We start from the raw sequence: 461,373 nt of genomic DNA, 5'->3' as shown, positions 1-461,373 counted from the left end.
AATATTGAGCGCTACAAGCTGGAAGCCGACCAGGCCGAGCGCCAGGGCGACTACGGCCGCGTGGCCGAGCTGCGCTACGGCAAGATTCAGGAAGCCGAAGCCAAGCTGAAGGAGCTGCAGGCCCTGGCCGAAGCCGACAAAGGCAAGGAAGGCGGCTCGATGCTGCAGGAAGTGGTGACCCAAGAGGACATTGCCGACGTGGTGGCCAAGTGGACCGGCATTCCGGTGAGCAAGATGCTGCAGTCGGACCGCGAGAAGCTGCTGAACCTGGAGGCCGAGCTGGGCAAGCGCGTGGCCGGCCAATCGGAGGCCATTATGGCTATTTCCGATGCCGTACGCCGCTCCCGGGCCGGGCTGCAGGACCCCAAGCGGCCCATCGGCTCGTTTATTTTCCTGGGCACTACCGGCGTGGGCAAAACCGAGCTGGCCAAGGCCCTGGCCGAGTACCTGTTCAACGATGAAAACGCTATGGTGCGCATCGACATGAGCGAGTTTCAGGAGCGCCACGCCGTGTCGCGCCTGATTGGGGCGCCTCCCGGCTACGTGGGCTACGACGAAGGCGGCCAGCTGACCGAGGCCGTGCGCCGCAAGCCCTACTCGGTGGTGCTGCTCGATGAAATCGAGAAGGCCCACCCCGACGTGTTCAACATCCTGCTGCAGGTGCTCGACGACGGCCGCCTCACCGACAACAAAGGTCGGGTGGCGAACTTCAAGAACACCATCATCATCATGACCTCGAACACGGGGGCCGATATCATTCAGCACAATTTCAAGGAGCTGAACGAGTACAACCACGACGAAGTAGTGGACCGCACCCGCGACGAAGTAGTCGAGCGCCTCAGGCAGCACATGCGCCCCGAGTTCCTGAACCGGATTGACGAAATCGTGATGTTCCAGCCCCTCAAGCGCAAGGAAATCCGCAAAATCGTGGACATCCAGTTCCGCCAGATTCAGCAGCGCCTCACCGAAGCCGGCATCCGCCTGGAAGCCACTTCGGAGGTGCTGGACTTCCTGGGCGAACAGGGCTTCGACCCCACCTTTGGGGCCCGGCCCCTCAAGCGCGTCATCCAGCGCCTGGTGCTCAACGAGCTATCGAAAGATATCCTCTCGGGCCGCGTAAGCAAAGACGCGGTGGTGGAAGCCGTGCTGGAAGACGGCGGCATCCGCTTCAACAATGTGGAAATGCCCGCTGTAGCGTAAGTAGATTGGAGTAAGTAAAAAGCCCCGCCGGCGTTATGCCGGCGGGGCTTTTTGTGTGTTAGCTGTCTACCGGGCACAGGTCCTGCGCTCCGCCTGAATATGCCCGTTAGTACGCCTGCAACGATACGTAGAAGATGTACGCGTTCAGCAGCATGAACAGGAACGAGGGCAGAGACAGCCAGAAACCATCCTTTATTTTCATCCGGACGCCGAAGCCCAGCAGCATGAGCACAGCCAGGCCGCCGGACGCCACCGACAGAATCAGCGGAACCTGGAGGCCCACCAGCAGCCCCAGCCCCCCCAGGATTTCCAGCACGGCCGTCAGCGGACCGAACTTGGCCAGGCCGTAGCGCTTGAATTCGTCTTTAAGCTTTTGCGAGGTGAAGTAGCTGATGCCGTAAAACAGAAACGACAGGGCCGAAAGCCAGATCAGGATAGTGGTCATCAGGCTTAGTTGGCAATGAGGCCCGCGTGAGCGGCGGCCACGAACAGCGACAGGAGTAGCAGCAGCAACGACGGCACATACTTGTGCCAGGGGTTGCGCACTTTGATGTGGGCCAGCTGGGCGCACAGCATCAGAAAGGCCATCAGCAGGGCCGGCACCAGCACCAGGCCCGGATACCAGATGCCCGCTACCAGTAGCGTGGCCAGCGCTATTTTGGCGGCTCCTACCATCGTGCGCACTAGGTCAGGCAGTCCGTACTGCTTGAATTCCTTTACGATGTTATCAAACCGAAACACCCAAACAATAACCACCGAAAGGGCAATGACGAGTTGCGCAACTACGACTGCTATATTCATACGGGAAGATACTACTCTACGGAGAAATCAGGCCCGGGCGGGTAAGCAGGCTCTGCCAACAGGCGGCCGCACCGTCTTTTACCCAGAACGGTACCGCTGAGCTGTGGTCGGTAACCGGTACCGGCCGCAACAAGTTTTCGCCTTTACGCGGCCGCGCGCCGCGTTCAGAGCGGCTGCTTTGGCTTTAGCGGGTAGCGCCGGCGGCCGCGCGCTGCAGCTGCTCGCGCTCCATCTGCTGCCGCAGGGCCTCGCGCAGGTAGGCGGCTTCGTTGAAATGGCTGGCGTTGAGCTGGCTGCGGTATTTGGCCGGAATGGGCTGGCCGGCGACGTAGGCTTTGTCCACGGCCTCCAGGTGGGCTTTGTTGAACTTGCTGGCATGCATAATGAAGCCTACTACCGTGCCGCCCACTATCGTAAAGCCCAGCGGCGGCGAAATGGCTTCGTCGGCTACAGTGGTCTGGCCGTAGCGGTCGGTGGAGGAAATAGGCAGGGCCAGTGTCATGCCCGCAATGAAGGGCAGCGTGTAGAGCCAGCCGGCGTAGCGGCGCTTCCGAAACAAGCTCAGCAGGGCCCCGGTAGTGTCGGCCTCGGTGGCTTTGGGGGCATAGCGGGGCAGGTACCAGCCGTTGAACAGCAGTACCGCGCCGGAATCGGCCGGCGCGGCGGCGGCGGGGGCCACGGTAACTGGCGCACTGGCTACAGGTGCAGCGGCGGGGCCTTGCTGGGCATACCCCAGCGTACCAGCCAGCAGCAAAATCAGCAACAGAAAAAAAGTACGCATAGCAGTTATTTAGCGGGCGTGGCCGGTACCGGCGTGTACTGGATAATGGGCGTGCTGAAGAAGCGTGGCTTGAGCTTGCGCCGCAGGCTGCGCGGCAAGGGCTGCCCGGCCCCGTAGGCCGTCAGTTGCGCGGCCAAGTTGGCGTTGCCGTAGTGTAGCAGCTTGCCCAGGCCATAGCCCAGAAACGGCAGCGTCGCCAGCAGCACCACGCCGGCCGAAGGCGCCTCCTGGGAAATCGTGTAGCCGGGGCCACTGGAGATTTCGCGGCCGCCAGCAGTTGCCAGCCGAAGTCCGCTAAGCGCGCCGCCCGCCATCCAGCTGGCCCCGCCAGCCTGGCGCTTGCTGTACAGGCTGATGATGGCCTGGGCAGTATCGTTGCGCAGGTACTGGTTGCGCAGTTGCTGCTTAAACGTCTCGGAAGGCAGGTTGACAGGGGCCTGGGCCTTCGCCAGGCAGGGCAGCAGTAGCGCGCTGATGCTCAACACTCGAAATAGCATAAATGCAAGGATATTAAACCTGAAAATGTGCCGCAAGATACCAAGCCGGCCGCACTGAAATCCTATTCCACGCAGAAACTATTGCGGGCGGTTGCTCCTGGCGGTTCCGGTACCCAGGTAGCCGGCTGGCATCACAAGCGCCAGAGCCCCGAAATGACGTTTTCAGCAGACCAGCCCATGAAAAGCGGCTATTCTGCTGGCGCACCGGAAACCTATCGGCAGGCGCAGTCGCCGGCTTCGGATATCATCGGGTTGCTTTTACTGTGTTTTTATTCAGGCCCACGCTAGGGCCTATCAGGAAAAACTGCATATTTGCACAACTATTATTGCTACGCCACTATGCATCAGGCGCTGGCACTTTATTGCCTGTTTGCGGAAGCCCTCGCAAGCAGAATTCCAGGCTGCCATTTTTATTTCCTTCCTGTCCCATAACCATGTCCTTATAACCGACCAACTGGTTTCCCTCGTGTTTTGCCGGGCTCCCCGAACCAGTTCTTTTTAATTACCCCCCCCCCCGCAATGGGCGCAGCGGCTGCTTCCCACCAACAATCTGCCTTCTGGAAGCCCCTAGGCCTGATTTAAAATATAACATTGGTGGGGTTTGGAATAGTGTGCTCGCACCTATTTCCTTCGTATTGTCCAAGCTACTTAATTTAATTATATTTGCGGCTTGCCACTTGTTTATCAATAGATTACGAATTTTTTTGCCTTTTTCGGGCCCTTCGAAACAGTCTACTTTTTTGTTTCTTTTTTCTCCTCTACCCATTTTTTTATGAAACTAAAATTACCCGCAACACATGGGGCCGGGTACGGCTACCTGTTTGCTTGTTGGTCGCGCACATGTCAGTTGATGCTGGCTCTGGTACTGCTACTTACGCCTTCGCTGACTTGGGCCCAGGTCCAAACCCCAACAACCCTCACCCCTATCAGCCTGGGCACCGCCGCCTACACCCAGGATTTTAACACCCTGGCTATCACTGGTACCAGCAACAGCGTTCCAACTGGCTTCGGGTTTGTAGAAACCAATGCCGGCACCGGCACCGGTGCCAACAGCACCTACACCGCCACGACCATTACGGCTACCACTAGCCCCAACGCGGGTGACACCTACAGCTTTGGCTTCGGCGCCTCCGCTACTACCGACCGCGCCTTCGGCAGCCTTCAGAGTGGTTCGCTGGTTCCGCAGTTCGGCTTTGCTTTCACCAACACGACCGGCGCTACCATTACCAGCCTGGCAATTGGCTACACGGGCGAAGTTTACCGCCTGGGAGGCAACACAACGCCCCGCAACGCGTCGGACCGTTTGGATTTCCAGTACAGCACCGACGCCACTTCGCTCACCACGGGCACTTTCACGGACGTAAATTCGCTCGACTTCACCGGCCCGGTTAATAACCTCACCACGGCCGCAGGCTACGATGGCAACGACGACGCCAACCGGACCGCCATTACGGGCACCATCACGGGTCTGACCATTCCCGCGGGCGCCACGTTTTACCTTCGCTTTGTCGACGCAAACGCTGTTGGCACCGATGACGGCTTGGCCATCGACGACTTTTCCATTACGGCTACCACCAGCGCTCCGGCTTGCAATGCAGCCTTCGCTTACGCAGCTACTTCCTTCTGCGCCAGCGGTACCAACCCCACCACTACGGTAACGGGTACCACGGGCGGCACGTTCAGCTCGACCACGGGGCTGAGCCTCGACGCGGCTACCGGCACCATTAACCTGGCGACCTCCACGGCCGGCACTTATGCCGTGACGTACACGATTTCTGCTAGTTGCAGCAGCACAGCATCGGTGACCATCACCACGCCAGCTACGGCTGGCTTCAGCTACGCGGCCGCCAGCTTCTGCGCTTCGCAGACCACGGCCGCTGCCGCAACGCTCACGACGGGCGCCACAGCTGGCACGTTCAGCTCCACCACAGGCCTGACCATTGACGCTACGACCGGCGCCATCACACCTTCGACCAGCACGCCCGGCACCTACACCGTGACCAACACAGTAGCCGCAACCGGCGGCTGCGCCGCCGTGGCGGCTACCACTACCGTCACTGTTACGGCTCCGGCTACGGCCGGCTTCAGCTATGCCAGCACGGCTAACTACTGCACAGCTAACACGGCGGCCATTGCGCCTGTCTTAGCCACGGGCGCTACGGCCGGTACGTTCTCCTCGACCACAGGCCTGACGCTGGACGCCACGACCGGAGCCATCACGCCTTCCACCTCAACCCCCGGCACCTACACCGTGACCAACACGGTAGCTGCTAACGGCGGCTGTGATGCCGTCATCAGCACGACGACGGTAACCATCAGCGACGTACCCACTGCTACGCTCACCGCCAGTGGCGCCACTACGTTCTGCCAAGGCAGCTCGGTGGTGCTTTCTGCTCCTACCGGTACGGGCCTGACCTACCAGTTCGCACTCGACGGCACGACTATCAGCGGCGCTACCACAGCCACCTACACCGCCACGACGGCGGGCAGCTACACGGTGACAGTAACCAACGCGGCGGGCTGCACTACTACTTCGGCTGCAACCACGGTCACCGTGAATCCAGCCACCACGGCTACGTTCAGCTACGCCAGCACCACGCTCTGCGTGAGCGGCAGCGCCACCACGCCTACCGTAACGGGTACTGCCGGTGGCACATTCAGCTCCACCACGGGCCTGACCATTGACGCCACAACCGGCGCCATCACGCCGTCCTCGAGCACGCCCGGCACCTACACCGTGACTTACTCGGTAGGCGGCGCCTGCCCGTCTTCAGCCACAGCCAGCGTGACCATTACCACGGCTCCCGTTGCCACGTTCAGCTACGACGCTACTGGCTTCTGCGCCTCGCAGACGGCCACGGCCGCGCCGGTATTCGGCGCCGGTGCTTCGGCCGGCACGTTCAGCTCCACCACGGGCCTGACCATTGATGCCGCTACCGGTGCCATCACGCCTTCGACCAGCACGCCCGGTACGTATGTCGTGACCAACAGCATTGCCGCCGCCGGTGGCTGTGCCGCCGCCACGGCCACGTTCAGCGTGACGATTACGGCCGCGCCAGTGGCTACGTTCAGCTACGCTGCCACTAGCTTCTGTACCTCGCAGACGGCCACGGCAGCCGCCACGCTGGCCACCGGCGCCACGGCTGGCACGTTCAGCTCCACTACGGGCCTGAGCATTGATGCCACCACGGGTGCCATTACTCCTTCAACCAGCACGCCTGGCACTTATACCGTGACCAATACGGTAGCCGCTTCCGGCGCCTGCGCTGTGACTACGGCCACGTTCAGCGTGACCATCACGGCTGCTCCGGTAGCCACGTTCAGCTACACCAACGCCGCCTACTGCGTGGGCGCCACCGGCACGGCTGCCCCAGCCCTCGCCGCCGGCGCCACGGCCGGCACGTTCAGCTCGACTACGGGCCTGACCATTGACGCCACTACCGGCGTTATCGACCTGGCCACGAGCACGGCCGGCACTTATACCGTGACCAACACGGTAGCCGCTTCGGGCGCCTGCGCTGCTACCACGGCTACGTTCAGCGTGACCATCAACGCCCTTCCGGCCCAGCCGACGGTGGCGCCGGTTTATAACGGGGCCACCACCACGCTCACCAGCTCCAGCACTACGGGCAACCAGTGGTACCTCAACGGCACGCTGATTGCCGGTGCTACCGACCAGACGTACGTGGTGAACACCACGGCCCAGTTTGGCCAGTACACGGTAGTCGTGACCAACGCTGCTACGGGCTGCACTTCGCTGCCCTCGGCCCCGCTGCTCGTCAACAGCAGCGTGAAGCCGCTGGCCGGCTCGGCACTGAGCGTGTACCCCAACCCTACTGTTGACGGCAACGTCAGCGTGGAGCTGCGCGGCTACACCAAGGCCACGGAATTGCGCGTTTACAACGCCGTGGGCCAGCAGGTGCTGGAGCGTACGCTCCCGGGCCAGCCTGGCGTGCAGACCGCCACGCTGGATTTGCGCCAGCTGCCGGCCGGCGTCTACATCCTGCGCGCCCGCACCGAGGGCGGCCTCGATGTGCGCCGCATCACCAAGCAGTAATCATTAGCTTACTGCCAGGCATACCTGGTAGCAAAAAGCCCTGTCGGCAATGCCGACAGGGCTTTTTTGTGCGTGTTATTTCCAGTAGCCACAGGTGTTGATGGGGCTTTGCTGCTGCCCGGCAAGCCTGCAGCTACCATTAGCTTTGGCAAGTAATTTCGTTCACCTCCGAAGTGAATTTGCCATTGCTGACCACAAGGAAAAATATCATTGGCTATCTATTGTCTATTCAATTTTGTCTTATATATTTACAAATAATTATCAGATACATTACATAGTAAACATTCCTGGGTTTTCCCTGCCCGCCGTTCGACACCTCCATTCCCGGATTCCCCCACTGCTGGGAATGGAGGTGTCAGGCAAGGCTTTTTGCCGGCTCTGCTTCCCGTCTGCTCTTCCCAACCACACTTGCCGCCCTGCCACCGTCGCTACGTCGCCACCAGGCAGTAGCAGCGGTGGCAGCGCTGCATTCTGCCCAACCACCCCATATTCAGCTACCCGTGTAGCTTTGCGGCATGGCGTCTTTGTTTCAGACTTACCTGCAGCTTGGGTTCTTCCACATCTTCAACCTGCGGGCCTACGACCACCTCGTGTTTCTGCTGGCGCTGTGTGCCCCCTACGTGCTGGCCGACTGGCGCCGGGTGCTGGCGTTGGTCACCAGCTTCACGCTGGGCCACTCGCTCACGCTGGCCCTGGCCACGCTGCGCGTAGTGGACTACAGCCCCGGCCTGGTGGAGAAGCTGATTCCGATAACCATTCTGCTGACCTGCGTCGTGAACCTGATGCGGGCGCGCCGCACTGAGCCGCGCCTGGCCCGCGTGAGCCGGCCCGAGCCCGTGGTACTGGCCCTGCCCAACCTGCTGGCCATGGTGTTTGGGCTGGTGCATGGCCTGGGCTTTTCCAGCTACCTGCGCGAGCTGCTGGGCCAGCAGAGCCGGCCGGTGCTGGAGCTGCTGGCCTTCAATGTGGGCGTAGAGCTGGGCCAGCTGCTGATTGTGAGTCTAATTCTGCTGCTGGGGCTGCTGCTGCTGCGCGGCTTCGGGGTGCAGCGCCGCGACTGGCTGCTGGTGGTCAGCGGTGCTGCCATCGGTATTGCGGGGGTGCTGCTGGTAGGCTGAGTGTAGCATAGGCTTTAGCTTGTGCCGTTCCGTGCGTGAGCGGCCAGCTAACCCTGCCGATGTTACGGCTTGTAGCTTACGGCAGCCGCTCTCTATCCGGCGCAAGCGTAAGCTTATGCTGCATGCAACACTGGTCCGCCCGTAGCGTCCTTGCCGAATCTGCCGTTGATTTTGCCTAAATTTACCTTCTTCGCTTTCCGCTTTTTCCGCGCTTGACTACTATGCTGAAACCCTACCTGCTGGCCGCCGGGCTGGCGGCGCTGCTGGCCCTGCCGGCCGCGGCCCAGAACACCAACTCCGGCACCGACAAATTTGCGCAGCTCGAAACCCTGCTGCCCACGCCCAACTCCTACCGCACGGCCTCCGGCGCCCCCGGCACCGACTACTGGCAGCAGCGCGCCGACTACAACATCCGGGTGAAGCTGGATGATGAGAAGCAGGCCATTACGGGCTCCGAGGACATCACCTACACCAACCTCTCGCCCGACGTGCTGACCTACCTGTGGGTGCAGCTCGACCAGAATATTCTCGACAAAAACTCCATCACCACGGCCACGCAGGTGGGCCAGATTCAGGACCGGATGCCGTTCCAGGCGATGGAGTACCTGCAGCGCAGCGAGTTTGAGGGCGGGTTCAAGATTTCGGAGGTGAAGATGAAGGGCGGCAAGGCGCTGCCCTACGTCATCAACCACACCATGATGCGCGTGGACCTGCCCACGCCGCTGCGGCCCAAGCAGGCCGTCACGTTCAGCATTGCGTGGAGCTACAACATCAGCGACCAGCTGAAAATCAACCAGCGCAGCGGCTACGAGTATTTCGCCGAAGACAAAAACTACCTCTACGAAATTGCGCAGTTCTACCCGCGCATGGCCGTGTACTCCGACAACCAGGGCTGGCAGCACAAGCAGTTCCTCGGCAACGGCGAATTCGCCCTGCCCTTCGGCGACTACCGCGTGAGCATTACGGCTCCCGCCGACCACGTGGTGGGCGCCACCGGCGTGCTGCAAAACCCCAACGACGTGCTGACCAGCGCCCAGCGCCAGCGCCTCGAAAAAGCCAAAGGCGCCAAAACGCCGGTGCTCATCGTGAGCCAGCAGGAAGCCGAAAAGGCCGAAACCAGCCGCGCCAAAGGCACCAAAACCTGGACCTACGCCGCCAAAGACGTGCGTGACTTCGCTTGGGCCAGCTCGCGCAAGTTCATCTGGGATGCCATGGGCATCATGCAGAAGGGCAAGCCAGTAATGTGCATGAGCTACTACCCCAAGGAGGGCAACCCGCTGTGGGGCAAGTACTCGACGGAAGTGGTGGCGCACACCATCAAGGTGTATTCCAAGTACACCATCGACTACGAATACCCGGTGGCTATTTCGGTGCACGGCCCGGTGGGCGGCATGGAGTACCCGATGCTGTGCTTCAACGGTGGCCGCCCCGAGAAGGACGGCACCTACTCGGCCGACCGGAAATACGGGATGATTTCGGTGATTATCCATGAGGTAGGTCACAACTTCTTCCCGATGATCATCAACTCCGATGAGCGGCAGTGGAGCTGGATGGACGAGGGCCTGAATACGTTTACGCAGTACCTCACGGAGCAGGAATGGGAGCGAAACTACCCGTCGCGCCGCGGCGAGCCCAAGAACATTGTGGACTACATGCGCACCGGCAAAAACCTGCAGACCCCGATTATGACCAACTCGGAGTCGGTGCTGCAGTTTGGGCCGAACGCCTACGCCAAGCCCGCTACCGGCCTCAACATTCTGCGTGAGACGATTCTGGGCCGCGAGCTGTTCGACTACGCCTTCAAGGAATACGCGCGCCGCTGGGCCTACAAGCACCCCACGCCCGCCGACTTCTTCCGCACCATGGAAGACGCCTCCGGCACCGACCTCGACTGGTTCTGGCGCGGCTGGTTCTACACCACCGACGCCTCCGACCTGGCCATCACGGGCGTGAAGTGGTACTCGGTGGACTCCAAGAACCCCGAAATTGAAAACGCCCGCAAGCGCGAAACAATCAACAAAGCGCCCCAGACTCTGTCGCAGCAGCGCAACCTGCAGGACATCAAGCGCACCCTCGTGGACGAGAAGCCTGAGCTGAAGGACTTCTACAATAACTACGACCCGCTGGCCACCACCGACGCCGACAAGCAGCGCTACCAGCAAATGGCCAAGGGCCTCAGCCCCGAGCAGCAGCAGCGCCTGAACGCCGGCCTCAACTTCTACGAGGTGAGCCTGAAGAACCTGGGCGGCCTCACGATGCCCGTTATCGTGCAGATGACTTACCAGGACGGCAAGCAGGAAAAGATGACGATTCCGGCCGAAATCTGGCGCAAAAACAACGCCGAGGTAACCAAGGTATTCATCACTGAGAAGCCCGTAGTAAGCTTCGTGCTGGACCCCAACCTGGAAACCGCCGACGTTGACCTGAGCAACAACGCCTGGCCCCAGCAGGCAGCCCCTTCGCGCTTCGAGCTGTTTGAGCAACAGCAGCGCACGCAGCCCAACCCCATGCAGCAACAGACTTCAATGCAGAAGATGGAGCAGAAGCCCGCTGGCAGCAGCACCGGCGGCGGCACCAACTAAGCTTACTACCCGCCTGCGGGCCACAACAAAAGAGCCGGTCTACAGCGTAGTCCGGCTCTTTTCGTATAGCTTACCTGCATCTTCCATTTCTAACTTTTTCACTACCACTATGGGACTTCTCGACGGCCTGCTGGGCAATGCTTCCGAAACCGACGCGCAACAGGTTCAGCTGGAACTGAGCCAGCTTCTTTCGCCCGGCGAAACAGTGCGCAACTCCTACGCCGTCATCCGCGACCTGATGGTGTTCACCACCAAGCGGCTCATCATGGTAGACAAGCAAGGCGTAACCGGCAAGAAGCGCGAATATCTGAGCCTGCCCTACCGCAGCATCGAGCGGTTCTCGATGGAAACCACCGGCCACTTCGACCTCGACGCCGAGCTGAAAATCTGGGTGCGCGGCCAGACCGAGCCCATCAGCAAAACCTTCCGCGGCGACAAAAACGTGTACGACGTGTACCGCGCCCTCGGGGAGTTTGCTATTTAGTTACCGGGTTGTGATTAGCGGATTGTCATCCTGAGCAGAGGTAAGGACCTTACCACGCCTCAACGATTGACGTACCAATGAGCCGTTCTGCCGTAATAAGGTCCTTCGCTCTGCTCAGGATGACAATCCGTTAACTTTCCTCTATGCCCCGCTTTACTGCCGCCCACGCCCTCACGCAAGCCCGCCAGCATCCGCTGATTCCGGTGTTTTACCACGCTCAGGAAGACTACGCCCGCCGGGTGCTGGCGGCCTGCCACGCGGCGGGCGTGCGACTGTTTGAGTTCACCAACCGTGGCCCTCAGGCACCGGAAATCTTCGAGCGGCTGCAGCGTTTCGTGGAGGCTGAATTTCCGGATTTGCTGCTGGGGGCGGGCACCATTTTCACGGCTGAGGAGGCCGGCCGCTTCATTGAGGCCGGCGCCGACTTCATCATCCAGCCCGTGTGCAGCCCCGATGTGGCCGCCGTGTGCCGCAGCTACGACCTAGCTTGGCTGCCCGGCGCCCAGACGCTGAACGAAGTGTACGAGGCCCACCGCCTCGGCGCGACGCTGGTGAAGGTATTTCCCTCGGCCTACCTCACGCCGGAATACCTGCGCATCCTGCGTGGCCCGCTGCCGCAGGTGCCGCTCATGGTCACGGGCGGCATCCAGCCCACCGTAGAGAGCCTGGAGGAGTGGAAAGCCGCCGGGGCCACCTGCGTCGGTCTCGATGCCCGCCTGCTGGACACTGATGAGCCGGCCCGCCTCACGGCTCAAGTGCGGGAGCTACTGGCGGCGCTGCAGCCGGCTATGTAGAGACGTGACACATCGCGTCTCGTCGTTGCTGATGTTGTCAAGCAATTGTACCTGAATGTCCGTTTTCTCCCGTTTAAAAGCCCTGTTTCGCCAGCCGGTTTCACCGGAGCACGCCTCCATTTACCATCCGGATGCGCAGCAATTCCGGATACGACACGCGGCCTATTTAGCGCAGAAAGCAGCGCTCATTGCGCAGGAGCCCAAATCCCTGGCAGAGCACTACGGCGACTTTCACACGTTTCTGTACCGGCCCGATTTTGATGAATTCGTCAGAAAGAAGTTTCTGTCGGCTTGGGAGCCAGATAACCCGCACCTGCAATTCCTCTACCACAACCATTGGTCGAACAAGCACCCGTTTAATTTTCCCGGACCTTTTTACACGGGCGAGTCGGATACTTGCGGCACGGGAATCTGCCAAGCTCCCGACAACGTGGCGCTTGACGAATACGGCTGTGAGTTTGTGTTCCGACAACCCCTAGATTACCCGCAATTTCTGCGCGTACTAGATGCGGCGGCGGTGGAAGTATTCGACAGCTACTCCGCCAACGGCAATGAGCACTGGACCTGTACTGCCTGTAAGGGCTGGTGGAGTAACCGTCGGGAATTGATAGTAGCCTTGTCACAACCGGATGTGCAACGGGCCAACAATGGGCAGGCCCAAGCATATCTGGATTACCTGGCCGGGGCAGCGGAAACGGACTTACGCCGGTATTGCTATTTTCTGGAAAACGGGCAGTATCCTGCTGCTAAGAATGTATCTCTCCCGCCGCTTTGAAGCAGCATCCTAAGTAAAAAACGACCCTGCTGTGTCGGTAGGGCCGTTCTTTTTTCCCTAACACTGTTTCCCAAACGCTACCCACCCACCACAGGCGCGTTGGGGGCGGGCACGGAGGGGTTGTACTCGGGCGTGGCGGCGTTGTGGATGGCGGTGGCCAGGCCCTTGTCCGATTTGAAGTCGTTGCGCTTGTAGGGGCGGATGATGAGGCGCAGGGCCTTGTCGGAGCTGAAGTAGCTGATGCCCCAGCCTACCAGCGTCACGACTTTGTTGCGGAAGCCCACCAGCGTCATCAGGTGCACAAACAGCCAAGTCAGCCACCCGAAGAAGCCGCCGAAATGCTTGTCGCCGGGCAGGTCTACCACGGCGCGGTTGCGGCCCACAATGGCCATACTGCCTTTGTTGGTGTATTTGAACGGCTTGAGGGTTTCGCCGCGCAGCAGGCGCTGCAGGTTGTCGGCCAGCTGCTCGGCCTGCTGAATGGCCACGGGCGCCAGCATGGGGTAGCCGCGCGGCATTTCGTCGGTTGCCATATTGGCCACGTCGCCGATGGCGTACACGTTCTGGAAGCCCAGCACGCGGTTCAGCGTGTCCACGTTCACGCGCTTGTTGCGGGCCACAGCGGCTTCGGGCAGGCCTTCCAGCGCCGCACCGTTCACGCCGGCCGCCCAGATCAGGTTTTCGGTCCGGATAAACTCGGTGTCGGAGTAATAAAGCTTACCGTCCTCGAAGTGCTTGGCGGAGGTGTTGAGCCGGATATGGATGCCCATTTCCTCCAGATAGCCCTTGGCCTGCACCTGCGAGTCTTTCGACATCGGCCCCAGCACTTCCGCACCGGCTTCTATCAGGTAGATTTCCATCTGCTTGAGGTCCAGCTCGGGATAATCTTTGGGCAGCACGTCCTTGCGCATTTCGGCCAGCGAGCCGCAGATTTCCACGCCTGTAGGGCCACCACCCACCACCACTACGTTCATCAGGGCTTGCCGGCGGGCGGGGTCCTCGGTAAGGATGGCCTTTTCGAAGTTCTGAAACAGGTAGCTGCGCAGGTTCAGGGCGTTGGGCACGCTCTTGATCTGCATGGCGTTCTGCTCGATGCTTTCCAGACCGAAGAAATTGGTGACCGAGCCGGTGGCAATAATGAGGTGGTCGTAGCGGATATCGCCGATGTTGGTCGTGAGCGTATTGGCAGCCGCGTCCACGCGCTGTACGTCGGCCATGCGGTAGAAGAAATTGGGCTGGCCGGCGAAAATCTTCCGAATCGGATACGCAATGCTGTCGGCTTCCAGCGCCCCGGTAGCCACCTGATAGAGCAGAGGCTGGAAGTTGTGGTAGTTGTTGCGGTCAATCACCACCACCTGCACGGGCGCATCGGCCAGGTCCTTGGCCAGCCGCAGCCCGGCAAAGCCGCAGCCGATAATCACGATACGAGGTTGGGAAGTACGCGGCAGGTTGGTATCCATAGCAAAGTCGAAGGTCAAACAGTGGCTGTACTGAATATAGGCTAGAATGGTTGAAAGCCCGTCATGCACTGCATGACGGGCTTTCAACCATTCTTAGTAATCGACGCCTTCCTTTTTCTTGAATTCGCCGTCTTTCACCTGCTTGATCAGCTGCAGCCAGCTGAACGGGTTGAGCAGCGGGTTGTTGGTGTAGGGCGAAGGGCCCATGCCCATGCGGCGCTGCTGGTCCATTTGCTGCATCTGCATGGTCTGGCGGTAGTTGCCCATGCTCGTGACGGGCGCGTTGTTGAAGATGCGGCGCAGAATATCCTGGTTGAGGTTTTCAGCGGCGCTGGAACCCCGCTCCTTGGGTAGGCGCAACGCCAGAAAAGCTTCCTTGAAGGCCTTTTCGGTGGCGTAGGGGAAGATGCGCACCTCGGGCAGTACAGTCACGTCTTCGCGCAGCTGCACAATCACGGAGTAGCTCTGGCGCGGGTAGTTGGGCGGAATCACCACGTACTGGTTGCGGTAGCCCAGACTGCGGATGATGATACTGTCGCCGGCCAGCACGGGCAGCGAGAAGTAGCCGTAGGCGTTGGTGGCGGTGCCGCGGCCAGCCTTGGGCACAAATACGGTGGCCCCGGGCACGCCCAGCAGCGAGTCGCCGGTGGCCACGATGCCCGTGAACTGCACCACGCGCTGCTGGCCCTGGGCCCGGACGGCAGTCGGCAGCAGCCAGCAGGCCAGCATTACCAGCGTACAAGCGGCCAGCCGCAAAGAAAATCGAACTACTACAGACATACAGGGTATTACAGACTACAAGTATACGGCACTTTTGGGGGCCGCTACCGGGTTTGAGGTAAATTCGCGCCGGCCGGCTCCGGTTCACTTTTGCTACTTCTTCGTCTAAAGATGCGCCTCAAACACTTCAGCGTTGCATTCGGCCAGCAACTATTCAAAGCTTTCGGCGACGAAAGCCGGGTGCGAATTCTGCATCTGCTCTGGCGCAACCAGGAAATGTGCATCTCCGACCTGGAACAGGTGCTGGATTTCACCCAGACCAAAACCTCGCGCCAGCTGGCCCTGCTCAAAAATGCGGGTCTGGTCAGCTTCCGGCGCCTCGACAACTGGGTGTTCTACTATCTCAAAGACGAAGCCCTGGACTTTGTGCAGCAGCTGCTGGGCTACATGGAGCGCGACCCGCAGCTACTGCACGACCAGAAGATTTACCAGACGCTCTGGTCGAACCGGGAACTGGCCGCGTATAAGCTGCAAAACCGTCGCTGGACCGGGAATCACTGATTGGCGCAGATGTTTACGCTGATTTTTCACCGGGGCTTTCGATAGTTATCTTTTCGTTTCTGTTTGTTGCCAGTGAAATCCGTTGCGCCTGTTACCCGCCTGTTTGTTTGCACTGCCCAGAAGGATGAGGTGGGCAAGGACGTCATCAAAGCCCTGAAAACCGAGCTCAAGAAGCAGGGCCTCAAAAAGCTGCTCAGCGGCGGCGAGAAGCGCAAAGTGCGGGTGCAAACCTGCAACTGCCTCGACCTGTGTAAGCAGTGCAAGAAAGGCTCCGGCGCCGCCCTCATCGTCTATCCCGAAGGCACCGTGTACGGCAACGTCCGGCCCAAAGACGCCGCCGACATCGTGCACGAACACCTGGGCGAAGGCCGGGTTATAGAACGGCTTCAGATTACATAAAATGTATTTTACAGCTGGTTATTATCTGGTTATTCCCAAGCATGAGCGTGGTACAGTCAACGGCTATACTTTCATCAGTCGGGTATGGTCGGTAAGCACGTACATCAGCTATGTCTATCCCAGCAACTGGGGCTTCAGCTGGGAATACAGCAAACGGCAGGTGCCTAAGAACTTTTCGCTCGCCGAATCAGAGCTAACCAAACTGCATGCCTGCATAAATGCGCTATTCGAACAGAGTAAATACGGGGCGCCAGGGTTTTTCTTCGAACAGAAAGATGCTCTTGCATTTCAGGAGCAGTTTTTATCTGATCTACCTCAGGTGAGGCTGTTAGGTATTTTTCTACATGAATCTCACTGCTCAACTGCTAATGCTGAAGTCGAACCACATACTAGCCCTGACTGGCCGACTCTGGCGACGCTCCTGCAACAGCGGGTTCCCGAGCCTGAAGCCGGTCTGACAATTGGCTTTGACTTATTGGGCCTCTTCGATTACGGTGGCTATGAGCCTTTTTCCTACCACGTTCTGGAGGAAGAATATCACACCTTGTTCAGTATAGAATTGAATGAGTATGGTTTATTTCCTGGTGAAGCCGACTGCCAACGTGTTGCTTCTTACACAGACACCATTGCAGATGAACCAGCCACTTGGCTTCCCTTCAAAGTGAAGCTGTTTACCTAGTAGTATTGCTTAATCCTGAATGAAAACGTACCAGCACATCTTCTTCGACCTCGACCACACGCTGTGGGACTTTGAAACCAACGCCGACGAAACTCTACGCCACCTGTTTGCGGAGCACAACATCGGCCGGCACGGGGTGTCGGTAGAGAAGTTTATCAAGGAGTATTCTGATATCAACCACGGCCTGTGGCGGCTGTACCAGGGCGGTAAAATCAACCAGCAGCAGCTGCGCGCCACCCGTTTCCCGCGCACGTTCTTGCAGATGGGTTTGCGGGAGGAAGACTCGCCGGCGGGCATCTCGGAGCAGTTCACGGATATTCTACCCCAGAAGAAGGCCGTATTTCCGTACACCTACGAGGTGCTGGATTATCTGCGCGACAAGGGTTACCGCCTGCACCTCATCACCAACGGCTTCCGCGACATCCAGTACATTAAGCTCGATGCGTCCCGGCTCACGGAGTATTTCGAGGAAATCGTAACGTCGGAGTGCTGTGGCCACCTCAAGCCCGATACCCGCATTTTCGAGCATGCGCTGGAGCGCGCCGGTGCCAACGCCCCGGAAAGCCTCATGATTGGCGACAACCTGGAGTGTGACGTGCTGGGCGCTTACAACGCCGGCCTAGACCAGGTGTACTTCAACCCCGCCAAGCGCCGCCACTTCAACCAGATTACCTACGAAATCAGCTGCCTGAGCGAGCTGAAGGAGATTCTGTAAGTCTATATCAACATCTGTCATCCTGAGCGGAGCGAAGGATCTTATCACGTTAGCACGAGGCGTAACAACGTGGTAAGGTCCTTCGCTCCGCTCAGGATGACAGGCGTTATAGGAATTATCAGCCCCTACCTTTGCCGCATGATTCGCTTACTTGGTTTCTCAGGCCGCCGGGGCAGTGGCAAAGACACGGTGGCCCGCCTCATGCAGCAGCTGCAGCCCCAGCAGCGCTGGCATATTCGCTCGGTGGGCGAGCCCATCAAGGCCGTGTGTGCGGCGCTGGCCGGCGAGGACACGGCCCCGTATTTCTCCCAGCAGGGCAAAACCGAGCTACTCCCAACGTTCGGCCGCACCCGTGGCGAAATGCTCCAGCAGGTAGGCCTGGCTTTGCGCCTCTGGGAGCCCGATATCTGGGTGCAGGCGTTCTTCTCCCAGCTCCCGGCCGAGCAGCACACGCTGATTCCGGACGTGCGCTTCCCCAACGAGGCCGACCTCATCCGCAGCCGCGGCGGCCTGATGGTGCGCGTGGAAGGCGACCCACTCCACCAGCGCGGCGACGGCACCCGCGACGACGACCACCCCTCCGAAACCGCCCTCGACCACTACCCCCATTTTGACTTCACCCTCCACAACACCGGATCCGTCGCCGACCTGGAATGGCAGGTGCGGGCGCTGCTGCAGCGGCTGTAGTTGGTTTCGTTTTTTATGCCACTTCCTCTGAAACAGAAGTTGGGCCGGATCCTGGGATTGATGCTCACAGTGCCAGGAAGTTTGTTGTTAGTGGCCGCTTTTTTCGTGGCAAACTACACCGCTTGGAAAGCAAGTCAGGGGCCCACGGCTACAGCAGTTGTTCTGTCGAAGTCTGACGAGATTCCGCGCAAAGGCATGATCCATATCTATCAATTGCAACTTGCATTTGCCTTGCCCGCTGCAGATTCTGTAACGGCCACAGCAGAGGTAGCGCATGAGGATTTTCTGACCTTGAAGCCCTGTGACCGGGTAGCCGTAACCTATGACCGCCATAATCCTCAAAATGTGCTGCTGGCTTCCGCGCATTGGTTTAGCTGGCGAAGCCTGCCCTCTTTGCTTCTCGGTTTGTCGCTGCTCTGGGCCGCCACCCAAATAGCTAGGCCCCGACAAGTGTTGCCAGTATAGGTGCGGCATCGGACTTCCTCATTCCTTCTACCTTTGCCCTTCCCCACCACCCATAACGCCAAACCAGCACTTTATTATGGCCAACGGCTTTTTCAACGTCCCCGCCCCGATCAACGAGCCTGTAAAGGGCTACGCGCCCAACTCGCCGGAGCGCCTTGAGCTGCTTAAGACCCTCAAGGAGCTCAAGCAGCAGCAGCGCGACATTCCGATGCACATCGGCGGCCAGGAAATCCGCACCGGCAAGAAGCAGAATATTACCCCGCCCCACGACCACCAGCACGTGCTGGGCCAGTTCCACGAAGGCGACGCCTCGCACGTGGCGCAGGCCATCGACGCGGCTCTGGCCGCTCGCCCACTGTGGGCCGAAATGCCCTGGGAGCACCGCGCCGCCATCTTCCTGAAGGCTGCCGACCTGCTGGCGGGCCCCTACCGGGCGCGCATCAACGCGGCCACCATGCTGGGCCAGAGCAAGAACTGCTTCCAGGCGGAAATCGACGCCGCCTGCGAACTGATCGACTTCTTCCGGTTCAACGTGCACTTCATGCAGCAGATCTACCAGCAGCAGCCCGAGAGCCTGCCCGGCATGTGGAACCGCCTAGAGCACCGCCCGCTGGAAGGCTTCGTGTTTGCCCTCACGCCCTTCAACTTCACCTCCATTGCCGCCAACCTGCCCGCCGCCGTGGCCATGATGGGCAACGTGGTGGTGTGGAAGCCCGCCAACACCCAGATCTACTCGGCCCAGGTGCTGATGGAGCTGTTCAAGGAAGCCGGCGTGCCCGACGGCGTCATCAACCTGGTGTATGTGGACGGCCCCACCGCCGGCGACGTCATCTTCAAGCACCGCGACTTTGCCGGCATCCACTTCACCGGCTCCACGGGCGTGTTCCAGAACATCTGGAAGACCATCGGCCAGAACATTGCCTCCTACAAGAGCTACCCGCGCATCGTGGGCGAAACCGGCGGCAAGGACTTCATCCTGGCCCACCCCTCGGCACACGCTAAAGCCGTGGCCGTGGGCATTAGCCGGGGCGCGTTTGAGTACCAGGGCCAGAAGTGCTCGGCGGCCTCGCGGGTGTACCTGCCCTCCAACCTGGCCGACGAAATTCTGGGCTACGTGAAGGAAGACCTGGCCTCGTTCCGGATGGGCGACGTGGAGGACTTCTCCAACTTCATCAACGCCGTTATCGACGAGAAATCCTTCGATAAGCTCGCCAAGTACATCGACGGCGCCAAGGCCGACACGAACGCCGAAATCGTGGCCGGCGGCGGCTACGACAAGTCGAAGGGCTACTTCATCGAGCCCACCGTCATCGTGACCAAGGACCCCAAGTACGTGACCATGTGCGAGGAGCTGTTCGGCCCCGTCGTGACCGTGCACATCTACGACGCCGACAAGTTCGAAGAAGTGCTGGAACTGGTGGACACCACCTCGCCCTACGCCCTCACCGGCGCCATCTTCAGCCAGGACCGCTCCGCCATCGACCACGCCTCGAAGAAGCTGGTGCACGCGGCCGGCAACTTCTACATCAACGACAAGCCCACGGGGGCGGTAGTCGGCCAGCAGCCCTTCGGCGGGGCCCGCGCCTCCGGCACCAACGACAAGGCCGGCTCCCTGCTGAACCTGCTGCGCTGGGTGTCGCCGCGCGCCATCAAGGAAACCTTCGTGCCCGTGACGGACTACCGCTACCCCTTCCTGGGCTCCGAGCCCAAGGAAGATCTGAACCGGGACAAGGGCCTGTAGGCCGTTTGGTTTTGAATGCAAAAGGCCGCTCCGGGATTCCGGGGCGGCCTTTTTTTAATTGACAGTTGGTCTCGGACTATTTCGCCGCGTTGTTATTGTGCCCACGCTTCCATCGTGCTCTGGTTTTGATAACGTAGACAACCCGTACAGAATCCACCCCTGGTAAAGTATTTACTTTGTCATTTATGCCCATGTCACTTGAATTCTTTCGCACCAGCCAATAGCTGTAGTTTTTTGCTGGTTCCTTTCTGGTGTAAAATACTCCTGTGTAAGGCTTGACTAATGTGTTAGCCGGAAGTGTTGTAGTATCGAATGGATACAAGCCGCTACCTCTATTCTCAGGTCTGTCCATGTAATACTTCCTAACTGGCTTACCAGAAACAGAGTTGGTGAAGATTTTAGAGAAAAATATACCTGGATGGTGAAGCATCCTTGTGAAGGTCATGGTATCAAGCTGTGGCACCAGTTTCCTCTCCATAATCAATCTGTATTCAGCACCCTTTACTGGCTTATCGAGCCTGACGTACACTTCTACTGGCTCGTCAAATTGCACCTTCTGCATCTTCCCGATATTCTGTTTTGCAGATTGCGCATAACTGGGGTAAGCAGTGCAGATGACAAATAAGTAGATTAGAAGGAGGCAGCAGCGCATTAGAAGCGGGTTATTTCAGGACTTCAGCAATATCCGGAAACTGCGGCTGCAACAGCGGCACTTCCACCTCATCGTAGATTTCCCGCAACGTCAGCTGCAAGCCAGTATCAGCAATAAACAACACATCATCCGTTTTCATAAACGCCTCGTAACGCCACTCTCCGGCCGCCGTGCGCCGGTAGGATTCCACGAACTGCTGCGTCTGCGAAACGAGGACATACTGCTGAAGTGATTCGAGGCGACGGTAGTGGACGCACTTCCACGTCCGGTCCCGCTCCGCCCATAGCGGGTCCAGCACTTCAACTATAACCTTCGGGCACTGCACTACATATTCCAGACCTGAGCATGGCACGGAGTCCCGAATTACCACATCTGGGTAAGTGTAATAGCCGTCGGGAATGACTTCAAGCAGCATCCCATTGCTGAACACATCAAGGCCAACCTGCTTGCGACGGGCAAATAGGGGTAATGAGCAGTTCTGCACCAGCAGGTTGTGCCGCAGCGTATCAGCCGGAAAAGGCCAGACCTGCCCGTCGTAGAATTCGTGCCGGTCATCGGCCTGCTGTTCCAGCGCCAGAAATTCAGCCACCGAATACAGTTGCCCGGGCATGAATGGCTCGTAGAATGGTTTCATCGTTTGAATCTAGCGGATAGGGTGAATATACGCCTTTCCCCCACCCTCCTATTTCACCTTTGTTCCCAACCGGCTAGGTCCTACCTTTGCCTCCCATGCCGTTTCTACGCGGCGTTTATTTGTCGCAGCCTATGCTTCTCGCCGTTCCGACCCAATACCAGCCCCAGGATTTTCTGCCCATCGTGGTGCAGTTCGTGCTGGCTATTGCCTTCGTGGCATTTGCCATGATTACGTCTCACCTGCTGGGCCCGCGCCGCAAGAGCGTGGTGAAGGATGAAGCCTTCGAGTGCGGCATCGAGTCGGTGGGCAACGCCCGCACCCCGATTTCGGTGAAATACTTCCTCACGGCCATTCTGTTCGTGCTTTTCGACGTGGAAGTTATCTTCATGTACCCCTGGGCCGTGAACTTCCGCCAGTTGGGCACCACCGGCTTCTACCAGATGCTGGTGTTCCTGGCTTTGCTGATGGCCGGCTTCGCCTACGTTATCAAAAAGGGCGTTCTGCGCTGGAACGAAGCCCGTTAAGACGGCGCAGCGGCAACCTTTGGCCCCGGCCGGATGTTGCCTTTATGAAGCCTAGCTGCTTCTGTTAACCTGACTTGCTCCCATGGATAATCGAGTTCCTGAAATCAAAACGGTAGACGCGCCCGACGGCCTCGAAGGCGCCGGCTTCTTTGCTACCTCGCTGGAAAAAGTGGTGGGCATTGCCCGCGCCAACTCGCTCTGGCCCCTGCCCTTCGCCACCTCCTGCTGCGGCATCGAGTTTATGGCCACCATGGGCTCCCGCTACGATATTTCCCGCTTCGGCTCGGAGCGCCCCTCTTTCTCGCCCCGGCAGGCCGACCTGCTGATGGTGATGGGTACCATTGCTAAGAAGATGGCCCCGATCGTGAAGCAGGTGTACGAGCAGATGGCCGAGCCCCGCTGGGTGCTGGCGATGGGCGCCTGCGCCTCCTCGGGCGGCATTTTTGATACCTACTCCGTGCTCCAAGGTATTGACCGAATTATCCCGGTAGACGTGTACGTGCCCGGCTGCCCGCCCCGCCCCGAGCAGGTGCTCGACGGCCTGATGCGCATCCAGGACCTGGCCAAAAACGAATCCTTCCGCCGCCGCAACTCGCCCGAGTATCAGGCCCTGCTGGCGTCGTACAACATCAAGTAAGTAGTGAGTATTGGGTATTGAGTAGGTAGACTTTTCATCGTCGGCATCTCAATACTCAATACCAAATACTCAATACTAAGTACTCAGAAATGGCTGACCAGAACGAATCCATCCCGGCTCAGGAACAAGCTGCCGCCCAGGACCCGGCCGCGCAGCAAAACGCGCAGTTGCTGGCTTTGCTGCACCGCCTATTCGGCGAGGCTGCCTTCACTGATGTGGAGCAGCCCTACGGCCTGCTGACCGCTACCACCACCCGGGAGCAGATTCACGGCATCATAGAGGGTTTGCAGAAGGACGAGGAGCTCCAGCTCAACTTCCTGACCACGATGTGCGGCATGCACTTCCCCGAGAAGAAGGACCAAGAGCTGGGCATGGTGTACCATCTGCACAGCCTCACCCGCAACATCCGGTTGCGTCTGAAGATCTTCTTCCCGATTGCTGATCCGGTTGCCCCGACCCTGACCGACCTCTACTCCGCCGCGAACTGGATGGAGCGTGAGGCCTTCGACTTCTACGGCATTATCTTCCCCGGTCACCCCAACCTCATCCGCATTCTGAATGTGGAAGACATGGACTACCACCCGATGCGCAAAGAGTACGCCCTGGAAGACGGCACCCGCGAAGACAAAACCGACCTGTTCTTCGGACGATAAAAAGTTGTCATGCTGACGAAGGAAGCATCTTATCACGGGTGCCTTCGCCAGAGTTAGAAACCCAAGTAGCGCGGACGTGATAAGGTCCTTCGCTGCGCTCAGGATGACAGTAATAACATGGCAGTAAACGACACGCTGGAAGGCACCCATAAAATCATTGAATCGGCCCGGGAGCAAGAGTCGCGGATTAATCCGCTGGCCCCGACCGTGAACGACTTCAACCAGGAGCTCACCACGCTGAACCTGGGCCCCACGCACCCCGCTACCCACGGCATCTTCCAGAATATTCTGCAGATGGACGGGGAGCGGATTATTTCCGGCGTGCCCACCATCGGCTACATCCACCGCGCCTTCGAGAAGATTGCCGAGCGTCGGCCCTTCTACCAGATTACGCCCCTGACGGACCGGATGAACTACTGTTCGTCGCCCATCAACAACATGGGCTGGCACATGACGGTGGAGAAGCTGCTGGGCGTGGAAGTACCCAAGCGCGCCCAGTACATCCGGGTTATCCTGATGGAGCTGGCCCGCATCACCGACCACCTGATCTGCAACGGCATTCTGGGCGTGGATACGGGCGCTTTCACCGGCTTCCTCTACCTCATGGATGAGCGGGAGAAGGTGTACGAGATTTACGAGGAAGTAAGCGGCGCCCGCCTGACCACCAACATGGGCCGCGTGGGCGGCATGGAGCGCGACTTCTCCGACGTGGCCATTGCCAAGCTGCGCGCCTGGCTGAAGACCTTCCCGGCCGTGATGCGCGAGTTTGAGGCCATGTTCAACCGCAACCGCATCTTCATGGACCGGATTGTGGACGTGGGGGCTATTTCGGCCGAACGCGCCCTCAACTACGGCTTCACCGGCCCCAACCTGCGCGCCGCCGGCGTCGATTACGACGTGCGGGTGATGAACCCTTACTCCAGCTACCAGGATTTCGATTTCGAAATTCCGGTGGGTACAAAGGGCGACACCTACGACCGGTTCATGGTGCGCAACGAGGAAATCTGGCAGAGCCTGCGCATCATCGAGCAGGCCCTGGAAAACCTACCCCAGGGCCCTTACCACGCCGATGCGCCGCACTTCTACCTGCCGCCCAAGCAGGCCGTGTACCAGAACATGGAGGCCCTCATTTATCACTTCAAGATTGTGATGGGCGAGATTGATGCCCCCGTGGGCGAGGTCTACCACTCGGTGGAAGGCGGCAACGGCGAGTTGGGCTTCTACCTGGTTTCCGACGGCGGCCGCACGCCTTACCGCCTGCACTTCCGCCGGCCCTGCTTTATCTACTACCAGGCCTACACCGAAATGGTGGTGGGCCAGACCCTCTCTGACGCCATCGTGACCCTGTCGTCGATGAACGTCATTGCCGGGGAGCTCGACGCGTAGTTTTTTGCTGAATACAACTGATATGGAATCGACTGCTACCAAGCCGCAATTCTCCGAAGCCGCTCAGGCTGAAATTGCGCGCATCTGCAAGCAATACCCGGAGGAGCGCCGCAAATCGGCCATGCTGCCGGTGCTGCACATTGCCCAGGCCGAATTTGGCGGCTGGGTAAGCCCCGAAGTGCAGGATCTGGTGGCCGAAGTGCTGGGCGTGAAGCCAATTGAAGTGTACGAGGTGTCGTCGTTCTACACCATGTTCAACCTCAAGCCGGTGGGAAAGCACGTGCTGGAAATCTGCCGCACGGGCCCCTGCATGCTGCGCGGCTCCGACGAGCTGACGGCCCAGCTGGAGCGCATCACGGGTGCCAAAGTAGGCGGCCCGGCCTCCGAAGACGGCCTGTTCACGCTCAAGGAAGTGGAGTGCCTGGCCGCCTGCGGCTTCGCCCCCATCGTGCAGGTGCGCGAGCAGTACTACGAGCAGCTTGATACCCCGGAAGCCGTGGATGCCATGCTCACGGAGCTGCGCAACCAAGTGCACCGCCCGGCCCTGCCGTGGGAAGAAACCGGCCTCCCGAACGCAGTAGCCAACAACTAACGTCTTTCAGCTCTGAACCTATGGGACGCAAACTGCTGACCGAACATATTAACGTTGAAGGCATCGACACCCTGGAGGTGTACCGCAAACATGGCGGCTACCGCTCGGTGGAGAAAGCCCTGAAAACGATGACGCCCGATGAGGTGGTGGAAGAAGTGAAGAAGTCGGGCCTGCGGGGCCGCGGCGGCGCTGGCTTCCCCACGGGTATGAAGTGGAGCTTCCTGGCCAAGCCGGAGGGCGTGCCGCGCTACCTCGTCTGCAACGCCGACGAATCGGAGCCGGGCACCTTCAAGGACCGCCAGCTTATGTCGAAGCTGCCCCACCTGCTCATCGAGGGCATGATTACGGGTTCGTACGCGCTGGGCGCCAACACCTCGTACATCTACATCCGCGGCGAGTTGTTGTACGTGCTGCGCATCCTGGAAAAAGCCATTGCTGAGGCCTACGCGGCCGGTTTCCTGGGCAAGAACATCCTGGGCTCGGGCTACGACCTGGACCTGTTCGTGCATCCCGGCGGCGGCGCCTACATCTGCGGCGAAGAAACCGCCCTGCTGGAATCATTGGAGGGCAAGCGCGGCAACCCGCGCAACAAGCCGCCATTCCCGGCTGTGCAGGGCCTCTACGCCCGCCCCACGGTGGTGAACAACGTGGAATCCATTGCCGCCGTGCCGGTGATTGTGAACGAGGGCGGCGACGAGTACGCCAAAATCGGGGTGGGCCGGAGCACCGGCACCAAGCTGATTTCGGCCTGCGGCCACCTCAACAAGCCCGGCATCTACGAAATTGAACTGGGTCTGCCCGTTGAGGAATTCATCTACTCCGATGAATACTGCGGCGGCATCTGGAAAGGCCGAGACCTGAAGGCGGTAGTAGCCGGTGGTTCGTCCGTTCCGATTCTGCCCAAAGAGCTGATCCTGAAAACCGCCGCCGGCGAAAACCGCCTGATGACCTACGAATCGCTCAGCGACGGGGGCTTCGTGACGGGGACCATGCTGGGCTCGGGGGGCTTCATTGCCATGGACGAGACGACCTGCATCGTGCGCAACACCTGGAACTTCAGCCGCTTCTACCACCACGAGTCGTGCGGGCAATGCTCGCCCTGCCGCGAGGGAACGGGCTGGATGGAGAAGGTGCTGCACCGCCTCGAGCACGGCCACGGCCACATGGAGGACATCGACCTGCTGGTGAGCGTGGCCAAGCAAATCGAGGGCAACACCATCTGCCCCCTCGGTGAAGCCGCCGCCTGGCCCGTAGCCGCCGCCGTGCGCCACTTCCGCCACGAGTTTGAATGGCACGTGACCCACGCCAAGGAAGCCGCCCAACCCGGCGCGGTGTACCGGGCTGAGGCCGTGCTGGCGTAACTCTAGAACGTCATGCTGAGGAACGAAGCATCTTATCACCGCTGCGTTCTTCAGGATTAGTACATACCGGGGCGCGGACGTGATAAGGTCCTTCGCTCCGCTCAGGATGACAAAACTGACCAATGGCTAAAATTACTTTCGACGGCATCGAGGTGGAAGTTCCGGACGGAACCACCATCCTGAATGCGGCCCGCCAGATTGGCGGCAGCATTGTGCCCCCGGCCATGTGCTACTACACCCCGCTGAAAGGCTCGGGTGGCAAGTGCCGCGCCTGCCTCGTTCGCGTGGCGGCCGGCTCGGCCAAAGACCCGCGCCCCATGCCCAAACTGGTGGCCTCGTGCGTGACGCCGGTGCAGGATGGGATGGTGGTGGAAAACACCACTAACCCGCAGGTGCTGGACGTGCGCAAGGGCATCGTGGAGATGCTGCTCATCAACCACCCGCTGGACTGCCCCGTGTGCGACCAGGCCGGCGAGTGTGACCTGCAGAACTTCGCCTTCGAGCACGGCGTGAGCACCACCCGCTACCAGGAAGAGCGCCGCACCTTCGAGAAAATCGACATCGGGCCGCTGATTCAGCTGCACATGACGCGCTGCATCCTTTGCTACCGCTGCGTGTACACCGCCGACCAGATTGTTAAGGGAGACCGGAACCACGGCGTACTGGGCCGTGGCGACGCCGCCGAAATCGGCACCTACATCGAGAACATCATCGACGACGACTTCTCCGGCAACGTCATCGACGTGTGCCCGGTAGGCGCCCTCACTGATAAGACGTTCCGCTTCAAGTCGCGCGTGTGGTTCACGAAACCCGTGAATGCCCACCGCGACTGTCCCAAGTGCTCCGGCAACGTGGTGCTCTGGTACAAAGGCAACGACGTGCTGCGCACCACGGCCCGCAAGGACCAGTACGGCGAGGTGAAGGAGTGGATCTGCAACGAGTGCCGCTTCGAGAAGAAGGAAACCGCCGACTGGACCATCGAAGGCCCGGCCCACATCGACCGGTCATCGGTAATTTCGGCCAACCACTACGAGCTGCCGGTCCTCAACCAATCGGTAGTAGCCGACCTGCCCGCCAGCACCCAGCGCGACCTGGAAAAGAATCCGCCGCTGAAATTAGGTAACTAGTTTTACGAGGTCCTGTCTTCCTGAGCGGAGCGAAGGACCTTATCACGCTAGAACGACCATCGTTGTTACGCCTCGTGCTAACGTGATAAGGTCCTTCGCTCCGCTCAGGATGACAGCATTTTCTATAGCTCTTCACTTCTCCAATGATTGAACTACCCGCACTAGGCTGGCAATCCATTGTCATCTTCGTCGTATTCGCGCTTTCGCTGCTGATTGCGACGTATTGCACCTACGCGGAACGCGTAATTGCCGCATTTCTGCAGGACCGTGTGGGCCCTGACCGCGCCGGCCCCTACGGCCTGGCGCAGCCGCTGGCCGATGCTGTGAAGATGTTCACGAAGGAAGAATTCTTCCCCGGCGGTGCCAACAAGGCACTGTTCGTGTTCGGCCCCTGCCTGGCCATGATTACGGCCCTGATGTCGTCGGCGGTAATTCCGTTCGGCAACATCATGAACTTCGGCAACAACCTGTTCTTCCTGCAAGGCATTGAGGTGAACATCGGCATGCTGTGGGTGTTCGGCGTGGTGTCGCTGGGCGTGTATGGCGTGATGATTGGCGGTTGGGCTTCCAACAACAAGTTCTCGTTGCTGGGCGCCATCCGCGCCGCTTCGCAGAACATCAGCTACGAGCTGGCCATGGGCATGGCCCTGATTGCCGTGCTGATGATTTCGGGCACCCTGAGTTTGCGCGAAATCACCCTGCAGCAATCGGTAGCCGGCGAGTGGCACGCCTGGAACATCGTGAAACAGCCACTGGGCTTCATCATCTTCTTGGTCTGCGCCTTCGCCGAAACCAACCGCACGCCATTCGACCTGCCCGAGTGCGAAACTGAGCTGGTGGGCGGCTACCATACCGAGTATTCGTCGATGAAGCTGGGCCTGTACCTGTTCTCGGAGTACGTAAACATTTTCGTGGTATCGGCCGTGATGAGCGTGCTGTACTTCGGCGGCTTCAACTTCCCCTTCCAGTACGAGCTGCGCGACTGGTTTGTAAGCAACCAGGGCTGGGAGCTGGCTTCGGCCCAGAACCTGATTACGCTGCTGGGCACCGTAGGCCTGTTCCTGAAGATCTTCGCCTTCATCTTCTTCTTCATGTGGATTCGCTGGACTCTCCCGCGCTTCCGCTACGACCAACTGATGCGCTTGGGCTGGACCATCCTCATCCCGCTGGCCGTTTTCAACATCGTCCTCACCGGTGGCCTCATCCTGGCCGGCGTGATTTAAGTAACAACTTCACTTACTTTGTCATCCTGAGTGGAGCGAAGGACCTTATTACGTTGAAACGAGTTGTTCAAGCGTGATAAGGTCCTTCGCTCCGCTCAGGATGACAAAAGGAACCATAATATGCAACTCACCAACCGAGCCAAGGTATTAGAAAAGAAGCCGATGACGCTGGCCGAGCGGGCGTACCTGCCGGCCATCTTCCAGGGTTTGAGCATTACGATGCGCCACTTCTTTATGAAGAAGGCCACCGTGCGCTACCCCGAGGAAGTACGGCCCTTCTCCAATACGTTCCGCGGCCTGCACGTGCTCAAGCGCGATGAGCAGGGCCGGGAGCGGTGCACGGCCTGCGGCCTCTGCGCCGTAGCCTGCCCCGCCGAAGCCATTACGATGGTGGCCGGCGAGCGGAAAAAGGGCGAGGAAGGCCTCTACCGCGAGGAGAAGTACGCCATCAGCTACGAAATCAACATGCTGCGGTGCATCTTCTGCGGCCTCTGCGAGGAAGCCTGCCCCAAAGCCGCCGTGTACCTCCAGCCCGACAAGATGGCCCCACCGCGCTACGAGCGAGACGAGTTCATCTACGGCAAGGACCGCCTGGTAGAGGCCGTGTCGCCGGATGAGCGTTCCGTGCGCGGCATCCAGCTCACCCCGGACCAGGCCACCACGTTGCGTGGCAAGCTGCAGCAGGCGTAGTTGTTAGTTGCTGGTAGTCAGCTGTTAGGGCTCTTGCGCCATACAACTGACTACCGTGCTTCAAACTGACAACTGACAACTATCATCCGACAACTCACTCCATGTCTCCAATCTTCCTCTTTCTGACTTTCGTGGCGCTGCTGAGCGCGCTGGGCGTGGTGTTCGCCAAGAACCCCGTGCATAGCGTGCTGTTCCTGATTCTGACGTTCTTCTCGCTGTCGGGGCACTACCTGCTGCTGAACGCGCAGTTTCTGGCGGCCGTGAACATCATCGTGTACGCCGGTGCCATCATGGTGCTGTTCCTGTTCGTGATTATGTTCCTGAACCTGAACGTGGACACGGAGCCGCACAAGCCGGCTCTGGCCAAGATTGCCGCAGCCGTAGCCGGCGGCTCCCTCCTACTTATCCTCGTAGCCGCCCTGAAAGACGTAACGCCCACTGGCGTGCCAGCCGGTACCGCTTTCAACTCCCAAATCGGTATGGTAGACCAGTTAGGCATGAAGCTCTACACCGATTACCTGCTGCCCTTCGAGCTGGCCTCCGTGTTGTTCCTGATAGCCATGGTAGGTGCCGTAATGCTCGGCAAGCGCGAAGTAGGCGAGCGGAATTTCTAGCCTTATCTGCTGGCTTCAGTGGAGACCAAGCGCGGCGGCTGATGCATCAGTCGCCGCGCTTTTTTATGTTGATCAGATGGATTTTAATGACCTAGCCGAATTTACCGTAGCCTGTAAGCTGCATTACGAGGCTTACTTTGGAAAACCAGGCCGGAAAATTGTCTGGCGAGCAGGGCCTGTTGAGAAGCTGCACCCTTATTTCTACGTGCTGGAATTTGCTCCATCCGGAGGTAAGTCAACATGGACGTATTGTACAGTCGGCATGTCGTTAGACAGACTATCCGAAAGCCGTATTGAGTTGTTCGTACTATCCCCGCGACAGGATGAGTCGCTCGCAGAACTACTGCTCTCATGCGCCTCCTTTCACCGCAACGACGCACCACTCGACCTCAACCATACCGTAAATATCGGTCGGCCGTGGTTGGCTGATTCCTGCTGTGACTACGCCTTTATTTCGCTACCCTACCTGCACGGCGAAGCATTGGAGCTATTTGATTTTGCCAGCGTTACCACTCATTGCTACTGGCTAATCCCGATAACTGAAGCGGAGAGAGACTATAAGATTCAGCACGGCGCAGAAGCACTGGAACAACTCTTCGAGCAGCAGGAATTGGATTACCTCAACCCAAAACGCAGCTGTCTGATTTCCCCATAAAGCAACAGCGGCACCTGATTCCTCAGGTGCCGCTGTTGCTTTATGCTACTTGTCCAGAACTTCCTATTCCGCTTCCGCGCTGCGGCGGCGCATCCAGGCGGGGCCGGTGCAGGCACCTTCCATTTTCTGGCGGAATTTCTCCTTTTCCTCGGGCGTGAGGCATTCCAAGCGGGTTTCCATCTTCTGCTTCCACTGGTGGCGCTTGCGGGCCCAGCCGGCGCGGTGGCCGCGGCCGCCCCAGCCCCCTAACAGGATGCGCGAAAGCACCAGCAGCCCCAGCGCCTGCCAGATGCTGATGGCCGGCAGGTTGAACAGGTCGGGCAGCAGCCAGTTCCAGAGGCGCATGGTCACGTAGCCAGCCACGGCCAGGAACAGCGTAATCAGCAGCAGTATTTTAAGGGCGTGTAACAGGCGGAAGGAGCGGTTCATGGGAATTGGGTGTTAAAAGACCGTCATGCTGAGCTTGCCGAAGCATCTCGCGTGCTGATGTCTAAATGGTATGGCAACGTCAGCACGCGAGATGCTTCGGCAAGCTCAGCATGACGGTCTGGTTAATCCGTAAACAGCTCCGTGTAGAGCGTGCGGAGGCGTTTGCGCAGGTGCTGCACGGCGTAGTGCTTGCGCGAAATCAGGGTTTTGAGCGGCACGCCGGTTTCCTCCTCCATTTCGCGGAAGGTTTTGTCTTCCAGCTCGTGCCAGATGAACACTTGGCGCTGGGCGGCGGGCAGCTCGGCCAGCGCGTCGCTGAGGGCTTCCATGAGGGTTTCGCGTAGCAGGCGGTTCTCGGGTGCGTCGTCTACGGCGGGCAGGATGTCGGCCAGCAGCAGCGTGTTTTCGTCGCCATCGGCGGCAAAGGCAGCCATTTCGTTTTCCAGCGAAACTGGCTTTTTACGGCGGTAGAGGTCGGTAATTTTGTTGCGGGCCACCCGAAACAGCCAGGCGGCGGCCTGCTCCACGGGCTTCATCAGCCGGTAGCTTTCCACCAGCTCGGCGAATACGTCCTGCAGCACGTCTTCGGCCTCGGCCTCGTTGGGAATGCGGCGGCGGATAAACGCCAGCAGACGCTTCCGTTGGGTGCGCACGGCTTCCTGTATCTGCAGGTCCTGGTGGCCGGCCGTCATGCGTGCAGCGTCGAGTGGTAGAGCTAGGGGTTCCATTCTGCTGACACAGACGTGGATGGCCGGAAGATACTTTATCGGGGAGCGGAAATTTTATCGAAGCAGACAATACGCCTGTCATCCTGAGCGAAGCGAAAGACCTTACCACGCCAGCCCGATAATCGTTTCAACGACTCGTTCCAACGTAATAAGGTCCTTCGCAAGCTCAGGATGACAGGCGGTTGCTGTTGCTTACAAAAAGTGGTACAAAAACGTAATAACGCCGGTGTAGGCAGGCTTCTTCTGGCCTTCGATTTCCATCGTCACGCCGATATTGGCTTTGGCGATGCCGCGCAAATCCTTCACGGCCAGCAGCTTGGCGTGAAGGCGCACGGGCGTATTCACCAGCACAGCTTGGTTGAAACGGAACTCACTGATTTCGTAATTCACCTGCATCTTCAGGTTTTCCACCTGCACCAGCTGGTTCCAGAAGTAGGGCAGCAACGACAGCGTGAGGTAGCCGTGGGCAATGGTCCCGCCGAACGGCGACTCGGCGGCGGCGCGCTCGGGGTCGGTGTGGATCCACTGGAAATCGAGGGTGGCGGCGGCGAACTGGTTAATTTGCTCCTGCGTGATGACGTGCCAGGGCGTGATGCCGAGGTCCTGGCCCTCGTACTGTTGCAGCTCGGCTAAGCTGCCAATGGTGATGCTCATGAGGCAATAAGTTGCGGTGGCGGAAGTGCTAAAGTACGGTTTGCCTGCGGGAGCGGCTATATCTGCCGCGAAAAAGGCGCCACCACATCGTCACCGACTGCTACGGTGGCGAATCTTCGCCCCGAAAACGCCCAAATCAGGCCAATTTAAAGGGTGGCGTTTTCCAATTTTCAGGATACCTTTGCCACCTAATTGCCCCGCCGTGCCCCGGCCGATGGGGATTCGTTCCGCCGCCAACGCTACCGCATGGACCAGAACATACCGCAGGTTATCCAAACGGTTCCTCTTCAGTACTACGTTTTCTTCGCCGCCGCGCTGTTCAGCATCGGCGTGCTGGGCGTACTTACCCGGCGTAACGCCATCATCATCTTCATGTGCGTCGAGCTGATGCTCAATGCCGTGAACATCCTGCTGACCGCCTTCTCGGCCTACCGCGCCGACCCCAACGGCCAGGTTTTCGTGTTCTTCATCATGGCCGTGGCTGCCGCCGAAGTGGCGGTCGGGCTGGCCATTATTGTGATGATCTACCGCAACCTGCAGAATACCGACGTCACTCTGCTCAACCGCCTGAAGTTCTGATTTGCCATGTCATCCTGAGCGGCGCGAAGGACCTTACACCAGCAGAACGAAACGCGCAAGCACGACTCGTTCCGGGGTAAAAAGGTCCTTCGCTCCGCTCAGGATGACACCTGTGCTTCTGCATCCCTGACTTATGCAAGAAACTGTAATCCCCGCTGCCGGCGCGCCCTACTCCACGTTTCTGTACGTGCTTATTCCGCTGCTGCCGTTTTTGGGCTTTCTGATCAACGGGCTGCTCAACCGCAAGCTTTCGGGCACGGTGGCCGGCGCCATCAGCAGCTTGGCGGTGCTGGGCTCGTTCGCCATTTCGGTGTTCCTGTTCCTGAACTTCCAGTACCAGTACACCGTCACGCTGTTCGACTGGATTTCGGTCGGCTCGATGCAGATTCCCTTCAGCTACCAGATCGACCAGCTCAGTTTGATTATGCTGCTGCTCGTGACGGGCGTGGGCTTCCTGATTCACGTGTACAGCATCGGCTACATGCACCACGACGAAAACGTGGGCAAGTTTTTCAGCTTCCTGAACCTGTTCGTGTTCAGCATGCTGGTGCTGGTGCTGGGCGCCAACTTCGTGATTCTGTTCATCGGCTGGGAAGGCGTGGGGCTGTGCTCCTACCTGCTCATCGGCTTCTGGAACAAGAACACCGCCTACAACAACGCCGCCAAGAAAGCCTTCATCATCAACCGCGTCGGTGACCTGGGCTTTCTGCTCGGCATCTTCCTGATTTACCTGACCTTCGACTCGGTGCAGTACGCCGAGGTGTTCCAGAAAGCCAGCACCATGCAGATTGGCGCGGGCGTGGTAACGGCTATTACGCTGCTGCTGTTCGTGGGTGCTGCCGGTAAATCGGCGCAGCTGCCGCTCTACACCTGGCTGCCCGACGCCATGGCCGGCCCCACCCCCGTTTCGGCCCTGATTCACGCCGCGACCATGGTAACGGCCGGTATCTACATGATTCTGCGCGCCAACGTGCTGTTCACGCTGGCCCCCGATACCCTCGAAGTTATTGCCATCATCGGCGCGGCTACCGCCCTGTTTGCCGCCACCATCGGTCTGGCTCAGAACGACATCAAGAAGGTGCTGGCTTACTCCACCGTTTCGCAGCTGGGCTACATGTTCCTGGCCTTGGGCGTGATGGGCTACAGCACCTCCCTGTTCCACGTACTGACGCACGCTTTCTTCAAGGCGCTGATGTTCCTGGGCGCGGGCTCCGTGATTCACGCCATGAGCAACGAGCAGGACATGCGCCGCATGGGTGGCCTGCGCAAAGCCCTGCCGATTACGTTCATCACCTTCTTCGTAGGCTGCCTGGCCATTGCCGGCATCCCGCCTTTCGCTGGCTTCTTCTCCAAAGATGAAATCCTGCTGCACGCCTTCGAGCACAGCAAAGTGCTGTACGCCGTGGGCCTGTTCACGGCCTTCCTGACGGCCTTCTATATGTTCCGTCTGCTGTTCCTCACCTTCTTCGGCGAGTTCCGCGGCACCGAGGAACAGAAGCACCACCTGCACGAGTCGCCGGCCTCCATGACGCTGCCGCTTGTCGTGCTGGCTATTCTGGCCGCCGTGGGTGGTTTCATGAACGCGCCCTTCTTCCTGGGTGAAGACAACGCCTACCTCTCCAACTACCTCGCGCCACTGTTCACTTACTCGCAGCGCCTCAACCCGGCCGCTTTCGGTGCCGAGGTGGACCACGCTACCGAACTCATGCTCATCGGCCTCTCGGTAGGCGCAGGTGTGCTGGGCATCATCGTAGCCTACGTGCAGTACGTGAGCCGCGGGGTGCGCCCGGTGGAAGACGGCGAGTCGCGCGGCTTCCTCGAAAACCTGATCTATCACAAGTACTACATCGACGAGCTGTACAACGCCCTGATTGTGCGCCCCATCATGTGGCTCTCGCGCGGCCTGTTCCGCTACGTGGAAAACGGCATCATCGACCCCATCGTGAACGGCTTCGGCCGCATCACCATGGGCGGGGGCCAGCTCCTGCGCTACGTGCAAACCGGCTCCGTGGAAACCTACCTCATCCTGATGGTGGTGGGCATCGTGCTGGTCATGGCGCTGAACTTCGGGAAATTCTAATTCTACTGACGGCCGGACCGGACTTTTTCACCGGCTTCATCCGCATCCAGATAACGCATGCTGACTGTCCTTCTTCTACTCTGGCCCGTGGCGGCCGCCCTGCTGCTGCACTTCTTCAAAGGCCGTGCGGCCCGGGTTCCGGCGCTGGGCGCGGCCCTGGTTGAATTTGCGCTGGCGGCCTACGCGGCCTTCACGTTCAACACCAACAACACCGGCCAATTCAGCTTCGACCTGAACTGGATACCCTCGGCTGGCATTCACTTCGCGGTGGGTATGGACGGGCTGAGTTTGCTGCTGGTGCTGCTGACGGCCGTGCTGGTGCCCGTGATTCTGCTGAGCGCCTTCCGCCGCAACTTCGAGAACGAGTCGGTGTTTTACGCGCTGGTGCTGTTCATGCAAACCGGCCTGATTGGTGTGTTCACGGCCCAGGATGCCTTCCTGTTCTACTTCATGTGGGAAGTGGCCCTGATTCCAATTTACTTCCTGGCTGGCGTGTGGGGCGGCGTGAACCGGGCCCGCGTTACCTTCAAGTTTTTCCTGTACACCATCATCGGCTCGCTGTTCATGCTGGCCGGCTTCGTGTACCTCTACTTCCAGACCGGCCCCGCCGCCGACGGCCTGTCGGCCCACAACTCGGCGCTGGCCTCGTTCTACGCCCTCAACCTGCCCGCCGAAACGCAGGTATGGCTGTTCTGGCTGATTTTCGCGGCCTTCGCCGTGAAGATGCCCATCTTCCCCTTCCACACCTGGCAGCCCGATACCTACACCGAGGCCCCGGCCCCGGCCACCATGCTGCTCTCGGGCATCATGCTGAAAATGGGTATCTACGGCTGCATGCGCTGGCTGCTACCCGTAGTGCCGATGGGCGTGGATTACTGGCAGAACCTGATCCTGATTCTGGCCATCATCGGCATCATCTACGGGGCCATCATTGCCATCCGCCAGCAGGATGTGAAGCGCTTGATTGCTTATTCCTCCCTCTCCCACGTGGGCTTGATGATTGCCGGCGTGTTCTCGCTGACCCAAATGGGTCTGCAGGGCGCCGCCATTCAGATGCTGGCTCACGGCGTGAACGTGGTGGGCATGTTCTTCATTGCCGACGCCATTGAGCGCCGCACCGGCACCCGCAACATTGCCGACCTGGGCGGCCTCACCCGCAAAGCGCCCGTCCTGACGGTGTGCTTCCTGGTGCTGCTGCTGGGCACGGTGGCGCTGCCGCTCACCAACGGCTTCGTAGGCGAGTTCCTGCTGCTGGCCGGCGTGTACCAGTTCAACGCCTGGATGGGCGCCGTGGCCGGAGTGACCATCATTCTGGGCGCGGTGTACTTGCTGCGCATGTTCCAGCGCGTGATGCTCGGCCCCGATTCCTCGTTCACTGAAACCTTCACCGACCTCACCGGCTCGGAGCTGGCCCTGCTGGTGCCGCTCATCGTGCTGGTGTTCTGGATTGGCCTGTTCCCCAACACGTTCCTGCACCTGTCGGAAGGCAGCGTGCTGAACATTCTGAACGAGGTAGTAAAACGGTAGCACTCATCCCGCGTTCCAAGGCTGAAGCCCTGGGCTACGTAGTGATTCTGCTTCTTATTCTGGCTATTCGGGCCGCATTTGTACACGCTCCATAGTCCAGGGCTTTTGCCCTGGGAACTCCAGCCGACCATATGAATTCCATCATTCTCCTTTCCGTTCTGGGCCTCGGCAACCTGTTCCTGGGTTTCCGCCGCTCCAACCGGCTGCTGCTGCCCGTGATGATGCTCATCCTGGGGCTGGTGCTGACCGTGAACTTCATCGACTGGAACGAGGGTGCGCAACCGTTTTTCAACGGCATGCTCACCATCGACAACTTCTCGGTGGCCTTCACCGGCATCGTGCTCCTCACGGCGTTGGTGCTGGTGCCCTTCTCCCAGAAATACGTGCTCGACGGCGAGGCCAACCTGGCCGAATACTACTCGCTGCTGCTGTTTTCGCTGGTGGGCGCCATTATGCTGGTGAGCTACAACCACCTGCTGATGCTGTTTCTGGGCATCGAAATCCTGAGCGTGGCCATGTACGTACTGGCCGGCTCCGATAAGCGCAACCTGCGCTCCAACGAAGCCGCCCTCAAGTACTTCCTGATGGGTGCGTTCTTCACCGGCATCCTGCTCTTCGGCATGGCGCTGGTGTACGGTGCCACCGGCACGTTCGTACTCAGCGAAATCAGCTTCGCGGTGCAGAACCCGGCTCCCGGTTTTGAGTCACTGAAGCCGATGCTCTACATTGGCATGCTGCTGATGTTCATCGGTATGGGCTTCAAGGTGTCGGCCGCGCCGTTCCACTTCTGGACGCCCGACGTGTACGAGGGCACGCCTACGTTCTTCGCTGCCTTCATGAGCACGGTGGTGAAAACGGCCGGTTTCGCCGCCTTCCTGAAGCTGCTGGTGCAGGCCTTCCCGGCCGCCAACGCCCAGGGCATCTGGCTGCCCACCCTGACGGCCATGTGCGTGCTCACGCTGCTCATCGGCAACGTGGGCGCCGTGGCCCAGACCAGCATCAAGCGGATGCTGGCCTACTCCAGCATCTCCCACGCCGGCTACCTGCTGATTGCGCTGGTAGCCTACAACGGCCAGCTGGAAGGTGCTTCCGCCAACGGTATTCTGTTCTATTCGCTGGCCTACTCGGTAGCCACCGTCGCTGCCTTTGGGGTAGTGAAACTGGTGGCCGATGCCCGCCAGCGCGAGGACTACGACGGCCTCAACGGGCTGGCGAAAACCAACCCGCTGCTGGCCTTCTCGCTCACGGTGTCCATGCTGAGCCTGGCCGGCATTCCGCTCACGGGCGGCTTCTTTGGCAAGTTCTTCGTGTTCTCGGCGGCCGTGGAAAATGGCTACATCGGCCTCGTGGTATTTGCCGTGGTGATGTCGATGGTGAGCATCTACTACTACCTGCGACCCATCATCAGCATGTACATGCGCGATACCGACGCCGAAACGGCTGAGGCGGTGCCCGTGACGACCTTCCAGGCCGGCGCGCTGCTACTGCTGGCCGCCCTCACGGTGCTGCTGGGCGTGCTGCCCGGTCTGGTAGCCGGCGCGCTGTAAGCCACCACGCTTCCACAAGCTGCAAAAGCGTCTCTGCCTCTTCGGCGGAGACGCTTTTTTGTTGCCGACCTCTGCCGCAATGCGGGTGAATATTTCATCGTGAGATGTAGAGACGCAATATTTTGCGCCTCGTCATTGCTGATGTTGTTGCGTCAGTGCACTCCCCATCGTTCAACGACGAGACGCAAAATATTGCGTCTCTACAGCATTTTCACACTCCACTGCGCACCGAACAGTTACCGGCAACTTGACTTACTTGCGCCCGCATCTGCCCTTATCTGTGCTATGAAACGTATTGGCTTTCTGTTTTGCCTGCTATTCCCATTTGCTGCTCCTGCTCAGACGGCAGCCGCTTCCAGCCTACCGGAGCAGAGCTTTGAGCAGTTCTGGCAGGCCTTCCGCGACCATTACGCCTTCTTCCCGCTCAAACAGGTTGACTGGGACGCCACCTACCGCGCCTACCGCCCCCGCATCACGGCCCAAACGCCGCAAGATTCGCTGGTGCAGGTGTTCGGCCGGATGGTGGCCCCGCTGCATGATGGGCACATTACCATCAGCCAGGGCGAAACCATCCTGTTCAAGGGCGAAAGCCACCGCAACTCGTTTAAGCAAACCTTCAAGGCCGTGCAGCCCGAGTTCTGGCGGGTGGCGACGCAGCAACTGCAGGCAGCCGGTTTCGGTCCCCTGAAAGGGACGGGACCCAATTTCAAGGGCAAGCAGCCGCTCTACGTCAGCCGCAGCGGCAACCTCGGCTATTTGCACCTCACCCGCAACTTCGCCGATATCAGCGGAGCCATCGGCACCGACGCTCAGGAGAAAAAGGATCAGCAGAAGCTGGAGAAGCTGTTTTTGCAGGCGCTGAAGCAGCTGAGCGGCTGCCAGGTGCTGCTGCTCGACATTCGTGACGACGGCGGCGGCCACAGCGGCGTGGAGCTGGCGGGCCACTTCGCCACTGAACGGGTGCTGACCAGCTACAAAGCCCTGCGTCAGCCCGGCGGCTACGACCGTTTCACGGAGCCGCAGCCCGTGTACATGACACCCGCCACCGGCCCACGCTTCGCCGGCCCGGTCATCCTGCTCACCTCCGACCAGACCGCCAGCGCCGCCGAGGACCTGACCATTGCCCTGAACACGTTACCGCAGGTGACGCAAATCGGCACCGCCACCAAGGGCATGCTCTCCGACATGTACAGCGTGCACCTGCCCAACGGCCTCGACGTGACCCTCTCCCACCAGCGCTATACCACGCCAGCCGGCCAGCCGTTGGAAGACGTGGGCGTGCAGCCCGACGTAGCGGTAGAAAACACCCTGCCCGCCCTGCAGCAGCAGCGCGACCCGGTGCTGGAAAAGGCGCTGGAGCTGGCCCGAACAGAAGCCGCTAAGCGCACCTCGCCCAATAAGTAGCCCCAACGAAGCAGCCGCTACTTCTTAATCACGCGGATGCTGATGCGGCGGTTGAGGGCGCGGCCTTCGGGCGTAGTGTTGGGCGTGATGAAATACTTGCCGCCGTAGCCTTTGGCCTGAATCCGGTTCATATCGATGCCCATACCGGCCATGGCCAGCATGGCCGTCTGGGCGCGCGTTTCGCTGAGCTGGAAGTTTTTGAGCGGGTTGCCGGTGCTGTCGGTGTAGCCGCCCAGCTTCACCACGGCCGTCGGGAAGGTTTTGAGGATGCTGGCCACGTTGCGCAGCTGCATAAACGACTCGTCGGTGAGCGTGGTGGAGCCGGGCTCGAAGTACACCCGGTCGAAGTTGATCCAGCCTTTGGTGCGGTTCACGGAATCTACTTCTATGGCGGGGTCAGCCAGGAAGGTGTAGAGGCGGTTTTCGGTGGAGTTGGCGCCTATTTTCTGGGTGGTACCGTCGGCCAGACGCAGGATGATGGGCTGGCCGGTGTCGTAGATGTAGTTGCCGCTGCTGGCATCGTAGCGGCCGGCCTGCTCCGTACTGGCTGGGCCGGCCGGCTGGGCCTGCGAGGCGGGCGCCAGCCCGGTAGCCAGCGGCACCGCGGGCGCGCCCAGCCGGTCGTGCCCGAACAGATAGCCCAGCAACACCGCCAGCAACAGCAGCAGCCCCCACTGCCAGCGGGCGGTAGAGGTTTCAGCAACCGGCGCAGCAGGAGCCGTGGCCCAGGCCGCTACAGAAGCGTTGGGGGCCAGCTCGGGGAGTAAAGCCGGCACCCGGTCCGGGCTGCCGGCCGGCACCGACTGCGGCACCGAGAGCAGGGCCCGCCGAAGCGGATCTTTCTCCTGGCGCAGCCACAGCGCCAGCGCCACCGGGTCGAGTTGATGCTCGCGGGCATGCTCGCCGGCCACGCCCAGCACCGCCACCGTGCTGCAGCCCAATAGTCGGGCCGCCACGCCGGGGGTTAGGTTGGTGGCGTCGGCCTGCTCCTGCAAAATGCCGGAGTAGGATTCCCCCAGTAAGTCGTGCAGCAAGTCTTCGCCCCGCTTCTGCCACCCGGTCTGGTCGAGGGAAGGCAGGTGCTCCGTTACGTGGGCGTCGTGGGCCTCGCGGCTGAGTTGCCAGAGCATTTCCGGGCCGTAGGGGCCTTCCACGCGGTTGAGCAGTGTATACAGCGAAAACGGTACGGTATGGCTGAGGCCGTTGCGGATAGCGGCTCCCGCTACTTGGTTGCGGCTCGCCAAGTCGTCGGTTACCTGGTCCGTAAAAGCGTCCAGAACCGTCTGATTCAGTGTATTTCCCATATCCTCTTACTCACTAAAGCCAACTTCACTCAAAAGGTAATTTTTTTAATTATAATATTTCAATTATTTATTTAATTTATTTTACAAGAAAAATATCCCATACCCAATAAAAGCAGTTAGAGCCGGGCACTATTCTCCCCCAACAGCTTTCATAAGCAGCTTAAACCAAGGCCAAAACCTGCCAACAGCGCTACACGCGGCGCAGTACGGTGGCGGGCTCTTCGGCGTACTGCACGGCCTCATCCGGGAAGGGTTCGTCGCCGCGGAAGCGCAGCAGCAGGCGGGCCGTGGTGATGATGTCCTTCTGGCAATAGCGTGCAATGCGCGGCAGGTCGTTGTCTTCGTAATACACGCGGGCCACGTCTTTGCCCTGGATGTCGTCTTTGGGCGTGGGAATCCCGAACATGGCGGCCAGCAGACTCAGCGATGTAAACGACTTCCGGTCGCCGAACTTCCAGAGTTCCATGGTGTCGAGGTGAGGCACTTCCCAGGGCTTTTTGCCGGCCGTATCGAGGTGGGGCGGCAGCGCCAGCCCGTTGATGAGCATACGCCGCGACAGGTACGGAAAGTCGAACTCCTTGCCGTTGTGGCCGCACAGCCGGAAATGCGGCCGGTGGCTGATAACGTCGCTGAACTCCCGGAGCAGCTCTTTCTCATCGTGGCCATAGAAGGATTTCACGCTGAAGCGCAGCTCCCCCTCGGGCGTGTAGCGGAAGCGGCCCACCGAAATGCACACCACCCGCCCAAACTCGGCGTAGATGCCGGCCTGCTCGAACAGCGTGGCAGCGTGCAAGGTGTCGGGCAGCGGGGCAATGTGGTCGTGGTGCGAAATCCAGCCTTTCTCGCGGCGCAGGGCGTGGCATTTGTGCTCCCAAAGCTCCTTGAGCATCTCGTGCAGGTCGTCGTGGCAGCCTACGCAGGGCACGGTCTCAATGTCGAGCACAAATACCTCATCGAGCTTTAGGTCGCGGAGCAGACGCATACACAAGGCGGATAACACAGTAGATGGATGCCGAATATAGGCTTTTCCACCACGTATGCACCATTTTTGCGGTGTTCCAGAGCCGCCGTCGGCAGGGCGCCAGGAAGTAGCGCACCTGTCGGCGACGGGAACCTGCCAGGCCGCATCGGCCGCAACGCACCGGGCGGCATCAGCGCCAGCCGGTAGTATGTGCAAGGCCAAAGCCGGGGTCAGGCAAGGGCCGGGCGCTGCCGGATCCAAAGACCCAGCAGGCAAATAAGTAGCTGCGGACGCATATGTGGCATAATGGCAGATATTTGGGCACCCAACCAGCCCCGAATGCCCGTGGTGGAAACACCGAGGCCGGGGTTGTTGGTCGGGTTGAAATTGCGCTTTTCTGCCGCCGTTGTCAATCGCATAATCATGTAGCGGCCCGTTGGGGCAGGTTTCAGGTCAGGCCCTGCCGCAAGGCTTTGCTAACGGCCTCAGTCATGGAGCGCACGTGCAGCTTCTCGTAGATTTTCTTGATGTGGGAGCGGACGGTATCGATGCTGATGCCGCGGTCGGCGGCAATCATTTTGTAGCTGTAACCTTCCACCAGCAGCCCCAGAATTTCCTGCTCGCGGGCGCTGAGGTTGGCCGGCGACTCGTCGGAGACGGGGCGGGGTGGCGTTTTTGGGAACAGGCGCAGCACCTGCCGGGCAATGGCGGGCGTCATGGGCGCCCCCCCGGCCCGCACCTCGCTGATGGCATCGATGATGCGGGCCGGCGGAGTTTTCTTGAGCAGATAGCCGTCGGCGCCGGCGCAGATAGCAGCAAACACCCGCTCGTTTTCCTCAAATACCGTCAGCATCACCACGTTGATGACCGGGGCCACCGCCTTGATGCGGCGCAGGCCTTCGATACCGGTGCAGCCGGGCATGTCGATGTCCATGAGCACTACGTCGGGGCGGAGGCGCTCCATGTCGGCTTCAGCTTGGGTGCAGTTGCTGAGCGCGCCGGCCAGCGTCAGGCCCGGCGAGCCGGCCAGCAATTGGCCCAGGCTGGTGCGCAGGTCAGCATTGTCTTCGTAAATCAGAACGCGGATGCTGTTTTCCATGGCGCAAAGCCGGCAGGTGGTGAGAGTGCAGGTAATATACGCGTTGCCGCCCCCAGATGCGCCTACATGATGATGTGAAAAGAGGTGATGAGATGACAGGTGATAGGGTGAAAAGCAAAAGGTCGTCATTCCGAGCGGAGCGAGGAATCTCGCGTGCTGACGTTCGCCTCACCCCCCGGCCCCCTCTCCCGTGGAGAGGGGGAGCCAGACGAGTTTTTTTGGTGAGCCAGTTTGCTGGTGAGTACTATACTGGCGAGATTCCTCGCTCCGCTCGGAATGACGTTCTGGCTTCATCACCTCATCACCCCATCACCCAACATCAATCATTCAGAGGCACTTTCAGGTGGAGGGTGGTGCCTTTGCCGGGGGCGGTTTCGATGGTGAGGTGGCCGGCCAGGGCGGCGGCGCGGCTGCGCATGTTGGTGAGGCCGTTGCCGCTGCCCTGGGCGGGGCTGGTGGGGTCGAAGCCCACGCCATCGTCCTGCACGGTGAGGTGCAGCAGGCCCTGCTGGTAGGCTAACCGAATGCCGGCATGCTGGCACTGCGCGTACTTGGCCAGGTTGTTTATGGCTTCCTTGAAGAGCAGGAAAAACTCGCGGCGGGCCCGCATATCCAGCTTCAGGCCCTGCACCGAGGGCTCGGCCCGAAACGTGAATTCGATGCCGCGCGCCTCCAGCACCTCCGAGGCGAAGCTGCGCATGCGGGCCGTCACGTCATCGAGGCCGTCGTGGGCGGGGTTGATGGCCCACACGATGTCGTCCATGGCGTCGAGCATGCGGCGCGACGAGTCCCCGATTTGCTCCAGCAGGGCCGCGGCCTGCTCGGGGCGATGCTGGTGCTGGTGGTTGCGCGCAATCTGGCTTAGAATGGAAATGCTGCTGAGCGTGGAGCCCATGTCGTCGTGCAAGTCGCGGGCGATACTGTGGCGCACCCGTTCCAACGAAAGCAGATGCCCCACCCGCAGCCGGTACGCCACAAACAACAGCGCAAACGCCAGCCAGCCGAGCCCAATCCGAAACCACCACGACTGGTACCAGGGCGGCGTAACAATGATGCGCAGCGCGGCCCCACGCGGGCTCCAGACGCCGTCGTTGTTGGTGGCTCGCACCCGGAAAGTATAGGTACCGGGGTCGAGGTTGGTGTAGTTGGCCTCGCGACGGCGGCCGGCCTCAATCCAGTCTTGGTCGAAGCCTTCCAGCAGATAGACGTAGCGGTTTTTATCAGGCTGGCGGAAATTGAGGGCCGCAAATTCCAGCGAGAAAAAGTAGTCTTGCGGGGCTAGGCGCAGCACGCGCCGCTCCGTGATGGCTGTGTCGGGCAGTTCCACCGGGCGGTTGAATTTGCGCAGCTCCGTGAGCACCACGGCCGGCGGCACGGGGTTGGTGCGCACAGCGGCCGGCAGAAACGCCACTAGCCCATTGGCCCCGCCAAAATACAGCTGCCCATCGGCGCCGCGGTGGCTGGCCCCGGCATTAAACTCGTCCTGCGGCAGACCGTCGCGCTCATCAAACGTGAAGAACCGGCCGGTTTTGGGGTCGAAGCGGGCAATACCCTTGTTGGTCGACAGCCAAAGATGGCCCTGGCGGTCGTGCTGCATGCCGTATACCACATCGTTGGGCAGGCCGCTGGCTTCGCGGAAGGTGGTGAAGCTGCCCTGCTCGGCATCGTCGAGGCGACAGAAGCCGCCGCCTTCGGTGCCGACCCACAGCGTGCCGCTTTCATCGAGCTGCAGGCAGCGCACGAAGTTGCTGCTCAGGCTGCGGGGGTTGCGGCCATCGGCCCGGAAGGTGCGGAAGCGGCCGGTGGCGGGGTCAAGGCAACTGAGGCCACCGCCGCCGGTGCCCACCCAGAGGCGGCCCCGGCCATCCTGCAGCGTCACGCGCACGAAGTTGTTGGGCAGGCTGGCGGCCCGGGCGGGGTCGTGGCGGAAGGTGGTGAAGCGGCCGGTAGCGGCGCTGAGGCGGTTGAGGCCGCCCTCGGTGCCCACCCAAAGCTGCCCAGCGGGGTCCTGGTACACGGAGCGCACGAAATCGTCGGAGAGGCTGGCGGGGTTGGCGGAATTGTGGCGGTAGTGGCGGAACACGGTGCGGCCCGGCTCCAGGCAGTCGAGGCCCTGGCTTTGGGTGCCCACCCACAGGCGGCCGGCGGCATCAAAGCTCAATGCCCGCACAAAGTCCTGGGCCAGGCTGCCGGGCTGCGCGGGGTTGTGGCGGAAGCTGCGGTAGCGGCCGGTGGTAGGCTCGTAGCACAGCAGCCCCTGGTCTTCGGTGCCAATCCAGAGCCGCCCCGCCGCATCCGACGTGACGGCCCACACCGGCGCGGGCACGGCAGGCGCGGGCACCCGCCGAAAGTCGCGGGTGCGCAGGTCGGTCTGGCTGAGGCCGGCTTCGGTGCCCACCCACAGCAGCCCGGCGCGGTCCTGCAGCAGCGTCTGCACCGTGTTTTCGGGCAGGCTGACCGGATTGAGCGGCTCGTGCGCGGTACGACGAAAAGTGCCGGTAGCAGGCTCGTAGCGGCACAGGCCCTCGTTGGTGCCCACCCACAGCGTGTTCTGCTGGTCGGTGAGCAGGCTGCGGATGCCGCCGGGCGGCAAGCTGCCCGCGCCCGGCCGGAAAAAGCGGGCAGCCCCGCCGGCCGGGGGCAGGTAGGCCAACGTCCCGGACTCGGCACCCACCCATAGCCCGCCGCGGCGGTCGGGGCAGAGGCTGGTGATGGCGCCGACGGCTGGCAGGCGCGGGTCGGGCAGCAGCAGGCGGCTGACGGTGTCAAGGCGGCTGACGATACCCTCGCCGGTGCCCACCCACAGCTGGCCGGCCTGGTCCTGGGTGAGGGCCCGCACGGAGTTGCGCCGGAGGCTACTGCCGGGCCCAGCCGCGTGCCGGAACACGCCGAAACGGCGCGCGGCGGGGTTCAGCTGGTGCAGGCCATCTTCGGAGCCGGCCCACACCCGCCCCTGCCGGTCGCAATACACCACCCGGATGAAGTTGCTGGTCAGGCCGCTGGAGTCGCCGGGCTCGGCGCGGTAGGTGCGGAACTGCCCGGTGCGCGGGCTGTAGCGCGACAGGCCGCCGCCGGTGCCCACCCACACCTGTCCCTGCGGATCGAGGCACAGCGAAAGCACGAAGTTGCTGGCCAAGCTGGTGGGCCGGCGGGCATCAGCCCGAAACGTGCGAAACCCAACGCCGTCGTAGCGGCAGAGGCCATCCTGGGTGCCTACCCACAGAAAGCCGCGCTGGTCCTGCACGAGGCTGTAGACGCTGTTTTCGGCCAGCCCGTCGGCGGCTGTGAAGGTGCGGAACCGCAGTGGCGTGGGCTGGGCCTGGGCGCCGAAGCCGGCCAGCAGGAACACGCCGAGCAGCCCAAGCAGCAAAAGCCAGAAGTCAGCAGGGCGTTTCATAAGTCGGGACGAGCCAGGTGGGCTGAATGTACCGAAATACCCGGAACTGACGACAGTACTTTTCCGCATTTGACCTGCCACTCAGCATAGTAGCGCGAACTTTGTAGTTCGCGTACCTGCGCCGTCCAGACGATTTCGTTTCGGCGGCGCGGGGACGCGAACTGCAAAGTTCGCGCTACTGCTGGGCCCCGAGCCGTTCAGACGATTTCGTTTCAGTGGCGCGGCGGCGCGAACTGCAAAGTTCGCGCTACTGCCGCTGCGGCTGCAGGCGGCGCAGCACGTCGGGGCGGAACGTGCTGCCCACCGGCACCTCGCGGCCGCCCACGTACAGGCAGTTGCCGCTCAGGCGCTCCACACACGTCATGTTCACTAGGTACGACTTGTGCACGCGCAGAAACTGGGTGGCGGGCAGGCTGCTTTCCATCTGCTTCATGGTTTCGGCCGTGAGCAGCGTGCGGCCCGCGGCCGTGTGGCACTTCACGAAGTTGCCGTAGCCTTCCACATAGAGCAGCTCCGCAAACCGGACTCGCTCGGTGCCAGCATCCGTTTTCAGGAACACCGAGTCGGAAGCCGGTGAGGCCGCGGCAGACGTGGGCACCGGAGTTGCCGGAGCGGATGTCGGCGGCGTGCGTTCGGCCAGTAGTGTGTGCAGCCGCGTCACGGTCTTCACGAACCGCTCAAACCGGATGGGCTTCAGCAGGTAGTCCACCACGCCCAGGTCGAAGGCTTCCAGCGCGTGCGTGGCGTGGGCAGTGCACAGCACCACCTGCGGCGGCTGCGGCAGGGCGCGCAGCAGCTCCAGGCCGGTCAGCTCGGGCATGTCCACGTCCAGAAACAGCACATCGACGGGCGTGGTGCGCAGCAGCGTCAGGGCCTCCACGGCGCCGTAGCAGCTGCCGGCCCAGGTGGCCAGCCCGGGCAGCCGGTCGAGGTAGGCGTGCAGCACGGTGTGGGCCAAAGGCTCATCATCGACGAGCAGGCAACGCAGCGGGGCAGCGGCATTCATAGGTTAGGCGGGATAGTAAGAACGATGGCGAAAGAACGTCATGCAGAGCGCAGCCGGAGGCGGAGCGAAGCATCTCGCGTGCAATGGTAACTCAATCGTTCTGTGATTTTGGTTTTACTACACTGGCGAGATGCTTCGCTTCGCCTTCGGCTGCGCTCTGCATGACGTTCATTTTCAACCTCACAGCTGCAGCCTCAGTTCGGCGGTGTAGTGGGTGGCGGTGGCGTTGAGGGTGAGCTGGTGGCGCGGGCCGGGGTAGAACTGCGCCAGCCGGGCCCGCAGGTTCGGGAGCCCCAGGCCCGAGGGCGTGGGCTTGAAGTGGGGCGGAATGCTATTCTCGGTGCGCAGGGTGAGGCCGGTGGGCGTCTGGCTAAGCGTGATACGGATGGTGTTGTCGCCGCTGGGGCCAATGGCGTGCTTGAAGCAGTTTTCTACGAGCGGTAGCAGCAGCAGCGGCGCCAGCGGCTGGTCGGGGTGCGGCAGGTCCACCGTGAATTCAACGTGCGAATTGGCCCGCAGCCGCAGCTTTTCCAGCCCGATGTAGTTGGCCAGGTACTCGGCCTCGGTGCCCACGGTCACGAGGTGCTGACGGGAGCTGTCGAGCTGGTAGCGCATGAGGCCAGCCAGCTGCAGCAGGGCCTCCGGCATCTGGTCGGGGGCGGCCAGGCTGAGGCCGTAGAGGTTGTTGAGGGTGTTGAACAGGAAGTGCTGGTTGACCTGGGCTTTCAGCAAGCTCAGCTCGGTTTCCAGCTGCCGGGCGTGCAGCTCCTGCATCCGGTAGTGGCTCAGCACGCCGCGCCGCACGTAGTGCGGCAGCGTGGCCAGCACCGTCGCCAGCACCAAATTGCCCGCGGCCAGCCCCAGCAGATACGCGAAAGTGGTGTGGCCGCCGGGCCGCGTCTGCACCACGTGCGCCAGCTGGTTGAGCAGCACCAGCAGCGCGGCTCCGCTCAGCATCAGCGCACTAGTCGCCAAGACATAGCGGCCGTAGCGGCGCTGCTCCAGCAGGCGCGTCAGCAACCAGAAATGAGCATAAATCACCAAAGCCGCTACGGGCAGCAGCACGGCCATGCGCCGTAGCTTTTCGGGCGCGCCGGCCGGCTCCAGAAGGGCCAGCAGCCCAATCAGCGCCAGCACCAGCACCCAGACCAGCCCGTGCCGCAGGGCCCGCGAGCGGACAAAAACAGAAAGTGTCATGGGGCAAAACTACGGCCCCTCCCCCACCGGCCCGCATAAACATGACCAACGGCGTTGGCAGGCAAAAACCGGGTGTTGGTCACGAAGAAAACGTGGTCGTCATAAAAAGCGGGGCTGAGAATAGGGGATTTCAGATATTTGAGCCAGAAGCCCTCCACAGCGGGCAACCGTTGCCGTGGTTTCGGCATCCGGTTAGCGGCCGGCTGTAATGCCGGCGCCCTTCCTTCGATATATCTGCCAGAACTCTCCACTTCCTTCCCTATTCCACCATGGCGCTTACCATCAGCAACCTCACCAAAACCTACCCCAACGGCACGCAGGCGCTCAAGGGCGTCACGCTCACCATTCCCAACGGCATGTTTGGGCTGCTGGGCCCGAACGGCGCCGGCAAGTCCAGTTTGATGCGCACCATTGCCACGCTGCAGGACGCCGACACCGGCAGCATCTGGCTCGACGACATTGATGTGCTGCGCGACAAGGAGGCCGTGCGCCGCGTGCTGGGCTACCTGCCGCAGGAGTTCGGGGTGTACCCGCGCGTGTCGGCCGAGGAGCTGCTCGACCATTTCGCGGTGCTCAAGGGCATCGGCAACAGCAAGGAGCGCAAGGAAACGGTGGCGGCGCTGCTGCAGCAAACCAACCTCTACGAGGTGCGCAAAAAGCACGTGGGCGGCTACTCCGGCGGCATGAAGCAGCGCTTCGGCATTGCGCAGGCCCTGCTCGGCAACCCGCGCCTCATCATCGTGGATGAGCCCACCGCCGGCCTCGACCCGGCCGAGCGCAACCGCTTCCACAACCTGCTGTCGGAAATCGGCGAAAACCGCGTCGTGATTCTGAGCACGCACATCGTGTCAGACGTGAGCGACCTGTGCCGCAGCATGGCCATCATCAACAAGGGCGAAGTGCTGCTCACCGGCGACCCGCTTTCGGTGATGAATGAGCTAAAAGGCAAGGTCTGGAAGAAGCTGGTGGAGAAAGCCGAGCTGCCCGCCCTGCAGGCCGCCCACACCGTCATCAGCTCGCGCCTGTTCGCGGGCAAAACCGTGGTGCACGTACTGGCCGATTCGGCCCCGGACAGCGGGTTCGAGGCCGTGCAGCCCGACCTGGAAGACGTGTATTTTGCGGAAATCAAGAATTCAGAATTGAAAGTGGCTTTGCAGTAGCGGCGCGGCAGCTATTTCTCGCAGCATCTCGCAGTGTGCTGACGATGCCCAGGTAACCGTCATGCTGAGCGAAGCGAAGCATCTCGCAGGTGTGGTAACTGATGCTACCAACTGCCGAGATACCCAGCGCTGCTCGGAATGACAGAATTACCACTCGGGCGAGATGCTTCGGCTGCGCCTCTGCATGACGTTCAGTCAACTCACCACTCTCTTCTAAATACTAAACACATGTTTTTACCAATACTTCTTTTTGAGCTGAAATACCGGCTGCGGCGTCCCGCAACCTGGATTTACTTCGGGCTGCTGGCCCTGATGGCGGGGCTGCTGGTGGCGGCTTCGGGCGGCGCTTTTGGCGGCGGCGTCAGCATCGCGCTTGGCGGCGACGGGCAGGTGGTAAAAATCAACTCGCCCTACTCATTGACCCTCATCATCAGCGTGCTGAGCGTGTTCGGGATTATCATTGCCTCGTCGCTGATGGGCAACCCCGTGTACCGCGACTTCGAGTACCAGGCGCACCCGCTGTTCTACACCAAGCCCATCAGCAAGTGGGGCTACCTGGGCGGGCGGTTTCTGGGTTCCTACCTGATTGCGGTGCTGGTGTTCAGCGGCATTCTGGTGGGCGCGGCCATCGGGGCGGTGCTACCCGGCGTGGAGCCCGACCGGTTTCTGGCCGTGGCGCCGGCCGGCAGCTACGTGTGGCCCTTTGTGCTGATTGTGCTGCCCAACCTGCTGTTTACGGGGGCCATCTTCTTTACCATGGCCACGCTCACGCGCAACATCCTGAGCACCTACATCGGGGCCGTGGCGCTGCTCATCGGCTACCTGATTTCCAGCGCCTACACCTCCGACCTCAAAAACGAATACCTCGCCGCCGCCCTCGACGCCTTCGGGCTGGGCGCTCAGTTCTTCACGACCCGCTACTGGACGGCTGCCGAGAAAAACACCCAGTTGCTGCCGCTCGACTCGTTTATGCTGCTCAACCGCGCCGTGTGGCTGGCCATCGGGTTCGGGCTGCTGGCGCTCTGCTACGTGCGGTTCCGGTTTGCCAGCCTGGCCTCCGAGAAGGTGTCGAAGAAGACCCGCAAAGCCTCCGCTGCCGCGCCCGAAGCGGCGCTGGCCCCGGCCGGCGCCACGCTGCGCCTGCCCGCTGTGCACCAGGATTTCAGCGGTGCCATGCACCTGCGCCAGTGGTGGAGCCTCACTAAGCTGGAGTTTCGCGGCATCGTGCGCAACCGCTACTTCGCGGCGCTGGTGGGCGCGGGCGTCATCTTTCTGCTGGCCATGGTGTCGCAGGTGGGCAAAACGTTCGACACCACCACCTACCCCGTCACGCACGAAGTGCTGACGCTGGCCAGCGGCTCGTTTTTCCTGTTTTTCCTGGCCATTATCATCTTCTACTCCGGTGAGCTGGTGTGGCGCGAGCGGGAAGCCCGCGTGGCCCAGATTGCCGACGCCGTGCCGGTGCCCTCATGGGTGCCGTTTCTGAGCAAGCTGGCCGCCCTGGGGCTGGTGCAGGTGGTGCTGCTGCTGATGGTGATGGTAGTGGGTTTGCTGATACAGACAGTGAAGGGCTACTTCCACTACGAAATCGGGCTCTACATCCAGGCGCTGTTTCTGTACCAGCTGCCGTATCTGCTGCTGATCTGCGTGCTGGCCATGCTCACGCAGGTGGTGGTCAACAATAAGTACCTGGGCTTTTTCGTGGTGGTGCTCTACTATGTGGCCAACATCTTCCGCTCCGACATCGGCCTGGGCCACCGCCTGCTGGCCTACGGCGGCGGCCCCGGCCCCGGCCCCTACTCCGACATGAACGGCTATGGCCACTTCCTGCCGGCCTTCTGGTGGAGCAAGCTGCTGTGGGCGGGCGTGGCTCTGCTGTTTGTGCTGCTCGGCAACCTGCTCTGGGTGCGCGGCACCGACGCCGGCAACCGCCTACGGGAAGCCCGCCGCCGCTGGGGCGTGGGCAGCACCGCCACCCTGGCCGCTGGCCTGCTCATCAGCATGGGCGCGGGCGCATTTATCTTCTACAACACCAACGTGCTCAACCAGTACCGCACGGCCAAGCAGAACGAGCAGCTGCAGCTGCGCTACGAGCAGCTCTACCGCCGCCTCAAAGACGTGCGCCAGCCGCGCATCGTGGCCGTGAGCGTGAACACCGACATCTTCCCCGGCACCCGCGCCGTGCACTTCGAGGGCCGCTATATGCTGGTGAATAAGCACAGCCAGCCTCTTGATACAGTGCTGGTGAGTTTGCCCGCCGAGCTGAACCCGCGCGTGCGGGCCATCACCCTGGGCGCCCCCGGCCAGGCCACGCTGGCCCTGCAGGATACCACGTTCCAGCTGCGCCTCTACCGCCTGGCCCGGCCCCTGGCCCCCGGCGACTCGCTGCCGCTCACGTTCCGCCTCGCGTACCAGGAGCGCGGCTTCCCCAACTCGGATTCCAACACCGACATCGTCTACAACGGCACGTTCGTCAGCAGCCAGTACCTGCCGGGCCTGGGCTACCGCGAAGACGCCGAGCTCAGCAGTGACAAGGACCGCAAAACCTACGGCCTGCAGCCCAAGCCCCGCATGGCCCGCGTCGACGACCTGAAGGCCCGCCAGAACACCTACATCAACAACGACGCCGACTGGATTCGGTTTGAAACCACCGTCAGCACCGACGCCGACCAGACGGCCATGGCCCCCGGCTACCTGCAGAAGGAATGGACCAAAGACGGCCGCCGCTACTTCCACTACAAGATGGACCGGCCCATGCTCAACTTCTACACCTTCCTGTCGGCGCGCTACCAGAAGTACACCGACAAGTGGGTGGACACGGCCGGCGGGCGCACCTTGCCCATTGAAATCTACTACCAGCCCGGCCACGAGTACAACCTGAAGCGCATGGCCGCCGGCGCCAAAGAGGCCCTGAGCTACTGCTCGGCCAACTTCTCGCCCTACCAGCACCTGCAGCTGCGCATCCTGGAGTTTCCGCGCTACCAGAGCTTTGCGCAGAGCTTTGCCAACACGGTGCCGTTTTCGGAAAGCATTGGCTTCATTGCCAAGGTGGATGAAAACGACCCCGAAAGCCTCGACTACCCGTTCTACGTGACGGCCCACGAGGTGGCGCACCAGTGGTGGGCCCACCAGGTTATCGGGGGCAACGTGCAGGGCAGCACCCTCATGGCCGAAGCCATGGCCGAGTACAGCGCCCTGATGGTGGCCCGCAAGCGCTACGGCGTATCTACCATGGAGCGCTGGATGAAAATCGACATGAACCGCTACCTGGGCGGCCGGGCCGTTGAGCGCAAGAAGGAAGTGCCGCTGGCGCTGGTCGAAAACCAGACTTACATCCACTACGGCAAGGGCTCCGTGACCATGTACGCCCTGCAGGACTACCTCGGCGAAGCCAAGCTGAACGGCGCCCTGAAGCAGTACGTGCAGGCCGTGGCCTACCAGCAGCCGCCTTACACCAACTCGCCGGAGTTCGTCGGCTACCTGCGCCGCGCCGCCCCCGACTCGCTGCAGAACCTGCTCACCGACCTGTTCGACCGCATCACGCTCTACGACAACCGCGTAACCGACGCCACCGCCAAAAAGCTCCCCGATGGCCGCTATCAGGTGAACCTGACGGTGCAAAGCGCCAAGCTCTACGCCGACAGCCTCGGCAACCAGCGCCCCGCTCCCCTGCGCGACTACCTGCCCGTGGCCGTCTTCCCCGAGCCCGGCAAGGATAAAAAGCCCGCCGCGCCGCTGGTGCTGGAAAAGCGCCGCTTCGTGGCCGGCCGCAACCAGCTGCAGTTCATCGTGAATAAAAAGCCCGCCTCCGTCGCCCTCGACCCCTACCACGAGCTGGTGGACCGGGACCTGGAGGACAACAAGAAGGACGTGAAGCTGTAGGCTTTCTGCAACCTTGCTACTTCAAGCAAAAAGCGCCACTCCAAGCCGGAGTGGCGCTTTTTGTGGTTGCTGGTGGAGGACCATGCAGGGGCCGGCAGGCTCGGTTAGCGGCGCACCTGCTTCAGGTCGCGCTTCACTTCGCGGCGGGCAAACTTCTGGTACGTTTTCAGCTGAAACCGGCGCGACACCACAATCACCTGCGCGTTGGTGAGGCTGGCCGTGGAGCCGGCCGCCGAGTTGAGCGTCATTTTCTCATCGGCGAAGCCTGCATACGTTACGCGCGCCTCCAGGGCCTGGGCCGTGGCTGGCACCACAAACTCAAACTCGCCCTCGGCATTGGTGACGGCCATTTGCTTGGTGTTTTCCAGAATCACAACCGCCCCGGGCAGCACGCCGGCCGGGTTGGTGATCTTGCCGGTCAGCACCATCATCTCCTGAGGAGCAGCCTTGGCCGCTTTGCCCGATAGTCCGGTGCTGCCTGTGCCATCGGCCACGTAGCGGGCATTGCTGGCCACTACCGCCTGCGCACGCGCACTGGTGATAGGGGAAACGACAGTGAGCAACGTAACGAGAAACGGCAGCAGAGACAAGCGCATGGCGGAAAGGCTTTATTTTTTAACTATTCAAATTTACAATTGAATATTGCGGCCATACCCCATCAATCGTTTAACTACATCCTGTACAGGTTAAACTATGGCTTTCGTGGGATGAACCCCACCGCCAGGGCGCTTGTGTAGCCCAGCAAAAGTTGGCCCGTCAACCAGAAGCCCGCCTCCGTCGCCCTAGCCCCCTACCACGAGCTGGTAGAACGGAAGCCGGAAGACAACAGGGACGATGTGAAGCTGTAACGCGAAGTTCCACTTCGCGGGGCACGCGAGCCGTGAGGATTATTGGCCCCAACTGCTCCTGCACCCCGCGAAGTGGAACTTCGCGTTACATTTCATGCCACCAGGTGTGCGGCCATTGCCGCCAGTCATCTACCAAGCCCGCCCGCACAGGATTTTCGAGCGTGTAGGAGATGATATTGCGCATTTCCTCCGGGTTGCGGATTACGTGGTCGTAGCTTTCCCGATGCCAGAACTGGCCGGTACGGCCCAGCAGCTTGTTGGCCTCTCGGGCAGTATGGGCTTTGATGGATTGCAGCGTCCGCATCATAGCACGGCCGGTTTCAGACAGGGAAGCCACGAAATGCACATGATTGGGCATGATGCAGTAACAAACCAACTCGTACGCCTGCCCTTCGAAGTACCGCAGGCTCTGCACAACCAGCGCAGCTATGGCTGGCTCGCGCAACCAGACCGGCCCGGAAGAAGAACCATCCAGCAGCCTGTCGAACTTGCCGAAGTAGCGCTTTTGCCGCGCATAAGATGCTTCCCAAGGCTCCGCTGCAACCGGTGCCGCAAACTCCATCCGCAACTCTTCCACCACCCTCTCGGGCAGCGACCCTGCTAACCGGAACGTGATGAACACTGATTCACCGGGCGGCAGTATATGCGGCAGATTACGCTGGTAGTCATAGGGGTTCATGCCGTAAAATAGCATGTAACGCGAAGTTCCACTTCGCGAGGCGCTCGAGCCACAGGGAATTACTCTCCCTAACGACTCGGGTGCTTCGCGAAGTGGAACCACCTGTAACGCGAAGTTCCACTTCGCGAGGCAACCGAACTGCAGTGGATTACTCTCCCTAACGACTCGGGCGCTTCGCGAAGTGGAACTTCGCGTTACATCAGGCTTACTTTCCTACCACATCGGTTTTGATGCTCAGTTCCTTTAGCTGCGCGCCCGAAATCTGCGAGGGCGAGTCAATCATGACGTCGCGGCCGGAGTTGTTTTTGGGGAAGGCGATGAAGTCGCGGATGGAGTCGGCGCCGCCGAAGAGGCTGCAGAGGCGGTCGAAACCGAAGGCAATGCCGCCGTGCGGAGGCGCGCCGTACTCAAAGGCGTCGAGCAGGAAGCCGAACTGCGCTTTGGCTTCGTCGTCGGAGAAGCCCAGCAGGCTGAACATGCGGGCTTGCACCACGCGGTCGTGGATGCGGATGGAGCCGCCGCCCACTTCCACGCCGTTAATCACCATGTCGTAGGCGTTGGCTCGCACTTCGCCGATGGTGTCGGGCGAGTCGAGCAGGGCCACGTCTTCGGGCTTGGGCGAGGTGAAGGGGTGGTGCATGGCGAAGTAGCGGCCTTCCTCCTCGATGTACTCGAGCAGGGGGAAATCGACCACCCACAGCGCCGAGAAAGTGTCTTTGTCACGCAGGCCGAGGCGCTGGCCCATTTCCAGGCGCAATTCGCTCAGCGCCTTGCGGGTCTTGTTCGGCTCGCCGGCCAGGATGAGCAGCAAGTCGCCGGGCTGGGCGTTGAAGGCGGCTTTCCACTGCTGCAGCTGCTCCTGGCCGTAGAACTTATCCACCGACGATTTTACGGAGCCATCGGCTTCCACGCGGGCGTAAATCAGGCCAGTCGCGCCAATCTGCGGGCGTTTTACGTACTCGGTCAGCTCGTCGAGTTGCTTGCGGGTGTAGCTGGCCGCGCCGGTGGCGCAGATGCCCACCACCAGCCCGGCGGCCTCGAACACCGGGAAGCCGTGGCCCTTGGCCACGTCGTTCAGTTCCACGAACTTCATTTCGAAGCGCGTGTCGGGCTTGTCGTTGCCATAGAAGCGCATGGCGTCCTGGTAGGTCATGCGGGGCAGCGTCCCGATTTCCAGGTTCTTCACCTCGCGGAACAGGTACTGCACCAGCCCTTCGAAGGTGTTGAGGATGTCTTCCTGGTCCACAAACGACATTTCGCAGTCAATCTGGGTGAATTCGGGCTGGCGGTCGGCGCGCAGGTCTTCGTCGCGGAAGCACTTCACAATCTGGAAGTACCGGTCGAAGCCCGACACCATCAGCAGCTGCTTGAACGTCTGGGGGCTCTGGGGCAGGGCGTAGAACTCGCCGGGGTTCATGCGGGACGGCACCACGAAGTCGCGGGCACCTTCGGGCGTGCTTTTGATGAGCACCGGCGTTTCCACTTCGATGAACTCCTGGCCGTCGAGGTAGCGGCGGGTGGCCTGGGCCACGCGGTGGCGCAGCATCAGGTTCTGGCGCACGGGGGCGCGGCGCAAATCGAGGTAGCGGTACTTCATCCGCAGGTCGTCGCCGCCGTCGGTGTCGTCCTCAATCAGGAAGGGGGGCAGCTTGGCGGGGTTCAGCACGTTAAGCTGCTCCACCCGGATTTCGATGCCGCCGGTGGGCATCTTGTCGTTTTTGGAGTGGCGCTCGGCCACTTTGCCGGTCACCGAGAGCACAAACTCGCGGCCCAGCTGGCGGGCCTGCTCGCGCACATCGGCGGTTTCCACGCCTTCTTCCAGGGCCAGCTGGGTGAGGCCGTACCGGTCGCGCAGATCCACCCACAGAATGCCGCCTTTGTCGCGGGTGCGCTGCACCCAGCCGCAGAGCGTGACGGTTTGGCCAATGTGTTCGGGGCGAAGTTCGCCGCAGGTGTGGGTCCGGAGCATGTTGTCTTAGTGCTTAGTGCTTAGGGCTTAGTACTTAGGCTACCAGGTGTGGGCTTGGGCTCTAAACGCAGCCTAAGCACCAAGCACTAAGCACCAAGCACTAAACTATAGAGGCGAAGGTAACCAGTAAAATCAGGAGAAGGAGAGAAATTCGTGTGCCGCAGTGTGACAAAAGGCAGGTTGAATTGGGGTTAACAGCTGATTTCAGCCCTTGCAGTGGCATTTGCGTACCGTTGCAGTAAGTTCGGCACGGAGTATGCAAACTGCCACTCCACAATCGTTCTGCATCTGCTCCAACTCTTCATTTTTTGCTTGCCATGAAACGCCCTGTACTGCTCGCGCTGGCCGCCACGCTCCTCTCCTTTTCGGCCGCGCAGGCCCAGACCAAGGTAAAAACCAAAGCCAAGGCCGCCGATGGCACCGAGGTAAAAACCAAGTCGGACGTGGAGCCAGTGACGCTTTCCGGCCCCATCAAGCGCGTCGAAACGCTGTCGGGCATCGACGTATTTCCGGCTTCCAGCGGCCAGAGCATCATGCTCAGCTTCACGCAGCAGTTCACCAAGCCCGGCACGCTGGTGATGACCAACTACAAAAAGCAGCCCGTGTACACCATGGCGCTGGACCCGCAGAACAACACCGGCGAGCCGGTAGACCTGGGCCGCATTCCGGCCGGCACCTACCTCATCGAGGCCAAAACCGGCAACTACGTGTACTGGAAGAGCGTCCGCATCAAGTATCCGTCGGCGCCGGTGTCCAAGAAGCGCCGCTAGCAGGCGCTGTCATTCCGACGCAGGAGGAATCTGGGTTATAACTGTCTCACCGACGTTAAGCCAGATTCCTCCTGCGTCGGAATGACAAGTGCTTAGCACCTCTTTTGCAGGCTCCGGAGTCGTTGTGGCTTCGGAGCCTTGTGTTATCCCGCCGGCCGTCGGCGGGGGTTCCGTCGTACCTTTGCGCCCTATGAAAATCCCTGCTCGTTTCCTGCGCCTGGCGCCGCTGCTGCTGGCGGTGCTGCTGCTGGCCGCCTTTGCCGCGCCCAAACTCAAGAAGACCGTCATCACCAAAAATCTCACGGTGGGCGTGCCCGAGGGCTTTCAGGCCCTGCCCGACGATGGTATTGCGGTGAAGTATCCGTCGCCGCGCAAGCCGCTGGCCGTGTTCAGCAACAACAGCGGCCGCGTCGATTTCAGCGTGGCCCAGAAGCCCAGCACCTTCACCAGCCGCGACTACGCCCTGCTGCTCAAGATCTACAAAGCCAGCATCCAGAACATGTACTCGAAGGTGGAATTCCTGTCCGAGGACATCCGCACAATCAACAAGCGCGACTTCGTGGCCCTGGAGTTCGTCTCGACCGTGGCCGACACCCGCCGCACCAGCAACCTCGCCCCCATCCGCCGCTACCAGATGGTGCAGTACACCATCACCGGCGACCAGCTCACGGTGTTCACCTTCGTGGCCCCCGCCGAAGAGCAGCCCCAGTGGCAGCCCACCGCCCGCGCCGTGATGAACAGCATTGTGATGAAGTAACCTGGCACGTCATGCAGAGGCGCAGCCGAAGCATCTCGCCTGCGTGGTAATCCAGTCATTCCGAGCTTGCCGAGGAATCTCGCTGGTGTAGCAATCAATAGCAGTACAACGTCAGCACGCGAGATGCTTCGGCTGCACCTCTGCATGACGTTCTTTCTCATTTCCACCGAATGCCCCTTTCCATCTACTCCGACGACCACTACATGCGCGAGGCCCTGAAGCAGGCGCGCTACGCGTTTGACGAGGAGGAAATTCCGATTGGGGCCGTGGTGGTACTCGATGGGCAGATTATTGCGCGGGCCTACAACCAGACCGAGAAGCTGCGCGACGTGACGGCCCACGCCGAAATGCTGGCCCTGACGGCCGCCGCCAACCACCTCGGCAACAAATACCTCACCGACTGCACGCTCTACGTGACCGTGGAGCCCTGCGTGATGTGCGCCGGCGCCACCGCCTGGGCCCAGCTGCGGCGCGTGGTGTACGGCGCCGAGGAGCCCAAATTCGGGTACCGCCGCCACGGCCAGCTGCTGCACCCCAAAGCCGAAGTGGTGCCCGGCGTGCTGGCCGACGAGTGCGGCAGCCTCATGCGCGAGTTCTTCGCCCGGAAGCGGAAATAGGCTACTTTTGGCCGCCGCCGTAACCCTACGCGGGCTGCGGCGGTTTTAGTGTCGTACGCGTACCAAAGAACGTCATGCTGAGCTTGCCGAAGCACCTCTACCGCTTCGTTCTCACGATTGAGTTAGCCTGCGGTACAGATGCTTCGGCAAGCTCAGCATGACGGCCTGATTTCCAACTCTCTCCTTTTCACCCCCAATCAAACCCCTACTACTATGGCTTTCGAACTGCCCAAACTGCCCTACGACTACGCCGCCCTGGAGCCGCACATTGATGCGCAAACCATGGAAATCCACCATAGCAAGCACCACCAGGCCTACGTTACCAACCTTAACAATGCCGTAGCCGGCACGGAGCTGGAAGGCAAGAGCATCGAAGATTTGATGCAGAACATTGCCTCGGCTCCGGCCGCGGTGCGCAACAACGGCGGTGGCCACTGGAACCACTCCTTCTTCTGGCAGATCCTCGGCCCGAACGGCGGCGGTGAGCCAACGGGTGCCGTAGGCGAAGCCATCATGAAGGCGTTCGGCAGCTACGAGAAGTTCAAGGAAGAATTCACGAAAGCCGCCACCACGCGCTTCGGCTCGGGCTGGGCCTGGCTGTGCAAGCAGGCCGACGGCTCGGTGGCTATTTCCTCGACGCCCAACCAGGACAACCCGCTGATGCCCGACACCGGCATCAAAGGCACGCCGCTGCTGGGCCTCGACGTGTGGGAACACGCCTACTACCTCAAGTACCAGAACCGCCGTCCCGACTACGTGGCCGCCTTCTACAACGCCATCAACTGGGATGAGGTAAACAAGCGCTTCGCCGAAGCCGCCTAAGTAGCGCAAGCTGCACCGCGAAAATCCGTTTCGCGACGAGCAAAACGAGTTTCTGAGAGCTGGCGCAAACTGCGCCGGTGCCCCGGATACTCGCTTCGCTCGTCGCGAAACGGATTTTCGCGTTACCGCCGCAGGCTTGCCGCAGTTCTTTTGCTCCTGGCAAAACCTTTTTGCCTGAATTACGCTTTAGGAGCAGTTCATGTACCTACATTGATTTTTCGCCCTATGGCTTCCAAACTTCTTTCCTCGGCCCAGCTGGGCTCGCTCACGCTTGAGAACCACCTCGCCATGGCGCCTATGACGCGCGCCCGCTCGCTGGCCAACGTGCCCGGCCCACTGGTGGCTGAGTACTACGCCCAGCGCGCCACGGCTGGCCTCATCATCACCGAAGGCACCTCGCCCTCGGCCAACGGCCTGGGCTACGCCCGCATTCCCGGCCTGTTCAGCCAGGAGCAGGTAGCCGGCTGGAAGCTGACCACCGACGCCGTGCACGCCAAAGGCGGCAAGATTTTCGTGCAGTTCATGCACACCGGCCGGGTATCGCACCCCCTCAACATGCCCGAAGGCACCGAAATGGTGGCCCCCTCGGCAATCGCCGCCGCCGGCGACATGTGGACCGACCAGCAGCAGATGCAGCCCCAGCCCACGCCCCGCGCCCTCACGACCGAGGAAGTAAAAGGACTAGTGCAGGATTTCGCGAAGGCGGCCAAGCTGGCTGTTGAGGCTGGTTTTGATGGCGTGGAGCTGCACGCTGCCAACGGCTATCTGCTCGAGCAGTTCCTCAACCCCCACAGCAACCAGCGCACCGACGAGTACGGTGGCAGCCTGGAAAACCGCGCCCGCTTCGTGCTGGAAGTAGCCGATGCTACGGTCGCTGCCATCGGGGCCGAGCGCACCGGCATCCGCCTCTCGCCTTGGAGCACGTTCAACGATATGGCCCTCGCCGACGACATCGACGCGCTGTATGAGTACCTGGCCACCGAGCTGCAGCAGCGCAATCTGGTGTACCTGCACCTGATCAACCAGGAAAACCCGAAGTGCGCCGCGACCATCGACAGCTTGCGGGCCAAGTTCACCAACACCCTCATCCTGTGCGGCGGCTACAACGCCGAGCAGGCGGAAGCTGAGTTGGAAAAAGGCCGCGCTGACCTCGTAGCCTTCGGCCGCGACTACATCAGCAACCCCGACCTGGCCGAGCGCTTCGAGCAGCACGCGCCCCTCACCCCCGGTGACCAGAGCACGTTCTACGCCCCTGGCCCCGAGGGCTTCCACCAAGGCTACACCGACTATCCAACCCTAGCCGAAAAGCCAGCCCAGGCGTAGTCGGCAGCAGCTGCCTGCTAATTTCTGAAGCCCTCCGGTCAGTTTGGCCGGAGGGCTTTTTGCTGTCCGGAAAGACGCCGCAAGCCGCTACGGCGGGTATAAACGCGGCGTAACCCAGAGCTGGTGCCCCATTTCCCCGGATAGATTTCTCTATCTTTAGGTTCAAAATTGTGTTCCCCCTACTTTTCCCCATCCCATTGGCATGAGTACCAAGTTGCGGCTCATTATTCTGAGCTTTCTACAGTTTTTTATCTGGGGTTCGTGGCTGATAACCATTGGGGCGTACTGGTTCCAGACCAAGCAGTGGTCGGGGTCCGAGTTTGGGGCCATTTTCTCCACCATGGGCATTGCGTCCATCTTCATGCCCTCGCTCATGGGCATCGTGGCCGATAAATGGATGAATGCTGAGAAGCTCTACGGCATCCTGCACATCCTGGGCGGCGTGGTCCTGTGCACCATCCCGATGGTAGCCGACCCGAGCACCTTCTTCTGGGTGATTCTGCTGAACATGATTTTCTACATGCCCACGCTGGCCCTCAGCATTGCCGTCTCGTACTCGGTGCTCAAGCGCCAGGGCCTGGATGTGGTAAAGGATTACCCGCCCATCCGGGTGTGGGGCACCATCGGCTTCATCGTGGCCATGTGGACGGTGAGTCTGCTGGGTTTCGAGAAGTCGGCCAGCCAGTTTTACATTGCTGCCGCCGCGGCATTTGCGCTGGGCATCTACTCCTTCACGCTGCCAGCCTGCCCGCCCACGGCCAAAGACACGCCCAGCCGCTCGCTGGTGGACGTGCTCGGCCTGAAGTCGTTTGCGTTGCTGCGTGACACCAAGATGCTCACCTTCTTCCTGTTCGCCTTGCTGCTGGGTGCAGCCCTGCAGCTCACCAACGCCTACGGCGACACCTTCCTGCACGATTTCGACAAAGTTCCGGCCTACAAAGACACGTTTGCCGTGAAGTACCCGGCCATCATCATGTCCATCTCGCAGGTGTCGGAAACGCTGTTCATTCTGGCTATTCCGTTCTTTTTGCGCCGCTTTGGCATCAAGCAGGTGATGCTGTTCAGCATGATTGCCTGGGTGCTGCGCTTCGGCCTGCTGGCCTACGGCACTCCGGATCAGCCCGGCATCTGGCTGATTGTGCTGTCCTGCATCGTCTACGGCATGGCCTTCGACTTCTTCAATATTTCCGGCTCGCTGTTCGTGGAAACCCAGACGGCCTCTTCCATCCGGGCCAGCGCGCAGGGCCTGTTCATGATGATGACCAACGGCTTCGGCGCGGTGCTGGGCAGCTCGGTCAGCGGCGTGGTTATCGAGAAGTACTTCACCGCCGCCGACGGCGTAACCAAGGACTGGCACGGCATCTGGCTCGCTTTTGCCGCTTACGCCCTGATTATTGCGGTGCTGTTCGTTATCCTGTTCAAGCACACCCACAACCCGCAGGAAGTGGCCGCCACCGAGCACCCCGAGCCGCTGCTGGCCACCGAAGTCTAGCCGGAGCTGCTCACTTAGCATTAAAAGAGCATAAAAACAGTCTGTTTTCAGTACAACAAAAAACCCGCCCTGCGCAATGCAGGGCGGGTTTTTTGTTGATTTTCGGCATTAGCACGAAACGCTGTTCACAAAATCCGTGAAATCCGCTTAAATCCGTGCTAATCCGTGATCCTTAGAACTGCTCGTCGGCTGCGAAGTAAAAGTCGCCTTCGATCTGGGCGTTTTCGTCGGAGTCGGAACCGTGTACGGCGTTGGCTTCGATGCTCTTGGCGTACTTCTTCCGGATGGTACCTTCGGCGGCTTGGGCCGGGTTGGTAGCGCCAATCAGGGTGCGGAAGTCAGCCACGGCGTTGTCCTTCTCCAGGATAGCAGCCACGATGGGGCCCGACGACATGTACGACACCAGGTCGTTGTAGAAGGGGCGCTCGTTGTGAACTTCGTAGAATTTGCCGGCGCGCTCAGCCGTCAGCAGCACTTTTTTCAGTGCCACGATGCGGAAGCCGCCTTCCTCAATCATGCTCAGGATGCCACCGATGTGGTTGTCCTGGGTGGCATCGGGCTTAATCATGGTGAACGTGCGGTTCGTAGCCATTGGGTCTTTATCGTTAGGGGTGAAGAAAATTGCGTTCAGCAAAGCGCCAAAGCGTTTGCGGCCACAAAAGTAGCGGGATTTGCCCGCAATAATGTGGCCGGCGCCGAAATGTGCTCGGCCCCGAAAAATAATCGGGGCGCCGGGCGCGGCATTTCCGGCCTTCTTCAACCCGCCCAAAAACCACCGTGCCGGACGCAGCCGCGCTATTTGGCCGGCGCGCCACCCACCGATTGCGGCAGTTGCGCTTATTTCCTCCGACCTTCGGCGCACTAAACCCGGGGGCGTGTTGTTGGAACCCGGATTATTTCCGACTTTTGCCGCCTTTGTACGCGGCCTAAACCACCGAAATTCAGTCACCTACCCCGTAGGCAATGTCCACAATATCTGAGTTAAAGGAGTTGCTGTCGCAGCCCCGGCAGGTCTTCATCACCACCCACCACAAGCCCGACGCCGATGCCCTGGGCTCGTCGCTGGGGCTGGCGGGCTACCTGCGTAAAAAAGGTCATTCCGTGACGGTTGTGACGCCTTCCGACTACCCCAACTTCCTGGCCTGGATGCCCGGCAACGAGGAAGTAGTGGTGTATGAGCGCCGCGAAAACGATGCCCAGGTGCGCGACATCATCAACGCCGCCGAGGTGCTGTTCTGCCTGGACTTTTCCTGCCTGGGCCGCATCAACGAGATGGGCGAGTACATCCGCCACGCCCCCGGCACCAAGGTGCTCATCGACCACCACCAGGAGCCCGAGGCCTTTGCCGACCTCGACTACTCCAACTCCAGCGCCGCCGCCACGGCCGAGCTGGTGTTTGAGGTGATCCGCGACTTGGGCGACCAGGACCTGATCGACAAGGGCATCGGCGAGTGCCTGTACGCGGGCATCATGACCGATACGGGCTCGTTCCGGCACCCCAGCACCTCGCGCAACGTGCACCTGATCATTGCCGAACTGCTCAACGCCGGCATCAACCTCTCCGACGTGCACCGCCGCATCTACGACTCGCACTCCGAGCAGCGGTTGCGCTTCCTGGGCTTCGTGCTGAAGGACAAGCTCACAGTGCTGCGCGAGTACAACACGGCCTACATTGCCATCACCCAGGCCGAGCTCAAGGAGTACGACTCCAAAACCGGCGACACCGAGGGCCTCGTCAACTTTGCGCTCAGCATCGAGGGCATCGTGTTTGCGGCGGTGATGATTGACCGCGGGCAGGCCATCAAGATTTCATTCCGCTCCGTGGGCGACTTCTCGGTGAGCAGCTTCTCGCGCGACCATTTCCAGGGCGGCGGCCACCACAACGCCGCTGGCGGCATCAGTTACGAGCGACTGGAGCCCACCGTGCAACGTTTCCTCGGGTTATTGCCTCAATACCAAAACCGACTGGTGACGGCCCCGCTGGCAGTTGCGCCGCCTTCCGCGTAACTTGCCTGAAATTTCCTCTTCACCCCTTCTCTGCTTCATGCAATTGCATCGCAACATTCTGAGCCTGGCCCTGGCGGCCGGCATCCTGGGCCTGGCTTCCTGCAACAAAGGCGGCGGCGACTTTGCCAAGACCAAAACGGGCATCGAGTACAAGCTCTTCAAAAACGACGGCGGCACGAAATATTCGGCCCGCGAAATCGGCCCCGATGGCGACGCTACCTACAAGGACCGCCTGGGCAAAATCCTGGCCCTGGACGTAGAATATCGTTCGTACAAGGACTCGGTGCTGTTCAACTCGCGCAAGCAGCAGGGCATTCCGATGCGCATTGAGCTGCAGGAGCTGAAAGTGAAAGGCGGCCTGGAAGAGGCGCTGTCGTTGCTGCAGCCCGGCGACTCAGGCGTGTTCCGCTTCAACGTGGACACCATCTTCGCCAAGAGCTTCCGCCAGCCGGTGCCGGTGTTCATGAAGCCGATGCCGGGCAAAGACGGCAAGGCTAGCACGGAGCCAGTCTACATGACCATGTTCGTGAAGGCCCAGAAGCTGCAGACTAAAGATGAAGCCCAGGCCGACCAGCAGAAAATGATGATGGAGCAGCAGCAGAAAATGGCTGCCCACGCAGAAGAGCAGTTGAAGAAGGACGACGCGATTCTGCAGGAATACGTGAAGAAAAACAACCTCACCATGCAGAAAGACGCTTCGGGCGTGTACTACATGGTAACCAAGCCCGGCACCGGCCCCAAGCCGAAAGCCGGCCAGACGGTTTCGGTGCTCTACAAAGGCTCGCTGCTGGATGGCAAAGTGTTCGACTCGTCGGAGAAAATGGGCAACAAGCCGATTGACTTCCCGATTGGCGTAGGCCAGGTGATTCCGGGCTGGGACAAAGCTATTCCGCTGCTGGCCAAAGGCAGCAAAGCCACGCTGCTGATTCCGTCGTCGTTGGCCTATGGCCAGCGCGGCGCCGGTGCCGACATCCCCGCCGACGCGCCCCTTCGCTTCGACGTGGAGTTGGTGGACGTGAAGTAAAGTTTCCGGCCGCGGCTGGCTTCGGCCGCGGCTTTTTACCCTTTTTTAGTTGCGTACGCATATGAAACTCGGATTCAAAAACTCGGTGCTGGTGCGCGTGGCAGCCCTGTTGCTGGCCGTAGCCGCCCCAGCCCTTTCGGGCTGCGACAGTACGGATTTCGCCCAGGAGCAGGAAGACCGCCAGAACGAGTTCAAGGTGAAGGATGATGCCGTGATTCAGGCGTACCTGACGCGCAAAGGCATCACGGCCGGCGACGGCGTGAACCAGTACACCCGCCTCAGCGACGCCGACAACAACGGTCTGTATCTGGTAAAGCTGAGTGACGGCCCGGTCACCAATGCCCTTATTACCAACGGCAAGCAGGTAGACATCAAGTACATCGGCCGCTTCCTGCGCGAAACCAACGAGACGACTGTTTTCGACAACTCCACCGATCAGCGCGTACCCTGCGGCTGCTTCAGCGTGACGGTAGGCGCCGGCCAGGTAATCAAGGGCTGGGACCAGGGCCTGCTGAAAATGCGCAAAGGCGACCGGAAGCTGATGTTGATTCCTTCGTACTTAGCCTATGGCCAGACGGGCCGCGGCACCATTCCCGGTGATGAGCCGCTGCTCTTCGACATGGAGGTGCTGGAAGTTCGGTAGTATTTCCTTTTGATATGCGCCCAATTCGAAGCATTCTGCTGCTGAGTTGCTGGCTGTTTTCGGCGGTAGCGTGGGCCCAGACGGGCCCGGCTACCGCCGATTCGCTTTCCAGCCTTGCCACCCCGCCCGCCAACAGCCTCGCCACTACCGGCGGCGTGCGCTACGTAGTGCTGCAGCCCGGCAGCGGCGCGCCCTCCACCCGCGTAGCCGTGTACTACCAAGGCTTTCTGCCCGATGGCCGGATATTCGACAGCACGCTGGCTCCCGCCAAGCCCTTGCGCCTGCGCGTGGGGCGCGGCGAGGTTATCCGGGGCTGGGACGAGCTGCTGGGTCTGCTGCCGCCCGGCAGCCGCGTGCGGGCCTGGATTCCGGCCCGCCTCGCCTACGGCTCCCAGGGCGTCCGCCATCCCGACGACGATTCCCGCTACCTGATTCCGCCCGATACCGACTTGCGGTTCGATATTGAGCTGCTGCCGGCCAGATAGTGCTGCAGCACGAACTTCAGTCCGTAGCCCGAACCAGTGCCGCAGTACTGCCGGGCTACGGACTGAAGTCCGTGCCACATTTCTTCTCTTTCCTCGTGACTATGGTTCGTTTGATTTATTGTTTGCTGCTCCTACTGCCGGGCCTGGTGGCGGCCACGCCCCAGCAAGGCACGCCTGCACCGTTCGGGCGCACGCCTTCAGGCATCGAATACCGCATCTACCGCCTGCAAAACGGCCGCTACACGCTCCGCACCGACGTGGTGGCGGCCGGCGACACGGCCTACGCCCGCCGCATCGGCAAGGTGCTGTCGGCGCACATGCAGTACCGGACCGGCAAAGATTCGGTGCTGTTCAGCTCTCGAAAGCAGCTGCGCACGGCCCTGCTGCTGCCGCTGCCCGAGGTGAAAATCAAGGGCGGAATCGAGGAGGCCGTTGCCCTGCTGCAGCCCGGCGACTCGGCCACATTCCGGTTTCAGGCCGATTCGGTGTTTCGCAAGTCGTTCCGGCAGCCGGTTCCGCCGCCCGTGCGCGCCGGCGGCAACGTGCTGGTGCTGCTGGTGAAGGCCAACAAGGTTCTGACGGCCGAACAAGCCCGCGCCGAGCAGATCCGACTGGCCGAAGAAGCCAAGAAAAAGGAAGCCGCCGAAGCCAGCCAGCGCCTCACCAAGGACATTGCCGCCATCCAGGCCTACGCCGCACGCAACAAGCTGGTGCTGCTGAAAACGCCTGGCGGCACGCACTACGTCATCACCAAGCCCGGCACCGGCGCTAAACCCCTGAAAGGCCAGACCGTGTCGGTGCTCTACAAAGGCGCCCTGCTCAGCGGCAAGGTCTTCGACTCGTCGGAGAAGAACGGCGGCCAGCCCATCGAGTTTCCGATTGGCGTAGGCCAGGTGATTCCGGGCTGGGACCAAGCTATTCCGCTGCTGCCCAAAGGCAGCAAAGCCATCCTGCTCATCCCCTCAGCCCAGGCCTACGGCTCCCGCGGCGCCGGCCCCGACATCCCACCCCACTCCATCCTGCGCTTCGACGTGGAGCTGGTGGATAAGAAGTAATGAATATCTGTCATCCTGAGCTTGCGAAGGAGCTTATCACGTCTGGTTTACTACCGAACGTTTCCGTTCTGACGTCACAAGGTCCTTTGCAAGCTCAGGATGACAGGTATTCCAACAACCTCACTCCGCCAGCACTTCCGACAGAATGGCCAGGGAGCGAACCTCGCCCAGGTGCTCGACGTGGAGCTGATAGTAGCGGATAAGCACGGCCAGCAGCTCGCGGCGGATACGGCCGTTGGGAACGGCGGCGTGCGCGGGGTCACGTAGCAGCTCGTCAAAATAATGGTCGAATTCCTGCAGGCGCAGCACGGCAGGGCCGCCGCTCTGGTTGGTGTGCAAGGTCGCCGCGAAGGCTACCTGCGTCGTGATTTCCTCGCCCCGCTCGGCCCCGAAGCCCAAGTAATGGGCCAGCTGCAGCAGAAACGTGAGCGTGAAGTTCTCGGTGCCGCTCTCCTGCTGATCGAAGGCCAGCAGGCTGTCGTGCAGAAACTGGAACAGCGGCTCGTTTTCCTCTTCTTCCTTCACCGTGTGGCTCAGGATTTCGGAAAGCACCAGCGCCACGCTGCTCTTCTGCACGTCGTAGGGCAAGTTGCGGTAGGGCTCGGCGCAGCGGAACTCGGAGAGGCGCGTGAGGCCGCCAGTGCGCGAGGTGTAGGCCACCAGTTCCAGCTGCGTGAGCGGCTGAAACAGCGCAATCCGGCCGGGCGGCTTGGCTTTGCGCACCCCGTTCACCACGTAGCTCTGCACCCCCAGCCGCTCGGTATATACCCGCGCAATAATGCTGGTTTCGCGGTACTTGATGTAGCTCAGAACGATGCCGCGGGTTTTGATGAGCATGGCCAGATGGGTTGATGATGTACGTATTAACCGTCATGCAGAGCGGAGCGAAGCATCTCGCCAGCGTAGTAATTCTACCACCCTGGCGAGATGCTTCGCTCCGCTCTGCATGACGGCCTTCTCAATTTTTACTTGTCCTACTGCTCCACTACGGCAATCTTGCTCACGCAGCCGTTCTTGCCGTCGGCATCCGACGACAGCACCAGGTACACGCCCGACTGCACCTTGCGGCCGTTGTAGTCGGCCAGGTTCCAGATGACGGTACCGCCGGTGGCGGTGGTCTGGTAGACGAGCTTGCCCGTCACGTCCGTGATTTTGACGATGCCGTTGTTGGCCAGCCCCGACACGCCCACTTCGCCCGTGAAGTTGGTGCGCACCGGATTCGGCGACACCCTGGCGCAGTCCTTGGGCGCGCCTTCCGTGATGGTAGCCGAGCCGCGGTACGACACCACGCCGCCCGGCGTCGCCACGAAGACCTCGCCGGTTTTGTCGTTCACAGCCACATCCGTTATCTGATTGCTGGGCAGCGGGCTGTTTTCGGTGGTGAAGTGCAGCAGCATCTTGGTGGCGTTTTCGTCGAACAGCCACAGGCCGCGGTCGGTACCGAACCACTTGCGGTTGGCTCCGTCGATGGCAATGGAGCGCACCACTTCCTCAATCAGGGTCGGGAAACCGTTCAGGAACGGCGTGGTGAAGACCGGATTGGGGGTGGAAAACGCCGAACTGGGGTCGTCGATGAGGGCCACGCCTTTGTCGGTGGTGGCCCAGATGGCGCCGCGGCGGTCCTTGGCCAGCGCAAACACGATGTTGGACGGCAGGCCGTTGCCCTGCGTGAAATACACGGGCACGCCTTTGTTCACGTCGTCGTAGGCCATCAGGCCGGTGCCGTCCTTGCGGGCCTGCGTCACCCACACCGCCCCGAAATCATCCAATACCAGCCGATCGAGATTGTCGAAGCCGGGATAGAACGGTGCGGAGCGCCAGGTATCGGTGGCAGGGTTCAGCACATGCAAACCAGAGCGGCCGCGCTGCAGCGTGTGGCGCGAGGCCACCCACACGTTGCCCTCGGCCGACACGGCCACGTCGGTGACGCGGGTGTAGGGCGCGCCGGGAATATCATTAACCAGCGGGCTGTTGGCGGGCGTGTACTGCTTGAAGTCGCCGGGGCCTTTCCAGCGCAGCAGCCCGTCGCCGTAGCTCCCGATGTAGAGCGTACCGTCGGGCGTACGGGCACCGCGGGTCAGGTCCTTAAGGTTGGGGTAGTCGGCGCGGTTGGGGTAGGCTTCCTTGGTAATGTTGGTCCAGCGGCCTTCTTTGAACTCGTAGAAGCCCTGAAACTGCTCGCTCTGCACATAGGAAGCCGTATTGAAGCCGCCCGAAAACACGTCTACGGTATTCTGGCGCGCATCGGCCAGCAGCCCGAAGGCCTCCTTGCTCTGCGGCGCATTCGGCATAAACTGCTCGAAGGTAGTGCGGTCGGTAGTGCGGAGCAGGCCGCGCTGCTCGTCGGCCACGTAAATGGCGCCGTCGCGGCTGCGCAGGGCATTTATGGGAGCCGGCACGGCCGCATTGCGCAGCACCGTGAGGGCATTGGTGGCCGTATTCATCAGCGACACTTGGCGGCCATCAGTGATAAGCAAACCGGCCCGCGACGAGGTGAGGCTGCGGTACTGGTCGGCGTAGACGGTGGCCACCGGCTCCCAGGTGGTGCCGGAGCGGTAGCGCAGCAGCCCCCCGAAGTTGCGGCCGGCCAGCACCTGCCCGTTGTGCGTGACCAGCGTGCGGAACGTGCCGTCGGGCGCGGGCACGTCGAGGTTCCAGGAGCGGAAGTCGGCGAGATTGGCGCTCAGGCTGGCGCGCAGTAGGCCCTTATCGGTGGCCGCAAACACGAAGCCGCCCACGGTGGTGCTGGCGTACACCTTCACGGCCACGCCCAGCGGCCCGATGTTGGCGTAGGTGTCGCGCACTTCCAGCCGGTTCATGTCCAGCACCAGCAGGCCGAAGTCGCAGGCCAAGTAGGCCCGGGGGCCGTTGAAGTGAATGTGGTTGACGGTTTTGGCGCCTGACAGCTGCTTGCGCTGGATGTCGCTGACGTTGCGCACCCGGCCACCGTCGGGGCTGAGCAGGTCGAGGTTGGCGTCGCGGTAGGCCACCAGCAGCTGCTGGCTCACCGAGTCGTAGGCCAGGGTTTGCACGCCCACGCCGTTGAGTCCGTCGCGGCGCGAAAGCAGAGCGGTGGTGCTGGTTTCCTTATCGAAGTAGTAGAAGGCGTTTTCGGCGGCCACGTAGATGCGCGGGCCGGTGTCGGCCAGCACCCGCGAGCTGCTGGTGGGCAGGTGCAGCTGCCAGTCGCCGTAGCCTACGCTCTGGGCCTGCCCGGCGGCCGGCGCGGCCAGCAGCCCGGCAAATAGCATCGTACCGAAACCTAGCGTGCGTAGCAAACGAATCATGGGCTCAAGAATAGCGGAGTAAGGAAATGACCGGCTGCATAACGCCCGCCGCGCGCAATTAGTGCTTGTGCGAAGCGCTGGTTTCGTGCTGCGCCTTGTCCTGCATGCCGTCCAGAAAACAGGGCCGGCAGCGGGCCTCGTAGACATCGGTTTCGCCAAGCAGAATCTTGTCTTCGGAAGCCGCCATGCGGAACGAGTACGACGCAATTTCGCCGCAGCACACGCACACGGCGTGCACCTTGGTCACGTACTCGGCCACGGCCATCAGGGCGGGCATGGGGCCGAAAGGCTTGCCCAGAAAGTCCATGTCGAGGCCGGCCACAATCACGCGGGAGCCACGGTTGGCCAGCTGCACGCACACGTCGATGAGGCTGTCGTCGAAGAACTGGGCTTCGTCGATGCCCACTACGTCACAGCCGCCGGCCAGCAGCAGGATTTCCTGGGCCACAGGCACCGGCGTGGAGCGGATGCTGGTGGCGTTGTGCGACACCACGTTTTCCTGGTGGTAGCGGGTATCGAGAGCGGGCTTGAAGATTTCGACGTGCTGGCGGGCAATCTTGGCCCGGTTCAGCCGCCGGATCAGCTCTTCGGTTTTGCCCGAGAACATGGAGCCGCACACCACTTCAATCCAGCCGCGGCGGGCGGCGTCACGGCCATTGCCGACGCGGGGTTCAATAAACAACTTCGTAGAAAGTAACGGGGTGACGGAGGACCTGCGACAGGCAGCTGGGCAAACGCCGACGGGCAGCAAAGCCGCCCAGTTCGACAGCCCAAATTACGACTTTAGCGCCGGAAGCCACCACGCTTTGCCGGCAGACTTTCATACTGCTTTCTGTATCCAACAGGTAATCAGGCGTTCCGCTAGTCTGCGGAGTATTGCACGTGTGGCAGCTGCAATGCAGCCGGCACCCGGCCCGTTATATGGCCTTCCGGCAGCTGCGCCTGGCAGGTGAGGCGCTCAGTTTCGAGCAGGCGGCCGGCGGCCCGGTAGCGCAACTCGGCGGCGGTGGGCGGCGTTAGGGCCTCGAGGCCGCTCGTGACGAGCAGGCGGCAGGTGGTGCAGCGGCCCTTGGCGCCGCAGGCGTGCATCCAGTCGTGGCCGGCGGCTTGCAGGGCCGCGAGCAGCGTGGTGCCGGTGGGCACGGGCACGGCCGAAGCCGCAGGCATGTTTTGCACGGTGAGCGTAGGCATTTTCCTTAACTTTCTGGCCTGAATCAGGTGTTTTCGATGAACGACAAAGATAGCGCGACCTTTCGCGAACAATACGGCCGCCGCCTGGCGGCTCAGCTCTGCGACCAGCACTTCGGCGCCCGCCCCACGGCCACCCTCGACGGGCCGGCGGTGTTGCGCTTCACGCCCATCCGGCAGATAAACCTGTTTGTGGTGCAGCAGCTGCTGGCCCAGTGGACCCAGGAAATGGCCCGCCTGCGCAGCCCCTACTTCGATTTCGAGGCCGACGACGTGCGCCAAGCCCTCACCCAGTTCATGAACACGCTGTCCAGGCGTATCAAGCTGGCGCGGCCCACCTTCGAGCCGCTGCTGGCCCGCGCCGTTACGGATACGCTGTCCGTGCTGCTGAATCCGGCCGATACTTTCGAGCAGAAGCTGCTGGGCACCCAGCCCGCCGCTACCCCCGAGCAGCTGCGCGACGCGCTGCGCTACCTCGACGTAGACAAGCTGTTTTACCAGGATTTTCTGGAGTCGCTGCCCGCCGGCACGCCCCACGACCGGGAAACGCTGCTCAAGCGGTTTGCGCTCTACCAGGAAGCCAACTACAAGCATCATCAGCCGCTGGAGAAGCTGGTGGCGGAGTTCAACGAGCTGCTGCCCCTCACCGAGGACGAGCTGCGCGGCAAGCCGGCGGCCGTACCAGCCGCCGCGCCGGTAGCAGCTCCGCCGGCAGTTCCGGCTCCTGCCGCTGCCCCGGCGGCGCCCGTGGCTGCGGCGCCGACACCCGCGCCCGTGGCTGCGGCGCCAGTGGCAGCGCCCACTCCCCTACCGGTTGCGGCGCCGGCTCCCACGGCCAGCCCGGCCGCGCCGACAATGGCACCTCTCCCGTTCAGCACCGCAACTACGGCCAGCACCGAGCCGGCCGCCGTGCCGCTCTACGAGAAGCTGAAAGCCGGTCAGCCGGCGGCCACTTCGCTCAGCGAAACGCTGCGGCCGGAACGCCCTGCCTCCACCTTCGCCGACCAGGCCCCGAAGGTGGAAACGCTGCGCGAGGCCATTTCCATCAATCAGCGCTTCAGCTTCATCAATGAGCTGTTCAGCGGCGAAAACATGGAATACCACGCCGCCATCCAGCACCTCGACACCTTGCCCGACGCCGACAGCGCCAAGCGCTACGTCACCCAGGACCTGGCCAGCACCCACGACTGGACCCGCAAAGACGAGCACGTCAGCAAGCTCCTCAAGCTGATTGACCGCAAGTTCGCGTAGGGCCATTTCAGACCATGATTTAGGAACGTCATTCCGAGCGGAGCGAGGAATCTCGCCAGTGTAGTAATGCTACCACACTGGCGAGATTCCTCGCTCCGCTCGGAATGACGTTCTTTTTACCCCGCTAACCTTTCCGTTTTATGCCCGACTTCTCCCCTCTTCTCCTACGCTGGCGGCGGCTGATGCTGGTGTATCTGCTGGCGCTAGGGGTGCTGGCCGGGCCCGCGTACACGATGTACGTGCACTACGACTTCTCGCACTCCCTGGACACGCGCAGCTACCTGAGCATGGCGCGGGGGCAGTTTGAGGGCGTGAGCGTCACGCGGCGCTACCGGGTGCTGGTGCCAGCCGTGGCGGCCGCTGTGGCGTGGCCGCTGGAGCAGGCCTACGCCCGCGTGTGGCCCCAGCGCGCCACCTCCGACTGGCCGCTGCGGCTGGCCTTCTACTTGGTGAACATGGCGCTGCTGGCCGCGGTGGGCGTAGTCGTCTTTGAAACCTGCCGGCTTTACGAGGCTACTCCGACCGCCGCCGCGCTGGCCGTGGTGGCGGTGCTGTGCAGCCGTTGGGCCGTGTACATTGCCGGCCTCCCACTCGTGGATAGCCTGTATATGCTAGTATTCGCGCTGGCTTTTTATGCGCCCCGGGCGCAGTCGGCGGGGGCAATGGTGGCGGTGCTGCTGCTGGGGCCGCTGGCCAAGGAGTCGTTTGTGTTTCTGGTGCCGTGGCTGCTGGTGTTCGGCCGGCCGGCGCTGAGTTGGCCCCGGCAGCTGGCCGCGCTGGCGCTGGGCGGTGCCATAGCCCTGGCAGTGCGCTACTGGATTGATGCCCGCATTGGGGCGCCGCCCGCGGAAAGCGTGAGCAACGCCCTGGACCACGTGCACAACCTCGTATACTCGCTTCGCCGCCTGCTTTCGGTGAAAGGCGCCGGCGAGTTGTTCAGCATCTTCGGCTTCTTCTGGCTGATGTTGCTGGCGGGCTGGCGCGGGCGGCGGCACTGGCTGGCCCAGTTGGGCTGGCCAGCGGCCGGGCTGGTGGCGGTAGTGCTGGCGCACATGTTTCTCTCCGGCGACCTGGGCCGGATGGGCTACCTGGGCGCGCCGGTTTTTGGGGTGGCCTTTGCCGTGGTGCTCACGCACAAGCCGTGGCTGCGCAATGGCACGCCGCCTTCCGACAAGGCTGGCAGTGAAACGATGTAAGGCCGAAATTCCTGCTGGATTGCTGGCCGATGGCGCCAGAAGAGCACAGGCTAAAGCCTATGCTACTGCACCCGCGTCAGATACACCCACCCAAACGCCGTAACCATCGAATCGACGCGCACGAGCCGGAAACCCCGCAGCAGCTGGCGCTGGGTGGCGTCATCGCCCTGGGTGAGGCGGGCCCGATCGAGGAGGCGCGGGCCATACAGGGCATCGGTGTACACAGGCTGGCCGGCAGCCTGGCAGCGCCGCAGCCACGCCCGCAGCCCGGCCGCCGACTGGCCGGGCCGCTGCACCAGCAGCGCCGGGGCCGACAGAATGGTGGGCGGCCCCACCGGCCGGCCGGTGCGGTAGTGCAGCTGGTTGAGCAGCAGGTTGGGGTCGGATAGCAGCCAGAAGGCCGTGGGTTCCTGCTCGATCCGGGTTAGCAGCGGGGTCGTGTTGGTGAAGCGCAGCAGGAACGCCGGCAGCAAACCAAACGTCAGGTTCCAAAGCAGCAGCGCCACTCCCGCCAGTACTAACGCCTGGCCGGGCCATGGCTGCCGCACCAGCAGCAATGCCAGCAGGGCGGGCAGCATCACCAGAAACTCGGCGTTGCCGGCTGCCCAGAGCGCACAGGCCAGATGCAGCAGCAAAATCAGCAGGTGCGTGCGGTGGAACGTGCGGAATAACTCAGGCAGCACAGCGTCGGTGCCAACTGGCGCTGCTAGCTCATGTTCCGCAACAGCATATTGCAAGCGGCGGGCAGCTAACCTGGTTCGGTAGCTGCGCCAAATTCGCCAGCCGGCCATCAGCATCAGCCCCACACAGAGCAGGGCAACGCCCGCCAGCAATGGCCAGCGCTGCAGCAGCGCCAGCGTGCTGCCGTGCAGCTGCCCGAAGGTGCGCACCACGCTCACGCCCATCAGCAGCAGCGTCCGGCCCGAAGGCGCGGCGCCGGCATGGCCGTGGTAGAGCTCATAGAACACAAACTCCCAGAAAGCCTGCAACGTGAACGGCAGCTGCCACGACGGCAGCGCCGCCGCATACGCCACCGGCACCAGCAGCGCCGGCAGTCCGTACCACACGGCCGCCACCCAACGCCCTGCCGGACGTGCCCACAGTAGCCCCACCAGCAGCCCCAGCCACCAGAACGCATGAATCTGGTGCAGCAGCGCCGCCCCGGCCGCCCACGCCCCGGCCGAAAGCCAGCCGCGCCGACCGGTTTCGCCGGCCGCGGCGCGCCACCAGCTGCGGCTGGCCAGCAATGAGAGCAGCAGCGGCAGCACGTAAGTTTCGTTTTCGGTGGCAAAGCGCAGCATTCCGAACGAGCTGCCTGCCAGCAGCAGCCAGCCCGCCACCGGTGCCCCCGCCCCGCCCACGCGCCGCAGCAGGCTCCGCAGCAGGCTCCGCAGCACCAGCAGACTGCCCCCAAACGCCAGCGCGTTCAGAACTTTCAGAGCCGCCAGCGTATCAAAGGTGGCCGGCAGCAGCTGCGCCCAGAGCCAGCCTACCACGTTGTAGAGCAAATGGTGCGGCAGCAGCAGCTCGTGGCCGTGGCGCACGCAGGCGGCGTAGTACCAGGCGTCGGGCGTGGAGTTGCGGGTGGGCAATAGCAGCGCCAGCCCCGTGAGCAACAGCACCACCGCCCACTCCTGGGGTGCCGGGGCTTGCTGGCTGAGGGCTGATTGACGGGGCTGCATGCGGAGGTTTTGGTGGCGAAAGTAACACCAAGCTCCCGCTTGGTACCTCGTTGCTGAATCCCGCGTTGTTCACGACCAGTAGCAGCTACATCGTTCAACCACGCACCAAGCGGGAGCTTGGTGTTACAGACAACGGCCGCAACTTTGCGCGCAGCAAAAGCTGCGCGCAAAGTTGCGGCCGTTGAACGTCAACCCGAAACTCCCTTAATACCGCTCCAGATCCTGCTTGCGGTAGGCATCAATGCCCAGCAGGATGAAGAGCAGAATGGTGAACGACCACAGCGAGGAGCCGCCGTAGCTGAACAGCGGCAGCGGGATGCCCACCACCGGCGCCAGCCCGATGGTCATGCCGATGTTAATGGCGAAGTGGAAGAAGAAAATGCTGGCCACGCAGTAGCCGTAGGTGCGCCCGAATACCGATTTCTGGCGCTCCGCCACGTACAGCACCCGCCCCAGCAGCGCCATAAACAGCACAATCACCACGGTGGTCCCGAGCCAGCCCCACTCCTCGCCTACGGTGCAGAAAATAAAGTCGGTGCTTTGCTCGGGCACGAAATCGAACTTGGTCTGGGTGCCCTGCAGGAAGCCTTTGCCGGTGAAGCCGCCCGAACCGATGGCAATCTTGCTTTGCGTCACGTTCCAGCCCACGCCCAGCGGGTCGGCGGAGGGGTTGATGAGCACCTCAATGCGTTTGCGCTGGTGGGGCTGCAGCACGTTGTTGAAGAAGAAGTCCACCCCGAACACCATCCCAATCACCACCGCCCACACGCCCAGCGACACCGGCAGGTGGTGGCGCAGCACCTTGCTGTTTAAGGCCAGCACCGCGCCCAGAATCAGGGTGAAGGCGACTACCAGCCACAGCTTGGGCACCAACAGCGCCAGAATCAGGATGACGGCGGCGGCGGCCAGAATCACCAGAATCAGCGGCGACATACCCTCGCGGAAGTAGGCCAGCAGGAAGGCGGCAAACACCAGCGCCTGCCCGGTTTCGTTAGCCGCCATAATCAGCAGCGGCGGCAGCAGCGTGAGACCCGCCAGTACAGCCTGGTCGCGGAAATTCTGCTGGCGCAGGTTGATGCCGGCCATGTACCTCGACACGGCCAGCGCCGTCACGAACTTGGCAAACTCGGCCGGCTGCAGCCGCATCGGCCCCAGCTCCAGCCACGACCGGGAGCCGGCGATAGGCCGCGCAACGAATGGCGTGATGATCAGCAGCAGAATCATGCCGCCGTAGAGCACGAAGGCAAACGTGTCGTAGGCTTTATAATCAATGACGACCAAGACCACGATGAGGATTACAGACGCGCCAATCCACAAGATCTGCTTGAACCAGTTGAAGGCCATCAGCTCCTGAAAGCTGAGGTTGCCGAACAGGCTGCCGTTGGTGGGCGCGTCGGGCGAATAGCTGGCGGCGTACACGCTCACCCAGCCCAGCAGCACCATCAAGGCATAAATCCCGACGGTAACCCAATCAATGCTGCGCGAATATCTGGCGGGAGAAGCGGACATGATGAATTCAGAGGGCGGCTGTCATGCTGAGCTTGTCGAAGCATCTCTACCGTTAGTAACTCATTCGTTACAACGAAGCGGTAGAGATGCTTCGGCAAGCTCAGCATGACGTTCTTTTTAATTGACTTAGCGTTTTCGAATAAAGCTTTCGGCGGGGCGCTGTAGCCAGGTTTCCCAGCGCTTGCGCCACGGAGCGACGTCGCCGCGCAGGTATTTTTCCATCATCAGGGCGGCCATGGGCGCAGCGGAGGAGCCGCCGAAGCCGGCGTTTTCGATGAAGACGGCAATGGCAATCTTGGGGTCTTCGGCGGGCGCGAAGGCGGCGAAGGTGGCGTGGTCGGCGCCGTGGCGGTTCTGCACGGTACCCGTTTTGCCGGCCACCGAAATGCCCACGTCCAGCAAGGAGGCATTGTTGCCGGTGCCGCCGCGCCCGTCTACCACCTGCTGCATCCCCGGCACAATGGTTTCAAAGTACTGCGGATCAACGGCCGTGACGTGCCGCTGCCGGTACTGCGGCAGCGGGCCGCCCGTGCCAATGCCTTTCACAAAGTGCGGGGTGTAGAAGTAGCCGCGGTTGGCAATGATGGCCAGCATATTGGCCATCTGCAGGCCCGTCACGCCCATTTCGCCCTGCCCGATGGCCAGCGAATAGATAGTGCGGAAGTTCCAGCGGTGAAAGCCGTAGGCTTTGTCGTAGAAGTCGGAAGTCGGGATGAGGCCTTTCTTTTCCTGCGAAATGTCTACGCCCAGCTTGTCGCCCAGCCCGAAGGTCATCACCTGCCGGCGCCACTCGCTGTAGCCCAAGCGGGCATCCTCGAAGCGGTTGGTGGAGCGCCCGCGCAGCACGGCCGAGCGCATCACCTGGTAGAAATAGGGGTTGCAGCTGTTCTTGATGGCAATGCTGACGTTGTGCGGATACTCGTGGCGGTGGGTACAGCGCACCAGCTTCCAGTTGCAATCAAACGGCGTCTGGGGCGTCACGACGCCCATTTGCAGCGCCACCAGCTCGTTCACCAGCTTGAACACCGAGCCCGGCGGGTAGGTAGCCATCAGCGGGCGGTTGAACAGCGGCTTGGCCGTGTCCTGCAGCAGCTCCATGTAGCGGTTGCCCATCCCCTTGCCCGTCAACACCGACGGCTCAAACCCCGGCGCCGACACCATGGCCAGAATTTCGCCGGTTTTGGGGTCGAGGGCCACGATGGACCCGCGCTTATTCTGCATCAGCATCTCGCCGTATTTCTGCAGCTCGATGTCAATGCTGGTGTGCAGGTCCTGCCCGGCCACCGACAGCGTATCGTACTCGCCGTCGCGGAACGAGCCTTTCTCGATGCCGCGCACGTTCACCATGCGGTACTGCACGCCGCGCCGCCCCATCATCTGCGGCTCATAAAACGACTCCAGCCCCGAAATGCCCAGAAAGTCGCCGGGCAAGTACTTGGCGTACTTTTCCTTTTCCAGAAACGCCGGCGTGATGGCGCCCACGTAGCCCAAGGCGTGGGCCATGTTTTCGGTGCGGTAGGAGCGCGCCATGCGGGCCTTGATGCTGAAGCCCGGAAAGTCGATGAGGTTGTCCTGAATGGCGGCCAGCTCGGGCGTGCTCAGGTTTTGCACCAGCGGCGAGGCCTTCACGCGGGAGTAGGCGCGGGCCGTCTGCAAACCCAGGCGCACCTCTTCCAGCGGCAGCTGCAGCAGCTGCGCGAAGCGGGCCGTATCAAGCTGCTTGACTTCGCGCGGTACCACCATCAGGTCGTAGACGGGCATGTTCTGCACCAGCAGCTGCCCTTTGCGGTCATAGATCAGACCACGATAAGGTACCTGCACGATGCGCTGCAGCGTGTTGCGGTCGGCGGCCAGCTTGTAGCTGCCGTCGAGTACCTGAATGTAAAAAAGCCGGCCTCCAAATGTGAGGGCTACGGCCAGAAAAATAGCCAGCACCACAAACCGGCGCCCTTCGAGGTATTGCAAAACGGTGTATTCTGAGAGAAAAGCACTTACGGCCTACGAGCCGGATTCACAAAGGTAACACACTTATGGGGCGGAATAGTGCGCCACCTCTACCGCCCGCGCCGCTTGGTCGGGAAGAAAATCAGCTGAATAATGAGCAGCGTAATACCCGTAAACAGGGTGCTGACCACCATCTTGGCCAGCGTGAGGCCGAACGAGCGGAAGCTGCCCAGCTCCAGCAGAAAAAAGGTGACGTGGTGCAGGCCCACCAGCAGGCCCATATACACCAGAAACCACTGCCCGCCCATCTGATGCACGTTCACGGTGTCCTGGGCCTCGTAGCCGTCGCGCGGGGTGAGCAGGCGCAGCACCCAGGGGCGCAGGTAGCACAGCAGCACCGCCGAGGCCGCGTGCACGCCACCAGTGTCATAAAACATATCCATGAGCAGGCCCGTGCTGAAGCCCAGCACCAGCTGCAGCACAATAGGCGTACCGATGGGCAGAAACAGCAGGAAACCCAGATAGAAAAAACACCAGCCCAGATCGAACAGTGCCAGCTTGCTGACCAGCAGCATGTGCACGGCCAGGTAGAACCCAAACCGCAGCACCTGAATCAACAGCGCCCCTACTCCCTTCATGGCCGCTCCTCCCCTTCCGGCTTCATGCCTGCTTTCAGTTCCAGCGTATCACGCTCGGCCTTAGGCCTTGGGTTCACCACGTACACGTAGGTTAAGTTGGCGAAATTGACGGCCAGCCGCACCCGCACCGTCCAGAAGTTCTTGTCGGGCTCCTTCACAAACCCGTCGATGGTGCCCACCAGCACGCCTTCCGGGAACACCGCGTTGTAGCCCGACGTCACGATGGTGTCGCCGCGCAACAGCTTGTTCTGGCGCGGGATGTTGTCGAGCAGCGCGTGCGTGGGGTCGTCGCCAAGCCAGCGGATACTGCCGAACGTATTGTCGCGCAGGATCTTGGCCGAAATAAAGGTTTTGGAGTGCAGCACCGACGTGACGGTGGCGTAGTTCTCGCTCACCACTTTCACCCGGCCCACAATGCCGGACGCGGCCAGCACACCCATACCTGGCCGCAAACCCTGCCGGGTGCCCACGTTCAGGGTGAGGTAGTTGTCCACGCGACGGAGGGTGTTGTTGAGCACCCGGGCCGGAATCAGCGGGTAGTCGGGGTTGCGGGTGGGCAGCGGGCGCAGCCCCAGCAGCAGCGAGTCGGGGTAGGCGAGGCCGGCCAGGCGGGCCTGCGAGGCGCTGTCCTGCTGCACGGGCAAGCGGCGCGCCTCGCGGCGGCTCACGTCGGCCAGGTACAGCTGCTGGCGTAGCGCGGCGTTTTCCTGCACCAGCCCTTGGTTGATGCCCACCAGCCGGAAGTAATCGTAGATCTGCGTCCGCACGTCGAGCACCTGCCCCACGTAGGAATTGGCCGAGTTGAAAAACGCCGCCCGCTGGTAGGTACTGTTGCGAATCAGCAGATAAAAACTGGCCACCTCCAGCAACGCAAACACGAGCATCCCCCGGTAGCGAAACAGAAAGGCGAACAGATTACGCATGAAGTGAGGTATTAAATGGCTGAATGGTTAAATGGTTGGTCGTTCCAGAGAGGTATCCGGGACGACCAACCATTTAACCATTCAGCCATTTAGCCATTAGGTTAGCAGCACGCTGCGGAAAGCCTGGATATTTTTGATGGCCGCGCCGGTGCCGCGCACGACGGCACGCAGCGGGTCCTCGGCAATGTGAATCGGCAACTTGGTTTTGGCGGCCAGGCGCTTGTCGAGGCCACGCAGTAGGGCACCGCCGCCGGTCAGGTGAATGCCGTTTTCGTAGATATCAGCCGACAGCTCAGGCGGCGAAATCTCCAGCGCCTTTAGCACCGCTTCCTCAATCTTGGCCACCGACTTATCGAGAGCAATGGCAATTTCCGACGACGTCACTTTGATAACCTTCGGAATGCCGGTCATCAGGTCGCGGCCGCGCACCTCAAAGTCGGGCGGGGTCACGTCCAACTCGGTGAGGGCCGCGCCTACTTCAATCTTGATCCGCTCAGCCGAACGCTCCCCGATCAGCAGGTTGTGCTGGCGGCGCATGTAGTCGAGAATATCCTGGTTGAAGACGTCGCCGGCCGTTTTGATGGACTGGTCACAGACGATACCCGACAGGGCAATTACCGCAATTTCGGTGGTGCCACCCCCGATGTCGATGATCATCGACCCCACGGGCTGCTCCACGTCGATGCCGATGCCGATGGCGGCGGCCATGGGCTCCTGAATCATCCAGACTTCCTTGGCGCCGGCGTGCTCGGCGGAGTCACGCACCGCGCGCTTTTCCACCTCCGTAATGCCCGACGGAATGCAGATGACCATGCGGTGCGACGGCTGAAACAGCCGGTTGCGCGTGTCAATCATCTTGATCATGCCTTTGATCATCTCCTCGGCGGCGTGGAAGTCGGCAATAACGCCATCCTTGAGCGGGCGGATAGTCTTGATATTATCGTGGGTCTTTTCGTGCATCTGCTGCGCTTGCCGGCCCACGGCAATTACTTTATTGGTCGTGCGGTCTTTGGCGATGATGCTCGGCTCGTCCACCACGATTTTGTCGTTGTGGATGATGAGCGTATTGGCCGTTCCCAGGTCGATGGCAATATCGCTGGTGAGGAAATTAAAGAAACCCATTGGTTAACGGCGGCAAGTGAATGAGTACGGGGCGTTTGCACCCGCACAAAAAGTGGGGGCAAAAGTAAGCAAGTTTCGGGGAAGCCCCGCAGTTGGTGTTATCAAACTGAAACAACAAGCCCCCCGATCCGTCCCATGCCGGGAATACCTGGCCTGAGTGGTTGGCGTCCCCAACGTCGGCAGGCCTGCGCCCATTGCATGGGCCGGCAAGCCACAGGCATTTCCCTGCTTCATGGCCGTAGCCAGCTGCCACCCAGGCACAAAAAGTCCCGGCGCAGCCTAGGCCGCGTCGGGACTTTTACCTACCCTAACAAGTGCTACCAGACGGCGCGCACTGGCCGGGACGGTTAGTGCTTGAAGTGCCGCACGCCGGTGAGCACCATGGCCATGCCCAGGCGGTTGCAGGCGCTAATGCTGTCCTGGTCTTTGATGGAGCCGCCGGGCTGCACCACGGCGCGGATACCCGCCTCGCCGGCAATTTCCACGCAGTCAGGGAAGGGGAAGAAGGCGTCGGAGGCCATGACGGCTCCCTGCAGATCGAAGCCGAAGCTGCGGGCCTTCTCGATGGCCTGGCGTAGAGCATCTACGCGCGAGGTCTGGCCCACGCCGGACGCCAGCAGCTGGCCGGCCCGCGCCAGCACGATGGTGTTGCTCTTGGTGTGCTTGCACACTTTGAGGGCGAATTCCAGCGCCGCCACTTCGTCGGCCGTCGGCGCCGACTCGGTTACTGTGCGGAACTCGGCGGCGCCTTCCACCTGGCGGTCGAAGTCCTGCGCTATCATGCCGTTGAGCAGGGTTTTCACTTGCTGAGCCGGAAACTGCACCGGCTTCTGACGCAGGAGAATGCGGTTTTTCTTGCTTTGCAGGATGGGCAGCGCGTCGGCCTCGAACTCCGGCGCAATCAGCACTTCAAAGAACAGCTTGCTCAGTTCCTCGGCCGTGGCGGCATCCACGGGCTTGTTCACGATGATGACACCCCCGAAAGCCGACACCGGGTCGCAGCTGAGGGCGTTAAGGTAGGCTGTGTGTACCGTATCGGCCTGGGCGATGCCGCAGGCGTTGGTGTGCTTGAGGATGGCGCAGGCTGCCGGGCCCTGGGCGTCGAACTCCTGCATGAGCAGCACGGCGGCGTCCACGTCCACGAGGTTGTTGTAGCTGAGCTGCTTGCCGTGGAGCTGGTCGAAGAGGGCGTTCAGGTCGCCGTAGAAGGTGCCGGCCTGGTGGGGGTTTTCGCCGTAGCGCAGGGCGGTGGCGGGCTTCTCGCTCACCTTCAGGGCGGCGGTGCTCAGCTCCGTGCCCTGGGCCATGTACCGGAAGATCTGGGTGTCGTAGTGCGAGGTGGCCTCGAAGGCGGCGGCAGCGTAGTGGCGGCGGTCGTCGAGGTCGGTGGCGCAATTCTTCTGGGTCAGCAACTCGGTCACGGCCGCGTACTGGTCGCGGGAGCTCACCACCAGCACGTCGCGGAAGTTTTTGGCGGCAGCCCGCAGCAGCGAGATGCCGCCGATGTCAATCTTCTCGATGACGTCGGCCTCGGCCGCGCCGGAGGCCACGGTTTCCTCGAACGGGTAGAGGTCGACAATCACCAGGTCGATGGGCGGAATCTGGTGCTGGCTGGCTTCCTGCTGGTCGCCGGCCTCGTGGCGGCGCTGGAGAATGCCGCCGAACACCTTCGGATGCAGCGTTTTCACGCGGCCGCCAAACACGGCCGGAAAGCCCGTCAGGCTTTCCACGGCCGTTACCTCGGCGCCCTGCTCCTCGATGAACTGCTGGGTGCCGCCGGTGGAGTAGATCGTGACGCCGTGCTGCTTGAGCAGCGCCACCAACGGTTCGAGGCGGTCTTTATAATATACAGAAACGAGGGCGGAGCGAATGGGCTGCGACATGGTAGCAAGAGGTTGGTGAAGGGGTGATACGCGCCGCGAAGGTAGGGCCGCCAGCGAAAGCAGCGGTGTTACCGAATTATTACGGCGGTTGGCGCTCCCCCAAAGAGCTGATTTTGCTGAGCGTACAGAATCGGGCTGCTATCCGCAGGCGGCCGGATTGCCAGCGCAAAGCGCGCCCAATAAATCCAGCCTGATCAGGCCGCTGTTTGTGGTTGGAGAATCACCCCATGCCCAATAGGCTAAAACGATTTGGCAGGCGTATAGCTTGCTCTTACCTTCGTTCGATTTTCCTCCTTTCTTACTATTACCGTATGCGTTTTTTTACTCTTCTAACAATCTGTTTTCTACTATTTAATACAGCGATACAGGCACAGCGGAAGTCTTTTATTCCGGGCTATGTTGTGAATGAGCGAGGCGACACGTTGCGCGGCACTATCCAAAGCTCCCGCGTAATTTCCGAGAACGGCATCCGGTTCAGGCCCGCTGGCAGCACAGAGGTGACAGAATATCTGCCCACCCAAATTCGGGCTTTCGGCCTCGATGACCGGCGGCGTTTTCTGGTGCGCAAGCTTGTGTTGCCCCGCAAGGCCTATGCGCAATTGCCTGTCCGCGATACTGCTGCTACCAGCGTGTATTTGCAGCAGCTCACTACTGGCGCGGCAAACCTGTACCGGCTGGATTTTGAAGGCAGCACCCGCTTCCTAATAGCCATGCCTACAAGCGGGCTAGTAAATCTGGAAGCGGTAAACTTCCGGATTGTACTCCAGACACTGTTTAGCAGCTGCCCGGCCGCTGTGGCCCAGATACCGCGCACCCGTCTGGAAGAGAATTCTCTGACCCAACTGGTGCTGAGCTACAGCAGTTGCACACCGCAGCCCACCACCAAGGACCTGCGCAGGGAATCGACTCCTGAAGAAGAGTACCATACACATTTCGCTTTGCAAGGCGGCTACGTGTCTTCTCACCTGTACTACCCAAAATCCCGCACGCTTCAGGCTAGCGCAATGGACCAAAGTGGAGGATGGATAGCAGGCATGAGCCTTTATCTACGAAACCAAGGCCCCTTGGCCTTCGGCATAGAAGCGCAATACACAGAGCGCAACGGTACCGGAAAGGAGAAGTACACCGTTTCGTCGTTTTACGCCAATTCTGGCGAGCAGTTCTTGTTACAACGGCACATAGATGTTAAAACGCTGCTTTTCCCACTAGTTGTCCACTATACGCTTGGCAAAACCAGCCTTCAGCCATATGTAAGCGCCGGACCAGTCGTGGGCTTTAGCTTTGGAAATAAAATCTGGTATGAAGACACTTATTTTCTTACTCCACCACCTACTTTTCCTGCTATCTTGCCAACGGAGCTTATCAAGCAAGTAGACTTATTGGGGCTTGACGATAAGATTAGTTTCGTTGCCGGCGGTCAGGTTTCAGCTGGTATTAGGCCTCACGTAGGCAAGCAGGCCTTCATTCTGGAGGCCTGCTACGGATTTGGCCGTGAGATAAGCAGCATCTCCCCAGGCCCGCTGTACTTCAAGAACAGCATGGTGCGATTAGGGCTTGAATTTTAACTTCCCCTTTCCTGCCGCAGTAATTTGCTGCAGCTTCGGTCCCTGCTTCCCTTCAAGGATCTGGAGCTAACATCGGCCATCGTATCAGAGTATACGCAAGCATGTTGTTTTTCGCGTGGCCATGCCTATTACTGCCCAACCTATAAAAGACCCGCTTGCTCCCGAAGCCGCCGCCGCCGCGCTGGCGCCCCGTCTGCTGGCCCAGGCTGCCGAATCCGACCAGTTAGGCGGCTTTCCTGAGCAGGAGTTCAGCTGGCTGCGCGAGGCCGGCTTGCTGCTGGCGCCGCTGCCAGCCAGTTTGGGGGGTAGTGGCCTCGCCGACTCCGCCCAGACCCTGCCACTGCTGCGCGTGCTGCGCCACATCGGGCGGGGCAACTTGGCGGTGGGGCGCGTGTATGAGGGCCACGTGAATGCCCTGCAATTGCTGCAGCATTTTGGCCAGCCCACGCAGGTAGCCGGCTGGGCCGCCGATGCCGCCGCCGGCCACCTGTTTGGGGTCTGGAATACCGAGGCGCATGATGGGGTGAAGCTGGAGCCCCTGCCCGATGGCCGCTACAGGCTGCAGGGCAGCAAAACCTTTGCGTCCGGCGCCGGCCACGTTACCCGGCCATTGCTGACGGCAGCTTTGCCCGGTGGTGGCTGGCAGATGCTGATTCTCCCCGCCGACACTCACTCACCTGCCCTGGATGCCAGCTTCTGGCGGCCCCTGGGCATGCGCGCCTCAGCCAGCTTCCGGGCCGACTTTACAGGCCTGGAAATCGGGCCGCAGGATCTGCTGGGCGTGCCCGGCAACTATTATCAGCAGCCGGCCTTCAGCGGCGGGGCTATTCGGTTTGCGGCGGTGCAGTTGGGCGGGGCGGAGGCCGTGTTTGATGAAACGCGGCGCTTTCTGCAGCGCCTGGGCCGCACCGATGACCCGTACCAGCGCCAGCGCCTCGGCGAGATGAGCATGCTGATAGAATCCGGTAACTTGTGGCTGCGCGGGGCCGCCGACCACGCCACACGGCCCGCGGCCGAAACCGACCACGAGGCCACGGTGGCCTATGTCAACATGATGCGGACGGCCATTGAGGAAATCTGCCTGCGCGTGCTGCAGCAGGCCGAACGTTGCGTGGGCGCCCGCGGCCTGCTGCAGCCCGAGCCCTTCGAGCGCCTGCACCGCGACCTGACCCACTACCTGCGCCAGCCCGCCCCCGACGCGGCCCAGGCCGATGCCGGCCGCTTCGTTTTGAGCCGGCCGGAACCCGCTTATCACATTTGGAATGTCTGATGCTACGGCCCTTGATTTTCACGCCCTGCCCTTACGGCCGGCCGCCTACGCGGCTTCGCTGGGGCCCACGGCCGTCATAGCGCCCCACCCCGACGACGAAAGCCTGGGCTGCGGCGGCCTGCTGGCCCTGCTGGCCAGGGCCGGTCTGCCCGTGTGGTGCGTGCTGGTCAGCGACGGCACGATGTCGCACCCCAACTCCCAACGGTTTCCGGCTGAGCGCCGCCAGGCCATTCGGGAGCAGGAACTGCAGGCCGCATTGGCAGAGCTGGGCGTAGGTCCGCAGATGCTGCTGCCGCTGGGTTTGCCCGACGGTGCCGTACCCACGCCCGACACCCCGGCCGGCGCCGCTGCCGTGAAGCGGCTGACAGCCTTTTTCCGGCGCACGCGGCCAGCCACCGTACTGGCCCCCTGGCGCCGCGACCCGCACCCCGACCACCGGGCCACCAGCCTGCTGGTGCGGGTGGCGCTGGCCGAACTAGAGCAGCCGCCCCGGCTCATCGAGTACCTCGTGTGGGCCTGGGAGCGCGCCACCCCGGCCGATCTGCCTCATACCAACGAAGCCGCTGGCTGGCGCCTGAACATCGAACCGGTGCTGGCGCAGAAAGCGCGGGCCATTGCCGCGCACCGCTCGCAGCTGGCCCCCGGAGTGTTTGATGATGACCCTATGGGCTTTCTGCTTACAGAGAGCATGCTCGCGCACTTTCAGCTGCCGTATGAGGCCTATATAGAAGTTACGGATTAGTAGGCGCTGCTGGGAATGCGCCGCTGAATGGCGGATCTGCGTACTTGAGTTACCGGCTAACCTGGTCACCATACTTTCCTCAATAGCTGCCTTCCGTTATGAACTCTCAGCAACCCAACACGCTGCCGCCCGATTACTTTGAAGCAGTCTACCGCGCCAATACGGACCCGTGGAACTTCGAAACCAGCCCTTACGAGCACGCCAAATACGCCGACACGCTGGCCGCACTGCCGCCGGAGCGGCACTACGCAAGTGGGTTTGAGGTAGGCTGCTCATTGGGAGTACTCACCGAAATGCTTGCGCCCCGTTGCCGGCACCTGCTGTCGATTGATGTGGCGGAAGCACCCTTGGTGCGGGCCCGGCAACGGTGTGCGCACCTGCCCCAGGTGGAATTTCAGCGCCTGACTCTGCCCGATGACTTCCCCACAGACCGTCGCTTCGATCTGATGGTACTCTCGGAAGTTGGCTACTACTGGGCCATGCCCGACCTGGAGCGCGTAGCCACGGCGCTGCTCTCGGCGCTGCAACCGGGCGGGCATCTGCTGCTGGTGCACTGGACTCCGCCCGTGCACGACTACCCACTCACCGGCGACGAAGTGCATGACTTCTTTCTGTCCCAAGCTGGCTCTGGCGCCCCGCTGACGCACGTGCACGGCCACCGGGCAGCGCAATACCGGCTCGACCTGCTAAGTAAAAGCTAGCGTATGCGCGGGGCGCCCGGCAGCACCTGGCTGGCTACTCCCGGCTCGTGGCGCTCCAGTAGCTGCCGCAGTTCCAGAATAGCCTGCGTGAGTGGCACCAAACGCTGACGCCGCCACCGGGCACGGTGCTGCATCACCCATTCCCACAGCATTCCGAAGGAAGTGACAGCGGCCAGCTCCCGCGCTAACCCGCTGGCAGGCACACTCAGCGCCGCCGCCAGCTGCACGCAGTGCGGCACACGCGCAGACTGCGCCTGAGTTTCCTTCCACAGTTGCCGCAGCTGCCGGCGGGCCTGCCACTCGGCGGCCAGGCTGGCGCCGCTTTCCACGTAAGGCTCCCGCTGCTGGTGCAGCAGGCTGGCCCACTCCCGCAACTGCCACGACAGGCCCACTTCTACCCGCCCCTGGTGCCGCCCTGAGGTGCTGACGCACACTTTGGGGCTGTGGCGCAGGCGCAAATCGTGGCTTCGCAGGGCCTGCCAGAGCGCCTCGTCTTCCAGATAAGGCACCACAGGCAGCCCGCCAACTAGGCGGTAAGCGGCCACAGTAAGCGCCAGGCTGGCCCCGAAGTGCTGGTGATGGCGCGGCCACATGTCGGCAGGGTCGGGGTCGAGCAGGGCTTCGAGTCGGGCCCGCAGCAGGCGGTAGCGGGCATCGCGCAGATGGGTGCGCCGCACGCAGACCTCACCGGCAACGGCCTCCGGGTAAATGCGCCCGCCCACGGCATCGGCGCCGGCGGCAAATTCGGCCTGCGTGGCGGCCAGCCAGGTGGCCGCCACGCGCGTGTCGGCGTCGGTGCTGGCAATGATGCCGCGGGAGCCGGCCGTTTGTTCCAGTCGGCGGCAGGCCTCATCCATCAGCAGGCGGCGGGCCCGGCCCACGTGGGCTTCGGGGGCGGCCAGCACAACTTCGGCAACCTGCACCACCATCAAAGGGTGCGAGTAGGCAAAATTGCGCACCACGGCGGCCGTGCGGTCGTGGCAGTTGTTGGCCAGCACCAGCACCTCGTAGCTGCCGGGTGGCAGCGGCTGGCCGTGCTCGTCTACCTGGGCCGCCAGCGCCGCCAGGGTTTCGGGGAACTGGCTGGCCTCATCCTTGGCCGGAATGATGACGCAAACCGCCAGCGTGGCAGCCGGCGGCGCCAGGTGTTGCCACAGACTGGCCGTAGCGCAGGCCTGGGCAGATGCCTGGGATGATAAGACGACAGTAGCAGAATCCATCAGGCCATCTTTTACGCAAATCCTGCGCAGAAGACGTGCAGCCTACTGCATTCGTCTCTGAACAGCTTTTTAACGAATGGCTGCCAGGCTTTTATCAAACAAAAAGCGCCGCCCGGAAGACCGGACGGCGCTTTTGCGTGAAAGCAGAACGTGCTAGAGCCTGTTATGGACTAGTGGCGCGAAAAACGCCTTTTGCCAGCAAGAGTGTCGCGAAGGCCAGGAAATGAAACTGTTGCATGGTCAGGGCCAGGCGTTCGTAGTCGCGGGCCAAGCGTCGGAAGCGAGCGGCCCAGCCGAAGCTGCGCTCGACGACCCAGCGGCGGGGCAACAGCACAAAGCCGGTTTGTCCGGCTGGCTTGGCAATAACCCGTAAGTCAATATCGTGCACGGCAGCGGCGTATTCGGCTGCCTCGCCCGTGTAGCCCTGATCCACATACGCCACCTGTACCTTTTGGCCCGTGACCTGCTGCACTCGCTGGCAGAGCGCCTCCACCTGCCCGCGGTCGGATTCGTTGGCCGGCGTGACGACGGCGGCCAGCAGGTGGCCCAGCGTGTCGACGGCCACGTGCACCTTGCTGCCCTTGCGCCGCTTGGCCCCGTCGTAACCGGCGCGGGCCCCGCTTTCGGGTGTGCTCTGCACCGTGCGCGAGTCCAGAATCACGGCCGTGGGCTCGGCCTCGCGGCCGGCCAGCACCCGTGCCAGTTCGCGCAAATCGGCCATCATGTGCTCAAAACAGCGGTTATCCCGCCATCGGGCCCATTGTTGATACACGGCGGCCCAGGGCGGCAAGTCGTGGGGCAGGTAACGCCAGCCGCAGCCAGTTTTGACCAGGTAACGCAGGGCGTTGAACACATCGCGCAGCGCATGCTCGCGTTGCGGCGCCTCTTCCCGCACCAGGGCCAAATAGGGTGCTACAAACATCCATTCTGTATCCGATACGTCGCTGGGGTATCCGCTTTGCTGTGCCATACCCCAAATTACGCTACCAGTGCATAACAGGCTCTAGAAGGCTTCGCCCACGGCGAAATAGATGCTCGGAGCCGTGTCGGTGCCGCCGGCATAGTCCAGGCGGATGTTGAGCCGGTCGCGGCGGTTGAAGCGGAAGCGCAGGCCCGCGCCCCCGGCGTAGCGGGTTTGGTCGAGGGCGTAGTCGGAGAGCTTGTAGCCCACCTGGCCAGCCCCGGCGAATACGGCGCCATCGATGCGCCAGAACAGCTTCTGGCGCAACTCTGCCTGAAAGGTCATCATCTGCCGGTCGCGGAAGCGGGTTTCGTAGAGGCCGCGCATCAGGCCGGCGTTGTTGTAGAGCGCGCCGCCGAGGTTGGCGCCCAGGCCGCCCAGCTCACGGAACGGCACAGTACCGGAATGGAACGAGCCGAGGTAGTTGAGGGCCAGAATGGTATTGTTGGAGCCGAACAGCGGCCGGAAGTGGCGGGCATCCACCTGGTAGCGCGTGAACTTGTAGTCGGAGCCGATACCGTCGCCGTTGAAGAGCGCGTGGGCGTCCACGAACGAGCCGCGGTAGGTAGCCAGTACGTTGTCGCGGCCGTCAAAGAGCAAAGCCGGGCCCACACCCGAAATCCGGGTATCCTGCCGCTCGCGGTCCGTAAGGCGCGGGTCGCGGGTGAAATAGTTGGAGGCGCCGTTGTCGGCGGTGCCCTGGGGCTCGATGTCGGTGGTGTTGGTGAAGCGGTAGCGCACCCCGGCAAACAGGTTAGGCGCCACGCGCTTCATGGCCTTCTGATCGAAGATGATGAGCGTGTAGGCCAGCTCCGACTCGTTGTCCTTGGAGTTGTCGTTGCCGAGGCCGTAGTAGAACAGCTTCTGGTCGTAGCGGCTTAGCTCGCCGGTGAAGAAGTATTTCTCGCCGGGCGTGAATATGGTGTGCGTCAGCTGGATGGTGCTCTGCTTTTCCTGCGAGTACCAGGCAATCAGGCGGGCGTTGGACTTGCGCACCGTGGTATCGGTGCCGAAGCGCCACACCGGCAGGATGGCGGCACCAGCCGCAAAGCCGGTTTCCTGCTGGTAGAAGGCAATCGGAACGGGAATGAAGCTGGGTTTGTCGCTGGGCGCAAACATAGACTTCTTGGGGGTGGCGGCGGTGGTGCGGCCAAGGCCGGGAGCGGGCGCCGAAACGCTGTCGGTAATTACCTGGGCATTGCCAAGCCGGGCCAGCAGACACAGTGCCAGCGGCATGTAGAGAAAGCGCATAAAGAGCTTCAGAAAGTGGGGGATAAATGGGTTACAGGCTACTTTTCAACAGACATCAGGGATATCAGCAGCGTGCATAGTTGCGCTAACGCAAGGGAGCCGCCTACGGTTTTACCGCAGCACCTCTACCAGCAGCATCGACAGCACACCGGCCAGCATAATGCCTTTGCACCAGCTACTCAGATGCGCAAAATGCCGCCGCCGGTCGGCACGCAGCAGCAGGCGGCCCAGCCACAACGACGGCCCCAGCACCGCTGCCAGCAGCCACAAACCCAGCACCAAATGACTGTGGGTGAGGGCGTAGCCGCAGGCTCCGGCCACCAGCGCCACCAGCGCCGCCAGAAACAGGCCCGCTACCCACTTAGTGCGGGCCACGCCCCACGCAATGGGCAGCGTGCGGCAGTCATGCTGGGCGTCGCCGCGCATGTCTTCCACGTCTTTCACGATTTCGCGCACCACGGTCAGCAGAAACGCCGCAAGCGCATACTGCCACACGCTCGCCACACCGGTCCGGAGCTGCAGTTCGGGCAGCAGCACCAGCGCCCCGGTGAGAGTGGCAATGCTGACGTTGCCCACCAGCGCCACCCGCTTGAACCGCACCGAGTACCCCCACAGCAGCAGCGCCGAGCCCAGGTTCACGAGACCCAGCAGCGGCGACAACATCCCGCTCAGTGCCACGCCCACCCCCGAAAGCAGCATGTGAGCCAGCATGGCCCGACGGCGGTTCACTACGCGGCCCACCACCAGCCGGTCGGGCCGGTTGATGGCGTCAATCTTGACGTCGTAGTAGTCGTTGATGATGTAGCCGGCGGCCGCCACGCAAAGGGCCGCCACGGCCAGCACCCCAAAGCGCCAGTCGAACAGCGACTGGAGCGGCCGGGTGGGCTGCAGCAGGCCCGCGCGCACCAGCACCAGGCACAGCAGCATCATCAGCAGGTTGGGCAGCCGAATCAGCTGCGCCACCGGCCGCAGCCCCGTTCCGCCGTGCGGCTCCATCGGCTCGGGCGCCGCATCAGCAGACGAAAAAGGGGCAACTACAGACATATACACGCAAAATACAAAGTCTTACCACAGGCCCGCAGCACCGGCCACGGGTGGGCCGCACTGGCAAAAAAGAAAGCCTCTCCAACTGAGGAGAGGCTTTCCAGATGCTTATAAAACAAGTCGGAACCGGAATCTACACTCTCTTCACATTCACGGCATTCACGCCTTTGCGGCCTTCCTGCGTCTCAAATTCCACCCGGTCGTTCTGTTGTACCTGGCCGCCGTTCAGGCCGGTAATATGCACGAAGAAATCTTCCTTCGTTACATCATCCGTAATGAAGCCGTAGCCTTTTGCCTCATTAAAGAATTTTACGGTTCCTGTTTTCATGAAAAAAGAAGAAAATGTTGAATGGATGAGTGGGTAAAGATAGAGGTAATTCGGAAAAACGCAACCCGGTTTGGGCAGGGTCTCGCGGCTCCAAAAACCGTGCTACAACGCATCCAAGCAACTAATTACCAAGTCTTTTGCTCTTTCATCACGGCTTCAATCAGCTCCCGCACGGCCCCGTGCCCACCGGGCAGCGCCGACACGTAGGTGCTGATGGCGCGCACATCGGCAGCTGCATCGGCGGGGCAGGCGGCCAGGGCGCAACGGCGCATTACTTCCAGGTCGGGCATGTCGTCGCCCATGTAGGCAATGTTGGCCGGGTCGAGGCGGTAGGTGTTGATGTAGTTGTTGAAGATTTTCATCTTATCATCAACACCCAGGTACATATCACGCACGTCCAGCGACTCCAGACGCTTGCGCACGCCTTCTTCCTCACGGCCCGAAATAACGGCAATGCGGTAGCCCTGGCGCAGCGCGTGCCGGATGGCGTAGCCGTCGCGGATATGGAAGGCGCGGGCCTGCTCGCCGGAGTTGAAGGCCAGCAGCGTACCATCGGTGAGCACGCCGTCTACATCAAGAATAAAGGCCTTAATAACAGATAAGTCTGGCGACATAGCAGCGGAATTCGGGAGCGGAAACTAGGAACGAAGGCGAAGAAGCCGGAATGCCTGCAGCAGGCGGCCTATTTCTGGTTGTCGCGCCACTCATACACCCACTTGGCCTGGATCTGCTCCAGATGGCCTTCGTTGGCCTGCTCGCGGGTGCCGTCGAAGTTGGGCAGTTCCAGCACCCACTCAATCAGCTCGGTGAAGCGGATGCGGTAGATTTTGGCTTCGGAGAAGTCGTCGCCGAACTTTTCGTACAGGGCAATGGCCACATCTTCGTGATCGTTCCAATGGATGGGGGGCTCGAAATGGGCCATAGGGAGATGTGCTGATTGTTGGGTGTACTTATGTGCTGATTATTGGATGTTTTGCCGCACGAATGAACTGCGCAGCGTGGCGGACGTGCTCAGCACATCCGCACGACCGATAATCGGCACATTCAAACTAGTGGCCCAGGAACTCCTGAGCCGGAATGAGAATAACCAGATCCTGGCTGGAAGCCTGCACGACGCACTGGCAGCCCAGGCGCGAGTTGATGCGCGGATTCACGGCGCGGTCAATGAAGTCTTCCTCCTTGTCGCTGATTTCGGGCAGGTCGGCTTCGCCGCGCTGCACATATACGTGGCAGGTGCTGCAGCCGCAGACGCCGCCGCAGTTGTGCTGCAGCTGGATGCCGTTGTTGAGGGCCACGTCCAGCACCGATTCGCCCTCGGCGGCCACGTGGGTCTGCTCGGGCTGGCCGTCTTGAAATTGGAAGGTGATGTTAACAGCTTTCACAAAAAAATCTTCTGACGAGGCAAAAAATGAAGGCACGAAGGTACGCACGCCTCCCCCGGATTCAAAGCACTACCGCCCCCTGGTTGTTTGCGGGCGGGGCGGGCAACTGCGCCTGAATACTACTGGTCAGGGCGTTATATACCTGCAGCCAGGCCGGATACGGAGCCAGGGCGGCCTGATGCCGGGCCAGGGTGGGCACATCCTGCCGGGCGGCCGGGCCGGTTTGCATCGTGAATGGAGGATGCGCCAGGGCCTTTTCCACGGTTTCGTGGAGCAGCGGGGCCAGCAGCGCCAGCGGCAGCTGCTGCTGCGCCAGCAACGCGTGGCTGATGCCCAGCAGGTGATTGGTGAAGTTGCAGGCAAACACGGCGGCAATATGAATGGCCTGCCGCTGCGGTGTGCCCACTGCCTGCACGCTGCCGCTCAGGGTATGGGCCAGCGCCAGCAGCGTGGCCTGGGCCGCAGGCGTGGCGCCTTCCACGCACAGCGGCACCGTGCGCCAGTCAACGGCACGCCCGGCACTGAAGGTTTGGAGCGGGTAGAACACGCCCCCCACGATGTCCGGCATATCCTCGAAGATGCTGAGCGGCACCGTGCCCGAGGTGTGCGCCACCAGCGCCCCCGCCTGGAAGCGGGCCTGCGCCAGCACCGCCGGAATGGCGGCATCGGGCACGGCCAGCAGGTACATGTCGGCGGGGGGCAGGGCGGCGAAATCGGGGGTAGGCAGCACGAGCGTGCCGGGAACAGTGGCGGCCAGCGCGGCGGCGGTGGCGGGGTTGCGGCTCCATACGCCGGCCAACTGGTGGCCGGCCTGGTGCAGCGCCGGCGCCAGCTGGCTGGCTACCCGGCCCGCACCCAATAACACAACGCGCAGAGGATGAACCGGATCAGGAATCATAAGCAGAAACGAGGGCTGAGGGATGGTGTAAAAGTACGGGCAGAAATATGGCTTTACGGGTAGGACTTGTGTAGTTCTCAGGAAAAGTATTCAACTTGTAAGCTCAAGAGTTGCCCTTAAATATTGGTTTAACGGCATATTTCTCGTCTTTTCCACTCTTACCCCTTCACCATTTCCAACACTCTTACCCGTATGACACATTCGTACACTGCGCCTTGGCGCAAGCTGGCGCTAGCGGCTATGCTCGGCTTGGCCGGTACCACCGCCGCACAAGCACAGGCGCTTAATTACAACTTGTTCGGTACCAGCAACTCGGCTGGCACCTACACCGACCTGGGCACGAGCGGCACCGTTATTACCACGCCGAACAACGACGACGCTAACTCGGCTTCCACGCCTATTGGCTTCACGTTCAACTTCAACGGTACGGCGTTTACCGATTTCGTACTCAACACCAACGGTTTTCTGAAACTGGGCACCACTGCTCCGGCAGCCCCTTTCTTCTATGCAGATCCTCAGGCTGCAGCCGGTGGTCCGCTGAACACCGCTACCGAAACCAACCTGCTCCTGCCGCTGAACCTGGATCTGGAAGGCACCGCCACCACCGAATACCGCGTAGCCACGACGGGAGCAGCTGGTTCGCGCGTAACCACCATCCAGTGGAAAAACGTGAGCGACAAACTGCCCGCAGGTAAGCAGTTCGCCAATATCTCCTTCCAGGTGAAGCTCTACGAAACGTCTAACCGCGTGGAGTTTGTGTACAGCAGTGCCACCGCCGGCGCGGGCCCCGATGCGTTCAAGGCTGCCGGCGTAGGCATCAAAGGCTCCGGCAATACGGCTACTACCTCCGTTCTGGTAACGAAGGGCTCGGTACAGGCATGGTCGCTGGCTTCTTTCGTAGCCGGCAACTACACGGGCAACGCCCACAACGTGCGTAGCGCCGTGCTGCCGGATGCAGGCCGCACGTATGGATTCAACCCGGCCCCAGCCAACGATGCAGCAGTCGTTACGATGTACGCATTGGGCAAAACGCCTATCGCTCCGCAGGTAATTCAGACGGTAATACGTAACACAGGTACGGCTGCTCTCACCAACCTACCCGTAACGCTGAATGTAACGGGAGCCAACACCTTTGCCGATGCTAAAATTGTAGCCACGCTGGCTCCTGGCGCAGTTGCAACCGTTACGTTTAACACGTTTACGCCCGTAGCTAATGGGACCAATGCCATTGCCGTAACGGTTCCGGCCGACGGCGCCAATGGCAACAACACTCAAACATACAGCCAGCAGGTTCAGGCTACCACGTTTGCTGCTGCTGATCCTTCGGTAGCTGCTACCAACGGCAGCGTAGGCTTCACGGCAAATCAGGGTGCAGCTGCCGGCACGGGTATTTTTGCCGTAAAATACACTGCTGCTGCTCCGCGCACGGTTACGGCTATCAACACTCGTCTGGAAGGCGGCACGGCGGCCGTTGGACGCACAGTATACGCTGTAGTGCTTGACAATGCCGGCGCTCTTCTGGGCCGTACGCCTGACTACGTTATCCAGACCAGCGACATCGGCACTTCCAAAACGTTTACGTTCGCCACTCCGGTTACTATTCCGGCCGGCGAATTCTATGCGGGCTTCGCGCAGGCCGCTGCTCCGACCGGTACGGCTCCCTTCTTCCCACTGGGCCTGCAAGTGGAAGATCCTACCCGTACCGGTACGTTCTACACTACTGCCCTCACGGGCGGCGCTCCGGCAGATGCTGCAGCCAATAGCTTGGGCCGCTTCATGATTGAGGCAGTTACTAATGGCGGTACCCAGGCAACTTCGGAAGCTCTGAACCGCGCTATTGCCATGTATCCTAACCCATCTACGGGCCTGGTGAAACTGGACGTGCGCGGCGCCAACGCCAAAGGCAACCTGCAGGTGAGCGTGGTGAACATGCTGGGCCAGACGGTGCACACGGCCGCACTGAAGGACAACTTCACCAACGAAGTGAACCTCTCGGACCTCGCCAACGGCATGTACCTGCTGAAGGTGCAGACCGGCGCCGACTACACCGTGCGTCAGCTGACCATCACCAAGTAGACTACGCGCCGCGTAACTCTTCAAAAGGGCAGCCCTGGTGGCTGCCCTTTTTTTGTGCTTGGTGGCCAGCTGCCAGCCAGTTGCGCTTAGTCATCGCCCGATAACAAGGGAGCAACGCTGCACAGCAGCGCCCGTTACCGGCTGCGGCTACTGGCCTGGAGGCGAGGTCTTGCCTGGCTGGGCTGGCGGCCGGGGCAACCATTCTGCATCTGCGCACCGGGGCTGGGATGGTAATGGAGCAATAGCAGGCCCTGTATTTATGCCTGAGCCCTTATTGCCACAACGCAAAAAAAGCCCTGACAACAGCACGTTGTCAGGGCTTTTCCTTGGATCAAAATACGCTAGGCCACGGCTTCGGGGCGGGCCTGGCGGGAGGCTACCCGGCTCGGAACATGTTCGGCAGTTGGCGCGGGCTGCTTGCGGCGGATGCCGTTGCGCAGCGCCAGCCCGAAGCCCAGCGCCATCAGCAGCGTACCGCTCCAGAGCAGGTTGATGAAGGGCTTTTCTACCGCTTTCAGGATGATGTAGTCCTTCTGGGTGGTGCTCACGCCGAAAGTGAACTTGCCGGCTGTGGGGTCCACGGTGTTCAGCGAGATGCGCAGGCCAAGGTCCTCGATTTCGTCGGGCACGCGGCCAATCATCTTGTTGCGCACCACGAACACGGGGTGGACGTGGTACTGCTTCTTCTCACCAAACACCATCATGTCGGCCTGGATGGCCAAGTCGCCTTTGGCGAGGCCCAGGCCGGCGGTTTGCTGGGCCGGTTCCACGCCGCGGAACACGGCGAAGTAGTCGTTGAGGTAAATCGTGTCGCCGACGGTCAGCTGGCTTTCCTTCACCTCGCTCCAGTCCTTTTCCTTGCTGGGGTCGGGCACGGAGCTGATGTGGGAGTAGATATCGTGGTTGAAGAACTTCTTGATATCAGGCGAAGCCAGCAGGCCGCCCATTTCCTCGTTCACCTGGGCGCGGGGGTAGAGCGTGAAGGCCTCGCCGGTTTCGCGGTCCTTGTACTCGACGCGGTAGTAGGTGTTTTCGGGCAGAATCTCCACCGTGTCGCCCGCCTTGTAGTATACCTTGTCGGCACGCTTGATGTCGCCGCGGGCCAGGGCTTTGTACTCGTCGGCGGTGCGGAACAGCAGGTCCTTGTTGACGTAGCCGGGCACGCCGGGCACGTCAATGTACTGGCCGGTATAGCTCACGTCGTAGGCACCCATCGGGGCCGAGTCGTTGCGCCACAGCAGCACGTTGTCGCGGTTCAGGTCTTCCGGAAACTCCTTGGAGTACACCAGACCCGACACGTTCTTGGACACGATATTAGAATAGCCGGCCGAGCCCAGCACCCCCAGCAGCATCAGCGCAATGCCCAAGTGAGCCACCGCGCCACCCGAGAGCTTCACGCGGCGCAGAATCAGTTGAGCAATGGTGCTGATGTTAGCCAGCACGCCAAACAGGCCGGCCGTGAGCAGCGCAATGTAGGCCGGCTGAATCTCGTGGCCATTGTAGCGGAGCAGCAGAATCACGAGGGCCGAGCCGAGCAGCGTGAGTACCAGCGGCGTGCCGACGGCATTGATGACGGTGGATTTGTCATTGCGCTGCCACCACATCAGCTGCGCCAGGCCAGAAAGTAAAGCCACGCCCACACCCATCCAGAGCTGGATTTTGGAGTAGTGGGCAATCTGGTCAGCGGGCAACGCCAGGTTGGACTTGATGCCGATGAAACCCAGGAAGGAGTTATACACCGGAATGCTGGTGGTCACGAGCACCTGGAACGCGCCCAGGCACAGCACCGTGGCGCCCACAAACACCCACAGCTCGGGGTTGTAGGTGGTCAGCTCCTTCTCCGAAATCGGAATGGATTTCCAGCGGTACACCAGCAGCCCGATGGCCAGCACCACGAAGGCACCGAGGTAAATCATCAGCTGGCCCGAGAGGCCCAGGTCGGTGAACGAGTGCACGGAGGCGTTGCCGAGCACGCCCGAGCGGGTAAGGAAGGTAGCGTAGAGAATCAGCAGGAAGGTGGCTACTACCAGCACGAAGCTGGTGCGCAGCGCGGTGCGGCGCTTGTCCCAGAGCACTAGCGCGTGGATGCCGGCCACCAGCACCAGCCACGGAATGTACACGGCGTTTTCCACCGGGTCCCAGTTCCAGTAGCCGCCGAAGTTCAGCGTTTCGTAGGCCCAGTAAGCGCCCATCACGATGCCCACGCCCAGCACGAGGCCGCCCCACAGGCTCCACTGCAGCGCCGGCTTCACCCAGCGGGTCAGCTCGCCTTTCCAGAGGCCGGCAATGGCGAAGGCAAACGGCACCAGCGTCAGGGCAAAGCCCAGGAACAGCGTGGGCGGGTGAATCACCATCCAGTAGTTCTGGAGCAAGGCGTTCAGGCCGGTGCCGTCTTCGGGCACGAAGTTGGGGTTGAGCTTGAATACAGGCAGATCCACGAGGAAGTCGCGGAGCAGAATGAAGGGCGAGGAGCCGATTTTCACGCCGCCGGTCACTACGCCCAGAATCATGCTGGTCAGAAACAGCTGCACGCCCGCAAACACGGCCATGACGGGGGCCTCCCAAAGCTTGTTCCAGCGCATGATGGCGAAACCCAACAGCACGTGCCAGAAGATCCAGAGCAGGAAGCTGCCCTCCTGCCCTTCCCAGAAGCAGGAAATCATGTAGTACACCGGCAGGTGGTTGCTGGAGTGGCTCCAGGCGTAGTAATACTCGTAGCGGTGCCCGTGGATGATGCCGAACAAACAGCCGATAACAGCCATTACGGCCACACCGTGCACGATGAAAGCGCCCCGGCCGAGACGCAGCCACGCCACGTCGGAGTCGCCGAGGGCCCGGCCGCGGGCAGCCATGAAGTAGGAATATGCCGCCACGGTGGCCGCCACAAACGCCACAATTACGCTCAGGTGCCCGGCGTCGCCGATGAAAGTATTTAGCATTTGATTCTAAGTGCTAACTGTCATGCTGAGCTTGCCGAAGCATCTCGCGTGCAGTGGTAATCAATTACTCTGGCAACGTCAGCGGGAGAGATGCTTCGGCAAGCTCAGCGTGACGCGCTATTCCCTATCTAGTTCACCGCCGCTGTGGCGCCCTTGATATCCTTCTCCACATACTTGGAAGGGCACTTGAGCAGAATCTTGTCGGCCACAAAGATGTCCTTGCGCATGGCCCCCGTAATCACCACCTGCTCCGATTTGTCGAAGTCCTGGGGCTTGGGGTTGAAGTAGATGACGCGCTGGGCAATCCGGTTAGTATCAACCAGCGTGAAGGCGAAATAGTTGGGGTCGAGGACGGGGTTGTACTCCAGGCCCAGGATGTTTTTCTGGCCGTCGCGCGGCAGGCGGCCTACCACGTGCACCTTGGTCAGGTTGCCTTCCGAGGCCCGCTCGCGGGCTTCCCTGAAGGACACGTACACGCTGGCGTCGCCGGCGGCGCTCATGATGATGCCAATAGCCACGGCAATGACGGCAATGACAAGGATGTGTGCTTTTTTCATGGGTTGCAACAGATGGCCTTAGTGGCCGGGGCAGTCAGAACAACAAAAGGGGCCGGAAAAGTCCGATGAATACCAGAAGCCGGCAATGATTTATGTCAGGGGGACCTGAGGGGCCGCTAGTCTTTCAACTCGCGCTCTAAGCGGCTTACTTTCCGGTCCAGGGATACCAGCAGGGCCAGCAAACCGGCCAGCACCACCGTTATGACGGCCACTACCACGTAAATCTTGCCGTCGGCGCGGAAAGTGTCGGCCATTTCGGGCGAGTCGGCGGTTTGGGCTGCGGCGTGCAACACGGGCAGCAGTAGGGCCAGGAGCAGCAGAAAGCCTGAGCGGAGGCTACGCAAGCTGTTTTTCATATACCTTGAGTTTGAGCAGAGAAATGCGGCTGGCTACCTGCGCCAGCCAGAAGGCCAGCAGCGTCCAGCCGATAACGGCCGGGTAGAACACGGCGCGCATGGCGTTGTCGAGGTCGTATTTGGCGAAGGCCGGGTTGCCGCCCGCGCCGGGGTGTAGAGAGTCGGTGAGGCGCGGCAGAATGTAGAACAACGGCATGGCCGTGGCAAAGGCGAAGATGTTGTAGATGGCCGAAATGCGGGCCCGCTGCTGCTCATCGGTGAATGAGGAGCGCAGCACCAGATAAGCGCCGTAGATGAGCATGGCAATGGCCGCGCCGTTGAGTTTGGGGTCGTTGGTCCACCAGGTGCCCCAGGTGTAGCGCGCCCAGATGCTGCCCGTCGCCAGTCCTACGCAGCCCATCAGAATGCCAATGCGGGCCGACTCGTGCGAGCGGATATCCAGCTCCGGTGTGGGCGTGCGCAGGTAGCGGATGGAGTAGTACACCGAGGCCACCAGGATGAAGGTCATCCCGAACCACATGGGCACATGGAAGTAGAGGTTGCGGATGGTTTCGTTGAGAATGGCCAGCCGCGGCACCGGCACCAGCAGCCCCGCCACCGCTGTGTAGAGCAGCAGCAACACCGTCAGACCTTTCCACCAGTTGTTTTTCATGCGTTGTTCAGGGCTTTGTTGTTAGTGCGTGGTGCTTGAATTGGAATTGCGTGAAGCACTAGGTAAACAGGTGAAGTGACAGGCAGTTTTTAACAGTATGATGTTGCTTGACTTGTACTCACTGCTTAAGCACGAGGCATTAAGCACTATGCTCTAAAATCAGGAGCGCCACAGAAACGGGAAAAGCACATACGACACGGCTACCACTATCATGTTGAGCGCCACCAGCGTGAGCAGCGAGCTTTGGCTGGCTTCGAATTCCAGACCGTCGAGGGCATTCTTGGACACTTTGATCAGCAGAAGCAACATCGGAATCATGAGCGGGAAGCCCAGCACGGCCATCAGCGTGTTGCTGTTGGAGGCCTTGGCCGCAATGCCCGAAACCAGCGTGAGCGTGGAGGCAAACCCCAGCGCGCCCAGCGCCACATTGCCCACAAACAGCGGCACGTTCTGCACGGGGTTGCCCAGAATCAGCAGGTACAGGCCCAGCCCCGCCAGCCCCAAACCCAGCAGCAGCAAGGCGTTGTAAGCTATTTTGGCCAGAATCACGGCCTGCGGGCGAACCAGCGTGTAGTAGTAGAGCATACGGCCCCGGCTTTCCTGCAGAAAGCCCTTCGCCACGGCATTCACGGCCGAAAACAGCAGGATGATCCAGAACAGGGCATTCCAGGCCGGCGCGGGCGGAATGCCGCCCCGTACCGAAAAGCTCAGGTAACAGACGAATACCGTGCTGCCCACGTAGAGCAGCATGCCGTTGAGGGCCGCGCGCTGCCGCCATTCCAGGCGGAAGTCTTTGATCATCAATGTTGAAATCTCACGAAGGAGCAACACGGCAACAGGTCTGGTGAACAGGACCGCAAAGATACAACCCAACTCCCGGATTCGCAGGGGTATACTCCGGGTATGTACCACGAAGCGGCGCTTCATTCCGTCAGAACATTCCCAAATGGGCAGTTCCGACGAAACGAAGCGCCGCTTCGTGGTGAGGATAAAGTGCTGCTAGAAGTCGTAGCCGAGGGTGAGGTAGAGCTTGGGGCCTTTCTGCACGTAGTCTTCCTGCCCCCAGGCCAGATCGGCCTTGCCGTAGAAGCCTAACAGCGTCGTCCGGACGCCAAAGCCGTAGCCAATTAGCATCGGATTGCGGAAGTTGATGACGGTGGCCGTGAAGGCGTTGCCGCTGCCGCCTACCACCTGGGTGTTAAACGAATTGTTCTCGTTGAAGGGGTTGTTGCCGGAATAAGCCGTACCGGCGTCGCCGAAGGCCGTCAGCTGCAGGTTGCGGAAAAATCCGGAATAGATAGGCTTGCTGGACAGATACTGCACAATCGGCACCCGCAGCTCGGAGTTGAACAGCACGTAGCGCGGGCCTACCCGCTTGCTGTAGTTGAAGCCCCGCAGGTTGGTCACGAACTGCTGGTAGAAGATATCCGACGGCTCGGCCGTGGAGTAGGTGGAGGGCAGCAACTGCTGGTCCTGGTAGTCATAGTTCAGCCAGTTGTCCATGCCACCGAGGCGGAACTGCTGCTTGTTCTGTCCGAAAAACTGCCCGTAGCTGGCCCGGTTGGCCCAGATGATCTGGCGGTGAATTTTCTGGTAATGGCGCAGGTCCACGTAGATTTTGCCGAAGTCCTGGTTGTTGCCGTCGAAGCTATTGAGCTTCAGCACCCCGATTTTCATGCGGGTGCCTTCCAGCATGTTCACGCCCGTCGACACGGCGTTGTCGAACACCAGCTCGCCGTTTATGCCCAGGTAGTTGCGGTTGATGTCGTTGGCCCCCGACAGCTCGTCGAAGCGGCTGCTGGAGATGTTCACGAAGCGCGGGCCGCCGCGCACGCTCAGGTTGTGGGTGAGCGGGTAGGCAATGGTAGGCGCTATTTCGTGGCGTCCGAAGCGCACCCGGCCCAGGGCCTGAATATCGAAGAAGTAGGCCTGCTTGTCGTAGCGGATGCTCCAGTCGTAGCGGTGCTTGAGGTTGGTGTACTCGGCGAAGATGTTGCTGGTCCGCAGGTCGGTGAGGGCGAAGATGCCGGCCCGGATGCGGTGGTTTTCAAACAGATCCGACATGTTCACCTGCCCGATCAGACCCAGTCCCAGCAGCGGATCAGAGTACAGCGACGACACCACGTTGTCAATGTTGAAGCGCGTATCGTAGCGGAACGGGCCGCTGGCGGCCTGCGGGGTAGCGGCCAGCGGAGCCTGGGCCACTGGCGCGGCTACGGTTGGGGCCGTGCGTGTCCGGCGGGTGGCGGTGCCGGTGCGGCTGGCGGGCAGGTCCTCATCAAACTGATAGTCGCTGGTGTTGATGGGCGCATTAGCGTTGCGGGTCGGGCTGGCGGCCTGCTCCGGCTGGGTTTCCGGAGCAGCCGGGATTGGCGCCGAAACCGGCGCCGGCGCGGCGGCTTTCACCGAGGCCGGCTTCGAGCGGTCTTCCAGCGTTTCCTGGCGGGCCGTTTTGTAGAGCACCACGTTGTCGGGCAGCGAGTAGCTCGGGTACAGATACACGAAGTCGCGGGCGCGGTCGGTGGTCACGAAGCCCAGCGTAGTGGTGGCCGGGTTGTAGTCGAAGCCCTTGATATTTGTGCGGAACGTGCTGACCGGCGTGCGCTGCCGGGTGCGCAGCGAATACCGGTACACGCTCCGGATGCCGCTTTCCTCGCCCAGGTACAGAATCTCGTCGTCGGAAACGGCCCGGGGCAGGCGCTCATTGGAAATGGTGCTCACCAGCAGCTCCACCGGCTGGGCGCGGCCATCGAGGTGGTACAGAAACAGGTCGTAGTTATTAACGACGCCCCCGAAGCTGCCCCGCGCCGTGCCGGCCGAGTCCAGCCAGCGGTTGGAGCTGAACGCAATGGCGCTGCCGCCGGGCAGGAATACCGGCTCCACGTCGTCGAATACGTCGTTGGTGAGCTTTTCGGGGCGGCGGCTGCCGGCACGCAACACGTACAGGTCACCCTGCCCATTCGAGACGCCCGTAAACACCAGCGACTTGCCATCAGGCGAGTAGCTCAAGCCCAGCACCTGCTGAAACGGCTCGAAAATAGACGAGCCCTTGTCGCCGACGAAGGGCAGCGCCTCCTTCAGGCGCGCCACCAGCCCGGAGGCCCCGCCATCGGCCGGGCGCAGGTGCAGGCTCATGAGGCCTTTCTCCACTTCCGCCACGGCTACCTGGCCGTTGCCACGCCAGGCCAGCACCGGCAGGCGGGTTTCCACCTGCTGGCCGGGGGTTTTGTAGCCGCCGCGGTGTACCGTGTGCCGGCCCGAGCCGTCGCGGTTGGCCACCAGCACCTGGTAGCGGCCCCGCTCGTTGCTCACGTAGGCCAGTTGCTGCCCGTTGGGGCTCAGCACCGGCTCCGAATACTGAATATTCTTGCGGTTGCTGCCGGTGAGGGCGCGGGCCTCGTCCAAGTCGATGAAAGCCGTCTGGGGCTGGGCATTAAGCTGGCGGTAGTAGGCCAGCCAGTCTTTCAGAAACAGCTTGTAGGGCACATTCAGCGAGGAGCTGATGCCCACTTCCACGTCGCGGGTGATGCGCGTGAGGTTGAGGATGTTCTGGATGCTGGCGTAGCCGTAGCGCTCGGCAATGTAGTTCCAGATGCTCTGGCCGGCCAGCTGCGGGTTGCGCAGGAAAAACGGCGCCGTGCGGTTGCCCTCATACTGGCGGGTCATGTCGCGCATGTAGTCGTCCATTTCCACGCTCCAGCCCTCGGAGGCGTAGGCCGAGGCCCCGCCCACAAACCAGTCGGGCAGCTGCAGCAGGTAGGTGCTCTGGATGACTTCCTTCAGTGAGCCGCCGTACATCATGTCGTTGAGCAGCACGCGGGTCACCTGGTAGCTCAGGTCACGCTTGAACTGGGTTTGCTGGCCCTGGAAGGCCAGCTGCACCTTGCTCATGCGCGTGATGTCGGTTTCGCCGCCGGTCTGATACTTGTCCTGGTCGAGGCCGATGTTGCTCTGGCGCAGGTCGCTCACCGAGTTGTAGAGCATCACCGTGGTTTTCGAGTACGGATAGTACCCCACCAGCCCCGTGATGCGCTGCAGCTCCTGCTCGGCATATTCGGCGGCGCGGCGCGCACTCACGTCGCCGCCACCGTAGTAGTAGATATTGAAGTTCTGGGTGCTGAGCAGCTGCCAGTCGAAGTCCTTGTACTGAATCCGCACCCGCCCGAAGGCCTCCTGCGAGGTCTGGGCCTGGGTAGCGCCGGCCGCCGCCAGCACCAGCACCCCACTTACCACCGCCAGCTGTCGGGCCGACTTCAGCCACCGAAAAAAGGATACGTGCTTCATATAGTAGTCGATTCGGTAAGTAAGCCACCGGCGCGCTCCGGGCACCAGCCACTCTGAGGGTTCTTAGGAAGAAAAACCCGCAGCCGACTGGGCCGCGGTATACAACGCCTGGTAGCGCCGGATATTGACCTCGGGCCACAACTCAGCCTCCGGGTGTTCCAGATAATCGGCCAGCAGGATGGCGAGCCGCGGAGCCAGCAGCACGCCCTTCGAGCCGAAGCCATTGAAGATACTCACTTCCGGCGTTTCCGGATGCCGCCCCAGCAGCGGTTTCCGGTCGCGCACGGCCGGCCGCACGCCGGCCCGCTGCTCTACCACCCCAAAGGGCAGACTGACGGCGGCGGCCAAGCGCTGGCTAAGCTCCTGCGTCGCCTCGGGCGTGATGCCTTCGGCGAAGGGCGGCCAGCGGTACGTAGCGCCCACCCGGAACTGCCCGTTGCCGAGCGGCACCACGTAAGCGCCTTTGTTGATTACCTGCGCCTCCGAAAGGCCCGGGCAATCAACATCCAATACCTCGCCCTGGTTGGGCGTGAGCGGCAGCCAGCTGAAAAAAGGATTCTGCAGCGCGGCGGCACCTTCGCAGCAAATAAAATGCCGCGCCTGTATCCGCCCGGCGTAGCTTACGCCCGCCGGGCCGGTAACGAGCTGCTGCCAGTCAAAAGTTTCGTGCTGCAGGGTTCCGTTGGCCAGACTTTCGGCGGTGAGGGCCGCCAGCAATTCGCGCAGCCGCAGGTAGCCGCCGCGCTGGATGCGCAGCCCCCCAAATTCGTCGCGGATGCCTGGCACCGGCGGCAATGGCGCACCGGCATCTTCCACGAAATCCTGCCACGGATGGTCGGCGCTGCGGGCCAGCATGGTGTTCTGCTCCGCCACCGACGAAAACAGCTTCCAGACCGGCAGCTGCACGAAAAACTGCTCGCCGAAATGGGCGGCCATGTCGCCGTAGAGCTGCTCGGCGGCCGTAATCATTTCGTCGGCGCGCCAGGCCAGGGCAAAGCGCTTGCCGGCCACCGGGTTGATGAGGCCGGCCGCCACGTTGGAGGCCGAGTTGGGGTTGGGCGCATCGAGCACCAGCACGCGGTGGCCGCGGCGGCGCAGCTCCCAGGCCAGCGTGGCGCCCGCAATGCCGTGGCCCAATATCAGGTAATCGTAGTCGGTCATGATGAGCAAGGTAGCAGAAGCGCGCCGTACTCGGCCGCCAACGCGTAGCGCGGGGGCGGCGGCGCCGTTCTTAATAGTGTAAGACTCGTAACTTACCACGCAGTTCCAACGCGCGTACCTTTTTCCTTTTTGCATGACCGTTTCAGGGTTTACCTTCAACGCCTTTTCCGAGAATACCTACCTGCTTCATGATGCCACCGGCCAGTGCGTGGTGGTAGACCCCGGCTGCTACGACCGGGCCGAGCAGGCTGCCTTGCAGGCGTTCATCACCGACCACCAGCTGCAGGTGGTGCTGCTGCTGAACACCCACTGCCACATCGACCACGTATTCGGCAACCAGTTTGTGCTGGACACTTATAAGGTGCCGTTTCTGATTCATGAGGCCGACCTGGCCACGCTGCGGGCCGTGCCGGCCTACGCGCCCAGCTACGGCTTCCCGCACTACTCGCCCGCCGAGCCCACCGGCTTCCTGGCACCCGGCACGCCCGTCCGCTTCGGCGACACCGAGCTGGAGGTGCGCTTTGCGCCCGGCCACGCCCCCGGCCACGTGGTGTTCTACCACGCCCCTACCAAGGTGGTCATCGGCGGCGACGTGCTGTTTCAGCAGAGCATCGGCCGCACCGACCTGCCCGGCGGCGACCACGCCACCCTGATTGAGAGCATCCGCACCCAGCTGCTCACCCTCCCCGACGATGTAACGGTATATCCCGGTCACGGCCCCGCTACCACTATTGGCGCCGAGCGCCGTTCCAATCCGTTTTTGCGCTAGGCTTCCCTTCATGGCTATTAAAAAGCATCTTCCTAACGCCCTGACGTGCCTGAACCTGTTGTGCGGCTGCGTGGCGTTGACCTTTATCCTGGGTATGAATTCGGCCCAGATTGAGGGCGGCGGCCCTTGGTATATGTTCTCGGCGGACACCTGGCGGCCACTGGTGCTGGCGGCTTACCTGATCGGCATTGCGGCCGTAGCCGACTTCCTCGACGGGTTGGTGGCGCGGGCGCTGCACGTGTCGTCGCCGATTGGCAAAGACCTGGATTCGCTGGCCGACATGGTGTCTTTTGGGGTAGTGCCGGGCGCCATCCTGTTTAAGCTGCTCCAGCAAGTGCTGCCGATGCACGGCCTGCCCATCAGCCTCGCCTACCTGGCTTTCACCATCAGCATCTTTTCGGCGCTGCGGCTGGCTAAGTTCAACAACGACACCCGCCAGTCCGACTCCTTCATCGGGCTGCCCACGCCGGCCTGCACGCTGGTGGTGGCCTCCTTGCCGCTCATCCTCACCTACGACTCGTTCGGCGTTTCGGCCCTGATTCTGAATCCGTGGGTACTGCTGGGCCTCACGCTGCTGCTGTCGGGCCTGCTGGTGGCCGAAATTCCGCTGTTCGCCCTCAAGTTCAAAAACCTCACCTGGCAGGACAATTCGCTGCGTTTCGTGTTCTTATTGCTGTCGGTGGGGCTGCTGGCGGGGCTGCAATCCGCGGCGGTTCCGCTTATCGTATTGCTCTACGTGCTGCTGTCGGTGGTGCGGCCGGCCACCCGCTGATTTTTGTGCTGCTACATCACAATATTTGCATACCCAGAGAGTTAATCCATTTCAGGTACGCCGCAGTGAACCGGTGCCTGATCTGGCTTGTTGCAGGGCCACAGATTGCCACGCGTTAACGCTCTATTGACCAAAACTCTATGCGCTACTTTACTTTCCTGGTAGTTTGCGGCTATTTGCTGCTGGGGCTGGCCCTGCCGGGGCTGGCTCAGGACGGACGCCGCTCGGTTTCGCGCCAGCTCACCTGGCAGGGTGCCGCCGAGGTAGTAGGTCCTGATGGGAAGCTGCAGCGCATCCCGTCGTTTGCGGGCATGCAGCCCCGCCGCGGTATGCTGCAGGCTTACACCGTCGTGTCGGTGCCCGGCACCGTGGCTGAGGGCCAGGTTCAGAAAGCCGTGTACGAGCCGTTTTCCGCCACTGACGCCGCGCTACTCAAGAATTTCAAGGACGCCGGCCCCACGCCCACACCGTTCACCGGTACCGAGCAGGGCCAGCCCGTCACGCTGGTGCTGCTGCCCACCATCCGGCGCAGCGCCCAGTCAGGCCAGCCCGAGAAACTGGTATCGTTTGAGTACAGCTACACGCTGGCGCCGCCGGTCGTGCGCCGCGGGCAGGCCATCAGCTACGCGCCCAACTCGGTGCTGCGCGCCGGCACCTGGCACAAAATAGGCGTCGACCGGAGCGGCATCTTCAAGCTAGACCGCACCGCGCTGGCCGCTATGGGCTTCGACGTGCAAACCCTCGACCCCAGCCGCCTGCAGATCTACGGCAACGCCACCGGCCTGCTGCCCCAGGCCATCAGCACTCGCCGCCCCGACGACCTAGTGGAAAACGCCGTGTACTTCTCCGGCGACGCCAACGCCACCCTCGACGCCAACGAGTACTTCCTGTTCTATGCCCGCGGCCCGCACGTGTGGGAGCCCGACCCCACGGCCGGCACCCAGCGCTTCCGCCACATTCAGAACATCTATTCTGATACTGCCTACTACTTCTTGACGGTGGCCCCGGCCCCGCGCACGGGCCGCCGCGTGACGGCCGCCCCCGCCGCTGGCGCGGCCAACGCCCCGGCCGTCACGCAATATGCGGCCCGCTGGTTTTGGGAGCGGGAACTGGTGAACCTGGCCAAATCGGGCCGGGTGTGGCTGGGCGAAGGCTTCACCGCCTCCAGCAACGCCACCCAGAACTTCGACACCGACCTGACCGACCTAGTAGCCGGCGCGCCGGTGCAGGTGACGGCCTCGCTGGCCGGCCGCTCTACCAGCAGTCAGGCGTTCCGTATTGCGGTTAATTCCTCAACGCTTGTGCAGAGCATTCCGGCTGTCGGCCGCATCGAATATCCCGAATATGCCGCTACCAGCGTGCAGACCCAAACTGTCGTTCCTACCCTTACCAGCGCACCCCTACGGCTCGGCCTCACCTTTTCCAGCTCCGACGCTGCGGCCGATGGCTACCTTGATTATCTGGAAGTGAATGCCCGGCGGCCATTGCGGCTGGCTGGCTCGCTACTGGAATTCCGCTCCTTTGAGAATGTACGCGCCGGCAGTGTTACGCCCTTCACGCTGGCCGGCAGCAGCGGCACCACCCAGGTCTGGGACGTAACTAATCCGCGCCGGCCCCGCGCCTATGCCCCCAACGGCGCGGGCACGTTTGTGGCGCCTACCGATTCGCTGCGCGAGTTTGTCGCCTTTGACCCCGCTGGCTCGTTCCCTACGCCCCGCAGCTTCGGCCGCATCAGCAACCAGGATCTGCACGGCACCCTCAACCCCGCCCGCGACCTGGATATGGTGATTGTAACCTACCCAGCCTTCCGGGCGCAGGCACAGGAGCTGGCCGACTGGCGCCGCACCAACGATGGCCTCAAAGTAGCCGTCGTGACCACCACGCAGGTGTACAACGAGTTTGGTGGCGGCAGCCAGGACGTGTCGGCTATCCGCGACATGATGAAGATGGTGTACGACCAGCGCGACTCGCCGCGCCGCAACCAGTACCTGCTGCTCTTCGGCGACGCTTCCTACGACTACAAATCCAAACCTTCCAACCTCACCAACACTGCCAACCTGCCCGACTGGTGGACCAAGCGCGTGCCCGGCAGCGGTGACCGGATTGCGCAGAACTACGTGCCGACCTACGAGTCGCGCGAGTCGTTTGCCCAGATTTTCGGAAGAGAAAATGGCTTTGGAGCGCAGACCTTCTGCTCAGATGACTATTTTGGTATTCTCGATGATAATGAGGGTGAATGGTTAGAATTTGGAGGTGCCGATGGCATTATGGACGTGGCTGTGGGCAGGCTTCCTGTTCGCACCCCATTAGGCGAGCCGTCTTCTACCATCCAAGCGGCTGCAATGGTGAAGAAACTCAAGGATTACGACCTGCGGCCTTCTCTGGGCAAGTGGCGCAACCGCCTCACTTTTATTGCTGACGACCAGGATAACAGCGCTTATCCGCGTGACTATGCTGAGCCACTTATCAGCCAGGTAAGTAACAAACATCCCGAATTTAACTTCCGCAAGGTCTACCTCGATATGTACCCGCAGATCAACGCCAACGGCGAACGGTCGCCGGAGGCCGAGCGGGCCGTGGATGAATCGTTTGAGCAGGGCTCCCTAATTATCAATTATACCGGCCACGGCGGCCCCGATGCCCTCACCGACGAGAAAATCCTGACTCGCGAGTCGGTATTACGCCTGCGCAACCTGAGCCGCCAGACGTTCATGGTCACCGGCACCTGCGACTTCAGCTACTACGACAACCCCGAGAAAACCTCCGCCGGGGAGTTGACCCTGACCGACGTGGAAGGTGGGGCCATGGGTTTGTTTACCACTACCCGCCTCGTCTATGCCTCCAGCACACTGATTACGCCTCTGTTAGACTCTATTCTATCGGTGCGCAGCGGCCAGGCCACCCGCATCGGCGACGCGGCCCGCTACTCCAAGGCCATTGGCTCTACAGATCCATTGAACCGCAACTATGTGCTGCTCGGCGACCCCAGCACCCGGCTGGCCCGCCCCGATGTGGCCATGACGCTGGATTCCATCAACGGCGTAGTGCTCACGCCCTCGTATAACCAGCCGCTCACGGCCCTGTCGAAGGTGCGGCTATCGGGCTCGGTGCGCAATACGGCCGCCGTCTCGTCCTCCATCAACCCCAACTTCTCTGGCACCGCCCAAATTACGGTGTACGAAAAGCCCAGCACCATCACCACGCTGGCCACTTCGCCGCTGGACGTACCGCTGCCCATTCAGGTGCAGGAAAACATCATCTACGACGGTCAGGCCACCATCACCAACGGCCGCTTCACGGTGCAGTTCGTCGTGCCCCGCGACATCAACTACAGCCTGGGCCTGGGGAAAGTGAGTCTGTATGCATCCAACCGCTCGGGCGCCATCGTAGATGCTCACGGCTACCGGTCGGTACCGGTAGGCGGCGCCTCCACCACCGCCAACGCCGACACCATTCCGCCCCGCATCCGCCTGTTCATGGATAATGAGAAGTTCGTGTTCGGTGGCCTCACCAGCAACACCACCACGCTCATTGCCCGCCTCTTCGACGAAAGCGGCATCAACACCACCGGCTCCGGTATCGGCCACGAAATCACGGCTACCCTCGATAACGACCCCGCCAAGCTCACCATCCTCAACTCGTTCTACGTGGCCAGCGTCGACAGCTTCCAGTCGGGCCGGGTAGAATACTTGTTCAAGGATCTGGCCACTGGCCCGCACGTGCTGCACCTAAAAGCCTGGGACACCTACAATAACTCCGCCATCCGCGACGTAGAGTTCATTGCCGCCTCCACCGACAAGCTGGCCCTGAAACACGTGCTCAACTACCCTAACCCGTTCTCCACCACCACCACCTTCCACTTCGACCACAACCGCGCCGAGGATGTGCTCGACGTGCAGGTGCAGATTTTCACCGTCTCGGGCCGCCTCGTCCGGACGCTGCAAACCACGGTGGGCAGCGGTGCGTCGCACGTGCCGGCCAACTTCTCCGACCCTTCGCTGTCGTGGAACGGTCGCGACGAGTTCAACGACCAGCTGGCCCGCGGCGTGTACGTGTACCGCGTCAGCGTCCGGTCGCAAAAAGACCAGGCCACGGCCACCAAGTTCGAAAAACTGGTCATTCTGAATTAACCCTTTGGCATTTTCGCCTACCTTTCTGCGTTCCTCATTCTTCTCCTGTATGACCCCATTGAAGCCGTCCGTGCGTTTTGCGCTGCTTTCCGGATTTATCGGCCTGCCGTTGATTGGCGCGGCCCAAACCGAACCGAATACGCTCACCACGGCTGTTCCGATTCTGACAATCAGCCCCGACTCCCGCGCGGCGGCTCTGGGGGAAGCGGGCGTCGCGACGTCGCCTGATGCCAACTCCGGCTACCACAATGCCGGCAAGTTGGGCTTCATCACCACCAAGTACAGCTTCTCCCCGTCGTACTCGCCTTGGTTGCGCAACGTCACCGACGACATGGGCCTAGCCTATCTGTCGGGTACCGCCAAAATCGGCGCCCGCTCGGCCATCTCGGCTTCGTTGATGTATTTCGACCTCGGCACCATCTCCTTTCGCGACGACTTCAATGCTTCGCTAGGCGACTACAATCCCAAGGAATACGCCTTCAGCGTAGCCTACGGCCAGAAGCTGACTGACAACTTCGGCGTGGGCGTAGCCGCGCGCTTCATTCGCTCCAACCTGACCGGCGGGGGCGGCGATTCACGGCCCGGTAATGCTGCCGCCGTCGATCTGGGCGCCTATTACAATAAGGACCTGTCTATCGGCGCCGCCGATTACAACCTGGGTCTGGGTGGTACCATCACCAACATCGGTAACAAAATCACCTATACCAGCACCTCTCAGGCCGACTTCCTGCCTACCCGCTTGAAGCTCGGTTTCGCCCTCACCCGCGAGCTGGACGCCTACAACAAAATCACGCTCACTGCCGACGGCGCCAAGCTGCTCACGCCCACTCCGTATTATGAGGAAGGCGCTTCGCCGTCCGACGCCGCTTATGTGGCCCGGCGGAATGCCGAGAATACTGACCGCCGTAACAAAGGCATTGTAGCCGCTGCATTGGGTTCCTTCAGTGACGCTCCCGGCGGATTCAGCGAAGAGCTGCGCGAAATCAACCTCTCAACCGGCGCCGAATACACGTACAACGATCTGCTGATGGCCCGCGTAGGTTACTTCTATGAGCCCCGCGTGAAAGGCGACCGGCAGTACCTGAGCTTCGGCCTGGGCGTGCGCTACCAGGTATTTGGTGTGGACGGCGCTTATCTGGTGCCCAACTCCCGCGCCAACCCTTTGTCGCAAACGATCCGCATTTCGCTCAACTTCAATTTCAACGAGCTGGAACAAGCCTTTGGCGATGGTTCCGGCTCTACGGTCAACTAACCCTTTTCTATTGCTGATGCTCGACCGACAAGTCGCTCCTCCCGTTCAGCCGCTGGCCAGCGTAACGCTGCCCGCGGCTGACGTGTTTTCGCTCCCTAACGGAGCGCGCCTGCACGTAATGCGCAACGATGCCCAGCCTGTAGTGCGCCTGCAGGTGGTGGTGCCCGCTGGCAAGTGGTACGAATCCGCGCCCGGCGTCTCGTTGCTCACGGCCCGCATGCTACTCGAAGGCACCCACACCCGCACTGCCCGCCAGATAGCCGACGAAGTAGCCTTCTACGGCGCCTCGCTGGAGTGCGAGCAAAGCTTCGACCGCGCCACCCTCACGCTGTATTGCCTCACCCGCCATCTGCCCCGCCTACTCCCGCTGGTGCAGGATGTCCTCACCAACCCAACCTTTCCCACAACCGAACTGGAGCTGCTCAAGAACCGCACCATCCAGAACGTGCGGGTAGAGCGCCAAAAGACCAGCTACCTCGCCGCTGAGCGGTTTTCCCACAACCTCTACGGCGCCACCCACCCTTACGGCAGCACGTTCAACGAGCAGCTTTTTGCTGCCGTTCCTCAGGAGGCTTTGCAGGCGTTCCACCGTCACAACTATGCGCTGGGGAAGGCCGAGGTATTTTTGTGCGGTGATGTGGCTTCTGCCGATGAAACGCTGGTATCTGAGCTTCTCGGTACTGCGCAGAACGCTACTGTTCCATCGTCTGCCCAAGCGTCATTGTCTCTGGCCAGCCACCCCGCCCAGGATTATGTCACCGTCACTGAAAGCATCCAGTCGTCGCTCCGTATCGGCCGCCAGTGGCCCGCTCTCACCCACCCTGACACCCACAAGTTGCAGTTGCTGGTGAAAGTATTGGGTGGTTATTTCGGCTCGCGCCTGATGAAGAATATCCGCGAAGACAAAGGCTTTACTTACGGAATCTATTCCAGCATCGGCCCCCGCGAGCACGCTACCTCCTTCGTCATTGGCACCGATGTCAACGCCGATAGCGCCGATGCCGCCATCCGGGAAATCCATCACGAGCTCCGGATACTCCAGAACGAACGTATCCCGGCCGAGGAACTTCAGACGGTCAAGAACTACATGACTGGCAAGTTTGCCAACGAGCTCAGCACGGTATTCGAGCAGTGCGACAAGTACAAGAACATCGTGTTCCTGAATCTTCCTGCTAACTATTACACCAACTTTATTGAGCAGGTAAACCAGCTCACCGCTGACGAACTGCTTACCCTAGCACAACAGTACCTCTCTCCTGCTGACATGATAGAGGTAGTAGCAGGCCCTAAAAAGTAGCTGTTGTTGTCATAAGATACAAAAAGAGCACCCTGCCATAACACGTCGTGGCAGGGTGCTCTTTTTGTGTGTGGTAACGACAGCGAATCAGCAAAATACAGCTACTCAACTACTACAAGATTGTGAAGATCAACGCACCTACGCAATCATAGTGGCACACAGAGTATGATAGAGGGTAGCAGGTCAGCATACTCATTCTATTCCTACAGCAACAGCTCTATCCTACAGTCACGCCCGTGCATAAACGCAAAACGCCCCCGCACGATGAAGTGCGGGGGCGCTGGGGTGACCCGTGCGGGTCAAAACAGTAAGGTTGGCGGCGACCGACTCTCCCACCGATGAAGGCAGTACCATAGGCGCTCCGGGGCTTAACGACTCTGTTCGGAATGGGAAGAGGTGAACACCCGGGCTAAAGCCACCATTACTGGTGCGGCAGCTCTGTGTTCGAGGCGAGCTGCCAACAAAACCGTTGACGTAAGGACAAAAGAGAAAAACATCGAAGTTTCGAGCATTGTCAAGCAAAGCGTTCGAGTCCTTAGTACGGCTCGGCTGTGGCATTTCGGCCTCTACACCTACCGCCTATCTACGTCGTGGTCTACGACGACTCTTCCTATATAGGATATCTCATCTTCAGGTGAGTTTCGCACTTAGATGCTTTCAGCGCTTATCTCATCCCAGCGTCGCTACCCGGCGCTGCAACTGGCGTCACAACCGGTGCACGAGCGGCTGGTCCAACTCGGTCCTCTCGTACTAAAGTCAGGTCCTGTCAAATATCCAACGCCCACCACAGATAGGGACCGAACTGTCTCACGACGTTCTGAACCCAGCTCGCGTGCCACTTTAATCGGCGAACAGCCGAACCCTTGGGACCTTCTCCAGCCCCAGGACGTGACGAGCCGACATCGAGGTGCCAAACCTCCCCGTCGATATGAGCTCTTGGGGGAGATCAGCCTGTTATCCCCGGCGTACCTTTTATCCTTTGAGCGATGGCCCTTCCATGCGGAACCACCGGATCACTATATCCGTCTTTCGACCCTGCTCGGCTTGTAGGCCTCACAGTCAAGCCCGCTTCTGCTATTGCGCTCTACATCCGGTTACCAAGCGGATTGAGCGGACCTTTGAAAGCCTCCGATACTCTTTTGGAGGCGACCACCCCAGTCAAACTACCCAGCAGACACTGTCTCCGTTGCCAGATTAGGCACCAAGCAACACAAGGGTGGTATTTCAACGGCGACTCCCCAAAACCTAGCGGCCCTGGTTCAACGTCTCCCACCTATGCTACACATGTGTTACCCAGCGTCAATGTCAACCTATAGTAAAGGTGCACGGGGTCTTTCCGTCCCGTGGCGGGTACTCGGCATCTTCACCGAGACTACAATTTCACCGAGCTCATGGCTGAGACAGCGCCCAGATCGTTACACCATTCGTGCAGGTCGGAACTTACCCGACAAGGAATTTCGCTACCTTAGGACCGTTATAGTTACGGCCGCCGTTTACCGGGGCTTCGATTCAAACCTTCGCCTTGCGACTAAGTTCCCCTCTTAACCTTCCGGCACCGGGCAGGTGTCAGACCTTATACTTCCGCTTGCGCGTTCGCAAAGTCATGTGTTTTTGTTAAACAGTCGCCTGGGCCTTTTCACTGCGGCTTCTCCATCGCTGGAGGAAGCGACCCTTCTCCCGAAGTTACAGGTCCATTTTGCCGAGTTCCTTGGCCATGATTCACTCGAGCGCCTCAGGATTCTCTCCTTGACTACCTGTGTCGGTTTGCGGTACGGGCTAGAATTCAGTAAACGCTTAGCAGGTTTTCTTGGCAGTCTGATTAGGTACACTATCTCCGTGGCCGAGGCCGTAGAGTACTATCAGGTTTCAGCAAACAGGGCGTACTTAACTACCCCGCCTATACCTACACCCTTTAACGAGCACTTCCGTCCGCTCGCGGTACTTTCACTTCTGCGTCACTGCATCACTCCAAATCCTAGGTGCGGGAATATCAACCCGCTGTCCATCGACGTAGCCTCTCGGCGTAGCCTTAGGTCCCGACTAACCCTGCTCCGATTAGCGTTGAGCAGGAAACCTTAGTCTATCGGCGAGGGGGTTTCTCACCCCCTTTATCGTTACTCATGCCTACATTTGCTTTTCCAGCCGCTCCAGCATACCTGACGATACACCTTCTCCGCTGCTGGAATGCTCCCCTACCACTTGACAGTCTTTCATGTCAAATCCATTGCTTCGGTACCGGACTTGATGCCCGCGTATTATCGATGCCCTCTCGCTCGACCAGTGAGCTGTTACGCACTCTTTAAAGGAATGGCTGCTTCCAAGCCAACCTCCTGGCTGTCAAAGCAAGTGGACCTCCTTTGTTCAACTTAGTCCGAATTTAGGGACCTTAGCAGATGGTCTGGGTTCTTTCCCTCTCGGCCTGGGACCTTAGCACCCCAAGCCTCACTGCCGGCTATATTACGTGGCATTCGGAGTTCGTCAGGATTCGGTAGGCTATGACACCCCCTAGTCCTATCGGTAGCTCTACCTCCACGTAACTCAACGCCGACGCTGTACCTAAATACATTTCGGGGAGTACGAGCTATTTCTCAGTTTGATTGGCCTTTCACCCCTACCCTCAGGTCATCCAAATCCTTTTCAACGGAAACTGGTTCGGTCCTCCAGTTGGTGTTACCCAACCTTCAACCTGCCCAAGGGTAGATCACAAAGTTTCGCGTCTACCCCCTCTGACTCTGCGCCCTATTCAGACTCGCTTTCGCTGCGGCTCCATGCTTCTAAGCATTTAACCTTGCCAGAGAGGAGTAACTCGTAGGCTCATTATGCAAAAGGCACGCTATCAGGGCACGAAGCCCCCCTAACTGCTTGTAAGCACACGGTTTCAGGTTCTTTTCACTCCGGTATTCCCGGTTCTTTTCACCTTTCCCTCACGGTACTAGTTCACTATCGGTCTCTCAGGAGTATGTAGCCTTGGCGGATGGTACCGCCGGATTCAGACGGGATTTCTCTGGTCCCGCCTTACTCAGGATTCCTCTACCGTGCATTACCAGTTCGCCTACGGGATTCTCACCCTCTACGATCGACTTTCCCACGTCGTTCAGCTAAAGTAACACAATCAGATGTTGAGGTCCTACAACCCCGGACTGGCCGTAACCAACCCGGTTTGGGCTCCTCCCCGTTCGCTCGCCACTACTTGGGGAATCATTGTTATTTTCTTTTCCTCCAGGTACTTAGATGTTTCAGTTCCCTGGGTTTGCCCCATTCTACAAACGTAGATGGTCACCACGCTTCACGTGGTGGGGTTGCCCCATTCGGACATCTGCGGATCACCTCGTATGTGCCAATCCCCGCAGCTTTTCGCAGCTTATCGCGTCCTTCATCGCCTCTGAGAGCCTAGGCATCCCCCGTGTGCCCTTACTTACTTCTCTTGTGCTCCATCCGAAGACGGAGCGGGCTCGGGTGATTATCCACTAGGGGTAATCACTTTCTTTTCTTTGTTTTTCTCTCTTGTTATCCTTACGTCAAAGAACGTTTTCTCCTCCTATTGAGGGGAAAAGTAAGAGTAGTATCCTGCGACGCTACTCCTATATGTGTGTGCACTACTTTAGGTGTCCGATTGACACCGAAGTGGAGAATAACGGAGTCGAACCGTTGACCCCCTGCGTGCAAGGCAGGTGCTCTAGCCAGCTGAGCTAATCCCCCGGATTGTTGTCCTGGCAGCGTTCCCACCAGTTGAACAGTGGGCCTGCCTGGACTCGAACCAGGGACCTCTACATTATCAGTGTAGCGCTCTAACCACCTGAGCTACAAGCCCTGTTCGTAAGACTCGCGTCCTACTAAAATCAGTGAATGAAGGAAATGACCAATCGGTAAGTGTAATAAGAGTGCCGGTCGTGGCTTCGGCAAGTCAACCGAGTCGGATAGCTCCAGAAAGGAGGTGATCCAGCCGCACCTTCCGGTACGGCTACCTTGTTACGACTTAGCCCCAGTTACCTGTTCTACCCTAACTGGCTTCGTTGCGGAGCACCAGCTTCAGGTCTACCAGACTTCCATGGCTTGACGGGCGGTGTGTACAAGGCCCGGGAACGTATTCACCGCGTCATTGCTGATACGCGATTACTAGTGATTCCAGCTTCACGAAGTCGAGTTGCAGACTTCGATCCGAACTGAGAACGGCTTTGCGAGATTGGCATCACATCACTGTGTAGCGACCCTCTGTACCGTCCATTGTAGCACGTGTGTAGCCCTAGGCGTAAGGGCCATGATGACCTGACGTCGTCCCCGCCTTCCTCACTGCTTGCGCAGGCAGTCTGTCTAGAGTCCCCGGCATTATCCGCTGGCAACTAAACATAGGGGTTGCGCTCGTTGCGGGACTTAACCCAACACCTCACGGCACGAGCTGACGACGGCCATGCAGCACCTTGCTTTGTGTCCCGAAGGAAAGGTCCATCTCTGAACCGGTCACGCGCATTCTAGCCTAGGTAAGGTTCCTCGCGTATCATCGAATTAAACCACATGCTCCACCACTTGTGCGGGCCCCCGTCAATTCCTTTGAGTTTCACTCTTGCGAGCGTACTCCCCAGGTGGGATACTTACCGCTTTCGCTAAGCCAGTGACTGTCTATCGCCACCAGCGAGTATCCATCGTTTACGGCGTGGACTACCAGGGTATCTAATCCTGTTCGCTCCCCACGCTTTCGTGCCTCAGTGTCAGTACCAGCCTAGTCAGCTGCCTACGCAATCGGGGTTCTGGAAGATATCTATGCATTTCACCGCTACATCTTCCATTCCGCCAACCTCGTCTGGACTCAAGCCCGCCAGTATCCAGGGCAGTTCCACAGTTGAGCTGTGGGCTTTCACCCCGGACTTAACGGGCCACCTACGCACCCTTTAAACCCAATAAATCCGGACAACGCTTGCACCCTCCGTATTACCGCGGCTGCTGGCACGGAGTTAGCCGGTGCTTATTCCTCAGGTACCGTCAGTTTAGGACGCATCCTCTTTTTCTTCCCTGAGAAAAGCAGTTTACAACCCAGAAGGCCTTCATCCTGCACGCGGCATGGCTGGGTCAGGCTCTCGCCCATTGCCCAATATTCCCTACTGCTGCCTCCCGTAGGAGTCTGGCCCGTATCTCAGTGCCAGTGTGGGGGATCACCCTCTCAGGTCCCCTAGACATCGTCGCCATGGTGGGCCGTTACCCCGCCATCTAGCTAATGTCACGCAACCCCATCCTTGACCAATAAATCTTTACCAATTACACGATGCCGTGCTGTTGGTTTATGCGGTATTAATCCGCCTTTCGGCGGGCTATCCCCCAGTCAAGGGCAGGTTGGTTACGCGTTACGCACCCGTGCGCCACTAGTATATTGCTATACCCGTTCGACTTGCATGTATTAGGCCTGCCGCTAGCGTTCATCCTGAGCCAGGATCAAACTCTCCATTGTAAGAAATTCTCTACACCCATGCGAACATGGGCTGATGTCAAGTGCTGATCCGACCCGGTAGTGTTGACTTGTCTTGTTCACCCAAGTCACGCTTCGTTCTTCGCCCCTACCGCTCTTGCGAGTGGCAGCGGCGAAGCTTACCAATTTGTCATTTCCATCCATTCAAAGAACGTGTGTTGCACCCGATCGGTGAAACCCAGTGACTCATAGAAGAGTCGGTAAGCGGTGTTCATTGTCCCCTTCCGGTCGAAGCGGGCTGCAAAGGTAAGCAGCTTTTTGTAATCGGCAAGAAAAATTTTTGGTGTTTTTCGCTGGCCTTTCTTTCCGGCTGTCCCCTTCCGTGTGAAGCGGGCTGCAAAGGTAAGAAGCGAAGCAGGAAAACCAAGAGGAAACCGAAGTTTCTTTTTTGTGCTTTTCTGCGGTGGGTGCCGGCTTCCGGTTGAAGCGGGCTGCAAAGGTACGTGGATAATTTCTTCGTTTGCAAGCCTGAAAGCAAACTTTTTTCAGGGCCTGGCGCCCGGAGGCGCTGAAGGGGGCTGCAAAGGTAGCTGAACTTTTCCGCGATTTGCAACCCGCGTCCACTTTCTTTTTTTAGCTGCCGAGGCGGCCGGTCCTGCTCCGCGTTTCGGATTGGGAGTGCAAAAGTACGCGGCGGGTTTTTGTGGTGCAAGCGGGAGCGGGAAGATTTCTCCTGGCCGACCCGCTGCGCCGGGGCACGCACGCTGAAAGGCAACCGGTTAGCGCTGTTTAATAGTTCAGCCAGCGTCAAAAAAAATCACCTGACTGTTTCCATTTCAAATAAAACAGACAAATCGGGGGTAAACTGACGGGGGCGTTGGGTTTCGAACTGCCATAGACGTTGGCCTAGCTTTTCCAGAAAAGGCAGGCCTATGGTCGTGTATTCGTAGGCGCCGTCGTTGATAATGCCGTCGTGATTGACGTAGACGACGGCACTGAGCATAAACTCGGTTTTGGTGGCGGCATCGGCGAAGTAGGCCACATCGGCCAAATAGCCGTGCGACATGCCGACTACATTATAGATATGCAGCGAGGGGTTCGTTTGTGCCTGTGGGCGGCGGCCGTAGTAGAGGTACTTCTTGTAGGCATCGAAATACTGAGTGCCGGCATACGGCTTGTAGGCTGAACTGTGCGGGGTACGGTGCAGATAATAGCGCAGGAAGGCGTAATCGTCGGGAGTTAGCTGGAACTGCTGGGCGGCGGGGGTGGCTTGCGGAAACAGAATGGCCTTGAGCATGTCGGTGACGTGCTGCAGGGGAAGGTAGTTGGCGGTGGTGAAGTCGTAGGGCTGGGTGATGATGCGGCCGCCGGCCTGATGGGCGCGGCCTTTGGTGATACGGCCCAGCGGATAACTGAACGGCTCAGGGTTGACAGCTGCAGGCTGCTGGTAGAGTGGCTGGCCGGCGGTAGTGAAAAAGCTGATGGGGTTGGTGTGGCGGTTGGCCTCCGGGTCGCAGGGGGCGAAACGGCGCACGATGCGGGTATCGGTGTAGCCTAATTGCGCCAGACGTTCGTTGAGGGGGCGCTGGCCGAGAAACTCGTAGAGCCGATTGTAGGCGTTGTTGTCACTGACGAGCAGCATCCGTTTGATGTAGTTGCCGACGGTGTTGAGTTGGTCGGAGTCGGCGGCGGGGTTGTAGGGGGCGGCGGTCTGGCAGCGGAAGGCGGTGCCGGTAACCATGGGGCTGCGCCGGGTGAGGCCGGGCCGGGCCAGCTGGTTGATCTTTTCGAGCGCCAGCACGGCGGTGGGCAGCTTCACGAGGCTGGCCGGGTTAAAATATTGGCGGGCGTCAAGCTGGAAGTTGTGCTGGACGAAATGCGGCTGGTTGTGCTCGTCACGGCTGATCTGAGTGTAGATGATCTGCAGCTCGTATTCGCGGGGGTTGTCGGCGATGCGGGCCAGCTGGGGGTCGGTGTGCAGCAGGCTGTCGAGTAGCGAGCTGTTGGCGGCAGGCCGCGCCGTTGAGGAGGCACCGGGCGGAGTAGGCGCCGGGGGGACTGATGCGGCATTTTGCCCGATAGCCAAAGATGGTAGCGCCAGCCAGCCCAGCAGCATCCACAACCCAAGCTGACGTATTATATAAGAGTGGCTCATTTAGAAGTGGCTCATTTTCGCATACTAGGTAATCAGCGGAAGACGGGGCATCTGGATCGGACAGGCTGCCTCTCCTATTATATATAGAGTAGCGCGGCCGTATTTACGGGCTTGCACGTCTCCCCTACCCCGGATGAGCAATTGGCTTCCCAACCATCTGTTTGCTGTGGCCGTCATCGGATAAACGAACAAGCCACGGCAATGGCCATGGCTCGTTCAGATTGGCTGCTTGGTAGCGGCTTATGGGTCGCCGTAGTTACAACGCTGCTTTACGGCGGGCCAGCAGCAGGTTGGAATCGTTTTGGCGCCAGTTGTAGCCGGTGCCGAAAGGCAGGGGCCGCGGCCGGTTGGTGGTATCAGTGTAGACGCGGGTCAGCTCGGGCTGATAGTGCTTGGCAAACAGGTTGATGGGGCGCTTGTAGGTGCCGTAGTAGGTGAAGCGCCAGTCGGTGGCAGGAATGTACTTCATGGCAATGCCGGAGTCGTCCTGCAGCAGGTAGTTGCTGCGGGCTAGAATCAGGTTGCGGATTTTGCTGAAGTAAGGCTTGTGCATGAGGTAGGTGGCCGATTTCACGTACGTGGTCAGCGGCCCCAGGCTGGCCACATATTGCACCACGGCTTCCTTGTTGGTGCCCATTTTCCAGTCGCTGATGTCGGCGGAGAAATACTGCACCTTCTGCTCTTTGCCGGCCGGGCTGAGCATGATCAGCTCGACACCGGGGATGACCTTGGGGCCGGGCTTACGAATGACGGTGCTGTCGGCGGCAGTCAACTGGCCCTCGGTGGAGAGCTGAACGTAGCGCACCTCCTGAATCTGGTGGCCGGTACGAGCCGCAAAAAGCATCATCAGAGGCAGGGCCCCATCCAGCTCTACCGATTTGAGGTCGACGGCCATGTCGTTGGTGCGGAAGAAGCTGAAGTTCAGCACCGACCACAACGACGCCTTGAGGGCCGGAAACAGCCGGGGGTTGCTGAGCGTGGCGCGACGCGGTACGGAGCCCACCGGCTCCAGCCCCACCAGCACGTAGGTGCTGCTACCCGGAAACATCGTCACGACGTTGAGCAGGTCGGGGCCGCTGAAGGGGTAGAACACGATGGGGCTGGCCGTTCGCACTGAGTCCAGCTCGGTGGCGGCCCACTGCTCGATTTTGGTGGTGCGGGTGGCGTGGTAGCTGGTCCAGCTCTTATCCGCATCGGTGGCGAAGGCCTGCCAGGCGGGCTGGGCGGCGAGTGGCTGCAGGTCACTGGATTTGCTTACCGACTGGCCGGCGAGGTAGGCCGCCACGTCGTGCACGTAGGCGGTATCGGGGCGCGCGGGGGCAGCGGGTGAGGCGGCGGCTACGATGGTGTCAAGGCGCGGCGGGGGCGCGGGGGCGGCGGTTTCGGCGGGGGCTTTCTTCTGCTCGGAGCAGGCGGCTAAGAACAGCAGCGCGGCAGGCAGCAGGAACCGGGGGGCGGGAATTGGCATGAAACGGAGTGGGGAGTGAGGAGAGCGGCAAGATACAGAGCCGGCTTGTCTCAGCGCGAGTGCCCGGGCGCAACGCAGCAATGCTGACGTACCGGCGCTAATTGGCCGTTTCGACGCCGTAGGGATTGTGCTGGCGAATCTCCAGAAACCGGTCGGGGGCGGCCAGCGGGGCGAAACCGAATTGCTCGTACAGCCCGTGGGCGTCGAGGGTGGCCAGCAGCCGGCGGCGCAGGCCCTGCAGCTGCGGGTGCGCCCACACCACCTGCATCAGCCACTTCGACAGCCCCTGGCTGCGGTGCGCCGGCAGCACGAATACGTCACAGAGCCAGGCAAACGTGGCGTAATCCGTAACGATGCGGGCAAAACCGGCCAGTTGGCCCTCGGGTGTGTAGAGCCCAAACGGCAGCGAGTTGGCAATGGCCCGCTCCACGGTATCCAGCGGAATGCCTTTAGCCCAGTAGGAATCGTGGGCCAGGTAGCGGTGGATGGCGGCCACGTCGAGGCGGGCGGGGTCGGTGCTGATGGTGAAGCCGTCGGGGCGGGACTCGGTGAGCAACATGGCGAGGCGGGGAAAGGAAGCGGATAGCCAGCGGAGGCAACCTCAGCCGGCGAGCGGTGTTTTCAAAGCTACAAACCAACAGGCAGCGGCCGTTTAATCCGTAATCGGCCGGGGCGCGTATGGGAATATACCACGTTCACTTTCAGACTCTTTATCATGAAACGCACTGCTACTTTCCTGCTGATTGCTGGCCTGACGGCTCCGGCCGTGGCCCAGCAAAACCCCGCGCTGGCCACCTACACGGTGGGTACCACCACGCTCACGCTGTCGGCCGTCGCCAACAACCTCGATACGCCCTGGGAGCTGCTGTGGGGGCCCGACAACTTCCTGTGGATGACGGAGCGCGGCGGCCGCATCAGCCGCATCAACCCCACCACCGGCCAGGTGCTGCCGCTACTAACCGTAGCCGACGTGACCGAAACCGGCGAAAGCGGCCTGCTGGGTATGGCCCTGCACCCCGATTTCACCACTTCGCCCTTCGTGTACATCGTGTACAACTACACCGATGCTGGGGCGCTCAAGGAGAAGCTGGTGCGCTACACGTATTCGGCTGCGGCGGGTACCCTGAGCAGTCCGCTGGTGCTGCTGGGCAACATTCCGGCCGTGACCACGCACAGCGGCTCGCGCCTGCTTATCCTGCCCGACCGAACCCTGCTGATGACCACCGGCGACGCCCAGCAGCAGCCCGAAGCCCAGAACGCAGCCTCCCTCAACGGCAAGATTCTGCGCCTGAACCTGGATGGTACCGTGCCGGCCACTAACCCCACGCCCGGCAGCCTGGTGTATACGCTGGGTCACCGCAACCCGCAGGGGCTGGTGCGCGCCGCCTCGGGCCGCCTCTACAGCTCGGAGCATGGCCCCAACAACGACGACGAGGTGAACCTGATTGAGCCGGGTCGCAACTACGGCTGGCCAACTGTGGAAGGCTTCTGCAACCTGCCCGCCGAGCAGACTTTCTGTGGCGCCAACAACGTGCGTGAGCCGCTGGCCGCCTACACGCCCACCATTGCCGTGGCAGGCCTCACTGCCTACAACAGCCCCGCCATTCCGCAGTGGGCCAACTCGCTGCTAATGGTTAGCCTGAAAGCCGGCAAGCTCACCAGTCTGCAACTCAATACGGCCGGCGACCAGGTAGCCAGCCAAGCCGACCTCTGGACCGGCACCTACGGCCGTCTGCGCGCCATCTGTGTGTCGCCGCAGGGCAAGGTGTACCTGACCACCAGCAACCGCGACGGCCGCGCCACGCCCGGCGCCACTGACGACCAGCTATTGGTGCTGGAAAACCGGGCCTTCGCGCCCAATTCCACCCGCAACGCTCAGTCGGCGGCCCTGAGCGTGTGGCCCAACCCGGCCGCGCAGACCGCCACCGTACGCCTGCCGGCCCCGGCCAGCGCCCCGCTTACCCTGCACGATGCCCTGGGCCGCCTCACCCAAACCGTGCCGATGGCGGGCCGCGCCGAAGCCCAGTTGGATCTGCGCCGCGTGGCACCCGGCCTCTACACCATCCGGACGGCGCTGGACGGCACGCCCGTGCAGCGCAAGCTGATGGTGGAGTAACGTGCCAAGCCTGTAAGCCGGCAGCGGCCCTGGTTTCCAGGGGCGGCTGCCGGCTTTGGCGTTTGCAGGGCGCTGATACTCATGCGCCGGGGTTCGGGAAGGAAGCTGAAACATTTTTCGCGTGAAACAGTATTCATGGTGTCTTAAAAATATTTTTAGGCAAGCCTAAAACGTATCTTTACGTTTCGTTGCCCTTTTCCCTTTTATGCCTCCAACAGTACAATCTCCTCCCATGCAGGAAGCTCCCCCGGTGGCGGAAGCCGGCTGGCGACGGGCCCGCACGTCTTTGTCGCTGAGCGAAGTACACGGCAGTATCAAAGTGCCGCCCCTGAATGCTTCGTTCTGGCGCAAGATGCGCGCCTTCTGGGGCCCAGGCCTGATGGTGGCCGTGGGTTATATGGACCCCGGTAACTGGGCCACCGATATTGCCGGCGGCTCGCAGTTCGGCTACACGCTGCTGTCGGTTATCCTGATTTCCAACCTCTTCGCGATGCTGCTGCAGCACCTGGCCGCCAAGCTCGGCATCGTGACCGGGCGCGACCTGGCGCAGGCCTGTCGCGACCATTACTCCAAGCCGGTGGCCATGGTGCTGTGGTTTCTGTGCGAAGTGGCCATTGCCGCCTGCGACCTGGCCGAAGTCATCGGCTCGGCCATTGCCCTGAACCTGCTGTTTGGCCTGCCGCTACCCTGGGGCGTGGTACTCACCATCCTGGATGTGCTGGTGGTGCTGCTGTTCCAGAGCCGCGGCTTCCGCGTGATTGAAAGCATCATTGCGGGCCTTACCGTGGTGATTTTTGGCTGCTTCCTGTACGAAATCATCGTGTCGAACCCCGACTATTTCGGGATTCTGGGCGGCTTGGTGCCGCAGCCGGAAGTCGTGACCAACCCCAAGATGCTCTACATTGCCATCGGGATTCTGGGCGCCACGGTTATGCCCCACAACCTGTACCTGCACTCCAGCATCGTGCAAACGCGCGCCATCGAGCAGACGGAGCCCGGCAAGCGCATGGCCATCAAGTTTGCCACCATCGACTCGACGGTGGCGCTGTTTCTGGCGTTTTTCGTGAATGCGGCCATTCTTATCACCTCGGCGGCGGCCTTCCACCGCAACGGCCTGCAGGACGTAGCCGACATCGGCGACGCGCACAAGCTGCTGGCGCCGGTACTGGGCGCGGGCGCGGCAAGCGCCGTGTTTGCGGTGGCGCTGCTGGCGTCCGGCCAGAATTCTACGCTCACGGGCACGCTGGCCGGCCAAATTGTGATGGAAGGATTTCTCGACCTGAAGCTGCGGCCTTGGCTGCGGCGCCTCATTACGCGCGGCATTGCCGTGGTGCCGGCCCTGGTAGTGACCATTCTGTACGGCGAGAAAGGAACCGGCGAACTGCTGGTACTAAGCCAGGTGATTCTGAGTCTGCAGCTGAGCTTTGCGGTAGTGCCGCTGGTGCTGTTCACGAGTAGTAAGGCCAAAATGGGCGTGTTCGTGAACCGGCCCTGGGTGCAGGTGCTGGCCTGGCTGGTGTCGGGCATCATCATCGTGCTGAACCTCTACCTGCTCTACAAGACGTTCTTCGGCTAACAAAAAGCGCGGCAGCTACTACGGCTCCGCGCTTTTTTGTGAATACAATTTTAGGCAAGTCTAAAAATAAATAGCAGCCTCCGCTAAAAATGAAGAACCCGATACGCTTTGACCTTTTAGCCCCAGCGGGGCGGCATATTGGTAGTGAGCCGCCAAGTGCCCATTTCATAAGCCCCAGCGGGGCGACACCGGCCGTTGGGCGAAGGTGTCGCTCCGCTGGAGCTTTGGCCGTGTTGGTTGGGGCTATTTTCTACCGACATGTCGCCCCGCTGGGGCTTGGTCGCTTTGCACTTGTTCGTGGGGGGCTGCTTTTACCGCTGGTTTTCTTCGGTATGATGGCGCAGGCCCAAACGGGCAGCATCCGGGGCTCGGTGCGGGCCGAGGGCAAACCGGTACCGTTTGCCAGCGTGGGCCTGAAGGGCAGCAGCGTAGGTACTTCGGCTGATGAGCATGGCGCGTTTGTACTGCCGAAGGTGGCTCCCGGCAGCTACCGGCTGGCTGTCAGCGCCGTGGGCTACCAGCCCGCCGAACGCAACGTAACGGTAGCGGTTGGCCAGCCCACTACCGTCAACATGGCCCTGACGGCCAGCAGCAGCGCGCTGGGCGAAGTGGTGGTGAGCGGTACGCTGGGCGAAGTTATCCGGAGCGAGTCGGCGGTGGCGGTGGAACTGTATACGCCGCGCTACTTCCAGAAAAACCCCAGCCCTTGCCTGTTCGAGAACCTGACGATGGTAAACGGCGTGCGGCCCCAGCTGAACTGCAACGTGTGCGGCACCGGCGACATTCACATCAACGGGCTGGAAGGGCCCTACACGATGGTGCTGATTGACGGCATGCCCATCGTCAGCTCGCTGAGCACGGTGTATGGGCTGAGCGGAATTCCGAGCAGCCTGGTGGAGCGGGTGGAAGTGGTGAAAGGGCCGGCCTCGACGCTCTACGGCTCGGAGGCGGTGGGCGGGCTCATCAACGTCATCACCAAAAACCCGGCGAAGGCGCCCCGCTTTTCAGCCGATATCTTCGGCACTTCGCACCAGGACCTGAACGTGGACCTGGCCACGGCGGCTAAAGTGGGCGCGGCCTCCACCCTGCTCAGCACCAATCTCTACGGCTACAACCAGCGCCGCGACGTGAACCAGGACGGTTTCACGGACGTGCCCACGCAGCAAAGGGTGTCAGTGTTCAACAAATGGAGCTGGCAGCGGCCCGAGCAGCGCGCGGCCAGTTTGGCGGCCCGCTACTACTACGAAGACCGGTTTGGGGGCCAGCTGGGCTGGCGGCCCGAGTTTCGGGGCGGCGACAGTGTTTATGGCGAGAGTGTGTATACCAGCCGCTATGAGCTGCTGGGCCAATACCAGCTGCCGGTGGCGAGCCAGAAGCTGCTGCTGAGCGGCTCCTTCAACCAGCACCGCCAGAACTCGGCCTACGGTACCACGCGCTACAACGCCACCCAGCGCGTGGGTTTCGGGCAGCTGACCTGGGCCAAGAGCCCCAGCATCCGGCACAACCTGCTGCTGGGCGCCGCCTTCCGCAGCACCTGGTACGACGACAACACGCCGGCCACCGGCTCCGAAATCCGCAACCAGCCCGACCTGATCAACCTACCCGGCGTATTCGTGCAGGATGAGTTCCGGCTCACGCCCGACGCCACGCTGCTGGCCGGCCTGCGCTACGACTACAACCCGCGCCACGGCAGCATCGTCACGCCGCGCCTCAACTACAAGTGGGGCACTGTTGATGGCAGCCGCGTGCTGCGGGTGGGCATCGGCAACGGCTACCGGGTGGTGAACCTGTTCACGGAAGACCATGCGGCCCTGACCGGGGCCCGCGAAGTGGTGGTGCCGGAAGCGCTGCGGCCGGAGCGGAGCTGGAACGCCAACCTCAACTACACCCGCTTTTTCACCACCAAGGCCGGCACATTCTCGCTGGATGGTAGCGCCTTTTACACCTATTTCACCAACAAAATCAGCCCCGACTACGACACCGACCCCAACCAGATTGTGTACCGCAACCTTGACGGCTACGCCATTTCGCGAGGTGTCTCGCTGAATACCGACGTCACGTTCAACAAGCCACTGAAGCTGCTGGCGGGCATCACGCTGATGGACGTTTTCCGGATGGAGCGGCCGGCGGATGGCGGGGCGTTGCGGCGGGTGGCGCAACTGCATGCTCCGGTATTTTCGGGCACGTATGCGGTCAGCTACAACTTTGCTCAGCTGGGCTTGTCGGTAGACTATACCGGGCAGGTGAGCGGGCCCATGCGCCTGCCGGTGCAGCCCAACGACTTCCGGCCCGGCCGCTCGCCGTGGTTTTCGCTGCAGAACCTGCAGGCTACCAAGCGACTGGGGCCGCACATGGAAGTGTACGGCGGCGTGAAAAACCTGCTCGATTTCCTGCCTCGCCACGCGCTGCTGCGGGCCTTCGACCCCTTCGACAAAGCAGTGGGCCAAGACAATCCCAACGGCTACACTTTCGATACCAGTTATAACTTCGCGCCGCTGCAGGGGCGGCGCACGTTTTTGGGGCTGCGGTACAGTTTATAGGGCCAGGCAGGAAGGCTTGCCTCATCTGAATGCTGCCTCTACCGCAAAGGGCTAACTTGCGCGGCCTGCGCTTTTTCCTGTTACTATGCTGCTTACTCTTACGCTGGCCCTAGGCCTGACCGGGTCGCCTACGGCCCCCGACACGCTCAAACGTACCGGCCAAGCCAACCCTACCACTACCGGCGAAACCCCGCAGCGGGAGCTACGCCCGCTCAACGCCGACCGCCCCGGCGTGACGGAAAGCCCCAACACCATCGACCCCGGCCATTTTCAGTTTGAAACGGACCTGGTGCGGCTCATCAACAGCAAGCCGGGCCAGGAAACCCGTTCCCGGACTCTGCGCCTGAATGCTTTTGCCATCCGGGCCGGCCTCACCGACCACACCGAAGTGCAGGTGTTCGTGGACCCCTACACGGTGGAAAAACAGTGGGCGCCGGGCGAAACCATGGCGCGGAGCGCCGGATTCGGCGACATGGCGGTGCGCGTGAAGCACAATTTCATCGGCGAGGATGAGGAAAATGAGCCGTTGGTAGTGGCCGCCATTGGCTTTGTACGCCTGCCCACCGGCGGTAGCGAGGGAACCGGCGGTTTTGAGTATGGTATTCTGGTGCCGGCCACCTACAACTTTCAGCACGAGTGGCATGTTAGCGCCCAAGCGGCTTCGTTTCTGAGCTACGACCGGGACGCCAAACAACACGCCGTAGAGTTAGCTCCCTCCTTTGCCGTCGACCACGGCTTCAACGACTGGCTGGCGGCTTTCGCCGAATTCTCCACGAGCCGTAATCTGAAAACCAGGCAATGGACCTCTGCTGTGAACGTCGGGCCGATTTTCCACGTCAGTGAGCGAATACAGTTGGACTTTGGCCGGCGCTTCGCCCTCAGCAGCAGCGCCGACCGGGAGTATTATCTGGGCTTCGTGATAGAACGGTAATTGGTTTTAGTTGTCAGTTGGTAGTTGTCGGTTGGTAGTCGCACCCAAGCCTGACAACTATCAACTGGCAACTGACAACCGTTGACTGACAACTAAACCAGTCCTTTCAGTCGCTCGAACTGGCTGCCAAGGATGGCTTTGTCATCGGCTTCCAGCCAGTCGTGAAGGACGGTGGCGTAGAGGCTGCGGAAATCTAGCTGGTGGCGCAGGTCGCCTTCGAGCAGGTTCTGCAGATCGGGGGCGTTATTGAGGATGCCGCGTTGTTTGAGGCCGCCGCCCAGCAGCAGCACGTTGTTGGCGGTGCCGTGGTCGGTGCCGTTGCTGGCGTTCTGGCTCACACGCCGCCCAAACTCCGAAAACACCAGCACCAGCGTGTCATCGAAGTTGCCGGCTTTCTGCAGATCCTCCGCAAACGAGCCCAGCCCATCCGACAAATCCCCGAGCAGCTTGCCCTGCTGCTCCTGCTGCCGCACGTGCGTGTCGAAGCCCGTGAGCGACACGTAGAACACGCGCGAGCCCACGCCGGAGTTGATCAGCTCGGCGGTGGTTTTGAGGTTACGGCCAAACTCGCTGTTCGGGTACGCTACCGCCGACTTATACACCTTGCTGGTCTGGTACAGATAGTCGGCCGACGACGAGGTTTCGGCCAGCGTCTTGTAGAGGTAGTCCAGCTCTGACACCGCGCCGGCCGGCTGCTGGCGGCTCACCTGCGCGATAAACTGGTTCTGGGTCAGCTGATGAAACTTGCCCGGATTCTTCAGGGCCAGTCCTTTGCGCAGGTCGCCCTTCATGGCCAAACTCAGCGTGTCGTCCACTTCCAGACCGTTGTAGGCGGTGGGGCAGCTGGGGCAGTTCGAGTCGAGGTAGCGGCCGAGCCAGCCGGTGCTCAGGTACTGGTCGGACGCCGAGCCGCTCTGCCAGATATCCATCGAGCGGAAGTGCGACCGGTCGGGATTCGGATAGCCCACGGAGTTGAGCACGGCCAGCTGGCCCTGGTCGTAGAGGCCCTTGAGGCGCGTCATGGCCGGGTTGAAGCCCAGGTCTTTGTCGAGGGCCAGAATGCCGCTCTGCTCCCAGATGCCGAGCGTGGGTCGGGCTTTGTAGTACAGGTCGTTGCGGTACGGAATGACGGTGTTGAGGCCGTCGTTGCCGCCGCCGAGCTGCACCACCACCAGCCGGCGGCCCCGGGAATCGCGCAGATCTTTGAGACCCTGGCGGTCGAGCGCGTGCAGAAACGAAGGCACAAACAGCAGGCTGCTGGCCAGTACGGAGGTTTTAAGGAAGTCGCGGCGGGTGGTCATAGTGTTGGGGCTTATCTAACCGTCATGCAGAGGCGCAGCCGAAGCATCTCGCGTTCCGACGTTGGAATAATTTGATTACTCACGAGCGAGATGCTTCGGCTGCGCCTCTGCATGACGTTCTTTTGGCCTGTTTACATCAATTGATATTCCGGCAAGCTCAGCAGACTCGTCACCATCGTGCGCAGGCGGCCTTCGGCGGGGGCTTTGTCGGCGGCTTGTTGGATGACGACCAAGTTTTCGGGGCGGATGGGGGCCTGCAGCACGAAGCGGCTGAGCGCGGCGGCCTGCTGCGGGGCCGGCGTGCGGGCCAGCAGCGCCTGCACCGGCGCCAGCCTCACGGTGGTTTTCACCTGCTGCTGAAACGTACGCTCGGCTTTGGTGAGGTTGGGCGCAATGTCATTTTCGTCCTGCTTGAGCGCCACGTTGAACTCGGCATTCTTCAGCAGCACCGAGGGCAGCTGCAGCCGGTACAGCAGCGACGACGAGTCGATCCAATTGCGGCCACCGGGCCAGCCGGCCACGTTCGGCGGCTGAAACAGCGTCTGGCCCAGCGCCTTCTGAAACACGATGAGCGGCTTGTCATCCACCAGCTGCAGGCCCATCGTGCGCTTGATGCCCGCCAGCAGCTCCACCGGCGACTTGATGCGCGTGCCCACGTTTGCCGGCTCATAAAACCACTCGGCCGTGAACATCTGCTCCAGTAGCGCGCTGATGTCGTAGCCGCTCTTGAAGAACGCCTGCGCCAGCACCTGAATGTGGGCCGGATTGGGCGTGTCGTTCACGAAGAAGCGGTAGAGCTTGGTGGCAATGAACTCGGCCGTGCGCGGCTGCTCCAGAATGATGGCCAGCACCTGCTCGCCGGTGAAGTTGCCGGTGCGCCCCAGGAAGGTTTTGGGGCCGTCGTCATGCTGGTTCTCCCGAAACACGAACTCGCCCTGGGCATTGTAGCCCCAGCCCGTGAAGGCGCGGGCGGCCTCCTTCACATCGGTTTCCGAGTAGTTGCCGCGGCCCATCGTGAATAGCTCCATCACCTCGCGGGCGAAGTTTTCGTTGGGGCGCTGCTTGCGGTTTTGCTGGTTGTTGAGGAACTGCAGCATGGCCGGCTCCTTGCTCACGGCCAGCAGCAAATCGGAGAACTTGCCCAGCGCCAGCCGCCGGATGGTGTTGTTGAGGTACAAGGCCGCATCGGGGCGGCGCACCCGGCAGGCGAAGTGCCCGTGCCAGAAAAACGTCAGCTTCTCGCGCAGCTGGGCCGGCGAGGTAGCCATGCGGGTCAGCCAGCCGGTATTCATGGCGTAAAAGGCCTGCTGAATGCTTTGATTCTGCATTTTGCGCTGCTGCGCGCTCATGTCCTGGCGGCGCAGCAGCGGCGGCTGCGGGCGGTCCTTCTGCGGCCCCGCCACGGGCATTTCCATGCCGGCGCTCATGGCCGTCTGGTCGGGTGTGGTCACCATGCCCGACTGCGGCTTGCCGGCCGCAGGCGCCACGGGCCGGAACTGGGCCAGCGGCTCGGTGTAGCGCATCTGCGGGCTGTCGAGCAGCTCCACTTTCTCGGAATCGCGCAGCATCTGGCGCAGGGCTTTGCGGGGCGTGAGGCCGGCCGCCACATCTTCGGGACGCGGCCCGAAGCCGGCCCGCCAGTACAGATGCTGGAGCTGTTGTTGCGTCGTCGTCATGGTGGTTGGACGCGGATTGTGGCTCCAGGTTTAAATCACAGATGATGCAGATAAAGCCGCAGATGTCGCAGATGCAGAGTAAACAGCCTGTAACGCGAAGTTTCACTTCGCGGCACGTGAGCCATATTCGCAGCATGTGAGCGGAGTAACGCCGTGGGGTCGCGAAGTGAAACTTCGCGTTACATACAGGGCTGTTTCCACCAAGACGGGTGCTCAGTCCAACTAAAGCCCTGTCACTCCCCGATACCTGCTGACATCCGCATCTACGGCATCCGCGGCTTAATCTGCACCATCTGTGATCTAGAAACGCGCCCCCAGCACCACCGTTTTGCGGTATTCCTGCTTGCTGCCGCTGTTGGGTTTGAACAGCTCAATCTGCAGCACATAGTAGCCGACGGGCGCTTTCTGGCCTTTATCGGTGAGGCCGTCCCACTGGAAGAAGCCGGTGGTAGCCAGCGTTTCGTTGCGGGCCAGGCGGCGCGTGAGGCGGCCCTGCGCATCGTAGATGCTCACGCTGCCCGCGTAGCCGGGGCCATCGAGCTGGTAGTTGAGGGTGGTGAAATCCTGCTGGCCATCCTCATCGGGCGTAAACACCTCGGGCACTACGCTCCACTGCTGGCTGCCGCCGGCCGCGTCCTGCTGCTGGGAGTTGGGGCGGCCGGGCGTGGCGTAGCCAGCGCTGGCCGACGCCGAGTGGAAGTTGGCAGCCGTGCTGGGCCCCGCAGCCCGAATCCGCTCCAGCGACACGCCGTTCACGTCATCAAGTAAGCGCAAATGCTGGTCGGCGTTGTAGGCGTAGCGGTCCAGGCGGCGGCCCTGGCCGTCGAACAGCGTCACAATGCCGGCATCGTCCGGGAAGGTGGGGAAGGCGGGCATGGACAGGAAGGCGGCGGGGGCGGAGCTGGTGGGGTACTCGCGCTGCACGATATCAGGGCGGGTGGTGAGCAGCAGCAGCTGGCCGGGCGCCAGCACGTAGGGCCCGGCGCTGATGGGCTCAGAGTCGGCAGTGCTGTCGGGGCGGATGTTGGCCAGCTGCCAGCCCTGCACATCCAGGTACTTGCCGGAGCGGTTGAGCAGCTCCACAAAATCCACGGCGCTGGTGCGCGGGTTGAACAGGATTTCGTTCACCACCACGTCGCCGGGGACCACGGCCGAGGGCAGCCCGAACGTGGCCGAGGTGGCCGGGCCGGCGGCATTGCCCACGCAGTCGAGGGCGCGCTGCACGGTCACGGTCAGGGGCTGGCTGGCCTGCAGCGCCGCGCCCAGCGTGAGGTCTACCACCCGAAAATCGGGCGAAACGGGCGCGGCCCGCGTGACAGCCACCGCGGGCGTGAGTGTGTACAGTGCCGGATTGGCCGCCGTCAGGCTGTCGAGCTTCTCCCCGAAAAACAGCCGCACGGTGGTAGCATTGAGGGCCAGGGCGCGTAGCAGCGCGGGCGCGGTACGGTCAGGGTTGGCGGCGCGCACCGAGTTGGCGCGGCCGGGCGTGCCGCCGCTGGCGTCGGTGCTGGCGGTCCAGTTTTCGATACCGGCGCAGGGGTTGGCGGGGTCCACCATTTCCAGGCTCCAGCCGCCGTCTTTCTTGCGGCTGTCCTTGTACCAGGTGTCGGAATAGCTGATTTCAAACAGCGTGCGGCCGGTGCGGGTGCGCAGCAGCAGCTGGTCGCCGGCGTTGCTGAGGCTGGGAAAATTACTCAGCCCGAACACCTTGCCGAAGGCCGCAAACTGCGGAGCCCGGGTACTGCCGCACACCACGGCGTACTCGCCGGGCAGCAGCGTGGCCCCGGCCGGAAACACTGCCGGGTTGCCGGTCTGCCCCGGCTTGAGCAGCTGCGCGCCCGCCAGGTCCAGCACGGCCGTGGCCGAAGGATTGTGGATTTCCAGGTACTCCGAGGCCGGCAGCCCCACTACCGGCGTTTCGTCGGCAAATATTTCGGTGATGAGCACCTGGCTGAAACCCGGGGCCACGGCCGTGCCGCTGTAGCTGAACGTGGCCGTGAGCGGGCCGGCGGCGGTGTTGCCGTAGAGGTCGGGCACGTTGCGGGCTTCCACGGTACTGCTGCCCAGCGGCAGCGGGCCGGCCAGCGTCAGGTGTACGATGGCGGGGTCGGTGGCGTCGCGCTGGGCGGCCGTGACGGCGGGCACACCGGCGGCGGTGAGGCGGTAACTGGCGGCGCTCTGGGCGGCCGCTACCGGCTCGTTGAACGTCACGTCGAGCTGCTGCGGGCCGGTGGCGCCAGCGCTGATGGCGCGGGGCGCCGCCGTGTCCGTCACCCGGAAATCGTCGAAGGAAAACGCCCGGTTGTTGGCCGACGAGTAAGTCAGCGTCAGCCCGAACCAGGCGCCACGCTGGTAGGTGGCGTCGGGGGCCGTGCCTTCGCTCACGAACGTCGTGCCGCCCGTCAGGTCGCGCTCCAGCGTCCAGACATCGGCCACGGAGCGCGTGACGCGCACCCGCACGAGGTTGTTGGTGGCCGAGGCCAGCGTAGCATCAGCACCGTTGATGACGTAAGCAGGGCTGCCGGTGGCGTCTTTGCGGAACAGCGCCACCTCGTCGGGCGTGCCGCCGAGGCGCACGAAGTAGCCGCGGTTGCCGCTGGCTTTCAGGTCAGCCTGCTCGGCCACCAGCCACACGTCGGCGTAGTTGCCGCTGCTGGTCGCCAGGCGCAGGTTGGCCCAGAACTCCCAGGTGGTGCCGCCGGTGGCAGCCTGGCAGGGCGTGGCCAGCTGCAGCTGGGTGCCGGTGGTGGCGGGGCCGTTGCTTTGCAGCTGCTGGTTGGTTACCTGAAAACTGGCTGCGTCGCCGGTCCAGGTGGGGTTTTGGGTGAAGTCGCCGTCGGCGAAGGAATCGGTGAGCTGGGCCGCGGCCGTGAACGGACTCAGCAGCAGCAGGAGTAGCAGTTTTTTCACGGGCAATAACGTCGGGAAAGCAGGCGGGGCCTGATAGGGAGAACTATGGCATGAAAGATAACCGCTTTACCTTTATGCCCTAATCCTTGATGCACATGAAAGTAGCCGTAGTAGGTGCCACCGGCCTGGTGGGCACCGAGATGCTGAAAGTACTGGCCGAGCGCAACTTCCCGGTCACCGAACTGCTGCCCGTGGCCTCTGCCAGATCGGTGGGCCAGGAAATCGAGTTCCAGGGCAAGAAATACAAGGTGGTGAGCATGGACGATGCCATTGCGGCGCGCCCGGCCGTGGCCATCTTCTCGGCTGGCGGCTCCATCAGTAAGCAGGAGGCGCCCCGCTTCGCCGAAGTCGGTACCGTGGTAATCGACAACTCCTCGGCCTGGCGCATGGACCCAACCAAAAAGCTGGTGGTGCCCGAAATCAACGCCAAGGAGCTGACCGCCGCCGATAAAATCATTGCCAACCCCAACTGCTCCACCATTCAGATGGTGGTGGCCCTCAACGAGCTGCACCAGCGCTACAAGGTGCAGCGCATCGTGGTGAGCACCTACCAGAGCGTGACGGGCACCGGCAAGCAGGCCGTGGATCAGCTGCTGGAAGAGCGCGCCGGCCAGACGCCCACCAACCCCGCCTACCCCCACCGCATCGACCTGAACGTGCTGCCCCACATCGACGTGTTCGAGGACAACGGCTACACCAAGGAGGAAATGAAGATGGTAAACGAAACCAAGAAAATCTTCGGCGACGACTCCATCCGCGTGACGGCCACCACCGTGCGCATCCCCGTGATGGGCGGCCACTCCGAAGCCGTAAACGTGGAATTTGCCGAGGAATTCGACCTGGCCGAAGTGCGCGAAATCCTGCGCCGCACTGCCGGCGTGGAGCTGGTAGACGACGTGAAGAACAACGTGTACCCCATGCCCAAAGACGCCCACGGTAAAGACGCCGTGCTCGTCGGCCGCCTCCGCCGCGACGAAACCCAGCCCCGCACCCTCAACCTGTGGGTGGTGGCCGACAACCTGCGCAAAGGCGCCGCCACCAACGCCGTGCAGATTGCCGAGGCCATGCTGGAAATGGGCCTGTTGACGGCCTAGATATTTCTGGCATCACGTAAATCGCCCAATATCTTTCCCCTCTACTCACAAAAAAGCTCCTCTGGCTATCCAGAGGAGCTTTTTTATACCATCAGCTTAGCGCTGGAATAGACCTACTTGGCCAGTTTGGCTTTCAGGTTTTCATCAAGAGCCGCCAGGAACTCCTCGGTGTAGAGGTAGTCTTTGCCGTGCTCCACTTTGTTGCCGTGGATGCAGACGGCGAGGTCCTTGGTCATCTTGCCGCTTTCCACGGTTTCGATGCACACGGCTTCCAGGGCGTGGCAGAAGTCAATCAGCTCCTGGTTGTTATCCAGCTTGCCGCGGAACTCCAGGCCGCGCGTCCAGGCGAAGATGCTGGCAATGGGGTTGGTGCTGGTAGGCTTGCCTTTCTGATGGTCGCGGTAGTGGCGCGTCACGGTGCCGTGGGCGGCTTCCGCTTCCATCGTGCCGCCGTCGGGCGTTACCAGCACGGAGGTCATCAGGCCGAGCGAGCCGAAGCCCTGGGCCACGGTGTCGGACTGCACGTCGCCGTCGTAGTTTTTGCAGGCCCACACGAAGTTGCCGTTCCACTTCAGCGCCGAGGCCACCATGTCGTCGATCAGACGGTGCTCGTAGGTGATGCCTGCTTCCTTGAACTTGGCCAGGTAATCAGCTTCGTAAATCTCCTGGAAGATGTCCTTGAAACGACCATCGTACTTCTTCAGGATGGTGTTCTTGGTGCTCAGGTACAGCGGCCAGCCTTTGCTCAGGGCCTGGTTGAAGCAGGCGTGGGCGAAGCCGCGGATGCTTTCGTCGGTGTTGTACATGGCCAGAGCCACGCCGTCGCCTTTGAAGTTGTACACCTCAAACGACTGCGCCTCGCCGCCGTCCTCGGGCTGGAAGGTCACGGTGAGCTTGCCTTTGCCTTTGGTCACGAAGTCGGTGGCGCGGTACTGGTCGCCGAAGGCGTGGCGGCCGATGCAAATGGGGGCCGTCCAGTTGGGCACGAGGCGGGGCACGTTGTTCATCACAATCGGCTCGCGGAACACGGTACCGTCGAGGATGTTGCGGATGGTGCCGTTCGGCGACTTCCACATCTGCTTCAGGCCGAATTCGACCACGCGCTCCTCGTCGGGGGTGATGGTGGCGCACTTGATGCCCACGCCGTACTGCTTGATGGCGTTAGCGGCGTCGATGGTTACCTGGTCGTTGGTTTCGTCGCGGTACTCAATACCCAGGTCGTAGTATTTGATGTCCAGCTCCAGGTACGGCGTAATCAGCTTATCCTTGATGAACTTCCAGATGATGCGCGTCATTTCGTCGCCATCCAGCTCTACTACCGGGTTTGCTACTTTGATCTTGGTCATGCGTCAGAGGGGAATATGTGGTGAATTCTTTCGCCACGGGTGGGGCGTTGAGTACGATTTTGGCGCTTCCGGGGTTGAGAAACCCGCCCTGGCCACGGCCGCATCGGTCAGTAACTACCAAGGAGGCCAGAGGTTATTGGCGGCCGCAAAGATACAGGCTGCCACGACGTGCCGGACCAGCGCCGCCCGGCCCGGCAAAATAGCCCGGCTTTTCGGCTAGCTGAACACGCCGCCCGCAAAATCCAGCACGGCGCGGCGCGTCAGCTCGGGCTCCTCAAAGAAGCCGAGGTGGCCCACGTCGCTCAGCAGCAGGGCGTGGCTCTGGGCCGGCAGCACCAGCTGGGGCAGCAGGCTGTCGGTGGGCACCGCCACGTCTTCCTTGCCGGCAATGAAGAGCACCGGAAACTTGGCGTTTTTCAGCACCTGCGTGCGGTCGGGGCGGTTTTTCATGGCTTCCAGGGCGCCCAGCACCGTGGCTTCGGGCGTGGCCCGGCCGATGTCTTCCAGAAACTCGCGCTGCTCCAGCAGCCGCTCGCGGTTGGCGGGCGCAAACAGCGGCCGGATAAACGACTCCATGAACTTCTCGACGCCGTGGCGGCGCACAAAGTCCATGTTTTTGTCGCGGTTCGCCTTCTTCTCGTCGGTATCGGGCAGGGCGGTGCTGTGGAAGAGCACGAGGCCGGCCACCATTTCGGGGTAGCGTTCGGCAAAGGCCAGGGCCACGTAGCCGCCCATGCTGTGGCACACCAGCAGGGCGCGGTCGACGCTTTTCTGGCGCAGCTGCTCGGCCACGTAGCGGGCCTGGGCCTCCATGCTGTAGTCGCGGATATCGTGCACGTTGGTGCCGTGGCCGGGCAGGTTCAGGGTCAGCAGGCGGTAGTCGTCGGGGAATTCGCGGGTGAATTCGGTCCATACCTCGCGCGACTCGCCAAAGCCGTGCAGGAACAGAATAGTGGGGTGAGAAGTCATCAGGAAAAAAATACCGCTGCGCGCAGCGGGCAGATTGGATGGAGGGCACAAGTACGCACATTTGCATCCGTCGTTCATCCTGTTCCTATTCCCGCTATGTTTTTCCTCAAGCGTCAATACAGCCATTATGCCATTGCGGCCGGGGCCGGCCTCGCGCTGGCGCTACTGGGCCGTTTTGTGTTTGCCAGCGACATACTGAAAGATGCCGGTGGCCTGCTCATGCTCTGCTTCCTGTTGCTCGTCCCGATGGCGCTGGGAGCTGTTACTGCGCACTTCACCCCGCCTACTACCTCCCGGCTGTGGCGCACGGTACTGGGCCCGGTCATAACGGTTATGTTGTTCCTAGCCACAGCCCTGCTCTTTCACCTGGAGGGCATGATCTGCGTGCTGCTTATCTCCCCGCTGTTTCTGCTCACCTCGTGGCTGGGCGCTTTCCTCTACGTGGTAGCCACCCGCAATGCCTCCGACAACAACCGTACGTATGCCATGGCGGCTTTTATGCTGCTGCCGTTCGTGGCCGCCCCACTGGAAGCCCAACTCAATACGCCTACGGATAGCCGCCGCGTCGAAAACGTGGTAGTGATTCAGGCCCCGGCCGCCGTGGTGTGGCAGCACATCATCCGGGTGCCGGCCATTCAGGCCCACGACCTGGGCCCCAGCCTAGTGGACAACATTGGGTTTCCGCGGCCGGTGGAGGCTACGCTCAGTCACGAGGGCGTGGGCGGCGTGCGCCGGGCCACGTTTGAGCGCGGCGTGGAGTTTCTGGAAACGGTGGATGTATGGGAGCCCCGGCGGCGGCTCTCGTTCAGCATCCGGCCCAATACGGCCACCATCCCGCCCACCACCTTTGATGAGCACGTAACCGTAGGCGGCCGGTTTTTCGACGTGTTGCGCGGCACCTATGAGCTGCAGCCCGCCGGCCCATGCCGCACCCGCCTGGTGCTCTACAGCCAGCAGCGCCTCAGTACCCGCCTCAACCCCTACGCCGGCCTCTGGACCGATTGGGTGATGAGCGAGATTCAGCGACGCATTCTGGAAGTAATTAAGCGGCGGTGCGAAACGGTAGCACCTACGCCAGTCTAACATGCAAACCGCCCGTTTCCGGAATCGGAAACGGGCGGTTTTAATAACAATAAACGGATGGCCTCTTCGCGCCGAGCAGCCCGACCGAACGGGCTGCAGGTGTGCCGACTCAGCGGAAAAGGATAACGGAAGGCGTTTTAGGCCTGCTTGGCGAACTGCAGGCTGGCCAGCAGCTTCACCTCGTCGCTCACCACAATGGAGCCGGCCTCGGTGATGCCGCTCCAGGTCAGGCCGTAATCTTTGCGGCTAAGCTTGCCGCTCACTTCGAAACCCGCTTTCTGGTTGCCGTAGAAGTCGCCGGCCTGGCCGCCGTATTCCACGTCCAGCGTGATGGGCTGCGTAACGCCGTGCAGCGTCAGGTTGCCGATGAGCTTGTACTCGCCTTCGCTGTCTTTCACAAACGAAGTGGACACGAACGACAGCTCCGGATACGTGGCGGTGTCAAAGAACTCGGCGCTTTTCAGATGCTCGTCGCGCTGGGCCTGGTTGGTGTCGATGCTGTCGATCTGCGCCGTGAACTTCACCTGCGCGTTGTCGAACGAGTCGCCTTCGGTGTGGGCCTCACCCGAAAACTGCTTGAACGAGCCGGTTACGGTGGAAATCACCAAGTGCTTCACTTTGAACTGAACTTCGGAGTGCGTTGGGTCAAGAGCCCACTGGGTAGCTGCCATGAGAGTAGAAAAATGAGGGAGAAACAAAAGGAAAGGCCGCGACACCAAGGGACTGTGCCTGCGTGTCAACAGGCCAAAGATATAAATAATGTACATACATACGTGTATCTACATGATTATTTTTCCAACGTCCTGTGCTGTCCCCACGCCTGCCTCCCCTGAAAGCATTTGCGAGGTACAGCAACCGGCCGCCGGCCCCGCCACTCCAGAACTGGCTGCCGGGCGGTAGCGCCCGCCGAGGTTGCCGCCTACCGGGCTGCAATCGTAAGTTATAGTAACTTACTCCCTTTCTTGACTGCTCTGGCACGTCGTCAATCTGCTCTGCTGTCTCTGTGAATTCCCTCCCGCCCAGCTTCCTCTCCGAAACCGGCCGTTCTTCCTTTGCGCTGCTGGAAACTCTCTTCGACGCGCTTGTGCTGCTGACCCCTGAGGGGCAGGTGAGCTGGGCCAGCACGGGTTTCGAGTGCCTGACCGGCTATGCCGATATGCCGCCGGCCGGCCTTATCCTAGATGCCCTGGTGGCGGCGGGCACCACCCCAGCCACCTTTCAGCAGCAGCTGGCCAGTGCCCAGCCCCGGCAGTATACCCTGGAGCTGCGCCAGGCCAACGGCCGCCGGGTGCCAGTACGCCTGAAAGTAGCGCCTCAGTCTGAGGGCCTGCTGGGGCTACTGGAAGCGCTGGACACACCGCCGGCCCTTACCGCGGAGCAACAGGAGCAGGCCGCCCTCCTGGAATATCTGGCCGGGCAGGCTCCTGGCGTACTGTTTCAGTGGCGGGTGGGCCAGGGGGCGGCAGCCGGGCTGCGCTACGTCAGCCCTCAGCTAGAGCCACTGTTTGGGCTCAGCCGGGCGCAGGCCCACACGCTGCCCCGCCTGCTGCACCCCGACGACCTCCCCCGCTGGCGCGAGGCCGCCCGCCGCACCCGCCGGCTAGGCGAGCCTTTTGCCTTCGAGGGCCGACTGCTGGTGCCGGGGCAACCCGTACGGTGGCTGCGAGCCAACGCCCGGCTTTCGGGCACCGATGCCACGGGCGCACTCTATAGCGGTATGCTCACGGATATCACCCAGCTCAGGCAAGCCGAAGAGGCGGTGCATAACCAGGAGCAGCGCTGGCGTCTGGCCATAGAGCAGTTCGGCGACGGCGCCTGGGAGTTCAACTACGCAACCGGCGAAGAGTACTTTTCCCAGGCCTATCACACCATGCTGGGCTATGCGCCCGACAGCCCGGAGCCGCTGCCCGGCAGCTGGGAGCAGCACGTGCACCCCGCCGACCGCGCCCTGAGTCTGGAAGCGGCCGGCGCGTATCTGCGCGGCGAAAAACCCATCTACTCCGTTGAGCGGCGCCTGCGCTGCTATGATGGCAGCTATAAGTGGGTGCTCACGCGCGGCCTCGTCACGCGGCGCGACGCGCAGGGCCAGCCCCTGACCATGACGGGCGTGCACACCGATATTTCGGCGGTGAAAGAAACCAGCCTGGCGCTGGAAGCCAGCACGCTCCGCTTTTCTACTACCATTGCCAACTTCCAGGAGGGCATTCTGCTGGAAGATGAACACCAGCGCGTGGTACTGGCCAATGCTGCGCTGTGCCGCATATTTGCCCTTGATACCGCGCCCGACCAGCTCGTGGGCTACAATACGCGCCTGCTGGGGCAGCGCATACAGCACCAGTTCCGGCAGCCCGAGGTCTTTGCGCAGCGCTACGCCACCATTGTGCGCGAGCGGCAGCTTGTTACGGCGGAACTGTTTGAGCTGGCCGACGGCCGCGTGGTGCAGGGCGACTTCGTGCCGATTTTTGTGGCCGAACGTTACATCGGGCACCTGTGGAAGTTTCAGGACATCACGGAGCGCAAGCACAACGACGACACGCTGCGCCAGCGCGAAGAACGGTACCGGGGCATCATCGAGAACATGAACATGGGCCTGGTGGAAATGGACCTCGACCGCCAGGTTCTGTTCGTCAACCAGGCCTTCAGCGACATTACCGGCTACGACCGGGCCTCGTTCAACGAGTACCATACCGTCGACCGGCTGATGACGCCCGAAGACATAAATCTGGCGCGGCAGCGCGACCAGCGCCGCCGCCGGGGCGAGTCGGAAACGTATGAGATTTCCATCACCGACAGTGCCGGCGCGCTGAAATGGCTGCTGGTAAGTGCTGCCCCGCTCTACGGGGAAGGCCGCCAAGTGTACGGCAGTATTGCCATCGTGCTCGACATTACCCACCAGAAGGCGCTGGAACTCAACCTGCGCGCCGCCAAAGAGCAGGCCGAGGATTCGGCGCGGGCCAAAGAGCTTTTCCTGGCCAACATGAGCCACGAAATCCGCACGCCCATGAACGCCATTCTGGGCATGGGCCAGCTGCTGGCCAAAACCCCGCTCGATGCCGTGCAGCTGACGTATCTGCGGGCCATCGAAACGTCCGGCGAAAACCTGCTGGTCATTCTCAACGACATTCTGGACCTGTCGAAAATCGGGGCCAGCCAGCTGCACATCGAGCGCATCGGCTTCAGCCTGCCTGAGCTGCTGCTGCAGGTGGAGAAAAGCCTGCATTTCAAGGCGGAGGAAAAGGGCCTCGTTTTCCGGGTGGAGCTGGATGAGCGCCTGCCCACCGTGCTGCTCGGCGACCCGTACCGCATCACGCAGGTGCTGCTCAATCTGGCCGGCAATTCCATCAAGTTCACGGAGAAAGGCTCCGTCACGATTACGTGCGCTCAGGCCAGCGCCGACGACAGCCATATCGTGCTGGAATGGTCGGTGGCCGACACCGGTATTGGCATCGACCCGGATTATCTGGTGGATATTTTCAAGGAGTTCAGCCAGGAAGACACGTCGGTTACGCGCCGCTTTGGCGGCACCGGCCTGGGGCTGAGCATCAGCCGGCAGCTGGTGCAGTTGATGGGCGGCGAAATCAGCATCGACAGCCAGAAGCACCGCGGCACCAACAGCCAGTTCCGGCTGCGGCTGCCCGTTGGCACGGCCGAGGATCTGCCGCGCAAAACACTCATTACGGCCAGCATCCGGGAGAAGCTGCGCGGCCAGCGGGTGCTGCTGGTAGAAGACAATCACTTCAACCGCCAGATTGCGAAAGGCTTTCTGCAGAACGCCGGCCTGCTGGTGCAGGAGGCCGAAAATGGGGCCGAAGCAGTGGAGCTGGCGCGCCACAACACGTTTGATGTGGTGCTGATGGATGTGCAGATGCCCGTGATGAATGGGCTGGAGGCCACGGCCTACCTGCGCCAGCATCTGCACCTGCGCACGCCCATCATTGCCCTGACGGCGAATGCCGTGAAAGGCGAGCGGGAAAAGTGTCTGCACGCCGGCATGAACGACTATCTGGCCAAGCCATTTCAGGAGGAAGAGCTGGTGAAGATGCTGTGCATCTGGACTTTGGGCGAGCATCCGGCCACTATGGCGGAAACCTTCGTGCCTGCCGCTGCTACGCCGGACCCGGCCGCGCTCTACAACCTCGACATCGTGCGCAAAATCGGGCAGAACGACGTGTCGTTCACGCTGCTGATGCTGGAATCGTTCATCGAGAGCTGCGGTGAGGCCATAGACGAGCTGCGCATTGCCATAGCGGAACAGGATACCCTGCAGATTCGCACGGCGGCCCACAAGCTCAAGCCCAGCCTCGACCACCTGCAGGTGTACCGCCTGCTGCCCCTGGTTGTGGAACTCGACAACTGGCGCGCCCCATTCGATGCGGAGCATCTGCCGCAGCTGGTGGAGCAGATAGTAGCGCAGCTCCAGGAGCTGGTCTGGCAGATGACGCTGGAACTGCAGCTGCTGCAGCAGGAGCTGGAGTAAGGAGCATGCCTGAAAAAAACAAAGCCCCGCCGGACGAATCCGACGGGGCTTTTGCTTCTTGCAGCTGCGTCTTACAGCAGCACTTTTTCCGTGGCAGCTACCACCTTGCCACTCAGTTCGCGCAGGGCGGCGGCAATGCCGGCGGCGTCGAAGCCGCACTCTTTGTACAGCTCGTCCTGGGTGCCGTGCTCCACGATACGGTCGGGAATACCGAGGCGCTTGACGGGCAGGCTGTAGCCATGGTCGGTGAGGAACTCCACCACGGCCGCACCGAAGCCGCCGGGCAGGCAGCCATCCTCCACCGTCACGATGGACTTGTACTGGCGGGCAATGTGGTGCATCATCTCCTCGTCCAGCGGCTTGCAGAAGCGCATGTCGTAGTGGCCGGGGTTGAGGCCTTCGGCGGCGAGCTGCTGGGTGGCTTTCACGGCGTAGTTGCCGATGTGGCCGATGCTGAGCACCGCCACGCCTTCGCCCTCGCGCACCACGCGGCCCGTGCCCACCGTAATTTTCTTCAGCGGCTTGCGCCACTCCGGCATCACGCCCTCGCCGCGCGGGTAGCGGATGCTGAACGGACCGGCGTTTTCGGGCAGCGTGGCCGTGTACATCAGGTTGCGCAGCTCCTCCTCGTTCATCGGCGCCGACACTACCATGTTCGGGATGCAGCGCATGTAGGCCAGATCGTAGCAGCCGTGGTGGGTGGGGCCGTCGGCACCGGCGAAACCGGCGCGGTCGAGGCAGAACACTACGTGCAGGTTTTGCAGTGCCACGTCGTGCAGCACCTGGTCGTAGGCGCGCTGCATGAATGAGGAGTAAATGTTGCAGAACGGCACCAAACCCTGCGTGGCGAGGCCGGCCGAGAACGTCACAGCGTGCTGCTCGGCAATGCCCACGTCGAAAGCGCGGTCGGGCATGGCCTTCATCATGATGTTCAGCGAGCAGCCCGAAGGCATGGCCGGCGTCACACCCATGATCTTGTCGTTCTGCTCGGCCAGCTCCACGATGGTATGCCCGAATACGTCTTGGTACTTGGGCGCCTGAGGCTTCTCGTAGGTTTTGGTGTGGATTTCACCGGTCACCTTATCGAACAGGCCGGGCGCGTGCCACAGGGTCTGGTCTTTCTCGGCCAAGGCGTAGCCTTTGCCTTTCACCGTCACGCAGTGCAGAATTTTGGGGCCCGGAATGCTCTTGAGGTCGGTGAGGATGGTGGCCAGGTGCTGCACGTCGTGCCCATCCACGGGGCCGAAGTAGCGGAAGTTCAGGGCCTCGAACAGGTTGCTTTGCTTGAGCAGGGTGGCCTTCATGGCGGCCTCTACTTTACGGGCAATCTGCTGGGGATTGGGGCCGAACTTGCTGAGCTTGCCGAGCACGTTCCACAACTCGTCGCGCACCTTGTTGTAGGTGCGGGAGGTGGTGATGTCGGTGAGGTATTCCTTGAGCGCGCCCACGTTGGGGTCGATGCTCATGCAGTTGTCGTTGAGGATAACCAGCAGGTTGGAATTGGCCACGCCGGCGTGGTTGAGGGCCTCGAAAGCCATACCGGCCGTCATGGCGCCATCACCAATCACGGCAATGTGCTGGCGGTCAAATTCCTTTTTATAGTCAGAGGCTACGGCCATGCCCAGCGCCGCGCCGATGCTGGTGCTGCTGTGGCCCACCCCGAAGGCATCGTACTCACTTTCGCTGCGCTTGGGGAAGCCCGACATGCCGTGGTAGCGGCGGTTGGTCGGGAACCGGTCGCGGCGGCCGGTGAGGATTTTGTGGCCGTAAGCCTGGTGGCCTACGTCCCACACCAACTGGTCGTAGGGCGTGTTGAACACGTAATGCAGCGCCACCGACAGCTCCACCACCCCGAGCGAGGCGCCGAAATGGCCGCCGTAAATCGAGACGGTATCTACAATAAATTGCCGCAGTTCCTGGCTCACCTGCACCAATTGGTCGGGGCTGAGCTTTTTCAGGTCGTCGGGCGAATTGATTTCCGCCAGCAGGGCACCAGGTTCGACAATCATGCTTCGGGGGTAGGAAAGGGGATATTAGTAGCGTGGCAACAGGTAACTAAAGCAGAAAGTTATGGTTTCTGCCCACCGCAGGGAGTGCCGCAGACAAAGTTACGGGTTTTCCGTTCGGGCGGATGATATGGGGAGAAGCGGGCACGATGAAGCTGGGCAGATGGCTCTCCGGCACGTCATTCCGAGTGGAGCGAGGAATCTCGCGTGCTGATGTTGGATTACCACTGCACCATCAGCACGCGAGATTCCTCGCTCCGCTCGGAATGACGTTCTTTCTTCCATACCATACTTGTACCACTCCACCTCTCCCCTACCCAAATCCGTACCTTTACCCGACCCACCCGTTTTCCGTTTCCAATGCCCCAGCTAACCGAAACCTCAACCGAAGACCAGCAGTTGCTCGACAAGCTCCGCCCCTCGCGGATTGTGCTGCCTGTGCTCATCGGCTTGAGCGTGGTGGGCTTTATGTTCTGGCGCAGCTACAAGCCCGGCGACCTGGCCCCGCTGGCCAATGCCAAGCCGCTCTGGCTGCTGCTGATGCTGGTGGTGCTGGTGGCCCGCGACGCGGGTTACGTGTACCGCATCCGCTACCTCACGCAGAAAGTGCTGAGCTGGCGCGCTTCGCTGGATGTAATTATGCTCTGGGAATTTTCGTCGTGCGTGCTGCCCTCGGCGGTGGGCGGCACGGCGGTGGCCCCGGTGCTGCTGCACAAGGAGGGCATTCCGCTGGGCAAATCGGTAGCCTACATCATGGCCACGGCCATGCTCGACAACCTGTATTATGTACTGGCCGTGCCGCTGGTGGTGCTCATCGGGGGCGATGCACTGTACCCGCACGAGGCCCTGCAGGGCGGACTGGTGGCCACGCTGCGCATCGGGTTTATCCTGAGCTACGTGTTCGTGACGGTGTACGCGCTGCTGATGCTGTATGCCATTTTCATCAATCCGCAGTCGGTGAAGCGGCTGCTGGTGCGGCTGTTTACGGTGCGCGGCCTGCGCCGCTGGCGCAACAAGGCCTATAAGATGGGCAACGAAATGGTGCTGGCCTCGGCCGAGCTGCGCAACAACGGCCGCGCCTACTGGCTGCGCGCAGCCCTGAGCACGGCCTTCGTCTGGACGGCCCGCTACCTGGTTATCGGCTGCCTGATTGCGGCGTTTATTGATGTGAGCTGGCCGGAGTTCTGGCTGATTTTCGGCCGCAACCTCACCTACAAAGTTATCCTGCTGATTGCTATTACGCCCGGCGGCGCGGGCATTGCCGAGGGCGCGTTTCCTACGTTCTTTGGCAAGTTCATCGGCACCGCCACCATGACCAACTTCATGGTGCTCATCTACCGCGTCGTCACCTATTACCTCTACCTAGTGCTGGGGGCGGTGTTCCTGCCCCGCTGGGTGGCCCGCATCTACGGTAAGCGGATCACAGATGGTACAGATTGAAGGATGCCGCAGATTTGCGTTCTGACTGAAGCCGAAATCTGCGGCATCCCAGCATCTGCACTATCTGTGATTTATTTAGTGGCCTCCAGCGTCGGGGCCGGCTCGGCGGGCAGGGGGCGCTGGTAGGTTTGCCAGAACTCGGGGCGGTAGGGCACTTTGGCCAGTTGCCAAATACCGGTGCCGTGTAGCTCCGGGTGGGCCTTGACATCGGGGATTTCGGCGGCTGGCACCACGGTGGGCGGCGTGTAGTACAAGTCGCAGGTTTTCTGGTTGTAGAAAGGCTTGCGGCCCAGTACGTGCCCCACTTCCACCGACTGGGCTACACTGGTAGCCGCGTAGTAACGGCCCTTGCTGCTCTGCTGATACGTAACTACATGTGTAGTGCGGTGGTCCTGATATACGGCAGGAAAGTAGTTGCGAATGCTGCTCCTGGTGCCGTAGTATTTGTGCGCTATGGCGTTTACTTCTGCCGTATCGTGCTGCCAGAGGCTTTCGTAGCGCACTACCGCGTAGTCCTGCTGCCGCACGTAGAGTTTACCCGAATAGCCGCTCACGAATCCATGTCCGGTAGCACGCTGACTGGCCCGCTTTGCAGCGAAGCGTAGCACGTAGTACGTTTCTCCGCCTCGCTGCTCAATACTGTCCAGCCGTAGGAGGAATTTACCCATGGTCGCGTTTTTGAACAACGGAGAAACGCGTACCGGATCAAATCCGCCGGAAAAACCGTAGCCTGGCTCCATGTAGATACGACCGTCCTCTTTTCCGGCTATTAGCCGCTTTTCCTGTACGCGTACTATGGGTTGTTTTTCCAGACTCAGAAAGCCCCCCGCCCAGTGCTGGTAGCCGGCGGGCGTCCACTCTTGGCCGGTATACTCCGTTTCGTGGCTCAAAGTGTCATATCCCATAATACGGCGGTGCGTGTATAGCTGCTGAGTATAGTCCCGCTGCTCGTAGTTGGCTTCGATGGCCTTAATCACCTTTTTCATGATGCGCTTCGGGTCCTGCGACTGGGCACTCACCCGCACGTCGGCCAGGGCGAAGGCGGCCGGCACCAGACTCACGCTCAGCGCGGCCTCGCTCTGGGTGGCAGCCAGCGTAGCTGGCTCATAACCGATGCTGCTGATCTGCACCAGCTCGCCCCGGCGCGCTTCCAGCCGAAACCGGCCCTGGGCATCGGTCACGGTGCCGGCGCTGCGGGCGGGCACGGCCACCGTGGCAAAAGGCACCGGCTGGCTCGTTTTGCGGTCGAGCACTGCGCCGCTAAGCGTGAAAGCCGCGCCGGTTTTGGCTGCTATAGCCCGCTGGGATGGATTGGGGGAGTTGACCGGCGGATTGGGTAGCGGGGAGCTGGCCGTGGAGGCCGAGTCGTTTTCGGACCGGCCGGCTACTGGCTGCGCGCCGTGGGGCGGGTTCACTGATTTCAGGAACAGGAAGCCATCTACCACCTCGCGCCAAGGGCCGGTCATGGGGCGGTAACTGAAGGCGTAGGTAGTCAGGCTCCGGCCCGGGGCGTCGTGCTTCAGGCTCACGAAGCTGTATTCCGCCCCTTGCGCCAGCAACTCGGCTTCCAGCGTGCCCAGTGCGGGCGTGGGCACCGGCAGGTACTTTCCCCAGGAGCCGAAGCCGTGGGTGCCGCCGCCGGCCAGCGTGCCCAGCAAGTACACAGCCTCCGCGCCCAACCCAGCTTTCACGGCCTGCCCCATCGGGCGGAAGCCGTTGGTTTCCGCGTTCTTCAGCGCTGCCACTTTGTTGGCCAAATGGGGCAGGGCGCCCCAGCAAATTATTTTTTCCTGCGGATGCTGACGCGCGTACCAGAGCAGATTATCGGCCATTTGCGCGTCGCGGGGGTTGCTGGTGGTGGGCGTCCACTCCGTGGAGTCTTTCACGCCGGGGTCGTTGGTGGTGTAGTCGTGGGCCATGGCCTGGAGGCTGCGCAGATTTTGGAGCCAGAAGGCGGCCCGCTCCCGACGCCGGGCATCGGGGCCAACGGCCACTTTTTCGAGCACCTTGCGGGCCTTGTTAACCTGCAGATTGAACAAGCCAATCTGGTGGGAAGGCGGGAACAGGTAAAGCTCGCCCATGGTGCTAATGCACTCATCCAGGTAATCGTAGGCGATGCCGTCAGCGCCTTTCTCCGGCTTGAGGAAGACTTCCAGCTCTTCCAGCAACTCATCCTGATAAGCCCCGCTCAACTGGTAGTCGAACCCAGCTACCTTCAGCTTGCCTGGCCCCAGCAGCGGCAGCAATTCCCGAAACTCGCGGGTACTCGTCCACACGCCAAAAACGCTGTTGTCAATTGCCTCGGCCGCCGGCGTGCCTTTCTGCAACTCCCGCTGGGCTCGGTCCAGCTCGTAAAAGCCACTTTCGAAGGCCACCGTGGTAAAGCCCATACGCTCCTGCAGAAAGCGCATGAGCCGGATTTTGGCTTCGAACACGTTGCCTTCCCCGTGGGTCGGCTCGCCCAGCATCACCACCCGCGCCCCACCAATTTCCTGACGCAGAAACTCCAGGTCCGGGAAGTCGGTGTCGGTGGGGCTGATGCTGCGTATGGGATGGGTGGGCAGTGAGGCGGCAGCCGCACTTTGAACGGTAGCCGGGGCCATCTGGGCCCGCAGCGGGCCGGCCGCGAAGGCCAGCAGGCCACTCAGGGCTAGCATTTTTATAAAGGACATAGCAAAACACCTTGATTGTATCGGGTGGCAAGCTAAGCAGCTCGTGTATTAATGCTTACTACAGTACCATCACCCGCCTGAACGCACAACAAAAAAGCCCTTCCGCATAGTGCGGAAGGGCTTTTCAACTATTTAAACTGCTACTGTGGGTACGCAGCAGGACTACTCTTTCTCGAGACGCAGCTCAGCGCCAGCGTCGCTTTTCAGCGTGAGCTTGTCATCGGTGAGCGTTACTACGTTGAACGAGTTGCTTTGGGCAGCACCGTCGGGCGTCATGGTAATGGTTTTGCCGGCTTGGTCGAAGGTGTACTTGCCATTCACAGCACCCGCGGGCGAGGTCATGTTGTACTTACCGTCAGCGAAGAACGTGATCCGCTCGTCTTCCTGCATGTCGGTTTGCTTCACTTTGTCGCCGGCAGCGCTCAGTTCTTTGTCGGTTTTCCAGATTTTGCTCTGGGTGCCGTAGAGCATATTTACACCTTCTACTTTGCCTTCTTTGCTGCCGCACGAAGCAGCAAACAGCGAAACGAGCATCAAGAGGCTGGCCAGGTAGCGGAACGGATGGGAGAGAGTTTTCATGGGATACCGTGAATTGGTTGAGAGATGGAAAGCGTGTCTGCACCGGCCAGACAGTCTGGCCAACAGCGGGAAAACCCCAGTGTTGCGCTTCTTACGGTAGGTTGCGGCAAGATGTTTAAAGCAGGTATATATGGCTCAATAACTTATTGTCGATCTTGGCGTAAGAAGCCAGACGACAGGCTTCCGGGCTGAAAGTCGGCTCTTCTCCCACTCTTCCAAACCAACGCACGACTATGGGACTCTTTGATTTTCTCTCGAACGAAGGCGAAAAAAAGCCCGTTGAACCTGTTAAGCCCGCTACCACCGGCGGTGCTACCGATTTCTTCGGCAACGCCAACCAGGCGGCCGGCGACACCTACACGGTAGTAAGCGGCGATTCACTTTCCAAAATTGCCCGCAACCACTACGGCGACGGCACCAAATGGAAGCAGATCTACGAAGCCAACAAGGCCATCATCGGCTCTGACCCCGACAAGATCGAAATCGGCCAGGTACTGACCCTGCCAAAAGAATAGCCGTTTCCATTTCAAGGAAATGTACTAAAAGCCGCCTTGCAAAGGGCGGCTTTTTTTGTGTCTTTTCCTGGCGCTTTGGACACTAGCTAAGCTGGTTTCGCCCCCGAAAACCGGCTGGCCGCCGGCGGCATTTTCAGCCACCACCACTGCTGCAGCGGCAGTAGTCGGGGCCTTTCCGGTGCCTTACAGAAGCCGGCACATCCGATTAGCCGAATAAACTATCAATCATATAAATCAAAATATCAGATATATACACACAATTTTCACTACAGACACAGCCATCCAGAGTGCGCAGACGGCGTTTTTTCGCTCGCGCCAAAAAAAATAACGGGCGACTATTGCAGATATCAAAACTGCGCCTATACCTTTGCAACACCAACCCGGTACTCCCCCGCTCGCGGCGGGGTAGTTTTCATAGGATTTATACAGAAGTGGCGAGAGAATAGGCTCCCCGACCCACTGGCAACCTTCGACCGCGCGAAAGGTGCCAATTCCTACCCGACCAGCCATCCGGCGGCGGGGCATATAACCTCGGAGTACCATGGAAAACACCCTCGCTTTCGCCCCCCAGTATCCCACCGCTCCGGCCACCTTCGGGTCTGCCGCTTCGCCGTGGGGTTTCCGTGTTTCTGCGGTTGCCGCTCTGGCTGCCGGCCGAATGCGAATGCGCGGCTGTTGCGGCGCGTGTTGTTGCTGTTGCTAGCCTGAGTCCGGCTACGCAGCGCCCCTCCCCCCTCCTCCACACCTGACCGGTACCGGCCTGCTACGGCCCCCGGCCCCTCCTTTGCCTCAACCTGGCCTGTTCCGTGCGCGGTTCGGCTGGTTCGGCAGAGGCCTCTGCTACGCTTCGGCGCGGCATTTCAGCGGTCTACGCTCCCCTTTCCCATACCAAACGCCTTCCAAACCAGCCCTGCCATGTCCACGCAGAACCTCCACTTCGAGACCCTTCAGCTCCACGCCGGCCAGCAGCCCGACCCTGTTACCGGTTCGCGCGCCGTGCCCATTCACCAGACCACCAGCTACGTGTTCAAGAACGCCGAGCACGGGGCCAACCTGTTTGCCCTGAAGGAGTTCGGCAACATCTACACCCGTCTGATGAACCCGACCACCGACGTGTTTGAGCAGCGCGTGGCGGCCCTGGAAGGCGGCGTGGCGGCCCTGGCAGTATCGTCGGGGCAGGCGGCGCAGTTCATTGCCCTCAACAACATTCTGCAGGCCGGCGACAACTTTTTGAGCACCAAGCACCTGTACGGCGGCACCTACAACCAGTTCAAGGTGGCCTTCAAGCGGTTGGGCATTGAGGCGCGCTTCGCCGACGGCGACCAGCCGGCCACGTTTGAGGGCCTGATTGACGAGAAGACCAAGGCTATTTACTTGGAAACCATCGGCAACCCCAGCTTCAGCATTCCGGATTTTGAGGCCATTGCCGCCATTGCCCGCAAGCACGACCTGCCGCTCATCGTGGACAACACCTTTGGGGCAGGCGGCTACCTGTTCCGGCCGCTGGAGCACGGCGCCAGCATCGTGGTGGAATCGGCTACCAAGTGGATTGGCGGCCACGGCACCAGCGTGGGCGGCGTGATTGTGGACGGCGGCACCTACGACTTCGGCAACGGCAAATTTCCGCAATTTACGGAGCCTTCCGACGGCTACCACGGCCTGGTGTTCAACGACGTATTTGGCAAGAATGGCCCGTTCGGCAACATTGCCTTCATCATCCGGGCCCGGGTGGAAGGGCTGCGCGACTTCGGCCCCTCGCAGAGCCCGTTCAACTCCTTTTTGCTGCTGCAGGGCCTCGAAACGCTGAGTTTGCGGGTGGAGCGCACCGTGGAAAACGCGCTACGCGTGGCTACCTGGCTGGAGCAGCATCCGCAGGTGGAAGCCGTGAACTACCCCGGCCTGCCCAGCAGCCCCTACCACAAGCTGGCCCAGAAATACCTGAAACGCGGCTACGGCGGCGTGCTCACCTTCGCCATCAAAGGCAGCAAGGAAACCGCCACCCAGTTCATCGACAACCTGAAGCTGGTGAGCCACCTGGCCAACGTCGGCGACGCCAAAACGCTCATCATCCAGCCCTCGGCCACCACGCACCAGCAGCTTTCCGACGAGGAGCAGCGCGCCGCCGGCGTATTGCCCACGCTGCTGCGCCTGTCGGTGGGCATTGAGCACTTTGACGACATTCGGGCCGATTTGCAGCAGGCCTTCGATGCCGTGCGCAACGCCGCCACGCCGGACGCCACAGAAACTACGCTGCTGCCCGAGCCGCAGCCCGAACATGCCGCACCGCTGGAGGTGTAAGTGAGAGTGGGGTTATGGGCGGGCTGTTTTGAGAGGGCAGCCCGCCCCGCCTCCCGCCTTGCGGCACGCGGGCAGGGCATCGGTTTTTTTGTGAGAGAGGAAACCGATGGCCTGTGCCCGCCCATGGCCGGGGCTGGGCCGGCACTGCCGGCTCAGCCTGCGGGCTATGGATATTTTCAAGGCCCCGGTGGCCGATTCGCACCGCTAATCATACTATGAGTTCTACCATTTCCTCCGACGAGCCGCACGTGTTCCGGTTGCCCCGGCCGCTGCGGCTGGAAAACGGGGCGCTGCTGCCGCAGGTGGAAGTAGCCTACCAGACCTACGGCCGCCTCAACGCCGCGCGCGACAACGTGGTGTGGGTATGCCACGCCCTCACGGCCAACGCCAACGTGCTCGACTGGTGGCCCGGCCTGTTCGGGGCCGGCTGCCACTTCGACCCGGCCGACTGGTTTGTGGTGTGCGCCAACGTGGTGGGCTCCTGCTACGGCAGCACCGGCCCCGTGGCGCCGCCCAATTCCACGGCGGAGTCGCTGTACCACGCGTTTCCGCTGCTGACCGTGCGCGACCTGGTGGCGGTGCATGAGGCGCTGCGCGAGCACCTGGCTTTGCGCCAGATCAATACGCTGATTGGAGGCTCGCTGGGCGGGCAGCAGGCCGTGGAGTGGGCCGTGCAGCAGCCTACGCTGTTTGAAAATCTGGTGCTGATTGCCACCAACGCCCGTCATTCGGCCTGGGGCATTGCCTTCAACGAGGCGCAGCGGCTGGCCATCTTCGCCGACCCGACGTACGCGGCGGCCACGCCCGAAGGCGGCGCGGCCGGCCTGCGGGCCGCCCGCGCCATGGCCCTGCTCAGCTACCGCAGCTACGATGCCTACCAGCGCAGCCAGACTGAACCCACCGACGACGCGCTGGACGGCTTCCGGGCCAGCTCCTACCAGCGCTACCAGGGCGACAAGCTGGTGGCCCGCTTCAACGCTTACTCCTACGTAGCCCTGAGCCGCACCATGGACTCGCACCACGTGGGGCGGGGCCGCAGCGGGGTGCGGGAGGCGCTGGGCCGCATCCGGGCCCGCACCCTCGTGGTGGGCATCACCTCCGATGTGCTGTTTCCGCCCACCGAGCAGCAGCTTTTGGCCCAGCACATCCAGGGGGCCATGTATGCCGAAATGGACTCCCAGTACGGCCACGATGGCTTTCTGCTGGAAACCACCCAGCTCACGCATTTTCTCGAACGATTTTCCGTCCAGACCTATGTCCATTAATTCTGCTCCCGCCCCTGCCCCGCTTCGTATTGGCCTGATCGGGTTCGGCTGCGTGGGCCAGGGCCTCTACGACATCCTGCAGCAACAGCCCGAATCGGGCTTCGAAATTGCCCGCATTGCCGTCAAGAGCACCACCAAAGCCCGCACGCTGCCGCTGGACCGGTTCGATTTTCAGGCCGACGACCTGCTGCAGGATGCTTCGCTGGATGTGCTGGTAGAGGTGATTGACGACGCCGACGAGGCTTTTCGGCTGGTGCGCGAAGCCTTACGCCAGGGCCGCCGCGTGGTCACGGCCAACAAGGCCATGCTGGCCCGCCACCTGCAGGAGCTGGTGCAGCTGCAGCAGCAAACCGGCGGCACGCTGCTCTACGAAGCAGCTGTGTGCGGCAGCATCCCCATCATTCGCACCCTCGATGCCTACTTCGGGGCCGAGCCACTGCGCAGCGTGACCGGCATCCTCAACGGCTCCTCAAACTACGTGCTGACCCGCATGGGCGAGCAGGGCGCCGACTACGCGCCGGCCTTGGACGAGGCCCAGCAGAAAGGCTTCGCTGAAACCGACCCCGCGCTGGACATGGGCGCCTTCGACCCACGCTCCAAAACCGTGATTCTGGCCGCCCACGCCTACGGCACGTTCCTGCAGCCCGATGAGGTGTTGAACCTGGGTATCGAGAGCATCAGCGCCGTGGATATTGCGTTTGCCGCCACGCTGGGCCGCAAAATAAAGGTGGTGGCCGGCTTGCAGCGCCTGCCCGACGGCCGCGTAACGGCCCTGGTGACGCCGCTGCTGGTGGCGCCCGAGTCGCCGCTCTACGCCGTCGACCATGAATTCAATGGCGTGGTGATTGAGGCCGATTTCGCCGGCGAGCAGTTTCTGCGGGGCCGCGGGGCCGGTGGGCACCCCACTGGCTCGGCCGTGCTGGCCGACCTAGCCGCCATCCGCCAAGGCTACGCCTACCAATACCCGAAGCTGCACGCCGCGCCACTCACCTACGCCACCGACCTGGAGCTGGAAATCTACCTGCGCACCGATGAGGACCGGCTGATTGACGCGCTGGACTTCACCGAAATATCGGAGGAAGCCGACGAGGACGGCTACGTGGTGGGCTACGTGGCCCTGGCCAACCTGCTGCGCCTCCGCGACAAGCTGCGCGAATACGGAGCCTTCGTGGTGCGCACCGGCCAGGTGCGGCCCCTCTCCTCCCCGGTTGCAGCCCGGGAGTTTGAGGATGCCCTGTAGAACAGTCTTTACAGCAAAATGCCCCGCCGACGGCTTGTCGGCGGGGCATTTTGCTGTAATGGAATTGCCTATCTACTCAAACACCACTCGCACGTCGGCCAACTGCTCGGCGCGCACTATATAGGTGCCGGCGGGCAGGTTCTCGCGTAGCAGCAACTGGTCGGGCTGCTGCCAGCGAAAGCGGCGCACCACGCGGCCGGTGAGGTCGAGGAGCTGCGCTTGCTGGGGCCGGAACGCTACGCCGCGCGGTACGGCCAGCCGGATTTCAGTGGTGGCGGGCACCGGGTAGGCCTGGGTGCCGACTTTACCGGTGGCCCTGGCGGCGCTCAGCACCGTGCCGGGCTGACGCAGCAGCGGGCGCAGAAAGTCGCGGATGGTTCGGAAGGTGGTATCGGCGTAGGCCAGGCCGGCGGCGCTGGTGCTCTCGAAGGGAATGTGGCCGGCGCCGCGCAGGGTGCGCAGCGTGTTGGGGATGCCCACGGCGGTGGCGCGGGGATTGAGCCGTCCGCTGCCTACCACATACTTGGGCGGCAAGCCGCCCCCGACGCGGCCCTGCGCGTAGGGCACTACCGCATCGGCAGTGCCGTGCACGCTGCAGAGCGGCGCGTTGCCGGGTTCCAGATAATTCACGCTTTCGGTGGCGCCGCTCAGGTTGAGCACGGCCAGCGCGGCGCTGCTGTAGCCGGGGTTGCCACTGCTGCCTTCGATGCCGCCCAGCGTCGCCAGCCCCACGTAGGCCGGTACTTCGCTGTCTTTATCAAGATAGCCGACCTGCAGGGCCGCAAACGCGCCGGCCGACGAGCCGCCGACCACGATGTAGCGCGGGTTGACGCGGTAGGTGCGGGTGGTAGCGGCGTCGCGGCGGAAGAAGCGCACGGCGGCACGCAGATCCTGCATGCCCCGGATGGAGGCCCGGGCCACGTTTACGGTATCAAACGGGAAGAAACCGAGACGGTATTCGATGCTGGCCGTGACGTAGCCGAGCCGGGCAAAGCGGGTGCAGACCGCCACCATATACGGGTCGGTGCGCGAGCCTACCAGAAAGCCGCCTTGGTGCGCGAAGATGATAACTGGCCGCCGGCTCACGGTGTCGCCGGTGGGCTGGTAGATGTCCATGAGCAACGTTTGGGTGGTGCCGGCGAAGTTGGGCGCCGACCCATAGGTGACGTTGCTGCTGACCGTGACATTCTGAAAGACGGGCTGGTAGTAGCGGCCCCGCGTGGTGTCAATCTGGGCAGAAGCAGCCGTGAGCAAACCCAGGCAGGCTAGCAGCAGCAGTACGATTTTCTTCATGGCGAGCAGCGTTAGACGGTGGCGCGAAAGAGTTTCCGCAGTTGATATACAAGCAATTGGAGCGGCCCAGACAACCTACGTACAGCTCCGCAATCCTCGTTGTCAGGACGAGGAAAACCGGGGCAGGGTTCCGTAAGTTTGCGGCTGCCCCTACCATCGGCCCGCTTATGCCTACTACTGCCCCTCCTTTCCTGCGCCCCCACGACCAGGTAGCCATTGTTTGCCCCGCCCGCTCGGCCTCGCACCAGGAACTGGCTGCCGCCGTGGCCGTGCTGGAAAGCTGGCAGCTGCGCGTGGTGCTGGGCGAGAGCACCAACAGCACCCACCACCAGTTCGGCGGCGACGACGGCCTGCGCCGCCGCGACTTTCAGCAACAGCTCGACAACCCCGAAATACGCGCCATCCTGAGCGCCCGCGGCGGCTACGGCACCACCCGCATCATCGACCAGATCGACTTTTCCAGCTTCGCCAAAAACCCCAAATGGGTGGCCGGCTTCTCCGACATCACCACCCTCAACTGCCACCTGCTGGCGCTGGGCCACCAGAGCATCCACGGCGTGATGCCGCTGCTGTTTGAGCAATCCGGCGGCGAGGAGTCGCTGGAAAGTTTGCGGCGGGCGCTGTTTGGGGAGCAGGTACGCTACGAGGTGGCGCCGCATTCACTCAACCGCTTCGGCACGGCCACCGGCGAGCTGGTGGGCGGCAATCTGAGTTTGCTCCAGACCCTCACCGGCACCCGCTCCGATGTGGCCACGGCCGGCCGCATCCTGTTCCTGGAAGACATCGATGAATACCTGTATGCCATCGACCGGATGATGGTGCACCTTGACCGCACCGGCAAGCTGCAGAACCTGTCCGGCCTGCTCGTGGGGCACTTCACCAACCCCCAGGATAACACCATCCCCTACGGCCAGACGCCCAACGAAATCATCCAGCACTACGCCGCCAAGCACGATTTTCCGGTGGCGCACGGCTTTCCCGTCGGCCACGAGCCCCAGAACATGGCCCTGATCTGCGGCCGCCCGGCCCGCCTCACGGTAGATGCGGCCGGCGCCCGACTGGCGTATGTGTAACCCATAATCCCAAGGCCGATGTCCGTCACCATTCAACTTGTTAAGGCCACGGAATTTGTGGCCTTCGCCGGCGGCCTGGCCGAGCTACTCCGCGACGCGGTTGATTCAGGTGCTTCAGTAGGCTTCCTGCCACCGCTGGCCGCTACGGAGGCCCGGGAGTTCTGGGCGGGCGTGGAGCAAAACGTAGCCGCGGGCACTACGCTACTGTTATTTGCCACAGATGGGGATTGGGTGGTGGGCACCGTGCAGCTGGTGCTGGCTACCAAGCCCAACGGCCTACACCGCGCCGAAGTGGCCAAGCTGCTGGTACATTCCCAATTCCAGCGCCGCGGCATCGGCCGGCAGCTGATGCTGGCCGTGGAAGAGTTGGCCCGTCAGCACCAGCGCAGCACGCTGGTGCTGGACACGCTGCAAGGCGCGGGCTCCGAGCAACTCTACCAACAGCTCGGCTACGTGGCCGTGGGTGCCATTCCGCAGTTCGCCCGCGTGGCCGGCGGCGCGCTGGAGGCCACGGTGGTGTATTACAAACTGCTGAATTGAGCTGTAGCTATACGCGTAATAAAAGAGCCCCTGCTTGAATAAGCAGGGGCTCTTTTATTACGCGTATTAACCAACGCTTACTCGCCGTACACCGTCTGCAGCACGGTCTGGCCCACGGCCTTGAGCGTGCGTTTGTCAATGACGCTCATGTTGTCGTCGGTGGTGTGGTGGTAGGGCTGGAACTGGCCGGTGGGCAGGTAGTCGATGATGTCGATGGTGCGGATGCCGGCCTGGTTGGTGAAGGCGTGGTCGTCGGTGATGCCGGGCGAATCCTGGAACAGGAAGTAATCGGAGTAGCCGATTTGGGCGGCCAGGTTCCAGACCTTGTTTACCACATCGTTGGCGTTGTCGCGGGAAATTCCTTCGCGGGTGAACTTGGCATTTTTGGCGCCCACCATGTCCATCAGAATCCCGAATTCCGGCTTGTAGTTACCAGGAATCAGGTTTTTACTCCAGTACTGCGAGCCCAGGCACCAGCTGGAACCGCCAGAAGTTTCCTGGCTGGCCAGCTGGTTGGTCAGCTCACCCTGAGTACTGGAATCGTAGCCGTAGTCTTCGGAGTCGAAGAGGATGAAGTCGATGCCGACGGCGGGCGTGAGGCTGTCGGGCTGAGCGGCCAGCACGCGGGCCATTTCCAGGGCCACGCCCACGCCGCTGGCGCCGTCGGAGGCGCCGTCGAGCGGCGCGTTTTTGCGCTTGGTGTCCTTATCGGCAAACGGGCGGGTGTCCCAGTGCGTGAAGACGGCCACGCGGCGCGCGGCCTGCGGCTGAAACTGCGCGATGATGTTGCGCGACTTCAGCATTTTACCATCAAAGGCCATGGCCACAAACGGCTGCTCGCGCACCGTCAGACCCAGCGCCTTGAATTTGTTTATCACCCAGTCACCGGTATTCACGTGAGCCGCCGTGTTGGGCACCCGAGGCCCGAAAGCCACCTGCTTGGCCACGTAGGCGTAGGCCGAGTCGGCGTTGAAGGACGGCGCGGCCGCCAGCTTAGTGGGTGCTTCCACCTCGGTGGTAGCGGGCTTTTTATCGGGGCAGCCGGTGAGTAGCAGCAGCGCGGCCAGAGCAGCCGGCGCAAGGCGGAAGAGTTTCATTGTGTGGGAGAGGCTAAAGAACGTCATGCAGAGCGGAGCGAAGCATCTCGCCTGCTGACATTGGATTACTGATTCGGAGTCAGCAGGCGAGATGCTTCGGCTGCGCCTCTGCATGACGGGCTGTTTACTCTTCGCTGTAAGCCCAGTCGATGCCGGCTTTGGTGTCCTTCACCACGATGCCCTGCGTTTTAAGGGCCGCCCGGATCTGGTCCACTTTGTCGTAGGCCTTGGTGGCTTTGGCTTCCTGGTAGAACTCCAGCGTGAGGCTGAGCAGGTCTTCGGCGCTGGCGCGGGGCTCGTCTACCAGGCCCAGCACGTCGGCCACCAGCGTCTGGTAGGTGTCCGTGGCTTCTTGGAGTGCCGCCGCGCTGACCGTGGCGAGCGTGCCCGGGTTGGCGTGGAAGCCGTTGAGCTTGCGCAACAGGTTAAACAGGCTGGCAATGGCGCGGGCCGTGTTCAGGTCGTCGTTCAGGCCCACGAAGCAGTCCTGCATCAGCTTGCGCAGCTCGGCGTCGGCGGTGGTGGTGTCGGGCGTTTTGCCTTCTGCCACGGGCGCCACTGTGCGGGCCTTGATAACGTCCGATGACAGGCTGGCTTCGCGCAGCTTATCCAGCAAGCGCAGGCCGTTCATCAGCTTGCGGTAGCCTTTGCGGGCCGCTTGCAGGCCTTCGTCGGTGATATCCACGGTGCTGCGGTAGTGGGCCTGCAGCAGGAAGAATCGCACCGTCATGGGCGAGTAGGCCTGCGCCAGCGTGGCGTTGGTGCCTTCAAACAGCTCCGAAATGGTGATGAAGTTGCCGAGCGACTTGCTCATCTTGGCGCCGTTCACCGTAATCATGTTGTTGTGCATCCACACCTGCGCTTCGTTGGTGGGGTGGTTGCAGGCCTGGCTCTGGGCTATTTCGCACTCGTGGTGCGGAAACATCAGGTCCAGCCCGCCGCCGTGGATGTCGAACTCGGCGCCGAGGTACTTACGGCTCATGGCCGAGCACTCCAGGTGCCAGCCCGGAAAACCGTCGCTCCAGGGCGAAGACCAACGCATAAGGTGGCGCTCATCAGCGCGTTTCCAGAGGGCAAAATCCAGCGGACTGCGCTTCTCCTCCTGGCCGGCGAGGTTGTCGCGCGTGCCGGCCAGCAGCTCCTCTACCACGCGGTTGGAGAGCTTGCCGTAGTTGCGGCCGGCGGCGTTGTAGGCGGGCACATCGAAGTACACCGAGCCGTTGGATTCGTAGCCGAAACCGTTGTCGATGATCTGCTGCACCATCTCAATCTGCTCGATGATGTGGCCGCTGGCGCGGGGCGTGATGTCGGGCGGCAGGCATCCTAGGGCCGTCATGTGGGTCTGGTAGAGGTTGGCGAACTGCTCGGCCACCTGCATAGGCTCCAGCTGCTGGGCGCGGGCGCGCTTGCTGATCTTGTCTTCGCCCTCGTCGGCGTCGCCTTCGAGGTGGCCCACATCGGTGATGTTGCGCACGTAGCGCACCGTATAGCCCAGGTGGCGCAGGTAGCGCGTCAGCACATCAAACACCACCGGGCCGCGGGCATTGCCCACGTGCGCCTCGCTATACACGGTCGGGCCGCAGAGGTACACACCCACGAAGGGCGCGTGCAGGGGTTCGAACGGGGCTTTGCGGCGGGTGAGCGTATTATAAAGCGAGAGTGGGTGCTGCATAGCCGCAAAGGTAATCAGGTTGATGAGGTGATGAAGTGGCAGATAGAACGTCATTCCGAGTGCAGCGAGGAATCTCGCGTGCTGACGCTGCAAGACTATTGATTACCCCGCCAGCGAGATTCCTCGCTGCACTCGGAATGACGTTCCATCCGGTCTTTACTTCCGCAATCGATACGTTGCCAGCGTGGGAAAGTGGTCGGAATACGGAATTTCGTAGTGCACCCAGAAGTCGTCGACCTGCCACTGGGGGCCGGCAAACTGGTTGTCGATGCGCACGAAGGGCAGGCGGCCGTTGTAGGTGGCGCCCACGCCGTTGCCCACGGTGGCCCAGGCATTCTGGAAACGGTCGGCCAGCTGGTCGTAGCTGTAGCTGTAGGGCAGGTCGTTGAGGTCGGCGCAGAGCAGCAGCGGGTAAGGGCTGCGCTCGAAGCGCTGCACCAGCGTATCTACCTGCCAGCTGCGGGCCACCAGACCGCGCTTGAAACGGCGCATCAGCCCCAGCCCTTTTTTCTTCAGCCCCGACTTGCTGGAGTAGCTGTCCACGATGTCCTGCTCGTCCATGCTCATGCTCTGCAGATGGAAGTTGAACACCCGGATGGTGTCGCCGGAAGGCAGGCGCAGGTCGGCCCACATGGCGTGGTTCTGGCTGAGCTTGCCGAACTGCACGGTGCCGCGCCGCAGCATGGGGTAGCGCGAGAAGATGGCCATGCCGAACTCGGAGCCGGCCCCGTTGGTGAGGGTTTTGGACAGGAACGCCTGCCGCCCGCTCTGCTGCCCGATACGCTCCACGGCGTTGAACACGTTCTTTTCGCGGCTCGTGGACGTGCGCGGCTCGTTGTAGAACTCCTGCAGGCACACGATTTCGGCGGGGCTGTCGGCCAGCCACTGAATCATTTTTTTCGAAGAGGTCAGGTCTTTGTCGCGCAACTGCGGATACACGTTGAAGATGCGCACGTTGGCGCTGAGCACACGCACCCGGGGGCCGGACGTGCTGTCGGCGGCCAGCGGAGCCAGACGCAGCGGGTGCACCGCCAGCCCGCGCTGAAAGTGCGGCCACGTGAGCACGGCTATTCCGATAGGCAACGCCGCCACCCGCCAGTTGCGCAGCACCCAGTAGAAGGCGGCTACCAGGTTGAGGGCCAGCGCCACGGGCAGCGTGAGAGCCCCGAAAGCCGCCGGCCAGAAGGTGTAGGCCGGTATCTGCACGCAGGCAATGGCCGCGAGCAGCCAGCCAATCAGGAGCAGGGTGCAGGTGAAAGCAAACGAACGACGCACGGCAGAAGCAACCCGGCTGGGCAGCCGGCGGTGAGGCTGCAAAGGTAAGCGGAACCCAACTAGGCTCCGGGCCCGATTCTTGCGCACGTTTCGGGCCTTGGTTTTCGTTGTACTTTTAGTTTCTGCTTTACTGCTACGCTATGCTCCTTTCTACATTTCGGGTTCTCACATTCAGCGCCTTACTGGCGGCGCTGCCGGCGCCGGCTATGGCGGCCCGCCACCCGCAGGCCGTCCCCACCGAGAAGGCCTCGCTGGAATTTATCGAGAACAAAGGCCAGTGGGACGCCGCCGCCCGCTACGGCGCACAGCTGCCCGGCGGCCAACTGTTCCTCGGGCCGGCCGGCTTCACCTACAGCTTCCTCGACCCCGCCGCCCTGCGCCGCCACACCCACCACGGCGCCGAAACCGAAACCCTGCCCCCGGCCGCCGACCAAGAGCTGCGCGGCCACGCCTACTCGGTTTCGTTTGAGGGTGCCAACCCCGCCCCCGAGTTGGCCGGCGAAGAGGGCACCGCCGCGCCCTACAACTATTTCCAGGGTACTGATGCTCATCACTGGGCCAGCAACGCCCGCGGCTTTCGGCGGGTGCGCTACCAGAACCTGTACCCCGGCATTGGGGCGGTGGTCTACGAAAACACGGAGCAGCAGCTGGAATACGACTTTCTGGTGGCTCCCAACAGCAAGCCCGCCGCCATCCGGCTCCGCTACACTGGCCTCGACAAGCTCAGCCTCAGTCCCGACGGCAGCCTGCTGGTGCAAACGTCTATTGGCCACGTAACCGAGCAGGCCCCCAAAGCCTGGCAAACCGATGCCCGCGGCCAGCGCGTGGCCGTGCCGTGCGCCTTCGTGCTGCAGGGCACTACCGTGAGCTTCCGGCTGGGCCAGTACGACCGCCGCCGCCCGCTCATCATCGACCCGACCGTTATCTTCTCGTCGTTCACCGGCTCCACGGCCGACAACTGGGGCTTCACGGCCACCTACGACGCGCAGGGCAACATGTACTCGGGCGGCGTGGTGTTTGCGGCCGGCTACCCGGCCTCTGTCGGCGCATTCCGCACCACGTTCAGCGGCGTGGCCGATGTGGGCATCATCAAGTACAACACCGCCGTCAACGGCCCGGCCTCGCGGCTCTACGCCACCTACCTCGGCGGCAGCGCCCTCGATGCTCCGCATAGCATGGTGGTGAACCCGCAGGGCGAGCTGGTGGTGCTGGGTACCACCGGCTCCGGCAACTTCCCGGTTTCGGCCGGCTGCTACGACAACACCCACAACGGCGGCCCTTCAGTTTCGCCCAGCAATATGAACTCCGCTGCTTATGCCAGCGGCGTCGATCTGTTCGTGGCCAAGTTTTCGGCCAACGGCAGCACCCTCACCGGCAGCACCTTCCTCGGCGGCTCGGGCACCGATGGGTACCTGCCCGGCGAGCGGCTCGGCAATTCCCCGGTGGTGAACTACGGCGACCCGTACCGCGGCGACGTGACGGTGGACGGCGCCGGCAACGTGTACCTGGCCTCGGTCACGAACAGCGCCAACTTCCCGGCCGGCGCCGGCTTCCGCCCCACCTACCAGGGCGGCACCTCCGACGGCATCGTGGCCAAACTCTCGCCCGATCTACGCACGCTCGTGTGGGCCACCTACTTGGGCGGCAACTCCGCCGACGCAGCCTACTCCCTGCAGGTGGATGCTACGCGTGGGGTATACGTGGCCGGCGGCACCACCAGCCCCAACTTCCCGGTTACGCCCGGCGCCTACCTCTCCACCTTTCAGGGAGTGGTTGATGGCTTCGTGACCCACCTGAGCAGCACTGGCACGGCGCTGCTGCAAAGCAGCTTTGTGGGTACCTCCGCCTACGACCAGGCGTTTTTCGTGGAGCTCGATGCGGCCGGCAACGCCTACCTGCTGGGCCAGACCCAAGGCAACCTGCCCATCACGCCGGGGCTCTATGGCGTGGCCAATGGCCGCCAGTTCATTCAGAAGCTCAACCCTACCCTTTCCGGCAGCCTCTACAGCACCCGTTTCGGCAGCGGCCGCACCCTCTTCCCCGACATTTCGCTCACGGCCTTTCTGGTGGATGACTGCGAGCGAATCTACATCAGCGGCTGGGGCGGCACCGTAAATGACCAGAGCGGCTCCACTGGCAGCGGCACCACGTTTCTGCCGGTCACGCCCAACGCCATCCAAGCCACCACCGATGGCTCCGACTTCTACCTGGCCCAGTTCCGCCCCGGCCTGACGGCCCTGGAGTACGCCACCTTCTACGGTGAGCGGGGCGGCCGCAGCGGCGAGCATGTGGACGGCGGCACCTCACGCTTCGACAAGAAAGGCGTGGTATATCAGGCCGTGTGCGGCGGCTGCGGCGGCTCGTCGGCCTTTCCGGTGCCGCCGGGCGCCAACACCTACTCCAGCACCAACCGCAGCCTCAACTGCAACAACGCGGCCTTCAAAATCGACTTCGGCATCATCACCGCCGACCCCGGCCCAAGCCGCTACGTGTGCGTGGGCAGCGCGCCCATCACGCTGGGTGGCAGCCCCGCCGGCGGCACCTGGACCGGCCCCGGCGTCACGGCCCTGCCCGGCGGCGGCTACCAGTTCACGCCCACTCCGGCGCGGCTGGGCGTCAATACACTCACCTACTCGGTGGCCTCTACCGGTACCTGCGTCAGCACCCGCCCGCTGCGCGTCACGGTCACGCCGGAGCGGCCCGTGACAGTGGCCCCGCTGCCGCCCCGCTGCGTCAACTCAGGCAGTGTGGCCCTCACGGCCACGCCGCTGGGCGGCACGTTCAGCGGGCCGGGCGTGTCGGGTAGCATCTTCAACCCCACGGTGGCCGGCATTGGCACCCACACCATCCGCTACGCCATTTCCGACACGCTGGGATGCGGCGTGGGCACCCAAACAGTGGTTGTAAGCGTGGTGCCGGAAGTGCGCGCCGGCCGCGACACTACGCTGTGCGCCGACCAGATGGCTCCTTTCCAGCTGCGGGGCATGAACCCAGCCGGTGGCACCTGGAGCGGTACTGGCGTCACGCCTGGCGGCCTATTCACGCCGCCCAACACCAACAACCGCGGCGGCATCTTCCCACTGCGCTACACTTACTCGCAGAACGGCTGCGAAAACGTAGCCGTCCGGACGATGCTGCTGGCCCCCACGTCCTCGGCCAATGCGCCCCTCAACCTGCCCGTGTGCTCGGCCTCGCCGCGCTACGCCGGCCTGGCGCCCTTCAACTGCGAGTTTGAGCCCGCCCTGGCCGGTGGCACCTACGACTGGGACTTCGGCGACGGTTCACCGCACGGCACCACCGCCAACCCGACGCACCTCTACGAACAGCCCGGCACCTACACCGTCCGGCTCACGGCGCGCTATTCCAACTGCGTGGTCGAAACGGCCTTCTCGCCGCTGGAAGTCGGCGAGATGAAGGTCCCGAACATCATCACCCCCAACCGAGACTCGCTCAACGACACGTTCAAGCCGCTGTTCAGCTGCAAGCCCACCCGCCTGCAGATTTTCAACCGCTGGGGCACGCTGGTCTATGAAATCCAGGACTACCACAACAACTGGGGCGGCGAGAACCTGCCCGAAGGCACCTACTACTACCTGCTGCGCGACACCGACAACCGCCGCGCCAAGGGCTGGGTGGAAATCACGCGGTGAGGTGACAGGTGACAAAGGCAGAACGTCATTCCGAGCAGAGCGAGGAATCTCGCCAGCGTGGTAACTCGGGTCGTCCTAACGTCATCACGCGAGGCTCCTCGTCCCTGGCTCCATGCGCCACATGCTCGGAATGACGTTCCTGCCATCTCCTCCTCACCTCATTACCGCCTCACCTCATCACCCCATCACCTGCCACCTACTTGCTTTCGGCGGTTTATCCTAGTATATTTGCGCAGTATTCTGATTGTGAAGAGGGGACGTAGCGTCCCCTCTTTCTTTTATCACCCGGTTCAACACCCGATGAATTTCGATCAACACCGCATCGACGAGATGCTCCAGGATAGCCTTACTGGTTTCGACCTGTTTGTGGTAGACTTGAGCGTATCAGACGCCATCCGGCCCAAAATCACCGTCACCCTCGATAGTGAGCAGGGCCTGGGCATCAATGAGTGCGCCACGGTGAGCCGCCGGCTTGCCCACCGCATCGATGAAGCCTACGGCGAAGATGCTACCTACTCGCTGGAAGTCACCTCCCCCGGTGCCGACCAGCCCCTCACCGACCCGCGCCAGTACACCCGGCACGTGGGCCGCACCTTCAGCCTGAAGCTGGCCGACGGCACCGAGAAAACCGGTACCCTGGAAGCCATCGAAGCCGAGGGGCTGCAGGTGGCTGAGGTGATTAAGGAGAAAAGCAAAACCAAAACGCTGCCCGCCATGCTGGTACCGTTTGCCAGCATCACGGAAGCGCGGATCGTCATTTCGTTTAAATAACACGGACTTAATAGCTTACCAGACCAGCAGTTGTCTTTTTTCGTAAGCGAAAGCCAGCCGCCTTTTCTGCAGCAATTCAACAATTCAACAGTTTAAATCAGATGAACAGCAACGTCCTGATTGAATCGTTTGCCGAATTCGCCCGGAGCAAAAACATCGACCGTCCCACGATGATGAGCATCCTCGAAGACGTGTTCCGGACCATGATTCGCAAAAAGTACACCGATGACGCCAACTTCGACGTCATCCTCAACGTGGACAAGGGCGACCTGGAAATCTACCGCAACCGTGAGATTGTAGACGATGACTCGGAGGATATCTGGGACCACGACAAAATTCCGCTGGCCGAAGCGCAGAAAATCGAGCCCGACTTCGAGGTAGGCGAGCAGGTAACGGAAGAGGTGAAGCTGGAGGATTTCGGTCGCCGCGCCGTGCTCATGGCCCGCCAGACGCTGATTCAGCGCGTGAAGGACCTGGAGCGCGACCACCTCTACCAGACTTACAAAGACCAGGTCGGCGAAATCATCGCCGGCGAAGTCTATCAGGTATGGAGCCGCGAGGCCCTCATTCTCGACAAAGACGAAAACGAGCTGGTGCTGCCCAAAGGCGAGCAGATTCCGAAGGACCGTTACCGCAAGGGCGACTCCGTACGGGCTGTAGTGCACAAGGTGGAAATCATCAATGGCACGCCCAAAATCATTCTGTCGCGCGCGGCCCCGGCTTTCCTGGAGCGGTTGTTCGAGCAGGAAGTGCCCGAGATTTTTGATGGCCTCATCACCATCAAGAACATTGTGCGCGAGCCCGGCGAGCGGGCCAAAGTAGCCGTAGAAAGCTACGATGACCGCATCGACCCGGTAGGTGCCTGCGTGGGCATGAAAGGCTCCCGGATTCACGCCGTAGTGCGTGAGCTGGAAAACGAGAACATCGACGTCATCAACTACACCGACAACCTGGAGCTCTACATTGCGCGGGCTCTGTCGCCGGCAAAGCTCACGTCGATGAAGATAAACGAACAAACCGGCCGGGTTTCGGTGTTCCTGAAACCAGACCAGGTTTCCCTGGCCATCGGCCGGGGCGGCGCCAACATCAAACTGGCCTCGCGGCTGGTGGGCATGGAAATCGACGTATTCCGGGATGCCGGTGACTACGAAGAGGACATTGCCCTCGACGAATTCTCGGACGAGCTGGAAGCCTGGATCATTGACGAGCTCAAGAAGATTGGCCTCGACACCGGGCGCGCCGTATTGGCCGTAAGTAAAGAAGACATCGTGCGCCGCACGGAGCTGGAAGAAGAAACTGTAGAAGACGTTTTCCGCGTCATCCGCAACGAATTTGAAGGCGAAGAAGAAAGCACCGACGAAGCAGAAACCTCCACTGCCAGCGACACCGCGCAATGAGCGCGCGGGCTTCGGCCCGGCAAAGGCGTTAAATCGGGCCAGCCGGCTCGCTTTAGCACCGTAACACCGGCTGGCACCATTTAATATAGTACCTTTGCACCAAGATAAGAGTATCGTTCGCGAGCATAGAATGGCGGAAGCAGCAACCAAACGGCTTAGTCAGGCAGCCAAAGACCTGAACGTTGGCATGTCCACGATAGTGGAAACACTAACGAAAAAGGGATTTCCGGTAGAAAACAAGCCCACAACCAAGCTCACTCCAGAGCAGGTAGCGTTGCTGGACAAGGAATTCGCGTCTTCAGCCCAAGACAAGATGGAGGCCGCCAAGCTCAGCCAGGCCAAGCGCCAAAGCGAGCTGGAAGCAGCTGCCCACGCCCGTCCGGCTGAGCCTGCCGCCCCGAAAGCCCCGGCCCCCAAACCTGTAGAAGCTCCTGCCCCGGCTCCGGTGGCAGCGGCTCCTGTTTTTGCGCCCGTAGTGGCCGCAGCGGCTGCAGCACCTGCCCCACAGCCCACCGAGGAGGCGCCCAAGGTGCCCGGCCTCAAAGTGCTGGGCAAGCTGGAGCTGGATGCCAAAGGCCGGCCAATGGCCCCCCGCCCTGCCGCTCCCGCCGCTCCGGTGGCCGCCGCCACACCAGCGGCTCCGGTAGCAGCTCCGGCTCCTACCCCCGCTCCCAAGCCTGTTGAAGCACCGGTTGCCGAAACCAAGCCTACACCAGCTCCTCCGGTAGCGGCCCCTGCTCCGGCTCCGGTTCCGGCCCCCGCTCCTAAGCCAGTAGAGGCGCCTGCTCCCGCTCCGGTAGCAGCCACGCCAGCCCCGGCCCCCGCGCCGGTTGCTCCTGTTGCTCCTGAGCCAGTGAAAGCGCCGGTTGCCGAAACTCCGGCGCCTGCTCCGGCACCTAAGCCAGTTGAGGCTCCTGCCCCGGTTGTGCCTGCGGCTACGCCCGTTGCTGATGCTTCGGCCCCGGCAACCGCCGCTCCTGCAGAGCCTGCTGCCGGCACGGAAGAAGCTGCCGGTACCATCGTAGCCAAAGCCGACCAGCTGAAAGGCCTGACGGTACTGGGCAAGATTGAACTGCCGCTCGATTCGTCGCGGCGTGGTGGGCGCGGTGCCCGCCCCGTGGCGTCGTCGGATGTGCGCAAGAGCGGCCTAGCCGCCGACAAGAAGAAGCGCCAGCGGCTGCCTGGCCCAGGCGGTGCTACCCAGCCCGGCTCAGCTAACCAAGGTACTCAGCAAGGTGGTGGCTATCAGGGCAACCGCCCCGTTGGCCCCCCGCCCCAGCGCCCTGGTGGCCCCGGTCAACGCCCCGGCGGTCCGGGTCAGCGCCCGGGCGGCCCCGGCCAGCGCACGCAGCCAACCGTTCCGCTCACGCCTGAGCAAAACGAAAAGCAGATCCAGGAGCAGATCAAGGCCACGCTGGCTAAGCTCAGCGGCGGCCGTGGTGGCAACAACAACAACCGCGCTAAGTACCGCCGCGACAAGCGTGCTGGGGTAGCCGAGGACCGCGAAGCCCAGCGCGCTCAGAACGAGCTGGATGCCAAGACGCTCAAAGTAACCGAGTTCATCTCTGCCAACGACCTGGCGTCGCTGATGGATGTCTCGGTGAACGAGATTATCAAGATCTGCCTGAACATGGGCATGTTCGTGTCCATCAACCAGCGCCTCGACGCCGAAGCCATTACCGTTATTGCCGATGAGTTCGGCTACGACGTGGAGTTCCTGTCGGCGGAAGAGGAAGACACGGTGGTTGTTGTGGAGGACAACGAGGCTGATTTGCAGCCGCGCGCTCCTATCGTGACCATCATGGGTCACGTCGACCACGGCAAAACGTCGCTGCTTGACTATATCCGGAGTGCCAGTGTAGCCAAAGGTGAAGCCGGTGGTATCACGCAGCACATTGGTGCCTACGATGTAATGACCAAGTCGGGCAAGCGCGTAACCTTCCTGGATACGCCGGGTCACGAAGCCTTTACGGCCATGCGTGCTCGGGGTGCCAAGGTCACCGACATTGCCATCATTGTGGTAGCAGCCGACGACTCGGTGATGCCGCAGACGAAGGAAGCCATCAACCACGCACAGGCGGCTGGTGTACCTATTGTAATTGCTCTCAACAAGATCGACAAGCCTGGTGCCAACCCCGACAAAGTCCGCGAGGAGCTGTCGGTAATCAACGTGCTGGTAGAAGAGTGGGGCGGCAAGTACCAGAGCCAAGAGGTTTCGGCCAAAACGGGTCTGGGCATCGACGACCTGCTGGAGAAGGTGCTGCTGGAAGCCGAGATTCTGGAGTTGAAAGCCAACCCTGACCGCAATGCCATAGGTACGGTTATTGAAGCCTCCCTCGACAAGGGCCGGGGCTACGTAACCACCATTCTGGTGCAAACCGGCACCATGAAAGTGGGCGACATCGTGCTGGCTGGTCCGCACTTCGGCCGCGTGAAGGCCATGACGGACCACCGCGGTAAGAAGATGAAAAACGCCGGCCCGGCTACCCCGGTGCAGGTACTTGGTCTGACCGGAGCCCCACAGGCTGGCGACAAGATCCAGGTGATGGAAACCGAGCGCGAAGCCCGCGAGCTGGCCACCCAGCGTCAGCAGCTGGCCCGCGAGCAGAGCATGCGCACCAAAAAGCACATCACCCTCGACGAGATTGGTCGCCGTCTGGCTATCGGTTCGTTCAAGGAGCTGAATGTGATTGTGAAAGGCGACGTGGATGGCTCGGTGGAAGCTCTGGCCGACTCGCTGCTGAAGCTGAGCACGCCGGAAGTGGCCGTGAACATCCTCAGCAAGAGCGTGGGTGCCATTTCGGAATCCGACGTGTTGCTGGCTTCGGCCTCCGACGCCATCATCATCGGTTTCCAGGTGCGGCCGTCGCAAAGCGCCCGCAAGCTGGCCGAGCAGGAGCAGATCGATATCCGCCTCTACTCTATCATTTACAACGCCATCAACGAGGTGAAGGATGCCATGGAAGGCATGCTGGCCCCAACGGTGAAAGATGTAGTGGTAGCCAACGCCGAGATTCGTCAGGTGTTCAACATCACTAAAGTGGGCACCATTGGTGGCTGCATGGTGACGGACGGCACTTTCACCCGCAAAACCAAGGTGCGGCTCGTGCGCAACGGCATTGTGGTGTACTCGGGCGAAATCAAGGACCTCAAGCGCTACAAAGACGACGTGTCGGAAGTACGCCAAGGCTACGAGTGCGGTATTTCCCTGAAAAACTTCGATGAACTCCAAGAGGGTGATAACATCGAAGGCTTCGAAGAACAGGAAGTTAAGCGGACGCTGTAATCAGCACCCCGTTTTTAAACAAAAGGCCCCTACTGCGCGCAGTAGGGGCCTTTTGCGTTTTCGGCACTTGCTGCGTCACATCATCATGCTATTGACCGCACCTGCCGGGAAAGCTACTTTAGTATCACTATCAGATTGAATTGCACTAACTCATCCCCCACGTTCAGCAGCAGTTGCGTTTCACCTTTTCTACCAGCCATGCACCGTTTAGGATTTCTTCTGGTCTGCGTCGAGCTAGGATTATTGGCGGCCTGCGGCCAACTACAGGAGGCCCGCAACAGCTACAAGGCTGCCGCCAGCAGCGTACAGACTGCCCGCACGATGGGCGCGGCGCTGAGAAAGCAGCAGCAACAGCTTGCTGTACGGGCAGCGCATGGCGATACGGTAGTGTTACCTTATCAGGAGCTGGCCCGCTATCTGCCCGCCCGCCTGGCCGGCTTCGAGGCGGTGAGCGAGCCGAAAGGGGAGTCTATCAGCCTGAACGGCGTCAGCTACTCCAGCTGCGAGCGGCGCTACCGCAAAGGCAAACAGCACCTAAAGGCGCAGCTTGTAGACTACAACGGCGCCACGGCCTTGTATGCCGGCGCCACGGCCATGATGGCGGCGGGCTTTGTACAGGAGGATGACGAACAACTGGTGCGAAGCTGCAACCTGGGGGTACACAACATTCGGGGGTGGGAAAACCTGCAGAAGCGGGAGCACAAAGCCAGCATTGCCCTGGGCGTTGGTGACCGATTTTTCGTGGTCGTGGAATCAGACGGCCAGAACGACACCGACGTTGTAAAGCAGGTGGCGCGCAACATTGATCTGCAGGCGTTAGCGCGGCTGTAGCAGTTTTTGATGTCAGATATTGGCCCTTTTTTCCTGTAGCACTATGCATGTCCGCACTTACTCTCCATTGTCTGCAGCCAAACGCCACACCTTCATGCCGGCTCCGGTGTGCTACCTGTCATTGAATAGTGGCCGCGAAACCACCACGCCGGCACTGCCCGGCCCCGGCTGGGACCCCGCCAAACGCCAGCTGTCCTAGCGGTGCTGCCACTTACTTAGTCCTTCTTTGGCTGCATCGGGAGCGAACGGTGGTTCCGAATCAGCTGAAGATGCAAAAAGCCCCGACGCTTTGCGACGGGGCTTTTTTGGGTTGTAGCCATCGGCCACCGGCGGGCTGGAGCAACCTAAAAGAACAGAAATTTCTTTTTCTTTTTATGGGTCAGGGGCTTACCCTTGGGGTCGATGCCGGGGGCAACGCGGCCCTGGCCTTTCTTCATCATGGCATTGCGGGTGTGCTTACCGGCTTTGAATTTGCGCACCATAAAGCCACCGGCGCCTTTCTCATACTGGCGGGCCGGGCCTGAGGCGCGGCCGAAGCTGGTATTGGCGGAACCGCCACCGGCGCGGGCTTCCAGCAGTTCTACCTGCTGGTCGCGCTTGGCGTCCTCCGGGTTCATGTTCATGCGACGCTGCATGTTAGCAATGTCCGTAGCCGATCCTTTGCTCTTACTCTTGCTCTTGCGCTGGACCTGCTCGTTGGTTAGCTGGCCGGGTTCATTGGGGGCAATGGCAGAGCGAGGTGCCTGTGCGCTGGCGGGCTTGCTGAGCAACGTGGCGGAGGCCAGCAGCGAGGTGGCAATAAGTTTTTTCATGCGCTGGAGCAAAAGAAAATCCGAAGAAAAGGCCGTATCAGGCTGCTGGCCGTCTTTTAGGCTATTGGCGCGGCAACGGGGTGACAGGGAAGTTAGTTCAAATTCTCCAGAACTTAAGAGTCAGCCTGTTCCCTACCGTTGCGTTGAGCTGCATACGGCGGCCGCGGGGCCGGGGCCAACCGTTCTGCTTATCCATAAGCAAAGCCCCCAATACGCAACGCGGCAGATTACAGACGATGCCCCGCCGCCAACAGCCACTGCGAAAGGCACCCCGCAGAAAAGCCGGCCCTACCCTGCCATGACGGAGGGCAACAGCCGGCTTTGCTAAGGTTCGGCAGCTCAAGCTGCCAGGAAATTCGGCGTAATTAGCTGCGGGTACGCAGGGCGTCGCGGATTTCCATCAGCAGCAGTTGGTCTTTCGTGGGACCGGGGTCGGCCACGATTACTTCCTGCGGCTTTTTGAAGCGGTTGGCCAGCTTCACAATCCAGAAAATGGCGAAGGCCATCAGCAGGAAGGTGATAACGGCATTCAGAAACATACCGTAGTTGATGGTAGCAGCACCGGCTTTTTTGGCCTCTTCCAACGTTTTGTACGTGGCACCATCCAAGGCCAGAAACCAGTCCTTGAAGTCCATGCCGCCGGTCAGGATGCTCAGAATCGGCATCAGGATATCATCCGTCAGCGAAGCCACAATTTTGCCGAACGCCCCGCCGATAATCACACCGACCGCCAGATCGAGCACGTTGCCCTTGGAAATAAATTCTTTGAATTCTGAGACGAAGCCCATGAGTAAGAAGGAATTGGTGGAGAAAACGAGAGAATACCGCAGGCAATATAAGATTTTTACGATCTAACCTCCTGCCGGCCTTTCCCAAAGGTAGAAAACCGGTTTGCCCAGGGTGCCGTGGTTTAGCCGGACAGCCGCCGGCAAGCGGTGAACCGGGGCACTACCACGCTGAAGCGTTCAAATACGGATGTGGTTTTGCGCTATCTTTGGGCCTCATCTGCAGCCCCACCTACCCCTCCTTCATGGCTACTTTCGAAAATCTGCTGGTTGAACTCGATGCTGAAACCGGCATCCAGACCATCACGCTCAACCGCCCCACCAAGCTCAACGCCCTCAACGCCGCCACGATTACGGAAATCGGGCAGGCCGTGCAGCAAGCCCTCAACAACACGGCCGTGCGGGGCATCATCCTGACGGGCAGCGGCGACAAGGCTTTTGTAGCCGGGGCCGACATTGCCGAGCTGGCCGCCATCCCGAGCGAGGCGCTGGCGCGCCGGGCCTCCGAGCAGGGCCAGGAAGTGTTCTGCCTGATTGAGGAAAGCTCCAAGCCGGTTATTGCGGCCGTGAATGGGTTTGCGCTGGGCGGCGGCTGCGAGCTGGCCATGGCTTGCCACATGCGCATTGCCTCCGAAACCGCGCGCTTCGGGCAGCCGGAAGTGAACTTGGGGTTGATTCCGGGATACGGCGGGACCCAGCGCCTAGCCCAGCTGATTGGCAAAGGCAAGGCCCTGGAGCTGCTGCTGACCGCCGACATGATCAAGGCAGATGAAGCGCTACGCCTGGGCCTCGTGAACCACGTAGTGCCCCAGGCCGAGCTGCTGCCGTTTACGCGGACCCTGCTGACCCGCATCCTGACGAAAGCCCCACTGGCCTTGAGTTTGTGCATCGACAGCGTGAATGCGCTGTACTCGGATACACGCCACGGCTACCAGGTAGAGGCCAACGCCTTCGGGCAGTGTTTTGCGTCCAACGACTTCAAGGAGGGCACCCAGGCATTCCTGGAAAAACGGCCAGCCGCGTTCAAGGGCAATTAAAATCCAAAGGTTGATTGGTACGTCATTCCGAGCGGAGCGAGGAATCTCGCTAGTGTAGTATAATCACCACACTAGCGAGATTTCTCGCTCCGCTCGGAATGACGTTCTTTTGGCAGCGTTTTACCACTTCTTTTAATGAGTGTAGCGAAGAAACTGGCTTCTCAAACGGCCGTGTATGGTATCAGCAGCATTGTGGGCCGGGTGCTCACCTATTTGCTGGTGCCGGTGTACACGGCGCGGTTTGCGGCGGCCGACTACGGCATCGTGACGGGCCTGTATGCCTACGTTTCGTTTCTGAACGTGGTGTTTACCTACGGGCTGGAAACCACGTTTTTCCGGTTTGCCAACCGCGCCGGCGCCGACCGGCAGGAGCTCTACGACCGGGTGCTGAGCCTGCTGCTGGTGAGCAGCGTGGTGCTGGCGGGGCTGCTGGCCTGGCAGGCAGATACGCTGCTGCAGCTGCTGGGGCTGCCGGCCGGCCACGAGCGGTATGTGCTGTGGTTGGCCCTCGTGTTGAGCCTTGATGCCGTGGCCGCCATTCCGTTTGCGCAGCTGCGCCTGCGTAACCAAGCACGCCGGTTTGCCAGCATCCGTATGGCCAGCATCATGCTGAACGTGGCCCTGAACATGTTCTTCATCGTGGCCTGCCCCGATATCCTCGCCGGCAAGTACCTGACGGTGCTACAGCCGCTGGTGGTCCGCCTCTACGACCCGACCATTGGCGTAGGCTACGTGTTTCTGGCCAATCTGGCGGCCAGTGCTTTTACGCTGCTGCTGCTGGCGCCGGAGCTGCTGCAGCTGCGGTTCCGGCTGGCGCTGGCGCCGCTGCGGCCGCTGCTCACCTACGCCTACCCAATCATGCTGATGGGCATGGCGGGCATGGTCAATGAAACGCTGGACCGCATCATGCTGCCTTCGTGGCTGCCGCCGAACTTCTACCCGGGCAAGAGCAGCCTGACGGCGGTGGGCATCTACGGGGCCTGCTACAAGCTGAGCATCTTTATGCAGCTCGTGATTCAGGCCTTCCGCTACGCCGCCGAGCCGTTCTTCTTCTCGCAAAGCTCCGACAAGAACTCGCCGGCCACGTTTGCGATGGTACTGAAGTGGTTTACGCTGTGCTGCGCCGTCATTTTTGTGGGCGTGAGCCTCAACCTGGAGATTTTAGCCGAGCAGTTCCTGAAGCGCGCCGAATACCGCGAGGGTATTGCCGTGGTGCCGGTGCTGCTGCTGGCTAATCTGTTCCTGGGCGTCTACTGGAACCTGTCGGTGTGGTTTAAGCTCACCGACAAAACCTACATCGGCACCTATATCGGGGCGGCCGGCGCGGTACTCACCATTGTCCTTAACTTCCTGCTAATTCCGGTGCTGGGCTACATGGGCTCGGCCATTGCCACGCTGGCCTGTTACTTTATGATGGCGGCCGTGTGCTGGTGGCTGGGCGAGCGGCACTTCCCGGTGCCCTACCCGGTGGCCCGATTGCTGGGCTGGCTGGCGCTGGCCTCGGGCGTGGTGGCGCTGGGCTGGTTTGTGCCCGTAAGCGGCTACTGGCTGCGCCAGGGCTGGCACTTAGCTCTGTGCGCCGGCTTCGTGGGCCTGATCATACTCATCGAGAAACCCCAGCGAGTGCTGGGGAAATGAGTTGTTCGTTGTCAAAAATCAACAGGTCGGACTAACAACTGACAACTACCACAGAAATCTATCTTTGCGGCATGCAACTACCCGTCATCAACCGTTCCAGACACCCGCTGCCCGAGTACCAGACGGCCCACGCCGCCGGCCTCGACGTGCGGGCCAATCTGGACGAGCCCGTGGTGCTGAAGCCCTTGCAGCGCGCCCTCATTCCTACGGGCCTGTTCATGGAAATTCCGGTGGGCTACGAAATGCAGGTGCGCCCCCGCAGCGGCTTAGCCTACAAGCACGGCATCGGCATCGTGAACAGCCCCGGCACCATTGATGCCGACTACCGCGGCGAGCTGAAAGTGCTGCTGGTAAACCTCTCCGATACCGACTTTGTGGTGCAGGATGGCGAGCGTATCGCGCAGCTGGTGGTGGCCCGCCACGAGGTGATTGAGTGGCAGCCCGCCGAAACGCTGAGCGAAACGGCGCGCGGTGCCGGCGGCTACGGCAGCACCGGCGTACAATAAACCCAGCCCAACCCCAGGCGGCGCGCTACTTTCCTGCGCCATTTGCGTACCGGCTTATTACCCCTTACTCTTCATAAGCAACCCGAAACACTTTCAGACATGAGAATTATCGTTCCGATGGCCGGCATGGGCAAACGTATGCGCCCTCACACTCTTACTGTTCCGAAACCGCTTATCCCGATTGCGGGCAAGCCGATTGTGCAGCGGCTGGTAGAGGACATTGCCAAAGTGTGCGGTGAGCCGGTGCAGGAAGTGGCCTTCATCATCGGGCGTTTCGGGGCTGAAACCGAGAAGAGCCTCGTGCAGATTGCCGAGTCGGTAGGCGCAAAAGGCACCATCCATTACCAAGACGAGCCGCTGGGTACTGCCCACGCCATTCTGTGCGCCCAAAGCGCCCTGACCGGCCCGGTGGTAGTAGCCTTTGCCGATACGCTGTTCAAAGCCGATTTCACGCTTGATTCCAGCGTGCCCGGTACCATCTGGGTGCAGAAAGTAGAAGACCCCAAGCCGTTTGGCGTGGTGAAGCTCAACGAGCAGGGTCAGATCACCGACTTCGTGGAGAAGCCCCAGGAGTTCGTATCCGACCTCGCCATCATCGGCATCTACTACTTCCAGGACGGCGAGTACCTGCGCAGCGAGCTGCAGTACCTGCTCGATAACAACATCATGGACAAAGGCGAGTACCAGCTCACCAATGCCCTCGAAAACATGAAAAATAAAGGCACGGTGTTCGTGCCCGGCCGCGTGACGGAATGGCTGGACTGTGGCAACAAGGACGCCACTGTCTTCACCAACCAGCGCTACCTGGAGTACCTGCAGGAGCGCGGCGAAAACCTGGTTGCTGAATCTGCCAAGGTCACCAACTCCGTATTGATTCCACCGGTCTACGTGGGTGAAGGCGTTATCATCACCGATTCGGTGGTGGGGCCGCACGTGTCGCTGGGCAACCATTCCAACGTGCGCGCGTCGGTGGTGTCGAACTCCATCGTGCAGACTTCGGCTACGGTACTGCACGCCAACGTGGCCAACTCCATGATCGGCAACCACGCCACCGTTACGGGCACGCCCGACGACCTAAGCCTGGGCGACTACAATACGCTGCGGGTATGATAATTTCGTAGCCGCTTACGTTACGCAGAAGCCCGGGGCCATTCCGCCGTTTTGGGTACCTTGATGTTCTTCTGTTTCCTCTGACCGGCGGACCTGTTCCGCGCTTCTGCCTGCATGCGTAGCGTCATTCCTTCTTTTTTGCTGTTGCTGGCGCTGCTGTGTCTGCCCTCCGTGGGGCAGGCGCAGCAGCGTCCTGCGTCAGCTACCCCGGCTCCGGCCGACGAAATCAAGCCGCGCAAGCTCACCCGCAAAGAGCGGAAGGAGCTGGCGCGCCGAGCCGAGCTGGACGCCGCCGGCCGCCAGCGCCAGCTGACGGAGCGCGACCGGGAGATGAGCGAATCATTCTTTGTGGATGGCGTGAAATACGTGCTGCTCGAAGACTACAATAAGGCCCTGGAGCGCCTGCTGAAGGCGTATGCCCTCAACCCGACCAACGCGGCCATCAGCTACAAAATAGCAGAAACCAATCTGCTGAGCGGCAACCTCAAAGACGCCACCAACTTCGCGCAGGCTGCCGTCCGGCTCGACCCCAAAAACGCCTACTACTACCTGCTGCTGGCTCAGGCCTATGCCTCGCAGAAGCAGTACGACCAGGCCACCAAGGTATACGCCCAGCTGATTCAGGACGTGCCGGACTCCGGTTACTACCTGTTCAACCTGGCCGACCTGTACCTGGCCCAGGGCAAGCTCGACGACGCCCTGGCCACGCTGGAACGGGCCGAAAAGCAGTTCGGGCCGCTGGATGAGGTGTCGTTTAAGAAGCAGCAGATTTACCTGAAGCAGAACAACCTCGACAAAGCCCTGCAGGAAGGGGAAGTGCTGATTGCGGCCAACCCCGACGAAATCCGGTACGTGCTGGCCCAGGCCGAAATGTACGCCGCCAACAACCGCCTGCCCGACGCCGTGCGCGTAGCCGAGCAGGCCCTGCGCACCGACCCCGAGAACCCGCAGGCGCGCATGATTCTGGCCGACGTGTACCGGCAGCAGGGCAACACCGCCGAGTCGGAAAAGCAGATCAAGCGGGCGTTTGAAAGCCCGGGCCTCGACATCGACGACAAGGTGCGGGTGCTGGTCGACTACATCAAGCAGCTGCCCAACCCCAAGATCGAGCAGACGGCGCTGGACCTGGCCGCCATTACGGTGCGCGTGCACCCCAAGGAGGCCAAGGCATACTCCGTGGCCGGCGACATCCAGACCCTGACCAACCGCAAGGAGCAGGCCCGCAACACCTACCTGCAGGCCATCCGGCTCGACAACTCCCGCTACCAGATCTGGCAGCAGGTGGTGCTCATCGATGCCGAGCTCAACCAGACCGACTCGCTGCTGCGGCACTCCGAGAAGGCACTGGAGCTGTTCCCGAACCAGGCGCCGCTGTGGTTCTACAATGGCGTGGGCTATATTCTGGCCAAGCAGCCGGCCAAGGGCGTGAAAGCGCTGGAGTATGGCCGCAAGCTGGCCACCGACAACCCCGAGCTATTGGCCCAGTTTGACACCCAGCTCGGCGACGCTTACCACGAAATCAAGGAGTACAGCAAGTCAGACGCGGCCTACGAGGCGGCGCTGACCTTCGACGCCAACAACGCGCAGGCCCTCAACAACTACAGCTACTTTCTGTCGGTGCGGGGCGAGAAGCTGGACCGCGCCAAGGAGATGTCGGGCAAGTTGGTGAAGCAGTTCCCCGACAACGACACCTACCTCGACACCTACGCCTGGGTGCTCTACAAGCAGAAAGACTACGCCGGCGCCCGCCAGTACCTGGAAAAAGCGCTGCTCACCAGCAAAGACGCCACCGTCATCGAGCACTACGGTGACGTGCTCTACCAGCTCGGCGACAAGGACAAAGCCTACGCGGAGTGGCAGCGGGCCAAACAAACCGGCGGCGCCTCCCCGCTGATTGACCGCAAAATCAAAGACAAGAAGTTGTATGAGTAAACGCATTGCCCTGGGCCTGTTTCTGGCCGCCGCAGCATTGGGCGGCTGCCAGCAGAAAGCCATTCCTACCAAGTCGAAGGCTGCCAACCGCGCCATGCCGGAGGCAGTGCGCGCCATGAACGTCGACTTCCGCTTTCTGTCGGCGAAGGGCAAGGCCCAGGTTGATCTGCAGGGCAATCAGCAGATGGCCAACATCAACGTGCGCATCCGCAAAGACAGCGTTATCTGGATTTCGGCCTCTCTGGTTGGCTTTGAAGGCGTGCGCGCCTACATCACCCGCGACTCGGTGCAGGTGCTCGACAAACTGCACCGCGAGTATTATGCCGGCGACTTTGCCTACCTGAGCAAGCGCCTGAACGTGCCCGTGAACTTTGAGATGGTACAGGCCCTGCTGCTCGGCAACTATCTGCCACCCATCAGTTCCGCCACCGAACCGGTCGTGCAAACCGATGGCTCGGTGCAGCGTGTCAGCTATGAGCAGGCCGGACTGCTGGTGCAGCAGCTCATTGAGCTGGGCAAGGCCCGGGTGCAACAGCTCACCGTGAATGACCCAGCCACGCAAAACAAGGTAACGGTAGACTACACCGATTTCCGGGTAGTAGAGCGCACGCCGCAGTCGTTTGCCTATACCACACAAGTGCAGCTGCAGCAGGGCACCACCAAGCCCACCACGGCCACCATCAGCTACCGCACCGTCGATGTAGACAAGGAGCGGCTGCAGTTTCCGTTCTCGATTCCGAAAGGCTATGCCCGTAAGAAGTAAGCGCTGGCTGGCCTTGGCCCTGCTGCTGCTGAGCCAACTGGCTCCGCTGGGCCTGTTGCCCGCCGGCCGCGTTCTGGCCCAGCGCAGTACGTCCTCGAAAAAGCGCCCGGCCCAGAAATCAAAAGCCCAACTGGAGCGGGAGCGGCGCACCACGCTGCGCCGGATTCAGGAAGCCAGCCGCATTCTGGAGCAGACCCAGCGCCAGAAGCAGGCGTCCCTGGGCCAACTCAATGCTCTTAAGGAGAAGTTGACGGTGCAGCAAGGAGTTATCCGCAACATTTCGTCGGAGCTGCGCTACATCGAAACCGACGTGGTGCAGACCCAGACCCAGGTGCAGCAGACCCAGCAAAGCCTGCAGCAGCTGAAGGCCGAGTACGCCAAGCTGATCTACGCCGGCTCGAAAACGGCCAATAGCTACAACCGGCTGATGTTTCTGTTTGCCGCGGAGTCGTTCAACCAGTTTATGCTGCGCCTGCGCTACATCCGGCAGTACGCCGAAGTGCGCCAGGCTCAGGCCACCCAGATTACGGGCACCCAGCAGCGCCTTAGCCAGCAGCTCTCGGGCCTGCAGGTGAAAAAGCAGGAGAAAGGCCAGTTGCTCAACACCCAGGTAGCCGAGAAAAACAACTTGGTTACGCTGAAAACCCAGCAGGACCAGGTAGTAACCAAGCTCAGCCAGCAGGAACAGGGGCTGCGGCAGGAACTGGCCGACCGCCAGCGCGCCATCGGCCGCCTCGACAACCTGATTGCGGTGCGCGTGCGCGAGGAAATAGCCCGCGCCGCCCGAGTGGCTGCTGCCAAAGCCGCGGCCCGCGCCGCCGCCCGCGAACGAGCCGAGCGGGCCACTGCCGCCGCGCCCGGCCGCACCGCGCCCGAAGGAGCCGGCCGCACCTACTCCGAGCCGGCCGAGCCCGCCGCCGCCGTGCGCACCGACCGGGTAACGCTGACGCCCGAAACGGCCGTTTTGTCGTCGTCGTTTGCCGATAACCGGGGCAGCCTGCTGTGGCCGGTAGCCAAAGGCTTTATCTCGCAGCGTTTCGGCCGCCACAACCACCCGGTACTCAAAAACGTGGTAGTGGAAAACCGTGGCGTCGATATCCAGACCAGCGCCGGGGAGCCGGTGCGGGCCATTTTCGACGGGAAAGTGCTGACGGTGGCCAGCGTGCCCGGCATGAACAACATCGTCATGATTCAGCACGGCGAGTACTTCACAGTATACGCCAAGCTGCGCGGGGTGAGCGTGAGCGAAGGCCAGACCGTGAAGGCCCGCCAGCAGATCGGGACCGTGTATACCAGCTCCGAAGGCACCTCCGAGGTGCAGTTTCAGGTGTGGCGCAACAGCTCCAACCTCAACCCCGAAAACTGGCTCGGCCGCCACTAGCCAGGCCGATTTTTCGCCCCGCTCACTGCAATACAGGCAAAAAAAGACACCGTACAATGTGCGGTGTCTTTCTGAGCTATGAAAACAAACTTAGCTATCAGTATGGCTGGCCGTTCAGACGCATCAGAGATGCCCCCCCGCAACCAATTCATATTCCGATAACATTCCGAAATATAGAAGCCCGCCGGGCAAGCATTCCACATTTTTCGGTGAAGCCCTGATTTTCCCCGCCGAACTACGGTTTACCGAAGCTTTTATATCAAATTCAGGCGGCTCAATAAAACCGACTTATAAGAGTTGCCGATAGGAATAAGCGGCGGGCTGGCCGCCCGGTCAGAACTGCGGCCGGTATCAATCTGAACGGCGTCGCCTTCGATGGCCGTAATCCGGTCGAGGCACACGATATACTTGCGGTGGATGCGGGCAAATTCGCGGACGGGCAGTTTGGCTTCCAGCTCTTTCATGGTGCTGTACACCGTGTACCGCTCTCGCGAGGTGTAAATATTGACGTAGTCGCCCAGGGCCTCCACGTAGCGAATGTCATCGGTGTGCACCCGCACCAGTTTGTGGTCCTGCTTAACGAATATCTCGTTGCGGCTGCTCACGAACATCGACTGGGCATTGTCGTTGGCCATCCGGAGCAGCCCCTCCATCTTCTGCTGCTCCAGTTCCAGCTGCTGCCGCGCCCGCCGCAGTTCCAGGTGCGACATCACCTCTTTGGCCAGAATGCGAAGCGCGTCCCGCTGCTGCTCCGTAAGGGTCCGGGGCTCCGTATCAATAGTACAGATGGTACCCAGCGGCATGCCGTCCGGCGTGGTGAGTGGCGCGCCTGCGTAAAAGCGGATGCTGGCGTCGCCGGTTACGCTGGGATAATGCTTGAAAAGCGGATTCGACTGGGGGTCGCGGATTTCCAGCACATCCTCGGATAGCATGGCATGCTGGCAGAACGTAACGTCCCGCGGGGTATCGCCCATTTCCACCGGTCCGGTCCGGGCCTTAATCCACTGCCGGTTGGAGTCAATCAGCGAAACCAACGAAATCGGTGTCCCGCAGATATAAGCAGCCAGGCGCACCAGATTATTGAAGGCTTCTTCCTGAGGAGTATCCAGAATATAGTAGCTGCGCAACGCCTCTATCCGGTTAGCTTCCCATAGAGCAGAAGCAAGTGGAGCTGGTTCTCCCTTTTTTGGTTTGGCAGCAACCACAGTAGCAGGGCTGATCTTTTGCATAGACTGGAAGAAAAATGGTGCTAGAGCAGGCGCATAACCTAGTATAGAACGCCTTCGGACAGTGAAACCGAAAGTAACGACAAACCGCCAATTTCACTCGCCGGAATGGTCATATTGCCCGGCCAACCAAGCGCTGAACCCGGCCGGTCAATACGGTCCGTACGAAGTTAGGGCCTGACCGGATTGTTTGCCTGGCCCGGGTGTGCGCTACGGAGGCGGGGCACTTTTTTTAAAATTATGGGGTACCTTTACCAATCCTGCCGCACCTGCGTATGCGTACTTAGGCTTTCCACTCCAAACCGTACCCTCAGGGTCTTGTTTATGTTCGTTTCCCTTTTGATTTTGGCCATTGCGCCTAAAACAATACTGTTCATTGTTCTTATTCTGGTCCTTTTCTTTGGTGCCAAGCGTATCCCCGAAATGTTCCGGGGTATGGGTCAGGGCATCCGCGAGTTCAAAGCTGCCTCCAAGGAGCCGCAGCCCGAGTACCGCGACCGGCCGGCCGCACCCGGGGCGCCCATCAACCCCAACGCCCCTATCAATCCCACGAATCCTAACCAGCCGCAGGCTTAACCCTTTCCGCTCATGCATACTCCCCTTTTTCTCTTTCTGGAAGGCATCGGCGGCGGCGAGATGATGCTCGTCCTCGTTGTTATCCTGATTTTCTTTGGCGCCAATAAGATTCCGGAGCTGGCGCGTGGCTTAGGCAAAGGCATCCGCGAGTTCAAGGACGCTTCGCAGGAAATTCGCAGCGAATTTGAGAACGCCGGCACCCAGCAGCAGGCGCAGCAGCCCTATCAGCAGCAGTTCAACCCGAACTACGTCGACCCAGCCACTACGGTAGCGCAGCAGCCCATAGTGCAGCACCCTACCGTGCAGCCAGGCCATCAGGCGCTTCCTGATGCCGCTTATGCTGCTCCCGAAACGGCTCCGGCTACCACATACGTGCCCCCCATTGCTCCGCCGATGGACGGTGGCATCACGCCTCCGGCAGCCGCTCCCGCCGAGCGTCCTCGTCTTGATCAAATGTCCTAACTGATTTCTTGAAATTGAGACGCTTTCATTCTCTCACGGAAGTTCGTAGCGAGCTGACGGCAGGTGGTACCACCTGCCGTCAGCTCGTGGAGTATTATCTGGATAACATCGAGCGGCACAACAGCCGCTTGAATGCTTTTCTTGAAGTATGGCCCGAAGAAGCCCGCGCCCAGGCCGATGCCGTAGACGCCAAGCTGGCCGCCGGCACGGCCGGCAAGCTGGCCGGTATGGTGATTGGCCTGAAGGACGTTCTGGCCTACAAAGACCACGCTCTGCAAAGCAGCAGCCACATCCTCGACGGGTTTAAGTCGCTGTTCACGGCCTCGGCGGTGCAGCGTTTGCTCGATGAGGACGCCATCTTCATCGGCCGTCAGAACTGCGACGAGTTTGCCATGGGCGCCTCCAACGAAACATCCTACTTCGGCCCGGTGCGCAACGCCCTGGACGAAGAGCGGGTTTCAGGCGGTTCCTCCGGCGGATCGGCCGTGGCCGTGCAGGCCGATTTCTGCCTGGCTTCCATCGGTTCTGATACCGGCGGCTCGGTGCGGCAGCCGGCCGCGTTCTGCGGTATTGTGGGCTTCAAGCCCACGTATTCGCGCATTTCGCGCTACGGGCTGGTGGCATACGCTTCTTCCTTCGACCAGATCGGCACCCTCACCCGCTCGGTGGAGGATGCGGCCGTGTTGCTGGAGGTGATGGCCGGCGCCGACAACTTCGATAGTACCGTAAGCCAGCGCGATGTGCCGGCCTACAGCCAGCTGCTGGAACCAGCTCCGCACTACCGCATCGGCTACATCCGGGATGCCGTGGAGCGGCCGGGCCTCAACGCCGAGATAAAAGGGGCGCTGGAGCACACCCTCGATGAGCTGCGCGGCCAGGGCCACGTGGTAGACGCGGTGGATTTTCCCTACCTCGACTACATGGTGCCCACGTACTACATCCTGACCACCGCCGAAGCCAGCTCCAACCTGAGCCGCTTCGATGGGGTGAAGTATGGCTACCGCGCGCCTGACGCCACCGACCTGCCTTCGCTGTATAAGAAAACTCGCTCCCAGGGCTTCGGGGCCGAGGTGCAGCGCCGGATTCTGCTCGGCACCTTCGTGCTGTCGGCCGATTACTACGACGCCTATTATACCAAAGCGCAGCAGGTCCGCCGCCTCATCAAAGACAAAACCGACGAGATGCTGCGCCAGTATGATTTCCTGGTGCTGCCTACCGCCCCTACCACGGCGTTCCGCATCGGGGAAGTGAACAAGGACACGCTGGCTATGTACTTGGCCGATATTTTCACGGTGCAGGCCTCCCTGGCCGGAGTACCAGCCGTTTCCATCCCGGCCGGCAACGACTCGGCCGGGCTGCCCATCGGCCTGCAGGTGATAAGCGGTGCGTTCCGCGAGGAGCATCTGCTGGCCTTTGCCAAGTCACTCACCGAGACCCTCACGCCAGCCTAAACCGGCGTTGCGAGGCCAAGCAAAAACGACGAGGTGCCGCCGCGCATCCCGTCGTTTTTGCTTTTGCCGGGAAGTTGTACTTGCAGGCAGTATATTTAACCAGATTTGAATCAGGGCTTTTCGTTTTTTTTCACGACGACCCAGGCGAAGAAATGAAGAAACAGTTGTTGCGTGTTGTGCTGGCCAGCGGCGTGCTGGGGCTGAGCTGGCCCCACGCCGGCGTGGCCCAGAATCGGCCGGCTGGCCAGCCGCAAACCGTGCCGGCCACGCTGGCCGACGATACCACGCAGGTGGTGAACCTGGAGGTGCTGCCCGACTCGCTGGCTGCCGAGCCCGTGCCGGTGGATTCTGTGCGGCTGGCCTGGCTGCAGACGCCGCCTGAGCTGCGCGACCTAGTTGGGGACCGGATCAACTGCTTCGAAACCGACGCTCCGCACACCTTCAATCCGGCGGTGATGTCGTTTGTGAAGCTGTTCACGGAGCGCAACCGCAAGTATATCCAGCGGGTGCTGGAACGCGAAAACGTGTATTTCCCGCTGTTTGAGAAGTATCTCGCCAAGTACAACCTACCCACCGACCTCAAATACCTGGCCGTCGTGGAATCGGCCCTGATTCCGACCGCCAAGTCGCCGGTGGGCGCTACGGGGCTGTGGCAGTTCATGGGCCCCACGGCCGGCGACCTGCGCCTGCGCCGCGACGACTGGGTGGACGAGCGCATGAACCCGGAGAAATCGACGGAAGCGGCCTGCAAACACCTGCGCTACCTCTACGGCATCTTCCACGACTGGGAGCTGGTGCTGGCGGCCTACAACTGGGGCGCGGGCAGCATGCAGCGCGTAATGCGCCGCACGGGCAAGAAAACCTTCTGGGACCTGTATCCGCACCTACCGAAGGAGACGCGCAACTACGTGCCTACTTTCACGGCCATCATGTACTCGATGCAGTATGCCCAGGCCCACCAGCTGCACTCGCCGGACCTGAAATACCGCTACGCCGAGGCCATGGACACCCTGCAGGTAGGCGGCCACGCCCTCGACCTGCACCGCCTCAGCCAGGCCTGTGGCCTGCCCGACTCGGCGGCGCTGCTGCGCTACAACCCCGAGCTGCGCCGCAGCTGGTTGCCCGAGGGCTACCGTGCCTACGCCGTGCAGATTCCGGCCGCCAACCGCCCGCAGCTGGCCGTGGTAGACCGCGAAACCCTGTTCGACTACTGCCGGCCCCAAGCCGATTTGCCGCAGCCGTTGCAGCCGCTGATGGCCCGTCTGGAAGGCGTGGTGCCCTTCCCGACGCGCACGCTGGCAGCCAGTGGCGGCCCACGCGAAGAACCGGAGGCGGCGGCCCCGCGCTTTCGGCGGGTGCGCCACACGGTCCGGCGCGGCGAATCGGTGGCGGCGGTGGCTGAGCGCTACGACGTGACGCCGGCCCAGCTCGCCCGCTGGAACGCGCTACGCAAAGGCAAAGCCCTGGTGCCGGGCAAGCAACTGGTAGTGTTCGTGCCGATAGCCACTCCGTCTGCGCCTCCGGCCCGGGCCCTGGCCTCCGCCGACCGCAAGCCGTCGGTGCCGCCACGCCTGACGTCGCCGGCTGCCAGAACTACCGGTACGGCACCTACCACGGCCTCCATGGCAGAGATGGCGGCGGCGGCCGAGCCGCTCAAGGCGGCCATTGCCAGCCGCAACCCGCAGCTCATCAGCCAGGAAGCGGCCACTACTGCCGCCACGCTGGCCGCTACCGATGACAGTGTGCCCACCACCTACACGGTGCGGCGCGGCGACAACCTGGCGAAGCTGGCCGAAAGCCGCGGCCTGACCATCAGCCAGCTGATGGCCTGGAACCAACTGGAATCGGAGAAGGTGATGCCCGGGCAGAAGCTGCGGCTCGCCGCCCCCGATGACGATAGCACCCCGTCAACGGTTCGTCTAGTTTCGCCCCGCACTACTCAGAAGCCCGTAGCGGCCGCCCGCAAGCGGCCGGAGCCCGCAGTGGCTGACCATAAGGTGCACTTGGTGCAGAAGGGCGATACGCTCTACAACATTTCGCGCCGCTACCAGGGCATCACCGTGGAAGAGCTGCGTCGCCTCAACCACCTCACCTCCGACGAGGTGAAGCCCGGCCAAAAGCTCATCGTAGCCCGCTAGCCAACTTCTTATCCCTATGTGGCCGGCCCTGCTTAGTAGCGGGGCCGGCCTTTTTGAGCCTGCGGAAACCACAGCGGCCCGCCGCTGGTTATAGCCGCCGGAGCAACTCAACTCCTTTTCACCCTCCTGACCTTACAGTATGAAAAAGATATCGGTAGAAATCTGGTCTGACATTGCCTGTCCGTTTTGTTACATCGGCAAGCGCCGCCTGGAAAACGCCTTGGCCAAATTCCCCCACCGCGACGCCATCGATGTGCAGTGGCGCAGCTTCGAGCTGGACGCCGAGGCCAACCCGCAGCCCGGAGAAGGCATGTACAAGCGTCTGGCGGCCAAATACGGCAACACCGAGGAGTGGGCCCGCCAGATGTCGGCTAACATGACGGAAATGGCCGCCGGCGAAGGCTTGGCTTTCGATTTCGACCACCTGGTGCCGGCCAATACGTTGCGGGCTCATCGCCTGGTGCATCTGGCTCAGCAGCATGGCCGGCAGGATGCGGCCAAGGAGCGCCTTTTCAAAGCCTATCTGGAAGAAGGCCGCGACATAAACGACGTGGCCACCCTGCAGCAGCTGGCCGCCGACCTTGAACTGCCGGCCGAGGACGTAATGCGGGTGCTCACGTCGGAGGCTTTCACGCAGGAAGTGCGCCACGATGAGTACCAGGCCCGGCAGATTGGCGTGCGCGGCGTGCCCTACTTCGTTTTCGACGAAAAGTATGCCGTATCAGGTGCCCAGCCCACCGAGCTTTTCGAGGAAGTATTGGCCAAAGTATGGGAGGAATCCCGCCCCCAGCCGGTAGAATTAGCCAGCCCCACCGGCGCTTCCTGCGACCTGGACGGCAACTGCTAGTCTGCCTAGATAGCGCAGATACCATCAGCCCCACGCCGCCGCCGCAGAAACCAGAAAAACGGTTTGCTGCCCCGGCGCGTGGGGCTCTTTTGTGCCCTCTGTTACCCGCTGCCTACGGGTGGCTGCGGGCCGGAGAATCTACCACAGTGTAAAGCTCAGCCGCAGTATAAATATTTCGATTACAGTACCTTTGGTTTTGTTACTTTCCGTGCCTTTGCCGTATAGGGATGCTACGGACAGCTTTCTTTTTGAACTATATGAAGAAAACATTACACACTTTTTTCCTGCTATTCGCATTGCTGCTCACTATGCCGGTTTTTGCCGGGGTGGCACCTGTGCTCAACGGGCAGTGGCGCGGACCGCTCAAAGTGCCGGGCGGGCAGCTTGACTTAATTATCACCATCATTCCGCTCACGAATGGCGGCTACTACGCCGCCCTCGACGTGCCCCAGCAGCGCATCTACCGGATGCCGGTGGAAGTGGAAGTAAAAGGCAACGAGCTGAGCCTGCACATTGAGCAGGCTGGCAGCAGCTTCGTGGGCAAAATCCAGAACAACGGCGACCAGCTGACCGGCGTGTGGAAACAGCCCGGCCTTTCGGGGCCGTTGGTGTTTGAGCGGGCCAAGTCCGCCACCACGGCCTCGGGCAAAGTGCGCCTGACGCCGCCCTACCGCGAAGACGAAATCAGCTTCCCCAACAACGCTGCCAAACTGCGCCTGAGCGGCATCCTGACCGTGCCGGCCGGCCCCGGCCCGTTTCCGGCGGTGGTGCTGCTCTCCGACTCCGGCCCGCAGGACCGCGACGCCGGCGAGCAGGAATACCGCATGTTCAGCATCCTGGGCGACTACCTGACCCGCCGCGGCATTGCCGTGCTGCGCTTCGACGACCGGGGCACCGGCAAGTCGCAGGGCATCTACCTGACGGCTACCACCCAGGACCTGATGAGCGATGCGCAGTCGGCTATGGCCTTTCTGCGCAGCCGCAACCTCATCAACCCGCAGGAAATCGGGTTTATCGGGCACGGCGAAGGGGCCAATGTGGCGCTGCTGGCCGCCGCGGAACCGGGGCCGGCCAAGCCGGCCTTCGTGGTGTCAATGGCGGGCTACGGCCTGCCGGGCCGCCACGTGCTTACGCGCCAGCAGCTGGAAATCATGCGCCTGATTGGGGCCAGTCCGGCCCAGGTAAAAGCCTCCATGGAGCTGCACGCCCAGATGATTAACATCATCCGGCAGACGCCCAACGACGCGCAGGCCCGGGGCAAAGTAGCCGCCACGCTGCGTATGAGCAACACCGACCTCGACCCGCACATGGCCCGCGCCCGCGCCATTCAGCTCACCTCGCCCTGGTCGCGCTATTTTATCGACTTCGAGCCCACGCGCAAGCTGCCGGAAGTACAGTGCCCGGTGCTGGCCATCAACGGTGCCGACGACCTGCAGGTGGAAGCCACCAACAACCTGGCTATGCTGCGCAAAGGCCTGCGCTCCAACCGCGACGTAACCACCCAGAAGCTGCCCGAAGTAAACCACTGGATGCAGCCCAAGCCCGAGGAATGGGCGCTGGTAAACGGCGTGCAGCAGCCCACTTTCTCACCAAAGGCCCTCAATGTAATGCGCTCCTGGATTGCCAAGCGCACCACCCAGCCCGAGGCAGTACCCGTGACGGTGAAGCGTGAGGCCCCCGGCAAAGCCCACAAAGTGTCCCGCAAATCCCGTAACGCCCCCACGCAGGCCAGCCGCTAGCCCACCTTACCTGACCACTACGGGCGCTGAGCAACCCAAACTGCCAACCGGTACCACCGGCAGTCTGGGCTGCTCGGCGCCCGCAGTACGTTTTAGGAGAGCCGGCTAATTCAGCCAGGGCCGTATACTTGTGGCTTCTATTAGTGCTTTCTATTTCTGAGCAGATGAAACGGATGAACCTGGGTTGGCAAGGGCGGTGTGGGGCAATTTTACTAGGTATGGCAAGTCTGGCCATGCCAGCCCATGCCCAGCAGCCAAAGCCGCTGGCTGGCCCCTGGCATGGTACGCTGGCCACTCCGGCCAACCCTCCCCAGCTGATTCTGCACATCACCGAGCAGCCCAATGGCGTGCTGGCCGTTGCGCTGGATGTGCCGTCCCAGAAAGTAGCCGGCTTGGCTTTCTCGGGAGCCGAGCTGCGCCAGGACAGCCTGATTCTGCTGTCGGATTTTCTGGGTGTGCGCTACGCGGGCCGGCTATCGGCCGATGGGCAGCAGGTGAACGGGCGCTGGAAGCAGAACGGCGAGCAGTGGCCGCTGGTGCTGCAGCGGGGCCTGCCGGCAGCGGCAGCGCCTCCGCCCCGCCCCCAAGACCCCGTGGCACCCCTGCCCTACCTTGAGCAGCAAGTGCGCTTCAAAAACCCCAGCGGCGGGCATGAGCTGGCCGGCACGCTCACGATACCGCGTAGCAAAGCTCCGTTTCCGGCTGTGGTGCTGGTGTCGGGCTCCGGCCCGCAGGACCGCGACGAAAGTATCTTGGGGCACCACCCGTTTCGGGTGCTGGCCGATTACCTGACCCGGCGTGGCTTTGCCGTGCTACGCTACGATGACCGGGGCGTGGGCCAGTCGGGCGGCACGTTTGCCACCGCCACCACCGCCGACTTTCTGGCTGATGCCCAGGCGGCGGTGGCTTTTCTGCGCACCCAAACCGGCGTGCAGCCCAAACGCGTCGGCCTGATCGGGCATAGTGAGGGCGGCACCATTGCGCTGCTGGCGGGGGCCGAACCCAACCCGCCGGCTTTCATCGTGTCGTTGGCGGGAATGGGCGTGAATGGCCGGGAACTACTGCTGCGCCAGCAGGCCGATATACTGCGCGCCTCCGGGCTCGACACGGCCAGTACCGGCCGGATGCGCCGGACGCAGCAGACACTGTTGACCGTCATCCAGACTACCCCCGACAACCCGCCCGCCATTGCCCGGATGGTACCCCTGCTGAAGCAGGCCAGCCCCGGCGTACCCGAATCGACCCTGACCACAATGGCCGCCCAGATGACCTCGCCCTGGTACCGGTATTTTCTGGGCCTGAATCCGGCCCCGGCGCTCACCAAAGTGAAGGCTCCGGTGCTGGCCCTCAACGGCAGCAAAGACGTGCAGGTAGCCGCCGACCTCAATCTGGCCGCCATCCAAAGCGGCCTGAAAGCGGCTGGCAACCGCGACGTGACCGTGCAGCAGCTTGATGGCCTCAACCATCTGTTCCAGACTGCCACCACCGGTCTGCCATCAGAGTATGGTCAGATCAGTGAAACTTTCTCCCCCTCTGCCCTCCAGATTATCGGCAACTGGCTGGCGGCTCATGCGCGGCGCTAGTCAGTAAATCGACCGAAAATCAGCCACTTATCCACATCAATGTGGATAAGTTTGTTCATAAACCAGTCATTCGCCCGAAATATGGCTTCCCGCCCAAGCACCGGCGCGGCACGGTTATCCCCAGCGGCCAGGAATACCAGCTGCTGAGCAGCCGGCCAGCCTGTGCTAGTCGTCTTTTTTGGGCTCGGGTGTCAGGTCCAAATTGCGCAACTTATCGGCGCGCCAAGCCGTGACGCCCACCACGAGCAGGGTCATAGCGCCGCCCACTACCACGGAGCGCACCACGCCCAGCAGCCGCGCCGCCGCCCCCGACTCGAAGGCCCCGATTTCGTTGCTAGAGCCGATGAAGATGTTGTTGACGGCCGATACCCGGCCCTTCATGTACTCGGGCGTGTAGGTGTGGATGAGCGTGGAGCGCACGATGACCGACACTGAGTCGAAGACGCCCGTCAGGAACAGCAGAAACAGGGAAAGCCAGAAGCTGGTAGACAGCGCGAAAAAGATGGTAGCCACCCCAAAGCCCGCTACCGCCCACAGCAGTTTGCGCCCAGCGTGGCGGTGGAGTGGGAAATAGGTCAGCGAAACGGCCATCAGCACCGACCCCACAGCCGGCGCGGCCCGCAGGTAGCCCAGGCCCTCGGCTCCGGTGTGCAGAATCTGGTCGGCGAAAATTGGGAGCAGCGCCACCGCCCCGCCAAACAGCACCGCAAAAAGGTCCAGCGACAGCGCCGCCAGCACCAGCTGATTCTGGAAGATAAACTGCATGCCGCTCAGCACACTTTCCTTGAGGCCAAGCTTCTGCCCTTCAGTGGGCGGAAGCGGCCGGCCCGCAATGCTCAGAAACAGCAGCAGCGACAGCAGCATCAGCCCGATATCCGTGCCATAGGCCAGCGAGATACCCAAATGCGCAAACAGCAGGCCGCCGATAGCGGGCCCCAGCACGGCCGCGGCCTGCCAGGTAGTGCTGTTCCAGGTAATGGCGTTGGATAGCTGGGCCCGCTCAGGCACCAACTGCGGCATGAACGAAAACATTGCCGGCCCCAGAAAACCCCGCGCCACGCCACTCACGAAGATGACCGCATAGAGTGGCAGGCCGCGCAGTACCAGCAGCCCCCCTAGCGAAGTACCGGCCGTCAGCAGGGCAGCGGCCGCGGGCTGCGACAGCATCCACAACGCTACTGAGCATAGCAGCAGCACCGTCACGGTGGCCACGATGATGTTTTTTCGCCGTACGGAATCGGCTACGTGCCCGGCATATAAGGATACCACGATGCTGGGAATAGCTTCGGCCAGCCCGATCAGGCCCAGGGCCAGCGGATCGCCGGTGAGCTTGAACATCTGCCAGCTGACCACTACACCTTGAATCTGGGTGGCCAGCGTCAGGCAGGCGCGGGCTGATATAAAGCGCCGAAACTCCGGCAGGCGCAGCGCGGCGTAAGGGTCGTGGCGGGGAGCCGGAACAGCAGAAGGCATAGGGTAGCTTGATACAGACGAGCAGGCAAAGGTAGCCGCACCCGGCGGAAGCCGGTTGCTTTCAGCAGCCCTAACTTTGTGGCACGCTGCGTTCTTCGTAAACTTGGTACACCGTAGCGTATTCGGCTGCTTTTTCCTATCCTTTGCTTATGCCTACCCCTACCCCTCTGGCCGATTTTGCGGAGTTGACCTTTCGCCCCGATTTGCAGGTGCTGCTGGGGCGGTGGCTGCGGCCGGTTTCCACGCCCGAACTGCAGCAGAGCTATGAGGCGCTGCTGGCCGCTGCCACGCCCCCGAAATGCCGCTTCTGGCTGCTCGACCTGCGGCGGCGCGGCACCAGCAGCGAAGACGACACGCTCTGGACCTTGGAAACCTTCCTGCCCCTGCTGGCCCCACGCCTGGGCGGCCGGGTATACCTGGCGTTTCTGGTGTCGCCAAGCCACTTAGCGGCCATCGACCAGGAGTCGGGAGCGCCGATGGTGACGAACGCGCAATGCCATGTACGCCTGTTCACGGATGAGGGGCTGGCTACTGCCTGGCTGAACCGGCGGCGCCAGCACGAAAGCGTGTAGCCAAGCATCGAACGTGGGAAACCACCTGCTACGAGGAAACTTTTTTGAGAAGCGCTAAATCAAGGATTTGCGGGCCCTAAGAGCTAATTGGGGCAATAAAGCAGCAGGTATTTTGCATATTCTATAGACAGTTTGAAAAAATATTGAAAAAATATTTGGTCCACCCCAGTCACGCGTTGTGATTCGGCCGGCAGTTCTCTACATTTGGTTCAGGAGGTTCTTCATCCTCCGCTCATTTACCAGAATTTCACCGGCAACTGCACAATATGGCCTAAAGCTCTACGTTCCTTAACCCGTAGCCTTTATGGAAACCATGCAGCTGAGCGATTCCGCTCTCATATCCCTTTACATTGCCGGCAATGAAGAGGCCTTCGCGCATTTGCTCGAGCGGTACAAAGCCCGTGTCTTCACCACTATCATGCTGATCGTGCGCGACGAAGACGTGGCCGAAGATCTGCTGCAGGATACGTTCATCAAGGCTATCCATACCATGAAAGGCGGCCGCTACAACGAGGAAGGCAAGTTTTCCTCTTGGATCTGCCGCATAGCCCACAACTTGGCCATCGACTTTTTCCGTCGGGAGAAGCGCAGCCCGCTGCTCAACCTCGACACGACGAGCCATGCCTTCAACTCTCTTTCGCACGCGGAAGAAGGAGTAGAAGCCGCGCTGACCCGCGAAGAAACCTACGCACGGCTTCGGGAGTTAATACAGGAACTGCCCGCCGCGCAGAAGGAAGTGCTGGTGATGCGCCACTACGGCGACATGAGCTTTCAGGAAATTGCGGATGCCACTGGCGTCAGCATCAACACGGCGCTGGGGCGGATGCGTTACGCGCTGATCAATTTGCGGAAAAAAATGGCCGCACAACCCATTTTCTATGATCAAAACCTTTACCCACGAGAAACTGCTCCGGTACGTGTACAACGAATTGCCGGCTAACGAGCAGCAGGAAGTAGAGCAGGCCCTGCAGCACGATGCCGATCTGGCGGCCACCTGCGCCGACCTGCTGCTGGCCCAGCGCGCCCTCGATGCTCTGCGCCGCAAACCCAGCCAGCGCAGCACGGAGGCCATCCTGCAGTACTCACGCACCTTTCTACGCTCAGCGTAGAGCAACTGAGCAAGGGAATAACGAGTAAATGCTACGACAAAGCGGACTGCCGCAAAGCTACCAGCCGGTACCTTTGCAGCAGTCCGCCTTTTTTATGAGTAACCCAGCCTGATTCGTCAGAGCTCCGCCCTACTTAATTACGCCCTTACTCAGCTACTTTCTCATGCGCAAAGCCGAGCGTTTTCGCCACTTCCTCGACTACTTCACCACCAACTTTCCGGCCCCGGAAACCGAGCTGCATTACGCTTCACCCTACGAGCTGATTGTGGCCGTAGTGCTCAGCGCCCAGTGCACCGATAAGCGGGTAAACATGGTGATGCCCGCCCTGATGGAGCAGTTTCCAACCCCCGAGCGGCTGGCCGCGGCTTCGCAGGAGGATATTTTCCCGTTTATCCGGAGCGTGTCGTATCCAAACAACAAGGCCAAGCACCTGGCGGGACTGGGCCGGCTGCTGGTCAGCGAATTTGGTGGGGAGGTGCCCAGCACTATTGAAGAGCTACAGCGGCTGCCGGGCGTGGGCCGCAAAACAGCCAATGTGGTAGTATCGGTGATTTACAACCAGCCAGCTATGGCCGTGGATACGCACGTGTTCCGGGTGTCGCATAGGCTGGGGCTGGTTCCGCGCACCGCCACCACGCCGCTGGCCGTGGAGAAGGAGCTGGTGCGCCACATTCCAGAGGAGCTAATCCCGAAAGCCCACCACTGGCTCATTTTGCACGGCCGGTACATTTGCGTGGCCCGTCAGCCCAAATGCACCGTGTGCCCGCTCAGCAGCTGGTGCAAATACTACGCCGACGCCACATCTAAAGCGCTGAAGGCAAGCCAAAAATCTGCTGCCAAAGCTCCTAAACCAAGCAAATAGTGCTTCGTTAGCACAACTTAGTATAAAAGTAGCTCACTGAAGTACAAAGCAGATGCATCTACCGGGCGGCGGCCTCCAGAATCTCCTGCACAGTGGCGGCTAGTTGCTGTCGGTCGAAGGCGGTGGCGGCTACCTGCCGACCGGCGGCGCCGGCGTCGCGTAGCTGCTCGGGTTGCTCCAGCAGCGTGTGTAGCAGCTGCGCCAGGGCCGGCGCATCGCTCGGCGGCGAAAACCAGCCGCAGCCGTGGGTCTCCACCAGCTCGCGAGTCCAGCCGTTGTTGGTGACGACTACCGGCGTGCCCACGGCCAGGCTGTCGTAGAACTTAGCCGGCGAGTTGGCATCGAGCACCGGCAGCCCCAGAAACGACACTACGGATACCTCTGCCAGCCGGAACCAACTGAATACAGCGTGCCGGGGCTGCGGTGGCACCACCCGGATGGCCGGGCACCGGGCCGCAGCCTCCCGTACCCGCGGCTCATCGAACCCCAGGCCCATAAACAGCCACACCATCTCCGGCCGCTGGGCGGCCAGCAGCTCGGCGGCGGCCAGCAGCGTTGGGATATCATTGGCGCGGCCCAGCGTGCCGGCATACAGTACCACGCGGCGGCCGTCCAGTCCCTGCTCGCGGCGCAGCGTGGCCACGGCTTCGTCGGTGGCCAGCGCTGCCAGCTCCAAGTCGGTGCCGTTGAGCACGGTGCTTACCCGGGATGGGGCCATGCTTGCGGTTTGTGCGGTGGCCTGCACGTAGCGCGTCATGTCCGGCGAAAGGGCCATGATGTGGCGGGCACTGCCGTACAGGCTTTTTTCCAACGCAAACAGGCGGCGCTGGGCCCAGCGGTTGGGCACGGCGCCCATGGCAATCGGGAACGAAGGCCACAGATCCTGCACCTCAAACACCCACGGCACCTTGCGCCGCCGCGCCACCTGGGCCGCCGCCCAGGCCGCCGTCAGCGGCGTGCTGATGCCCCAGATAACGTCGGGCCGGTCGATGCGCAGGCCTTCGCGCACGGCGTAGGCCGCGTACTGCGCAAACGCCAGGCCGCGCCGCGCCACGCCCATCCGGTTGGTATAGGGCACATCAGCCACGCGCAGCTCCACGCCAGCCGGCACCCACGGATACTGCTGCGTAAGCCGCTGCGGCTCCCAGGTGCACGTGCTGATCAGCGTGATGCGGTGCTGCCGGGCCAGGTACGCCAGCAACGCGTAGTGCCGGCTCGTGGCCGGGCAATCCGGGTTGGTATGATACTGGCTGAAAACGGCAATGTGCACGCTGGTGGAATTTAGGCTGGGTCTGGAAATAGCCAGAGCGTCATGCTGAGCCTGCCGAAGCATCTCTACCTCTGGCTAATTGAATGGTAGCAACAAAACAGTAGAGATGCCTCGGCAAGCTCAGTATGACGGTCTGGTTGACAAGCCCTACCGCTCCGCCCGGCGCGGCCGCGGGCGGTAGTGTGACTCATTGAGGATGTGTTGCGGATTTTTGTCGGCCATCAGTTGGGCCAGGGTTACTTTGGGGTTTTCGGCCATGTACTTGCGCACAATCTGCCAGCCCACCCAGGCCCCGATGCGGCCGGGGCAGGTTTTGTCGATTTCGGGGATGTTGGGCCGCTCGCCCACGTACTTCTGCACCGTAAACGGGGCGGTGTTGTAGAGCAGCTTCTTGTCGAGGAAGTGCGCCCAGATCTTGCTCTCGTTGAAATACACGCCCTGCAGCTCCCTGTCAGTGTAGCCGATGAGCAGCGAATCGGCGGTGCAGGGCAGCACCCGCTCCGCGAAGTATAGCGCCTTACCAAACTGCACCATCTCGCCCAGCATGGTCTGGTTGGTGAGCTCCTTCTTGTTGTACTTGCTGCTGATGGCCAGCGCGGCGGTGGGCAGCACGTACTCGGGGCGGTAGCGGCGCAGGATGTACTCCGGCACATTGGGGCGGTAGCGCGCCGCGGGCCCCACGAAGAAATCCAGCCCCAGCACTATCAGGCTGTCGTTCACGAACATATCCTGGCTCAAGCCCGACACAAACGTTTGCACGGGTGGCACCCGGAACGCGGGGAAGTTGTAGCGAATATGCTGGAACATGCCTTCCAGCCCGGTTTTCAGCTTGCCTGAATCCTGAAATACGCTGTCGGTCTGGCGGCCGAGCACCTGCAGGCCCTGGTTGGTGGCCAGGCGCGTGAGCGTGCCCGCCAGCACCTCATCCGACGGAAACTGGCGGCGCTGCAGAAACTGATTAGCAAAGAGCGGCTGCTCGGCCAGAAAGCGCTGGGCATCGGCCGTATTCCGGATCTGGAAGAAGGACTTTTCCAGCCGGGTCAGCTGCACAGGCGCCGAAACGCTGGCCACGGCCGGGTCAGGCGTGCAGGCGGAAGAGGATTTGTCGCGGCCGCAGGCGGCCAGCAGCAGCAGGCAGCAACCAAGTATGGCGGGCAGAATGGGGCGCATAGCAAAAGGAAAGTGGGGCATGCTTCTATCTTTGGGCGAAATTAGCCAAAACCAAACGCCGCGCCCAGCGGCATCGTATTCCGCGGCTTACTCAACTCGCCTTCGCCATGAAAAAACTTCTGCTTGCTGCCCTCTTGGTGGGTGCATCGGCCGCTACGGCTTCGGCTCAGGTCGAAATTGGCCTCAAACTGTCGCCTTCCATCACCAACCTGCGCACCGAATCCCCGAGCACGCTCGGCTTCAAAAACGAGAAGAGCAAGCTCACCATCGGCGGCGGCCTGGTGGTCGACTACTTCTTCGGCGAAAACTACGCCTTCAGTTCGGGCCTGCAACTGGTGGGCAAGGGCGGCACCATCAGCTACTTCGACCCCAACACCAGCCGCCGCCAAGAGCAGAAAATCGGTATGCAGTACCTGGAAGTGCCCCTCACGGTGAAGCTGTTCACCAACGACATCACCACCGACACCAAGCTCTACTTCCAGCTGGGCGGTAGCGTGGGCGGCGCCATTGCCGCCAAAATCAACGGCGAGAAGCGCTACACCGACCCCGGCAACAACAACACCGAAACCAAAGCCTCCGACCACATCATCATCCCGGAAGCGGCCGTGCTGGCGGGCCTGGGCGTGGAATATCAGGTGGGCCAGAGCACCAAAGTATTCGCCGGCCTGAGCTACCACCGCGGCCTGCTCAACATCGACAAGTACTTCGACAATGAGCGCGACTTCCAGGATGTAACCCTCAAAAACAGCGAATTCGCCCTGGACCTGGGCTTGAAGTTTTAGTGTCTGTCATCCTGAGCAGAGCGAAGGATTCTATCACGCGTGAACTATATCGTTTGATAGCGACCCAGCCGTGATAGGATACTTCGCTCCGCTCAGGATGACAGGCCATAAAAAAAGCCCGCTCTACATACCGTAGGGCGGGCTTTTCTTCTTTCAGGAGGAGTTGTCGCAGACAACCACGCTACTTGGTTAATCGGTAATATCTACTTCGTGGTCCTGGAGGCGGGCCATGGCCGCCGCCGCCGAGTGCAGCTCAATTTCCTCACCGTTTTCGTCTTCGATGCGGTAATCGGTCAGCCCCAGGCTGGTGTCCTTGGTGACTTTGATCCACTTGTAGTATTTCAGATACCACTTCATCTGCCGGCTTACGAGGCCTTTGGTGTAGTAGGCATGCAGGAACGGATGCACGTGCAGCGTAATGCCCGACTGATTCTGCGTCACCAGCAAGTCTTCGATGCTGTTGTCGATTTCGTCAGTTACCTGGATGGAAGCCGAGATTTTGCCGGTTCCGCCGCAGGTAGGGCACACTTCCCCGGTCACGATGTTCTCAGCCGGACGCACGCGCTGCCGCGTAATCTGGAGCAGCCCGAACTTGGTGATGGGCAGAATGGTGTAGCGCGCTTTGTCGTGTTTCATCACCTGATACACTGCGTCCTCCACCTTCTTGCGGCTCTCCGCCGATTTCATGTCAATGAAATCGACGACGATAATGCCGCCCATGTCGCGCAGCCGGAGCTGCCGGGCTACTTCCTTGGCTGCCAGCATGTTCACCATCACAGCCGTGGCTTCCTGGTCGCTTTCCTGGTTGCTCTTGTTGCCGGAGTTCACGTCGATGACGTGCAGGGCTTCGGTGTGCTCGATTACCAGGTAGCCGCCGCCGGGCACCGTCACGGTTTTGCCAAACAGCGTTTTCAGCTGCTTTTCAATGCCCAGATGCTCAAACACCTTCACCTTGCCGGTGTAATGCTTCAGCAGGCCCAGCTTATCAGGCGCAATCTGCTCCAGATAGCCACGCATTTCCTCGTAGCGGGCCGTCGTATCCACCGTAATGGCATCAAACGACTCGTTAAGCATGTCGCGCAGCATGGAGCTGGTGCGGCCCAGCTCGCCCAACACTTTGTCGTTGGACTTAGCAGAGCGCAACGCCGTGAAGAGCTGTTCCCACTTGCTGGTCATGCTCTGCATGTCGCGGTCCAGCTCGGCCACTTCGCGGCCCTCGGCCACCGTGCGGATAATGACGCCGAAGTTGTCGGGCTTGATGGAAGCAATGAGCCGCTTCAGCCGCTCGCGCTCCGTCTTGCTCACAATCTTCTTCGACACGCTGATGGTGTTCGAAAAAGGCACCAGCACCAGGTAACGGCCCGCCATCGAAATATCGGTGGACAGGCGCGGCCCCTTGGTGGAAATGGGCTCTTTTACAATCTGAACCAGCACTTGCTGGCTCTTCTTGAGGGTGTCGGCAATCTTGCCCACTTTGTCGAGCGGCTTTTCGAGGCCAAACGACTTGAGGGCGCCAACGGGGGTTTTCTGCGACTGTACGCCCCGCACCCACTTGCTGAGCGAGGGAAATTGCTCGCCCAGGTCGCCGTAGTGCAGAAACGCATCTTTTTCGTACCCGATATCAATGAACGCGGCGTTCAGACCGGGCATAACTTTCTTGACCGTGCCCAGGAAGATGTCGCCCACCGAGTAATTGGTGTCGTTGCGGTCGAAATGATATTCGATGAGCCGCTTGTCCTGTAGCAGGGCAATCCGTTCTCCTTCCTGAGTAGAATTAATGATTAATTCGTTACTCAATGGATTGGGTTGTTAGGTAGTCCCGATGGTGGCGCTTCGCCCCCGAAACCGGCAAAGGGAAGCCGGTACACCAGGTACCGGCTTCCCTTGCAAGCCTCGGGGAAAGCGAATTATTAGCCACTCTCGGGGATACAAGATGAGAGATAGACGGGTGGCGCGCCTTATCGGCAGCGCCCCGCCAGCAGACCCCGAAAGGGCTTACTTCTTCTTGTGACGGTTTTTGCGCAGGCGCTTCTTCCGCTTGTGGGTAGCAATCTTATGACGCTTTCTTTTTTTACCGCAGGGCATGTTGTTGTGGGTTAAGTGGTTGAATGGTTTCCTTCTTAATGGCTGAATGGTTGGATTGTTAAATGGTTGGCCGGGCAACGAGTTGTCAGAACCAACAACCATTTAACAATGCAACTATTCAGCCATTCAATTAAGCTTCTGTAGCTGTTCATCTACCGCGGCCGTCAGGCTGGGGTCGGTGCTCAGGCTTTTGGTTTTCTGGAAGGCCGCACGGGCTTCTTCCTTCGCCCCGGTTTCCGCTAAAGCGACGCCAAGATAAAACTGTCCGTTGACGTTTGACGGATTTACCTTGGTCAACTCGCGAAAACGTTCTACTGCCTTCTCGTACTGGTTGCTCTGCATCGAGAGCAAGCCCAAGTTGTAGATGGCCTTTTCGTTGCGCGGATCGGCCGCCAAAACCTCTCGGAGCAGCACGACGCCCTGCACCGGATTGGCGCTGGCCATGAAGGCCATGCCGAGGTTGGTTTTGGCGTCCAGGTTCTCCGGATTGTTTTTCAACACTTTGCCGTAGAGTTCCTGGCACTTGGCCGCCAGCAGCTTCTGGCGCTCCTGCGTAGCCGCGAAGCTAAACGCTTCGAAATACGCATCGGCCGCCCGCTGCCAGGCCTGCTCGCCCGGGCGGGCCTGAGCCAGCTGCTCCAGATAGTAGCCTGCGCTGTCGAACTTCTCAACCGCCTTGTACTTGATGGCCAGATCCGAGGCCACGCGTAGCTTGGCCATGGGGTCAGCAGTCGTCCGGTACTTGGCCAGCAGCGTGTTCAGCTCCTGGCGCTGGGCCGGCGCAATGGTCATGTGGGGCTGCTCGGGAGTAGCCCCGCCGTCGGCATCGTGGCTGCCGGCCGCGTGGCCGTGCTCGTCGAGGCCGCCGACAGAAGGAGCGGCAGCGCCGTTGTCACGGTTGGCCGTGCGGGCGGCATCCTGGGCCAGTTCGCCTTTGCCTTCCTTGGGCTTTACCATCACCTTGGGCAACAAAAACAGCCCGGCCACCAGGGCCAGGGCCACTGCCAGCAGAATCAGTTGATGTGAAGAGGTGCGTGTAGCCATCCGAAAAAAGCAGGCCGCCGGGCATCCGTGTTACCGGACGCCCCGCGGCGCCGCCAGCAGTAGGTTATAACTGAATCAACAACTTAAGCGTTGGCCAGTTCTTTGATTTTCTTGCTGTTCTTGATCTTGCCGATGAAAGTTTTCGACGGCTTGAAGCTCGGGATGAAATGCTCGTCGATGATGATCGACGTATTTTTCGAGATGTTCCGGGCCACTTTCTTCGCGCGCTTTTTGTTTACGAAGCTGCCAAAGCCACGCACGTAGATATTGTTGCCTTCGGCCATCGAATCCTTCACGACTTTGAAGAAGGCTTCCACGGTAGCCGAAACGTCTGCTTTCTCGATGCCGGTTTTGTCGGCGATTTCGGCGATTACTTCTGCTTTAGTCACGCTGGTAAGGTACTATGGGTGAAAAATGAATGCTGGGCGAAACAACCAATTCAGGACGTAAGCCCTTGCCCGGTAAGCTGTTCGCTTGCGAATTGGGGCCACAAAGGTAGCCCCCTTTTTTGGTTTTGCAATAGTTTTAGCCGCAATAGAAAGACCCTTCTTAAAACCATCCAAGTATTTCTCTTTCAAACACTTGACTCACACTTATTCCGCCACTGCCCCCGCCTTTTTTGCCGCTACCCTCTTGGAATGGTACCCGCGCCACCGCCGCGACCTGCCCTGGCGCCACACCCGCGACCCGTATGCCATCTGGCTGTCGGAGGTAATTCTACAGCAGACCCGGGTAAAACAGGGCCTGCCGTACTACTTGGCCTTCGTCAGCGCCTACCCTACCGTGCAGGATCTGGCCGCAGCCCCCGAAGACGAAGTACTGCGTCACTGGCAGGGCCTGGGCTACTACAGCCGCGCCCGCAACATGCACCACACCGCCCAGCAGGTAGTAAGCGAATACGGCGGCCAGTTCCCGACCACCTACGCCGGCCTGCTGCAGTTGCGCGGCGTGGGGCAGTATACGGCGGCGGCCATTGCCTCTTTTGCCTTCGATGAGCAAGTAGCCGTGCTTGATGGCAACGTGTTCCGGGTGCTGGCGCGTGTGTTTGGCCTTACGCAGGATATTGCCGTGCCAGCCAGCCGCAAAGTGTTTCAGCAACTGGCCGACACATTGATTCCAGCTGACCAGCCGGCCGAGTTCAACCAGGCCATCATGGAGTTCGGCGCCATCCAGTGCACGCCGGCCAAGCCCGACTGCTTGTTTTGCCCGTTGCAGAGCCAGTGCTTCGCGTTTCAGCACGGCATGGTGCAGGAGCTGCCGGTGAAGAGCAAGGCCAAGGCGGCCCGCACCCGCCACTTTCATTACTTAGTGCTGCGTCACAACGACACCCTATATCTGCGCAAGCGAGGCCCTAAAGACATTTGGGAAGGCCTCTATGATTTTCATTTGCAGGAAACGGACACCGCCGAGCTACCGCCCGTGGCGCTGCTGGCGGCCATAGAGGCGTTGGGTGGTCAGCTTGATACCAGCAAGGCAGAAGAGCCCGTGCTGGCGCTGCGGCACGTGCTCAGCCATCAGAAGGTAGAAGCCAAGTTCCATCAGGTGTGGCTGCGGGAGCCGCTTGGGGCTCAGGCGTTGGCAGCAGCTGGCTTGGGTGCCTTTTCCCGTAGCCAGACGGACGACTTGCCAAAGCCTATTCTGATTGCTAATTATATTGACAATTCGATAAGATAAAAGCTAATTTAATTGGGTTTTTGAAATCATATTTTATATCTTTAACTCTGCATACAGCAGTTTATTACGTCTCTCAAACTACTTGCTACCATGGCTGGAGTAAACAAAGTAATTCTGATCGGAAACCTGGGCAAAGACCCGGAGGTGCGGCACCTGGAAGGCGGCAGCACCGTGGCCCACTTCACGCTGGCCACCAACGAATACTACCGCGACAAACAGGGCACCCGCATCGAGCGTACGGAGTGGCACAACATTGCTGCTTGGCGGGGCCTGGCTGAAATGGCCGAGAAGTTCCTCAAAAAAGGCCAGCAGGTGTATGTAGAAGGCAAAATCCGGACTCGTCAGTATCAGGACAAGGACAACCAGACCCGGTACATTACCGAAATCATTGCCGATGAAATAACGATGCTCGGCAGCCGGGCCCAAGGCCAGGAGGCCTCGGCCGGCGCTACAGTTGCCGCCGAAGTCCCCCAGACGTTCCGGCAGGAGCCAGAGCTGGACCAGCTGCCGTTCTAAACGCCCTCTTGCTTTCCTGCAGAGCCCTGGCACGCCGCCAGGGCTTTTTGCGTTGAGGTGGCAAACGTCCCGCTGCTGGTTAGCCGCCGGTTTCGCGCTACCTTTGAAAGTATACTTCAGCATTGCTGCCAATGCCTGCTTCCCGATATCTGCTTGCTGCCGGAGCCCTCAGTGTGCTGGCCACGGCCTGCACCTCCGCCGGCTCCGACGGCGACTACACGCCCAAGCCCAAAGGCTACAACCGCATCGACCTGCCGCCGCATGCCTACCAGCAGCTGCCGCCGGGCCACCCATACACGTTCCAGTATTCGCGCTACGCCAAAGTGCTGCGCGACTCCTCGTATCTGGCGCAGCCGCACTGGATCAACGTGTACTACCCGCAGCTGAAGGCCAACGTGCAAATAACGTACGCCGACTTGAAAGGCAACCGCCTGCTGGCCAACCGCTTGCTGGAAGACGCCCGCAAGCTCACCAGCAAGCACGAAATCAAGGCCACGGCCATCGACGAGAAAATCCTCAAAACGCCGAATGGAATGCGGGTGGCCGTGTTTGAGCTGCAGGGTGAGGTGCCCAGCCAGTTTCAGTTCTACACCACCGACAGCACCCGCCACTTTTTCCGGGGCGCGCTCTACTTCCGTACCGCCACCGCCAACGACTCGCTGGCCCCGGTGATTGATTACGTGAAAAAGGATATTGTGCAGTTACTGAACACCCTGCAATACAAGTAATTGTTGAACTGGTGAACGGCTGGATGGCTGCTTATCTACCTGGTAGAGGGCAAAAGCCATTCAGCCGTTCAGCAATCCAGCCATTTTCCCTTGAGCAACTTCTTTCAGACCAAACTAGAGTACCTGCGGGGCGTGGGCCTGCAACGGGCGCAGCTGCTGCAGAAAGAGCTGGGCCTGTTCACCTACGGCGACCTGATCCAGCGCTACCCGTTCCGCTACCTCGACCGCACCCAGTTCTACAACATCTGCGACCTGCACGACGAGTTGCCGTTTGTGCAGGTGAAGGGCATTCTGCGCAACCGTGAGGTGGTGGGCGAAGGCCCCAAGAAGCGCATGGTAGCCAAGGTAGCCGACGCCAGCGGCGAGCTGGAGCTCGTGTGGTTCAAGGGCGTGAACTACCTGGAAAAGGTGATCAAGAACCACCAGGAGTACATCGTGTTCGGCAAGCCCACTGTGTTCAACGGCCGCCCCCAGATGGCGCACCCGGAAATGGAGGAAGTGACCGAGCAGAAAGCCGACCAGAGCTACCTGCAGCCGGTGTACAACACCTCCGAGAAGCTCAAAAACTACCACCGCGTCGATAGCAAGGCTATCATGCGCATGGTGGCCGATCTGCTGAAGATTGCCCTGCCCCAAGTGCAGGAAACCCTGTCGCCGGCCCTCATTCAGCAGTACGCGCTGATGAGCAAGGCCACGGCCATCCAGCAGATTCACTTCCCGCAGAGCACCGAGCTGCTGCAAACAGCGCGCTTCCGGCTCAAATTCGAGGAGCTGTTCTACATCCAACTCAAGCTGTTGCGCCAGCGCGACCAGCGCAAAGTGACACTGGCCGGACAGCTGTTTAAAGAGGTGCCCACGCTGGTGCATTTCTACAAAAACGTGCTGCCGTTTGACCTCACTGGGGCCCAGAAACGCGTAATCCACGACATCTATAAGGATTTTTGCGCGGGCCAGCAGATGAACCGGCTCTTGCAGGGCGACGTGGGCTCGGGCAAAACCATCGTGGCCTTCATCAGCATGCTCATGGCCGCCGACAATGGCGCGCAGAGCTGCCTGATGGCCCCCACCGAAATCCTGGCCGACCAGCACTACGTGGGCCTGAAGGGCTTTGCCGATTTGCTGGGGCTGAAAATCGGGAAGCTGACGGGCAGCAGCCGCACCGCCGAGCGGCGCGTGCTGCACGAGCAGCTGCGCTCCGGCGAGATGAACATGCTGGTAGGCACGCACGCCCTGCTCGAAGACGTGGTGCAGTTCAAGAACCTGGGCCTGACCATCATGGACGAGCAGCACCGCTTCGGGGTGGCGCAGCGCTCCAAGCTCTGGCAGAAAAACCCCCACGTAATTCCGCACGTGCTGGTGATGACGGCCACTCCCATTCCGCGCACCCTGGCCATGACGCTCTACGGCGACCTGGACGTGTCGGTGATTGACGAGCTGCCGGCCGGCCGTAAGCCCATCGTCACGGTGCACCGCTTCGACAGCAACCGCCTCAAGGTGTTCGGCTTCCTGCGCGACCAGATCAAGCTGGGCCGGCAGGTGTACATCGTGTACCCGCTCATCGAGGAAAGCGAGATGATGGCCGACTACAAGGACCTCATGGACGGCTACGAAAGTGTGGCCCGCGCCTTCCCCGAGTTCCAGATCAGCATCGTACACGGCCGCATGAGCGCCGCCGAAAAGGACGCCGAGATGCAGCGGTTCGTGAAAAATGAAACCCAGATTATGGTGGCCACCACCGTAATTGAGGTAGGCGTGAACGTGCCCAACGCCTCCGTAATGGTGATTGAAAGCACCGAGCGGTTCGGCCTTTCGCAGCTGCACCAGCTGCGGGGCCGCGTGGGCCGGGGCGCCGACCAGAGCTACTGCATTCTGATGAGCGGCTACAAGCTCAGCAAGGACTCGCGCACCCGCATCGAAACGATGGTGCGCACCAACAACGGCTTCGAAATTGCCGACATCGACCTGAAGCTGCGCGGCCCCGGCGACCTGATGGGCACCCAGCAAAGCGGTGTGCTGGACCTGCTCATTGCCGACTTGGCCAAAGACGGCCGCATTTTGAGCGAGAGCCGCGCCGCCGCCCAGGCTATCCTGGCCGAAGACCCCGATCTGGTGAAGCCAGAAAACCAGGCCATCCGCCGCCACATCGAGAGCCTGCCGGCTACGGCTGTGAACTGGAGCCGCATCAGCTAAGCTCAAAGCTAGCTGATGCGGCTTAAAAGTAGACGGACATAAAAAAAGCGACTAGTGAAGTCGCTTACCGAATTCTAATGAAAGCTAGTAACAGCGTTGGCCGTTGAGGAAGTGGGTTGCCACATTTCGAAATCCCCCGCCGGGGAGCCGGCCTGGACGTCGGGCTGCTGGAGCAACACTACCGGGCTAACCGGAGTGCTTTCCATGGCATGCATGGCTTTGGTGATTTCCGAGAAGCCAGTAGGCTCTTTGGCAACTTTTCCGATGATGATAAGACCAAAGAGAAGAAAGAAACGAAGTAAAGATTTCATATTGATTTGTAGATTTCCGGCTGGTGAAAGCACGGCGTGACAAAGTTAGGGCCAAATTCCCGGTTAGACTAGGTAGCAGAGCATATCTGCCACATATTCAAAGAATTCAATTAACCAGTTATTCCTGAAAGGCTTTAAAACAGCGGCTTCTGCCGTGTTTTTCATTTCTGCTGCTTGGTTGTTAATTCCCAGGCAACGTAGAAACCGACCGTACACGCCACAAAGAAAACGAATGAAGTGGCTAAAATTGACCACCTCTACGTTATGGATGTATGACCAAATGGTTACTCGAAGGCCGTCTGCCGTTCCGATCGTGGGGCATGTACGGGAGGTGGCTTAAGTTGGATACCTTTGGAGAGTGCATTTTTCGGGCTTTTACGCATTTCTTCATTTAACCCAATTTTTCCGTGGATTTGAAATACGTTCTCCCAACTGGCCTACTTGCCATTAGCTTACTGCTGCGGCCGGAAATAGGTTGGTCGCAGAAAGTAAAGTCGGTTGCGTTCAGTTACTTGCCCGAGCGCCCCGAGGACCGCTACAACGAGCGGATACCTCAGAAAACCCTGGTGCTTGCCAGCGGCGGCTTTCTGATTCTGGCGCATAAATCGGCGACGGAGTATGCCGTAGAGCGCTACGATGCCGACCTGAAACGCCTTTGGAGCACTGCGCTGCCGCTCACCGCCGAGCAAACAGTCGATGGCTTTGCCAGCAGCGCAACCCAGGCTACCGTAGTCATCTACCAGAAGACCGGGGCGGCGCAGTCGCTGTCGGCCCAGACGATAGAGCTGGGCAGCGGCCAGAAAGCGCCGCTGAAGAAGCTTACCGAAACCGGCGCCCGCGACCGGCGCCCAGGCCTGGCCTTCTCGCCCGATGGCAGCAAAATAGTAGCGTGGCGCTACCTCACCCGCGAAACCCAGATCAAGAGCATCAGCGCCAGCATCTACGACGAAAAGCTGACCAAACTTAAAGACCGCAGCTACGATTTCAGCGACCAGGGAGCCCTGTTTTCCACCACGGTGCATATCGGCAACGATGGCACGCAGTACGTGACGCTGGTGAGTGAGGAAATGAAGAAGCTGGCCGTGCGGCGCTACCGCAACGACACCAAAGATATCAAGGTGATGTCGGTGGCCGTGGGCGGGGTGTTTGGGGGCAAGGTGGTGAACGTGTTTGACGCCCGCTTCCGGCTGCTACCCGACAACACGCTGTATGCCGCCGCCATCTGCAACGAGCGGGAAAGCGGGCTCTACCACAGTTTGAAAGTGGTGAAGTTCGATTTCTCGGCCGAGGGCGACATGAAATTTGCTCCCGAATTCAAGTTCTCGCCCGAGTACCTGGCCGAAGTCAACAAAGCCAACGGCAGCGCGGCCAAGCGCCTCGAAGACGTGTACCTGACCGATCTGCTGATCACCGAAGACAAGCAGCTGGTGGTAGCGGCCGAGAAGAAGTACGAGGATGGCGGCGAGGATTCGCCCGGCCACACCCGCGAGCTACACCTGTTCGGCTACAACGAGTTTCAGTCGCCCACTTGGCACAGCATCATCGGCAAGGACCAAGTAGCACCGGCCACGGAAGGCTACAGCAGCATCGGCTACCGGGCGGCCGTGTTCGGCCCTGAAGTGCAGGTGGTGACCTGGGAGAAGCTCAAAAACAAGTCGGACCTGTACCTGCGCCGCCTGAACGTGCAGACGGGCGTGGTATCGGAGCCGAAAGGCCTGGGCCTGAACGTAGCTACCGACCAGAACCCGTCTTACGTGAAGGATTTCACTAGCTGGCTCGATGCCAAAACTCTCGTCGGGGTGAGCCGCCCCAGCAAGAAATCAGCGGCGCTCATGCTGAATAAGATTGTAGTAAAGTAAATCACAGATGTTGCGGATGGCATTGATGCCACAGATCTGTTCTGACGCAGAAAAGCCGCTCCTGTTTCCAGGAGCGGCTTTTTATATGTTGATAGTTTAGTCGATTTATGGAAAGATGCCCAGAGACTGGTAGCTGACGCCGATTTTCTCAATGGCGCTGTAGAAGGCGGCGGTGCGCAGGTCGGTTATGCCGGGCACGTCGTCCATCACCTTGCGGATAGACTGGTAGGCGGTAATCATCGTGTCTTCGAGGCCGGAGCGCACGAGGTCGATTTCGTCGGCGCCGTGCACGATTTGCTGGCGCTCTTCCTCGGCCAGAGTCTTACCGGTAGTGCGCTCAATAGTAGCCACCAGACGGCGCATGGCGCCTTCCTCGGCCCGCTTGCCCATGCGCCCAAACCGCACGTTCGACAGGTTTTTCAGCCACTCGAAGTACGATACCGTCACGCCGCCAGCGTTAAGGTAGAGGTCGGGCAGGATGATGATGCCTTTCTCCAGCAGGATTTTCTCGGCGCCCTGCGTGGTAGGACCATTGGCTCCTTCAGCAATAATCTTGGCTTTGATATTGGCCGCGTTGCCCTCGTGAATCTGGTTTTCCAAGGCGGCGGGCAGCAGCACGTCACACTCATACTCCAGCAAATCCAGCGACTCGGCCACGTCCTGCGCGCCGGCAAACCCCATAATGGAGCCTGTTGCCTCGCGGTGCTTGAATACGGCGGCTACGTCGAGGCCTTTCTCGCTGTAGATTCCACCTTCCCGCTCGGCAATGCCGGTGATGAGGGCACCTTCTTCCTGGCAGAAATGCGCCGCGTAGTAGCCCACGTTGCCTAGGCCCTGCACGATGATGCGCTTACCGGCAATGCCGCTGCTCAGGCCCGCTTTCTTTAGCATGGGCTCATCCAGCAATAGCTCGCGCAGACCGTAGAACACGCCCAGGCCCGTGGCCTCGGTCCGCCCCCTGATGCCCCCCTGCCCGACCGGCTTACCGGTTACGCAGCCCAAGGCGTTGGTGTCGCCGTACTTGAACGTCATGTACGTATCGGCAATCCAGGCCATTTCGCGGCTGCCGGTACCATAGTCAGGGGCCGGCACGTCCATGCCGGGACCGATGAGGTTCTTTTTGATCAACTCACTGGCGTACCGCCGCGTCACGCGCTCCAGAATGTTGACCGGCGTGGTGCGGGGGTTGATTTTCACGCCACCTTTCGCCCCGCCAAACGGCACGTCCACCAGCGCGCACTTGAACGTCATCAGCGTGGCCAAAGCCATTACCTCCTCCTCATCCACATACACGCTGTACCGAATGCCTCCCTTGCTGGGCAGCTTGTGGTGGCTGTGTTGCACCCGGATACCCTCGAACACCTGCACATGGCCGTCCACTTCCACCGGGAAGTTGACCTTATAAATGCTGTTGCAGGCCCGGATTTGGGCGATGATGCCGGGGTCGAGCTTGGAGAAGCTGGCCGCGTGGTCGTAAAACCGCAGCACACTCTCGTAAAAGTCTTTGCCCTGTACCTGTTCGTTGGCCATAAGTGGATGGAATTGAAGGTGGGAGATGTATCAGCAAACGGCAGCCCAGCCACTGGCGTTGTGCCAAACTATGTTTTTGAAGAATGGATGGTGTAGAGACGCAACATTTTGCGTCTCGTCGTTGGACGACTGGAATCGTACATTTTCAACAACATCAGCAACGACGAGACGCAAAATATTGCGTCTCTACATCGTTCAATACTCCTGACCCCAAAAACGCAGCAAGCCGCCCCAGAATCGGGAGCGGCTTGCTTTTTCTCAGGGCTTCCTCGGCTTCGCGGCTCATAGATGGTGCCTGCCAGCACCGCCTACAAAATCCGTGAAATCCGATGAATCCGGCTAAATCCGTGATTTAGTAGGTGTACTCGTTGGCGGCAATGAGGTGGTCGGCAATGCGACGACGGGCCTCCTTGGCGTTGTAGAGGTCGGCTTTGGTGAAGCGCTTCAGGCCCATGGCCAGCAGACGCTGCTCGTCGCCCTCGGTCATGGTGCCGATGGCATCTTTACCGAACTTGTTGACCTGGTCCACGGTGTCGTAGAGGTACACGCGGGCAATGTCGATTTGCGTCGAAACGGCCTCTTCGCCTTTGGTGGCGGCTTCCTTTTCTACGCGCAGCAGGGTGCTTTCGGCGGTGTACACCTTGATGGCCATGTCGGCAATGTTCATCAGTACTTCCTGCTCTTTAGCGAGCGAGTTCATGTACTTCTGCACGGCCGTACCGGCTACCATCAAAATGGCCTTCTTCAGCTTGGCAATGGTCTTTTTCTCCACTGCGAACAGGCCGGTTTCTTCTTCCAGGTTGAAATCCGGAATAGCCATCAGCTCCTGTTGCACCGCCTGGGCCGGGCCCATCAGGTCCAGCTCGCCCTTCATGGCCTTCTTCAGGATCATGTCAACGAGCAGCATACGGTTGATTTCGTTGGTGCCCTCGAAGATGCGGTTGATGCGCGAATCCCGGTAAGCGCGGTCCATGGGGTAGTCGGCCGAGAAGCCGTAGCCACCGTAGATCTGCACGCCTTCATCCACCACGTAATCAAGCACTTCCGAGCCTTCTACTTTCAGCAAAGCGCACTCCACGGCAAACTCGCGGGCGGCACCCAGCAAGGCTTCGTTGTGGCTCTGGCCTTTGGCTAGCAGCTCCTGCTCCATGCGGAAGATGTCCATGCCGGCGCGGTAAATAGCCGATTCCACGGCATAAATCCGCACAGCCTGCTGGGCCAGCTTGTATTTGATAGCGCCGAACTTACTGATGGGCAGTTTGAACTGCACCCGCTCGTTGGCGTATTTCACGCTCAGCGTGGAAGCCATTTTGGTAGCACCCAGGCAAGCGGCAGCCAGCTTGATGCGGCCGATGTTCAGGATGTTGAAGGCAATGAGGTGGCCTTTGCCAATCTCGCCCAGCACTGCCGATTTCGGCACTTTCACGTCGGACAGGAACACTTGGCGGGTCGAAGAACCCTTAATGCCCATCTTGTGCTCCTCGTTGCCGAGGCTCAGGCCGGCAGTTTCCTTCTCGATGATAAAGCCCGTGAACTTGTCACCATCTACCTGGGCAAACACGATGAATACGTCAGCGAAACCACCGTTCGTGATCCACATTTTCTGGCCGTTGAGCACGTAATGCTCGCCGTCCTCGGTGGGCATGGCTTTAGTTTTGGCGCCCAGGGCGTCGGAACCGGAGCCGGGCTCGGTGAGGCAGTAGGCACCCATCAGCTCGCCGTTGGTGAGGCCGGGCAGGTACTTGGCTTTCTGCTCCTCGTTGCCGAAGTACAGAATAGGCAGCATGGCAATGCCAGTATGGGCCGCAAACGCCACCGGGAACGAGTGGCCACCACCCACACCCTCCGTCACGCGCAGCGACGTGGGGAAGTCCATGTCCAGTCCGCCGTACTGCTCGGGTACGCTCACGCCGAACAGGCCCAGCTGGCCGGCCTTCTCCATCAGGCCGCGCATAAGGCCTTCCTCGTGGTTATCGAGGCGGTCCAGCAGTGGCGTCACCTCCTTCTCCACGAAGTCGAGAGCGGTCTGGTGCATCATGTTCTGCTCCTCCGAAAAATCGGCGGGCGTGAATACGTCCTGGGCGTCGGTTTCCTTGATGATAAACTCGCCGCCTTTCACAAGTTGGTTGGTTACTTCCATGACCGGGTGAGGGTTGATGTGGGAAAATTCGAAGTCAAAAAGAAGAGAAACTACTCGGCTTACCTACTATTTACCGGCAAGTAAGCCCAGTTGTTTTGTCGTACCGAAAGATACAAAAATTTGTTATGCTTGCCGACTACTTTCTGAAAAAAGAAGCTCCAACTAAGTCAGAGCTTCTCTTTTCAGACGTTACTGCGGGAAAGGCCCATACCAGGCGTCCGTCAGGGCCGAGCTGGTAGCCTGGGCCACTTCGGGCCGCTGGGTTAGCCACTGCTGCAGCTGCTGCTGGCGGTCCTGAGTCTGCTCCTTGGTTATCCGAATCACGGGCTGCACGAAGAAGGAAACCAGGGAGCCACCCATCATCAGGTCCTGGTCGTCTACCTGTGCCATCAGGGGCTCCCACAGCGGGGAGTCCTGCTGGGGCGCATCGCTCTTTAAAACGAGGGTGACGTACCAGCCGAATTCCTGAAATTCGCTGCGGTATGTCTTCTTCCGAAGTCGCTTTTTCATAGTCCGTTCAAAAGGTAGTGGTGAGACGAAGTGCCTCGGGCAATTCGTCTCACCACCCGGTTATTTCAGCAGCTCGTAGATACCGGCTACGCCCTGGCCGCCGCCTACGCAGGCGGTTACCATGCCGTACTTCTGGCCCCGGGCGCGTAGCTCGTGGAACAGCTGGATGCTGAGCTTGGCGCCGGAGCAGCCCAGCGGGTGACCGAGGGCAATGGCGCCGCCGTTCACGTTCACTTTGCTCTGGTCCATGTCCAGCTCGCGCATTACGGCGAGGCTCTGGGAGGCGAAGGCCTCGTTCAGCTCGAATAAGTCGATGTCCTGGAGCTTCATGCCAGCCTGCTTCAGCGCCTTCGGCACGGCTTTGATGGGGCCCATGCCCATGATGCGCGGGTCGATGCCTTCGGTGGCGTATGTCACCATGCGGGCAATCGGCTCTAGGTTCAGCTCCTTCACCATGCGCTCCGACATGACGATGACGAAAGCGGCACCGTCGGAGGTCTGCGAGGAGTTACCGGCCGTTACTGAGCCGTTAGCGGCAAACACGGGGCGCAGCTTGCCCAGCGCCTCCAGGGAAGTATCGGCGCGGGGGCCTTCGTCGGTATCAACTACGAACGAGCGGTTTTTCTTCTTGCCGGTGGCCTGGTCGAGGTAAGTTTCCTCCACGGTTACGGGCACAATCTGGTCCTTGAACTTGCCTTCCTGAATGGCTTTGATGGCCTTCTGGTGCGAGTTGTAGGCAAATTGGTCCTGGTCTTCGCGGGTGATGCCGTAATCCTGGGCCACGGCTTCGGCGGTGAGACCCATGCCGAGGTAGTAGTCGGGGTGCTGCTGGGCGAGCTTGTAGTTGGGCACGGTTTTCCAGCCCACGGTGGGCACCAGGCTCATGCTTTCAGTACCACCGGCCACGATACAGTCGGCCATGCCGGCGGCAATTTTACCGGCGGCCATGGCAATGGTTTCCACGCCGGAGCCGCAGTAGCGGTTCACGATGAGGCCCGACACGTTCATCGGCAAGGCCAGCAGCGAAATCAGGCGACCCATTTGTAGGCCCTGCTCGGCCTCCGGTACGGCGTTGCCCACAATCACGTCGTCGATGCGGGTGGGGTCCAGCTGGGGCACCGAGGCCACCAGGTGCTTGATGACGTCGGCGGCGAGGTCATCGGGGCGGGTGAAGCGGAAACCGCCACGGTTGGCCTTGCCAACGGCCGTACGGTACCCAGCTACGATATATGCATTCATGGTTTTGAGTCTAAGAGAAGGTGGGGGTTAAAATTCGCCTGTCATGCTGAGCTTGCCGAAGCATCTCGCGTGCTGATGCCGGAGTAGTAATCAACGAAGCAGTAGAGATGCTTCGGCAAGCTCAGCATGACAACGGTTTTTTAACAGCTAGTTCCGCAGCGGTTTACCCGTCGTCAGAATCGACTGAATCCGCTCCAGCGTTTTCCGTTCGCCGGTAAGGCTGAGGAAGGCTTCGCGTTCCAGGTCCAGCAGGTACTGCTCCGATACTTCGGTGGGGCTGCTCAGGTCGCCGCCGCACATGATGTAGGCAAGCTTGTTGGCAATCTTCACGTCGTGGTCGGAGATGTAGTTGCCCTGCTTCATGGCGTGCACGCCGGTCAGGAACATGCCCAGGGCGCCTTTGCCCTGCACCTTGATGTTGGTTTTCTGCAGAGGCTGGGTGTAACCATCCTCGGCCAGCTCAATGGCGGCGGCTTTGGCCTGGGCCAGTACGCGGTTGGAGTTCACCACCACTTCGTCGCCGCGGCGCAGGAAGCCCAGGTCGAAGGCTTCGTGGGCCGAGGTAGATACTTTGGCGGTGCTCACCGTCATGAAGGCGTTGCGCAGCAGGTTGTACTCCGGCTCACCTTCCTCGTACTTGAGGGCGGTACGCAGAGTCATTTCCTTGGTGCCGCCGCCGCCCGGAATCAGGCCCACGCCGAATTCCACGAGGCCCATGTAGGTTTCGGCCGCCGCAACCACCCGGTCGCAGTGCAGGTTCAGCTCGCAGCCGCCGCCCAGGGCCAGGCCGTGGGGCGCGCCCACCACCGGAATGCTGCTGTAGCGCATCCGCATCATGGCCTGCTGGAACTGGGCAATCATCAGGTTCAGCTCGTCGTACTCCTGGTCCAGCGCGAACATGTACACGAGGCCCAGGTTGGCACCGGCCGAGAAGTTCGGCGCGTCGTTGCCCACCACGAGGCCGCGGAAGTCTTTTTCGGCCAACTCAACGCCTTTCAGCAGGCCCTGGATTACGTCGGAACCCAGCGCGTTCATCTTTGAGTGGAACTCCACGTTCAGGATACCGTCGCCCATGTCGAGCACCGAGGCCCCGGCATTTTTCCACAGCACTTTGCCCGTGGCGCGCAGGTTATCCAGAATGATGAAGTTCTCCATGCCCGGAATGGCCTGGTAGCTCTTCGACTCGATGTCGTAGAACTGCTTCACGCCCGCTTCGCTCACTTTGTAGAAGGCGGTGTGGCCGGCGGCTACCATCTCCTCTACCCACGGCGCTACGGTTTTGCCTTCGGCCTTGGCCAGCTCCAGGCCCTTCTGCACGCCCAGGGCATCCCAGGTTTCGAAGGGGCCCAGGTCCCAGCCGAAGCCGGCGCGCAGGGCGTCGTCAATCTTGTAGAGCGAGTCGGTGATTTCCGGAATCCGGTTGCTCACGTAGGCAAACAGGCCCGCGAAGGTTTTGCGGTAGAAGTCCCCGGCTTTGTCTTTGCCGGCGGCCAGCACCTTGAAGCGGTCCGCCAGCTTTTCAATCGGCTTGGTGGCTTCCAGGGTGGCGAATTTTACCTTGGCGCTGGGCTTGTACTCCAGCGTGTTCAGGTCGAGGGCCTGAATTTCCGACTTACCGCCGGCGCCCTTCACTTTCTTGTAGAAGCCCTGAGCGGTTTTGTCGCCCAGCCACTTGTTCTCGGCCATCTTCTTGATGAAGTCGGGCAGCTGGAACACGTGCTTGGCTTCGTCGTTGGGCAGGTTCTGGGCGAGGCCGTTGGCCACATTGATCATCGTATCCAGACCTACCACATCCGACGTGCGGAACGTGGCCGACTTGGCGTGGCCGATAACCGGCCCGGTCAGCTTGTCCACTTCCTCCACCGTCAGGCCCAGCTCGCTCATCACCTGCACCACGTCCATGATGGCGAAAACGCCCACGCGGTTGGCAATGAAGGCCGGGGTATCCTTGGCCAGTACCGTGGTTTTGCCCAGGTACAGGTCGCCGTAGTGCATCAGGAAATCCACCACCGACTTGTCGGTTTCCGGCGTCGGGATGATTTCGAGCAGCTTCAGGTAGCGGGGCGGGTTGAAGAAGTGCGTGCCGCAGAAGTGCTTCTTGAAGTTGTCGGAACGGCCCTCCGTCATCATGTGAATCGGAATCCCGGAGGTGTTCGAGGTGATGAGCGTACCGGGCTTGCGGAACTGCTCTACGCGCTCAAACAGGCTCTTTTTGATGTCGAGACGTTCCACTACCACCTCAATCGTCCAGTCGCAGCCGGCAATGTCCTTGAGGTTATCGTCAAAGTTACCGGTCTTGATGCGCGCGGCATCAGCCTTGCGGTACAGCGGAGACGGATTGGCCGCCACGGCCGCCTGCAACGAGGCATTCACGATGCGGTTCTTCACGGCCGGGTTGTCCAGCTTCAGGCCTTTGGCCTCCTCGGCGGGCAGCAGCTCCTTGGGCGCAATGTCGAGCAGCAGCACCTGCACACCGATGTTGGCGAAGTGGCACGCAATGCGCGAGCCCATCACCCCGGAGCCCAAAACGGCTACTTTTTTGATGGTACGATTCATTCGTGGAGAGGAATGAGGTGGGAAGAAATAAGTTTTTTTGTAAGCTTCAGGCTGTCAGCTACAAGCCACCAGCGCCTGGTTGAAAGTACTCGTCATGCCGAGTTGTTGGTTCTACGTTCCCACGGGCAGTATCGGTGGAAAACAAGAAAGCTATCAGCCAAGAGCCAATAGCTATCCGCCCGGCTAGGCCGGCGACTCGGAGCGCAAGGGTTTTAGTTTGAAGTCGTCGTAGAGCGTTTTGCCTTCAATCATGCCCGTAATCTGGCCGACTACCTTAAAGAACACGTTCAGCTCGCTCTGCGGGATTTTGTCGCGCACCTTCAGGTTGAAGTGCCGTACCGTCTGGCGGGAAATTTCCTTGCCGCGCAGGCCTTCCTCGGTCAGGAAGATGCGCACCGAGCGTTTGTCCTGGGTGTCGGCTTGTTTGTATATTAGGCCTTTCTCCTCCATCGAGCGCAGAATGCGCGTCAGGGAGCGGGTTTCGAGGCCCAGCAGGGGCGCAATTTTGGTAGCGGGCGTGCCGTTTTCCTGGTCGATGTTCAGCAGCACGAAGCCGATGCTCGTGGTGATGTCGTGCTTGGCGGCCTGCGTATTGTACATACGCGAAATGGCGTGCCAGGCAACCTTGATGTTATAATCGACGGTTTCTTCGGGAGTCATGGGAGGGTACTGCAAGTCCGGTAAACATACAGAAAACTGTTATGCTTGCATACTAAGTTACCCAAAAAAATTTGGCACTCCCCTATCCAGCAAGCGGCCCGCCCACCGCAGGGCGGTAGGCGGGCCGGATTGGGCGGCTCCGGCCTTGCTTACGGCATCGTGAAGTCGGCTCGTACGGGGTTGGCGTTCAGGTTGGCTTCTACCCGCTGAATCTGGCCGGTTGCCGGGTTCAGCACATAGGGCTCGAAGTAGAAGGCTTCCCGCCCGATGCCCCCGCCTTGTACGTCCTTGGCAGAACCATAGGCTACCAGATGCACTTTTTCTCCGCTGGCAAACCCCAGGCTCCTCAGGGAGGAGGCATGGAAGGCCAGCCGCAACTTGGCTGTGCCCCGCACGGCCGGGGCCGGGGTGCTTTCACTGGCGCTGATCTGCGAAGACTCCAGATACCGGACGTTGCTCACGTCGCTCGTTTTCCCTACGTACAACCGCACGGCGTACATTTTGGGGGCGGGATATAGCTGTGGGTTGTACGCTACCTGGCACTCAAAAGCCGCTACCTCGTCGGGCAGCGAGTTGCTGGTTCTGCTTACCAGCGTCAGGCTGGTCACCTGCGTGCTGCTCTGCTGGTCCAGCGTGATGGTGGGGAAAGCAACAGGGGCCGGGCTTTTTACTTCGAGCTCATAGCGTAGCGTGCCCATCCCGGCCCGGCTGACATTGAGCACGTGCCGGCCTGGCTCGATGTTTTTCAGCTCATATTTGCCCTGCTCATCCGTTACGACCTGTTTGTTCAGCCCTTCCACCTGCACGGTAGTGCCGGCTTTGCCCAGCGGGCGCAGTACCTCATCCTGGGCCAGCACCACCCCCGACACGGTGGCCCCAGTGACGGCGGGCGTTGGGTTGTCTGCTTCGGATTTGCTGCAACCGCTCAATACGGCTAAGCTACCGACTACCATGCAGCTCAGAGATAGACACTTTTTCATCATCGGAGTAAAATAGTTTTTGTGGGTTGGAACTATTTTATCGTTTCGCAAACGCAGTGCCAATTGCCACCAAAACAAACGGCCCGCCCACCGCAAAGCAGTAGACGGGCCGTTATGGGCCAGGCAGTTGCGGCCGCCGGACCTAGTGGCCGCCGGCGCCGGCGGGCTTCTCGGCGTTCTGGTACAGGCCTTCGATCAGGTTCTTGTTGTTTTCGGAAATGACCTTGCGCTTCACCTTCATGGTAGGCGTCATCTCGCCGGTTTCCACGGTCCAGAGGGCGGGCAGCAGCGCAATGCGCTTCACCTGCTCCCACTGCGCAAAACTACCGTTGTACTTGTCTACCAGCTCGTTGTACATCTTCACCACTTTCTCGTTCTTCACCAACTCCTCGTTGGGGCAGTTGGTGTCCACACCGTTGCGCTTGCACCAGCCTTTCAGGTCGTCGAAGGCGGGAATGACGAGGGCGGAGGCGAACTTCTGGCCGTCGCCGACCACCATGGCCTGCTCCACCAGCGGCGACTCCTTGAGCTTGCCTTCCAGCACCTGCGGGGCAATGTATTTGCCGCCCGAGGTCTTGAACATCTCCTTTTTGCGGTCCGTGATTTTCAGGAACTTTCCTTCCACCAGCTCCCCAATGTCGCCGGTGTGGAACCAGCCGTCGGCGTCGAATTCCTTGGCCGTCAGTTCGGGCTTGTTGTAGTAGCCCAGCATCACCGACTCCGACTTGGTGAGGATTTCGCCGTCGGCGGCAAACTTCACCTGGGTGTTGTCGATGATGGGACCTACGGTGCCAATCATGTTGTTTTCGGGCTCGTAGCCGCCCACGGCAATTACCGGGGAGGTTTCGGTGAGGCCGTAGCCTTCCATCACCCGGATACCGCCGGCCCAGAACACGCGGGCCAGGCGCGGCTGCAGCGCCCCGCCGCCACTCACGATGCAGCGCAGGTTGCCGCCCAAGGCCTCACGCCACTTGCTGAATATGAGCTTGTTGGCCAGTGCCAGCTGCGTGTTGTATAGGAAGCCACCATCCTTCTGATTGTCGTACTTGAGGCCCAGGTTGAGGGCCCAGAAGAACAGGCTTTTCTTGACACCGGTCTGCTCGTGGCCTTTCGCTACAATCTTATCATATACCTTTTCCAGCAGGCGCGGCACGGTGGTAAATATTTCAGGCTTCACCTCGCGCAGGTTTTCGGCAATGCTTTCCATGCTTTCGGCGTAGTAGATGCTCACGCCGTTGAATAGGTAGATGTGCGTCACCATCCGCTCGAAGATGTGGCAGAGCGGCAGGAAGCTCAGGGCCTTGTCGTTCTCCGTGACGGGCACGAAAGGCTGGGCGTTGCGGCAGTTGCTGAGAATGTTGTTGTGGCTCAGCATCACGCCTTTGGGCTGGCCGGTGGTGCCGGAGGTGTAAATCAGCGTCAGCAGGTCATTCGGCTGCACAGCGGCCTTGAGCGGCTCCAGGTCGGCGGGGTTGCCTTGCTTGCCCAGCTCCAGCAGCTCGTTGAAATGGCGGGCGCCCGCTACCTCATCGAAGGTGAAGACATTCTGGGCGGGAATATCCAGGCCCTGGGTGGCTTCCTTTACCTTGTCGTACAGCTTCTGATCCGACACGAAAATGGCCTTTACGCCGGCATCCGTGAAGATATACTTGTAGTCTTCTACCGTGATGCTAGGGTACATGGGCACGCTGGTAGCACCCAGCTGCGCGATGCCAAAGTCGGCAAACAGCCATTCCGGCCGGTTCATCGAAATGATGGCCACCTTGTCGTCTTTGCCGATGCCGAGCTTGTGTAAACCCAGGCTCACTAGGTTGACTTGCTCGATAACGGTATCGGTGCTGATGGGGGTATACTGGCCGTTGAGCTTGTGGGCGAAGCAGTCGGGCTTGTTATACTTCTGCTGCAGCTGAGGCAGCAAATCGAACGTACGGCGAATATCCATGCGGAGAGCGGACACTTGGTGGGGTTGGTCGATAGAGAGAGAGGCAACAAAGCACCCGGCCAGGCCCTGCTAGGCAGGGAATACCGAAAATGCTGCTTAAATAAGCACTTTTTCCGCTTATTGCCTAACCACGGTGCATCGTTGTGCCGCAGATGATAGGCCCTTGGCGGCTATTTCTGTAGCTTTGTACGAGTCTGCACCCTCCCGCGCCCGATGAATCTGGCCATCTTTTTTGATCCGCTCCGCGAAGAGCTTATTACCTCTTCGGCCAGCGCTACTGTTCTCGCCGCGTATGCCACGCCCTTCCTGGATACGTTCCCGGACTGGCGGGCCGCCGACCTTGCGCTGATTGGCCTAGACGAATGGCGCGGTAGCGCCGCGGGCGCCCCCGCCACCCAGGGCGCCGACGAAGTGCGGCGGCGCTTTTACCAGCTGCAGAAAGGTACCGGCCCGGCCCGCATCGCCGATCTGGGTAATCTGCGGCCCGGCCTCACCCTGGAAGACACCTACCAGCGACTGCGCGAAATCATTGCGGCGCTGCTGGAGCATGGCACCGTCCCGATTCTGCTGGGCGGCTCCCACGACCTCGATTACGGCCAGTTTCTGGCCTACGAAACCCTGGACCGCCCCGTGAGCTTTGCCATGGTGGATGCACGCGTGGACATGGCCGAGCAGGATTGCGCCGCTCCCGAGGAAAGCCACCTGCGCCGCATGCTGCTGCACGAGCCCAGCTTTCTGTTCAACTTCGCCCAGCTGGCCCACCAGCAGTACCTGGTGGCGCCCGATGTACTGGCGGCGCTGGAAAAGCTGCACTTTGAAACCCTGCGCGTGGGCCAGGTGCGCGACGATATCCGGCAGGCCGAGCCGCTGCTGCGCCAAGCTGATTTCGTGAGCTTTGACATTGCCGCGCTGCGCTGGAATGATGCGCCCGGCTACTACCCGGCCAATCCGTTCGGCCTCACCAACGAAGAAGCCGCCAAGCTGGCCTGGTACGCCGGCCACAACGACCAGCTCAGCTCCTTCGGCCTCTACGGCTACCGCCCCGACTACGACCTGCACGGCCTGGCCGCTTCTACCCTGGCCACCATGCTGTGGTACTTCGTGGAAGGCTACTACCACCGGCGGCGCGAAACCGATTTCCAGAGCCGGCGCTTTTTGCGCTACGCCGTGGGCTTGCCCGGCACGCCGGCCAAGCTGGTATTCTACAAGAGCCGCCACACCGAAAAGTGGTGGCTGGAGGTGGAAAGCATGGCCGACAGCGACATCAAGCGCATTGTGCCCTGCAGCTACGAGGATTACTTCCGCGCCGCCCAGGGCGACCTGCCCAACCGCTGGATTCTGACGCAGGCGCTGCTGGGGTAACTGGTTTAGCTGCCAGTAGATGAAGCGCCGCAGTGGATGCCTGATTTGATTCTTACATGAGCCTGACCTCTGACAATCCGCCGATAGCTGCGCCGCTCCCCACGTACACTAAGAGCCAGCTGGCGTTGCGCAACGGGCAGGACCGGGACGAAATCTGGGTGGCTTACCGAGGGCTTATTTACGACGTTACCCGCTCCCGCCTCTGGAAGCGCGGCAACCACTACGAGCACTGGGCCGGGCAGGACCTGACGCAGGAGCTGGACCGCGACGCGCCCCATACGCCCAACGTATTCGACAAATTCTCCGTTATCGGGCAGCTGGTGTGACTTGGTGATGAAGTGATAGAATGATGAGGTAGTTGCGCCATCAAGGCAGCTTCGTCACCACATCACCCCACCACCTCATCTCCCATTACTTCATCACCCCCATTACCTCATCACCTAATTTATGAGCACCACCGAAAGCCCTTCGCTCTTCAACCATCTGGAAACCCTTTCCACGCACGAGCTGCTGGCAGGCATGAACAGCGTCGACCAGACGGTGCCGCAGGCCGTGGCGAAGGCGCTGCCGCAGCTGGAGGCCCTGGTAGAAGCGACGGTGGCCCGGCTGGGCGCGGGCGGGCGGCTGTTCTATATCGGGGCGGGCACTAGCGGGCGGCTGGGCGTGCTGGATGCCTCGGAGTGTCCGCCCACCTTTGGCGTGCCCCACGGGCTGGTAGTAGGCATCATTGCGGGCGGTGACACGGCCATCCGCAAAGCCGTGGAAAACGCCGAGGACGACGCGCAGCAGGCGTGGCTGGATCTGCAGGCGTTCGACATCAACGACAAGGACATTGTGGTAGGAATTGCCGCCTCTGGGCGCACGCCATACGTCATTGGCGGGCTGGAGCAGGCCCGACAGCACGGGCTGGCCACGGGCTGCATCGTGTGCAATGCCAGCTCCCAAGTAGCGGCCGTGGCCGAGTTTCCGGTGGAAGTGGTAACGGGCCCGGAGTTCGTGACGGGCAGCACGCGCCTGAAGGCCGGCACTGGGCAGAAGCTGGCCCTCAACATGCTCACGACGGCCACCTTTATTCGTTTGGGACGGGTGAAAGGCAACAAGATGGTGGACATGCAGCTCAGCAACGCCAAGCTGGTCGACCGGGGCGAGAAGATGCTGATGGATGAGCTGAGCATCGGCCAGCCGGAAGCGGCGGAGCTGCTGCAGCGGCACGGCTCCGTGCGGGCAGCACTGGCGGCGCGGGCGTAGCTATTTGTAGCATGGGCTTCAGCCTGTGCCGTCGGCTGGGGGTATTTTGTGATGCTGCCGGAAACCCTGCGCGTTTGGGCACAGTTAGTACAGCAGACACCCTGCGGGGATTTACCAGGCCCGGCACAGGCAAAAGCCTGTGCTACACTTCCCTTTCTATGCACACCCTTGAGCCGCACTACGCCTGGCTGGATCAGTATTCCGCCTCCGAAGACCCCCGCTCCCCGCTCTACGAAGCCGAAAACAGCCTCGACAGCTACGTCAACACCATCTACGGCTACTACATCCATCCGCAGTGGGACAGTCTGGACTCCGAGACGCTGTTTCTCAAAATCCTGTTCGTGGATTACGACGAAGGCATCGGCATCATCGAGTTGATCGGCGAGTGGAACGACGCCATCGAAAACGACATCATGCACCTCAAGCGCAACATCATTGACTTGATGACGCACGAGGGCATCCGCAAATTCATCCTCATCGGCGAAAACGTGTTCAACTTCCATGGCTCCGAAGACGACTACTACGAAGAGTGGTTTGAAGACGTGGAGGACGGCTGGATTGCGGGCGTGAACTTCCAGGAGCACGTGGTGCGCGAAATGCGCCAGTACAACCTCGACAGCTACGTGAATTTCGGCGGCCAGCTCGACGAGCTGCCCTGGCGCACCTACGAGCCCCGGCGGCTGTTTGAGCTCGTGGACAGCCTGCTGCAGCGCCGGCTGGGGTAGCCGTCCCCACGTACCGCGAAAGTCCGTTTCGCGGTACGGGTACAAACGAAAAAAGAGGCTCTCCGCGTGCGGAGAGCCTCTTTTTTTGCGTCCAGGACGCTGCCGTAATTACTGGGCAGGAACGGTAGCAGGAGCTGGAGTAGCCTGGCTTGGCAGAGCGTCAGCAGCATCTTCCATAGCGTCAGCCTTAGCTTCGGTAGCATTTTCTACCGAGTCAGCACCAGCTTCGTTGCCAGCAGCTTCCATGGCATCAGCCTTGTCTTCGCCAGCAGCTTCTACGTTGTCAGCAGTTTGCTCCATGTTGTTTTCTTTCTGGCTGTCGCAAGAAGAGAAGGTGAACGAAGCGGCAGCCAGAGCGAGGAACAGTACTTTTTTCATGATGAGGGTTGTTGAGGGATTTTGGAAAGTCTTTTTGGATGAAACTCCGCCGGTGCCCGAAGGCTACCGGCTGGTTTCGGGTCTTTATACCCGGCTTGGCAGAAGGTAACCCGGACGCTGAAAAATATTTTTTTCAGCCCTCGGCCACTTGCTACTTTTTGCGGAATACGATACCGATCGGCACCCCCTTGAAGTCGAAATGCTCGCGCATGCGGTTTTCGAGGTAGCGGGTGTAGCTCTCCTTCACGTACTGCGGCAGGTTGCAGAAGAACGCGAATACCGGGTTGTGGGTCGGGAGCTGCGTAACGTACTTGATGCGTACCGTTTTGCCCTTCTGGATGGGCGGCGGGTACTTCTCGATTTCCTTGAGCATGGTTTCGTTCAGCTCGGAAGTCGGAATCTTGCGGCGCTTGTTGCCATACACCTCAATGGCCGTTTCGATGGCCTTGTGCACGCGCTGCTTGGTGAGCACCGACGTGAAGATGATGGGCGGGTAGGAAATCGGGGCAATCTTCTCGTAGATCTTCTGCTCGAACTCCTTGGCCGTGTTGGTTTCCTTGTTCTCGATCAGGTCCCACTTGTTCACCAGAATCACGATACCCTTGCGGTTCTTGTCGGCCAGGCCGATGATGTTCACGTCTTGGGCTTCGATGCCGCGGGTGGCGTCGAGCATCACCACGCAGATATCGGCTTCTTCCAGCGCCCGGATGGAGCGCAGCACGGAGTAGAACTCCACGTCTTCGTGCACCTTGGTTTTGCGGCGCAGGCCGGCGGTATCCACCAGCATGAACTCGTGGCCGAAAGCGTTGTAGCGCGCCTGGATGGAGTCGCGGGTAGTGCCGGCAATGTCCGTGACGATGCTGCGCTCGGTGCCGAGCAGCAGGTTCACGAAGCTGGACTTGCCCACGTTGGGGCGGCCCACCACGGCAATTTTCGGAATGCCAAGGTCGGGCTCTTCCACGCCTTCTTCCTCGAAGTGGCTGATAACGGCATCCAGCAAATCGCCGGTGCCGGAGCCGCTGGCCGATGAAATCGGGTAGATTTCGCCGTCGCCAACGCCCAGCGCGTAGAATTCGCCGGAGGAGTGGATGCGGGAGTTGGTATCGGCCTTATTGGCGACGATATAGATAGGCTTTTTGCCCTGATAGCGGCGCAGCACGTTGGCAAACTCCTCGTCGAGGCTGTGCACGCCGGCCATGGCATCCACCATGAACAGCACCACGTCGGCCTCATCAATAGCCAGCTTCACCTGCTTGTTGATTTCGCCTTCGAAGATATCGTCGGAGTTGTGCACGTAGCCACCCGTGTCAATCACGGTGTAGTACTTGCCCACCCAGTCGCCGTAGCCGTAGTGCCGGTCACGCGTAACGCCACTTTCGTCATCCATGATGGCCTTGCGCTGGCCGACGAGGCGGTTGAAAAGAGTGGATTTGCCCACGTTCGGGCGGCCCACAATGGCAATGGTATTTTTCATGTTGTCTGACTCCAGCCGCCGGCCCGACCAGTTTCGGCAGTGCCCGGAGTAGTTAAGTGAATGTGAGGTCGGAAGTATTGGAACGTCATTCCGAGCGATGAATCTCGCATACTGACGTTGGGTAGAAGAACGTCATTCCGAGCGGAGCGAGGAATCTCGCTAGTGTGGAAATCTCTCTTAGTTGGCACACTAGCGAGATGCTTCGCCTGCGGCTCTGCATGACGTTCTGTTGTCGTTATTGGTAGCCGAAGCGGCTCAGTGCCTTCGGGTCGGTGCGCCAGTTCTCGTTGACCTTGACGTAGATTTCGAGGAATACTTTTTTCTGGAAGAACTTCTCCATTTCCTCGCGGGCCCAGGTGCCTACTTTCTTGAGGGCCGTGCCCTGCTGGCCGATGATGATACCCTTTTGGCTGGCGCGCTCCACGTAAATCACGGAGCGCATCCGGATGATGGTTTCATCTTCCTTGAACTCCTCGATTTCCACCTCGCAGCTGTATGGAACCTCTTTTTTGTAGAGCTTGAAGATTTTCTCGCGGATCATTTCGGCCGCGAAAAACCGTTCGGGCTTGTCGGTCAGCTCGTCTTTGGGGTAGTAGGGCGGGTGCACGGGCAGGTAGCCGAGCACCAGATCCAGCAGCTCGCCGGTCCCGAACTTCTCCAGCGCCGAAATGGGCAGCACGCGGGCCGCATTGGGCAGGTGCTCGCGCCAGTACTCCACCTTGGCTTCCACCTCAGCCTGGTCGGCCTGGTCGATTTTGTTGACGAGCAGCAGAATGGGCGTGTCCACCATCTTGCGCAGGCGCTCCACCACGGGCTCTTCGTCGTGCTTTTCGTAGATATCCGTCACGAACAGAATCACGTCGGCATCTTCCAAGGACGAATACACAAACGACATCATGGCGTTGTGCAGCTCATATTTGGGCTGGATGATGCCGGGCGTGTCGGAGTACACCAGCTGAAAATCCTCGCCATTGAGGATGCCCAGAATGCGGTGACGCGTGGTCTGGGCTTTGCTGGTTACGATGCTGAGCCGTTCGCCCATCAGGGCGTTCATGAGCGTGGACTTGCCCACGTTGGGCTTGCCGATGATGCTCACGAAGCCGGCGCGGTGCGGTTTGGGGTCGGTATTCACTTCAGGGTCTGAAATTTGGCCTGCAAAGGTACGGGTTTTCGGCGGCCCGACCCTCGCTTGCCAAAACATCAGTTGGCGGAAGTTTGTCTGCAGTGTCGGCGCGGCACACCAGCTTCACGAATCGTGGCCGATATTTGCAGCCACAGTTCGGGCTGGATTGTTTCACGATAGCTGGCCTGTACGCTGCGCCTTGCTCACGCTTTTCATTGCCCTATGCCCTCCTCCCCCAACAAAGGCCGTATCGGCGTCCTGCTCGTCAATCTCGGCACTCCCGACTCGCCCCAGACCAGCGACGTGCGCCGCTACCTCAATGAGTTTCTGACCGATGCCCGCGTGGTAGACATGCCGGCCGCCATCCGCTACCCGCTGTTCCGGGGGCTGGTGGTACCGCTGCGGGCCCCGAAATCGGCCAAAATCTACCAGCAGCTCTGGACCGACCGGGGCTCGCCGCTGCTCTTCCACGGCCTAGACCTGCAGAAATTGGTGCAGGAGAAGCTGGGCAACGACTACCTCGTGGCCTTCGGGATGCGCTACCAGAACCCCAGCATTGAGAAGGCGCTGGAAGAGCTGCGCGACGCGGCCGTGGAGCGCATCATTGTGCTGCCGCTGTTTCCGCAGTACGCGGCGGCCAGCACGGGCTCGGTGCAGGAAAAGGTGATGGAGCTGGTGAGCAAGTGGTGGGTGATACCAAGCGTATCGTTTATCAGCACCTTCGCCGACGACCCCGGCTTTATTGGCACCATCGTGACGCTGGGCAAGGAGGAAATGGCCAAGCGCCACTACGACCACGTGGTGTTCAGCTACCACGGCATTCCGGAGCGCCACGTGCTCAAGGGCAGCCACAACGGCTACTGCCAGCTCAGCGGCTGCAGCAACACCTACAACGAAAAAAACCGCTACTGCTACCGGGCGCAATGCTTCGAAACCTCGCGCCTCGTGGCGCAGGGCCTGGGGCTGGCACCTGAGCAGTACACCATTGCGTTCCAGAGTCGTCTGCAAAGCCGCCTCCGCGACCCGTGGCTGCAACCTTACACCGACGAAGTGCTCAAGCCCCTTCCGGAGAAAGGCATCAAAAATGTGCTGGCATTCAGCCCGGCTTTCGTGGCCGACTGCTTGGAAACCACGATTGAAGTGGGCGAAGAGTTCAAGGAGCTGTTTGAGGAAGCCGGTGGAGAGCACTGGCAGCTGGTGCCCAGCCTGAACACCCACCCGCAATGGGTGCAGGCCGTGGCAGACATGATCCATCGGAATTAGCCCGACTGTTCGGGACTGAACGTCATACAGAGGCGGAGCCGAAGCATCTCGCATGCTGACACAGGAGTGATAATCCAACGTCAGCACGCAAGATGCTTCGGCTCCGCCTCTGCGTGACGGGCTGTTTCTACTCCAGCCGCCGGCGGAAAGAGGCCGGCGTGTCGGCGGTGCGGCGGTTGCCGTAGAAGCTGTGCTCGTCGAAGGACGGCTGCTCGTAGAAGGTATCGGTGGTGTTTTCGGGGAGCTGCAGGCGCAGGGCGCGTAGCATGGCCTGCTCGTATTCGCGGCTGATCTGAAACTCCTGATAGGGCGGGTACTCCGGCACCGAGTCCAGCGTGAGCGAGGGCACGAAGAGGTTGTCGCCATCCTCATCAAGCGCTGCCACCCCGATGGGCACCAGAATGTGCCGCTCCTGCTCGTTGCTGCGCAGGCTGGCGTCCAGCTCTACATCGAGGTAGCGCACTTTCAGGGTCTGCTCTTCCACAATCAGCTCGGATACGATGCCAAACTGCCGGCCGTCGCCGCCGCGCACCGCCCAGCCGCGCACGTCGGGGTTGCCGTCGGCTACTTCGTACTCGGTCAGGTCGCGGAGGCGGCGCAGGTGCATGCCCTGGGCGGAAGGAATAGGCGTTGGTTCCACAGGGAAAAGGCGGATTAGAAGAAGAAAACAGGTGGCCCGACTACACGGTAGCCGACGAGCTGAGGACGCGCACCAGGCTGGCCGCGCGGGTGAAAAACTCCTGCAGCTGTTGGTGGTCGAGGGCGGTGGCGTTGCGGCCGGAAAGCTGGGTGGCTCGGGTTATCAGGTCGGCTACTGCCGCTTCCTGGCCGGGGTAGGCCTGCTGCTGCATGGCCTGCATCAGGCCGGTGGCGGCTACAAAACCGGGGCGCAGGCTGGCGTTGGGCTCATCGAGGCGGGCGGTGGCGCTGGTCAGGTTGTCGCGCTTCTCGCCGATGGCAGCACTGCGCAGGTCGTCGCGGTCGGCCAGGTCTACCAGCGCCGCCGTGAGCAGGCGCAGGCCTTCCAGCGCGTAGACGGGCTGGGTGGCGTCGGTGCGGGCAAAGGCGGCCAGCACTTCCGGCGTGACGGGCGCGGCTTCGGGAGCCATATCGGCTACGGCGGCCTCGGCGGGGCGCGGGCCGGTTTCGGCACCGGCGGTGCTATCCGTGCGGGTAGGGGCCGGCTCTGACGTGGGTGGGGCTACCGGCTCGGTGGAGGCCGGCGTATCACTGCGAAACAGAAACCAGGCGGCGGCCCCAACTACGGCCAAAACCAGCAGGATGAGCAGCCAGGGGCTGGGGGAGTTTTTCTTGCGCTGAATGTTGATATCGGCCATGAGGGAGCGGGCTGGGGTTCGGGCAATCCATACGGAAGCCGGCCAAAATACGATGCGTAACCGGGTTTCGGGCATTCTGCTACATTCGCTGCGCACCTCTCCCCTGCCCAGCTTATGCGCACCACTCACCTTCTGGCCGATTTGCAGGCGCGTGGCCTGCTGCCGCCCGCCCAGGCCCAGGCCATTGCCAACGATGAGCAGGCGCGGCCAATGTCGCTGCATCAGGAGCTGCGGGCGGCGCTGTACCTGGGCATTACGCTGCTTACCGGCGGACTGGGCACGCTTCTCTATCAGCACCTCGACGATATCGGGCATGGCGCGGTTATCGGGGCTATGGCGCTGCTGATGCTGGCCAGCTTCGGGTATGCCTGGCGGCACCGGCTGCCGTTTACGTGGGGCCAGAGCACCGCCGCCAGCTTCGTGCCCGACTACGCACTGCTGCTGGGCTGCCTACTGTTTCTGGCCCTGGAAACCTATGTTCAGGCAGTATTTAATGTATTTGGGAACCGCTACGGGCTCGCCACGCTGCTGCCCGCCGTGCTGTTTCTGGCCCTGGCCTACCGCCTCGACCACCGGGGCGTGCTGGCCATGGGCCTCACGGCGCTGGGCGCGTGGGTGGGCGTGAGCGTGGCGCCGCTGTCGGTATTCACGGCCAACGCCCTATTCACTTCCCGGCTGGGCGTGGCGGGCGTGCTGCTGGGACTGGCCCTGACGGGGGCGGGCCTGCACGCCGAGTTTACCCGACGCAAGCCGCACTTCGCCTTCACATATATCTCGCTGGGAGCTAATGTGGCGCTGCTGGCGGCCACAGCCGTCCTCTTCGACTACTACCCGCAGCCCTGGCTGCCCAAGTGGGTGGCCGTGCTGCTGGTGCTGCTGATGAGCGCCGGCTTGGTCTGGTATGCCCGGCATGCGCAGTCGTATCTGTTTCTGCTAATGGGGACAGTGTATGGCTACATCGCCCTGACCTATAGCTTCATTCAGTTGCTTGATTTCAGCAACGGAGAAGCTGGTGGGCTGCTGGTTTCTTTTTACTTCATGCTGTCGACAGCAGGCGTTATCCTGCTGTTTGTGCGCAGCAAAGAATTTCTCCGTCGGGTATGAAGATGAAAGCCTATCCGCTGTTGTGGGCCACGCAGGAAGCCATGGAGGCCGCCGCATCCCGCTGGTTTCGGCGCCAGCTTCTCACCGACGCCCAGTACCAGGCCATCAAAACCGCTTACCAGCCCGATTTCTACCGGCCGGGGCTGCTGCTGCGGATCGGGCTGGTGCTATTTACGTGTGTGGGCGTGGCTGGTGCGGCGGCGTTTCTGGCCTTATTCGGAGCAGCAGCGCGGCTCGAAGATTTCCGGCTGCTGGGTTGGGCGGTGGCACTGGGCTGCCTGGGCACGCAGGAAGTAATTATCCGGGAGTTTCGGCACTACCGGTCCGGCACCGACAGCGCGCTGCTGTACATCGGGCTATTTGTGCTGGCGCTGCTGTTGGCCGAAGCGGCCGACTCTCTGACTACCCTAAGCCGCTATTCGGCGGGTTTCGGCAGCGCCTACTACACGGTGCTGCTACTGCCGCTGCTGGGACTGCTGCTGCTGGCCACCCTGCGCTACGCCGACCGGCTGGTGGCGGCGGCCACGTACCTCGTGTTGCTGGCGCTGCTGGCCAACTGGCTCCTGATCCTACCGATTGGGCGTTTGCTGTTGCCTTTCGTGCTCATGCTGACCGCCGTTGGCAGCTTCCGGCTTCTGCAGCGCCTGCGCCAACGACCCGATTATCTCTATTACCGGGCTTGCCTGCTGGTGCTGGAGGTGCTCACACTGGCTACCTTCTACCTGGCCGGCAACTACTACATGGTGCGCGAAGGCAACGCCGAAATCAGCGGCCTGTACGCGTCAGCCCAGATTCCGCTGGCCCCGCTGTTTTACCTGTTCACGGCTATCATTCCGCTGGTGTATATAGCCGTGGGCCTGCGCCGGCCCAGCCGCCTGTGGCTGCTGACCGGGCTGGCCGCTGCCGCGTTTTCGCTGTTCACGCTCCGCTACTACCGCTCCGTGCTGCCACCTGAAATTGCGGCCGTGCTGGGCGGGGCTTTCCTGCTGGTGCTGGCGGTGTGGGCCGCCCGCTACCTGCGCCCCGCCCGCCACGGCCTCACGTCTCTGGCCGACGCCGGCCAGCCCACGTACTTCAACCTGGAGTCGTTGGTAGTGGCCCAGACAGCTCCGGCACCAACCGCGCCGACACCCGGTTTCGAGTTCGGTGGGGGCCACTCCGGCGGGGCCGGCGCCGACGGCTCGTATTGAGGCGCTGATACCAATGAAGCGCAAAAAAGCCGTCGCTGCAGATGCAGCGGCGGCTTTTTTATACGTCAGACAATTATTTCTGCTACACTTTCAGCGGCTCCCGACGGTACATTTTCGCCAGCTGTTCTACGGCGTAGTCTACTTCGGCTTCGGTGTTGTACTTGCTCATCGAGAAACGGATGGTGCCCCGCTCAGGGTCGCAGTTCAGGGCGCTGAGCACGTGTGAGCCGGCGTTGGCCCCGCTGGTACAGGCCGAGCCGCCGGACACCGATATGCGGTTGATATCGAGGTTGAACAGCAGCATCTCGTTCATGGCCGACGGCGGCAGACTCACGCTCAGCACCGTGTAGAGACTCTGGTCGGTTTCAGCGGAGGTGCCATTGAACGCCACGCCCTCGATTTCGGCCTTTAGCTTCTCAATGAACCGGTCTTTCAGGCCCTGAATGTGGCGCTGGTGGTCGGCCATGCCGCGGTAGGCTATTTCCAGCGCCTTGGCCAGCCCCACAATTCCGTACACGTTTTCGGTGCCGGCACGCTGGTTGCGCTCCTGCGAGCCGCCATGAATCAGGGCATCCATGGTCTGGCCCGAACGGCGGTATAGGAAACCCACGCCTTTCGGCCCGTGAAACTTGTGCGCCGAACCCACCAGAAAATGGGTTTTCAGCTGCTGCACGTCGTGCTTGTAGTGGCCCATGGTCTGCACCGTGTCCGTGTGAAACACGGCGTCGTAGCGGGCGCAGATTTCGCCGATGGCCACGATGTCGTTGAGGTTGCCGATTTCGTTGTTGGCGTGCATCAAACTCACAAACGTGCGCGGATTGGTTGCCAGCAGCTCCTCTAGCTGCGCCAGATCGAAGCGACCCTGCGCATCGTGCTGTAGGTAGCTCAGGGTGGCGTCGCCGGCCTTTTCCAAAGCCTGCGTGGTGTGCAGCACCGCGTGGTGCTCCAGCCGCGACGTAATCATGTGCTTCAGTTCCAGCGTCCGCACGCTCCCGAAGGCAGCGTAGTTGTCGGCTTCCGTCCCGCACGAGGTAAACACGATTTCGGCGGGCGCGGCATTGATCAGGTGCGCCACCGTTTTGCGCGCATTCTCAATAGCGGCCCGCACCTGCCTCCCGTGCCCATGAATGCTGCTGGGATTACCGAAATGGTCTCGCAAAAACGGCAGCATAGCGTCCAGCACTTCCGGGTCCAGAGGCGTAGTAGCGGCGTTATCGAAGTAAACGGTCATGGGCGGCAACGGAATAGATGAAAGCAACGGCCACAAAAATAAGGGATTCCGCCGGGCTGGCTTTTCTGCATGGGTAGATAGCGCCGCAAAAAGGGGTGATTTTCGCTGAAGCAGTAGTCCGCCCCGGCAAAAATCACCCCTCAAGCTATGCGCACAGCGCATTTCCGGAATTACTTGCTGATAATCTCCCGAATGTCGCCGATGATCTTGTTGGCCAGATGGTCGGCCGTGGCATTGGACTCCGACTCGGCGTAAATCCGAATGATGGGCTCGGTGTTGGATTTGCGCAGGTGCACCCACTCCTTGTCGAACTCAATCTTCACGCCGTCAATCGTATTTACCGGCTGCTTGGCGTAGCGGGCGGCCATCTGCTTCAGCACCTCGTCGGTGTTGATTTCCGGCGTCAGCTCGATCTTGTTTTTAGAGATGAAGTAGTTCGGATACGAGTTACGCAGCCGGGTCATAGTCAGGCCGGTTTTGGCCAGATGGCTCAAAAACAGCGCAATACCCACCAGCGAGTCGCGGCCGTAGTGCAGCTCTGGGTAGATGATGCCTCCGTTGCCTTCGCCCCCGATAACGGCGTTGGTTTCCTTCATCTTGGTTACCACGTTCACCTCGCCCACGGCGGCAGCGGCGTACTGGCCACCCTGCTTTTCGGTCACGTCGCGCAGGGCGCGGGTGCTGCTCAGGTTGCTCACGGTGTTGCCGCCGCCGTTCTGCTGCAGCACATAGTCGGCCACGGCTACCAGCGTGTACTCCTCGCCGAACATGGTGCCGTCTTCGTTCACCAGCGCCAGGCGGTCCACGTCGGGGTCCACCACAATGCCCAGGTCGAAGGAGCCTTTCTCCATCGTTTTGGCAATTTCCCGCAGGTTTTCAGGCAGCGGTTCCGGGTTGTGGGCGAAGTCGCCGGTTGGCTCGCAGAACAGCTTCTCAATGATTTCTACGCCCAGCTGCTCCAACAGCATCGGCACGGCAAAGCCGCCGCAGGAGTTCACCGCGTCGACCACCACCCGGAAGTTCTTGGCCTTGATTGCCGCCTTATCCACCAGCGGCAGCGCCAGAATAGCGTCGATGTGGGTCTGCAGGAACGTATCGTCGGTGCTGTACTGGCCCAGCTTGGTCACGGGCGCAAAGTCGAACGACTCTGAATCGCCGAGCGCCAGCACCTGCTGCCCTTCCTGGTCGGAGATGAATTCGCCTTTGTTATTGAGCAATTTCAGCGCGTTCCACTGCTTGGGGTTGTGCGAAGCCGTGAGGATGATGCCGCCGCCCGCGTTTTTGGCCGGCACCGCCATTTCCACCGTGGGCGTAGTGCTCAGCCCCAGGTCGATGACGTTGATGCCCAGGCCCTGCAGCGTGGCCGCCACCAGCTTGCTCACCATCTCGCCCGAAATCCGGGCGTCGCGGCCGATGATGATGGTATTGTTTTGCGTATTGGCCAATACCCACGTGCCAAAGGCCGCGGCGTATTTTACAACGTCGATAGGTGTCAGGCCGTCGCCGGCTGCGCCGCCGATGGTACCCCGGATGCCCGAAATGGATTTAATTAGTGCCACAAGCCAAGTCTGTTTTTTGAATACGCAAAAGTAGGCAAACGCCCCTGCTTTCACTACGCTACTTAACCGGTGCCGTTGCCAAGGTCGAGCTTACCAGCCTTAGCCACCAGACTGCGGGGCCCGCCCAGCGTACAACAGTGCGGGCTCCGCAGTGTATCTTTGAAATAATGGATACCACTACTCCCGACCGCCGCCCTGCCCAGTTGGCCGCCTTCAGCCGCCTGCTCGATGTGCTGGAGCGCCTGCGCGCCGAATGCCCCTGGGACCGGAAACAAACGCTGGAAAGCCTGCGCCACCTTACCATCGAGGAAACCTATGAGCTCAGCGACGCCATCATCCGCAACGACCTGCCCGACCTGCAGAAAGAGCTGGGCGACGTGTTTCTTCATCTCATCTTCTACGCCAAAATAGCTTCCGAAACCGGCCATTTCGATATTGCCGACGTGCTGAATGCCCAGTGCGAAAAGCTGATTTTCCGACACCCGCACATTTACGGCAACGTGCAGGCCGACACGGAAGAAGAGGTTAAAAAGAATTGGGAGCAGCTCAAACTGCAGGAAAAAGGCAACACGTCGGTGCTTGGCGGCGTACCTACCTCACTGCCGGCATTGGTGAAGGCCATGCGCATCCAGGAAAAGGCGCGCGGTGCGGGCTTCGATTGGGAGCATCCCGAGCAGGTATGGGAGAAAGTGCAGGAGGAATTAGGCGAATTCCAGGCCGAATTTGCCCACGCTGACCCCGCCGCCATCAATGCCGAGCGGGCCGCCGCCGAATTTGGCGACTTGTTGTTTTCGCTTATCAACTTTGCCCGCCACGCCGGTATCAACCCGGAAGAAGCGCTTGAACGCACCAACCGCAAATTCATTCACCGCTTTCAATACCTGGAAACCCAGGCGGCCCACAACGGCCAGCGACTCGCCGATCTGAATCTCGCCCAAATGGACGTGTATTGGGAAGAAGCCAAACAACAGCCTCTTCCAAGCAGCCAGAACTCGCCTACGAAATAGCCTTTTTTCGGGTCTTGACCTGCTTTAAAGCGTTTAAACCCCGATTTCATTTGGCGACACTCCGTTTTTTTAATTAGGTTTGCCAAGGATAGACCGAAATTCGGATGGGCCCCGCACACGAGCAGACCCACGTTTTTTGCCTCGGCAAAGCGTGCGGGTGAGCGGGGCGTAGTCGTCTTTAGGTCTTTTCACCGTTCATTTACCCAGTTTACCCAGTTTCCCTTTCACTACCAACACCCCTAATTCTCCGGAACAATGGAACAAAAGAATGCCCTGAACAAGAACGTGCGGCCTGCCGCTCCTGCCGCGCCCAAGGGTGAGGCGAAAGGCGGATCCGCGTTTGCCGCCATCGTGATTCCGCTGGCCTTCGTTGTAAGCATTATCATCTTCAACTTCGTGTTGGGTAACCCCGGCAACTTTGTGGGTAATGACAACGCCAATGCAGCCCTGCCCGGTAACTACCTTGGCACGATCTACAAGGGTGGCGTGATCGTACCGATCCTGATTACGCTGTTCCTGCTCGTACTGACCTTCTCTATCGAGCGTTTCCTGACCATCAGCAAGGCCAAAGGCTCGAAAGGTGTTGAGTCTTTCGTGCGTACCGTACGCCAGAAGCTGAACGTGAACGACATCACTGGTGCCATCGCCGCCTGCGACCAGCAGAAAGGTTCGGTAGCCGCCGTAGTGAAGTCGGGTCTGCTGAAGTACCAGGAGATGGCCCGCGAGCGTGGCCTCGACAAAGACCAGAAGATCCTGGCCATCCAGAAGGAAATCGAAGAGTCGACGACTCTGGAACTGCCTATGCTGGAGAAAAACCTCGTTATCCTCTCCACCATTGCTTCGGTATCGACGCTGGTAGGTCTGCTGGGTACGGTATTCGGTATGATCAAGGCCTTCTCGGCTCTGGCACAAGCTGGTAACCCTGATGCTGTAGCTCTGGCTGAAGGTATCTCGGAAGCACTGATCAACACGGCTATTGGTATCGCCGGTTCGGCCATTGCCATTATTGCCTACAACTACTTCACCAGCAAAATTGACGAGCTGACCTACAGCATCGACGAAGCTGGCTTCAGCATCATTCAGACCTTCGCCGCTCAGCACGGCGAGAAGACGACGGAAACTTATACGGCCTAAGTTGCGGTTGACGCAATAGCAGCGCGTACTTTTCGTTTATTCTGAATATTCTCAACCACGCACGAAATGGGTAAAGTAAAGCCTCATAGAACCGGCCCTTCGCTGGATATGACCCCGATGGTGGATCTGGCCTTCCTGCTGGTGACGTTCTTCATGCTGACCACCAAGTTCTCCCCGGAGGAAGTGGTGGTGGTTGATACGCCTTCCTCTACTTCTGACTTCAAGCTGCCGGAAAGCAATGTAATCCGCCTCCTGATCGACAAAGACAAGCGCGTCTTCTTCGGTCTGGAAAGCGACAAAGCCCGCCCGGTACTGCTCGACAAGATGGCTGCCAAATACGGCGTCACCTTCAATGAGAAGCAGAAGAAAGCTTTTAGTGGCCTCAACAGCTTCGGCGTGCCAATTCAGCAGCTCGGCTCTCTTCTGAGCATGTCTACTGAGCAGCGCAAAGAAGTGAAGCAGCCCGGCCTACTCTCTGTAACCGATACGGTGCAGTTGCTGGACTGGGTGATGGAGGCCCGCAAGGCTAACCAGGAAGCAGTTGGTAAGCCCACGTTCATCGCCATCAAAGGCGACAACAACGCGGACGTAGCCACGGTGAAGCGTGTAATTCAGCTGATGCAGAACAAGAACATCAACCGTTTCAACCTCGTTACCGATTTGGAAACCAAGCCGGTAGTGAGCCGTTAAACCAGCAGCGACATGGCAGAAATACAACAACAAGCCGACTCCGGTAAAGGAGGAAAGAAGCGGGCCAAAAAAATGTCGACCAAAATCGACATGACCCCCATGGTTGATTTGGCCTTCCTGCTTCTGACCTTCTTTATGCTGACCACGACGTTCAATAAGCCGAACGTGATGCAGCTGACGATGCCGGTAAAGGAAAAGAACCCCGAACAGCAGTCCGAAATCAAGGCATCCAATGCCTTCACGATTCTGATGGGAGAGGCCAACAAAGTATACTTCTACGACGGCCTGCTGGCCGACGACGTGAAGCCTGAGTTGAAGCTCTCCAACTACTCGGCAGACGGCATCCGCAAGGAGCTGTTGGCCCGTCGTCGGAACAAGGATCTGGTGGTACTCATCAAGCCGGACGATAAGTCCAACTACCAGAATATGGTAGACATCTTGGATGAGATGAACATAACCGACCAAAAGAAATATGCGTTGGTAGACATTTCGAAGGCTGACTTAGACCTCATTACATCCTCCGGACTATGATGGATAACGCTCAAATAGCGCAGGCGAGCCTCAACGACATCGTATTCGAGGGCCGGAACAAGGCCTACGGAGCATATGTGTTGCGGCGCTTGTATAACAAGCACGTCACGCGCGCCCTTCTCATCGCAGTTGCCTTCTTTGCCCTGCTCGTAAGCTTCCCGCTGATTGCGCGAATCTTCAGCGACAACACGGTAGTGGAAGAAGACAAGATGCTGAAGGAAAACGTCCTGATGGATGCACCTCCATTGGACGCCACCAAACCACCGCCACCGCCACCACCACCGGAGGCGCCACCACCGCCACCACCGAAGCTTTCTACCATCAAATTCACGCCTCCGGTTGTGAAAAAGGATGAGGAAGTGGTGAAGCAGGAGGAGATTCCAGATCAGAAGGAACTGGAAGACAAGGTAGTCTCGACCGTCACGGTAAAAGGCAACACCGACAACCCAATCGACTTGAACGGGCTGGAAGGTGAAGGCAACAAAGTGGTGGAAGAGGTAGTGGAGCAGAAAGTTTACCAGTACGTGGAGCAAATGCCCGTATTCCCTGGTGGACAGGAAGCTTTGCTGCAGTACATTGGCAAAAACATTAAGTATCCAGCGCTGGCTCTGCGCAACCAGGTAGAAGGCAAAGTATTTATTGCTTTCGTGGTTGGTCCGGATGGCCAGGTGTCGGATGTAAAGGTTCAGAAAGGAATTGGTGCCGGCTGCGATGAAGAAGCTAGCCGCGTAATCAAGACCCTGCCGAAGTTTGCACCAGGTAAGCAGAACGGCCGTGCCGTGAGCGTATCCTACACCGTACCGGTGACCTTCGCTATCAAGTAAGCACACCAGCATCTGGCTTCGGCCAGATGCCTGTAGAAGTCCCGCATTTGGCTCCGGCCAGGTGCGGGACTTTTTTTGCAAAAAATATATACGGCTTGCATACTATATGAAATTAAGCATGCGTTATACCTCTGAAAGCCAGGCGAAATAAGTGGATTTGGGAAGTTGGAGGCCAGGTTTGAGAGTGCGCTGCGTGTATCCGTTTCACCTTTAGCCAATATGCCCCATGACCAACAGCACCCTCGATCTGCGAACCGCCACTCTCGATGACATGATCTTCGAGGGGCGCAACAAGGCGTACGGCGCCTTCCTGCTCCGGCGCCTCTACCATCAGCATCTGGCGCGGGCTTCTGCCACGGCTATTGTGCTGAGCCTGCTCTTCATCAGCTCGCCATTGGCGTTTCGGTACCTGTTTCCACCGATGGTGGTGGCCCCCGATGTATTTGTCCTACCGCCTCCGGTTGTCGATATAATGCCGCCTCCGATATTTGAGTCGAAGAAGGTAGAGCCCGTCACGCAGGTAGCAGTTACCGTCAGGCCGCCGCAGGCTACTGTGCCCACTAAAATCGTGAAAGACGATTTGGCCAAGCCAGAAATTAAAGCGCCGGAGATTCTGGAGACTGGCCCAATAGCCGAGGTAGATGGCCCGACCGGCCCGGTGGCCATACCTGGGGCAAATACTGGCAGCACCGTCGGCATACCCGGGGCCACCGATTCCGGCGCTACCAAGACGACGGGGCCACCCAAGCCGTTTATCACGGCGGAGGTGATGCCGCAGTTTGTGGGCGGCCAGGAAGCGCTGATGCGTTACATGCAGAAAAACCTGCGCTACCCGGCGCAGGCGTTGCGCAACAGCGTATCAGGACGCGTGTACATCTCCTTTACGGTGCTGGCCAGCGGCGACATTGCTGATGTGCAGGTACTGAAAGGGCTGGGCTATGGCACCGACGAGGAAGCCAGCCGGGTAGTGAAGAACATGCCGGCCTGGGTACCGGGCCAGCAGAACAAGCGCACCGTATCTGTGCGCTACACTCTGCCCATCACTTTCCACTATGAGTAGCTTTAGGCTATATTCGCGGCGACTAATTATCAGTTAGTTACGCTGAATTGATTTTTAAGAAGTCAAAAATCAGCCGGTTTACGTTAAACCGGCTGATTTTTGACTTTTTTTGTGGCAATAACCCGGCTCTCCTAACGTTTAGGCGAACCAGTGCCGGAAAAAAAAATGTTATAGAAGCGTCCGGCATTTCCACCGGGCTGGTAAGCATGACCAACCGACCCACCACCGAAGAACGCCTCAACCAGACAGGCCCCAAGACGCTGTTGCGGTACTTCCTGCTTTTGATGACCATCATTTACATTGGACTGGGCATCTGTTTGTGGGTAGCTCCTATTGCGCTTAATATTACGCCCACCGTTCGCCGGATTTTAGGGGGCGTATTCGTGCTGTACGGAATCATTAGATTTGTCCGGATCTATCGGGAACACTTTCAGCCTTCTGTCAAGCATGACCGCACCGTTCGTTAATCTACCGCGCCTGGCCCTGCCCCTGGCGCTCGGGACTTTACTTCTCGCTGGCTGCAACCAGAACCCCAATGCCAACACCGGTCCAAACGATGACACGGCAACCAGCGGCCGCATCAAGATCAGTGTGGACGAGACATTTGCCCCCATTGTAAAGTCGCAGGTAGATACCTTCCAGAAGCTTTACACCTACGCCCACATCGACGCGGCCTACAAAGCCGAAGACTATGTGGCCAATGATCTGGTGACCGGTAAGGTGCGGGCCGTGGTGCTTTCGCGGCCGCTCACGGCGGAGGAACAGGCTGATCTGGAGAAGCAGAAGCTATTCCCACGCACTACCAAGATTGCTACTGATGGCCTGGCTATCATTCTGCACCCGTCCAACCCGGATTCGCTGCTGACGATGGCGCAGCTGAAGGCCATCTTCACGGGGCAGACCAGCAGCTGGAAGCAGATCAGCGGCAAGACCAAGCTGGACCAGATAAACGTGGTGTTTGATGCCAACCGCTCCAGCACTACCCGGTACGTGCAGGACTCCATTACGCGTGGCACAGCCCTCACTAAGCAGGTATTCGCCGCAAAATCGAACCCAGCGCTGCTCGATTACGTTGCTACTCATCCAAACGCTATAGGTATAGTAGGCGCCAACTGGATCAGCGACCGGGATGACGCGGCAGTACAGCGGTTTTTGAAGCAGGTACGGGTGGCTGGCATCAGCCGATCGTCCAGCCCCAAATCTGACGAGGACTACTTGCAGCCGTATCAGGCTTTCCTGGCCCTTAAAACCTACCCGCTCCGGCGTGAGGTCTACATCATCAGCCGCGAAGGGCGGGCCGGACTTGGCACCGGTTTTGCATCCTTTGCAGCAGGTACCAAAGGGCAGCTTATCGTGCTCAAGTCGGGGATGATGCCGGCCACCGGGCAAACCCGTATCGTGACGATCAAAAAGTAGGCTGCCTCTTCCTTCCACAGAAACACACCTTTTTTCACCAACCCTATGCTCATGAACTTCAAGCCCTGGAATCTTTCGTTCCTCGTTGCCTTGTCGGTTTCCGGCTCTGCTGCTTTCGCTCAGACGACTCCCCAGAAATCCATTGAACTGGAGCGTTACAGCGAAGCTCGGGCTACTTTGTTGCGTCAGGGCCAGTCGGCCGAATCTTCGTTCGAGCTGGGCCGCCTGTATCAGATGCGCGCCATGCCTGACTCGGCCGCTTACTACTTCAACCGCATCAGCCTCGACCCCAAGAACCCGATGACCATGGTGGCCGCCGGCCGTGCGGCTCTGGCACAAGGTAAAGCTGCCGAAGCTCAGGTGCAGTTTGACAATGCGGTGAAAGCCAGCAAAGGCAAAGATGCCAAAGTGTATACGATGATTGCGCAGGCGTATGGCGAGTCGGATCTGAAGGACGCGTCGAAAGGCCTGACCTACGTTGATGCCGCCCATAAGCTCAACAAAAACAAGGACGATGCCGCACTGATGATTGCCCGGGGCAACATCTACGCGAAGTCGGAGAGCGGTGGCGGCGAGGCCATGAACAGCTACGAGCGGGCTCTGCTAGCCGACCCGAACAGCGCACAAGCCAGCTACCGCAAAGGCGAGCTGAACGTTCGTTCGCGTAACTATAACGACGCCCGGGCTTCTTTCGAGAAGGCCATCAGCGCTGACGCCAACTATGCTCCGGCTTACAATGCACTGGCTGAAACCTACTTCTACGCCGGCAAGTATGACGACGCCCTCGCGACCTTCCAGAAGTATCAGGGAGTAGCCGAGAAGTCGCCGGGCACCGACGCGAAGTATGCTTCGTTCCTGTTCCTGACCAAGAAGTATCCGGAAGCCCTGGTGGAAGTGGACAAAGTATTGGCCCGCGACCCACAGAACGTGACCATGAACCGCCTGAAGGCCTATTCACTGTTTGAGACTGGCAAAAATGCCGAGGCTCTCACGGCTATGGAAGCCTACATGAAGGTGCAGCCTGCCGACAAGCTCATCACCGAGGACTACGTGTACTACGGCAAGATGCTCTCGAAAGCCGGCCGTGCTGACGAAGGAACGGCGGCCATCCAGAAGGCTATTGCCGCTGACCCCAAGAAAGCCGCTGAACTGCAGAATGAGTTGGCCGCCAGCTATATGCTCGCCAAAAACTATCCTGCGGCAATCAAAGCGTATAGCATGAAGATGAAAGCTGACGGCACGCCTGAGCTGACCGACCAGATTCGTCTGGCCGTAGCGTATGGTGGCAACAAGCAGTACGACAAAGCCGACAGCCTCTACAACGCCGTGCTGGTAGCTCGTCCTACTTATGTGCCCGGCTACCTGATGCGCGCCAAAGCCAACTACTACATGGACCCCGAGTCCAAGCAGGGTCTGGCTAAGCCGCACTATGAGAAGTACATTGAGATGGCCAAAACGGATCCAGCCAAGTACAAGGACGGTCTGGTAGAAGCCAACAGCTACCTTGGCTACTACTACTACCAGAAAGGCGACAAGACAACTGCTGCTCCTTATTACAAAGAAGTACTGGTGCTCGATCCCGCCAACGAGAATGCCAACTCGGTAATTAAGTCGATGCAGGCACCGGCCAAGGCTCCAGCCAAAGCTGCCCCGAAGAAGAAGTAATTCCTTCTAACTCCGCTTATGAAAAATGCCCGCTACTCAGGTAGCGGGCATTTTTTTATCGTTATTGAACAGACTCTCTATTTTTCAAACTCCGCCCAGTGTGCTAGTAGTGCCGTAAAATCGGCTGGCAGCTCTACTTCAAACTGCATCTGCTCACCGGTAGTGGGATGTATAAAGCCCAGGGATTTGGCGTGCAGGGCCTGGCGAGGCATCAGTTCGAATGCCTTTTCCACAAAGGCCTTGTAGGCGCCGGTGCGCTGGCCGTACAGCACTTTGGTGCCGCCGTACGTGGCATCCGAAAACAACGGGTGGCCGATGTGCTTCATGTGCACCCGAATCTGGTGGGTGCGGCCGGTTTCGAGGTTGCACTGCACCAGTGCCACATGGCCGAACGTCTGGAGTACCTTGTAGTGCGTCACGGCATGCTTGCCGTAATCGGCGTCAGGAAACACGGTCTGCACCTTGCGGTCTTTGAGGCTACGCCCGATGTGGACGTTGATGGTGCCTTCCGTTTCCTTCGGAATGCCCCAGACCAGCGCCAAGTAGGTACGCTCGATGGTGTGGTGAAAGAACTGCTGCGAGAGATGCGTCATGGCCCACTCCGTCTTGCCGATGACGAGCAGGCCGGATGTGTCCTTGTCGATGCGGTGGATCAGGCCAGGGCGGATGTCGCCGTTGCGGCCCGTAGGCAGGTTGTTGAGATGGTAGGACAGGCCGTTTACCAGCGTACCGCACCAGTGCCCGAAAGCCGGGTGCACCACCATACCAGCCGGCTTGTTCACCATCAGCAACGATTCGTCTTCGTAGCGGATATCCAAGTCCATTTCCTCGGGCTGCACGCCTACTTCGCGGGGTGGCTCGGGCAGCGTGATGGTAATCACGTCGCCGGGCTTTACGCGGTAGTTGGATTTCGCGGCCCGCTCATTCACCTGCACCGCCTCGGCCTTGATGGCGTTCTGGATTTTGGTGCGGGAAGCATTCTGCAGGCGGTTGAGCAGAAATTTATCCAGCCGAATCAGCTCCTGCCGCTTATCGGCATGAATCCGGTGGTGCTCGTAGAGCTCGTCTTCGCCTTCCGCCTCGTCATCATCGTCCGGTTCGGGAGCAGAAAACAGCGTTAAGGGAGTTACGAAGTCGTCGTCGGGTGCGTCGGGGGTAGTCATAGGGCACGGGAGGGCCATATAGCCCTCCTATAAACAACGAAGCCGGAACACAGGGGCTCCGGCTTCATTGAGGAACAAACAGGGCGTATGGCGCCTTATTTCTTCGTTTTGGTTTTGGTCTTGGTAGTAGCGGCCGGCGTAGCGGGGGACGCAGCCGGCGTAGTGGCTTTAGGAGCAGCCTGGGCAGCGCCCGGCGTTACGCCCATCTTCTTCAGCACCAGATCCGAAATGTCGCCTTCTTTCGGGCCGTGCAGCAGCACCGGGCTGGCACCGTCCGAGTTCAGCACGTAGGTGTAGCCGTTTTCTTCGGCCACCACGTCGATGGTCTTCTGGAGCTTGTCCAGGGCGGGCTTCAACAGGGTCTGCTGCTTCTGCTGCAGGCTCTGGTCGGCGCTGCGCTGAAACTCCTGGATGGACTGCTGCAGGCCGGTCAGCTCCTTCTCCTTATCAGCCCGGACGGCTTCGGCCATAGCAGCGCCACCTTTCTGGTAGGCTTCGGCTTTGGTCTGGTACTCCTGGTATTTGCTTTTCAGCTGGTTTTCGAGCTGGGTGCTGAAAGCTTTCAGGTCCGACTCGATCTGGCGGCTCTCGGGCATCTGGCTCAGCACGTACTCCACGCTGGTATAGCCGATTTTCAGCGGGCCGCTGGTGGTACCGGCCGCCGTGGTAGCAGGCGCCTGCGCCAGTGCAGCTGTGGCCGAGGAGAAAGTAAGGGCGGCCGCAGCCAACGCAACGCGGAATAGATTCATGTTGGTCATCAAAAGAGAAACGTCTGAGGTTGTTTGAAGTACAAAGTTAGTTTTTTCGGCCAGCCGGACGCGCCGGGCGGGCGGCGGGCTTGGCAGCACCTTTCTCGGCATCTACATCAGCTTCGTCGCCGGCCGGCGTCTGGGGCGTGGCTACCGTCTTTACGCTGCCTTTTTGCGGGGTCTGGTTCCGGTCTTCACTAGCCAAACCCAATTCTTCCAATACAAATTCCGTGTAGTCATGCACTGGGTTGGTGTAGAGCATGGTCAGGTCGCCGGACTTGTCGAACACGATGGCCAGCTGCTTTTTCTTGGCCACCTTCTCGATGGCCTCAAACACTTGGTCCTGCACCGGCTTGGTCAGTTCCTGCCGTTTCTTGAACAGCTGGCCCTCGTAGCCAAAAATGCGGTTTTGATAGGTTTTGATGTCTTGCTCCTTCTTCAGAATCTCGTCCTGCCGCTTTTTCTTCATGGGCTCTGTTAGCAGCACTTCCTCGGCCTGGTACGTGCGGTAGAGCTTATCGAGGTCTTTCTTCTGGGCCTCGATTTCCTTCTGCCAGTTGCCCGACAGCGTGTTTATTTCGGTTTGAGCCTGCGAGTACGCTGGCATCTTGCCCATGATAAATTCAGAATCGACGTAGCCGAATTTCTGAGCGGAAGCCGTGGTGCCGGTGGCACACAGCAGTACCAGCGTGGCAGCCAGCGCGGAGAGCAGCTTTTTCATATCTAACAAATCGAATGACTGGCCAGCCCCCGCCTGAGTTAGCGGATCTGCTGACCGATGATGAAGTGGAATTGGTTGCGGTCCTGGGCTGTCTGCGAACCGCTCGTGCGCGGAATCAGGTCGAACGCCCGGCCGTAGTCGAAGCCAAGCAAACCGAATGCCGACATGAAGATTCGGGCACCAAAACCAGCCGAACGATACAATTTATATGGATTGTAGTCGGTGTAGCTGTTGAAGGAGTTGCCGGCTTCCGCAAAACTCAGAATGTATACCGTAGCCGCGGGGTTCAGCGACACCGGATAACGCATTTCCATCACAAACTTATTGTACACCACGCCGCCATTGTCCGTCTGACGGGCTGTTGGAATGGCGTTCGGGTCCTGTGGGTCAGCGTAGCCGCGCAGACCGATGTACTCGGTACCTACCAAGAAGTTGGCACCACCACCCGCGGCTAGGCCGGAGCCGCCAAGCTTAAAGCGTTCAAATGGCCCAATGGCGCGGGAGCTGTTGTAGTTGCCGATGAAGCCGAAGTGGGCGCGAGTATTCAGCACCAGCTTGCCTACAATCGGGGTAAACCACGAGGCGTCCAGCATCCACTTGTGGAATTCCACCCACTCGTTCACGTTTGGGTGCGAGCCACTGAATACCGAATATGGTGGCGTCAGGTTCACGCTCAGCGCCAGCGATGAGCCCCGACGCGTGTATGTGGGGTTGTCGATGCTATTGCGCGACAATGTGGTGTTGAGGGTGATGTTATTGGCCGTACCGTTGCCGTCGGCGAAGGCCTGGATGAACGGGTAATTTTTCAGCTTGTACTGGCTCACCGACAGCGAGTTGCTGAGCGTGAAGTAGTCATCGGGCCAGCGCAGGCGGCGGCCCAGGCTCAGCGAGGCACTGTTCACCTTAATCGACTGCTCGGAGTTGGCGTCGAAGGCCTGACCTACCCGCTGGATACTCTTGTTGAGGCTAAACGACAGCGAGTTTGGTTTGCGGCCACCCAGCCACGGCTCCGTGAAGGAGAACGAATATGCCTGGTACTGCGTGCCGTTGGCTTGCACGTTCAGGGCCAGTCGCTGACCGTCGCCGGCCGGTACCGGCGTCCAGTTGCGGAACTCACTGGCCTTGCGCAGCGAGAAGTTGTTGAACACCAGGCCCACCGTTCCGATGAAGCCGGCAAAGCCGCCCCAGCCGCCCGAAAGCGTAATCTGGTCCGACGGCTTTTCCACTACCGTGTAGTTGATGTCCACGGTGCCATCAGCCGGGTTCGGCACTGGGTTGATGCCTACTTTTTCCGGGTCGAAATATCCCAGCGTAGCAATTTCGCGCTGCGAGCGAATCAGCAGCTCCCGGTTGAACTTGTCGCCGGGCAGCGTGCGCAGCTCGCGGCGCAGCACATGGTCCGACGTTTTAGTGTTGCCGGCAATGTTGATGTCCTTGATGCGGGCCTGCACGCCCTCCGTGATGCGCATCTCGATATCAATCGAGTCGCCTTCCACTTTGGTTTCCACCGGGTCGATGGAGAAGAACAGGTAGCCATCGTTCATGTAGAGCGACGTGATATCCTGGCCCGTCGGGTTGTAGTTGAGGCGCTTATCCAGCGTTTCCTTACTGTACACGCTGCCCTCCTTGATGCCCAGCACCGACGCCAGCGTTTTGTCGTCGTAGAGGTAGTTGCCGGCCCAGCTGATGTTGCGGAAGTAATACTTCGGGCCTTCATCCAGCTTGATGCGCAGCGCGAGGCCGTCCTCCGTCCGGATCAGGGTATCCGACACCACAATGGCGTCGCGGTAGCCTTCGGCGTTATAGAACTCAATCAGCTTCTTCTTATCCTCCTCAAACTCCAGCTGCTGGAATTTGCCGGAATTCAGGATTTTCGGAAACTTCTTCTCTTTGGTTTTCTTGAGCTTGCCTTTCAGCTTGCTGTCTTTGAACGCCTCATTGCCTTCAAAAGCAATGTCGCGCACCTTTATCTTGCCACCTTTATCCACGTTGATCTTCAGCACTACGCTGTTCGACAAACTGGAATCTGGTTGCTGCGTGATATTAACCTTGGCGTCGAGGAAGCCTTTGTTAGTGTAAAACTTCCGGACCTGGGTACGCGTATTACTTAGCAACGCGTCTGTCACCACTTTGCCCCGGATCAGCTTGATTTTCTTGCCCAAGTCGTCGGCCTGGCTCTTGCTGATACCCACGAACTCGAATTTCGACAGCCGGGGACGCTCTTTCAGGTTGAAATCCAGAAAAATACGGTTGCCTTCAGTGCGCGCGATGGACACGCTCACGTCGCCCAGAATGCCCTGGTCCCAGAGTTTGCGAATCGCTTTACCTATTTCTTCGCCTGGTAGTGAGATAGGGTCGCCGACGCGTAGCCCGGTGAGGCCGATCAACGTGTTGGCATCCAGATAGCGGGCTCCGCTAATGGTGATACCACCCAGCTCGTAACGCTTCGGCTCCTCGCCGGAAGCGGCCGGTGCAACCTGCGCCATACCAGCTACCGGAAACCCGACGCCCAAGGTCAGTACTACGGCCGCAACCCGGCCCACTGTGTGCAAAGAAAAATCCATTCTGTCGTCGAAACCTTACGAAACGGTGAGCTGCTCACTTGTCTTCCCAAAACGCCGCTCCCGGCGCTGATACGCCAAGACCGCCTCTTCAAAATGCGTCCGGCGGAAATCCGGCCACAGCAGATCGGTAATATATAACTCGGTGTAGGCCAACTGCCACAGCAGAAAGTTGCTGATTCTTTGTTCCCCACTGGTCCTGATCAGCAGTTCCGGATCAGGAATGCCAGCCGTAACCAAGTACTTGGTAATGGTATTTTCCTGTACATCCTCGGCCCGTAGCGTGCCCGCAGCCACGTCGGCAGCCATTCGCCGCGCGGCCTGGGTCAGATCCCAGCGGCCACTGTAGCTCAAGGCCAACACCAGCGTCATGCGCGTACCGGCCTTGGTTATTTCAATGGCTTCGGCCAGTTCCCGCTGGCAGGAAGCCGGCAGATTCTCGATTTGCCCGATGGCCTGCAGCCGAATGCTGTTTTTTAGCAGCGTCGGCGTTTCCTGCCGGATTGTATGCACCAGCAGTTGCATCAGCGCCGTCACCTCGTAAGCTGGCCGAGACCAGTTTTCGGTGGAAAAAGCGTAGAGCGTCAGAAAGCGCACGCCCATTTCGGCGGCTCCTTCTACCGTATCGCGCACGGCCGTAATGGCACTCTGGTGCCCGAAGATGCGGAGGCCGCCCTTCTGCTTGGCCCATCGGCCGTTACCATCCATGATTACGGCAACGTGGGCGGGAATATTCTGGGGGTCAATTTCGGACCGGACGGCCATTGCTGCTTTTTGCGTAAAGAGGCTGCAAGGTACGTAAATGGTTGCATTCGTCTCTTTTTCGCACGCAATCTGCTAGCGCAATAGCTTCGGATTGTCCTTATACTGTGGCGGGCAGTTGATCTTATAGAAAGTATAAGAGATGCTGATGCCATTATAGAAGTACCAATCCTGGTCGTTGGGGTTGCCTACCCGGTCGTTCTGCCCGCCAGTCTTGCCATCAATATGGTCGATCTGATCGGTAAAAGCTTTGCGCGCGCCAGCCTCCAGCCCCAGGTTCCAATGGGTGGAAACAGCGTATTTCAGGCCAAAGCCCGCAGGTACGGCCAGTCCTAGCATCGCGCCCTTTTTATCAAGGCTAGGCAAGCCGACATTATTGGTAGCGGTAGTAGTGCTGGCTACAAACCCAGCTAAGCCAATGAATACATAGGGCGTGAAATGCACCTTGGCTTTCCGGTAGTGGTAGTCGAAGAAATTATACTCGACTATAGCCGACGCTTCATACAGGCTGCCTTTTGTGTTGGCCTGCCGGTAAGCGGCAAGTGGAGGAATGGCGCCATTAAAACCCTTTACATTACCATCATCAGCGCGAAGCAAGCCAGCAGTCAGCCCACCACGCAACGTTATGGGAGCCGAAATATCCTTGCGATAAAATGCCGTTAAGGCAGGACGATTGTTCTTGAACTGATAGCCGGGAGATAATTCTCCACGGTAGCTAAGCCCCCCAAGTCCAACACCGACTTCGCTGGTGTATTGAGCAGTAGCTGATTGGGCAAAAAAAACACTCCCTACCTGCACAGAGCAAGCAAGGAGTGTTTTGATGAGATTCGCTTTGGTCATTATGACTGGCTGTGTGTGATACTAGCCAGCAAACGCTGACTAGCGGAATTTCGGGCTCTTCACTTTCGGAGCCAGGATGTAGTTTACAGTGATACCGGTCGTAACGTACCAGTCGTCTTCGTTGGACTTGCCACGCTGATAGCCGCTTTGGTTGTCACGGTTCCAAGTACCTGGCTCATTGCGGGTGATATCCCAACCGAAATACTTGGCAGCGTCCGAACCGAGGTCATTACGGCTAGCAACGTAGTTTGTACTTACGTCGTCAAGGTAATCATTAAACGTTTTGCGGAAACCAACTTCCAGCCCGATATCAAAGCTCTTGTTCACTTTGTAGCGAACACCACCACCGAACGGAAGAGCAATACCGCCTTTGTTATACGAAACGCCTTCCGTTTTAAGAGCTTGAAGGGCTACATAAGATCCTTCTGACAGACCAACGTTGTTAGCACCAACCAGACCTTTAGGATTGCCGGTGTAAGCGGCCACGCCAGCGAATACGTAAGGCACCAGATCAGGGCGCTTGATGTAGGTGTTCCGGTTTGGAATCAGGTCGAAGATACCTACAACGGAGAGTTCAGCAAGATCATTGCGGAAACTCATGTTGCGGTTATAACGGTATTTTGCCTCCGAATCATTTTTATCGGCTGCTTTCGAGTCGTCACCGGTGATACGGCCATAGGCCAAAGCGGCGCGGGCAGAAATACGTGGTGTGAAGCGGTGCGTAAAGTTTACGCCGATATTAGGGCGGGTAGCCCCGAAACGCAAGCTAGGAATGCTGGGTTTCGGAGTGATATCGCCAAAGTAGTTCATTGCGTTGAGGCTAACGCCCACCGAATTGTACTGCTTTCGCTTACTGAACTGCTGTGCGCTAGCCTCTGAGGCTACCAGCGACAGGACCAGAGCCAGCGCTAGAGTGTAGGTGAAGATCTGCTTCATATGGAGCAATGGTTTATGGATATCGAGAGGTTGGCGAACGACTGGACTACAACCTGTACAGGTACAGTCCGCGACAAAATTACGAGAGGAAGGGAACTTAAAAAACTTATGTCAAAAAAATCATTTTTACTATACTGGGATTCCGGCAGGGTTACGTCTGTCGAGGCCCCAGTTTAATTTACTCCGCAAGGTACTCAGGAAGTTAACATGATTGAGCTTTACTAAGCGAACTGTGAAATTTTCACGACGAACGGCAATCTGAATTCCAGCGTCTACGGCAACAGAGCGTGAATCGAGAGAAAGCAGGAATTGGTTGCTTCTACCCTCTATTTCGAATGAAATCACGCTACGATCCGATACGATGAGGGGCCTTACATTGAGGTTGTGCGGACATACGGGAGCAATGATAAAATTGTTTGTCTGCGGCAACATTACCGGCCCGCCACAGCTGAGTGAGTACCCGGTAGAGCCGGTAGGCGTGGCAACTATCAGCCCGTCGGCCCAGTAGGAATTCAGATACTCCCCGTCGATATACGTGTGCACCACAATCATGGAAGAGGTGTCACGCTTCAGGATACTGAACTCGTTGAGGCCAAAATTGATACCGCCAAAGGCCTCCGGATCGGTATCAACCCGAATCAGGCTGCGCTCCTCAATCACAAAGTGGCCTTTGAAGAGAGCATCCAGGGCCTGTGTAATCTGGTCGGGCGTGATGGTAGCCAGAAAGCCGAGGCGGCCAGTATGAATGCCTAAAATCGGAATCTGCGCACTCCCTACGTAGGTTACCGTGTCCAGCAGCGTGCCGTCGCCACCAATACTGAGCACGAATTGGACGCCACGCAGAGAATCGCCGCGGCGGAAGGACTGAACACCTTCCGGCAGCTGCAGGCGGTGGCTGAGATAGTCGTAAAACGATTCGGCAATGATAATTTCGGTTTGACGATTGCTTAGATTATCAAGTAAGCCCTGCACAAAAGGCAGATTATCGTCTTCAAAAGGTTTCCCGAGAATGGCGATTTTCATAGGTGTGGCAGCATCCGCCGAGGCGGAAGATGAGGTCAGATGGGAAATTCGGAGCGGAAAAAAAATCCTCCCTGCCCCCGCAGGGTACGGGAGTACTCCAACGTAAACACCCGGTCGTAGTAGGTAACCAGATGCAGGCCCAACCCGGCAGAAGCCAGCAAACGGCCCGGCAACTGATTGGGCAGGTTGCCGGAAGCCTGGTTCACGTAACCGGCATCAGCAAAGGTATTTAAATAGAGCACCAACGGGATGTTATTAATTTTGGGGTTATCCAATGGCTCTACCTGCAGTTTGCCGGCATCGAACAGGCGGTAGCTAACGCCCTGCTGCACTAGGGCGTAGTGTCGGCCATCAATTACGTAAGGGTCGTAGCCCCGAACAAGCGTCTCGTAGCCCAGGGCTCGGTTGTCGGCGTAGCTGAGGCGGCGGCTAAACCGCAACTGGCCCTGAGCGGCAGCACTATAATAAAAGGATCCACCGAGCGCAACATACCGGGCGTAGCGCCCGCGCAGCAGCACCTGCGGGGGGGCCTCGGGGGTCAGGAAGCGCCGGTAGACGATGCTGGCCCGGGCGTAGCGCCCGGTAAGGGGATAAGCGAAGGTATTGCGCTGATTGAGCACGACCGACAGCCCAACATCCAGAAACTGACGCCGGGTACGCCCCAGGAAATAGTTCGGGTTCAGCAGGTTGACGGAATCGGAGATCTGCTCCTGATGAAAGCTCACATCAAAAGCCGCCAAAGCCTGCACAGTGCGGCGCCAGCGCAGGCCGATGGTGGCGTAGGTGCGGCTGATAGGGTCGCCGCTGGTGGGCCGAAAAGTGGCCAGCCGGTCCTGAATGGTAGCATAGTCCAGAGCCCGGGCGCGGTAAAACGACAGGCCGGCGCCTACCCCGATACGGCGCCGGGGACCGTAGCCGGGGGCCTCATAAAACAATTCATACTTGCGGTTGAAGCCCAACTGCAGATTGCCGAGCAGTTCCTCGTTGCGGCCGCGAAAATTGCGCCGCGTGATATGCAGGCCATAATCGACGCGGCGCCACTTATCGGGGCGGTCGGCCCAGGCGCGCAGGTTGCGGTCAGCAAAGGAAAAGATGGGTACCGGGAAGGTGTACCAGCGCTCCTGCACACTGAAAAGCACGGTCAGCTCGCCATTGCGGCATGCCAGCTGCACCAGCACCTGATGAAACAGCTGCAGGTTGAACAAGCGGCGACGGTTGGCCTCCAGGCGGCGGCTCAGGCCCGTAGCGCTAAGGGTGTCTCCTTCGCGGAAATCCAGCTCAGCCCGTAGGACCTGCTCCTTCGTGACATCGTTGCCGACAAAGAGCAGGGTAGCCACGCGGAGTACCGGGTAGCCCGGGCACTGGGCCTGCAACAGGCTGTCGGGGGCGGGGCGGCGCGTGGAGTCTGCGGCAAAGTGGCTGGCGCCGGAATCGGCCGAGCAATAGGCACGCGCCGGCTGGGCCATGCATAAGGCCAGCAACATCACCCACCACCAATACCTTTTTTTCACCAGGCCAGCACTTACAGACTCAGGTACTTGAGCAGCGCATCATAGCGCTCCTGCTCGTTTTCCCCCAGCTCCCCTACCCCGCTAAACTGGGCCGTGATGGCGTAGCCAAAACGCTCCAGCGTAGCTACAATCCTTGTCAGGCTGGGCGTGTTTACCTTGATGGTGAGGCGGATACGATAGGAATCATGCTCGTCCTGTGCGACGTGGGCACTCAGGACTTTGGAGCCGTTCTCTTCGATGTAGCGGCTGATAGTGGCCAATGAATAGTCGCGCTCTTCCATCGACAGAACCAGCACGGCTCCCTGCCCGGCCGCAATGGGCGGCTGGCCAAAAGCAGCTAGCGTGTCACTTATAGTGACTACGCCCAAGTATTCGCGCTCCTTATTCAGCACTGGTACCAGCTGCACCTTGTTCTGAATGGCCACTTCCATGATGCTGTAGAAATGCTGATCGTGCTGCACATGCACGTCGGCGTAGCCCAGCGGCAGGCCCGCCAGCAGCTGACCACTGTCATCGGCCAACTCAAAGTCCAGCAGGTCGGCTTCCGTGACCAGGCCGCGGTATTGACGGTTGTCGAGGACGGGCAGCTGGCCTACGTGGAATTCCTCCAGCCACTTGGCCGCTTTCCCAACGGTGTCCGACACCTTCAGGGGCGGAATCATCTGGTTGAGCAGTTCTTCAGCAATCATGGAATGCATCGGCGGAAGTGATGGGAAGTGAGGAGCAGTGGCCTAACCTGCACGGCGGGCAGCTCTGCAACACGGTGATCGGCAAATAAGGTACGAAAAGCGGGCCGCGTTGGCCTGTAGCAAGCGCGGTTGGCCGCAAAAAGTTTTACCCGGCGCAAGGCCATAACAGCCAGCCAGAGCGGCAACAGATACCAGCACCCTCCCGAGGGCGGCCGCCGGCCTGCTATGAAACGGCTACCAGGGTGGTGCGTTGCAGGAATTGGCGGAGCAGCACGTTGAATTCCTGCGGGCGCTCCATCATGGGGGCGTGGCCGCAGTGGTCGAGGAAACGCAGCTCGGAATGAGGGATAAGGCGGTTGAAGTCGTGGGCGACCAGCGGCGGGGTGATGGTGTCATTGAGGCCCCAGACCAGCAGCGTCGGCACGGCAATCTTACCCAGCTCCTTGCCCAGGTTGTGGCGCTGCGCCGAGCGGGCAATACTGATGATGCGCAGGCACTTGGCATTGGAATTGGTGACATCAAACACTTCATCCACCAGCTCGCGGGTCGCCACGGCGGGGTTGTAGAAGGTGTAGGCCACTTTTTCCTGCACGTAAGCGTAGTTGCCACGCTTCGGAAACGAGCCGCCCATGCCATCCTCGAAGAGGCCACTGCTGCCGGTGAGCACCAGCCGCGCCACGCGGGTGGGGTTGCGCAGCGTGTATTCCAGCCCTACGTGGCCGCCCAGCGAGTTGCCCAGCACCGTGCAGGCCTCGGAAAGGCCGATGGCGTGCACAAAGCTTTCCACATACTTCACCAGGCCGGGCACGCCGGCCTGGGTCAGGGGCATCTCATAAATGGGCAGCAGCGGAATAATGACCCGATGGTCCTGGCTGAACTCGCTGACGACGTCCTGCCAGTTGCTGAGGGCGCCGAAAAGGCCATGCAGCAACAGCAGCACCGGGCCGGTGCCTTCATCCACGTACTGAAACTCTCCGCGTTGTTTGATCTGCAATTCCATGTGCTCAGGCGAAAGTCGGCCCGGCAGTAGCCGGCCGGCCCTCTTCTACAATGATACAATACCGAACCCAATTGCGCAGCATGGCCAGGCCGTGCGGGGTCAGCAGCGCTTCGGGGTGAAACTGAACGCCTACCAGCGGCAGCGTGGTATGGCGCAGGGCCATGATTTCGCGGTTTTCGTCGGCCGTGTACGCCAGCGGGCGCAGGGTGGGCGGCAGGTTGTTCACTATCAGCGAGTGGTAGCGTGTGACGGGCAGCCGGGCCGGCAAATCCCGGAACAGCGGATCGGTGGTATCCACGTCCAGCTCCGTGACTTTGCCGTGCATGGGCCGGGCGGCGCGGCTGAGCGTGGCCCCGAAAAATTCTCCCAGCGCCTGATGCCCCAGGCACACGCCCAGCACCGGCACCCGCTGGTGCCAGTAGGCCAGCACGGCCGGCATATTGCCGGCCGCCGCCGGCGTGCCCGGCCCCGGCGACAACACCAGCGCATCAAACTGCCGCTCCTGCAGGGTAGCAGCCGGTACGTCGTTGCGCACCACGTCTACCTCGCACCCCAGCTGCCGGAAGTAGTCCAGCAGGTTGTAGGTGAACGAGTCGAAGTTGTCGAGCAGCAGCAGGCGCATGGGGTGAGTGGCTGAATTGTTAACTGGTTGGATTGGCGAATGAGTAAATAGCTGCTCACAGAACGGCCCGCCATTCAACAATGCAGCCATTCAACCGTTCAAAACACCGTTTTCAGCTTATCGAGCAGCGTGCTGGCGAAGGGCATTACGAACCCCACAATTTCCAGCGCCAGCGGGGTGGCCTGGCGCACAAAAGGCAGCACCTGCGAGTCGGCCACGAGCGTAGGCGAAATGAGCTGTAGCCCGGCCATGCCCACGCCGTGCAGCAGCAGGCTAAGGCCCAGCACCCACTTCAGCACGCCAGCCAGCCCGCCGCCCAAGTTGTCGAGTACGCCTAGCGGCGTTAGGTGCACGGCCGTTTTGATGAAGCCGCCCAGCAAGTGCACGCCCCACACAATGGCCACGAAAACCAGCAGAAACGACACCAGCGGCAGCAGCCCAAAGGCCTCCCCCACATAGTGCCGCACCAGCGGAATGGCATCGTTGAGCAGCACCAGCCCGCCGATAGCCCCCAGCACGAAGGCCAACAACGACGCTACTTCCAGCACCAGCCCCCGCCGGAAGCCCTTCACGGCACCCACCGCCAGCGGAATCAGCAGCAGAATATCGAAAGCGGACATTGTGGAAGGAGGCTTAGAGGAAATACTGTCATCCTGAGCTTGCGAAGGACCTCATTACGGCAGCACGACAATGTCAGCGTCAACCGTGGTAAGGTCCTTCGCAAGCTCAGGATGACAGTATTTTCCGATTACTCTACTACAAATTCGTGTTATTCAGCAGGTTGCTGACCACCTGCGAAATCACGCGGCCATCGGCCTGGCCGGCCATCTCGCGGGCGGCGGCACCCATCACCTTGCCCAGGTCGGAAGGGCCGGTGGCGCCTACGCGCTGGATGATGGCCACGATGCGCTCCACGATATCAGCCTCGGAGAGCTGCTGGGGCAGGTATTCCTCGATGATGGCCAGCTCGTTGAGCTCCACTTCTTCGAGGTCGGAGCGGAACTGCTTGTTGTAGGTTTCGGCTGCTTCGCGGCGCTGCTTGGCCTGCTTGGTCAGAAGCTTGATTTCGGCATCGGGCGTGAGGGCAGCGCCGTGCTGGCCTTCGGCCGTTTCGGCCAGCAGAATCTGCGACTTGATGCTGCGCAGCGTGGTCAGACGGACTTTATTCTTGGCCAACATGGCCTTTTTGATGTCGGCGTCGATGGTTTCTTTGAGAGCCATAGTTCAGGGGAAATGAGGTGCAAGATTACGGTTTTTGGCGCTAGCCGGAGCGTATACGGCTAACCGGCGCGGGTGGCAGCCTGCAGCTGCCGCGCAAACGCCGCCCGGTCATCCACATACAGCGCTACCTGCCACACGGTGCGCCGCAGCCCATACAGGCCCGCCACTGCTACGGGCTGGCTGAAGGTGAGCAGCACGTTGGGCGCGGTCAGCAGCGGCTTGGCGAGGTTGAGCAGATGCCGCCTTGGCGTGGGCGTGTCCTGCAGCAGCTGCAGGCGCAGCACTGCTTCGGCCGGCACCTCCAGCCGCCACACGAAGCCCGTACGGACAACCAAGCGCCCCCCGTCCAGCAGCACGGGGCGCAGCGGCACGGCCCGCAGGTGGGCCAGCAGAAACAGCAGCGTGTAGGCGCTCAGCAGCAGCGCCACCAACGCCGCCGTGGCATTCCAGCGGCTCAGCAGCAGGTGCGCCACCACCATTTCCACCACCGATACGCCCGCCACCGCAAGCAGCAGCGCCCGGAAGCCCGATTCGCGGCTGGTGCTGAAGGCCTGCTGCCCCGGCTGTACTTCGGGCCGGGCGCGCCAGCTCAGTAGCGCGTACCGGAACATGGCTAGCTCAGACACCAGCGGCGCCCACGGCCGCTGAAACACCGCCGTGAAGGCCGCGTGCAGGTTGTCCAGGAAGTCGGCGCTGTGTTGGGCGGCCTGGGTGTAAGCGCGCAGGAGGCGGCGGATATTGACGGCCATCATCACCACGGCCAGGCCTTCGGGCAGCACCAGCAGGTGGCGGCCCCACTGCAGGTACTGCTGCTGGCCCGCCGGCACCAGCCAGAAGCCCACGGCCAGCATGGCGCTGAACACAGCCCCGACCGTGGTAGCGGGCAGCCGGTAGCGGCGCACCACCAGAAAATAAAACAGCAGCGGGATGCCCACCAGCAGATCCAGCGCAACGGCCGCCGGCAGCTCGGGCCGCAGCCGGAAGGCAGGGTGCTGGATGACGGCGTATTCGGCCAGCAGCGCCAGCATCAGCAGGCCACCAAACAGCAGCGCCGGACGAAAACTCACTGCGGGGGAATGCGGCATGATGGCAACAGAAAAAGGAGTACGTGGTTTGGGGGGTGTATCTTTGACTTTCTGCCCTGCCACTCCCAAGCCAGCTGATCAGCATGACCAAGCTTAGCGTAAATATCAACAAAATAGCCACCCTGCGGAACGCCCGCGGCCACAACCGCCCCGACTTGCTGCAGGTGGCCCGCGACTGTGAGCGGTTCGGCGCGCAGGGCATTACGGTGCATCCGCGCCCCGACGAGCGCCACATCCGCTACCAGGACGTGCGCGACCTGAAGGCCGTGGTGACCACCGAGTTGAACGTGGAAGGCAACCCCACGCCTGATTTCCTGGACCTCGTGCGCGAAGTGCGCCCCGAGCAGGTGACGTTGGTGCCCGACGCGCCCGACGCCATTACCTCCAACGCCGGCTGGGACACGGTGCGACACCAGATTTTCCTGATTGGCGTGGTACAGGAGTTGAAGGCACTAGGCTGCCGGGTAAGCATTTTCCTCGACCCCAGCCCCGAGATGGTGAAAGCCGCCGTAGCCACCGGCACCGACCGGATTGAGCTCTACACCGAAGACTACGCCCGCCGCTACCACCACGACCGGGAAGCCGCCCTGCTCCCCTACCGCGCCGCCGCCGACATGGCCCAACAGCTCGGCCTAGGCCTCAACGCCGGCCACGACCTCGACCTCGATAACCTGGCCTACCTCAAGCAAAACCTGCCGGGCCTGGCCGAAGTAAGCATCGGGCACGCCCTGGTCTGCGACGCCCTGTATCTGGGCCTTGAAAACACGATTCAGCTGTACCGGCGGCAATTGGCGTAGTGTAGCATAGGCTTTAGCCTGTGCCGCCCACCGCTTTCCTATTTTTCATTTCACGCTTCGCCCCCGCCGCCTCGTCTGGCTGTCGGCACAAGCTGAAGCTTATGCTACATGCCTCGTCTTTCCCTTCAGGATTTCCTGCACACCTCTCCCGATATTCCCTTGCTTGACGTGCGGGCCCCGCTGGAATATGCCCAGGGCCACATTCCGGGGGCGGTGAGCTTTCCGCTGTTTTCCGACGAGGAGCGGGCCCGCATCGGCACCACCTACAAACAGGTGAACCCCGACAAAGCGGTGCTGCTGGGCCTGGATATGTTTGGGCCCAAGATGAGCCGGATGGTGCAACTGGCCCAGAAGCTGGCTCCGGCCAAGCAGATCCGGGTGCATTGCTGGCGCGGCGGTATGCGCAGCGGAGCCGTGCAGTGGCTACTGGAACTGGCCGGTTTCCAGGTGCAGCTTCTCGACAAAGGCTACAAGGACTACCGCCACTTCGCACTGGCCGAGTTTGCGCAGCCCCGGCCGCTGCTGGTGCTGGGCGGCCTCACCGGCTCCGGCAAAACCGATGTGCTGCACGAGCTGGCCCGCCGCCAGCAGCCCCTGCTCGACCTCGAAGGCCTGGCCCATCACAAAGGCTCGGCCTTTGGCAGCATCGGCCAGCCAGCCCAGCCTACGCAGGAGCAGTTCGAGAACGAGCTGGCCTGGCTGCTGGCCGAGTTGCCGGTCAGTGCATCGGTGTGGGTGGAAGACGAGAGCCGCACCATCGGCAGCATGCACGTGCCGCCGCCCTTCTTTGCCCAGATGCAGACCGCGCCGTTGGTGCTGCTGGAAATCCCGCGGGCCGTGCGGGTACAGAAGCTGGCCGCCGAGTATGGCCGCGAAGACGCCGGCGCGCTGGCCACCTCCATTCTGCGCATCCGCAAACGCCTCGGTGGTCTGGCCACCAAAGAGGCGCTGGCCGCCATTGCCGAAGACGACATGGAAAAAATGGTCAGCCTCGTGCTCGACTACTACGACAAGACGTACACCCACAGCCTCGGCAGCCGCAATCCGCTCCGCGTCCCGTCCGACACCTGCGACCCAGCCATAAATGCCGAGCTGGTGCTGCGGGCCGCTTCTTCCCTGTAATTCTCACGTAGCGCTTCGCGGTGGCCGTTTTTCTGCGATACCCTGCGCGCAACCACTCTCCAACGATATGTCCGACCAGATCCGCCTCACCCAATACAGCCACGGTGCCGGCTGCGGCTGCAAAATCGCGCCCAAAGTCCTCGACCAGATTCTGCACACCAGCATCCCGCAGCCCCACGACAGCAAGCTGCTCGTCGGCAACTCCTCCCGCGACGACGCGGCCGTGTACGACATCGGGGGCGGGCAGGCCATCATCAGCACCACCGACTTCTTCATGCCCATCGTCGACGATGCCTACGACTTCGGGCGCATCGCCTCGGCCAACGCCATCAGCGACGTGTACGCCATGGGCGGGCGGCCCGTCATGGCCATTGCCGTGCTGGGCTGGCCCATTGATAAGCTGGCGCCGGAAGTGGCCCGCCGCGTGATTGAGGGCAGCCGCAGCATCTGCGCCGAAGCCGGCATTCCGCTGGCCGGCGGCCACAGCATCGACTCGCCCGAGCCCATTTTCGGGCTGGCCGTCACGGGTTTGCTCGACATCAAAAACCTCAAGCAAAACGACACCGCCACCGCCGCCTGCGAGCTGTACCTGACCAAGCCGCTGGGCGTGGGCATGCTCACGACGGCGCAGAAACGCGGCATCCTGCGTCCCGAGCATGAGCAGATTGCGCCCCGCAGCATGATGCAGCTCAATAAAATCGGGCAGGACCTGGGCCGCCTGGCCGCCGTACGCGCCATGACCGACGTCACGGGTTTCGGGCTGCTGGGCCACCTTGCGGAGGTGTGCGAAGGCAGCGGGCTGACGGCCGAAATCGAATTCAGCAAAGTACCCCTGCTGCCCGAAGCCGCCGAATACTACGCCCAGAAGTCCATTCCCGGCGGCACCGTGCGCAACTGGGATTCCTACGGCCACAAAATTGGCACCATCACCGACGAGCAGCGGGCCTGGCTCTGCGACCCTCAGACCTCCGGCGGCCTGCTGGTGTGCGTTGACCCAGCCGGACGGGCCGAGGTCGAAGCCGTCTTCGGGCAGCATGGGCTGGCGCTGGCGCCCTTTGGCAAGCTGCGCGCCCACACAGCCGACGAGCCCTGGATTCAGGTTCGGTAATACTGTATGAAGACCATTTCGCTGCTGCGGCCCCTGCTGGAATTTGGCGGGGCCCTGCTGGTGCTGCTCGTGGGGCTGCGGGTACTTACGGGGCTGTTTGGCACCAAGCGCACCACGTACCAAGTCACGTTTGGGCGGCAGCTGGCGCTGCTGTTCTGGCCACTGCTGTGCCTGAGCATGGGCCTGCCGTTTCTGGCTTCCTTTCTGTTTGCCGGCACCCTGTCAGGCTTTGAGCTGATATTGCTGCTGTCTTTTTCAGCGCTGGTGCTGGGCTTTGCCACACCAGCGCTGTTGCTGCACCTGCATTACTATGTGCGCAACCACGCCACAGCGCTGGTATTCGAGCCGAAGCAGAATTTGCTGGAAGTGTACGAGCACGGCCAGCGCAGCCCGTTTGAGCGCGCCGATATACTGCGGGTAGACTACGTGCGTTGTAGCTCCCGGCGTTTGTTCTGGAGCAACTACGAGTACGTGCAGCTGCATTTGCGCAATGGGCAGGTGCTCACGCTCACTTCGCTTTTGCTTAAGCTGGACCCTTTGGTGGCATTTTTGCGCAATACCAATCTACAGAACCGGGAAAAGTGGTTTTGCATAATCCAACGACCGTGATTTAGCAATCCCGGAAACGACCCATTGCAATATACACCCTAAGAAATATCCTATTTTGCCATAATCATCTTTTATTGAAGCCAATATCGATGATTTTGCAACTCTTCTTCGGAAACGAATTCGTATCTATTATTTTTCAATAGCTATATTTGCCGACAGGTTTTTTTGTATTTCATCGTGATTCGGCTATTCCCTTTGTGTCTTCTGCTCTTCATCAGCCTTGGGGCGTCTACCGTAGGGTGGGCGGCCGAGGCCGCTCCGAGCACTGCCGAAGCCACCTTGCTGCGCCGCTTGGTGGTGCAGGCGCCCGACACCGGCCGCGTCCGGCTACTGGCCGCCCTGTGCTATGAGCTGCACGACTCCGACCCGACCCGCGCCCTGGGCTACGGCGAACAGGCCGTAACCCTGGCTACCAGCCTCCGCGACCAGCCCGGCCAGCTACACAGCCTGCTCAACCTAAGCAGCTGCTACGCCAACCTCTCCGACGGGCCACACGCGCTCCGCCTGCAGCAGCAGGCCCTCACGCTGGCGCGCCGCCTGCACGATCAGGATGGTATTGTGCGCGCCTACACGGGCATCGGCGGGATTCATCATGAGCGCAACGACACGCTAAATGCGCTGCGCAACTACCAGTGGGCGCTGGAAAAGGCCTACGTCAAAGGGGTGAAAGTGCGCACGCAGCTGATGCTGTTTGGCAACCTGGGCAACCTCTACTCCTACCTCGGCCGCTACCCACAAGCTCTGCTATACACGCGCCGCGCCCTGCAGCTGGCCCGCACCAGCCACGACAAGGTGGGCGAGTCGCTGTATCTGGCGCATCTGGGCACACATTACTATCAGCAAAACCGCCTCGATCTGGCCGAAGGCCTGCTGCGCGAAGCCATTACGCAGGTGGAACCCTTGCGCAGCTACCGTATTGAGGCCGGCCACCTGGAAATGCTGGCCATTGTGCTGCTGCTCAAAGACCAGCTCGAAGAAGCCGAAACTCTTACCCGCCGGGCGCTGCGCCTGGCCCGCCAGACAGCCTCGCAGGAGCGGATCCTGGACGGCTATAACCTGATGGCCGAAATCAACGCCAGCCGGCACGAATACGAGCAAGCTTTCGGCTGGCAAAACCGCTTCCGGGACCTGAACGACTCGCTCAATAGCCGCTCGCGCCTGCAGACGCTGGCCGCCCTGCAGACCCGCTACGAAACCCAGGGCAAGGAGCATCAGATCAGGCTGCTTACGCAGCAGGGCGAGCTGCAGCACCTACGCAACCAGGAGCTGTGGGCGGTGGTAGGTGCGCTGTTACTGGGCCTGGGCGGCGTATTTTTCCTGTACTGGAAGCTGCGCCAGAGCCGGGCAGCGCTGGCCTCCAACAATGTAGCGCTGCACCAGGCCACCCGCGAGCTGCGCGAGGTAGCCGCCTCCAAAGACCGCCTCTACGCCGTAGTGGCGCACGATTTGCGCGGCCCCGTTACGTCGTTCGTCGGCGTGACGGAGCTCATTGAGTTTTACCTGCGCAAGGGCGACGAAAAGGGCTTACGCCGCCTGCCCGCGCTGGTGCGGCAGTCGGCCAACAGCCTCAACAGCCTGCTCGACAACCTGCTGAGCTGGGCCGTCAGCCAGACTGGCGAGCTAGTCAGCCAGCCCGAATGGCTGTCGGTGGATGAGTTGTTTACGGAAATTGAGGAGCTGTACCGCACCACCGCCGAGGCCAAGCAGATCCGGCTGATTGCGTCGGAAGCGCCCGGCCTGCAGGTATGGTCGGACCTGAACATGACGCGTACGATTCTGCGCAATCTGGTGGGCAACGCGTTGAAATTCACACCCAGCGGGGGCCACATCCAGCTCGACGCCGCCGCCATGCCCGACAACCGCGTGCTGCTCACCGTCGCGGATTCGGGCCGGGGAATGCCGGCCGAGCAGCTGGATGCCCTGCTGCGCGACAGCGGCAGCTCGCCCATGATGGTGTCGGTATCCAACAGCAATAATTCCCGCTCGGGCACCGGCCTGGGCCTGCCGCTGTGCCGGGCCTTTGTGGAGCGTCTGCACGGCACGCTCACCGTAGAAAGCACGCTGGGCCAGGGCACCGTGGTGCAGATTCAGTTTCCGGACCGCCCGGCCGCGTAGCTGCCGCCGTGCACATGTGGCGCCGGCTCCCGACCTTTGCGGGCTCCTACCGACTCTGCTATGCTGCTTCATTTCCGCGAACAAGGCCAGGGTGCGCCGCTGGTCATTCTCCACGGCCTGTTTGGCACCCTCGATAACTGGCAAACCCTGGCCCGCCGCTGGGCCGACGCCGGCCACCGCGTCATTAGCGTGGATCTGCGCAACCACGGCCGCTCGTTTCATAGCCCCGAACACAGCTATGACCTGATGAGCCAGGACGTATCGGCCCTTTTCGACCACCTCGGCCTCGGCCCCGACACTACCCTGATGGGCCACAGCATGGGCGGCAAAGCCGCCATGCGCTTCGCCCTCGACCATCCCGACCGCCTAGCCCGGCTCATTGTAGTGGACATTGCCCCGCGCCTTTCCGACATGGCCCACCAGGACGACATTATTGCGGGCCTGAACGCCGTGCCGCTGGCCAACCTGCAAAGCCGCCAGCAGGCCGATGAGGCGCTGGCCCAACATATTCGCTGGCCCGATGTGCGCCAGTTCCTGCTCAAAAACCTCTACCGCCAAGAAGACAATGCCTTTGCCTGGCGGCAGAATCTGCCGGCTCTCACCCAGCACATCGCCGCCATCGGGGCCGAAATCAGTGCGCCACAGCCGTTTCTGAAGCCGGCCCTGTTCATCCGCGGCGGCAAATCCGACTACATCTCCCCCGACGACAAGCTGCACGGCATTCCGGCCCTGTTCCCAAACTCGCAGGTGGAAACGGTGCTGGATGCCGGCCACTGGGTGCATGCCGAAAAACCGGAAGAAGTGTTCCAGCTGGTAGCGGCTTTTGTCGGGAGCTAAGCTGCCTTCGTAGCACTGGCGTTCCGGCACTTTATCTATTCATCGACTCAACCCACCCACGCCCTTGAAAACCGGCACGCTCTACCTTATCCCCACCATTCTGGCCGATGACACGGCCACGCAGGTGCTGCCGCCGCAGATTGCGACGCACGTAGCGGCGCTGCGGTACTTTTTGGTGGAAAACGCCCGTACGGCGCGGCGCTTCATCAAGAGTGTGGCGCCGCAGCACGTTATCGAGGAGCTGCAGGTCAGCGTCATCGATAAAGACAGCACGGAGGCCCAAATTCAGGAGGCGCTGAAGCCTGTGCTGGCCGGCCAGGATGCGGGTGTGATTTCGGAGGCCGGCTGCCCCGGCATTGCCGACCCCGGTGCCGAGCTGGCCCGGGCGGCGCACCAGCTCGGGATTCGGGTGGTGCCGCTGGTGGGGCCCAGCAGCCTGCTACTGGCGCTTATGGCCTCGGGTATGAATGGGCAGAGCTTCACGTTTCACGGCTACCTGCCCATTGAGCGGGCCCGGCGGGCGGCGGCCATCAAGCAGCTGGAGCGGCTGGCGCAGGCCCAGCACCAGACCCAGCTGTTCATCGAGACACCCTACCGCAATATGCAGCTGCTCGACGACCTGCTCAGCCAGCTCAGCGGCAGCACCCGCCTCTGCATTGCCGCCAGCCTCACTGCCCCCAACGAGTACGTCCGCACCGACACCATAGCCGGCTGGCGCAAAGCCGGCCTGCCCGAAATCCACAAACAGCCCGCCGTGTTTCTGATAGGGACGTAGGGGGTAAATCGTCTGTCATCCTGAGCTTGCGAAGGATGACAGTTTCTCTCCCCTGTTACCGTAGCACCTGATACACCAGCAGCGAGGCGGCGTAGGCAAGGCCCGTCATGTAGAACAGCTGTAGCAAGGGCCACAGCCAGCCTTTGGTTTCGCGGTAGGTGGCGGCCAGCGTGCTCATGCACTGCATCGCAAACACGTAGAACACCAGCAGCGAAGCCGAGCGGGCCGGCGTGAAGAACGGCTGCCCGTTGAGGTCTTTTTCGGCGGCCAGCTTCTGTTGCACCGTCAGCTCGTTGGCATCCTGGCCCACGCTGTAGATGGTGCTCATGGTACCCACGAACACCTCCCGCGCGGCGAAGGAAGTGAGCAGCGAAATGCCGATTTTCCAGTCGAAGCCCAGCGGCCGGATGGCGGGCTCGATGAAGTGGCCGAAGTGGCCGGCGTAGGAGCTTTCCAGCTTCTGCGACGCCACCCGGCTTTCGGTTTCAGCGGGCGCCAGCCCCTGGGTCTGCGCCACGCGGCGGGCCTGGCTTTCGGCCTGCTCCATGGCCGTGCCCGGTCCATAAGAGGCCAGCACCCACAGAATCACCGAAATGGCCATAATCACCTTACCGGCCTGAAATACGAAGGCTTTCACCTTCTCCACGATGGTCAGGCCCACGTTTTTCCAGCGCGGCCAGCGGTACACCGGAAACTCCATAATGAAGTAGCTGCGCTCCGTAGTGCGCATAAACAGCTTCATCAGCCAGGCCGAACCCACCGCCGACACGAAGCCCAGCAGGTACAGACTCATCAGGGCCACGCCGCGCAGGTTGAAAATACCCAGCACCGGCTGGTCGGGCACCACCAGCCCAATCAGCACGGTGTACACCGGAATGCGGGCCGAGCAGCTCATGAGCGGCGTCACGAAGATGGTGATGAGCCGGTCTTTGCGGTTTTCGATGGTGCGCGCGCTCATGATGGCCGGCACCGCGCAGGCCATACCCGAAATCAGGGGCACCACGCTTTTGCCGTTGAGTCCGAACTTACGCATGATGCGGTCCATCATGAACGTAACGCGGGCCATGTAGCCGGTTTCTTCCAGCACCGCAATGAAGGCAAACAGCAGCGCAATCTGCGGGATGAAGATCAGCACGCCGCCCAGACCGGCCAGCACACCCTCCGTAAGCAGGCTGATGAGCGGGCCATCGAAATTGGTCTGGATGAGGCCATTGATCCAGGCCACGCCCTGATCAATCAGCTCCATGGGGTAGCTGGCCCAGGCGAATACGGCCTGAAACAGCAGAAACAGCACCAGTATAAAAATCAGGTAGCCCCACACCCGGTGCGTGAGCACCTTATCGATGCGGTTGCTGTACGGCTCCGCCCGCTCGGTGCGCGTCACGGACACGGCATTCAGCAGCAGCTCGTTGATGCGGGCGTAGCGGGCAATGGTTTCCTGGGCCTGCCGCGTGGTGGGCTCAAAATCGTATTTCGCCACCAGCCCGGCCACGTAGGCGCGCTGGTCGGGCGTGAGGAAGCTGATATGGCGCCCCTGGTGGGCGTAGTGCAGCGCCAGGTAGTCGTTGTGCAGGTTGAAGTAGTCGCGCAGCTGCCGGATCATGGGCAGCAGCTCCGGCGCAGGCTCGTAGAACGATACGGCCGGCGCATCCAGCTGCTGGGCCATCACAATCTTGAGGGCCGCCACCCCGATGCCTTTGCGGGCATTCATCGGAATGACGGGCACGCCCAGCTCCCGCTGCAGCTCCACCAGATCAATGCTGATGCCGTGCTGCTCGGCCACGTCCATCATGTTCAGGGCCAGCACGGCCGGCAGTCCCAGGTCGGCGAGCTGCGTGAACAGCAGCAGGTTGCGGCGCAGGTTGCTGGCGTCGGCCGTCACAATCACGAAATCCGGGTACTGCCCCGACGTCTGATCGTAGAGCAGATCGGTAATCACCTTCTCGTCGAGGCTCTTGGGGTAGAGCGAGTAGGTGCCGGGCAAATCAATTATTTCGGCGCGGTGCTGCGGCGTCAGCTGGCTGATGCCGGTTTTGCGGTCCACGGTCACGCCCGGGAAGTTGCCCACCTTCTGGTTGAGCCCGGTCAGCTGGTTGAACAGCGACGTTTTGCCGGAGTTAGGGTTGCCGATCAGGGCAATCCGGGTCAGGCGGGTTTGGCCGGGCAGGTGCGCGGCAGCCGTTTCCAGCGCAGCCGCCGAGGCAGCCTGCCCGTTCGGGGCGGTTCGGATTCCGGCACTACGCATACGCTGGGCTATTCTTTGAGCAGAATGGTCGCCGCCTCACTCACGCGCAGCGACAGGGTGTAGTCGGCCGCTTCGCCCACCACCAGCGTGATTGGGCAGCCCAGCGGAGCCCGGCTGTTGAGCCGCACCTGGGTGCCCGGAATGCAGCCCATTTCCAGCAGTTTGAGCGCCATTTCCGGGTCCTGCAGGCAGCAGATAGTGCCGCTCTCGCCCAGCCGCAGGTCTTTCACGCTCCGCTGGGGCGGAACTGGAACAGGGGAAACGGGAGCGTGGGTGGCAGACATAGGAGCGGAGTTATTTAGACTTGCTTTAAACAAAGGTACTACCCATTTATGTTTCGGCCAACAAACGCTTCTATCCACTCTGTTTGGGGCTTCCGTTTGGGCCGGCACTATGGACCTGAAATAAAGCGGCTTGTATCAGGCTAGCACTATTCCTTTTCGCAATTGCATCTTTAGGAATATTTAAAGACGGCATGATGGGAATTGGTATTATCATTTTAATTTTGGCATACAACACTATTCTGCCTAACCATGCTTCAACGCTTACTCGCATTTTTTACCCTTTTGCTGTTGTTCCCGGCGCTGGGTATGGCCCAGGAGAACCGTTTGTCGGGTCGCATCGTCGATCAGAAAACCAAGGAACCCATTCCTTTTGCCTCCATCGGACTGAAGGAAGAGCAAACCGGCGCCCTGACCAACGAGTATGGCTTTTTTCAGATGGCGACGCCCGAGAAAAGTGCCATCGACTCCATTATCGTGCTGGCCCTGGGCTATAAGCGTATGGCCGTGGCCGTGAAGCGGGGCGTATCGCAGACCGACCTCATTATTGAAGTGCCCAAGCGCGTTGTCGAGTTGGGTAACGTGACGGTTAAAGGTAACAAGATCAAGGATTTGGCTTTGGGCTCGAAGTCGAGCACGCCCGGCGAAGGCATGATCCAGGGTATGCCAGGCAGCCAGTACGCCTTCTTCGTGAAGAATGACAAAGGCAAAACGCTCGGCAACGTCCGTTCGGTGTCGTTCTACATCGGCGAAAACGGCTTTCCCCGCGAACCGTTCCGCGTGCGCCTCTACAAAGCCGACGGCAACTACAACTCGCCCAACACCGACCTGCTTACCGAAAACGTAGTAGTATCGGCCCCGAAAGGCGGCGCCTGGTACACCGTCGACCTGAACCAGTACAACATCGAGGCACCCAAGGAAGGCTTCTTCGTGGCCATGGAGTGGATTGTGAGCGGTGACAAGTTCTACACCACCAACTTCATGGACACCTACACGCCCTACGGCCAGATCATGCGCCCCACCTTCGAGTTCAAGGAGAGCCGCACCTGGAGCTACACCATGGGCAAGGGCTGGAGCCTGCTCACGCTCTCCAGCAACGGCCAGCGCTACAACGCTATGATCAAGGCCGAAGTAGACCAGATCAAAGACTAATCGCTGATCAGCGCTGATTGAGGTGATTTCGCTGATTTTTTGACGCTTCGCTCTCGACGTCCAGCAACAAACAGAAAAGGCCGCTTCATCTGAAGCGGCCTTTTCTGTTTGTTGGCTTCCTGCTGACAGCAACGCGTCAAAAAATCAGCGAAATCACCTCAATCAGCGCAAATCAGTGATTTACTTGATGACGGCAATTTCCACGCGGCGGTTGGCCTGGCGGCCTTCGGCGGTGGCGTTGGAGGCTACCGGAGCAGCTTCGCCCATGGGCTCGATGCTGACGCGGGCGTCACCCATGCCGCCGTTTATGGCCAGCCACTTCTTCACGGCGTCGGCGCGCTTGGCGCTCAGCTCCTTGTTGTAGCTCTTGTCGCCGCGCGAATCGGCGAAGCCGAGTACGCGCACTTGGCTCTTGCCGTAGCGGCGGCCAATGGAAGCAGCAATTTCCGACAGGGCGCGGGTAGCAGTAGGCTTAATTTCGGCCTTATCAGTGTCGAAAAGCACTTTCTCTTCGAGGCCGTACACGCTGTACTTCTCGTTGCCACGCACGGTTACTTCGGGCAGGTCGATTTCCTCGTAGGTTTCGTTGGCCAGCTGGGCCTTGGTCATGTCCCAGGCGGCATCGGCGGCGTTGGCGGCACCGGCGGCGGCATCGGCTACGGTGGTGCCATTGCTGGCTACCACGGCCGTGTCGTTGGTAGCTTCCGAAAGCTGGTCTTTCTCTTCGGGCTTCTTGAGGTCGCTGCAGGCCGAAGCCAACAGGGCGGTAGCTGCCAGCGCAGACAGAAGGGTCTTTTTCATGGAATAAGGGAAAGAAGTAGGTAGTGGGTTCCGGGGCGGAAGGTACCAAACTTCCTCTTTTCAGCGGATTCTATTTGGCCGCCGTGTGTGCCACAATCCAAGACCGGATGGTTTCCTGGGCTACCGGCGAGAAGGTTTCGCGCGGCTGGCCATTCACGATGGGCCACTCGGCCGGGTCGGGCTGGAACAGGTGATTTACGCCCGGCAGCTTTTTGCTGGTGACGTCGCGGTTGGCTTTCAGAGCCTTGGCCAACGCCCCCATATTAGCATCAGCTGCCACATATAGGTCGGCAGCGCCGTTGAGTAGCAGCACCGGGCATTTCACGTCGGCCAAGTGCTCCAGGGGGTTGAAGCCCAGAAAATACCGGTATCGAAACGAGGTCAGCTCGGCGGCGCTGGCCTGGGCAGCCTCGGCGTCAATGGCCATGTTGTTCTGGCGCAGCATATTGGCCACAATGGCGCGGGCCTGCGCCTCGTCGGGTGTCTGGCTGATGATTTCCAGCATGGCCTGCTGGCGCTTGGTGGCAGCCTCTATCTGGGCGGTTTCGGTGCCCAGGGAGCGGAGAAGCGCCGCCTGCTGCTGCAGGGCCAGCGTGGTACCGGGTACCCCGTAGCCCGCTAACGACACCACAAAGGCCGGCGGCAGCGGCTGCGTGCCCGCCAGCAAGGCCACATTGGCGCCCTCCCCGTGCCCAATCACCCCAATCTGCGACAGATTTATCTCGGAACGAGTGCGCAGGTAGTTCAGGCCGGCCTGCACGTCGGTGACCAGCGCGGCCGTGGTGGCCTGGGCGAAGTCGCCGGTGGAGATGCCCACGCCCCGGTCGTCGAAGCGGAGCACGGCAATGCCGCGGCGCGTGAGGTAGTCGGCCAGGGCGCCCATGAGCTGGTACTCCCCCACCGTAGCGTCGCGGTTGTGCGGGCCGGCATCCGACACCAGCACTACGGCCGGAAACGGGCCTGGCCCGGCCGGCACCGTGAGCATACCACCCAGACGCAGGCTGACCGCCACGTTGGAATACGCTACCTCCTCTTCGCGGTAAGGCGGTGTCAGGCGGGCTTTGGGAGCAGTGCTGATGGCCGGCGCGGCGTACGACAGCGTGAGGGGTACCTGAAAGCCGGGCTGCTGCCAGGTACCTTCTACCTGCTTGCCGCCTGAGGCTACCCGCCCGATGAACCGGCTGCCAGCTTCTTCGGCCGCAAATATCACGGTGTCGCCGCGCACGTCTACTTTCACTGCCATGCGGCTTACTTTCTGCAAGGGCACATCCAGAGTAGCAAAGTAGGATCCATCGGCGAGGCTGACCAATCGGAAAATAACTTCCAGCTGGCCGCCCGGCATCTTGAGTGGACCTTTCCACAGACCGTCCAGACTGGGGGCGGCCATAGCCGAACCGGCCATCACCCATAGCAGCAGCACCAGACAACCGCGCAGGAATCGTAGGCAAACAGAAGTTTTCATAGGAAGCAGGACGAGAAGCCGAAGCTGATTATCAACCAACACTACCCCTTGATGAAGCCTATCTGCTTCTTCCGGGAGGAGCCTGTGCTACGGCGCTCTTCCTGCGCCGTGGCTGATTCCGTCATCCTTACCGGAAGCTGAGTGGTTTGCCCACCTTTCAGAAACATGTTGGTGAGCAGCTGGCTCTTGTAGCCAAGCTGGGTGATATAAATAGTGTAGGGGCCACCAGGCAGTAAGTCGGCCAAGGTGAAGGCTCCTATGCCATCAGACACGACAGTGCGCCGCACCCCCGTGGGTACGTGCACTACCACAATGGTGGTACCTGCCAATGCTTCGTTCTTATCCGTGTCGCTGCTGCCAACAAGCGTGGCACTATTGCTCTGGGCAAATGCAGGCAGCCCAAGCAAACACAGAACAGTAATCAGCCAGAGTACAGCGCGCGTAGGGATTTTATTCATCAGAATAAGGGAAAGGAGTAAGAGCAGAGCGGTAAGGAGGTGACGCCTCGTTCCGGGGCGCCAGCCTGTACCAAAAGTAGAAATCCGAGGAGCGGCGTTTCGGCATTTCAGTTCAACAGCCTTCTATAGGCGACGAACAACATCCTGTATCAGACTATTATTTGATAGCCAAATAAACCGGCTAGATCCATGTTTTTTTCTCGCCTCTTGCTCTATCATCGGCCACTGTGGCGAAGTGGTATATAGCATGCGGCCAAAGGGTAAATCTACCTGAAAGGCATTTCCCGAATCTGGACAAACAAATATATCAACTTTTCTGAATGAATTGACTAAAGCGGTATAATATTTCACTCATATTATAAATACTTATATATAAGAACATAATAGTTCTATTGAGAATAGAGGCTACTTGGCTTCATCTGCGAGAGTGGCTGGTTATGAGGCCGCGCCTTCTACCAGGATACGATGGTGTCGGCCAGCCTGCCCCAAAACCATTCGTCCCGCCCCACGCAGATTACTGCACAGAGCGGGACGAATAGTTTTAGAGGGCGAGCTAAGCGAATATGGTCTTCTAGTAAGCAGAGAACCGGAAAAGCCAGGCTACTCGGGCTACTTCGCGTGGCTCACTATCCAGCTGCGCACGGCTTCCAGAGCTACGGGCGAGAAGGTTTCCTGCCGCTGGCCGTTCACCAGGGCCCAGTTGGCGGGGTCGGCCTGAAACTGGTGGTTGACACCAAACAGCTTTTTGCGGGTTACCCGCATGTTCTTCTCAAGGGCCAGGCTCAGCGCGTCCAGATTGGTGTCGGCCTGCACCTCCAGGTCGGCAGTGCCGTTGAGCAGCAGCACCGGGCACTTCACTTTGTTGAGCAGGATGCCGGGGTTGAAGCGGAGCAGGCTGCGGTAGCGGAAAGAGGTGAGGTCGATGGCGCGGTTTTTTGCGGTGAGCGTATCCAGGTTCGCATCATTGGCGCGCATCATTTTCACCAATTGGGTTTGAGCCAGCTTCACGTCGGGGGTGCGCAGCACCACTTGTTGCAACGCCTGCTGCTGCTGGCTAAAGGCCAGCACGTCGACTTCCTTTACCCCAATGGCCCGGAGTACCGTTCGCTGCTGCTCCAGCACCAGCTGGTTGCCGGGCAGCCCATACGCGGCCAGGGTCACGACGAAAGCCGGCGGCAAGGGCTGGCTGGCCGTCAGCAGGGCCACGTTGCCCCCCTCGCCGTGCCCAATTACGCCAATATGTGTGGTGTCTATCTTGGGTGTGTTGCGTAGCAATTTCAGGCCGGCCTGCACGTCGCCCACCAGCTCGCTGGCAATGGTCGTGGAAAAATCGCCGGCGGAAGCGCCCATACCCCGGTCGTCGAAGCGGAGCACGGCAATGCCGCGGCGGGTGAGATAATCGGCCAGAATGCCCATCGGGCGGTACTCACCGGTGGTGGCATCCCGGTCGTGGGCGCCGGCATCCGACACCAGCACGACCGCCGGAAACGGGCCTTCGCCGGCCGGCACCGTAAGCGTGCCGCCCAGTTTCAGGTTCACCTGCTCGTTGGTGTAAGACACTTCCTCTTCACGATAGGGCGGGGTGAGGCGCGCTTTGGGGGCCGTGTTGATAGCAGCCGGCGAAAAGCTCAGCGTCAGCGACGACTCGTGGCCAGGCTGGTACCAGGTACCGGTTACCTGCTTGCCGCCCGCCGCCAGCCGGCCGATGAAGCGGCTGCCGGCTTCTTCAGCGGCCAGAATTACGGTGTCGCCGTGCACCTGCACCTGCACCGCCATACGGCTCACGCGCTGCTGCGGCACATCCAGAGTGGCAAAATACTCGCCGCCGGTGAGACTCACCAGTCGAAAAACTACCTCCAGTTCGCCGCCGGGCATCTTGAGGGGACCTTTCCAGAGTCCGTCCAGGGAAGTTGGCGCGGCTGCCTGCGCAGATCCGGCTATACTCCAAAGCAGTACCAGGCAGAGCCAGTGGCGGGTCAGACGCGCAAAAGTAGAAATCATCATAGAAAGCAACCAAAAAATAAGAACACAAAATCAGGTTTCAGTGAAACTTAATCCACTACTATATAGGACACTGCCTGCTTCATTTGGTTGCAAGATACACAGGCAGCGCAATTGATTATATTATTATTATCCAAATTTTTCCCAGATAAGGTTATACTGGGCGGCAGACTCTTATTCGGCCACGAATACGCGCTTCACCCGCTCACTCACATTGGTCAGCAGCTCATAAGGAATGGTGCCGATGCGGGCCGCCAGCTCAGGCAGCGGCAGGCTGGGGCCGAAAATTTCGGCTGCGTCGCCGGCCTGGGCCGCGCTGATGTGCGTGACGTCGACCATGCACATATCCATGCACACGTTACCGATGATGGGCGCGCGCTGGCCCCGGATAACTACCTCGCCCGCGCCGTTGCCGAAGCGCCGGTCGTAGCCGTCGGCGTAGCCGATGGCCAGCGTGGCAATGCGCCGCTCGAAGTCGGCGGCCTGGCCGCGGCGGCCGTAGCCGACGGTTTCGCCAGGCGGCAGCGTTTTCACCTGCGACACGGTGGTGCGTAGCGTGCTCACGGGCTGCAGCGCATCCGGCTCCTGGCCGCTGGCCTCCACCCCGTAGAGCCCGATACCGAGCCGCACCATGTCGGCGTGGGCGGCCGGGAAGCGCAGGATGCCGGCCGAGTTGAGGGCGTGCTTGAGGATGGGGTAGCCAAGCACGTCTTCCAGCACCGGCGTCATGCGGTGGAAGGCGGCCAGCTGCTGCCGCGAGAAGTCGTTGTGCTGCTCTTCGTCGGCGCCAGCCAGGTGGGTGAGGGCACTGGCCACGCGCAGGTGGGCGGCGTTTTCGCGCAGCAGCGCGGTCAGCTCGGGCAGGTCAGTTTCGGCGAAGCCGAGGCGGCGCATGCCGGTATCGAGCTTGAGGTGGATGGGCGGCAGCGGCTGCTCCTGGGCGGCGCGCAGGTAGTCGTGCAGGCGCTCAAAGGAGTAGATTTCAGGCTCCAGCTGGTACTGGCGCAGCTTCTGGAAGGCATCCGGCGAGGGATTCATCACCATGATGGGCAAGCTGATGCCGTGCTGGCGCAAATCCACGCCCTCGTCGGTGTAGGCCACGGCCAGATAGTCGGCGCGGTGGAACTGCAGCAGGTTGGCGACTTCCGACGAGCCGCTGCCGTAGGCGAAGGCCTTCACCATCACCATGAGGCGGGTGCCGGGCTGCAGGCGGCGGCGGTAGAAGTTGAGGTTGTGGGCCAGCGCATCGAGGTTTACTTCCAGCACCGTACCGTGGATTTTCTGCTGAAACGCTGCCACAATCCGCTCGAAGCCAAAGCGGCGCGCCCCCTTCACCAGAATGGTTTCGCGGCGGAACGTATCGGGCTGGAAGTGGCGCAGAAAGTCCTCGGTGGTATCGTAAAACACCGCTTCTACCCCGTCGAAAGCGGCCTGGTGCAGCCGGATTTCGGGGCCGATGCCGACGAGGCGGGCCACGCCGTGGGTGTGCAGCAAAGCGGCCACGCGGGCGTAGAGGTCGGGGCCGGCGAGGCCGGATTCGAGCACGTCGGAGAGGATGAGGGTGCGGCGGCCGCGCTGCAGCTGGCGAGTGAGGGCATCGAGGGCCAGGGCGAGGCCGGCCAGGTCGTTGTTGTAGGTGTCGTCGAGGACGTAGCAGTCGTTGAGGGCCTGCTTCATTTCTAGGCGCATGGCCACGGGCTGCAGCCGGTCCAGACGGTGCTGGATTTCGGCGGCGGGCAGCTGCTGCCACAGCAGCACCGACAGCGCGTGGAGGGCGTTTTCGACGGAGGGCTCGTCGGCGAAGGGCAGCGTGAAGGTGTGCTCCTGCGGCACGGGGCGGGCCAGGGCCACGCGCACCACGGTGCGGTCGGCGCTGGCCTCGGCCACCGTCACGGCCACGTGGGCCAGATGCGGGTGCTGGCGGCTCCAGGTGAAGGTGCGGTGCGCGGGCAGGTGGCGCCGGGCGGCTTCGTGAATCAGCGGGTGGTCGAGACAGTAGAAGAGCGTATCCACGTCCTGAAACAGCTGCATCTTCTCCTCTACCTTCTGCTGCGGCGAGGCAAAGCCAGCGTCGTGGGCGGTGCCCAGGTTGGTGAACAAGCCCAGCGTGGGCTGGATGACGGCCGCCAGCCGGGCCATTTCGCCGGGCTCAGAAATACCGGCCTCGAAGATGCCCAGCGTGTGGCGGGCATTCAGCTCCCACACGCTCAGCGGCACGCCCACCTGCGAGTTATAGGAACGGGGGCTTTTGCAGATGCGCTCCTCGGGGGCCAGCAGCTGCGAGAGCCACTCCTTCACGATGGTTTTGCCGTTGGAGCCGGTGATGCCCAGCACGGGCAGCCGGAAGTGGCGGCGGTGGGCGGCGGCCACGGCCTGCAGCGCGGCCAGCACCTGCGGCACCAGCAGGAAGCCGCTGCCCGGATACGCTAGCAGCCCGCCCGGAATGTCGGCTTCGCTGTCGACCACAAACAGGCGCACGCCCTGCTGGTAGAGCTCGGGCAGGTAGCGGTGGCCGTTGTGCTGGGGCCCGCGCAGCGCAAAAAACACGCTGCCGCCGGCCTGCCCCACGCGGCGGCTGTCCAGCAGCAGGGTCTGGACGGGCGCGGGGGCGGGCGGGGTCAGCAGCAGGGTGCCACTGGTGAGAACGGGCAGGTCGGCAGAGAAATCGAGCATGATGGGGCAAAGGTACAGGAGGTAACAGGTAACAGGAGAGAAGTGACAGGTTAGCGGGGGCGCAGGACTTGTGAGCCCCAGACCGAGGCGTTCTGCCTGTGCGGCCGGCACGGTGTTGCCGGCCGGTTTCGGGAGTATCTTTGCGGCTTGTTTTGCTTTTTCGGTTCGCTTTGAAACTTTCCCGTCATCATCTGGCCGCTCTGGCCGCCTTTCTTATCTGGGGCTTCTTCCCGATTCCGCTGCGGTGGCTGCACGGCTACGCCAGCGGGCAGATCCTGTTTTTCCGCATCCTGATTTCCTTGCTGGTGCTGTTGCTCATTCATGGGCTGGGGCGGCGGGCGGCGGTGCGGGCCGTGTGGCAGCAGTGGCAGGCGGCCCCGGTGGCGGAGCGCCGCGCGGTGGCTGTCAGCACGGGGCTGGGCGGCGTGCTGCTGACTTCCAACTGGCTGCTCTTTATCTATGTGGTGAACCAGGTGAGCGTGCAGGCCGGCTCGTTTGCCTACCTGATCTGCCCCATCCTGACGGCGCTGCTGGGCTTTGTGCTGCTGCGCGAAAAGCTGCGGCCCAACCAATGGGCGGCCATTGCGCTGAGCGCCCTGAGCTGCGCGTTGCTGGGCGCCGGCGACCTGCGCACGGTGGGCATGAGTTTGGTGGTGGCCTTCACCTACGCCTTCTACCTCATCACGCAGCGCCGCCTGCAGGGCTACGACCGGCTGGTGCTGCTAACGGTGCAGCTTACCCTGGCCGCCGCCCTGATTCTGCCGCTGGCCCCGCTGCTGGGCGCCCAGCCCCTGGCCGGCCTGCACGATACGCACCTGCTGCTGGTAGCGACGCTGCTGAGCGTGGTGTTTACGGTGCTGCCGCTGTTTCTGAACCTATACGCCCTGAACGTGCTGCCCTCGGGCACGGTGGGCATCCTGATGTATCTGAATCCGATTGTGAGCTTCGCGCTGGCGTTCTGGTATTTCGGGGAGGCCGCCACGGCGGTGCAGGGCGTGGCCTACGGCGTGATTCTGGCGTCGGTGGTGCTGTACAACTGGCCGGCGAAGCGGAGCGTTAGCGTCTAGTCTGAAATGCGGCATAGCAGTAGTTGCCTCACCCCTAGCCCCTCTCCCGTGGAGAGGGAAACTAGTCTGTAGTTTTCTAGCTCTAGGTGCCTCATCCTCCCGGTCCCCTTCTCCCAAAGGCAAGGAGCAGTGTAGCGCTAGAACTAAGGTTAGTCTCCCCTCTCTACAGGAGAGGGGGTTAGGGGGTGAGGCGACTACAGCTAGTCCCCCCTCTCTGCAGGAGAGGGGGCTAGGGGGTGAGGCGACTACAGCTAGTCCCCCCTCTCTGCAGGAGAGGGGGCTAGGGGGTGAGGCGAATGTGAGGTTCCCGTCGGGTTTCCTTGTTACCTTCGGGCAGTTTTCGCCCCTACTTTCCTCCTGAATGACGACTGTTTTCTCTGCGCCGGCCGTGGCGCCTGTTGCGGTGCCGCTGTGGCGGCGGGTGCTGCCCCACTTGGCGGCGGTGCTGGTGTTTCTGGCGTTGGCCGTGCTATACTTCTCCCCCATCGTGTTCGATGGCAAGACGCTCAGCCAGCACGACATCGTGCAGTTCAACGGCGGGGCCCACGAGGCACAGATGTACCGCGAGGCCACTGATAAGGAGGCGCTCTGGACCAATTCCATGTTCTCGGGAATGCCGACCTACCTGATCAGCACGCGCTTCCCCGGCGATTTGAGCATCTATCTGCAGAAGATTTTCACGCTGGGGCTGCCGGCGGTGGTGGCCAACCTGTTTCTGGCGCTGGTGTGCGGCTACGTGCTGTTTGTGGCGCTGGGCCTCTCGCCGGTGGTGAGCGGCGTGGGCGCCATTGCCCTGGGCTTCACCAGCTACAACCTCGTGATTCTGGCCGCCGGCCACAACACCAAGAGCCTGGCCCTGGCCTACGCGCCGGTGGTGCTGGCAGGGCTGCTGGTGGCATTCCGGCGTAATAAGTGGCTGGGAACGGGCCTATTTGCGGTGGGTCTGGCCATGAACATCCGCGCCAACCACCTGCAGATTACCTACTACCTGCTGCTGCTGGTGCTGGTGTTTGGGGTGGTGGAGCTGGTGTACGCGGCCCGCGAAAAGCGTTTGCCCGACTTCCTGAGCCGCACGGCCCTGCTGGGCGTGGCGGCGCTGCTAGCCGTGGGCGTGAGCTTTGGTCGCCTCTACACCACCATCGAATACGGCAAGTACAGCATCCGCGGCAAGTCGGAGCTGACGACGCCCCCGCCTACCGCGCCCGGCCAGCCCGCCGCGGCTCCCGCTTCCGGCGACGATGCCGTCGGCGGATCCGGCCTCGACCGGGACTACGCCTTCGGGTGGAGCTACGGCGTGGGCGAAACCATCACGCTACTGGTACCCAACTTCTACGGCGGCGCCTCCCAGACCAAGCTTTCTGATGATTCAGCCACCGGCCAGGCTTTAACTGGACTGGGCGTACCTACCGGGCAGCTGTCGGAGTACCTCAAGGCCATGCCTACTTACTGGGGCGACCAGCCCGTGACGAGCGGGCCGGTGTACGTGGGCGCCATCGTGTGCTTCCTGTTTGTGCTGGGCTTGTTCGTGGCCGACCGCCGCACGCGCCTGTGGCTGCTGGTGGGCACTATCCTGTCCATCGTGCTGGCCTGGGGCAAGAACTTCGAGACATTCAACTACCTGATGTTCGACTACTTCCCGGGCTACAACAAGTTCCGCTCGGTGAGCATGGCCCTGGTAATTGCGCAGCTGGCCATGCCGCTGCTGGCCGTGCTGGCTTTGGCCCGCGTGCTGCGGAGCCGCGCCGCCGGGCTGCCGGTAGCCGGCGCCAGCACCCACCCCAGCCTGGCCGCCCTGGCCGGCGCCACCACCACCGACGCCCCCGAAACTGCCGACCTCAAGCGCAAGCTGCTGCTGGCTGGCGGCATTACGGTGGGCGTGTGCCTGCTGGCCCTAGTGATCGGGCTGGGTGCCGATTTCTCGTCGCCGATTGATGCGCAGCTGCAGCAGCAGGGCTTCCCGCTGGACGCGCTGCGCCAGGACCGGGCCTCTTTGCTGCGCTCCGACGTGTTCCGCTCGATCATCTTCATTGCCCTGGCTTTCGGGGCGCTGTGGTTCTATCTGCAGCGCAAGGTGTCGGCCGGCATGGCAGCGGCGCTGGTAGGGTTGCTCACGCTGGTGGATTTGTGGGGCGTGGATAAGCGCTACCTCAACGACAACAACTTCCAGCGCGAAACCATCGCCCAGCAGTTTGTGCCCACGGCCGCCGACCAACAGATTCTGCAGGATAAGGACAAGAGCTACCGGGTGCTGAACACGGCCAACCCGTTCAACGAGGCTAACACCTCGTACTTCCACAAGAGCATCGGGGGCTACCACGGCGCCAAGCTGCGCCGCTACCAGGATTTGATTGACCGGCAGATTTCGCAGAACAACACCCAGGTGCTGAGCATGCTGAACACGCGCTACGTGATTCTGCCCGGCCAGCCCGGCCAACAGGGCCAACCCAGCCAGCCCGAACAGGTGCAGCGCAACCCCGGCGCGCTGGGCAACGCGTGGTTCGTCAACGAAATCCAGAAAGTACAGACGCCCGACCAGGAAATTGCGGCCCTCAGCAACCTGAGCGTGGCTACCGCCGCAGTAGTGGACGTGGCCAAATTCCCGCTCGCCAAAACCAGCTTCAGCGCGCCCGGCTCCACCATCACCCTGACCGACTACTCGCCCGACGCCCTGAAATACCGCGCTACGGCCACCGCCGATGCCTTTGCGGTGTTCTCGGAAATCTACTACGCCGACGGCTGGAACGCCTACCTTGACGGCAAGCTGGTACCGCACGTGCGGGCCAACTACGTGCTGCGCGCCATGCCCGTGCCGGCCGGCACCCACACCATCGAGTTCAAGTTTGAGCCCACGGAATACGCCATCGGCAACACCGTGTCGCTGGTGTCGTCGGTGCTGCTGATTGTGGTGCTGCTGGGCTTGGTGGTGTACACCGTGCGGCAGCCGGAAACAGCCCCGGCGGTGGTGTAAATTTCTCGCAGTGTTGCGCAGTGAAAAAACGCAGTGTTGCGCAGTGTTCTGACGCCTGAATTCTGCGAGACACTGCGTTTTTTCACTGCGCAACACTGCGAGAAACCCCGTATGCTCCTCCAGGAAATCCCCACCGACTACAACGCCCGCCTGCTTCTCCTGCGCGACGACCTTGCGCACCCGGAGCTACCCGGCAACAAGTGGCGCAAGCTGAAGTACAACCTCGCGGAAGCCCAGCGACAGGGCCATCATACGCTGCTGACTTTTGGTGGGGCCTTTTCCAACCACATTGCCGCCGTGGCCGCCGCCGGCCGCATCACCGGCCTGCGCACCATTGGCCTCATTCGGGGCGAAGAAACCGCGCCCCTCAACCCCACCCTGGCTCGCGCCGCCGCCGATGGCATGGCGCTGCGTTACCTCAGCCGCGAAGCCTACCGCCGCAAAGCCGAGCCGGATTTCCTGCGGGAGTTACTCCGGGAAACCGGCCCGGCCTACGTGGTGCCGGAGGGCGGCTCCAACGCGCTGGCCCTGCCCGGCTGCGCCGAGCTGGTGACGGAGCTGCAGGCGGAAACCGACTTCGACTACCTGTGCGTGGCCTGCGGCACGGGCGGCACGCTGGCCGGGCTGCTCACGGGCCTGGCGCCGCACCAGCAGGCCGTTGGCGTGGCGGCTTTGAAGAACGGTGGCTTTCTGCGCGGTGAAATAGACACCCTCACGCAAGCCGCCACCGGCCGCACCTTCCCCAACTACGACCTGCGCACCGACTACCACCTGGGTGGCTACGCGCGGTTTTCGCCGGAGCTGCTGCGCTTCATCCAGGAATTTGAGGCCCGCCACGGCGTGCTTCTGGACCCTATTTACACCGGCAAGCTGCTGTGGGGCGTGCTGGATTTGCTGCGGCAGAACTATTTCCGGCCGGGCAGCACGGTGGTGGCGGTGCACACCGGCGGCCTGCAGGGCTGGGCAGGCTTCCGGCAGCGGTTCGGGGCCCTTAGCGCGTGGTGGCCGGCTGGGCACTAGCGGGGCCGGCCGGCGCAACCGGCCGGTTTCGCGTATACGGCGGCTACTGCTCCTCTAATTCCTGCTTTGCATGTCGCTGCCCCTCCTGATTCGCCGTTTGCTGCCGCTGTTGTTTCTGCTGGGGCTGGGCTGGTTTCTCTGGACGAAAATCGGCCCGGCCCTCAGCGAGCTGGAAAACCCGCTCAACCCCACACCACGCGTCACAGTCACGCACAACACGGTGCTGCAGAAAGTGGAAAGCCTGGGCCGGCTGGAGCTGGTGCGCTACCAGTTCAAGGACGTGGTGGAGTACAAGAAAAGCACCTACCGCTTTCTGCCCGACGCCAAAGTGGCCCTCATTGTGGCCGGCAACGCCATCGGCTGCCTGGATCTGCGCAAGGTGCGCGCCCAAGACGTAGTGTTTGAAGGCGACTCGGTGGTGCGGGTGGCGCTGCCCGCCGCCGAGCTGTGCACCTGGCAGGTAGACCACAGCCAGAGCCGCGTATTCAGCGTGGAAAACGGCTTTTTTCAGGATGCCGAGCTGGTGGATGCCGGCTACAAGTACGCCGAAGCCAACGTGCGCCGCGCCGCCCTGCAATCGGGCATTCTGGCCCAGACCGAGCAGAACGCCCAGCAGATCCTGCGCCCCATGCTCGAAACCATGACCGGCCGCCGCGTGGTGCTCACCAAGCAAATGCAGAACCCGCTACGGCCGGCGCAACGGTAGAACAGAACGATACTCAGGACCGTCATGCGGAGCGAAGTATCTCGCCAGTTGCCACTGGCGAGATGCTTCGCTCCGCATGACGGTCTTTTTCGTTCGTTCTATTCGTCGTCGTCCTCTTCCGGAGCTTTGCCCAGGTCGTCGAGGGCCATTTTTATCAGGTCCTGCTCGAAGCCTTTGCCGGTGAGGAAGAGCTGAATTTTCTGGCGGCGCAGGCGCGGGTTGCGCTCCTTTTCCTGGCGGTCCTTTTTTTCCAGCACGTCCACCAGGTTCTGGTAGTACTCGTCGCCGTCGATTTCCTTGAGGCCCGACTTGATGCAGTAGTCGGAAATACCCTTTTGCTTCAGCTCCTGCACAATGCGGCGGCGGCCCCACTTCTTGGTGCGGTAGTGGCCGCGCACGTAGGCTTTGGCGAAGCGCTCCTCGTCGAGCAGATTTTCGCGGCTTAGTTTGATGATAATTTCGCCGGCCTCATCTTCGTCGAGGCCGTACTCGCGCAGCTTGCTTTCCACCTCTTTCTGGTTGCGCTCCTGGTAGGCGCAGAAGGCGGCAATCTTCTGCAGAGCCTCGGCGGGGGTGTAGAATTTCTTTTTCTTCTCGAAGGAGTTCATAGCAGCTAGCAAAGGGCAAAATCCCGCCCAACGGGCCGGCAACTTACGACACCCGCGCCGCCCGAATCGTTCTGCCAGCTCGAAACAGGTTGCTGCTTTTTAGGCTGACGAATTATCGGCGGCGTGGCTGGCAGCTTCCGCAACTTCTTATCTTGCTCCATGCTCACGCCCGGCGTCCGTTACATGCTGCTCAGCACCCTGGCATTTGCGCTACTGAATGTGTGCGTGAAGATGCTGCCCCACCTGCCGCCACTGGAAATTATTTTCTTCCGGTCAGTGCTGTCGTTGGCGCTCAGCTACGGCGCGCTACGGCAGCTGCGGGTGCGGCCCTGGGGCGAGCCGGGCACGCGCTTCTACCTGGTTTCGCGCGGCGCGACAGGGGCTTTGGGGCTGGCGCTGTACTTCTACACCCTGCAAGTGCTGCCACTGGCCTCGGCCGTTACGCTGCAGTACCTGGCCCCGATATTCACGGCTATTCTGGGAATTTTTCTGGTGAAGGAGCAGGTGCGGCCCTGGCAGTGGGTGTTTTTCCTGGTGTCGTTTGCGGGCGTGGTGGTGGTGAAAGGCGTGGATACACGCATCGCGCCGCTGTATCTGGCCCTGAGCGTGGCCTCCGGGCTGTGCGCCGGGCTGGCCTACAATGCCATCCGCCGCCTCGGCAACCGCGCCCACCCGCTCGTGACGGTGCTCTACTCGCAGCTGGTGGTGCTGCCGTTCTGCGCTGCCTACTGCCTGCTGCGCTGGACCACGCCCGTCGGCTGGCACGACTGGGGTTTGCTGCTGCTCATCGGCCTGCTCACGCAAGTGTCGCAGGTGTACAAAACCAAGGCTTACCAGGCCGGCTCGCTGGCCTCCATCAGCAGCCTCGACTACCTGGGGCTGGTGTACGCGCTGGGGCTGGGCTACACGTTCTTCGGCGAAACCTTCGGCCTTCCCTCCTACCTGGGCATGGCGCTGGTGCTGCTGGGCGTGGCCCTGAACGCCGCTTACGCCTACCGGCAGGCCCGGCGGCCATTGCCGGTGGTGGAAGAAATAGCCGCGTAGTAGCGGCAGCCTGGGATTTTGGTCGAAAAGCCCCCTAGCTTGGTCGAAAACGCCCCCCGTTTACGGCCTCGCACAACCTATTGCCTGCCTATTCTATCTATCTTGGAGCCATCCATTCCAACCTACTCCATGCCCCGTTTCTACCTGTTTCTATTGCTATTATTGGTTGCCGGCGCTGCCCGCGGCGGCGTAGTGCGGGGCCGCGTGGCCGATGCCGCCGGCGCCGGTCTGGCCTTTGCCAATGTGGCCGTGCGCACCACTACCACCAGTACCGCCACCAACGAGCAGGGCAACTACCAGCTGCGTTTGCCGGCCGGCCAGTACGAGCTGGTGTTTCAGTACGTGGGCTACAAGCCGCGCATTGAAAGCATCCGCGTAGCCGGCGGCGACACGGCCCTCACCCTCAACGTGACGCTGGAGCCCGAAAGCTATAAGCTGCGCGAAGTGGTGGTGCGCGCCTCCGACCGCGACCCGGCCTACGCCATCATCCAGCAGGCCCAGCAGTGGCGGCGCTACCACCGCCGCGAGGTGGCCGCCTTCAAGGCCCGCACATACATCAAGGCGCTGGGCCGGTTTCTGGAGGTGCCGGGCAAGATTCTGGGACTCGTCAAGATCGGGCCCGACTTCAAGCCGGGCATTTTTTACCTCTCGGAGTCGGTGTCGGAGCTGAGCTTCCGGCAGCCCAACGTGGTGCAGGAGCGCATGATTTCCTCGCGCGTGAGCGGCGACGCCAAAGGCATCAGCTTCAACCGGGCCGGGCGCGGCGCGGGCCTCAATTTCTACGACAACGTACTGAAAAGCGGCTTCTCGGAGCGCGGCTTTGTGTCGCCGATTGCCGACGGGGCCCTGCTGTTCTACAAGTACGAACTGGAAGGCAGCAGCCAGCAGGGCGGCGTGCTGGTGCACAAAATTCGGGTGACGCCACGCCGCCGCACCGACCCCGTGTTTTCCTCGGGCCACATCTACATCGTGGATGGCACTTGGCGGTTGCATTCCGTGTCGCTGTACCTCGACAAAAACGCCCAGCTTGATTACGTCGACAGCTTCCACATCGAGCAGCTGTTTGCGCCTGCGCCCGGCCCGTCGGATGTGTGGGTGGTACAGTCGCAGAAGATTACGGTGGGCTTCACGGCGTTTGGCTTCAAGGGCAACGGCTACCTGACGGCCGTGCTCAGCAACTACCGGGTGCAACCCACCTACCCCAACCGCCCCGCCCCCACGGCTCTACCCGCCACGCCCGAGCCCGCCGATGCTCCTGTCACGCGCGAAACCGCCGCCGACATCCGGCGCCAGAAGCCGCAGCTCAGCGGTCTGAACCGCGAAGTGCGCCGCCAGGCCAAGCTAGCCGAGCGCGACACCGCCAACCTGAGCATCGGGCAGCTGAAGCGCGGAGAGGTAATGCTGGTGGAAAAAGGCGTGAACGAGCGGGATTCCAGCTACTGGGACAACATTCGCCCGATTCCGCTCACGGCAGAAGAGCAGAAGGACTACACCGTAAAGGATAGCACTGAGGTGCTGCGCAACTCGCGGCCCTACCAGGACTCGCTGGACCGGGTGCGCAACGAAGTGAGTGCCGGCAAGCTGCTGCTCACCGGCTATTCCTATGCCAACAGCTTCCGCAAACAAACGTGGTCGGTGGCGCCGGTGTTCAACATCCTGCACTACAACACGGTGGAAGGCACAGTGCTGAATCCGGAGGCCACTTTCTTGCAGCGCACCGACGACCGGCGGTATTACTCCATCACGCCGGCGCTGCGCTACGGGTTCAGCAACAAGCTGCTGAGCCCGAGTGTGGCAGCCGTCTGGCAGCTGGATGCCGTGCGGCTGGCCCGTCTGAGCGGACAGGTGGGGCGCACCATCGAGAACTTCGACCCCAACACGCAGCTCACGCCCTTCATCAACACCACGTACACGCTACTCAACAACCGCAACTACGCCAAAACCTACCGCCGCGACGGGGCCCGCCTAGGCTACCAGGCCGAGGTGCTGAACGGCCTGACGCTGGAAGGCACCCTGAGCTACTACGAGCGGCGGGAGCTGGAAAACACCACCACCGAACTATGGCGCGACCGGCCCGGCGTGGCCTTCACGCCCAACGATCCGGTGGCCGAAGAGCTGCCCGGCGGCACCAGCTTCGGCCGCAGCCAGGCGCTGGGCTTCACGCTGGAAGCGTCGTTCCGGCCCGGCCAGCGCTACATCACCCGCCCCAATGGCAAGGTCAACCTGGGCTCGAAGTCGCCGACGTTTACGGGCATCTGGCGGCAGGGCATCGGCGGGGTGCTGGGCTCCGATGTACGCTATACGCTGCTGGAAGCCGGCATTCGGCAGACTATTGGGCTGGGGCTGCTGGGCACCAGCAGCTACCGGGTGGCGGCCGGCGGCTTCGTGGGCCGGCCGCAGCTCGCGTTTATGGACTACCGCCACTTCAGCGGCAACCGCACCTACCTAGCCGCCGACTTCAGCCAGTTCCAGCTGCTCGACTACTACCGGTTCAGCACGCGGCGGGCCTTCCTGGAAGCGCACTACAATCACCATTTCAACGGCTTCTTCCTCAACAAAATTCCGCTATTGCGTAGGCTGAAGTGGCAGGAAGTGGCCTCGCTCAACTACCTCACCACGGCCCAGGCCGGCCACTACCTGGAGCTGGGCGTGGGCGTAGAGCACGTTTTCAAGGTGCTGCGCATAGATTTCTATACCGGCCTGCAGTCGGGCCAGCGCGTGGGCACCGGCCTGCGGGTTGGCATCGGGTTTTAGCGGCGAGTCAGCGCTTAATTTGCCATTGCGAGGAAGCCGCAAGCCCCAGCGGGGCGGCATATTGATAGTAATAAGGTATAAGCAAGAAAATCAAAGCCCCAGCGGGGCGACACCTTATCTGTGTGGATAAGGTGTCGCCCCGCTGGGGCTTTTGTATTTGCAATGACTGTTGCTGCTACCAATATGCCGCCCCGCCGGGGCTCATGGGCAACTACAGCTACTTCACTTCCTCGAAATCCACATACTCGCCGCCCTTAAACTCGGTGGGCTCGTCCTTGGCGCGGCGCGGCGTGGGTGGCACGTAGTCGATGTGGACTTGGCCGGGTGCTTCGCGGCCGGGGGGCGGCGGGGCGGCGCCACCGAAGGGCGCGCCCCCGAACTGCTGGGCGTGGCGGCGGGCCTGCTTCTGCAGAAAGCCTACTACCAGATACCGCATCAGCAGCGGCAGCACAAAGCGCACCACCAACGCCAGAACCAGAAAGACCAGCAGGATTTTGATGAACATAGAAAAGCCGGGAGTTAGGCGGGTTGAAAGTAGAAATCGGCCGTGACGGCGCTGTTGAGCTGGGTTTCGGTGCACGGTACCAACTCAGAACGCTCCGACAGCACAAATGGTTTGTAGCCCAGCTCGGCCAGAGTAGCCACCACGGCGCGGCGGTTATCCAGCCCGTTGAGCTCAGTCTGGATGAGCGGCCGGAACCGGCGTAGCGTGGCCTGCATGTTGGCAAATACCACGTGCTCGAAGCCTTCCACGTCGCACTTCACGAAATCGAGCCGCGGCAGGTGGGCCAGCAGGTCGTCGGGCACGCGCATGGGCACCTCGTAGGTGCGGGCGTAGTGCTCGTCGGGGTTGCTGGAAGCTACTTTGGTCATGCCGTGGTGGAGCAGGCCGTTGCGCTCGGGCGTGCCCATCTGCACGGTGGTGTTCTCACTGCCCAGCGCGTAGGGCAGCAGCGTGAGGTTGTCGAGGCCGCTCAGCTTCACGTTGTCCTGCCAGATAACCTGGAAATCCGGAATCGGCTCAACAGCCAGCACCTGCCCATCGGGCCCTACCAGCTTGGATAGCGCCACCGAGTAGTAGCCCAGGTTGGCCCCGATATCGAGGCACACAAAGCCGGGCTTGATGATCTGCTGCAGGAAAAACAGCTCCGGGTATTTCTGCCGGCCCCAGCCTGCGCCCACCAGCCGCAGGTACACGCCGCTCACGAAACGAATGTAGCGCTCGAAGCCAAGCGTGCGGACCAGAAGTTTGCGGAGTGCTTTCATAGGAACCACAAAGATGCCGGAAAGCCCGCAAAATCCGGCGCGGCCTTTTCCGGGCGCGCATCACTCCCGCCAGAGCAGCCAATGGGCACCGTGAGCATTCCGCACAAAAAATGCGGCCAAGTGTTGCGTAGATTTCCGCCGGCTTTCTATCTTTGCTGCCCCTGACGGATACGCCGCCTCGGAAATGCCTCTTTAGCTCAGCTGGTAGAGCAGCTCATTCGTAATGAGCAGGTCGTTGGTTCGAGTCCAATAAGAGGCTCACACACAGAGAAAACCCGGAATTCACTTAGCTGATAACAGCCGTGAGGTTCCGGGTTTTCTGCTTTTTCAGCCAACGCCAGTTTGGTTGGCGCACACCTTTTCAGCGGTTGATACGGGCCGACTTTTGAAGCCAGCGTAAGCCTCAGCGGTTCGTCGTGTAGGTTTTATTTTGCCCGCCCACGCCGGTAATTTTCACCGATTGCCAGCCGGTGGGCAGCGTGGTTTTGCTTTGGGTGATGCCCGTGGGCGTGATGTTCAGCCCGCCGAAGCCCATGAGCACGGCCTGCAGCACGCCGCCCGCACCGGTGGCGAAGTAGGGGTTGGTGCCGCCTTTGGTTTCGGCGATGACGCGGAACGGCGGCAGCAGGTTGGGCACGTAGGAATCCTGGAAGAACAGCCGGGCCTTATCGGCATTGCCGAGGCGGGCGTGCAGCAGCGCGAAGATGGCCTGCGTCATGGCGGGAGTGCCTTCGTTCGGGACGCGGGTTTCGTAGTATTCCAGGTCTTTGCGCACCTGGGCCGGGGCCGTGATGACGCCCAGCGGGTATGCCAGCAGGTTTACGTCGCCCTGCTTGATGCCCTCGCCGTTGTAGGTGGCGTGCTCCCGCGTGACGCCGTCCGGGAATTGCAGAAGCGGGATGTTGCGGGCCACCAGCTGCCAGTCGGCGTTGGCGGGGAGGTTGAGCAGTTTGGCGGCGGCGGCGGCGTTTTGCAGGTTTACGCGGGCGGCGGCGTTGGTGAAGGCGTTGTTGTCCACGTTTTCCGCCCATTCATCGGCGGCCACCACGTTTTTGATGTCGTAGTGGCCGGGGCCGTTGCGCTCCACGCGGCTGGCCCAGAAGTCGGCGGTGGCCTGCAGGATGGGCCAGCCCTTCTCGCGCAGCCACGCCTTGTCCTGGGTCACGCAGTAGTACTGCCAGGCCGCCAGGGCCACGTCGGCGGTGATGTGGTGCTCGAACGGGCCGCTCAAGGCCCACACTGGGGTTTCCTCCACGCCCGTATCGGCGCTTTCCCAGGGGTACATGGCGCCCTGGTAGCCGTGGGCAAAGGCATTGCGGCGGGCCGCTTCGAGGCGGCGGAACCGGTATTCCACCAACGATTTGGCAATATCAGGGTGCAGCACCAGCAACGCCGGGAACATCCAGAGGTCACTGTCCCAGAACACGTGGCCGTTGTAGCCCAGCCCCGAAAGCCCCATCGGCGAGGGCGAGTAGTCGGTGCCGGCCCGGGAGAAGCTGTAGAGGTGGTACATCATGCTGTGCACATCCTGCTGGGCTTGGGCGTCGCCAGTAATCTGGATGTCGCTTTGCCAGAGTTCGTCCCAGGCTTTGTTATGAAACGCTAGCAGCCGCTCGCGGCCTTCCAGGCGGGCGAAGATGGTGAGCCGCTCGGCCTCGTTGAGCGGGTCCTGGTGGTGGGCCGAGGTGATGCTGGAGCCCGCCACGGCATAGGCGTAGGTCTGGCCGGCCTTCAGCTGCTTGCTGAACTTCATCAGGTGCTGGTTGCTGTCCCACATTTCGTGGATGACGCGCGGCTCCTGCCCGTGCGGCTCGCCAAACAGAAAGCTGGTAGACGCGCACAGCTGCAGCTTGCCCGTACTGCTCTTGGCCGACGACGTGAGCAAGCTCAGCGTGGCGTGCGGCCGGTCGATTTCGTTGTAGTAGTTCTGCACGTCGCGCAGGGCGTCGGGCGCATCCATCACGCTGGCCGCCGCTATGCTCACGTCTTTTTTGGCCGTCACCGACACATCGAGCAGCACCGTGTAGGGCAGCTGGCGCAGGGCGTAGTAGGTGTACTTGATGGTGGCTTTGTCAGCGTAGTCGAAGGTGGTGGTGAGCGAGGCGTGGCGCATGTCCAGCTCCTGCCGGAAATTGGTGGCGTCGCGGCCCGAGAGGCGGCGGCCGTCCACTTCCAGGTACATGTTCAGCAGGTTGAAGCTGTTGAGAAAATTGCTCACCCGGCCCCGGCCGTATTGGTCGTAGGCCCCGGCCAGCACCACGCTCTTCACCTGAAACGGCTCCGGCGAAGACACAATGCCCAGCATGCCGTTGGCCACCGTGGCCCCGTAGTAGTTGCGCGGGTCGATGGTGCTGGCCGTGATACGCCAAGGGTCGGGGGCAGCAATAGCCTGGGCGGCGGTTTGCGGCGGCTTTATCAGCAGGAGCGCCAGCAGCGCTACCGGGAGTGTCAGGAGCGGATTTCGGGGCATAACGGGTGGGAAAGGATGAGGAAAGAGAATAAGTAAACGAAGGCAGGACAGGCACCACGGCGGCCTGGCCCGCAAAACACGAAACGCAGCCGTATTCCGCACCCCTAAAGGCAAGTTAGCCCGGCATCGTCCGGGTGCCCCAGGTGCGGGTAAAGCGCCAACAGGTATGCTTCGCACACAAACAGGCCGCTGGCTGCTGCCGAGTGGCAGCCACCAACGGCCTGCTATGTGCTACCGGGAGAATGTTAGACGTTGGCTGGTCGCCCCGACCAGGCAAGTAGCAGGCCAGCACGCAGGAGCAGATACTACCGCTGTCTGCTGCTTGCTCAGCCAAGGCGACCAAGCGCGGCCGTTAGTAGCCGGGGTTCTGGGTGATGTTGCTGTTCACGTCTACCTGGGTCTGTGGAACTGGATACACCAGGCACCGAGGGTTGCTCTGGGGCTTGTCTTTGCGGGCTTGCAGGAACCGGCCGAACCGGATCATGTCCTGCCGCCGCCACGACTCACCGTACAACTCCCGCCCCCGTTCAGCCAGCAGCACATCGAGGCTCAGGGAGCCTAAGGTACTGGCCCCGCGCGAAGGATGGGTGCGCAGCGTGTTGACGATGGCCAGGGCCGTGCCACCGTAGCTACCGGCGCTGGTGGGCGTGCCGCCACGCAGGATGGCTTCGGCCTTCATCAGCAGCACGTCGGCCAGCCGAAAGCTCACATGGTCATTCTCGGCACCGTTGCCACCCGCAGCTTCGCTTGTGTAGTCCACGGGATACTTCACGGGCCGGATACCTTTGGCTTCCAGGTCGGAACCGGTTTCAGAAAGGTTGATTTCCCGAGTAAAAATCAGTGGTGCCCCGCCCCGGGTGGTAAGTAGGGCGTCGGTGGTCAGGTTGTACTGCTGGCCCGCCAGAAAGCCCACGTTGATACGCCGGCCAGGATTTGGCGGCCCACCGGCTACGTCGTAGGCCACACCACGGCGCTTGTCAGTGGCCTCAAACAGGTCGTAGAACTCGGCCGTCGTGGCCGGACCATTGTAGCCGTCCACGGGCCGCATGTTGTAGTGCGACACAAACTTCCAGAAGTCGCGCGTGGGGCCGCTGTTGCCGAAGGTATTGGCCTGGGTGAAGATGTTCTCACGGCCAATGGCTGTATTGTTGGGCGCGAAGTTGTCGAAGAAGTTGGTCGTGAAAGTGTAGCGGTTGCTGTTGATTATCTCGTCGGCCAGCCGTATTACCTGGTTCATGTCGGCGGCGGCAAAAGTTGGCGAAGCCCGGTTAGCGTACACACCCTTGTTGAGGTAGCACTTCATCAGCAGCACCCGGGCAGCGTCCTTGGTGGCGCGGCTGACCGGTGCATCCGGCAGGTCTGTCTGAATCATGTTCAGCTCGCTCACGATAAAATCGAGCGCCTCGGTGCCCTTTCGGACCTTGGAATTTTGCGACAGGTCCTCGCCCGGTTCGCGGTACAGCACCTGGTCGTACATGTCCAGCAGCAGATACGTAGCCCAGGCCCGCAGGAACCGCGACTCGGCCGCCTGCTGCGTGGTTGGCGAGAAGCGCAACAGGTCGGTGGAAGAGTAGATGATGCCTTCCAGTTGGTTGAAGGTGTCGCGCACCCGCTCATTGTTGGGGTCCCAGGTATGATTGAATAGGGCCCGCCATTTGCCGTTGTCGTCCCAGTCAGGGCCGCGCGTGGGCATGATACGGGCGTCGGTAGACACTTCCTGAAGCGCGAATACGCTCACGCAGCCCTGAATCGGGTCACGTTGGGCATTGTATACGCCCTGGAGCAGCGCTGAAGGGTCACCCCTCGGAATCTGGTCCTCCGTGAGTTGACCTTCAAGGGTTTCGTTGATCTCGCAGCTGCTGGCCATCTGTAGTAAAGCCAGCAGGGCCGCCACACCGGTAATCTTGGAGTATTTCATGGTGAGACTCAATTAGAGGTTAGAGATTGAAGTTAACGCCGAACGTAAACGTGCGGGCGCTGGGGTAAGGCAGGTAGTCGATACCGGAGGAGGGCACCTGATTAGCCTCGCGCTTCACCGTATTAACTTCCGGGTCAAATCCGTCATAGCCAGTGAATACAAGCAGGTTCTGCCCCGTTACGTACACGCGAGCACCCTTCACGAAGCTGCCCAGATTGCCAAAGCCGTAGGAGACTGTCAGGTTGGAGAGTTTCAGGAAGTCGCCTTTTTCCAGGTAGCGCGTCGAGGCCGATCCGGCGTTGCCGGTCGCTTCTTTGACTGGATTTTCAAACGTAGAGAGGGCAATATTCTTCTGACCGCCTATCTGGCCCACGTTACCAAACGCATTGAGCGTGTTGTTGTAGATGTAGTGACCGAAGGCCCCGGTCATGTTAGCGACAAGGGAGAGTTTGCCATAGCGCGCATTGGCACCCAGGCCCAGCAGCGTGGTAGGGTTGGGGCTGCCCACGAAGGCCAGTACCCTTGGACTGTTGGGTGTACCGTCAACTGTGACATAATTCGAGTTTCCCTGCTCATTGATACCCAGGTACTGCTCCAGATAAAAGGCGTTGATGGGCTGCCCGTTCTGGATTCGCTGCGAAGTAGCCCCCGACAGGCCCTGCCCATTGATGGCCCCAGTTATGATGGGCGCACCCACCAAATCCGACACCTCGTTGCGGATGAAGGTCGCATTGACGTTGAAGCCTACATCTACTTGCTCGTTGCGTACCAAGGCAGTGGTCAAGGCCATTTCCACCCCTTTATTCACGATTTTGCCATCCAAGTTGCGCCACTGAATCGTTTGCACCGGCGGCGCGGGCTGGCCTGGCACGGTAGGAAAGAGCAGGTCGGAAGTGACTTTGTTGAAATAATCAGCCGCAAAGGTGAGGCGGTTATCAAATGCTCCGATATCAACACCGACGTTAAACTGAGCATCGGCCTGCCATTTCAGGGCGTCGTTTCTGGCGTTGAGTGGGGATTGGGCCCCGTTATCATTAAACGAAAAGCGGCCCTGCGCCGAGCCGGCCGGGAACTCCTGGTTGCCAGTCAGGCCGTAGCCGGCCCGCAGCTTCAACTGGCTGAGCTTCTCGGCCGGAAAGAACGACTCCTGACTCAGGTCCCAGGCGACGGCAAACGACGGGAAGTAGCCCACTTTGTTGTCGGGGCCGAACTTGCTGCTTTCGTCACGGCGCAGGGTGCCGGTCAGCACGTAGCGGTCCTTGAAGTTGAAGATGGCCCGCCCGAAGTAAGATTGCAGCGCCGACGAGGGGTCAATGAACGATGTGATCCGGCGGTTACCAGCGGCCGAAGCCTGAAGATAGTTGGTGTAGTCGAGGCCGAAAGTTCCCAGCGAACCTCCAAATCCTCTTATGGCAGGGTCAGGATTACCATACGCGCTGACGCCGAACCCCGCATTAGAAAACGTCGTGTACTCGTAGCCAAGTACTGCATTCAGGTTCAGGTCGGTAGCTATTGCCTTATTAAAGTTGAGTGTATGCACCATTTGCTGGGTGATCAGCTCATTGCTGCTGATGGCGGCAAAGCCCTGGTCCAGTAGGCCGGGATAGGTAATGAGGCGCTGGTCGATGGACGTGCGTCGTTCCCCGGAGTTGTAATTCACGCTCAGCAGCATCCGGTACTGGAGCCAATCGGTGAACTTATAAGAGGGCGCGATGCTGGCCAATATGGTGTTTACCCGCGCCTCGTCGTTGAAGTACTCCGAGGCGGCCAGTGGGTTCACCACCGAACCTTCCTCCACATCAAGGGAGCCATCGGACCGGCGCAGAGGCCGCGTGGGGTTCCACTGCAACGCCTGCCCGATGAGGCTACCCCGGAAGCCAGCGTCGGTTGTGATATTGGCCAGCTTTTCTTGGAACTGACTGGTGGCGATGTTTATATCAACGCCCAGCTTTTTGCTTTCCAAAAACTGAAAGTTGGTGGAGAGGTTGGCGCTATACTTTTTGAAGCCAGTTTTGCGCACAATGCCTTTCTGGTCGAGGTAGCCGAGCGAGAGGCGGTAGCGCCCGGTTTCGCCGCCGCCGCTCATAGCCACGTTGTAATTCTGCAGGTAGCCGGTGCGCAGAATTTCGTCGAGGGCATTTACATCGCCGCCTTTATCAGGATTACCGGCGCTGCCAACGGCGCCACTGGTGGGAACACCGTAGTAGCGGATAGCCTCGCGAAACTGGCTGGCGTTCAGAAACTCGGGGCGGCGTAGTAGCGTCGAGAAGCCGGTGGATGCGCCCACACTGAGTACTGGGGCGCCCGAATTGCCTTTTTTGGTGGTGATAAGCACCACGCCGTAGGCAGCGCGCGAACCGTAGATGGCCGTGGCCGAGGCATCCTTCAGAACAGTGAAGGTTTCGATGTCATCGGGGTTGAGGAAGTTGAGCGGGTTACTGTCGGCGCCGGCTCCAACGTCGGCTGAGGCTACCAGGCCGGGCCGGGCGGTGCGGCCATCAAGCGGCACGCCATCCACCACGTACAGCGGCTGACCGGTGCCTGTCACGGCCGAGTTGCCCCGGATGCGGATGGTAGACGGGCCGCCGGGCTGGCCACTGTTGTTGCTCACCTGCACGCCCGATACGCGGCCCTGCAGCAGTTGGTCGGGCGAGGTGAACGTACCCCGGTTGAAGTCTTTTTCGCCAATTACGGCCACAGCGCCGGTTACGTCCTGCTTGCGGGCCGTGCCGTAGCCGACTACCACCACGTCGCCGAGAGCCTGGGCATCCTCACGCAGCGTTATCTGCACCGACGTTTTGTCGGTGATGTTGACCTGCTGAGCAGAGTAGCCCACAAAAGAAAAGTTGAGCGTGGTAGCCGTAGCGGGGGCCTGCAGCTCAAAGCGGCCATCGGAGCCGGTGCTGGTGCCTACCGTAGTTCCAGCCACCACCACTGTCACGCCCGGCAACCCGTTGGATTGCGCATCTACCACGCGCCCCGAAATGGCGCGGGTCTGGGCCTGGCTCAGCAACGGCAGCAGCACCAGCAGAATACTGAGTAGCAGCAGCCGAAAGCCCGCAGGATGCCGCAGCCCCGCCAAAGCGGCCGGCTGCACATCCGAGTTGTACTGTTTGTACCAGTTATGGCTCATAAGTGAAAAGGTGAAAGTGTGGGAATGGGTAAGCTGGCCGGGGTTGAGCCCGGTTTCCATCGAAGGCTTCCGGCTTCGGACACGCGCGGCGTGCCATTTGGAAGCGGAAGCAACAGACCAGGCCGCAGCCCGGCAGAACAGGCCTCGCCGCTTGCTGGCGGCAGCTACGCAGGTGGCCGTAGCCAGCCTGCAGTGGCGCAGGCTTAATGGGTAGGCGTAGTGTGTGGCGTCATTGGGAGTAGGGAAGTGAGTGAATGAAAAAAGAGGCAGAAAGGCCCTGGACTACCATTAAGGCACCAGGGGTTGGCGGAGGTCAGCGAGGTGCAGGGCGGTTATCTGGGCCGGGCCACCATCGGTACTGAGCGTGATGCGACCAGCGTGCTGGCGCGGAAACACCAGGTCGGTGAGGGTCACTTCGCCGTCCTGCGCAAACACCTCCACCACCGACTTGTCCACCAGCAGCCGCAGTTGCAGCTGCCCGTCGCGCAGGGGCACGCGCGCCGATTCAAGGCTGCTGGCGAACAAGGGGTGAAAGGCGACGTTGCCCGATTGGGTGCGGTCGAGGGTCAGTTCCTGGCGGGCCACGTCGTAGCGGAGCGTGGTGCGCTCGGTTTCGCTCTGCAGCACATTCAGGGTCAGTATTTTGGCCGCACCGGGCTTCAGCGTCAGCTCCAGGTCGTAGGACTCGCCCCGGAACGGCAGTTCGTAGCCGGCCGCGCCGGGCTTGAGGACCTGGTTTTTCAGGGTCAGCACCTCTTTGCCGATTTTGCGCAGCTCCGGCACCGGCTGCTGCACCAGCGCCAAGCCCTGAGCGGTACGGCGCAGGCTCAGCTCGCGTGGCACCGCAAAATTGCCGCGCCACTCGGTGCCGGTGGGCACGTCGCGGGCGTAGGCCCAGTCGTTGGTCCAGCCCACCAGAATGCGGCGGTTACCGGGCGCGTCGTTGAAGGTCACGCCGGCGAAGAAATCCTTGCCGAAATCGAGGTAGCTGGGCTCCTCGTAGGGCTGGTCGGGCGTGAATTTCTTGCCATCGAAGCTGCCCAGAAAGTATTGCTGCCCCCGGAACTGCTCGGTAGGGTTGCCAGCCGAAATCAGCAGCACCCACTTGGTGCCGCCGCCGGGCACGGGCAGTTCAAACAGGTCGGGGCATTCCCACTCGCGCACTGTGTTGCCGGCCCGGCCCCAGCGGCTCAGAAAGGTCCAGTTTTTCAAGTTCTTCGACTCGTAGAGGTACACCTCCTGGCGGTCGGCTTTCACGGTGGCCATCACCCATTTCTGCTGCGGCGCATACCAGAACACCTTGGGGTCGCGGAACTCCTTGCTGTCGATGTCGAGCACGGGGTTTTGGGCGTAGCGCTGCCAGGTTTGGCCGTGGTCGAGGCTGTAGGCAATATTCTGATGCTGGCGCAGCACCACGCCCGGGCGCTCCACGTGGCCGGTGTAGAAAGCCACCAGGCCGTCGGTCTGGCCTTTCGGAAACAGGCCGGAGGTGTTGTCCTTGTCGGCCACGGCGCTGCCCGAGAAGATCATGGTGTTGCTGCCGTCGGGGTTCTTGTACTCCGTGAGGGCCACGGGCTGGGGCGTCCAGCGCAGCAGGTCAGGGCTGGTGGCGTGGCCCCAGCTCAGGTGGCCGGGGTCGGCGCTGAAGGGGTTGTACTGGTAGAACAGCTGGTACTGCCCGTTGCTGTAGATCAGGCCATTGGCATCGTTGATCCAGTTTTTGGGGGCCGTGAAGTGATACACCGGCCGGTAAGGGTCGGGCGCAGCAGTTTGGGCCGCACACGGAAGCGTGCCGAGCAGAACCAGAGCGCAGGAGAGAATGGATTTCATAGAAAGGAAAAGAGACAAAGCAGATCAGACGGCCGGCGCGGCATTAAGCAGGTTGCGTACCTGGCTTTCGGAAATGGCGGGCGTGGCGCCGTGGCAGCTGGCTACCAGCGAGCCGGCAGCGCAGGCGAAGGCCAGGTATTCGGCCGGGGCCTGCCGGCCGCGCCAGCCCCGGATGAGGGCCGCCAGAAAAGCATCGCCGCTCCCAATGGTGTCCTGCACCTGCACCGCAATGCCGGGGCTGCGGTAGAGCTGGCCGCCGGTCCAGAGCACGGCCCCGTCGGTGCCTTTGGTCACGCACACGGCTTCCAGCTGAAAACGGGCCGCCAGCCACTCCAGGGCCGTTTCTTCGGCGGCGCTGGCCCCAAACCAGCCCATAATTTCCAGTAGCTCGTGGTGGTTGAGCTTCACCAGATCGGCCTGCCGCAGCAGGTAGGTCACCACGTCGCGGGAGTAGTGCGGGGGGCGCAGGTTCACGTCGAACACCTTCAGGTGGGCCTGCTGGAGCAGGCGGTACAGCGTTTCACGCGTTACGGAGCTGCGGGCGGCCAGGCTGCCATACACGAACACCTCCGAGGCCTCGACCAGCTCGCTCAGGTCAGGTGCGTACTGGATGTAATCCCAGGCCACTGGCTGCACAATCTTGTAGGTCACTTCCTGGCTGTCGCTCACGTTGGCTTTCACCACGCCGGTGAGATGAGTTTCGCCCTGCTGCACGTAGCGGGTGCTCAGGCCTTTGCTCTCCACAAATTCACGCAACTCAGCCCCCAGCTCGTCGTGGCCCAGCCGGCTGATGAGCTGCGCCTCCAGGCCGAAGTTGTGCAGGTGCACCGCCACGTTCAGCGGGGCCCCGCCCGGCTGTTTTCCTGTAGGCAGAACGTCCCACAGCATCTCTCCAAAACAGGTAATAGCCATGTGTGGTGGGTTGAGAGGTTGGCAGATTGGTGGAGTGGCGGGTTGGCAGACTAATGCATCACCAGCACCCGTTCGGCGCTTTCGAGGCTGGTGCCTTTGGTTTCGGGCATGAAGCGCCACACGAACACCAGCTGCAGCACCATCATGGCGCAGAAGAAGGCGAAGGTGTTGCCGCCGCCCAGCTTTTCGGCGAAGTAGGGGAAGGTGAAGGCAATGGCCGTGGCCATCACCCAGTGCGTGGAGGAGCCCAGCGCCTGGCCTTTGGCCCGCACGGCGTTGGGGAAGATTTCGGATATGAACACCCAGATCACGGCGCCCTGCGAGAAAGCAAAAAAGGCAATGTACACGAACAGCAGCACCGGCACGAGCACGCCCCCAAACTGCTGCGCGTAGAAGGCCCGGGCCACCAGCCCCAGCGTGGCAATCAGCCCCACCGAGCCCACCAGCATGAGCGTGCGCCGCCCAAACCGGTCAATCAGGTTCACGCCGAGCAGCGTGAAAATGAAGTTCACGAGCCCGATACCGGCCGACGACAGCAGCGCCGCGCCTTGGCCCAGACCCGTCATTTCGAAGATGCGCGGGGCGTAGTAAATGATGGCGTTGATGCCCGACACCTGGTTGAAAAAGGCAAATGCCACGGCCAGCAGCACCGGCGTGCGGTATTGCGCGGCCCACAGCGACTCGCTGTGGTGGGCCGTGTCGGCCTGGCTGGTGAGGATGGCGGCCGCGTCGGCATCGACGGTGGCGGGGCTGATGCGGGCCAGCACCTGCCGGCCCTCTTCCAGGCGGCCGTGCAGCAGCAGCCAGCGGGGGCTTTCGGGCACCCGGAACAGCAGCAGAAGGAAAGCCAGCGCGGGCACGGCCTGCACGCCCAGCATCAGGCGCCACGAATGCTCGCCGAGGCCCGCCAGCAGGTAGTTGGAGAGGTAGGCGACCAGAATGCCGGTGACGATGTTGAACTGAAACAGCCCCACCAGCTTGCCCCGCGAGGCGGCCGGCGAAATCTCGGAGATATACAGCGGCGCCGTGACCGACGACGCCCCCACGCCCAGCCCGCCCAGAAACCGGCACACCATAAACAGCCCCCAGCCCGGCGCCAGCGCCGTGCCCACCGCCGACACCAGGTACAGCGCTGCAATGCCGCGTAGCGTCTGGCGGCGGCCCAGCTTATCGGAAGGAATGCCGCCGAAAATGGCCCCGATAACCGTCCCGATCAGGGCAATGGAAATGGTGAAGCCGTGCTCGAAGGCGCTCAGGTTCCAGAGCTGCTGAATGGCTTTCTCAGCCCCTGAAATCACGGCCGTATCGAAACCGAACAGGAAGCCGCCGAGCGCCGTGACAATAGACCAGAAGAGTACGTTGCGAGGGAGCATAGCCGAAAAAGTTTTCGTAAACCTCCGGCTATTCTTAGCCCTACCCGTGCCCGATCATGCCAAATGCTTTAAGAATTGGTGCAACCTCTACACCTCCTACATCATTCTGATCATCAGCAAAATATATTCAGCTCAATCATTACAAAAACTGGTTAGGCCTTCACTTTTGGTGCGCCACTTGCAAAATTGGGTCAGGTGCGCATGGGGGTGTGCATGGCTTTGAACTCCGTAGGCGACACCTCGTACTTGCCCTTGAAGGCGGTGGAGAAATAAGAGGGCGAGGAGAAGCCGGTCTGGTACGCCACCTCCGCTACCGTGCTGCCTTCCTGCAGCAGCAGCTGCCGGGCCTTAGTGAGGCGCAGCCCCTGGATGTACTCGTTCACCCCGAAGCCCAATAGCGCCTTCACCTTGCGGTAGAGCTGCGTGCGCGATACGCCCAGGCTGTGGGCAATACCGTCCACGCTCAGGTCGGGCTGGTCGAGGCGGCCTTCGATGATGGCCGTGAGGTCGGCCAGGAACTTCTGATCGACGCGCTGCGGGGCCACGGTGGGCGTGGCGCCCGAGAGCTGCCGCCGGAAATGCTCGCGCTGCTGGTCGCGGTTGCGCAGCAGCGTGCGCAGGCTTTCCAACAGAAACGTGGGGTTGAACGGCTTGGTGAGGTAGAGGTCGGCGCCGGCCTGCACGCCTTCCACCTGCTGCTCGGGCGCGCTGCGGGCCGTAAGCAGCACCAGCGGAATGTGGCTGGTGCGCCAGTCGCCTTTCAGGGCGGTAGCCACCTCCAGGCCGCTGAGCTCGGGCATGTTCACGTCGCACACTATCACGTCGGGGATGGTTTCGGCGGCCAGACGCAGGCCGGTGGCCCCGTCGGCGGCGGTGCTCACCCGGAAGTGGGGCTGCAGCTTCTGCACCAAAAAGTCGCGCAGCTCGTCGTGGTCTTCGATGATGAGCGCCGTAGGCTCGGGCAAAGCCGGCGCGGCAGTGTCGGGCGGCGGGGCAGCGGCCGCAAGCGGCACTTCGGCGTCCTCGTCGAGGGTAAGCGGCGTGAGAATATGGCCGACCGGGGCTTCCAGGAAAGAGGCGGGCTTGGTGAGCGGCAGCGTCACGTCGAAGGTGGTGCCGTGACCGGGTCGGCTCCGGAACGAGAGCGTGCCCTGGTGCAGGCGCGTGAGGCCCTCGGCCAGCGCCAGCCCCAGCCCCGAGCTGTTGGCCGACTGCTGCTGGCCCTGGTAGAACCACTCCAGAATGTGGGGCTGATCGGCCTCAGCAATGCCCTGGCCGTTGTCTTCGACGCTGATGCGGACCGTATCGGCGGCGGCATCCTGCTGCATACTCACCACAATCCGGCCGCCGTCGGGCGTGTACTTGAAGGCGTTGGAAAGCAGGTTGAAGAACACCTTGTCGAGGATGTCGCCGTCAAACCACAGGAAGATGACAGGCTCGGCGGGCAGAAACCGGAAGGTGATATTGCGCTTCTGGGCGGTTTTCTCGAACACGTCCATGATTTCGCGCACAAACTCCACCAGGTTGCCTTCCACGGCGCGCACGGCCATTTTGCCCACGTCGATTTTGCGGAAGGCCAGCAGCTGATTGACCAGCTGCATGAGGCGCTGGATGTTACGGCGCACCAGGGCCAGGTCGTGGCGCTGGGCCGGCGAGAGGTCGGTGGGACTGGCCATCATGTCTTCTACCGGTCCCAGAATCAGGGTGAGGGGCGTGCGCAGCTCGTGCGAGAAGTTGGTGAAGAAGCGCATCTTGGCTTCGGAAGAGCGGCGGGCGTCCTCGGCCAGCTCAGCAATCTGGTTGCGCTGAGCGCTGATTTCGGCATTCTGGCCTTCCACCATGCGCCGGATGCGGCGGTTGAGGCGCGACGAGCGCCAGGCCAGCGCCCCTAGCACCACCGCGCCCAGCAAACTGGCCAGCAGCAGATACACGGTCAACTCCTGGTTGGCGTAGCGGCGCTGCTGCTCGCGCAGGTGGCGCTGCTGCCCTTCCAGATCCTGCTGCTGGTTGACCAGCTGCTCGGTTTGGGTGCGCATGGTGGTCACATTCGACGAGTCGATGACCATGGTGCCCAGCACGTTGTCTTTCATGAAGGGTTCGTGCCGCAGGATGCGCAGGGCCGTGCGGATGGCTTCCTCGCCCCCGGTCTGGTAGAGCAGCGTGGCTTGGATGATGCCCTCTTCCACCAGCTGCAGGCCATTGCCGGGCCCGGCCAGCCCATCCACCCCAATGATGCGGATACGCTGCTCAAGGCCCAGGCGGCGCACCACCTGGTAGGCGGCCTGGGCCATGGGGTCGTTGTGGGCGAAAATGAGGCTGGTTTCGGGGTGGGCGCGCAGCACTGCGGGCAGCCGCTCCAGCACCGAGCCGGGTTGCCAGTTGCCTTCTACCTGCGCCGCCAGATGCAGCCCCGGATGCGCCGCCAGCGCCTGCCGAAACCCCTTGTCGCGGTCGGCGGCGGGCGACGAGCCGGGCGTGCCCGTCACTTCAAGCACCTGCCCGCGGCCCTGCAGCAGCTGGGCGGCGTAGTGGCCGGCCGTACGGCCCACTTCCAGGTTGTTGCCGCCCACGTAGGCCGTGTACAGGCGTGAGGTGGTGCGGCGGTCCAGAATCACGACCGGAATACCCTGGTTGTAGGCGGCCTCGGCCAGCTCGGTGAGGGGGCCCGACTGGTTGGGCGAAATCAGTAGCAGATCTACCCGCTGCCGGATCAGCTCCTGCACCTGCCGGCGCTGCAGGTCACTGTCGTTGTGTGCGTCCAGCATCTGAAACTGCACGTTCGGATGGAAGCTCAGCTCTTTCTGCATGCCCGCCAGCATGGCCCGGCGCCAGGCATCGTTGGTGGTGCACTGCGAAAAGCCGATGCGGTACACCGGCTCCTGCGCCGCTGACTGGCAGCCGGCTACCAGCCCCAGCAGCAGCAGCAGCAGCAGCCAGCTCCACCGGGCTTTTGCCCCCGCCAACTGCAGAATGCCGACACTACGCGTAGGCTTTACCACTACTGCTAATCCAACCATACATAATAGAAGCGAATCTGGTAATGAGGTTCACCCGGCCCCCCACCGCCGCCGCGAAGGAAGCCGGGGCACCTCGGCTAATTCGTTAATGTAAAGCGTTTTTCCGTAACCCGGCGTGCGGGCCCGGCCAACTGCTGCCCGCCCCTGCATGCCGGCCACGCTCACCAAAGCCCCGGCACGCAGCAAGACAGCACTCGCGAAATACACCAGACCGGCTGACACCGGCATTTCAGAAACAAATTTCATTTATGACGTAAAAATACGTCATACTATGTCGTACATTTACGTCATAAGCTTCCGTTGCCGACTGCAAGCTGTCCCAGCCTGCCGCTGCCACCACCGAGCCTTCTGTTTCTGCCCCATGACCTACGCCAAAACCGCCGCCTTCACCGAGGAGCAACAGCAGCTGGCCCGGGTGGCCAAGGCGCTGGCCCACCCGGCCCGCGTGGCCATCATCCAGCTGCTGGCCAGCAAGCAAACCTGCATTTCCGGCGACATTGCCGCCGAGCTGCCCCTGTCGCGCACCACCGTGTCGCAGCATCTGCAGGAGCTGAAGGCGCTGGATCTGATCCGGGGCGAAATCGACGGGCTGACCGTGTGCTACTGCCTCAACACGGAGCTGCTGCGCCAAGTGCAGCAGCAGTTCGCCGCCTTCTTTATCGAGGCCACCAGCAGTTCTGCCTGCGGCCCAACCGATGCCTGCGGCTGCTAGGCGCGGCCCGTTTTCTGTTTGATTTTTCCACCTTCTTCGCCTTGGGAACCATGAAAATATCCGAAATGAAGCACGCTCTGGCGGGCCTGGAGGCCGTCAGTTTCCGGCTGCCCGATGGCACGCAGCTGCCCGCGCACTTCCACGTCACGGAAGTGGGGTTGGTGAGCAAGCATTTTATCGACTGCGGCGGCGTGGAACGGCGCGAAACGGTGGCCAACTTCCAGCTCTGGGAAGCCGGCGACTACGACCACCGGCTGGCCCCGCAGAAATTTCTGCACATCCTGAATCTGTCGGAGAAAATCCTGGGGCCCGATGACCTCGACATTGAGGTGGAGTACCAGCAGGCTACCATCGGCAAGTTCGGCCTGCGCTTCGACGGCCAGGATTTTCACCTCACGCCCAAGCAAACCGCCTGCCTGGCCCAGGATGCCTGCGGCATTCCGGCGGCTTTCATTCCGCTGGGCCAGCTGCAGCCGGCCACCTGCACGCCGGGCGGCGGGTGCTGCTAGTCGGGCGGCCTTACCTTCCGGTCGTCTACCCCGTTTTTCCCTGCCCATGACTCCGAAAAACATTCTGGTGCTGTGCACCGGCAATTCCTGCCGCAGCCAGCTGCTGCACGGCTATCTGGCCAGTATGCTGGGCCAGCGCGCCGCCGTGTACAGCGCCGGCGTGGAAGTGCACGGCCTGAACCCGCGGGCCGTGCGCGTGCTGGCCGAAGATGGCCTCGACATCAGCCAGCACACCAGCAACCACGTGGACGAGTACGCCGCCGTGCCGTTCGACTACGTCATCACCGTCTGCGACCATGCCCACGAAGTGTGCCCGGTATTTCCTGCCTCGGCCCGAAAACGGCACCACAACTTCCCCGACCCGGCCAAAGCCACAGGCACTGACGAGGAAGTGATGCAGCAGTTTCGGATGGTGCGCGACCAGATAAAAGCTTACGCCCAGGCTTTCGTGCGGGAGGAATTTGCGTAGCGCATGCCTGAACCAGCTGACCTGATGCAGACACCCACAGCTATTGACGTACTGGTAATCGGGGCCGGGCAGAGCGGGCTGGCCGTGGGCTACTACCTGCGCCGGGTCGGCCTCTCCTTCGTGCTGCTCGACGACCAGCCCCAACCCGGCGGCGCGTGGCAGCACGGCTGGGACTCGCTGCGCCTGTTCTCGCCGGCCGATGCCAGCTCCCTGCCCGGCTGGCTCATGCCCCGCCCACCCGACAACGGTTTCCCCGCCCGCGCCGCCGTTATCGACTACCTCACGCAGTACGAAGCGCGCTATGCCCTGCTGGTGCGGCGGCCCGTGCGCGTGGCCGGCGTACGCCGGCTGACGGCGGGCTTCGTCGTGCAGACCGACGCCGGAACGTGGCAGGCGCGGGCCGTGGTGTGCGCCACCGGCAGCTGGAGCCAGCCCTACATCCCGCCCTACCCCGGCCGCGAAACATTTGCCGGCGTGCAGCTGCATTCGGCCCGATACCAGGATGCCACCCCCTTCGCCGGCAAACGGGTGCTGGTGGTGGGCGGGGGCAATTCCGGGGCCCAGGTGCTGGCCGAAATGTCGAGGGTGGCCAAAACGACCTGGGTCACGGAACAGGAGCCGCGCTTCCTGCCCGACGACGTGGACGGCCGGGTGCTGTTCATGCAGGCCACGCAGCGCTACCACGCCCAGGTCGGCGCGGCTCCACTCCCGCCCCCCACCCTCGGCGACGTGGTGATGGTGGACTCGGTGCGTGAAGCCCGCCGCCGGGGCGCCCTTGGCAGCGTGCGGCCTTTTGCGCGGTTCACGGCCACGGGCGTGGTCTGGCAAGGCGGGCGGGAAGAAGCCGTGGATGCCGTTATCTGGTGCACGGGCTTCCGGCCGGCGCTGCCGTTTCTGGCGGGTCTGGGTGTGGTGCTGGCCGATGGCCGCGTGGCCACCGCAGGCACCCGCGCCACTGCCGCCCCCGGCCTGTGGCTGGTCGGCTACGGCTCCTGGACGGGGTTTGCCTCCGCCACGCTTATTGGCGTAGGCCGCTCGGCCCGGGCTACCGTCGATGAAATCAAGGAGTTTCTGGCGGCTCCGGAAGCCTGATCCGTTAGCGCAGGGAGCATACCGGCAGCTATGCCCTCACCCCGCACCTGTCCCTCACCACCGACTGGGCTACGGGTTTCGGCCGGTTGCGCAACGTGTATTCGGGCAACTAATACACGTTCGGGCTGGCCTGGGAATGGTAGCCACGCCAAGCCAGAACAAAAAAAGCGTCGTCTGCTCAGAGCAGACGACGCTTTTTGTACGTGCGCCAGTATCAGGGGAAGGCTGATTCTGTGCGAAAAAGCTGACTAGAAGCTGTCGTTATCGAAGTCCGTGCTGCGCTCAGCCGACGTGCTGCCGCGGTACACCGACTCGTTGCTGGGCTTCCACTTCGATTCGGCGTTGGGCGTGTAGCGCGAGCCTGCTACCGACGGCTTGCTACTTTTGCTGCGCAGGGCCAACCAGCTCAGGCCGCTCACCAGCAGGGCACCACCCACTACTTTCTGGGTAGGCGTCAGCGAGTTCACCTGGTTCAGTGCCTTGCTGCCGAGGTCCTTGAGCGACTGTGGCAGCTCGTTGATGCTTTTCGACCACTGATCCTGGTCGAGCCACGACTTGCGGCCGGCGTCCTTATCGGCACCAGCAATTACGCGGCTGATGCCTTCGGAGCGGTTGTCTTTATTGGCCGTAGGAGCAGGGATGGCAGCGGCTGCCGGAGCAGACTGGCTGCTGCGGGCCGCATCGGGTGTGGCGCTGGCCGAAAGAGCCGCCGCCGGCAATGTGGCCGAAGAGGAAGGAGAAGCGGGCTTATTGGCGGCGTTGGCGGCGGAAGAATTCTGGCCGGCATTCGGCTGGTTTTGCTTGTTATCCATGATAGTAGAAGGTTAGAAAGTAGATGACCTGTTGAAGTCTGCCGGTCGGCAGATTCCTGGTTGTATTCGAAAAAACCAGACGTGGGGTTGCCGATTTTCTTGGTAAGCGCTTGGCAGCGGCCCCACTATGCCACCCGCAGCCCGCTTTGCGCGCGGCCTAGTCCGGCCATAGGAATCGGTAGCGGCAGCTACCTGGTAAACTTCTGCGTCGGCTGGCCGTTTTTGCGGGAGCAGTCGGCTACCGGCCGCTTATTCCCTTCTCTCAGACTCTCATTATGGAGCAACGTTTCAAGAATAAAGTGTGCTTCGTGACGGGCGCAACCTCAGGCATTGGGCAGGCTGTGGCCATGCAGATGGGCCGCGAGGGTGGCCGCATCGCCGTATTGGGCCGCGACGCCCAGGACGGCCGCGCCATTGTGCGCGAAATCAAAGCCGCTGGTGGCGAGGCCATCTTCATCCGTACCGACGTCGGCCGCGACGCCCAGCTGGTGGCCGCCGTCAACAAAACGCTGGCTGCCTGGGGCCAGATTGATGTGCTGGTCAGCAACGCGGCCATGATGACTTTTGAGCCTATTCTCAAGCTCGACCCCAAAGACTGGGATACGCTCATGAACGTGAACCTGCGCAGCCTGTTCCGACTTACGCAACTGTGTTTGCCGCACATGAAGCACGGCAGCATTGTGGCCGTCAGCTCGGTGCATGCCCACCAGACTACGCCGCATGTGGTGCCCTACGCCGCCAGCAAAGGCGCCATGGAAGCCTTCGTGCGCGGCCTCAGCCAGGAAATTCCGCACACCCACGCCCGCATCAATGCCGTGGCCCCCGGTGCCGTAGACACGCCCATGCTCTGGAGCAACCCCAACGTCAAAAGCGGCAAGGAGAAGATTACCGGCCAGGTGGGCACGCCCGCCGAGCTGGCCGCCACCATCTGTTTCCTGGCCTCGCCCGAAGCCAGCTTCATCAACGGTACCACCCTGGTAGCCGATGGCGGCCGGCTGGCGGCGTTGTAGAGCGTAGCTGAGTACCTGCTGCGCAGGCAGCGTAGCCGTTGGTTGCGTACCTGTGGTTGCGCCCGCAAGGCAGTGGCCTAACCTTGCCGCCCGGCTCCCTCCTCCTGCAGGAAGAAGCCGGGCGGTTCAGCATTATGGCCGCACGCGCGGGACGAACACCTACTCAGCTGCTCAGCTACTTTTAGGCCCCTGATGCATGGTGGCCGGATCGGGCAGAGGCAGGCCACGGGCGTAGAGGGCGGCATTGCGGTGGCCGGCCTCCCGCGCCTGGGCTTCGAACGGGATGTTGTAGTAGCCGTGCCGGGCCCAGCCCAGCAGGTAGCGCCACAAGAAACCCACGCGGCCATACTGCTCAAACTGCCGGATGTGCTCCATTTCGTGCGCCACCCAGTAGGGGTCGTTCAAAAACTCCTCTTTCGTGGCTCCGCTCAGATGAATCTGCCGGCCCAATACCATAGCCACGCTGCCTGCCCCCAGCTTCAGGCGGGCCAGGCGGGCGAGGGGCGAATTTTCGATGATGCGGGGTGTTGCCATATGTGAAAAACCGGGCGCGTTATACGGTACAGGATAGCACGATGGTTGTACTACCTTCCAAAATAATTTAAATAAAAAATGTAATTCTGAAAAGAATATTTACCTTTCCCTCAGCGCAAGCTAGGCAGTTCCCAAACTTTAGCCTTAGCTTTAACCATCAGGGGAAAATAGAATTTGTCTATTTCTTCGGTTTTAAACGGTTTCTCAGACCTCTTTTTCATCTCGCTTCTATCGACGAAAGAAGTACTTCCTGGTTTCCCCGGCCCTAGCCGAAAACCAATTTTGCCACCCCACGACGGACAATGAAGAACCCACTCCTGTATTGCCTCGCCGCGGCCTCCATGGCCCTGTCTTTCTTCTTCGAACACACTCCTAGCGCCACCACCGCCTCAGCCCCAGTTGCTGCCGAAGCGTCTTTATTCGCCGGTTTCTCCCTCGGTGAGGAAGAGAAGCCCGCCGCAGCCGCCAGCGACTCGGCCGCCTACGACTACTACGGGCAGGCCCTGGGCCTGCACCTCGCCCGCACTGAAAACACCACCCTGCTGCGCACCGTGCTGGACTGGATGGGCACCCCCTACCGCTACGGCAGCAACTCCAAAAGCGGCACCGACTGCTCCGGTTTCGTGACCCGCGTCTTCAAGGAAGTATACGGCATCACGCTGCAGCGCAGTTCCCGCTCCATGTTCAGCAGCGTGAAGCACGTGGCCAAAACCGAAATGGAAACCGGCGACCTAGTATTCTTCCGTCGGGGTCCGGGCCAGCCCATTTACCACGTAGGCATCTACCTCAAAGACGGCAAGTTTGCCCACTCAGCCTGCAACGGCGGCGTGATGGTCAGCTCGCTTAGCCAGGCTTACTACCAGCGCAACTTCTACGCCGCTGGCCGGGTTGCCACCAACTAGCCTTTCGCTCCTGGAGCAGAAGACGCCCGACTCCCACAGGAGTCGGGCGTTTTTTATGCGGGCTCGTAGCGCAGGATAACCATTTTGCGCTGAAACAGTATAGGCAGGCAGTGGCCAGACCGCGCACAGGTTAGTCCCATTCACCCAGCTCTTTCTACCCCTTACTCTTCCTTCCTGATGGATAACTCCACTCCCAAAGGCGAAACCATTGCCTCCTCCCCCATATTCAAGAAATTCGTTGGCAAGGCTGAGGAATACATCAAGAAGCCGACCCGCGTCAAGCAGCTGCTGAACGATGCCTATACCAAGGCCAGCGAGAAAAACGACCTGGGCACGATTGCCCACGAAGCCTGGGAAACCCTCCAGACGCTGCTGCGCCTGATTCGGGCCTCTATTTCGGGCGAGTACACGGGCCTGCCCACCAGCACCGTAGTGGGAGCCGTGGCCGTGACCATCTATTTCCTGAGCCCCATCGACCTGATTCCCGACTTCATTCCGGTGTTGGGTCTGCTCGATGACGTGGCCCTGGTAGCTTGGTTCAGCACCACTATCAAGGAAGAAATGGACCGGTTTGCTGAATGGGAGAAAACCCGCCCGATGGTGGTAGAAGAATCCCGGCCGTTTGAGGATAAAGCCTCGGCCGGCGCCCCCAAAACTGCGCCGGTGGAAGCGCCTGCCCTGCAGTCTACCAGCGCCGCCCTCTCCGATATAGCGGCCAACACCACCGATAGCAGCCGCGAGCCCAGCACGTCATCCGAGGCGCGGCCAGCCGGTGGCGATGCTGGCGGCAACGTCCGCTAATTTCCGGCACATTCCGAACACACAAAAAGGCCCTGCATTAGCTGATGCAGGGCCTTTTTGTGTGTTCGGAATGCCGATGTGGGGGCGGCTGCGCGCCGGCGGGTATGGTTAGGCTGCTTTGGCGTGCGAGGCAACGTAGCTCACAAAGTCGCCGACCGTGGCCAGCGGCACTTCGTCGGGGATGGTGATGTGGAAGTTGCGCTCCAGCTCCAGGATGATATCGACCACATCGACGGTGTCGAACCCCAGCTCGCGGCTGAGGTTGCTGCCGATGCGCAGACGCCGGGCCTTGATGGCCTTACGCTTGCTGATGATGCGCAGCACCTGCTGCTGAATGGACTTGGCGGCGGAGGTCGTTGAGGTGATCATAGGAACGACGGAAACGTGGGGTACTGAAAAAAATTGCGGTGGCTTGGCCAGCCAGTCCTGCGGGCGCCCGTTCGGGCGGAGGAGTTCGGGAACCGGGCCAATGGTTGCACCGCGCCGGCAATAAACCGCCGGCAGTAAAAATTCCGGGCCGGCAGCAGCTGCCGCCGGCCCGGTAACTGCTTACACTTCTTCTTCTACAAAAATGGGAGGCGTGGCAGCCCGTACCTCGTCGTGGCTGACAACAGGTTCCGGCTGCTTCTGCACGCGCAGCTTCAGGCTTTCGGTGAGCAGGTACATCACGGGCACAACCAGCAGCGTGATACCGGTGGCAAACACCAGACCGAAGATGATGGTCCAGGCCAGCGGGCCCCAGAACGTTACCGATTCGCCGCCGATGAAGAAGTTGGCGTGGCCGGAGTTGAACAGCTCGTAGAAGTCGATGTTCAGGCCGATGGCCAGCGGAATCAGACCCAGCGTGGCGGCCGTAGCCGTCAGGATTACCGGGTTGAGGCGGGTGCGGCCGGCCAGCACAATGGCTTCGCGCAGCGGCATGCCCTGGGCCCGCAGAATGTCGGTGAATTCCACCAACAGAATACCGTTTTTCACCACGATACCTGCCAGCGCAATAATGCCTACACCGGTCATTACAATGCTGATGTTCATACCCGTGATGGCCAGGCCCAGCAGTACCCCAATCACCGAGAAGATGATTTCGGTGAGGATGATGACCGGCTTGCTCACCGAGTTGAACTGCATCACCAGAATCAGGAAGATCAGGCCAATGGCGCCCACGGCAGCAATGCCGAGGAAGTCGGAGGTTTCCTGCTGGTCTTCCTGCGCGCCACCCATCTTAATGGTGTAGCCAGCCGGCGTCGGGTACGATTTCAGGGCCGTTTCGATCTGGCGCACCACGTCGGGGCCGGTGAAGCCGTTGAGCACGTTCGAGGAGATGGTAATCACGCGTTTCACGTCCTTGCGCTTGATGCCGCCGTAGGTGGTGCCGTAGTTCACGTCGGCTACCGACGAGATGGGCACCTGCCGGATGGCGCCGGTGGCGTCGCGGAAGGTCAGCGGCGAGTTCAGGATGGCGTCGATGTCGGAGCGGTAAGGCTCGGAGTAGCGCACCTGAATCGGGTACTCGTCGTCGGGAGTTTTGAATTTACTGGCCTCAGTGCCGTAGATGGCGGTGCGCACTTCCACCCCAATCTGGGCGGTGCTAATGCCTTCCCGGTTGGCGCGGGTCCGGTCGATGTTGACGGCAATTTCGGGGTTGCGGTCTTCCAGGTTGGAGCGCAGCTGCTCGATGCCGCCGATGCCGAGCGAGTCGATGTGGCGAGACACTTTCTTGGAGAGCTTGGCCAGGGTGGCGTAGTCGTCGCCGGCTACTTCAATGGCAATCGGCTTGCCGGTGGGCGGCCCGCTCGACTCCTGATCCACGGCCACTTCGGCGCCCGGAATGCCTTTCACGGCCTCCCGGATTTTGTCCATGTACGTGGCCGTGGCCGGGCCAGTCCGCTCGCTCATTTCCTTGAACGCCACGGCCACTTTCGCCAGGTTGGACTGCGACGTACCGGCCGCCGAGGCTTCGCCGGGGTCGGAGGCGCCGATGGCCACGTTGGTAATCACCGATTCCACGTCGGGGTTATCCTTGCCGATAACGGTGTAGATGCGGTTTTCCAGCACCCGGGCAATGGAGTCGGTGACGGTGACGCGGGTACCCACCGGCATCTTGAGGTAGGTGTACACGAACTTAGGGTCGCCTATCGGGAAGAAGTCTACCTTGGGCTGACGGGCCGCAATAGCGAAAACCGACACAAAGAATAGCACCACCATGCTGGCCATCACCAGTACCGGGTGGCTGATGGCCCAGTTTACGAGGCTGGCATAGCCGTCCTGGAAGCGGGGCAGCGCCTTGGTCTGGAACCAGGCAATCATGTGCACGAACACGAAGCGGTTCAGAATCACGAGCACCATCAGCGTCAGCATCAGGTTGCCGACGAACATAGAGCCCGCCACGTAGCCGACGCCTGCAATCAGCACCATCACGCCCAGCGCAATGAGGAAGTTACGGTCCCACTTGGGCTTTTCGCCGGTGTGGTGGTCTTCGCGCTCCATGAAGCTCACGGCAAACACCGGGTTCATGATGAAGGCCACAATCAGCGACGACATCAGCGTCAGGATCAGCGTGACAGGCAGATAGAACATGAACGAGCCCACGATGCCGGGCCAGAACATGAGCGGCACGAACGGCGCTACGGTGGTGAGCGTGCCGGCCAATACCGGAATGAACACCTCGCCGGCCGCGTATTTGGCGGCCTTGGCGGTGGTGAGGTTGGGGTGCTCGTGCAGCAGGCGGTGAGTGTTTTCAATCACCACGATGGCGTCATCGACCACGATACCCAGTGCCAGCAGGAAGGCGAAGAGCACAATCATGTTCAGGGCAAAGCCGAAGCCGGGCAGCAGCACGAAGGCCAGGAACATGGAAATCGGCACCGAAAGGCCCACGAACAGGGCATTGGTGGTGCCCATGAAGAACATCAGAATCAGCGTCACGAGGATGAAGCCGATGATGATGGTGTTGATCAGGTCGTGGAGCGTAACGCGGGTGTCGTTGGACGTGTCGCCGGTGACGGTGATGGTCAGCTCGGTGGGCAGCGTCTTCTTCGACTCGGCAATAACTTCCTTGATCTTGTCGGAGGCGTCAATCAGGTTTTCGCCCTGGCGCTTGATAACGTTCAGGGTCACGGCGGTTTTGCCGTCGAGGCGGGCGAAGGACTCTCGGTCCTTGAAGCCGTCGGTGACGGTGGCAATGTCGCCGAGGCGCACGGCCGCGCCGTTCAGGTTCTTCACCTGGATGTTGGCAATGTCGGCGGCGCGCACGTACTGGCCGGCCACGCGCACGGCCCGCTTCTGGCTGCCCACGTCAATGGAGCCACCCGAAATGGTGATGTTCTCGCGGCCGATGGCGGCCGAAATATCCGAGAAGCTCAGGCGCGAAGCCCGCAGCCGGTTCAGGTCCACGTCCACGTTCACCTGCTGGTCCAGAGCCCCGATGATGTCCACGCGGGTGATTTCGGGCAGGGCCTCAATCTTGTCCTGGAAGTCGTCGGCGTACTTTTTCAGCTGGCTCACGGGCAGGTTGCCGGCCAGGTTGATGTTCATGATGGGCAGCTCCGACAGGTTCACTTCCTGCACGGTAGGCGGCGAGGGCAGGTCGTTGGGCAGCTCGTTCTGCGCCTTGTCCACCGCGTCCTTGATGAGCTGCTTGGCGTACTGCACGTCCACGCCGGAGGTAAACTCCACGTCCACGATGCAGTAATCCTGGTTGGAGGTCGAAGAAATCTTCTTCACGCCGTTCACGCTCTTGATTTCCTTTTCCAGCTGCCGCGTCACCAGGTTTTCGATGTCGGTAGGCGACGTGCCGGGGTAAATCGTGGCCACGATGATGCGCGGAATCACGATATCCGGGAATTTCTCCTTGCCCAGCTTGATATAGGAGAAGATACCCATCACGCACAAAATGAGCGTGATGATGTAGATACTGGTTTTGTTGTCGATGGACCAACTGGTGGGGCCAAACTCTTTTTCTGGATCCTGCATGATGGGGTCTTTGCGGGGTGAACGAAACCGCCGGCCTCAACTGAGGCCGGCAGTTGCTCTGCTACAGCGTTACCGCCTGTCCTTCGTTCAGATTCTGATAGCCGGCCGAAATTACCTGGTCGCCGGTTTGCAGGCCACTGGTTACTTCCACCTTGCCGTTGTAGGTGTTGCCGATCTGGATGATGCGCTTGGCGGCCACTTTCTTGCCGCCCTTTTCATCTACCACCAGCACGAAGCTGTTTTGTTCGTCTTTCTGCACCAGGTCAACGGGCAGCACGGTGGCGTTCTGGCGGTCGTAGTTCTGGATGCGCACATTGGCCACCATGTTGGGGCGCAGCTGGCCGGCTTTGCCGGGGCTGTTGAGGCGTAGCTCGGTAGTGAAGGTGCGGCTGGTGGGGTTGATGGTGCTGGTCACGACACGCACAGTAGCGGCCGCTTCCTCACCGCCTAAGTCCGGAATGGTCACCAGGGCTTTATCCCCGACTTTCACGCGGTTGGCGTAGGCTTCCGACACATCTACCACAATCTTGCCGGTACCGCCGCCGCTCAGCAGCTTCACCACGGGCGCGCCGGGCGCTACGGTTTCGCCGAGCTTGGGCAGCACATCATCCACGGTGCCCGCAAACGGCGCCACCACGGTGTAGAGGGCGCGCTGCTGGTTGATAGTGGCCAGGTTGCGCTGCAGCGCCTGGTAGTTGTTTTTGGCCTGCAGGTACTGGATTTCGGTGCCGATTTCCTGTTTCCAGAGGCGGCTTTGCTTTTCATAAATCACGCGGGCTAGGTCCATGCGGGTGCGCAGCTCAGCAATGTTGGCATCGAGGACGCTGGCGTCTACGGTGGCCAGGGTCTGGCCCTTGCTCACCCGGTCGCCGCGCTGCACCCGCACGCTGGTGAGCGTGCCGGCAGCCCGGGCAGCCACGGTGGCGTTCTGGTCGAAATCAACGCGGCCCTGCACTTCCAGGTAGCTCTTGAAGTCTTCGGACGCCACCTTAATGACGGAAACAGGCGTGGTCTGGGCGGCAGCGCCTTCGGCGGGCTTGCCGGTTTTGGCTTCCAGCTCGGCTATTTTGGCCTGGTTGGCCGCCTGCTCCTTTTTGAGCGTGGCAAGTTCAGTGGCAGCATCTTTCTGACCGCAGGCGGCCAGCAGGGCCAGGGCCAGTACGGCCGAGGAAGTAACGTATTTCATGGAGAAGGAGGAGCTAGTCGTCGTCATGGAGGAGAGAAGCGGCGGGCCTATTTCTGGGCCTGGCTGTAGAGTTCACCGGTGGCTTTGTCGCGGTCGACTTTGGCCACCAGCACATCATAGAGGGCGGCGTAGTAGTTGGTCTGGGCCGAGCGCAGCTCGGTTTCGGCCGTCACTACTTCCAGGTTGGAGCCCACGCCTTCCTGAAACTTGATGCGCGACACGCGGGCCACTTCGCCGGCCAGGTCGAGGTTGGCCTTCTGGTTGTCGAGTACATCCAGGGCGTTGATGAGCGTGGTGCGGCTTTGCGCGTCCTGCAGGTCGATGCTCTGACGCAGCGTTTCGAAGCCCCGCTCAATGGTCTGCTGCTGAATCCGGGCCTGCTGCACCACATACTTGCGGCGGAAGCCGTCGAACACCGGAATCTGCAGACTCAGCCCCACGTTGCCAAACCCAAACCAGTTCTGGTTGGGGAAGCCATTGCTCGACCGCGAATCAGGCCCGCGGAAGGCAAACAGGTCGCCAGCTTCCTTGGCCGAGCCCGAGAAGCCGTAGGCCGCCGTGGCGAGCAGGCGCGGGTAGGCGCCAGCCCGGCGGTTAGCCAGGTCCAGGCCAGCCAGGGCCTGCTGGGTTTCCAGGGTGCTGAACTCGATGCGGTTGTTGTAGTTGAAGGCGGCCGCCAGCTGGCCGGTGCGGGCGCCGCTGAGGGCCGTCTGCTGGTCCTGCTGGCGCTGGTCGGCGGTGTTGGTGCTGGCGGGAGCCGTGCCGGTGGGCACGCCGCCCAGGCCGCTCACGCCGCCGCCGGTGGTGGGGCTGGCCGCGCCCAGGCGCTGGCGCAGGGAGCCGGCATCCACCAGCGCGTTGCTCAGCGAATCGGTCAGTTGCACTTGCTGGCTCTGGTCAAGGCCCATCTGAAACTTCAGCAAGGCCACGCTCAGCTCGGTGAGGCGCTGGGCTTTCTGCTGCTCCACTACCAGGTTGTTGCGCTGCACTTGCAGGCGCTGCACGTCCAGCTTCTCGGCGAAGCCCGCCTTGAAGGTTTCGTTGGTCTGGTATAGAATGGTGTCGAGGCGCTGCACGTTGCGCGAAAGCAGCTGCAGCCGCTCGCGGGCCACCAGCGTGCTGTAGTAGGCCTTGCTCACCTGCTCCACCACGTCGATTTCGGCCTGCTGGGTTTGTTTCTGCGCCAGCTGCTCATACACTTTGGCCGCTTTCAGACCAATGAGGTAGGCGCCATCAAACAGCAGCTGCGACACCGAGGCACTGGTGTTGCCGGCCCATTGCAGGCCAAAGGCAAACGCCTGCGGCGGCACCGGTTCCGAGGGCAGCGAAACGGTGCCCAGGTTCACCGTCCGGCCACTCTGGGCCGCGGTAATGTCGGCCGGCGTGAGGGTGGTAGCCGAGCTACCGCCGCCCAGCGCACCAAAATCCACGAGGCTTTTCTGCAGCTTGAAGTTGTCGGCTACGTTGGCCGCCACGCTCACCTGCGGCAGCCCCGCCGACCGGATTTCGCCCACCTTGGCGCGGGCCGTCTGCTCGCCCAGGCGCGTGGCCAGCAGCGTAGGCTTGTTCTGGATGGCATAGGCAACGGCCTGCTGCAGCGAAAGGGGCATATTGCCGGCCGTAGGCTGAACGGCCAGCGCGGGCTGGGATGCCGGGGCAGTCTGCGCCAGGGCGGCACCGGCGGGGGCCAGCAGGCCCGGCCCGGCGGCCAGCAACAAAACGCGTAGGTTGTTTTTCATATGGGGGAAAGCGGTGATGTTGCCTATTCTTCTTCCGTCACATGACGGTACTCGTTGATGAGCTTGTGGCCTTTCAGAGACACCACGCCCAGCAGAAAATGCTCGTTGCAGGCCATTTGCACGCGCATCTGGTCGAACTGCGCGGACGGAAACACGTCGGGGTCGAACAGCACGTCGATCTGGGCCAGGCGCAGGCGCGAGAGCACCTCAATGTCGAGGTCGGCGCGGTAGAGGCCTTCGGCGACTCCCCGGCGCAGGTTGGCCTGAATCTGCTGCAGGATGAAGCTGCTCTTGTGCTCGTGAAACAGGCCCCAGGCGGCGGGGTAGTACTTGCGCAGGTCGTGAATGGCGTTGGGGTTCATATTGGCAAACTGCCGCTTGGCCCAGTCCATCATCTGCACCATCTCATCCACGGCGTTGCGGGCGTGGCCGATGATGCCTTCGCACTCGCCCTGAACCCCGTTGAGGTGGTTATGAATAACGGCCGACACAATCTGGTCCTTGTTCTCAAACCACTTGTAAAGGGTCTTCTTCGAAATGCCCAGGTGCGTGGCAATGTCGTCCATCGACACGCTCTTGATGCCGTTGCGGGTGAAGAGGCCGATGGAGGCCTGTAAGATTCGGTCTTTGATTTCCATGATTACGGTAGCAAAGATACGATGGAAACTTTTATTGATTCCATAGTTTCCATTAATTTTTTGCTATCCTTTTTCACTGCGACCGTCCGTGCTGCTCTCACGACGCACGAGCCCCGGTTTTACTTTAGCGTCGGCCCATTTTTTTGGCCGCCGCCAACCGCCGGCTTGCCGTACCTTGCCAGTCCATTCTTTCGCCTGCATTCCCCCGACCCCTATGAAAATCCGCACTGGCTTCGGCTACGACGTTCACCAACTGCAGGAGGGCCTGCCCTTCTGGCTGGGCGGCATCCAGGTGCCCCACACCCACGGCGCCCTCGGCCACTCCGATGCCGACGTGCTCATCCACGTCATCTGCGACGCGCTGCTGGGCGCGGCCAACCTGCGCGACATCGGCTTCCACTTCCCCGACACCGACCCGCAGTACAAGGGCATCGACAGCAAGCGGCTGCTGAAGGAAGTGGTGCGCCTGCTCACGGAGCGCGGCTACAGCATCAGCAACATCGACTCCACCATCTGCCTCGAAGCGCCCAAAGTCAACCCCCACATTGCCGAAATGCAGCGCGTGCTGGCTGAGGTGATGGGCATCGACGCCGACGATATCAGCATCAAGGCCACCACCACCGAGAAGCTGGGCTTCGTGGGCCGCCGCGAAGGCGTGGCTGCCTACGCCTCGGTGCTCATCACCAAGTAGCGCGAACGTCCGTTTCGCGGTACTGCCCGTGCAGCCTTTAGCAGAAATTCCGTCCTTACCGTCGTCTAAACCGACCCTCTATGTCCTCCTCTTCCTCCTTCCTGGCCGGGCTGCTCCTGGTGGGCGCTACCGTTTCGGCGGTAGCCCAGCAGGCTCCCGACAAAATCAAAGTCAAGAAAAAGCGCGGCGCCAAAACCGAGGCTCCGGCCGTAGTGCCCGCCACCGACGGCGCTGTGCTGACGACGCCCACCCTGGCCACCGACAAGCCCACCGAGTGGGCCAGCACCTACGCCGCCACCATCACCCAGGCCGACCTGCGCCAGCACCTGACCGTGCTGGCCTCCGATGCCTACGAAGGCCGCGAAACCGGTGAGAAGGGCCAGAAGATGGCCGCCGACTACCTCAGCGCCGAGTTCAAGAAGCTGGGTCTGGCCGGCCCCGTTACGGGTTCTGACAACCCTTACCTGCAGCACTTCACGATGGAGCGCAGCACCTGGGAAGAAACCGCCACCCTCAAAGTGGGCACCCAGACCTACAAGTGGCTGACGGATTTCTACGCCATGGGCAACTCGCCGTTTCAGCAGGCTACCAGCGTGCAGCCGGTGTTTCTGGGCTACGGCATCGAGCAGGATGGCTACTCCGATTACACCGGCAAAGACGTGCAGGGCAAGGACGTGCTGATTCTGCTGGGCGAGCCTACCGGCCCCGATGGCAAGCCGGTGCTGGGCAAAGACGGCGCCCCCAGCAAGTGGGGCAACGACTACCGCGCCAAGGCCGCCAAAGCCGCCGAAAAAGGCGCCCGCAGCGTGTTCTTCGTCAGCTTCGATCCCAACAACAACTTCGACAAGCTGGTCCCGCGCATGATGCCCTACCTGCGCCGGCCCAGCATTTCGTTCAAGGATGCCAAGCCCGATGGCCGCCGCGCGGCGTTCTTTTTGTCGCCGAAGCTGGGCTACCAGCTGCTGGGCTCCAATGCCGCGGCCGTAACCAAGTACCTGGACGCCACCGGTAAAGCCGGCAAGCCCGTCGCCAGCCCCTTCAAGCTGGCGAAATTCACCATCACGGCCCCCAAGAAGCGCGAGGACTTCACCACCGAAAACGTGCTGGGCTACCTCGAAGGCACCGATAAGAAAGACGAAGTGCTGGTGCTTTCGGCTCACTACGACCACATCGGCATCATCAACGGCGAGGTAAACAACGGCGCCGACGACGACGGCTCGGGCACCGTGACGGTGCTGGAAATGGCCCAGGCCTTCATGAAAGCCAAAGCCGAAGGCCACGGCCCACGCCGCAGCATCCTGTTTCTGGCCGTCACGGGCGAGGAAAAAGGCCTGCTGGGCTCAGAGTACTACACCGACCACCCCGTGTTTCCGCTGGCCCAGACCGTAGCCGACCTGAACACCGACATGGTGGGCCGCACCGACAAGGAGCACGAAGGCAAGAGCGACTACGTCTACGTTATCGGCTCGGATAAGCTCTCATCGGAGCTGCACGAAATCGTGCTCAACGCCAACGCGCAGTACACGAAGATCGACTTGGACTTCCGCTTCAACGACCCCGAAGACCCCAACCGCTTCTACTACCGCTCCGACCACTATAACTTCGCCAAGCACAAGATTCCGGTGGCGTTCTTCTTCAACGGCGTGCACGACGACTACCACGGAGCCGGCGACGAAGTAGAGAAAATCGAGTTTCCGAAGATGGAAAAGCGGGCCCGCCTCGTGTTCCATTCGGCCTGGGAGCTGGCCAACCGCGACACGCGGGTGGTGGTAGACTCCAACAAGAAATAGCGCTCAGCTGGCCAGGGCTTCCTGGCGGGCAGCGGGCGTCAGTGGAAGCCCTCGTTCGAGGCAGAACCGGAGCAAGGCTCTGGCAACTGCCCCGGACGAGGGTTTTATTATGTATTCGAGGTGGTCGGGCTGCACGCTCAGCAGCACCCGCGCGCGGCTCCAAAAACTTTCGGGCCTGAAATCCACTTGCTTTATAGCCGGGTAGGAATGCTGCTGCGTGGTCAGTATCTTGATTTCCCAGTGCGTTTCATGCAGTACCAGCCGGCACGTGAGGTCGTTGTGGGAGTAGCCGGGCAGAAACCCCAGCAGCCGGAAGGCGCTGTCGATCCGGTCGATGGGCACCGGGAAGCCGTCGGGCGGCAAGGGGTGTGGGATGAGCGAAAGTGCCATGCTGGGCCCAATTGAGTAGTTTGCACTAGTAATTTCAGCGTACCGCCATGATAGCCACGAAATCCAGTCAGTTTCAGCTCGACAGCGAAAACAAGGCCTTCGACCTGGAGCACCGCCGCAAAATCCGCTTCAATATCGGCAAGTACAACGCGGCCGTGACCACCGGCCTGGGCTTTTACGCAGACCACGAGCTGGCCCGCGAACGGGCGTCGTACCTGAAGGCGCAGGCCGTCAACCACCTCGACGAGTACCTGCTGGAGTTTGAGCGCAACTTCACAGCCCGCGGCGGCAAGGTTATCTGGGCGCGGGATGCCGATGAGGCCCTGCGCGAAATCGGCAAGATCATGAGCCGCCGCCACGCCCGTACTGTGGTGAAGGCCAAGAGCATGACCACCGAGGAAATCCACCTCAACCACTTTCTGGAGCAGAACGGCATCGAGTCGGTGGAGACGGACCTGGGCGAGTTCATTGTGCAGCTGAACGGCGAGCGGCCCTACCACATCGTGACGCCGGCCATGCACCTGAGCAAGCTGGATATTGCCGACATCTTCGTCAAGCACCTCGGCATCGAGTACACCGACGACGCCCAGAAGCTGGTGCTCACGGCCCGGCACCTGCTGCGCAACAAGTACACCTCGGCCGAAGTGGGCATCACCGGGGGCAACTTCCTGATTGCGGATACCGGCGCCGTGGCCGTAACCGAAAACGAAGGCAACGCCCGCCTGTCGGCCACGTTTCCGCGCACTCACATTGCCATTGTGGGCATCGAGAAGGTGATTCCGAAGCTGGAAGACCTGGCCCTGTTCTGGCCGCTGCTTAGCACCAGCGGCACCGGCCAGCAAGTCACGGTGTACAACACCATCTACACCGGCCCACGCCAGCCGCTGGAAAAAGACGGCCCCGACGAGATGATTGTGGTGCTGCTCGACAATGGCCGCACCAACCTGCTGGCCCAGCCCGCCCAGCGCGAGGCGCTGCACTGCATCCGGTGCGGGGCCTGCCTCAACATCTGCCCGGTGTATAAGAACATCGGCGGCCACACCTACGAAACCACCTACTCCGGCCCCATCGGCTCGGTTATCAGCCCGCACCTGGCCGGCATGGCCGACAACAAGCACCTGAGCTACGCCAGCAGCCTGTGCGGCGCCTGCACCTCGGTATGCCCCGTCAAAATCCCGATTCATAACCTGCTGCTGCAAAACCGCCAGCAGGCCGTGCGCGAAAACCTCACTGACAAAGAAGAGCGCACCGCCATCCGGCTGTGGCTGCTGGCCATGAAAAACCGCCGCCTACTGGATCTGCTGCCGGCCCGCGCCAAAAACTGGGTGCTGCTGCGCCTGCTCAGCCAAGTAGGCTGGAGCAAGCGCCGCGACGCCCTGGAGGTGGCGCCGCAGTCGTTCCGGAAGATGTGGAAGGCGCGGGGGTAGCGTTTAGGGTCAGCTGAGTAGCCCGCCAACCCTACTACCCCCAATGCAGTACAACAGCCGCCGCCCGATTGGGCGGCGGTTTTGCTTTTCTATGCTGTTTTACGCGCTGCACGCGCTGGCGTTCATAGCCGGTGTGGTTTTGGTTATTATCACGCTGTCGGCCGCCATCCGCTCGTTTGTGCTGCCGCGCAACGAAGTGGTGAAGCTGAACACCTACGTATTCCGGCCCCTACGGACGCTGTTTGACTTCGCGTCTTCCCGCCACAAAACCTTCAGCGGGCGCGACCGGGTGCAGGCACATTACGCGCCCGTGGCCCTGGTGGCGCTGCCGGTGGTGTGGCTGGCGGTAGTGGCCCTCGGGTTTACCGGTATCTACTGGGGCATGAACGAGGGCGACTGGCTGGACTGTTTTCAGCTTAGTGGCAGCTCCCTGCTCACGCTGGGCACCCACAAAACGCGCGGCCCCATCGTCACGGCTTTCACCTTTGCCGAAGCCACGCTGGGTTTGCTGCTGCTCACGCTGCTCATCTCCTACCTGCCCACTATCTACCAGGCTTTTTCCCGGCGCGAGCTGGTGGTATCCAGGGTGGAACTGCGGGCGGGCGCGCCGCCCACGGCCAGCACGCTGCTGCTCTGGCTGTACCGCCGCGACGTGCAGGCTCCTGACACTGCCCAGTGGGAAGCCTGGGAGGGCTGGTTTATGGAACTGGAGGAAAGCCATACGTCGCTGCCCATTCTGTCGTTTTTCCGCTCGCCACAGCCCGGCCGCTCCTGGGTGACGACGGCTTCGTTGATTCTGGACTCGGCCGCGCTGATGTTCAGCTCCTTAGAAGGTCCCCACAATCAGCAGGCGGAGCTAACATTCAAGGCGGGCTGCGTATCGATAAACCGTATTTTCCGCTTTTTCAACGAAGACATTCATACCAAGCCCAGCGAGCTGCTACCCGACAACGAGCCGCTGGAAAACCCGCACCGCGCCGAGTTCGACGAGGCGTACGCGAGACTGGCGGAGGGCGGCCTGCCCCTGCGCCGCAACCGCGACGAGGCCTGGCAGCACTACCACGAGCTGCGCAGCCGCTACACCACGGCCCTCGAATTTCTGGGCCGCATCACCATGGCCCCCGAAGTAAAGGACCTGTAAGCTGCAGAAACGGAGGGCTGAAGCCTGTGGCGCCTGCCGCTTGTACCAGTACCTATTCCCGCAGGTTTCACCCTCACCATTCCCCAAAGGGCCCTGGCATCTGCCAGGGCCCTTTTGCTTTTCCGGGAACCCAGGCTGGTATTTCCGGAAGAAGATATAGTATTGTATAGTGACGTGAATGGTGTACTTTACACGGCCTTTCCTCTGTATATCCCAGCCATATACAAACGAGGTAAGTTGCTAATCTGGCCTTTCTTCTACTTATCCGGCATGCTGCGCTTTGCTTTGATTGTACGCCCCTTCCGCTGATCCTGCGCAGCCAGCAATGGCCCGCCCTTTCGCCATTGCTTACTCACCGATGGCACGCCACTGGCTCCGGACGGCGCCGTTTCCCTCCCGGCTGCGGCAGCCGGCGCGGTTGTCTTCAGCCGGGGTAGCGCACCCCAAAAGCCGCTTTTTTCCTCTCGTTTTTCTCAACACATTTTTCCTTTTCTATGCTTACATCTTTACTGTCAGCAGCTGCCAGCGGGAATCATCCCGCGCCGGGGCTGCAACCTGGCCGCTGGCAGCGGCGCCTGCCGATGCTGGTTCTGCTGGGGTTGCTGGGGGCTTCGGCTGCCCAGGCGCAGGTGGTGCGCACCTTGCCGGGCGACTACACCACGCTGGCGGCGGCCATCACCGACCTCAATACCAACGGCGTCCCGACGGGCGGGGTCACCATCAACATAGCGGCCGGCTACACCGAAACGGCCGCCAACCTCACGCTGACGGCGAGCGGCACGGCTGCCAACCCGGTAGTGTTCCAGAAAGCCGGAACCGGGGCCAATCCGCTGCTCACGGCCGGTACCGGCACCAGCACCACCACCGACGGCCTCATCCGGCTTTCGGGGGCCGACTACGTGACGTTTGACGGCCTCGACGTTGCGGAAAGCGCCGCCAACACCACCACGACCACGCAGATGGAGTTTGGCTACGGCCTGTTCCGGGCCTCGGCCACGGATGGCTGCCAGAACAACATCATCCGCAACTGCGTGGTGACGCTCAACAAGACCAATGCCGCCACCATCGGCATTGCCGGGCTGGCTTCGGGCACGGGCAGCGCCACGGCGGTGCCGGCCACCAACCCGGCCGGCGCCAACTCCAACAACCTGGTGTACGGTAATGTGGTGAGCAATGCGCTGAAGGGCATTGACTTCGCGGCAGGCAGTGCCACTACGCCGCTGGCCAACTTCGACCAGAACAACCAGGTGGGCCTGACGCCCGCCGGCGCGGCGGCCGGCAATACCGTCGGCAACTTCGGCGGCACGGCTTCGGGCTGGGGCATCGGCGGCAACTACCAGAATGGCTACAAAGTGGCCAACAACGTGGTCAACAGCACGCTCAACTACACCTCGGCCACGGCCTCGGCGCCGGTGGCGGCTTCCACCGTCACCAGCACCCTGCGCGGCATCTACGGCAATGCCGGGGCGGCCGCCAGCCTCGACTTCCTCAACAACACCGTGACCCTGGCCAGCGGCGCCACCACGTCGCAGCTGTCGGGCATCGAGAACGGCATCGGAGCGACGGGCACGACCAACACCGTGAACATCACGGGCAATACCGTGACGGGCTGCACCTATGCCACCGCCACGACCGGTATTTTCTACGGCCTCTACAATTCAGCCACGGCGGGCACGGTCAATATCTCGGGCAATACCGTCAGCAACAACACGGTGCCAGGCTCGGGAGCGCACTACCTGATATCGGGTAGCAGCCCCACGACGCTCAACATCCTCAACAACCAGCTCAGCGGCAATACCAAGGGCGGCTCGACGGCCAGCACTAGCGGCACCATGTTCTGCATCAGTGCAGGCACGGCGGCCGTCACGGCCTCGGGCAACACGATCAGCAACAACCGTATCGTGTCGAGCGGCACGAGCAGCTCTACCCTGAACGGGTACTACAACTTCAGCTCGCCGCCTTCGGAAACGGTGACCAACAACACCATCACCAACCTCACGGTGGAGGGCAGCACGTCCTCGTCGACTTCGGCCATCAACGGCATCCTAACCAACCCGGCCAGCACCACCACCAAGCTCGTCAGCCAGAACGTCATCGGCAACCTGAGCCTGACGGTGGGCGGCACGGTGTACGGCATCCAGTCGATTGCCGGTAACGCGGTAAGCATTTCGCGCAACAAGATTTACGGCCTCTCCGCTGCCGCCACGGCCGGCACGGTGTACGGCCTGTTTCTGAGCACCGGCACAGCCATTACGGCCAGCAACAACCTCATCGGCGACCTGACGGCCCCGACTTCCAGCGGCGTTAATGCCGTGTGCGGGGTGTTCATCAACAGCGGCACTAACGTCAACCTGTACTACAACACGCTGTATCTGGCGGCGGTATCGTCGTCGGCTACTTTCGGCACGTCGGGCATCTACGCGGCGTCGCTGGTGCCGGTAGTTGACCTGCGCAACAACTTGGTGGTGAACAACTCCACATCGGGCAGCACGGGCGGCGCTACGGTGGCACTGCGCTACTTAGCCGCGCCGGGCAGCAGCCTGGCCGGCACCACCAACAACAACATCTACTACGCCGGCACGCCAGGCGCGGCCAACTTGATTTACGCCGAAGGCACCACCACGCTGGCCAATGCCCAACAGACGCTGGCCGCCTACCGCACCTATGTGGCCGCGCGCGAGCAGAACTCGCTGACGGAAAACCCGACGTTTGTGAGCACCACCGGGACTGCCGCGGGCTTTCTGCATCTGAGCCCTTCCGTGCCGACGCAGGCGGAGAGCGCCGCCGCCGCCATCAGCGGCCTGACCCTGGACTACGACGGCGAAACCCGTGGTACGCTACCCGATATCGGGGCCGACGAGGGCACTTTTGCGCCGCTTGACATGAGCGTGCCGATCATCACCCTAACTCCCCTCAGCAACACCACCAGCACCGCCAACCGCACCCTGTCCGTCACGATTGTGGATGCCAGCGGCATTGCCACCGGCGCCAACGCCCCGCGCCTGTTCTTCCGCAAGGGCAGCAGCGGCACCTACCAGAGCGTGGCGGCCAGCAGCGTGAGCGGCGACGTGTACACGTTCACCTTCGATTACGCCCTGGTGGGCGGCGTTACGGGCTTCGATGCCATTCAGTACTATGTGGTGGCGCAGGATGCCAGCCCCAACGCCAACGTGAGCAGCAGCCCCGCGGGCGGCACGTTCACCACGCCGCCGGCCAGCGTGTATCAGTTCCTGATTCAGGGCCAGCTGAGCGGCACGTACTATGTGGGCACGGGCACCTCGCCGGACCCCACCCGCACTTATGCCACCCTGACGGCGGCCACGCAGGCTTACAGCAACAACCTGCTGGCCGGCCCCGTGACCTTCCTGCTGCTGGATGCCAGCTACGGACCGGCTGAGACGTTCCCGATTCTACTGGCCAACAACGCCACGGCTTCCGCCACCAATACGCTCACCATCAAGCCCACTACCGGCCTCACGACCACCCTGACCGGCAGCAACGCCACGGCGCTGATTGCGCTGATTGGGGCCGACTACGTGACGCTCGACGGCAACAGCGGCGGCACCATTTCCGGCACCGACCCGCGTCCCAGCCGCAACTGGACGCTGAGCAACACCAGCACCGCCACCAGCAGCAACGGCATCGTGCTGACGGTGCCCAACTCCGGCACCGACAACGCCTCCAACAACACGTTCCGCAACCTGGCGGTGAGCGGCAGCGGCGGCGCTACGGCGCAGGCCGGTATTCTGATGCTCTCGGCCACCACCAACACCGTTGGCAACGCCAACAACGTGGTGCAGAACAATGCCGTGTCGGGGGCTACGTTTGGCATTTACTCGGTAGGGCCAAGCGCCACCGTGAAAAATACGGGCACCATCATCACTCAGAACGACATGACTGTGACGGGTACCGGTGCCATCGGGCGCTACGGTATCACCGGCCTGTTCGAGGACGGTATTCAGGTGACGCAGAACACGGTGGATGGCATCAACTCGGCGGCCACCGCCGACGTGTGGGGCATCAACCTGGGCTTCACCGGCCTGACCAATAACGTGTACACCGGCAACGAGGTAACCAATGCCACCATTGACCGCAACTACGTGGGCAGCGTGCGGCAGACCAACACGTACTCGGCCGCCGGCATTGCGCTGGCAGCGGCTACGTCGGGCACATCGGTTATCAGCAACAACATGGTGGCTGGCGTTTCGTCGAACGGCACGGCCGGCGACTTCGGGGCCGGCATCTTCCTGGGCGGCGGCACCGGCTCGATTACCCGGGTAGCCTTCAACTCGGTGAGCATGAGCGGCACCCAGACGGGCGGCGCGCAGCCTGGTTTTGCGCTGGCCGTTGGCGGCGCCACACCTACCGTTGACATCCGCAACAACGTGCTGGCCAACACCCAGACCACGGGCACCGGCAAAAACGTGGCCCTGGGCCTGGCCTACAGCAGCAGCACCGGCGCCTACGCTGGCCTGACGTCTTCCAACAACGACTTCTTCGTGGGCTCCGGCGCTGCCTTTTTAGTGGGCCAGACGGGTGGCCTGGTGACGGCAGGTATAGCCCGTACCACCCTGGCCGACCTCAACACCGAAACTGGCCAGGACAATCCGGCAACCTCGAAAACCGCCGATCCGCAGTTTGCCTCGGCCACGGATCTGCACAGCACCAGCCCTGCCCTCAACAATGCCGGCGTACCCGTAGCGGGTATCACGGTTGACTTCGACGGCCAGAGCCGCTCGGCTAACACGCCCGATATCGGGGCCGACGAGTTTGCGCTGCTCGACCTGGCAACGGCCGCTCTCACCGGCCCTACGGCCGGCGCCGGCTGCTACTCCGCCGCCGAGGCCGTGTCTGTCACGATCCGCAACAACGCTGCTACCGCGCTGGACTTCGCCACTACGCCGGCAACCATCACGGCTACCGTAACGGGTGGCACCACGCCCCAGACCCTGACCGCCACCGTGAACACCGGCACGCTGGCCCCCGGAGCCTCACTGGCCGTGCCCGTCGGCACCGCCGACCTGTCGGCGGCCGGTACGTACTCGCTTACAGCCACGGTGGCCGTAGCCGGCGATGAAAACACCGCCAATAACACGTTGGCCACGCCGTTGAGCATCGTGAGCACGCCGCGCACGGTAGCCTTCACGTATCCGGCCGGGACTATCTGCGCCAGCTCCACTGCTCCGGTGGCGGCCACTCTCGGCGGCGGCGCGGCTACGGGCGGCACGTTCAGCGCCCCTACCGGCCTGATCCTCGATGCCACGACGGGCGCCATCACGCCCGCCACCAGCACGCCCGGCACCTACACCGTCACGTACACCGTAACTGCTTCGGGCGCCTGCCCGGCAGTATCGGCCACGCAGTCGGTTACGATTACGCCGGCCGCTTCGGCTGCCTTCAGCTACAGCACCGCCACGTTCTGCCAGAGCGGCACCAACCCGGTGGCTACCGTGACGGGCACCAGCGGCGGCACGTTCAGCGCCCCTACCGGCCTGAGCCTTGATGCCACGACGGGCACCATCAGCCTGACGGCCTCGACGCCCGGCACGTACACCGTGACATACACGGCAGGCACCGCCTGCCCCGCCTCCGCCACGTTCAGCGTGACCATCACGGCCCCGGCCACGGCCGGCTTCAGCTATGCTGCCACCAGCTTCTGCGCCTCGCAGGCTACCGCCGCAGCCGCTACGTTGGCCACCGGCGCCACGGCTGGCACGTTCAGCTCGACTACGGGCCTGACCATTAACGCCACCACAGGCGCCATCACGCCTTCGACCAGTACGCCCGGCACTTACACCGTGACCAATACGGTAGCGGCATCCGGCGGCTGCGCGGCGGCCACGTCCACGTTCAGCGTAACGATTACGGCCGCCCCAGTAGCTACATTCAGCTACGCCAACGCCGCCTACTGCGTGGGCGCCACCGGCACGGCTGCGCCTACCCTCGCCTCCGGCGCCACGGCCGGCACGTTCAGCGCCCCGGCCGGCCTGAGCCTGAACGCCACTACCGGCGTCATTACTCTGGGTACCTCGGCAGCCGGCACCTACATCGTGACTAACACGGTGGCGGCTTCGGGGGCCTGCGCCGCTACCACGGCTACGTTCAGCGTGACCATCAACGCCCGGCCAGCCCAGCCGACGGTGGCACCGGTTTATAACGGAGCCACCACCACGCTCACCAGCTCCAGCGCTACGGGCAACCAGTGGTACCTCAACGGCACGCTGATTGCCGGTGCTACCAACCCAACCTACGTGGTGAACACCACGGCCCAGTTTGGCCAGTACACGGTAGTCGTGACCAACGCTGCCACGGGCTGCGCCTCGCTGCCCTCGGCCCCGCTGCTCGTCAACAGCAGCGTGAAGCCGCTGGCCGGCTCGGCCCTAAGCGTGTACCCTAACCCCACTCCTGACGGCAACGTCAGCGTGGAGCTGCGCGGCTACACCAAGGCCACGGAATTGCGCGTTTACAACGCCGTAGGCCAGCAGGTGCTGGAGCGTACGCTGTCGGGCCAGCCCGGCGTGCAGACCGCCACCCTGGATTTGCGCCAGCTGCCGGCTGGCGTCTACATCCTGCGCGCCCGCACCGAGGGCGGGCTCGATATGCGCCGCATCACCAAGCAGTAAACCTGAAGTTTATAGACGGAACGAAAAGGGCCTTTCCGGTTGGGAAGGCCCTTTTTTTGTGGCATCTCTTGATAATAGCTACCGGCCAGCCGTTGGTAGGTCTGCTGTCATCCTACCCGCTTTTATTCGCCTTCGTCGGGCAGAATATGGACGTCCTGCACCAGCACCATCTTCTCGATTTCGCGGCCGCGGGGTGTGTTGGCGAGGCCACCGAGGGCGGTTTCCTTGTAGCGGGTTTCCATGCTCTGGCCCACTTCGCCGAGCGCCGCCACGCACTGGTCTACGGGAATAACGGGGTCGATGCCGGCAATGGCAATCTGGGCGGAGCTGAAGGCAATGGCGGCCGCCGAGGCATTGCGCACCACGCAGGGCACTTCCACCAGCCCCGCCACCGGGTCGCAGATGAGGCCCAGCATGCACTGAATGGTGACGGCTACGGCCGCAAACGTCTGGTCGACGGTGCCACCCAGGCAGTAGACGATGGCCCCGCTGCCCATAGCCGCCGCCGAGCCGGTTTCGGCCTGGCAGCCGCCCACGGCCCCCGCGAGCGAGGCATTCTGCTCGATGATGAGCGCTACGCCGGCCGCCACCAGCAGGCCTTCCAGAATCTGGCGGTCGGAGAGCTTATGCAGCTCCTGCAACGTCACGAGTACGCCGGGCAGGATGCCCGAGGCCCCGGCGGTGGGCGCGGCCACCACCCGGCCCATGCAGGAGTTCACCTCCTTGGCGCCCATAGCCCGCGTAACGAGCTGCTTGAACTCCGGCGACAGGACCGTGACCGGCGAGGCCGCAATCTTCTTCGCGCCGTTGTTGATCATGCCCGAGCGCGAGGTCATGTCCTGGGTAAGGCCAGTCTGCACGGCGTCGCGCATCACGTCGTAGGCCCGTTGCAGGCCGTCCCAGATCTGGTCTTCCGTGCGGCCTTTCTGCTCGATTTCGTAGGCCAGCACGGGTTGGTAGAGGGGCTCACCGGTGGCGGCGCAGTGCGCGCGCCAGGAGGCAAAATCAGTGAAAAGCAGCGACATGAGGGGGTGGGAAATGAAGGAAAGAAATCAGATCAGCATCAGCAAACCGCTGACTGGAAATACCAGAACGCAGCGGGGCAAACCAGGGTGCGAAAGTCGGGAGTTTTTCTGCCTTTCACTACCAAACGCAGAATCGCCACCAACCCGGCGGCTGGTGGCGATTCTGTAGGCGAACCGGCGGCGGTGGCTTTTAAGCCGCTGAGTCGGTTTTGGTGGCTTCTTTGGCCTCACTCACCAGCTTCACGCTGGCCGAGTTGATGCACAGGCGCAGGCCACCGGGAGGAGGGCCGTCGGGGAATACGTGGCCCTGGTGGGCGTCGCAGACGTTGCAGAGCACTTCCACGCGGGTCATGCCGTAGCTGGTGTCTTTCTTGTAGCGAATGGCGCTTTCGTCGACGGGCTGCGTGAAGCTGGGCCAGCCGGTGCCGCTCTCGAACTTGGTGCGCGAGTCGTAGAGCGGAGTACCGCAGCACACGCAGGCGTAGAGGCCAGACTCGTGGGCTTCGCAGTATTCGCCGGTAAAGGCGCGCTCGGTGCCGTGCTCCCGCGTAACGTGGTACTGCTCGGCGGTGAGCTGCTGCCGCCACTCAGCATCGGTCTTTTCTACCCGCCGGGGCGGGGTGGGGCTGCCGTGGTTGGCCAGCCGGATTACATCATTCCAGGTTTGCATATCGCGAAGTGTTGATCGGGGGATAGAGCGGAAAACCGCCCTGATAGCAAACGCACCAGCAGGCTGGGAAGTTTTCCGGCTGGGTTTTTACAGTTGCTCAACCTCTTCCTCCACCGACCAACGCCGCCACTGCTGCCGGGCAAAACGCAGAAAAGCAGCAGGGGCCAACCGAAATTCCCGTTCGGTTTCATAGCGTCCGTCCAGCAGTTCATAACGCACCTCCAGTCGGGCCGGGGGAATCGTATCCAGGCAGCAGGCTGTGGGCGGCACCCGTTGGGCGGCTGGCACAGCATCGTACTGCACCACTGAATAGCCGCGCAGGGCGTACTTGGCAGCTCCTTCACGTAGAATCAGCTTTTGCTGGGCCGGGCTCACGTCGCTACGGCAGACTAGCCGATACAGCAAAGTGGTTTCTGTCTGGCCATCAGCATCCAGGTCGGTAATGGACATGGCCCCGGGCACTGGACCCAGCCAGGTATCGAACGCACACCGCTCCACGGCATCCTGCAGCCGCCAGAGCTCCTGCCAGCTTTCGGCACGCTGCACAAACTGGCGAGCATACAGGCTCACCGACTTCGTTTCGTTGGGGTCATCAGGACGAGCGGGTAACGTGCGCGCCGGAGTACGCGTGACGACCAGTAGGTTCCGGCCATTAATATCCGTCCATTGTTTCAGCTCCAGCACCTGGCCAGGCAGACGCGGTACTCCGGCTGGCAGTTGCGTAGGTGGCAGACTGATTACGGTGGCCGAATCGAAGGCTGCGGCCATTGTGGCAGCAGGCAGCTTCACGATTGAATCGGGCGAGCTGCCTGCAGCGTCATTGTCGGGAGCTGATGTACTCGGATCGGTGGAGCAAGCAGCCAGAGCTACCGCCGCCAGCCAGAGAAGTTGACGCATACTGTATCGGAGAAAGCCGGTTGTAAGTATAGGCATTGTATGAAACTCCTCACCGCCGCCCAGACCCGCGCCCTCGACCAGGCCACCACGCAAGCCCAGCGCATCAGCTCGGTGGAGCTGATGGAGCGCGCGGCCACGGCCTGCACCAACTGGCTGCTCGACCAGCTGCAGCCAGCGTTCAGCACCGAAATCCACGTGTTCTGCGGGCCTGGCAACGACGGCGGCGACGGGCTGGCCGTGGCGCGGCAGCTGCACACGGCCGGCTACGCGCCACAGGTCTGGCTGCTGCCGGCCGAAAAGCACTCTGCCGATTTCCTGCACAACCAGCAGCAACTGCCCGAAGCCATCCGCTGCCAGGAACTGAGCGCCCGCCGTCTGCCGCCGCTGCCGGCCGGCGCGCTGGTGCTGGATGCGCTGTTCGGGACCGGGCTTACGCGGACGCTGGAAGGTTTGCCAGCTACCGTCGTGAAGCATCTGAACCAGTCGGCGGCTACGGTGGTAGCCGTGGATATACCCTCGGGCCTGCTCGCCGACGCGCCCCAGCCTGCCAGCTCGGCCATCGTGCGCGCCCACCACACGCTCAGCTTCGAGCTGCCGAAACTGGCGTTTCTGCTGCCGCGCAACGCGGAGTTTGTGGGCGAGTGGACGGTACTGCCCATCGGGCTGGATCAGCCGTTTATCCACAACACAACTGTGGATAACTACTTCGTGGATGCCGCTTTACTGGCGGGCCGGCTGCCGCAGCGGGCGCGGTTTTCACACAAAGGCACTTTCGGGCACGCGCTGCTGCTGGCCGGCAGCTACGGTAAGCTGGGCGCGGCCGTGCTGGCGGCGCAGGCCTGCCTGCGCGGTGGCGTGGGGTTGCTCACGATCCGGACGCCGGGCGTGGGCTACACCATCCTGCAAACGGCCGTACCCGAGGCCATGGCCCTCCCCGACCCGGCCTCTGACTTCGTGACCGAGCTACCCGAGTTGCACCCGTACGCTGCCGTGGGCATGGGCCCCGGGCTGGGCCAGGAGGAATCCACGGCGGAAGTGCTGCGGCTGTTGCTCCAACAGGTAGGAAGCCGGCGAGCGCTGGTGCTGGATGCCGATGCCCTCAACTTACTAGGCACGCACCGTGAGCTGCTTCAGAAGCTGCCGCCCAATACGCTGCTCACTCCTCACCCCAAGGAGTTCGAACGGCTGGTGGGCGAGCCGGCCCTCGACGACTACCACCGCCTGGACCAGTTACGCGCCTTCTGCCGGGAGCACCGCTGCTACTGCGTGCTCAAAGGCGCGTACACGGCGCTGGGCACCCCCGACGGCCCGGTATACTTCAATAGCACCGGCAACCCCGGCATGGCCACCGGCGGCAGCGGCGACGTGCTGACCGGCCTGCTGCTGGCCCTGCGCGCCGACCAGCGCCTTTCGCCCCTGGATGCGGCGCTGCTGGGCGTATATGCCCACGGCCGCGCCGGCGACCTGGCCGCCGCCGAATCCGGCGAGCCGGGCCTGATAGCCGGCGACCTGGTGCGGTTTATCGGGCCGGCGTTGCGCGAGCTGGAAGGCGACCTGTAGTATGAAGCTCCTGCTTCCGCAGACGAGTTCAGCGAGTAATTCGCGTTGATGCGAGCGGTGCGGCACCGGATACTCGCTGCACTCGTCCGCGGAAGCAGGAGCTTCGCGTTACAGACCAGCCGCTACATACACGGCCAGAAACTGGAGCAGCATCACGCCGTCGGTGAAGAGGGCAAAGTAATAGTCGGGGCGGGACTCGTGGGCGTGCCAGATGAGGGCAGCGCCGGCCACTGAGGGCGCGCTTAACACCACCAGCTGAGCCACCGAAGGCGGCACCGGCGGCAGCAGGTTGGCCAGCACCAGCGCCGCCAGCGCCACGTATTTGGTGGCCTGCACGCCGAACACGCCAGGGAACGTACGGGTGCCCATCAGGCGGTCTTTGGTGTAGTCGCGGATGTCGAAGACAAACGCCAGGGCCAGAATAAACAGGAAGCGTTGGGCAAAGACCAGCAGCACGGGCGGGGCCGCCGGCTCGCGGCCCAGGGCCAGGGCCGGCACCCACACCGTCACGGCGGCCCACACGTAGGCAATGAGGAAGACTTTGAGCAGCGGCAGGTCGCGCAGGGCCCACCAGCGGCCCCGCCACTGCAGCAGTGGCAGCGAGTAGAGCAGCGAAATAGCCGTCAGATGGCTCAGAAACCAAGTCAGGCGCTGCCAGCCATCCGCCAGAAACAACCCGCCCGCCACGGCCAGCGCCCCCAGGGCTAATACCAGCATGGACCGCCGATGCGCCAGCATCCAGCGCTTGCGCCCCGACAGCTGCTGCTGCTGCCGGAACTTGTAGGGCAGCACGCTGTCAATGTTGTAGAGAAAGAGCGTGGCCGCAAAAATGAGCAGCCCCAGGCGCGGCAGCATAGCGACCTGCCAGGCCAGAAAAGTAGCCCAGGTGAGGCCGAGCGCGGCCAGCGCCAGCCACGTGCTGCTGTAGAGGACGGCATCGGCGGCGCGGCGCAAAAGCGCGGCTGGCGCAACAGGGCCGGTGGAAGGGGCAGATGAGGTAGGCATAGGCGCAAAAGCCAGAACAACCGGAACCAGGCTGCCGCCCAAAGGTACGGCCAGCGCAGTCCGGAGGCCGCAGAGCAGCCGGCAGCCCCAAACAAAAACCCTCTTCTCCGGCGCTACAGCCGGAAAAGAGGGTTTTGCAGGTGCCAGGCGCAACGGAGCTTACAGCTCCACGCCCGTAGATTTGGTGGTCTGCTCGGTGGCAGAGCCGTTCGGGAAGGTTTCGTTGTAGAGCTTGATGCTTTGCTCGATGATGCGGTAGGCATCTTCGCGGCCCATGAAACGCTCCACGCTTACATGCTTGTGCTCCAGGGCTTTGTAGTCCTCGAAGAAGCGCTGCATTTCGTTGAGTGTATGCGGGGGCAGGTCGGCAATGTCGTTGAAGTGGTTCACGGAAATATCGTGGGCGGCCACCGCAATGATTTTGTCGTCTTCCTCGTCGCCGTCAATCATCTGCATCACGCCGATAACCTTGGCCTCCACCAGGCACATGGGCACGATATCCACCGAGCACAGCACCAGAATATCCAGCGGGTCGTTGTCGTCGCAGTAGGTTTTCGGGATGAAGCCGTAGGCGGCCGGATAGTGCACAGCCGAGAACAGCACCCGGTCCAGCTTCAGCAGGCCGCTGGTTTTGTCCAGCTCGTACTTGCCTTTGGAGCCTTTTGGAATTTCGATGATGCCGTTTACCACCTTTGGGGCGTCGTCGCCGCGCTCCACATCGTGCCAGGGATTAAAATGAGCCATATTCAGTTGTAGGGGCGCGTTGCACGCGCCCAGCTGGTGTGAGAAATTAAAACGAAAAGCGGCCGGATACAGGACGAGTGCAGTACGTAAGCGGCTGAAAAAAGCTTGGGTGACAAAAGATTCTGTTTGCGCGGACAGAGTGAGCCGCCACAGTGCTGATGCCGGGCGGGCGCGTACAACGCGCCCCTACCGGCCCAGCACGGCCTGCAGCGGCGTGCCGGTGTTGCCGTCGGGCTCCTGAATGTGGAGCCAGCTGGCCAGGGTAGATGCAATATCGGTGATTTTGGCGGGGTGGCTCGACTCGCCGTGCTTCACGTGCCAGCCCCAGAACACCAGCGGCACGTGGGTGTCGTAGTTGTTGAGCGAGCCGTGGGTGGTGCCCTTGCTCACGGGGTAGCTATACGACTCCAGCCAGCCGGGCTGCAGCACCACCATCACGTCGCCGCTGCGCTTGGGGTAGAAGCCGTTTTCGAGGTACATGAGCATGCCGCTTTCCCAGTGCGACTTCTGCAAATCGTCGGCCGTGATGGCGCGGTTGACGCCGGCCAGCTGGCTGGCAATGTCCACCACTTCGTCCTGCACCACGCGCAGGCTCAACTTCTTTTCGGCAATAAGCGGGCGGTTGAGGTATACCTGCTGATTTTCGTAATCGAGCACCCACTGCCCGGCCCCGTGCCGGCGCACCAGCTGCTGCTGGATAGAATCCTGCATGAGCTTGGGCCCCACCGAACCGCCGGGCAGGTGGTGGTCGGCGAGGAAGCCGGGCGAGTGCGCGGCGGCGTGGTCGGCGGAGAGGAACACCAGCGCCTGGCCTTTGCCCACGGTGCGGTCGAGGTAGTCAAGCAGGCGGGCAATATCCTGGTCGAGGCGCAGGTAGGTATCTTCGGTTTCAATGGCATTCACCCCGAACTGGTGCCCCACGTAGTCGGTGCTGCTGAAGCTGAGGGCCAGAAAATCGGTCTGGCCGCGCTGGCCCAGCTGCTCGGCGCGCACGGCTTCCAAGGCAAAGTCCAGCGTGAGCGAGTTGCCGAAGGGCGTGCTCCGGATCAGGTCGAGGTTACGGGCCGGCTGAGGCTTCTCGCCGGTGGCGGCCAGCGCGCCCTGCACCGGGGCGGGCAGCGCGCCGCTCAGCTGCGGCAGGTTGTGCGGAAACACCGGCTTGGCTTCACCCTTAAACGTCGCCTCCCAGGCCACATCGTCGGGCGAGCTTTCGGTGTACTGCCCGATGGGCAGCAGCGTTTCCCAGGGCTTATCCAGGTACTTGGCGGCGCGGTTTTCGGCGTTGAACTTCGCCACCCACTCGGGCAGTGTGTTCTGGTAGAAGGTGCTGGTGATGAAGGCCCCGTTGGTGCCGTCGTACCAATAGGCGCCGTTGGCGGCGTGGCCGGCCGGCAGAATGGAGCCCCGGTCTTTAATGCAGACGCCAATCACCTTGCTCTGGAAGTTGGTGGCCAGCCGCAACTCGTCGGTGATGGTGCTCGTGAGCATATGGCGCGGGCTCTGCTGCCCGGCGGCGGCCGTGCCGCCTACCGGCTGCACAGTCTTGTCTTCGGTCACATAAGTGCCGCGGCCGGTTTCGCGCTCAAACCAGTTATTGCCCACAATGCCGTGAAACGAGGGCGTGGTGCCGGTGTAGATGCTGGCGTGGCCCGGGCCGGTGTAGGTGGGCACGTAGTTGTAGTGGGTGTTTTCGTAGCTGAAGCCTTCGCCCAGCAGCCGGCGGAAGCCACCGCGGCCGTACTTGCTCCAGTAGCGGTAGAGGTAGTCGTAGCGCATCTGGTCCACGACCACGCCCACGACCAGCTTGGGCCGGGCCAGCGCCGTAGACTTCTTCTGCCCGAAGGCAGACCCCGCCAGCGTGGCGGCCAGCAACAATAACAGGCTCTTTTTCAAATCGGAAAGCAGTTAGACAAAGGCGGCCGCAAAGATAGCCGCCCGCGCCGGGAATTGCAGCATAGTATGTAGCACGGGCTTCAGCCCGTAGCTCGCCGGCTCCGTGCCGTATGTGGCTGACTGGTTGCAGCACCTGTTTTCGCATGGTGCAGCTCCGGGGAGCTACGGGCTGAAGCCCGTGCTACACGCAACGCGCCGCGCCTTTCCTGCGTGTACCCACCATGCCCGCTACCGCCCTCCCCTATGCCCTGCTGTTCGACATGGACGGCGTGCTCATCGACAACACGCCCGAGCAGGCCCGCGCCTTCCAGCTGCTATTCCGCGACCTGGGCCTCACCACCAACGCCCGCCGCCTGCTGCGCCGCCTCAACGGCATGCCGGCCTCCGAGATATTGGCCATGGTCTTCACCAACCCCGTCCCGAAGAAACAGCTCGAAGAATACGCCGCCCAGCGCGAGCTGCTCTACCGGGTGCTCTATTGGAACAAGCGCCGGGAAGTAGCCGGCCTCACGGCGTTTCTGCAGGCCGCCCGCGCCGCCGGCTTCCGCATCGGCCTGGGCACCGGTTCCGGCGACGATACCATCAGCTACATCCTCGACCACCTGGGCCTGCGCCGCTACTTCGATGTGGTGGTGGGCAAAGACGACGTGAAGCACGGCAAGCCCCATCCCGATACCTACCTCACCACGGCCCGGAAGCTGGGCATCCCGCCCGAGCGGTGCGTGGTGCTGGAAGATGCCGTGCTGGGCGAGCAGTCGGCGTACCGGGCCGGCATGCGCTGCGTAGCCGTGGGCACCTCCCTCAAAGCCGCTGACTTTCAGGCGCCACTAGCCTACATCAAGGACTTTACTGGCTTCACGCCCGAAAACCTGCTGGAGCTGCTGGCCCAAGCCCCTGCTGTGCCGAAGCCCCGCAAGCCCTAGCCGTTCCACTCCCCAGACCCATGTAGAGACGCGACCCTTCGCGTCTCCCCGTTGCTGACGTTACTCCCCGCCCCCACAACGCCGAAACCCCGAGGGTCACGCCGCTACCCCTACACGCAAAGAGCCCCGGCGCCAGGCGCCGGGGCTCTTGTGTTTACCGCATACGCCGGCTACTCCAGCACGAGGCGCGTGGCCTGCCCGCCGGTGCGCACCACGTACACGCCCAGGGGTTGCCCGGTGGGCAGCACCAAATGGGCCGTGCCGGTGGCGTCGGCGGTGGCGGTCAGCACCAGGCGGCCCACGGCGTCATAGATCTGCACCGGGGCGTGGGCGGCGGCTCCGCGCAGCGTGGCCGCGCCCGTGGTGGGGTTGGGGGCCAGCGTCAGGCGGGTTGGGGCCACGTTGCTCAGGGCCACGGCGCGCACCGGCGAGTACGAGAACGTACCGTCCTGGTCGAGCTGCTGCAGGCGGTAGTAGAGCACCGGCACGCCGGCCGGCAGCTGCTGGTCGAGCAGGGTGTAGGCGCGGGGCGCGGTGCTGGTGCCCGCGGCGGGCACCGTGCCCACCGTCCGGAACGTCACGCCGTCCGGGCTGCGCTCCACCCCGAAGGCGGCGCTGTTCACTTCCGTGGCCGTCGTCCAGGCTAGGCGCACGGCCTGCGGGCCGGCGGCCGTGGCCGTGAAGGCCGTCAGCTCGACGGGCAGCGGGTTGGCGCTGCTGCCCAGCGTCCAGATGGAGAAGTCGGCAATGCCGGTCTTAGTCACCTGGTTGAGGCCCTGCGTGATGGGCGACTGGTTGGCCCAGGGGCCGGCCAGGCTCGTCTCGGACTTAAACATCGCCAGGTTGGCGGTGGTAATGCCGTTCAGTTCATGGTCGAAGTAGACAAAGTTCATCGTCACGTTCAGGCCCGTGTTGACGGCGGGCTGAATGTCGAAGTAGCGCTGGATGCTCACGCTCGTGCCCGTACCCGTCAGGGCCGTGCCGGTGGTGCGGCTGACGGCCGTGGCGCCGGGAGCTACGGAGCCGGCAGCCGGCGTCAGGGTCAGGCCCAGGCCGCCGAAGGTCTGGGCGGTGCCGGGCACCAGGGTGCGGTTTACGGCTACCTTGCCCAGCACGTAGCTGGTTTCACTCTCGCTCAGGGTGGCCGAGCCGCCCAGGTTTACCTGGTAGGCGCCGGTGGTCGTGAGCGTGCCGCTGCTCAGCGTCAGAGCCGAGTTGATGGTCAGGTTCCGGCCCAGCTGCACCGTGCCGACGGGTTTCGTCACCGTCACGGTAGTGAAGCCGCCGTTGTTGCTCAGCGTCTGGGTGGCGGCGCTGCCCACGAATGCCACGGCGCCCGAGAAGGTGGCCGTGCCGTTGTTGGTCAGGTTGCCGTTCACTTGCAGGGTCGCGCCGCTGCTCAGCGTGAAGCTGCCACTCGCGTCGATGGTCAGGTCCTTCACCGTCAGCGTGCCCGTGGTCAGGTTGGGGTAGCGGCTTAGTCCGGCCGGAACTACCACGTTGGTAGTGGCATCGGGCACCTTGCCGAAGCTCCAGTTGCCGCAGTCGGTCCAGGCCGTGGTGGCGGCCCCGTTCCAGGTGGTGGTGGGCGTGGCGGGCACGCTCACCGTCACGGTGGCTACGGCGGTGGCAACAGTGCCCCCGGCATCGGTTACCGACAGCCTCACGGGGTTGACCCCGGTGCTGGCGCAGCTGAAACGCAGGGTGCTGCCCTCCTGGGTCAGGCGCAGGTTGTCGAGGGCAATGTCCACGTCGGTGCCGTTAATTTCGCCGCGGAAGGCCAGGGTCTGGCTCGCGACGGTGGCCGTAAACGTCAGGCTGAACGGCGTCCAGGTGGTGCCCACGGCCGGGAACGTGGTCAGCTGGCTGCCGTTGAGGTCGACCGCCAGAGCCGGGGCACCCAGCGTACCCACGATATAGTTGCTGCGGTAGTTGCCGCGCAGCACGTAGGTGGCCCCGCTCATCAGCCCGGTCACGGTCTGGCTCAGCGTGGGGTCGGTGCCGGGGCTGCCGGCGTCGTTGAGGATGAACATCCCGCCGGGGTTGCCGCCGCTGGCGAAGTAGCCGCCGTTGTTGTCCACGTTGGTAGCAGTCCAGCCGGTGGCGTTGGTGTCAAACGTGCCGTTCGTCACGCGGCTGGTGGCTTCGGCCAGGCTCAGGCTGCCCGCCGCGGCCGTGCCGCAGTTGGCCGTGCTGCCGCTGTTCACAGCCGAAGCTGCCACCGTGGCAATGCCGTTCACGTCCAGGCTCACGCTCAGGTTCTGGGCCACGCTAACAGGCGGCACGCACACCGTAAACGCCAGCCCGTTGCTGGTGCCGCCGGGCGTGGTAAGGGTCACGCTGCCGGTGGTAGCGCCGGCCGGCACCGTGGCCGTAACGGTTGTGTTGCTCACCACCGTAATGATGCTGGCCGCCGTACCGTTGAAGCTCACGCCCGTGGTGCCGGCCAGGTTGAGGCCCGTGAGCGTGATGCTCGTGCCCACCGGCGCGCTGTTGGGCGCCAGGCCCGTGAGTACGGGGGCGGCCCTGTATGTGATGCTGAATGGCCCGGCCGCCGCGTTGCCGGCGTTGTTGGCATCTTGGGCTACACCGGCGGCCAGGCTCACCGTTGTGGCCGTGCCGGGCGTGGTGGGAGTCACCGTGAAGGTGTACGGGCCGGCCCCGCTGCCGCTGAAGCTGCCGGCCACCACGCTGCCGTTGCCCACGGTCAGGTCGGCGGCGGTAAAGCTGGTGCCCACGCTCTGCGAGAAGTTCACCGAAAACGGAATCGGGGTGGTGCCGGTGCTGCTGCCGCTGGCGCCGGCCGTGCTGCTCACGGTGGCCGTCAGGGCCGGGGCCGTGACGCTGAAGGTAGCTGAGGTGAAGGGGCTGTAGGCGTTGTTGTTTGGCGGCTGAATGCTGCCGATAAACACCCCGTTCAGGAACACGTTCAGCGCCTGGTCAGTTGTGGAGCAGCACACGCGCTGGGCCGCCAGGAAGCTCACCTGGTAGCTGCCCGTGGGCACCGCCAGGTTTTGCTGCAGCAGGCCGTTGATGCCCAGGTTGCTTTGCACCACGCCCACGGCAATGCCGCTGGGAACGGGTGTCACCGGGCTGAAGGCACTGCCCGCGTCGGCAATGCCCGAGACGCTGTTGAAGCTCCAACTAGCCCCTGTGGGGCTGTAGGCAAACGTGTTGCCGCCGTTGTTATAAGGGTCGTGGGTTTCAAAGCTGCCGTTCTGCAAAGCGTTGGCGAAGGGCGCGCCGCCGCTCAGCACCTGCACCGCGTCCACAAAGGCCGTCACGTCGCCGCCCGACCCGCCTACTCCCTGAATGCGCAGAATGGGGGCCGCCGAAAAGCTCTTGGTGATGGTGTACGCTTCGCCGGCGGTGTAGGGCAGGCCGCTCACCGCGGGCGAGATGCCCGTGCTGTTGGCCACGTTCAGGCGCAGCGTGCCGTTGCCAGTGCCCGTGTTCACGTTGACGGTGTAGGTAGTGCCCGAGCCGCTGACGCTGATCACGCCGGCCCCGCTGATGCCGGTAGGCGTTATACCGAAGTTACTGACCGTTAGGCCGGTCACGCTGGTGCTGAACACCACCCGGTACTGCACCGTGGCTGTGGCCGTGGGTGAAGGCATCTGGCGCGTAATGGAGGCTACGGTCGAGAGCACCGTAAACGCCTGCCCGTTGCTGGTACCCAGCGGCGTAGTGAGAGTCACGTTGCCGGTGGCAGCGCCCGCGGGCACGGTGGCCGTGGCCGTGGTGCTGTTGGTTACGCCGAAGATGGTGGCCGCCGTCCCGTTGAAGCTCACGCCCGTCGCCCCGGTGAAACCGGTGCCCCTAAGCGTCACGCTTGTGCCCACCGGCCCGCTGGTGGGAGCTACAGACGTAAGGCGGGGGAAATTGTCGGTGAGGCATAACGTGAAGTCGCCGGAGCTGTAGCCGCTGGCAGACTCGTACACCCGCACGTAGTACGTGGTATTAGGCGTCAGACTGCTCAGAGTTACCACTTCGGCCCCACCGCTCAGGGTGGCGTTGGTACAGCTCACCGAAGTCAGGCTGCCGCAGGCCCCGCTCAGCACCTGCACTACGCCGTCATAGTCGACACTACCCTGCATGGTGAGGGTGTAGCTGCGGGCCGTGGCGGCCGTGGTAAACGAATACCACACGTCATCGTCGGGGGTGCCGGTGCAGGCGGGCACGCCGGCAGAGGCCGTGGCGCCCAGCGACGTTCCGTTGATGGGGGTGCAGGTGCCAGCCGACGACAAGGCTACGGCCGCGGCGCACTCGTTGTTGGCCGGCGCGGGTGGCACCACGTAGGCAGCCAGGGCAAACTGGCCGGTTGTCCCCCACCCCACGTCGGCGCTGTATACCCGCACGTAGTAGGTGCCGGCGGCCAGCGTGGCGCTGTAGTTCTCGGTGAGGCCGGTGCCCGTGTCGTTTACGCACGCCAAGGCCGTGGTGCCAGCGTTGGAGAATACCTGCAGTACGCCGTCGTAGCCCCCCGAGCCGCGCAGCGTCACCGTGACGGGCTGCGTCCGGCTCAGCGTAAACGTAAACCATACGTCATCGTCGGGGGTGCCGGGCGTGGCGGCCGTACACGCCGTGATGCCCGACGACGCCGTGGCGTTGGCCGACGTGTAGGTGGTGGCAAACGAGGTGGGCGAAAAGAAAAGCAAAGGCAGCGCAAAGGCCCCGGCCGGGTTGTTGTTGGCCGGCACCACAGCGGTGGGGGGAGAACCGGTGCTAAACGAGGCCGCCGGCACAAACTGCACCTGGCTGAACGAGGTCGGCACCATGGCCAGAGCGTTAGCACCTGAGTCGTTCACATCGGCGTTGGCCTGGGCAAAGAAGTTGCTGTTAGACGATTGCTGGGCCAGGTAGCTGCCGGCCGGCGTGCTGCCAGTCAAGCCCAGCGAGTATGTGTAGGTAAAGTCACGACGGCCGTCAAAACCCGACATCACGCCATACTGGTACTGAATGATGTTGCTGGTCTCGTACAGCTTCACCTGGAAGTTCAGGTTAGGGCCATCGTTGCTGAATACCTCCATCCCCAACCATTCCACCGTAAGCACCCGGTTGGGGGCCGTGCCACTGACCAGGTACTTCATGGAAGCGTCCAGCGAAGCCGTGCCATAGATATGGCCCTGACACACCAGGTCATCCCACATCGGCGCCAGCAGCAGCGGCAAGCTGTTGCTGCCCGCCAGCTCGTTCGTGAATGAGATATTGGTGGTGGCAGAGTTAAGGGCTATCCAGCCGTTAAGACAGGCCTGGAAGCTGGTAACGGGCGTGCCCAGGTAGCTAAACGCAAAGTCCGCGGGCAGGGCTACGCTCGTAGAGGTATTGTCGTCGGTGCTGATGCCCTGAAACGTGAAGCTCGTGCCCGTGGTCCCGATGGAGGTGTACGTACTGCCCGTGCTGCGCGAGGTGCTGAAAGCCGGCGTCTGGGCCCGCGCCGCCCCCGGCAGCAGCAAGGCCAGCAGCAGGCAGAGGTAGCCCACCACTGTAGTGGGGTAGAAGTGAGCCGCGCCTGCGGCCCTGGGGTACAAGTGCTTCATGCAATGCAGGGAGTGCCACGTCCGGGGGAAAAGGCCAGGACAAGAGCAGCTGTTGCTGAATATCCCACGAAGTATTAGCGTTACGCTATTTTAGCAAATCTACTGTCGCTACATCTGTTCGTCCAATATTTTATTTGATTTTTTTAATAACAGTCCGATGCTGTCTAACGTGGCTCTCAGGCCGCGGCCGGCTTCCATCGGCACCTTGCCCGCCTTGGCGGCCCGGTTGCCGGCGGCGGCCCCGGTGGCCGCGGTGCCAGCCGCCACAGGGCCGCCGGCCGGCGCGGCCTTTCACGTGGGCAAGCCAGCCGCCGGCAAGTACCGGCAGCACACCGCGCCGGGCTGAGCTGCTGTTGTCAGCCACCCCGGCCCCTGCTCCCCGGGCAGCGACGCCAGTTGAAAGCCCGGGCAGCTTCAACACGGCAACTCCCCGATGACTGCCCCCTTTGCTGGCGAATTTGTTTCTGCGACGGCACTACCTGCCCCGCCTCCTACTGCCCCCTACCCCGCCGGGCAACAAAAAGCCCCGCTCCTACCGGAGCGGGGCCAAAGCCGGGGGGCGGGCCTCCCCTACTGCACCAGGCGGCTCAGCACCTCGGAGTAGGGCTGCTGGTCGGTGTCGCCGCCCACGGCGGCCACTTTGCAGTACACCCGGTCGGCGGTTTTGCAGGCCGTGAGCAGGGCGTCGCCGTCGCGCACGACCACCGTCAGCCACTGGTTGTCGGGCTTGGTGGCGTCGAGGGTGTAGAGGTACTTGAGGGCCACGGCGTGGGGCGGGCGCTTGGCCTTGGCGCAGAGTGTGCCGGGCTGGGGGCCATCCGTGAGCTGGAACTTGCCGGGCACCTCCAGGGTGGTGTGCCGCTCGCGCTCCTTGCTCAACGACAGGCCGGTGCTGAGCAAAGCGGCCTCGTCCTGGGCATACAGCGCGTTGGCCATCTGGGCCACGGCGCTTAGGCTCTGGTTGAGGGCCGTGCGCAGCTGGGCCAGCTCGGCGGTTTGGGTGGGCGTGGGGTGCAGCACGCTGGCCGCCGTCTGGTAGGGCGTGAGGGCCGCCAGCAGGGCGTCGGTCTGGGGCTTGGCGTCGGGGTAGCGAGCGTTGCCGGTTAGGTTGGTCAGGCAGTTCTGGGCCAGCGGGCCAATGTCCATCTTGGCCAGGCTATCGAAATTGGTAATCAGTCGGCGGGTTGCCATAAGTCAGGCGAAGTAAATGGTAGAGAATAGAAGAATTGACCCGAAGGCCCTGGCGCACCTGCGTTCTTTGTCACCAAACCGCCCCCCGGTGCCGTAATCCAACTTTTCCGCTGCGCAGCAAGCCCTTCCCAATGCGTAGGACGGCGCTTCCTACGTATAGGAAGCGCCGTCCTACGCATTGAAAACGGCTATCTATGCGTAGGAAGCGCCGTCCTACGCATTGAAAACGGCTACCTATGCGTAGGACGGCACTTCCTACGCATTGAAAACGCCCGCCTACCCGTAAGAAGCGCCGTCCTACGCGTGGAAAAGGGCGGCCTACGGGTAGCCAGGCATTTCCTACGCCTACAAAGCGCCAACCGAGCCGGCAGACGCGCGGAAACCCGGCAAACAACGCAGCTAACACGAGGGAGTGCCCGGACGCACGGCCGGCAACGGACGGCCCCGCAAGGGGGCGGGCCACATAGCAGGATAGGGTCACGTAACAGGTATCAGGTTGGATAAGACAAAGCTGCTGCAACGGGCCGGCAAGCTGGCCTTCAGGCTATTAACCGCTTTGTTCCTACCAATATATCATTTTACCTATTTGATTGTCAAGAGGGCCGAAAAAATAAAAAGCGCCTCTGCCGCCCAAGGCAGCAGAGGCGCTGAAACCACAAGGGGCCGGCCCCAACACCCGGCCGGGGTGGCGCGGGTGGGCCGGGGCAACGGCACGGGTCAGGAAGCGGCGGCGGGCACTGGGGCGGCGGGCAGGGCCACGCCGTAGAGGGCAGCTACCAGCGCATCGATTTGTGCCTCCAGAGCCTGGGGGTCGGCGGCGGCCTTGGCCCCGGCCTTCCAGGTCAGAAAGTCCTTCACGAAGCCCTTGTCCTTGAAGAACAGGCGGTGGAAGTCCAGGGCGTCGAAGATGTACCACTCGTAGCCGGTGGTCACGATAAGGCTGCAGAAGTCGTCGGCCTTGTCGTCGGTGCGGTCTTCGAGGTAGTAGATCAGCAGCTGGTGCAGGGCCTTGCGATTGAGGTCGTCGGGGGCCAGCATCTCCTTGGGGTTCTTGAGCCCCTTGACTTCCAGCACCACGCCCACCGGCGAGTCGGCGGTGTCGCCGAGGTGCAGCACTAGGTCGCGCTTGTCCTTCACGTTGCCGTAGCGCGCCCCGCCCTCGGCCGGCTTGCTGACGTGGCGCAGGAAGTCGAGGATGTGAGTTTCGCCGTGGCGCTCAATCTTGGTGGGGTCGAGGTGCTTGAGCATCTCGGCCAGGTGCTGCCGGAATTCGGTTAGCTCTTCGGGGCTGGGCTTGAGGCGGCGCAAGGCGGCCGTAGCAGTATCGGGCGAGAGGTATCGGGGCTGTAGCATAAGGCCCGTACGATACGAGGGCGGGGCTTACGAGGCCTTATCCCCCCGGCCCCGGTTGGGCCTCATCCCCCCGGCCCCCTTCTCCTGTGGAGAAGGGGGAGCCTGATGACTGCAACGCCGCCCCTTCGGCTGGCGCCTCAGGCACGGCTACCGAAGTCGTTCCAACGTCTTGCGAAGTGAAACTTCGCGCTACATCCGGACAGGTAGCCGTGCCTGAGGCGAAAGCCGAAGGGGCGGCGCTACAATCGTCAGACTCCCCCTTCTCCACGGGAGAAGAGGGCCGGGGGGATGAGGCCCAACCAGAACAAAAAAAGCCCCGTGACCAACCGGCCACGGGACTTTCCTGTAAAACGACTCGCCTTACCGGCTGGCTGCCAGCGCCTCCGCTCCACCCACGATTTTGAGAATCTCGGTGGTAATGGCGGCCTGACGGGTCCGGTTGTAGGGCAGCTTAAGCTGCTTGAGCAGCTCGCCAGCGTTTTCGGTGGCTACACCGACCCAACGGCTGGCACGTCTGCGTGTAGAGGCGGAAAGGTTGCGTCTCTACACGCAGACGTGCCAGCCGTTGGGTTCCAGCCGTGCAACGATGAGACGCGAAGGGTCGCGTCATTGCACCGGTCTGGACCAGAGCTACTCCCGCACTAGGCGTAGCACCTGCGCGCCGCAGCGCACCAGGTACAGGCCAGCGAGCTGCCCGGCCGACAGCACCAGGCGGGCCGTGCCCGTGGCGTCGGCGGTGGCGCGCAGCACCAGGCGCCCCAGGGCGTCCAGCACCTGCACGGCCGCGCCGGGAGCCGCGCCCGTGAGCATGGCCGCGCCGATGGTGGGGTTGGGATAGAGGCTCAGCGCGGCAGCCCGGGCCACCACCCGCACCGGCGAGTAGCTGAACGTGCCATCGGCATCCAGCTGCCGCAGGCGGTAGTACAGGATGGCTTGGTGAGCTGGGGGGTTGGGGTCCAGCAGCGCGTAGCGGCGCGGGCCGCTGCTGCTGCCGGCCGCCGGCACCGTGCCGATGGCTCCGAACGTGCGGCCGTTCGGGCTGCGCTCCACCTCGAAGGCGGCGCTGTTCACTTCCGAGGCCGTGGCCCAGCGCAGGCGCACAGCCTGCGGGCCTTCCGGCGCGGCTGCAAACTCCGTCAGCGCTACCGGCAGCGGCACTGCGTCGAGCAGCTCGCCCAGGAAGTTGGTAGTGGTCCCCACCGGGTTGTTGATGGTGAAGCTGCCGAACGTGGCGCTGGGTACGACAGAGCCCGCTACGTACACGCTCGTGCCGCGCACGGCAATGCCGTTGCCCTGGTCGTTGTCGGTGCCGCCGCCCACCTGGGTCCAGCCCAAGGTGGCCGTGGCCCCGTTGTCGATGTACTTGGCCACCACCAGGTCGAAGCTGTTCGTGGCCGTGGCCCCGTTGACCTGTACCGTGCCGGCCGTGGTGCCCGTGCCCCCGAACAGCACTCCACTGGCGTTGGCCGTGGTGTTGACGATAACGCCCGTCACGTACACGCTCGTGCCGCTCACGGCAAGGCCAAAGCCAATGTCGCCGCTGGTGCCGCCGCCCACCTGCGTCCAGCCCAGTGTGGCCGTGGCCCCGTTGTCGGTGTACTTGGCCACCACCAGGTCCTGGCTGCTTGTGGCCGAGGCCCCATTGACCTGCACCGTGCCGGCCGTGGTGCCCGTGCCCCCGAACAGCACCCCGGTGCTGTTGGCCGTGTTGTTGGTGATATAGCCCGTTACGTACACGCTTATGCCGCTCACGGCAAGGCCCTGGCCAAAGTCGGTGCCGGTGCCGCCCCCGCTCTGGGCCCAGGCCCAGGTGGCGGTGGCCGGCACGTACTTGGCCACGAACAGATCGTTGCCGCCCGCGCTACTGAGCAAGGTGCTGCCAAAGGCCACCTGGCCCGTGAAGTTGCCCGTCACAAACACGTTGCCGGCCGCATCCACGGCCGTGGCCTGCGTGGTGCTCGTGCCATTGGCCTGGCTGCTGCTGCCAATGGTGGCCGCCGACCAGGCGGGGGCCTGGGCGCGGGCGGTCCAGGGCAGCAGCAACGTCAGCAGCAGCAGCAGGTAGGCCGCCACGGTAGCCGGGCGGGCGGGGGCCGCGTGGGCGGCCAAGGGGTAGGGGTGTTGCATACAATAGGCAGACGGGCCAGGTCTAAGGGAAAAAGGCCAGGACGAAAGCAGTAACTGCTGATAGTCCAGTAGACAATTGGTGGTGAGGCAGTAGGGTTGCAAAGGTACACCGGCAACGACCCCGGCTCCAACCCTATATTCAGCTACACGCATACTAAACTGTCCTTTTCCGGTAGCCGGCGCGGCGCGGGCGCACCGCATTGCGTGCCAGGAGCAGCGCCGCGACGACCCCGACCCCACCGCCCGCATAGCCGGCCTGGGCGGACCCATGTAGAGACGCGACCCTTCGCGTCTCCCCGTTGCTGACGTTGCTCCCCGCTCCCACCCCGGCGGCCCGGACGCCAGAACCCCGAGGGTCGCGCCGCTACCCCTACACGCAAAGAGCCCCGGCGCCAGGCGCCGGGGCTCTTGTGTTTACCGCATACGCCGGCTACTCCAGCACGAGGCGCACTGCCTGCCCGCCGGTGCGCACCACGTACACGCCCAGGGGTTGCCCGGTGGGCAGCACCAGATGGGCCGTGCCCGTGGCATCGGCGGTGGCGGTCAGTACCAGGCGGCCCACGGCGTCATAGAGCTGCACCGGGGCGTGGGCGGCGGCTCCGCGCAGCGTGGCCGCGCCCGTGGTGGGGTTGGGGGCCAGCGTCAGGCGCGTGGGGGCCACGGTGCTCAGGGCCACGGCGCGCACCGGCGAGTAGCTGAACGTGCCGTCCTGGTCGAGCTGCTGCAGGCGGTAGTAGAGCACCGGCACGCCGGCCGGCAGCTGCTGGTCGAGCAGGGTGTAGGCGCGGGGCGCGGTGCTGGTGCCCGCGGCGGGCACCGTGCCCACCGTCCGGAACGTCACGCCGTCCGGGCTGCGCTCCACCCCGAAGGCGGCGCTGTTCACTTCCAAGGCCGTGGCCCAGCGCAGGCGCACGGCCTGTGCGCCTTCCGGCGCGGCCGTAAACTCCGTCAGCGCTACCGGCAGCGGGGCGGGCAGCGGAAACACCAGCACCGGCGCGGGCGCCGTGATTTCCTGGGCGGTCTGGCCGTAGTTATTCAGGCCCCAGGCCCAGAGGCTGCCGTTGGTTTGCACGGCCACGGTGTGGGCGGCGGTGGGGCCGGTGGCTACCGTCTGCCAGGTGGCCGTGCCCACGCGGGCGAAGCTGGTGCGCTGCGTGATGGTACCGTCGCCGAGCTGGCCGCTGCTGTTGAGGCCGGTGGCCCACAGGCTGCCGTCGGTGCGCCGGGCCAGGCTGTGGCTAGCCGCCGCCGCCACCTGCTGCCAGGTGGTAGCCGTCCCGATCTGGACCGGGGCCAGCCGCTGGGTGGTGGTGCCGTCGCCGAGCTGGCCGTTGCCGTTGAAGCCCCAGGCCCAGAGGGTGCCGTTGGTTTTCAGGGCCAGGCTGTGCAGCTGGCCGGCCGCCACGCTCTGCCAGTCGGTGTCGGTGCCCACCTGCACGGGCACCAGGCGCTGGATGATGGTGCCGTCGCCGAGCTGGCCGTTGCCGTTCAGGCCCCAGGTCCAGAGGGTGCCATCGGTGCGCACGCCCAGCGAGAAGCCCACGCCGCCCGCCACCTGCTGCCAGTTGGCCTCGCTGCCCACCTGCACCGGCGTGGTCCGCAGGGTAGTGGAGTTGTCGCCGAGTTGGCCGTTACTGTTCATGCCCCAGGCCCACAGCGTCCCCTCGGGGCGGATAGCCAGTGTGAACTCCTGCCCGGCGCTCAGGCGCTGCCAGGTGGCCGCGCCCACCTGCACGGGCGTCGAGACGGGCGGGTTGTTGAAGGCGGTGCCCTGCCCGGTCTGGCCGCTGCCATTGTTGCCCCAGGCCCAGAGGGTACCGTCGGAGCGCAGGGCCACGTTGTGCCGCTGCCCGGCCGCCACGTTTTGCCACGCGGCTGCCCCCACTACCGCGCCCGGCTCCGGCAACAACGACTTGAGCGCATTGCCACGCCCCAGCTGCCCGGTGATGTTCTGGCCCCAGCTCAGGAGCGCGCCGGCCGTGGTAAGGGCCAGCGTGTAGTCGTTGCCCACGGCGGCGGTAGCCCAGTCGAGGGCGGTGCCCACCTGAGTGGGCGTAGCGCGCAAAGGGGTGGGGGCATCGGGGCTGCCCAGCTGGCCGCTGGAATTCCAGCCCCAGGCCCACACCGACTGGTTGGTGCGCCGGGCCAGCACCTGGTAGTTGCCCGTCACCAGCGTCTGCCAGGTGTCCACGGTGCCCATCTGGGTGGGCGTGGTGCGGTTGGTGGTAGTACCGTCGCCGAACTGGCCGTAGTCGTTCTGGCCCCAGCCCCACAGCGTGCCGTCGGTGCGCAGGGCCATCGTGTACGTAGGCCCCACCACGGCCTCCTGCCAGGTGGTGGCCGTGCCAATCTGAACCGGGCTGCGGCGCACGGCGGCGGTGCCGTCACCGAGCTGGTTGTTTACGTTGCGGCCCCAGGTCCAGAGTGTGCCGTCGGCGCGGATGGCCACGCCGTGCAGCGCCCCCAGGCCGGCGGCCACGTGCCGCCAGGTGGTAGCGGTACCAATCTGCACGGGCGCAGGCTGGGTAACGGTGCCCCCGTCGCCGAGCTGACTGTCGCCGTTGAAGCCCCAGGCCCAGAGCGTGCCGTTGGTCTTGATGGCCAGGCTGTGCAGCTGGCCGGCCGCCACACTTTGCCAGTCAGTATCGGTGCCCACCTGCACGGGCGTGGGGTTGCTGGTGTTGTTGGCCACGCCGATGCCGAGCTGCCCCTGGTCGTTGCGGCCCCAGGCCCAGAGCGTGCCATCAGTCTTGATGGCCAGGGTATGGGTGGCGCCCACCGCCAGGCTGCGCCAGTCCGAGGCCATACCCACGCGCACGGGGGCGTTGCGGTTGAAGGTGGTGCCGTCGCCCAGCTCGCCCCGGTCGTTGCGCCCCCAGGCCCACAGCGTGCCATCGGTGCGGATGGCCTGGGTGAAGCTATTGCCCGACGCCACGCGCTGCCAGGTGGTAGCCGTGCCGATCTGGACGGGCAGGGCGCGCGCGATGCCCGTGCCGTCGCCGAGCTGGCCGTTGGTGTTGAAGCCGCTGCCCCACAGCGTACCGTCGGGGTGAATGCTGAACGAGAAGCCGTTGCCGGCGGCTATTTCCTGGGCGCGGGCGGCCGTGGGCAGCAGCAGCAGTAACAGCCAGAACATTGCAGCCGCCAGCGGCCCCACGGCGCGCATCCCGCGCCGGCTAGTCGTGTACACGTATTCCATACAACCGCCGGAACGCTATGTCCGGACAAAAAAAGACCCGGACAGCAACTAAGTGAAGCAGCAGTCCGGAAGCAGCAAGCAGATATATACAAGCCAGCAAATATAGTACGCCGCCGCCGTCACTGCTACTACAAGCGCCACAACAACGGCCTGCGCTCGGGCAGCCAACGCCTGCACGCAGCCCCCATCTTCCCTCGACTGCGGGCATACAACGCCAAAAAAAAGGCCTGCCTCCAACGGAGACAGGCCTTCCTGCTTTTGGCAGATGCCTTACCGGCTGGCAGCCAGGGCTTCCGCACCACCCACGATTTCGAGAATCTCGGTGGTGATGGCCGCCTGACGCGTCCGGTTGTATGTCAGCTTGAGCGCCTTGAGCAGCTCACCGGCGTTTTCGGTGGCTTTCTCCATGGCCGTCATGCGGGCACCGTGCTCCGAGGCGTTGCTTTCCAGTACGGCCTTGTAGAGCTGCACCTTCAGCGACTGCGGAATCAGGGTTTGCACGATTTCCTCTTTCGAGGGCTCGAAGATGTAGTCCACGTTCGAGGTCTGCACGGCGGCCGGGTTCGGCTCGGCGGGCAGCAGCGGCAACAGCTGCTCCACGCGCACCACCTGCGTGGCCACGTTCTTGAACTCGTTGTACACCATCACTACCTCGTCGTACTGGCCGGCCCGGAAGCCGTCCATGGCCTGCTCGGCTGCTTCACGCACCGTGTCAAACGACAGCTTGCCGAAGACGTGCGTGTAGTTGCCGACCAGCGGGCCGCGGCGGTTGAAGTAGTCGTGGGCCTTCTTGCCGATGGCCATGTAGGCTACGTTGCCGGCTGCCGCCTGCGCCGCGTAACGCTCCTGCACTAGGGCATTCACGTTTTTGAACACGTTGCTGTTGAAGGCACCGGCCAGGCCGCGGTCCGAGGTAATGGCAATCACCAGTACCCGGCTCACCTCGCGCTGCTCGGCGTATTCGCTCACCACGTCGTCGCCGACCTGGGCCGTCAGATTCGTCAGGATGCTGTTGAGCCGCTGCGCGTAGGGGCGCATGCGCAGGATGTTGTCCTGCGCCCGACGCAGCTTGGCCGCCGCCACCATCTTCATGGCTTTGGTGATCTGCTGCGTACTGCTCACCGATACGATGCGGTTGCGGACTTCTTTTAAGCTAGCCATTCTCGTGAAAATGAGTTGTCAGTTGCTAGTTGTCGGTTGTCAGTTTTAGTGAAGCGGCCTTGTGGCACCTTCTTCCTGACAACTGACAACCAACAACTGACAACTAATGAATTACTTCGAAGCGTATACCGCCGACAGGTCTTTGGCAACCTGACGGATGGCGCCGGTGATGGTGTCGTCGAGCTTACCCGCTTTCAGACCCTGCAGCACCTCGGGGTGGCGGGTGTTGAGCACCTGCACGAACTCCTTCTCGAACTCGCGCACCTTGTTTACGGGCACCAGGTCAAGCAGACCGTTGGTAGCAGCGTAGATAACGGCCACCTGATCTTCCACGCGCTGCGGCGAGAACTGGGGCTGCTTCAGGATTTCGAGGTTACGACGGCCGCGCTCAATGGTGAGCTTGGTCGAGGCATCGAGGTCGGAGCCGAACTTGGCGAAGGCTTCCAGCTCACGGAACTGGGCCTGGTCGAGCTTCAGCGTACCAGCCACCTTCTTCATCGACTTGATCTGGGCGTTACCACCCACCCGCGATACCGAGATACCTACGTTGATAGCAGGGCGGATACCGGCGTTGAACAGGTTGGTTTCGAGGAAGATCTGGCCGTCCGTAATCGAAATTACGTTGGTCGGGATGTACGCCGAAACGTCACCAGCCTGGGTTTCGATGAGCGGCAGAGCGGTCAGCGAACCACCACCTTTCACCAGGTGCTTGATGCTGTCCGGCAGGTCGTTCATGTCGCGGGCGATGGTGTCGGAAGCGTTGATCTTCGCGGCACGCTCCAGCAGGCGGCTGTGCAGGTAGAACACGTCGCCGGGATACGCCTCACGTCCGGGAGGACGACGCAGCAGCAGCGACACCTCGCGGTACGCTACAGCCTGCTTCGACAAGTCATCATACACTACCAGAGCCGGACGGCCCGTGTCGCGGAAGAACTCGCCGATGGCGGCACCCGTGAAGGGAGCAAAGAACTGCATCGGCGCCGGGTCAGAGGCCGAAGCCGAAACCACAACGGTGTAGTCCATAGCGCCACCCTTGGTCAGGGCGTTTACTACCTGGGCCACGGTGGAGGCTTTCTGGCCTACGGCTACGTAGATGCAGAAAACCGGCTCGCCGCGCTCATAGAATTCGCGCTGGTTGAGGATGGTGTCGATAGCTACCGTAGACTTACCCGTCTGACGGTCGCCAATGATCAGCTCGCGCTGGCCCCGGCCAATCGGAATCATGGCGTCGATAGCCTTGATACCGGTCTGCATCGGCTCCGTTACGGGCTGACGGAAGATTACACCGGGGGCCTTACGCTCCAGGGGCATATCGTAGGTCTCGCCCTGGATGGGGCCACGACCGTCGATGGGTAGGCCCAGCGTGTTTACCACGCGGCCCACGATGCCCTCACCTACCTGGATAGAGGCAATTTTATTGGTACGGCGCACCGTGGCTCCCTCGCGGATTTCGCTGTAGTCGCCGAGCATTACGGCACCTACGTTGTCTTCTTCGAGGTTAAGAACCAGGGCCTGCAGGCCGTTTTCAAATTCGAGCAATTCCCCCGACTGGGCTTTGCCCAGGCCGTAGATGCGGGCTACACCGTCGCCAACCTGCAATACCGTACCAACCTCTTCGAGTTCGGCTTCGGTTTTGAAGTTGGACAACTGCTCCCGCAGAATGGCGGATACTTCATCCGGACGTACTTCTGCCATGTGGATTATAGTTGAGATTGGTAGGGGTTCTTCGAGAATTCGGTGCGCAGCTTGCGCAGCCGGAAGCTCACGGAGTCGTCGAGGAGCCGGTCGCCAACGCGCAGCACGAAGCCGCCAATCAGCGAAGCATCCACCTTCTCGGTGAGGGTCACCTGCTGGAGGCCGGTCTGCTGGCGAACCAGCGACTCCAGCTCCATGCGCAGGGCCGGCGTCAGCGGCATAGCCGTCGTGACTTCCGCCAGCTGCACGCCGCGCAGGCTGTTGTATTGGGTCAGAAACTCGGCACCAATATATTCCAGCGCGCTTTCGCGGTTTTTCTGGGTGACGATGGTGAAGAACTTCTCGGTGAGGTTCGACACCTTGCCCCCGAACACGGCGCGCAGGATGGCCAGCTTCTTGTCGTGCTTGACGATGGGGTTGCGCAACAGCAGACGCAGGTCGCGGTTCTCGGTCAACGTTTTGTTGAACAAGTCCATGTCGTCCTTCACCTGCTCCAGCGTACCCTGCTCCTCGGCCAAATCGAGCAACGACTTGGCATAGCGGGAGGCAACTCGTAGTTCAGACATTGCTTGTAGTATTGAGTAGTTGGTAGTAAGTATTAAGACAGGTTGGCTTGGGGCATCCCCAATCTCACTACTTAATACTGAATACTCGCTACTAATTCAGGTTTACTTCCTTCAGGTACGAATCGACGAGCTGCTGCTGAGCCGGCTGGTCGGCCAGCTCGCGGCGCAGGATACGCTCGGCAATATCAATCGACAGCTTGGCGGCGGTGTTTTTCACCTCAGCCAAAGCTGCGTTCTTCTCGTTCTGAATGGCTTCGCGGGCCTGCACAATCATGCGGCCGCCTTCTTCCGTTGCCTTGGTCTTGGCCGTCTCGATGAGCTGGTTAGACACCTCAGTAGCTTCCTTCAGAATACGGTCGCGCTCCATGCGGGCGTCGGCGAGCAGTTTTTCGTTGCCGGCTTTGAGCTGCTGCATTTCGAGCTTGGCCTGGTCGGCCATGCGCAGGGCATCATCAATGGAGCTTTCCCGCTCTTTCAACGAGCTCAGGATGGGCTTCCAGGCAAACGCGCGCAGCAAGAGCAGCACGATGCCGAAAATCACCAGCTGCCAAAAGATAAGGCCTAATTCGGGCGTTACAATTTGCATGAGGGAGTAGAGAAATCAGTAGTGAATCCGTAAAATCCGGGCTGCAGCGATGAGGCAGCCGTGTGGCACAGCTACTCAGCCGGCCAGCCCGGAAAAACCAAGACAGCCCGCCACGCCGTGCGCTGAAGCGACGCGCGCAGCGGGCTGCTCGTGTACTACCTCTATCCCTAGAGTTTGAACGAAATCAGCAGGCAGACTACTACTGCGAACAGGGCCAGACCCTCAATCAGAGCAGCAACGATCAGCATGGCAGTCTGAATCTTGCCCGAAGCTTCCGGCTGACGGCCGATGGCTTCCATAGCCTGACCACCGATGCGGCCAATACCCAGGCCTGCACCCAGAGCAACCAGACCAGCACCGATAGCGGCACCAAATACAGCCAGACCAGCGGCGTTAGCAATCTGCAACAACAGAGAAAGAAGCATAAAAAAAGGTTTGGGGGAAGTGAGAAACAAAAAAATCAGAAAAAACGAACGCGGGTGAGCTTAGTGGGTGTGGGCCGTGTCGGCACCGTCGCCGCCGCCCATTTGGTAGTCGGCATCGTGGTGCTCTTCCACTGCGCCGCCAATGTACATGGCCGTCAGCAGCGTGAAGATGTAGGCCTGCAGAATGGCTACCAGCAGCTCCAGCATGTTGATGAACAAGCCGAAGGCCAGCGTTACGGGGGCTACACTCACGCTGCCAAAGATGAAGATCAGCGAAATGAAGCTCAGAATAACGATGTGGCCGGCCGTGATGTTGGCGAACAGACGTACCATCAACGAGAACGGCTTTACCACAATACCAATCAGCTCCACCGGAATCATGATGGGCAGCAGGGCTTTCGGTACGCCGGGCGTAGCGAAGATGTGGTGCCAGTAGTTTTTGTTGGAGCTGAACAGGGTGATGAGCAGCGTCAGAACGGCCAGCGTGAGCGTAACGGCGATGTTGCCGGTGAGGTTGGCACCGCCGGGCATCAGGCCCATCAGGTTGTTGAACCAGATGAAGAAGAACACGGTGAGCAGGTACGGCATGTAGCGCTCATACTTCGGGCCGATGGATTTCTTGGCTACTTCGTCGCGAATGAAGACGATAATTGGCTCGAAGAACGATTGAATGCCCTTGGGGGCGCCGGTGCCGCGCTTGGCGTAGCCGCGGGCTACGGCCGTGAACACCAGTAGCAGCAGCACGGCGCTCAGCATCAGCGAGGCCACGTTTTTGGTGATGGAGAAATCGTATACCTTGCTGCCGTCTTCGGATTCGAGATGCTCGTGCTCCAGCTTCAGGCCGTTGTATACTTTGCCTTCTGCCAGCTGCGCCGACGAGAATACGCTCAGGCCCTGGCCCGCGCGGTAGGCAATAACGGGCAGCGGAATGGTGAGGTGCTTGCCCTGGGCTTCGTCGCCGATAGTAGCGAAATGCCACTCGTGCGAATCGCCGATGTGGTGCAGAATCATCTCGCCGGGACTAAACGCCTCCTTATCGGTGGCCTCCGCGGTTGTTGCCGCAGGCCCGTTGGCGTGGGCAGCAACTGAGAGGAAGCAGAAGAGAGCTATAAGTAAGCGCTTCATTCAGAACGGTTTAGGGTTTTTGGGGCAAAATGCTTATTTCGCCGTTTCACCCGGTTTTGAAAACGGGCGCAAGTTACTCAGAACGGCCCAGACTTCAAATCCGGCAAAGAGAAAATACAGGACAAAGAAACTTCCCACGAACGCCCATTGCCCGTTGCCTTCGCGGCTGCCCCCCGTAAGCAGGTACGCCAGCACTAGGCCAGCCGACAGCAGCATGCGCGCTACCATCGACCCGAAATACGCCCCCATGAAGTGGTCGGGATTGGCCCGGACCAGCCGCGCCGTAAACCAGTAAATAAGGGCCGTGAGTGCCGCGAAAAAACCCAGCAGATACGGCGCCAGCGGATGCACGACGGCAGTGCCGTAGCGGGCATTCAGCAGGTAGAGCGTGCCGTAGAGCAGCAAAACCAGCAGGAGCAGCAGGCGGAAAAAGCGGAGCAACGCGGCAGGATTTAGAGGATGGGGCCGCAAAGGTACGGCGCCCGCGGCTACCAACCACGCATTCAGCGTATTTTCGCTGCCGGCCGGACCGCGCACCCGCGGGCCGCTACTTCTCCGATACCTCCCGGATGACCAGGTACATGGCGACAAACACACCGAACAGGGTGAGCCCCACCGTACCCCACGGCTCACTGCCGTAGCGCCCATCCAGCCAGACGCCCAGCCAGGTACACAGGCCGATGGTGGCCAGCATCTGAAAGCCGACGCCCATAAAACGGGCAAAATTGCCCCCGGGGGGCATGGGAGGAGTGGGAGTATCGGGCATGACGGGGCGGGTTGGGAGTGGCGAAGGTAACCGAATACGGGCTGGAACGGGTGTACGCAAACCGCTCCTTCGGCAGATACCGGCGCGGCTGGGAAAAAGGCGTAATTTTACCCAACGTGCGTCGTTATGACCCCTGCGTTGCGCCAAAGCTGAACATTCCGGCCGGTTTTGCGCGTTGGCGTATTCGTAAGCTATGCTCCCGACATCTGTGTTGACTTCTTCTCCGGTTTTTCGTCTGTTTTCCGGCTCTGTGGCCGCTTTGGTGGTAGTAGCAGGCGCGGGGGGCTGCGCTTCTGAGCGGCGCGGCGTAGTAGGCCACGCCTACGACAACGTGGTGGCGCGCGACAATGGCTACTTCCTGGCCCGCGAGAAAATGCGCGAAACCGAGGCCAAGCTGTATACGGCCCGCCTGAACGACTACAACCGCGTGCTGCCGCTGTTCCCGACCATGGACGAGGCCGCCGCCAAGGCCATTACGGCCGATATGGACGAGGTAGTGAAGAAGGCCTCGCTGCCGATTCAGTACCGCTCGGCTTCCGACTGGACCGACGACGCCTACATCCTCATCGGCAAGAGCCGCTTCTATAAGATGGAGTATGAGGATGCAGCCAAGACGTTTAAATACGTCAACAGCATCAGCAAAGACGCCGATGCCAAGCACGAGGCCCTGATCTGGCTGATGCGCACGTTTGTGGCCACCAAAGAGCTGGAAAACGCCAAAGCTGTGTCGGATCTGCTGGACAAGGAGGAAGGCCGTGAGGCCAACGCCAAGGAGCTGTTTCTGACCCGCGCCGACTACTATCTGAAGATCGGGGAGCCGGCGAAGGCCATCGAGAACCTGGAAAAGGCCATCCCACTGGTAGAGCCGAAGAATGAACGGTCGCGCACGCGCTACATCCTGGCGCAGCTCTACCAAGAGCAGGGCGACGACAAGAAGGCCTACGCCGAGCTCAACCAGATTCTGAAGAAGAACCCACCCTACGAGCTGGATTTCTTTGCTAAGCTGATGCTGGGGCAGGTTTCGGACCTCAACAACAATGACAAGGCCCGGCTGGACAAGTATTTCGCCAAGCTGCTCAAGGACTCCAAAAACAAGGAGTACCGCGACAAAATCTACTATGAGATGGCGCGGCTCGACTACCGGCAGAAGCGCTACCCCGAGGCGCTGGGGCTGCTGCAGAAGTCGGCGCGGGCTGCCACCAGCAACCAGGCCCAGAAGTCGTACACCTACCTGCTGGCCGGCCGCATCTACTACGAGAATCTGCAGAAGTATCGCTTGGCCGCCGCCTACTACGACAGCACCGTGCAGAATCTGCCCAAAGAGGCTATCGGCTACGCAGCCACGGCCGAGCGGGCGGCCATCCTGAAGGATTTTGCCACCCAGTACACCATCATTGAAACCCAGGACAGCTTGCAGGCCCTGGCCCGGCTGGATACCACGGCCCTGCGCACCCGCCTCGTGGCCTACGCCGATGCCGAGCTGACCGCCCGCCGCAAGGCGGCCGAAGCCGCCGCGGCCCGGCAGGAGTTGGCCAGCCGGCGCCAGACGGCCACCGGCCCCAGCTCCTCCCGCGACCTGCAGACCGGCCTCGACCCGGCCGACTTTATAGAAGGCAGCACCGGGGCCAAATGGTATTTCGACAACCCCACAGCCCTGAGCACGGCCCGCGCCGACTTTATCCGGAAGTGGGGCGACCGGCCGCTGCAGGACAACTGGCGCTTCGTGAGCGTGGCCAGCTCGTCGCCGGTGGCGGCGCGCAACGGCGGCGCGCCCGTAAACACGGTAGGCGCCGGCAGCACCAACGTTACGGCCGGCGCCACGACAGCGCTGGGCAGAGCCGCCATAACCGACGACCCCGAAGCGCAGCAACGGGCGCTGGTGGCGCAGTATCGGCAGAATATTCCGCTCACGAGTGAGCAATTGAAGACGTCCAACAACCAGGTGGAAGAAGCGCTGTTTGCGCTGGGCGGCATCTACAACCAGCAGCTGCGCGAGCCGGCGCCGGCCGCACAGACCTACGAGAAGCTGATAGAGCGCTACGCGGCCAGCAAGCACCTGCCCGAGACGTACTACAGCCTGTACCTGATTTATAAGGAGCAGAATGAGCTGGCCAAGGCCGAAGTATATGCGCAACGGCTGCGCCAGGACTTCCCGACCTCAGCCTACGCGCGGCTGGCGGCTGACCCAGAATACCTGCGTCGCACCTCCCTCGTGAACGGGCAGGTGGCGGTGAAGGTGGATTCGGCATTTGCGTTGTATAAGGAGCAGGAATTCAAAAAGTCGTCGTCGGTGCTGGCGCGCACCAGCAAGCAGTTCCCGGAGTCGGACCTCAACGACCGGATAGCCTACCTGCGCGCCCTGATTGCGCTGCGCACCCAGCCGCCGCTGGTGGCCCGGGCCACGCTGGAGAAGTTCACCACCGACTACGCGTCGTCGCCGCTGGCTACCGAGGCGCGCACGCTGCTGGGCTCCTACAAGAAGTATGAGGCGGGGGAGATTGTCGGCGCACTAGCCTCCACGCAGAAACCTGACATTTCTATGTTCCGGCCCGGCGAGGTAAACAACCGCATGCGCATTCTGTACGGCGAAAACGAAACGCCGGCCCCGCGCCCGGCTACCGTGCCCGTGCCGGCCGCCAAGCAGCCTGCATCGGCAGTACCAACGCCCAAGACAACGCCAGCAGCTGGCTCTACCCCCGCAATACCAGCGCCTGCCACCACCACGCCCGCTACGCCAACTCCGGTTCCGACGGATTCGGCGGCGGCCACCAAGCCGGCAGCACCGGCCATGGACCCGGCCAAGGCGGCGCGCATGGCCGCGGCGCAGGCGCGGGCCCGCGGCAAGAAAGTCCCGAAGGCCGTCCCAGCTACTACCACAGCGCCGGCTGCGGCCCCCTCTCCTACTCCAGCGACGCCCACTACCAACGCTCCGGCTTCCCCGACGCCTGCTTCTACCGCTCCGGCAACTTCAGCTGTGCCTGCTCCTGCCACTCCGGCTCCAGCAGCGCCAACTCCGGCGGCGCCAGTTTCGCCGTACTCGGCCAATGCCGCCGCCGGCCATGCGGTGGTGCTGGTGTTCCCGAAGGGAGCCGCCGCGCTGAAAGACCTGCAAGCCCAGCTCAGCACCTACAACGGCCGCTTCTACCGCGCCAACAACCTGCAGGTGCAGCAGCAGCCCCTCGGCGATTCGCTGGAGCTGGTGGTGGTGCAGGACCTGGTGGGCGCCAAAGTGGCGCAGAGCTACGGCCTGAAGCTGCGCGGACCCCAGTCGCCGCTCAGTAAGCTGCGTGGCGCGGGTTACCAAACCCTCATCATTGGTATTGATAACCTGCCGCTGCTGCTTCAGCGCCGCGACGTAGAAGAATATCAGCGCTTCTACCAGCAGACGTACCGTTAACTTCAATTAAAAATTAAGAATTGAGAATTAAAAGTTGATCGTTGGCACTACTCATTTGCGCTCAGCCCCAGGTTTTGATTCTTCATTTTTAATTCTTAATTCTTAATTCAAAAAATGGCTTACCCCGCCACCAAGACCAAAACTACCTCCCGCAAACCTCAACACCCGGGCCGGTTTACGGGTCTGGCCCGCACCATGTGGCTGCTGTTTGGCGCCGGCGTGGTGGGCATGCTGCTGTTCGTTTTTGCCGTCAGCATCAACTTCCTGAACCTGTTCGGGCAGATGCCGAACCTGAAGACGCTGGAGAGCCCGCGCAGTGAGCTGGCCTCGGAAGTGTATTCGGCCGACGGTGTGCTGATGGGCAAGTATTTCCGCGAGAACCGTACGCCCGTCAGCTACGAAGAGCTGGCCCAGACCACGATTGATGCCCTGATTGCCACCGAGGATGCTCGCTTCGAGGAGCATTCCGGCATCGACCCCAAGGCCCTGGCGCGCGTAGCATCAGGAGTGGTGCGGGGCGGCAAGAACGGCGGCGGCTCCACGCTCAGCCAGCAGCTGGCCAAGATGCTGTTCCGCACCCGCGAAGACCTCAACAACGGCCGCCTCAACGAAGCCCCACTGCTGGGCATGGTCATCACCAAAACCAAGGAATGGATTCTGGCCGTGCGCCTGGAGCGCAACTACACCAAGCGCGAAATTCTGCGCATGTACCTTAACACCGCCGATTTTGGCTCCAATGCCTTCGGCATCAACGTGGCGGCCAAAACCTTCTTCAACAAGAAGCCGCGGGTGCTCACGCTCGAGGAGTCGGCGTTGCTGGTGGGCCTCGTGAACGGGCCGTCGTGGTTCAATCCGGTGCGCAACCCGGAGCGCTCCAAGAAGCGCCGCGACTGGGTGTTGAGCCAGATGAGCAAGTATCAGTACATCGACGAGCCGACCTATGCCGCGACCATTCTGAAGCCCATCAAGTTGGACTACAAGGTGGAAAACCAGAACGAGGGTATTGCGCCCTACTTCCGCACCGAGCTCAGCAAAACCCTGCGCGACTGGGCCAAGGAAACCGACCACGACCTATATTCCGACGGCCTGAAAATCTACACCACGATTGACTCGCGGATGCAGAAATATGCCGAGTCGGCCGTGGCCGAGCACATGAAGCTGCAGCAGAAGTGGTTCGACGCGCATTGGAAAGGCCAGCAGCCCTGGCGCGACGAAAACGGCCGCCTCATTGCGAACTTCCTGAGTACGTCCATCAAGCGCACCGCCCGCTACCAGTCGCTCAACGCCCGCTTTGAGGGTAACAAGGACTCCATCAAGTACCATCTCAACAAGAAGTACAAGATGAAGGTGTTTACCTGGAAGGGCGGCGAAAAAGAGGTGAATATGTCGCCGATGGATTCGCTGGCCTACTACAAGCGCCTGCTGCACGCCGGCTTCATGGCCATGAACCCGCTCAACGGCCAAGTGAAGGCCTGGGTGGGCGGCATCAACTACAAATACATCAAGTACGACCACGTGAAGCAGGGCAAGCGCCAGCCGGGCTCCACGTTCAAGCCGTTCGTGTACGTGGCCGCCATCGACCAGGGCTACTCGCCCTGCTACCAGCGCCCCGACGTGGCCACCACCTTCCCCGCCGAGCGCGGCCGGCCGGCCTACACGCCCCGCAACTTCGAGGGTTCCTTCTCGGGACGCACCTTCACGCTGCGGCAGGCGCTGGCCCGCTCCATGAACTCCATCACGGCGTGGCTAGTGCAGAAGCTGGGCCCCGACGTGGTGGCTAGCTACGCCAAGCGCATGGGCATCACCTCCCCCATCGACGCCGTGCCGGCCATCGGCTTCGGCTCCTCCGACGTGAGCATCTACGAGCTGACCGGCGCCTACAGCACCTTCGTCAACAGAGGCGTCTGGACCGCACCGATGATGGTGACGCGCATCGAGGACAAAAACGGCAACGTGCTGCGCGAATTTGTGCCGCAAGTCCGGGAAGTGCTCAAAGAGGAAACCGCCTATCTGATGACCTACATGCTGCGCGGTGCCACCGAAGAGCAGGGCGGCACCAGCATTATTCTGAAAGGCGGCTTTAAGTTTCCGTATGAGATGGGCGCCAAAACCGGCACCACCAACAACTACTCCGACGGCTGGTTTATGGGCCTCACGCCCGACCTGGTGTGCGGCATGTGGGTGGGCGGCGAAGACCGCAGCATCCACTTCCGCACCGGGGCCTATGGGCAGGGGTCGCGCTTGGCGCTGCCGCTCTACGGCACCTTCATGAAGAAAGTGTATGCCGACAAAAGCATTGGCATCAACACCGGCCCGTTCCCCAAGCCCAGCAAGCCGCTGGACGTCGAAATCGACTGCTCGCGCTACTACAACGGCGCCACCCAGCGCGACACCATCCCCTACGACCAGAAGCTCAACCAGGTAGAGCTGGAAGACCTCAGCGAGGAGGATATCTAAATCACAGGTGTTGCAGATTAGGTTGATTACGCAGATTTTTCACAAACCTGACCGGATAAACCGGTCAGGTTTTTTGTTGTGTTTAATGCGCTGCTACTTGCAGGGTGAAGCGCACTGCCTCGCTGCCGTATGTTTCCGTACGTATAACGCCCCTGCTGACCGAGCACAGAAATCAGCGAAATCACGTCAATCAGCGCAAATCAGCGATTCATGGCTGCCAAAGAACATCTACAGGAACAGATCCGCCAACTCCCGCACCGCCCGGGGGTGTATAAGTATTTCGGTGATGAGGAGACTATCATCTACGTGGGCAAGGCCATCGACCTGCGCAAGCGCGTCAGCAGCTACTTCACCAAGCAGGACCACAACAAGAAGACTCAGCAACTGGTCAAGAATATCAAGCGCATCGAATTCACCATCGTGGATTCTGAGTCCGACGCGTTTCTGCTGGAAAACAACCTCATCAAGCAGCACCAGCCCAAGTATAACATCCTGCTCAAAGACGGCAAGACGTATCCGTACCTGCTGCTGACCAACGAACGATTTCCGCGCCTGATTCCGACCCGCAACAAGCGCCCCGGCGACGGCCGCTACTACGGGCCCTATGCCAACGTGACGGGCATGAACCTGCTGCTGGAGCTCATCAAGGCGCTATACCCGCTACGGACCTGCACCTACAACCTCTCGCCCGAAAACGTGGCGGCCGGCAAGTTCAAGCCCTGCCTGGAGTTCCACCTCGGCAACTGCAAAGCGCCCTGCGTGGCCAAGGAAGACGAGGAAACCTATAACGGCTACATTCAGCAGATCCGCCAGATTCTCAACGGCGACCTGCGCCTGCCCAAGCAGTACTTCCGCGACAAGATGACCCAGGCGGCGCAGGAGATGCAGTACGAGCTGGCCCACCAGTTCAAAATCAAGCTCGACCGCCTCGACGAATTCCAGTCGAAAAGCACCATCGTCAATGCGTCGCTGTCCAACATCGACGTGTTCAGCATTGCGTCCACCGAGAAGCTGGCCTTTATCAACTACCTCAAGGTGATGAACGGCTCCATCATCCTGACCCAGTCGGTGGAAGTGCATAAGAAGCTCGACGAGCCCGACGACGAAATCCTGGCTCCCATGATTATGCAGATGCGGGAGGAGTTCGAGAGCCAGAGCAAGGAAATCTTGACCAACGTGCCGCTGCCGGCCCTTCCGCTGCCGGGCGTCGTCATTGCTCAGCCCCAGATCGGCGACAAACGCAAGCTCTTGGAGCTCAGCATCAAGAACGTGCTGTACCTGCGCAAGGAGAAGGAAAGCATGAACGACCGGAGCAAGGACCTCAACGAGGTGCGCATCATGGAAACCATCAAGAAGGATTTGCGCCTTACGGAGCTGCCCAAGCACATCGAATGCTTCGACAACTCCAACTTCCAGGGTGACAACCCGGTGGCCGCCATGGTGTGTTTCCGCAACGCTAAGCCCAGCAAGAAAGACTACCGCCACTACCACATCAAAACCGTTATCGGCCCCAACGACTTCGACTCCATGTACGAAGTGGTGTCGCGCCGCTACCGCCGCCTCGTAGACGAAGGCGCCAGCCTCCCCCAGCTGGTTATCGTGGACGGTGGCAAAGGTCAGCTCAGCATGGCCGTGAAAGCGCTGAAAGACCTGAACCTATGGGGCCAGATGGCCGTCATCGGCATTGCCAAGCGCCTGGAGGAAATCTACGTTCCCAACGACCCGCTGCCGCTCTACATCGACAAGAAAAGCGAATCCCTGCGCCTGTTCCAGCGCATGCGCGACGAAGTACACCGCTTCGGTATCACCTTCCACCGTAGCCGCCGCGACGCCGCCACGCTCAAAACTGAGCTGACCGACGTAAAAGGCCTTGGCCCCATCACGGCCGATAAGCTCCTGACCAAGTTCAAGTCGGTCAAGAAAATTCGGGAACTGACCGAAGCCGAGCTAATAGCTGAAGTAGGCAAAGCCAAAGCCCGCATCCTGCTCACGTACTTCAGCGAGCAGGAAACATCCGCCACCAGCGCCCCGGAATAGCCGCCGCGCACGAATGCCACGCAGCCTTCAGTATACAAAGCAAAAGCCCCAACCAGCTAACTGGTTGGGGCTTTTTGGTATAAAGCGGAATCGATTACAAAATCCGTGTAATCCGCGAGAAATCCGTGCTAATCCGTGATCCTAGAAGGACCACAGATTGTACTCGTACTCGATGAGGTCGGAAGCAGCCTGCTGCGAAGCAAGAATGCCCTGCTGCTGGCCACCGTAGATTTCATCCAGGCGAGAATCGTTCGGGTTCGATACCTTCACGATGTAGGAGTTAAACAACCACAGTTCGAAAGCGTCAGCGAGGTTCTTGTGCTGGGCATCGTTCTGCGAGTTAAACCAGATGGCTTTGTCCGGATTGTTGCGGAACACCTTCACCAAGTCGCTGTACTTGAACGTGCCAATGGGCTTTTCGATACCCGAAGCATTAGAGCTCAGCGTGGAAGGCACCAACAGCGTGATGGTTTTGATATCGTGATACATCCGCGACCGTTTCTTGTCGAAGATCATATCCTCCTTCAGTTCCATCTGATACAACTCCTTGTAGCGGTAGGCGTAGCTTGGCGCCGCTGCAGGCTTCTTAGGCGCGGCAGCTTTGGCACCTTTCTTTTTCGGAGCAGCACCCCAATCATCACCCGTATCCTCGGAGAAGCCAGCTGCGCGCTCTTCGTCGCTCAGACCTGCATTCGACTCGGCGTACGACATATTGGACGTTACCTCATTGCCGGTGAAGGTAGTGGTCAGCGAGTCGTTGCGGTAGGCAACCAACTCACCACGCTTCACAGCTTCAATGATAACGCGGCTGATTTCCTTGCCTTCCGAGAACATGGGTTTGTTCTGCTTCTCACGCAGATCCACGGCCCGCCAGATAGTCTTGCGGAACATGATATCCGAGTTCGGAATCGGGCGGTACGAGCCATTGCTGCTCGCGGTAGTGGCTTGTTCCTGAGCCGAGGCAGCCCCCGAAAGGGTCAGGCCGGCAGCCAGGACAGCGAAAGAGAGAACCTTGTTCATAATGCGTGAAAGCGAATCAACCCTTTTTAGTTCACCAACTACAGCTTACAGCAACGGCACGTTGAACTGCTTCGTCACGTTTACCTGCTCCGTGTTGCCTTGGAAGTTCATGCGCTGAACTTCTTTTACTTCGATGTACAGACGGTCACCCTCGCGGGCCTGGTCTACCACTCGGCTCAGATCGGCATTCGGACCGCTAACCGGAATCATCGGCATAGCCGGACGCTTGCCACGTACCAACGTCACTTCGTAGCGCGACACGCGGAAACGAGCGTCGTCGGGCAGGAACGTAGCAAAGCCAGCATCAGGAACCGCCTTGAGGTTCATATTGCGTACCGCCGTGATAGGCGTGCCTTGCTTTTCGTTGGCCGGACGGCCACCAACCCAGCACTGAATCTCTGGCTTAGGAATCGGACGAACCTGGAAGGTCTGTGAACCGATAGGGTTGCCACCGCTGCTAACGCTCAAGGTTACCTCTTTAGCATTCGGCACTAGCGTTACTTCGCCTTTAGCCGAACCAGCGATAGTAGATGCTCCCGAAGCCGAGAAGCTAGGGGCATACTGCGCGCCCAGAGCCGGAACCTGTACGCTCAGTTTGTTGCCGCACCGGAAATACAACGCCTGCACCGAAGCCGACTGAATCTGCATAACAGGCTTGGTAACGGTGTAAGGCACGGTTACTTTGAAGGTAGTGTCGCGGCCATTCTGCTTGAAGCGAATGGTACCAGTCCACTGTGCTTTGGCATTGCCGGCAGCATCAAATGAGCCTGGGCGGGCCGTGAATTCCACTTTGCCTTTGCCCGTAGAGCCGTCAACCGAAAGCGGCGAACCGTTCAGCGTCATGGTAGGGCGCAGGCCCGTGGCCGAAGCCGTCAGGAACAGTTCTGCTTTGTACTTGGTACCAGCAGCTACCGTGTTCGACTCAGCCGAGGCGAAAGCGCCTACTTTGTCGAATACGATGATGTTGCCACCCACTTTGGCCGATTGCGCAGCCAAAGCATCCGATTCGTACTTCAGTACTTCGGTTTCTTTCTGCGACAACGTAGCCAAAGCCGCCACCAGCGGCGTGTTTTCGAAGTTCAGTTCGGCGAAGTTCTTGGAGCGCTGCTCTGGGTCCGTCACCATCTTGTCGTCCTTGGCATCCAATGCCAGCGGTTCGGCACCCGGTACAAACGATTTGATGTAAGAAGAATACTCGTTGAGTTTATTCTTCATTTCATACGCGGCACCGTCTTTTTTGCCGCCGAGCATGGTGATGGCCACCTTGTCTTCGGCGCTCATGTTTTTGTACTCGTTCTTGCCTTTGGTGTTCTCCGTGGCCGTTACGAGTTTGTCGCGTACACCGCGCAGATAATCAATCATCTGCTTGGTGCGCTCCCGAATTTCTTCGCTCTGCTTCAGAACGGCAACGTCGGCGGCAGTATTGCGGTTTTTTTCAACCTGCGCTGCAATGCCTTTAACTGTGCCATCATTGGACTTCGATACCTTTTCGTTGATACCGAAAAGGCTGTCATCCAAAAATTTGAACTTGAGCAGAATTGCTGAGTTTACTTGAAGGGCCAGAAGTGCAGTCAGTACCAAGTACATCATGCCAATCATCTTCTGCCGTGGAGTTTCTTTACCTCCCGCCATCGTGTCTGCCTATCTATATGTAAGGGTGGGACCGAAATTTTCCTTGCGCAGCGCCAGCCTTAGCTGGTGGCACGCATGGCGTTCAGCATGTTGCCATACACCCGGTTGAGCGAGTTCAGGTTGCCGGTGAGAGCTGCCACTTCGTCTTTGAATTTCTCGGTGTCTTTGCCAGCTTCGGTCATGTTCTGCATGGCCTGGCTTAGCGTGCCATAGAACTGGTTCATGGACTTGAGGTGCGTGTTGGCATCCTGCAATTCCATCTCGTACACTGCGTTCAACGCGCCCAAGTTCTTGGTTACGTTCTGCACCTGTACGTGATACTCCTTGGCATCTTTGGTTGCATCAGCCATTGCGCCCATGGCCTGAGCCGTGTTGGAGTAAGCTTCATTGATGCGCTCCAGCGACGTAGCAGCGCTACGTACTTTAGCGGTATACTCGTCGGTGGCGCTGGTAGCGTCGCCAAGCGTCGAGAGTTGCTGAGTGGTGGTGCTCAGGCGATTCAGGCCCTGGCCCAGGGAGGAAATAGCCTCGGGCGTTACGTTGGCATCCTTCAGCATGTCATCAAGCTTGCGCGTGAGGCCTTTGCTGTTGTTCTCTTCTACGAAACGATTGCTGTTGGTCGAAGGGTCGTAGCCTTCCGAAAGCTCTGGATATACCAAAGACCAGTCGTGCTCCTTGGATTGTGGCTGAAATGCGCTCAGAAAGAAGATAACGGCTTCGGTACCGAGGCCAACGATTAGCATAATGTCAGCTCCTTTCCAGTGCTGAATTTTAAACAGTGCTCCAATGATTACGACTGCGGCACCGATGCCGTAAATCTTGGGCATAAGCACATCATAGAGAAAACTACCGCCTTTAGCTGCCATGAGAATTGATTGTTGGAAAGAAGTGATGGTTGGGTGAAAACGCGAAAAACTCGGGGATGAATAAGGGAATTTGCTGCAGAAAGCAGGAGCGGTTCTTAGTTGAGGCTGGTGTTGGTGCCCATGCCGATCTGAATCATAGCAGTGCGGAAACCAATGAAGGAGCGCGAAGAATCCTGGTACTCGAAGTTGCGAGTGCCCGTTTCGAGGAAGTAGGCAATGTCTTTCCACGAACCGCCACGTACTACTTTGCGCGGCTCATTATCATCCGGATTGGTTGGGTTCATGTCCCACACCACTGGTACTGAGGCTTCCATGTAGGCATCATCACACCACTCCGACACGTTACCCGACATATCGTAGAGGCCAAAGTCGTTCGGGAAGAATGAGCCGACCGGCGAAGTGTAGGCGTAACCATCGGAAGCGTAGTCACCACGGCCGGGCTTGAAGTTGGCCAGCATGCAGCCTTTGGAGTTGCGCAGATATGGGCCACCCCAAGGGTAAGTAGCCAGGTCGCGGCCACCGCGGGCAGCGTATTCCCACTCAGCCTCCGAAGGCAAGCGGAAGTTTGGCGTTGGGGCCAGACCAGCTTCTTCGTTGGCGGCGTTTTTGTTTTTGGTGCGCCAGTTGCAGAAATACTTGGCGGCAAACCAGTCAACACCCACTACCGGGTAGTCGTCGAAAGCCGGATGGGTGTAGTAGTACTCCATCAGCGGGTCGCCCATGTGGTAGGTGAAGTCGCGCACCCATACCGTAGTATCCGGATACAGCTCGGTCATCACATACTCCTCGCCCAACACGTCAATCGAGTCCTGCCGGATAGCGTTCATGAATTGACGGTATTCGTTGTTCGTGATTTCAGTCTCATCCATGTAGAAGCCGGCAATAGTTACCTGCTTGTTCATATTCACCATAGATGCTGATATATCCTGGTCAGTCTGGCCCATGTGGAACGTACCACCGGGGCAGGGAACCATGCCGAAAGGAACTTCCTGAGGATTGAACTCGGGACGGTCCTCTGCTCCGACCAGGTCACCCTGCGGGCCCTTGCCAAAACCACAGCCTCCCAAAATCAGAGCCGAAATGGCAACGAGAGGCAATAAGAGAAACTTGTTCATGTTAGGAAGAAAATGACTGTTGAGCCGGCGATATCCGAAGATTACAATTTTGTGAGCTGGCAAATCTAGCGAAACTTACGTTCGTGCGCAAGCCTATCGCTCAATGCCGGTCGTTTGTCTATGAACTGACGGTAATGCCAGTTAAACGATGAAGGGCAATGAGTTAGTGCGTACTGCCTAGAAATCCTTTCTCCACATAACCAGGGCACCGAAATGGTCCACTACAGTCAGAAAGACTAGAAACTATACCGCGGCGTACGAATGGCCGGACGGATAAGCATGCCAGGCTTAGGCAGACGGTAGGACAGCATAATCTCGTGCGAGCTTAGTGCACGAGCATCTTGATTAAATGCAACAAAGTCGAACGCGTAGCCTATTCGCAGTGCGTTATCCTTGGCCAGCGCCAAGCCAGCCATGCCAGTGAACGATTCCTGGTAGCGGTAACCAAGACCTCCCCAGAATTTGTCGTTGAAGGTAGCCCGTACGTTTGCTTCGTACGAATTATTTTTGAAGGTAAATTTTCCGCTGTCACCGAACTTGCCGGGCATCACCATCTTGACTAACACAGAAGGTGTTACCACAACGGAAGACGAAGCTTCGATATTGTAGCCGGCCGTCAGGTACGAGTGGTTTTCGGCAATGAACTGGGCCGTGTTGTCACCAGCTTCACTTCGGAATCTGTAGTTGGAGCGGAGCAGGTTGTTGGCGCTAAGGCCCGCATACAGCGTGGGCGATTCATACCAAAGACCGGCGCCCACATCGAACTTATTATCAGATCCTTCCAGCGGCACGCTGGGGTCGTTGGGGTCAATAAACCGGTGGCGGCCGCTGCTCAGGTTATTGAATAGTCCCTGGATGCCTAAGCCCAACAGCCCCTCTCCTACTTTTATGTGCTTGGAATACGAGAGCTGCGCATTCACCATCTTCATCACGGCAAACTTGTCGTAGCTCACGCTCAGACCGAGACCACCGCCTATTGCCCGAACTGGCAGGGAGGCGGTGAAAAGCCCGGTTTGGGGCGAACCTCCATCATCGAAAGAAGCATTGTAGCCCAGATACTGGTAGCGACCAATTGATGTAATTTCTCCCTGTCCCTTGATGCCTGCATAAGCAGGATTCAGGTACATACCATTGAAGCCGTAGTGCGTGAACTGGGGTTGCTGCTGTCCCAAGGCAGCACCTGCAGTAGCAGTCAAAAATAATAAGGAGAGTAGTGTTCCTTTCATACAAAGACTTGATTTTGGGACCGTTACAAGGATGGCAAGGTAACGTAAGCTATTTCCAAATGTATGCAAAAAACCCTGTGCAACAAATCCTGAGCAAAAAACAAAAGAGGAAGCAGAATTAACGGCTTCCTCTCTTATTTCCTGTTAGGCATTTTGCTTGCCTGATTTGTTTTTCTCTTTCCCTACATCCGAGCTGTGATGGTGGCGGATGTATGCTTCGATGGCCCCAGTCATGGAAGGAGCGTTGGGGTGCGGCGCCTCGATATCGAGTTCCAGGCCTGCATCTATTACCGCTTTGGCAGTTGTAGGGCCAAAGGCAGCGATACGCGTGCCATTTTGTTCAAAATTAGGAAAGTTGATGAACAGCGAACTGATACCGGACGGGCTGAAAAACGCAATACAATCGTATTTCACATCCGACAGATCCGACAGGTCGCTGGCGACCGTGCGGTAGATAACGGCCTCCGTGAATTTGAAGCCGTTGGCCCGCATGAATTCCGGAATGTCGTCCTTGCGGATATCCGAGCACGGATACAGGAATTTCTCTGTCTTATGCTTCTTGATAACTTCAAACAGGTCTACCGCAGTGCGTTGGCCCACGAATAGCTTCCGTTTGCGCAACACGATATACTTCTGCAGGTAGTTAGCGGTCTGCTCGGAAATACAGAAGTATTTCATTTCGGCTGGCATCTCCAGCTTGGCTTCCTGACAAATCCGGAAGAAGTGGTCGACGGCATTGCGGCTGGTGAAAATCACAGCCGTATGCTCCAGGATATTTACCTTTTCCTTACGAAAATCTTTGTATGAAACCGGCTGAACGTCAATAAATTCACGAAAATCCACCTTGATACCATACTTCTCGGCAATAGAGAAATAAGGTGATACGTCGTTGGTGGGCTTAGGCTGGGTGACAAGAATGCTGCTGATTCGGTTAGCATGACGGCCCGTACCCGGTTTGTCTTTGCTCTCGGCCATATTGTAAAGAAAAGGGTAAGTCTAGGGCAATAAGGAGATGATGACAGCCTGGGCAGTGAGCACCAAGAACTTAGTAGGTGAAAACGATCAACTTGAGCAGAATGACCAGTGGAATCACTTCTGTGGCGCAAAGGTACGAAAACAAATGTAGATTTAGCAGTGAGGCTCTACGATGAATCGTGCGCGCTACGCGTACCACCGTGCCGACCAACAGCAAGGAAACCACCCCGTTGGACACCCACAGTACCGCGGCTGGCAGGGTCTGGTTCAGGCCCAGATACAGCAGCATTACCAACGGCAAACAGAGACCCAGAAAGAGCAGGGTGCGGATGAATTCCCGGTACTGGACGGCCACCAGCTCCCCGACATCGAAAATATAGCCCATCAGCTCTAGGAAGAGGTATTTGCCCATCACAAAAGCGGCTATCATGGCGGTGTAGAGCAATATGCGGGGCACTAGGGCCGACTCCGGCACGTTGAACAGGCGCTGCAGCATGGCAATGTTCTGCACGTTGGTATGGATGGCAACCAGCAGCAGCGCAAAAGAGAGCGAGAAGACAATAACCAGCAGGATATTGAGCCAGGTTACGGTGGGCTTTACCAGAAACTCCTGCTCAGCCGTAGACTTGCTCCAGACGTTATTGACCTGATAGATGCGCGCAAACCCGGGCTGATATACCGCCCTAATGCTGCCATAGAGCAGCCCGATCAGCAGCAGAAAGAGCAGGAAAACGTTTTCGCCAGGATGGCTGCGCGCCAGTGGCTGTGCCAGCAGGGAAGCCCCAGGGGCCTTGGCCGGGCCAGCCTGTGCGGCTGGGGCAGCCGGGCGCACGTCTACGAAGGAGCTTAAGTTGGGAGCAACCTGGGGATGCCACACGCAGAGCAGGTGCGACCCGGGTACCGAGCCTGCTGGGAGCAGCCGGGCCAGATCCAGGGTATAGGCCGCCGCTGATGGCGCCGTGAATACCAGGCGGTTGTCCAGAAACAGGCTCTGTCCTTTGCGGGCCGTGAAGGACACCACAAACGGCCGTTGCGGCCGCAGCGTCAGCCACTGATAGTAGGCGTGCGCCGGGGCGTGGTAGTCGGGCAGGTAGAGCACGAGCCGGTTGCGAGCCTCGTCATGGATGAGCCAGTCGGGGGAGAGGCCACTGCGCAGGGCGGGTGGCAGCGGCCGGTACTCGGCGGCCGGCGCATTGTAGAAGGCCAACAGGCATAGCAGGCACAGCAGCAGATGCTGTGCTGATGACCATACGCTGCGGGGCCGGCAACTCATTTCGGGGGCTGTAGGATGCTTCAGGAAGCTACCCGTTGCTCGGCACTGCGGCTACGGTACACGCCCAGAAACACGCTCAGCACAATGGAAAAGCCGACCAGACAGCCGATAAGAATGGTGTTGCCGAGGTAGGCGAAGTTAATAACGAACAGAATCACCACCAGATTGAGCAAGGCCAGCAGCACAACGGTACTGATCTGCTGGAAGCCCATGGCCAGAATCCGATGGTGGACGTGGTTTTTATCGGGTGAGAACGGCGAGCGGCCAGCCATCATGCGCACGATAAACACCCGCAGCGTATCGAAGAGCGGCACGAACAGGATGCCGGCCGCTACCGACGGGGCCGAAGATCCGAATGGCTGGCCCACCTTCAGGCCCATTTCGATGAACTGAATGGTGAGCACCGATACGATGAAGCCGCACACCAGCGAGCCGGTGTCGCCCATGAAGATGGTGGCGCGGTGGAAGTTGTAGCGCAGAAACCCGATGATACCGCCCATCAGACACACCGACACGAACACGTAGTTGCTGAAGCTAGGGCCGCCGTAGCGCACAAAGTAGTAGCCGAGCGTGCTGACTATGGTCAGGACGATGGTGCCGGCGAGGCCGTCGAGGCCGTCGATGAGGTTGATGGCGTTGGTGATGCCCACGATGGCCAGGAAGGTGACGGCGTAGCTGATGCCTACGGGCAGCTCCTGAATCCCGAGGATGCCCTGGAAGCTGGTCAGGCGCACATCGGCCATAATCATGACGATACCCGTGGCCAGCAGCTGACCTACAAATTTCTTGGACACCGAAATCGATACCAGATCGTCTTTGAGGCCCACGAAAAACAGCACGATACAGCCGGCCAGCAGCTGCTGGATGCCGTTGCCCAAATCGGCGAAGATGGTGAGCGCCGACATGAAGCCGGCAAACACCGCCACCCCACCCAGCCGCGGCGTCAGCGACTCGTGCACGGTACGCACGTTGGGCGTATCGAGCATGTTTTTGAGGTGCGCGATATAAATAATGGACGGCACAGCGAACAGCGCCACCAGAAACGCCCAAAGAAAGGACAAGCTTAATTGTATGCCGAGGGGGGTCATAAGCAGGCAGCGTGAAGGGAAGCAGCGGAGGCACAGGCCGGGAACTGCAAATTAGGAGCTAAACATGCAGCACACCGTCCTGACCAAGCAGGGTGATGGGCGTCAGGTTGGCGGGTACGATGGAATCGGGAACGAAGATGAATTTCTTATCGAAAATCTGCGCGTCGCGGTAGTAGCTCACCCAGTATTGGTTGTTGAGGTGAAACAGGGCCGGGTCGATGGGCTCTACCGGGACGGCGCTGCGCGCCTCTACCTCGGCAAATACATGGCGCAGCGTGGACGTTTTTACCGCCTCGCCGTCGGGCTGGGTGCCGTAGCCGTGCGAGTTAACGATGACGTTCTGCAGGGCGTAGTCGTTGTGGTTGATCAGGTAGACCAGCCAGCCCTGCTTGCCTTCTTCGGTCGCCGCGGCTTCCTCGGGCACTACGGCTACCGTTACGCCCTCTACCGGGTCGAATTTGATGTCTTCTTTCATGCGGATACGTCAGATACAGGCGCCGGCAGCACCGGATGCCCGGTGGCCAGCTGTAATTCGGCTTCGAACAGGCGCGACAGGTGCGGCAGCAGGCGCGCCGACACTTCAGCCAGCGGCACCTCGCGGCCCAGCTCCTGCGCCATGGAGGTCACGGCTTTGTCGGTGATGCCGCAGGGCACAATGTGGCCGAAATACGACAGGTCGGTGTTGACGTTGAGGGCGAAGCCGTGCATGGTTACCCAGCGGCTGCACTTCACGCCCATCGCGCAGATTTTGCGCGGGTTCGGGGCTCCTTCCTCGAAGTCGAACCACACACCGGTGAGGCCGGCAATGCGGCCGGCGCGCAGGCCGTAGTCGGCCAGCGTCAGGATGATGGCTTCTTCCAGCAGCCGCAGGTAGCGGTGGATGTCGGTGAAGAAGTTGTCGAGGTCGAGGATGGGGTAGCCCACCAGCTGGCCGGGGCCGTGGTAGGTGATGTCGCCGCCGCGGTTGATGCGGTGGAAGGTGGCGCCGTGGGTAGCCAGGCCGGCTTCATCGAGCAGCAGGTGCTCGGGCTTGCCGCTTTTGCCCAGCGTATACACCGGCGGATGCTCGCATAGCAGCAGGTAGTTGGCTGTGGCCTGCGGCGCGTGGCCGGCCTCCACAGCCTGCCGGTTGTGGGTTTTGACGCTCAGCGTATGCGCCAGCAGTTGCTCCTGATACGCCCAGGCTGCTTCGTAGCCGATCAGGCCCAATTGTTCCACCCGAATCAGCTGGCTGGCAGCGGCTGGCGCAGCACCGTGGGCCGGAGCCACAGCAGGAGGCGTTACAGAAAGGGAATTTGCTAGCATGGCAATGGGGCACTTGGCAACGAACAACACACACGCTGGCCGGGGTAGGCGCTGAAATAGGCGGCGCGGCGCAAAGGCCTTTCCCGGAAAACGTGCAAAGTTACTAGATTCGACACCAAACTCAATTTGCCGTTCGGCACCCAACGACTCCTTTTCCTCGCACCTGATGGCAACTGCCGCGCATGAACTGGGCCACGCTGGCGAGCAAGCCGCCGCAGATTATCTGGTGCGCCAGGGCCTGGAGGTGCTGCACCGCGGCTACCGGCATGGCCGCGCCGAAGTCGACCTAATTGCCCGGCAGGGCCGGCAGCTGCTGGTGTTTGTAGAAGTGAAGGCCCGCTCCTCCAGCCAGTACGGTTACCCCGAAACCTTCGTCTCGGAGCGCAAGAAGCAGCTGTTCCGGCTCGCCGCCGAGCAGCTGCAGCTGGACCTGGACTGGCCCGGCGACATTCGGTTCGACATCCTGGCCGTGACACCTGTAGCCGGTGGCTTCCGCATCGAGCACTTCGAGGACGCGTTTTACTGAACGGCGACAAGGCTGAATGGTCGAATGGCGGGCCGCTCAACTATTCAGCCCTGTCGCCATTCAACGCTTATTTCCGGCTGCCGGGGCGGTCAGTCACGGCGTCGCGCTTGTCGAACTTATCCTTCTCGAAGACCATCACGCCATTGCGGTTGTATTCCTTCACCAGCACCGGCTCTGCCACTTCCGGGTCGAAGCCGGACTCGCCGTAGGTATACACGTAGTGCCGACGGTCTTTGGTATTGCGGAAGCCCCAGTATTTGGTCCACTCCCCTACTTTCTTACCGTTCTCGAACTGGCCTTCCCACTCCCGCTTGCCGGTTTCCGTGAACTTCACATAGTCGCCTTCCAGCTTGCCGTTCAGGTAGGGCACCACCTCTTTCAGGAGCTTTTTGTCGGCGTCGTAGTAGGTCACGTTGGCGTCGCGCGGGAAGCCCATTTCGTAGTGCTGCTTATTCACCAGCACGTTGTCCTTGGTCAGCTTTTCCCAGCGCAGGTGCTTGGTGCCCATGGCGAAGAAGCCGGTTTCCACCACTTTCCCGCCCTGGTATTTCTTGTACGGGCCGTGCAGCACCTTGTCGGTGGCCGGGTTCAGCTCGGTATTGGCCTTGAAAATCTTCCGCTTGCGGGGGTTGAAATAGTACACCGAAATGGCGTAGGCATTGGGCTGCTGAAACGCCTTGAGGTAGTAAAACACCTCCAGCACCTGGTTCTTGCCTTTCGGCCCCGACTTGGTGAAGCCCTTCTTGATTCGCTCCCCGAGGAAGACGTTTTTCTTCTTCTTTTTGGCCTGCCGCTGCGCCAGCTTCTGCTTTTCCTTGTCGGCTTTCTCCTGCTCTTTGGTCAGGCCCAGCTTTTTGGCTTCCAGCGAAGGAGCGTTGGTGGTGTCGCGGGTGGTGGTGAGCGTATCGGCCACTAGGGCCGTGCTGCCCGCGTCGGGGCGGCTGTTGAAGGACACCGTCTTTTTGGAGCAGGCCTCCAGCGCACCGGCGGCAACCAGCAGCAGCAATAAAATATGCGGACGTAGAAAGCGCATTGGCAGAAGTACAGGCAGTTTTCGCAGCATCAAACGTAAAGATAAAGGGATTTGGTGCCCAGCAGAGTAGCTGAGTATTGGAGTAGCTGAGTATTGGAGTAGCTGAGCAGCCTTACAAACGGGGGCGCTATTGCTGGCTGCAGGCTTTCCGCACAATGCTGCCGCTTCAAACAAAAGCACCGGCCGCCACTGGCAACCGGTGCTTTTATACCGTTTAAAACTACTGATACTTTTTTGTACTACTCAGCAGCCAGCAAATCGGCGCTACGCTTCACAAACGCGGTTAGCGCCTCGCCTTTCAACATGTTCTGAGCCAGCAAGGCCAGGTCGAAAGCCTGGCGGGCCAGCTTCTGGCCGGCTTCGCCCTCGGCTTGCAGCACGCGCTGGGCCACGGGGTGGTTGGCATTCACGCTCACGGTGTAGCTGTCGGGCAGCGAGCCAAACATCTGCATGCCGCCGCCACCGCCGGAGCGCTGCATGTCCTTCATGCGGCGCATGAACTCGGGCAGCGTGATGATAACCGGCGCATCCTGCGGCGAGAGGGCCTCCACCTGCACGTGCATCTGCTCGTTGCTGATGGCCGTTTTGAACAGCTCCTGCAGCTTGGTTTTGTCGTCGTCGCTGAGGACGCTTTCGGTGGTTTCCTCTTTCTCGATCAGCTTACCAACCGTGTCAGCATCCACGCGCTTGAAAGTGGTTTTCTCCAGCTTCTGCTCCAGCTGCCCGATGAAATGCGAATCGAGCGGGCCGTTGAGGTCCAGCACGTCGTAGCCGCGCTCCGTGGCAGCCTGCACGAAGCCGTGCTGCGCCTCGGCGTCGGTGGTGTAGAGCACTACCGTTTGCTCCGATTTGTCTTTCTGGTTGGCCTGCACGAATTCCTGATACTCGGGCAGCGTGAACAGCTTGCCGGCCACGTTCTGCACCAGGGCAAAGTCCTTGGCCTTATCGTAGAACTTCTCGTCGGAGAGCATGCCGTACTTCACGAACATGCCGATATCCGACCACTTGGCCTCGTAGCCGGCGCGGTCCTGCTTGAAGAGGCTGCTGAGCTTGTCGGCGACCTTCTTGGTGATGTAGGTGTTGATTTTGCGCACCGCGGCGTCGGCCTGCAGGAAGCTGCGCGACACGTTCAGCGGAATATCGGGCGAGTCGATGACGCCGTGCAGCAGCATCAGGAACTCGGGCACCACGTCCTTCACCTCGTCGGTGATAAACACCTGGCGCGAGTAGAGCTGGATTTTGTTGCGCTGGAACTGCAGCTCGTCCTTCACTTTCGGGAAGTACAGGATGCCGGTCAGGTTGAACGGGTAGTCGACGTTGAGGTGAATCCAGAACAGCGGCGGCTCCGAAAACGGATACAGCTCCTGGTAGAAGCTCACGTAGTCTTCATCGGTGAGCTCCGAGGGCTGCTTGGTCCAGATGGGGGCCGTCTGGTTGATGGTTTCGCCCTCAAACTCGATTTCGATGGGCAGGAACTTGCAGTACTTGGTGAGGATGCCCTTCAGGCGGGCGGGCTCCAGAAACTCGTCGGAATCGTCGGCTACGTGCAGCACCACGTCGGTGCCGCGCTCGGCCTTGGCGTGCTCGCCGGTGGGCTCATCGAGGGTAAATTCGGTGCTACCGTCGCAAATCCAGTGGGCGGTCAGGGTGTCGTCTTTGTACGACTTCGACCAGATTTCCACTTCCTTGGCAACCATAAAGGCCGAGTAGAAGCCCAGGCCAAACTGCCCGATAATCTGGTCTTTGGTGACGGCGTCCTTCTCCTTATACTGCTCCACAAACTCCGTGGCGCCCGAGAAGGCAATCTGGTTGATATACTTCTTAATTTCCTCGGCCGTCATGCCCAGGCCGCGGTCCGAAATCGTGATTTTGCGGGCCTCCTTATCCACGGTCACCCGTACTTTCAGGTCGCCCAGCTCGCCTTTGAACTCGCCCAGCTGCGCCAGGCTCTTGAGTTTCTGGGTGGCATCTACCGCATTGCTGACCAGCTCCCGCAGGAAAATCTCGTGGTCGGAATACAGGAACTTCTTGATGATGGGAAAGATATTCTCGGTATGGATCGAGATACTGCCTTTCTCTTGCATGGCGCGTGAAAAATGGAGGTGAACAAGTAAAAACCGGACGATCTGCCAGTCACCCAGGGCGCTGGCGTCGTTGACCGGTGCGGTTCAAATCCTATTCCACCCTGCCGGGCGCTGTCATCCTGACAGCGTTCAGCGTCCTATAAACTGCACTTTCGACTGACTTCTGGCGCGGCCGTTGTGCCATTCCTGCTCCATAGCGGCCACTACGGCTTCGCCGTTGGCCAGCCAATCCAGGGCCGAATAATCATCGGAAAAGAAATGCACCTGCACATCGAGGTAGAAGCGGCCGTCGTTCACCACATTCTCCACCACCAGCTGGTTGTGCAGGCTGCCCGGCAGCACCAGCGCCAGATGCTGCAGCTGCATGATGCGCGAGCGGGGCAGCCATTCTTCGCTCAGCCACGCTTGCTCGCGGGGGCCCACCGGCGGCATGGTGCTGGTGTCGGCCAGCATGTGTGTGATGCCGTAGCGGGCGGTGTGGTTGAGCAGCTGGTTGAAGGCCAGCTGGAAGGCCGGCAGCTGCATGGGGCCCCGCCACTGCCAGCGCAATAGCTTCAATTCGGGCTGTAATTGAAGGATTAATGAATCGTGGAGATGCAACATAGCCGTCCGGGCGGCTCTAACCTAGCAGCTGCGGATGGTACGAAAGTAGAGTCCGACCCGGCGCGGCGCTGGGGTTTTCGGCTGTTCCGGCTGGTATCCGGACGAACGGTTGCTTTTCGCCGACGGAGAAATCAGGCGGCTATTGCCCACCGCGGCAGTGGCGCATTTGCAGGCGCTGCCGGGCCTGCGGCCGGCATGCTCAGGGTGTGTTCGGGCGCTGCGGCAGAAACCCGGAAAATGGTAGCAGGCCGGCGGTAGCCCAGCCGGCCCGGCCGGTAGTTGAAGGATGTTTTCCTCATACAAACAGGGCCTCGGCAGCCGGAGCGAGGGGTTGCAGCAGCGCAGGGCGCAGCACCTTGGCAACGCGGATAATCAGGCGGGCAGTTAGCTTTTTCATTGGAGTAGAGACTAGTAAAAATCCTGCCACAAAGGTCGGATGGGCATATTGCCCACACGTTTTCATGCAGTTATGCTTTCGTGAACTACCAACCAGCCCCTACTGCGCATTCCGGATACTGCGAGTCGGAATTGAAATTTCCGTGTACATTTGCTGCGGTTCGACACATTGTTGCATAATGCAAACCCTTCGCTCCCGGCTGGCTATCCTGCTGCTGCTCTGCTTCACGCGGGTGCTGCTGCCGGAGGCGTGGGTGCTGAACCTGCACGCTCACGAACACACATCGGAGGAGCCCGCGCAGCTGCCCGGAGCCGGCAAAGACAAGGCCCTGCTGAGTGCCAGGCACCAGCACTGCGCCGTCGACCATTTCTGCGACGTGCCGTTTCAGCCGGCTATGGCCGTGCAGCTGCCCGAGGTTTTCCGGGCGTATCAGCGGAGCGTTGCCACGCCGGTAGTAGCCGTCTGGCGGGCCGCCCTGTGCCGCCCGGCAGATTTGCGCGGCCCGCCCAGCCTGAGCTAAACCCGTTATAGGCCGCCTTGGCGGCTTCGGCGTTGCCTGCCGAAGCGCCCCGCGTCTGGTTTTCCAGACCTTCTCCCCTGCCCGCCAGCTTACGGCCAGGCACGGAGGCGGCCGGTTTAGTTGCTCATCGGCTCCTTTCCTTTTCTTATGCTTTTCCGTGTTCCGGCTGCGCCGGGGGCGGCGTGGCGCTGGCTGTGGCTGCTGCTCCTGTGGGGCGCAACGCAGCCGGCGGGCGCGCAGCCCGGGTGCACCCTGACCGTCAGCGGGCGCGTGGCCGACCACGAGTCGCGGGCGGCGCTGCCCGGCGCTACCCTGGTGGTGCTGGGCACCCAGCTGGCTACCCAAACCGACATCGACGGCCATTATCACCTAGCGCTTTGTCCCGGCTCCTACCGCGTGCAGGTCAGCTTTGTGGGCTACGCGCCCGAGGTGCTGGACCTGCGCCTGACCACTGCCTCAGCCGTGCGCGACGTGCAGCTGCACCCCGATGCCGTGCTGCTGCGCGGGGCTGTGGTGCGGGGCGAGCGGCTGGCCGCGCCCACCACCCAGACCACCGCGGCCCTCACCGGCCAGGCCCTGCAGCAAACCCGCGGCCAGGCCCTGGGCGAAGCGCTGCAGCGCGTGAGCGGCGTAACGGCCATCCAGACCGGCCCCGGCATCTTCAAGCCCATGATTCATGGGCTGCACTCCAACCGCGTGACGCTGCTCAACAACGGCGTGCGTCAGGAAGGGCAACAGTGGGGCGTGGAACACGGCCCGGAAATCGACCCGTTTATTGCTTCGCGGCTGACGGTGGTGAAGGGCGCGGCCAGCGTCCGCTACGGCTCTGATGCCATTGGCGGCGTGGTGCTGGTGGAGCCCAAGCCCCTGCGCGACTCGGCGGGCGTGGGCGGCGAGCTGAACCTGGTGGGCATGAGCAACAACGGCTTGGGCGCCGCGTCGGGCACACTGGAAGGTAACTTCCGGCAGCTACCGGCTCTGAGCTGGCGCGCCCAGGGCACGCTGCGCAAGGCCGGCACCATGCGCGCGCCGGGCTACTACCTGAAGAATTCGGGCTTCGAGGAAGGCAACTTTTCCGGGGCCGTGGGCTGGAGAAAAGACGGGTACAGCGTGGAGGCCTTCTACAGCCAGTTCAACAGCCGCATTGGCATTCTGCCGGCCGCCCACGCCGGCAACCAGTCCGACCTGCTGCTGGCCGTGGGCCGGGAACGGCCGCTGGAAACCACCGGCTTCTCCTACGACATCATCCGGGCCTACCAGCAGGTGCGCCACGACGTGGCCAAGCTCAGCGGCTTTGTGCGCACCGGCAACGCTGGCCGCCTGCAACTCACGCTCAGCCACCAGACCGACTTCCGTGACGAGTACGACAAGGCCCGCCCGCGCAACGACGAGCGGGCCGCCGCCGGCAAGCCGGAGCTGAGCTACACCAACCGCACCAGCATCGGGGAGCTGCTGTGGGAGCACCGGCCCTGGCACGGCTTTACGGGCAGCGTGGGCATGTCGGGCACGTACCAGGCCAACCGCTACGCCGCTGGCAGCCGGCAGTTCATCCCGTTCTACACCAACCTGGCCGGTGGCGCCTTCCTGATTGAAAAGTGGCAGCAGGGCCGCTGGCTGCTGGAAGGCGGCCTGCGCCTGGACCGCCGCGACCTGGCCGTGCGCCGCGCCGACCGCGACACGACGGGCGCCTTCTTCGTGGACCGCAGCCGCTTTCAGTATACCACGCCCGCCGCCTCGCTGGGGGCCACCTACGATGCATCGGCCCACCTCACGCTGGGGTTGAACGCTGGCCTGACTCGCCGCGCGCCGGCCGCCAACGAGCGGTTCAGCGACGGGGTGCACAACGGCATGTATGAGTTGGGCAATGACCTGATGCCCGGCAACGCCCCGCTCACGCCCGAAACGGCCCTCAACGTGGGCCTTACGGCCACGCTGCACCACAACCCGCGCTTTAATAGTGAGCTGACGGTGTACCAAAACCGCATCCGGGGCTTCATCTACCAGGTGCCGCTGCTGCCGCTGGTCCAGACCATCCGGGGCGCGCACATCAGCTGGCAGTTTCTGCAAACCGATGCCACGTTTCGGGGCCTGGACCTGAGCAGTTCCTATCTGCTTACACCGCAGCTGCTGCTGAACCTGAAAGGCTCGGTGGTGCGCACCCGCGACACGCGCGCCAACGAGTGGCAGATTCTGATGCCTGCCGACCGCGCCGAAGTATCGGTGCGCTACGACTGGCCTGCGACTGGCCCGGCTGGCCGCCTGCGCAGCCCTTACGCCCAGCTGGGCGGCGTGGCCGTGGCGCGCCAGACCCGCGTGCCCCGCAACTACGAGGCCCGCGACCTGCTGGCCCCGCCCGCCGGCTACGGCCTGCTGAATCTGGAGCTGGGTGGCACCGTGCGCTGGGGCCGCCTGCCGCTGGACCTGAGCGTGGCGGGCAGTAACCTGCTCAACCACCGCTACCGCGACTACCTCAACCGCTACCGCTACTTCACCAACGAAATGGGCCGCAACGTGACACTGCGCGTGCGCGTGCCGCTCGAATTCAATGGCCGCTAAAGCTGGCTACCAAATGCTTTTTCAACCTCGTTTCTTTTCCACTCTCCTTTTTTTATGATGAACAATCCCCTGCTTTCCAAGCCCTTGCTGGCCCTGCTGGTGGCCGCGCCCCTGTTCAGCGCCTGCAGCAACAATGACGATGACCCGACGCCCGACGAAGACAACGAGCAAATCACGACGCTGACCTACACGCTCACGCCGCAGGGCGGTGGCACGCCGGTTTCCATCACCTACCGCGACTTGGACGGCGACGGTGGCGCAGCGGCCACTATCTCGCCGGCCACTCTGGTGCTGGCCCCCGGCACCACCTACACCGGCACGGTGGCCATGCTGGACGAGACCAAGACGCCCGCCGAAAACATCGCGGCCGAAGTGCTGGAGGAAAGCGACGAGCACCTGCTGGTATTTATGCCTTCCGGGGTCAACCTCACCGTCACGGCCACTGATAAGGACCGCAACAACCTGCCTATTGGCCTGGCCACCCAGGCCGTAGCGGGCACAGCCAATGCCGCCGGCACCACCGGCTCGCTCAAAATCACGTTGCGCCACCAGCCCGGCACCAAAGACGGCTCCGCCACCCCCGGCGACACCGACGTGGAAGTGACCTTCCCCACGGCCGTGCGGTAAGTTGGGGATGAGGTGAATCGTGATGAGGTGATGAGGTGACAGGTGACAGGTGACAGGTGACAGGTGACAAAGGAAGAACGTCACTCCGAGCAGAGCGAGGAATCTCGCCAGCGGGCTAATTCCCCACAACTGTGTCACCTGAGAAAACCCGTCTGGCTCCCCCTCTCTGAAGGAGAGGGGGCCGGGGGGTGAGGTACTGGCGAGATGCTTCGGCTGCGCCTCTGCATGACGTTCAACCTCATCACCATTCACCTCATCACCCAAAAAAATATAGCGGGGCTGGCTGCAAACGGCTCCGCGCCTTTTCTCCCTGGTTTGGTTGTGGAGAACAACGGGAAAGCTCCGGCCGGTGGCCGGGGCCTTCTTTTATTTGGGGCCAACGCATCCTGCGGGCTCGTTTGCCGTTCATTCGCCTGCGCTCAATTTTGGTTTATATGCTTCGTTCTTTCCTCACGGCCGGCTGTCTGCTGGGTGCCGGCAGCGTGCTGGCCCAAACTCCGCCCGCCCGCCCGGCCCGCACGGTGGCCCCGGCCACGCCCGTTACCGGCCGCATCACCGATGCGGCCACCGGCGAGGCCCTGCCCGGCGCCACCCTGTACTTCTCCGACCTTAAGCAGGCCACGTCCACCGATGCAGCCGGCAACTTCCGGTTTGCCAACCTGCCCAAAGGCCGGTTTCTGGTGCAGGTGCGCTTTGTGGGCTACACGCCGGTAGTGCGCACCGTGGACACCGGCACCGGCCAGCCCCTCGACGTGGCCCTCACGCCCGCCGAAACCGAAATCGGGCAGGTGATTGTGACAGGCGTTTCGGCCAGCACCGAAATGCGCCGCTCGGCCATCCCGACCAGCGTGGTGGACCAGACGCGCCTGCGCCAGACCTCGGCCACCAACGCCGTGGACGCCATTGCGCACACGCCCGGCCTCAGCCAGATTACCACCGGTGCCGCCATCAGCAAGCCCATTATCCGGGGGCTGGGGGCCAACCGCGTCATCACGCTCAACAACGGCGCCAAGCAGGAAGGCCAGCAGTGGGGCGACGAGCACGGCATTGAAATCGACGAGTTCGGCATCGACCGGGTGGAAATCATCAAGGGGCCCGGCTCCTTATTGTATGGCTCCGACGGGCTGGCTGGCGTCATCAACTTTCTGGCGCCTGACCCGGTGGAGGACGGCCGCATTGTGGGCTCGGTGGCGGCCAACTACCAGACCAACAACCGCCAGCAGGGCTACTCGCTCTGGAACGCCGGCAACCTCAACGGCCTGAACTGGCAGGTGCGCGGCTCGGGCAAAGTGGCCGGCGCCTACCAAAACCGCTTCGACGGCCGCGTGTACAACTCCGGCTTCCGGGAGCTGAACGGCAGCGGCTACGTGGGCCTCAACAAAAGCTGGGGCTACTCCCACCTCACCGTCAGCAGCTTCAACCAGATTCTGGGGCTGATTGAGGGCGAGCGGGACTCCACGTCGGGCCGGTTTCTGAAGACCGTGAGTTTGGGTGGGGACGCATTGGCCGGCGTGATTACCGACGACGACGACCTGCGCACCCTCAACCTGGCCGTGCCACGCCAGCAGATCAACCACCTGCGCATCGGCACCGACAACAACTTCATTCTGGGCCAGCACCGCCTCACGCTGAACGTGGGCTGGCAGCAGAACCTGCGCCGCGAGTTCGGCAACCCGGCCGACTACTACGAGAAGTCGCTGTTCTTCCAGCTGCGCACTGTGGACTACGCCTTGCGCTGGTTTCTGCCCGAAATGAACGGCTGGAATACCACCGTGGGCGTGAGCGGTATGCAGCAGGAAAACCAGAACAAGGGCGTGGAATTCCTGATTCCGGCCTACCGCCTGCTCGATGGCGGCCTGTTCGGCGTCACCAAAAAGAGCTTCGGCAAGCTGGACCTGAGCGGCGGCCTGCGCTACGATGCGCGCCGTATCACGGCCGATGCGCTGTACCTCAACGACGACGAGCAGCCGGTGCCCGCCGGCCAGGGCGAAACCAAGTTTGCCGGCTTCCGGAGCACCTTCCGCAACGTGAGCGGCAGCGTGGGCGGGGCCTATAATTTCAACGACAAGTGGCTGCTGAAAGCCAACGTGGCCCGCGGCTTCCGGGCGCCCAATATTGCCGAGCTGGGCTCCAATGGTATCCACGAGGGCACCGTGCGCTACGAAATCGGGGAGCCGGGTTTGCGGGCCGAAACCAGCCTGCAGGTGGATGGCGGCCTGAGCTTCGTGTCGGACCACGTGAGCTTGTCGGCTGATGTGTTCCGCAACCAGATCAGCAACTACATCTTCCCGCGGGCCCTGAGCACGCCCACCGGACAGGACTCGGTGTCGGTGGACGGCGACCGGGTGTTCCGCTACGGGCAGGGCGATGCGCGGCTGGCCGGCGGCGAAATCAGCCTCGACCTGCACCCCCACCCGCTCGACTGGCTGCACTTCGAAAACAGCTTCTCCATGGTGCGGGCGCTGCAGTTCGACCAGCCCGAAGGCCAGCAGAACCTGCCCTTCATTCCAGCCGACCGGCTGCAGTCGGAGCTGCGGGTGAACTTCAGCAAGGTGGGCACCTCGCGGCTGCGCAACCTCTACGCCCGCGGCACCGTGGAGCACAACTTCCAGCAGAACCGCATCTTCTCGGCCTTCGACACCGAAACCCGCACGCCGGGCTACACCCTCGTGAACCTGGGCCTAGGCTCCGACCTGACCAATGCCAAAGACAAAACGCTGTTTTCGGTGTACCTGACGCTGAATAACGTGTTTGATGTGGCGTACCAGAACCACCTCAGCCGCCTGAAATACACGGCTATCAACTACGCCACCGGCCGGCAGGGCGTGTTCAACATGGGCCGCAACCTGAGCGTGAAACTGATTGTGCCGTTGTCGTTCAGATAGGTTTCTTCGTAGCAGGCTGTAGCGCGAACTACAAAGTTCGCGCTACTGTCTACGGTAAACCACTGCACGCAAGCCCCTCATGCCCCACGACCACGCCGGCCACGACCACGCCCACCACCACGGCCCGCCCGCCGACGGTAATTTCAGCAAAGCGTTTGGCTGGGGTATTGCCCTGAACCTGCTGTTTGTGGCCGGCGAAACGGCCGGCGGGCTGTGGGCCAACTCCTCGGCGCTGCTTTCCGATGCGGGCCACAACCTATCCGATGTACTGAGCCTGGCTCTGGCCTGGGGCGCCACGCTGCTAGCCCGGCGGCGCGCCGCCGAGCGGTTCACGTACGGCTACAAGGGCGCCACCATTCAGGCAGCGCTGCTGAACGCGGCCCTGCTGTATCTGGCGCTGGGCTTTATTCTCTGGGACACCATCGACCATTTGCGCCATCCGGCGCCGGTGAACGGGCCGGTGGTGATGGCGCTGGCCGGGCTGGGCGTGCTCATCAACGGCTTCACAGCCTGGCTATTCCGCAGTGGGCAAAAAGGCGACGTGAACGTGCGCGGCGCTTACCTGCACATGCTCACTGATATGCTGGTGTCGGTGGGCGTGGTGGTGGGCGGGGCGCTGGTGTACTACACCGGCTGGCTCTGGCTCGATCCGGCCATCAGCTTCGTGATTCTGGCGGTAGTGGGCTTCGGCTCTTGGGGGCTGTTGCGCGAAACCATGCAGCTGGGGTTGCAGGCAGCCCCGGCCGGCATTGAAGTGGCAGCGGTGCGGCAGTTTCTGCTGGCCCGTCCCGGCGTCACGGCCCTCCACGACCTGCACATCTGGCCCCTCAGCACCCAGGACACGGCCCTGACTGTGCACCTCGTGCGCCCCGGCGCCACCAACGGCAACCAGTTCCTGCGCGAGCTGCAGCACGATTTACTCCACGAGTTCAACATCCGCCACTGCACCGTGCAGCTGGAAGACGAATTCCCGCTGATGGGCGCCCACGGCTGCTGCGACGAACAGGTGGCGTAAAGGCAATGGTAAGAGAATACAAACGCATTCTGACTGACGAGAGCCTCCACCTGATGGGGGCGCTGGAAGGATATTGCCCGGTTCAGGCAGAAGGTACCGTTGATTCCAGTCCCTTCTATTTCCACGCCCGCTGGCACGAATGGAGCTTCACTATTTCCGAAACAACAGACGTTAGCGCCGTGGATATGTCGGCCATGCTGCAAGCAGATGCCTTCGGGTTTCAGGTCACTGGTACAACAGCAGAATCCTATGATGCAGGCTGGATGGAGTTTGATGAAGCGGAAAGAATCATCAAACAGTGCAGCAGGCAGTATCTGGAGTTGAAGAGCAAGTAAATCTTCGTAATCTGCGGGCCCTAATTTCCTTTCCCGCATGAAACCCGCTACTACTGCTTCTCCCCCCAGATCTACCGGCTTGCTGAGTGCCATTGTCGTCGTGGCCGCGCTGGGCTACTTCGTGGATATCTACGACCTAATCCTGTTCAGCATTGTGCGCGTGCAGAGCCTCAACGAGCTGGGCATCACAGCCAAGGAGGCCGTCACCAACCAGGGCCTCTACCTCATCAACATGCAGATGGGCGGCATGCTGCTGGGCGGCGTGCTGTGGGGCATTCTGGGCGACAAAAAAGGCCGGCTGTCGGTGCTGTTCGGCTCCATCCTGATTTATTCGCTGGCCAACATTGCCAATGGCTTCGTGCAGACCATTGAGCAGTACGCCTGGCTGCGGCTGATTGCCGGCATTGGGCTGGCCGGGGAGCTGGGCGCGGGCATCACGCTGGTGTCGGAAACCCTGCCCAAGGAAAAGCGCGGCTACGGCACCATGATTGTCGCCACGGTGGGCGTGTCGGGCGCCATGCTGGCCTACTGGGTAGGCGACAGGTTTGGCTGGCGCAACGCCTATTTCGTGGGTGGCGGGCTGGGCCTGGCGCTGCTGGCGTTGCGGGTGGGCGTGTACGAGTCGGGCATGTTCGAGCAAACCAAAAAGAGCGAGGTAGAGCGCGGCAATTTCTTCGCCCTGTTCACCAACCGGGCCCGGATGGCGCGCTACGTCAAGTGCCTGCTGATTGGGGTGCCGCTGTGGTTTGTGGTGGGCATCCTCATTACGCTGGCCCCCGAGTTCGGAGCCGAAATGGGCATTACGGGGCCCGTTACGGCCGGACTGGGCGTGTTCTGGTGCTACTTTGGGCTGGTATTCGGCGACTTTGCCAGCGGCACCCTGAGCCAGGTGCTGCGCAGCCGCAACCGCGCGCTACAGCTGTTTCTGGTGTTTTGCGGCCTGATGGTGGCCGTGTACCTGTTTGCCCTGAAGGGCGCTACACCAACCGTTTTCTATGTAGCGTGCTTCGTGCTGGGCATTTCGGTGGGCTTCTGGGCGTTGTTCGTGACGGTGGCCGCCGAGCAGTTCGGCACCAACCTGCGCGCCACCGTGGCCACCACGGCCCCCAACTTTGCGCGCGGCTCCGTGATTGTGCTCGTGCCGCTGTTTCAGGCGCTGCGCGGGCCGCTGGGGCTGCTGGGCAGCGCCGCTGTGCTCGGGCTGGTGTCGTTGGTGGTGGCGTTCTGGGCCGTGAGCACCCTGCCCGAAAGCTTCGGCAAGGATCTGGACTTCGTGGAAGAATAGCCGAAGCTCAACTTTGGCGGCCGGCGCGCGTACAAGGCGCGGATTTCATTTCGACTTCCACCCCCTCCCCATGAAAAAAATCTTTGCCATTCTGGCCGTTGCAGCCCTCGCCCTAACCGCCTCCCACGCGCAGGCGCAGACCGCCACCGACTCGACGCAGATGCGCCTGCAGATGCAGCAGCAGCGCGCCGCCGAAGCCAAAGCCGCCCTTGATGCCCGCAAGCAGGAGAGCACGACCACGGCCGGCAGCGTGGATAACACCAAAGCGCAGATGCGCGACCAGCAGAATGCCTTGCGCGAGCAGAAGCGCCAGATGAAAGAGCAGAAGCTGGAGCTCAAGCGCCAGCAGGACGTGGCCAAGGAGGCCCGTCGCCAGGAAAGCGCCGCCAAAACGGCCATGCGTGATGAAAAGCGCAAAGCCCGCGAGGCCAAGAAAGCCACCAAGATGTAATCACTTCACGGTTGTTGCTTTCCGTAAGAAACTCCGGCTTTTAGCCGGAGTTTTTGCGTAATACCCTACTCATTCTTTCAGCCTACGGCACCTTTTCACCCTCCTTATATGGCCAACCAACCGACCAAAAATACCCCGATGTTCTACGCCTGGCACCATTTCGTGCTGCTGCCTGCTGCCCTCATTCTGGCCGGCTACGGCATCCGGCGCTACTTGGACGTGGCTGGCGAAGACTCCGAAATTTCGCGCCTTTGGTTTACCGTCATGGCGCTGGCTGTAGTGGGCCTGGGTGTGCTGGTGATGCTACGCCAGCACTACGCCCTGCAGCTGCAGGACCGCCTGATTCGGCTGGAGGTGCGCCAGCGCTACTTTGAGGTGACGGGCCAGAGCCTGCGCCCGCTGGAAAGCCAGCTGGAAACCGGCCAGATCCTGGCCCTGCGCTTTGCCGGCGACGCCGAGCTGGCCGACCTCACGCAGGCCGCCATCCGCGAAAAGCTCAGCTCCAAAGACATTCAGGCCCGCATCAAGGACTTCCATTTCGACCATCTGCGGGTGTGACGCCGACAGGCCTGACGGGCTGAAAAGCACAGGGGCTTGGATTTTTTGGGCGACTTTTGTGTTCCCCTATTCCTCGCGCCTGCTTTCCGGCTCAGCTCCGGCTTTCCGCAGCTTAACAGGCCACTGCTTCGGCGAGCCAACCATAACCCCCAAGTTCCTCACCACCATGATTCTATACAACGTCACGACCAGCCTCGATCCGGAAATTGAAGAGCAATGGGTGTCGTATATGCAGCAGACGCACATGCCAGAAGTAATGGCAACCGGCTTCTTCGTGAAAAGCCAGCTCTGCCGGCTGCTCAATGAAGAAGACAACGGCATCACCTACGCCTCGCAGTACTACTGCGTGAGCCTGGAGCAGCTGGAGGAATACCAGCAACTGGCCGCCCCCATCCTCATTCAGGAGATGGAGAAGCACTTTGGCGGCCGCTACGCGTCCTTCCGCACCATGCTGGAAGTGCTGGGCTAAACGCTTCGATTAACAACGCAAAAGACGGCCATTCCCGCGCGGAATGGCCGTCTTTTACGTTTACTGCCCTTGCTGCACGGCGGCTTCTGCGGCCGGGTCGCAGGCGTAGGCGTGGAGCTGCTCGTGGCTGAGGTTGCCGTTGTCCCACTCGGGGTCGAGGTTGGCACCCAGCTTTTTGTAGAAGCCAATGGCGGGCTCGTTCCACTTCAGCACCTGCCACTTCATGCGGTTGGCCCCCGTCTGCCGGGCTTCGGCCACCACGGCATCAAAAAGCTTACGGCCCAGGCCGGTGCCGCGCTGCGCTTCGGTCACCACCAAGTCTTCCAGGAACAACATCCGGCCCTTCCAGGTGGAGTAGGCCGTGTAGTAAAGTGCAATGCCGATGATGCGGGCGGCCGCGTCCTCGGCCACAAAAAAGCTGAAAATCGGTTCCGGCCCGAAGCCGTCGCGCTGCATATCGGACAGCGTGTTCGTGACTTCGTGGGGAGCCTTTTCGTATTCGGCCAGCTCCTGAATCAGGGCCAGCACCTGCGGCAGATCGGCCTCGCGGCCCCGGCGGATATTCATAGTAGTGAGTGTAAGGGGTGAGTAAGGAAAGCGCGAGCGTGCACTCTGGGGCTCGGTTCTGAAAAAGAAAAATGAGCAACAGCCTCAAGGCCACTGCTCATTTTTCTTTTTCATTGCGCGCGGCAATTACATCACCGGCTGCATCTTTTTGATGTCCTCCGTGGCGTTCAGGGCGTTTATCTCGCGGTTAGCGGGGTCTACCTTGCCGCCGGTCGTGTCGGCGGGAGCCAGGTATTCGAGCGGCTTCACGGTCACGTTTTCGTCAGTTTTGTAATCGGGGTTGCTGCAAGACGTGGCAGACAGCATCAGCGAGCCGGCCAACAGACCGAAAAGGAGCGTTTTTTTCATATAAAAAGCAGAAAGTCAGAAGCAATTACGTGCATTGCGGCCGCGAAGATACGGCAAATGAGTTGTCGGTTGATAGTTGTCCGTTGTCAGTTGTCAAAACTAAGCCAGCAGGCAGCCTTTCCTCCATCTGCCTGAACGGACTGACAACAGACAACTACCAACTGACAACTCTTACTTGCCGTACGGATTCACGCCCATGCTGTGGAAGGCGAAGGACCACACGTCGGCCCACTCCTCAATTTGCAGCTTAGTGCTTTTGCCCGCGCCGTGGCCGGCGTTTACGTCCACCCGGATGAGCTGGGGGCGGGGGCCGGAGTTAGCGGCCTGCAACGCGGCGGCAAACTTGAAGGAGTGCGCGGGCACCACCCGGTCGTCGTGGTCGGCGGTGGTAATCATGGTGGCGGGGTAGGTGGTGCCGGCCTTCAGCGTGTGCAGGGGCGAGAACTTGTAGAGGTTCTGGAACTGCGCGTAGTTGTCGCTGGTGCCGTACTCGGGGGCCCAGTTCCAGCCGATGGTGAACTTCTGGTAGCGCAGCATGTCCATCACGCCCACGGCCGGGAAGGCCACGCCGCACAGGTCGGGGCGCTGGGTCATGGTGGCGCCCACCAGCAGGCCGCCGTTGGAGCCGCCGGCCATGGCCAGCTTCTCGGTGCTGGTGTAGCCCTGCACTTTCAGGTACTCGGCGGCCGCAATGAAGTCGTCGAACACGTTCTGCTTATTGGGCGTCATGCCGGCCTGGTGCCACTTTTCGCCGTATTCGCCGCCGCCCCGCAGGTTCGGGATGGCCAGGATGCCGCCGTTTTCCAGCCACAGTATGCGCGCCACCGAGAAGCCCGGCGTGAGCGAGATATTGAAGCCGCCATAAGCGTACAGGTAGGTCGGGTTCTGGCCGTTGAGCTTCACGCCTTTCTTGTGGGTGATGAACATCGGAATCTTGGTGCCGTCCTTGCTGGCGTAGAACACCTGGGTGGTCACGTAGTCCTCGGGCTTCACGTCCACGGTGGGGGCGCGGAACACGGTGCTGGTGTTCGAGGCGAGGTCGTACTTATAGATGGTAGTCGGGTACGTGAACGAGGTGAAGGCGTAGTATACCGACTTCGAGTCGCGCTTGCCGCCGAAGCCGCTGGCCGTGCCGATGGCGGGCAGGGCCACATCGTGCTTGAACTCGCCCTTCTCGGTGTACACTTTGATGAGGCTGCTGGCGTCCTTCAGGTACGAGGCCACCAGGTAGCCGCCCACGTGGTCTACGCCTTCCAGCTTCTGCTCGGTCTGGGGCAGCACCTCTTTCCAGTTGGCCTCCTGGGACTTTTTGGGGTCGATGAGCACCACCCGGTAGTTGGGGGCCTTGTAGTTGGTTTGCACCAGCAGCTGGCCGCCCACGTTGCCGACCACCGAGTTGTTGTCGTCGTAGCTGTTGATGATGGTGGTGAAGCTGTTGGCCTGCTTGGGGTCGGTCAGGTCGCGCACCAGCAGGCGGTTGCCGTCGGCTTTGCCATCGGTGAGGTAGAGCACCAGGAACCGCTCGTCCTCGGTGGTGCCCACCGTGCGGAAGCCCAGGGCCATTTTGGCGTCCTCGTACACCAGCTTGTCGGCGCTCTGGGGCTTGCCGAGCTGGTGGTAGTACACCTTGTGGTACTCGTTTTTGCCGGAAAGCTGGTTTTCGCCCTTTTTCGGCGCGTCGTAGCGGCTGTAGAAGAAGCCGTCCTTGTACCAGGCCGCGCCCGATACCTTCACCCACTGCAGCTCATCGGCGAGCGGCTGGCGGGTTTTCAGGTCGAGCACTTTCAGCTTCTGCCAGTCGGAGCCGCCGCCGCTGGTGGCGTAGGCCATGTAGCGGTGGTCGGGCGAGAAGTAGGTGCCGGCCAGCGCTGTGGTGCCGTCAGCCGAGAACTTGTTGGGGTCGAGCAGCAGATCGGGCTGGCCTTCCTGACCGTCCTGCTGGGTGTAGAGCACTGCCTGGTTCTGCAGGCCGTCGTTCTTGCTGAAATAGAGCTGGCTGCCCTCCTGCTGCGGAATCCCGAATTTCTCGTAGTTCCAGAGCTTGGTGAGCCGCTCCCGGATTTTGTCGCGGAACGGAATCTGCTCCAGGTAGCCGAAGGTCACTTTATTTTCGGCCGTCACCCAAGCCTTGGTGTCGGGCGAGTCGAGGTCTTCGAGCCAGCGGTAGGGGTCGGCCACGGAGGTGCCGAAGTAGTCGTCCTTGTGGTCGACTTTCCGGGTTTCGGGGTATTGCACGGGAGCGGAAGTAGAGGTAGAAACGGTGGTAGCACCGGCCCCGGGGGCCGTCGGCTGGGTGGAGCGGCACGAGGCCAGCGCCGCCAGGGCTACCACGGGAAGTATGAATTTCTGCATTGGATGGGAATAGCGGGAGAAGCGCCGAAGATAAATCACAGATGTTGCAGATCGGCCGTATGCCACAGATTCTTTCCACTCAGAACAATCTGATTGGCTCATCTGTACCAACATATTTTTATTAAGAATTTTTCTAAATAGAAATTCAGACGTTCCTTTGTGTCAATCTGGACTGATTCTAAACAAACGCCACTATGCTGCACCTTCGCCTGTTGGGCCTGACTTCTACGCTTCTTACCTGCTCTCTCGTTGCTCAGGCCCAGCAAACCGCCGCCATCCGGGGCCGCGTGACTACTGCCGACGGTAGCCCGGCCGAGGCCGTGACCGTCGGCCTGAAAAGCCGGGGCCAGGGCACCATCACCAACAGCCAGGGCGAATTTGTGCTGGAGCGGGTGCGGCCGGGGCAGTACACGCTGGTTGTTTCGGCCATTGGGCTGAAGGGCGAAGAGAAAACGGTGACGGTGACGGCCGGCCAAACCACCAGCGTCGATTTCACGCTGACGGAAAGCGCCCAGCAACTGCAGGAAGTGGTGGTGAGTGGCAGCCGCACCAACAAGTTTGCCCGCAAGCAGTCGGAGTACGTGAGCAAGATGCCGCTCAGCAACCTGGAGAATCCGCAGGTGTACGCTACCGTGGGCAAGGAGCTGCTCACCGAGCAGCTGGTCTTCACGGCCGACGACGCCACCCGCAACGTGCCGGGTTTGCAGCGCATGTGGGAGGCCACGGGCCGCGCCGGCGACGGCGGCAGCTACTACAACCTGCGCGGCTTCATCACCCAGGGCCAGCTGCGCAACGGCGTGGCCGGCGGCGTCACCAGCAGCATCGACGCAGCGAATCTGGAGAAGCTGGAAGTCATCAAAGGGCCGTCGGCGACGCTGTTTGGCAGCGCGCTAACCTCCTACGGCGGCCTCATCAACCGCGTCACGAAGAAGGCCTACGACCGGTTTGGGGGCGAGGTGGCGTACTCGGCGGGCAGCTTCGGCCTGCAACGCCTGAGCGCCGACGTGAACACGCCGCTGGACAAGCAGAAGAAGGTACTGCTGCGCCTGAACACGGCCGGCCAGTACGAGCGCAACTTCCAGAACCGCGGCTACCAGGGCTTCGACAAGAGCCTGGCCATTGCCCCGACCCTCACCTACAAGCCCACCGAGCGCCTCACCATCAACCTAGACGCCGAGCTGTACCGCACCCAGAATGTGGGCAAACAGCTCATTTTCTTCTACTTCCCGACCAGTGCCTTGCAGGCCACCCGGCCCCAGGAGCTGGGCCTGGACTACCGGCAGTCGTATCTGGGCAACGGGCTAAGCCTGAATTCGCGCAGCTCCAACTACTTCACTCAGGTGAACTACCAACTGGCGCCGGGCTTCACGTCGTCGACCAACTTCACGCACAGCCGCAGCTTTTCCGACGGTTTCGGAGCCTACTTCTACGTGACGCCCATTGCCGACAGCCTCAGCTCCGGCGACCCGACGCACCTGGGCAGCACCAACTTCCTGAGCCGCGCCGACCAGTCGACGCGCGACAGCCGGGCCTTCACGACGGAGGTGCAGCAGCTGTTCAACGGCGACTTTCAAGTGGCGGGCCTGCGCAACCGCGTGGTGCTGGGCCTCGACTACCTGAACGTAGACAACCAGCAGCTGTTCTTTGGCAGCACGTTTGGGGCCCCGGTGGCGCTGGGGCTGGGCAGCCAAGCCTACACCGATTTCAACGGCCGGGCGCTGGCGGCGCAGTACGCGGCCGGCCCGCCGCAGTTTACCTATCCGCTCACCACCCAGCTTACCACCTACAGCGCCTTCGCCTCCGATGTGCTCAACCTCACGGAACAGCTGAGCGTGCTGGCCGCCGTGCGCGTGGATCGGTTTGAGAATGAGGGCGGTTTGGTGGGCGGCGCGGTGCAGCCGTTCAAGCAAACGGCCGTGTCGCCGAAGTTTGGCGTGGTCTATCAGCCGGTGAAAGACAAGGTGTCGGTGTTTGCCAACTACCAGAACAGCTTCCGCAGCCCCGGCTCCTACCGCGCCTACAACACGGCTGCCCTGCCCGACAGCACCGAGCAGCGCACGGCCCGCCTGGAGCAGGCCAACCAGTGGGAAGGCGGCGTGAAGCTGGATGCCTTCGCCGGCAAGCTGACCACGACGCTGAGCTACTACGCCATCCGGGTAGATAACCTGCTGCGCACCGACCCGCGCCTGGAAGCCGCCGCCAAGTTCGCCCAAACCCAAGACGGCACCCAACGCAGCCAGGGCCTGGAGCTGAACGTAGTAGCCAATCCGTTCGAGGGCTTCAACGCCGTGGCCGGCTTCAGCTACAACGACTCCAAGCTGACCCGCGCCGAGGAAGGCGTAAACGGCCGCCGCCCCGCCACGGCCGGCTCGCCGTACCTGGCCAACCTGTGGCTGAGCTACCGCCTGCCGGCCGGCCCGGTGCAGGGCCTGGGCCTGGGCGTCGGCGGCAACTACGCCAGCGACAACAGAATAGTGAACACCGGCACCAACGTGTTTACGCTGCCTAGCTACACCGTGCTCAACGCCTCGGTGTTCTATGACCAGCCCCGGTTCCGCATCTCGGCCAAGGTTGATAACCTCACCAACCAGCAGTACTGGATCGGCTACTCCACCATGAACGCTCAGAAAGTGCGCAGCGTGGCCGGCAGCGTGGCGTATAAGTTCTAGTTTTTTACCTGCTGTCATCCTGAGCTTGCGAAGGATCTTATCGCGCCTGAACGGTTCTCGTAACAACGACTCGTTCTACCGTACTAAGGTCCTCCGCAAGCTCAGGATGACAGGGTTGTTTTTTGCTTCCACCCTATGAACACATTTAAGAAAACCGTCGGGAAACTGCACCTGTGGCTAGGGCTGGCCTCGGGGCTGGTGGTGTTCATTGTGAGCATCACCGGGGCTATTTTTGTGTTTCAGGACGACATCCGGGACCTGACAGAGCCGTGGCGCAAGGTGGAAGCCCAGACGACCGCGCCGGTGTTGCCCTCGCAGCTGCAGGCGGCGGCGCTGGCCCCGCACCCGGGCGTAGCCGCCGCCACCACCTGGGTCACGTATTTCGGGCCGGAGCGCTCGGCCACGGTGTTTTTCACGGATAAGGCCGGCGCGCCCACGCAGGTGTACCTGAACCCCTACACCGGCCGGGTGCTGCACGAGCAGGATCTACGCACGCACTTCTTCACCATCATCCAGGAAATCCACATGCACCTGCTGCTGCCCGAGGCGGTGGCGAAGTGGGTGGTGGGCGGCGGCGTGAGCATCTTCGTGGTGATGATGCTGACGGGCCTGGTGCTGTGGTGGCCCAAGCGCAAGCAGGAACGCAAGCAGCGCTTCACCATCAAGTGGGGGTCCCAGTGGCGCCGCATCAACTACGATTTGCACAACGTACTGGGCTTCTACGCGGCCAGCATCGGGCTGGTGCTGGCGCTGTCGGGGCTGTTTATGCTGTATCCGTGGCTGCTGCAGCCGCTGGTGCTGGCGGTGGATGGCGGCCAGCCGGCGCCCCAGGAAATCATGAAAACCAAGCTCGACACGCTGCAAACCGCCACCGCCGCCACCCAGCCCCTCCCCGATATCGTGTACCGCCAAGTGCGCCGCCTCTCCCCCGACCACGAGATGATTCTGCTGGGGCCCACTGGCGCAGGCAAGGACCCCGCGTTTTGCTGGACCTATAAGAAAGCCCTGCACTACTACCACCGCGACGAGTACGCCTTCCACCCGGTGTCAGGCCAGCTGCTGGAAACCCGCTTCCACGCCACCAAAAGCGCCGGCACCAAGTTCTCCGATATGAACTACGACCTGCACGTGGGCCAGATTCTGGGCTTCGGCGGCAAAGTCGTGGCGTTTCTGGTGAGTTTGATCTGCGCCAGTCTGCCCGTCACCGGCACCATCGTATGGTGGGGCCGGCGCAACAAAACCAAGAAGAAGCCGCGGCTGCAGGCGGTGTAGTTTCGCTTCGGGCGTCCCAGGGCTAAAGCCCTGGGCTACGTAGCGGGCTATCTGGGCAGGGGGCGCTGCATAGCCCAAGTGGAAACCGCTGCATAGCCCAGGGCTTTAGCCCTGGGGCATAAGGTATTATTGCATCCGCCCTACCTTCGGAATCACCTGAATCAGGAAGCGTTTGTTGTCGCCTTCGCGGCGGCCCTGATAGCGGCCGGTGCCGTAGAAGCCGCTGCCCCCGATGATGAGCTCGATGCCGCGGTCCTGGCCGAAATTGAGGCCATTCTGCTTCCAGAGGTTGAGGAGGTTGAGGGCGCGGCGGTAGCTGAGCTGGTAGGTGGTCTGCTCCTCGCGGGCGTTGCGCGGGTCGCCTTGGGGGTAGCGCGCGGCCATGCCCTCCACAATCACGAGGTAGCGCACGGGCTGGTCTGTTTTGATGCTTTTGAGCACTGTGCGCAGGGTGCGGCCGGCCTGCAGCAGAGCGGGCTTGTAGCTGTCCTGGATTTCGTCGCGGCCGGCTTTGAACTGCACGGGCACCAGCAGCTCGTGCCGCTCGTTGGTGGGGTCGTAACGGAAATAGCGGCCCTCCAGCTGCTGCAACGAGCGGCGGATTTTGGTAATCTGCTCCAGCTCGGCGGCCTTGGCTTTCAGCTCGCCGTTGGCCTGCTTCAGCTCCCCTTCCCGGTCCTTGAACAGCTTAAAGCTATACACGAACAGCACCAGCATCACCACAAACAAGGACGTCATCAGATCCACATAGCTGGGCCAGAAGAAGTCGTTGTTTTGGCGGTTGTTGGAGGTGGCGTTGTTCATTTTTTTATAAAACTGTCATCCTGAGCTTGCGAAGGATCTTATCACGTCTGAGTTATTATCAAGCGAATACTGTTCTGACCTGATAGGATCCTTCGCTCCGCTCAGGATGACAAACGAATTGTAGCTACCGCGGCTTCACCCCGCCGAATAGCTTATCCATAAACCGCTGGAAACGGTTCTTGGACGTGGCTTTCACCAGCACCGTATTCAGGTTGGATAACTCCAGCAGCAGCTTGGCCTGAATCTGGGAATCGACTTCCACTTTGCGCAGCAGTTCGCGCTGGGTGGCGGTTACGTCGCGGCTGAGGTCGGCTTGCTGGACGTTAAGGTTCTGGAAGGGCTCCAGCTGTTTCAGCAGCTTCTCGAAGACGTTGTCGGCGTTGAGCTGCTCGAAATACTGCTGCCACTTCTCGTAGGCCAGCTGGGCCTGCCGCTCGTTGTAGGCCAGGCGCTTGTTCATCACGTCGGCGAGGCCCACGCCGGCCTGGTCGATGTGCTGCTCGGCGCGGTCCTTGAGGTTGCGCAGCTCCAGCTGGTGCTTCTGGAAGAAATCCAGCATCAACTGCACCGAGTTGTTGTTGCCTCCTATATACTGGCCCAGGTCGTTGATGCCCTTCTCGAAGCCGCGCAGGCGGTCCAGAATACCGTTCACGGCCTCGGCCGAGTGGTAGCCGCTCTGCAGCATCTCGTTGAGGCGCTGCTGGTAGCCGGTGAAGGCGCTGAACATTTCGGCCGACTCGCGTACCTTCTCAAACACCAGGATATTGGCCGCCGCCATCTTGTCGTAGCCGATGGTATCGAGGCGCTCCAGGAAGTCGCTCTGCACCCGGATGTTCTGCGTGACCTTCTCCATCAGCGGATTGAACAGCTCCACCTGGCCCACAAACTGCTGGTTGAACGCATCAAGCACCGACTTAAGGTTGGTGAGCGAGCTGGCCATATCGGCGTGCAGCACCGGCAGCAAGCGGGCCTGCAGGAAGGTGTAATACTGGTTCTGAAGCCGGTCCAGCTGCTCGCGGGCCTGGCGCAGCACGCCGTTGCCGAGCAGCGTGAGCAGCAGCCCCACGAAGGAGCCGGTCATGGCAATGAGTACGCCGGTGAGGAAGGGCGTCAGGGCGTTTTCGTCGGATACGCCGTTGCGGGCAATGCCCACGAGGCCCAGAATCACACCCAGAAACGTGCCCAACAGCCCCAGATACAAAGGCGTGGCTACACTGGCCTGCACCGAGTTGTCGAGCACCTGGCTCTGCCGCTCCGATATGTCTTTCAGGATTCCAAAGTCGGCCGCCGCGCCCTTGTTGTGGCGCAGGTAGTCGTTGGTATCGAGTAGGATTTCCTGAAACTCGGGCGAGGCGTTTTCGGCCTTGATGAGGTTGGAGGCGAAGGACTCGGGCGGGGCGTCGGCGGCGTACTCGGGCAGATCACGGCCATCGGGCAGCACAATGCGGTGCTCCACCCGCAGGCTCTCTTTGGGCGGATACAACACGGCCAGCCGCTGGGCCGTGGCGCGCGTCTGCAGAAACGTGCGAATCTGCAAACCCACCACCACGGTCACGACCAGAACTTCGAGAATGATTTCAAACATAGGACTGTAAAGTACGCTATTCCCGGCCTGTCATCCTGACGAAGGAAGGACCTTATCACGCTGAAACGAGTCGTGGGGACGAGGTTCGTTCAGGTGTGATAAGGTCCTTCCTTCGTCAGGATGACAGGCCGGATTTACTCAAACCGGATGGCGGCTTTCTGCTCAATCTGCCAGGAGCCAGCCACTTTACGCAGCACGCCTTCCTCCTCCGTCACGATGCGCGTGACCGGGCCGGCGGGTTGCTGGTACTTGCAGGCTTCGCGCAACGAGTACTGGGCACTCTGGATGGCGTAGGCGTGTACGGCAAGGTTGGAAGTCACGCTGAACGTGGCCAGCTCGGGCCACTGCGGGTCCTGGTGAATCTCGTAGATGCTGTCGTGCTGGGGCTCGTCGGAGAAGTCGTACTCGTTGAATACACCGTTCACAGGCACCTTCACGTACCGCGTGCGGGGCAGGTCGGCGGCGGGTACAGTGGGCGAAGCTACGGGCGTTACCGGGAGTTGCACGGGAGGTATCAGGCTGTCGAACTCTTCGTGTGGAGCGGCGGAGCTGGCCGACGTAGCGTCCGGAACAGCCGTTGGCGGCACCGGAGCCGGTGGCGCCGCTACAACCGGCGCAGGCGGAGCCACGGGCACCGGAATCGGCGCAACAGGCTGCGGCGCCCGGGGCGGGGTAGGCTTGGCTGGAGCTATTGCAGCAGCACCCGCTTTCGGCGCCGACTGACGTTTCTGCAATTCCTGCTCCACCCGCTGCTGAATCAGCTGCTCCAACTCGCGCAGCTGGGCCGGCGAGAACCGCTCAGCGGATTTGGTGCCGGCGGCGGCGGCGCTGCCGGGGCTGCTTTGCAGGGCGGCAATATCGTCGCGGCGCTTATCGATACGGGCGTTAATTTCCTTCCAGGAAGCCCCAATGCTACGCTTCAGCAGTGCGTAGAGCACCAAACTAAGCAGCGCCAGAATCAGGGCCAGCGGGCCGAAGAACTTATTCATCAGGCTCTCCCCTGCCCCGGCAGCAACTGGCGCCGCCGTATTGGCGACACCGGCTTCGTCCAGGCCCGCGTCGCCGGGGGCGGCGGCCGTAGCTTCGTCGGTAGTGGCGGTGGTGTCTACCGTTTCGGCAGTAGCCAAATCCCCGATAGGCGTGCCGTTCTGCACATAGCTGTTGAGAGAGGCTTCCAGCGCAGATAGACGCTGCATTCGGGCCGGATCGGCGCGGCGGGCAGGCGACGACTTCAGCCGGTTCACAATTTCCGTGGTCAGCTTTTGTAGGCGCGACGGATTCGAGCCCAGCCCCTTGTACATTGTGCCGCGGCCCTCCAATGGCTGATACAGCGCGCTGTATACACGCTGGCTATCGGGCTTGATACTGTTCTCAAATGCCTTCAGCGAACTGCCACACTGCAACTGATTTTTCAGGTTGGAACGCCCATTGTCGTCGTAAACATAGCGCACCGTGGCGCACCAAATTTGCACCTTCTGCTCGTCCAGCGTAGGCTGGCCGAGAGGCGTTTGGGCATGGCCGCCCGCCGCGAGCAGCAGCAGGCCGGTAAGCAGGGAAGCAACGCGGCAGGGAAAGGTCATAGGGGGTTTGGATAGGGAGAGACGGGCCTGGCTCCCAGGGTTGAAACCCTGGGCTAGAGAGTGTAGAACGTTCCCGTGTCCTAGGGCTGAGGTTTTGAGCTAGTAAGCAGGAAAGTTGGGCAAAATAACCACCGCTGCATAGCCCAGGGTTTCAACCCTGGGCCACCGCGCCAGTACGGTTACGCCTGCAACTCGCGGCTCAGGTTGTACAGCGCCTGTTTCAGCGGCAGAAAGAACAGGGTTTCGGGCAGGGTTTCGTCGGAGGAAAGCTGGCGCTGGAACTGGTGCAGGCCTAGGCTCAGGCTGTCCTCGATTTCGCGGAGCAGGATGTCTTTTACACGCTGACGGTCCACATCCACGCCTACTTCGCGCAGGTAGGGCGCTACGTCGTCGCCTTCCAGCACCAGGGTGAGGTAGTTGCGCACGTTGTCCAGCACCGTGTTTTTCAGCTCGGCATCTACCTGGTTTAGTTTGAGGCGCTGCTGGTTGAGCTCGGTACCGTCCACGGCGCCGCTGTACTTCACAGGCTTGATGTTGTCGTAGTCGGTGGTCGTTTTCTCCTCGAACAGCACGCCGCCGTTGGTAGTGGCTTCCTTGGGGTTGTCGGCCAGGATGACACGGAAATTGTGGGGCGGTTCCACGCCCGTCACGGCCTGGAAGATGGCCTTCGTAATCTTCTCGATGGCCACCAAGGAGCTGCCCCCGGCCAGCAGGCGCAGGTAGAGACTGCCCTTGCCCGAGAAGCAGAGGTAGCGCGGCGTTTTCAGGCCGAGGTGCTTGGTGAGCTGGGCCGTGTGGTAGATGATGCTGGTGTAGTGCAGGTAGAACAGCACCCGCAGCTGCCGGCCCTTGCCGAGGCCCAGGGCCTGGGTGAAACGCAGCGCATCATCGTACTTGAACAGCAGGCTGGTCACGTCAGCGGAGCCGAAATCGTTGTTGCTGAGGGCGGCGCGTAGGTAGCCTTTGTACTCCTGGTTTTGCTCGGAGTCGGGCAGGCTTTCCACGTGGCCCACGCCGAGGCGCAGCAGGCCGTTCTGCTTGGGCGCGCCCTGCACGCGGGCGTAGCCGTCGCCCCACAGGTCGTCGCCGGCGAAGCGGAACGAGGTGCTGTAGGCCGGTTTCTGGTCGGCGAACAGCAGCAAGTCGGTGGTGCCGCCGCCGATGTCGATGTTCACCACGTTTTCGTCGCGGTTGGGCACCACCTGGTTGGTGGCGGTGAGGTAGTAGTAGGGCGCCACCGATTCGGTGAGGCAGATGGTAGGGCGGTTGGCCTTGAACACCTGCCGGAACGACTCGTCCCAGACCTGCTGGAACTGGTTGCGCAGGAACCCATCAAAGCTCAGCGGCGCAAACCACACCACGCGGGTGTCTTCCAGAATACCCCCGTGCAACGCCGCCTTGTGGCGCAGCAGCAGCAGAATTTCCCGGAAGAAGGCCTCGATGCGCGACACGCCCTGCGGATCCAGCTCGGCCGACCACTTCAGGTTGGTGATGAAGCGGTTCTGGGGCAGTTCGGCCGTGTTTTCGGTGTTGATGCTGAAGCCGATGTTGATGTTGCTGAGCACCTTGGCCGGCTCGTTGGCAAACGACGTGGTTTCGCAAACCGCCGTCCGAATCGGAAACTCATATACCGAGCCGCCTTCGCCCAGGAACGACGGCACAAACTCCCGGTTCTGCAGCGTGGCAATGTTGTCCCAGATCTGGCCGGCCCCGGTACGGTAGCGCTGGGCGGCCGAGAGGCCCTGGTCGGCTACCGGCGCGTGCAGCCACTCCACCTGCACATCGGCCTCGCCGATGGTGAGCGGGCGCGGGTGGGCGCTCGGCGAATCGGCGTAGGCAATGTGGGTGTTGGTGGTGCCAAAGTCCACCGCGAAAGTGAAGCGACGGGTGCCCCGGTCCAGCTCGCGCCAGCGCGGCACGAACAGGCCCCGGGCCGGCTCGGCGCCGATGGTGGCGGGCGGGCAGGTCAGCTCAGCGAGGTCGAAATGGGTGCCGGTAACTTCGTAGTAGGTGCTGCCGGCGGTGGCCATGCTTTTCTGGGTGCGCTCGTAGCGGGTGGCGCGGCGGGCGGCTCCTTGCTCCGTGATTCGCTCCCCGTTCACGAAGAACGTGAGGTCATAACGGCGGTTGAGCATGGTGGGCGCGTTGTCGGCGTCCACCAGCATCACCTTGTAGAGGTCGTTGTACTCGGGCTGGTAGTGCACCTTGTAGAAGGGAAACACGCCCACGCCCACGGCGGCTTTCACAATGCGGCCCTTCTCCAGAATCTCGCGGCCCTGGGCATCCTTGGGGTTTTGCGGATTATGGTAGTAGCTGCGCTCGAAGGTGATGAAGCGGCCCGCCTGCACCGGCACCCGCAGCTGCACGCGCACGTGGCTCAGGTCGATGGTGAAGGTGAGCAGCTCGGCCAGCTCGTTCTCGGTGAAATACTCGAAAAACGCCTGTTTCAGCGGCAGCAGGTAGGGGAAGCGCGCCCGGCCCTGGCCATCGGCCCCGTACTGGAACGTGACTTTGCCGGTGTGGAAGCGCTGGGTGTTCAGCTCGTAAGGCAGCTCCACCAGGGAGTCTTCCAGCAGGTCGCCCACGGTCAGGTAGGGGTATTTGAAGCCTTTGCCGGGCAGCACGCGGCTTTCCAACGCTACTTCGTCGTAGTACGGCACCGGCGTGCGGTCGTCCCAGGGCTGGCCGTTGAGGTAGTTGGCACCGGGCATCGTCAGGTTCGGGCGCAGCACCAAGGGGCGCGGCCGGCCCGTCGTCGATTCGCGGGTGGGCTGGATAAACAGGTCGGAGCTGGTCACGGCCGACTGGTCGGCGCGGCCTGGCAATGGCACGCCTTTCACGCTCACCAGGTTGCCCTGCACGTCGGCCAGGGCCGGGTAGCGGGCGGCAAACTGCTGGGCGCTCCGGTCGCCCTGCATCTGGAGCTGGTTGATTTTCGAGCGGTCGAAGCCCGCGTATACGCTGCCGGCAAACTCGCGGCGCTGCAGCTGCGGGTAGGCCAGAAACAGCTCGTACACAAACTCCCGGAACTGCGGGTCGCGGTCTTCGAGCAGCACGGTCTGCTGGTCGAAGTAGTGGCCGCGGGCCTGGGGCCGCTCCAGGTCCAGGGGCGTCACGGCGGGGCCGGTGAACAGGATGGTCAGCGGCGAGGTGCCGCCCAGCAGGCGCGTGCCGCCCGCCAGCTCCGGCGACTCATAGTACACCAAATACATGTCGGAGAAGTCGCGGAACCGCTCGTCCTGCATATATAGCTGCAGGGTTTCGCCCAGCAGGCGCGTGCCCTCATCCTGCCGCATCCGGCGGATTTCGGCCTCGGCATTCCAACGGCGCAGCGTGATTTTGCGGCCGGCCTGGGTGTAGAGGTGGTAGTTGTAGAGCAGTTCCAGCAAATCCCAGAAGTGGGTCGTCAGCTCGTGGTACACCGACCCCGGGTTGTTTTTACCCTCCCGGGCCAGAAAGTCGAAGGCCGTCTCGAACAAATGCATGCGCGCAAACGGCGTCGGGATGCTCACGGCCAGGTTGCGCGACTTGCCGCCCGCCGGGTCGGTCACGGTGTTGATTTCGGTGCTGGTGACGGGGGCGGTTTTCTGCCAGCCCTGCACCTGCTGGGAGCCGTTGTTATGTAAGCGAAGGACTTTGGCCATATCGTTTTCCGGGGTTCCCAGGGTTGAAACCCTGGGCTAGTTAGCGGTTCTGTTCTTGGTTGGCGGAGTGGTGCTGGATGCGGGCGGGCGGCGCGGGCGTCCCAGGGCTGAAGCCCTGGGCTACGGAGTGGGTTGTTCGGTTTCCGCTGACTAGCCCAGGGCTTCAGCCCTGGGAAGCCCGCGTCATCCGCGTCATCCGCGTCATCCGCGCCGCCTGCACGTCATGGCACTCGCGCCATCTTTTCCAGCATTTCCATTTCCTGCCAGTAATCCTGCTCTTGATGGTGCTTTTCCTGGTTACGGATGTAGTTACGCACCCGCTCCAAGTACGACGGACTGACGGAAAACGCGCCGTAGCCGTTCTGCCAGCCAAAGGTGAAATCCGTCAGGCCCTGCTCATTTACCCAGTGTGCACTTTTGCCCTTGAGCTGTTGCATCACCAAATCCAGCCGGTCAGTAGTGCGCAACGAAAGCAGGCAGTGCACATGGTCATGAACGCCGTTCAGGAAGTTGAGGTGGATGCTGCCGGTTTCTGCAATGTGCCGGATCTGAGTAAACAGCACTGGTTTCAGTTCCGCCGTGAGCCAAGGCTGCCGGTTTTTGGTAGCCCACGTAACATGCACCCACAACGACTGAAAAACGTGGCTCATGCGTTTCGTTCAGATGGCCCCAAATCCCAGGGCTGAAGCCCTGGGCTACGGAGCATTGTTGAATGAATAATCGTTCTCCCGCTGACTAGCCCAGGGTTTCAACCCTGGGACGCCTGGGACGGCCGGGCCGCGTGGGGTTACACCACCTTCACCTTCTCCTCAAACGCCTTATCCGTCACATCATAGAACAGCTCCAGCAGCTTGCGGAAGTTGTCGGGTTCCTGGATGGACTTCTCGGTTTTGTTGAGGTTGTCGAGCAGGTAGTTGTGGCTGAGGCCTTTGTTGAAGAAGTCGTTCCACTTCTTTTCCACCGGCTTGCCCAAGATCATGGCGTTGAAATCGTCGGTCTGCAGATCGAAGGGACGGAAGGCGCGGCGGTTCTGGGCCAACTCCTGCAGCCACTGATCCACGCCCATGTCCTGGCTATGCAGGAAGGTGTTCAGCTCCCGGAAGATGGGTTCGTTGCGCATGGCGTAGTCCAGCTTCAGGTTGTCGGCGTAGGGCGCTTTGTCGGTGGGCAGGTGCTGCTTGTGGTAGCGCGTGAAGTACAGGAACTGCGTGAGCTGCTTGGCAATGATTTCGCGCGACTCATCGGGCAGGTGGCTGAACTGGATTTCCGGCGCGTCGGTCTGTAGGCCATACTCGTGGAAGTGCGGGCCGCCGGTGCGCAGCTCGGCGGGCGAGTAGCGCATGAAATCCACGATGCTCAGGGCCGCCAGCAGCTCAATCACGTGGGCCTTGTTCTTCTGCTGGGTGCCGCCGGGCTGGTTTTCGTAGGGCGTGTCGGGCGTGTCGGCGAGGTAGTACAGCGCGTCGAGGCCCTGCAGGTTGTGCTCGTAGTAGCTGAGCGCCGCCTTGGTTTTGGTGAGGAAGTTGTTGGAGTCGATGACGGCGTTGTCCTCGCTCTGCAACGCAAAATAGGGCATTACCGTCACGGCGCCGGTGGGCGCGTCGCGCAGGTAGCGGGCGTTGCTGAGGCGGGTATTCGAGTCCTTCAAGTTCTTGAGCATCAGCGGGAAACCCGCCGCGCCCGTGCCACCGAAGATGCTCGACACGAAAAACACCCGGTCTCCATCCTGGAAGTTATCGGCGAAAAACCGCATTTCCGGGCTTTCCACCAGCTTGTTCAGCACGATGCTGCCCACGTTGGGCGAGCCACGAAAACCGATGGTGAGAGGGCTTTCCAGGTTGTCCTGCGTGAACAGCAAATCCACCAGCCCTTTCGAGTCCACACTCAGACCATCGTAGCTCAGGTATTGCCGGAAGCTCTGGTTGATACCGCCGAAGTCGAAGATGAAGGTATCCTTCACCGAGCCGTTCACGTCCTGCGAAATGCCGCTCAGCGTGCTGATATCGGTCTTGAAGAAGCCTTCTTCGCGGGGGCCGAGGCGCTTGTAGATCTGCTGGTAGCTCTGCAGCAGCTGCACCGTGCGGTTCATGTCGCCGTTGTGCGCGTCGGGGTCGATGATGATGGGCACCACCCGGTCGCAGTTGGGCAGCTCCACGCCCGCCGCCAGCAGCATCGTGAGCGAGCGAATCACGCGGGAACCCGTGCCGCCAATGCCGAATAAAAAGAGTTTAGCCATGAGGAGTAGTGAGTATTATGTATTGAGTAGCTAGAATCGGGATTGAGCTTACAGCACCGTTGGTTAGTTGCCAACTCAATACCCAGTACTCAATACTAAAACGGTGTCGTGCTGGCGTTGGTGGAGGCGCGTTTGAGCAGCACGGAGAACAGGAAAAACCAGAACATGCCCAGAATGGCGTTCCAGGTGGCCAGCCAGTAGATGTAGCTGTGGTCGGTGACCTGCTGGGCGTTGGTTTGCCAGATGGTGACGATGAAGGCCAGCAGCGCATTCAGCCCCAGAAAGATGGCCCAATGCCGGCCCTTATTGAAGGTGGCCACGCCCATGGCCCGGTTGATGAGCAGGTAGAAAACCACCACTAACCCAAGCGAAATTCCCAGATTCAGCAGCCCCAGGTTAGGGAAGATAACGTCGCGGTACACGGGGGTGTCGGCGGGTGGTTTGGGGGCGCCGATGAGCTCGTAGAGGAAGCGGAAGAGTGCTTTCATAGATGGAAGTAACGCGAAGTTTCACTTCGCGAGTGGTGGAACGATACTACGGGTACGAAATTGTGACTAACGTCAAGCTTCTGCTTTTACGCACGTGGGCTGCCGTTGAACGACTATCGTGCCAGAGGTGGCTGCGGATGTCGTTCAACGATACGCGAAGTAAAACTTCGCGTTACTACTCGGCAGGCTGTACGGTCAGGGGCAGCTCGAACACCGGGCGCTTCTCCCCGGCCGACTGCGGCTCCAGGCCGTCGAGCAGGGAGCTCAGGGCGAAGGTTTTGGGCGCGGGCGTGCCGTCGTTGCGGGTGGTCCACTGGGCCACCCAGGCGGGGCGCTGGTCCTGGAGGCGCAGCACCAGCGGGCGGGCTGCTTTGGGTGCTTTCGTGAGGCGGATTTTGGCGAAATGCGTGAACTTGCTTTCCGGGCCGCTGCTGGCCTTGGTCTGGGCCGAAGCCGCTTGCACGTCGAGCAGCTTGGCGTCGGTGTCCACACCCTGCAGCGTCAGGTTCTGCTTGAGGTAGGCCACGTCGCGGTACTGGCCGGGCAGCTGGCCCAGGTTCAGGCCCACCACAAACTCCACGGGCTGCTGCGCCGAGGCTTCCGATACCGCCACCACGCGGTAGGCGTCGGCGGTGCGCTTGCTGGCCCCAGCGTCGCCGTAGTACCAGCTGCCCTTGTTCTGGAACTTGCTCAGCAGCGAATACGCCGGCCGCGGATACGTGACGCCGAAGTGGGCCTGCTTGGCCGGCTGCTGCTCCAGCAACGCAGCATCAAACTGCCGCACGGCCGCCGCCGGCCCCAGCACCCAGATGTAGTAGGGAATTTCGGTGTCGCAGCAGGCCGTTTTCTTGCCGGCCGCCTTCAAAGCCGGATAGTACGTGCCCCGGAAATCGGAGGTGTAGCCGTACACCGACACGGCCAGATCCGGCTGCGCGCCGTTGCGCTGCAGGGCGTCGGTGATGTCGGTTTTGATGTAGGGAATGGCCCCGGCGTTCTTGGGAGAGTAGATGAAGTCCGAAATCAGCACGCTTACGGTGCCGGGCTGGTAGTAGCGCGTCATCAGCGTATCGAGCACGGCGGGCAGCTCGGTGCTTTTGGCCGGCTGCTGAATGCCGCTGCGCACGGTGCCGGAAATGCCCTGGTACGTATCGGCGTAGGGCTTCTCCTTGATGCGGAAAAACGCCTTATTCCGGGCGTTTGGCGTCCGGTTGATTTCCGAAAGCAGCTGCGCCACGTGCTGTTGAAACCGCGTATTCTCGCCGCTGGCTCCAGTTTTAGGCATGAAGCCTTCCATCGAGCCCGATACTTCCAGAAACACATTCACGGCCTGCAGCGGCTGGGCAGCGGCACCGCTGGCCACATCAGCAGCTTCTTCGGGAGCATCGGGAGCCGGCGTCGCGGCGCGCGTGGAGGCCGGAGTTTCGGCTTTGGTATCAGCGGCGGCTTCCTCTCCTTTCATATCGGAGCGGGAGTAGCAGCCGGGCAGCAACAGCAGCGTCAGGCCCAAGGCGGGCAGCAGGCGGGGAAGGAAGGTCGGGTAGCGCATCGGGCTAAAGTAACGACAATCTGCCCTCGGCGGATACATTCGTCTGTTATCACATCTGTCATCCTGAGCGGAGCGAAGGATCCTACCACGCCAGAACAAACCGTTCAGCAATAATTCACCCATAACCAGGATCCTTCGCTCCGCTCAGGATGACAGACGTTTAACTGTAGTCGATTTCCGTGTTATCCCCAATATTCAAACTATGCCGCGTGCCTTTGAAAAGGGCGTCGGAACCAACGATGCAGTCGTGCATAACGGCCGAGCGCAGCTCCGAGTAAGAGCCGATGATGGACTCACTCAGGATGGTGTTCTTGACGATGGTCCGGTCGCCGATAGCTACGTTGGGGCCGATAATGGAGCCCGAAATCTGGCAGTCTTTGCCGATGCTGACGGGCGGGATGATGATGGTATCGGGAAACTCCGGGTAGTCGTGGCGCTTCAGGAACTCGGGGCGGTTGAGCAGGCGGGCGTTGGCTTCGAGCAGACTCTCCTTACGGCCACAGTCAAACCAGTTATCAACGGGCACCGTCGTCATTTCGGCGCCGTCCTGAATCATCAGCATCAGTGCATCCGTCAGCTGAAACTCGCCGTGGGTGCGCTGGTCCTGCTCGATGAGGCGCTCCAGGGCCGAGGCCAGCCAGTCGGGATTGGCAATCTTGTAGAGGCCCACCAGCGCGTAGTTCGACTTCGGAATGCGGGGCTTTTCCACCACTTTGGTCACGCGCCCACTGGGCCCGGTTTCCACAATGCCGAACATGGAAGGCGTTTTCACCTCCTTCACGGCCAGCACGTTGCCGGGCGACTGCATCATGGCGGGCAGATCGATGTCTACGATGGTGTCGCCGAGCAGGATCAGGATGCCGTCCTGCTCGTGGCGGAACTGCTCGCGGGCCAGCCACAGCGCGTGGGCAATGCCTTCGCGCGGCTCCTGAATCACGAACGAAGCCTGTAGATGCGGATACTGCCGGCGCACGTAGCTCTCGATTTTTTCGCCGAGGTAGCCGATGATGAAGACGAACTCCTGGACGCCGGCCACACTCAGCCGATCAATAATGTGCCCCAGAATGGTGTTGCCGGCAACCGGAACCAGGGATTTGGGCTGCGTGTGCGTGTGCGGGCGCAGGCGCGACCCAATGCCCGCGACGGGAATAATGGCTTTCATGAATTACTGGCGTGGCGTAAGTCCGCAAAATAGCGAATCGGGGCGGGAGCAGCGCCAAACACAACCGCTGCGGCGCGAATTCGTACTTTGCCGGCAGAAGGCCGCCCGCTACCCGGGCCCAGCCTCGTTGCCGACACCGGCCACCGTTCTCCTGCTTTTCTTTCTCTCCCTTCCATTTCTTTCCTACTCTTTTATGAAACGCTTTCTTCTCTACTTTGCCGGCCTTGTGCTGCTGCTGTCCCAGTCGTCGTGCGGCTACAATGGCATGGTTGAGCGCGACCAGGCTGTAAAATCGCAGGTTGGCAACGTGCAGAGCGCCTACCAGCGCCGCTCCGACCTGATTCCGAACCTGGTGAACACCGTGAAAGGAGCCGCCAACTTCGAGAAAACCACCCTCACCGACGTGATTGAGGCCCGTGCCAAAGCCACCAGCGTGCAGCTGAACGCCGACAACCTCACGCCCGAAAACCTGAAGCAGTTCCAGGAAGCCCAGTCGCAGGTAAGCGCCGGCCTGGGCCGCCTGCTGGCCGTTTCGGAAAACTACCCCGAGCTGAAGGCCAACGCCAACTTCCAGGAACTGCAGGCCCAGATTGAGGGCACCGAGAACCGCATCAACGTGGAGCGCAACAAGCTCAACACCGTCACCAACGACTACAACGGCTTTGTGAAGTCCTTCCCGAACAACATTTTTGCCGGGATGTTCGGCTTTGCCGAAAAACCGTACTTCGAGGCCGACGCTGCCGCGCAGAAGGCACCTACGGTTCAGTTCTAATTTATTGGTTGTCAGTTGTCGGTTGTTAGTTGTCGGGGCCTGCCTGCAGGTTCTTACGGCCGACAACCGACAACTGCTTACTGACAACTGCCCATGAACAACCCTCTCACCGCAGAGCAGGAAAAGGCCTTGGTAGAGGCCATCCGGCAGGCTGAAGTCCTAACCTCGGGCGAAATCCGGGTGCACCTGGAAGACAACTGCCCCACGCCCGATCCGCTGGACCGGGCCGCGCAGGTATTTGCCGAGCTCAACATGCACAAAACGGCCCAGCGCAACGGCGTGCTGTTTTACCTGGCCTGGCAGAGCCGGCAGTTCGCCGTCATCGGCGACGCCGGCATCAATGCCGCCGTGCCCGACGATTTCTGGGAAACAACCAAGGAAAACGTGCTCCAGCTGTTTCGGCAGGAGAAGTACGCAGGCGGGCTCGAAAACGGCATCCGGATGGTGGGCGAGCAGCTCCAGCGCTACTTCCCCTACGACGCCGCCACCGACCAGAACGAACTCGACGATTCCATTTCCTATGGTGGTGGCCCGCCGCAGCCTCCCCGCAAATGACACACTCCCCTTTGTTACGGCCGCCGCTCTGGCTGCGGCCGCTTCTGGTAGCGCTGCTGCTGGCCATCGGCTGGGCTGGTTTCGCCCAACAGGTACCACCGCGCCCCAATCCGCCACGCCTCGTCAACGACTTGGCCGGCATGATGCAGCCGGATGAAGTGCAGGCACTCGAGCAAAAGTTGGTCGCCTACAACGACTCCACCTCGTCGCAGATAGCCGTGGTTACGGTGCCCACCCTGGGCGATGCCGACATTGCCGGCTATGCCCAGCAGCTCTATGAAGCCTGGGGCATCGGCCAGAAAAACAACAACAACGGCGTCCTGATTCTCATTGCCGAGAAGGAGCGCAAAGCCCGCATTCAGCCCGGCTACGGCCTGGAGGGCGCTATTCCAGATGCGCTGGCTAAACGCATCATCACCAACACCATCGTTCCGGCCTTTCGCGAGAAGCAATACTACGCTGGCATAGATCGGGCCGCCGACCAGCTGATTGCGCTGGCCAAAGGCGAATACAAGGCCGACCAAACCACCCGTACCCGCCCGCAGTCTAACGACAGCAGCGGCTCGGGCTGGATGTTCTGGCTGATTATCGGGGCGCTGGTGCTGTTTATGCTGCTGCGCAACCGCGGCGGCGGCAGTGGTGGCGGCGGCCGCAACCGAGGCTTCGGGGGCGGCATGATACCGCCCATCATCTTCGGCGACTTCAGTGGCGGCCGTGGCACCTTCGGGGGCGGCGGGGGCTTCGGCGGAGGTGGCGGGGGCGGCTTCGGCGGTTTCGGCGGCGGCAGCTCCGGCGGCGGCGGTGCTTCCGGCGACTGGTAAAGCCCGCCTTATTTGCAGCATCTCTAAAGGCCCGGACGTTCTCCGGGCCTTTTTTTATTCTCCTTTTCCGTCGGCCGGCACTTGCTGGTACGCGGGAAAAGCGTAAAACGGCCGTAGCAGCTGTACCACATCCAGCGCGTCGGCCAGGGCTTGGTGGGCTACCGTAGTATCCTCGAAACCAGCGCGGGCCTTGCAGATTTGCATGGTGGGCAGGCGCGTGTCTTTGCGCCAGTTGAGGTAGAAGGCGGCCGGGTCGAGCATGGCGGGCTCGGCGCGCACCAACGTACCGTAACCGGGCAACTCACGCAGGAAACCCAGGTCAAACGAGGCAATGTTCTTGCCGGCCATCGTCACGGCCACGCAGTCCTTTTTGTCTGGCCTGAAGCCCTGGGCCAGCAAAAACTCCCGCAGCTGCGGCAGTAGCTCCTGGGGCGTACACAGCTCGGGGTTGGGCTCCTTACGGGCCAGTTCCTGCAGCAAGCCAGCATTCAACGCCAGCGCACCGGCGGTGCCGGTCAGTTCAGGGTGGCGCACCACCCGCCGGAAATACGGCAGCTCCGCCAGCGGCAACAGGTTTCGGGTATCTTCCACCACGGCCGCCAGCTCCAGAATCTGGTGGCGGAGCGGGTTGCCGCCGGTGGTTTCAAGGTCGAGGGAGACGTAGCGCATGCCAGTCATGTACGCATGCTACCCAGCAACTGTTGATTTGCTAAGCGTCGCCACTCGCTACCTTCGGCTAACTTCACTCTTTTCACTCCTGACAATCGCAGATATCCTGCGGGCTGAGTGATATTTAGGCTAATCAACGTATCTTTTAGTCGACTTTCCCAACCAGCGTCCAGGCTGGTGCTAGACCCCTAGCACTCACCTTCAGGTTGTATTATTGTCGTTTAGACTGTCTTTCCTTCTATGTGAACGTTAACTCGTTAAATTTATAACATGACCAAATGTCTATTCGCATTGGCCTTTTGCTTTGTGCATTATGAAGGCTTTAGCCAGGTAACGGGAAACCCGGAAGATGCATCTGCTTTATCAATCAGGGTTTTAGAAAACGAGAATACCTCCCATTTTAAAGCGCACCCAAATCTTTATAACGGACCAGAGTATATCGACTATTCACGCAAGTATTTCCTGAAAACTGGTCACCAGTTTTTTATCAGCGACTCCCCGCAGCGTGGCACCGTCTTCTACAACGGCCGGCACTTTCCTGATGTAAATCTCTGGTACGACTTAGTGCTGGATCAGGTGGTATTGCTGCATCCTTCTACCTCATACACTCCTCGCCTAGTTGACGAGCATGTTCAGTCATTTCTGATTGATGGCAGGCGTTTCCTTCGGCTCGTAGCCGATAGCGCCACCGGCAAAGCCATCCAGACAGGCTACTATCAAGTGCTTATCGATAGCAATATACAGGTGGTGGCTAAGCGGGTGAAATTAATCAGTGAGCGACTTGAACAAGGCAACAAAAACGCCGATTTTTATTCGAAAGACAGGTACTTTCTGCGCAAGAACAATCTGTATTATCCGATAGACAGCAAAGCTTCCATCGTGAAGCACATGGCCGACCATGAAAAAGAAATACAGAAATTTATAAAAGCGAACAGACTGGGATTCAGCAAGAAAACCCGGGAGTTAGATATTATAGAACTTGCTGATTACTACAATAGCTTATCTACTGAGTAGTCTACTTTACATCTTCATATGATCTTATTGCACTTTCGTATGCGCATTCTCTACTCCCTACTTTTTATACTCTCCTCTTTTAGTTCGATCTGTCTCGGCCAGCAAACGGGGGGTAAAACGGTTACCGGCGATTTTACCCGTGTTCCGTTCGAGCAATTTGTGCGGCAGGTGGAACTTCAAACCGGCCTTCAATTTTATTACGACCCAACTACTGTCGACAGCGTTTTTGTGACCCTTAAGGCGCGTGAGCAGCCTGTAGCTGCAGCTCTGCAGCAGGCTTTGCAAAACAGCCTCCTCCGCTTCGTGCTGGATACTGACAACCGGGTGTTCATTGTGAGGGCCGATGCGCGACTAACCCCAGCACTGCCCGAAAACTTTTTCCGGCCGGCGGCGGGCGGTACATTATCCGATGTCATGATGTCGGACGCAGAAGCCACGCCCGAACGTCCGGAAGGACGCTCCCGGCTGGTTAGCGTCTCGGAGTACCGGGTATATGAGGTGGGTACTGCTCAGAGCGTCAAAGACAATAAGGCAACTTTGGCAGGCCGCATTCGCGACTCAAAATCGGGGGAACCCATTATTGGTGCAACTATTTATCACGAGCCCTCCGGAGTGGGCACCAGCACCGACCAGTTCGGCTCGTACTCGCTCACACTACCTCCCGGCCGCTATGACCTGAAAATTCGTGGCGTAGGCATCAAGAACACCAAGCGTCAAGTACTGTTGCGCGGCAACGGCAAGCTAGAGATTGAGGTGGACGAAGACATTGTGACGTTGAGGGAAGTAGTGATTGAGGCTGAGAAAGACAAAAACGTGTCGGGGATGCAGATGGGGCTGGAGAAGCTCGATATAAAAACCATGCGGCAGGTGCCCACAGCATTTGGCGAAACTGACATTTTACGGGTAATTATGACCTTGCCCGGCGTGAAAACGGTGGGCGAGGGCAGCACGGGCCTCAACGTACGCGGTGGTGCCGCCGACCAGAATCTGATTCTGTTCAACGATGCTACCATCTACAATCCGTCGCACCTATTCGGCTTCTTTTCGGCTTTCAACCCTGACATTCTGCAAGGGGTTGAGCTATATAAAAGTGCCATACCGGCCAAATATGGCGGGCGGTTGTCGTCGGTACTGGATATCACCACCAGAGAGGGAAATAAGAAGAAGCTTTCCGGCTCAGGCGGTATCGGGCCCCTAACGAGCCGTCTGACGCTGGAAGGACCACTGGCAAAAGACAAAAGCTCGTTTATCCTGAGCGGGCGCGCCAGCTATTCAGACTGGGTTCTTAAGCAACTCTCCGACAAAAATTACAGTCAAAGCGCCGCCGGTTTCTATGATATCACGGCCCACGTAACGCACGAGTTCAGTGAGAAGAACTCAGTTTACGCCACCGGCTACTACAGCTCCGACCGATTCCGACTGGGTAGCGACACCACCTACCGCTATTCTAACCGTGCCGCTACCCTGAAGTGGCGGCATAGCTTTACCAACCAGTTGTACGGCGTATTCACGGCTACATATAGTCACTATGACTACGATGTGACCAGTGAGCAAACTCCGGTGGCAGCCTCACAGCTCACCTATGCCATCAAGCAACCGGCTCTGCGTGCTGACTTCAGCTTTTTTCCCAACTCCAAGCATACGGTTGACTTCGGGGCGAGCACGCAATTCTACGGTATTTCGCCCGGCAGCCTGCTACCGCGTAGCGAGTCGTCGTTGGTGAGGCCCAACGTGCTGCCCCGTGAGCAGGCACTGGAGAGCGCCGTATACGTTTCTGACCGCTTTGATATTACACCGCGCTTTTCCGTATCCGCAGGCCTACGCTACTCTTTTTTCCAGGCTCTGGGGGCACGCGAGGTGTATCGGTACGCGGCTGGTGAGTCGCGCTCCGAGGCCACCATCGTTGACACCGTTAGTTACGGCGCCGGCAAGGTAGTGGCCAACTACCACGGTCCCGAATACCGGCTTTCGGCCCGCTATTCCGTGTCCGACAACTCGTCGGTAAAGGCCAGCTTCACGCGCACCCGCCAGTACCTTCATCAGCTCACCAATACCGCATCAGTATCACCGATTGACGTGTGGAAGCTCAGCGACAACAACATCCGGCCGCAGGTGGGCAACCAGTATTCGGTCGGCTACTACCGCAACTTCAAGTCTAATACTATTGAGACGTCGGTGGAAACGTACTACAAGACCCTCGATGACGTGGTGGATTTCAAGAGCGGAGCCACGCTGCTGCTCAACCCGCGCATCGAAACAGACATAATTAACGCGCAGGGGAAGGCGTACGGGGTAGAGGTGTTCGTGAAAAAGCTCACCGGTAAGCTGAATGGCTGGATAGGCTACACGTATTCCCGCTCGCTGGTGCGCGTCAACGCCGCTACTACTTCCGATATGATCAACGGGGGCAGCTACTACGCCAGCAACTTCGACAAGCCCCACGATGGCACCTTGGTCGGTAATTACCGCTTCAGCCGGCGCTTTAGCACCTCCGTCAACTTCACCTACAGCACGGGCCGCCCCATCACACTACCGCTGGCCAAATACTACGCCGGCAACTCGCTGCGCGTGTATTACTCTGACCGCAACGCCTACCGCGTACCTGACTATATGCGCCTCGACGTGGCGTTGAACATGGAAGGCAGCCACAAAGTAAAAAAGCTAGCCCACAGCTCTTGGACGGTAGGCGTGTACAACCTCACGGGGCGCCGCAACCCCTATTCGGTGTATTTCAAATCAGTAAACGGACAAATCAGGGGCTACAAGCTGTCTATTTTCGGCGAGCCTATTCCAAGTGTCACCTATAACTTCAAATTTTAAATGCATATCCTCTCCTACGCCTTGCGGTGGACGTTGCTTTGGTGCTTGGCGCTAGGGCTAGGCGTTTCCTGCACCGACGACTACATGCCCGATGTGGTGGAAAGCCCGCCGAATTTTCTGGTTATCGATGGCTTTATCAATACCCAGGGAGTGACCACTATTCGGCTCTCGCGCACATACGCCATTCGGTCGACTCAGGTGCCCCCGGCTGAAACCCGGGCGACAGTGTACATAGAGGAAGAGAGCGGCCCCCGCTACCTGCTGCAGGAAACCCCAGCCCGGTCCGGCACCTATACGTCGGCCAACCTGACGCTGAACATTGCCCGCAAGTATCGCCTGCACTTGACTACAACTACTAACGGTGAATACGCTTCGGCATACGTGCCCGTAAAAGTAACCCCGCCAATTGATGCCCTAACATGGCGCCCTACTGGCAATGGGCTCAACGTGTCCGTCAGTGCCCACGATGATACAGGCTCTACGCAGTACTACCGATGGGAAACGGAGGATACTTGGGAAATCAAGTCGCCCTACTACCCCACGGTGGAATATGTCAACAATGATATCCGCCCTATTGCTGTGCCATTTCCAACGGTTTGCTACGGAATAGAACGAGCGGGCTTCGTGCAGCTTTACAAAACAACTGCGCTAACGCAGGATGTTGTGGCCGATTTTCGGGTCCGGCAGTTGGCAACTACCTCCGAGCGTCTGTTTACGCGCTACAGCATCTTGGTGCGTCAGCATGCCCTCACGGCTGAGGAATACGCATACTGGGAGCTATTGCGCAAAAACACGGAGAATATTGGCTCCCTCTTCGACCCGCAACCCGCTCAGCTTACGGGTAACGTGCGCTGCCTTTCCAACCCCGATGATCTGGTATTAGGCTTCATCGGGGCTCACTCCATCGAAGAGAAACGTCTGTTCATCAGCCGTGCCGAACTACCGGGTTCCTGGCCGGTAGTGTCGGGCTACGAGAAGTGCGTGCCGCCCGACACGGTATTTATTCCCCAGCGAGGCTTAGAGCCCTCGCCGCCCCGGGCCACTATTTTGGCTGCTTTCTTTACTCCCGGAGGAGTTAACGTACCTATATCGGAGGCCCGCACCAGAAATGGTCCTGTGGGATATCTGTTCAAAACCCGCGATTGTGTTGACTGTCGCACGCGTGGCACGTCAATTAAGCCCACTTTCTGGCCTTAATCTTTAGCGCATTTATATGTATTCTCAGCTTATCATACTAATCCGGTGCTTACTATGGCGGCTGCCAGCCTTGCGCACGGGTTTGCTTGCCGGCTTGTTTTTGGGTGCTGCCACGGCATCTGCTCAATCGGAAGGACATAGCATAGCTACCAAGTTGCGCAGCTATCAGCAGCGTACCCTAACCGAAAAGCTGTTTCTGCACCTCGACCGGCCGATGTACCTGAGCGGCGAAACCATGTGGTTTAAGGTGTACGCTACTGACGGCACGTACCTCAAGCCGCTGCCGTTTAGCTCGGTGGCTTACGTGGAGGTTCTCAACCAAGCCAGCAAACCCGTACTGCAGGGCAAAATTCCGTTGCAGAACGCTACTGGCCAGGGCTCCTTCAACCTGCCTGCTTCCCTGCCCTCCGGCTCTTACACGGTGCGGGCCTACAGTCGCTGGATGCAGAATTTCGGGCCTGACTATTTTTTCCAGCAGGTCGTTACGGTGCTCAATACGGCCACCACCGCCGGCGCAGCCCTGACTGACTCAGTAGGCTACGAGGTGCAGTTTTTCCCAGAGGGCGGCAATCTGGTGTGGGACCTCAGCAGCCGGATAGGCTTCAAAGCCACCGACAACCATGGCCGGGGAGTAGCAGCAACGGGCAAGGTACTCAACCAGTTCAACCAAGTAGTAGTCACGTTCCGGACCGGCCAGTTCGGCATGGGTAGCTTTGTGTTTCAGCCCGAAGCCGGCAATATATATCGGGCAGAGGTGGCAGTAGCGGAAGGCACGGTGCTGAAGCGCGAGCTTCCAAAGGTATTTGCGCAGGGCTATGTCATGCAGTTGCAGAATACCACCCCGGCAATTCTAACGGTAGCGGTGCGCTCAACTAATCGGCAGCCCGAAACTATCTGGTTGCTCGCGCATTCCCGGCAGCAGGTGGTGGTAGCAGCCCAAGCCGAGTTGATCGACGGCAGTGCCCGTTTCACCGTCCGGACCGACCAGCTCCTAGAAGGCGTTTCGCACTTCACGCTGTTCAACTCTGAGCAAAAACCGCTGTGTGAGCGGCTCTACTTCCGGCCGCCTGTGCGCCAGCTGGCCATCACGGCCAGCGCCGAGAAAACCGAATACACCAGTCGTGAGAAAGTACGTGTGCAGCTGACCACGGCCAGTTCCGGCACTTCGGCCCTGCCTCTGGCCGCCAACCTATCGATGAGCGTGTACCGCCTCGACTCACTGACCACTGGCACCACGGCTGACATCAACAGCTACCTGTGGCTGTCGGCTGACCTGAAAGGCACCATAGAAAACCCTGACTATTACTTCACGGCCGGCGGCCCCGAACGCACGGAGGCAGCCGACAACCTGATGCTGACACAGGGCTGGAGCCGCTTTAAGTGGGAACATATTCTGGCGCGCCAGCCCCCCTGGCTCTACCGCCCCGAGCTACACGCGCCTGTTGTGCAGGCCCGGCTTACGCACGCCACCACCAACGCCCCAGTGCCCAACATCACCACATACATGTCGTCGCCGAGCCGCCTGGTTAGGCTGGGCAATGCAGTGAGTGACTCCAGCGGCTTGGTGGAGTTTGAAACCAACGAGCTGTACGGCTCCCGCGACCTAGTGCTGCAAACCGATCCGAAGCAGGACAGCACGTGCCGCATCACGCTCCTGCCGGCCTTTTCCACGCAATACGCCGCACGGCCCGCGGTAGCACAGGCGCCGGCTTCACGCTTCGAAACCGATTATCAGCGGCGGCACTTGCAAGCACAGCTGCAGAATATCTACTTCGGCAAGTACCGCAACCGGTATACGCTGCCGCCTACCGATAGCACTGCCTTCTATGGCAAGCCCGATGAAGTGTACATGTTGGACAAATACACGCGTTTTAAAGTGCTGGAAGAGGTGATGCGGGAATACGTGCCGGGCGTGGTCGTGCGCCTGCGAAAAGACGGGTTCCACTTTATCGTGATTAACAAGCTCAACCGGCTACCCCTACCCGAAGACCCAATGGTACTGCTCGATGGCGTACCGGTGTTCAATACTAATAAAATAATGGCCCTGAACCCGCTCAAAATCCAGAAGCTGGAGGTCATGGACGGGCGGTATTTTCATGGCACGTCGCTCTATAACGGGGTGGTGAGCTACACCACCTACAAGGGCGACCTAGAAGGCTTTCAACTCGACCCGCGGGTGCTAGTGCAGCAGTATGAGGGCCTGCAGGCTCAGCGCGAGTTCTATGCCCCGCGCTACGAAACTGCCCAGCAAAAGCAAAGCCGCCTGCCCGACTTGCGCAACCTGCTGTACTGGAATCCGAACCTGACCACGCCGACGGCCGGCACCCAAGCGGTGGAGTTCTACACCGGCGACCAGCCGGGCCGTTATCTGGTAGAAGTGCAGGGCCTGTCGGCAGATGGCCTGCCCGGCAGCACGCGGTTCACCATCGAAGTGAAACCGGCCCTTTAATGGCAGCACCTGCACTGTGGCAGGCCATACCCCAGACGTACGCCAGTAGTTGCCCTGCGCGTAACACAGATGCCAAGCCGCGGGTTGCTATGGTCTGGCCCCGTTGCCTTCCGTACCTTCGCCTCCATGACTCCCGACGCCCCCGCTGCCCAGCCCCACAAGCTTTTCCTGCTCGACGCCTTTGCCCTGATTTACCGCGCCCACTTTGCCTTCAGCAAGAACCCGCGCGTGAACTCCAAGGGCCTCAACACCGGCGCTATTCTGGGCTTCACCAACACACTGGTAGAGGTGCTGCAGAAGGAAAAGCCCACCCACATCGGCGTGGCGTTCGACGCCGCCAAAAAGACGTTCCGCCACGAGCAGTACGCTGAGTACAAGGCCCAGCGCCAGGCCATGCCCGAGGATATCGGCTTGGCCATTCCCTACATCAAGCAGATCATCAAGGCTTTCCACATTCCCATCCTAATGGTGGAAGGTTTCGAAGCCGACGACGTGATTGGCACGCTGGCTCGCCGCGCCGAGGCCCAGGGCTTCGGGGAGGTGTATATGATGACGCCCGACAAGGACTACTGCCAGCTGGTGACGGACTGCGTGAAAATCTACCGGCCGGCCTTCATGGGCAACGCCGCCGAAATCCTGGACGTGGCGCACGTGCTGCAACGCTTCGAGATTGAGCGGCCCGAGCAGGTGATTGACATTCTGGGTTTGCAGGGCGACGCCTCCGACAATATTCCGGGTATTCCGGGCATCGGGGAGAAGACGGCCAAAACGCTGATTCAGAAGTACGGCTCCGTCGAAAACCTGATTGCCAACGTGGACCAGCTCAAGGGCAAGCAGCAGGAGAACGTGCGCAACTTCGCCGAGCAGGGCCTGATGAGCAAGGAGCTGGCCACCATCCACTTGGATGTGCCCATCGAGTTTGAGGCCGATAAGTTGGTGCTGGATCAGCCTGATGCCGAGGCATTACGGCAACTGTTCGACGAGCTGGAATTCCGCCAGCTGGCCGCCCGCGTGCTGGGCGGCGGCAGCCCCGCCGGCGTGAGTGCCGCGCCCGTCGGGCGTGGGGCGCGCCGCCCGAAAGCGGCCGAGGCCCAGGGCAGTCTGTTCGGCTCGTCGTCGGATGCGGCCGTGGCTATTGGCGCTGAGGAAGGCGAAACCGGCGAGTTTGGGGCGCCGGCCGGGCCACGCCGCACGCTACAGGACGTGCCGCACCAGTACCACCTGATGGATACGCCGGAGCTGCGCGCTTCTCTGCTGGCGTTTCTGTTGCAGCAGACGGAAGTCAGCTTCGATACTGAAACCACCGGCCTGGATATTATGACGGCGCGGCTGGTGGGGCTAAGTTTCTGCTGGCTGCCCGGCGAGGCCTACTACGTGCCCGTTCCCACCGACGACCACGCCGCCACTCAGGCGCTGGTGGATGAGTTCCAGCCGTTTTTCGAGGCCGCGCACATCCTCAAAATCGGCCAGAACATCAAGTACGACCTCACCATCCTCAAGCATTACAACGTCGCCATCAACGGGCCGCTGTTTGACACCATGCTGGCCCACTACCTGCTGGAGCCCGACATGCGCCACGGCATGGACGTGCTGGCCGAAACCTACCTGCACTACACGCCCGTGCCCATCACGGCGCTCATCGGCCCCAAAGGCAAGAACCAGAAAACCATGGCCGACCTGCCCCCGGCCGAGGTGTCAGACTACGCCTGCGAGGATGCCGACGTGACGCTGCAGCTCAAGCACGTGTTTGAGCTGCTGCTCAAGGAAGTGGGCCTGCTGGATTTGCTCAACGAGGTGGAAAACCCGCTGGTGCCGGTGCTGGCCGACATCGAGTACGAGGGCGTGAAAATCGACTCCTCGGCCATGGGCGAATACTCGGCCGAGCTGCAAGGCTACATCGTGGACCTGGAGAAGCAGATTTTCTCGGAAGCCGGCCAGGAGTTCAACATCGGCTCGCCGAAGCAGCTGGGCGAGGTGCTGTTCGATAAAATGGACATTGGCAAGGGCAAAATCAAGAAGACCAAGACCGGCCAGTACGCCACCGGCGAGGAAATCCTGAGTCAGCTGGCGGCCGAAAACCCCATTGCCGCCCTCATTCTGGAGTACCGCCAGCTCAGCAAGCTGCGCAGCACCTACGTGGAGGCCCTGCCCCAGCTAGTGAATGTGGCCGACGGCCGCGTGCATACCAGCTTCAACCAGGCCGTGACGGCCACCGGCCGCCTCAGCAGCACCAATCCCAACCTGCAGAACATTCCCATCCGCACCGAAAAGGGCCGGGAAATCCGCAAGGCCTTCGTGCCCCGCGACGCCGGCCACGTGTTGCTTGCCGCCGACTACTCGCAGGTGGAGCTGCGCATCATGGCCGACTTCTCGGGTGATAAAACGATGATTGAAGCCTTTCGCCAGGGCCTCGACATTCACACCAGCACGGCCAGCAAGGTATTCAAAGTGCCGCTCAGTGAGGTCGACAGCGAGATGCGCCGCAAAGCCAAAACCGTCAATTTTGGCATCATCTACGGCATTTCGGCTTTCGGGCTGGCCCAGCGCATCGGCATCTCGCGCAAGGAAGCCACCGACATCATCGACACCTACTTCGAGGAGTTTTCGTCGGTGAAGCAGTTCATGGACAACAGCATCAACAAGGCCCGGGAGCTGGAATACGCCACCACCCTGCTGGGCCGCCGCCGCTACCTGCGCGACATTAACTCGCGCAACGCCACCCTGCGCGGCTACACCGAGCGCAACGCCATCAACGCCCCCATCCAGGGCACCGCGGCCGACATCATCAAGAAGGCCATGATCAACATCCACGAGTGGCTGCGCCAGGAAAAGCTTGGCACCAAAATGATTCTGCAGGTGCACGATGAACTGGTATTCGACGCGGTGCAGGAGGAAGTAGCCTACATCACGCCCAAAATAAAGGAGCTGATGGCCACCGCCCTGCTCCTGCCCCACGGCGTGCCGCTGGAAGTGGAAGTGGGCACCGGCCGCAACTGGCTGCAGGCGCACTAACGCCCCGAAACAGAACGTAGTAGCGCAAACTTTGTAGTTCGCGTCCCCGCGCCGATAGCATCGTCTAAACGGCGCGGGGGCGCGAACTGCAAGGTTCGCGCTACTGCTTTAGGCCACCATTATTCCCAACCCCCATGGACCACGCCACGAAAGCCGGAATAGTCACGGAGCTGATCAGCTTGCTCACGCAGGCCAACGCCCACGTCACGTTCACTGATGCCTGCGCCGACCTCACGGCCGCGCAGTGGAACCAGCGCGTGCCGGAGGCGCCGTACACCATCTGGCAGCTGGCAGAGCACGTGCGCATCGCCCAGTGGGATATTGTGGAGTTTTCCCTCGGGGCCGACCACGTTTCGCCGGACTGGCCCGCCGGCTACTGGCCCGCCAACACCGCCACCGCCGACGAAGCCACCTGGCACCAGACGCTTGACCAGATCCAGGCCGACCAGCAGCGCTTCATCGACCTGCTGCACGCCCCCGATACGGACCTGCTGGCCCCCATTCCGCACGGCGACGGCCAAACCATCCTGCGCGAAGCTATGCTGCTGGGCGACCACGCCGCCTACCATACCGGCGAAATCATTCTGCTTCGCCGACTGCTCAACGCCTGGTAACAGCGGCGCGGTTTCGTCGTTTTGCCGGCTGCTGCAGAAGGCCAGGGCTGCGGGCGGGGAAACCCGTAGGAGTATCCGCGCGGGGTGCGCGGCCGTATAGCCTGCCTACACCCTCACGCTAACGCAGCCTCGCATGCTTCCTCAACCCCACACCACTACCCTGCAAAACGTGGCCCGCGGCCTCATGGGCACCTTCATGGTGGTGGCCGGCACCGGCCACCTCACCTTCCAGCGCCGCGCGTTTCAGGCCCAGGTGCCCGATTTCGTGCCCCTGAGTAAGGACACCACCGTACTGGCTTCGGGCGTGGTGGAAATCGGGCTGGGACTGGCGCTGCTTTTCTGGAAGAAGCGGCGGGTGGAAATGGGCCTTGGGCTGGCGGCTTTCTACGCGGCGGTATTCCCCGGCAACATCCACCAGTACACCCACCACCTCTCCGCTTTCGGCCTCGACACCGACGACAAGCGCCTGGGCCGGCTGTTCTTCCAGCCCGTGCTCATCGGCGTGGCCCTGTGGAGCACCGGCGCGCTGACGTATCTGCAGCGCCGCAAATAGGCCATCAACGCCCAACTCACCGGCGCCGTACGAAAACTCGCGGCCGCCGAACCGGTAGTATAGCATATGACAACCGACGTTTCTTTTGATGTAGTGGTAATCGGGGCCGGCCCCGTGGGGCTGGCCTGTGGGCTGGAAGTGCAGCGCCGCGGCCTCTCGGTGTGCGTGCTGGACAAGGGCGCGCTGGTGAATTCCATCATCGGCTACCCCACCAACATGGAGTTCTTCTCTACGCCCGAGCTGCTCGAAATCGGGGGGCACCCCATGACGACGCTGCACTACAAGCCGCTGCGCGAAGATGCCCTCGACTACTACCGCCGCGTGGCCCAGACCGAAAAGCTGACGTTGCGCCTCTACGAGCGGGTTCTAGACCTCGAAGGCGAGCAAAACGCCTACATGGTGATAACCGACAAGGGACGCATCGGGGCGCGCTTCGTGATTGTAGCCACCGGCTTCTACGACGTGCCCAATCTGCTGCGCGTGCCCGGCGAAGACTTGCCCAACGTCACGCACTACTACAAGGAGCCCTACGCCCACGCCGACCAGGATGTGGTGATTATCGGGGCCAAAAACTCCTCGGCCAAGGCGGCGCTGCAACTGTTGCGCGCCGGCGCCCGCCCCACGCTGGTCGTGCGCGGCTCCGAAATCAGTGAGTCGGTGAAGTACTGGATCCGGCCCGATCTGGTGAACCGCATCAAGGAAGGCCGCATCGGCTGCCTGTTCAACAGCACCGTGGCGCGCATCACCGAAACCACCGTGGAGCTGAACACGCCCGACGGCCCGCGCACGTTGCCGGCCCAGCACGTCTACGCCCTCACCGGCTACCACCCCGACTTCTCGTTTCTGGCTGCCCTGGGCATCACCTGCGAAGCCGATGCTGCCCAGACGCCCACCCACAACCCCGAAACCTTAGAAACGAACCGCCCCGGCCTCTACCTGGCCGGTACCGTGTGCGGCGGCCTCAACACCAGCCGCTGGTTCATTGAAAACGGCCGCTACCACGCCCAGCTCATTGCCGCCCGCCTGGCCGGCGAGGCCGCCCCTGCCCTGCCGGAAGTGCTGCAGCAGGTGCAGCTGTCGTAGGCAGCTACTCGGCTAAACCCCACAAAAAAGCCCCGCTTCCTGAGTCAGGAAGCGGGGCTTTTCTTTTGGCTAGCAGCTACTTATGGCAGCAGCAGCGCGTTGTACTCGGTAGGGTTCACTGGCTGAATGGAGGCACCGTAGGTGGCGTTGATCACCTTGATGAATTCGTTGGCAATAACAGCGTAGCCACGCGAGGTGGGGTGCACGCCGTCCAGCGAGAACAGGTTGCCGCGGATGAAGCCGGCGTTGTTCGACGTGGCGTTGATGGCAATGCCACCCAGCGCAATCGTGCTGAAGAACGAGTTCATATCCACCAAACCCACTTTGTACTGACGGGCCGTCTTGGCGATGATGGCGTTGAGCTGCGTGGTACGGGTTTGGATAGCCGTAACTTCAGCAGCGTCCAGCACCAGATTATTAGGGATTGGGTTCGTGGGCGTAGAGCCAACACCCGTAGCTACTACCGAGGCGGCAGGCAGCGTAATCAGGTCAGCCGCAGTAGCAGCACGAACTGGGGTTGTTGTGGAGCTAGTCTGAATGAATACAGCCGGCGCAGCGGGGTTCACCTGCTGGAAGCCTGCCAGCACGCTAGCTACGGTTACTGCCGTGAAGTACGGCACATTGGCTACGTTCGGGATGTTTGCTACTACGCCGCCCACTGTACCATTCTTGCTGATGGTGCGCACGATGTTGCGGTAGCCCCGGCCGAAGCTGGTGGTATCCGTCAAGTTGCTGAACGGGTCGGTAGCCACGGCTACGCCGCCGTTGGTGGCGTAGGTCAGCACGTCGTTGTTGCCCAGCCAGCAGGTGAAGAACGTAGCGTTCTTGCGGCCGATGAACGTGGTGTAGTCCGTTACGCCGCGGTCGGCGGCGGGCAGCAGGCGCTGGTAGTAGTTGTTGAGGTTGCCGTAGGCCTGGGCTGCGCCCGCAATCTGCGGTACGCTGGAAGCCGTGCGGTCGGCGCTCAGCACCGAAATACCGGGCACGCCCAGGTTGTTGGGCTGCGCGGTGTTGAAGGGAGCCAGTTCAGCGGCACCAGAGCCCAGCGGCGGAGCCGGCAACGTACGGCCGGTGAAGGCAAATTTGTAGTCGGCCGGGTTGTTGGTGAACGTGCGCGGCGTGGTTTGGCCGGCCAGCGTAGCCGTGGCGCTCTGGCCCGGGGCCAGAATAACCGGCGAGCCGGCTGTGGTGAGGCCGTAGAACTTCAGGTAGCCGGAGCCGTCCTTCTGCCCTTCGTCGAACTTCGGCGACACGAAGTCACCGCCGTTGGCTTTGGCGAACTGCTGCGCCAGGATAGCCGGATACGACGTTTCAATACCGAAGTTGGCCAAACCGCCGCTCTGGAAACCCGCCGTGAGGGAGTTGCCGATGGCTACGTAGCTGCTGAAATCGGCCGAGCCTTTATCTACTGCTGGGGCGTCCAGCTCGGGCTGGCAGGCCGCCAGACCCAGCAGGGCTACTGCGGGCCAGGTTTTCTTGAGGGAAAACGTATTCATAGGAGAAGAGAAAGCAAAGAGATTAGAAAGTGTAGTTCAGGCCGATGCCGGGCACTACTACGCTGGTCTTGTAAGTACCCGCTACGCGGTCCGTCGTGCCGTTGCTGAGCAGCTCGGCCTGGGTTTGGGTACGCTTTTTCAGGTTCACAAACTGCGTGCTCAGATCAACACCGAACTTCTCGCCGAACTTGTAGGAAGCACCCAACGTGCCAGTTACGCGGTCCGAGTCAGGCGTTTCGGGCGTGATGTAACCGTCTTTCACTGGTGAGTTGTCGTAGGCACCACCGGCGCGCACGGTCAGGCCGCTCGTTATCTGGTACTGGCCGCCAATGCGGAAGGTCAGAGCGTCCTCATAATAACGCTTCGAGACGCTGGTAGGCGAGCCGTTCACCGGAGCGTTGAAATCAAACGTCAGGTTTTCGTAGGCGCTCCACTCCACGAAGTTCACATCGAGGCCGATGGTGAGCTTCTCGGTTGGCATCACGCCGATGCCGATGGAGGTGGTAGCGGGCAGCGGCAGCGTGGCTGCAAACTTGGTGGCCTGGAAGCCGGGAGTGGCCGTGGCCGACAGGTTGCGGAACGTTACGTCGCCGTCTTTCACCTGGGCATCAATCTTGGAGCGGTAGCTGATACCAACGCTCAGCTTCTCGGAAGGCTTGAAGAACACACCGGCGTTGAAGCCGAACTTGCGCTCCGCGTCGCCGTCCAGCTCGATGCTGGCAAACTGGCCGTCGGCGTTCTGGGCCGGCACATCGCGCTGCAGGTTCACCGAGCCCAGCGCCAGATACGTCAGGCCGGCACCAATGCTCAGCTTGTCGGAAATGGCGTAGCTGAAAGTCGGCTGCACATAAATGGCTTTCAAATCAATCTGCGTCAGCGCGAAGCGGCCTTCCCAGCCGTCGGCGTACTGCAGCTTGTTGCCGAAGGGCGTGTAAATGGCAATGCCCGCCCGGAACTTGCCTTCGGCCGGGCCGAAGCCGGCAAACAGGCTGAACGGCGTGGTGGTATTGTTCTGCAGCTCGCGCTGCACGCTGCCGTTTTCGGCGCGGAAAGCCTGCCGCGCCAGCGTGGCATTGGCCCCGAGCTGCACGCCCCGCTCCTTCACCATGGCCAGGGCACCGGGGTTGTAGAACATAGCCGCCTGGTCCAGCGACAGGCCGACACCTACGCCGCCCATGCCGTTGTTCTTTATCCCGGCCAGCGTCACCTGGTAGCCGCCCGCCGATGCGGCCGTACCCGTAAGTAGCGCACCACCCACGAGGAGTAGAGATTTAAAAGTCATAAAAAAGTGAGAAAGGTGAGAATTTGGGGTTGTCGTGGCTTAAATGTAGGGAGAAAAATGCTTGGTTAGTCGGCTTGCCGACTATTTGTTATGGGCAGCAGAACGAACAGGAAAGCCCGGAAATTTTAGCGTGCGGCCGGCGGCGTGCAAATATGGTGAGTTGAAGCTCACCTTGTGTCCGGCTCCTCCCCCACTACCCGCCTGCTTTGCAGCTGCAGGCGCTGGCCGGCCACCAGCAGATGCACCCGCAGATCCTGCCCGCTCACCGGCTCGCCGCGCCCGATGCGGCCCAGGTTGTTGCCATGCAACTGGCGCCCGTCCACTACCATCACCACGCCGTCGCCGAACACCTCGGCCTCGGTGCCGCCCCGGATGATGATGCCGGTTTCTTCGGCCAGACCCAAGCCCAGGCACATGGGGTGGGCCAGTAGCGCGTGGGCCAGCCGCCCGAAGCGGCCTCGCTCCACAAAGTGCTGGTCGATGAGCAGCTGGGGCAGCAAACCCAGGCCGGCGCTGGTTTGCATGCCGCCCTTGCGCAGGGCGCGCCAGCCGTGGCCATCCACTATCATATACTCGGGCAGCACGGCCGCACCGGCGCTGGTGCCCGCAATGATGAAGGTGGCGTCGTGGTAGTACCGCTCGTGCAGCACCCGCGCAAACTCGGTGTTATGCAGAAAGTCGGTGATGCGCTCCTGGTCGCCGCCGCTGAAAAACACGAGGCCGGCGTGGCGCAGGCGGCGCAGCGTGTCGGGGGCATCGGCCGGGTGCTGCTCGCTGATGCGCAGGTGGCGGGCACTGGTGCAGCCCAGCTCGCGCAGGGCCCGCTCGTAGGCGCGGCCGGAGCGGGTGTCGTCGCGGGAGGCCACGGTCACTATTTCGACGGTGGTGGCGTGGCTCGGCAGCAGGTCGCAGAGCAGGGCCAGCATGGCGTCGTCGTCGCCGCCGCCGAGGGCAACGAGGGTGCCGAGCGGAGGGGCGGCAGGCGTCTGGTGAGGCATAGAAAGCGCGAAGAAGCGGGCCCAAATGTACAAGTACCCCCCTGATTTGCTACCGCTCGCCGTGCAGAAGTGTTTGCGGCAACTTCTGCACGGCGCAAACGGGTGTAGCGGCCTCAGGCGCTACACCCGCTGCGAGTTCGGCATACCGTATGAATCGGTAGTAAAAGCGTTGCGGCGGCCTGCAATGGTGCTTCTGTGGGAGCCGGCACCCTGAGAGTGGATTATTAATTGCCATTGTCTGCGTCCTGAAAGCAGGAATGGCTATTTTTGCGGGCTTTTTTGTCACTAACCCTCCTGCCTAGCGAGACACACCCTCTTCGTTACATGAATCAGAACCCGACCACCGACCACATTACGTCCCTGATTCAGGAGGGGGAATTTTTCAAGCTCAAGGAGATTCTCAAGCATTACGAGCCCGCCGAGCTGGTGGAGCTGATTGAGGCCGAGGAGGAGCGCGAGCAGCTGATTGTGTTTCGGCTGCTGCCGCTGCGGCTGGCTACGCAGGTGTTCGAATACCTCGACCTGGAGGTGCAGAAGCACTTTTTGGCCAATCTGACCCAGGAGAAAATTTCCGATATCCTCAACGAAATGTCGCCCGACGACCGGACGGCGCTGCTGGAATTCCTGCCCGACGACTTCGTGAAGGAGCTGATCCAGACGCTGTCGGAGCCGGAGCGCAAGGTGACGCTGGAGCTGCTGGGCTACCCCGAATACTCGGTGGGCCGCCTGATGACGCCCGACTACATTGCCATCCGCGAGAGCTGGACCGTGCAGCAGGTGCTCGACTACATCCGGCGCCACGGCGGGCAGTCGGAGACGCTGAGCGTGCTCTACGTGACCGACCAGCGCGGCGTGCTCATCGACGATATCCGCATACGGGAGTTTCTGCTCTCGCCGCCCGACCGGCCCGTGAGCGAGCTGATGGACCGCCGCTACGTGAAGCTCAACGCCATGCAGGACCAGGAAGCGGCCATCGACGTGTTCCGCAAAAACGACCGGGTGGCCCTGCCCGTGGTCAACGACGACGGCGTGCTGTTCGGCATCGTGACCATCGACGACATTCTGGATATCCGGGAAGAGGAAGACACCGAGGACATCCAGAAGCTGGGCGGCTCGGCGGCTCTCGATGAGCCGTATCTGGCCACTTCCATCTGGGGCATGATCAAGAAGCGCGCCGGCTGGCTGGTGATTCTGCTGCTGGGCGAGATGCTGACCACCTCGGCCATGCACCACTTCGAGGAAGACCTGCAGAAGGCGGCCGTGCTGGGCCTGTTTATTCCGCTGATTATTTCGGCTGGCGGCAACGCCGGGTCCCAGGCCACCTCGCTCATTATCCGGGCCATGAGCCTGGGCGAGTTTACGCTGTCGGACTGGTGGCTGGTGATGCGGCGCGAAATCATTTCGGGGGCGGCGCTGGGCGGTATTCTGGGCGTGGTGGGCGCGCTGCGTATTGTACTGTGGGCCAAGGTAGTAGACCCCGGCTATTTCGGGCCGTACTGGCAGCTGATTGCCGTGACGGTGGGCTTCTCGCTGCTGGGCATTGTGCTGTGGGGCGTGCTGTCGGGGGCCATGCTGCCGATGCTGCTCAAGCGTCTCGGCCTCGACCCGGCCACGTCTTCAGCGCCGTTCGTGGCCACGCTCGTGGACGTAACGGGCCTGATTATTTACTTCTCGGTGGCTACGCTGGTGCTGCGCGGCACGCTGCTGTAGCGCACAGCGCGGGCTTTGCGTACAAGCCAATCCGTTTCGCAACGAGTAACGCCAGTATCCGGCTCCGTGCCGCCTGCGCCAACGCGTAGATACTCGCGTTACTCGTCGCGAAACGGATTTTCGCGTTACAGGACCTGTTGCCAACCGCGCCGCCCATGACCGAACAACTTCTCACCCGTCAGGAATCCAACTTTTCCTGGCTGGACATCACCAGCCCTACCGTGGCCGAGCTGCAGGCCGTGGCCGCGCAGTACGACCTACCCGACTCGCTGGTGCGCGACTGTCTGGAGCCCACCCACCTGCCCAAGTTCGAGGCCACGCACGGCCTGAGCTTCGTGATTCTGCGGGTGTTCAACCCGCCCAAAACCAACGAGGCCGACACCATTCAGGAGCTGAGCACCAAGATTGCCGTGTTCTACGCCGCCGACTACCTGATTACGGTGCACCGGCTGCCGCACCCGGTGCTGAACGAGCTGAAACGGGTGGCCCGCGCCCCGGGCCAAGAGTGCAACACGCCTGCCGAAGTGGCCTTTCATCTGGTGCGCTACGCCCTCAACAGCTACATGCAGCCCGCCCTCCGGCTCACGCGGGAACTGGACGACTACGAGGCGGAAATCTTTCTGAAGCAGGAAGTGCCCAACGCCCTGCAGGGCCTGTATTTCCTGAAGCGCAAGGCCTCCGCCGCCAAGCAGCTGCTGCTCCTCACGCGCGACATCCTGACGATGCTGCGCCGGCAGCTTGCCACCTCCGTCACGGACGATACGCTGCTGCAGGACACCCAGGACCTGCAGGTGAAGGTGGAAACCATGTACCAACAGCTCGACGGCGGCGCCACCAACCTCATGAACCTGTACCTCTCGCTCTCGTCGCAGCGCACCAACGAGGCCATGCGGGTACTGACGGTGTTTTCGGCGTTTTTCCTGCCCCTCACCTTCATTGCCGGCATCTACGGCATGAATTTCAACTACATGCCCGAGCTGACCTGGAAACTGGGCTACCCGGTTTCCATCCTGTCGATGGTGGTTATTTCGGTGGGGATTTACGTGTGGTTCAAGCGCAAAGGCTGGATCTGAGATGATTAGTTGTTAGTGCTTAGTTGTCAGTTGTCAGTTGTCAGTGCTCAACCTGATCAAATTATAAAAGCACTAACAACTGACAACTAGCAACTGACAACTAAAAATCCACCCGGCCGCGGTTGGTTTTCTTGTCGCCGTGCTTCTTCTTGGACTCCAGGCGCTGGCGCACGGCGCCTTTGCTGGGCTTGGTGGCTTTGCGCGCTTTGGGCTTGTGCAGGGCTTTGGTTAGCAGCTCATGAAACTTCTGCAGCGCGGTTTCCTTGTTGCGCAGCTGGCTGCGGTCTTCCTGCGCCACCACCAGCAGCTCGCCCTCCAACGTGAGCTTGGAGGCCAGCTTCTGCTGCAGCGTCTGCTTCTGCTCGTCGGTGAGCAGCTGCGACTCCAGCAGTCGGAAGCGCAGCTCCACGCGGCTTTCCACCTTGTTCACGTTCTGCCCGCCGGGCCCGCTGCTGCGGCTGGTCTGGAACTGGAGTTCGGGCAGGAAGTCGGCGGCGGCAGGCAGCATGGGTTGAGGTGCTGATGAGTTGATGACTGGTGTGCTGTTGGGGCGGCGTGGGTGCCCCAGGGCTGAAGCCCTGGGCTACGGAGGGCCGCTATGGTTCGTTGGCTGTTCCGCTGACTAGCCCAGGGCTTCAGCCCTGCGACTCGGAAGGCTTCTATGGTCCGTTGGCCGTTCCGCTGACTAGCCCAGGGCTTCAGCCCTGGGACGCCCGCGCCGCCCCACTATGCAACGATACGCGAAGCAAAGGCTTCGCGCTACAATATTTTCCAGAGCAGCCAGCCCAGCAGGCCGCTGCGCAGGGTCCAGGCCACGGTGCGGATCCAGTTGGTGCGCACCAGCCCGTCGATGGTGACGTAGCTGTAGCCGTCGGCGGCGAGGCGGTTGTGGAATGGTACGGAGATGAAGAACGTGGCCGCCCAGATGAGCAGTACCAGCGCCAGCGCCCACCAGCCGGCCGCGCCCAGCGCGCTGCGGCCCTGCCAGCCCAGCCACGCGGCCAGCCCCAGCTCCAGCACCATCGGCGCCAGTACCACGAAGCTCATGTTGCGGGTGTGGTGCTGGTGGAAGGCTGCGAACTTCTCGGGTGCCACGTAGGCGAAACCGGGATAATGCACGAGCTGCACCGTCCAGATGAGGCCCGTGAGGTAGGCGGCCAGCGCGAAGTTGAGCAGCAGCAGAAATTTTGTTGGCATAGCTGCAACCTAACAGGTCTTTGGCAGAACTGTTAGGTTGCGTCCGCAATTGATTTCAACCCTCGTTATTCATGACCCTCCTTTCCTCTTCGCGCCGCTGGCTGGCCGCCCCGGCCCTGCTGCTGGCCCTGGCCGGCTGCAACTCCGGCACCAAATCGGGCAGCGCCCAGCCCGACCTGCTGCAAGCCAACCTCGACACCACCGTGCGCCCCGGCGACGACTTCTTTCAGTACGCCAACGGCGGCTGGCTGAAGCAGCACCCCATTCCGGCCTCAGAAAGCAGCTGGGGCATTGGAAAGGAAGTACAGAACGAGGTGTATGCCCGCCTGCGCGCCCTCAACCAGGAAGCCGCCAAAGCCAACGCCGCCGCCGGCACCACCCAGCAGAAAATCGGCGACTTCTGGGCCACCGGCATGGACTCCGTGGCCATCGACCAGCAGGGCCTGGCGCCGCTCAAAGCCGAGCTGGACCGCCTGGCCGCCCTGCGCACGCCCGCCGATGTGCAGGCCGCCATGGCCCGCCTGATTCCGCTGAACGTGAATGCGCTGGTGGGCCCCTACGTGGCGCAGGACGCTAAAAACAGCGAGAAGATGGCGCTGTATCTGTACCAGGCCGGCCTGGGCTTGCCCAACCGCGACTACTACTTCAACAAGGACGCCCGCACCGCCAACATCCGCAAAGAGTACGGCACGCACGTGGCCAAGATGCTGGGGCTGATGGGCGAAGACGCCGCCACCGCCCAGCGCCACAGCGTCCAGGTGGTGAAGCTGGAAACGGCCCTGGCTGGGGCCTCGCGCAAGCTGGAAGCCCTGCGCGACCCGTACGCCAACTACAACAAGATGACCCTGGCCCAGCTCAACCAGCTCACGCCCGGCCTCGACTGGAAAACCTGGTTCACGCAGGCCGGCATGGCCAATGTGGATACGGTGATTGTGGGCCAGCCGGAGTTCTACCGCGAAGCCGCCCGCCTGCTGCGCACGGCCCCCGTGGAAGACTGGCGCGCCTACCTGCAATGGCAGCTGCTGCACACCTACGCCGAGCGCCTGAGCGCGCCCTTCGACAACGAGAACTTCCGCTTCTACGGCACCGTGCTGCAGGGCCGCAAAGAGCAGCGTCCCCGCTGGAAGCGCGTGCTCGACGACGAGGAAAGCGCCATGGGCGAGGCCCTGGGCCAGCTGTTTGTGAAAGAGTATTTCACGCCCGAAACCAAGGCCCGCTACGAAAAGCTGACCACGAACGTGGTGGCCTCCTTCCGCGAGCATATTCAGGCCCTGGACTGGATGAGCGACTCCACCAAGCAGAAAGCCCTGGTGAAGCTCACCAAAATCACCCCGAAGGTGGGCTACCCCGCCAAATGGCGCGACTACTCGGCCCTGGACATCAAGCGCGACTCCTACGCGGCCAACATGATGCGCGCCAACCAGTGGCGCTACCGCTACGAGCTCAGCAAGCTGGGCAAGCCCGTCGACCGCACCGAGTGGAGCATGACGCCGCAGACCTATAACGCCTACTACAACCCCAGCAACAACGAAATCGTGTTGCCGGCCGCCATCTTCGCGGTGCCCGGCCTCAAGGACGCCGACGCCGACGACGCCATCATCTACGGCTACGCGGGAGCCAGCACCATCGGCCACGAGCTGACCCACGGCTTCGACGACGAGGGCAGCCAGTTCGATGAGAACGGCAACCTGCGCAACTGGTGGAGCAAGAAAGACCGGGCCGCCTTCCAGCAGCGCGTGAACGGCATCGTGCGCCAGTTCAATGGCTACACAGTGCTCGACTCGCTGCACATCAACGGCAAAGCCACGGCCGGCGAAAACATTGCCGATCTGGGCGGCATCGTCATTGCCTTCGATGCCTTCAAGAAAACCGAGCAGTACAAGAAAAACGAGAAAATCGGGGGCCTGACGCCCACGCAGCGCTACTTCCTGGGCTACGCCTTGGGCTGGCAGAACCACCAGCGCGACGAAGTACTAGCCCAGCGCATCCTCACCGATGTGCACTCACCGGCCAGCTACCGCGTCAACGGCCCCTTCGCCGACGTGCCGGCTTTCTACGAGGCCTTCAACGTGAAGCCCACCGACAAGCTCTACCGCCCCGACTCCGCCCGTGTGACGATTTGGTAAGCGCGGTAGTTGAGAGAAAAAGAGTAGAACGTCATTCCGAGCGAAGGCGAAGCCGTAGTCGAGGAATCTCGCTAGTGTAGTAAATAATGCTACTACAACCTCAGCACGCGAGATTCCTCGACTACGGCTTCGCCTTCGCTCGGAATGACGTTCTGGTTACTGGCTCAGCTGCGGCCGGTACGACGCCAGCCCCTGCGCGGCCGATTTGCGCACCTTGTTCTGCAGAAACCCCGACCAGCCCAGCAGCCAGCCCACCGGCCCCAGCGCCTGCCTCGACCAGCGCCAGAAGCTGAACTCGTCATGGTGCGTGAGGATGAGGCCATCCTGGAACGTAAAGCGGGCGCGGATATGGTTGTGCACCGCCCGGCCGGTCTGCGAGAACGTGTAGCGGGCATCCCAGGTGGCGGCCCCGTGCTGGTCGTCGGCGCTGATGTCGTTATAGGCGAGGCGCAGGTCTTTGCCCCGCTCACAGAGCATGCGCCACATCTTCCCAACGTCGGCGCCCTGCAACTGAAACGCAGCATCCTCGAAGGTAGCTTGGGGGTGGTAGCAGGCGGCCATGGCGGCATGGTCACGGCGCTGGAAGGCCTGGTAGAAGCGGTGCAGAAGCTGTTCGTGCGGATGCATAGCTGGGTCAGGCAGGCAGCGCGTTGGTGCAGCGCGGCCCGCTGCCCAAAGCTGCACAAAAAACAGCGCCTCCGGCTGCCTGGAGAGCGGTGTTTTTTTATGGCAGTGCCACGAGCAGCCGGGCACACCGGCCCGCCACCATGGCCCGCACGACACACCGGCCCGCCCCTATCCGCCGGGTCACTAATTATTTTTCAACGCCCGCACGGCTCCAGGCAACCGTTGCGATGCGCCATCCATCTTTCCGGCCAGATGTTTCACTTTCAGCCTCGTGCGCTTATGAAAACCTTCCGTTACTTTTCCCTGACGATGCTGCTGGCGCTGGTGCTGCCGGCGCTGCTACTGGCCGCCCCCGGCCGCGAAGTGCGTGCGGTGGCCGCCTTCACCCAACTGGGTTTGTCTAATTCGGCCAAAGTGGTGTTGCGGCAGGGCAGCCCGCAGCGCGTGGAAGTGGAAGCTGCCACCGCCGATCTGGCCCGCATCGAAACCGTGGTGGAAGGCGGCCGCCTGCGCATCAGCACCAAGCAGCAAACCGGCAAAATGTGGTCGAGCGACAACCTCGAAGGCCCGGTGACGGTCTACGTGACCATGCCCGACATTGCAGAGCTGGGCGTGAGCGGTTCCGGCCAGATCAAAGCCGAAGAGGCCGTGAAGGTTTCCCGGCTGTCGTTGGCGGTCAGCGGCTCGGGCAGAATTCTGCTGCCCCAGCTCACAGCCAGCGAGTTGAAATCGGCGGTGTCGGGCTCGGGCGAAATACTGGTGGCCGGCCTCTGCCCGCAGCATGAGGCCCGCATCAGCGGCTCCGGCAACGTGCGCGCCTCCGAGCTGCGCACCGAAGCCAGCGCCATCCGCATCAGCGGCTCCGGCACCGGCCGCCTCTACGCCAGCCGCACGCTGGAAGCCAGCATTGCCGGCTCCGGCGACGTGTACGTGCGGGGCGGCGCCACCGTCAGCAGCAAGATTGCCGGCTCCGGCCGGGTGCGCAAGGAGTAGCGGACCAACCCGGAAAAACAGGCGGGGCCGACAACCGGTGCGCGGGAATATTCCCCCGTTACCCGGTCGTCGGCCCCGCCTGTTTTTCTGGCTGTGCCAGTCCGTCATTCCACCACTACTTTGTGCGTGGCGGTGCCGCTTTCAGTGGTGAGACGCAGCAGATAAACGCCGGTTGCCAGGTTGGGCAGCTGTAGTTGCACTTGCTGCTCGGCGGCACTCGGCAGGTCAGTCTGGTAGCAGAGGCGGCCGTGTATATCCAGCAGTTGCAGGATGCCCTTGCCGGGCTGCTGCTACTTGATGAGGATGCCGAAAGTGCCTTTGCTGGGGTTGGAGGCAACCAGCAGGCTCACCTGCCGGGCTGGCGCCCGCACGCTCAGGGGCCGGCCGCTGCCCTCCGAGCAGAAAAAACTGGCCGGCATTACTTGCCCACAGCAGTCAGGTCGCCCCAGCTGGCATCGGTGTCGAAGTTAAGGTGGCTTTTCAGGCGCACCAGCCCGGGCCGGTTGGCGGTGAAGTACGCCGGATCGTCCCCGAAATATCCTTGGTAATACTCGCCGTACAAACTTTGTGTTGGTGGCCCTCTGTTGGGGCGAATGCTCACGCAACTGGTAGTAGGCAACACGGCCGCCACAAATTTGCGCGCGCCTCTAGGCAGTTCGGGCCGCCGCCGCCGCATAGCCTTCCTACACGCCTTGGATGTGCAGGCCGGAAAATGCTTACTTGCGCCGACGCACCGTTTTCGGCTTCGGTGCAGCCCCTTCATCCTCCAATGGCGCACCACGCTACTCATCTACCTGCCTGCGCAAACTGCGGCTACTCGTTTCCGCCCGACGCTCCGGCGGAGTTCTGCCCGCGCTGCGGCCAGCAAAACCATGAGGTCAATATCTCCTTCGGCCACCTAGTAGAGGAAACCCTGGAAGGCCTTTTCCACTTCGATGGCAAAGTGTTTCGCACGGCAGGCCTGTTGCTGTTCCGGCCAGGCGTGCTCACGCGGCAGTTTCTGGAAGGCCGGCGCATGCCCTACGTGCCGCCGGTGCGGCTTTATGTGTTTCTGAGCTTCGTGTTCTTCCTGCTCCTTTCGTCGGCTACCAAGCCCGAGCACGGCCAGGAGCGGCCGATGCAGCTGTTCGCCCGGCGGGCCGCCAACCTCACGGAAAGCGCCAACGACTCTGCCCGGCAGCAGGAGCAGCAACTACTGCAAGCCATAGCGCAGGCCCCCACGCCCGCCCGCCGCGACAGTCTGCGGCGCCTCCTCGCCGATTCGGTGCGCCAGCGCCTGCGAGCCGGCCGGCAACCGGTACTGGCCTACTTGCCCGGCACCGCCCGTCCGGATTCGGCCGCCCCCGGGAATGCCGATACCGGCTTCAACGTTTCGGTGATGGGCGTGAAAATCAAGGAAGAAGAGGTGGCGAAGCTGCCCGAGGACATCACGCAGGCGCAGGTAGATTCCGTGCTGCGCAGCAAGGGCGCCACGCCCGGTTTCTGGAACCGGCTGGGCGTGAAGCGGACCGTACGCTGGCACCACGTCACGAGTGCCGAGGCCATGCACCAGATCCTGCGCGGCCTGTCGCTGCTCATTTTCCTGATTATGCCGCTGGCTGCGCTATTGCTCAAGGGCGTGTACTTCCGGCAGCACCGCCACTACATCAGCCACCTCATCTTCACGGTGCACGTGCACTGCTTTCTGTTCGTGTATTTCGGGGTGGCGCTGCTGCTCAGCAAGCTCAGCTTCATGGCCTGGGCCGAAGATTATGTACTGCTGATACCGGCCGTGTATTTTGTGGTGGCACTCCGCAACTTCTACCAGCAAAGCTGGCTGAAAACGGTGCTGAAATCCCTGCTCCTGGGCGGCAGCTACGGCTTTACGCTGAGCCTGGCCCTGATGCTGGTAGCGTTGGGCGGGCTGATTCTGTTTTAGCGCGGAGCCGGAAGTCAGCAAACTCAGCACGACCACCGCCCTACTACTTCCAGCTACGCCGCTACCAGTCGAACAGGCCGCGGCGGCCGGAGTTGCGGGGCTTGTCCTTGGCATTCGACTTGTCTTTACCGCCGCCGAATACGCCGTCGAGCAGGCCGGTTTTCTTCTCCTTGATCAGGATGTAGCGCACGGAGAAGGCCGTGGGAAAGCGGGCCCAGTCGTCGGAGCCGAACTCGATGCTGGGCTTGAAATCGGCAGAGATAACCAAACGCGTCAGGGCCACTTTGTACTCTACGCCCACGATGCCATCAACGCCCCCGAACGTGCCGGTATCCTTGTGGTTGCCAACGTGGCCGCCGGCCCCGAGGTAGTAGTTGAGGCTGGGCCCCAGAATCCCGAAGTGTCGCTCGGCCAGCACCGTGGCGCTTACCTCGCGGGTGCCGGCCAGCGCCAGCCCTTCGAGGGTAGCGCCGGGCAGAAACTTTTGCTGCACCGTGAGGCCGTATTGGCCGGGACTGAGGCGCAGGCCGGCCGCCGTGCGGTACTTCTGGGCAGCAACCGGACTGGCAGCTAGCAGAATTGCCCCCAGCAGGGGCAGCAGGCAGCGACGACGAAAGCGAAATAGCATAATCTTGTAACGAAGCGGAACGAACGGAGCCTGTTCTGTGGGCGTTGGAATGCGCAAGCTCCGTGCAAAGTACGGGCCACAGCGGCTAATTTGACGGCCAGCCGTGGCTGCTCAGCGTACATTGCCGTATTTTTAAGGCCAACTCATTCGCTTTCCTTCCGTGTACATTCACCAGGTGGCATCCTATCTGCCGGAGCAAGTCGTTACCAACGAGCATTTTACCAATCTCAACGGCCTCTCTGCCGACTGGATCATTGAGCGCACCGGCATTCGGGAACGGCGCAAGGCCGGCCCCGGCGAAAACACCAACACCATGGCCATTGAGGCCACCCGCCGCGTGCTGGCTCAGGCCCCGGCCTTTCCGGTAGCCGACCTCAACCTCATCGTGGGCGCCACCTACACCCCGCACGACACCATCTACACGCTGGCCCACGCCGTGCAGCGCGACCTGGGTATCAACGACATTCCGGTGGTGAGCATTTCGTCGGCGTGCTCGTCGCTGCTCAACGCCATTGAGATTGTGGAAGGCTACTTCGCCATGGGCAAGGCCAGCCGCGCCGTGGTGGTAGTGAGCGAGCACAACACCGCCTACAACAACGAGAGCGACACCGTGGCCGGCCACCTCTGGGGCGACGGCGCCTCAGCCCTGCTGCTCACCAAAGAGCGCCTCGCTCCTACCGACCTGCGTGTGGTAGAAGTGCTGACCGGTGGCGCCGCCGTGGCCGGCAAGGCCGACGAAGCCGTAACGCTGAAGCCCGTGGAGCGCGGCATTGTGATGCCCCACGGCCGCGACGTTTTCACCTACGCCTGCCAGTACATGGCCCGCGTGACCCGCCAGCTGCTAGAGCGCCAGCACCTGGGCCTCGACAGCCTCGACTACCTGATTCCGCACCAAGCCAACCTGCGCATCACCAAAAACGTGCTGCAGCAGTTGGGTTTGCCGCCCGAGCGGGCCGTGTCCAACATTGAACACCTGGGCAATACGGGTTGCGCCGGCGCCGCCATCGGCCTCGGCGACACCTGGCCGCTCCTGCAGCCTGGCAACCGGGTTATTATCACGGTATTCGGAGGCGGCTATTCCTTCGGGGCGATGCTGCTGGAGCGGTAATCGTCGCTACCAACTCATTCTCTTATGCTGCGCCGCCTGTCCTCTCTTGCGTTATGTCTGCTGGCTGCTAATGGGCTGGCGGCGCAGCAGCTCCCTTCTCCTGCCACCGAGTTTCAGGCCCAACGCACCTTGCTGGACCAGCACGGCATGCTGGTGCTGGGAGGCTGGGCTTTGGGCAATGTGGGCGTGAGCGGGGCCCGCTACTTCGCCACTGAAGGCCGCGAGAAATACTTCCATCAGATGAACGTGGGCTGGGGCGTGGTAAACCTAGCGCTGGCTGGCACCTCGCTGTGGGCCACGCGCCGCCCGCCCGCCGCCGCCACCGATCGGCCCACGCTGGTTCGCACCCAGCTACGCACCGAAAACCTGTACCTCTTCAACGCCGGCCTCGACGTGGCCTACCTGGCGACGGGTCTGTATCTGCGGGAGCGGGCCGCCTCCCGCCCCACCGTGCGCCGCCAGCAGCAGCTGCGCGGCTACGGCCAGTCGTTGCTGCTGCAGGGCGGCTTTCTGCTGGCATTCGATGGGCTGATGTTTGCGGCCCACCATCGCCACGCCTCCCGGAGCCTATATCCGCTGCTGAGTGGGCTGCAGATAGGGCCGGGCACGGTGGCCCTCACGCTGCCCATCCGCTGAAGCTGGCCGCTACTCGCCGGTCTGCACAAACGGCAGCGCGCCGGTGCGGCCGTCGGTATCGAGGTAGCGCAGCACGTACCAGCCGGCTTTCAGGCTTTCGGTAGGCACCGGCAGCAGGTTGAGGCCGGGCTGATACTCCAGAAACGTGGTGGCAACCCGCCGACCTACGGCATCATACAGTTCGGCCCGCACGCGCCCAGTGGTAGTGGCCGGGTATTGCAGCCGTAGCGGCCGGCCCGCCGTCGGGTTCGGAAACACGGCGGGTTGGCTGGCACTGGCGGCATCGGTGGTAGCCAGCACCGGGGCCGTAGCATCGAAGCTGCCATCGGGGCGGCGCAGGCGCAGGCGGTAGTAGCCCAGGCCGGTTTGGGGCTGCGCATCGAGGTAGGTGTAGGCAGCCGAGGCGGGCACGGCGGCCAAGGTCTGCCAGGTGGTGGTGTCGGTGCCTCGGGCTCGCTGCACCTCAAAACCGCTCAGAAAACATTCGGCGCGGGTGGCCCAGTTCAGCAGGATACCCGTGGGAGCTGCCGCCGCCGAAAAGGCCGTGAGCGGCGCCGGCAGCATAGGCGCCGGGCCGCAGCCCTGCGCCGCAAAGCTGCGCGTGCGCAGCACCAGCCTTCCGCCCGCAATGTCATCGGCGACCAGCGTGCGCGTGTTCTGGCCGCGCGCAACGGCAAAATGCATGATGGCCCGCGGCAGAATCACGTGCGAAAGCTGCTGCGCGTGCCCCAGCTCGTGCACCGCCACCGTCTCAAAATCCAGCTGCAGGCCCACGGCCGGCGCGGGCCCGAACTGCCAGTTGGTGGCGTCATCGAACTGCATATCGATTTCCTGCACGTAGAACACCAGCCGCCCGTCGGGCCGGAAGCAGCCGCGGTAGTAGCTGGTGGTGCGGCCCAGCACGTTCGCCGGTAGCTCGCCGCCCTGGTCGAAGCCGATGCTGTTCTCGCCGTCTTCGGCGGCTCCGCGGCTGGTGCGCAGCGGCGCGTCTGTGTCCCAGTTGATGCCGGTCTGGCAGCGCCAGGTGGCAAGGGCCCGGTTCCAGGCGGCGGCGGCAGCGGTGTTGGCGGCAAAGGCCGTTTCAAACCGGAAGCTGTAGCCGCCGCGGCCGTTCTGGCTGATATGGTTAGGCCGCACCAGCTGGTTGCCGGGCGTGCTCAGCACGTTGCTCACGGCGTAAGGCACCGTAAGCGAGGCGGCGCTGGTGGCCTGCAGCTGGTCGTTGGTCGTGACGCGCACCGGGCCGCTGCCGGCCGGGGCGGCGGGCTGGCCCAGGGCCGGCACCCGCACCACAATGCGCATATCGGTCCAGCTGACGTAGTCGGCATCCTGAGGCTTCACCAGTGAGGTGCCGCCATTGTCGGCATTACGAAACTCCACGAAACCGGCTCCTCGGGTCGCGCCAAACCCCGAGCCGGTCAGCGTGAGGACCGCGCCCGTTCCGGCCGGCAGCGTGGTGGGGCTCAGGCTGCTGACTACCGGGGCCTGCCCACGCGCCACTACGGGCGCTGCCAGCCGCTGCCGGGCGGCGGCCAGGGCGGCGTTGGGCTGCACCGCCTGCCGGGTCTGCCCTGTAGCAGCCGTCAGCCGCTGATAGAAGGCCTCGTTAATAGTCCCCAGCGGCTGAAACAGGTCGGCGACTGTAGCCGTGGCCAGGTCATAGGGCAGAAAACCCTGCTCACTGCCATACACGGCCCACGCCCCGGCCTCGGCGGCCGTGCCGGCGAAGGTGGCCGGCACCAGAAACAGCACGCCCTGCTCACCGGAGCGCAGTTGCAGCGTGTTGGTGAGTTGGTGGCGGTCGAAACCCACGGTGCCGCCCTCCGTCAGCACCGTTAGCTGGGTGGGGGCCGCGCCTTTCAGTGTGCTGAATACGCGCAGCTGGTGCGCCGTGTAGATGCGACGGTGGCCGGCGTCCCAGAAGCTCCGGGAGCTGAGCACTTCCGCCTCTACCACCAGTGGCACGGCGGCGGCCCGCGCCGCCAGGCTCAGGGGCAGCACCAGGCAGCGGGTTTCGGCGGGCTGCAGTTGGGCCTGCACTTCACTGGAAAAAGCCAGCGCCAACGCCAGCAACAGATGCGGAATATGCTTCATGAAGCAGCGTAATACAGCGGAGTTTCGGTAGCGCCTTCCGCCCGATGAGTGATGTACCTGATTAGAACAAACTCCCTTGCACTGCCTGCGGAATGATGCGCGGCGGATTGACGCCCAAACCCGTGAGCGTGTGCAGGCGGCCCAGGAAGTGCTGCGTCCAGAGGGGCGTGTGCATGATATCCTTCTGGTGCACGAAGAAATAAACGGTCTGCAGGCCCTGCTGCAGCCAACCCGCAATCCGCTCGGCCCAGTCGTCGGCGCGCTGGTAGTCGGAGGCAACCAAGCCGTGGCCGTTGAAGCGGATGAAGGCGGTGGGCGTGGTCAGGCGCATGTGCAGCACGTCGCGGCGGCCGGCTACGTCGCTTATCACCAGCGTTTTGCCCAGCGCTTCCAGCATAGCCGCCACGGCGGCAAACGCCACGGAATCGGCAAACCAGGCGGGATGGCGCAGCTCCACGGCCAGCGGCACCTCGGCCGGGAAGTCGAGCAAGTAGCGCTCCAGTCGGCTCAGGTGCTCGGGGCCGAAGGTGGGCGGCAGCTGCAGAAAGCACCAGCCCAGCCGATCCTCCAGCTCCACAATGGACCGGCAGAACGTGGTGGTCAGGTCGTCGACATTATATAAGGCCCGGTCGTGGCTGATGATCTGGGGCAGCTTGGGGCAGAAGCGGAAGCCCGGCGGCACGGCGTCGCGCCACTTGCGCACGGTGGGTGCCTCGGGGATGCGGTAGTGGGTGGTATTCAGCTCCAGGCTGTTGAACTGCCGGCCATAATGGTGCAGGTACTCAGCCTCGCGGATGCCGGCCGGAAAATAGGAGCCCAGCCAAGCCTTGTTGGTCCAGATGGGGCAGCCGACGTAGAGGCCGGGGCTATCCGAAGCCGGAACGCGGGCCAGCAGCGCGGCCGTATCGGGGTGGTCCGGGGGAAGCCGGAAATCAACGTAGCGTAGGTCTGAAAGGCGGCCGAAATCCATATGGCAACATACGGCAAAATGCCGCGCCGCGCCTAACTCCGGTTGCGGCCGTCAGCCGGATTTTTACCGGCCATTCGTAACGGGTTCATCTGCACTTATCTGGCTCCTGGCGGCCGGCTACACTCTTAGCAAAATTCCGGGACTTTTGCAACCAGGCCGGAAAGCCTTCCGACTCCTGATTGCCAATATTTTTCAACCGGCGCATAGTCTCATTTTACTACCGCCCTGGCAGACGTCCTATTATAATACAAAAACAGCCTTCAGGAAACACAAAAGACTATTTGATACTAATTGAGAGCAATAAATTAAATGCAAATTTTATATAAAAAGGACAATTTCAATCCCCTTAGGTGCGCTAAGTTACTTGGGAACCCGGCACTAGTTTGGCCAGCAATTCTAGATTTGTCGTGTTCACCAACGCAGAGTACTGATGACGTTTATTCTACGACTGAATACCACGGGCTGGCTGATGTCCCTCGTTCTGGTGCTGCTGACCAGCTTTGCACCGGCTAGCTACGCCCTCGGGCGTTCCGACGACGACAAAACGCCCGCCACTGCTTCCCGCCGCGCCACTGTGCTGCGGGGCCGCGCTTCGTGGTACGGTCGGGAGCACCAGGGCCACCGCACCAGCAATGGCGAGCGGTTTGACCGTAACCAGTATACCTGCGCCCACAAAACCCTGCCCTTCGGCACCCGCCTGCGCGTCACGAACCCCACCACCGGCCAAGCCGTGGTGGTGCGGGTTACCGACCGGGGCCCCTTCCGCCACCAGCGCATTCTGGACTTGGCCGAAATTGCGGCCCGCCCGCTGGGCATCGTGCAGCACGGCGCCGTGAGCGTAGTAGCCGAAGTAGTTCCGGCCACCACTCCCCTCGGCCCCACCGATGCCCCCGAGGATCTCGCGGCCCTGGCCGCCGACTCGGTTAACACCCTCACCGCCACCACCACCATCCTGCCCGGTACCACCGAGGCCGCCGACGTGGTGCTGGTGCCTGAGCCCAAGCCCACCTTCGTCGTGCAGGCCGGCACTTTCGGCGACGCCCGCAACGCCCAGGCCGTACTCGACAAGATTATGGCACTGGACCGCTCACTGGCCGTGACGATGGCCGCCGGCACCAAGGAAGGTAAACCTGTCAGCCGCGTGCTGGTAGGCGGCTTCCAGGACCGCGCCGAGGCCGACCGGGTGCGTCTGCGCCTGCAGGAATGGGGCATTGCCGGCCTAGTGCGGCAGAGCGAGAATCTGTAAAAATTATCTGCCTGATATAGAAGGAGAGCTGCCGGCACGTTGTGTGGGCAGCTCTTTTTTGTGCAACCTTTGGCCGACGTCTGGCCTCTTCCTGACGGTTCTATCTTCCTTTTTTATCTGTTTTCATCCAATGAAAAAACTATTCCTCCTCAGCCTGGGCTGTGCGCTGGCCTTGTCTGCTGTTGCCCAAACCGAGAAAGGCGCCCGCTACATCGGGGCCAATGTGGGCAACCTGAGCTATGGCCGCAACGACAAGAACAACAGCATCTCAGCTACCCTAACTCCTTCCGCAGGGGTGTTCGTGGGGAACAATTTCCTGTTAGGTACCGGCCTACCAATCAGCTACTCACGCAGTCATTTTGAAACCGGCTTTCAAAAAAGCACGCGCCGGAATGTAGAGGTAGGCCTAGTGCCATTTGCGCGCTATTACCTGCCGGGCGCAGGGGCACACCGCTTTTTCGGGCATTTGCAGGCAGGCATTGCACGTGGTAGCAACCGTTACCAGTCGGAAAATATGTACATAGCCTCCGGTGGTCAGGTGGTTGCCACCAAAGAAGATCAGCGCAGCAGTGATACTTCCACCATCTTCGGTGCTGGTCTAGGCTACAACTATTTCCTGACGCCGGGCGCAGCACTGGAAGTAATTGCCAGCTACAACCGGGCCGGCTACGGCGACTACGACAGCTACGGTGCCCTCAACGTATCGGCCGGCTTTGCGGTGTTCCTGCCCTCGAAAGGCACGGCTGCCCCCGCCAACTAACCGGAGCCTACTCTTTGAACAACGCGGCGCGCAAACCCCCAACGGTTTGCGCGCCGCGTTTTTTTGTCGGATGTTGTAGAACGAGACTATCCGGACTTCCTGCTATGCTGCGTATTATCAAACCTGTTCTGGCGCTGCTCGTCAGCGTTTCGCTGACGTGGGTGCTCAACACCCGGCAGGGCGACGTGCCGCCGTTCGGCAAGTTCCTGAGCCCGTTCCGTGGGTTCTGGCGCAACGCCGAACCCGCCGCAGCGCCCGCCGCCCGCCAGACGCTGCGCCTGCCGGGCCTGCGCCAGCCCGTGCAGGTGCGTTTCGACGACCGGCGCGTGCCCCACATCTTCGCCCAGAACGACCACGACCTGTACTATGCGCAGGGCTACCTCACGGCCCGCGACCGGCTCTGGCAGATGGACTTTCTGGCCCACGTGGCCAGCGGCCGGCTCGCCGAGATTGTGGGCCCGGCCCGGCTGGAAACCGACCGGTTTTTCCGGCGCATGGGCCTGCCATTCGGCGCGCGCCGCTCGCTGGACTCGGCCATGACCGACCCGGTGACCCGCCTCGTGCTGACCTCTTACGCCGACGGGGCCAACGCCTACATCGGCAGCCTCACGCCCCAGACGCTGCCCTTTGAGTACAAGCTGCTCGACTACGCGCCCGAGCCCTGGGAACCGCTGAAAAGTGCCCTGATTCTGAAATACATGGCCTTTGACCTGAGCGGCCGCTCCGACGACCTGCGCATGAGCAACGCGCTGGCCCGCTACGGCCCGGCTGTCATCAAGGACCTGTTTCCGGATTACCCAACGCAGGAAGAGCCCATTGTGCCCGTCGGCACCCCGCTCGACTTTACGCCCCTGCCGGTACCAGCCACGCCGCCAGGCTTTCTGGCGGCCATGTCGGGCAAGGTACCGCAGAATGAGCCCGACCCGGAACTAGGCTCCAACAACTTCGCGGTGAGCGGGGCGAAGTCGGCCTCGGGCTTCCCGCTGCTGGCCAACGACCCGCACCTGCAGCTCAACCTGCCCAGCATCTGGTACCAGGTGCAGCTGGCCGCCCCCGGCCTGAACGTGTACGGCGTGAGCATTCCGGGCACGCCCACGGTCATCATCGGCTTCAACGAGCAGGTGGCTTGGGGCGTGACCAACGTGGCCGCTGACGTGCTGGACTGGTACCAGCTGAAGTTCCGGGACAGCAGCCGGCGCGAGTATTGGCACGATGGCCGCTGGAAACCCATCCGGCGGGTGGTGGAGCGAATTACGGTGCGCGGCCAGCCCGACCGCCTCGACACCGTGCTCTACACCCACCACGGCCCCATCGTGTACGACCGGCCGGAGAAGCCCTTCCTTGCCGGCCAGGCCCCCGTGGCCCACGCCATGCGCTGGACCGCCCACGACGCCGCCAACGAGTATCAGACCTTTTACCGCCTCAACCGGGCCCGCAACTACCAGGACTACACGGCCGCGCTCAGCACCTATGGCTCGCCGGCCCAGAACTTCATTTTTGCCAGCGCCGAAAAGGATATTGCCATCTGGCCCAACGGCCGCTTCCCGCTGAAATGGCGCGAGCAGGGCAAGTTCATCCTCGATGGCACCGACCCGGCCTACGACTGGCAGGGCTGGATTCCGGCCGAGCAGAATCCGCACGTGCTGAACCCGCCGCGGCAGTTTGTGTCGTCGGCCAATCAGTTTTCCACTGGCCCCGACTATCCTTACTACCTCAACTGGAACTACGGCGACGGCAGCTACGACCGCGCCCACCGCATCAACGAGCGGCTGGCCGGCATGCGCCGGGTTACGCCCGACAGCCTGCGGATGCTGCAAAACGACAACCTCAGCGTGACGGCCCAGCTGCTCCTGCCCCGCCTGCTACAGCTGGCCGCCGGCCCCGCCAACGCCGACACGCTGGTAGCAGCCGCCTCGCCCGAGGCCCGTGTGCTGGCCGAGCTGCGCCGCTGGAACTACCACTACACCGCCGACGCTCTGGCGCCCAGTGTGTATGAGCTGTGGTACGGCAACCTCGTCAAACGCATCTGGTCCGATGATTTCGGGCTGAAAGCCACCGGCCTGGAAATGCGTATGCCCGCCCGCGACCGAACCAAAACGCTCATCCTACGCGAAGCCGGCAGCCGCTGGATCGACGACCAACGCACGCCGCAGCGCGAGACGCTGCCGCAGCTGGTGCGCCGCAGCCTGCGCTTCGCCACCGACTCTTTGACGCGCAAATATGGCCCGCCGGGCCCGCGCTGGGCTTGGAAGAATCAGAAAAGTACCGACATCCTGCACATGCTCCAGATTCCCGGCTTCGGGCACATGGACCTGGACTGCGGCGGCGGCGCGGGCATTGTGAATGCCACCACCGAGCGCAACGGCCCTTCGTGGCGCATGGTGGTGGCGCTGGGGCCGCGCGTGAAGGCCTACGGCGTGTTTCCGGGCGGGCAGAGCGGCAACCCCGGCTCCGTCGCCTACGACGATATGCTGGAAACCTGGCGCGTGGGCCAGCTCAACGAGCTGATCTTCCTGCGCTCGGCCACCGAACCCAACCCGCGCGTCCGGACTGCCTGGACGCTGGAGCGCTGAGGCGTTATCTTCGCTGATCCACTTTACTGCTATGTCGTTGCTATCCGCTACTGCTTCCCGCTGCCTGCTGCTGACAGGTCTGCTAACCACGCTGCCGCTGTTGCCCCTGCTGGCGCAGAAGCAGCATGCTACCAGCCGGTCGTTGCCCGCCGCCCCTGCTGATGAGCCAATCTATGAAACGCATCAGGTGGAGATATGGCCGGAGTATGCGTCGGGCCTTTTTGCCCTCAAACAATCCCTCAAGAGCGCCCGGCTGCCCGCTGAAGTACACGAGGGGCGCATCCGGGGCGCTGTGTATGTCGGCTTTGTAGTGCGCTCCGATGGGCACCTGACCGACATCAGCGTGCTCCGCGGCCTGAGTCCGGGCACCGACGCCGAGGCGTTGCGCCTGATAAAGGCCATGCCACCCTGGCGCCCCGCCCGCCGCCTGGATCAAGCGGTGGCAGTGCGTCATTCAGTGCCGGTGGTTTTCGAAAACCCATCTGGGAAAACGCCGAATACGCCCGCCGCTGGCACCATCACGGAGGATGCCAGCATATCCAAAGCATACACTTTTGTAGAGCAGATGCCGGTGTTTCCGGGCGGCATGGACAGTCTGCGGGCTTATATTCAGCAGCAGGTGAAATACCCGGCGCTGGCCCTGCGCGAGAAAATAGAAGGCCGCGTGTTTGTCCGGTTCGTCGTGAGTACCGATGGCAGCATCCGCGAAGTGCAGGTGCAGAAAGGTCTTGGGTCCGGTTGCGACGAGGAAGCCTTACGCGTAATCAAGAGCCTGCCGCGCTTCGAGCCAGGTAAGCAGAACGGCCGGGCAGTACCGGTCTACTACACCGTCCCGGTCGTGTTTAGCCTCACCCCGCCCCGCTCTTCTGACCTGATGGATTTGCCGGCATATACGCCTGTGTCCCCGCAGCCCGAACCGGCGAAAGTGTACACCTATGTGGAGCAGATGCCAACCCTTAGTGGCTCGGCCAGCCGCACCAGCCTGGGCGCCGCGGTGCAGCAGGCGTTGGTGCTGCCTCCCGAAGTGCGCGAAGGCCGCACGGAAGGCACCGTGTTCCTGCATTTCGTGGTGCAGCCCACTGGCACCATTTCCGACCTGAAAGTGGTACGCAGCCTCTGCCCCACCTGCGACGAAGCCGCGCTGGCCGCCGTGCGGGCGTTGCCGTCGTTTGAGCCGGGCCGGCAAAACGGGCAGGCGGTAGCCGTGCAGCTTACCGTTCCCGTGCCGCTGCTCGGGCCCAATCATGTGTTCGAAGGCGGCCAGGTAGCCACGCCGGCCAGCTTCCCCGGCGGCGGCCCGGCCCTGCGCCAGTACCTCAGCAAAGAGCTGAAGGAGCCGAAAGTGCTGAAGCAGGAAAACCTGCGCAGCGCCGTAGAAGTACGCTTCGTGGTGCAAGCTGACGGCAGTATCGGCGCTGCCGAAATCATACGCCCCCTGTGCCGCAGCTGCGACGAGGAGGCCCTGCGCCTAGTGCGCGCCATGCCCCGCTGGACGCCTGCCCGCAACGCCGCCAACCAGCCCGTATCAGTCCGGCAGCAGGTCATCATTCCGATGCCAGCCGCTGAATTGCCCCCTCGCGGCCGCACTGGCAAAACCAGATTCTACCAACGCCCCAGCCAGGTACTACCCGGCCGCATCCCGGCCAATGTTCCTGCTACTGCCGTTGCGCTCCGCTAATCCTCCTGGCTCCCTCCCACCGCAATTCCCTTTCTCTGCATGAAATCTGCGCTGCTCCTGTTCCTGCTGATTCTGGTGCTGGCCACTGTGGCTCAGCTTTTCCTGACGTGGTGGGTGATTACGCCGCTGTGCGTGGGGCTAGCCTTCTTCTCGGCAACTACGGCCGGTCAGGCATTTGTCGCCGGCTTTCTGGGCATCGGGCTGGGGTGGCTGGGGCTGGCCGGCTGGCTCAGCCTGCAGAACCACCACTTGCTGGCGCATCGGGTGGCGCAACTGCTGCCGCTGGGCGGCTCAGCAGTTGCGCTGGTGCTAGTCACGGCTCTGATTGGCGGGCTGGTAGGCGGACTGGCGGCCCTGGCCGGTAGTTGGCTCCGCCAAGCCCTGAAGGCCCGCCGGGTTGCCTGAACCGAAACGGACACCGGAAGTTCGGCTGCGCTCCGCCCCAATGCGGCACCGTATGCAACTTAACTCCGGCTGGCGTGTTAAATAAGCTCCTCTGCCGGTGGCTGATTAGGCAGATGGACTTGCCTGAAGAGGCAGGCAGCCTATGTTGTACCTGTTCGTTACCTGTTGAGCTTTCTACTGTTGATTCGTCGTTGGGCAACCATATGGCTGCCCGCCCCTGTGTTGTTGCTGGGCATGCTGAATAGCTGCGAACCGCCGCAGTCAAAAGCACCTGTTCCCCCGGCCGCAACGGCTCGCTCCCGAGGCCTCACCACCCGCCTCGACTCGCTACGCGCCGACTCCATTTCCCGCGCCGGTGGTCAGCTGCCCGGTGCCATCCTGCCCGATAACCGTATTGTGGCTTTCTACGGCAACCCGCTGCACAAAGCAATGGGCATTCTGGGCGCCTTACCCAAAGACGAGATGCTGCAGCGCCTGCAGCAACAGGCCGCCCAGTGGCAGCAAGCCGATTCGCTGCCCGTGCGCCGCGCGTTGCACATGACGGCCATCATCGCGCAGCGCGACTCCGGGGCCGACGGCATGTATCGGCGGTCGTTGCCGGATAGCACGATCCGGCGCGTCATCCGCTGGGGCCAGGAACATAAGGCGCTGGTGTTTCTGGATGTGCAGGTGGGCCTGAGCACCCTGCCGCAGGAGTTACCGCTGCTGGAGAAATACCTGCGCCTGCCGTTCGTACACCTCGGCATCGATCCAGAATTCTCGATGAAATCAGGGCGGCGGCCAGGTACGGAGGTCGGAGAGTTCGATGCGCGCGACATCAACTACGCTCGGCAGTTTCTGGCCCGAGTGGTGAGCGAAAACAAGCTTCCGCCCAAAGTGCTGGTCGTGCACCGCTTCCGCCAGGATATGGTCACGAACTACCAGCAGATCCGGCTCGATCCGCGCGTCCAGATAGTAATGCACATGGATGGCTGGGGCACCCCCAGCGTGAAGCGCAGTTCCTACCAGAAGTTTATCCGCCGGGAACCAGTAGAATATGCCGGCTTCAAAATTTTCTACCGCAACGACAGCCGCCCAAATTCGCGTCTGATGACCCCGCAGGAGGTAGTAGGCCTCACACCCACCCCGCTCTATATTCAATACCAGTAAGTTAAGCAAAGCCAGCACCCAGCCAGCTGGCTGCGTATTCAACTACCCAGCACCGTTCGCCCCACAATAAATACCGCCTCGGAGTACAGTAGCTGCCCACGGAAAACGTAACTTTCGGCAACTACCTTCCTCCTTTTTAGCTTTTCAGTGCGGTATTTTTCTTCCCTCAGCTTCGGGCGCACTTCGCTTGGCCTAGCCCTTTCCCTCACCACGTTGCCCGGTTGCGGCTCCCGCTCCGGCACCGACTCCGAGAACCCAGCAGCTGTAGCCGATACCACCACGCAGCCAGTGGTGGTAGATACGGTGCAGCTAAAGCTGCAGGCCATGCGCCGCGACTCACTTTTGGCCGACTCCATTGCGAAGAAAAGTGGGCAGCTTCCCGGCGCTATTCTGCCCGGCAAGCGCATTGTGGCTTTCTATGGTAACATCCGCTCGAAAGGGATGGGCATTCTGGGCCGGGAGCCTAAGGAGCAAATGTTCCGCAAGTTTGAGAAAGTAATAGCGGAATGGCGTGCCGCCGACCCTAGCCGAGGCGTGCAGCCAGCGTTGCACAATGTCACCATTACAGCCCAAGGCACCCCCGGTAAAGACGGCAAATGGCGCCTGATGAATTCCAAAGCCACCATTGAAGAGGTGATTAGTTGGGCCAAAGAGCACAACTGCATCTTGTTCCTAGACGTGCAGCCTGGCCATAGCACCTTGCAGGCTGAACTACCTAAACTGGAGCAATACCTGAAAGACCCCATCATTCATCTAGGAATTGACCCCGAGTTTTCGCTGTCTACTATGCCCGGCGTGCGACCCAATCAGCGCATCGGCACCCTAGACGCCAAAGACGTGAATTTTACCGTGAACTTCTTAGCCCGCATTGTGAGCGAGAACAAGCTGCCGCCCAAAGTGCTGACGGTTCATCGCTTCACCCGGAAGATGATTACCAACTATAAAAACATCAAACTTGACCCGCGAGTGCAGATTGTAATGCACATGGACGGCCACGGCGACCCAATTCTCAAAAAGGATTCATATAAGGACTACATAGTGGCGGAACCAGTGCAGTACACAGGCTTTAAACTATTCTACGAATACGATGCCCGGCCGAAGCCCCACCATATCATGACTCCGGCGGAAGTTATTGCTCTCGAGCCCTCTCCGCTGTACGTTCAGTACCAATAACCGTTAGATAACCGTCAGGTTGATACAAACAAAAAGCGCGGCCTCACAGCCGCGCTTTTTGTTTGTATCAACCTGACGGTTATCTATCGTAGACTGCGCAATAACCGTTTTTCGCGCACCCCAGAAGCTGGCACACTAGGCTCATAAGGTAGCAGTGTCACATTTTGAACGCCTGCCCCACGCACTTGCACCTCTTCGTTAACATATCCAGCATAGCTGAACAGCACAACAGTATGCCCAGCCGCCAGCGGTAGTTGGTAGTTGCCCTGCGAATCTGTAGTGACTCCATAAGGGCTTCCTTTCCACAGTATAGTAGCCCCTGCTAATGGTTTGCCCACCTCATTCAGTACACGTCCACGTACTAGGGAAGTTGAAACGGCCTCTGTAGGCTCACTAAAACCACTTCCACGACTGACAGCTTTGCTAAAACCCGTAGAGCTGAAGCATATGAACAGCACCAGTACAGGGTAGCGAAAACTACCACGGACAGCATTTGAGCACCAATTGGAATTAAAAGAGTACAGCATGACAGAAAAACAAACAACCCAGAAGTCATAAATGAACATCCATGTTCGGCCAAGATTATACATTACACAACGCTGCGAAAGCGCATTGCATAAAGCAAACTTGGGTCGTGAATGTGAAATACCGTTTATACTTTACAATAATACGTAATTATTACTATTCTAGTAATATTTTGAATATTTATTTCAAGCAATCTATATAAAAACACTTATACTGTATTTCAAGTAATGCATCAGGTTTATGCAATAAGTATGCAGTTGCAAGGTGTGCATAAACGCAAAACGCCCCCGCACGATGAAGTGCGGGGGCGCTGGGGTGACCCGTGCGGGTCAAAACAGTAAGGTTGGCGGCGACCGACTCTCCCACCGATGAAGGCAGTACCATAGGCGCTCCGGGGCTTAACGACTCTGTTCGGAATGGGAAGAGGTGAACACCCGGGCTAAAGCCACCATTACTGGTGCGGCAGCTCTGTGTTCGAGGCGAGCTGCCAACAAAACCGTTGACGTAAGGACAAAAGAGAAAAACATCGAAGTTTCGAGCATTGTCAAGCAAAGCGTTCGAGTCCTTAGTACGGCTCGGCTGTGGCATTTCGGCCTCTACACCTACCGCCTATCTACGTCGTGGTCTACGACGACTCTTCCTATATAGGATATCTCATCTTCAGGTGAGTTTCGCACTTAGATGCTTTCAGCGCTTATCTCATCCCAGCGTCGCTACCCGGCGCTGCAACTGGCGTCACAACCGGTGCACGAGCGGCTGGTCCAACTCGGTCCTCTCGTACT

372 protein-coding genes, 3 tRNA genes, 5 rRNA genes, 3 pseudogenes and 1 riboswitch (2 of these 384 cut by a window edge) are annotated in these 461,373 nt (G+C 61.3%); of the genes and pseudogenes, 187 read left to right on the top strand and 196 right to left on the bottom strand.

The annotated features are described in order from the left end of the window. On the top strand, positions 1–1,200 hold the 3' end of the coding sequence (clpB, locus tag O3303_RS18315; protein ID WP_269559814.1) for an ATP-dependent chaperone ClpB. Its footprint begins 1,419 nt before the window's first position; 1,200 of the gene's 2,619 nt are visible here — the last part of the coding sequence; its start codon lies off the left edge, out of view; its stop codon occupies positions 1,198–1,200. A gap of 106 nt (positions 1,201–1,306) precedes the next feature. On the opposite strand, the gene O3303_RS18310 is transcribed toward clpB, so the two are convergent. The 4 genes from O3303_RS18310 to O3303_RS18295 form a co-directional block, all read right to left on the bottom strand. Further along, on the bottom strand, positions 1,307–1,645 hold the full coding sequence (locus O3303_RS18310; protein WP_269559813.1) for a DoxX family protein: 339 nt from the start codon (positions 1,643–1,645) through the stop codon (positions 1,307–1,309). A gap of 5 nt (positions 1,646–1,650) precedes the next feature. Then, the gene (locus O3303_RS18305; RefSeq protein WP_269559812.1) at positions 1,651–2,001 is read right to left on the bottom strand and encodes a DoxX family protein; all 351 of its coding nucleotides are present in this window, start codon (positions 1,999–2,001) and stop codon (positions 1,651–1,653) included. 184 nt (positions 2,002–2,185) lie between these two features. Next, the gene (locus O3303_RS18300; protein WP_269559811.1) at positions 2,186–2,782 is read right to left on the bottom strand and encodes a hypothetical protein; all 597 of its coding nucleotides are present in this window, start codon (positions 2,780–2,782) and stop codon (positions 2,186–2,188) included. Positions 2,783–2,787: 5 nt separating this feature from the next. After that, positions 2,788–3,279, bottom strand: coding sequence for a hypothetical protein (locus tag O3303_RS18295; protein WP_269559810.1), 492 nt, complete (start codon positions 3,277–3,279; stop codon positions 2,788–2,790). A gap of 850 nt (positions 3,280–4,129) precedes the next feature. Here O3303_RS18295 and O3303_RS18290 point away from each other — a divergent pair. The 6 genes from O3303_RS18290 to O3303_RS18265 all read left to right on the top strand — a co-directional run bounded on the left by O3303_RS18290 (position 4,130) and on the right by O3303_RS18265 (position 13,089). Beyond that, positions 4,130–7,336, top strand: coding sequence for a T9SS type A sorting domain-containing protein (locus O3303_RS18290; RefSeq protein WP_269559809.1), 3,207 nt, complete (start codon positions 4,130–4,132; stop codon positions 7,334–7,336). Between the two features lie 515 nt (positions 7,337–7,851). After that, the gene (locus tag O3303_RS18285; RefSeq protein ID WP_269559808.1) at positions 7,852–8,454 is read left to right on the top strand and encodes a HupE/UreJ family protein; all 603 of its coding nucleotides are present in this window, start codon (positions 7,852–7,854) and stop codon (positions 8,452–8,454) included. Between the two features lie 221 nt (positions 8,455–8,675). Beyond that, positions 8,676–11,036: a M1 family metallopeptidase gene (locus tag O3303_RS18280; protein WP_269559807.1), complete on the top strand. Its 2,361-nt coding sequence runs from the start codon at positions 8,676–8,678 to the stop codon at positions 11,034–11,036. Positions 11,037–11,145: 109 nt separating this feature from the next. Next, positions 11,146–11,520: a PH domain-containing protein gene (locus O3303_RS18275; protein WP_269559806.1), complete on the top strand. Its 375-nt coding sequence runs from the start codon at positions 11,146–11,148 to the stop codon at positions 11,518–11,520. A 143-nt stretch (positions 11,521–11,663) separates the two neighbouring features. Beyond that, a complete protein-coding gene (locus O3303_RS18270) occupies positions 11,664–12,314 on the top strand; it encodes a beta/alpha barrel domain-containing protein (RefSeq protein WP_269559805.1) in 651 nt (216 codons plus the stop codon). 55 nt (positions 12,315–12,369) lie between these two features. Next, complete coding sequence (locus O3303_RS18265; RefSeq protein WP_269559804.1) at positions 12,370–13,089, top strand: hypothetical protein; 720 nt, start codon at positions 12,370–12,372, stop codon at positions 13,087–13,089. Positions 13,090–13,166: 77 nt separating this feature from the next. Here the strand turns inward: O3303_RS18265 and O3303_RS18260 are convergent, their stop codons facing one another. Next, a complete protein-coding gene (locus tag O3303_RS18260) occupies positions 13,167–14,549 on the bottom strand; it encodes an NAD(P)/FAD-dependent oxidoreductase (protein WP_269559803.1) in 1,383 nt (460 codons plus the stop codon). 93 nt (positions 14,550–14,642) lie between these two features. Next, positions 14,643–15,329, bottom strand: coding sequence for a carboxypeptidase-like regulatory domain-containing protein (locus tag O3303_RS18255; RefSeq protein WP_269559802.1), 687 nt, complete (start codon positions 15,327–15,329; stop codon positions 14,643–14,645). A gap of 111 nt (positions 15,330–15,440) precedes the next feature. On the opposite strand from O3303_RS18255, the gene O3303_RS18250 reads away from it, so the two are divergent. The 7 genes from O3303_RS18250 to pruA all read left to right on the top strand — a co-directional run bounded on the left by O3303_RS18250 (position 15,441) and on the right by pruA (position 20,516). After that, positions 15,441–15,830 (top strand): ArsR/SmtB family transcription factor, encoded by a 390-nt coding sequence (locus O3303_RS18250; RefSeq protein WP_269559801.1) that lies wholly within the window; start codon positions 15,441–15,443, stop codon positions 15,828–15,830. 72 nt (positions 15,831–15,902) lie between these two features. Beyond that, on the top strand, positions 15,903–16,229 hold the full coding sequence (locus O3303_RS18245; RefSeq protein ID WP_269559800.1) for a (2Fe-2S) ferredoxin domain-containing protein: 327 nt from the start codon (positions 15,903–15,905) through the stop codon (positions 16,227–16,229). Position 16,230: 1 nt separating this feature from the next. Then, complete coding sequence (locus O3303_RS18240) at positions 16,231–16,908, top strand: hypothetical protein (RefSeq protein ID WP_269559799.1); 678 nt, start codon at positions 16,231–16,233, stop codon at positions 16,906–16,908. A gap of 19 nt (positions 16,909–16,927) precedes the next feature. Then, complete coding sequence (locus O3303_RS18235) at positions 16,928–17,623, top strand: YjjG family noncanonical pyrimidine nucleotidase (protein WP_269559798.1); 696 nt, start codon at positions 16,928–16,930, stop codon at positions 17,621–17,623. A 138-nt stretch (positions 17,624–17,761) separates the two neighbouring features. Further along, positions 17,762–18,310, top strand: a complete 549-nt coding sequence (locus tag O3303_RS18230; protein WP_269559797.1) for a hypothetical protein — start codon at positions 17,762–17,764, stop codon at positions 18,308–18,310. A gap of 15 nt (positions 18,311–18,325) precedes the next feature. Then, on the top strand, positions 18,326–18,775 hold the full coding sequence (locus O3303_RS18225) for a DUF3592 domain-containing protein (RefSeq protein ID WP_269559796.1): 450 nt from the start codon (positions 18,326–18,328) through the stop codon (positions 18,773–18,775). A 76-nt stretch (positions 18,776–18,851) separates the two neighbouring features. Next, the gene (gene pruA, locus O3303_RS18220) at positions 18,852–20,516 is read left to right on the top strand and encodes an L-glutamate gamma-semialdehyde dehydrogenase (RefSeq protein WP_269559795.1); all 1,665 of its coding nucleotides are present in this window, start codon (positions 18,852–18,854) and stop codon (positions 20,514–20,516) included. A 76-nt stretch (positions 20,517–20,592) separates the two neighbouring features. Here the strand turns inward: pruA and O3303_RS18215 are convergent, their stop codons facing one another. Continuing rightward, entirely contained in the window at positions 20,593–21,078 is a 486-nt protein-coding gene (locus O3303_RS18215; RefSeq protein ID WP_269559794.1) for a hypothetical protein, read from the bottom strand. A gap of 100 nt (positions 21,079–21,178) precedes the next feature. Then, positions 21,179–21,802, bottom strand: coding sequence for a Uma2 family endonuclease (locus tag O3303_RS18210; RefSeq protein ID WP_269559793.1), 624 nt, complete (start codon positions 21,800–21,802; stop codon positions 21,179–21,181). A 131-nt stretch (positions 21,803–21,933) separates the two neighbouring features. On the opposite strand from O3303_RS18210, the gene O3303_RS18205 reads away from it, so the two are divergent. From O3303_RS18205 to O3303_RS18155, 11 genes are all read left to right on the top strand, one after another. Continuing rightward, the gene (locus O3303_RS18205) at positions 21,934–22,326 is read left to right on the top strand and encodes an NADH-quinone oxidoreductase subunit A (protein ID WP_269559792.1); all 393 of its coding nucleotides are present in this window, start codon (positions 21,934–21,936) and stop codon (positions 22,324–22,326) included. Between the two features lie 82 nt (positions 22,327–22,408). Beyond that, a complete protein-coding gene (locus O3303_RS18200; RefSeq protein WP_269559791.1) occupies positions 22,409–22,963 on the top strand; it encodes an NADH-quinone oxidoreductase subunit B in 555 nt (184 codons plus the stop codon). Between the two features lie 89 nt (positions 22,964–23,052). Continuing rightward, entirely contained in the window at positions 23,053–23,616 is a 564-nt protein-coding gene (locus O3303_RS18195; protein ID WP_269559790.1) for an NADH-quinone oxidoreductase subunit C, read from the top strand. A 117-nt stretch (positions 23,617–23,733) separates the two neighbouring features. Then, positions 23,734–25,002 carry an NADH-quinone oxidoreductase subunit D gene (locus O3303_RS18190; protein WP_269559789.1) on the top strand — a complete coding sequence of 423 codons (1,269 nt, stop codon included), beginning with the start codon at positions 23,734–23,736 and terminating at the stop codon, positions 25,000–25,002. 22 nt (positions 25,003–25,024) lie between these two features. Next, positions 25,025–25,594, top strand: coding sequence for an NADH-quinone oxidoreductase subunit NuoE family protein (locus tag O3303_RS18185; RefSeq protein ID WP_269559788.1), 570 nt, complete (start codon positions 25,025–25,027; stop codon positions 25,592–25,594). A gap of 20 nt (positions 25,595–25,614) precedes the next feature. Continuing rightward, positions 25,615–26,955, top strand: coding sequence for an NADH-quinone oxidoreductase subunit NuoF (gene nuoF, locus O3303_RS18180; RefSeq protein ID WP_269559787.1), 1,341 nt, complete (start codon positions 25,615–25,617; stop codon positions 26,953–26,955). Between the two features lie 122 nt (positions 26,956–27,077). Continuing rightward, on the top strand, positions 27,078–28,082 hold the full coding sequence (locus tag O3303_RS18175; RefSeq protein WP_269559786.1) for an NADH-quinone oxidoreductase subunit G: 1,005 nt from the start codon (positions 27,078–27,080) through the stop codon (positions 28,080–28,082). Positions 28,083–28,225: 143 nt separating this feature from the next. After that, positions 28,226–29,305: an NADH-quinone oxidoreductase subunit NuoH gene (gene nuoH, locus O3303_RS18170; protein ID WP_434086406.1), complete on the top strand. Its 1,080-nt coding sequence runs from the start codon at positions 28,226–28,228 to the stop codon at positions 29,303–29,305. A gap of 120 nt (positions 29,306–29,425) precedes the next feature. Next, complete coding sequence (locus tag O3303_RS18165) at positions 29,426–29,995, top strand: NuoI/complex I 23 kDa subunit family protein (RefSeq protein ID WP_269559785.1); 570 nt, start codon at positions 29,426–29,428, stop codon at positions 29,993–29,995. 101 nt (positions 29,996–30,096) lie between these two features. Next, positions 30,097–30,609, top strand: coding sequence for an NADH-quinone oxidoreductase subunit J family protein (locus O3303_RS18160; protein ID WP_269559784.1), 513 nt, complete (start codon positions 30,097–30,099; stop codon positions 30,607–30,609). 76 nt (positions 30,610–30,685) lie between these two features. Beyond that, positions 30,686–31,264: a suppressor of fused domain protein gene (locus tag O3303_RS18155; protein ID WP_269559783.1), complete on the top strand. Its 579-nt coding sequence runs from the start codon at positions 30,686–30,688 to the stop codon at positions 31,262–31,264. Positions 31,265–31,327: 63 nt separating this feature from the next. Here the strand turns inward: O3303_RS18155 and O3303_RS18150 are convergent, their stop codons facing one another. The 3 genes from O3303_RS18150 to O3303_RS18140 all read right to left on the bottom strand — a co-directional run bounded on the left by O3303_RS18150 (position 31,328) and on the right by O3303_RS18140 (position 33,075). Then, positions 31,328–31,693, bottom strand: coding sequence for a hypothetical protein (locus O3303_RS18150; protein ID WP_269559782.1), 366 nt, complete (start codon positions 31,691–31,693; stop codon positions 31,328–31,330). A 122-nt stretch (positions 31,694–31,815) separates the two neighbouring features. After that, a complete protein-coding gene (locus O3303_RS18145) occupies positions 31,816–32,421 on the bottom strand; it encodes an RNA polymerase sigma factor (protein ID WP_231569785.1) in 606 nt (201 codons plus the stop codon). A gap of 192 nt (positions 32,422–32,613) precedes the next feature. Continuing rightward, positions 32,614–33,075 (bottom strand): MaoC family dehydratase, encoded by a 462-nt coding sequence (locus O3303_RS18140; RefSeq protein WP_269559779.1) that lies wholly within the window; start codon positions 33,073–33,075, stop codon positions 32,614–32,616. Between the two features lie 246 nt (positions 33,076–33,321). Here O3303_RS18140 and nuoK point away from each other — a divergent pair, with 246 nt between their 5' ends. The 5 genes from nuoK (at position 33,322) to O3303_RS18115 (ending at position 40,212) form a co-directional block, all read left to right on the top strand. Then, positions 33,322–33,654, top strand: coding sequence for an NADH-quinone oxidoreductase subunit NuoK (gene nuoK / locus O3303_RS18135; RefSeq protein WP_269561930.1), 333 nt, complete (start codon positions 33,322–33,324; stop codon positions 33,652–33,654). Between the two features lie 133 nt (positions 33,655–33,787). Next, positions 33,788–35,734, top strand: coding sequence for an NADH-quinone oxidoreductase subunit L (nuoL, locus tag O3303_RS18130; RefSeq protein ID WP_269559778.1), 1,947 nt, complete (start codon positions 33,788–33,790; stop codon positions 35,732–35,734). A 57-nt stretch (positions 35,735–35,791) separates the two neighbouring features. Next, positions 35,792–37,261, top strand: coding sequence for a complex I subunit 4 family protein (locus O3303_RS18125; RefSeq protein ID WP_269559777.1), 1,470 nt, complete (start codon positions 35,792–35,794; stop codon positions 37,259–37,261). 131 nt (positions 37,262–37,392) lie between these two features. After that, positions 37,393–38,808 carry an NADH-quinone oxidoreductase subunit N gene (locus O3303_RS18120; protein WP_269559776.1) on the top strand — a complete coding sequence of 472 codons (1,416 nt, stop codon included), beginning with the start codon at positions 37,393–37,395 and terminating at the stop codon, positions 38,806–38,808. Between the two features lie 285 nt (positions 38,809–39,093). After that, on the top strand, positions 39,094–40,212 hold the full coding sequence (locus O3303_RS18115) for a S41 family peptidase (RefSeq protein WP_269559775.1): 1,119 nt from the start codon (positions 39,094–39,096) through the stop codon (positions 40,210–40,212). A 17-nt stretch (positions 40,213–40,229) separates the two neighbouring features. Here O3303_RS18115 and O3303_RS18110 read toward each other — a convergent pair whose 3' ends face one another. The 6 genes from O3303_RS18110 to O3303_RS18085 form a co-directional block, all read right to left on the bottom strand. Beyond that, on the bottom strand, positions 40,230–41,516 hold the full coding sequence (locus tag O3303_RS18110; protein ID WP_269559774.1) for an OmpA family protein: 1,287 nt from the start codon (positions 41,514–41,516) through the stop codon (positions 40,230–40,232). A 190-nt stretch (positions 41,517–41,706) separates the two neighbouring features. Next, the gene (locus O3303_RS18105; protein ID WP_269559773.1) at positions 41,707–42,498 is read right to left on the bottom strand and encodes a 3'-5' exonuclease; all 792 of its coding nucleotides are present in this window, start codon (positions 42,496–42,498) and stop codon (positions 41,707–41,709) included. Between the two features lie 427 nt (positions 42,499–42,925). After that, positions 42,926–43,576, bottom strand: coding sequence for a response regulator (locus O3303_RS18100; protein ID WP_269559772.1), 651 nt, complete (start codon positions 43,574–43,576; stop codon positions 42,926–42,928). Between the two features lie 319 nt (positions 43,577–43,895). After that, the gene (locus O3303_RS18095; protein WP_269559771.1) at positions 43,896–46,973 is read right to left on the bottom strand and encodes a sensor histidine kinase; all 3,078 of its coding nucleotides are present in this window, start codon (positions 46,971–46,973) and stop codon (positions 43,896–43,898) included. A 247-nt stretch (positions 46,974–47,220) separates the two neighbouring features. Beyond that, a complete protein-coding gene (locus O3303_RS18090) occupies positions 47,221–47,979 on the bottom strand; it encodes a LytR/AlgR family response regulator transcription factor (RefSeq protein ID WP_269559770.1) in 759 nt (252 codons plus the stop codon). Between the two features lie 180 nt (positions 47,980–48,159). Beyond that, entirely contained in the window at positions 48,160–49,176 is a 1,017-nt protein-coding gene (locus tag O3303_RS18085) for a sensor histidine kinase (protein WP_269559769.1), read from the bottom strand. Positions 49,177–49,445: 269 nt separating this feature from the next. Here O3303_RS18085 and O3303_RS18080 point away from each other — a divergent pair, with 269 nt between their 5' ends. Together O3303_RS18080 and O3303_RS18075 are read left to right on the top strand one after the other, a co-directional pair. Next, the gene (locus O3303_RS18080) at positions 49,446–50,336 is read left to right on the top strand and encodes an ABC transporter ATP-binding protein (protein ID WP_269559768.1); all 891 of its coding nucleotides are present in this window, start codon (positions 49,446–49,448) and stop codon (positions 50,334–50,336) included. A 228-nt stretch (positions 50,337–50,564) separates the two neighbouring features. Continuing rightward, on the top strand, positions 50,565–54,218 hold the full coding sequence (locus O3303_RS18075) for an ABC transporter permease/M1 family aminopeptidase (RefSeq protein WP_269559767.1): 3,654 nt from the start codon (positions 50,565–50,567) through the stop codon (positions 54,216–54,218). A gap of 104 nt (positions 54,219–54,322) precedes the next feature. Here the strand turns inward: O3303_RS18075 and O3303_RS18070 are convergent, their stop codons facing one another. From O3303_RS18070 to aspS, 3 genes are all read right to left on the bottom strand, one after another. Beyond that, a complete protein-coding gene (locus O3303_RS18070) occupies positions 54,323–54,814 on the bottom strand; it encodes a carboxypeptidase regulatory-like domain-containing protein (protein WP_269559766.1) in 492 nt (163 codons plus the stop codon). Positions 54,815–55,151: 337 nt separating this feature from the next. Continuing rightward, positions 55,152–55,745, bottom strand: a complete 594-nt coding sequence (locus O3303_RS18065; RefSeq protein WP_269559765.1) for an REP-associated tyrosine transposase — start codon at positions 55,743–55,745, stop codon at positions 55,152–55,154. A gap of 205 nt (positions 55,746–55,950) precedes the next feature. Then, positions 55,951–57,714, bottom strand: a complete 1,764-nt coding sequence (gene aspS, locus O3303_RS18060) for an aspartate--tRNA ligase (RefSeq protein WP_269559764.1) — start codon at positions 57,712–57,714, stop codon at positions 55,951–55,953. A gap of 317 nt (positions 57,715–58,031) precedes the next feature. Between aspS and O3303_RS18055 the strand changes: the two genes are divergently transcribed. From O3303_RS18055 to O3303_RS18030, 6 genes are all read left to right on the top strand, one after another. Then, complete coding sequence (locus tag O3303_RS18055) at positions 58,032–58,484, top strand: hypothetical protein (RefSeq protein ID WP_269559763.1); 453 nt, start codon at positions 58,032–58,034, stop codon at positions 58,482–58,484. 190 nt (positions 58,485–58,674) lie between these two features. Further along, positions 58,675–59,241, top strand: a complete 567-nt coding sequence (locus O3303_RS18050) for a hypothetical protein (protein ID WP_269559762.1) — start codon at positions 58,675–58,677, stop codon at positions 59,239–59,241. Between the two features lie 170 nt (positions 59,242–59,411). Continuing rightward, positions 59,412–59,858, top strand: coding sequence for a nucleoside deaminase (locus tag O3303_RS18045; protein ID WP_269559761.1), 447 nt, complete (start codon positions 59,412–59,414; stop codon positions 59,856–59,858). Positions 59,859–60,071: 213 nt separating this feature from the next. Continuing rightward, positions 60,072–60,680: a superoxide dismutase gene (locus O3303_RS18040; protein WP_269559760.1), complete on the top strand. Its 609-nt coding sequence runs from the start codon at positions 60,072–60,074 to the stop codon at positions 60,678–60,680. Positions 60,681–60,905: 225 nt separating this feature from the next. Further along, the gene (locus tag O3303_RS18035; RefSeq protein ID WP_269559759.1) at positions 60,906–62,003 is read left to right on the top strand and encodes an alkene reductase; all 1,098 of its coding nucleotides are present in this window, start codon (positions 60,906–60,908) and stop codon (positions 62,001–62,003) included. Between the two features lie 202 nt (positions 62,004–62,205). Then, positions 62,206–63,495: a nucleoside permease gene (locus O3303_RS18030; protein WP_269559758.1), complete on the top strand. Its 1,290-nt coding sequence runs from the start codon at positions 62,206–62,208 to the stop codon at positions 63,493–63,495. A gap of 172 nt (positions 63,496–63,667) precedes the next feature. Here O3303_RS18030 and O3303_RS18025 read toward each other — a convergent pair whose 3' ends face one another. Continuing rightward, positions 63,668–64,087 carry a nucleoside-diphosphate kinase gene (locus O3303_RS18025; protein ID WP_269559757.1) on the bottom strand — a complete coding sequence of 140 codons (420 nt, stop codon included), beginning with the start codon at positions 64,085–64,087 and terminating at the stop codon, positions 63,668–63,670. 371 nt (positions 64,088–64,458) lie between these two features. Between O3303_RS18025 and O3303_RS18020 the strand changes: the two genes are divergently transcribed. The 5 genes from O3303_RS18020 to O3303_RS18000 all read left to right on the top strand — a co-directional run bounded on the left by O3303_RS18020 (position 64,459) and on the right by O3303_RS18000 (position 68,709). Next, positions 64,459–65,502 carry a DHH family phosphoesterase gene (locus O3303_RS18020; RefSeq protein WP_269559756.1) on the top strand — a complete coding sequence of 348 codons (1,044 nt, stop codon included), beginning with the start codon at positions 64,459–64,461 and terminating at the stop codon, positions 65,500–65,502. A 37-nt stretch (positions 65,503–65,539) separates the two neighbouring features. After that, positions 65,540–66,526: an FKBP-type peptidyl-prolyl cis-trans isomerase gene (locus O3303_RS18015; RefSeq protein WP_269559755.1), complete on the top strand. Its 987-nt coding sequence runs from the start codon at positions 65,540–65,542 to the stop codon at positions 66,524–66,526. Positions 66,527–66,587: 61 nt separating this feature from the next. Continuing rightward, complete coding sequence (locus tag O3303_RS18010) at positions 66,588–67,169, top strand: FKBP-type peptidyl-prolyl cis-trans isomerase (protein ID WP_269559754.1); 582 nt, start codon at positions 66,588–66,590, stop codon at positions 67,167–67,169. Between the two features lie 14 nt (positions 67,170–67,183). After that, the gene (locus tag O3303_RS18005) at positions 67,184–67,654 is read left to right on the top strand and encodes an FKBP-type peptidyl-prolyl cis-trans isomerase (protein ID WP_269559753.1); all 471 of its coding nucleotides are present in this window, start codon (positions 67,184–67,186) and stop codon (positions 67,652–67,654) included. 101 nt (positions 67,655–67,755) lie between these two features. Beyond that, positions 67,756–68,709, top strand: coding sequence for an FKBP-type peptidyl-prolyl cis-trans isomerase (locus tag O3303_RS18000; protein WP_269559752.1), 954 nt, complete (start codon positions 67,756–67,758; stop codon positions 68,707–68,709). A 120-nt stretch (positions 68,710–68,829) separates the two neighbouring features. Here the strand turns inward: O3303_RS18000 and recO are convergent, their stop codons facing one another. The 4 genes from recO to O3303_RS17980 all read right to left on the bottom strand — a co-directional run bounded on the left by recO (position 68,830) and on the right by O3303_RS17980 (position 73,187). Beyond that, positions 68,830–69,546, bottom strand: a complete 717-nt coding sequence (gene recO / locus O3303_RS17995) for a DNA repair protein RecO (protein ID WP_269559751.1) — start codon at positions 69,544–69,546, stop codon at positions 68,830–68,832. Between the two features lie 137 nt (positions 69,547–69,683). Then, positions 69,684–71,996, bottom strand: coding sequence for a type IX secretion system anionic LPS delivery protein PorZ (gene porZ / locus O3303_RS17990; protein ID WP_269559750.1), 2,313 nt, complete (start codon positions 71,994–71,996; stop codon positions 69,684–69,686). Positions 71,997–72,054: 58 nt separating this feature from the next. Continuing rightward, positions 72,055–72,678 carry a thymidine kinase gene (locus tag O3303_RS17985; RefSeq protein ID WP_269559749.1) on the bottom strand — a complete coding sequence of 208 codons (624 nt, stop codon included), beginning with the start codon at positions 72,676–72,678 and terminating at the stop codon, positions 72,055–72,057. A 179-nt stretch (positions 72,679–72,857) separates the two neighbouring features. Next, the gene (locus O3303_RS17980) at positions 72,858–73,187 is read right to left on the bottom strand and encodes a 2Fe-2S iron-sulfur cluster-binding protein (RefSeq protein ID WP_269559748.1); all 330 of its coding nucleotides are present in this window, start codon (positions 73,185–73,187) and stop codon (positions 72,858–72,860) included. Positions 73,188–73,223: 36 nt separating this feature from the next. Between O3303_RS17980 and O3303_RS17975 the strand changes: the two genes are divergently transcribed. After that, complete coding sequence (locus O3303_RS17975) at positions 73,224–74,435, top strand: DUF8457 domain-containing protein (protein ID WP_269559747.1); 1,212 nt, start codon at positions 73,224–73,226, stop codon at positions 74,433–74,435. 140 nt (positions 74,436–74,575) lie between these two features. Continuing rightward, entirely contained in the window at positions 74,576–75,631 is a 1,056-nt protein-coding gene (locus tag O3303_RS17970) for a hypothetical protein (protein ID WP_269559746.1), read from the top strand. 62 nt (positions 75,632–75,693) lie between these two features. Here O3303_RS17970 and O3303_RS17965 read toward each other — a convergent pair whose 3' ends face one another. The 7 genes from O3303_RS17965 to purH form a co-directional block, all read right to left on the bottom strand. Further along, complete coding sequence (locus tag O3303_RS17965) at positions 75,694–77,313, bottom strand: hypothetical protein (protein WP_269559745.1); 1,620 nt, start codon at positions 77,311–77,313, stop codon at positions 75,694–75,696. Positions 77,314–77,517: 204 nt separating this feature from the next. Then, positions 77,518–78,822 carry a rod shape-determining protein RodA gene (rodA, locus tag O3303_RS17960; protein WP_269559744.1) on the bottom strand — a complete coding sequence of 435 codons (1,305 nt, stop codon included), beginning with the start codon at positions 78,820–78,822 and terminating at the stop codon, positions 77,518–77,520. A gap of 126 nt (positions 78,823–78,948) precedes the next feature. Beyond that, entirely contained in the window at positions 78,949–80,787 is a 1,839-nt protein-coding gene (mrdA, locus tag O3303_RS17955) for a penicillin-binding protein 2 (protein WP_269559743.1), read from the bottom strand. A gap of 89 nt (positions 80,788–80,876) precedes the next feature. Beyond that, complete coding sequence (locus O3303_RS17950) at positions 80,877–81,404, bottom strand: hypothetical protein (protein WP_269559742.1); 528 nt, start codon at positions 81,402–81,404, stop codon at positions 80,877–80,879. After that, positions 81,401–82,327 carry a rod shape-determining protein MreC gene (mreC, locus tag O3303_RS17945; RefSeq protein WP_269559741.1) on the bottom strand — a complete coding sequence of 309 codons (927 nt, stop codon included), beginning with the start codon at positions 82,325–82,327 and terminating at the stop codon, positions 81,401–81,403. Before mreC ends, O3303_RS17950 begins: the two co-directional genes overlap by 4 nt. Positions 82,328–82,423: 96 nt before the next feature. Further along, entirely contained in the window at positions 82,424–83,449 is a 1,026-nt protein-coding gene (locus O3303_RS17940; protein ID WP_269559740.1) for a rod shape-determining protein, read from the bottom strand. 347 nt (positions 83,450–83,796) lie between these two features. Continuing rightward, entirely contained in the window at positions 83,797–85,332 is a 1,536-nt protein-coding gene (purH, locus tag O3303_RS17935) for a bifunctional phosphoribosylaminoimidazolecarboxamide formyltransferase/IMP cyclohydrolase (protein WP_269559739.1), read from the bottom strand. A gap of 311 nt (positions 85,333–85,643) precedes the next feature. Between purH and O3303_RS17930 the strand changes: the two genes are divergently transcribed. The 4 genes from O3303_RS17930 to O3303_RS17915 all read left to right on the top strand — a co-directional run bounded on the left by O3303_RS17930 (position 85,644) and on the right by O3303_RS17915 (position 89,610). After that, the gene (locus O3303_RS17930) at positions 85,644–86,897 is read left to right on the top strand and encodes an outer membrane beta-barrel protein (protein ID WP_269559738.1); all 1,254 of its coding nucleotides are present in this window, start codon (positions 85,644–85,646) and stop codon (positions 86,895–86,897) included. 121 nt (positions 86,898–87,018) lie between these two features. Further along, positions 87,019–88,167 (top strand): acyl-CoA dehydrogenase family protein, encoded by a 1,149-nt coding sequence (locus O3303_RS17925; RefSeq protein ID WP_269559737.1) that lies wholly within the window; start codon positions 87,019–87,021, stop codon positions 88,165–88,167. Next, positions 88,160–88,909, top strand: coding sequence for a PIG-L deacetylase family protein (locus O3303_RS17920; protein WP_269559736.1), 750 nt, complete (start codon positions 88,160–88,162; stop codon positions 88,907–88,909). The genes O3303_RS17925 and O3303_RS17920 overlap by 8 nt, the downstream gene beginning before the upstream one ends. Positions 88,910–89,007: 98 nt before the next feature. Next, entirely contained in the window at positions 89,008–89,610 is a 603-nt protein-coding gene (locus O3303_RS17915; RefSeq protein WP_269559735.1) for a class I SAM-dependent DNA methyltransferase, read from the top strand. Here the strand turns inward: O3303_RS17915 and O3303_RS17910 are convergent. The 9 genes from O3303_RS17910 to O3303_RS17870 all read right to left on the bottom strand — a co-directional run bounded on the left by O3303_RS17910 (position 89,607) and on the right by O3303_RS17870 (position 96,694). Continuing rightward, positions 89,607–90,830, bottom strand: coding sequence for a glycosyltransferase family 2 protein (locus O3303_RS17910; protein WP_269559734.1), 1,224 nt, complete (start codon positions 90,828–90,830; stop codon positions 89,607–89,609). The genes O3303_RS17915 and O3303_RS17910 overlap by 4 nt on opposite strands. 163 nt (positions 90,831–90,993) lie before the next feature. After that, positions 90,994–91,800 carry an IS5 family transposase gene (locus O3303_RS17905; protein ID WP_269558484.1) on the bottom strand — a complete coding sequence of 269 codons (807 nt, stop codon included), beginning with the start codon at positions 91,798–91,800 and terminating at the stop codon, positions 90,994–90,996. A gap of 33 nt (positions 91,801–91,833) precedes the next feature. Continuing rightward, positions 91,834–93,042, bottom strand: coding sequence for a BamA/TamA family outer membrane protein (locus tag O3303_RS17900; RefSeq protein WP_269559733.1), 1,209 nt, complete (start codon positions 93,040–93,042; stop codon positions 91,834–91,836). A gap of 111 nt (positions 93,043–93,153) precedes the next feature. After that, entirely contained in the window at positions 93,154–94,086 is a 933-nt protein-coding gene (locus O3303_RS17895; protein ID WP_269559732.1) for a geranylgeranylglycerol-phosphate geranylgeranyltransferase, read from the bottom strand. A gap of 133 nt (positions 94,087–94,219) precedes the next feature. Continuing rightward, positions 94,220–94,414 (bottom strand): cold-shock protein, encoded by a 195-nt coding sequence (locus O3303_RS17890; RefSeq protein ID WP_044014346.1) that lies wholly within the window; start codon positions 94,412–94,414, stop codon positions 94,220–94,222. Between the two features lie 125 nt (positions 94,415–94,539). Beyond that, positions 94,540–95,028 carry a KdsC family phosphatase gene (locus O3303_RS17885; protein WP_269559731.1) on the bottom strand — a complete coding sequence of 163 codons (489 nt, stop codon included), beginning with the start codon at positions 95,026–95,028 and terminating at the stop codon, positions 94,540–94,542. 68 nt (positions 95,029–95,096) lie between these two features. Beyond that, on the bottom strand, positions 95,097–95,336 hold the full coding sequence (iscX, locus tag O3303_RS17880; protein WP_269559730.1) for a Fe-S cluster assembly protein IscX: 240 nt from the start codon (positions 95,334–95,336) through the stop codon (positions 95,097–95,099). Positions 95,337–95,463: 127 nt separating this feature from the next. Further along, complete coding sequence (locus tag O3303_RS17875; protein ID WP_044014352.1) at positions 95,464–95,796, bottom strand: 2Fe-2S iron-sulfur cluster-binding protein; 333 nt, start codon at positions 95,794–95,796, stop codon at positions 95,464–95,466. A gap of 61 nt (positions 95,797–95,857) precedes the next feature. Then, a complete protein-coding gene (locus tag O3303_RS17870; RefSeq protein ID WP_269559729.1) occupies positions 95,858–96,694 on the bottom strand; it encodes a Rossmann-like and DUF2520 domain-containing protein in 837 nt (278 codons plus the stop codon). A gap of 192 nt (positions 96,695–96,886) precedes the next feature. Here O3303_RS17870 and O3303_RS17865 point away from each other — a divergent pair, with 192 nt between their 5' ends. Beyond that, a complete protein-coding gene (locus O3303_RS17865; RefSeq protein WP_269559728.1) occupies positions 96,887–98,770 on the top strand; it encodes a T9SS type A sorting domain-containing protein in 1,884 nt (627 codons plus the stop codon). 341 nt (positions 98,771–99,111) lie between these two features. Here O3303_RS17865 and ccsA read toward each other — a convergent pair whose 3' ends face one another. The 7 genes from ccsA to O3303_RS17830 all read right to left on the bottom strand — a co-directional run bounded on the left by ccsA (position 99,112) and on the right by O3303_RS17830 (position 108,719). Continuing rightward, positions 99,112–101,709, bottom strand: a complete 2,598-nt coding sequence (ccsA, locus tag O3303_RS17860; RefSeq protein WP_269559727.1) for a cytochrome c biogenesis protein CcsA — start codon at positions 101,707–101,709, stop codon at positions 99,112–99,114. A gap of 128 nt (positions 101,710–101,837) precedes the next feature. Then, positions 101,838–102,266, bottom strand: a complete 429-nt coding sequence (locus O3303_RS17855) for a cytochrome c maturation protein CcmE domain-containing protein (protein WP_269559726.1) — start codon at positions 102,264–102,266, stop codon at positions 101,838–101,840. A 116-nt stretch (positions 102,267–102,382) separates the two neighbouring features. Continuing rightward, the gene (locus O3303_RS17850; RefSeq protein WP_269559725.1) at positions 102,383–102,622 is read right to left on the bottom strand and encodes a CcmD family protein; all 240 of its coding nucleotides are present in this window, start codon (positions 102,620–102,622) and stop codon (positions 102,383–102,385) included. After that, positions 102,603–103,274, bottom strand: coding sequence for a cytochrome c biogenesis protein (locus tag O3303_RS17845; protein WP_269559724.1), 672 nt, complete (start codon positions 103,272–103,274; stop codon positions 102,603–102,605). Before O3303_RS17845 ends, O3303_RS17850 begins: the two co-directional genes overlap by 20 nt. 159 nt (positions 103,275–103,433) lie before the next feature. Beyond that, positions 103,434–104,075 carry a heme exporter protein CcmB gene (locus O3303_RS17840; RefSeq protein WP_187314549.1) on the bottom strand — a complete coding sequence of 214 codons (642 nt, stop codon included), beginning with the start codon at positions 104,073–104,075 and terminating at the stop codon, positions 103,434–103,436. Positions 104,076–104,273: 198 nt separating this feature from the next. Continuing rightward, on the bottom strand, positions 104,274–107,558 hold the full coding sequence (locus tag O3303_RS17835) for a TolB-like translocation protein (protein WP_269559723.1): 3,285 nt from the start codon (positions 107,556–107,558) through the stop codon (positions 104,274–104,276). Positions 107,559–107,621: 63 nt separating this feature from the next. Then, a complete protein-coding gene (locus O3303_RS17830) occupies positions 107,622–108,719 on the bottom strand; it encodes an NAD(P)/FAD-dependent oxidoreductase (RefSeq protein WP_269559722.1) in 1,098 nt (365 codons plus the stop codon). A 133-nt stretch (positions 108,720–108,852) separates the two neighbouring features. On the opposite strand from O3303_RS17830, the gene O3303_RS17825 reads away from it, so the two are divergent. From O3303_RS17825 to O3303_RS17805, 5 genes are all read left to right on the top strand, one after another. Next, entirely contained in the window at positions 108,853–109,488 is a 636-nt protein-coding gene (locus O3303_RS17825) for an MBL fold metallo-hydrolase (protein WP_269559721.1), read from the top strand. Between the two features lie 10 nt (positions 109,489–109,498). Continuing rightward, a complete protein-coding gene (locus tag O3303_RS17820) occupies positions 109,499–110,260 on the top strand; it encodes a CDP-alcohol phosphatidyltransferase family protein (RefSeq protein WP_269559720.1) in 762 nt (253 codons plus the stop codon). Positions 110,261–110,400: 140 nt separating this feature from the next. After that, positions 110,401–114,390 carry a type IX secretion system sortase PorU gene (gene porU / locus O3303_RS17815; RefSeq protein ID WP_269559719.1) on the top strand — a complete coding sequence of 1,330 codons (3,990 nt, stop codon included), beginning with the start codon at positions 110,401–110,403 and terminating at the stop codon, positions 114,388–114,390. A 49-nt stretch (positions 114,391–114,439) separates the two neighbouring features. Then, a complete protein-coding gene (porV, locus tag O3303_RS17810) occupies positions 114,440–115,642 on the top strand; it encodes a type IX secretion system outer membrane channel protein PorV (RefSeq protein WP_269559718.1) in 1,203 nt (400 codons plus the stop codon). A 16-nt stretch (positions 115,643–115,658) separates the two neighbouring features. Continuing rightward, positions 115,659–116,939 carry a M16 family metallopeptidase gene (locus O3303_RS17805; protein ID WP_269559717.1) on the top strand — a complete coding sequence of 427 codons (1,281 nt, stop codon included), beginning with the start codon at positions 115,659–115,661 and terminating at the stop codon, positions 116,937–116,939. A gap of 311 nt (positions 116,940–117,250) precedes the next feature. Here the strand turns inward: O3303_RS17805 and rrf (O3303_RS17800) are convergent. From rrf (O3303_RS17800) to O3303_RS17760, 9 genes are all read right to left on the bottom strand, one after another. Continuing rightward, positions 117,251–117,362, bottom strand: a 5S ribosomal RNA gene (rrf, locus tag O3303_RS17800). Between the two features lie 92 nt (positions 117,363–117,454). Then, positions 117,455–120,364 (bottom strand): 23S ribosomal RNA (locus O3303_RS17795). Positions 120,365–120,564: 200 nt separating this feature from the next. After that, positions 120,565–120,638, bottom strand: a tRNA-Ala gene (locus O3303_RS17790). A 38-nt stretch (positions 120,639–120,676) separates the two neighbouring features. Beyond that, positions 120,677–120,750 (bottom strand) — tRNA-Ile (locus O3303_RS17785). Between the two features lie 116 nt (positions 120,751–120,866). Further along, a 16S ribosomal RNA gene (locus tag O3303_RS17780) occupies positions 120,867–122,379 on the bottom strand. The 16S, 23S and 5S rRNA genes sit together here with 2 tRNA genes alongside, the layout of an rRNA operon. 137 nt (positions 122,380–122,516) lie before the next feature. Further along, the gene (locus tag O3303_RS17775) at positions 122,517–122,834 is read right to left on the bottom strand and encodes a hypothetical protein (protein WP_269559716.1); all 318 of its coding nucleotides are present in this window, start codon (positions 122,832–122,834) and stop codon (positions 122,517–122,519) included. A 320-nt stretch (positions 122,835–123,154) separates the two neighbouring features. After that, positions 123,155–124,492: a serine hydrolase gene (locus tag O3303_RS17770; RefSeq protein ID WP_269559715.1), complete on the bottom strand. Its 1,338-nt coding sequence runs from the start codon at positions 124,490–124,492 to the stop codon at positions 123,155–123,157. A gap of 256 nt (positions 124,493–124,748) precedes the next feature. Beyond that, entirely contained in the window at positions 124,749–125,960 is a 1,212-nt protein-coding gene (locus O3303_RS17765; protein WP_269559714.1) for a hypothetical protein, read from the bottom strand. Positions 125,961–126,057: 97 nt separating this feature from the next. Further along, the gene (locus O3303_RS17760) at positions 126,058–126,519 is read right to left on the bottom strand and encodes a GNAT family N-acetyltransferase (RefSeq protein ID WP_269559713.1); all 462 of its coding nucleotides are present in this window, start codon (positions 126,517–126,519) and stop codon (positions 126,058–126,060) included. Positions 126,520–126,675: 156 nt separating this feature from the next. Here O3303_RS17760 and O3303_RS17755 point away from each other — a divergent pair, with 156 nt between their 5' ends. The 4 genes from O3303_RS17755 to O3303_RS17740 all read left to right on the top strand — a co-directional run bounded on the left by O3303_RS17755 (position 126,676) and on the right by O3303_RS17740 (position 133,123). Beyond that, positions 126,676–128,076: a PQQ-dependent sugar dehydrogenase gene (locus tag O3303_RS17755; protein WP_269559712.1), complete on the top strand. Its 1,401-nt coding sequence runs from the start codon at positions 126,676–126,678 to the stop codon at positions 128,074–128,076. A gap of 232 nt (positions 128,077–128,308) precedes the next feature. Next, the gene (locus O3303_RS17750) at positions 128,309–129,652 is read left to right on the top strand and encodes an Nramp family divalent metal transporter (RefSeq protein WP_269559711.1); all 1,344 of its coding nucleotides are present in this window, start codon (positions 128,309–128,311) and stop codon (positions 129,650–129,652) included. A 332-nt stretch (positions 129,653–129,984) separates the two neighbouring features. After that, entirely contained in the window at positions 129,985–132,192 is a 2,208-nt protein-coding gene (locus O3303_RS17745) for a TonB-dependent receptor (protein WP_269559710.1), read from the top strand. Between the two features lie 85 nt (positions 132,193–132,277). After that, complete coding sequence (locus O3303_RS17740) at positions 132,278–133,123, top strand: transporter (protein WP_269559709.1); 846 nt, start codon at positions 132,278–132,280, stop codon at positions 133,121–133,123. Between the two features lie 92 nt (positions 133,124–133,215). On the opposite strand, the gene O3303_RS17735 is transcribed toward O3303_RS17740, so the two are convergent. The 3 genes from O3303_RS17735 to O3303_RS17725 form a co-directional block, all read right to left on the bottom strand. Further along, positions 133,216–134,424, bottom strand: coding sequence for a DUF1501 domain-containing protein (locus O3303_RS17735; RefSeq protein ID WP_269559708.1), 1,209 nt, complete (start codon positions 134,422–134,424; stop codon positions 133,216–133,218). A gap of 131 nt (positions 134,425–134,555) precedes the next feature. Next, a complete protein-coding gene (locus tag O3303_RS17730) occupies positions 134,556–136,100 on the bottom strand; it encodes a DUF1800 domain-containing protein (protein WP_269559707.1) in 1,545 nt (514 codons plus the stop codon). Positions 136,101–136,400: 300 nt separating this feature from the next. Then, positions 136,401–139,010, bottom strand: a complete 2,610-nt coding sequence (locus tag O3303_RS17725; protein WP_269559706.1) for a lamin tail domain-containing protein — start codon at positions 139,008–139,010, stop codon at positions 136,401–136,403. A 95-nt stretch (positions 139,011–139,105) separates the two neighbouring features. On the opposite strand from O3303_RS17725, the gene O3303_RS17720 reads away from it, so the two are divergent. Then, entirely contained in the window at positions 139,106–140,104 is a 999-nt protein-coding gene (locus tag O3303_RS17720) for an aspartate-semialdehyde dehydrogenase (protein ID WP_269559705.1), read from the top strand. Positions 140,105–140,217: 113 nt separating this feature from the next. Here O3303_RS17720 and O3303_RS17715 read toward each other — a convergent pair whose 3' ends face one another. Then, positions 140,218–141,450 (bottom strand): isocitrate dehydrogenase (NADP(+)), encoded by a 1,233-nt coding sequence (locus O3303_RS17715; RefSeq protein ID WP_269559703.1) that lies wholly within the window; start codon positions 141,448–141,450, stop codon positions 140,218–140,220. Between the two features lie 216 nt (positions 141,451–141,666). Further along, positions 141,667–142,419, bottom strand: coding sequence for an alpha/beta fold hydrolase (locus O3303_RS17710; protein WP_269559702.1), 753 nt, complete (start codon positions 142,417–142,419; stop codon positions 141,667–141,669). A gap of 96 nt (positions 142,420–142,515) precedes the next feature. Here O3303_RS17710 and O3303_RS17705 point away from each other — a divergent pair, with 96 nt between their 5' ends. Beyond that, positions 142,516–143,502: an SRPBCC family protein gene (locus tag O3303_RS17705; protein WP_269559701.1), complete on the top strand. Its 987-nt coding sequence runs from the start codon at positions 142,516–142,518 to the stop codon at positions 143,500–143,502. 137 nt (positions 143,503–143,639) lie between these two features. Here the strand turns inward: O3303_RS17705 and O3303_RS17700 are convergent, their stop codons facing one another. Continuing rightward, entirely contained in the window at positions 143,640–144,173 is a 534-nt protein-coding gene (locus O3303_RS17700; RefSeq protein ID WP_269559700.1) for a YceI family protein, read from the bottom strand. 332 nt (positions 144,174–144,505) lie between these two features. On the opposite strand from O3303_RS17700, the gene O3303_RS17695 reads away from it, so the two are divergent. Continuing rightward, entirely contained in the window at positions 144,506–147,979 is a 3,474-nt protein-coding gene (locus tag O3303_RS17695) for a PAS domain S-box protein (RefSeq protein ID WP_269559699.1), read from the top strand. 71 nt (positions 147,980–148,050) lie between these two features. Here O3303_RS17695 and dxs read toward each other — a convergent pair whose 3' ends face one another. Continuing rightward, positions 148,051–149,988, bottom strand: a complete 1,938-nt coding sequence (gene dxs / locus O3303_RS17690; RefSeq protein WP_269559698.1) for a 1-deoxy-D-xylulose-5-phosphate synthase — start codon at positions 149,986–149,988, stop codon at positions 148,051–148,053. Positions 149,989–150,345: 357 nt separating this feature from the next. On the opposite strand from dxs, the gene O3303_RS17685 reads away from it, so the two are divergent. Further along, positions 150,346–151,425 carry a lysylphosphatidylglycerol synthase transmembrane domain-containing protein gene (locus O3303_RS17685; RefSeq protein WP_269559697.1) on the top strand — a complete coding sequence of 360 codons (1,080 nt, stop codon included), beginning with the start codon at positions 150,346–150,348 and terminating at the stop codon, positions 151,423–151,425. Positions 151,426–151,496: 71 nt separating this feature from the next. Here the strand turns inward: O3303_RS17685 and O3303_RS17680 are convergent, their stop codons facing one another. Both O3303_RS17680 and O3303_RS17675 read right to left on the bottom strand, forming a co-directional pair. Continuing rightward, positions 151,497–154,097, bottom strand: a complete 2,601-nt coding sequence (locus O3303_RS17680; RefSeq protein WP_269559696.1) for an erythromycin esterase family protein — start codon at positions 154,095–154,097, stop codon at positions 151,497–151,499. Between the two features lie 162 nt (positions 154,098–154,259). Beyond that, positions 154,260–154,676, bottom strand: coding sequence for a lipocalin family protein (locus O3303_RS17675; RefSeq protein WP_269559695.1), 417 nt, complete (start codon positions 154,674–154,676; stop codon positions 154,260–154,262). A 233-nt stretch (positions 154,677–154,909) separates the two neighbouring features. Between O3303_RS17675 and O3303_RS17670 the strand changes: the two genes are divergently transcribed. From O3303_RS17670 to O3303_RS17655, 4 genes are all read left to right on the top strand, one after another. Further along, positions 154,910–155,191 (top strand): LysM peptidoglycan-binding domain-containing protein, encoded by a 282-nt coding sequence (locus O3303_RS17670; RefSeq protein ID WP_269559694.1) that lies wholly within the window; start codon positions 154,910–154,912, stop codon positions 155,189–155,191. Positions 155,192–155,609: 418 nt separating this feature from the next. Continuing rightward, positions 155,610–155,723: riboswitch (SAM riboswitch) on the top strand. 383 nt (positions 155,724–156,106) lie between these two features. Further along, positions 156,107–157,489, top strand: coding sequence for an O-acetylhomoserine aminocarboxypropyltransferase/cysteine synthase family protein (locus O3303_RS17665; protein ID WP_269559693.1), 1,383 nt, complete (start codon positions 156,107–156,109; stop codon positions 157,487–157,489). A gap of 215 nt (positions 157,490–157,704) precedes the next feature. Next, entirely contained in the window at positions 157,705–158,754 is a 1,050-nt protein-coding gene (locus O3303_RS17660) for a homoserine O-acetyltransferase family protein (RefSeq protein ID WP_269559692.1), read from the top strand. After that, positions 158,744–159,994 carry a homoserine dehydrogenase gene (locus O3303_RS17655; protein ID WP_269559691.1) on the top strand — a complete coding sequence of 417 codons (1,251 nt, stop codon included), beginning with the start codon at positions 158,744–158,746 and terminating at the stop codon, positions 159,992–159,994. Before O3303_RS17660 ends, O3303_RS17655 begins: the two co-directional genes overlap by 11 nt. Before the next feature lie 72 nt (positions 159,995–160,066). Here O3303_RS17655 and O3303_RS17650 read toward each other — a convergent pair whose 3' ends face one another. Beyond that, positions 160,067–161,287 carry a carboxylesterase family protein gene (locus O3303_RS17650; RefSeq protein ID WP_269559690.1) on the bottom strand — a complete coding sequence of 407 codons (1,221 nt, stop codon included), beginning with the start codon at positions 161,285–161,287 and terminating at the stop codon, positions 160,067–160,069. Between the two features lie 167 nt (positions 161,288–161,454). Between O3303_RS17650 and O3303_RS17645 the strand changes: the two genes are divergently transcribed. Both O3303_RS17645 and O3303_RS17640 read left to right on the top strand, forming a co-directional pair. Next, positions 161,455–162,360 carry a S66 peptidase family protein gene (locus O3303_RS17645; protein WP_269559689.1) on the top strand — a complete coding sequence of 302 codons (906 nt, stop codon included), beginning with the start codon at positions 161,455–161,457 and terminating at the stop codon, positions 162,358–162,360. An 18-nt stretch (positions 162,361–162,378) separates the two neighbouring features. Beyond that, positions 162,379–162,900: a GNAT family N-acetyltransferase gene (locus tag O3303_RS17640; RefSeq protein ID WP_269559688.1), complete on the top strand. Its 522-nt coding sequence runs from the start codon at positions 162,379–162,381 to the stop codon at positions 162,898–162,900. Positions 162,901–162,977: 77 nt separating this feature from the next. Here the strand turns inward: O3303_RS17640 and O3303_RS17635 are convergent, their stop codons facing one another. From O3303_RS17635 to O3303_RS17625, 3 genes are all read right to left on the bottom strand, one after another. After that, positions 162,978–163,997, bottom strand: coding sequence for a M28 family peptidase (locus O3303_RS17635; protein ID WP_269559687.1), 1,020 nt, complete (start codon positions 163,995–163,997; stop codon positions 162,978–162,980). Positions 163,998–164,121: 124 nt separating this feature from the next. Next, positions 164,122–165,669: a cysteine--tRNA ligase gene (cysS, locus tag O3303_RS17630; protein WP_269561929.1), complete on the bottom strand. Its 1,548-nt coding sequence runs from the start codon at positions 165,667–165,669 to the stop codon at positions 164,122–164,124. Positions 165,670–165,825: 156 nt separating this feature from the next. Then, the gene (locus tag O3303_RS17625; RefSeq protein WP_269559686.1) at positions 165,826–166,944 is read right to left on the bottom strand and encodes an endonuclease/exonuclease/phosphatase family protein; all 1,119 of its coding nucleotides are present in this window, start codon (positions 166,942–166,944) and stop codon (positions 165,826–165,828) included. 140 nt (positions 166,945–167,084) lie between these two features. On the opposite strand from O3303_RS17625, the gene O3303_RS17620 reads away from it, so the two are divergent. From O3303_RS17620 to O3303_RS17595, 6 genes are all read left to right on the top strand, one after another. Continuing rightward, positions 167,085–170,594, top strand: coding sequence for a DUF7948 domain-containing protein (locus O3303_RS17620; protein WP_269559685.1), 3,510 nt, complete (start codon positions 167,085–167,087; stop codon positions 170,592–170,594). A 300-nt stretch (positions 170,595–170,894) separates the two neighbouring features. After that, the gene (gene rimP, locus O3303_RS17615; RefSeq protein WP_269559684.1) at positions 170,895–171,365 is read left to right on the top strand and encodes a ribosome maturation factor RimP; all 471 of its coding nucleotides are present in this window, start codon (positions 170,895–170,897) and stop codon (positions 171,363–171,365) included. A gap of 101 nt (positions 171,366–171,466) precedes the next feature. Further along, the gene (nusA, locus tag O3303_RS17610; RefSeq protein WP_269559683.1) at positions 171,467–172,762 is read left to right on the top strand and encodes a transcription termination factor NusA; all 1,296 of its coding nucleotides are present in this window, start codon (positions 171,467–171,469) and stop codon (positions 172,760–172,762) included. A gap of 130 nt (positions 172,763–172,892) precedes the next feature. Then, the gene (infB, locus tag O3303_RS17605) at positions 172,893–176,048 is read left to right on the top strand and encodes a translation initiation factor IF-2 (RefSeq protein WP_269559682.1); all 3,156 of its coding nucleotides are present in this window, start codon (positions 172,893–172,895) and stop codon (positions 176,046–176,048) included. A gap of 198 nt (positions 176,049–176,246) precedes the next feature. Next, on the top strand, positions 176,247–176,879 hold the full coding sequence (locus tag O3303_RS17600) for a hypothetical protein (RefSeq protein WP_269559681.1): 633 nt from the start codon (positions 176,247–176,249) through the stop codon (positions 176,877–176,879). A 67-nt stretch (positions 176,880–176,946) separates the two neighbouring features. Then, positions 176,947–177,078, top strand: coding sequence for a hypothetical protein (locus O3303_RS17595; RefSeq protein ID WP_269559680.1), 132 nt, complete (start codon positions 176,947–176,949; stop codon positions 177,076–177,078). A gap of 145 nt (positions 177,079–177,223) precedes the next feature. Here the strand turns inward: O3303_RS17595 and O3303_RS17590 are convergent, their stop codons facing one another. Beyond that, positions 177,224–177,691, bottom strand: a complete 468-nt coding sequence (locus O3303_RS17590) for a hypothetical protein (protein ID WP_269559679.1) — start codon at positions 177,689–177,691, stop codon at positions 177,224–177,226. A gap of 365 nt (positions 177,692–178,056) precedes the next feature. Beyond that, positions 178,057–178,479, bottom strand: a complete 423-nt coding sequence (mscL, locus tag O3303_RS17585; RefSeq protein ID WP_269559678.1) for a large conductance mechanosensitive channel protein MscL — start codon at positions 178,477–178,479, stop codon at positions 178,057–178,059. Between the two features lie 242 nt (positions 178,480–178,721). Between mscL and O3303_RS17580 the strand changes: the two genes are divergently transcribed. The 7 genes from O3303_RS17580 (at position 178,722) to O3303_RS17550 (ending at position 186,843) form a co-directional block, all read left to right on the top strand. Further along, complete coding sequence (locus O3303_RS17580; protein WP_269559677.1) at positions 178,722–179,513, top strand: enoyl-CoA hydratase/isomerase family protein; 792 nt, start codon at positions 178,722–178,724, stop codon at positions 179,511–179,513. Positions 179,514–179,648: 135 nt separating this feature from the next. Next, positions 179,649–181,151, top strand: coding sequence for an oligosaccharide flippase family protein (locus O3303_RS17575; protein ID WP_269559676.1), 1,503 nt, complete (start codon positions 179,649–179,651; stop codon positions 181,149–181,151). A 71-nt stretch (positions 181,152–181,222) separates the two neighbouring features. Beyond that, positions 181,223–181,657 carry a dUTP diphosphatase gene (dut, locus tag O3303_RS17570; protein ID WP_044014428.1) on the top strand — a complete coding sequence of 145 codons (435 nt, stop codon included), beginning with the start codon at positions 181,223–181,225 and terminating at the stop codon, positions 181,655–181,657. Positions 181,658–181,756: 99 nt separating this feature from the next. Then, positions 181,757–182,767, top strand: coding sequence for a sugar nucleotidyltransferase (locus tag O3303_RS17565; RefSeq protein WP_269559675.1), 1,011 nt, complete (start codon positions 181,757–181,759; stop codon positions 182,765–182,767). 114 nt (positions 182,768–182,881) lie between these two features. Then, positions 182,882–184,699, top strand: a complete 1,818-nt coding sequence (locus O3303_RS17560) for a tetratricopeptide repeat protein (RefSeq protein WP_269559674.1) — start codon at positions 182,882–182,884, stop codon at positions 184,697–184,699. Continuing rightward, positions 184,692–185,462 (top strand): lipoprotein insertase outer membrane protein LolB1, encoded by a 771-nt coding sequence (lolB1, locus tag O3303_RS17555; RefSeq protein WP_269559673.1) that lies wholly within the window; start codon positions 184,692–184,694, stop codon positions 185,460–185,462. The genes O3303_RS17560 and lolB1 overlap by 8 nt, the downstream gene beginning before the upstream one ends. Then, complete coding sequence (locus tag O3303_RS17550; RefSeq protein WP_269559672.1) at positions 185,446–186,843, top strand: murein hydrolase activator EnvC family protein; 1,398 nt, start codon at positions 185,446–185,448, stop codon at positions 186,841–186,843. Before lolB1 ends, O3303_RS17550 begins: the two co-directional genes overlap by 17 nt. 254 nt (positions 186,844–187,097) lie before the next feature. Here the strand turns inward: O3303_RS17550 and O3303_RS17545 are convergent, their stop codons facing one another. Beyond that, a complete protein-coding gene (locus O3303_RS17545) occupies positions 187,098–188,072 on the bottom strand; it encodes a GAF domain-containing DNA-binding protein (protein WP_269559671.1) in 975 nt (324 codons plus the stop codon). Positions 188,073–188,309: 237 nt separating this feature from the next. Between O3303_RS17545 and O3303_RS21995 the strand changes: the two are divergent. The 8 genes and pseudogenes from O3303_RS21995 to O3303_RS17510 form a co-directional block, all read left to right on the top strand. Next, a pseudogene (locus O3303_RS21995) lies at positions 188,310–188,492 on the top strand (hypothetical protein); the annotation flags it as partial. Between the two features lie 12 nt (positions 188,493–188,504). Continuing rightward, entirely contained in the window at positions 188,505–188,645 is a 141-nt protein-coding gene (locus O3303_RS21990) for a hypothetical protein (RefSeq protein WP_350356624.1), read from the top strand. A 12-nt stretch (positions 188,646–188,657) separates the two neighbouring features. Then, entirely contained in the window at positions 188,658–189,107 is a 450-nt protein-coding gene (locus tag O3303_RS21985) for a Sec-independent protein translocase subunit TatA/TatB (RefSeq protein WP_350356591.1), read from the top strand. Positions 189,108–189,121: 14 nt separating this feature from the next. Beyond that, the gene (gene gatA, locus O3303_RS17530) at positions 189,122–190,558 is read left to right on the top strand and encodes an Asp-tRNA(Asn)/Glu-tRNA(Gln) amidotransferase subunit GatA (protein WP_269559669.1); all 1,437 of its coding nucleotides are present in this window, start codon (positions 189,122–189,124) and stop codon (positions 190,556–190,558) included. Between the two features lie 152 nt (positions 190,559–190,710). Beyond that, on the top strand, positions 190,711–192,696 hold the full coding sequence (locus tag O3303_RS17525) for a LysM peptidoglycan-binding domain-containing protein (RefSeq protein ID WP_269559668.1): 1,986 nt from the start codon (positions 190,711–190,713) through the stop codon (positions 192,694–192,696). Between the two features lie 139 nt (positions 192,697–192,835). Further along, a complete protein-coding gene (locus O3303_RS17520; RefSeq protein ID WP_269559667.1) occupies positions 192,836–193,543 on the top strand; it encodes a DsbA family oxidoreductase in 708 nt (235 codons plus the stop codon). A 257-nt stretch (positions 193,544–193,800) separates the two neighbouring features. Continuing rightward, the gene (locus tag O3303_RS17515) at positions 193,801–195,282 is read left to right on the top strand and encodes an alpha/beta hydrolase family protein (RefSeq protein WP_269559666.1); all 1,482 of its coding nucleotides are present in this window, start codon (positions 193,801–193,803) and stop codon (positions 195,280–195,282) included. A gap of 218 nt (positions 195,283–195,500) precedes the next feature. Further along, complete coding sequence (locus O3303_RS17510) at positions 195,501–196,865, top strand: alpha/beta hydrolase family protein (protein ID WP_269559665.1); 1,365 nt, start codon at positions 195,501–195,503, stop codon at positions 196,863–196,865. Positions 196,866–197,030: 165 nt separating this feature from the next. Here the strand turns inward: O3303_RS17510 and O3303_RS17505 are convergent, their stop codons facing one another. Then, complete coding sequence (locus O3303_RS17505; protein ID WP_269559664.1) at positions 197,031–198,338, bottom strand: MFS transporter; 1,308 nt, start codon at positions 198,336–198,338, stop codon at positions 197,031–197,033. Between the two features lie 149 nt (positions 198,339–198,487). Here O3303_RS17505 and O3303_RS17500 point away from each other — a divergent pair, with 149 nt between their 5' ends. The 4 genes from O3303_RS17500 (at position 198,488) to nth (ending at position 200,881) form a co-directional block, all read left to right on the top strand. Continuing rightward, entirely contained in the window at positions 198,488–198,910 is a 423-nt protein-coding gene (locus O3303_RS17500) for a hypothetical protein (RefSeq protein WP_269559663.1), read from the top strand. A 304-nt stretch (positions 198,911–199,214) separates the two neighbouring features. Continuing rightward, a complete protein-coding gene (locus O3303_RS17495) occupies positions 199,215–199,850 on the top strand; it encodes an RNA polymerase sigma factor (RefSeq protein WP_269559662.1) in 636 nt (211 codons plus the stop codon). Next, complete coding sequence (locus O3303_RS17490; protein ID WP_269559661.1) at positions 199,828–200,019, top strand: hypothetical protein; 192 nt, start codon at positions 199,828–199,830, stop codon at positions 200,017–200,019. Before O3303_RS17495 ends, O3303_RS17490 begins: the two co-directional genes overlap by 23 nt. A gap of 163 nt (positions 200,020–200,182) precedes the next feature. Continuing rightward, positions 200,183–200,881, top strand: a complete 699-nt coding sequence (gene nth / locus O3303_RS17485; protein WP_269559660.1) for an endonuclease III — start codon at positions 200,183–200,185, stop codon at positions 200,879–200,881. Positions 200,882–200,939: 58 nt separating this feature from the next. On the opposite strand, the gene O3303_RS17480 is transcribed toward nth, so the two are convergent. Beyond that, entirely contained in the window at positions 200,940–202,151 is a 1,212-nt protein-coding gene (locus O3303_RS17480; protein ID WP_269559659.1) for a glycosyltransferase family 4 protein, read from the bottom strand. A gap of 147 nt (positions 202,152–202,298) precedes the next feature. Then, entirely contained in the window at positions 202,299–203,321 is a 1,023-nt protein-coding gene (gene gldB, locus O3303_RS17475) for a gliding motility lipoprotein GldB (RefSeq protein ID WP_269559658.1), read from the bottom strand. 107 nt (positions 203,322–203,428) lie between these two features. Between gldB and O3303_RS17470 the strand changes: the two genes are divergently transcribed. Then, positions 203,429–204,103 (top strand): porin family protein, encoded by a 675-nt coding sequence (locus O3303_RS17470; RefSeq protein WP_269559657.1) that lies wholly within the window; start codon positions 203,429–203,431, stop codon positions 204,101–204,103. A gap of 189 nt (positions 204,104–204,292) precedes the next feature. Here the strand turns inward: O3303_RS17470 and O3303_RS17465 are convergent, their stop codons facing one another. The 3 genes from O3303_RS17465 to O3303_RS17455 form a co-directional block, all read right to left on the bottom strand. Continuing rightward, positions 204,293–205,900 (bottom strand): Rne/Rng family ribonuclease, encoded by a 1,608-nt coding sequence (locus O3303_RS17465; RefSeq protein WP_269559656.1) that lies wholly within the window; start codon positions 205,898–205,900, stop codon positions 204,293–204,295. A 414-nt stretch (positions 205,901–206,314) separates the two neighbouring features. Beyond that, on the bottom strand, positions 206,315–207,232 hold the full coding sequence (locus O3303_RS17460) for a tetratricopeptide repeat protein (protein ID WP_269559655.1): 918 nt from the start codon (positions 207,230–207,232) through the stop codon (positions 206,315–206,317). Between the two features lie 83 nt (positions 207,233–207,315). Continuing rightward, positions 207,316–207,621: an HU family DNA-binding protein gene (locus tag O3303_RS17455; RefSeq protein ID WP_044014459.1), complete on the bottom strand. Its 306-nt coding sequence runs from the start codon at positions 207,619–207,621 to the stop codon at positions 207,316–207,318. A 193-nt stretch (positions 207,622–207,814) separates the two neighbouring features. Between O3303_RS17455 and mutY the strand changes: the two genes are divergently transcribed. The 4 genes from mutY (at position 207,815) to recG (ending at position 212,340) form a co-directional block, all read left to right on the top strand. Beyond that, the gene (gene mutY, locus O3303_RS17450) at positions 207,815–208,906 is read left to right on the top strand and encodes an A/G-specific adenine glycosylase (protein WP_269559654.1); all 1,092 of its coding nucleotides are present in this window, start codon (positions 207,815–207,817) and stop codon (positions 208,904–208,906) included. A 90-nt stretch (positions 208,907–208,996) separates the two neighbouring features. After that, complete coding sequence (locus tag O3303_RS17445; protein ID WP_269559653.1) at positions 208,997–209,422, top strand: single-stranded DNA-binding protein; 426 nt, start codon at positions 208,997–208,999, stop codon at positions 209,420–209,422. Between the two features lie 131 nt (positions 209,423–209,553). Next, entirely contained in the window at positions 209,554–210,150 is a 597-nt protein-coding gene (gldD, locus tag O3303_RS17440) for a gliding motility lipoprotein GldD (RefSeq protein WP_269559652.1), read from the top strand. A gap of 90 nt (positions 210,151–210,240) precedes the next feature. Continuing rightward, on the top strand, positions 210,241–212,340 hold the full coding sequence (gene recG / locus O3303_RS17435) for an ATP-dependent DNA helicase RecG (RefSeq protein WP_269559651.1): 2,100 nt from the start codon (positions 210,241–210,243) through the stop codon (positions 212,338–212,340). A gap of 74 nt (positions 212,341–212,414) precedes the next feature. On the opposite strand, the gene O3303_RS17430 is transcribed toward recG, so the two are convergent. Then, positions 212,415–212,651, bottom strand: coding sequence for a hypothetical protein (locus tag O3303_RS17430; protein ID WP_269559650.1), 237 nt, complete (start codon positions 212,649–212,651; stop codon positions 212,415–212,417). A 413-nt stretch (positions 212,652–213,064) separates the two neighbouring features. Between O3303_RS17430 and O3303_RS17425 the strand changes: the two genes are divergently transcribed. Continuing rightward, positions 213,065–214,510 (top strand): hypothetical protein, encoded by a 1,446-nt coding sequence (locus O3303_RS17425; protein WP_269559649.1) that lies wholly within the window; start codon positions 213,065–213,067, stop codon positions 214,508–214,510. A gap of 105 nt (positions 214,511–214,615) precedes the next feature. Here O3303_RS17425 and O3303_RS17420 read toward each other — a convergent pair whose 3' ends face one another. From O3303_RS17420 to O3303_RS17385, 8 genes are all read right to left on the bottom strand, one after another. Further along, on the bottom strand, positions 214,616–216,040 hold the full coding sequence (locus O3303_RS17420; protein WP_269559648.1) for a Glu/Leu/Phe/Val family dehydrogenase: 1,425 nt from the start codon (positions 216,038–216,040) through the stop codon (positions 214,616–214,618). 352 nt (positions 216,041–216,392) lie between these two features. Then, the gene (locus tag O3303_RS17415; protein WP_269559647.1) at positions 216,393–218,180 is read right to left on the bottom strand and encodes an acyl-CoA dehydrogenase FadE; all 1,788 of its coding nucleotides are present in this window, start codon (positions 218,178–218,180) and stop codon (positions 216,393–216,395) included. 189 nt (positions 218,181–218,369) lie between these two features. Further along, positions 218,370–218,690, bottom strand: coding sequence for a 50S ribosome-binding protein YggL (locus O3303_RS17410; protein ID WP_269559646.1), 321 nt, complete (start codon positions 218,688–218,690; stop codon positions 218,370–218,372). Positions 218,691–218,750: 60 nt separating this feature from the next. Further along, the gene (locus O3303_RS17405) at positions 218,751–219,929 is read right to left on the bottom strand and encodes an acetyl-CoA C-acyltransferase (RefSeq protein ID WP_269559645.1); all 1,179 of its coding nucleotides are present in this window, start codon (positions 219,927–219,929) and stop codon (positions 218,751–218,753) included. A 147-nt stretch (positions 219,930–220,076) separates the two neighbouring features. Beyond that, the gene (locus tag O3303_RS17400) at positions 220,077–222,485 is read right to left on the bottom strand and encodes a 3-hydroxyacyl-CoA dehydrogenase/enoyl-CoA hydratase family protein (protein WP_269559644.1); all 2,409 of its coding nucleotides are present in this window, start codon (positions 222,483–222,485) and stop codon (positions 220,077–220,079) included. Positions 222,486–222,668: 183 nt separating this feature from the next. Beyond that, positions 222,669–223,145 (bottom strand): MarR family winged helix-turn-helix transcriptional regulator, encoded by a 477-nt coding sequence (locus O3303_RS17395; protein ID WP_125438930.1) that lies wholly within the window; start codon positions 223,143–223,145, stop codon positions 222,669–222,671. A gap of 149 nt (positions 223,146–223,294) precedes the next feature. Then, positions 223,295–224,098, bottom strand: a complete 804-nt coding sequence (locus O3303_RS17390; RefSeq protein ID WP_269559643.1) for a carboxypeptidase-like regulatory domain-containing protein — start codon at positions 224,096–224,098, stop codon at positions 223,295–223,297. A 169-nt stretch (positions 224,099–224,267) separates the two neighbouring features. Further along, on the bottom strand, positions 224,268–226,082 hold the full coding sequence (locus O3303_RS17385; RefSeq protein ID WP_350356590.1) for an AMP-dependent synthetase/ligase: 1,815 nt from the start codon (positions 226,080–226,082) through the stop codon (positions 224,268–224,270). Between the two features lie 198 nt (positions 226,083–226,280). On the opposite strand from O3303_RS17385, the gene O3303_RS17380 reads away from it, so the two are divergent. The 4 genes from O3303_RS17380 (at position 226,281) to O3303_RS17365 (ending at position 229,402) form a co-directional block, all read left to right on the top strand. Then, entirely contained in the window at positions 226,281–227,429 is a 1,149-nt protein-coding gene (locus tag O3303_RS17380; RefSeq protein WP_269559642.1) for a formimidoylglutamase, read from the top strand. Positions 227,430–227,485: 56 nt separating this feature from the next. After that, entirely contained in the window at positions 227,486–227,755 is a 270-nt protein-coding gene (locus O3303_RS17375) for a cytochrome b5 domain-containing protein (protein ID WP_269559641.1), read from the top strand. Positions 227,756–227,876: 121 nt separating this feature from the next. Beyond that, the gene (gene murQ, locus O3303_RS17370) at positions 227,877–228,677 is read left to right on the top strand and encodes an N-acetylmuramic acid 6-phosphate etherase (protein ID WP_269559640.1); all 801 of its coding nucleotides are present in this window, start codon (positions 227,877–227,879) and stop codon (positions 228,675–228,677) included. 158 nt (positions 228,678–228,835) lie between these two features. Then, on the top strand, positions 228,836–229,402 hold the full coding sequence (locus O3303_RS17365) for a hypothetical protein (protein ID WP_269559639.1): 567 nt from the start codon (positions 228,836–228,838) through the stop codon (positions 229,400–229,402). A 108-nt stretch (positions 229,403–229,510) separates the two neighbouring features. Here the strand turns inward: O3303_RS17365 and O3303_RS17360 are convergent, their stop codons facing one another. The 3 genes from O3303_RS17360 to era all read right to left on the bottom strand — a co-directional run bounded on the left by O3303_RS17360 (position 229,511) and on the right by era (position 232,386). After that, positions 229,511–229,780 (bottom strand): hypothetical protein, encoded by a 270-nt coding sequence (locus O3303_RS17360; RefSeq protein ID WP_269559638.1) that lies wholly within the window; start codon positions 229,778–229,780, stop codon positions 229,511–229,513. Positions 229,781–229,931: 151 nt separating this feature from the next. Continuing rightward, complete coding sequence (gene der / locus O3303_RS17355) at positions 229,932–231,254, bottom strand: ribosome biogenesis GTPase Der (RefSeq protein ID WP_269559637.1); 1,323 nt, start codon at positions 231,252–231,254, stop codon at positions 229,932–229,934. Between the two features lie 235 nt (positions 231,255–231,489). Continuing rightward, positions 231,490–232,386 carry a GTPase Era gene (gene era / locus O3303_RS17350; protein ID WP_269559636.1) on the bottom strand — a complete coding sequence of 299 codons (897 nt, stop codon included), beginning with the start codon at positions 232,384–232,386 and terminating at the stop codon, positions 231,490–231,492. Positions 232,387–232,599: 213 nt separating this feature from the next. Here era and hemH point away from each other — a divergent pair, with 213 nt between their 5' ends. Continuing rightward, positions 232,600–233,640, top strand: coding sequence for a ferrochelatase (gene hemH, locus O3303_RS17345; RefSeq protein WP_269559635.1), 1,041 nt, complete (start codon positions 232,600–232,602; stop codon positions 233,638–233,640). 127 nt (positions 233,641–233,767) lie between these two features. Here the strand turns inward: hemH and O3303_RS17340 are convergent, their stop codons facing one another. Both O3303_RS17340 and O3303_RS17335 read right to left on the bottom strand, forming a co-directional pair. Further along, a complete protein-coding gene (locus tag O3303_RS17340) occupies positions 233,768–234,280 on the bottom strand; it encodes a PRC-barrel domain-containing protein (RefSeq protein WP_269559634.1) in 513 nt (170 codons plus the stop codon). Positions 234,281–234,320: 40 nt separating this feature from the next. Next, the gene (locus tag O3303_RS17335) at positions 234,321–234,977 is read right to left on the bottom strand and encodes a hypothetical protein (protein ID WP_269559633.1); all 657 of its coding nucleotides are present in this window, start codon (positions 234,975–234,977) and stop codon (positions 234,321–234,323) included. A gap of 114 nt (positions 234,978–235,091) precedes the next feature. On the opposite strand from O3303_RS17335, the gene O3303_RS17330 reads away from it, so the two are divergent. Then, a complete protein-coding gene (locus tag O3303_RS17330; RefSeq protein WP_269559632.1) occupies positions 235,092–236,081 on the top strand; it encodes a DUF2157 domain-containing protein in 990 nt (329 codons plus the stop codon). Further along, positions 236,078–237,271 (top strand): hypothetical protein, encoded by a 1,194-nt coding sequence (locus O3303_RS17325; RefSeq protein ID WP_269559631.1) that lies wholly within the window; start codon positions 236,078–236,080, stop codon positions 237,269–237,271. The genes O3303_RS17330 and O3303_RS17325 overlap by 4 nt, the downstream gene beginning before the upstream one ends. Positions 237,272–237,353: 82 nt before the next feature. Here the strand turns inward: O3303_RS17325 and O3303_RS17320 are convergent, their stop codons facing one another. After that, positions 237,354–238,502, bottom strand: a complete 1,149-nt coding sequence (locus O3303_RS17320) for a cysteine desulfurase family protein (RefSeq protein WP_269559630.1) — start codon at positions 238,500–238,502, stop codon at positions 237,354–237,356. 170 nt (positions 238,503–238,672) lie between these two features. Beyond that, positions 238,673–240,061, bottom strand: coding sequence for a phosphoglucosamine mutase (gene glmM / locus O3303_RS17315; protein WP_269559629.1), 1,389 nt, complete (start codon positions 240,059–240,061; stop codon positions 238,673–238,675). A gap of 167 nt (positions 240,062–240,228) precedes the next feature. On the opposite strand from glmM, the gene mazG reads away from it, so the two are divergent. The 9 genes from mazG to O3303_RS17270 all read left to right on the top strand — a co-directional run bounded on the left by mazG (position 240,229) and on the right by O3303_RS17270 (position 248,388). Beyond that, the gene (mazG, locus tag O3303_RS17310; protein WP_269559628.1) at positions 240,229–241,068 is read left to right on the top strand and encodes a nucleoside triphosphate pyrophosphohydrolase; all 840 of its coding nucleotides are present in this window, start codon (positions 240,229–240,231) and stop codon (positions 241,066–241,068) included. 255 nt (positions 241,069–241,323) lie between these two features. Next, positions 241,324–242,202, top strand: a complete 879-nt coding sequence (locus tag O3303_RS17305; RefSeq protein ID WP_269559627.1) for a MotA/TolQ/ExbB proton channel family protein — start codon at positions 241,324–241,326, stop codon at positions 242,200–242,202. A gap of 66 nt (positions 242,203–242,268) precedes the next feature. After that, positions 242,269–242,892, top strand: a complete 624-nt coding sequence (locus O3303_RS17300; RefSeq protein WP_269559626.1) for an ExbD/TolR family protein — start codon at positions 242,269–242,271, stop codon at positions 242,890–242,892. 72 nt (positions 242,893–242,964) lie between these two features. After that, positions 242,965–243,423: an ExbD/TolR family protein gene (locus O3303_RS17295; RefSeq protein WP_350356589.1), complete on the top strand. Its 459-nt coding sequence runs from the start codon at positions 242,965–242,967 to the stop codon at positions 243,421–243,423. Next, positions 243,420–244,247 (top strand): energy transducer TonB, encoded by an 828-nt coding sequence (locus O3303_RS17290; protein ID WP_269559624.1) that lies wholly within the window; start codon positions 243,420–243,422, stop codon positions 244,245–244,247. Before O3303_RS17295 ends, O3303_RS17290 begins: the two co-directional genes overlap by 4 nt. 226 nt (positions 244,248–244,473) lie before the next feature. Beyond that, entirely contained in the window at positions 244,474–245,307 is an 834-nt protein-coding gene (locus O3303_RS17285) for an energy transducer TonB (RefSeq protein WP_269559623.1), read from the top strand. A 47-nt stretch (positions 245,308–245,354) separates the two neighbouring features. Next, complete coding sequence (locus O3303_RS17280) at positions 245,355–245,774, top strand: hypothetical protein (RefSeq protein ID WP_269559622.1); 420 nt, start codon at positions 245,355–245,357, stop codon at positions 245,772–245,774. Continuing rightward, positions 245,755–246,723, top strand: a complete 969-nt coding sequence (locus tag O3303_RS17275; protein WP_269559621.1) for a PstS family phosphate ABC transporter substrate-binding protein — start codon at positions 245,755–245,757, stop codon at positions 246,721–246,723. Before O3303_RS17280 ends, O3303_RS17275 begins: the two co-directional genes overlap by 20 nt. Before the next feature lie 45 nt (positions 246,724–246,768). Further along, a complete protein-coding gene (locus O3303_RS17270; protein WP_269559620.1) occupies positions 246,769–248,388 on the top strand; it encodes a tetratricopeptide repeat protein in 1,620 nt (539 codons plus the stop codon). A gap of 77 nt (positions 248,389–248,465) precedes the next feature. Here O3303_RS17270 and O3303_RS17265 read toward each other — a convergent pair whose 3' ends face one another. The 15 genes from O3303_RS17265 to O3303_RS17195 all read right to left on the bottom strand — a co-directional run bounded on the left by O3303_RS17265 (position 248,466) and on the right by O3303_RS17195 (position 263,271). Next, complete coding sequence (locus O3303_RS17265; RefSeq protein WP_269559619.1) at positions 248,466–249,551, bottom strand: RluA family pseudouridine synthase; 1,086 nt, start codon at positions 249,549–249,551, stop codon at positions 248,466–248,468. Between the two features lie 95 nt (positions 249,552–249,646). Further along, entirely contained in the window at positions 249,647–250,300 is a 654-nt protein-coding gene (locus O3303_RS17260; RefSeq protein ID WP_269559618.1) for an OmpH/Skp family outer membrane protein, read from the bottom strand. A 46-nt stretch (positions 250,301–250,346) separates the two neighbouring features. Then, a complete protein-coding gene (locus O3303_RS17255; RefSeq protein WP_269559617.1) occupies positions 250,347–251,021 on the bottom strand; it encodes an OmpH/Skp family outer membrane protein in 675 nt (224 codons plus the stop codon). A gap of 38 nt (positions 251,022–251,059) precedes the next feature. After that, the gene (gene bamA, locus O3303_RS17250; RefSeq protein ID WP_269559616.1) at positions 251,060–253,585 is read right to left on the bottom strand and encodes an outer membrane protein assembly factor BamA; all 2,526 of its coding nucleotides are present in this window, start codon (positions 253,583–253,585) and stop codon (positions 251,060–251,062) included. Between the two features lie 15 nt (positions 253,586–253,600). Further along, positions 253,601–254,347, bottom strand: coding sequence for an undecaprenyl pyrophosphate synthase (uppS, locus tag O3303_RS17245; protein WP_269559615.1), 747 nt, complete (start codon positions 254,345–254,347; stop codon positions 253,601–253,603). A 72-nt stretch (positions 254,348–254,419) separates the two neighbouring features. After that, positions 254,420–255,184 carry a type IX secretion system protein PorG gene (gene porG, locus O3303_RS17240; RefSeq protein WP_269559614.1) on the bottom strand — a complete coding sequence of 255 codons (765 nt, stop codon included), beginning with the start codon at positions 255,182–255,184 and terminating at the stop codon, positions 254,420–254,422. A 39-nt stretch (positions 255,185–255,223) separates the two neighbouring features. Next, positions 255,224–256,120, bottom strand: coding sequence for a DUF6089 family protein (locus O3303_RS17235; RefSeq protein ID WP_269559613.1), 897 nt, complete (start codon positions 256,118–256,120; stop codon positions 255,224–255,226). Between the two features lie 129 nt (positions 256,121–256,249). After that, positions 256,250–257,143, bottom strand: a complete 894-nt coding sequence (locus O3303_RS17230) for an NAD kinase (protein WP_269559612.1) — start codon at positions 257,141–257,143, stop codon at positions 256,250–256,252. A 35-nt stretch (positions 257,144–257,178) separates the two neighbouring features. Continuing rightward, positions 257,179–258,654: a POTRA domain-containing protein gene (locus O3303_RS17225; RefSeq protein WP_269559611.1), complete on the bottom strand. Its 1,476-nt coding sequence runs from the start codon at positions 258,652–258,654 to the stop codon at positions 257,179–257,181. Between the two features lie 11 nt (positions 258,655–258,665). Next, the gene (locus O3303_RS17220) at positions 258,666–259,343 is read right to left on the bottom strand and encodes a CBS domain-containing protein (protein ID WP_269559610.1); all 678 of its coding nucleotides are present in this window, start codon (positions 259,341–259,343) and stop codon (positions 258,666–258,668) included. Positions 259,344–259,566: 223 nt separating this feature from the next. Next, entirely contained in the window at positions 259,567–260,343 is a 777-nt protein-coding gene (locus O3303_RS17215; protein WP_269559609.1) for an alpha/beta fold hydrolase, read from the bottom strand. 4 nt (positions 260,344–260,347) lie between these two features. After that, positions 260,348–260,965 carry an anthranilate synthase component II gene (locus O3303_RS17210; RefSeq protein WP_269559608.1) on the bottom strand — a complete coding sequence of 206 codons (618 nt, stop codon included), beginning with the start codon at positions 260,963–260,965 and terminating at the stop codon, positions 260,348–260,350. Positions 260,966–261,063: 98 nt separating this feature from the next. Beyond that, positions 261,064–261,585, bottom strand: a complete 522-nt coding sequence (locus O3303_RS17205) for a CvpA family protein (RefSeq protein ID WP_269559607.1) — start codon at positions 261,583–261,585, stop codon at positions 261,064–261,066. A 136-nt stretch (positions 261,586–261,721) separates the two neighbouring features. Further along, positions 261,722–262,186: a GatB/YqeY domain-containing protein gene (locus O3303_RS17200; protein ID WP_269559606.1), complete on the bottom strand. Its 465-nt coding sequence runs from the start codon at positions 262,184–262,186 to the stop codon at positions 261,722–261,724. A 59-nt stretch (positions 262,187–262,245) separates the two neighbouring features. Then, the gene (locus O3303_RS17195; protein ID WP_269559605.1) at positions 262,246–263,271 is read right to left on the bottom strand and encodes a hypothetical protein; all 1,026 of its coding nucleotides are present in this window, start codon (positions 263,269–263,271) and stop codon (positions 262,246–262,248) included. 83 nt (positions 263,272–263,354) lie between these two features. Here O3303_RS17195 and O3303_RS17190 point away from each other — a divergent pair, with 83 nt between their 5' ends. The 7 genes from O3303_RS17190 (at position 263,355) to O3303_RS17160 (ending at position 270,634) form a co-directional block, all read left to right on the top strand. Continuing rightward, positions 263,355–264,068: a pyridoxine 5'-phosphate synthase gene (locus tag O3303_RS17190; RefSeq protein ID WP_269559604.1), complete on the top strand. Its 714-nt coding sequence runs from the start codon at positions 263,355–263,357 to the stop codon at positions 264,066–264,068. Between the two features lie 108 nt (positions 264,069–264,176). Next, on the top strand, positions 264,177–265,190 hold the full coding sequence (gene mnmH, locus O3303_RS17185) for a tRNA 2-selenouridine(34) synthase MnmH (protein ID WP_269559603.1): 1,014 nt from the start codon (positions 264,177–264,179) through the stop codon (positions 265,188–265,190). A 67-nt stretch (positions 265,191–265,257) separates the two neighbouring features. Continuing rightward, the gene (gene selD / locus O3303_RS17180; protein WP_269559602.1) at positions 265,258–266,298 is read left to right on the top strand and encodes a selenide, water dikinase SelD; all 1,041 of its coding nucleotides are present in this window, start codon (positions 265,258–265,260) and stop codon (positions 266,296–266,298) included. A 6-nt stretch (positions 266,299–266,304) separates the two neighbouring features. Continuing rightward, the gene (locus O3303_RS17175; RefSeq protein WP_269559601.1) at positions 266,305–266,907 is read left to right on the top strand and encodes a PH domain-containing protein; all 603 of its coding nucleotides are present in this window, start codon (positions 266,305–266,307) and stop codon (positions 266,905–266,907) included. 195 nt (positions 266,908–267,102) lie between these two features. Continuing rightward, positions 267,103–269,022 carry an ATP-binding protein gene (locus O3303_RS17170; RefSeq protein ID WP_269559600.1) on the top strand — a complete coding sequence of 640 codons (1,920 nt, stop codon included), beginning with the start codon at positions 267,103–267,105 and terminating at the stop codon, positions 269,020–269,022. 60 nt (positions 269,023–269,082) lie between these two features. Beyond that, positions 269,083–269,859 (top strand): alpha/beta fold hydrolase, encoded by a 777-nt coding sequence (locus tag O3303_RS17165; protein ID WP_269559599.1) that lies wholly within the window; start codon positions 269,083–269,085, stop codon positions 269,857–269,859. A 64-nt stretch (positions 269,860–269,923) separates the two neighbouring features. Next, positions 269,924–270,634, top strand: a complete 711-nt coding sequence (locus tag O3303_RS17160) for an SAM-dependent methyltransferase (RefSeq protein ID WP_269559598.1) — start codon at positions 269,924–269,926, stop codon at positions 270,632–270,634. Positions 270,635–270,689: 55 nt separating this feature from the next. Here the strand turns inward: O3303_RS17160 and feoB are convergent, their stop codons facing one another. Both feoB and O3303_RS17150 read right to left on the bottom strand, forming a co-directional pair. Further along, positions 270,690–272,879, bottom strand: coding sequence for a ferrous iron transport protein B (gene feoB, locus O3303_RS17155; RefSeq protein WP_269559597.1), 2,190 nt, complete (start codon positions 272,877–272,879; stop codon positions 270,690–270,692). An 8-nt stretch (positions 272,880–272,887) separates the two neighbouring features. Continuing rightward, entirely contained in the window at positions 272,888–273,163 is a 276-nt protein-coding gene (locus O3303_RS17150; protein ID WP_269559596.1) for a FeoA family protein, read from the bottom strand. A 249-nt stretch (positions 273,164–273,412) separates the two neighbouring features. Here O3303_RS17150 and O3303_RS17145 point away from each other — a divergent pair, with 249 nt between their 5' ends. Beyond that, entirely contained in the window at positions 273,413–274,312 is a 900-nt protein-coding gene (locus tag O3303_RS17145) for a carboxypeptidase-like regulatory domain-containing protein (protein WP_269559595.1), read from the top strand. 180 nt (positions 274,313–274,492) lie between these two features. Here the strand turns inward: O3303_RS17145 and O3303_RS17140 are convergent, their stop codons facing one another. The 5 genes from O3303_RS17140 to O3303_RS17120 form a co-directional block, all read right to left on the bottom strand. Then, on the bottom strand, positions 274,493–275,113 hold the full coding sequence (locus O3303_RS17140) for an OmpA family protein (protein WP_269559594.1): 621 nt from the start codon (positions 275,111–275,113) through the stop codon (positions 274,493–274,495). Positions 275,114–275,183: 70 nt separating this feature from the next. Continuing rightward, positions 275,184–276,575 carry an alpha/beta hydrolase family protein gene (locus O3303_RS17135; RefSeq protein WP_269559593.1) on the bottom strand — a complete coding sequence of 464 codons (1,392 nt, stop codon included), beginning with the start codon at positions 276,573–276,575 and terminating at the stop codon, positions 275,184–275,186. A 41-nt stretch (positions 276,576–276,616) separates the two neighbouring features. After that, a complete protein-coding gene (locus O3303_RS17130) occupies positions 276,617–277,033 on the bottom strand; it encodes a carboxypeptidase-like regulatory domain-containing protein (RefSeq protein ID WP_269559592.1) in 417 nt (138 codons plus the stop codon). Positions 277,034–277,642: 609 nt separating this feature from the next. Further along, positions 277,643–279,037: an alpha/beta hydrolase family protein gene (locus tag O3303_RS17125; protein ID WP_269559591.1), complete on the bottom strand. Its 1,395-nt coding sequence runs from the start codon at positions 279,035–279,037 to the stop codon at positions 277,643–277,645. Between the two features lie 171 nt (positions 279,038–279,208). Next, the gene (locus O3303_RS17120) at positions 279,209–281,707 is read right to left on the bottom strand and encodes a bifunctional UDP-N-acetylmuramoyl-tripeptide:D-alanyl-D-alanine ligase/alanine racemase (protein ID WP_269559590.1); all 2,499 of its coding nucleotides are present in this window, start codon (positions 281,705–281,707) and stop codon (positions 279,209–279,211) included. A 170-nt stretch (positions 281,708–281,877) separates the two neighbouring features. On the opposite strand from O3303_RS17120, the gene O3303_RS17115 reads away from it, so the two are divergent. The 4 genes from O3303_RS17115 (at position 281,878) to O3303_RS17100 (ending at position 287,468) form a co-directional block, all read left to right on the top strand. Continuing rightward, positions 281,878–282,774 (top strand): EamA family transporter, encoded by an 897-nt coding sequence (locus tag O3303_RS17115; protein WP_269559589.1) that lies wholly within the window; start codon positions 281,878–281,880, stop codon positions 282,772–282,774. 361 nt (positions 282,775–283,135) lie between these two features. Then, positions 283,136–285,742 carry a YfhO family protein gene (locus tag O3303_RS17110; RefSeq protein WP_269559588.1) on the top strand — a complete coding sequence of 869 codons (2,607 nt, stop codon included), beginning with the start codon at positions 283,136–283,138 and terminating at the stop codon, positions 285,740–285,742. A 111-nt stretch (positions 285,743–285,853) separates the two neighbouring features. Beyond that, positions 285,854–286,762: a 1-aminocyclopropane-1-carboxylate deaminase/D-cysteine desulfhydrase gene (locus O3303_RS17105; protein ID WP_269559587.1), complete on the top strand. Its 909-nt coding sequence runs from the start codon at positions 285,854–285,856 to the stop codon at positions 286,760–286,762. 70 nt (positions 286,763–286,832) lie between these two features. Next, positions 286,833–287,468: a DUF4230 domain-containing protein gene (locus O3303_RS17100; RefSeq protein ID WP_269559586.1), complete on the top strand. Its 636-nt coding sequence runs from the start codon at positions 286,833–286,835 to the stop codon at positions 287,466–287,468. A gap of 98 nt (positions 287,469–287,566) precedes the next feature. Here O3303_RS17100 and O3303_RS17095 read toward each other — a convergent pair whose 3' ends face one another. Then, positions 287,567–288,076: a regulatory protein RecX gene (locus O3303_RS17095; RefSeq protein ID WP_269559585.1), complete on the bottom strand. Its 510-nt coding sequence runs from the start codon at positions 288,074–288,076 to the stop codon at positions 287,567–287,569. Positions 288,077–288,235: 159 nt separating this feature from the next. On the opposite strand from O3303_RS17095, the gene O3303_RS17090 reads away from it, so the two are divergent. After that, positions 288,236–289,120: a DMT family transporter gene (locus O3303_RS17090; protein ID WP_269559584.1), complete on the top strand. Its 885-nt coding sequence runs from the start codon at positions 288,236–288,238 to the stop codon at positions 289,118–289,120. Positions 289,121–289,249: 129 nt separating this feature from the next. Further along, on the top strand, positions 289,250–291,874 hold the full coding sequence (locus tag O3303_RS17085) for a DUF5686 and carboxypeptidase regulatory-like domain-containing protein (protein WP_269559583.1): 2,625 nt from the start codon (positions 289,250–289,252) through the stop codon (positions 291,872–291,874). A gap of 217 nt (positions 291,875–292,091) precedes the next feature. On the opposite strand, the gene O3303_RS17080 is transcribed toward O3303_RS17085, so the two are convergent. Beyond that, on the bottom strand, positions 292,092–292,379 hold the full coding sequence (locus tag O3303_RS17080) for a DUF4834 family protein (RefSeq protein ID WP_269559582.1): 288 nt from the start codon (positions 292,377–292,379) through the stop codon (positions 292,092–292,094). Positions 292,380–292,393: 14 nt separating this feature from the next. Beyond that, positions 292,394–293,140, bottom strand: a complete 747-nt coding sequence (locus O3303_RS17075; protein WP_269559581.1) for an FkbM family methyltransferase — start codon at positions 293,138–293,140, stop codon at positions 292,394–292,396. A gap of 186 nt (positions 293,141–293,326) precedes the next feature. Here O3303_RS17075 and O3303_RS17070 point away from each other — a divergent pair. Continuing rightward, positions 293,327–293,399, top strand: a tRNA-Thr gene (locus O3303_RS17070). Between the two features lie 144 nt (positions 293,400–293,543). Here O3303_RS17070 and O3303_RS17065 read toward each other — a convergent pair. From O3303_RS17065 to O3303_RS17035, 7 genes are all read right to left on the bottom strand, one after another. Further along, positions 293,544–295,610: a kojibiose hydrolase gene (locus O3303_RS17065; protein ID WP_269559580.1), complete on the bottom strand. Its 2,067-nt coding sequence runs from the start codon at positions 295,608–295,610 to the stop codon at positions 293,544–293,546. Between the two features lie 352 nt (positions 295,611–295,962). Beyond that, complete coding sequence (locus O3303_RS17060; RefSeq protein ID WP_269559579.1) at positions 295,963–297,528, bottom strand: RagB/SusD family nutrient uptake outer membrane protein; 1,566 nt, start codon at positions 297,526–297,528, stop codon at positions 295,963–295,965. 19 nt (positions 297,529–297,547) lie between these two features. Then, complete coding sequence (locus O3303_RS17055; protein ID WP_269559578.1) at positions 297,548–300,661, bottom strand: SusC/RagA family TonB-linked outer membrane protein; 3,114 nt, start codon at positions 300,659–300,661, stop codon at positions 297,548–297,550. A gap of 288 nt (positions 300,662–300,949) precedes the next feature. Next, positions 300,950–302,491 (bottom strand): glycoside hydrolase family 32 protein, encoded by a 1,542-nt coding sequence (locus O3303_RS17050; RefSeq protein ID WP_269559577.1) that lies wholly within the window; start codon positions 302,489–302,491, stop codon positions 300,950–300,952. Between the two features lie 24 nt (positions 302,492–302,515). After that, positions 302,516–303,379, bottom strand: coding sequence for a carbohydrate kinase family protein (locus O3303_RS17045; RefSeq protein WP_269559576.1), 864 nt, complete (start codon positions 303,377–303,379; stop codon positions 302,516–302,518). A gap of 74 nt (positions 303,380–303,453) precedes the next feature. Next, a complete protein-coding gene (locus O3303_RS17040; RefSeq protein WP_269559575.1) occupies positions 303,454–304,776 on the bottom strand; it encodes a sugar porter family MFS transporter in 1,323 nt (440 codons plus the stop codon). A 191-nt stretch (positions 304,777–304,967) separates the two neighbouring features. Further along, positions 304,968–307,793 carry a hybrid sensor histidine kinase/response regulator transcription factor gene (locus O3303_RS17035; protein WP_269559574.1) on the bottom strand — a complete coding sequence of 942 codons (2,826 nt, stop codon included), beginning with the start codon at positions 307,791–307,793 and terminating at the stop codon, positions 304,968–304,970. 361 nt (positions 307,794–308,154) lie between these two features. Between O3303_RS17035 and O3303_RS17030 the strand changes: the two genes are divergently transcribed. Genes O3303_RS17030 through O3303_RS17015 form a run of 4 tightly spaced genes read left to right on the top strand, consistent with a single transcriptional unit; the run spans position 308,155 to position 310,575 of the window. After that, positions 308,155–308,505, top strand: a complete 351-nt coding sequence (locus O3303_RS17030; protein ID WP_269559573.1) for an ArsR/SmtB family transcription factor — start codon at positions 308,155–308,157, stop codon at positions 308,503–308,505. A 50-nt stretch (positions 308,506–308,555) separates the two neighbouring features. Then, positions 308,556–309,014: a DUF6428 family protein gene (locus O3303_RS17025; RefSeq protein WP_269559572.1), complete on the top strand. Its 459-nt coding sequence runs from the start codon at positions 308,556–308,558 to the stop codon at positions 309,012–309,014. 46 nt (positions 309,015–309,060) lie between these two features. Further along, positions 309,061–309,483: an arsenate reductase ArsC gene (locus tag O3303_RS17020; RefSeq protein ID WP_269559571.1), complete on the top strand. Its 423-nt coding sequence runs from the start codon at positions 309,061–309,063 to the stop codon at positions 309,481–309,483. A 3-nt stretch (positions 309,484–309,486) separates the two neighbouring features. Then, complete coding sequence (locus O3303_RS17015; RefSeq protein ID WP_269559570.1) at positions 309,487–310,575, top strand: ArsO family NAD(P)H-dependent flavin-containing monooxygenase; 1,089 nt, start codon at positions 309,487–309,489, stop codon at positions 310,573–310,575. A 248-nt stretch (positions 310,576–310,823) separates the two neighbouring features. On the opposite strand, the gene O3303_RS17010 is transcribed toward O3303_RS17015, so the two are convergent. Further along, positions 310,824–311,387, bottom strand: coding sequence for a hypothetical protein (locus O3303_RS17010; protein WP_269559569.1), 564 nt, complete (start codon positions 311,385–311,387; stop codon positions 310,824–310,826). 275 nt (positions 311,388–311,662) lie between these two features. On the opposite strand from O3303_RS17010, the gene O3303_RS17005 reads away from it, so the two are divergent. Next, positions 311,663–312,397 (top strand): SDR family NAD(P)-dependent oxidoreductase, encoded by a 735-nt coding sequence (locus O3303_RS17005; protein WP_269559568.1) that lies wholly within the window; start codon positions 311,663–311,665, stop codon positions 312,395–312,397. A gap of 171 nt (positions 312,398–312,568) precedes the next feature. Here O3303_RS17005 and O3303_RS17000 read toward each other — a convergent pair whose 3' ends face one another. After that, complete coding sequence (locus tag O3303_RS17000) at positions 312,569–312,931, bottom strand: hypothetical protein (protein ID WP_269559567.1); 363 nt, start codon at positions 312,929–312,931, stop codon at positions 312,569–312,571. A 302-nt stretch (positions 312,932–313,233) separates the two neighbouring features. Between O3303_RS17000 and O3303_RS16995 the strand changes: the two genes are divergently transcribed. Then, positions 313,234–313,833 carry a C40 family peptidase gene (locus O3303_RS16995; RefSeq protein WP_269559566.1) on the top strand — a complete coding sequence of 200 codons (600 nt, stop codon included), beginning with the start codon at positions 313,234–313,236 and terminating at the stop codon, positions 313,831–313,833. Positions 313,834–314,286: 453 nt separating this feature from the next. Beyond that, a pseudogene (locus O3303_RS16990) lies at positions 314,287–314,364 on the top strand (YkvA family protein); the annotation flags it as partial. Between the two features lie 378 nt (positions 314,365–314,742). Here the strand turns inward: O3303_RS16990 and O3303_RS16985 are convergent. From O3303_RS16985 to O3303_RS16965, 5 genes are all read right to left on the bottom strand, one after another. After that, a complete protein-coding gene (locus O3303_RS16985; protein WP_269559565.1) occupies positions 314,743–315,003 on the bottom strand; it encodes an acyl carrier protein in 261 nt (86 codons plus the stop codon). 180 nt (positions 315,004–315,183) lie between these two features. Next, positions 315,184–318,603 carry an efflux RND transporter permease subunit gene (locus tag O3303_RS16980; protein WP_269559564.1) on the bottom strand — a complete coding sequence of 1,140 codons (3,420 nt, stop codon included), beginning with the start codon at positions 318,601–318,603 and terminating at the stop codon, positions 315,184–315,186. Positions 318,604–318,664: 61 nt separating this feature from the next. After that, positions 318,665–319,789: an efflux RND transporter periplasmic adaptor subunit gene (locus O3303_RS16975; RefSeq protein WP_269559563.1), complete on the bottom strand. Its 1,125-nt coding sequence runs from the start codon at positions 319,787–319,789 to the stop codon at positions 318,665–318,667. 47 nt (positions 319,790–319,836) lie between these two features. Continuing rightward, positions 319,837–321,528 carry a TolC family protein gene (locus tag O3303_RS16970; protein WP_269559562.1) on the bottom strand — a complete coding sequence of 564 codons (1,692 nt, stop codon included), beginning with the start codon at positions 321,526–321,528 and terminating at the stop codon, positions 319,837–319,839. Positions 321,529–321,551: 23 nt separating this feature from the next. After that, positions 321,552–322,166, bottom strand: a complete 615-nt coding sequence (locus tag O3303_RS16965; RefSeq protein ID WP_269559561.1) for a TetR/AcrR family transcriptional regulator — start codon at positions 322,164–322,166, stop codon at positions 321,552–321,554. 214 nt (positions 322,167–322,380) lie between these two features. On the opposite strand from O3303_RS16965, the gene ispF reads away from it, so the two are divergent. Both ispF and O3303_RS16955 read left to right on the top strand, forming a co-directional pair. Next, positions 322,381–322,857 (top strand): 2-C-methyl-D-erythritol 2,4-cyclodiphosphate synthase, encoded by a 477-nt coding sequence (ispF, locus tag O3303_RS16960; RefSeq protein ID WP_044014628.1) that lies wholly within the window; start codon positions 322,381–322,383, stop codon positions 322,855–322,857. Between the two features lie 80 nt (positions 322,858–322,937). After that, positions 322,938–324,647, top strand: coding sequence for a M28 family peptidase (locus O3303_RS16955; protein WP_269559560.1), 1,710 nt, complete (start codon positions 322,938–322,940; stop codon positions 324,645–324,647). 3 nt (positions 324,648–324,650) lie between these two features. Here the strand turns inward: O3303_RS16955 and O3303_RS16950 are convergent, their stop codons facing one another. Beyond that, positions 324,651–325,037, bottom strand: a complete 387-nt coding sequence (locus O3303_RS16950) for a hypothetical protein (protein ID WP_269559559.1) — start codon at positions 325,035–325,037, stop codon at positions 324,651–324,653. A gap of 47 nt (positions 325,038–325,084) precedes the next feature. Here O3303_RS16950 and O3303_RS16945 point away from each other — a divergent pair, with 47 nt between their 5' ends. The 3 genes from O3303_RS16945 (at position 325,085) to O3303_RS16935 (ending at position 334,228) form a co-directional block, all read left to right on the top strand. Then, positions 325,085–326,464 carry a LutB/LldF family L-lactate oxidation iron-sulfur protein gene (locus O3303_RS16945; protein WP_269559558.1) on the top strand — a complete coding sequence of 460 codons (1,380 nt, stop codon included), beginning with the start codon at positions 325,085–325,087 and terminating at the stop codon, positions 326,462–326,464. Positions 326,465–326,555: 91 nt separating this feature from the next. Next, positions 326,556–327,605, top strand: coding sequence for a hypothetical protein (locus tag O3303_RS16940; protein WP_269559557.1), 1,050 nt, complete (start codon positions 326,556–326,558; stop codon positions 327,603–327,605). A 494-nt stretch (positions 327,606–328,099) separates the two neighbouring features. Then, entirely contained in the window at positions 328,100–334,228 is a 6,129-nt protein-coding gene (locus O3303_RS16935) for a T9SS type A sorting domain-containing protein (RefSeq protein WP_269559556.1), read from the top strand. Between the two features lie 122 nt (positions 334,229–334,350). Here O3303_RS16935 and sdaAA read toward each other — a convergent pair whose 3' ends face one another. The 3 genes from sdaAA to O3303_RS16920 form a co-directional block, all read right to left on the bottom strand. Continuing rightward, the gene (gene sdaAA / locus O3303_RS16930; RefSeq protein WP_269559555.1) at positions 334,351–335,253 is read right to left on the bottom strand and encodes an L-serine ammonia-lyase, iron-sulfur-dependent, subunit alpha; all 903 of its coding nucleotides are present in this window, start codon (positions 335,251–335,253) and stop codon (positions 334,351–334,353) included. Between the two features lie 190 nt (positions 335,254–335,443). Further along, entirely contained in the window at positions 335,444–335,923 is a 480-nt protein-coding gene (gene msrB, locus O3303_RS16925; protein WP_269559554.1) for a peptide-methionine (R)-S-oxide reductase MsrB, read from the bottom strand. An 87-nt stretch (positions 335,924–336,010) separates the two neighbouring features. Next, positions 336,011–336,820 carry a M949_RS01915 family surface polysaccharide biosynthesis protein gene (locus O3303_RS16920; protein ID WP_269559553.1) on the bottom strand — a complete coding sequence of 270 codons (810 nt, stop codon included), beginning with the start codon at positions 336,818–336,820 and terminating at the stop codon, positions 336,011–336,013. Positions 336,821–336,859: 39 nt separating this feature from the next. Here O3303_RS16920 and O3303_RS16915 point away from each other — a divergent pair, with 39 nt between their 5' ends. Beyond that, positions 336,860–338,380, top strand: coding sequence for an NAD(P)H-hydrate dehydratase (locus tag O3303_RS16915; RefSeq protein WP_269559552.1), 1,521 nt, complete (start codon positions 336,860–336,862; stop codon positions 338,378–338,380). Between the two features lie 108 nt (positions 338,381–338,488). Here O3303_RS16915 and O3303_RS16910 read toward each other — a convergent pair whose 3' ends face one another. The 3 genes from O3303_RS16910 to pafA form a co-directional block, all read right to left on the bottom strand. Further along, a complete protein-coding gene (locus O3303_RS16910) occupies positions 338,489–339,385 on the bottom strand; it encodes a UbiA prenyltransferase family protein (protein ID WP_269559551.1) in 897 nt (298 codons plus the stop codon). A 159-nt stretch (positions 339,386–339,544) separates the two neighbouring features. Beyond that, entirely contained in the window at positions 339,545–340,129 is a 585-nt protein-coding gene (locus O3303_RS16905) for an inorganic diphosphatase (RefSeq protein ID WP_269559550.1), read from the bottom strand. A 186-nt stretch (positions 340,130–340,315) separates the two neighbouring features. Further along, entirely contained in the window at positions 340,316–342,022 is a 1,707-nt protein-coding gene (gene pafA, locus O3303_RS16900; protein WP_269559549.1) for an alkaline phosphatase PafA, read from the bottom strand. A gap of 221 nt (positions 342,023–342,243) precedes the next feature. Between pafA and O3303_RS16895 the strand changes: the two genes are divergently transcribed. Then, on the top strand, positions 342,244–342,945 hold the full coding sequence (locus O3303_RS16895) for an HAD family hydrolase (RefSeq protein WP_269559548.1): 702 nt from the start codon (positions 342,244–342,246) through the stop codon (positions 342,943–342,945). Positions 342,946–343,115: 170 nt separating this feature from the next. On the opposite strand, the gene O3303_RS16890 is transcribed toward O3303_RS16895, so the two are convergent. Next, the gene (locus tag O3303_RS16890; protein WP_269559547.1) at positions 343,116–348,485 is read right to left on the bottom strand and encodes a beta strand repeat-containing protein; all 5,370 of its coding nucleotides are present in this window, start codon (positions 348,483–348,485) and stop codon (positions 343,116–343,118) included. Positions 348,486–348,654: 169 nt separating this feature from the next. On the opposite strand from O3303_RS16890, the gene O3303_RS16885 reads away from it, so the two are divergent. Next, positions 348,655–348,831: a hypothetical protein gene (locus tag O3303_RS16885; RefSeq protein ID WP_269559546.1), complete on the top strand. Its 177-nt coding sequence runs from the start codon at positions 348,655–348,657 to the stop codon at positions 348,829–348,831. A gap of 224 nt (positions 348,832–349,055) precedes the next feature. Here O3303_RS16885 and O3303_RS16880 read toward each other — a convergent pair whose 3' ends face one another. From O3303_RS16880 to O3303_RS16820, 13 genes and pseudogenes are all read right to left on the bottom strand, one after another. Continuing rightward, on the bottom strand, positions 349,056–349,676 hold the full coding sequence (locus tag O3303_RS16880; protein ID WP_269559545.1) for a hypothetical protein: 621 nt from the start codon (positions 349,674–349,676) through the stop codon (positions 349,056–349,058). A gap of 717 nt (positions 349,677–350,393) precedes the next feature. Beyond that, positions 350,394–351,029, bottom strand: coding sequence for a DUF7149 domain-containing protein (locus O3303_RS16875; protein ID WP_269559544.1), 636 nt, complete (start codon positions 351,027–351,029; stop codon positions 350,394–350,396). Between the two features lie 360 nt (positions 351,030–351,389). Beyond that, a pseudogene (locus O3303_RS16870) lies at positions 351,390–351,518 on the bottom strand (F0F1 ATP synthase subunit gamma); the annotation flags it as partial. A gap of 141 nt (positions 351,519–351,659) precedes the next feature. Beyond that, positions 351,660–353,156 carry a T9SS type A sorting domain-containing protein gene (locus O3303_RS16865; protein WP_269559543.1) on the bottom strand — a complete coding sequence of 499 codons (1,497 nt, stop codon included), beginning with the start codon at positions 353,154–353,156 and terminating at the stop codon, positions 351,660–351,662. A gap of 430 nt (positions 353,157–353,586) precedes the next feature. Further along, positions 353,587–356,355, bottom strand: coding sequence for an RCC1 domain-containing protein (locus O3303_RS16860; RefSeq protein ID WP_269559542.1), 2,769 nt, complete (start codon positions 356,353–356,355; stop codon positions 353,587–353,589). Between the two features lie 270 nt (positions 356,356–356,625). Further along, complete coding sequence (gene atpG / locus O3303_RS16855) at positions 356,626–357,516, bottom strand: ATP synthase F1 subunit gamma (RefSeq protein WP_269559541.1); 891 nt, start codon at positions 357,514–357,516, stop codon at positions 356,626–356,628. A 111-nt stretch (positions 357,517–357,627) separates the two neighbouring features. Then, entirely contained in the window at positions 357,628–359,211 is a 1,584-nt protein-coding gene (gene atpA / locus O3303_RS16850; RefSeq protein WP_269559540.1) for a F0F1 ATP synthase subunit alpha, read from the bottom strand. A gap of 5 nt (positions 359,212–359,216) precedes the next feature. Beyond that, entirely contained in the window at positions 359,217–359,777 is a 561-nt protein-coding gene (atpH, locus tag O3303_RS16845) for an ATP synthase F1 subunit delta (RefSeq protein ID WP_269559539.1), read from the bottom strand. Positions 359,778–359,868: 91 nt separating this feature from the next. Then, positions 359,869–360,363 (bottom strand): F0F1 ATP synthase subunit B, encoded by a 495-nt coding sequence (locus O3303_RS16840; RefSeq protein WP_044014664.1) that lies wholly within the window; start codon positions 360,361–360,363, stop codon positions 359,869–359,871. A 167-nt stretch (positions 360,364–360,530) separates the two neighbouring features. Further along, positions 360,531–360,788 (bottom strand): ATP synthase F0 subunit C, encoded by a 258-nt coding sequence (atpE, locus tag O3303_RS16835; protein ID WP_044000749.1) that lies wholly within the window; start codon positions 360,786–360,788, stop codon positions 360,531–360,533. Positions 360,789–360,848: 60 nt separating this feature from the next. After that, complete coding sequence (gene atpB / locus O3303_RS16830) at positions 360,849–361,913, bottom strand: F0F1 ATP synthase subunit A (protein ID WP_269559538.1); 1,065 nt, start codon at positions 361,911–361,913, stop codon at positions 360,849–360,851. Positions 361,914–361,946: 33 nt separating this feature from the next. Next, the gene (locus O3303_RS16825) at positions 361,947–362,318 is read right to left on the bottom strand and encodes a hypothetical protein (protein ID WP_269559537.1); all 372 of its coding nucleotides are present in this window, start codon (positions 362,316–362,318) and stop codon (positions 361,947–361,949) included. 142 nt (positions 362,319–362,460) lie between these two features. After that, entirely contained in the window at positions 362,461–362,679 is a 219-nt protein-coding gene (locus O3303_RS16820) for an AtpZ/AtpI family protein (RefSeq protein WP_197062960.1), read from the bottom strand. A 208-nt stretch (positions 362,680–362,887) separates the two neighbouring features. Here O3303_RS16820 and porW point away from each other — a divergent pair, with 208 nt between their 5' ends. From porW to uvrC, 3 genes are all read left to right on the top strand, one after another. Beyond that, positions 362,888–366,076 (top strand): type IX secretion system periplasmic lipoprotein PorW/SprE, encoded by a 3,189-nt coding sequence (porW, locus tag O3303_RS16815; RefSeq protein ID WP_269559536.1) that lies wholly within the window; start codon positions 362,888–362,890, stop codon positions 366,074–366,076. Positions 366,077–366,190: 114 nt separating this feature from the next. Next, positions 366,191–368,533, top strand: coding sequence for a penicillin-binding protein 1A (locus tag O3303_RS16810; protein WP_350356588.1), 2,343 nt, complete (start codon positions 366,191–366,193; stop codon positions 368,531–368,533). A gap of 210 nt (positions 368,534–368,743) precedes the next feature. Beyond that, the gene (gene uvrC, locus O3303_RS16805) at positions 368,744–370,570 is read left to right on the top strand and encodes an excinuclease ABC subunit UvrC (protein WP_269559535.1); all 1,827 of its coding nucleotides are present in this window, start codon (positions 368,744–368,746) and stop codon (positions 370,568–370,570) included. A 141-nt stretch (positions 370,571–370,711) separates the two neighbouring features. Here the strand turns inward: uvrC and porN are convergent, their stop codons facing one another. The 10 genes from porN to lipB form a co-directional block, all read right to left on the bottom strand. Beyond that, positions 370,712–371,590, bottom strand: coding sequence for a type IX secretion system ring subunit PorN/GldN (porN, locus tag O3303_RS16800; RefSeq protein WP_269559534.1), 879 nt, complete (start codon positions 371,588–371,590; stop codon positions 370,712–370,714). Positions 371,591–371,635: 45 nt separating this feature from the next. Next, positions 371,636–373,177, bottom strand: coding sequence for a type IX secretion system motor protein PorM/GldM (gene porM, locus O3303_RS16795; protein ID WP_269561926.1), 1,542 nt, complete (start codon positions 373,175–373,177; stop codon positions 371,636–371,638). A 104-nt stretch (positions 373,178–373,281) separates the two neighbouring features. Continuing rightward, the gene (gene porL / locus O3303_RS16790) at positions 373,282–374,049 is read right to left on the bottom strand and encodes a type IX secretion system motor protein PorL/GldL (RefSeq protein WP_269559533.1); all 768 of its coding nucleotides are present in this window, start codon (positions 374,047–374,049) and stop codon (positions 373,282–373,284) included. Positions 374,050–374,183: 134 nt separating this feature from the next. Then, entirely contained in the window at positions 374,184–375,203 is a 1,020-nt protein-coding gene (gene porK, locus O3303_RS16785) for a T9SS ring complex lipoprotein PorK/GldK (RefSeq protein WP_269559532.1), read from the bottom strand. Between the two features lie 236 nt (positions 375,204–375,439). After that, the gene (locus tag O3303_RS16780) at positions 375,440–376,429 is read right to left on the bottom strand and encodes a PorP/SprF family type IX secretion system membrane protein (RefSeq protein ID WP_269559531.1); all 990 of its coding nucleotides are present in this window, start codon (positions 376,427–376,429) and stop codon (positions 375,440–375,442) included. A 144-nt stretch (positions 376,430–376,573) separates the two neighbouring features. Continuing rightward, entirely contained in the window at positions 376,574–377,404 is an 831-nt protein-coding gene (locus O3303_RS16775) for a uroporphyrinogen-III synthase (RefSeq protein ID WP_269559530.1), read from the bottom strand. Between the two features lie 70 nt (positions 377,405–377,474). Beyond that, positions 377,475–378,611 carry a DUF4271 domain-containing protein gene (locus O3303_RS16770; RefSeq protein WP_269559529.1) on the bottom strand — a complete coding sequence of 379 codons (1,137 nt, stop codon included), beginning with the start codon at positions 378,609–378,611 and terminating at the stop codon, positions 377,475–377,477. An 86-nt stretch (positions 378,612–378,697) separates the two neighbouring features. Continuing rightward, positions 378,698–379,738 carry an MraY family glycosyltransferase gene (locus tag O3303_RS16765; protein ID WP_269559528.1) on the bottom strand — a complete coding sequence of 347 codons (1,041 nt, stop codon included), beginning with the start codon at positions 379,736–379,738 and terminating at the stop codon, positions 378,698–378,700. Positions 379,739–379,823: 85 nt separating this feature from the next. Then, positions 379,824–380,240, bottom strand: coding sequence for a hypothetical protein (locus O3303_RS16760; RefSeq protein WP_269559527.1), 417 nt, complete (start codon positions 380,238–380,240; stop codon positions 379,824–379,826). Next, complete coding sequence (lipB, locus tag O3303_RS16755) at positions 380,237–381,070, bottom strand: lipoyl(octanoyl) transferase LipB (RefSeq protein WP_269559526.1); 834 nt, start codon at positions 381,068–381,070, stop codon at positions 380,237–380,239. Before lipB ends, O3303_RS16760 begins: the two co-directional genes overlap by 4 nt. Positions 381,071–381,236: 166 nt before the next feature. Between lipB and O3303_RS16750 the strand changes: the two genes are divergently transcribed. After that, positions 381,237–381,596, top strand: a complete 360-nt coding sequence (locus O3303_RS16750) for a YraN family protein (protein WP_269559525.1) — start codon at positions 381,237–381,239, stop codon at positions 381,594–381,596. A 67-nt stretch (positions 381,597–381,663) separates the two neighbouring features. On the opposite strand, the gene O3303_RS16745 is transcribed toward O3303_RS16750, so the two are convergent. The 3 genes from O3303_RS16745 to O3303_RS16735 form a co-directional block, all read right to left on the bottom strand. Next, entirely contained in the window at positions 381,664–382,629 is a 966-nt protein-coding gene (locus O3303_RS16745; protein WP_269559524.1) for a toxin-antitoxin system YwqK family antitoxin, read from the bottom strand. 239 nt (positions 382,630–382,868) lie between these two features. Next, entirely contained in the window at positions 382,869–384,713 is a 1,845-nt protein-coding gene (gene htpG, locus O3303_RS16740; RefSeq protein WP_269559523.1) for a molecular chaperone HtpG, read from the bottom strand. A gap of 129 nt (positions 384,714–384,842) precedes the next feature. Beyond that, complete coding sequence (locus O3303_RS16735) at positions 384,843–385,271, bottom strand: hypothetical protein (protein WP_269559522.1); 429 nt, start codon at positions 385,269–385,271, stop codon at positions 384,843–384,845. Positions 385,272–385,891: 620 nt separating this feature from the next. On the opposite strand from O3303_RS16735, the gene O3303_RS16730 reads away from it, so the two are divergent. From O3303_RS16730 to O3303_RS16685, 10 genes are all read left to right on the top strand, one after another. After that, positions 385,892–386,233 (top strand): hypothetical protein, encoded by a 342-nt coding sequence (locus O3303_RS16730; protein WP_269559521.1) that lies wholly within the window; start codon positions 385,892–385,894, stop codon positions 386,231–386,233. 147 nt (positions 386,234–386,380) lie between these two features. Beyond that, positions 386,381–388,789, top strand: a complete 2,409-nt coding sequence (locus O3303_RS16725) for a TonB-dependent receptor (protein WP_269559520.1) — start codon at positions 386,381–386,383, stop codon at positions 388,787–388,789. Between the two features lie 54 nt (positions 388,790–388,843). After that, on the top strand, positions 388,844–389,416 hold the full coding sequence (locus tag O3303_RS16720; RefSeq protein ID WP_269559519.1) for a hypothetical protein: 573 nt from the start codon (positions 388,844–388,846) through the stop codon (positions 389,414–389,416). Positions 389,417–389,850: 434 nt separating this feature from the next. Beyond that, the gene (locus tag O3303_RS16715) at positions 389,851–392,301 is read left to right on the top strand and encodes a TonB-dependent receptor (protein ID WP_269559518.1); all 2,451 of its coding nucleotides are present in this window, start codon (positions 389,851–389,853) and stop codon (positions 392,299–392,301) included. Positions 392,302–392,380: 79 nt separating this feature from the next. Then, the gene (locus O3303_RS16710; protein ID WP_269559517.1) at positions 392,381–393,316 is read left to right on the top strand and encodes a cation diffusion facilitator family transporter; all 936 of its coding nucleotides are present in this window, start codon (positions 392,381–392,383) and stop codon (positions 393,314–393,316) included. Positions 393,317–393,321: 5 nt separating this feature from the next. Next, a complete protein-coding gene (locus O3303_RS16705; protein ID WP_269559516.1) occupies positions 393,322–393,651 on the top strand; it encodes a hypothetical protein in 330 nt (109 codons plus the stop codon). A gap of 37 nt (positions 393,652–393,688) precedes the next feature. Then, a complete protein-coding gene (locus O3303_RS16700; RefSeq protein WP_269559515.1) occupies positions 393,689–394,936 on the top strand; it encodes an MFS transporter in 1,248 nt (415 codons plus the stop codon). Between the two features lie 70 nt (positions 394,937–395,006). Beyond that, a complete protein-coding gene (locus tag O3303_RS16695) occupies positions 395,007–395,387 on the top strand; it encodes a hypothetical protein (protein ID WP_269559514.1) in 381 nt (126 codons plus the stop codon). A 108-nt stretch (positions 395,388–395,495) separates the two neighbouring features. Then, positions 395,496–395,945: a DUF6526 family protein gene (locus O3303_RS16690; protein ID WP_269559513.1), complete on the top strand. Its 450-nt coding sequence runs from the start codon at positions 395,496–395,498 to the stop codon at positions 395,943–395,945. Between the two features lie 58 nt (positions 395,946–396,003). Further along, positions 396,004–396,414, top strand: a complete 411-nt coding sequence (locus O3303_RS16685) for a DUF4286 family protein (protein WP_269559512.1) — start codon at positions 396,004–396,006, stop codon at positions 396,412–396,414. 60 nt (positions 396,415–396,474) lie between these two features. Here O3303_RS16685 and O3303_RS16680 read toward each other — a convergent pair whose 3' ends face one another. The 3 genes from O3303_RS16680 to O3303_RS16670 form a co-directional block, all read right to left on the bottom strand. Next, positions 396,475–396,981 (bottom strand): GNAT family N-acetyltransferase, encoded by a 507-nt coding sequence (locus O3303_RS16680; protein WP_269559511.1) that lies wholly within the window; start codon positions 396,979–396,981, stop codon positions 396,475–396,477. 126 nt (positions 396,982–397,107) lie between these two features. After that, a complete protein-coding gene (locus tag O3303_RS16675; RefSeq protein ID WP_269559510.1) occupies positions 397,108–397,329 on the bottom strand; it encodes a hypothetical protein in 222 nt (73 codons plus the stop codon). 171 nt (positions 397,330–397,500) lie between these two features. Continuing rightward, positions 397,501–399,681: a prolyl oligopeptidase family serine peptidase gene (locus O3303_RS16670; RefSeq protein ID WP_269559509.1), complete on the bottom strand. Its 2,181-nt coding sequence runs from the start codon at positions 399,679–399,681 to the stop codon at positions 397,501–397,503. A 194-nt stretch (positions 399,682–399,875) separates the two neighbouring features. On the opposite strand from O3303_RS16670, the gene O3303_RS16665 reads away from it, so the two are divergent. Then, the gene (locus tag O3303_RS16665) at positions 399,876–402,350 is read left to right on the top strand and encodes a TonB-dependent receptor (protein ID WP_269559508.1); all 2,475 of its coding nucleotides are present in this window, start codon (positions 399,876–399,878) and stop codon (positions 402,348–402,350) included. A gap of 135 nt (positions 402,351–402,485) precedes the next feature. Further along, on the top strand, positions 402,486–403,622 hold the full coding sequence (locus O3303_RS16660; protein ID WP_269559507.1) for a PepSY-associated TM helix domain-containing protein: 1,137 nt from the start codon (positions 402,486–402,488) through the stop codon (positions 403,620–403,622). A gap of 126 nt (positions 403,623–403,748) precedes the next feature. Here O3303_RS16660 and O3303_RS16655 read toward each other — a convergent pair whose 3' ends face one another. From O3303_RS16655 to O3303_RS16615, 9 genes are all read right to left on the bottom strand, one after another. Continuing rightward, positions 403,749–404,426: a hypothetical protein gene (locus tag O3303_RS16655; protein WP_125438700.1), complete on the bottom strand. Its 678-nt coding sequence runs from the start codon at positions 404,424–404,426 to the stop codon at positions 403,749–403,751. A 124-nt stretch (positions 404,427–404,550) separates the two neighbouring features. Beyond that, positions 404,551–406,011, bottom strand: a complete 1,461-nt coding sequence (locus tag O3303_RS16650) for a hypothetical protein (protein WP_269559506.1) — start codon at positions 406,009–406,011, stop codon at positions 404,551–404,553. Between the two features lie 134 nt (positions 406,012–406,145). Next, positions 406,146–407,591, bottom strand: a complete 1,446-nt coding sequence (locus tag O3303_RS16645; protein ID WP_269559505.1) for a hypothetical protein — start codon at positions 407,589–407,591, stop codon at positions 406,146–406,148. A gap of 179 nt (positions 407,592–407,770) precedes the next feature. Continuing rightward, entirely contained in the window at positions 407,771–411,235 is a 3,465-nt protein-coding gene (locus O3303_RS16640; protein ID WP_269559504.1) for an acetate and sugar kinases/Hsc70/actin family protein, read from the bottom strand. A 221-nt stretch (positions 411,236–411,456) separates the two neighbouring features. After that, positions 411,457–411,885: an IS200/IS605 family transposase gene (gene tnpA, locus O3303_RS16635; protein WP_269559503.1), complete on the bottom strand. Its 429-nt coding sequence runs from the start codon at positions 411,883–411,885 to the stop codon at positions 411,457–411,459. A gap of 137 nt (positions 411,886–412,022) precedes the next feature. After that, positions 412,023–413,471, bottom strand: a complete 1,449-nt coding sequence (locus tag O3303_RS16630; protein ID WP_190782908.1) for a hypothetical protein — start codon at positions 413,469–413,471, stop codon at positions 412,023–412,025. A 95-nt stretch (positions 413,472–413,566) separates the two neighbouring features. Further along, positions 413,567–413,959 carry a hypothetical protein gene (locus O3303_RS16625; protein WP_269559502.1) on the bottom strand — a complete coding sequence of 131 codons (393 nt, stop codon included), beginning with the start codon at positions 413,957–413,959 and terminating at the stop codon, positions 413,567–413,569. A gap of 175 nt (positions 413,960–414,134) precedes the next feature. Continuing rightward, positions 414,135–415,505, bottom strand: coding sequence for a hypothetical protein (locus O3303_RS16620; RefSeq protein ID WP_269559501.1), 1,371 nt, complete (start codon positions 415,503–415,505; stop codon positions 414,135–414,137). 160 nt (positions 415,506–415,665) lie between these two features. Further along, the gene (locus O3303_RS16615) at positions 415,666–416,667 is read right to left on the bottom strand and encodes a sugar phosphate nucleotidyltransferase (RefSeq protein WP_269559500.1); all 1,002 of its coding nucleotides are present in this window, start codon (positions 416,665–416,667) and stop codon (positions 415,666–415,668) included. A 193-nt stretch (positions 416,668–416,860) separates the two neighbouring features. Here O3303_RS16615 and O3303_RS16610 point away from each other — a divergent pair, with 193 nt between their 5' ends. The 3 genes from O3303_RS16610 (at position 416,861) to O3303_RS16600 (ending at position 418,815) form a co-directional block, all read left to right on the top strand. Further along, positions 416,861–417,439, top strand: coding sequence for a LemA family protein (locus O3303_RS16610; RefSeq protein WP_269559499.1), 579 nt, complete (start codon positions 416,861–416,863; stop codon positions 417,437–417,439). Positions 417,440–417,532: 93 nt separating this feature from the next. Continuing rightward, complete coding sequence (locus tag O3303_RS16605; protein WP_269559498.1) at positions 417,533–417,994, top strand: TPM domain-containing protein; 462 nt, start codon at positions 417,533–417,535, stop codon at positions 417,992–417,994. Next, positions 417,991–418,815, top strand: a complete 825-nt coding sequence (locus O3303_RS16600) for a TPM domain-containing protein (protein ID WP_269559497.1) — start codon at positions 417,991–417,993, stop codon at positions 418,813–418,815. The genes O3303_RS16605 and O3303_RS16600 overlap by 4 nt, the downstream gene beginning before the upstream one ends. Before the next feature lie 54 nt (positions 418,816–418,869). Here O3303_RS16600 and O3303_RS16595 read toward each other — a convergent pair whose 3' ends face one another. Further along, positions 418,870–419,484 (bottom strand): 3'-5' exonuclease, encoded by a 615-nt coding sequence (locus O3303_RS16595; protein ID WP_269559496.1) that lies wholly within the window; start codon positions 419,482–419,484, stop codon positions 418,870–418,872. Positions 419,485–419,754: 270 nt separating this feature from the next. Between O3303_RS16595 and O3303_RS16590 the strand changes: the two genes are divergently transcribed. The 8 genes from O3303_RS16590 to O3303_RS16555 all read left to right on the top strand — a co-directional run bounded on the left by O3303_RS16590 (position 419,755) and on the right by O3303_RS16555 (position 432,226). Then, positions 419,755–420,498 carry a hypothetical protein gene (locus O3303_RS16590; RefSeq protein ID WP_269559495.1) on the top strand — a complete coding sequence of 248 codons (744 nt, stop codon included), beginning with the start codon at positions 419,755–419,757 and terminating at the stop codon, positions 420,496–420,498. Between the two features lie 414 nt (positions 420,499–420,912). Continuing rightward, positions 420,913–423,318, top strand: a complete 2,406-nt coding sequence (locus tag O3303_RS16585) for a TonB-dependent receptor (protein WP_269559494.1) — start codon at positions 420,913–420,915, stop codon at positions 423,316–423,318. Then, positions 423,319–424,515, top strand: a complete 1,197-nt coding sequence (locus O3303_RS16580) for a DUF4249 domain-containing protein (protein WP_269559493.1) — start codon at positions 423,319–423,321, stop codon at positions 424,513–424,515. Positions 424,516–424,669: 154 nt separating this feature from the next. Then, a complete protein-coding gene (locus tag O3303_RS16575) occupies positions 424,670–426,964 on the top strand; it encodes a hypothetical protein (protein WP_269559492.1) in 2,295 nt (764 codons plus the stop codon). 126 nt (positions 426,965–427,090) lie between these two features. Beyond that, positions 427,091–429,976 carry a DNA polymerase I gene (gene polA, locus O3303_RS16570; RefSeq protein ID WP_269559491.1) on the top strand — a complete coding sequence of 962 codons (2,886 nt, stop codon included), beginning with the start codon at positions 427,091–427,093 and terminating at the stop codon, positions 429,974–429,976. A 134-nt stretch (positions 429,977–430,110) separates the two neighbouring features. Beyond that, complete coding sequence (locus O3303_RS16565; protein ID WP_269559490.1) at positions 430,111–430,590, top strand: DinB family protein; 480 nt, start codon at positions 430,111–430,113, stop codon at positions 430,588–430,590. 133 nt (positions 430,591–430,723) lie between these two features. Further along, on the top strand, positions 430,724–431,143 hold the full coding sequence (locus O3303_RS16560) for a DoxX family protein (protein WP_269559489.1): 420 nt from the start codon (positions 430,724–430,726) through the stop codon (positions 431,141–431,143). Between the two features lie 66 nt (positions 431,144–431,209). Then, complete coding sequence (locus O3303_RS16555; protein WP_269559488.1) at positions 431,210–432,226, top strand: YpdA family putative bacillithiol disulfide reductase; 1,017 nt, start codon at positions 431,210–431,212, stop codon at positions 432,224–432,226. Positions 432,227–432,306: 80 nt separating this feature from the next. Here O3303_RS16555 and O3303_RS16550 read toward each other — a convergent pair whose 3' ends face one another. The 3 genes from O3303_RS16550 to O3303_RS16540 all read right to left on the bottom strand — a co-directional run bounded on the left by O3303_RS16550 (position 432,307) and on the right by O3303_RS16540 (position 436,002). After that, positions 432,307–433,722: an SGNH/GDSL hydrolase family protein gene (locus tag O3303_RS16550; protein WP_269559487.1), complete on the bottom strand. Its 1,416-nt coding sequence runs from the start codon at positions 433,720–433,722 to the stop codon at positions 432,307–432,309. Positions 433,723–433,744: 22 nt separating this feature from the next. Beyond that, positions 433,745–435,004 carry an OmpP1/FadL family transporter gene (locus O3303_RS16545; RefSeq protein ID WP_269559486.1) on the bottom strand — a complete coding sequence of 420 codons (1,260 nt, stop codon included), beginning with the start codon at positions 435,002–435,004 and terminating at the stop codon, positions 433,745–433,747. A 167-nt stretch (positions 435,005–435,171) separates the two neighbouring features. Next, positions 435,172–436,002: a cyanophycinase gene (locus tag O3303_RS16540; protein ID WP_269559485.1), complete on the bottom strand. Its 831-nt coding sequence runs from the start codon at positions 436,000–436,002 to the stop codon at positions 435,172–435,174. Positions 436,003–436,326: 324 nt separating this feature from the next. On the opposite strand from O3303_RS16540, the gene mgtE reads away from it, so the two are divergent. Together mgtE and O3303_RS16530 are read left to right on the top strand one after the other, a co-directional pair. Further along, positions 436,327–437,712 carry a magnesium transporter gene (gene mgtE, locus O3303_RS16535; protein ID WP_269559484.1) on the top strand — a complete coding sequence of 462 codons (1,386 nt, stop codon included), beginning with the start codon at positions 436,327–436,329 and terminating at the stop codon, positions 437,710–437,712. A 155-nt stretch (positions 437,713–437,867) separates the two neighbouring features. Continuing rightward, a complete protein-coding gene (locus O3303_RS16530) occupies positions 437,868–438,785 on the top strand; it encodes a magnesium transporter CorA family protein (protein ID WP_269559483.1) in 918 nt (305 codons plus the stop codon). A 100-nt stretch (positions 438,786–438,885) separates the two neighbouring features. On the opposite strand, the gene arfB is transcribed toward O3303_RS16530, so the two are convergent. Both arfB and O3303_RS16520 read right to left on the bottom strand, forming a co-directional pair. Then, complete coding sequence (gene arfB, locus O3303_RS16525; protein ID WP_269559482.1) at positions 438,886–439,293, bottom strand: alternative ribosome rescue aminoacyl-tRNA hydrolase ArfB; 408 nt, start codon at positions 439,291–439,293, stop codon at positions 438,886–438,888. 251 nt (positions 439,294–439,544) lie between these two features. Continuing rightward, positions 439,545–439,982 carry a hypothetical protein gene (locus O3303_RS16520; protein WP_269559481.1) on the bottom strand — a complete coding sequence of 146 codons (438 nt, stop codon included), beginning with the start codon at positions 439,980–439,982 and terminating at the stop codon, positions 439,545–439,547. Between the two features lie 71 nt (positions 439,983–440,053). Here O3303_RS16520 and O3303_RS16515 point away from each other — a divergent pair, with 71 nt between their 5' ends. After that, on the top strand, positions 440,054–442,108 hold the full coding sequence (locus O3303_RS16515) for a M13 family metallopeptidase (RefSeq protein WP_269559480.1): 2,055 nt from the start codon (positions 440,054–440,056) through the stop codon (positions 442,106–442,108). A gap of 156 nt (positions 442,109–442,264) precedes the next feature. Here the strand turns inward: O3303_RS16515 and O3303_RS16510 are convergent, their stop codons facing one another. Continuing rightward, positions 442,265–442,735 (bottom strand): nuclear transport factor 2 family protein, encoded by a 471-nt coding sequence (locus O3303_RS16510; protein ID WP_269559479.1) that lies wholly within the window; start codon positions 442,733–442,735, stop codon positions 442,265–442,267. 279 nt (positions 442,736–443,014) lie between these two features. Between O3303_RS16510 and O3303_RS16505 the strand changes: the two genes are divergently transcribed. Next, positions 443,015–443,728, top strand: coding sequence for a head GIN domain-containing protein (locus tag O3303_RS16505; protein ID WP_269559478.1), 714 nt, complete (start codon positions 443,015–443,017; stop codon positions 443,726–443,728). 104 nt (positions 443,729–443,832) lie between these two features. Here the strand turns inward: O3303_RS16505 and O3303_RS16500 are convergent, their stop codons facing one another. From O3303_RS16500 to O3303_RS16490, 3 genes are all read right to left on the bottom strand, one after another. Further along, positions 443,833–443,952 (bottom strand): T9SS type A sorting domain-containing protein, encoded by a 120-nt coding sequence (locus O3303_RS16500; RefSeq protein WP_269561925.1) that lies wholly within the window; start codon positions 443,950–443,952, stop codon positions 443,833–443,835. 66 nt (positions 443,953–444,018) lie between these two features. Next, positions 444,019–444,147 carry a hypothetical protein gene (locus O3303_RS16495; protein ID WP_269559477.1) on the bottom strand — a complete coding sequence of 43 codons (129 nt, stop codon included), beginning with the start codon at positions 444,145–444,147 and terminating at the stop codon, positions 444,019–444,021. Continuing rightward, a complete protein-coding gene (locus O3303_RS16490; RefSeq protein ID WP_269559476.1) occupies positions 444,147–444,290 on the bottom strand; it encodes a hypothetical protein in 144 nt (47 codons plus the stop codon). Before O3303_RS16490 ends, O3303_RS16495 begins: the two co-directional genes overlap by 1 nt. Before the next feature lie 207 nt (positions 444,291–444,497). On the opposite strand from O3303_RS16490, the gene O3303_RS16485 reads away from it, so the two are divergent. Beyond that, a complete protein-coding gene (locus O3303_RS16485) occupies positions 444,498–445,646 on the top strand; it encodes a DUF3667 domain-containing protein (RefSeq protein ID WP_269559475.1) in 1,149 nt (382 codons plus the stop codon). Positions 445,647–445,707: 61 nt separating this feature from the next. On the opposite strand, the gene O3303_RS16480 is transcribed toward O3303_RS16485, so the two are convergent. Next, on the bottom strand, positions 445,708–446,274 hold the full coding sequence (locus O3303_RS16480; protein WP_269559474.1) for a hypothetical protein: 567 nt from the start codon (positions 446,272–446,274) through the stop codon (positions 445,708–445,710). Between the two features lie 160 nt (positions 446,275–446,434). Here O3303_RS16480 and O3303_RS16475 point away from each other — a divergent pair, with 160 nt between their 5' ends. Continuing rightward, the gene (locus O3303_RS16475; protein ID WP_269559473.1) at positions 446,435–447,382 is read left to right on the top strand and encodes a 3-oxoacyl-ACP synthase III family protein; all 948 of its coding nucleotides are present in this window, start codon (positions 446,435–446,437) and stop codon (positions 447,380–447,382) included. A 24-nt stretch (positions 447,383–447,406) separates the two neighbouring features. Next, complete coding sequence (locus O3303_RS16470; protein WP_269559472.1) at positions 447,407–448,018, top strand: DUF6992 family protein; 612 nt, start codon at positions 447,407–447,409, stop codon at positions 448,016–448,018. Positions 448,019–448,027: 9 nt separating this feature from the next. Here O3303_RS16470 and O3303_RS16465 read toward each other — a convergent pair whose 3' ends face one another. Both O3303_RS16465 and O3303_RS16460 read right to left on the bottom strand, forming a co-directional pair. Next, on the bottom strand, positions 448,028–450,112 hold the full coding sequence (locus tag O3303_RS16465) for a matrixin family metalloprotease (protein WP_269559471.1): 2,085 nt from the start codon (positions 450,110–450,112) through the stop codon (positions 448,028–448,030). Between the two features lie 61 nt (positions 450,113–450,173). Further along, positions 450,174–451,082 carry a DUF72 domain-containing protein gene (locus tag O3303_RS16460; protein ID WP_269559470.1) on the bottom strand — a complete coding sequence of 303 codons (909 nt, stop codon included), beginning with the start codon at positions 451,080–451,082 and terminating at the stop codon, positions 450,174–450,176. Between the two features lie 469 nt (positions 451,083–451,551). On the opposite strand from O3303_RS16460, the gene O3303_RS16455 reads away from it, so the two are divergent. The 7 genes from O3303_RS16455 to O3303_RS16425 all read left to right on the top strand — a co-directional run bounded on the left by O3303_RS16455 (position 451,552) and on the right by O3303_RS16425 (position 460,066). Continuing rightward, positions 451,552–452,328: a septal ring lytic transglycosylase RlpA family protein gene (locus tag O3303_RS16455; protein ID WP_269559469.1), complete on the top strand. Its 777-nt coding sequence runs from the start codon at positions 451,552–451,554 to the stop codon at positions 452,326–452,328. 43 nt (positions 452,329–452,371) lie between these two features. Then, a complete protein-coding gene (locus tag O3303_RS16450; protein ID WP_269559468.1) occupies positions 452,372–453,088 on the top strand; it encodes an outer membrane beta-barrel protein in 717 nt (238 codons plus the stop codon). A 104-nt stretch (positions 453,089–453,192) separates the two neighbouring features. Continuing rightward, the gene (locus O3303_RS16445) at positions 453,193–455,661 is read left to right on the top strand and encodes a penicillin acylase family protein (protein ID WP_269559467.1); all 2,469 of its coding nucleotides are present in this window, start codon (positions 453,193–453,195) and stop codon (positions 455,659–455,661) included. A gap of 31 nt (positions 455,662–455,692) precedes the next feature. Then, positions 455,693–457,339, top strand: coding sequence for a TonB family protein (locus tag O3303_RS16440; protein ID WP_269559466.1), 1,647 nt, complete (start codon positions 455,693–455,695; stop codon positions 457,337–457,339). Positions 457,340–457,378: 39 nt separating this feature from the next. Then, the gene (locus O3303_RS16435) at positions 457,379–457,744 is read left to right on the top strand and encodes a hypothetical protein (RefSeq protein WP_269559465.1); all 366 of its coding nucleotides are present in this window, start codon (positions 457,379–457,381) and stop codon (positions 457,742–457,744) included. A gap of 234 nt (positions 457,745–457,978) precedes the next feature. Further along, complete coding sequence (locus O3303_RS16430) at positions 457,979–458,893, top strand: hypothetical protein (RefSeq protein ID WP_269559464.1); 915 nt, start codon at positions 457,979–457,981, stop codon at positions 458,891–458,893. 324 nt (positions 458,894–459,217) lie between these two features. Beyond that, positions 459,218–460,066, top strand: a complete 849-nt coding sequence (locus O3303_RS16425) for a hypothetical protein (protein WP_269559463.1) — start codon at positions 459,218–459,220, stop codon at positions 460,064–460,066. A gap of 83 nt (positions 460,067–460,149) precedes the next feature. Here O3303_RS16425 and O3303_RS21980 read toward each other — a convergent pair whose 3' ends face one another. From O3303_RS21980 to O3303_RS16415, 3 genes are all read right to left on the bottom strand, one after another. After that, a complete protein-coding gene (locus O3303_RS21980) occupies positions 460,150–460,593 on the bottom strand; it encodes a carboxypeptidase-like regulatory domain-containing protein (RefSeq protein ID WP_350356621.1) in 444 nt (147 codons plus the stop codon). A gap of 339 nt (positions 460,594–460,932) precedes the next feature. Continuing rightward, positions 460,933–461,044, bottom strand: a 5S ribosomal RNA gene (gene rrf, locus O3303_RS16420). A 92-nt stretch (positions 461,045–461,136) separates the two neighbouring features. Then, positions 461,137–461,373 (bottom strand): 23S ribosomal RNA (locus tag O3303_RS16415); it runs 2,673 nt beyond the window's last position.

The organism is Hymenobacter canadensis, assembly GCF_027359925.1.
In the GTDB taxonomy this organism is placed as follows: Bacteria; Bacteroidota; Bacteroidia; order Cytophagales; family Hymenobacteraceae; genus Hymenobacter; species Hymenobacter canadensis.
This window is presented reverse-complemented; position numbering and strand designations above follow the sequence as displayed.

What these genes read in the sequence shown, in the direction of transcription:
- O3303_RS16730 (WP_269559521.1), top strand. Translation starts at nt 385,892, where the DNA reads ATGCAAACCCTTCGCTCCCGGCTGGCTATCCTGCTGCTGCTCTGCTTC.
- O3303_RS17390 (WP_269559643.1), bottom strand. Translation starts at nt 224,098, where the DNA reads ATGGTAGTCGGTAGCTTAGCCGTATTGAGCGGTTGCAGCAAATCCGAA.
- O3303_RS18290 (WP_269559809.1), top strand. Translation starts at nt 4,130, where the DNA reads ATGCTGGCTCTGGTACTGCTACTTACGCCTTCGCTGACTTGGGCCCAG.
- O3303_RS16520 (WP_269559481.1), bottom strand. Translation starts at nt 439,982, where the DNA reads ATGCCAACAAAATTTCTGCTGCTGCTCAACTTCGCGCTGGCCGCCTAC.
- O3303_RS18175 (WP_269559786.1), top strand. Translation starts at nt 27,078, where the DNA reads ATGGCTAAAATTACTTTCGACGGCATCGAGGTGGAAGTTCCGGACGGA.
- O3303_RS17215 (WP_269559609.1), bottom strand. Translation starts at nt 260,343, where the DNA reads ATGGAATTGCAGATCAAACAACGCGGAGAGTTTCAGTACGTGGATGAA.
- O3303_RS16630 (WP_190782908.1), bottom strand. Translation starts at nt 413,471, where the DNA reads ATGGCTAAACTCTTTTTATTCGGCATTGGCGGCACGGGTTCCCGCGTG.
- O3303_RS18015 (WP_269559755.1), top strand. Translation starts at nt 65,540, where the DNA reads ATGCAATTGCATCGCAACATTCTGAGCCTGGCCCTGGCGGCCGGCATC.
- O3303_RS17845 (WP_269559724.1), bottom strand. Translation starts at nt 103,274, where the DNA reads ATGAAAAACAACTGGTGGAAAGGTCTGACGGTGTTGCTGCTGCTCTAC.
- O3303_RS17980 (WP_269559748.1), bottom strand. Translation starts at nt 73,187, where the DNA reads ATGCCTACGCTCACCGTGCAAAACATGCCTGCGGCTTCGGCCGTGCCC.
- O3303_RS17105 (WP_269559587.1), top strand. Translation starts at nt 285,854, where the DNA reads ATGCTCCTCCAGGAAATCCCCACCGACTACAACGCCCGCCTGCTTCTC.
- O3303_RS21980 (WP_350356621.1), bottom strand. Translation starts at nt 460,593, where the DNA reads ATGCTGTACTCTTTTAATTCCAATTGGTGCTCAAATGCTGTCCGTGGT.
- O3303_RS17295 (WP_350356589.1), top strand. Translation starts at nt 242,965, where the DNA reads ATGTCGACCAAAATCGACATGACCCCCATGGTTGATTTGGCCTTCCTG.
- O3303_RS17940 (WP_269559740.1), bottom strand. Translation starts at nt 83,449, where the DNA reads ATGGGTTTCTTTAATTTCCTCACCAGCGATATTGCCATCGACCTGGGA.
- O3303_RS17420 (WP_269559648.1), bottom strand. Translation starts at nt 216,040, where the DNA reads ATGGCCAACGAACAGGTACAGGGCAAAGACTTTTACGAGAGTGTGCTG.
- O3303_RS18005 (WP_269559753.1), top strand. Translation starts at nt 67,184, where the DNA reads ATGCGCCCAATTCGAAGCATTCTGCTGCTGAGTTGCTGGCTGTTTTCG.
- O3303_RS16510 (WP_269559479.1), bottom strand. Translation starts at nt 442,735, where the DNA reads ATGCATCCGCACGAACAGCTTCTGCACCGCTTCTACCAGGCCTTCCAG.
- O3303_RS16970 (WP_269559562.1), bottom strand. Translation starts at nt 321,528, where the DNA reads ATGAAAAACAACCTACGCGTTTTGTTGCTGGCCGCCGGGCCGGGCCTG.
- O3303_RS16760 (WP_269559527.1), bottom strand. Translation starts at nt 380,240, where the DNA reads ATGAAAGAAGACATCAAATTCGACCCGGTAGAGGGCGTAACGGTAGCC.
- O3303_RS17395 (WP_125438930.1), bottom strand. Translation starts at nt 223,145, where the DNA reads ATGACTCCCGAAGAAACCGTCGATTATAACATCAAGGTTGCCTGGCAC.
- O3303_RS17920 (WP_269559736.1), top strand. Translation starts at nt 88,160, where the DNA reads ATGTCTGATGCTACGGCCCTTGATTTTCACGCCCTGCCCTTACGGCCG.
- polA (WP_269559491.1), top strand. Translation starts at nt 427,091, where the DNA reads ATGACTCCCGACGCCCCCGCTGCCCAGCCCCACAAGCTTTTCCTGCTC.
- O3303_RS17665 (WP_269559693.1), top strand. Translation starts at nt 156,107, where the DNA reads ATGTCCACGCAGAACCTCCACTTCGAGACCCTTCAGCTCCACGCCGGC.
- O3303_RS17335 (WP_269559633.1), bottom strand. Translation starts at nt 234,977, where the DNA reads ATGGCCGATATCAACATTCAGCGCAAGAAAAACTCCCCCAGCCCCTGG.
- O3303_RS17000 (WP_269559567.1), bottom strand. Translation starts at nt 312,931, where the DNA reads ATGGCAACACCCCGCATCATCGAAAATTCGCCCCTCGCCCGCCTGGCC.
- O3303_RS16955 (WP_269559560.1), top strand. Translation starts at nt 322,938, where the DNA reads ATGTCCTCCTCTTCCTCCTTCCTGGCCGGGCTGCTCCTGGTGGGCGCT.
- O3303_RS17055 (WP_269559578.1), bottom strand. Translation starts at nt 300,661, where the DNA reads ATGAGCCATAACTGGTACAAACAGTACAACTCGGATGTGCAGCCGGCC.
- O3303_RS17015 (WP_269559570.1), top strand. Translation starts at nt 309,487, where the DNA reads ATGCCTGAACCAGCTGACCTGATGCAGACACCCACAGCTATTGACGTA.
- O3303_RS17640 (WP_269559688.1), top strand. Translation starts at nt 162,379, where the DNA reads ATGTCCGTCACCATTCAACTTGTTAAGGCCACGGAATTTGTGGCCTTC.
- O3303_RS17670 (WP_269559694.1), top strand. Translation starts at nt 154,910, where the DNA reads ATGGGACTCTTTGATTTTCTCTCGAACGAAGGCGAAAAAAAGCCCGTT.
- O3303_RS17770 (WP_269559715.1), bottom strand. Translation starts at nt 124,492, where the DNA reads ATGAGCCACTCTTATATAATACGTCAGCTTGGGTTGTGGATGCTGCTG.
- O3303_RS18035 (WP_269559759.1), top strand. Translation starts at nt 60,906, where the DNA reads ATGGCTTCCAAACTTCTTTCCTCGGCCCAGCTGGGCTCGCTCACGCTT.
- O3303_RS18280 (WP_269559807.1), top strand. Translation starts at nt 8,676, where the DNA reads ATGCTGAAACCCTACCTGCTGGCCGCCGGGCTGGCGGCGCTGCTGGCC.
- atpH (WP_269559539.1), bottom strand. Translation starts at nt 359,777, where the DNA reads ATGTCTGAACTACGAGTTGCCTCCCGCTATGCCAAGTCGTTGCTCGAT.
- O3303_RS16945 (WP_269559558.1), top strand. Translation starts at nt 325,085, where the DNA reads ATGATAGCCACGAAATCCAGTCAGTTTCAGCTCGACAGCGAAAACAAG.
- O3303_RS18050 (WP_269559762.1), top strand. Translation starts at nt 58,675, where the DNA reads ATGAAAATCCCTGCTCGTTTCCTGCGCCTGGCGCCGCTGCTGCTGGCG.
- dxs (WP_269559698.1), bottom strand. Translation starts at nt 149,988, where the DNA reads ATGATTGTCGAACCTGGTGCCCTGCTGGCGGAAATCAATTCGCCCGAC.
- O3303_RS16585 (WP_269559494.1), top strand. Translation starts at nt 420,913, where the DNA reads ATGATGTCGGACGCAGAAGCCACGCCCGAACGTCCGGAAGGACGCTCC.
- O3303_RS17895 (WP_269559732.1), bottom strand. Translation starts at nt 94,086, where the DNA reads ATGTCTGTAGTTGCCCCTTTTTCGTCTGCTGATGCGGCGCCCGAGCCG.
- O3303_RS17740 (WP_269559709.1), top strand. Translation starts at nt 132,278, where the DNA reads ATGCTGCTTACTCTTACGCTGGCCCTAGGCCTGACCGGGTCGCCTACG.
- O3303_RS17655 (WP_269559691.1), top strand. Translation starts at nt 158,744, where the DNA reads ATGTCCATTAATTCTGCTCCCGCCCCTGCCCCGCTTCGTATTGGCCTG.
- O3303_RS17235 (WP_269559613.1), bottom strand. Translation starts at nt 256,120, where the DNA reads ATGAAGCAGATCTTCACCTACACTCTAGCGCTGGCTCTGGTCCTGTCG.
- O3303_RS17590 (WP_269559679.1), bottom strand. Translation starts at nt 177,691, where the DNA reads ATGAAAAAACTTATTGCCACCTCGCTGCTGGCCTCCGCCACGTTGCTC.
- O3303_RS18055 (WP_269559763.1), top strand. Translation starts at nt 58,032, where the DNA reads ATGAAACGCCCTGTACTGCTCGCGCTGGCCGCCACGCTCCTCTCCTTT.
- O3303_RS17135 (WP_269559593.1), bottom strand. Translation starts at nt 276,575, where the DNA reads ATGAAAACTTCTGTTTGCCTACGATTCCTGCGCGGTTGTCTGGTGCTG.
- O3303_RS16715 (WP_269559518.1), top strand. Translation starts at nt 389,851, where the DNA reads ATGCTTCGTTCTTTCCTCACGGCCGGCTGTCTGCTGGGTGCCGGCAGC.
- O3303_RS17850 (WP_269559725.1), bottom strand. Translation starts at nt 102,622, where the DNA reads ATGAAAAACAGCTTGCGTAGCCTCCGCTCAGGCTTTCTGCTGCTCCTG.
- O3303_RS18265 (WP_269559804.1), top strand. Translation starts at nt 12,370, where the DNA reads ATGTCCGTTTTCTCCCGTTTAAAAGCCCTGTTTCGCCAGCCGGTTTCA.
- O3303_RS17285 (WP_269559623.1), top strand. Translation starts at nt 244,474, where the DNA reads ATGACCAACAGCACCCTCGATCTGCGAACCGCCACTCTCGATGACATG.
- O3303_RS16645 (WP_269559505.1), bottom strand. Translation starts at nt 407,591, where the DNA reads ATGACCTTTCCCTGCCGCGTTGCTTCCCTGCTTACCGGCCTGCTGCTG.
- O3303_RS16865 (WP_269559543.1), bottom strand. Translation starts at nt 353,156, where the DNA reads ATGCAACACCCCTACCCCTTGGCCGCCCACGCGGCCCCCGCCCGCCCG.
- O3303_RS17700 (WP_269559700.1), bottom strand. Translation starts at nt 144,173, where the DNA reads ATGGCAGCTACCCAGTGGGCTCTTGACCCAACGCACTCCGAAGTTCAG.
- O3303_RS17620 (WP_269559685.1), top strand. Translation starts at nt 167,085, where the DNA reads ATGCTCCTTTCTACATTTCGGGTTCTCACATTCAGCGCCTTACTGGCG.
- O3303_RS17150 (WP_269559596.1), bottom strand. Translation starts at nt 273,163, where the DNA reads ATGTCTGCCACCCACGCTCCCGTTTCCCCTGTTCCAGTTCCGCCCCAG.
- O3303_RS16560 (WP_269559489.1), top strand. Translation starts at nt 430,724, where the DNA reads ATGCTTCCTCAACCCCACACCACTACCCTGCAAAACGTGGCCCGCGGC.
- O3303_RS16665 (WP_269559508.1), top strand. Translation starts at nt 399,876, where the DNA reads ATGCTGCACCTTCGCCTGTTGGGCCTGACTTCTACGCTTCTTACCTGC.
- O3303_RS16680 (WP_269559511.1), bottom strand. Translation starts at nt 396,981, where the DNA reads ATGAATATCCGCCGGGGCCGCGAGGCCGATCTGCCGCAGGTGCTGGCC.
- porK (WP_269559532.1), bottom strand. Translation starts at nt 375,203, where the DNA reads ATGAACAAGTTTCTCTTATTGCCTCTCGTTGCCATTTCGGCTCTGATT.
- O3303_RS17400 (WP_269559644.1), bottom strand. Translation starts at nt 222,485, where the DNA reads ATGAATCGTACCATCAAAAAAGTAGCCGTTTTGGGCTCCGGGGTGATG.
- O3303_RS17430 (WP_269559650.1), bottom strand. Translation starts at nt 212,651, where the DNA reads ATGAAATCTTTACTTCGTTTCTTTCTTCTCTTTGGTCTTATCATCATC.
- O3303_RS17760 (WP_269559713.1), bottom strand. Translation starts at nt 126,519, where the DNA reads ATGTTGCTCACCGAGTCCCGCCCCGACGGCTTCACCATCAGCACCGAC.
- O3303_RS16605 (WP_269559498.1), top strand. Translation starts at nt 417,533, where the DNA reads ATGAACAACCCTCTCACCGCAGAGCAGGAAAAGGCCTTGGTAGAGGCC.
- O3303_RS17905 (WP_269558484.1), bottom strand. Translation starts at nt 91,800, where the DNA reads ATGGCACAGCAAAGCGGATACCCCAGCGACGTATCGGATACAGAATGG.
- nusA (WP_269559683.1), top strand. Translation starts at nt 171,467, where the DNA reads ATGAACAGCAACGTCCTGATTGAATCGTTTGCCGAATTCGCCCGGAGC.
- O3303_RS16890 (WP_269559547.1), bottom strand. Translation starts at nt 348,485, where the DNA reads ATGAAGCACTTGTACCCCAGGGCCGCAGGCGCGGCTCACTTCTACCCC.
- O3303_RS17975 (WP_269559747.1), top strand. Translation starts at nt 73,224, where the DNA reads ATGAACGACAAAGATAGCGCGACCTTTCGCGAACAATACGGCCGCCGC.
- O3303_RS18200 (WP_269559791.1), top strand. Translation starts at nt 22,409, where the DNA reads ATGGATAATCGAGTTCCTGAAATCAAAACGGTAGACGCGCCCGACGGC.
- sdaAA (WP_269559555.1), bottom strand. Translation starts at nt 335,253, where the DNA reads ATGTCGCTGCTTTTCACTGATTTTGCCTCCTGGCGCGCGCACTGCGCC.
- lipB (WP_269559526.1), bottom strand. Translation starts at nt 381,070, where the DNA reads ATGCTAGCAAATTCCCTTTCTGTAACGCCTCCTGCTGTGGCTCCGGCC.
- O3303_RS16915 (WP_269559552.1), top strand. Translation starts at nt 336,860, where the DNA reads ATGAAACTCCTCACCGCCGCCCAGACCCGCGCCCTCGACCAGGCCACC.
- O3303_RS18300 (WP_269559811.1), bottom strand. Translation starts at nt 2,782, where the DNA reads ATGCGTACTTTTTTTCTGTTGCTGATTTTGCTGCTGGCTGGTACGCTG.
- O3303_RS16875 (WP_269559544.1), bottom strand. Translation starts at nt 351,029, where the DNA reads ATGCTACAGCCCCGATACCTCTCGCCCGATACTGCTACGGCCGCCTTG.
- O3303_RS17745 (WP_269559710.1), top strand. Translation starts at nt 129,985, where the DNA reads ATGATGGCGCAGGCCCAAACGGGCAGCATCCGGGGCTCGGTGCGGGCC.
- O3303_RS18065 (WP_269559765.1), bottom strand. Translation starts at nt 55,745, where the DNA reads ATGAACCCCTATGACTACCAGCGTAATCTGCCGCATATACTGCCGCCC.
- O3303_RS18205 (WP_269559792.1), top strand. Translation starts at nt 21,934, where the DNA reads ATGCTTCTCGCCGTTCCGACCCAATACCAGCCCCAGGATTTTCTGCCC.
- O3303_RS16615 (WP_269559500.1), bottom strand. Translation starts at nt 416,667, where the DNA reads ATGAAAGCCATTATTCCCGTCGCGGGCATTGGGTCGCGCCTGCGCCCG.
- rimP (WP_269559684.1), top strand. Translation starts at nt 170,895, where the DNA reads ATGAATTTCGATCAACACCGCATCGACGAGATGCTCCAGGATAGCCTT.
- O3303_RS17505 (WP_269559664.1), bottom strand. Translation starts at nt 198,338, where the DNA reads ATGCCTTCTGCTGTTCCGGCTCCCCGCCACGACCCTTACGCCGCGCTG.
- O3303_RS16895 (WP_269559548.1), top strand. Translation starts at nt 342,244, where the DNA reads ATGCCCGCTACCGCCCTCCCCTATGCCCTGCTGTTCGACATGGACGGC.
- O3303_RS16935 (WP_269559556.1), top strand. Translation starts at nt 328,100, where the DNA reads ATGCTTACATCTTTACTGTCAGCAGCTGCCAGCGGGAATCATCCCGCG.
- O3303_RS18160 (WP_269559784.1), top strand. Translation starts at nt 30,097, where the DNA reads ATGTCTCCAATCTTCCTCTTTCTGACTTTCGTGGCGCTGCTGAGCGCG.
- O3303_RS16455 (WP_269559469.1), top strand. Translation starts at nt 451,552, where the DNA reads ATGTCCCTCGTTCTGGTGCTGCTGACCAGCTTTGCACCGGCTAGCTAC.
- O3303_RS17900 (WP_269559733.1), bottom strand. Translation starts at nt 93,042, where the DNA reads ATGCGCTTTCTCTACATGCCGCTGGCACTGTGTCTGCTGGCCCGGCTT.
- O3303_RS17730 (WP_269559707.1), bottom strand. Translation starts at nt 136,100, where the DNA reads ATGACGACGACGCAACAACAGCTCCAGCATCTGTACTGGCGGGCCGGC.
- atpE (WP_044000749.1), bottom strand. Translation starts at nt 360,788, where the DNA reads ATGCTTCTTTCTCTGTTGTTGCAGATTGCTAACGCCGCTGGTCTGGCT.
- O3303_RS17220 (WP_269559610.1), bottom strand. Translation starts at nt 259,343, where the DNA reads ATGATTGCTGAAGAACTGCTCAACCAGATGATTCCGCCCCTGAAGGTG.
- O3303_RS16810 (WP_350356588.1), top strand. Translation starts at nt 366,191, where the DNA reads ATGGCTTACCCCGCCACCAAGACCAAAACTACCTCCCGCAAACCTCAA.
- infB (WP_269559682.1), top strand. Translation starts at nt 172,893, where the DNA reads ATGGCGGAAGCAGCAACCAAACGGCTTAGTCAGGCAGCCAAAGACCTG.
- O3303_RS17805 (WP_269559717.1), top strand. Translation starts at nt 115,659, where the DNA reads ATGCTCGACCGACAAGTCGCTCCTCCCGTTCAGCCGCTGGCCAGCGTA.
- O3303_RS21990 (WP_350356624.1), top strand. Translation starts at nt 188,505, where the DNA reads ATGGGTCAGGGCATCCGCGAGTTCAAAGCTGCCTCCAAGGAGCCGCAG.
- O3303_RS17110 (WP_269559588.1), top strand. Translation starts at nt 283,136, where the DNA reads ATGACGACTGTTTTCTCTGCGCCGGCCGTGGCGCCTGTTGCGGTGCCG.
- aspS (WP_269559764.1), bottom strand. Translation starts at nt 57,714, where the DNA reads ATGCTCCGGACCCACACCTGCGGCGAACTTCGCCCCGAACACATTGGC.
- O3303_RS16485 (WP_269559475.1), top strand. Translation starts at nt 444,498, where the DNA reads ATGGCGCACCACGCTACTCATCTACCTGCCTGCGCAAACTGCGGCTAC.
- O3303_RS17580 (WP_269559677.1), top strand. Translation starts at nt 178,722, where the DNA reads ATGGCTACTTTCGAAAATCTGCTGGTTGAACTCGATGCTGAAACCGGC.
- O3303_RS17305 (WP_269559627.1), top strand. Translation starts at nt 241,324, where the DNA reads ATGGAACAAAAGAATGCCCTGAACAAGAACGTGCGGCCTGCCGCTCCT.
- O3303_RS17125 (WP_269559591.1), bottom strand. Translation starts at nt 279,037, where the DNA reads ATGATGATTTCTACTTTTGCGCGTCTGACCCGCCACTGGCTCTGCCTG.
- O3303_RS17325 (WP_269559631.1), top strand. Translation starts at nt 236,078, where the DNA reads ATGAAGATGAAAGCCTATCCGCTGTTGTGGGCCACGCAGGAAGCCATG.
- O3303_RS18105 (WP_269559773.1), bottom strand. Translation starts at nt 42,498, where the DNA reads ATGCGTCTGCTCCGCGACCTAAAGCTCGATGAGGTATTTGTGCTCGAC.
- O3303_RS17470 (WP_269559657.1), top strand. Translation starts at nt 203,429, where the DNA reads ATGAAAAAACTTCTGCTTGCTGCCCTCTTGGTGGGTGCATCGGCCGCT.
- O3303_RS17930 (WP_269559738.1), top strand. Translation starts at nt 85,644, where the DNA reads ATGCGTTTTTTTACTCTTCTAACAATCTGTTTTCTACTATTTAATACA.
- O3303_RS17735 (WP_269559708.1), bottom strand. Translation starts at nt 134,424, where the DNA reads ATGACCACCCGCCGCGACTTCCTTAAAACCTCCGTACTGGCCAGCAGC.
- O3303_RS16705 (WP_269559516.1), top strand. Translation starts at nt 393,322, where the DNA reads ATGGTAAGAGAATACAAACGCATTCTGACTGACGAGAGCCTCCACCTG.
- O3303_RS16435 (WP_269559465.1), top strand. Translation starts at nt 457,379, where the DNA reads ATGAAATCTGCGCTGCTCCTGTTCCTGCTGATTCTGGTGCTGGCCACT.
- O3303_RS17500 (WP_269559663.1), top strand. Translation starts at nt 198,488, where the DNA reads ATGCCTACCCCTACCCCTCTGGCCGATTTTGCGGAGTTGACCTTTCGC.
- O3303_RS17360 (WP_269559638.1), bottom strand. Translation starts at nt 229,780, where the DNA reads ATGAAAAAAGTACTGTTCCTCGCTCTGGCTGCCGCTTCGTTCACCTTC.
- O3303_RS17030 (WP_269559573.1), top strand. Translation starts at nt 308,155, where the DNA reads ATGACCTACGCCAAAACCGCCGCCTTCACCGAGGAGCAACAGCAGCTG.
- O3303_RS17255 (WP_269559617.1), bottom strand. Translation starts at nt 251,021, where the DNA reads ATGAAAAAGCTGCTCTCCGCGCTGGCTGCCACGCTGGTACTGCTGTGT.
- O3303_RS16580 (WP_269559493.1), top strand. Translation starts at nt 423,319, where the DNA reads ATGCATATCCTCTCCTACGCCTTGCGGTGGACGTTGCTTTGGTGCTTG.
- ispF (WP_044014628.1), top strand. Translation starts at nt 322,381, where the DNA reads ATGAAAATCCGCACTGGCTTCGGCTACGACGTTCACCAACTGCAGGAG.
- O3303_RS17445 (WP_269559653.1), top strand. Translation starts at nt 208,997, where the DNA reads ATGGCTGGAGTAAACAAAGTAATTCTGATCGGAAACCTGGGCAAAGAC.
- feoB (WP_269559597.1), bottom strand. Translation starts at nt 272,879, where the DNA reads ATGCGTAGTGCCGGAATCCGAACCGCCCCGAACGGGCAGGCTGCCTCG.
- O3303_RS17950 (WP_269559742.1), bottom strand. Translation starts at nt 81,404, where the DNA reads ATGAAGGGAGTAGGGGCGCTGTTGATTCAGGTGCTGCGGTTTGGGTTC.
- O3303_RS16775 (WP_269559530.1), bottom strand. Translation starts at nt 377,404, where the DNA reads ATGGCCGAGAGCAAAGACAAACCGGGTACGGGCCGTCATGCTAACCGA.
- porM (WP_269561926.1), bottom strand. Translation starts at nt 373,177, where the DNA reads ATGTACTTGGTACTGACTGCACTTCTGGCCCTTCAAGTAAACTCAGCA.
- gldD (WP_269559652.1), top strand. Translation starts at nt 209,554, where the DNA reads ATGCCTGCTTCCCGATATCTGCTTGCTGCCGGAGCCCTCAGTGTGCTG.
- O3303_RS16670 (WP_269559509.1), bottom strand. Translation starts at nt 399,681, where the DNA reads ATGCAGAAATTCATACTTCCCGTGGTAGCCCTGGCGGCGCTGGCCTCG.
- O3303_RS17075 (WP_269559581.1), bottom strand. Translation starts at nt 293,140, where the DNA reads ATGAAAGCACTCCGCAAACTTCTGGTCCGCACGCTTGGCTTCGAGCGC.
- nuoF (WP_269559787.1), top strand. Translation starts at nt 25,615, where the DNA reads ATGGGACGCAAACTGCTGACCGAACATATTAACGTTGAAGGCATCGAC.
- rodA (WP_269559744.1), bottom strand. Translation starts at nt 78,822, where the DNA reads ATGTCCGCTTCTCCCGCCAGATATTCGCGCAGCATTGATTGGGTTACC.
- O3303_RS18045 (WP_269559761.1), top strand. Translation starts at nt 59,412, where the DNA reads ATGCCCCTTTCCATCTACTCCGACGACCACTACATGCGCGAGGCCCTG.
- O3303_RS17755 (WP_269559712.1), top strand. Translation starts at nt 126,676, where the DNA reads ATGAAACGCACTGCTACTTTCCTGCTGATTGCTGGCCTGACGGCTCCG.
- nuoL (WP_269559778.1), top strand. Translation starts at nt 33,788, where the DNA reads ATGCAAGAAACTGTAATCCCCGCTGCCGGCGCGCCCTACTCCACGTTT.
- O3303_RS16725 (WP_269559520.1), top strand. Translation starts at nt 386,381, where the DNA reads ATGCTTTTCCGTGTTCCGGCTGCGCCGGGGGCGGCGTGGCGCTGGCTG.
- murQ (WP_269559640.1), top strand. Translation starts at nt 227,877, where the DNA reads ATGAGCACCACCGAAAGCCCTTCGCTCTTCAACCATCTGGAAACCCTT.
- O3303_RS18025 (WP_269559757.1), bottom strand. Translation starts at nt 64,087, where the DNA reads ATGGCTACGAACCGCACGTTCACCATGATTAAGCCCGATGCCACCCAG.
- htpG (WP_269559523.1), bottom strand. Translation starts at nt 384,713, where the DNA reads ATGCAAGAGAAAGGCAGTATCTCGATCCATACCGAGAATATCTTTCCC.
- O3303_RS18185 (WP_269559788.1), top strand. Translation starts at nt 25,025, where the DNA reads ATGGAATCGACTGCTACCAAGCCGCAATTCTCCGAAGCCGCTCAGGCT.
- O3303_RS17100 (WP_269559586.1), top strand. Translation starts at nt 286,833, where the DNA reads ATGTCGCTGCCCCTCCTGATTCGCCGTTTGCTGCCGCTGTTGTTTCTG.
- O3303_RS16505 (WP_269559478.1), top strand. Translation starts at nt 443,015, where the DNA reads ATGAAAACCTTCCGTTACTTTTCCCTGACGATGCTGCTGGCGCTGGTG.
- porV (WP_269559718.1), top strand. Translation starts at nt 114,440, where the DNA reads ATGACCCCATTGAAGCCGTCCGTGCGTTTTGCGCTGCTTTCCGGATTT.
- ccsA (WP_269559727.1), bottom strand. Translation starts at nt 101,709, where the DNA reads ATGCTAAATACTTTCATCGGCGACGCCGGGCACCTGAGCGTAATTGTG.
- O3303_RS16515 (WP_269559480.1), top strand. Translation starts at nt 440,054, where the DNA reads ATGACCCTCCTTTCCTCTTCGCGCCGCTGGCTGGCCGCCCCGGCCCTG.
- O3303_RS17840 (WP_187314549.1), bottom strand. Translation starts at nt 104,075, where the DNA reads ATGATCAAAGACTTCCGCCTGGAATGGCGGCAGCGCGCGGCCCTCAAC.
- O3303_RS16590 (WP_269559495.1), top strand. Translation starts at nt 419,755, where the DNA reads ATGACCAAATGTCTATTCGCATTGGCCTTTTGCTTTGTGCATTATGAA.
- O3303_RS16555 (WP_269559488.1), top strand. Translation starts at nt 431,210, where the DNA reads ATGACAACCGACGTTTCTTTTGATGTAGTGGTAATCGGGGCCGGCCCC.
- O3303_RS18040 (WP_269559760.1), top strand. Translation starts at nt 60,072, where the DNA reads ATGGCTTTCGAACTGCCCAAACTGCCCTACGACTACGCCGCCCTGGAG.
- O3303_RS18010 (WP_269559754.1), top strand. Translation starts at nt 66,588, where the DNA reads ATGAAACTCGGATTCAAAAACTCGGTGCTGGTGCGCGTGGCAGCCCTG.
- O3303_RS17495 (WP_269559662.1), top strand. Translation starts at nt 199,215, where the DNA reads ATGGAAACCATGCAGCTGAGCGATTCCGCTCTCATATCCCTTTACATT.
- O3303_RS16995 (WP_269559566.1), top strand. Translation starts at nt 313,234, where the DNA reads ATGAAGAACCCACTCCTGTATTGCCTCGCCGCGGCCTCCATGGCCCTG.
- O3303_RS17165 (WP_269559599.1), top strand. Translation starts at nt 269,083, where the DNA reads ATGCTGCTTCATTTCCGCGAACAAGGCCAGGGTGCGCCGCTGGTCATT.
- O3303_RS16545 (WP_269559486.1), bottom strand. Translation starts at nt 435,004, where the DNA reads ATGACTTTTAAATCTCTACTCCTCGTGGGTGGTGCGCTACTTACGGGT.
- O3303_RS17020 (WP_269559571.1), top strand. Translation starts at nt 309,061, where the DNA reads ATGACTCCGAAAAACATTCTGGTGCTGTGCACCGGCAATTCCTGCCGC.
- O3303_RS16695 (WP_269559514.1), top strand. Translation starts at nt 395,007, where the DNA reads ATGAAAAAAATCTTTGCCATTCTGGCCGTTGCAGCCCTCGCCCTAACC.
- atpG (WP_269559541.1), bottom strand. Translation starts at nt 357,516, where the DNA reads ATGGCTAGCTTAAAAGAAGTCCGCAACCGCATCGTATCGGTGAGCAGT.
- O3303_RS17715 (WP_269559703.1), bottom strand. Translation starts at nt 141,450, where the DNA reads ATGACCAAGATCAAAGTAGCAAACCCGGTAGTAGAGCTGGATGGCGAC.
- O3303_RS16720 (WP_269559519.1), top strand. Translation starts at nt 388,844, where the DNA reads ATGATGAACAATCCCCTGCTTTCCAAGCCCTTGCTGGCCCTGCTGGTG.
- O3303_RS17200 (WP_269559606.1), bottom strand. Translation starts at nt 262,186, where the DNA reads ATGGCTCTCAAAGAAACCATCGACGCCGACATCAAAAAGGCCATGTTG.
- O3303_RS17145 (WP_269559595.1), top strand. Translation starts at nt 273,413, where the DNA reads ATGCTTCAACGCTTACTCGCATTTTTTACCCTTTTGCTGTTGTTCCCG.
- uppS (WP_269559615.1), bottom strand. Translation starts at nt 254,347, where the DNA reads ATGGCCGTCCGGTCCGAAATTGACCCCCAGAATATTCCCGCCCACGTT.
- O3303_RS16465 (WP_269559471.1), bottom strand. Translation starts at nt 450,112, where the DNA reads ATGAAGCATATTCCGCATCTGTTGCTGGCGTTGGCGCTGGCTTTTTCC.
- O3303_RS18155 (WP_269559783.1), top strand. Translation starts at nt 30,686, where the DNA reads ATGGATTTTAATGACCTAGCCGAATTTACCGTAGCCTGTAAGCTGCAT.
- O3303_RS17065 (WP_269559580.1), bottom strand. Translation starts at nt 295,610, where the DNA reads ATGCCCCGAAATCCGCTCCTGACACTCCCGGTAGCGCTGCTGGCGCTC.
- O3303_RS18240 (WP_269559799.1), top strand. Translation starts at nt 16,231, where the DNA reads ATGTATTTTACAGCTGGTTATTATCTGGTTATTCCCAAGCATGAGCGT.
- O3303_RS17720 (WP_269559705.1), top strand. Translation starts at nt 139,106, where the DNA reads ATGAAAGTAGCCGTAGTAGGTGCCACCGGCCTGGTGGGCACCGAGATG.
- O3303_RS16495 (WP_269559477.1), bottom strand. Translation starts at nt 444,147, where the DNA reads ATGCCGGCCAGTTTTTTCTGCTCGGAGGGCAGCGGCCGGCCCCTGAGC.
- O3303_RS16425 (WP_269559463.1), top strand. Translation starts at nt 459,218, where the DNA reads ATGCGCCGCGACTCACTTTTGGCCGACTCCATTGCGAAGAAAAGTGGG.
- iscX (WP_269559730.1), bottom strand. Translation starts at nt 95,336, where the DNA reads ATGGCCCATTTCGAGCCCCCCATCCATTGGAACGATCACGAAGATGTG.
- O3303_RS18030 (WP_269559758.1), top strand. Translation starts at nt 62,206, where the DNA reads ATGAGTACCAAGTTGCGGCTCATTATTCTGAGCTTTCTACAGTTTTTT.
- mnmH (WP_269559603.1), top strand. Translation starts at nt 264,177, where the DNA reads ATGCCTCGTCTTTCCCTTCAGGATTTCCTGCACACCTCTCCCGATATT.
- O3303_RS17410 (WP_269559646.1), bottom strand. Translation starts at nt 218,690, where the DNA reads ATGAAAAAGCGACTTCGGAAGAAGACATACCGCAGCGAATTTCAGGAA.
- O3303_RS18115 (WP_269559775.1), top strand. Translation starts at nt 39,094, where the DNA reads ATGAAACGTATTGGCTTTCTGTTTTGCCTGCTATTCCCATTTGCTGCT.
- O3303_RS17025 (WP_269559572.1), top strand. Translation starts at nt 308,556, where the DNA reads ATGAAAATATCCGAAATGAAGCACGCTCTGGCGGGCCTGGAGGCCGTC.
- O3303_RS18080 (WP_269559768.1), top strand. Translation starts at nt 49,446, where the DNA reads ATGGCGCTTACCATCAGCAACCTCACCAAAACCTACCCCAACGGCACG.
- O3303_RS17195 (WP_269559605.1), bottom strand. Translation starts at nt 263,271, where the DNA reads ATGCCGCATTCCCCCGCAGTGAGTTTTCGTCCGGCGCTGCTGTTTGGT.
- O3303_RS17045 (WP_269559576.1), bottom strand. Translation starts at nt 303,379, where the DNA reads ATGCTGTGGGACGTTCTGCCTACAGGAAAACAGCCGGGCGGGGCCCCG.
- O3303_RS17650 (WP_269559690.1), bottom strand. Translation starts at nt 161,287, where the DNA reads ATGAAGAAAATCGTACTGCTGCTGCTAGCCTGCCTGGGTTTGCTCACG.
- O3303_RS16440 (WP_269559466.1), top strand. Translation starts at nt 455,693, where the DNA reads ATGTCGTTGCTATCCGCTACTGCTTCCCGCTGCCTGCTGCTGACAGGT.
- O3303_RS16480 (WP_269559474.1), bottom strand. Translation starts at nt 446,274, where the DNA reads ATGCTATTTCGCTTTCGTCGTCGCTGCCTGCTGCCCCTGCTGGGGGCA.
- nuoK (WP_269561930.1), top strand. Translation starts at nt 33,322, where the DNA reads ATGGACCAGAACATACCGCAGGTTATCCAAACGGTTCCTCTTCAGTAC.
- O3303_RS17515 (WP_269559666.1), top strand. Translation starts at nt 193,801, where the DNA reads ATGAAGAAAACATTACACACTTTTTTCCTGCTATTCGCATTGCTGCTC.
- O3303_RS17290 (WP_269559624.1), top strand. Translation starts at nt 243,420, where the DNA reads ATGATGGATAACGCTCAAATAGCGCAGGCGAGCCTCAACGACATCGTA.
- O3303_RS17685 (WP_269559697.1), top strand. Translation starts at nt 150,346, where the DNA reads ATGCCCCAGCTAACCGAAACCTCAACCGAAGACCAGCAGTTGCTCGAC.
- O3303_RS17380 (WP_269559642.1), top strand. Translation starts at nt 226,281, where the DNA reads ATGAATCTGGCCATCTTTTTTGATCCGCTCCGCGAAGAGCTTATTACC.
- O3303_RS18095 (WP_269559771.1), bottom strand. Translation starts at nt 46,973, where the DNA reads ATGAAACGCCCTGCTGACTTCTGGCTTTTGCTGCTTGGGCTGCTCGGC.
- O3303_RS18210 (WP_269559793.1), bottom strand. Translation starts at nt 21,802, where the DNA reads ATGAAACCATTCTACGAGCCATTCATGCCCGGGCAACTGTATTCGGTG.
- O3303_RS16780 (WP_269559531.1), bottom strand. Translation starts at nt 376,429, where the DNA reads ATGAAAGGAACACTACTCTCCTTATTATTTTTGACTGCTACTGCAGGT.
- O3303_RS17300 (WP_269559626.1), top strand. Translation starts at nt 242,269, where the DNA reads ATGGGTAAAGTAAAGCCTCATAGAACCGGCCCTTCGCTGGATATGACC.
- O3303_RS17460 (WP_269559655.1), bottom strand. Translation starts at nt 207,232, where the DNA reads ATGGCTACACGCACCTCTTCACATCAACTGATTCTGCTGGCAGTGGCC.
- O3303_RS17705 (WP_269559701.1), top strand. Translation starts at nt 142,516, where the DNA reads ATGTTTTTCCTCAAGCGTCAATACAGCCATTATGCCATTGCGGCCGGG.
- O3303_RS16985 (WP_269559565.1), bottom strand. Translation starts at nt 315,003, where the DNA reads ATGATCACCTCAACGACCTCCGCCGCCAAGTCCATTCAGCAGCAGGTG.
- gldB (WP_269559658.1), bottom strand. Translation starts at nt 203,321, where the DNA reads ATGCGCCCCATTCTGCCCGCCATACTTGGTTGCTGCCTGCTGCTGCTG.
- O3303_RS18230 (WP_269559797.1), top strand. Translation starts at nt 17,762, where the DNA reads ATGATTCGCTTACTTGGTTTCTCAGGCCGCCGGGGCAGTGGCAAAGAC.
- O3303_RS18140 (WP_269559779.1), bottom strand. Translation starts at nt 33,075, where the DNA reads ATGAGCATCACCATTGGCAGCTTAGCCGAGCTGCAACAGTACGAGGGC.
- tnpA (WP_269559503.1), bottom strand. Translation starts at nt 411,885, where the DNA reads ATGAGCCACGTTTTTCAGTCGTTGTGGGTGCATGTTACGTGGGCTACC.
- O3303_RS16980 (WP_269559564.1), bottom strand. Translation starts at nt 318,603, where the DNA reads ATGCAGGATCCAGAAAAAGAGTTTGGCCCCACCAGTTGGTCCATCGAC.
- O3303_RS17545 (WP_269559671.1), bottom strand. Translation starts at nt 188,072, where the DNA reads ATGCAAAAGATCAGCCCTGCTACTGTGGTTGCTGCCAAACCAAAAAAG.
- O3303_RS16470 (WP_269559472.1), top strand. Translation starts at nt 447,407, where the DNA reads ATGCTGCGCCGCCTGTCCTCTCTTGCGTTATGTCTGCTGGCTGCTAAT.
- O3303_RS16910 (WP_269559551.1), bottom strand. Translation starts at nt 339,385, where the DNA reads ATGCCTACCTCATCTGCCCCTTCCACCGGCCCTGTTGCGCCAGCCGCG.
- O3303_RS16965 (WP_269559561.1), bottom strand. Translation starts at nt 322,166, where the DNA reads ATGGAAATCAAAGACCGAATCTTACAGGCCTCCATCGGCCTCTTCACC.
- O3303_RS17405 (WP_269559645.1), bottom strand. Translation starts at nt 219,929, where the DNA reads ATGAATGCATATATCGTAGCTGGGTACCGTACGGCCGTTGGCAAGGCC.
- O3303_RS17415 (WP_269559647.1), bottom strand. Translation starts at nt 218,180, where the DNA reads ATGGAAGTAACCAACCAACTTGTGAAAGGCGGCGAGTTTATCATCAAG.
- O3303_RS17680 (WP_269559696.1), bottom strand. Translation starts at nt 154,097, where the DNA reads ATGTCCTTTATAAAAATGCTAGCCCTGAGTGGCCTGCTGGCCTTCGCG.
- O3303_RS16610 (WP_269559499.1), top strand. Translation starts at nt 416,861, where the DNA reads ATGAAACGCTTTCTTCTCTACTTTGCCGGCCTTGTGCTGCTGCTGTCC.
- O3303_RS18090 (WP_269559770.1), bottom strand. Translation starts at nt 47,979, where the DNA reads ATGAATGCCGCTGCCCCGCTGCGTTGCCTGCTCGTCGATGATGAGCCT.
- O3303_RS17050 (WP_269559577.1), bottom strand. Translation starts at nt 302,491, where the DNA reads ATGAAATCCATTCTCTCCTGCGCTCTGGTTCTGCTCGGCACGCTTCCG.
- O3303_RS18110 (WP_269559774.1), bottom strand. Translation starts at nt 41,516, where the DNA reads ATGGGAAATACACTGAATCAGACGGTTCTGGACGCTTTTACGGACCAG.
- O3303_RS18310 (WP_269559813.1), bottom strand. Translation starts at nt 1,645, where the DNA reads ATGACCACTATCCTGATCTGGCTTTCGGCCCTGTCGTTTCTGTTTTAC.
- O3303_RS17060 (WP_269559579.1), bottom strand. Translation starts at nt 297,528, where the DNA reads ATGAAATACTCCAAGATTACCGGTGTGGCGGCCCTGCTGGCTTTACTA.
- recO (WP_269559751.1), bottom strand. Translation starts at nt 69,546, where the DNA reads ATGCTCATCAAAACCCGCGGCATCGTTCTGAGCTACATCAAGTACCGC.
- O3303_RS18235 (WP_269559798.1), top strand. Translation starts at nt 16,928, where the DNA reads ATGAAAACGTACCAGCACATCTTCTTCGACCTCGACCACACGCTGTGG.
- O3303_RS16655 (WP_125438700.1), bottom strand. Translation starts at nt 404,426, where the DNA reads ATGAACAACGCCACCTCCAACAACCGCCAAAACAACGACTTCTTCTGG.
- O3303_RS16430 (WP_269559464.1), top strand. Translation starts at nt 457,979, where the DNA reads ATGCTGAATAGCTGCGAACCGCCGCAGTCAAAAGCACCTGTTCCCCCG.
- der (WP_269559637.1), bottom strand. Translation starts at nt 231,254, where the DNA reads ATGAAAAATACCATTGCCATTGTGGGCCGCCCGAACGTGGGCAAATCC.
- O3303_RS17080 (WP_269559582.1), bottom strand. Translation starts at nt 292,379, where the DNA reads ATGTTCATCAAAATCCTGCTGGTCTTTCTGGTTCTGGCGTTGGTGGTG.
- O3303_RS17230 (WP_269559612.1), bottom strand. Translation starts at nt 257,143, where the DNA reads ATGAAAATCGCCATTCTCGGGAAACCTTTTGAAGACGATAATCTGCCT.
- O3303_RS17210 (WP_269559608.1), bottom strand. Translation starts at nt 260,965, where the DNA reads ATGCGCCTGCTGCTGCTCGACAACTTCGACTCGTTCACCTACAACCTG.
- O3303_RS17510 (WP_269559665.1), top strand. Translation starts at nt 195,501, where the DNA reads ATGGCAAGTCTGGCCATGCCAGCCCATGCCCAGCAGCCAAAGCCGCTG.
- O3303_RS17765 (WP_269559714.1), bottom strand. Translation starts at nt 125,960, where the DNA reads ATGCCAATTCCCGCCCCCCGGTTCCTGCTGCCTGCCGCGCTGCTGTTC.
- O3303_RS17120 (WP_269559590.1), bottom strand. Translation starts at nt 281,707, where the DNA reads ATGCTCGATTTCTCTGCCGACCTGCCCGTTCTCACCAGTGGCACCCTG.
- O3303_RS17040 (WP_269559575.1), bottom strand. Translation starts at nt 304,776, where the DNA reads ATGCTCCCTCGCAACGTACTCTTCTGGTCTATTGTCACGGCGCTCGGC.
- atpB (WP_269559538.1), bottom strand. Translation starts at nt 361,913, where the DNA reads ATGAAGCGCTTACTTATAGCTCTCTTCTGCTTCCTCTCAGTTGCTGCC.
- mazG (WP_269559628.1), top strand. Translation starts at nt 240,229, where the DNA reads ATGGATACCACTACTCCCGACCGCCGCCCTGCCCAGTTGGCCGCCTTC.
- O3303_RS17710 (WP_269559702.1), bottom strand. Translation starts at nt 142,419, where the DNA reads ATGACTTCTCACCCCACTATTCTGTTCCTGCACGGCTTTGGCGAGTCG.
- O3303_RS17005 (WP_269559568.1), top strand. Translation starts at nt 311,663, where the DNA reads ATGGAGCAACGTTTCAAGAATAAAGTGTGCTTCGTGACGGGCGCAACC.
- O3303_RS17830 (WP_269559722.1), bottom strand. Translation starts at nt 108,719, where the DNA reads ATGACCGACTACGATTACCTGATATTGGGCCACGGCATTGCGGGCGCC.
- uvrC (WP_269559535.1), top strand. Translation starts at nt 368,744, where the DNA reads ATGGCTGCCAAAGAACATCTACAGGAACAGATCCGCCAACTCCCGCAC.
- O3303_RS16940 (WP_269559557.1), top strand. Translation starts at nt 326,556, where the DNA reads ATGCTGTTTTACGCGCTGCACGCGCTGGCGTTCATAGCCGGTGTGGTT.
- msrB (WP_269559554.1), bottom strand. Translation starts at nt 335,923, where the DNA reads ATGCAAACCTGGAATGATGTAATCCGGCTGGCCAACCACGGCAGCCCC.
- O3303_RS17970 (WP_269559746.1), top strand. Translation starts at nt 74,576, where the DNA reads ATGCCCGACTTCTCCCCTCTTCTCCTACGCTGGCGGCGGCTGATGCTG.
- O3303_RS17270 (WP_269559620.1), top strand. Translation starts at nt 246,769, where the DNA reads ATGCTCATGAACTTCAAGCCCTGGAATCTTTCGTTCCTCGTTGCCTTG.
- O3303_RS17635 (WP_269559687.1), bottom strand. Translation starts at nt 163,997, where the DNA reads ATGAAACTCTTCCGCCTTGCGCCGGCTGCTCTGGCCGCGCTGCTGCTA.
- O3303_RS18020 (WP_269559756.1), top strand. Translation starts at nt 64,459, where the DNA reads ATGTCCACAATATCTGAGTTAAAGGAGTTGCTGTCGCAGCCCCGGCAG.
- O3303_RS17865 (WP_269559728.1), top strand. Translation starts at nt 96,887, where the DNA reads ATGACACATTCGTACACTGCGCCTTGGCGCAAGCTGGCGCTAGCGGCT.
- porG (WP_269559614.1), bottom strand. Translation starts at nt 255,184, where the DNA reads ATGACCAAAGCGAATCTCATCAAAACACTCCTTGCTTGCTCTGTGCAG.
- O3303_RS17010 (WP_269559569.1), bottom strand. Translation starts at nt 311,387, where the DNA reads ATGGATAACAAGCAAAACCAGCCGAATGCCGGCCAGAATTCTTCCGCC.
- O3303_RS17275 (WP_269559621.1), top strand. Translation starts at nt 245,755, where the DNA reads ATGACCGCACCGTTCGTTAATCTACCGCGCCTGGCCCTGCCCCTGGCG.
- O3303_RS18250 (WP_269559801.1), top strand. Translation starts at nt 15,441, where the DNA reads ATGCGCCTCAAACACTTCAGCGTTGCATTCGGCCAGCAACTATTCAAA.
- O3303_RS16620 (WP_269559501.1), bottom strand. Translation starts at nt 415,505, where the DNA reads ATGCGCTACCCGACCTTCCTTCCCCGCCTGCTGCCCGCCTTGGGCCTG.
- O3303_RS17205 (WP_269559607.1), bottom strand. Translation starts at nt 261,585, where the DNA reads ATGTCCGCTTTCGATATTCTGCTGCTGATTCCGCTGGCGGTGGGTGCC.
- O3303_RS17130 (WP_269559592.1), bottom strand. Translation starts at nt 277,033, where the DNA reads ATGAATAAAATCCCTACGCGCGCTGTACTCTGGCTGATTACTGTTCTG.
- porZ (WP_269559750.1), bottom strand. Translation starts at nt 71,996, where the DNA reads ATGATTCGTTTGCTACGCACGCTAGGTTTCGGTACGATGCTATTTGCC.
- O3303_RS18275 (WP_269559806.1), top strand. Translation starts at nt 11,146, where the DNA reads ATGGGACTTCTCGACGGCCTGCTGGGCAATGCTTCCGAAACCGACGCG.
- mreC (WP_269559741.1), bottom strand. Translation starts at nt 82,327, where the DNA reads ATGCGTAATCTGTTCGCCTTTCTGTTTCGCTACCGGGGGATGCTCGTG.
- O3303_RS17565 (WP_269559675.1), top strand. Translation starts at nt 181,757, where the DNA reads ATGAGAATTATCGTTCCGATGGCCGGCATGGGCAAACGTATGCGCCCT.
- O3303_RS16550 (WP_269559487.1), bottom strand. Translation starts at nt 433,722, where the DNA reads ATGAATACGTTTTCCCTCAAGAAAACCTGGCCCGCAGTAGCCCTGCTG.
- O3303_RS17375 (WP_269559641.1), top strand. Translation starts at nt 227,486, where the DNA reads ATGAGCCTGACCTCTGACAATCCGCCGATAGCTGCGCCGCTCCCCACG.
- O3303_RS17190 (WP_269559604.1), top strand. Translation starts at nt 263,355, where the DNA reads ATGACCAAGCTTAGCGTAAATATCAACAAAATAGCCACCCTGCGGAAC.
- O3303_RS17320 (WP_269559630.1), bottom strand. Translation starts at nt 238,502, where the DNA reads ATGACCGTTTACTTCGATAACGCCGCTACTACGCCTCTGGACCCGGAA.
- O3303_RS16530 (WP_269559483.1), top strand. Translation starts at nt 437,868, where the DNA reads ATGACCGAACAACTTCTCACCCGTCAGGAATCCAACTTTTCCTGGCTG.
- O3303_RS18165 (WP_269559785.1), top strand. Translation starts at nt 29,426, where the DNA reads ATGCAACTCACCAACCGAGCCAAGGTATTAGAAAAGAAGCCGATGACG.
- O3303_RS17265 (WP_269559619.1), bottom strand. Translation starts at nt 249,551, where the DNA reads ATGACTACCCCCGACGCACCCGACGACGACTTCGTAACTCCCTTAACG.
- O3303_RS16540 (WP_269559485.1), bottom strand. Translation starts at nt 436,002, where the DNA reads ATGCCTCACCAGACGCCTGCCGCCCCTCCGCTCGGCACCCTCGTTGCC.
- O3303_RS17525 (WP_269559668.1), top strand. Translation starts at nt 190,711, where the DNA reads ATGAAGAAACAGTTGTTGCGTGTTGTGCTGGCCAGCGGCGTGCTGGGG.
- mgtE (WP_269559484.1), top strand. Translation starts at nt 436,327, where the DNA reads ATGAATCAGAACCCGACCACCGACCACATTACGTCCCTGATTCAGGAG.
- O3303_RS16460 (WP_269559470.1), bottom strand. Translation starts at nt 451,082, where the DNA reads ATGGATTTCGGCCGCCTTTCAGACCTACGCTACGTTGATTTCCGGCTT.
- O3303_RS16595 (WP_269559496.1), bottom strand. Translation starts at nt 419,484, where the DNA reads ATGCGCTACGTCTCCCTCGACCTTGAAACCACCGGCGGCAACCCGCTC.
- O3303_RS17140 (WP_269559594.1), bottom strand. Translation starts at nt 275,113, where the DNA reads ATGAAAAAGACCCTTCTGTCTGCGCTGGCAGCTACCGCCCTGTTGGCT.
- O3303_RS18150 (WP_269559782.1), bottom strand. Translation starts at nt 31,693, where the DNA reads ATGAACCGCTCCTTCCGCCTGTTACACGCCCTTAAAATACTGCTGCTG.
- O3303_RS16640 (WP_269559504.1), bottom strand. Translation starts at nt 411,235, where the DNA reads ATGGCCAAAGTCCTTCGCTTACATAACAACGGCTCCCAGCAGGTGCAG.
- O3303_RS18305 (WP_269559812.1), bottom strand. Translation starts at nt 2,001, where the DNA reads ATGAATATAGCAGTCGTAGTTGCGCAACTCGTCATTGCCCTTTCGGTG.
- O3303_RS18295 (WP_269559810.1), bottom strand. Translation starts at nt 3,279, where the DNA reads ATGCTATTTCGAGTGTTGAGCATCAGCGCGCTACTGCTGCCCTGCCTG.
- O3303_RS16445 (WP_269559467.1), top strand. Translation starts at nt 453,193, where the DNA reads ATGCTGCGTATTATCAAACCTGTTCTGGCGCTGCTCGTCAGCGTTTCG.
- O3303_RS16950 (WP_269559559.1), bottom strand. Translation starts at nt 325,037, where the DNA reads ATGGCACTTTCGCTCATCCCACACCCCTTGCCGCCCGACGGCTTCCCG.
- O3303_RS17175 (WP_269559601.1), top strand. Translation starts at nt 266,305, where the DNA reads ATGAAGACCATTTCGCTGCTGCGGCCCCTGCTGGAATTTGGCGGGGCC.
- O3303_RS17870 (WP_269559729.1), bottom strand. Translation starts at nt 96,694, where the DNA reads ATGATTCCTGATCCGGTTCATCCTCTGCGCGTTGTGTTATTGGGTGCG.
- O3303_RS16820 (WP_197062960.1), bottom strand. Translation starts at nt 362,679, where the DNA reads ATGCCCGATACTCCCACTCCTCCCATGCCCCCCGGGGGCAATTTTGCC.
- O3303_RS16660 (WP_269559507.1), top strand. Translation starts at nt 402,486, where the DNA reads ATGAACACATTTAAGAAAACCGTCGGGAAACTGCACCTGTGGCTAGGG.
- O3303_RS18195 (WP_269559790.1), top strand. Translation starts at nt 23,053, where the DNA reads ATGGCTGACCAGAACGAATCCATCCCGGCTCAGGAACAAGCTGCCGCC.
- O3303_RS17090 (WP_269559584.1), top strand. Translation starts at nt 288,236, where the DNA reads ATGCTCACGCCCGGCGTCCGTTACATGCTGCTCAGCACCCTGGCATTT.
- O3303_RS18145 (WP_231569785.1), bottom strand. Translation starts at nt 32,421, where the DNA reads ATGGAACCCCTAGCTCTACCACTCGACGCTGCACGCATGACGGCCGGC.
- O3303_RS17965 (WP_269559745.1), bottom strand. Translation starts at nt 77,313, where the DNA reads ATGCAGCCCCGTCAATCAGCCCTCAGCCAGCAAGCCCCGGCACCCCAG.
- O3303_RS18100 (WP_269559772.1), bottom strand. Translation starts at nt 43,576, where the DNA reads ATGGAAAACAGCATCCGCGTTCTGATTTACGAAGACAATGCTGACCTG.
- lolB1 (WP_269559673.1), top strand. Translation starts at nt 184,692, where the DNA reads ATGAGTAAACGCATTGCCCTGGGCCTGTTTCTGGCCGCCGCAGCATTG.
- O3303_RS16975 (WP_269559563.1), bottom strand. Translation starts at nt 319,789, where the DNA reads ATGAAATACGTTACTTCCTCGGCCGTACTGGCCCTGGCCCTGCTGGCC.
- O3303_RS16650 (WP_269559506.1), bottom strand. Translation starts at nt 406,011, where the DNA reads ATGTTTGAAATCATTCTCGAAGTTCTGGTCGTGACCGTGGTGGTGGGT.
- O3303_RS17750 (WP_269559711.1), top strand. Translation starts at nt 128,309, where the DNA reads ATGCAGGAAGCTCCCCCGGTGGCGGAAGCCGGCTGGCGACGGGCCCGC.
- O3303_RS16905 (WP_269559550.1), bottom strand. Translation starts at nt 340,129, where the DNA reads ATGGCTCATTTTAATCCCTGGCACGATGTGGAGCGCGGCGACGACGCC.
- O3303_RS17330 (WP_269559632.1), top strand. Translation starts at nt 235,092, where the DNA reads ATGCGCACCACTCACCTTCTGGCCGATTTGCAGGCGCGTGGCCTGCTG.
- O3303_RS17825 (WP_269559721.1), top strand. Translation starts at nt 108,853, where the DNA reads ATGACCGTTTCAGGGTTTACCTTCAACGCCTTTTCCGAGAATACCTAC.
- purH (WP_269559739.1), bottom strand. Translation starts at nt 85,332, where the DNA reads ATGTCGCAGCCCATTCGCTCCGCCCTCGTTTCTGTATATTATAAAGAC.
- O3303_RS16710 (WP_269559517.1), top strand. Translation starts at nt 392,381, where the DNA reads ATGCCCCACGACCACGCCGGCCACGACCACGCCCACCACCACGGCCCG.
- O3303_RS16565 (WP_269559490.1), top strand. Translation starts at nt 430,111, where the DNA reads ATGGACCACGCCACGAAAGCCGGAATAGTCACGGAGCTGATCAGCTTG.
- O3303_RS16625 (WP_269559502.1), bottom strand. Translation starts at nt 413,959, where the DNA reads ATGAAAGCACTCTTCCGCTTCCTCTACGAGCTCATCGGCGCCCCCAAA.
- bamA (WP_269559616.1), bottom strand. Translation starts at nt 253,585, where the DNA reads ATGGATTTTTCTTTGCACACAGTGGGCCGGGTTGCGGCCGTAGTACTG.
- O3303_RS17890 (WP_044014346.1), bottom strand. Translation starts at nt 94,414, where the DNA reads ATGAAAACAGGAACCGTAAAATTCTTTAATGAGGCAAAAGGCTACGGC.
- O3303_RS17575 (WP_269559676.1), top strand. Translation starts at nt 179,649, where the DNA reads ATGAGTGTAGCGAAGAAACTGGCTTCTCAAACGGCCGTGTATGGTATC.
- O3303_RS17885 (WP_269559731.1), bottom strand. Translation starts at nt 95,028, where the DNA reads ATGTCGCCAGACTTATCTGTTATTAAGGCCTTTATTCTTGATGTAGAC.
- O3303_RS18000 (WP_269559752.1), top strand. Translation starts at nt 67,756, where the DNA reads ATGGTTCGTTTGATTTATTGTTTGCTGCTCCTACTGCCGGGCCTGGTG.
- selD (WP_269559602.1), top strand. Translation starts at nt 265,258, where the DNA reads ATGTCCGACCAGATCCGCCTCACCCAATACAGCCACGGTGCCGGCTGC.
- O3303_RS18270 (WP_269559805.1), top strand. Translation starts at nt 11,664, where the DNA reads ATGCCCCGCTTTACTGCCGCCCACGCCCTCACGCAAGCCCGCCAGCAT.
- O3303_RS17085 (WP_269559583.1), top strand. Translation starts at nt 289,250, where the DNA reads ATGCCCCGTTTCTACCTGTTTCTATTGCTATTATTGGTTGCCGGCGCT.
- O3303_RS17645 (WP_269559689.1), top strand. Translation starts at nt 161,455, where the DNA reads ATGCCTACTACTGCCCCTCCTTTCCTGCGCCCCCACGACCAGGTAGCC.
- O3303_RS16690 (WP_269559513.1), top strand. Translation starts at nt 395,496, where the DNA reads ATGGCCAACCAACCGACCAAAAATACCCCGATGTTCTACGCCTGGCAC.
- nth (WP_269559660.1), top strand. Translation starts at nt 200,183, where the DNA reads ATGCGCAAAGCCGAGCGTTTTCGCCACTTCCTCGACTACTTCACCACC.
- mscL (WP_269559678.1), bottom strand. Translation starts at nt 178,479, where the DNA reads ATGGGCTTCGTCTCAGAATTCAAAGAATTTATTTCCAAGGGCAACGTG.
- O3303_RS16600 (WP_269559497.1), top strand. Translation starts at nt 417,991, where the DNA reads ATGACACACTCCCCTTTGTTACGGCCGCCGCTCTGGCTGCGGCCGCTT.
- O3303_RS17260 (WP_269559618.1), bottom strand. Translation starts at nt 250,300, where the DNA reads ATGAATCTATTCCGCGTTGCGTTGGCTGCGGCCGCCCTTACTTTCTCC.
- O3303_RS17675 (WP_269559695.1), bottom strand. Translation starts at nt 154,676, where the DNA reads ATGAAAACTCTCTCCCATCCGTTCCGCTACCTGGCCAGCCTCTTGATG.
- nuoH (WP_434086406.1), top strand. Translation starts at nt 28,226, where the DNA reads ATGATTGAACTACCCGCACTAGGCTGGCAATCCATTGTCATCTTCGTC.
- O3303_RS17925 (WP_269559737.1), top strand. Translation starts at nt 87,019, where the DNA reads ATGCCTATTACTGCCCAACCTATAAAAGACCCGCTTGCTCCCGAAGCC.
- O3303_RS18075 (WP_269559767.1), top strand. Translation starts at nt 50,565, where the DNA reads ATGTTTTTACCAATACTTCTTTTTGAGCTGAAATACCGGCTGCGGCGT.
- O3303_RS17855 (WP_269559726.1), bottom strand. Translation starts at nt 102,266, where the DNA reads ATGAAAAAAGCACACATCCTTGTCATTGCCGTCATTGCCGTGGCTATT.
- O3303_RS16745 (WP_269559524.1), bottom strand. Translation starts at nt 382,629, where the DNA reads ATGCGCTTTCTACGTCCGCATATTTTATTGCTGCTGCTGGTTGCCGCC.
- porN (WP_269559534.1), bottom strand. Translation starts at nt 371,590, where the DNA reads ATGAACAAGGTTCTCTCTTTCGCTGTCCTGGCTGCCGGCCTGACCCTT.
- O3303_RS17550 (WP_269559672.1), top strand. Translation starts at nt 185,446, where the DNA reads ATGCCCGTAAGAAGTAAGCGCTGGCTGGCCTTGGCCCTGCTGCTGCTG.
- O3303_RS17660 (WP_269559692.1), top strand. Translation starts at nt 157,705, where the DNA reads ATGAGTTCTACCATTTCCTCCGACGAGCCGCACGTGTTCCGGTTGCCC.
- atpA (WP_269559540.1), bottom strand. Translation starts at nt 359,211, where the DNA reads ATGGCAGAAGTACGTCCGGATGAAGTATCCGCCATTCTGCGGGAGCAG.
- O3303_RS17035 (WP_269559574.1), bottom strand. Translation starts at nt 307,793, where the DNA reads ATGGTTGGATTAGCAGTAGTGGTAAAGCCTACGCGTAGTGTCGGCATT.
- porL (WP_269559533.1), bottom strand. Translation starts at nt 374,049, where the DNA reads ATGCCCAAGATTTACGGCATCGGTGCCGCAGTCGTAATCATTGGAGCA.
- O3303_RS21985 (WP_350356591.1), top strand. Translation starts at nt 188,658, where the DNA reads ATGCATACTCCCCTTTTTCTCTTTCTGGAAGGCATCGGCGGCGGCGAG.
- O3303_RS18285 (WP_269559808.1), top strand. Translation starts at nt 7,852, where the DNA reads ATGGCGTCTTTGTTTCAGACTTACCTGCAGCTTGGGTTCTTCCACATC.
- O3303_RS18120 (WP_269559776.1), top strand. Translation starts at nt 37,393, where the DNA reads ATGAATTCCATCATTCTCCTTTCCGTTCTGGGCCTCGGCAACCTGTTC.
- O3303_RS16750 (WP_269559525.1), top strand. Translation starts at nt 381,237, where the DNA reads ATGGCAACTGCCGCGCATGAACTGGGCCACGCTGGCGAGCAAGCCGCC.
- O3303_RS18225 (WP_269559796.1), top strand. Translation starts at nt 18,326, where the DNA reads ATGCCACTTCCTCTGAAACAGAAGTTGGGCCGGATCCTGGGATTGATG.
- O3303_RS18125 (WP_269559777.1), top strand. Translation starts at nt 35,792, where the DNA reads ATGCTGACTGTCCTTCTTCTACTCTGGCCCGTGGCGGCCGCCCTGCTG.
- O3303_RS16840 (WP_044014664.1), bottom strand. Translation starts at nt 360,363, where the DNA reads ATGCAAATTGTAACGCCCGAATTAGGCCTTATCTTTTGGCAGCTGGTG.
- O3303_RS16920 (WP_269559553.1), bottom strand. Translation starts at nt 336,820, where the DNA reads ATGCGTCAACTTCTCTGGCTGGCGGCGGTAGCTCTGGCTGCTTGCTCC.
- O3303_RS18215 (WP_269559794.1), bottom strand. Translation starts at nt 21,078, where the DNA reads ATGCAGAAGGTGCAATTTGACGAGCCAGTAGAAGTGTACGTCAGGCTC.
- porU (WP_269559719.1), top strand. Translation starts at nt 110,401, where the DNA reads ATGCGCTACTTTACTTTCCTGGTAGTTTGCGGCTATTTGCTGCTGGGG.
- O3303_RS17365 (WP_269559639.1), top strand. Translation starts at nt 228,836, where the DNA reads ATGCACACCCTTGAGCCGCACTACGCCTGGCTGGATCAGTATTCCGCC.
- O3303_RS16880 (WP_269559545.1), bottom strand. Translation starts at nt 349,676, where the DNA reads ATGGCAACCCGCCGACTGATTACCAATTTCGATAGCCTGGCCAAGATG.
- O3303_RS18260 (WP_269559803.1), bottom strand. Translation starts at nt 14,549, where the DNA reads ATGGATACCAACCTGCCGCGTACTTCCCAACCTCGTATCGTGATTATC.
- O3303_RS18070 (WP_269559766.1), bottom strand. Translation starts at nt 54,814, where the DNA reads ATGCGCTTGTCTCTGCTGCCGTTTCTCGTTACGTTGCTCACTGTCGTT.
- O3303_RS17820 (WP_269559720.1), top strand. Translation starts at nt 109,499, where the DNA reads ATGGCTATTAAAAAGCATCTTCCTAACGCCCTGACGTGCCTGAACCTG.
- O3303_RS18255 (WP_269559802.1), bottom strand. Translation starts at nt 15,329, where the DNA reads ATGTCTGTAGTAGTTCGATTTTCTTTGCGGCTGGCCGCTTGTACGCTG.
- O3303_RS17520 (WP_269559667.1), top strand. Translation starts at nt 192,836, where the DNA reads ATGAAAAAGATATCGGTAGAAATCTGGTCTGACATTGCCTGTCCGTTT.
- hemH (WP_269559635.1), top strand. Translation starts at nt 232,600, where the DNA reads ATGCCCTCCTCCCCCAACAAAGGCCGTATCGGCGTCCTGCTCGTCAAT.
- O3303_RS17560 (WP_269559674.1), top strand. Translation starts at nt 182,882, where the DNA reads ATGCGTAGCGTCATTCCTTCTTTTTTGCTGTTGCTGGCGCTGCTGTGT.
- O3303_RS17915 (WP_269559735.1), top strand. Translation starts at nt 89,008, where the DNA reads ATGAACTCTCAGCAACCCAACACGCTGCCGCCCGATTACTTTGAAGCA.
- O3303_RS17600 (WP_269559681.1), top strand. Translation starts at nt 176,247, where the DNA reads ATGCACCGTTTAGGATTTCTTCTGGTCTGCGTCGAGCTAGGATTATTG.
- cysS (WP_269561929.1), bottom strand. Translation starts at nt 165,669, where the DNA reads ATGCAGCACCCACTCTCGCTTTATAATACGCTCACCCGCCGCAAAGCC.
- O3303_RS17910 (WP_269559734.1), bottom strand. Translation starts at nt 90,830, where the DNA reads ATGGATTCTGCTACTGTCGTCTTATCATCCCAGGCATCTGCCCAGGCC.
- O3303_RS18190 (WP_269559789.1), top strand. Translation starts at nt 23,734, where the DNA reads ATGGCAGTAAACGACACGCTGGAAGGCACCCATAAAATCATTGAATCG.
- dut (WP_044014428.1), top strand. Translation starts at nt 181,223, where the DNA reads ATGCAACTACCCGTCATCAACCGTTCCAGACACCCGCTGCCCGAGTAC.
- O3303_RS18085 (WP_269559769.1), bottom strand. Translation starts at nt 49,176, where the DNA reads ATGACACTTTCTGTTTTTGTCCGCTCGCGGGCCCTGCGGCACGGGCTG.
- O3303_RS16700 (WP_269559515.1), top strand. Translation starts at nt 393,689, where the DNA reads ATGAAACCCGCTACTACTGCTTCTCCCCCCAGATCTACCGGCTTGCTG.
- O3303_RS16860 (WP_269559542.1), bottom strand. Translation starts at nt 356,355, where the DNA reads ATGGAATACGTGTACACGACTAGCCGGCGCGGGATGCGCGCCGTGGGG.
- O3303_RS17835 (WP_269559723.1), bottom strand. Translation starts at nt 107,558, where the DNA reads ATGAAGCACGTATCCTTTTTTCGGTGGCTGAAGTCGGCCCGACAGCTG.
- O3303_RS16675 (WP_269559510.1), bottom strand. Translation starts at nt 397,329, where the DNA reads ATGAAAAAAACGCTCCTTTTCGGTCTGTTGGCCGGCTCGCTGATGCTG.
- arfB (WP_269559482.1), bottom strand. Translation starts at nt 439,293, where the DNA reads ATGCTGCCTGCCGCCGCCGACTTCCTGCCCGAACTCCAGTTCCAGACC.
- pruA (WP_269559795.1), top strand. Translation starts at nt 18,852, where the DNA reads ATGGCCAACGGCTTTTTCAACGTCCCCGCCCCGATCAACGAGCCTGTA.
- O3303_RS17095 (WP_269559585.1), bottom strand. Translation starts at nt 288,076, where the DNA reads ATGAACTCCTTCGAGAAGAAAAAGAAATTCTACACCCCCGCCGAGGCT.